Source organism: Hyphomicrobium sp. B1 (assembly GCF_049532635.1).
Taxonomy (GTDB): domain Bacteria; phylum Pseudomonadota; class Alphaproteobacteria; order Rhizobiales; family Hyphomicrobiaceae; genus Hyphomicrobium_B.
Genome location: NZ_CP134871.1, coordinates 3,124,148 through 3,583,227 on the forward strand (window position 1 = coordinate 3,124,148; position 459,080 = coordinate 3,583,227).

Sequence of the window (459,080 nt, forward strand, 5' to 3'; positions counted from 1 at the left end):
AAACTTACATCAAAAAATCAACAATCCACAGTAAGCCGCAAGGAGCTCTAGAGCAAAGCCGCGAATCGGCCAATTGAACGTATGTCAGAAGCGCCCGCGCGTCGATGCCCCCGGACGGTTGGATACGAAATCGGAATGAATACGCAGATGGTAGACTGGACCAATAGCGGCTTTTTCTCTCGGCTGCCGCGTCTTACGCGATCACTGTTGCGCCCCGCTGCCGTTGTGGCTCCATTCCTTGCGCTGGCGATGCCAGCAACCACTGCGTGTGCTCAGAACCTCATTCAGGATCCGAGCTTCGAAGCAAATGCACCGACGGCCTCCATTCAGCCGCCGTGGCACGTCGCCAGTGGAGCAGTCGACATTTGGACCGCCGGTATCACGTCTTTGACACCTCACAGCGGTAGCTATTTCGCCAACCCGTTCGACAATAGCAGTGTGCTTACGCAGGATGTTTCAATCGCCAAAAGCGGAAAATATCAGTTCCAGTTTTTCTATGCGGCGACCGCGGGACAAACCTGGGCGCTGACGGCCAAGGTCGCGGGTATCACTGTCTTTACAAAATCGGACATCACGAACACGGCGATGGAAAGTGCATCGTCCGTAGTGAAACTGAATGCTGGTTCTGCCCAGGTGCTGTTCGATTCGGAATTCGTCTCCGGCGCGACTTTTCCCGAATTCGGCATCGACGATGTAAGCCTGATTTACCTCGGACCGAATGCACTGTCTTTCGCATCTCTCAATCGTAATCAGACCGCTATGGCCTCGTCGATCAATGCGGCCATGGACGCCGGTGCTCTGACGACGGTCACCAATGCGCTGGCGGGCGCATCCGACCAAAAAGAACTGGCCGGCGCACTCAATCAATTGTCGCCTGAGATCTACAACTACGGCCTTGTTGAAACACTTTACGGGAGCCAGCAGTTCGCCAACGATCTGATGAGCTGCAAGGTCGCCGGGCAGCAGGGCGTGTCGATCGCGCGCGAAGGCCAGTGTCTGTGGGTTCGTGCCCGTGCGCGCTTCTCCGATTTCGACCGCACATCCGAAGACATTGGCGCGCACGCGACGACGGGCTCGTTCTCCGCAGGCGGCCAGATTGCCCTCGCGCCGGATTGGCGGCTCGGTTTCGCTGCCGGCTACGATAGCGTTTCCCTTTCGAGCGGTGTCGCAACGAGCGAAGGCGACCGCGCCAACGTCGGCGGCATCATCAAATACAATCCTGGCCAGTGGCTGTTTGCAGCGGGCGTCACTGGCGGCTGGAGCACTTACGACACCGACCGTACCATGCTGTTCGGTGACTTCAGCAGCGCGGCGCATTCCAAAAACGATATCAACTACGTGTCGGGCCAGTTGCACGCCGGCTATTCCTTCCAACACGACAACTATTATGTGAAGCCGCTGGTCGATGCAGCGATCACCAATGTCTCGCTCGATGGCTTCACGGAAAATGACGGCGGCGGAGCGGCGCTGGCGGTTGCTGGAAAAAGCGATACGGTCGTCAGCGTGTCGCCGGGCATCGAATTCGGCAGCGAGAAGAACGTCCACAATTTCGTAACGATCCGTCCGTTCGTAAGGGCCGGTTTGACGTGGCAGGACACGGATCAGTTTCTTCTCAACACCAATTTTGCCGACGCGCCAGACGTTGCTGGCTTCACGACGGCCACCAAGCTCGATACGCTCTTTGCGGATGTGAGCGCTGGCGTTGATCTCATCAATATGCACGGCGCAACGCTGAGCCTGCAGTACGACGGCCATTACGCCGAAGATACGAGCCTCAGCAGCATCAGCGTCAAAGGCAGTGCGCGGTTTTAAGCGCGCTGCCTTCAATGTCCTGACGCTCAATGCCTCCGCTCAAGCGGGCGTGAAGCCGTACTTTTCAAAAATCTTCAGTGCTGAAGGTGAGCGGATAAAGTCGAGCCACATCTTGGCCGCTTCTGGGTGGGCGACGCCCTTGACCATCGCTCCGGCGTAAGTCGCAGTTGTGTTCTGATCCGTTGGAATGACGACGTTCGTAATCGGGTTTCCGACTTGCTCCTGGAACATCGCTTCCGACAGCCACGTCACGCCGGCATCGACGTGACCCTGCATCAGGAACAGTGGCGTCTGCCGGTGATGGATGTGCGTTAAAATTGTGCCACCATTGGCGACCTTCGTTTCGTAGACTTCCTTTTCGAGCGCCGCGCCGCCAGCTTTTTTCAGCGACGCCTTGATCTGCCGCGCCACGCCCTCGAATTCCGGGTTCGGCATCGCAATGCGCAGGCCGGCCCGGCCGAGATCCGCAAGCCCAGAGACGTGTCCAGGATTGTCCTTGGGGACCATGATCGTCAGCGTGTTCTTGACGTAAGGAACCGGAGGTCCCGCCAGCGTGCCGTCATCGACGAGCCGCTTGACGGCAACAAGTCCGGCAAAATACGCGTCCGGTTTTGCAGTCCACGTCATGTTTCCCGAGGTGACGACGCCGTGCGCCTTGATTTGATGCACGAGAAGGCCCGGCGGCAGCGTCTCCCAATAGATCCGGCCTTTGAATTCCGGATGCGCTTGCTCGAACTGATGCACCAGTGGCGCCATGGCGAAGAAGTAGTTGCCGCCGACGTAGAGCACCAGCTTGGGATCGGTGACGCTGCCGTGGAAATCAGCAAGGTTATCGACCTGCGGTACGGTGAATTCGAAGCCGCGGTCGGTCGCGTCGTTGTTGAAGCCGTGCTGCCAAGGCGGGAAAATATTCGGTGCGTTTTGCTCGGCGCTCTGTGCTGACATTGCACCCAGAGCCACTGCTCCGGCGATGCCTGCGCCGAAAACCGCTTTAATGATGGAATTAGCGCGCATAGTGGAACCCCGCTTGCTGCAGTTCAGGAAGTGTCGCGACGGCGCCGGGAATCAGAACCACGCCGGGGATCAGATGGTTCGTTAGCTCGGCCGCGAGCGCATCGACTTCAAGCTTGTCGGGATTAACGCCTTTTTCGTGCAGCTTGGTCGCCTGCTCCCAGATGGCGTTGTGGCACGACATGAAAACGGCGCCGCGCCTTTGCAGGGCCGGGATCGAGTTGTTCAGCGGGGAGAACACGCCCGTCGGGCTTTCATAGTCGGCAGAATTGGCGGACGCTGCGGGCTTATCGAGGATCAGCGTGTTCTTCTCGAAGCCTTTGCCGACGATCTTCGCAAACTGATATTTGTCCCACATCTCCTGATCGTAGAGCGCGTAATGCGCCGAGCCGTGCGTTGCCGAAACGACCAGAAAATCCGGATGCTTGAATGACCAGACCTGCGCATTGATGGAATTGCGCATCACATTGAGCCAAGGGCCTGCGATGTCCGTCACGTCCCAGGCCTGCTTGGTGATGGGCTTGTAGGCGAGGACTTCCTTCAGAGCCTCGTCATCCCATTGATCGGAATGATCGAGGATCATCGGCACGGTTTTGAAGTCACGGCGGCGCGGAGCCTTGGCGAGCCTGTCGGTGAGGTCTGCGAGAGCCGACGCGCCCGCTGGATTGTCATTGGGTGCAGCGGCGTCGGCTTCGCGTGTGAGGCCTCCGACTGAGGCCGCAGCTAGCGCCAGGCCGAATGCCTGTAACGCCTGTCGTCTGCCGGTCATGGTCATTTTCAACTCCGGGTCTTCATGTGAGGCCACTCGGAGCGCGAACGCGCCGAAGGGCTGGGGGAAGCTAGTGCTTCGCGTCGTCCTTGAGCTTTTTGTCGGCGTCGATGATCGGCCCGAACGGCCCAAGCTTGTGCTCGCTCTCCGGCAGATCGTCCGCATAAGGCCCATAGGGCGTGTCGATGGGCTTTTGCAGCCGGTTCGGAAAATCGCGACTGAGATGCGCTTTTTGCGGCCGAGGTTGCGTGTCGATGTAGGCGGCGACGTCCCACGCATCCTCAGGCTTCAGCGTTGGATTTTTCCACGTCGTACCCGCTGGCATGTTGTTGTGAATGAAGTTGGCGGCGTCGATCAGCCTGTCCATGCCGGCGCCGTCGTTGTAGCTGTCAGGCCCCCAAAGCGGCGGGAAGATATAGCCCTTTGCATCGCCGACTTTGCCGACGCGCTGACCCAGGCCGTCGGCGCCGTGACAAGCGGCGCACATGTTCGCGTATATCGTCTTGCCGCGGACGGGATCGGCGGCGCGATTGAGTTCGGGCATAGCGCCGGTGCCGCGCCCGAACGTTTTTGCGCCAACCGGAATGCCATCTGACAAAAACCTCAGATAGGAGAGCATCGCGATCATTTCCGGGCCGTCCTCGGGAAGAGCTTTGCCGTTCATGCTGCGCTGCATGCAGCCTTGAATGCGATCTTCCATCGAGCCGACGCTGCCCGACCGCTTTCGATAATTCGGAAAATCGGCATAAACGCCGACCAGCGCCAATCCGAACTGCTTCGTGCCGGCATTGATATGGCAGCTTTGGCAATTGAGGTTGTTGCCGGCGAAACGGTGCGCCGGATCTTTGACTTCGGGGCCGATTAGCGAGGATGTTTTGGCGATGAGATCGCGACCGTGACGCACGGTGCGGCCCCAATCATTATCCGGCAGCTTGTCGATGTCCGGTACGACCCAAGGCGTTTGATGGTCCTTGGCTGGCGCAGGCGCCGCGCTGTCAGCGCGGCACACCTGCGATGTCGATAGAGCGATGAGCACCGCCGCGCCTACGAGGCCCAAAACTGCAATGCTGGAACGAGGCATGTCGAAAAGTCCAAAAATGGCCATTGGAGTGAGCACCAACCGTGGGAGATGAACCTGCGCTGTCAGAAAGATCGGCGATTATTTCGCCGTATGCCAATTCGAAGTGATGATTGTTTTAAATTAACGATCAGATTAATCGCCAGCCGTGCAGACCAATTGAAACCACGGCAGCTCAGACAGCAGTACAGCATTGCCGCCCGCGCTGTACTGAGCGTGACACCATTAGGTGTCGGTGCGGCGCAACTCTATTGTTCGATTTTCTTCGTGGCGGCCGGTTGGTTGCAAGCTAAGAAAGCGGTGACCGGGCGCATCGTTTGAGGCTGATCCAGTCCACCGATCGCAGGCTGAAACGGAACCATCAAGAGAGGAATGCATGAGCGATATTATTTTCAAGGCCGGTGAGGCGACTGTACTCGCAGCTCCGGGTCAGTACACTGATGCTATGCCCGAGGTGCTGATCGGTTCGGTCAACGGCCCAGTGGGGCATGCATTCGCCAGCATGATGGGTCAGAGCGTCGGCCACACCCGGTTTTTCGCAATACGCGATCTCAACCAGATGGCGCGTCCGGCCACCATGATGACGACGAAGGTGACGATCGCCTCCGGCGAGTATGTCGAACTGCTCGGCGGTGTCGTGCAGGCCGCGATCGCTGATGCCGTCGTCGATAGCGTCGCTGAGGGAATTATTCCGAAGGCGATCGTCGATGAGATCTGCATCGTCGTGACGATCTGGCTGGACCCGCGCTGCGCCGACCACGCCGAACTCGACAAGAAAGATCTCTACAATACGAACTACAAGGCTATGAAGCTGGCGATCGAACGCGCCCTGAAGAGCGAGCCGTCGATCGATGAGCTGATCAAGAACCGCAAGACCATCAAGCACTACGCTTTGGACGGCGTCGTCGACTACTGACGCACGACGTCAGCTCTCCACCAGTTAAACGACGGAGCCGTGCGATCATCCGCGCGCTCCGTCGATGGGGCGCTGACAGATGGATCAGGAGGGAAATTCAGCAGACGCGTAATAGGGGAGGTGAGAGGAGAAACCTCGAACCGGAATCATGGCGCACAGGGTTGGTATGGCGGCTGCGCAAAAAATGTGGTGGGCCCGCCAGGACTCGAACCTGGAACCAGACGGTTATGAGCCGTCAGCTCTAACCATTGAGCTACGGGCCCACGCGGTGCTTCTCATACCAGATGTTTGCCGGGCGGACAGCCACAACGACGATTTTGTGTCAGGCATTCTGTCGCCGCCCGGCAACCGCTAGCAAAGCTATTTCGTCCGGTTCCTGGCGCCCCGTTTGCCGTAGCGCTCATCGTACGTCTGCCCCGTCGCGATCCTGTAAGCCGCGTTCCGCCCCGCCCGGAAATAACGCTGCAACCCCCGCCGCAATGTCCAGGCCGGACGCGTCTGATCGTGAATGCTGTCGTGCACGACGACGGCGTCGGCCGGCGCGTCATGCAACTCAATTCCGGCATACTTGAGCGGGAGCGTGCCGATGGCATAGCGTTCGGGGCTGTCGCCCATCACCTCGATCAGGATTGCTTCCGCGGAGTCTCCCTTGCCTGCGTACTGGGTTCCGGCCTCCCAGGCGGCAATGAACGCATCTGCGCCGGCCGTGGGGCGAAGCAGCAGCACGCGCGTCGTCGGCTTCAAGGCGCGCCGCGTTGTGCCAAGCGCCGTGCCCTTTGTCCGCATGGCAAGATCGCCGGGCGATTGCAGGATGCCGCTAATGTCGCCGCGCACGGTGCAATCGACGTCCATGAAAATTAGCGGCCGGTCCGGATAGTCGCGGCGTGCATCTGCCATGACCGTCGGCTTCTGTCGCGTCTGCGAATACCAACTGTCGCCGAGAACAGGGCGCGCGTAGAGATGGTGCGAGATGCGATGCTGGATAAGATTTTTCGAGAATGCAGCCGCCGCCGGTTCGTAATTCGGCGTGAAAAAACCAATGACCACGAAATCCGCACCGAACGATTGGCGAATATCGTTTCCATGGTTTCTGCTGTCACTGTCTGCGCGCGGCTTCGTATCGACCATTCTGACCGTCTCGGTATCCTTGGGAAGCCATGACGCCGCCCGGTCCGGCCCCAATAGCTGCAAATGCTATAGCAGGAGATCCGGGCGTCGCAAGGCGGCGAGCCCCGCTTTGCAACGGCCCGCGACGTGTCATTCATCCGAACGACAGTATTTCGCCCTCATTTGTCCTCGAAGCGACTATAGCCAGCGGGGAAAAACTGGCGGAGACACCCATGCTTAGCGCTTTGCGTCCTCGAGATATTGTTTCGGCTCTCGCAATTGGCGGCGTAGCAGCGCTGCTGACGTTCTCGCCCGCCATGGCGCGCGCGGAGGATAGACCATTGGAACGGACAATTACCGTCTCGGCGACGGGCACGGCCGAGGCAGAGCCTGATCGTGCGCGCATCACGTCCGGCGTTTCGACGGAAGCCGAGACCGCGCGTGACGCGTTAACGAAGAACAGCGAGACGATGACGAAGATCATCGACGAGCTGAAAGGCAAAGGCATCGACCCGAAAGATATTCAGACGGCATCGTTCAACGTCGAGCCGGTGATGGACTATAAAGAGGGCCAGCCGCCGAAGGTGCGCGGCTATCGCGTCAGCAATCAGGTGATCGTTCTGGTTCGCAAGCTCGATCAGCTCGGCGAGATCCTCGACAATGTCGTGAGCGCAGGCGCCAACCAGATTCAGGGCCTCGCCTTCGAGGTGTCGAAAGAAGATGCTCTGAAGGACGACGCGCGCAAGGAAGCCGTCGCCAACGCGCTGCGCCGTGCCAAGCTGCTCGCCGCGGCTGCGGGTGCCGAAGTCGGCGACGTGATCCAGATTTCGGAAGAGACGTCGTCGAACGGCCCGGTGATGTATGCGCCGCGGCTCGCAAAAGCTACCGCGTCCTCGGTGCCCATCGAAGCCGGTACCAGCACGCTCGAAGCGCGCGTGACGATCACCTGGGCATTGAAGTAAGAAATCGGCTTCCGGCCCGCTCCTCGGAAAGGAGTCGGAAGCCGAAACTAAATCAACTTTACGACGTCGACGTCGACTTTCGGCGTCGGAGCGCCGGGCTGCACCGGCCAATCGCCGAAATTGTGCATCTCGGCCGAAACGCGCAAATGCGTAAGCCGCGCTATGTCGATCTCGGCGACGACCCACTCGGCCGCGTTGAGCGTGCCTTGCGCGAGTACGCCCGTGTCTGAGATGCCGTGCTCGGACGGCACGTAAATACCCGCCGCACCGGCATTGAAGTCGACAGCCGGAGACCACGGCGCATCGCCGACGGTTGGGCTCTGCACGGCCGCAATGGTGTTTTCGAGTGCACGCGCCATCGAGCCGGTGCGCACCCGGTGATAACCCGAGACGCGCTCCGTGCATGACGGCACAAGCAACACTTGCGCGCCAGCTTCCGCCATCGCGCGAGAGATCAGCGGGAATTCGCTATCGTAGCAGATCGCGATGCCGAACGTGCCAATCGATGTCTCGAACACGCGCACCGTCTTGCCCGCCGTCACGCCCCAGTTCTTTTCGAACGGCGTCATGACGAGCTTTTCCTGCACGCCGACCGAACCCTTTGGCGTGACGAGCTGCGCCGAGTTGACGAACAATCCGTCTGCGGTCTTCTCAGGTCCCGAGCCGACGAGGATATGCACCTTGTACTTCTTCGCGAGATCGACGTGAAACTGAACGCGCGCGTCCTTGATCTCGGCAACCTTGGCAAGCGTCGCCTGCAGGTCGCTATAGACCTCCGGACCGAAGCACGCCGCCTGCTCGATCGCCGCGTACTCCGGAAAGACCAGAAGCGCTGCGCCCGTCGCTGCGCCATTCTTCACCCAAAGCGCAATCTTCTCTTCCCATTCGGCAAGCGTCTTCGGCTGGCCGATCGGGTACTGAGAGCTTGCAACTTTGAGTGTCTTCTTGGTCATCAGAGTTTCTTCATCCAGAATTGCATGTCGTGGGTCGTTTCGGCGGTCTGGTCGATATCCTGCCAGTCGTAGGTGGCGACGATGCCGTCGACCGGTTCATAGCCGCGCTTTCTCCAGAACGGATCAAGTGGGGCGTAATCCGCCGGTTTCAACGGATGGTCATCAGGCCGAACGACGCGGCAGAACGACGAGTATTCAAAGCCGCCGAGCTTCTTCGCCTGCGCCTCGCGTCCGTCGAAGAATGCATGGCCGAGGCCGTGGCCGCGATGGCTTTTGAGCAGCACGCTCTCGCCGCAATAGAAGATCTTGGAGATGTCGTAGCCCGCTTTCTTGAACGGCTCGCCGAACTCGTCGGCATGCTCGATCATCGGCGCGCCGGTCGAAGCGCCCACCATCTGATCTCCGTCATAGGCGCAGACGACGACCGCGCCCTTCGCCTTGGCGAACTTTTCAAGATACTTCTGCTCGTATTCGAGCGTGCCTTCGTAGAGATAAGGCCAGTCCCGAAATACGATCATGCGCAGGCGGCTGAGATCGGGCAGGACCGGAAGGATATCCGCTCCTGTCACCGATTTGACCTCGAGCTTCTTCTTTTCGTCAGCGGCCATTCGCTCTCTAATCCTTAGCCTGCGACCTGTGCGATCCAGTCGGTCAGATTGTAATAGGTGGTGACGCGCGCAATCTTGCCGTCGCGGATGGCGAAGAACGTGCCGGCCGGGAGAACATACTTCTGGCCGACTGCGTCGGGCAGACCTTCTTCCGTATTCTTGTAAACGCCGTGCACGTTGAATTCGGCCGAAGCGCGCAAGCCGTCCTTCGAGACCATGACGACGATGTCTTTCAGCTCTTCCTTGTAGTTGTGCGTCATGCGCGCATTGAAGGCCCGGAACTTCTCGATGCCCTGACGGCGCTCGCCCTGGTTGACGTCGTGAATGACGTCGTCGGTCAGAAATTCGAGCATCGCGTCGGTGTCGCCGCGGTTGAAGGCCTCGTAATAGTCGCGGATGAGGGCGGCGGTTGCGACGCGGGCTGCAGATTCAGCGGACGTTTCGGACATCGGTCTTTCTCCGGTAGGCTTTTCGATTCGATCTGCCGGGGGTCTTAGCAGGTCGGGTCCCGGCCTTCCATGCGCAAGGATGCTGCGGTAAACGCGACATTTCACCTACCATCTCGAAGCCGGAAAGAGGCCATGGCGCGCATTCAAGAGCTTTTCGTTACCCACGTTTACCGTGAGGAGCTTCAGCGCGGCGCGACATCCGCGCTCATGGCCGAGCTTCTGGATGCCGCCCACGAAATCGCTGCCGCCGATCGGGCGGGGCAGGGATGGTCGAAAGCCAATGATTATCCTGGATATACATCCTATGCCTCGCTTAACGACCTCCCCGATCGGCATCCGGCCTTTGCCGATCTCGTCGCGGTGCTGGATCGCCAGGTCGCGGCCTTTGGCCGGACGCTGGAATTTGACCTCGACGGCCGCCGCCTCGTACTCGACAGCCTCTGGATCAACATCCTGAAGCCCGGCGGCTATCACACGGCGCACATTCACCCGCATTCGGTCATCAGCGGCACGCTCTATCTCGCGGTGCCGAAGGACGCGAGCGCCATCAAATACGAAGACCCACGGCTGGCGATGCTGATGGCCGCCCCGCCGAAGAAGCCCTCGGCGAAGGACAAGAACAGGACGTTCGTCTCAGTCGCGCCCGCGCCGGGTACGCTGCTGCTCTGGGAAAGCTGGCTTCGCCATGAAGTACCGGTCAACCACGCCAAAGCCGAGCGCGTGTCTGTGAGCTTCAATTACCGATTGGATTGAGTACGCTCAATCCGCGGTTCCGTCATCCGGCAACGGCACATCGAAGCCGTTGAGGATAACCGAGACTGCACAATAAAGCCCGACGAGATAAATGAATTCCGCCGCTCCATCCTCACCGAACGCGCCGACGGCGCGGTTATATGTCAACGCCGGAAGCGTGCTCCCCGTCACGAGGCTCGACGCCAGATCATAGGCGACAGCTTCCTCTTCCGTCAGATCGCTCGGCCGGTTCCCGGCAATGATGGTCGTGATTTTTTCGTCGGGAAGCCCGCGCAGTTCCGCGATAAGCACATGCGCGTAGAGTTCATACGCCGCGTGAAACTTCGTGCCGGTGACGAGAATGGCGATCTCGCGCACCTGCCGCGGTAGCTTCGGCGATGCTGACATCGCCTTGGTATACTCCCACACCGCGCTGCCGAACTGCGGAAAGCGCAGCCACGGGTTCCATGGGCCGATAAGCTGGCCGGTCTCGTTGATCGCGGTGAAACCTTTAAAGTTGTTCTGGATGCCGTTCTTCATGTCGGCATAGAGCGTTTTCTGCTCGGGCGTCAGCGTATCCAGCGGGATTAGAGGCAGGCGCATCGCGGCACTCCTTTGGAGGAAGCGGAGGGGGCAGTCTCGGCAACGCTAAGCTAGAGATGTTTTAGGCTGATGCCAAAGCGCAGACGTTAATCGCCGATCACATGCACGATGACATGTCGGTCGTGCGGATGCGCGCGATGCTCAAAAAGGTAAATGCCTTGCCACGTCCCGAGCATCAGCCGCCCGTTGGCGATCGGGATCGTCAGCGTCGTCTGCGTCAGCGCACTCTTGACATGCGCCGGCATGTCGTCGGCGCCTTCCGAACGGTGAACGAAGTGCGGATCGCCGTCCGGTACGAGGCGCTTGAAGAAGGCTACGAGATCGCGCTGCACGTCCGGATCGGCGTTCTCTTGGATCAGCAGCGACGCCGAAGTATGGCGGCAGAAAATATGCGCCAGTCCCACCTCGATCTCCGCATCGCTAACGATCTGCACCACGTCGAGCGTAAACTCGGACAGCCCCTGTCCGCTGGTGCTAAGGGTCAATGTTTGCTGGTATTGCCGCATTCTGGTACCGGCCTCGGAAAATGCTTATATTGGTTCGATGAGCAGAGCATTTGTCAGAGAATCCGACGCCGTCGAAGAGCTTCCCGAGAAGCTCGTCTCCGAGCATCGCAACCTCGTCACCCCGGAAGGCTTAGCGCTGATCCAGGCCGAGGTCGAACGCCTTCAGGAAGAGTTGGCCGAGGGGCAGCGCGCTGGAGATCGTGACGCCATCCAACGGACGTCACGCGATCTGCGCTATTGGAACCAGCGGCTGACGACGGCCGAAGTCCAGGCCGCGCCGGCGAGCGCCTCGGTCGTCTCGTTCGGCTCGACTGTCACGCTCGAGCGCGACGACGGCCGTGTGCAGAAATTCCGCATTGTCGGCGAGGACGAATCCGACCCCTCGAAGGGCAGGATCTCTTACGTCTCGCCGCTCGCCCAGGCGCTGATGGAAAAAGCCGTCGGCGACACCGTTGCGGCCGGCGCGGGAGAGGCCGAGATCACCAAGATCGAGTAGTGCGATCAGCTCAAGACGTGCAGTCGGAAGACGGCATGAACTTCTTCATCGCCTCTTCGATCTCGCGTTCGCTCATATCGCGTTTATGCGTGGCGACCGACCATTTGTGCCCGAACGGGTCTTCGATGATGCCGTAGCGGTCGCCCCAGAACATGTCTTCGACCGGCATGCGCAGGATCGCACCGGCCTTCACGGCGCGCTCGACGAATGCGTCGACATCGGCGACATAGAGGTGGATCGTGACCGGGCTGCCGCCGAGCGTGATCGGCGAAGATGAACCCCATTCCGGCAACTCGTCGACCAGCATGAAGCGGGCGTTGCCGACGCGAACGGCAGCATGCATCAGCTTCCCGTTGGCACCCGCCAGCCGCATTTCTTCTTCGGCGCCGAATGCCTTTTTGTAGAAGTCGATCGCGTCAGCCGCCCCCGCGCAGACGAGATGGGGGGTGATCGCTTGGCAATTTTCGCTTCGGATGCCGCCGGCATTCTCCTGAACTTGGGACACGGTTTCCTCCAATTCTTATGGGGCTGCCGTAACGCTCAAATCCGGGAAAAGCTGAGGTTTTTTGACCTCGCCGCAGCCGATTTTCCCGGCTGTTCAGTCTCAATAACAATGACGGCGACTTGAGGGAGGGGCAAGACCTCTGTTTTTGCTAATAGCGAACATGGTTCAGCATTGGCAGCAATGGGAAAAAAATTCGAACGCGGGACAGTGTTCCAGTTCGTCCGCGGAGACTATGCGCTGAAACAGAAAAGGGCCGCTTTCGCGGCCCTTTGAAGTTCTGGATCAGTTATCCAGGAAGCTCCTGAGCTTCCGCGACCGGCTCGGATGTTTCAGCTTCCGCAGCGCCTTGGCTTCGATCTGGCGAATACGTTCGCGCGTGACCGAGAACTGCTGGCCGACTTCTTCGAGCGTATGGTCCGTGTTCATGCCGATGCCGAAGCGCATGCGCAGCACGCGTTCTTCGCGCGGCGTGAGAGAGGCGAGCACGCGCGTTGTCGTATCGCGCAGGTTCGACTGGATCGCCGCCTCGATCGGCAGCACCGCGTTGCGGTCCTCGATGAAGTCGCCGAGATGTGAATCTTCCTCGTCGCCGATCGGCGTTTCGAGCGAGATCGGCTCCTTCGCGATCTTGAGAACCTTGCGCACTTTTTCGAGCGGCATGGCGAGCTTTTCGGCCAGCTCTTCCGGCGTCGGCTCGCGGCCGATTTCATGCAGCATCTGGCGCGAGGTGCGGACGATCTTGTTGATCGTCTCGATCATGTGCACCGGAATACGGATCGTGCGCGCCTGGTCGGCGATCGAACGCGTGATCGCCTGCCGGATCCACCACGTCGCGTAGGTCGAGAATTTGTAGCCGCGGCGGTATTCGAACTTATCGACCGCCTTCATCAGACCGATGTTGCCTTCCTGGATGAGATCGAGGAATTGCAGACCGCGGTTGGTGTATTTCTTTGCAATCGAAATGACGAGGCGAAGATTGGCTTCGACCATTTCCTTCTTGGCCTGACGGGCCTCGCGCTCGCCCTTCTGCACCGCTTTCACGATGCGGCGGTATTCCGGAATTTCCAGACCCGTTTCGGTTGCGAGCTGATGGATCTCGGCGCGGATCTGTTCGACCTGGGCGCGTTCCACTTTGACGAACTGGCCCCACTTCTTGCCATTGTTGGCGACGCGGTCGAGCCACGTCTGGTCGAGTTCATTGCCGTAATATTCGTCGATGAAGTGCTGGCGCGGCACGCCGTAGCTGTCGGCGAGACGCATCAAGCGGCCTTCGAGACCGATGAGGCGTTTGTTGATCGCGTAAAGCTGCTCGACGAGGCTTTCGATACGGTTGTTGTTGAGCGACAGTGACTTCACGTCGACGATGATCTCGTCGCGAAGCTTCTCGTAAGCTTTCTGCTGCTGGCGCGAACCCTGCTCGCCGACGAGCTGTTGTTCGAGCTTTTTGTCCTGCTGCTTGCGCAGCTTTTTATAGGTGCCTGCGATCTGATCGAAGGTTTCGAGAACCTTCGGCTTGAGTTCGGCTTCCATCGCCGCGAGCGACATGGCGTTCTCGAACTCGTCCTCGTCATCGCTTTCGCCCGACTGCGATTCCTGCTCGCCCTCGGATTCCTCGCCTTCGCCGGACATCGCCGGCACTTCTTTGGCTTCCGGCCCTTCGTAGGTTGCTTCGAGATCGATAATGTCGCGAAGCAAAATCTTGCCGTCGTTGAGTTCGTCGCGCCAGATGATGATGGCCTGGAACGTCAGCGGGCTTTCGCAAAGACCGGCGATCATCGCTTCGCGGCCTGCCTCGATGCGCTTCGCGATGGCGATTTCGCCTTCGCGCGACAACAGCTCGACCGAGCCCATCTCGCGCAGATACATACGAACCGGATCATCGGTACGCTCTGCCGGTTCGGCTTTGCCTTCGGACTTAGTCAGCGCGGAGGAGCTTTGGGTGACGAGCGAACGGCCTTCTTCCTCGTCAACGAGGTCCTCGCCGCCTTCTTCCTTCTCTTCGCCTTCCTCGTTCTCGACGACAGTGATGCCCATGTCGGAGAGGGTGGCGTAGAGATCCTCGATCTGGTCGGACGAAACTTCCTCCGACGGCAACACCGAGTTGAGCTGATCGAGCGTAACGTAGCCCTTAGCCTTCGCCGATTTTAGAAGACGCTTGACCGCCTGGTCGGAAAGATCGAGGAGGGGGCTGTCGCGTTCTGGTGCATCGGCGGCCTGATCTTTGTCTTCTGTCTTCTGGACTGCCTGCTGGGCGCGTGCCATTTTCGTTCCTTGTCGTCTGCGCCGCTTCCGCACGGAAACGGCTCAATTCTGATTTAGGCTCCGAACTGCTGCCTGCCGCAGCGCGCCGAAGCCGGAATGCGAAATACGCGCCTATCCAGCGCGCTTTACCTCAGAAGCGTCGTCGTCGGGTTGCTCGAACTCTTCGTCCATTTGATCCATCGCCGCCTCGCGGGCGATCTGGCGTTTGATGTCGAGAAGGCGCATCTCGGCCTCTTCTGTGCAATCCCGATACCAAGCCTCCTCAGCTGCTTTCAGCGCAACGCCGAGCGCAGCCTGTCGCTGATGCAACGCCAGAATATGGTGCCAGGCGGCTTCGACATCGGCGGCGGAGGCATCGGGCTCGGCAAAACGGTCGCTGGCGTGCGTAATCGTTTGCGCGACGAGGTCCACCACCTTTGCAACCCCCGATTTGCTCAATTGGGTGCGTAAAGTTGCGCTGTCAAGTGAATTTTGGCGTGCATGAACCCCTAAAATTTCGTCGCGAAGCACCGAAAGCGCTGGCGCGGCAAACTCGATCGCCGCAATCGCCTCGGAATACTCATCAATCAACCACGGATGGTTAAGAAGGGTTTTCATGATCAGAGCTTCGCGCGGAGATATGCTCTGAAAATGGCTAGTGAGTTCAGGGCTGGCAAGGGGCAGGGTGCTGACCACGTCACGGCGGCTAGCAAAGCGCCGCTCGCTGGATGCACCCCCGAGCCGCGTGCGGTCACGCTGGCGCCAGTCGGGCGCCACCACAGGCCGCGCATAGGACCCTTGGCCCTTGCCGCCGTCAAAGCGTCCCGCCGAAACCGCGGCGCTGCGCATTGGCGAGCGTTGACGCCCAAGCTGATACAACCTGTCGCGAAGCTCCCGCGCGTAATGGTTGCGGACTGCCGCATCCTGGATGGAGTTGGTCAGTGCACCAAGCCGCGCTTCCAGCGCCGCCCGTTGTTCGGGCGTGGTTGTCGGCTGGGCGTTAAGCTCCCGCTCCCACAGCACGTCGATCAGCGGTCGTGTTTTTTCCAAAACCTCCGACATGGCGGCCGCGCCCTGCTGGCGGATCAGATCGTCCGGATCGAGACCGTTCGGCAGAAAGGCAAAAGCCACACTGTGTCCGGGCTTGACCCAGGGCAGGGCCACCTCGACGGCACGGTTGGCCGCCTTCTGCCCGGCGCTGTCGCCATCGAAGCAAAGGATCGGTTCTGGTGCAATACGCCACAGAAGCTTCAACTGATCTTCCGTCAGCGCCGTTCCAAGCGGTGCAACGCTTTCGCCGAAACCGGCCTCGCTGAGCGTCACGACGTCCATATAGCCTTCAACGACGATGACACGGTTCTTGTCGTGCCCTGCCGACCGGGCGCGGGCGGCGTTGAACAGGATATGCCCTTTATGAAAAAGGGGCGTCTCGGGCGAATTAAGGTACTTGGCCGGTGCGTCCTTATCGAGCGCCCGGCCGCCGAACGCGATGACGCGCCCTTTGAGATCGAGGATCGGGAACATGACCCGGTTGCGGAACCGGTCATAAGGCTCAGGAATATCGGCCCCGGCGATCAACATTCCGGCCGTCGCCATGTCGGCGGCGGAAAAGCCTTTGCCTTTGAGAAATGCACTCAGCGCCGTCCGCGAATTTGGAGCGAAGCCGAGCCGGAAGCTTTGGATCGTCTCGGCAGCCAGTCCGCGCTTTTCGAGATAGCGTCGCGCTTCGCCGCCGGAACCCGCACGCAGAGAAGTTTCGAAGAATTCCGCTGACGCTTCGAGCAGCCGGTAAAGGCGTTCGCGTTGATCTTCCTGCTCGAGGTTGCGCTCGGGCTGCTTTGGCATCGGCACGCCCGCTTCCGCCGCGAGCCGCTCGACAGCTTCGGGAAATTCCAGCCCCTCCGTCTTCATCACGAAGGTGAAGATGTCGCCATGCTCGCCCGACGCGAAGCAGTGATAGAAACCCTTCTGGTCGTTGACGAAGAACGACGGGCTTTTCTCAGCCTTGAACGGCGACAGCCCGCGGAATTCCCGGCCCGCCTTCTTCAACGCAACTTTCCGGCCGACCACCTGGCTGACCGACAGCCGGGACCGGATCTCATCCAGAAAGTTTGGGCTGAAGCGCATGCGCGTAATAAGGCCTCAGGAGAGCGACGGACTGCGCCGCACCTTCTTGCGAAGGCCCGCAGTGAACCGATCAATAGGTGATTCGCTCGGAAGCCCGGCTATTCAACGCCTTGTTGCGTAAAGCCATACCCGCTTTCCACAGTGCCTACGCATTAGGCATTCCCGTCGCAGGTGTCATCCTCGAGCTTGGCCCGAGGATGACAGGATATCTAGCCGGCGATCAGCCTAGCGCCGCCTTGACTGCCGCGCTGGCCTTCTGAAAATCCATTTGCCCGGCGTACTTGGCTTTGAGCGCGCCCATCACCTTGCCCATATCCTTGGGCGACGCCGCACCTGTTTCCTTGATGGCCTCGGCAATGGCCGCCGTGACGGCAGCATCGTCCATCTGCTTCGGCAGGTACGCTTCAATAATGTCGATCTCGGCCTGCTCTGTCGCAGCCAGCTCCGGACGGCCACCGCTCGTATACTGAGCGATTGAATCCCGCCGCTGCTTCACCATCTTGGTCATGACCGCAAGGATCGCCGCGTCGTCGAGGTCTTTCTTCGCTTCGATTTCAGCGGATTGAATGGCCGCGTTGATGAGCCTGAGGGTGCCCACCTTCTGTTTTTCGCCGGCTTTCATTGCCGTTTTGATGTCTGCGTTGATCTTCGCGCGCATGGGTAGGTCTCCTTGAGGTCGAAGGGCTGGTTTACGGTCTGCGCGCAGGCTGGGGCAAGCCTTTAACAAAGCACGGACTTTCTTGCCGTGTCCGGAATTGACGTTGTAAAGCCGTTCCCCTAGGTTCCGCCGCGACGAGCGACCCGCGCTTGCAATTCCTTGAATGGACGACAGATGACCGCACCTGAACCCTGGACAGAAGTGCCTCTAACCGCACGCCTTGTGCTTGATGACGGAACCGTCATCGCCGGACGCGGCCTTGGTGCTACGGGGACGGCCGTCGGCGAGGTCTGCTTTAATACGGCCATCACCGGCTACCAGGAAATTCTGACCGATCCGAGCTACGCCGGTCAGATCATCACCTTCACCTTTCCCCACATCGGTAACGTCGGCGCCAATCCGGAAGATACCGAGACATCGAACCTGGCATCGCGCTCGGGCGTCCGCGGCTGCATCCTGCGTGCCGATATCACCGACCCGTCGAACTATCGCGCCGCTGAAAATCTCGATGCCTGGCTGAAGACCCGCGGCATCGTCGCCATCGCTGGTGTCGATACCCGCGCTTTGACCGCACGCATCCGTGAGCGCGGCATGCCGAACGGCGTCATCGCGCATCATCCCGACGGCAAGTTCGATATCGAAGCGCTGAAGGCTGAGGCCAAGTCCTGGCACGGTCTATTGGGGCTCGACCTCGTCCCGGAAGTGACGAGTGGCCAGAGCTATTCCTGGGATGAGCAGCGTTGGGTCTGGAACAAGGGTTACCCGCGCAACGAAAACCCCGAGTTCCACGTCGTCGCCGTCGACTATGGTTTGAAGCGGAACATTCTGCGCTGCCTCGCATCTGCCGGCTGCAAGGTCACCGTTGTTCCTGCGAAGGAAAAGGCCGAGGACATCCTGGCGCGCAATCCTGACGGCGTCTTTCTGTCGAATGGTCCTGGCGATCCTGCGGCGACGGGCGAATATGCCGTGCCGGAAATCAAGAAGCTCGTCGACAGCGGCAAGCCGGTGTTTGGCATCTGCCTGGGACACCAGATGCTGGGCCTCGCGCTGGGCGCGACGACGAAGAAGATGCATCAGGGCCATCACGGTGCCAACCACCCCGTTAAGGACTTCACGACCAACAAGGTCGAGATCGTGTCGATGAACCACGGCTTCGCCGTCGATCGCGACAGCCTGCCCGATGGTGTCATTGAAACGCACATTTCTCTGTTTGACGGTTCGAACTGCGGCTTGGCCCTCGAAGGCCGTCCCGTGTTCTCCGTCCAACACCATCCCGAGGCATCGCCCGGACCGCAGGACAGCCATTATCTCTTCACGCGCTTCGTCAACATGATGCGCGAGCAGAAGGGGCTACCGACGAGCCGCGAGCGCTGAGGGTCGCGTTTCCTGGGAAAGTAATGCACCTCGTCCATCGTATTATCGCTGCGACCCTGCTGTTGATCGGCTGGGCCGCCGATGCGAACGCCTGTTCGTCAGCCAAGCGCGGTCCCTTTTTGAAAGAGATCGCGCAGACATCGAAATCATGCGCCCATCCGCTCTGCGGGCAAATCTACGCCACCGCCCGGCCGGAGGCAGAAGATCCCAAAACGCCGTGTCCGGACGATCAATGGCAACGTCTCGAGGCGGCCGTGACGGCTGCGCTCTCGGCCGGTGGCATCCTGATCCTCGGTGAGATGCATGACAACGCCACCCATCATCTCTTGCAGGCGGCAGCCATTCGTGAGTTTGCGCTGTCGGAGCCTTCGAACGAAACCGCGATCGTATTCGAGCAGCTTCGTGACGATCAGCAACCCGGCATTGACAAATTTACCGCCAAGCAGCGCAGCGGCGAGAAAGTAACCGTCGCCGACTTCAAGCTCGCCGTCGCCTGGCAGAAGTCGAACTGGCCGGACCTCTACGATCCGCTGTTCGAAACCGTGATCGCCGCCAAGCGACCGTTCTATGCAGGCGACGTGTCGCGCGCCGAAATCATGAAGGCGGCGAAAGACGGGGCAGGGGTGCTCCCGGCCGACGCTAGCAAGCGCCTTGCGCTGGACATCCCGCTGGGTGCGAAGTTCGACGCCGCGTCCATTAAGGAAATCGAGGACGCCCATTGCGGCGCGTTGCCGAAGGAAGCGTTCGACGGCATGGCGTTCGCGCAGCGGTATCGCGACGCGCATCTGGCCGATGCTGTCTTGAAAGCTTCGCAGCAGCACGGCTCCGCCATTCTGATTGCCGGAACGGGTCACGCCCGGACTGATCGCGCCGTGCCGTGGTATATCCGCAAGCGGACACCGGAGAAGAAAGTCGTGTCGGTGATGTTCGTCGAGGTCGAGACGGACAACACCGATCCAGAGACGTATGTGCCGCGCGATCCCGATGGCCTGCCGGCAGCGGACTTCATCGTCTTCACACAACCGGCCGAGCGCGGCGATCCGTGCGAGAAAATGCGCAAGAAATAGCCGGAACGCGCCGCTGCTCATTTTTATGGCGCACACTCATCAACCTTGCTGAACTTTAAGGTCGCGTCTGCGGCAAATTTGCTTATAACCCAGGGAAAAAATCTGGGAGGAATTTGATGCGCCTTTTCTTTGTCGCCGTCGCGGCACTCGCGGTTGCGACCCCGGCAGCCGCCGCCGGAACGGATTGCTCGGCTGATGTTCTTACCGCCATCAGGAAGCAGCTATCGTTGAAAGCTTTCCGGGTCGAATTTTCGCAGGAAACCGCCGAGGGCGAGGCCCACATGCGGATCGACTACATGCCGCCGCTGCGGATGCTCCAGACCGTGACGTCGCCTGCCATGCCGGGTGAGCAACAGACGATGCTGGTCGACAACCGGGCATTCTCGGGTTCGGGTGGCAGCTTCGAGGAACTGCAGCCGCAGTTCACCCAGTCGATCGTCGCCGAAGTGGCGGAAGCTTTGGCGCGGCCGAGCAAGCTCGAAGGTTACGACTGCATCGGCACGGTGAAGTACGAGAACCAGGACCTTGTCGGCTACCGCTTCGAGGACAAGACGCATCCGCAAACGGATCGCGCGAAGATCATGACGCGCACGATCTACGTCGATCCAAAGACCGGGCTGCCGGCTTATAATGTCATCGCCACCCTGGCCGAAAACGCCAAGCCGCTGCGCGAGGTCAAATATTCATATCCGACCGACATCAACATCGTTGCGCCTCAAAACGCGCCGGTGCAAAAGCTCCGTTAACGCCGCTTATCCGGCTTCGTTTGGGATATTTCCATGCGCCGCAGTGCATTAGCTCTTATTTTAGTTGCCGTTTTCGCGGGTGACGCGGCGGCGCAAGTCCCGCCGACGGCGCCTGCAAAGCCGAACGCCAATCCATGTCGCGACGAAGTTTCGGCCGCGCTCCAGAAGCTGCGCAAATCATCGTGGTTCCGTATGGACACCCAGATGATCACGGAGAACGGTCCGACGTCGATGCAGGTCGATTACGTCCTGCCTGACCGGATGCGCCAGACAGTGACCGACAAGCTCACCAACAAGACCACGCAACTCATCCTGGTTGGTGACCATGCCTGGGCGGACCAAGGAAGCGGCTGGCGGCCGGTGCCGCAACAGATTGCAGCGCAGCTTCGCGAGCAGATGGACGACACCGTCGTCAGACAGCAGACCGACGTCGGCGATTACTCCTGCAAAGGCCGGGCGCAGATCGACGGCCGCGATGTGCTCTCCTACAAGCTCGAAAGCGAGCCGGAGAAAGGTTCAAGCTCGCCGCAGAACCAAGCCTTCCGTATGTTCTACGTCGACGCGCTGACGGGTCTGCCGGCAAGCAATGCGCTGCTTGCGCCGGGCCACGAAGACAAGCCGATCTTCAAGACGACCTATTCGTTCCCGATCGACATGAAAATCGAGCCGCCGAAGGATGCTTTGCCGGACAAGGCACCAGAGCCTGCGACACCGGCGCCTGCTGAAGGCAAGTAGCGGTATTTTCCGCGCTTTTCAGAACGATGTGCACGCCCATGCGTGGCCGGATGGCTGCCATGCCGGCGTGCGCGATGTGTTTCGCGTGCTCCGGCGTTAGAAGCCCGTCCGGAGATTCCCATGACCGTCATCGATTCATCCCGCGCCGCGCTTCGCGCGCCGGTCGCCAGCGCCTCTCTCGCTGTCCTGCTCGCCGTGAGCTTCAGTCATATGCTCAACGACGTGATGCAGTCGCTGCTCGTCGCCATTTATCCGATGCTGAAAGCCACCTACCGGCTTGATTTCTGGCAGATCGGCCTGCTCACGATGGCGTTCCAGATCACAGCCTCGCTGCTGCAGCCGTTCATTGGTCATTTCACGGACAAACGCCCGGTTCCCTATTCGACCAGCGTCGGCATGGGCTCGACGTTTGCGGGTCTCATATTGCTCGCTTTCACAACCAGCTACCTCGGTTTGCTGATCGGCGCTGCGCTGGTGGGTGTCGGCTCGGCGATTTTCCATCCCGAGTCCTCGCGCATCGCCCGGCTCGCATCGGGCGGACGCCACGGCTTCGCTCAGTCGCTGTTTCAGCTCGGCGGCAACTTCGGCACCGCGATCGGCCCCTTGGCGGCGGCATTCATCGTCGTCCCGCGCGGACAGCCGAGCATCGCCTGGTTCGCAGCCATCGCGCTGGTCGCCATGGTGATTTTGTGGAAGGTCGGCGAATGGGCATCAAGCGCCGCGCCGAAGCGCAAGGGCGCATCGCTCGGCCCTGGCCTCATTCATTCCCGCGGCCGCACGGCCGTCGCGCTGGCGGTGCTCGCTGCACTGATGTTCTCCAAGAATATCTACACCGCGAGCTTTGCGAGCTTCTACACCTTCTATGCCATCCATCAGTTCGGCGTCTCCGTGCAGACGTCACAGCTCATGCTATTCGCGTTTCTGGGAGCGTCCGCCGTCGGCACGATCCTCGGCGGCGTGTTTGGCGACCGCTTCGGCCCGAAGATGGTGATGTGGTTCTCTATCCTGGGATCGCTGCCGTTTTCTCTGGCGCTGCCCTACGCGGATCTCACCTGGACCGTGATTCTGTCGATCGTCATCGGCCTGATCATGTCGTCGGCTTTTCCGGCCATCGTGGTGTTCGCGCAGGAGCTTATCCCCGGGCGAGTCGGCATGATCTCCGGCATTTTCTTTGGCGCGGCGTTCGGTATCGCAGGCATCGCCGCAGCGGTGCTTGGCCTTGTCGCTGACGCCAAAGGGGTCGGCTACGTCTACGAGATTTGCTCGTACCTGCCATTGCTCGGACTTTTGACCGTGTTCCTGCCCGGCGAACGGACGGAATATGACAAAGTAAAAACAGCTTAAATTGCTTTTGAGGCGAAGAACGTCGCAGCGCGGTATTTTCGGGGGTTCCCCCGGCACGATGCTTTGCCTATAAGGCCCCCTTAGCCCGTCGTTCCATCCACCCCTGAGCCGACCGCGTCACCACGCGAGCCTCGGCCAAATTTTTGCGCCGCATGCCAAAACGCACTGACATCAAATCCATTCTTATCATCGGCGCAGGCCCGATCGTCATCGGCCAGGCGTGCGAGTTCGACTATTCCGGCACGCAGGCCTGCAAGGCGCTGCGCGACGAGGGCTATCGGATCATCTTGGTCAACTCCAATCCGGCGACCATCATGACCGATCCGGACCTCGCTGATGCAACCTACATCGAGCCGATCACGCCCGAAGTCGTGGCCAAGATCATCGCCAAGGAAAAGCCCGACGCCATCTTGCCGACGATGGGTGGCCAGACCGCGCTCAACACCGCGCTGGCGCTGCACAAGCAAGGCATTCTGCATCGTTATGGCGTCGAGTTGATCGGTGCCAAGGCCGAGGCCATCGACAAGGCCGAGGACCGCAAGCTATTCCGCGAGGCGATGGAAGAGATCGGGCTCGAAACGCCGCGCTCGCGCCTAGTGCATAACCGCGACGAGGCGGCGTCGGCCATTGAGCACGTCGGCCTGCCGGCGATCATCCGTCCGTCGTTCACGCTCGGCGGTACGGGCGGCGGCATCGCCTACAATCGCGAAGAATATTTCGAGATTATCGACCGCGGCCTTGATGCCTCGCCGACGTCCCAGGTCCTCGTCGAGGAAAGCGTCATCGGCTGGAAAGAGTACGAGATGGAAGTCGTCCGCGACAAGGCGGACAACTGCATCATCATCTGCTCGATCGAAAACATCGACCCGATGGGCGTGCACACCGGCGACAGCATCACCGTCGCACCGGCACTGACGCTGACGGATAAAGAATATCAGATCATGCGCGACGCCTCGATTGCCGTCCTGCGCGAGATCGGTGTTGAGACGGGCGGCTCGAACGTTCAGTTCGCGGTCAATCCGGCCGACGGCCGTCTGATCGTCATCGAGATGAACCCGCGCGTGTCGCGCTCGTCCGCGTTGGCTTCGAAGGCGACGGGCTTCCCGATCGCGAAGGTCGCGGCGAAGCTCGCCGTCGGCTACACGCTCGACGAAATTCAGAACGAGATCACCGGCGGCGCCACGCCCGCGTCGTTCGAGCCGACGATTGATTACGTCGTCACGAAAATTCCCCGCTTCGCGTTCGAGAAATTCCTCGGTGCCGACACGACGCTGACCACGTCGATGAAGTCGGTCGGCGAAGCGATGGCCATCGGCCGGACGTTCGCCGAGAGCATGCAGAAAGCGCTGCGTTCGATGGAAACGGGCCTGACCGGCTTCGACGACATCCAGCTCGAAGGCCTGGGGCAGGGCGACGACAAGAACGTTGTCCGCGCCGCCGTCTCGCGCCCCACCTCCGATCGCATTCTGAAAGTCGCGCAGGCCTTCCGCGAAGGCTTCTCGCTCGACGAGATCCATCAGTATTGCAAAATCGACCCGTGGTTCCTCAGCCAGATCAAGGCGATCACCGACACCGAAGCGCGCATCATCGCGCACGGCCTGCCGAAGACCGCGCCGCAGCTGCGTGCGCTGAAGGCGCAAGGCTTCTCCGATGCGCGCTTGGCGAAGCTCGGAAAGGTCAGCGAGACCGATGTCCGCAAGCTGCGCAAAGATCTGGGCGTCACGCCCGTATTCAAACGCATTGATACGTGTGCTGCCGAATTTGCGTCGCCCACGGCCTATATGTATTCGACCTACGAAACCGGCCTCAGCGGCGATCCCGTCTGCGAAGCCGATCCGAGCGCAAAGGATAAAGTCGTCATCCTTGGCGGAGGCCCGAACCGCATCGGCCAAGGTATCGAGTTCGACTACTGCTGCTGCCACGCCTGCTTCGCGCTGACGGCCGCTGGCTTCGAAACAATCATGGTCAACTGCAACCCCGAGACCGTTTCGACCGACTACGACACGTCCGACCGGCTGTTCTTCGAACCGCTGACCGCCGAAGACGTGCTCGAAATCATCCGCGTCGAAAGCCAAAAGGGCTCTCTAAAGGGCGTCATCGTGCAGTTCGGCGGCCAGACGCCGCTGAAGCTTGCCAGCGCGCTGGAAGAGGCAGGCGTTCCGATCCTCGGCACGTCGCCCGACGCCATCGATCTCGCCGAAGACCGCGACCGGTTCAAAGCGCTGATCGATAAGCTCAACCTCAAGCAGCCCAAGAGCGGCATCGCCAAGACGCCGGAAGCCGCCCGCGGCATTGCCGAAGAAATCGGCTATCCCGTCGTCATCCGTCCGTCCTACGTGCTCGGCGGCCGCGCGATGGAGATCGTGCACGACGGCGCCGAAGTCGACCGTTACGTCGCGCGCCTCTCCGCAACGCTCGACAGGCCGTCCGAACTCGTCGTTTCCGAAAAGCGCCCGTTGCTGATCGACAGCTATCTGACCGACGCTGTCGAAGTCGACGTCGACTGCTTGTCGGACGGCAAGGATACGTTCGTCGCCGGTATCATGGAGCATATCGAGGAAGCGGGCATTCACTCGGGCGACAGCGCCTGCTCGCTGCCGCCGCACTCGCTCTCGACGACCATCGTCGCCGAGCTTGAACGCCAAGCCCGCGAGCTCGCTCTGGCGCTCCGCGTTGTGGGTCTGATGAACGTGCAGTTCGCCATCAAGGACGAACAGGTCTTTATTCTCGAGGTGAATCCGCGCGCGTCTCGCACGGTGCCGTTCGTTGCGAAAGTCATCGGCCTGCCGATCGCCTCGATCGCGGCCGAAGTCATGGCTAGCAAACCGCTCGCAGATTTCAACCTCGCGAAACCGACCTACACGCACATTGCGGTCAAAGAGGCGGTCTTCCCGTTCGCGCGTTTCCTCGGTGTGGATCCTATTTTGGGACCCGAGATGCGCTCGACAGGCGAAGTCATGGGCATCGACCACGACTTCGCGATGGCCTTCGGCAAGAGCCAGCTCGGCGCCGGGCAGAAACTCCCGTCCAAGGGCACGGTGTTCGTCTCGGTCAAAGAAAGCGATAAATCCCGCGTCGTGGCCCCGGTCCGGGAGCTGGCCGCCATGGGCTTCAAGGTCGTCGCGACCCGCGGAACCAAGCGCTTCCTGGAAGCGAACGGCATCCAGTGTGATGCCATCAACAAGGTTCTGGAAGGCCGTCCCCACATCGTGGACGCCATCAAAAATGGCGATATCAACCTCGTTTTTAATACAACCGAGGGTTCGAAAGCTCTGAGCGATAGCAAGGACATCCGGCGCACGGCCTTGCTTCACCACATCCCCTACTATACAACATTGGCGGGGGCGGTAGCGGTTACACGGGCTATCAAAGCACTGGCATCGGACACCCTGGACGTGGCTCCGTTGCAGGCTTTCGCGCATCGCTAAGCCGTTTGCCGACCAGACGGGGCACCCGAGATCGGCTGCCCCTTCATTGCTTTCCTAATTGCCAAGCTTACTGTTAGCGTGTGTCGGGGCCATCCCCGCAATTGATTGAGACGTTGAAGACGTTGGAGAAGATGATGGAACGGGTGCCGATGACGCTTGAGGGCTACAAGAGCCTTGAGGAGGAATTGCAGCGGCTGAAAGCCGTCGAGCGCCCGCGTATCATTGCGGCCATTTCGGAAGCCCGCGCACATGGCGATCTTTCCGAAAACGCGGAATACCACGCCGCCAAGGAGCAGCAGGGACTGAACGAAGCTCGCGTCGCCGAGATCGAAGATAAGATCAACCGTGCAGAGATTATCGACGTCACCAAGCTGTCGGGTGATACCGTCAAGTTCGGTGCGACCGTGACACTGGAAGACGAGGATTCCGGCGAGAAGGTCAGCTACATGATCGTCGGCGACACTGAAGCCAATCTGCGCGACCGCAAGATTTCCATCTCCTCGCCCATCGCCCGCGCGCTGATCGGCAAGTCGAAGGGCGAAAGCGTCGACGTCACCACGCCGAAGGGCGTCCGCACGTTTGAGATCCTGCAGGTGAAGTGGGGCTCAAGCCCGCCTGCCTGAAGCTAAGCAGACGTTCGAGGGCGGCTAGTCGTTGCCGCCTTCGAAAAACGCCGCGGCGTCCTGGCATTCCTCTTTTGACGGCACAAGGTCGAACGTCTTGTCGATGCCGTCCTTGCCGGACAGCTCGACTTCGGAATCGCCATCATCAACCGAAATGCCGTCGTCGCCGGTCACGAGTTTCAGACCGGTTTTCTGAGGGCTGAGCCGGAAAATGCCGCCGTCGCTTTCGAGATAGCATTCGAAATCGTCGTCGTTGGTTTGACAGTTTGCTCGCTGGCCGAACCAGTCTGATCCCGACGCCAGCATGACGGCGAACCCGAGCGTGAAGCGATCCGGCGTATTCGGCGTGCCGTCGGAGTTCGTCTTGGCAAGATCTATCTCGATCTTGCGCACGCGCTGCTGCGGATCAGCGTTCAGCGTCCTATCGTCGAACGTTTGGGCGAAGCAGGGGAGTCCGCCGAGCACATTGCCGAAATAAGTATTGAACAGTTCGTCAGACGTCGCTGCGACGGCAACTGAGGTGCTTGGAATTATCGAAAGCAGGACAGCTTTTGCCGTCCAAGACGTCCATTCAGAAAAGGTCCGCATCAACCCTCCAAAATACGCCGCGCCCGGTTACGTCCCCTCAGGCCCCGCGACGCTGATCGGAACGCCGGGTTCGCGCTTGGCACGCCGGATCGTCAGGTATGTCTTGACGCTTGCGACATTCGGCGCAGCCGTCAATTCTTCCAGCACGAAGTTCTGGAACCGCTGCAGATCGCGCGCGATGCATTTCAGTATAAAGTCGCTCTCGCCGGACAGCATGTAGGCTTCACGGACGAGGGGCCAGCCGAGAATGCGGTTCTCAAAGGCATGAAGGTCCGCTTCAGCCTGATTGTGAAGTCGGACCATGGCGAAGGCCGTCAGCCCGTATCCGAGCCTCACTTCGTCCACCAACGCGGTATAACGTGTGATAAGCCCTGCTTCTTCGAGCGCCCGGACGCGGCGCAGGCAGGGCGGAGCTGAAAGACCGATGCGATTGGCAAGCGCAATGTTGGTGATGCGGCCGTCGGCTTGCAGCTCTCGCAAAATTCGCCAGTCTGTTTCGTCGAGTTCTAATGCCATGGACCGCGCCGTCGCAGGAAACGTTAGAGTAATATCAGGAATGGTCCCCAGCGCGCAAAGTTTCGCAAATTTCTTTAAATGCCGTTCCGGCATAAGCGCGATGTCGATGAGCGGGAATGGCAGTCGTGTCTGACCCGATCCAAGCCGATAGCGATCCCCCGGTGTTTACCGGCCGATCCGCGTGGATTTTTTCGGACGGCAAGGCTGGCCACGAAGCTCAGTGTCAGGGCGTCGTCGAAGCGCTCGGTCTGAACGCCATCGTCAAGCGCAGCAACCTTTCGGGCATATACAAGCTGGCGGCTCCGTGGGGACCGCTTCCGGCCGGGGAGCAAATGGGCGCGAGTGGCGGCCCGCTCGGTCCGCCGTGGCCAGCGTTCGCGTTTGCAACGGGCCGGACGACCATTCCCTACATCCGCGCGCTGCGGCGTCACGCCGGGCTGCAGACATACACCGTCATCCTGATGGACCCAAAGACCGGTCCGAGTAGCGCCGATCTCATCTGGGTGCCGCAGCATGACAGCCGCCGCGGTCCGAACGTCGTCACGACGCTGACCTCGCCGCACCGCTTTTCTCCGGCTCGGCTCGAAGCGCTGAGGGCCAATATCCCGGCCGCGATCGCCGCGCTGCCGACGCCGCGGATTGCCTGCCTCATCGGCGGTCCGAACGGCGATTACCATTATACGGACGCTGACGAAGAGCGCCTCGTGGCTTCCCTCGGTGCGCTTATCGACAACGGCGCCGGTTTGATGCTGACCACCTCGCGGCGGACGCCGGAACGCTTGGCCAAGCGCCTTCAAGAGACCATCGCCGGTAAGCCCGCCATCTTCTGGAACGGGGACGGTCCCAACCCTTATCCGGACTTCCTCGCGCAAGCGGATGTTTTCGTCATCACCGCCGACAGCGTCAGCATGATCTGCGAGGCCGCCGCCACCGGCCGCCCGATCTTCCTGTTCTCACCAACGGGCGGCAGTCCGAAGTTCGACCGTTTCCATGTAGCCCTTGCGGCTTACGGAGCGACCCGGCCGCTGCCAGCTTCCGGCGGGCCATTATCGCCGTGGAGCTACAAGCCGCTTCACTCCGCTGACACGATCGCCGACGAAATTCGCAGGCGCTGGCAGAAGCGCGCCGCGATGCTGCCGGGGCTCGTCAACGCCACCCGATCCTAAGCCGTTCAGCGCGGGAGTTTGGATGACAGCCTCTTTCTCAACAAAAGACGTCATCGGAGCCACCGGCGGGATAACAGAGGCCGGAACTATCGATGATGGCGCCGCCATTCCGCCGCTCTCCGACGCGCGTCGATTGCAGCTGTGGCTGGAATTCGGGCTCATCTACATCGGCCTACCGCTGCTGATGCGCATCGCCGTGTTCGATTACCGTGTGCCGCTGTTCTATGCGCTCCCGCCCGTGCTAGCCGGTTTCGTCGCGTTTCTCTATTTCGACAAAAGCTACAGCCTGAAACAGGAACTGGCACGCTGGCCCGATCGCGCCACGCTTCTTTCGATCTTCCTGATCTTCGCAATTGGAAGTCTCGTTGTGGCCGGGCTTGTCGCAGCGATCATGCCTGACAGGTTGTTCTCCCTTGCCGCCGAGCGCCCAGGCCTTTGGCTGAAGATCATGGTGCTTTATCCGTTCACGTCGGTCTTAGCGCAGGAGTTCGCCTATCGCGTCTTCTTCTTTCACCGCTACGGCGTGCTGTTCAACTCACGCTGGACGCTCATTCTCGCGAACGCATTGGCGTTCGGCTTCGGCCATATCCTGTTCCGCAACTGGATCGCCGTCGGCGGAACGTTCGTCGTCGGATTGCTGCTCGCGTGGCGCTACGAACGCACGCGCTCGTTCTGGGCCGTCTATATCGAGCACGTCCTGTGGGGCTGGCTTGTTTTTACGATCGGCCTCGGCGTCTACTTCTTCACCGGCGTGAAGAACCCGGCTTGGTGACAATGTGCTGGCGGTCGGCTCCCCGGAGGGGAGTCGCCAGCACAAAATCGAAAGTTTGCTGGCGGCCGGCTCCCCGTAGGGCAGTCGCCTGCACCCAAAAAAGCCATGCAGGAGGCGGGCCCGCGGACCGTCAGTCGCCAGGCCCAAACCAAAGAGCCCGCTACTTCCTGCGCTCCGCCAATTTGTCGAGCTGCAACGACTGAATCTCTGCCAGCCGCTGCCATTGCTTATTGATCAGATGATCCATTTTTTCATGCAGGTGGCGAATTTCCAGCTCGGCTTTGAGATTGACGCGGTAGTCGTTCAGCGAGCGTAGCCGGTCTTTCTCTTCTTGTCGCCGCTGGCTCATCATGATGATCGGGGCCTGAACGGCTGCGATCGTTGAAAGAATGAGATTCAGCAGAATATAGGGGTAAGGGTCGAACGCGGCTCCGGCGCGATAGGAATTGTAAAGCATCCATATGCCGAGGAACGCGGCAAACACGATGAGAAACGTCCAGCTGCCGCCGAACTGAGCCAAGCCGTCCGATAAGATCTCGCCCACAGAACGCTTGGCCGAAAATTCTTCTTCGACGTTCTCGGCAAGCGTTTCATGCGTTGCAAGACTTTCTGCAACTTGCTTCTCGATCTCGCTGACATCGCCAGATTCATCCCGAAGGAGTTCCGTCACATAGAGCGTGCGATAGCGATCAAGTTCCTTGCGCGAAACGAACGCATCGTCTTTCAGATCGGGGTAATCTTTACGTATGCGCTCGACCAGCGAGGGCATAACCGTCGCAATACTGACCACGGCGCCGCGCGAATATTCCTTGCCCGTCAAGGAGCAGACGATTTTTGGCTTCGATGCCTTGCCATTTTCGGGCACTTTACCGTTTTCGGGGATCTGATCCGCCATCCCTGTCCTCTTTTGGAAACGCGTTCCTATATATCCGGGGTACCCGGCCGCGGCACGTCGCGCACGGGCTCAATGATACAATTGAGCAAGCCGCCGCAATCGGCTAGAAGGCCGATTAAATCCCTCGAACTTAAGGTCATAGAGGCGCCGTTCATGGCTGCACATCAGTACGTTTATCACATGCATAAGCTTTCCAAGACCTATCCGGGCGGGAAGCAGGTGCTGAAGGACATTTCGCTGTCGTTCCTGCCGGGCGCCAAAATTGGCGTCGTCGGCCTCAACGGCGCTGGTAAATCGACGCTGCTGAAGATCATGGCGGGCCGGATCGACGATTTCACGGGCGAAGCCTGGGCCGCCGACGGCATCAAGGTCGGCTATCTGCCGCAGGAGCCGGAACTCGATCCCGAAAAGGATGTGCTCGGCAATGCCATGGAAGGCGTCGCGGAGAAAAAGGCAATCCTCGATCGCTACAACGAGATCGCGGCGAACTATTCCGAAGAGACTGCCGACGAGATGACGGCGCTTCAGGACCAGATCGACGCCCAGGATCTCTGGGACCTCGACGCCCAGGTCGAACAGGCACTCGATGCTTTGCGTTCGCCGCCGGGCGACGCCGACGTCACGAAGCTGTCGGGCGGCGAAAAACGTCGCGTTGCGCTGACGAAGCTCCTGCTGTCGAAGCCCGATATTCTGCTTCTCGACGAGCCGACCAACCATCTCGACGCCGAAAGCGTCGCCTGGCTCGAACGCTACCTGAAGGAATACGCGGGCTGCGTGATCCTCGTCACCCATGACCGCTACTTCCTCGACAACATCACCGAATGGACGCTCGAACTTGACCGCGGGCAGGGCGTGCCGTGGAAGGGCAACTACTCAGGCTGGCTCGAACAGAAAGCCAAGCGCGAAGCGACCGAGAAGGCTCAGGAAGAAAGCAAGCAGAAGGCGCTATCCCGCGAGTTGGAATGGATCCGCTCGTCGCCGAAGGCCCGCCAGGCCAAGTCGAAGGCCCGTATCACAGCTTATGAGAAGCTGGCTGACGAAGCCGGCCGCGAGGAGAACGGCCGCGCCTCGATCCAGATCGCGACCGGCCCGCGGCTTGGCGGCGTTGTGATCGAAGCCGACGGCCTGACGAAGGGCTTCGGCGATCGCCTGCTGATCGATGGTCTCTCGTTCAAGCTGCCGCCCGGCGGCATCGTCGGCGTGATCGGTCCGAACGGCGCTGGTAAGACGACTCTGTTCAAGATGCTGACGGGGGCAGAACAGCCCGACAGCGGCACGATCCGCCTCGGCGACACCGTCAAGATCGCTTACGTCGACCAGTCGCGCGCCCATCTCGACGACAAAAAGACCGTCTGGGAGGAGATATCAGGCGGCCTCGACCAGATGCTGCTCGGTGGCAAGAAAGAAGTTCCAAGCCGTGCCTACTGCGGCTGGTTCAACTTTAAGGGTGCCGACCAGCAGAAGAAGGTCGGCATGCTGTCAGGCGGCGAACGCAACCGCGTGCATCTCGCGAAGCTCCTGAAAGAGGGCGGCAACCTGCTGCTGCTCGACGAGCCGACAAACGACCTCGACACCGAGACGCTCGGCGCGCTCGAAGCGGCACTCGAAGATTTCCCCGGCTGCGCCGTGGTGATCTCGCATGACCGCTTCTTCCTCGACCGCCTCGCCACGCACATCCTCGCCTTCGAAGGCGATAGCCACGTCGAATGGTTCGAAGGCAACTTCGCCGACTACGAAGAAGACAAGAAGCGCCGCCTTGGCGACCAGGCCGTCGAACCGCACCGCATCAAGTTCAAGCGGTTCGAGCGATAGGGCAGAGGGGAAATGTGGCTTCCGGCCGGCTCGACGAAGGAGAGTCGGAAGCCACACTCAAAAGCTTCACCCGTTGCTGTTGTCGATGATCGGAAGCTGCTTGGCTTCCTCCGAGGTCAGCGACAGCTTCACGCCGTCCGCGACGCTCGTGATCTTATCGGCCGGAACTTCGAAGACTTTGGCGTTGATGCCCGCGGGCATGCCATCGGTAACGAGAATTTCCTGCACCTTGCCGCTGTCGTCGGACTTCACGCCGTTGACTTCGCCGATCTTGGCGCCATCTGAGCCGAACACTGCCGCGCCGATCTGAATTTGACTGGCGTTGATTGCAGCACCGCCTTCTGCAGGCGCGCCTTCGGTTGCCGTTGGTTGCTCTGGCTGAGCCGGCGCCTCTGTTGCGCCGCTGTCGGCAGGCGGCGCTTCCGTCCCGCTATCCGCAGGAGCTTGCTCCGACGGCGCGGCTGATGGTTCTGCGCCGTCGCCGCTGGGCTGCGCTGCGGCACCGTCGTCTGCCGGAGCGGTCTGCTCGGGCGCTGGCTGCTGCTCGCCCTCGGCGGGAGCCTGCTGTTCCTGTTCCTGGCTCCAGACCGGCTGCGTTTGAGACACGCAAAAACAAGACATCGAGACGACGAGAGCCATTCCCGGCGCCAAACGCAATTTCGAAAACGTCATAACCCTGGACCCCAATTCCATCCCCACCACCAAAACGTAACCCGCGTTTCATATAGAACGTATGCGGGCTTTTTGCTCCCCTATGCTCGGCGGCGATGCAAGGGTGCGGCGCTTTGTCGATGCAAAGCTGGACGTAAATGGGGCGAACAGCGCCGATGTCGATAAAGAACAGGCGTCGCCCGAAGAGCGACGCCTGAAAGGCACACTTCCGGGCAATTGGCGCAATGTCAGATGCCAAAGCTGCCCGAATGGAACGGTATCGTCTTAGCGGCTCAGCGCCAGGACGAGTGCCCGCGGATTATTGCCATTCTCGGTGATGTAATTCTGGAAGAGGTCATCCAGGAAGGTCGTCATCCAAAAGCCGACAACCTGCGCGTCACGAACCTTGTAGCCCTCTTTGGTCTTCATCACGAGCCAGCGAATATCGTAGCCCGAGCCGTCGGACAGTGTGATGTGGCTGTCGACGTTCGTGCCGCCCGCATCGCCCGGACCCTGTCCGGTGACGACGGCGCTGGTGACGATGTATTTCGGGCCCTGCGTGGCGGCGTACTTCGCGATGAAGTTGATCATGCCGTTGTAGTAGGCGGGCCGATCGGCCTTCGGCAGCGTCCGCGCGTGCGGGCCGAGCGCCGTCAGGCCGATGTTCGGAACATCCATGTGTCGGCGCAGCACGTTGGCGTAAGCGGAAATGCCGCCCTGACGCTGCGCGTACATGAGCTCATTCTGAACACGCTGCATATAAACGGCGGGCGACTCGGCGCGAGCACCGGTCGCGGAAACGCCTGCAAAACAGGCAAACAAAACAGCCAGCCAACTGGCGGAGCGAATTCGCTGTGAAATTGCCCACCCCATGTCAAACCCTCGCATTCGTCGTCCCCAAAACCATCGCGAAGTAGCAGGGGCTCTTGGCCGATTCTGCTACTGTCGCCCTATCGAAACAAGCCTCTCGTCACGCTACAGAGGCAACAATCACGTCAAAACAATGCTGGATGGCTATGCGGCCACAGCATTTTGTCGTTCGCGAGGCTTATCGCCGAGATCGTAGAGCCGCCCCGCCGACACGACGGGAAGGCTCAACGCCAGACAAAGCCTATCGAATTCCGTTCCACCGATTCGATCTGCCGCCATCAGAATGATGCTGCGATTTTTGTTCGGGTGCACCAATACAGCTTCCTGGTGAACGCCCGACAGCGACGTCCGCGTGTGCAGCGCGACACCCTCGAAACTCGCCAACGGCATATCCCAGAGCGTCGTCGAAAACGGCGTCCGGTCGATGACCTTCACGCTTCCTTCGCGGATATCGACCAGACGGCTGGAAATCAACGCGATCAATATGTTGCGCAGCGGCCAAATGATCAGGCCGACCCAGAAGACCAGCGCCAGCGCCAACTCGATGGCCACAACCGGGTTCGAAACCAGGGCGCGGCGCACATCCGCGGAGGTAAGTGCGTAAACCGCAAACCCGAGCTGGGGCAGCACGATCAAGCCCGCCAGCGCAGTCATCAGCAAGAGGCCGGGAAGTTTCGCCATTTTCGAATTGGTCTGCCGGATCGTGATCGGAAGGCAACCGGGATCGCCTGAGACTTCAATGACTTCAAAACCACGACGCTGCATGACGCAACTCAACCCCCGCGCGAGCACTGTCGGCGACCTTATGGTAAATTTCTCTAAAAGGCGGTTAAGCACCGTACTGTTTTCGCGACCGCCAAACGCCCCTTGACATATAAACATATCTTTATATCTTCCCGCGCATGTCCAGCTCAGAGGAAATGCGAACGGCTGACTTGGTGGCGGCGCTGAAGGCGGCCGCCGAGCCGACGCGCCTGCGCATTCTCCTGCTGCTTGCTGGCGGCGAACTGAACGTCAAGGATCTGACCCTGATCCTCGGGCAAAGCCAGCCGCGCATCAGCCGCCACTTGAAGCTGCTATGCGAGGCGGGCCTGATCGAGCGCTTCCGCGACGGCAGCTGGGTCTACTTTCATATTTCGGATCGTCAGCCCGGCGGCCGTTTGGCGCTGCGCCTCGTGGCCGATGTTGATCCCTCGGAAGCATCCGTCCGCCGTGACCGCGAGCGCGCCGAGACCTTGAAGCGCGAACGCGAGTCGGTCGCGCAGAGCTTCTTCGAAGAACATGCCGCCGACTGGGACCGCATCCGCACGCTTCACGTCGCGGAAAATGACGTCGAAGCCGCGATGCGCCGGGCGCTAGGCGACGGGACTTTCGATTTCTTCGTCGATCTCGGCACCGGCACCGGACGCACGCTCGAACTCTTCGCCGATCGTTTCGAGCGCGGCCTGGGTCTGGATGTCAATCAAACCATGTTGACCTACGCGCGCGCCAACCTCAACGCCAAGGGCTGCGGCAAGGCGCAGGTTCGCCACGGCGATATCTATTCGCTGGCACTGGCGGATGCACAGGCCGACGCCGTCGTCATGCATCAGGTGCTGCACTTTCTGTCCGATCCGGCGCTCGCCATTCGCGAGGCGGCGCGCGTGCTGACGCCGGGCGGCAAACTGCTGATCGTCGACTTCGCACCGCATGAGCTCGAATTCTTGCGCACGCGCGAGGCTCACGAACGCCTCGGCTTTACGCACGAGCAAGTAGCAGGCTGGCTGAAAGATGCCGGCCTCGCGCCGAAATCCGTCGAGGACCTGACACCCAAAGCCGATGGCCGCGACGACATGCTGACCGTCACGGTCTGGCTTGCCGAACGTCCGGTCACGCAAATGCCGATTACAAAGATAAGCGCACCCGTCGAAGACGTGCGCGAGGGAGCACGCTGATGGCACAAAATAGCGAACGCAAGAGCAAGCTGCTCGGCTCGGGCGACATCGTCGTCAGCTTCGAATTCTTTCCGCCGAAGACGGAGAAGATGGAAGAGACGCTGTGGTCTGCGATCTCGCGCCTTGCGCCGCTGCATCCCGAATTTGTTTCGGTGACGTACGGCGCCGGCGGTTCGACGCGTGAACGCACGCACTCCACCGTCACGCGCATCCTCAAGGAAACGGACCTGAAGCCTGCCGCGCATCTTACCTGTGTTGACGCGACGAAGGACGAGGTCGATGCCGTCGCGCGCCAGTATTGGAGCGAAGGTGTCCGCCACATCGTCGCCCTGCGTGGCGATCCGGTTCATGGCGCGGGCACGAAGTATGAGCCGCATCCAGACGGCTATCAGAATGCGGCCGATCTTGTTGCGGGGTTGAAGCGCATCGCGGATTTTGAAATCTCGGTCGCGGGCTATCCGGAGAAGCATCCGGAAAGTCAATCGATCGAAGCCGATCTCGATAATCTCAAGGCCAAGGTCGATGCCGGCGCCGATCGCATCATCACGCAGTTCGGCTTCGACAATGCGTATTTCCTGCGTTATCTCGAACGGGCGCGCGCGGCAGGCATCTGGGTACCGATCTCGCCTGGGATCGTTCCGATCCACAACTTCAAGCAGGTCGCAGGCTTTGCCAAACGCGCAGGGGCGACGGTCCCGTCATGGCTCGCGCGCCGCTTCGAAGGCCTCGAAGACGACAGCGCGACGTCGCATCTCGTCGCCGCCGCCGTCGCGACCGAGCAGGTGATGGACCTCGTCGACGAGGGCATCAAGAAATTCCACTTCTATACGTTGAACCGTGCCGACCTCGTCTACGCGATCTGCCATCTTCTTGGCCTTCGCGCGGCGAGAGCGGCCAACGCCAACGCGGCGTAATCACATTCGGAAAGTCGAGGCGTGACATGAGACGGAAACCAAGTTGGGCCGCGCTGGAAAAGGCTGCGAGCGAACGCATCCTCATCATCGACGGCGCCATGGGCACGATGATCCAGCAGTATAAGCTCGGCGAAAACCACTATCGCGGCGAGCGCTTCCAGGATCATTCGAAGGACATCAAGGGCAACAACGATCTGCTCGTGTTGACCCAGCCGGAGATCATCGAAGAGATCCACGGCAAGTATCTGCGCGCCAACGCCGATATCATCGAGACGAATACGTTCAACGCGCAGCGTATCTCGCTGGCCGACTATCACATGGAAGACCTGGCCTACGAGATCAACGTCGAGGCCGCGAAGATCGCGCGCCGCGCGGCGGACGAGTGGACAAAGAAGACGCCGGACAAGCCGCGCTTTGTTGCAGGCGCCGTCGGCCCGACCAACCGCACCGCGTCGATCTCGCCGGACGTCAACAATCCGGGCTTCCGCAATGTCAACTTCGATGAGTTGCGCGATGCTTATAAAGAGCAGGTGCGGGGGCTGATCGACGGCGGGGCGGACATCATCCTGATCGAGACGATCTTCGACACCTTGAACGCGAAAGCTGCCGGTTTCGCGACGCTCGAAGTTTTCGAGGAAAAAGATCTCGAACTTCCGGTCATGATTTCAGGAACGATCACCGACCGCTCGGGCCGTACGCTCTCCGGGCAGACGGCGGAAGCTTTCTGGTATTCGATGCGGCATCTGAGGCCATTTTCGATCGGACTCAACTGCGCGCTCGGCGCGGAGCTGATGCGTCCCTACATCGCTGAGCTTTCGCATGTCGCCGACGTTCGCATCTCGGCCTATCCGAATGCAGGTCTTCCCAACGCCATGGGCGAATATGACGAGAACCCGCACGACATGGCCTGCAAGATCGAGCCATGGCTGGCGGATGGCTTGATTAACGTCGTCGGCGGCTGCTGCGGCTCGACGCCCGATCACATCGCCCACATCGCGAGCCACGCGAAAGGCTACAAGCCGCGCACGATCACAAAGACCGAACCGCGCCTTCGGCTCTCCGGCCTCGAACCGTTCGTTCATGGATGATGCAATGACAGCATTGAAATTCGAAGATCAGAAGCTGCCCGATCTCGATGACTACGCGAAGCTGGCCGAGCAATTCATTCCCGGTCGGCAAGCCATCTTCGCGATTGTCGAATCCGCGCTTCTTGAGCTCATTCCGCAAGGGCCGGCCAAAATCTTGGTCGTCGGCGCGGGTGGGGGCGAAGAAATTTTGCGCCTTGGACTGAACAATCCGGATTGGTCGTTCGTCGGCGTCGATACCTATGAGCCGATGGTCGAATTGGCGCACAAGCGTCTTGGCCGAACGCCCGTCGGTCTGCGCAGTAAGGTGCATGCGACGACCATCGACAATCTCGCAGAAAAAAACTTCGACGCTGCGACGTGCATATTGACCGCCCATTTTGTTCCGGACGACGGCGCGAAAATGGCCTTCTTCGAGGCCATTTATAAGCGGCTGAAGCCGGGCGCGCCGTTTACCGTCGTTGACGGCGTGGGTGTTGCCGACGATGACCAAACCGAGCTGCTTCGCCGCATCTGGAAGCGCCATGCCATTCGCAACGGCATATCAGCCGAAGTTGCTGCGAGCAATGCCGAGAACTTCAAGAAAGTTTCGGTCGTGTCTGAGCAGCGCGAAGAGGAGCTGCTTGTGAGCGCCGGTTTCAAGCGCCTGACGCCGATCTTCCGCGGACTTGCCATCAAGGGTTGGCTGGCATTCGCATGAAAGCCGTTAGCACATTTATCTTCTGCCAATTCAAAATGGAATTCGACTGATGACCACAGCCAACGCCGCGCAATCGTTCATCAACGTCGGTGAGCGCACAAACGTCACGGGCTCCGCGAAGTTTCGCAAGCTGATCGAGCAGAACGACTATGCTGGCGCACTCGCCGTTGCGCGCCAACAGGTCGAGGCAGGCGCGCAGGTTATCGACGTCAACATGGACGAAGGCCTGCTCGATTCCGAAAAAGCGATGGAGACGTTCCTCAACCTTATCGCCTCCGAGCCCGACATCAGCCGCGTACCGATAATGATCGACAGCTCGAAATGGAGCGTCATCGAAGCAGGCCTGAAGTGTGTGCAGGGCAAGCCGATCGTCAATTCGATCTCGCTGAAGGAAGGTGAGGGGCCGTTCTTGGAGCATGCGCGCAAGGTCCTGCGCTACGGCGCGGCCGTCGTCGTCATGGCGTTTGATGAAGCCGGACAGGCCGACACCATCGAGCGCAAGGTTTCGATTTGCGAACGCGCCTACAAAATTTTGACCGAGAAAGTTGGGTTCCCGGCGGAAGACATCATCTTCGATCCGAACATCTTCGCCGTCGCAACCGGCATCGAAGAGCACAACGGTTACGGCATTGCCTTCATTGAAGCAGCGCGCCAGATCAAAGAGAAGATGCCACTGACCCACATTTCGGGCGGCGTCTCGAACTTGTCGTTCGCCTTCCGCGGCAACGAGCCGGTGCGCCAGGCGATGCACTCTGTGTTTCTCTACTATGCCATTCAAGCCGGGATGGACATGGGCATCGTCAACGCCGGTCAGCTGACGGTTTACGACGATATTCCCGCCGAGCTGCGCGAGCTTTGCGAGGACGTGATCCTCAACAAACGTCCGGACGCAACCGATCGCTTGCTCGAAGCCGCGCCGAAGTTCAAAGGCGATGGTTCGGGCGCGAAGGCGAAAGAGAAAGACTTGTCCTGGCGCGAGGCGCCGGTCGAAGCGCGCCTCACGCACGCGCTCGTGCATGGCATCACAGACTTTATCGAGATCGACACGGAAGAAGCTCGCGCGAAAGCCGACAAGCCGTTGCACGTTATCGAAGGCCCGTTGATGGCGGGCATGAACGTTGTCGGCGATCTCTTCGGCGCCGGCAAAATGTTCCTGCCGCAGGTGGTGAAGTCCGCGCGCGTGATGAAACAGGCCGTCGCCTATCTGCAGCCATTCCTGGAAGCCGAGAAGAAAGCTTCCGGCCTTGAAGCCAAGCCCGCCGCCGGGAAGATCCTGATGGCGACGGTGAAGGGCGACGTCCACGACATCGGCAAGAACATCGTCGGCGTTGTTCTTCAGTGTAACAACTATGAGGTCATCGACCTCGGCGTTATGGTGCCGGCCGCGAAAATTCTCGAGACGGCAAAGAAAGAGAAGGTCGACATGATCGGCCTTTCCGGTCTCATCACGCCGTCCCTCGACGAGATGTGCTTCGTCGCCGCCGAGATGGAACGCGAAGGCTTTTCCGTGCCGCTGCTGATCGGCGGCGCGACGACGAGCAAGGTGCACACGGCCGTCAAGATCAATCCGAACTATCACCGCGGGCAGGCCGTCTACGTGCTTGACGCCAGCCGCGCCGTCGGTGTCGTCTCGAACCTGTTGTCGGACACGGAGAAGACGCCGTTCGTCCAGAACATCAAGTCGGAATACGCCAAGGTTCGCGAAGCGCACCTTGCGAACGAAGCGAGGAAGCAACGCATCACGCTGAAAGCGGCGCGCGATAACAAGTTCAAGATCGACTGGAGCGCGTACAAGCCTGTACAGCCGAGCTTCCTTGGCGCACGCACGTTCGCCGATTATCCGCTCGCGTCGCTCGTGCCCTATATCGACTGGACGCCCTTCTTCCAGACGTGGGAGCTTGCAGGCCGCTATCCGCAGATCCTGACCGACAACAAAGTCGGCTCTGAAGCGAAGAAACTCTTCGATGATGCGCAGGCGTTACTGAAGCGCATCGTCGCCGAGAAATGGGTGAAGGCGTCCGCCGTCGTCGGCTTCTGGCCTGCGAACAGCATCGGCGACGACATCGCGCTCTACCAGGATGATACGCGCGCTGCGCAGATGGCGACGCTCTATACGCTCCGCCAGCAGATCGCGCGCGATCCTTCGCGCAATCGTGCGCACACCGCGCTGTCCGACTTCATCGCGCCGAGAGAGACGGGGCTCGCCGATTATATCGGTGGCTTTGCCGTCACCGCAGGACTTGGCGAGGAAGAAGCGATCGAGCGCCACGTTAAGAAGACCGACGATTACACGCGCATCATGGCGAAGGCCTTGTGCGATCGCCTTGCCGAAGCATTTGCCGAAGCGATGCACGCGAAGGTGCGCCGCGAGTTGTGGGGCTACGCCAAGAGCGAAACGCTCTCGAACGACGATCTGATCCTTGAAAAATACCAAGGTATCCGCCCGGCACCTGGCTATCCGGCGCAGCCTGATCACACCGAGAAGGCAACGCTTTGGACGCTGATGGACGTCGAAAAGCAAACCGGTATCACGCTGACGGAAAGCTACGCGATGTGGCCGGGCGCGTCCGTTTCCGGCCTCTACTTCGCAAATCCGGAAAGCCATTACTTCGGCGTCGGCAAGGTCGAGCGCGACCAGGTCGAAGACTATGCCGCGCGTAAAGGCTGGACGGTCGAAGAGGCGGAGCGCTGGCTGGCGCCGGTCCTGAACTACGAAAGAACAGGTTCTGTCAACGCCGCCGCCTGATTAGCATGGACGTTGCGTTCGTCAAAAAAATCGGCGCGGTGTGTACCCGCGCCGTATGGTCGTTTGGCTCGCGCCAGACATCCCAGAAATAGTCCCCCGTCTCGTTGGCTCCTTGGAGCATCGTGCGTGGGATTACTGTTTCAGGCATTTCCTCCAGACGGTCGCTCTCAAAAGGTCCCGAGCACGACCAAAATCACGAATCCAAACGACATTCCTACGGCAAGAACGTTAAGACCGCCTTGCAGACTCATGTCACACCTCCGAGGTCGAGATGCTTCTGAATTCGCCTCGCTTCCCTCTTCGAAGCGCAGGCCGGACGCTACCGAGCAGTCCACGTCGCTGACAAGAAAAAAGCATTTTGCGCCGCAGAGCGTTTGACCGTCGCGAAACTGTCACTGCTGTTGCATCGCTCCGAACGCAAACCGCCGGAAGCAAAAGCGGTTCCCGCCTGCGATTTGGGAGTTAACGAAAATGCAGCTAAAATCGCCGTTTTTAGCGAAGCGGCGCCGAACGCGGTAACCAATTGTGATCGAAGAATGACGCTTACACGTCGGCGCCTACGCCAATGCAACGCACAAAAATAATCCCAAAATATTTTGCTTGCATCCTGCCGGACGTCTGATGCGAAGCGCGCTGCGGGGCTTTCGGAATGCCGTTCGACTCGCAGTCTATGCAACGTAACAACGGCTTCGGATCAACCGATTATTAGCCGTTTTCTCAAAAGAACTTCGTTGGTACCTTCCGCGACGAGCCCTTCGAGCGTCGCGACGCGGACGAACCCGAACCGTTCGTAAAAGGCGATGGCTCGGACGTTGAAGTCGGAAGCGCTGACCCAGATGTTCCGAGCCTGCAGTCTATTTCCCTCCGCTTCGAACCATGACAGCACGGCATTGCCCACGCCGCTATTTTGAAACGGCGGAAGGATGCCGAGAAACTGAAGGTACGGCCCGCGCAACCACGTTCGGCGAATACTGAAGCCTCCGGCAAGGGTGCCGTCGACAAGAATTTCGAGGCGGGGCGCGTCGTGGTCGTCATCGCGCAAAAACGTCGTGAGGGCCTCGGGCGTATAGCGATAATGCGCCCAGGGATTAATAGCGGCGAGAGGTGCGCCAAGCAGCTCGGCGCTCTCCGATGTCATTGGCCGAAACGCGATAGTAGCTGTCATGTCAATTCACTGATTGCCCTGCCGCGCGAGCAACCGGCTTGGTATTCTTTTTGGCCACGGCTTTCTTCGCTGCGAGCGGCGTGTAGGCGACTTTCGCCCCGGTCTTCGGGCTGGCGTTCAGCGGCTTTTTCAGTGCCCACAGGAAGTCGTAGCGATTGACGTCGCCGGGCTTGCGATCATAGCACTCCGATTTGATGACCGGCTTGCCCATCGTCATCAGTTCGCTGACGGTTACGAACTTGTAGCCCTTGGCTTTGAGCTTCGGGATCGCGATGCGCAAAGCATCTGCCGTATGCCATCCACGCCCGTTCGCGTGGTTGACGACGATCGATCCGGGTTTCGCTTCGTTCACCATCGCCGCCGCGATACGCTCGGCCGATTCATGCGGATCGGGATCGCCTGTCGCGACGTCCCACTGAATGGCGAGCATCCCGGCGTCGTTCACAGCCTTGAGCGAGGCGGGATTGCACGTGCCGTAGGGGAAGCGGAAGAGCGTCGGCTGCGCGGGGATGCTGCGCATGTCCTCGGGAGACGCCGCCACGCATTGTTTCGAGGCGAGATCAGCGCGCGCATCCTCATAGGCTTTCTGCGGCGCGAGCACCTGCTGGCGGATGGCCGCTTCGTTTAGCAGCCGGAGGTTCGCGTGTGTTTCAGTATGATTGCCGACCTCGAACAACGGATCGGTCATCAGCTGTTCGGTGCGCGCGCGATGGGAGACCATCCATTTTCCGCCAGCAAAAAAGGTGGCTTTTACGCCCTGTTCGCGCAGATAATCGAAAATGCGGCCGTCGTAGCCTGCAATCTCGCCGCGCTGCTCACACAGGTCGAACGTCAGTGCGATGACTTTTTCGCCCTTCGGAACGTCGACGCGCCGGATCGATCCGCGCAGGGCTTCGGGGACCGGCGCAGCTTGAGTGAAACCGGCGATCTTGATCGGCGCATCGTAGGTGTGGACGCCGCGCGAGACTTTCTCCTCGCCCGGCACGCCTGCGAGCAGCGCCGGCGAATAGCACGCGTGTTGCAAGACATCGTCGCGCGCGAAGGCCGCCGTCGCATGTGCGGAAACGGTGAGCGACGCAACGATGAGAGCCGACAGTCTGATGCACATTGTCAAAGTCATTTGCCCTTGAACTGGGGTTTGCGCTTTTCAAGAAAAGCGCGGCGTCCCTCGGCGTAGTCTTCACTTGCAAAACATGCGGCGATAGCGGCGTCGAGAGTTGCCATGTCGGGATGCTCCGGATGGCGCGAGATCTCGTCGATCACTTTCTTCGCCGCGGCGACCGACAGCGGTGCGTTTGCGGCGATCTCCGCGGCCAATGCTTTCACCGTCGTCTCCAGCTCCGCCTTCGGCACGAGTTGCGAGATAAGCCCCATAGCCTCCGCATCGGCCGAACGGAAGCGCCGTCCGGTAAACAGCAGCTCCTTGGCGCGCGCTGCCGGTACGGCCGCCAGAATGGGCCGCACCCAGCGCGCATTATAGCCGATGCCGAGCTTGGCTGCCGGAATGGCGAACTGGCTTGCATCGTCGGCAATGCGCATGTCGCAGCAGAGCGCGAGACCGAGACCGCCGCCAAGACAAAAGCCATGGATCATTGCAATGGTCGGCTTCGGGCATCCGACCAGCGCGTTGAAGGCGTCGTCGTTCAATGTGTCGTAAATCCTGGCGGCATCCCCGGTGCGTGAGGTTTCGAACTCCGAAATATCCGCGCCGGCCGAGAAGGCCTTATCGCCCGCGCCGCGCACGATAATGACGCGCACCTCCGGATCGTCGACGGCCGCCCCCACCGCATCAGGAATGGATTTCCACATCGCAGCCGTCAGGGCGTTCATCCGTGCCGGATTGTCGGCCGTGATCCAGGCGATCGCGCCGTCCTTGGCGTATCGCAATGTCGGGTTGGCGACTTCGGCCGCATCTGCCATAAACGGGGTATCCTTTCGATCTTTGCGGCCATTTAATTGGCATTTGCAGGCGTCGCAAACGGCCTCCGCGGCGGCAGATGCACGCGGCGGCCGGAAAGTGTATAAGTTTTACGGCGAGGTCGATTGACCGCCGTCGGTGTGGACGCTAATCGCCTGCGGTAACATATTGCTAACGGACCTGATTTCGAGCCAGAGGCTGCCCGTGTCGAATACCAAAACAGCGATCTCAAAGGTCCAAGTCGTCGACCCAATTTGGGCGCAGATCCGCACCGAGGCCGAGGCCGCGATGAAAGCCGAGCCCGCGCTCGGCAGCTTCATCTTTGCGACCGTGCTCAGCCATCAGGCTCTGGAGGACGCGGTGTGCCATCGCCTGGCGCAGCGGCTGAACCACACGGACGTAGACGCCGGTCTCATTTCGCAGACGTTTCTGAGCGTGCTGGCCGAGCAACCCGAGCTTGGCACGATCTTCCGTGCCGATCTCCAGGCTGTCTATGACCGCGACCCGGCATGCACGCGCTATCTCGACCCGCTTCTCTATTTCAAAGGCTTCCACGCGCTGGTGACGCATCGCTTTGCGCACGCACTCTGGAAAAGCCGTCGTCGCGACTTTGCCCTTTACCTGCAAAGCCAGTCGTCGCGCATGTTCGGCGTGGACATTCACCCCGCGGCGCGCTTCGGCAAGGGCATCATGCTCGATCACGCCACTGGCTTCGTCGTCGGCGAGACGGCGGTGGTCGGCGACAACTGCTCGTTCCTGCATGCCGTCACGCTCGGCGGCAGCGGCAAGGAGACGGGAGACCGCCATCCTAAGATCGGCGACAACGTCTTGATCGGCGCCGGCGCCAAGGTGCTCGGCAACATCAAGGTCGGGCATTGCTCACGCGTCGCCGCCGGGTCGGTTGTCCTCTCTGAGGTTCCGCCGAACGTGACCGTTGCCGGCGTGCCCGCCAAAATTGTCGGCAGCGCAGGCTGTGCCGAACCGGCCCGCTCGATGGAGCAAGGCTGGGTTGATGATTTCGGCGGACTTTAATAAAAAGATCATTCAGGAGACAAGACATTGAAAAAGGAAGAGCTCGCTCGCCTGCAGGCTTACTTGCGTAAAACGCTTGGAGCCGCATCGCTTGAAGTGAAGGCGCAGCCAAAGAAAGACGACATGGCTGAGGTCTTCGTCAACGGCGAGTTCATCGCCACGCTGTACCGCGAGGTCGAGGAGGGCGAGACGTCCTACCAGTTCCAGATGGCGATCCTGGACATGGATCTGGAAGGCGTCTGAGGCCGAACCGTCCAATGCCGCTTTACACGCTCGATGGCCAAGGTGTCGTAACGCCTCCAATCGGCTCGTTCTGGGTCGCGCCAAACGCCGTCCTACTTGGCAAGGTCAAGCTCGAGGAAGAGTCGAGCGTCTGGTTCGGCGCGGTTCTGCGCGGCGATAACGAGCTGATCACCGTCGGCGCGCGCTCGAACGTGCAGGACGGCTCCGTGCTGCATACCGATCCGGGCTTTCCGCTGACGATCGGCGAGGACTGCACGGTCGGCCACATGGCGATGCTGCATGGCTGCACAATCGGCCGCGGCAGCCTCATCGGCATCGGCAGCATCATCATGAACGGCGCTAAGATCGGCGAGGAGTGTGTGATCGGCGCCAAGACGCTGATCGCCGAGGGCAAGGAAATTCCGCCACGCTCGCTCGTGATGGGATCGCCAGGCAAAATCGTCCGCGAGTTGACCGACGAGGAAGTCGCGCGTTTCGGCGGCGCCGCCCGCCGTTATGTCAAAAATTGGCGCCGCTACGCTGAAGGCCTGACGCTTCAGAACTGAGCCCGGACAATCGCACAAAAAAATGCGGACCGGCGTCTGGGGAAGCGCGCGGCCCGCTGAACAGGTCCGGTTTGGGTCGGGGGACGGCTGGGGCCGGGCCTGTAAGTGTTTCTGATGATTTTGAAGGGGATTACCTCAGGGGAAATCCGGCGTGCCGTCGAACATTGACGGATCGACGGACTGCACGCCCGACAGCGCCGGCGGCGTGACCGCATCGTTCGGATCGAGCGACACCCAGACCTTCGGGTTGAGGTACGATTGCCGCATCACGTAGTGATAGGGCGTCTGGTTCCAGAGCCGTACGACGTCGATCTTGTTGTCGAGAATGAAGTCGCCCTGCGTCGTCCGCGCGGTCAGCACGGCATGGCCTTCGTTCTTCTCGTCACGCACGACTGTCATGAGCAAGGTGCCGGACGGCCAGCCGCTGGCGATCAGGCGATGGCGCTTCAGGAGCGCATAATCCTCGCAGTCGCCGCGCGTCTTCGGGATCGTCCAGTATTCGGTGACGCCGTAGACTTCCTGATCCGTCGCCGGTTCGATCTCATGGTTGACCGAACGGTTGATCTCGTCGAGCTCGCTCAACGCCTGCGGCGTCGCCCGGAACCGGGCGTCGTCGGAAGAGGTGACAACGCATTCCTGAGGCATCCGCTCGCAGAAGGCCACAAACCCATAAGGGGGCTGCGAGCTGCCATAAATCCGCATGAACTCTGGTGCACGCACCGCGGGACTGATAACCGCGACCTGCTGCGCCGCCGCCGGCAACGCCGCACCACACAACCACACTGCCACCGAGATGGCTACGCTACCGTACTTCATGAAACGCCCTCGAACACGGTACGATACAGTACGCGACACAGCTGGTTTTAGCATGAATGCCCACCGCAGCATTCGAGCTAAATTCGTATAAAAATTTAACTTAACGATTTTGGCAACTCGGCGAGCAATTTGCGGCATCACACAACCAACGCAAAAACGTCAAGGAAACCTGTCGCGCATCGCCTCCGGCGACAGCAGCGACAGAAACTGCAAACCAATTCCATGCTCGTGGTGACGCCGGACGATCGCCCGGGTCTTTCCGGCAACCACGAAGCTGCCGATAGGCGGCCGCGCTGGCGTGGCAATCGAAGCCCCGGATGCTGAAAGATCGAGCAATTCCACGTCGATAACGACCCCGTCTTCGACCCTCAACGTCGTACGACGCCCGCGAGTTCCGACACGTTCATGGCTACGACCGGCAGCCCCGGGAAAATCATCCTTATTGATGAGCCACGTAATCTGCGCGGCGAGCTTTTCGCGCTTGTGCTCCGTGACTTTGAAAACGAATGCGAAACCATCCGACGTAATTCTTGCGACGACACCCTCAAATCCGCCCAGATGATCGAAGTAGACGACCACGCGCTCACCGACTTCAGGTAGATGCGCGGTCGTAACGGCTGCACCGCCGACGGAAACGTTTTTCAATTGGCAGGTGTATTCGCTGCGGTCTGCGCGCATGAAGCGGCCGCTAAGCGAAAGCGGAACACGGCGATGTTTGCGCATGTCGCCAGCCAAGATGGCATCGGTCGGATGCAGGACGTCACGGATGATGCTCGTATGCACGGCCATGGCCGACCTTTGAACCGCCGTCAGAAATTGCTGCCGGGCGCGCTCTCGAACATTGCGAAATGAGCGAAAACCACCCGCATGAACTATGCGGGTGGGGTCCTTAATGAAGTTCTAATCGGCGCACCAAATTCGACGGGTGCGGGCAAGGGAAGATTATGTATTGAAAGAAGATTACCGGTCGTCGCCGGAAAGGCTGAGCCCACCGTCGAAGACGCGGAACTGCCGCCGCGCCGAGCGCACGATGCGTGCTTCCCGCCGGGTGTGGAGGATGGGTGCCTGATATTGAAAGTCGCTCTCGTCCTCAGGGGCGGCGCGGCTCGGCCAGACGATCTCGTGATGAACGAGCTTCCGCCTTGTCAGCGGCACGGAGCCGAGCCATTCCGGCTTCTCTCGAGAGGCGACAGAGCCGAGAAAGCGTTCGACCGTATCACTCGTGTGCGTCAGCGGCAGGATCAGCACCTCGAATGTCGTCGACTTCCCGTCGGCGCTTTCGGCGGACATATGGAACAGACCGACCGCGCAGCGCGACGCGATCAGCTCCATCTGGTTCTGCAAAGTCCGCCGATCGCCGATATCGAACATCTCGAACAGGTTCCTGCCGCGCAGCTCCATGCCGAGCGCATCGGTGATCCGTGTGCCCGCGAGCCGGAAACGCGCATTGGTATAGTTGACGCGCTCCAGAATGAACGTATCGGGAAGATTATTCGCGATGCGCGATGGCTCGATCTCGAAACGCTTCGGCGCCGGGCGATTGCCCCGGAGAGCGTCCCAATATGAATAGAGCGACTGACTGACGGCTTCTTGCATGCTCACGCGTTACGACCCTGAATTTTCGTTGGGTGGCGGACATCCCAGACCTCCGCCGTTCCATTTCGGAGCGCGCAGGCTCCCTGGCAGTCGAATGAGCATCGTTCATGCCAGCGCACGTCGAAGCCGCGAAAAACGCGTTTCGCCTGTCCAGTTGCCCGCTTTTGCGTGAACCGGTAACAACGGCCGTTCAGTCGCTGCGGACTGGATCGCCTCAAAGTGGGACGAAGTCGTGAACCGAGAACCAATGTTTAACGTGCCGGGCGCCGTGCTCGGCATCCTAGCCGTGTTGATTGCGGTGCACGTCGCGCTGTCCATGCTGCCGCCCGAGCAATATTCGTGGTGGGTGCTGGCGCTCGCATTCATTCCGGCGCGGTACTCAGGCTTCGCCGATCAGATCCCCGGAGGCAGCGTCGCCGAGGTGACGTCATTCGTGACGCACATGCTCGTGCACGCCGACATCACGCACATCGCTTTCAACGGCCTTTGGCTGTTGGCCTTCGGCTCTGTGCTGTGCGCCCGTCTCGGCGGTTTGCGGTTCATTGTTTTTTCGGTCTGCGGCGGCATCTGTGGTGCATTGTTGTTTCTACTTTTCAATCCGGGATTGGCAGCGCCGGTCATTGGTGCGTCGGGTGCTGTGTCGGCGATGATGGGCGGCGTGATGCGGTTTCTCTTTAACGCTCTCGATCGCGGCGAGGGCTATCTGTTGCGTCACAACCCGTCGGCCATTCCAGCCGTGACGATCATGGGAGCGCTGCGAGACAGTCGCATCGTTCTGTCGTCGATCGTATTCGTCGCCATCAATCTTCTGGCGATCATCGGCTTCGGAAAAATGGGCGAGGCCGGTGCGATCGCGTGGGAGGCGCATATCGGCGGCTATCTGTTCGGACTTTTTGCATTTGGTTTATTTGACCGTTCAGATAATCCCGCGATGCAAAATGATTTACCGCCTGCTGCAGATCTCGAATGAAAGCTTGCAATCCTGTAAGAATTGCCTCAGCCTTCCTGCATTAATCCGCCGTCAGAGCGGATCTTATTGGGTGTGAAACGCAGCGGAATGCCGGCGGGAGACCGCGCTAGCTTGCGGGCCTCTAAGTGACGCGCAAGCGCGCGACCACGTTTCCAGTTCGGAACAGCGTTCCGCAAACGGAGGCTGATTTTATGATTATCGGACAGATATTGAAGTCCAAGGGCAGAAGCGTCATGACCGCGTCGCCCACCGACACCCTTCAGGAAATCGCGCTACGTCTGGCGAGCCGCAAGATCGGCGCGATCGTCATCCTCGAGAACAACAAACTCGCCGGCATCATCTCGGAACGCGACCTCATTCGCCTCATCGCCGAGCACGGGCCGAAGGCGCTCGCCATGACCGCGAACGACGGCATGACGCGCGACGTCATCTCATGCACGCGCGACTGCACGATCGACGGCGTCATGGAGACGATGACGAAAGGCCGTTTCCGCCATGTGCCTGTGATCGAAGACGGCGAGCTCGTCGGCATCATCTCGATCGGCGACGTCGTCAAACATCATATCGCTGAGGTCCAGCTCGAAGTCACCGCCATGCGCGATTACTTGGCGACGGGCTGAAGGTCCTGCTGGATGGCGACGCGCTTGTCCTCCGTACGCGTCCGCTTTGGTTCGCAGACCTCGATCTCGCGCATCAGGTCGTCGAGTTGACGTTCGACGGCCTGCATGCCGAGTTCAATGGCTTCTTCCGCGCGATGGAAATCGAATAGTCCGACCTCCTGCAATCGCGGCGACAGCATCGCGTCGGGCGGATCGCCTGCGAGACGCGAACGCGCGATCCGGTCCTGTACGATATTGAGCGCATCGACCATGACGGTCGAAATTCCCGGTGCGCCGTCGCCTTTGCCGAGGATCTGCCGTTGCAGGAGCCCGCGGACGCCTTTCTTGCCGGCCGTTTCGGCTGCCGCGGCGTTCCGCAATTCTTCGTCAGCCTCCGAGAACATCGCTTCGGGTGAGGAGATGACGCTGCCGCGGCCCAGGATGTCGAAATTCAGATTGACGGCGATGACGTAGCGCGCGCCCAGCGCCCGGCAGACGGAAACGGGGATCGGGTTGACGAGCGCGCCATCGAACAGCCAGCGTCCGTTGACCTTCACCGGCTTGAACACGCCCGGCAGCGCATAAGAGGCGCGCACCGCGTCGACCAGCCGTCCGCGGGATAGCCAGTGCTCATGCCCGGTGCCGATCTCGGTCGCGACCGCAGTGAAGCGCGTATCGAGATCTTCGATGTTGCGGTCGCCCAGCTGCTGCTCGAGCCGGCTGCACAGCCGCTGCCCACTGATGAGGCCCGTGCCGGCGAAATTGAAATCCAGATATCCGAAGATGCGCTTCGGCGTCAGCTCGCGCGCCCAGCGCTCCAGTTGATCGAGATGGCCCGCAGCATAACAGCCGCCGACGACGGCGCCGATCGACGTTCCGGCAATGACGTCGGGCCGGATGCCATGGCGTTCGAGAGCCTTCAAAACGCCGATGTGCGCCCATCCGCGCGCGGCGCCTCCACCCAGTGCTAATCCGATCCTCACGCTCGTCCTGCCAAGCATGATTGGCACTCCCGATACGCACCCTCTGCCGGCGATGGTTTTTGCCGGCACATCCGCTGCGACGTTATCGCCAGCCGATTAAGGTCCCGCTACCAAGAGGTAAGCAAGTTATGAACGCGAGCATGGCAAACGGGATGCCGGACAGCCGATACGTGATGAGAGCGTCAGGTTCAGGCGGTCGGAGTTTTTGGTGCGGGGAGGGGGGCGAACTCCAGAGCGGCGGCGTCTGTGCCATCCGGCTTTACGACGCGCCGGTAGAAACACGACCGCTCGCCCGTATGGCAGGCAACCCCATCGCCCTGCACCTCGGCGGAAACCCAGACGACGTCCTGATCGCAATCCGTCCGCAGCTCTATGACTTTGAGAAGGTTGCCGCTTTCCTCGCCCTTCTTCCACAGCTTGCCGCGCGAGCGACTCCAGAAATGTGCAATGCCGCTGGCAATGGTCTCATTGAGAGCCATCTGATTCATGTAGGCGAACATTAGCACGTCGCCCGACCGGTGATCGGTTACGACCGCCGGAATGAGCCCTTCGGCGCTGAACTTCGGCTTGAATGAATGGGTCGTCTCTATCGTCTCGGTCATGCCGCTTTAGTTCTCCGGCGCCATCTCGTCATCACAATGCACCTGAGCGAAAAGCGCATATGTGATGACCGCGACGCCACATAGGGAAAGTCCGTTTTTCGCTCGACGGCCCACTGACGCAGCTGGCGAACGGCCGCATCTCGCATTCGATACCGGCTCGGCTTATATACGGCGACCGGAACGTTTGGACGAGGGCCGGTCGCGGCCTAAAGATCCGAAAGACGGATCCTGAGAACCGGAAGACGCGAAGATCGCCATGGCCAATCTCGATGAGATCTACAACACGCGCATCCTGGAACTCGCGGGCGGGATCTCCCATACCGATCGCCTGACCGATCCTGACGGCAGCGCCACGGGACACTCCAAGCTCTGCGGCTCGACCGTGACGGTCGACGTCAAGCTCGAAGACGGGCATGTGAGCGAGTTCGGCCAGTCGGTGAAGGCTTGCCTGCTGGGTCAGGCCTCGGCTTCGGTCATGGGGCGGGAGATCGTCGGCTCGACGCCCGATGAGCTTCGCCGCATCGGCCGGGAAATGCGCGCAATGTTGAAGGAGGGTGGTCCGCCTCCCGCCGGGCGCTGGGCTGATCTCGCCGTTCTTGAGCCGGTCCGCAACTACAAGGCCCGACATGCATCAACACTTCTTGTGTTCGATGCGGTCGAAAAGGCGCTCGAGGACGCCGAGGTGCGAGCGAGCGCCGACGTCCAGGCAGAACGCTAACCTTGACCGCAATTTTTCCTCTAAATTTCTGACCGACGCCCGTACGCCCAATCGACGGACGCGAGCCGGCGTGCTGTATATTCTGCGACTGCACCCCGGATCGATGCGGCGAGCCATTTCGACAACTCGGCGGAATCTTTCTTCCCTCGGCTTGCTGGAAGGGCTTTCGGTTTGAGAAAAACTGGGAGTAGAAGACGCATCGAACGGTCGGTTCGTTAGTCACAAAAACGAAGAAAGAAACCGGCGCGTCTCCAAGCATGGGCTGGCGTGCAACGGCTGGAAAAAATAGACCTTAGAGCACAACGGGAGATCCAGATGTCAGCGCAGGATAACGATAGTGGCGCGCGCGCAGAGGGTGCTGCCTCATCGACCAGCGCACTGAAATGGATCGTTATCGCGATCCTGGCGTTGGTGGCGATCTATGGCTGGCAACAGAAGACGTCGGCTGAGGCTCAAGTGTCGGCACTGCAGGGTGAGGTCGCCTCGCTGCAAAAGGCTGTCGACGACGCCGCCGATGTCAGAAAGTCGTCGCAGGACGAGATCGACCGCCTGAAGGCCGCCGTCAGCGATGCCCAGCGCCAGGCCGACGAAAGCAAGGCTGACGTTTCAACGGCAATGGGCAAGGTTTCCGAACTCGACAACAAGGTCACGGCTGTGACCAAGGAAAATGACGACCTGAAGGCCAAGCTCCAGGGCGCCGCCGAGGAAATGAAAGCCAAGCTCGCCACGGCCGACGACGCGACGAACAAGGTCAAGGCCGAACTGGAAGCCGCAAATAAGGCGAAAGCCGACGCCGAATCCGCAGCCGCTGCGCTTCGCGGCGAGATCGACAGCCTTAAGGGTCAGATCGCAACGCTTCAGAAGGATCTTGAGACCGCCAAGGCTGCTGCCCAACCGGCGACGCCTACCGCACCGGCCCCCGCGGCTCCTGCAACCCCGACGCCGTAAGGCGAGGCGCGGGCCATCAGAGCGTCGCACTTGCATAGCGCTGTGGAAATGCGCTCTGCTTCGGGCATGAGTTCGAGGCTTGCCAAAACGCTGCTGAAAGCGCCGATCCACATCTACCGCTACACCTTCAAATGGCTGGTTGGCGGCCAGTGCCGCCATTGGCCGACATGCTCGGAATACGGGCTGCAGGCGATCGAGCTGAACGGCGCCTGGCGCGGCTTCTGGCTGACGCTGTCGCGGTTCGTCCGCTGCGGACCGGGTGGCACCCACGGTGTCGACCCCGTGCCGGACATCCGCGACGTCAAACACACCTTCCAGCCCTGGCGCTATGGTCGCTGGCGGTAGACTTCGCTTTCGATCATGCCGCAGCAGCTTGACTTGGACGCGCCCACACCCCATTAGCGCAATCGAAAATCGTCTTACGCCGCGTCCGTATGCGGCGAGTGAGCAAAGGAGGCCACGATGACAGACGTCACCATTACGTTCCCCGACGGCAAACAGCGCCAGGTAGCAGCGGGCACCACGGGCCTCGAAATCGCCAAGTCGATCTCTCCTTCCCTCGCGAAACGTACCGTCGCCATGCAGCTCAATGGCGCGCTGGCCGACCTTGCCGATCCGATCAATCAGGATGCGTCGATCAACTTCGTCTCGCGCACCGATCCGGCAGCCTTGGAGCTGATCCGGCACGACGCCGCGCACGTTCTCGCTGAAGCCGTGCAGTCGATCTGGCCCGGCACTCAGGTGACCATCGGCCCGGTGATCGACAACGGCTTCTATTACGACTTCGCCAAGCAGCAGCCGTTCGAGCCGGAAGACATTCCGAAGATCGAAAAGCGCATGGGCGAGATCATCGCCAAGAACGCGCCTTTTACGAAGGAAGTCTGGTCGCGCAACAAGGCGAAGGAGTTCTTCAAGGACAAGGGCGAGTACTTCAAGGTCGAGCTTGTCGACGCGATCCCGGAAGACCAGGACGTCAAGATCTACAAGCAGGGCGAGTGGCTCGATCTCTGCCGCGGCCCGCATATGACCTCGACGGGCCAAGTCGGCAAGGCATTCAAGCTGATGAAGTTCGCTGGTGCCTATTGGCGTGGCGATTCAACCAAGCCGGTCCTTCAGCGCATCTACGGCACCGCGTTCGCGACCGAGGATGAACTGAAGGCCTATCTGCATCAGCTCGAAGAAGCCGAGAAGCGCGATCACCGCAAGCTCGGCCGCGAGATGGATCTCTTCCACTTCCAGGAAGAAGCGCCGGGCTCCGTCTTCTGGCATCCGAAAGGCTGGACCTTGTTCCAGACCTTGATCGCCTACATGCGTCGTCAGCAGGCGCGCGCAGGCTATACCGAGGTCAACACTCCGGACATGATGGAGAAGCACTTCTGGGAGCTTTCGGGGCACTGGGAGAACTACGGCGAGAACATGTTTACGACCGTGCTTCCCGATGAGCGCGTGTTCTGCTGCAAGCCGATGAACTGTCCCGGCCACGTACAGATCTACAAGAACGGTCTGAAGAGCTATCGCGATCTGCCGTTGCGCATCGCCGAGTTCGGCAAGGTACATCGCTACGAGCCGTCTGGCGCGTTGCACGGCATGCTGCGCGTGCGCCACTTCACGCAGGACGACGCGCACATCTTCCTGACTGAGCATCAGATCATGGAGGAATGCCTCAAGATCAACGATCTGCTGCTCTCGATCTACAAGGACTTCGGCTTCGAGAACATCGTCATTAAGCTGTCGCTGCGCCCCGACAAACGCGTCGGCTCCGATGAGCTTTGGGATAAAGCCGAGAAGGCGCTGAGCGACGTGCTAGATGAAGTGAAGCGCCGCTCGAACGATCAGATCAAGACAGAGATCCAGCCCGGCGAGGGCGCGTTCTACGGACCGAAGCTCGAATACGTGCTGCGTGACGCCATCGGCCGCGACTGGCAGTGTGGCACCACGCAGGTCGACTTCAACCTCGCGGGCCGCCTCGGCGCGTTCTATATCGACGAGAAGTCGGAGAAGAAAACGCCGGTGATGATCCACCGCGCGATCTTCGGTTCACTCGAACGTTTCACCGGTATCCTGATCGAGAACTTCGCCGGACACTTCCCGCTGTGGCTCGCGCCGCTGCAGGTCGTCGTCGCGCCGATCGTCTCGGACGCGAACGATTACGCGGTCGAAGTCGCAGAGAAGGCGAAGGCGCTGGGCCTGCGCGTCGAAACGGACCTTCGCAATGAGAAGATCAACCTGAAAGTCCGCGAACACTCGCTGACCAAGGTTCCGGTCATCCTCGTCGTCGGCAAACGCGAGGCGGAAGAGAAGAAGGTTTCCGTACGCCGCCTCGGTTCGCAAGATCAGACCGTGCTTGGCCTCGATGAGGCGCTAGCGGCGTTGGCAAAGGAAGCCGTTCCGCCGGATATGCGGTAACGGAATAATTCGCATCGCCATTCTGACTTATGTCCGAATGGCGATGCGATGACGCGGTTGCTCAAACGTCATGGCCGCGGAACCCGCCATCCTGGCCACTCACTATTCGGGCAAAGCGCCAGCTTAGTTGGAATACAGCGTTCGGACATTGCTCACCGAATTGCCATGAAACCATCCGCTCTCCGTTCGCGTTGCACGGTCGATGTTGCAACAAACGGAGTACCCCCAAATGGCTACGTCATCCGCATCTCAGTACGGATCAGGCAGCGTTGAAGATCTAAAGAGCAAAGCGAAACAAGCTTACGATGACGCGTCCGATCGTGCTCAGGAAATGGCCGGTCAGGCCAAGCAGCAAGCCAGCGAAGTCGCCGGCAACGTGAAGGGTGCAATCGACAAGTCGGTCAAGGAACAGCCTGTGACGACGTTGTTGGCGGCTGCAGCAGTCGGTTTTGTCATCGGCGCGTTGTGGAAGTCGTAACGACGAACACCGTCGTCAAACAACCGACAGCTAAGCAATTCATCCGCCGAGAGACCGATTTAAAAGCGATCGCTCGGCGGATTTATTTGCGCGGGGCGATCGGCTGCGACCGCAGATCCGCTTTTCGTGCTTGAGCTTCTTTTCGCAACTCTCCGCTGTAAAGATCAATCGCCGCCGCGCCGACTTCGTGAATATAGGCGCGCACGAGCCGCCCGGAGATCGTGCCCTTCAGCCATTGAAACAGCGATTTCGATAAACGCTCGCGCATTTCATATGTTGCGGCTGTCGCCGGATTGACCATGCGCGCCACGCGCCACACCGACCAGGCGCGCCCGGCAACGTCATAAATTCCGCGCCAGCGATAGACCTGCGCGAACTGCGCCACTGTCAGTCGATTGCCGAGCGGGATTGTTCCCTCGAACACAGGCCGCAACCTTGCGCTCACCTGTTCGACGAGAGTCAACGCTTCCGGCACCGTAAAGTGCAGCATAGGGTCTTTGTCGGCTGGGTGATAAACCTTAGCAACGATCTCGACCGTCTCTAGGCCGGTATTCAGAAGGTCGTTCCAGGTCGAGATTGTTCGCGAGTTAGAGTCGTTCGCAAACACTTCTACCGCCGACATTGCGTCACTACGAAGATCCGAGGCGACATCCGCAGTCTCAGGCGGCAACACCTCTTGAAACTCAGAAACGTCCGCGGTGCGGGCCGGCGGCCGACCCAGCGTTCGCCGCTCGAATACGAAGGCTAGGGCCGTGCAGATGAGCGTGGCAACGGCCCAGTGAATAAGATAGCCGTGCTGCCAAAGCCAAAGACTGCCCAGCGGAATCAAGGCGAGCGTTGGCAGCAGAAGCCCCATGGCAACGACAAAGAGGCGTAATGGCGTCAGGGCGTCGTTCATTCCGCGCTCCGTTGAGGCACAACCTCAAAAAACGCTCTCGTCGCCCATGCAGTTCCGAAAAAGCCGTGGTGAGCCAGCGCGGTTAATTCCAGCGGCGGTTGGACCACATCCATTGCTCAGGCAGTTCGCGCACCCATTCCTCGAACTGGCGCGTCATCTCGGCGGTTGCCCATTTGACGTCTTCGCCATGATTGGACGTGCGCGGAATGCGCAGCTCTTTCAGCTCGATCTCGAAGCGGCTGTCGTTGCCGACGCGCATGCAGCGCGACATCCAGATGCGCGCGCCGACGCGCCGGGCGATCATCGCCGGAATGGTGACGGTCCGGGCGTCGTGTCCGAAGAAGGGAACCGGCAGACCGGTCCGGTCCCAAAGATCGCACACGACCCCGAGCCGCCCGCCGTTGCGGACGTAATCCATGATCACGCGCGCCGTCTTCTGGCTCTCGCCGTGATCGCCTTCGACTTTGCCGCGGCCGAATAGTCCGCCCGGATAGAGGTCGCGCCGCTGATAGCGGATGTAGCGGTCGATATAAGGATTGTTTACGGAGCGATAGACGCATGCCGGATTGGCGCCTGCGAGCGTCAGTGGCCAAATCGCCAGCTCCCAGTTGCCCATGTGCAGCGATGCGCCGACGATCGGCCCGAGCTTGCTCGCATAGCGATTGAAAACATCAGGGTTCTTGATCGTCAGGCGCGACGGTTCGGCGATGATCTGGTCGATCCGCATCGTCTCGGCCATGACGCGGCCGAGATTTTCCCAGTGACGCAGGGCGATCGTCAGTCGCTCTTCGTCCGACTTTTCGGGAAAGGCGATCTTCAGATTATCGAGGGCGCGCTTGTGCCGTTTTGGATTGATCTTCGGCGCCAGCCGCCGCCAACACCACGCCGAAATATGCGTCGCCGTGTCGAGCGGCACCGAGCGGACAATGCCGACGATGAAGCGAAGCAGGCCGTATTCCAGCCTGAACTGTAGATCGCGCAGTGGCGAAATTTCCGTCGAGGACAGTTCCCGGTTCCTTATCCTGATGGCGAATGCCGGAGCGAGATGCCCCTGCGCTCCGCTGGCCGTCAAGCCTCGGCGGTCATATTTCCCCGCCGCTCATCAGAGCGGGCCGCGAAGCGGACGGGAGGATGCCTTCGCGCATCACCTGGGTTCGTAGGGTTGAACTTGACGCCAGCGCAAAGAGGCCGAGCCCACGGGCAAGGTTCACGCCCGGAATGTGGCTGCTTAGCAGCGAGCGATTCAACAGGTCGATCGCGAAGATCCGGGTTCCGATGTCAGCTTTCCGCGCACTGTCGTACCGGCTGAGCGCGGCGTCGCTGCCGATATCCTCGCCCTGGGTTTTAGCCTCTCCCGCAATTTCGGCGAGAGTTGCCGCGTCTCGGCAGCTGAGGTTGAGGCCCTGGGCGCCGATCGGCGGAATGACATGGGCGGCTTCGCCCGCGACCACGACCCGGTTTTTCGCCAGTATCCGTGCGCTCTGGCCGGAAAGCGGAAAAGCTTGTCTTGGCGTCAAGCCGGAGATGGAGCCCAGCAGCCCTTTAAGCGCCTGTCCCAGTTCGTGCTCAAATGCCGAATCATCAAGCGCCAGCAAGCGCTTCGCTTCTTCCGGTTCCTCGATCCAGACGAGGTTCGAGGTTTTGCCCGGCCCTGGCACGACCGTGAGAGGGCCGACAGGTCGATGCAACTCGGTTGAGATGCCGTGATGGTCACGCTGGTGATGGAATATCGCTACAATTGCAGATTGCGGGTACGTCCATGACGCAACGCCAATGCCCGCCGCTGTGCGGGCTGCCGACCGGCGGCCGTCGGCGGCGACGACCAACCGCGCCGTGACAGTCGCGTCATCGCCATACGTCAGCGTGACGTTCTCAGCACCGATGTCGATCCGGCTGACGGCTACTGGAAGGCGCGTTGTCGACCCTTGGCAGACCGCCTCCAGCGCCTCCGTCAGCGGCACGTTGGGGATGTTGTAGCCAAAGGCTTCAAATCCGGCCTCGCGCGCCTCGAAAAGCACCTCCGGCGCCCGCAGGAGGTTCTTGCTTCCATCTACAATCCGGATGCCGGTGATAGGCTCGGAATGAGCCTGCAGCCGCGCCCAAATATCGAGCTTTTTCAGAAGCTCGACAGATCCGCCAAATAGGGCCGATGTCCGCCGGTCGAGCGGGTTGGATGGTGGCCCGATAACCACCGTACGGAGGCCGGATATCGCACATGCTGCGCCTGCGACAAGTCCAGCAGGGCCCGCTCCGATGACAGCAATGTCAAAAATGTCTTTTCCAGCCATGCTTTAGGTCCCAAAAGTGTGGTTATTGAAGCACAGAAACGGTGCAAAGGGCCAGATGTTGCAGCAAAGCAACGTTTGTGACGGCCAACTGTCACGCAACTGTTAAACTGACCGGTTAGCAGACACTTAAGTTGTCCACATGGCTTAGACGCACTGTAGGCAAAACTGGCGAAAACGCCCGGCGCGCTAGGGGATTGCGTGCCGTCAATTATCTGGGGTCTGTAAAAATAGAGGGGCACCGATGAATTCGGTATTCAAATTATCAAGCAGCCGTTGGGCTTTGCTGGCGGCCTTCGGGTTCGTCGCCGCAGGCATCACGCCGGCCGCTGCCGCCGACTTGGGTGGCGACTGCTGCGCCGATCTTGAAGAACGTGTGGCCGAACTCGAAGCCACGACCGCTCGCAAAGGTAACCGTAAAGTTTCGCTAACGGTTTCGGGCTGGGTCAACGAAGCCGTCATGTACTGGAACGACGGCACCGAGAGCAACTCCTACGTCGGCACGAACAAGCTTGAACAGTCGCGCGTCCGCTTTGTCGGCGAAGCTCAGATCATTCCGGGCTGGTCGGCTGGTTACACGCTGGAACTCGGCATCACGGGCGGCAGCTCGAATACATGGGACCAGAGCAATCCTGACGGCAGCGGCAACAACTCCGTCACGGTTCGTAAGAGCAGCTGGTTCATCAAGAGCAAAGACCTCGGCAAGGTCACGGTCGGCCAGGACGGCACGGCTCTCTACCACACGCTCGACGACGCCGATGGCGTGAATACGCGTAACTTCTCGGACGCGCAGGCCGCCGCTGTATACCAGGGCTCCTTTAAGCTCCGTAGCAACGGCGCTTTCGTCAACGGCCTCGGCTGGAACAACATTCTGCAGGGCGTCGACAACGGCACGGTTGGTCAGGATGGCCGCCGCAACGTCGTTCGTTACGACTCGCCGACGATCGCCGGCTTCACGCTGACGGCCTCATGGGGCGAAGACGATGATTGGGGCATGTCGCTGAACTACACGAACAAGTGGGGTGATTTCCAGGTCCTCGCCAAGGCCGGCTACGGCGAAAACTCCGACGAAAACATCGGCTGCGCCGACAAAGGTTCGAGTTCGCCGTTCGCTCAAGGCACCCACTGCGAAATCTTCGGCACCGCGGCCACCATCCAGCACGTCCCGACGGGTCTCTATGTCTACGGCGGCTACGCTCAGAACGTCGATGACAACATCCGCAACTTCGATCCAGCCGCTGAGAACAAGAGTACCATGTACTTCATTCAAGGCGGTATCGAGCAGAAGTGGATCCCGCTCGGCAAGACGACGATCTTCGGCGAATACCGTCACGATGACGGCGGCAGCAAGATGTCGGCTTCGTTCGACGGTTCTCACCTGCAGTCGACCAGCCTGAACTTTGTCGGTGCTGGTGTTGTTCAGAACATCGAACCTGCCGCGATGGACCTCTACGTCATGTACCGTCACGCCGACGGCGACATTACCAACGCAGCCAATACCAATGTTGACCTCGATGCTTTCGACTCGGTCATCATGGGTGGCTTGATCCGGTTCTGATCGCTCTCTCCCGTTTGCGAACAGATGCTTGGGGCTGCCTTCGGGCGGCCCCTTTTTGTTCTTCTAGGAAATGCTTAAATACATTACCGGAATTTCCCCTCGACCTGTGACAAACAGGCGATATGGCGACCTTACAACAGGATTGCCGAGAAACGATGGGAAGCCAGACAACCTGGGATATTGCCATTGAGTTTCTGCTATCTACCGCGCATCAGTAGCTCATGTGCATGCTTGCGAGGCATCGCGGGGTATTTGTGAAAAGGCTAGGACTGGTGCTCTTGGTGCTTGCGGCTCTTGCCGCCGTGCACAGCACTAATGTGATCGCCATGGAGGAACAGCGGGGCGCAATCCCCGGTGGCGTCCCTGTGCCTGATGCACCCAAGGCGCAGGAGCAGGAAGACTCTGCACCCGCCAAAGCCGACACGGGCACCGAAATCCGCATTCCCGGCCTCGGTAAGATCGGCACGCTTCCGAAAATGGACTTTGGCCTCGATCTCCTTTACGGCGCCGTCGAGGAAGAAAACAACCGCTCGACCCCCGACTTTCCCAACTCGCCCGATGACGACGAGAAGCGGGATCTGATGATCCATGGCACTGTGAAGCACCGCTTCTGACAATTCGCGACGAGCGCCTGCAGCGCCTCGATTCGGCGGGCTGTCCGGCCGGCGGAGTGCGACACTCGCCCAGCGGTTTACCCTGCCTTAATCGGCATCTCTCTATAAAAACGAGATCCGTTCTCACTCAGGGAAATGCGCGTGCATTACGCGAGTCCACCGCGCCGCCGCGGAGCCATCTGGCTCCTCAAACAGCTTTCGGTGACGCTCCCATGCGTCGGGCTCACGGCCTATTTTTCGTATCATATTCGCTACGGCCAGCACGGCCTTGAGGCGCGCGCCGAGCTGAAAGATCGCTCCGCACTGCTGGACTTCGAAATCAAGGGTCTCGAAACAGTCCGGACGCGGCTTCGCCACGACGTCGCGTTGTTGTCGCCGGAAATTCCGAACGCCGATATCGTCGAAGAGACCGCGCGTGACGTGCTCGGTTACGTCCGCCCCGACGACAAAATAGTTGTCGCCCGATAAAGACCGTAGTTCACTACTAACTTGCAATATCGTTGTGGCTCACAAGTGTGAGTAATAGCGATAGTCAGCCGTGACGTGTGTGGTGGCTAAATTTGCCGACGCGATCGTAATCAAGGAGTCCGTCGACGATGTCTGACTTTAACGATTCGGATCCGCTCCTTGAGCTGGATGTGCCCGACGGGGTTCCCGAAGCCGAACAGGCGGTCGAATTGATTCGGGCCTGGGTCGCCGACGGAGCCTTGGCGGTGGCTCTCAACGGCGAGGCCTTCGGTCCCCAGTTGGAAGAGTGGGGGCGCGTCCTTGCGCAGATCGGCCATCACATCGCTCATGCGGCGTCGCTGAGCGGAGAACTCGGTGAGGAACACTCCATCGAAGCCCTCCGCAAAGGCTTCAACGCCTCGTTCCCGCAGAGCGAGCTTGCGAGCTACGGCAAGATGCGCCGCCGCGTCACGCACTGACGCATTCCACCAAGCGATACCACTCCCTCTCGGTTCGACGTGGATCGAGTGTTGCTGAGTTGCGCCAGAGCGCCGATGTCCACACCTTCGGTCTGCCGGCAGAGTTTCGCTAGGGGATGACCGGCCTCACCCAGCTTGCGCACACTTCCGCCCAGCCGCTAAGCAAACGAGACGTGCGCGTTAAGTTGCCGGCGTGCAACTTCTGGGGGTGGGTCGATGACTGCGGTATCATTTGGCAAAGTCGGAATGATCGTCGTTGCAACAGCGTTGGTCGGCGGCTGCGCGAACGGGGGCTTTGATCTCTCGACGGGCTCGATCACACCCCAGCAGACCGCCGCGAAGACGGACCCTGTGTGCGTCTCGCTGGCAAGCCAGATCAACACGCTGAAAGCTGACGGCACCATCAATCGGCTCGAGCAGGCGGCAGACGGCAAGACGAGCAAGGTCTCGGTCAAGCGCACGGCGCTGCAGAAGCAGGCTGAACTCAACAAAGCCTACGAGCAATTTCAGACCCGGTGCGGCCCGTCAGTCCCGAACCAGGCTGCGGCGCAAGCACCCACGCAGCAGACGGCAGCGGCAAATAAATAAGTCTGCCTGAAAGCCGATGATCACGCAGCGCCCGCGGCGGGCTCCGGAAAACGGGGCCTGCGCTGGCGCAGAGTGTATCCCCGGAGGCTATTTTCAAATTGGTGAGTGCTGCTGCGCCGCCACAGGAACGCCACGGGGGATTGCGAAGGCTATCGAGCTGTGGTCTTTGCGACCATTGCGGGGGCAGGGGCTCCTTCTCACTTTCAAAGAACTTACGCGAGCGAGACGGATAAATGCGGGGTAGTCTAGCGGTTGTTCTTGTGACCGTCCTGACGGGGGCGCTCCAAGGTTGCGGAGGCGCGGCCGGAGGAAACGGCGATCCGGGTGCGCGACCGCTGCCACCGGGTCAGTCGTGCGGATCCATCCGTAACGAACTCAATCGCCTGGACTCTCAGGGCGTGCCTGCGCAGGTGGAACGCGCGAGCAACGGCGGCAAGCTCAGCGCCGGCCAGCGTGCCAACGTTGACAAGTACAATGACCTGCTCAATCAATATTTAGGCGCGCGCTGCCACGTCTAAAGCATCACGTCGCAAGCCGGTCAGTTGATGATCGCTTGCGCTGGCACTGGAAATGTCGTCGGAGAGCCGGATGGACAGCCAAACCCGCGATTTGATCGTCTTTGCCCTGATCGGCATCGTTGCCGGCTTCCTAGCCTCGCTCGTGGTCGGCGGTGATGGCCTGATCCGGTATTTGATCACCGGCATCATTGGCGCGTTCGTCGGCGGCTATCTGTTCAAGGCGCTCGGTATCAATCTCGGCATCGGGAACGCCCTCGTCACCGAGATCATTACTGCGGCCATCGGCGCTATCATCGTCGTCCTTCTGGCCCGGCTGATCGCTTAAGCGATCGCCGACTGCTGCGACGGGGCGGGAAGCGCCTCGCGCAGCTATGACGTCATGCGCATTTTCATCTTATCTGATCGTGTGCCATAAGCGCCGTCATGCCGTCTTTTTCATCCCAGCGCCACGTACGCTTCTCGGCCGCGCAAATGTATGCGCTCGTCGCCGACATCGAGAAATATCCCGAATTCCTGCCGCTCTGCACCGGCTTGACCGTCCTCTCACGCCGCCCGCAAGGGGAGGGGGAGGAACTGACGGCGCGCATGAGCGTCGGCTATAAATCAATCGCCGAGAACTTTACCACGCGCGTCGTAACCAACCCGGCAGAGCTGCGCATCGACGTCAGCTATCTCGACGGTCCCTTCAAACACCTTGACAATCGCTGGCGCTTTATCGACGACGCAACGGGCTCGGCGGTCGATTTCTTCATCGATTATGAGTTCCGCTCGAAGCTGCTCGGCGTGCTGATGGGCTCGATGTTCGATCAGGCTTTCCGCCGCTTCACGCAGGCATTCGAGGAACGGGCTGCCAAGATCTACGGCAACGCAGCCGCGAAGATCGCATCTAGCGAATGATCTTGTCCGAGTTTCTGGCGAGCGACAGCCCCTTGAGGCTTTCGAGCCCGATTGCGCCGTGAAGCCGTGTGCCGGACAGATCGGCGCCGGTGATGTTGGCATCGGTCAGGTCCGCGTCCGTCAGGTCCGCTCCGCTGAGGTCAGCGCCGCTGAGATCGGCGCCGGAAAGATCGGCCCCTCGCAACTGGGTAGCGTGCAGGATCGCGCCTTTGAGCACGGCGAAGCTCAACTGAGAGCGGTCCATGTTGGCTCGCGTCAGGATTGCGCCAGAGAGGTTCGCGCTGACGAAAACCGAGCGCCAGAGATGTTCGATGAAACCGGTCCTGTTGATCGGCGCGCAGACCGAATCCGTCAGATCGGCGCCGGAAAAATCGGACCCCGAAAAATCGCCAAAGAACTTCACGCGTTTGAGCGAAGCGCCCTTCAGGCTTGGCGCCTCCCGCGGGATAGGCACGAGCGTTGACGTCGTCGCCGGCCGCATGAGGGACGCATCATCGAGAGTGGCGCCGTCGAAGCGTGCACCGATGATAACCGCCCGGTCGAGCCGCGCGCCGCTCAGATCGACGCCGGAGAGATTGGCGCCGGTCAGGTCCGTGCCGAACAGATTGGCCTGCCGAAGGTCGGCTTTCTTGAAATCGAGAGATGCCAGATCGAGCCGCATCAGATTGCGGTTGTTGAGCGCTGGGTGGCTACCGGGTGCGGCGCGGAACAGCAGGATCGAAATATCCCGTGCCGAAAGATCGGCCGCCGAAACCGGTGAGAAGACAGACGTTGTTCCGAGCAAGGCACCGAACATAGCCACGGCGATCGCGCCGATGGATCGGTTGCGCAAACCCAGACATCCGATCATTTGGCCGCCTCTTCGAGCAGTCTCAATGCCGCCCTGAGGCTGGCTAAGCGTACTTCGTCGCGGCCGGCTTCGCCGAACATGTGCCGTTCCACGCGCGGAGCATCAAATACCGACGCGACGGCGATGTAAACCAGCCCGACCGGCTTGTGCGGGCTTCCTCCACCGGGACCGGCGATGCCCGTAATCGAAACCGCGAGATCGGCGCCGGTCGTGCTGACCGCGCACTCTGCCATCGCGTGTGCGACGGCCTCGCTGACCGCGCCGTGGTGCTTGATGAGTTCGGCATCGACGCCGATCATGTGTTCCTTGGCGTCGTTCGAATAGGTCACGAACCCGCCGTAGAAGACATCGGAGGAGCCGGGAACGGCGGTGATGGCCGCAGCCACGAGCCCGCCCGTGCAGCTCTCGGCCGTCGTCAGCGTTCGATTCTGATCGCGAAGGGTGTCGATGAGATGCTTGGCGCTGGTGAGGACGTCTGCCGGGAACACTGGAGGCCTCGTCACTTATTCCAAAAAAGAAAATAGGGAGCGCTTCCGATGAAGCGCCCCCCTAAAGGCTAACTAGAGAGAGGAGAATGTGCAAACGGCCCAGCTGATCAGGCCGCCGCGAGTACCTCGGCATGCGAAAGCAGACTGTCGAGTACAGACCTGCTGTCAGTCCCCATGGCACCGACAGTACGCTTCTGGGCATCCTGCCAGATCGGATAGGCATCCTTCAGAACAGCCTGACCTTTGGGCGTAAGGTGCAGACCGCGTCCCCGCCGTCCGGCGGGCGGATCCATGACGATGTGGCCAAGCGCGAGCAGGCGCTTCAAGTTGCGGGACAGTGTCGACTTCTCGATGTCGAGTTCGTGGCCGATCTCGACGGCGGTGATGCCGTCACGAGACGCGAGCTGGGCAAGCAGCGTGTATTGGCTTGCGGTGATGCCAAGTGGGCGCAAGGCATCATCGTAGACCCTCGTGACGATACGCGAGAGCTGACGAACACGGGTCGCTAAGCACATCTCGGCTTGAGCCTCGGCAATAGTGCTGATGGCTGCGTCGACGTGCTGGCGGTCGAGATTTTGGGGCATGATGTTCATATCGGCTCCCGTATGGGCACTCTCGTGTGGATCGTGGCAATACAACCACGTGTTCATTTGATGCCGCGATTCTGCCTTGAGGGTCAATGGCGAAAGCCGTTGCAAAGCAGCATCTGAGGCTGTGGTGTTGCCCATGTGCGCAGCTGCAACTCGACGCACCTGCGCTTGTGGATATCTACCGCTGTCAGGAGCGTGACTGCGCGTGCTCTTCACGAGCCGCTTCATAGACTTCGTGCGCTGCACCAGCATTGATCGCGGCAATGCCGAGGCCGACGATCAGATCGGGCCAGTGCGAGTGTGTGACGCTCGTCAGCAGGCCTGCCGCAATAATCGCAATGTTGGCCGCCACGTCGTTGCGCGCCGACAGGAACGCAGCGCGCGTCAGACTGCCGCCGGCGGCCCGGAACGGCGCCAGCATCCACGCGCATATTGAGTTGACAATGAGCGCGCCGATGCCCGTCACCGTGATCGGTATAGCCTCCGGCACCAAGCCGCTTGAAAAATTCTGCCACGCTGTCCAGAGCGTCGCGAGGCCCGGCACCAGGATAATGACAGCCAGAACCATTCCGAGCTTGGCCCGTTGCGCCATCGTGAACCCGAGCCCGGCGAGGATCAGCAGGTTGACCGCGCCGTCTTCGAGAAAATCGACGCTGTCGGCAAACAACGCGACCGAGCCAATCGCCAGCGCGACCGCAAACTCGATACCGAAATAGGTGAGGTTCAAGACAGCCACGTTTCGGACCGTCAACCGCAGCGCGGTGTTCGTCGCGATGTCTGATGAAGACTGCTGCGGCTTGTCGCTCATGTTATCTCCGCGGGTAAGAAGACCATCGCTGTCGCCATGGCGGCGATGCCTTCGCGTCGCCCGGTGAAGCCCATCTGCTCCGTCGTCGTTGCTTTGATGCCGATGCGATGTGCGGGAAGTCCGAGCACGCCACCGATCAGCTCTTGCATGGCCGGGCGATGCGGACCGACGCGCGGCGCTTCGGCGAGCACCGTAATATCGACATTGCCCACCCGGCCGCCAAGATCGCGCACGCGCCGAACAGCGTCTTCAAGAAAGAGCTTCGATGCCGCGCCTTTCCACTTCGGATCGGACGGCGGGAAGTGCTGACCGATATCGCCGTCGCCGATGGCGCCGAGCAAAGCGTCGGTCAATGCGTGCAATACGACGTCGGCGTCCGAATGGCCTTCGAGCTTGTGTGTATGCGGGATCTTGATACCGCCGAGCCAGACGTGATCGCCCTCGCAAAAGCGATGCACGTCAAAGCCGCTCCCGATCCGCGGTTCCAATGCGCTCGTCAATTGCCGGTCCGCCACGTCGAGATCCTCTGCTGTCGTGATTTTGATGTTGCTGCTTAGGTCTTCGACGATAGCTACGTCGAGCCCGGCCCATTCCGCAATTGCCGCGTCGTCGGTGAATGTGTCGATGCCTTGCTCGGCCGCTTTGCGGTGAGCGATCAGGATCGGTTCTAAGTGAAATCCCTGCGGCGTCTGTGCCCGCCAGAGACCATCGCGCGCGATTGTGTCGGTCACAATACCGTCGGCCGCGCGCTTCAAGGTATCGGTGACGGCAAGAGCTGCTAGCGCGCCTGGCCGTTCGCCGAGGGCGCCAATGACATTCGAAATCGTCTTGCCTGAAACGAACGGCCGCGCTGCGTCGTGAATCAGGACGAGGTCGGGCGGCGACGAGGAGGCGAGAGCTTCAAGACCCCGAAGGACCGAAGCCTGACGCGTCGGCCCGCCGATCGCGGGCGCGGAAAGCTTCGCCCAACCGCCAGCGGAGAGCGCAAGCTGATACAACTCGCGGTCGTCCGCGTGAATGACAGCTTTGACCTCGTCGATCTCGGCGTGGCCCGCGAAGATGGCTATCGCCCGCTCGAGCACGGATTTGCCGCCGATCTGAGCATATTGTTTCGGACCCGCGCCCTGGTTGGCCGCGCGCGTTCCCCGTCCGGCCGCGACGATTAAAGCGGCGATGCGCAACACAAACCTCCCCCAAGAACAGGATGCTGCCCGAAAGTCAGGCTGCAACTCCCTGCCTGTTGGCGAGCACTTTCGCAACACTCGCCTTGCAACCGCGACGTTGACGGCGGACGTGCTATGCCCAATTTCATAGCCGAACAGGGTGAGACCGCGTCAAATGGGCAAATTGTAAATGTATTGTTCGCCCTTGCGAAATCATTCCTCCTTGCCTAGTCTGCCCAAACTCACGGCAGACGATCGTTCTGCTCAATGAATAGGCAGTCGATGGGGCCGTCTCTCTAGGACCGTATGCTGGAAAACATCGTAAACGGCGCGCCACCTGCAGTGCTGGCGCCCATGTCCGGAGTAACTGATTTACCGTTTCGCCGCCTTGCTCACCGCCTTGGAGCGACGCTGGTCGTATCTGAAATGGTTGCGAGCGAGGAACTGGCGAAGGCGCGCCGCGACGTGCTGCGGCGGGTCGAAGGTCGTGATTTAACGCCGTTCGTCATTCAGCTCGCCGGACGCGACGAACATTGGATGGCCGAAGGCGCGAAGATCGCCGAAGCCAAAGGCGCCCACATGATCGACATCAATATGGGCTGCCCGGCGCGCGAAGTGACAGGCAAGCTGTCCGGCTCCGCGCTGATGCGCAATCTCGATCATGCCCAGTCGCTCATTCGCTCCGTCGTCAATGCCGTCAGGGTGCCGGTGACGTTGAAAATGCGCCTCGGCTGGGACGACAAGACCCGCAACGCTGGCGAGCTTGCGCGCCGCGCCGAGGCCGAAGGCATCAAGCTCATTACCGTGCACGGGCGCACACGCTGCCAGTTCTTCACCGGCGCTGCCGATTGGCGCGCGGTGCGCGCCGTCGTCGACGCCACCTCGCTTCCCGTCCTAGTCAACGGCGACATTCTCTCGCCCGACCACGCTCGCGCGGCGCTGGAAGCTTCCGGCGCAAAGGGTGTGATGGTCGGACGCGGCGCTTACGGCGCGCCGTGGATGCCGGGACGGATCGCCAAGTCTCTCGCATCGGGCCGCGACCCTGGCGATCCGGTGCTCAACGAACAGCGCGATATTGCGATCGAGCATTTCGAAATGATGCTCGGTCATTACGGCAGGGAACTGGGCCTGCGCAACGCGCGCAAGCACATCGGTTGGTATCTGGCGTCGAGTGGGGCCAGCGACGCAGTCGTCAAATCCTGGCGGGGAAAGCTTTGTGTGATGCTTGAACCGCAGCGCGTGATTGATGGCCTTAAAGCCTTTTACTCTGGTACGGAGTCTCTCGCGGCATGAGCAGCAAGTCGGCGTCGATACGCCAATCCGAACGCGCCTCCGCGGCGCCACCACCGGGACCGATCGTCGATTGCGAAGATCTCTTGAGTGCGCTTCCGCACCCGATCCTCGTCATCGCCAACGATCAGTCGATCGTGTTTGCGAACTCGGCAGCGGAATCCTTCTTCTCGATGAGCGCGACCACGCTCACGCGCAGCCGGATTTCGGAGATCGTCGCGTTCGGCTGTCCGCTGCTCGGTCTTATCGAGCAGGTGCAGGCGACCGGCGCAACCGTGAACGAATACGGTATCGAAGTCGCGACACCGCGCTTCTCGGGCGCTAAGCTCGTCGACATCTACGGCGGCCCGCTCCCTGAAGAGCCGCGCAACATGTTCCTCATGCTGCAGCAGCGCTCGATGGCGCAAATGATCGAGCGGCAGTTGACGCATCGCGCAGCGGCCCGCTCCGTTTCCGGCATGGCCGGCGTGCTGGCGCACGAAATCAAGAACCCGCTGTCCGGCATTCGCGGCGCGGCGCAGCTGCTGGAGCCGGGACTGTCCGATGAGGACCGCGCTTTGACGCAGCTCATCTGTTCCGAGACCGATCGCATTCGCAATCTCGTCGATCGCATGGAAGTGTTCGGCGACGAGCGTCCGATCAGCAAGGATGCCGTCAACATCCATGATGTTCTCAACCATGTGCGCCGCATCGCCGAGCATGGCTTCGGCCGCAACGTTCGTTATGTCGAAGACTACGATCCGTCGCTGCCCTTTGTCCTTGGCAATCGCGACAAGCTCGTTCAGGTCTTCCTTAATCTTCTGAAGAACGCCGCCGAAGCTATTGGCGAAAAGACAGATGGCGGTCGCATCATCCTGACGACGGCGTTTCGACCGGGCGTAAGACTGTCGCTTCCGGGCTCCGATACGCGCGTCAGCCTGCCGTTGATGATCCAGATCGAAGACAACGGCTGCGGCATCCCTGAGCACCTGAAGCCGCATCTCTTCGATCCGTTCGTCACGACGAAGGCATCCGGCAGCGGACTGGGCCTCGCCCTTGTCGCGAAGATCATCGCCGATCACGGCGGTATCATCGAATGTGAAAGCGAACCAAAACGCACGGTATTCCGCGTGCTGCTTCCGATGCAGCGTACACGTCCCGCGGCCGTGCCGACCACGAGAGAGACTTGATGGCCAGAGGCACCATACTGATCGCCGACGACGATACCGCCATTCGCACGGTGTTGAACCAGGCACTGGCGCGCGCCGGCTTCGCCCCCCGCGCAACGGGGAACGCGGCGACGCTCTGGCGTTGGGTGAGTCAGGGCGAGGGCGATGTTGTCATCACTGACGTCGTGATGCCCGATGAAAATGCGTTCGACCTGATCCCGCGCATGAAAAAATTGCGTCCGGATCTGCCCATCATCGTCATGAGCGCGCAAAACACGCTGATGACGGCGCTGACTGCGGCGGAGAAGGGGGCATTCGAATATCTGCCCAAGCCGTTCGATCTGAACGAGGTCGTTGCTGTCGTCTCGCGGGCGCTGTCGGAACCGGGCCGCAAACGCCAGACGACGGCGACCGAGCGCGAATCCGACGAGCTGCCTCTGATCGGTCGTTCGCTGCCGATGCAAGACATCTACCGCGTTCTCGCCCGCCTGACGCAGAGCGATCTGACGGTCATGATCAACGGCGAGAGCGGTACGGGCAAGGAACTCGTCGCCCGCGTACTGCACGACTACGGCAAGCGCCGGCATGGTCCGTTCGTTGCGATCAACATGGCGGCAATCCCGCGCGAGTTGATCGAGAGCGAACTGTTCGGTCACGAGAAGGGCGCCTTTACCGGCGCTCAGACGCGCACGCCCGGCCGCTTCGAGCAGGCGGAAGGCGGCACGCTCTTCCTCGACGAGATCGGTGACATGCCGCTTGAAGCTCAGACGCGTCTTCTGCGCGTTCTGCAGCAGGGCGAATATACGACGGTCGGCGGCCGCACGCCGATCAAGACCAACGTCCGCATCATCGCCGCGACCCACCGCGATCTCAAAACGCAGATCCAGCAGGGCCTCTTCCGCGAAGACCTGTTCTATCGCCTGAACGTGGTGCCGATCCGTCTGCCACCGCTGCGCGAGCGCCTGGAAGACGTCGGCGATCTTGTCCGCCACTTTCTGCGCCAGGCCGCCCGCGAAGGCCTCGGCCAGAAGTCGATCGAGAGCGCGGCCATCGAACGCCTGAAGGCCCATCCGTGGCCCGGCAACGTTCGCGAGCTTGAAAACGTCGTCCGTCGTCTCGTCGCGCTCTATACGCAGGACACGCTGACAGCACAGATCGTCGAGCAGGAGCTTGCAGGCTCTGCCGTTGCGCCGCCCATCGGTGGCCAGCCGGAGAGCGGCGACCTCGGCGAGGCGGTCGAGCGCTACCTGTCGCGCTACTTCTCGTCCTTCGGCAACGACCTGCCGCCGCCGGGCCTCTACGATCGCGTCATCCGCGACGTCGAGAAGCCGCTGCTAAGTGCCGCGCTGGCGGCGACGCGCGGCAATCAGATCCGGGCCGCCGAGCTTCTTGGGCTCAACCGGAACACGCTCCGCGCCCGCATTCGCGACCTCAACATCAGGGTATTCCGCACGGTCGAGGGCTGACGTCCTCGGCCGGAAACGGCGTCGAAGTTATCCACAGGCAGCCGGTAACGGAAAATTTGGCGCTTGAACTGCGCCACACCCGTCGCGAAAATGTCACAGTTACGTTGTTGTTTCTCCCGACGTGATGCGGGATCGCCGCTTCATGCGCGCCAGCAGGCGACGCACAGCGTTGGGCAACGTCGCGAACGAATTCTACCGAACGAAAATTAGAAAACGAATTCATAGCGATAGCAGACTTGGTCGTAATCTGATGAGCGCCGGCAACAGCAATGGCAAAGCTGACACGATCGCTCGCGGCGATCGCGATGCCGTGCGCGATCCCGACGCTATGGGCGACCGCGAGGCTATGGCTGCGCTCATGGATGAGGGGACGACCCCACTCAATCCGTCCGACCGTGCGTTTTGGTTTGGATTGGGCGTCGTCCTGCTGTCGCTGACGTCCGCGCTCGTCAGCTACATGATTTTGACCGGGCTGACGGCGATTGCTCCCCGCAACGAATACGTCTGGGGTGCGCTCGCCATCAACGCCGTTCTGATCCTGACGATGTTCGGCACCATCGCGTGGCAGGCTCTCGGGCTCAGGCGCGCGTGGAAGCAGAGGATACCCGGCGCCCGCTTGCACACCCGCATCGTGGCGCTCTTCAGTTTGATCGCCGCATTGCCCGCGGTGCTGCTTGCCGTCGCCGCCACGACAACGTTCTCTCGTTCGCTCGACGGCTGGTTCTCGGGCCGCACCAGCGCCATCGTCGAAAACTCTTATGACGTCGCCCGCGCCTACGTCGACGAGCACAGCCAGATCATCCGGACCGACATCGTCAACATGGTCCGTGACATCAACGGCGAGGCCGCAACCCTTAAGGACGACCCTGACGCCTTCCAGAAATTCCTCATCGGTCAGGCCGGCCTGCGCGATCTGACGTCGGCCTACGTCATCGATTCCGACGGCGTGCCGATCGTGCTCGCGCTCGACGACCCGAAGCTGCCGTATGTCGTGCCACCGCCATCGGCCATCCAGCAGGCGGAAGCCGGTCAGGTGGCACTCTCGCGACCGTCGAGCGATTATCGGATCTCGGCCATCGCCAAGATCGACTCGATGCCCGGGCGCTATCTCTACGTCGCCCGCGGTGTCAGCCCGAAGGTGATCCAACATCTCAAAAGTACCGAGCAGAACGTCTACGAATATTCCCGCCTGCGCCAAGCCAAGAGCGGTCTCAAAGTCGCGCACGGGCTGATCTATTTCATGATCTCGTTGACGTCGCTACTGGCGGCGATCTGGGTTGGCATGTGGTTCGCAGGCCGCTTCGTCGCTCCGATCCGCAGGCTGATCGCCGGCGCCCAGGAGGTCTCGCGCGGCAATCTCGAAATCGAGCTGCCTGAGAAGCGCGGGGAGGGGGACCTTCGCCGTCTCTCGCACACCTTCAACCTGATGACGCGCGAGTTGAAAACCCAGCAGGACGCGCTTGTCACGACCAACGCGCAGCTCACCGAGCGGCGGAATTTCATCCAGGCGGTGCTGTCGGGCGTTTCAGCCGGCGTCATCGGCCTCGACAGCAACGATCGCATCACGCTTCTGAGCCGCGCCGCCGAGCGCCTGCTCGGAACGCAAAGCGTCGAATCCGTCGGCAAACTTCTGACCGACGTCGTTCCTGAATTCGCACCCGTCCTCGCCCCTGTCGACGAGCAAGGGTTGAAAAATAAAGGTCAGCACGAAATCAAGAAGCAGATCGGCGATGAGGAGCGCACGTTCGCTGTCCGCATTACCCACGAGCGGGAAGAAGATGAGGGCGACGTCGGCTCTGTCGTGACGTTCGACGATATCTCCGAGCTTGTGCAGGCACAGCGGACGAGTGCGTGGGCCGATGTCGCGCGCCGCATTGCGCACGAGATCAAGAACCCGCTCACGCCGATACAACTTGCAGCCGAACGCCTGCGCCGCAAGTTCGGGACGCAGATCGACGACAACCGCGACCTGTTCGAAACGCTGACGCAGACGATCGAACGCCAGACCGGTCAGATCAAAAGCATGGTCGACGAGTTCGCGTCGTTCGCGCGCATGCCGCAACCCGTCATGGCCGACCAGGATTTGCGCCTCGCCGTACAGGAGCCCGCCGTGCTCTTCCGCGAAGGCAACAAGGATATCGACTTCAAGCTGGAGCTTCCCGAGGGCCCCGTCACCACGCGCTTCGATCTGCGGCTCATTTCGCAGGCCGTCACCAATCTCATCAAGAACGGTGCGGAAGCAATCGAGTCCTATGGCGAAGCCCAAGGCCGCCCCGCGAATTACAAGGGCAGTATCGAGGTTCGGCTTGTTCCGTCGGCGGATCGTGTAGCGATCGAGGTTATCGACAACGGCATCGGCCTACCAAAGCAAAACCGCGCCAAGCTTCTCGAACCGTATGTTACGACGCGTGCGAAGGGGACTGGCCTCGGTCTCGCAATCGTGCAAAAGGTCGTCGAACAGCACGGCGGCACGCTAGCACTTGAGGATGCACCCTTGACCGAGACGCGCACGCGCGGTGCCTTGGTCCGTCTAACATTGCCTCTGAAAACCAAACCTTCTGAAGTGACTTCAGCCGAGCCCATGCGCTCTCCAGCACATGCCGTTGGCGGAGCATGATATGAAACGCTTTAACCCCCCAGGAGCGCAGCAATGTCAGCTGATATTTTGATCGTCGATGACGAGGCCGATATCCGGGATCTGGTCGCGGGCATCCTGCAGGACGAGGGCCATCGCACACGCCTTGCGCGCGACAGCGACGAGGCCCTGCGCGCCATCGAAGACCGCAAGCCGCATCTGGTCATCCTCGATATCTGGCTGCAGGGCAGCCGCCTTGACGGCCTCGAGGTTCTGACGGTGATGAAGCGGACGTATCCCGACCTTCCCGTCGTCATCATCTCCGGACACGGCAACATCGAAACGGCCGTGACCGCGATCAAGCGCGGCGCGTACGACTACATCGAGAAGCCGTTCAAGTCCGACCGCCTCGTGCTTGTGGCTTTGCGCGCTCTCGAGGCCTCGCAGTTGAAGCGCGAAGTGAAAGAGCTGAAAGAGCGCTCGGTCGTCTCGGCCGAGATGATCGGCAAGTCGCCCGCGATCAATCAGCTCAAGAACAACATCGACAAGGCCGGGCCGACGAACAGTCGCATCATGCTGCGCGGCGCGTCGGGCTCCGGCAAGGAACTCGCGGCCCGCGTTCTGCACCAGAAGTCGCTCCGCGCCGACGGCCCGTTCGTCGTGCTGAACGCAGCCGCCATGGTGCCAGATCGCGTCGAGGAGGAGCTGTTTGGAACCGAGGACCGCACCGGTGGCCCACGCAAGGTCGGCGCGCTCGAAGAAGCCCACACCGGCACACTCTACATCGACGAAGTCGCGGACATGCCGATGGAAACGCAGGGCAAGATCTTGCGTGTGCTCGTCGAGCAGAAGTTTCTGCGCCTCGGTGGCTCTCAGAAGGTGTCGGTCGATGTCCGCATCATCTCGTCGACCTCGCGCGATTTGGAGCAGGACATTCGCGAAGGCCGCTTCCGCGAAGATCTCTATCATCGTCTCAACGTCGTGACGCTTCGCGTGCCGAGCCTCGCGGAGCGGCGGGAAGATATTCCCGAACTGATCCAGTACTTCATCGGGCAGGTGGCGCAGACATCGGGCCTCGCGCCGCGCCGTATCGGCGAAGACGCTATCGCGGTGCTGCAGGCGCACGACTGGCCGGGCAACGTCCGCGAGTTGCGCAATAACGTCGAGCGCCTGCTGATCCTTGCAGGCGGCGAAGCGGGCGCGGCGATCACGGCCGACATGCTGCCTGAAGAAATCGGTTCGAACGTGCCGCTGCCCGTCAACGGCGGGGCCGAGCATCTGATGTCGCTGCCGTTGCGCGAAGCCCGTGAAATCTTCGAGCGCGAATACCTGCTGGCGCAGATTAACCGTTTCGGCGGGAATATTTCCCGCACTGCGGAGTTCGTCGGCATGGAGCGTTCTGCACTTCACCGCAAGCTTCGGGCGCTGGGCGTCTCGTCCGAGCAGCGAAGCGGCGATCTGCGTTCCGCCTCCTAGGAGCCGCGCTTGACCCGCATCGTCTACGTCAATGGCGCCTACCAGCGCTATGCGGAAGCCGCAGTCCACACCGAGGACCGCGGCTTTCAATTTGCCGATTCCATCTATGAGGTCATCGAGGTGCTCGATGGCCATCTGGTTGATGCAACCCGCCATCTCGCCCGACTGGCCCGGTCTCTGCGGGAGCTTCGCATCGCACCGCCAATGTCGGACGCTGCTCTGATGCAAGTGATCGGACAGGTAATCCGCCGTAACCGCATCCGCGACGGCATCGTCTATATGCAGGTGACACGCGGCGCCGGCCCGAGGGATTTTGCCCTGCCGTCGGCCGGAACTGCTCCGACCCTCGTCATTCTGGCGCGCGCCCAACGCAAGGGCTGGTCGGCCGAGCTCGCCAAGACGGGGATCGCCGTTAAAACCATTCCAGACAATCGCTGGGGCCGCTGCGATATCAAGACCGTGATGTTGCTTCCCGCCGTTCTCGCCAAGGATGAGGCGCGCAGAAACGGGGCCAAGGAAGCCTGGTTCGTCGATGCCGAAGGAAATGTGACAGAGGGCGCGTCAAGTAACGCCTGGATCGTATCGTCTGATGGAGCGCTGATTACGCGCCCGCTCGGCCCCCATATTCTTCCCGGCGTCACCCGCGCTACCGTCATGGACGTCGCCAAGGCTGAGGGATTGAAAATCGAAGAACGCGCCTTCGGGAAAGAGGAAGCCTTGCGCGCCCGGGAAGCGTTTGTGACGTCCGCTACGAATATCGTCATGCCGGTGGTCAATATTGACGGCAGTCCAGTAGCCGACGGCCGTCCGGGCCCACTGGCGCGCCAGCTACGCTTGAGATTTCATCATGTTGCTGAAATTTCAGAGGGGTAGTGCGAACGTTGCCGCATTGTGCGAAGCATCAATGGATGTAGAGTGCCGTCGCTTCGATCGTCATCGCACCCCCGGTGAAATCGAAACCGTTGCGGCGCTTCGTTGCTTTCCAAACGTGACAGCGCCCCACGTTTCAGACAAGACGCCTATCAAGACGTCGAGATAAAAACGGACAACAACAATGGCGGCCGAAAAACCTCAGAACCTGCAGGACACATTTTTAAATTATGTCCGCAAGAATAAAACGCCCCTGACGATCTTCCTCATCAATGGCGTGAAACTCCAAGGCATCGTGAGCTGGTTCGACAATTTCTGCGTCCTGCTCCGCCGCGACGGCCATTCCCAGCTTGTCTACAAGCACGCGATCTCGACGATCATGCCGGGCGGTCCGGTCAATCTCAACGATCAGGATGAGAGCGGAGCCGGTTGATCGCGCGCCCTGAAAACGGCAAAGACGAACGGCGCGAGGGCGAGGGAAAGCGCAAACGTCGAAAAGCCTCAGAAGAAACGCGGGCACCGAGAACGCGAACGCTTGTCGTCGTGCCCGCGCTGAAGCGTCCGCTGAAAGTGCGCGGGGGTGCGAATGCCGACGCGCAAATCCACAGCCCTGAAAATCGATTGGCGGAAGCCGTCGGCCTCGCGAAGGCGATCGACCTCGACATCATCGATTCGGCCATCGTGCCGATCGCCGAGCCGCGTCCGTCTACGCTTCTGGGCTCAGGCAAAGTCGAAGAAATCAAAGGCCGCGTCGCCGAGCTTGAAATCGGCCTCGTCGTCGTCGACTACAACATCACCCCGGTGCAGCAGCGCAATCTCGAGAAGGCGTGGAACGCCAAAGTTCTCGACCGCACCGGTCTTATTCTCGAGATTTTCGGCGAGCGTGCGCGGACGCGTGAAGGCGTGCTTCAGGTTGAGCTTGCGCATCTGACGTATCAGAAGGGCCGTCTGGTCCGCGCCTGGACGCACTTGGAGCGTCAGCGCGGCGGCGGCGGCTTTCTCGGCGGCCCCGGTGAAGCTCAGATCGAACTCGACCGCCGCATGCTTCAGGATCGCATCGATGCGATCAAGAAGGACCTCGCCGATGTCGTCAAAACCCGCGACCTGCATCGCAAGGGACGGCGCAAGGTGCCGTATCCAATCGTCGCCATCGTCGGCTACACGAACGCGGGCAAGTCGACGCTCTTCAATAAGATCACCGGCGCCGGCGTCGTTGCGATGGATCAGGTATTCGCGACGCTCGATCCGACCATGCGCGAAGTGAAGCTGCCGAGCGCGCGCCGCATCATCCTATCGGATACCGTCGGCTTCATCTCCGATTTGCCGACCATGCTCGTCGCCGCGTTTCGCGCCACGCTAGAAGAGGTTGTCGAAGCCGATCTCATTCTCCACGTTCGCGACATTGCGCATGAGGAAACGGAAGCGCAGGCGCAGGATGTCGAAAAGGTGCTGTCCGAGCTTGGCATCGACACGCTGCCGATCGAAAGCAACATCCTCGAAGTCTGGAACAAAATCGATCTGCTTTCGAGCGATCGCCGCTCCGAGCTACAACACGAAGTCCAACGCAATGCCCGCCCGCCGGTCCTCGTCTCGGCCGAGACAGGGGAGGGGATGGCGCCGCTGCTCGAAACCATCGACACGCACCTTGGCGCTTCCGATGAGATCATCGACGTCATCGTTCCCGGAAGCGCCGGGGCGTTGCTCAATTGGCTGCATGAGACGACAGACGTGCTTGCTCGCGAAGCCCGCAAAGATGGCAGTCTTGAACTTCGTCTCCGAATTCCGAGCGAAAAGAAAAATCGCGTGATCGGGCAGCTTCGCAAGAACGGAATATCCGTATAAGCTCGATCCTCATGGATCAGCGCGTGACCTGTTGCGTGACGGGCGGCGGCCCGGCGGGCATGATGCTCGGGGTACTCCTGGCGCGTGCCGGAGTGAAGGTCTGCGTTCTCGAAAAGCACGCCGATTTCTTCCGCGATTTCCGCGGCGATACGATCCATCCCTCGACGTTGCGCATGATGGAAGAGCTGGGCTGGCTCGACGAATTCCTCAAGCTTCCGCACCAGGAAGTGCAGCGCCTTTCCATGCAGTTCGGCGATACGCGCGTCGAGATGGCGGACTTCAGCCACCTGCCGATCACGACGAAATTCATAGCGTTGATGCCGCAATGGGATTTTCTGAACTTCCTCGCCGAAAAGGGCCGGGCTTATCCGGGCTTCGATCTGAAGATGAGCACGGAGGCGACTGGCCTCATCTACGACGGCGACCGCGTTACGGGCGTCACGGCGAATTCGCCCTCCGGTCCGCTCACGATCAAAGCCGATCTCGTCATCGCCGCTGACGGCCGTAACAGCACGCTGCGTGCAGCCGCTGGGTTTGTGCCGGAAAACTTTGGCGCGCCGATGGATGTGATGTGGTTTCGCCTGCCGCGGCTTCCGACCGACGCGGCGGACGTGGCAGGGCGCTTCGAGGGAGGGCACATCTTCATTATGATCCCGCGCGGCGACTATTGGCAGTGCGCATATATCATTCCGAAAGGCGGCGACGCGGCGACACGAGCCGCCGGTCTTGAAGCGTTTCGTAAATCGGTTGGCGCACTTCTTCCATTCGACCCGGCGCGTGCGAACGACATTCCGGATTGGGATCACGTCAAGCTGCTGACGGTTGCCGTCGATCGCCTGAAGACGTGGTCAAAGCCTGGCTTCCTCTGCATCGGCGATGCCGCGCACGCCATGAGCCCGATTGGCGGCGTCGGCGTCAATCTCGCGGTTCAGGATGCAGTCGCCGCCGCCAACAGGCTGTGGCAGCCTTTGAAAGAAGGCGATCTGCAGATGAGCGACTTGCGGGTGATCCAATCGCGCCGGACATTTCCGACGGTCGCAACCCAACGCCTGCAGCTTGCCATTCAGAACAGCGTGATTTCGAAAGCCCTCAAAGCAACAGGACCGCTCAAACCGCCGGGGTTTGTCCGGCTCGTGGAGACGTTTCCGTTTCTGTCACGCTTTACTGCTCGTGTCTTGGGTCTGGGTTTCCGCCCCGAACACATCGCGCAACACATCCGCGCGTCAAACGGACGTTAGCTTTTCTCCAACGCCTTCGCTTCGTCCCAGAGCGTGTCCATCTCCTCGAGTGTCGATTGCGACGGCGTCTTGCCGCGTTCCGCCAGCACCTTTTCGATGTGGGCGAAACGGCGAATGAATTTCCGGTTCGCCCCGCGCAACGCATCCTCCGGATTGATATCGAGATGCCGCGCGATGTTCGCCATCACGAAAAGAATATCTCCAAACTCTTCTTTGATCGCGCCTTCCGACTCGCGTTCCGCGAGCCGGCCGGAAGGCGCTGCGCCCGGCGGCCGGCTCTCCGGAGGAGAGTCGCCGGGCGCCAATAAAGACTCCCCGCGAGGATCGTGGGGAAGGGCGACCTCTTCAAATTCCTGAATCTCTTCCTTCAGCTTGTCGAACACCGGCAGCAGGTTCGGCCAGTCGAAGCCGACCTTCGCGGCTTTGTGCTGCAACTTGGTTGCGCGCGTCAAAGCAGGGAGGGTAGGGGGGACGTCGGCCAGCGTAACGGGTCCGTCCGCAGAGGTTGTATTGCCGCCAGAGAGACGCGCTCGCTCGGCAGCTTTCTCGGCGCGTTCCTCCGCTTTGAGCTGATCCCACGTCGCTTTGACGGCAGACGGATCGCGCGCGCTGCCGTCGCCGAAGACGTGCGGGTGCCGCCGGATCATCTTCTTCGTCACGGCCTCGACGACATCGCCGAAAGCAAACGCGCCTTGCTCTTCCGCGAGCCGGGAATGATAGACAACCTGAAGCAGGAGATCGCCAAGCTCATCCTTGAGGTCGGCAAGGTCGCGTCGGTCGATGGCGTCTGCAACTTCGTAGGCTTCCTCGATCGTGTAGGGCGCAATCGTCTCGAACGTCTGTTCGAGATCCCAGGGGCAGCCTGTGACGGGCGTCCGCAGCGCCGCCATGATCTCGATAAGCCGCGCAATATCGCGCGAAGGTTTCATGGTGTTCGCCATGTCCGTCCTCTATGTGGTCGGGCCGGACACTAATCGACCACACGCCATCGGGCTACCGACGCCGTCTGCGACCAGAAGACGAGGGGCACAGACTTCGCCGCCGGAGCTTGCTGAGGCCACGGTGTCTGCTAGTCTTTGTACGGGGATGAGGGACGGCCATGCACATTCTCTTCAATGGCCTGACAATGGTGCTGGAGCTGGCGGCGATCTGCGCCGTCGCTTGGGCAGGCTTCACCGCGCCCTTGATCTTTGCGGCCGGAACGGCGCTGATTGCCTTGGCCGTCGGTGCCGCGCTCGAAATCGCGCGCCTCAAGTATGAGTTCCCGTTTTACTTCGACCGCACGCCGGGCCGCTCGATCATCTTCATCGTCGCGGTCGGCGTCATCGAGTCCGTCACCAAGGCGATCCTGGCGGGCGTCGTCGGCCTGCTGACGTTTCTTGGCACCGATCAGGAGCGCCTGAAACTCGTCGCGATCATCTTCGCCGTTTCACTCTTTCTCGGCGTCCAGGTCGTCCGCTTCTTGATGGACCGCCTGAAGGCCCGGCCGCTGCGTTGGGGCTACTTCCGTCTCGCCGCGCCGCTCGGGCTGGTCTTCTCCGCGGGGCTGACGTTCATTCCCGCGCCGGGCATCACCGAACTCGCAACGCGCGCCACGTTCGATCTGCCAGCGAAGCCGACCATGGAGCAGGCGAGCGAGTTCCTGTTCCTCTTGAAACAGAGCTTCGACGATATCGTCGTCAGAATGCTGTCCTGGGTGTTTGATCCGTCTCTGGCGCAAGCCATCGGCGCCGTCGTGTCAGTCAACATGCTCTCGGGCTTCGTGCTGGCGCTTTATGCGGTCTTGATCGCCGAAGGCATTCGAACGCTCGAACGAAGGGAACCTTAGCCGCGAGAGACAACGATGCCGCTTCGGATCGCGCATACCACGCTGATGCTGCCGGAGGCGATTGTCATCGAGAGCTTGCTCGATGCCCACGGCATTCGCTTCGTCCTTGCAGGGAAGGACATCGTTTGCCAAGCACCGCAGTTCGCGATCCTCTACGGCGGCGTATCTTTCCTCGTCAGCGAGGATGACCTTGCCGATGCCCAGCGCCTCATTGCGAGCGGCGAAACTGTGCCGGGTTACACCTCGATTGAGAGCACCGCTTTTGAAAGGCGTCCGCTGCGCAACGCAATCCTGGCGTTCGTCATGCTCATCATCGGAGCGCCATTTCCGTTCTGGTATCGGAAGTCGACAATTCTCAGCGCCGATTGAAATCGAGCCGCGGCCAGCAATCGACCATTCCAGCATTCCGCATCAATTTCGCATAATATGTATTATGGAAACAAAGCACAGGAGAGGTATGTGTTTCAAAATGATACAAAGTGCCGAGCCAACTCAGATGAACCGAATTGGCTCGGCCGCTGAAATTACTTCTCGCCCTTTTCGTGATGCTCCGCGACGAACGCGTTGAGCAGCCGCACGCCCCAGCCAGCGCCCCAACTCTGGTTGATGTCGTTACGGCTGCCGTCCATCGCCGTGCCGGCAAGGTCGATGTGGCTCCAGGGCGTATCCTTCTGGATGAAGCGCTGCAGGAAGGCCGCGGCCGTTGCAGCACCGGCCCAGCGGCCGCCCGCATTCTTCATATCGGCGTTTTTCGAATCCATCGCCTTGTCGAAGGCTTTATCGAGCGGCATCCGCCACAGCTTCTCGCCGGTCGCGCGCGACGCCGCCAGGAGCTCATCGGCGAGCTTGTCCTCATTGGAGAACAGACCCGCATACTCCTTGCCGAGCGCAACCATGATCGCGCCCGTCAGCGTCGCGAGGTCGATGACGAGCTTCGGCTTGAATTGCTCCTGCGCGTACCAGAGCACGTCGGCGAGCACGAGGCGGCCTTCGGCGTCCGTATTGATGACTTCGATCGTCTGGCCCGACATCGAGGTGACGATATCGCCCGGACGGGTCGCGTTGCCGGACGGCATGTTCTCCACGCAGCCGACGAGACCGACGGCATTGACGTTGGCCTTACGTTCGGCGAGCGCGTGCATCGTCCCGATCACGGCTGCTGCGCCACCCATGTCGCCCTTCATGTCTTCCATGCCGGCTGCGGGCTTGATCGAGATGCCTCCTGTGTCGAACACAACGCCCTTGCCCACGAAGCAGATCGGCTTCTGCTTCTTCGATCCCTTGGCGCCGTTCCACACCATGACGGCAAGCCGCGACGGCCGCACGCTACCTTGGCCGACCGACAGCAGCGAGCCCATGCCGAGCTTCTCCATGTCTTTCACATCGAGAATTTCGACGTCGACACCGAGCTTTTCGAGCGCTTTCGTTTTCTCTGCGAGTTCGACAGGACCAAGGATGTTGGCCGGCTCGTTGACGAGATCGCGCGCCAGGTTGACGCCGTTGGCGACGGCCTTGAGCGGTTGGAAGGCAGCTTTCGCCTTGTCCGGATGCGGCACCTGGATGACGAGCTTCTTCAGCCCATCCTTGTCCGCATTCTCATCGCCGGACTTCTTCGTCATGTACTTTTTGAAGTTGTAGTGGCGCAGCATGGCGCCCTGGGCAATGAGCGCCGCGATCTCATCCGCCGACAGCGTCTCGGTCCCTTCGACGTCGACGATCACACATGCCGTGTTGCCCTTGCGCGCCTGGATGGCTGCCAGCACCGCGCCGCCAAGATCGATGGCCTGCTGCTCGGTCAGCGCACCGGCCTTGCCGAGGCCGGTGAGAATAAGCCGGTCAATTCCGAGCTTTGCGGGCGCCAGAATTTCGATCGACGACTTGTATTTGCCTTTGAAGTCGGCAGCTGCCGCAGCCTTGCTGATCGCGCTTGCGGACTTCGTATCAAACTCGCGCGCCCGCGTGCCGAGCACCAGTCCATCGCCCGCGAATACGACGGTCACCGTCTCCGGTTCGGCACTGAGAGGCGCAAAGGCAATTTCGAAGCGATCGGACATTTTCAAGACGACTCCAAGTTAAGATGAGATCCCGATTCGGGATGAGAAAAGCAGGGGCTGGACGCGGACGCCGATCCACGGGACGACTCGCGGGCCTGGTCAAGGCGGGCGGGACGGGGCAGCATGGCCGCGCACAACTTAGTCGTTCGCAAAGGCGTGGCAAGCAAGCCGTTGTGCAGGCAATTCCGGCTAAGGCCCTCAAACGGCCTAACTATCTGCGATGCAAGTAGGTTTTTTGTAATATATCGCACGGCGGGACAACTCTGAACAGCCGAAATTCTGCCACTGTGGTATGGGAGCCGGAAGGGATCACTGCGGAAGCCGGCGGTGACAGCGGGGGGAGCTTCTGTCGGGTGACGGAAGCGGGGACGGCTAAGGCATGCGAATTTTCTCAAGATATGTGTTCAGGCAGGCGGCGAGTTCGTTCCTGCTCATTCTCATATCTTTGACCGGTATCGTTTGGATCGCGCTGGCTCTGCGCCAGTTCAACGTCGTGACCAGCCAGGGTCAGGACACCTGGATGCTCGTCCGCGTCACGTCTCTCGCGGTACCGAACCTCATGGCGATCATCGCGCCGTTCTCGCTGCTGATCGGCGCCCTTCAGACCCTCAACCGGCTGAACACCGACAGCGAGCTGATCGTCCTTTCTGCTGCCGGTTCGACGGTATGGACGGTGGCCCGCCCCCTCCTCCTCCTGGCATTCCTCGTCAGCATTTTCTTGGCCCTGGTCAGCCACTTCGCGCAGCCGTGGAGCATGCGCTTGCTGCGCGAGTACATGGTCCAGGTGCGCAGCGATCTACTGACACAAGTCATTCAGCCCGGCCGCTTTTCAAGCCCCGAGCAAGATTTGATGTTTCATATCCGCGACCGGTCCGCAGACGGCGAGCTTTTGGGTCTGGTCATGAACGACACGCGCAACAAGGCGCAATCGCAGACCTACCTCGCCGAGCACGGCACCATCGTGAAGCAGGACGGCACCGCCTACCTCGTCATGACGACCGGCCACATCATTCGCCGCTCCGATGCCGAAGGCCCGCCGCAGATCATCGCCTTTGACAAATACATCGTCGATCTCGATCAGTTCGAGCCCCAGAGTGATGGCTCGGGCGAGCTGAAGCCGCGTGAGCGCTATTGGAATGAGCTGGTGCATCCCGACCCGGACAGCAAGCTCTATAAAAACCAAGCCGGACAGTTCCGCGCCGAGATCAACGAGCGTCTCGTCAGTCCGCTTTACCCGATCGCATTCGCGTTCCTGATCATTGCTTTTGTCGGCCAGGCGCGCTCAACCCGTTCGAGCCGAATGCAAAGCCTCGTTCTCACCTTCTTGCTCGGCGCGGCATGCCGGATGGCAGGCTTGGCGTTGAACAGCGCCGTCGCGCGCAATCCGACGATGCTGTTTTTCCTCTACGGGACGCCGATTTCAGCAATCATCCTGTCTCTGCTCATCATCAAGCGCGCCGATCGGCAACGCCGTCCATCCCGCATCGTTGGACTGTTCCTTGATACCGGCGCGGCCATCTGGGCCAACATCATTCGCCTTGTCATGCCGCGCCGGAAATTCGCGTCATGAGGAACTCGTTCATACTCTGGCGTTACATTGCCAAGATGTTTTTGGTCGCGATCACCTCGACGCTCGCGGTCTGTGCAATGCTCATCTTCATGATCGACTTTGTCGAGTTGCTCCGCCAATCGAGCAAGTTCGGCAACGTCCCGGCACACACGCTCGTCCTGATCGCCATGCTGCGTCTCGGAGCCTATGTCGAGTTCCTGCTCGGGTTCGCCGTGCTCGTCGGCGCGCTGGCCGCCCTCCTCCACCTCAATCGCAAAAGCGAACTCGCCGTCATGCGCGCGGGCGGCATGTCCGTCTGGCAATTTCTGGTGCCCGGACTGATCGTCGGCCTCGTCGTCGGCGTGCTGGGCGTTACGGTCTACAACCCGCTGGCCGCCAAAGGCCGCGCCAAGTCCGAAAAGGTGTTTGCCAAAGCGTTCGGCAACGACAACAACCTATTACGTGCCCAAGGCGGTGGCTCGTGGATCCGACAGGATGGCGTCGATGGAGAATCGGTTCTCGGCGCCGCGGCGGCGTCGAACCGAGGCCTGACGCTGACGGGCGTGATGATCCTCGCTTATGATCGTCAGGGGCACTTCTCAGAGCGTGTCGACGCCAGCGAAGCCGAGCTCAAAGACGGCTACTGGGACCTCAAGGATGCATGGGTTTCACGCCTCGGCCAGCAGCCCGAAAAATTCAAATCGTACCTTGTATCCACTTACCTGACGCCGGACCGTGTACAAGAGGCCCTCGGCACCGTTTTTTCGGTCTCGTTCTGGGACCTGCCAGAACTCATAGAAGCTGCTGATAAAGCTGGACTTTCGACGGAGCGACTGCGCGTTCAGTATCAGTCGCTACTGGTTCGTCCGCTCCTGTGCATGGCGATGGTCCTTTTGGCGGCCACTGTGTCATTGCGGTCATTCCGCTCTGGTGGCATCCAGACTATGGTTACGACAGGGATGATCGGTGGGGTTAGTTTCTTCTTGTTCTCGGAAATTGCGAGACAAATTGGGATCGCGGGGCTTGCGCCGGCGTGGGTTGCTGCGTGGGTGCCTGTGATCCTTATTCTGATCATCTCGACTACGGTGCTGTTGCACCAGGAGGATGGCTGAGTGATGCGTGAAGCGCGGACACCGCATGAGGGTTGCGGGTCGTCACGCGAGGGTTCTCGCCACCGGAAGGTGGGCGGGATCGCTCGTGCGCTTCTGTGCGTCCTGACGCTCGTCAGCGCAACCACCGAATTCGCCCCACGTGCGGGCGCTCAAACCTACGACGCCCAGGTCACCGATCCCGGCGGCACGCTGGGTGGTAGCAAAAAGAAATCATCCGCCAATTCATCGTTCGGCGCGGCCAACTCGCCGAGTGCGATTTTTGGCAAGATCAACACCAATCTCGACCGCGCTCAGCCGATGCGTCTGCAGGGCGATCAGCTGATCTACGACAAGTCCGGCGACCGCGTCATTTCACGCGGCAACGTCGAGATTTTCTATAACAACTACATCCTGACCGCCGACGAAGTCGTTTACGATCAAAGCGCCGGCACGCTGACGGCCATCGGCAACGTTACGCTGAAAGAGCCTCAGGGCAACATCGTCCACGCTGACCGCTACACCCTGACCGACGACTTCCGTGACGGCTTCGTGTCTGCGCTTTCGATCACGTCGAAGGACAAATCGCACATCTCCGCTGACCGCGCGACCCGGCGCGAAGGCAACATCACGGAGTTCCACAACGGCCGCTTCACGCCGTGCCAAAGCGACGGTGGCACTCCGCCGCTCTGGTGTATCAGCGCGACGCGCATCATCCACGATCAGTCGGCCGCAACGCTCACCTACCAGGACGCCTACTTCGAGATCTACGGCCAGCCGATCTTTTACCTGCCCTACTTCCAGAGCCCGGATCCGACCGTGAAGCGGAAATCGGGTTTCCTGACACCTGACTACGGCCACTCCTCGACGCTCGGCTACATCACCGGCATCCCTTATTTCTTCAACCTGGCGCCGAACTACGACGCGACGCTCGAGCCAATCTATTTCAGCGATCAGGGCTTGATGATGAAGGCTGAGTGGCGGCAACGGCTGGCCAACGGCCAGTTCAATGTTCGTCTCGCGGGCATCGACCAAAATTATCGCGATCTCCCAGGCGCGCCGGCCGACAACAAAGATCTCGATGGCCTGCGCGGCAGCGTCGAGACGCATGGTCAGTTCTCGTTGTCGAGCTGGTGGAAGTTCGGCTGGGACGCGATCGTGGAAAGCGACGACCAGTTCCGCCGCTTCTATAAGCTTGACAGCATCCTCGTCACTGACCGCGTCAACCAGATCTATTTGACCGGCCAGTCCGACCGCAATTACTTCAGCGCCAAGCTTTATCAGTTCGGCGGCCTGCTCACGAATGACACGCAGCAGACCGAGAGCTACACGCACCCGATCATCGACTACAATTATGTCTTCAAGGACCCCGTGGTCGGCGGTGAGCTCAGGTGGAACACCAATATCCTGAGCTTCACGCGCGCGGATGGCGCCCTCGTCGATCCAATGACCGGCCGCCAGACAGATGAGAACGTCAACCGCATCGTCAGCGAACTCAAATGGCGACGCCGCCTGACGGACGCCATCGGCATCAGCTACACGCCATTCGCGGATATCCGCGGCGACGTCTATCAGTATGACAACGCGACGAACCCTCAAAGCGTTGTGCTGAACCAAGCCGGTACCGCAGTCGAGTCGTCCCAGGTCTTCTCCGACACCGTCACGCGCGGTATCGTCGACGGCGGCATGACCGTGTCTTATCCCTGGGCCGCGACGAACGCCGCCGGCACGCACATCATCGAGCCGATCGGCCAGATCGTGGCGCACCAGGAGAGCATTCCGCAGCGCCGTCTACCCGACGAAGACGCGCAGAGCCTCGTGTTTGACGACACCAACCTGTTCTCGACCTCGAAATTCTCGGGCTATGACCGCATCGAGACGGGCACGCGCGTCAATGCCGGTCTGCAGTACACGTTCCAGTCCAATGACGGCGGCTATGCCCGCTTCCTCGCCGGTCAGAGCTATCATCTGTCGGGCGACAACATTTATCTCAACCCCGGCCGCAACGCCGACGGCAACTACGTCTTCAATCCCTATAATGGCCTCGAGACCGATCGCTCGGACTACGTGATCGGCGCTTACATCGCGCCGCTGAGCAACTTCCGCATCATCTCACAGAGCCGGTTTGACCAATCGACGTTCGCTTTGAAGCGGATGGACTCGTCCATGATCACGAGCTGGGGTCCGTTATCGGTCCAGGCTGGCTACTCCTACGATGCCGACGCGCTGTTCACCGATCCCGAGAACCCCTACACCATCGCCACGCTCTCGCGTGAAGAAGAAGTCTTGGCGGCAGCCACCCTGCAGCTCACCAACCGCTGGAGCATCGGCGGATCGTCTCGCTACAACCTCCAGGAAGGCAACTTCCGCTATGACAGTGTCAACTTGAAGTATGTCGACGACTGCTTCGCCCTGACCGCGTCCTACATCCAGTCGAACTACTCGGATGAATCGATCGAGCCTGATCAGACGATCATGCTGCGCTTCGAGTTCAAGCACCTCGGTGACTTCGCGACCTCGACGGGAACCGACTTCAATCTGGGTGGCGACCAGCGCACCAACTGATCCCTGTTCGCGCTGGTCCTGAACCTTGAGTTCGAAAACAGCGCGAAAACCGGATTTTGGCCACTCTTGATGTGGATAAGGCCGGTTGAACAGGTGGGGCCGGGCTATGCTCCACGTGGCCGAATCGAACGCTACAGGGTGTCGTTAACGCATGCCGCTGAGACGGAGCATGACTGCAGGATTGTCCGGAACCCTCGGATCCGGAAACATCAGGCGCTGTGCGCTGGCCGCTGCCGCCTGCATCGCCTTTTCGATCTCGGCCGCGGCTCAGAACGGAACGGTCGCCGTCACCGGCGACGGCACCCCTGCGGCAGCGCAGAAGCCGTCGATCGGCGATACCTTGCCCGACACCGGCAAGGGCCAGAAACGGCACGGCAAGAAATCCATCGATCCCGGCAGCGCTGCTACGGCGAGCCGCGACATGTCCGGCCCGCCCACGGCTGAGCAGCGCTCGATCGTCGCCCTCGTCAACGACGAGCCGATCACCGGTTATGAAGTCGACCAGCGCGCCATGATGCTCAGCGGCACGAATATTCAGACCCAGGCGAAAGCCAACTTCCAAGCCATCATCAAGGACCCGAGAACGTCGGAGCATCTGAAGGAAATCCTGCAGCAGACGGCGCGCGACAACCAAGGCAAATCGCGTGAGCAGATCATCGCCATCTTCGAGCAACGCAAGAAGGAATACGGCATGAGCCTGCAGCGCCGGGCCTTCGAAAGCGCCCGCGCATCAGCCCTGCCGGCGATGAAAAAGCAAGCTCTGGAAGAATTGATCGACGACCGCCTCAAGACGCAGGAAGCAAAACGCCAAAGTGTGACGATCGAGGACTCTCAGATCGACATGATCGTCAAGAGCATCGCCGAACGCAACAAGATGACGATCGAGCAGTTTCAGAAGCAGATTGGCGGCAGCCTCGAACCCATCAAGACCCGCATCCGTGCGACGCTATCTTGGAACGAGGTCGTGAAGAAAAAATTCGCGCCTTTGATCAACGTGTCGAACCGGGACGTCGATAAGCTCGTCGCCTCGGCCACATCCGCCAACGACGATATCGAGTTGCAGCTTCAGCGCATCCGCATCGCCATGCCGGCTAAGATCGAAGAGCACGGCATCGCGGCGCGCATCCAGGACGCCGACAAGATCCGGCAGAAATTCACCGGCTGCCAGTCGACGGCGCAGGCGGCAATGGGCGTCACCGGCGCCCGCTTCGAAAACCTAGGCAAGCAGCGGCCCGCGACCATACCTGAACCGACCCGCACGCTGCTCCTTAACGCCGCCAACGGCGAAATGCTGCCGCCCGCCGTGAACAACGGCGCCATCGAGCTATGGGTCGTCTGCGGTCGCGATGCCGTCAAGGCGTCTGAGGTCCAGCGCAACCAGGCCGAAGGCGAGCTGAAGCAGAAAGAGTTCGAACTGATGGCCAAGCGCTATCTCAAGGATTTGCGTGAGGACGCCCACATCGAGTACCGTATCGACGTCGGCTCCAAATAGAGGGCCAGGCGCCCTCACTCGGATTTACACAAGCTGCCCCCTATCCCCATGCCTCCCCTTGCCCTGACGATGGGCGATCCTGCCGGTATCGGTCCCGAACTGGCACTGCGCGCTTGGCAGGACCGTTCCGCCGACGCGATTCCGCCTTTTGCGATCTATGCCGATATCGAGCTGATGCGCACACTGGCCCGCGCCTCCGCGCTCGATCCGGAAACCGCAATCATGCCGGTTGCGAATGCCGGTGCGGCTGCGCTGGTCTTCCCCGATGCCCTGCCCGTCGTTCCGGTTCCGCTGTCGGCGCCTGCCATCGCAGGCAGCCCCGACGTCGCCAACGGCGAAGCGACGATCCAGGCGATCCGCCGGGCGGTGGCTGACGTTGCAGCAGGTCGCGCCGCAGCCGTCGTCACCAACCCGATCGCCAAGTCGGTTCTCTACGAAGCAGGCTTCGAGCATCCCGGCCATACCGAATTTCTCGGCGCGCTCGCAAACGAGTTCTGGCCGTCCGAGCGCGCCGAACCCGTGATGATGATCGCCGCGCCCTTGCTTCGCGTCGTGCCTGTGACGATCCACGTGCCTTTGAAGGACGTTCCTTCTCTTCTCACGACCGATAAGATCGTCAGCACGGCGCGCATCGTCCACGCCGCCTTGCAGCGCGACTTCGGCATCGAGAAACCACACCTTGCCCTCGCCGGCCTCAATCCGCATGCGGGCGAAGACGGCACCCTGGGCACGGAAGATCGCGACATCGTCCGCCCTGCCGTCGAGCGACTGCGCGCCGAGGGCATCGACGCGACCGGTCCCACTGCCGCCGACACCATGTTTCACGAGGCCGCCCGCAAGACCTACGATGCGGCGCTCGCGATGTATCATGATCAGGGCCTCATCCCGATCAAGACGCTCGCCTTCGACGAGGGAGTCAACGTTACGCTCGGATTGCCTTTCGTGCGCACCTCGCCCGACCACGGCACGGCGTTTTCGATTGCGGGAAAAGGCGTCGCCTCCGCGTCGAGCCTCAAGGCTGCGCTGAAGCTCGCAGCCGACATGAGCGCCCGCCGCCGCGCTGCGGCAACACCATGAGCGCTGCCAATGGGCCAGATGACCTCCCGCCCCTACGCACTGTCATCGAGCGCTATGGTCTCAACGCCAAGAAGTCACTCGGCCAGAACTTCCTGCTCGATCTCAACCTCACCCGCAAGATCGCGCGCCTCGCCGGCGACCTGAGCGAACGAACAGTTGTAGAGATTGGTCCCGGCCCCGGCGGACTGACGCGCGCTCTTCTGATGGAAGGTGCAAAGCACGTTATCGCCATTGAGCGTGACGACCGCTGTCTGCCCGCGCTCGCCGAGGTCTCGGCGAGCTATCCAGGCCGCCTCGATGTCCATCCTGCCGACGCGCTGGACGTCGATTGGCGGCAGTTGCTCGGCGATGCCCCGTCTGCGTCGATCGTCGCCAACCTGCCTTACGGCGTCGCCTCGCTGCTGCTCGTGAACTGGCTGGAAACGGAACCTTGGCCGCCGTGGTACGACCGCATGGTGCTGATGTTCCAACGCGAAGTCGCCGAGCGCATCGTTGCGCAACCGAAGTCAAAAGCCTACGGCCGCCTTTCGGTGCTGGCGCAGTGGCGCACGGAAGCTCGGATTGTGATGAACCTCCCGCCCGAAGCCTTCACGCCCCCGCCGAAAGTTTCCTCCGCCATTGTCGAATTTCGCCCCATCGCATCGCCACAGCCCGCCTGCCGCGTGAAAACGCTGGCACGCGTCACCGCGGCCGCCTTCGGACAGCGCCGCAAGATGCTGCGTTCGAGCCTAAAACAGATCACCGCGTTTCCTGAATTGCTTCTGCAGCGCGCGCAATTGGCGCCCGAACGCCGCGCCGAAGAGCTGTCGGTTGCGGATTTCGCGCGATTGGCTCTGGTGCTCGACGAAAGCGAAGCTTCGACGGCTTAGAGCGCCACCTGCAAGGTCCGCACGAATTCCGAGAGCCCCAGCAGCCGCCCTCGTTTCAGCCGCTCGGCGGTTAGGATTGCGAGTGCCGACGCCACGCTCGTTTCAACGTGCGCATTCACAATCACGTAGTCGTATTCCGGCCAGTGACTGATCTCGGACGATGCTGCCGCCATGCGCTTCGCAACGATGTCCGGCGGATCCTGTGCCCGCGTCTTCAGCCGCTCTTCGAGCACATGGCCCGACGGGGGAAGAACGAAGACGCGCACAACATCGCCCGGCATCTTCTCGGAAAGCTGCTGCGCGCCCTGCCAGTCGATGTCGAACAGCACGTCCTTGCCGCTGCGAATGGCGGCTTCGACCGGCGCCCGCGGCGTGCCGTAATAGTTGTCGAACACCCGCGCCCATTCGAGCAGTTCGTCGCGCTCTTTCATCCGCTCGAAAGCAGCGTGGTCCACAAAGTGATAGTCGACGCCGTTTTGCTCGCCGGGCCGCGGCGCTCGCGTCGTCACTGAAACCGACATCTCGACGTTGGCGTCGGCCTCCAGCACCCGCCGCGCCAGCGTTGTCTTGCCCGCGCCTGACGGCGACGAGACGATGTAAAGCAGTCCCCGGCGCGCGATGTGCGGCTCGGCAGCGCCACTAGGTTTCTCTTCCGCGTTCTTGCTCATGTTATTCGACGTTTTGCACTTGTTCGCGGAACTGGTCGATAATCGTTTTGAGTTGTAGGCCCAGCCGGGTGACGTCGACCGCATTGGCTTTCGAGCACAGCGTATTGGCTTCGCGATTAAATTCCTGCGCCAGGAAATCGAGCTTGCGGCCAACCGCGCCGTTTTCCGCCAGAATTTCCCGCGCACCCGACACATGCGCCGAAAGCCGCTGCAGTTCCTCCTCCACATCGGCGCGCGTTGCGAGCAGCATGGCTTCCTGATGCAGTCGTTCCACATCGAGCGGCGCCGTCGTATCGAACAGGCGGGTAATCGCATCCTTGAGACGCGCGACGATAGCCTCCGGTGTGCGCGACGGTGAGGCGCGCACATCGGACCCCAGCCGTTCGATCTGAATAAGCTGCTCAATGACAATGTCGTGCAAGCGCGTGCCCTCGGCGCGCCGTGCTTCAGCCAGTTTGTCGAGCGCAGCCTCCAGGCTCTTCAGGAGCGCTCTCTCCCGCGCCGCACGTACGTCGCTGGCTTCAGCCATCTGGTCGGCCGCTTCCAGAACGCCTTTGATCATCATCAGCTGGGCCGCATCGGGCGCCGATGCCCCCGACAGCGCCGTCACGCGCTCGGCGGCCTTGATAACATCCTGAAGCACCGCTTCGTTCAAGCGGACCGAGCCGTTCGTCTGCTGCTTTTCGAGGCTCAGCGAAATCGAGACATTCCCGCGCGCCAGCCGCTTGGCGACAGCTTCGCGCGCCGGCAGCTCCAGAACTTCATAGCCCGGCGGCAAGCGCAAGCGGACATCAAGCCCGCGGCCGTTGACGCTGCGAGCCTCCCACGTCCAGGCGAGGCCATCGGTCATGCCGTCGACGCGGGCAAATCCCGTCATGCTGGATATGGTCATAGGGGAATGTCTCGCCGACGGGTGGGTTTACGCGGGCCGCAACTTAACGGCTCGGATCGCATCCGCCAACTATATCTGATGGCTCGTCCGGCTGAAGGTTACTGTCGCTTCGGTTTGCGGACAGGAAGCGGCATGCCCGAGGCGTCGTTAGCTGTATCTGACGGCGAAGAGTCGTCGCCATCGCCGTCGCTCGCCCCTGAGGCCGGCGTCGTTGCCTTCGCCGATTTCTGCCCTTTGGACGTGCTGGTTTTTGCGGTTTTGGCAGTTGGGATCGGCGCAGCATCGTCGTCCTGATCGGCTGCGTTCTGAGCTTTTTGCTTTTCGACCTGCCGCCATTTCTGGACGGCGTTGTTGTGTTCTTTGAGGGTCTCCGAGAACGTGTGACCGCCCGTGCCGTCGGCAACGAAATAAAGATCGCCCGTTTTCGCTGGATGCAGCGCAGCAAGAAGCGCCGATTTCCCGGGATTACAAATCGGCCCCGGCGGCAGTCCGTTGATCTGGTATGTGTTGTAGGGCGACTTGGTCTCGATATCCGCCTTGGTGATGCCGCGGCCGAGCGCGCCCTGGCCGCCGACAATGCCATAGATGATTGTCGGATCCGACTGCAACCGCATGCCCTTGCGCAGACGATTATAGAAAACGGCGGCGACCCGGTCGCGCTCATCGGCGCGCCCCGTTTCTTTTTCGACGATCGACGCGAACGTCACGAGTTCATCCGTCGATCGCACGGGAAGATCGGGATCGCGCTCATCCCAGAGCTGCCCCAACGCCTTCTCCATGCCGACCCGCATGCGGTCGAGAATCTCGTTCCGCGAGGCACCCTTCGAGAAATAATAGGTATCGGGAAGCAGCGTCCCTTCCGGCGGCACGCTCGAGATCTCACCGCTGAGGTTCGGCTCGGCTTTCAGGCGTTCGACGATCTGCTCGCTCGTCAGCCCTTCAGGCATCGTCGTCTTGTAGAGGATCGACTTGCCCTCCGCGAGCGTATCGATCACGTCCCGCATCGAGGCGTGTTCTTTGATTTGGTATTCGCCGGCTTTCAGCTCGCCGCCCTTGTGGCCGCCGAGAAACCCTTGAAGCAGATAGCCGCCGACGAACGTCCAGCGGTTCGTGATAACGCCTTCGCGCTCCAGCCGTTCGGCGATCGCAATGCGCCCCTCGCCCTTGGGAATGATAACCGTGCGCTCCTGCGGCAGCGGACCAGGGCTTTCGAATTGATGGAAAATGAGGAACGAAGTGCCGCCGATGAGCACCATGAGCACGAGGGCGACGGTCAGCACGCTGCTGATGGCCCGCACGATACCGCCGAGCGCCCGCGATGGCTCGCGCGCTTGAACGCCGCGCGGACGGCTCGGTGCACGACCTGGCTCCAGCCGTTCTGCAGGACTTCGCGCCCCGGCTGTTCGTGACGTTCTAATTCCGTCCGAACGCTTCCGATTTTGACTCATGTTACCGCGAGCACCGTCATTGAAGGAGCGCGGTGCACGAGGTCATTGCCTCAAATCCCAGCGCTCCATCCCCCACCCGCGCCGGACGCTCACCGTAAAATGTGGCGAAAACGCGTATTAGAACGCGGTTTTAAGCCACCCGGCGCAGAACCAGCGAAGCGTTCGTGCCGCCGAAGCCGAACGAATTCGACAGCGCGATATTGATATCACGCTTCTGTGCCTTGTGCGGCACAAGGTCGATCGCAGTTTCGACCGATGGGTTGTCGAGATTGAGCGTCGGCGGAACGATATTGTCGCGGATGGCGAGCGCCGAGAAAATCGCCTCGATCGCACCGGCTGCACCGAGCAAATGCCCCGTCGCCGACTTCGTCGAGGACATCGCAAGCTTGCCGCTGCTGTTGCCGAACAGACGTTCGACAGCTTTGAGCTCGATCTCGTCGCCCATTGGCGTCGAGGTGCCGTGCGCGTTGACGTAATCAATCTCGCTCGGATCGACGCCGGCGCGCTTCAAAGCGGCCTTCATGCAGCGGTAGGCGCCGTCGCCATCCTCGGCCGGTGCCGTGATGTGGTAAGCATCCGACGACATGCCATAGCCGATGATCTCGGCGTAAATCTTCGCGCCGCGTGCCTTCGCATGCTCGTAGCTTTCGAGCACGACGACGCCCGCGCCCTCGCCCATCACGAACCCGTCGCGATCCTTGTCATAAGGCCGCGAGGCTTTCGTCGGGTTGTCGTTGAATCCGGTCGACAGCGCCCGGCAGGCCGCGAAGCCCGCAAGCGCAATGCGGCAGATCGGGCTTTCCGTGCCGCCCGCAATCATTACGTCGGCATCGTCGAGCGCGATGATCCGCGCCGCATCGCCGATAGCGTGCGTGCCAGTCGCACACGCGGTGACGACGGCGTTGTTGGGACCTTTGAGATGATGCTTGATCGAGACGTAGCCGCCCGCGAGGTTGATAAGACGGCCTGGAATGAAGAACGGCGAAACGCGCCGTGGCCCCTTCTCCTTCAAAAGGATCGACGTATCGGCGATGCCCGAAAGGCCGCCAATGCCCGAGCCGATCAGCACGCCTGCGCGTTCCTGCGCTTCCGCCGTCTGGAACTTCAGGCCCGAATCCGTGATCGCCTGATCGGCAGCCGCAACGGCATAAACGATAAAGTCATCGACCTTGCGCTGTTCCTTCGGCTCCATCCAATCGTCAGGATTGAACTTGCCTTCGGTCTGCGCGCCGCGCGGCACGAAGTTCGCGATCTGGCAGGTAATATCGGAAACTTCGAATTCCTCGACTCGCCGAGCGCCGCTTTGCCCAGCAAGCAGATTGGTCCACGACGCTTCGACGCCTGAACCGACCGGAGTGACGAGACCCATTCCTGTAATAACGACACGGCGCATCGATGTTGTTCTTGTTCGCTGTTGCTGTTTGAGATCCACACTGGGCACGTAAAGGGGGCCGGTTGGTGACCCAGCCCCCATTAAATTCTGCCCAGAAGGCGCAATTACGCCGGGGACAAATTTGAAAAGTGCGAGGGCTGCTTAAGCCGCGCTCGCGTTCTTCTCGAGAAACTTGACGGCATCGCCGACCGTCAGAATGTGCTCGGCGGCATCGTCCGGAATTTCGCAGCCGAATTCCTCTTCGAACGCCATCACGAGTTCAACGGTATCCAAGCTATCTGCGCCAAGGTCGTCGATGAAGCTGGCATTGTCGGTGACCTTGTCGGCCTCGACCCCAAGATGCTCTACGACAATTTTCTTCACGCGCTCTGCGACATCGCTCATCGTTAATCCTCGTGTCTTTCTAATTTTTGGCGGCCTTTTCTGGCCCGCCTGTTCGCCCTGCAGAACCCGCTATAAACCGCATGACAGGATATCAACTTACGGGAAGTGTAGCCTGTTCGGATAGGGGTTCGCCCCGTTATAAAAGTCTTTTTCCTTAGTCGCCCTAGCGTGAGTCTTCCGCTTAGGCACCGTCCCCACGAAGCACTTCGCCGAGTTGTCCCCAGCTCTTCGTGCCGTCCCGATAACGTGTTTTTCACGTTTCAAAACCGTGGTGTCGTTAACACACTTCACCAGCATTGCAAAGCACGTGGTGACGCAGCCGACGACAGCCGAACCTTCAATCGTAAAGTCGCCGATAAATCAAGCATTCTCGGCGTTTACCATCATAGGCTGGAGTTGATTACACCATCGCCATGCCGCCGTTGATGTGCAGCGTCTGGCCGGTGATGTACCCGCCTTCGTTGGAAGCCAGATAGAGGCACCCGGCAGCCACGTCCACCGGATCGCCGAAGCGCTGCGCCGGGATCATCTGGGCGATCTCGCCCTTCTGCTTATCCGTCAGCACGTCCGTCATGTTGGTCTTGATGAAGCCCGGCGCGATGCAGTTCGCCGTAATTCCACGCGAAGCGACCTCGCGCGCGAGCGATTTGGTCATGCCGATCATACCGGCCTTCGAGGCCGCGTAGTTGCCCTGCCCCGGATTGCCGAAAACGCCGGAAACAGACGCAATATTGATGATCCGCCCGTATCCTGTCTTCGAGCGCATCATGTGGCGCGATGCGGCCCGGCACAGCATGAACGTCGACGTCAGGTTGACCGCGATGACGTCATCCCACTGATCGTCCTTCATCACCATGAACAGGTTGTCCTTGGTGAGACCGGCATTATTGACGAGAATGTCGAGACGACCGCCAAGAGCCTTCACGGCATCGTCGATCAACTTCGCGACGGCTGCGCGGTCCGCGAGATCGCACGGCAGCACATGCACGCGGTCGCCGAGCTCTTTCGCGAGCGCATCGAGTGCTTCGACTTTGCGGCCCGAGATTGCAACGGTCGCGCCAGCCTTGTGGAACACACGTGCGATCTCGGCACCAAGTCCGCCCGTCGCGCCCGTGACGAGGGCGGTCTTGCCGGTCAGGTCAAACATTCAAATCTCCTTATGAAGTGAGTGCGGCGAGCGCCGCATCGATATCGGAAGGGGTGCCGAGGCTCGAAGCGTTGACGCTGGGAGCCGTGCGCTTAACGAGGCCTGCGAGGACCTTGCCCGCGCCGATCTCATAGAAATCCGTGACGCCGTCAGCCGCCATGAACGCCACGCATTCGCGCCAGCGGACCGTGCCTGTCACCTGCTCGACGAGCCGCTTCTTGATCTCGTCCGGATCGGAAATCGGCTGCGCCAGCACGTTTGCGACGACTGGAACAACAGGTTTGTTGACAGTCACGGACGCGAGCGCTTCCGCCATCGCGTCGGCGGCGGGCTGCATCAGCGCGCAATGGAAGGGAGCGGACACGGGCAACGGTACCGCGCGCCGAACACCGAATTTCTTGCCAATTTCGGGCACGCGATCGAGCGCCGTCTTGTGCCCGGACAGCACGACCTGCGTCGGCTCGTTGTCGTTCGCGATCTGACAAACGTCGCCCTGGGCAGCTTCGGCAGCGACTTTCTCCGCCACGTCGATGCCGACGCCGAGCAGCGCTGCCATCGCGCCGACGCCGACCGGAACAGCCTTCTGCATGGCCTGTCCCCGCAGCCTCAAGAGGCGCGCTGCGTCCGACAAAGAAAATGCACCGGCCGCGGCGAGCGCCGAATACTCTCCGAGCGAATGCCCGGCGACGAATTTCGCGCTGCTTGCGAGCGATACGCCCTTCTCTTTTTCGAGCACGCGCATGACGGCCATCGATACCGCCATGAGCGCGGGCTGAGCATTCTGCGTCAGCGTCAGCGTTTCTTTCGGGCCTTCCCAGATCAGCGCCGATAGCTTTTCGCCCAGCGCATCATCGACTTCTTCGAATACGGCGCGAGCAACGGGAAAGGCATCGGCAAGCGCCTTGCCCATACCGACGTCCTGGCTACCTTGACCTGGAAAAACGAAAGCGCGTGCCATCGTGGAGAAAGTGCTCCCTGGGCTGGAATTGGGAATGACCTGCGTGCACGCAGATATTGGGCGGCCTTAGTCCACGCCCGCCCATCCGGTGTCAAGAGACGCTGCGCTCCGCCAACCGCCGCGCCAGCCCGTTGCCCGCGGCCAGCCGTTACGCGTTGGGCGCCGGTTCCCGCAAAAGAGCTCTCAGATCCAAGGCCTTCGTGAACATGGCGATATTGCCGTCGGCGTCGCGCGGCCATTCGGCCTCCGGCCGGTCCCAGTAGAGTTCCACGCCATTGCCGTCCGGGTCGTTGAGGTAGAGCGCGTCGCTGACTCCGTGGTCGGCTGCCCCAGTCAGTTCGACTCGGGCCGCCATCAGTCGCCGCAAGGCATCGGCCAGCGCTACCCGTGTCGGATAGAGCACAGCGAGATGGTAAAGCCCCGTCGTGCCCGGAGGCGGCGGCGTCCCTCCCCGGCTTTCCCAGGTGTTGAGGCCGATGTGATGGTGATAGCCGCCAGCCGAAATGAAGGCCGCCTGGCTGCCGAAACGCTGCATCAGCGTGAAGCCGAGAACGCCGCAGTAGAAGTCCAGCGCACGCTGGAGATCCGCTACCTTCAGATGGACGTGTCCGATCGTGACGCCTGGGTCGATCGGCCGGGCCTCGGTTGGCGTCGCGCCTCCTTGCGGCGTTTCGCGAATATCATCCATCAAATCTGCCTCGGCTGGTTGTCATTGAAGATGACATGGGCCGGCGGAAGCCGCCGGGCAAGCTCGACGAATGTGGCAGATTGCCAATGGCTTACTGCCAGGACGAGCCGCCGCAAAAAAGCGTCGCGAAGCCGCGACGCTCAAATGCGCAATCGAAAAAACGCCGAAAATAGATCCAGAAGGCGTCGTTCGCTCCGGCGACGGGAGACGTGGCCTGCCGCGAGACGCCTGCTAAACAGTTAGCCTTCGACCGTCTCAACTTCGCAAAGTTCGCCGTCGATCAGATCGAACAGCACATCGGCGCCGGATTCTTCGGCTTCCTCAAGCGCTTCGACGAGGTTGTCGTCGATCGGCGCGACCTTGAGTGCCGACGTATCGGTCACGCCGTTTTCGGCCATGTTCTCTTCGCCCTCTTCCCGGGCCGTCTCTTCATCGTCCGCGACAGCCCAGATCGTCTCTTCAGTGTAAGCTGCATACTTCATGTCGTTGGTCTCCCTCGACGCGCCGGATCGATCCCGGCAATCCCCTTTAGGGCATGATTCCCGTGTTTGCGCCGTGACCGTCAATGATTGTCGACTGTCAAATTTCAAAGTTGCATGGACGACACATTGTTGGGGGGCGCACGGCATGGAAGAACGGCGCTGGCCTCGTTTTCCTGTCCGGGCAGGGCGGCGTCTGTCCTGACTTGCCCCGGCCTGAAAATGCTGTATAAGGCCGCCTTTCCGTTCGGCAGGAGGCTGAACGGGGGCTCGGGCTGCGCTGGCGTCTTAACCATCGCATCTGAGAGGGGCTTTCGAGCGCCGTCCCCCAGTGTCTTCTCCTATTTGGTGCCAGATCGGCCTTTCTCGGGTCTTTTGGGGCTTTGCGCCGACGGAAAAATCAAGACGTCGCAAGACGTTATAACTCGAACCGAAAGGCCAATCGTATGCCGCTTTACGAGCATACCTTCCTGGCGCGCCAGGACGTGACCCAGGCCCAAGTCGAAGCTCTGATGAAAGAATTCCAGGGCGTCGTCGAAGAAGGCCAGGGCAAAATCACGAAGCAGGAATACTGGGGTCTCAAGAACCTCGCCTTCAAGATCAAGAAGAACCGCAAGGCGCACTACGCCTTCTTCAACATTGAAGCGCCGCCGGCAGCCGTGACCGAAATGGAGCGCCGCATGGGCCTCCACACCGACGTCATCCGCTTCATGACGGTGCGCGTCGAAGAGCTTGAGACCGAGCCGAGCGTCCAGATGCGCAAGCAGGACCGCGAGGAACGTGGTGATCGTGGCGACCGTGGCTTCGGCGGCGGCCGTGGCGGCCCGCCGCGCGGTGACCGTGGCGGCTTCGGCGGCGGTCGCGAAGGCGGCTCGACGTTCCGTTCGCGTCCCCCGCGTGACGGCGATGGCCCGCGCGGCCCGCGTCCCCCGCGTGAAGGCGAGGCCCCCCGTGGCCCGCGTCAGTCCAACACCGGCTCGGAGGGCTAATCCATGGCTGAGATCGCTTCCACTGGCGGTGGCGCACGCCGACCCTTCCAGCGTCGCCGCAAAACCTGCCCGTTCTCGGGCGCTGGCGCACCGAAGATCGACTACAAGGACGTCCGCACCCTCGGCCGTTACATCTCCGAGCGCGGCAAGATCGTGCCGAGCCGCATCACGGCCGTCTCGGCGAAGAAACAGCGTGAGTTGGCCCGCGCCATCAAGCGCGCCCGCTTCCTCGGCTTGCTGCCGTACGTGATCAAGTAAACTGCATCTGGGTGGGCCGGCGCGTTGCGCCGCTCACCTGGAGCAACATCAAACGCGTCTCCCGCCCAGCTTCGCGAAGCAGAGTAGGAAGACGCAAACCAAACCACCGCGCCTCCCGGCCGGCTCCGCGAAGCGGAGTCGGGAGGCGCAAAGAAAATCTCCGCGTCTTCCGGCCGGCTCGCAGAATGCGAGTCGGAAGACGCAAACCAAGAAGTTGGGTCAGGACGGGCGACCGGATCTGGCTCTAACCGCTCCGATGCGGGACAGCAAAAGAAGATGCCGACGAACGCTTTCATACTTGCCCTTGCAGCGGGCCTGATTTCCGCAGTCGTATTCGCATCGGCGACGACGGGCGCGTTCTTGCTCCGCATCGTCCTCTTTCTGCTGACGCCGCTCTCGCTTTATCTGACCGGGCTTGGTCTCGGCCCGATCGCCGCGTCGATTGCCGCCATCACCGCGACGACCTGCGTGCTGCTTATGGCCAACCCCCTCGCCGCCGAAGTCTATGCCATCAGCACCGCGCTGCCGGCCGTCATCTGCACGCGCCTCGCGCTGCTGAGCCGCGAGAACGACGGCGAGCGCGAATGGTATCCCGTCGGCCGCATCACCATCGCCGCCGCCATTTTCGCCGGTTGCTTCACGATCCTGGCGCTGATGCTGATGGGCGGGGACGTCGATACGTTGACGAAGTTGCTCCGCACCGTCGTCGAGAGCTTCGTCAAGACGGAGCTGTCGCAAATTCCCGGCGCTCCCGAAATCGGCGCGCCTGAAATCGACGAGATCACCCGCTCGACGCTTTACTCTCTGCCTTGGGCGCTGGGCATTCTCGCGATGGGAACGATCCTCATCAATCTTTGGCTCGCAGGCCGCATCACGCTGGCATCCGGACGGCTGCAGCGGCCCTGGCCCGATTTTGCGGCATTCGCCCTGCCGCCGGGAGCGACGTTCGCACTTTTGATCGCCATCGGACTGAGCTTCGTCGGCGGCATGCCAGGATTGTTCGCCGCCGGTTTTGCGGCGCCCTTCACGCTGGCGTTTGCGCTTGTTGGCTTGGCGCTCATCCATTCGCTGACGCGCGGCTCGCAGTGGCGAACGTTCATCCTGACGGCCCTCTATATCGGAGTCCTTTTCATCCCTCACCTCGGCTTGCTGCTCGCCATCACGGGACTCGCCGAAACCGTCTTCCGCTACCGGTCGGCACGAAAGCCGCCGGAAGCGCCGAACTGAAATCGCATTCCCCAATTCAAACCAGGAGCTATGAAACACATGCAAGTTATTCTTCTTCAACGTATTGGACGTCTCGGTCAGATGGGCGACATCGTCAACGTCAAGGATGGCTACGCCCGCAATTACCTGCTGCCGCAGAAGAAGGCGCTGCGCGCCACGGAAGACAACAAGAAGGTGTTCGAGGGTCGCCGCGCTCAGCTCGAAGCTGACAACCTCGCCCACAAGGCCGACGCCGAAGCCGTCGCCGCCAAGCTCAACGGCCAGTCCTTCGTTCTGATTCGCGCCGCCGGCGATACCGGCCAGCTTTATGGCTCCGTCTCGACGCGCGACATCGCAGCCGTCATCACCGAAGGCGGCTTCACCGTCGACCGCAACCAGATCATCCTCGACAAGCCGATCAAGACGCTGGGCGTCACGCCCGCGACCGTCCAGCTGCATCCGGAAGTCATCTGCTCGATCTCGCTTAACATCGCCCGCTCGCAGGACGAAGCCGACAAGCAGGCCCGCGGCGAAGACGTTGCCGTCGTCAAGGAAGAGGCCCTCGAACTCGAGACCTTCAATCCGGACGCAGCGTTCGAAGAAGGCGCCGCGCCGCAGGACGAAGCCGAAGAATCGGCCTGAGGATTTCACGCTCCTGTGGACTGCTTGGCCGTTGCGAGTTTAACACGGCCAAGCACTTCTACAGCGCCCTGTCGGGAGCGTGTTGATAGCGGGGATGCTTCACAGGTTGCATGAGCACAATCTCCCGGTCGCGACCTGGAATCGGTTAGCTTCCGGCGCATGGCAGATCCCGCAGTCCTCCCCACCGAGAAGCTCAAACAGGTTGTCTCGGCCAATGAGCCGCTGACCTTCCGTCAGCCGCCGCATAACATTGAAGCCGAGCAGGCGCTTCTCGGTGCGATCCTCGTCAACAACGAGGCGCTCGATCGCGTCTCCGGCTTCCTGTCGCCCGACCATTTCTTCGATCCGCTGCATGCCCGCATCTTCGAGACGCTCGGCACCCTTATCCATGCCGGCAAGACCGCGACGCCGATCACGGTGAAGACGTTCTTCGAAAACGTCGAACCGATCGACTCGAACCTGACCGTTCCGCAGTATCTCGGCCGTCTCGCAGCGAACGCCACCACCATCATCAACGCCGCCGAATACGGCCGCACGATCTACGATCTCGCGACCCGCCGCTCGCTGATTATCATCGGCGAAGACATGGTCAACACGGCTTACGACAGCGCCGTCGATCATGCGCCGCGCGCCCAGATCGAAGAAGCCGAAGGCCGTCTCTACTCGCTCGCCGAGCAGAACAAGTACGGCAAGGGCTTCGAGACCTTCAAATCTGCGCTGACCACCGCCATCGAAATGGCAAACAGCGCGTTCCAGCGTGCGGGGCATTTGTCGGGCGCATCGACCGGTCTCTCCGATCTCGACAACAAGCTCGGCGGTCTGCAGCGTTCCGACTTGATCATCCTGGCCGGTCGTCCGTCGATGGGTAAGACGGCGCTCGCAACAAACATCGCCTATAACGTCGCCAAGGCCTATCGTGGTGAACGTCAGTCCGACGGCACGATGCACACAGTCGATGGCGGCATCGTCGGCTTCTTCTCGCTCGAAATGTCGTCCGAGCAGTTGGCCACCCGTATTCTCGCCGAGCAGGCCGAGGTGTCGTCGGAAAAAATCCGCCGCGGCATGATCGACGAGGCCGAGTTCCGCAAGCTCTCGGAAGTTGCGACCGAGATGTCGCGCATTCCGCTCTTCATCGACCAGACCGGCGGCATCACTATCGCGCAGCTTTCATCTCGCGCGCGAAAGCTCAAGCGCCAGCACGGCCTCGATCTGCTCGTCGTCGACTACCTTCAGCTGCTCGCCGGCTCAAAAGCGAGCAGCAGCGCCAACCGCGTGCAGGAAATCACCGAGATCACCACCGGCCTCAAGGCACTCGCCAAGGAACTGGCGGTTCCGATCATCGCGCTGTCGCAGCTGTCCCGTCAGGTCGAACAGCGCGAAGACAAACGCCCGCAGCTCTCCGACCTTCGCGAATCGGGCTCCATCGAGCAGGACGCCGACGTCGTCATGTTCGTGTACCGCGAGGAATATTACATCGAGCGCACGAAGCCCGCCGAAGGAACGCCCGAATTTGCCGATTGGATGACGAAGATGAGCGCAGCCTCCGGCAAGGCCGAGGTCATCATCGGCAAGCAGCGTCACGGTCCTGTCGGCACGGTCGAGTTGTCCTTCGAAGGACAATTCACGCGCTTTGGCAATCTGGCCCGAGACTATATGCTGCCCCAGCACTAGAGGGGCCCGGATCGCAGCCGGGGTGGGAACGTGAGATGACGGTCAATGCGCGAATGCCCGAGAGCGTAGCAAGGGCGACGGGAACGATCACCGTTGACCTCGGATGCATCGCTGCGAACTGGCGGGCACTGGCCGATAAGGTCGCGCCCGCACGTTGCGCTGCCGTCGTCAAAGCCGACGCGTATGGGCTTGGCGCTGAACGCGTCATCGCCACGCTTGCGCGGGCAGGCTGCACCGCTTTTTTCATTGCGACTCCGGGCGAAGCCGAAACGGCACGCCGTATCGCGCCGGATGCCGACATCTACGCGCTCGACGGTCTGGTCGGAAACACCGCCGCCGCGTTCGCGCATTTCGCCGTGAAGCCGGTGCTATCGACGCTCGATGACGTCGTCGCCTGGTCGGCGCTGTGCCGGGCGCGCGGCGAACGGCTTCCCGCAGCGTTTCACATCGACACCGGCCTGCATCGCCTCGGGCTTCCCGTGCGCGACGTTCGCCGCCTCGTCGCCGAACCGTCGATGATGGCGGGCATCGAACTCGACCTGGTGATGAGCCACCTCGCCTCGGCCGACAATCCGCGCGATCCGAAAAACCGCGAGCAACTGCTGACGTTCGAGACGCTATCGGCGCTGTTTCCCGGCGTGGCGCGAAGCCTCGCTGCTTCCGATGGATTGATGCTCGGACCGTCCTATCATTTCGATCTGGTCCGGCCCGGCTACGCGCTCTACGGCGGACAGGCATCGCAAATCGCCCCAGCGCCGGTACACGCCGCCGTTACCGTTGCAGCGCGCATTCTCGCCGTCGCGGACGTCGCCCCTGGCGAAACGGTTGGCTACTCTGCGACGTGGCGCGCCAAACGCCCAAGCCGTATCGCCACGATTGCCGCCGGATATGCCGATGGCGTTCCGCGCAACGCCAGTGCGCCCGATGGCCGTCCCGGCGGACACGTCCTCATCAGCGGCCACTTGGCGCCGATCGTCGGCCGCATCTCGATGGACCTCATCACCGTCGACGTCACCGATCTGCCTGAAGGTGCCGCCATGCCCGGCGAATTCGCGAAACTCATTGCTGAAGGTCTGACGATCGAGGACGCCGGATTCGCAGCCGGGACCATCGGCTACGAAATCCTGACACGCCTCGGCAACCGCTTCACGCGCCTCTATCTTGATGAGAATCCGTAGGCGCCATGGCAAAGCCCTCGCGCTCCCTTTACGTCTGCCAGAATTGCGGAGCGACTGCGTCGCGCTGGGCGGGAAAGTGCACCGCCTGCGGTGAATGGAACACGCTCGTCGAAGAGACGGACGCAGGCCCCCCACCCGGCGCAGGCGTCACGCGCCAGAGCAAAGGTCGCGTCATCAAGCTCGAAACGCTGAAGGGCGAAGCTGAAGAAGCGCCGCGCTTTTCCAGCGGCATCGCCGAGCTTGATCGCGTGACGGGCGGCGGCATCGTTCCGGGCTCGGCCATTCTCATCGGCGGCGAACCCGGCATCGGCAAATCGACGCTTCTGCTTCAGGTCGCAGCGCACCTCGCCCGCAGCGGCGGACGCGCGTTCTATTTTTCCGGCGAAGAAGCCATCGCTCAGGTCCGCCTGCGTGCGAACCGCCTCGGACTGGCCGATGCACCGGTCGCGCTTGCCTCCGAGACGAACCTGTCGAACATCCTGGCGACGCTCGGTGACGGCAAGGCACCGGATCTCATCATCATCGATTCCATCCAGACGCTCTGGGCCGATACGCTCGATGCTGCGCCTGGCACCGTCAGCCAGGTCCGAGCCGCAGCGCTGTCGCTGATCCGCTACGGCAAGATGGCGGGAGCGGCCATGCTGCTCGTCGGCCACGTGACCAAGGACGGCCAGATCGCCGGACCGAAAGTCATCGAGCACATGGTCGACACCGTGTTGTATTTCGAAGGCGATCGCGGCATGCCCTATCGCATTCTGCGCGCCGTGAAGAATCGCTTTGGGCCGTCGGACGAGATCGGCGTGTTCGAAATGGTCACCGGCGGCTTACAGGAAGTTGCCAATCCGTCAGAGCTGTTCCTCGGCGATCGCGACAGCCGCAGCCCCGGCTCGGCGATCTTCGCAGGCGTCGAAGGCACGCGCCCGCTGCTCGTCGAGATCCAGGCGCTCGTTGCGCCGTCGGGCTTCGGCACCCCGCGCCGCGCCGTCGTAGGCTGGGACTCGAACCGTCTCGCCATGCTGCTCGCCGTACTCGATGCCCGCTGCGGTGTTTCGTTCGCCAACCATGACGTTTACCTAAACGTCGCTGGCGGGCTGAAGATTACCGAACCGGCCGCCGACCTCGCTGCCGCCGCGGCGCTTTTGTCATCCATCTCCGGCATTGCCTTGCCGCGCGACGCCGTCTATTTCGGCGAGGTCTCGCTGTCGGGGGCCGTCCGCGCCGCCGCCATGATGACACCGCGCCTGAAAGAGGCCTCAAAACTTGGATTTGGACAGGCGGTTCTGCCGGAAAACGGCGACGTCGATGTCCAGGGCATGAAGCTGTCGCTTTCCCGCATCGCACACCTCAAGTCGCTTGCAGACGCTACGGCGTCATGCGACTGATTCTTGGGGCGAGTCTCATGCTCGGGGAGCACGCGACCAAAGAGGGGATACGGCCATGGTCGGCCCGTTCACTTACCTAGACCTGGCGCTGATCGCCGTCTCGTTCATATCCGGTCTTCTTGCGATGTACCGGGGCTTCGCGCGCGAGCTGCTGTCGATCGTCTCCTGGATTTCCGCTGCTGGCGTCGGCTACTGGATCTTCGCCACCAAGAAGGAGATGACGGCCGATCTCGCAACCCAGACCGGCCTGCCACCGCAAATAGCGACGGTCGGCGTGGCAGTCGCTGTCGCCCTCATCGTCCTCATCATCGTGCACCTGATTACCGCGCGCATCTCCGATGCAATTCTGGATAGTCAGGTCGGCATGATTGACCGGGTTCTCGGCTTCATCTTCGGGGTCCTGCGCGGCTTTCTTCTCTTCGTCATACCCTACATGGCCTATGAGGCCTTCATTTCGCCTGAGAAAGAAAAGCAGCATCCTCTTGTTCGGGATGCATTTTTTAGGCCCTACGTGAAGGCGACGGGGGAGTCGATCCGCAATGTCCTGCTGCAGGTCATTCCGCAACCGTCCGCGACGCCGCCACCGGCTTCGCCAAACGAACAGCCTGGGCAGCAAGGCTTTCTTGAGCAAAAGGGTCGTTCAGTCGCGCTGGTCATCAATGGCCAACGGTACTATATGACGCTCGCGTGACGCGGGTAGCGTCAGCGGCGACGGCACGTTCGGAATTTAGTTACCCGGCGTATCGGGCAGAGCAGGGCGGCTCAATCGCGGGAGGTGCCTTATGGCACAGCAAGGCGGCGCGACGACGAAAATCGATGGCCTCACGTTCACGCGCTATGGCGATGATCGCCTACGCGAAGAATGTGGCGTCTTCGGTATCTTCGATCATCCCGATGCGGCGGCGATCACAGCACTGGGTCTACATGCCCTGCAGCATCGCGGCCAGGAAGCAGCCGGCATCGTCTCTTATGATGGCCGCAACTTCCACTCCGAGCGCCGCATGGGCCTCGTCGGCGACAACTTCTCGAAACCGGAAGTTCTCGCCCGCCTCAAAGGCCGTATGGCCATCGGCCACGATCGCTACTCGACAACCGGCGATCCCCTCATCCGCAATGTCCAGCCGCTTTTTGCCGACATCGATACCGGCGGCTTCGCAGTCGCCCACAACGGCAACCTCACCAATGCTCTGACGCTCCGGCGCGAACTGATCTCATCCGGCGCCATCTGTCAGTCGACCTCCGACACGGAAGTCATTCTTCACCTTCTCTCGCGCTCCAAGAAGCGCCGCATCGTCGAGCGCCTTGTCGATGCCGTTCGCCAGGTCGAAGGCTCTTACGCCCTCGTCTGCATGACCAACGACATGATGATCGGCGTCCGTGATCCGGTCGGCATCCGTCCGCTGGTCATCGGCCGCCTCGGCACCTCTTATGTGCTGGCTTCTGAAACCTGCGCGCTCGACATGGTCGGCGCAGAGTTCCTGCGCGAAGTGGATAACGGCGAAGTCGTCGTCATCACTGACGAAGGGCTCGAAAGCCACCGCCCCTTCCCGATGCGCCCGGCGCGTCCATGCATCTTCGAATACATCTACTTCGCGCGTCCGGATTCCATCGTCGGCGGCCAGACCGTTTATGATATCCGTAAGCGCATGGGCATCGAACTGGCGCGCGAATCCGCGCCCGCCGCCGACGTCATCGTGCCGATCCCGGATTCCGGCGTGCCGGCTGCTATCGGTTTCAGCCAGCAGAGCGGCATCCCGTTCGAACTCGGCATCATCCGCAATCACTACGTCGGCCGAACCTTCATCGAGCCCGAGCAGCGCATCCGTCAGCTCGGCGTCAAGCTCAAGCACTCGGCGAATTCCGGCGTCATTCGCGGCAACCGCGTCGTCCTGATCGACGACAGCGTCGTGCGCGGCACCACGTCGAAGAAAATCGTCCAGCTCATCCGCGACGCGGGCGCAGCCGAAGTCCACATGCGCATTTCTTCGCCACCGATTACGCATCCGGATTTCTACGGCATCGACACGCCGAGCAAGAAAGACCTGCTCGCCGCCAACATGTCGCTCGACGAAATGCGCGACTTCATGGAAGCCGACAGCCTTGCCTTCCTGTCGGTTGACGGCATCTATCGCGCCATCGGTCTTGAAGGCCGCGACAACCGTGCGCCGCAGTTCACCGATCACTGCTTCACCGGCGATTACCCGACCAATCTCACCGATTACGGTGGCGAAGCCATTCCGAGGCAGCTATCCCTTCTCGCCGAAGTCGGCTGATGAGGGCGGCCTGTCCGTCCGTTGCTTTTGAAGAGTGACACATGACGGACACTCCCCTCTCAGGGCGCATTGCGCTCGTCACTGGCGCGTCCCGCGGTATCGGCCGCGCCGTTGCTCTCGGCCTCGCGAAATCCGGAGCTCACGTCATCCTGGCAGCGCGATCGCTCGGCGGGCTCGAAGCGGTTGACGATGAGATCCGGGCACTTGGCGGCGCCGCGACCCTTCTTCAGCTCGACCTCAAAAAAGGCGACCGGGTCGATCAGCTCGGGCCGACAATCTATCAGCGCTGGGAGCGCCTCGATATTCTGATCGCCAACGCCGGTATCCTCGGCCCGCTCTCCCCGCTCGGCCACACGACCGACGAAGGCTTTCTCTCCACCATCGATATCAACCTCAACGCCAACTGGCGTCTGATCCGCACGCTCGATCCGCTGCTGAAGCGTTCCGACGCCGGCCGGGCTGTGTTCGTGACGTCGGGCGCCGCCAGCGGCAAATACGCTTACTGGGGCGCCTATTCCGCGTCGAAGGCCGGTCTGGAAGCGCTCGTCAAAACCTGGGCCGCCGAACTCCAGAGCACGTGCGTTAAAGCCAATCTGATCAATCCTGGTGCCACGCGCACACAGATGCGTGCCAAGGCATTTCCGGGCGAAGATCCTGAGACGCTTCCCGCTCCTGAAGATCTCGTTCCCCTCTTTCTCGAACTTGCATCGCCGCAGTGCGAAAGAAACGGCGGGATCATAAACTTCCGCGAATGGCGCGAGCCATTAGCCTAGCGAGCGCCATATTTACTTTTTCGACAGCTGCCGTCCCTAGACTCCCGAACCATCGATGGAATCTGCGTCGCGCATTGCAGGCGAGGTCTGTAGTGACGGATGTCGCCTCATTACGGTCACATCAACGCGCGTTTTGACGATCGCGGTCGGGGGGCCGCTTCCGGTCGTTCCGGACTGATGGGGAATTCAAAGGGGAAGTCAGGGGAATGCTCTCGAAGAGAAGTCTTGTATTGTTGCTTACGTTTGCGGGCAGCACGCAAACGGCATTGGCGGATGCTTCGATGGACCGCGTGCTCAAGGAGCTTCAGCCGGAAGAACGTGCGCATCAGGTCTGCAATCTTCGCGGCATCGACGCCGTCCGCAAAGGAAGCCATTTGAAAGGCATCGACCGCGTCACGACGACCATTCAGAAGCCGGCGATATTCAAGGACAACGTCGTCACCGCAAAAGGCGGCGCAGTGCGCGCCAACAACCGCTGGTATTTTCTCGATTTCACCTGCACGGTCACGCCTGACCAGATGCGAGCGAAAACATTCACGTATAAGCTGGGTGGTCTGATCCCCGAAGCGAAATGGGACGATTACGGCCTTTGGCGATGACGTCAGGCGGCGTTCGCGCCGCCCTTCCTCAGGTAAACGAAATCATCATGCCGTCGTAAGCCGGCTCCACGCCCGCAGGCAATTCGCGCGCCAGCGTCGCGTAATCGAGTTCGCTGGTCATATGCGTCAGTATTGTGCGCTTCGGCTTCAGACGCTCAGCCCACATCAGTGCCTGCTTCACGCTGAAATGGCTTTCGTGCACGCCGTGACGCAACGCATCGACGATCCAGACGTCGAGGCCTTCAAGCAGCGGAATGGACTCCGCCGGAATGTCATTGATGTCCGGCGAATACGCGAGATTGGAAACCCGGTACCCGAGCGACAGGATCGAACCGTGATGCTGCTGGATCGGCCGTGCCGTGATCGTGCCGCCGCCGCCCGCAATTGCGACCGGTGTTACGCCGTCGATCTCATGACCGTTGAGCATCGGCATGTACGCCGATCCGGGCGGCGTCTCGAAGCAATACGAAAAGCGCGACTTCAAGCTGTCGCCCGTCGCCTTGTTGAAATAGACCTCGACGCGCCGCTTCATCGAAAAGGCGACCATGCGCAGATCGTCGATGCCGTGCGTGTGGTCGGCGTGATCGTGCGTATAGAGCACGCCGTCGAGCGCGGTGAGACGCGTCGACAAAATCTGCTCGCGAAAATCCGGGGAGGTGTCGATGAGAACCGACGTCCGCCCGCCCGACCCGGTGCGTTCGATCAGCGCCGAGCAGCGCAGACGCCGGTTCTTCGGATTCTCAGGATCGCATGCCCCCCAGTTCATGCCAATGCGCGGCACGCCACCGGAAGAGCCGCAACCCAATATCGTGCATCTGTAGTTCATGCTGCGGCAGACCCGCCATCCGTGGACGAAAGAGATTTCGGCGGCTTTGCCTTGCTGTAGAGCCGGAAGAAATTCGCCGTCGTAGCGGCAGCAATCTCGTCAGGCGTGACGCCTTTCACATCGGCCAGCGCCGCCGCTGTGCGCACGACATAAGCCGGCTCGTTGCGCTTTCCCCGGAACGGAATGGGCGCGAGGAACGGCGCGTCCGTTTCGACAAGCAATCGGTCGAGCGGCACGTCGCGCACGATCTCGCGCAAGCCCTCCGAGTTTTTGAAGGTAATCACGCCCGTGAAAGATACGTAAAGCCCAAGCTCCAGCGCGCGCATCGCGAGCTTGCGCCCGCCGGTGTAGCAATGGAGGACGGCCGGAAATGCACCCTTTGCCGTCTCGTCTTCGAGAATGGCGAGCGTATCCTCGTCGGCATCGCGCGTGTGAATTTCGAGCGGCAAACCCGTCTCGCGCGCCGCCGCGATATGCCGGCGAAAACCTTCCGCCTGCGCGGCCGGTGTCGAGGTATCGTAATGATAGTCAAGACCGGCTTCCCCGATCGCAACGACCTTCGGGTGCTTTGAAAGCGCGATGATACGTTCGAGCGGAATGTCGAGCTCTTCGTGCGCATTGTTGGGATGCGTGCCGACCGAGCAGTACACATCCTCGAAGCGCTCGGTAATCGCCTTCAGCTTGTCGAACTCGCGGATCCGCGTCGAGATCGTGACGAGCGTGCCGACGCCTGCCGCGCGCGCCCGCGCGACGACATCATCAAGCTCCGGCGCGAAGTCGGGAAAATCGAGATGGCAATGATGATCGACAAGCATCAGGTCGTTTTACCCTCTACAGGCCGCGCCGCGCCGTGCGGCGCGTTGTCCGCTCACGCCTTGCTTTCCTCCGGCGCGACGTAGCGGGGGAAAACGCCTTGTGGTTCAGGGGTTTTCGTCCCCGGCTTCAGGCGTCCTGTGGCCCCGAGACTTGCGAACATGCGATCCTCCGGCGCAACTGCCAGCAGATCGAGCAGTTTCGCCGCACTTTCGGGCATTACCGGCTGAATGAGGATTGCAAACTGGCGCACGCATTCGGCCGTGACGTACAGGATCGTCGCCATCCGCGCGGGATCTGTTTTCTTCTTTGCCCACGGTTCTTCGGCGGCGAAGTAACGGTTGGCATCCGCGATGACCGCCCAGAGCGCATCGAGATATTTGGTGATGCCCTGCCGTTGCATCTCAGCGCGTACGGTGACGTAGAGCCCGTCTGTCGCAGCGAGGATCGCTTCATCGGCTTCGCTGAGTGCGCCCGGCTGCGGAATAGCTCCATCGCAATTCTTGAAGATCATCGACAGCGACCGCTGCGCCAGGTTGCCGAGGTTGTTCGCGAGATCGGCGTTGATCCGATTGACGATGACCTCGGATGAATAGCTGCCATCCTGACCGAACATCACTTCGCGCAGGAAGAAATAGCGCACGGCATCGCGGCCGAACGTTTCAACCAACTCGAACGGATCGACGACGTTGCCGACAGATTTCGACATCTTCTCGCCGCGGTTGAACAAAAAACCGTGCGCGAAAACCCGCCTGGGCAGCTCGATGCCCGCCGACATCAAAAACGCCGGCCAATAAACGGCATGGAAGCGAACGATGTCCTTACCGATCATGTGGACGTCGGCAGGCCAGTACTTCCACCTCTCGGCGCCGGTATCGGGATAGCCCGCGGCGGTAATGTAGTTCGTCAAAGCGTCGACCCACACGTACATCACGTGCTTCTCGTCGCCCGGCACCGGTACGCCCCAGTTGAACGTCGAGCGCGAAACGGACAGATCCTTGAGGCCGGATCTCACAAAGCTCGCAACTTCGTTCAGTCGCTCTGGCGGGCCGACGAATTCCGGATTGCTCTCGTAGAGTGCGAGCAGTTTGTCCTGATAGGCCGAGAGACGGAAGAAGTAGCTTTCCTCCTCGTTCCATTCGACGGGCGAGCCGAGCGGTTCGCGACGTACGCCGTCTTCGCCGACCGTCGTTTCCTTCTCGTCGAAATAGGCTTCCTGGCGAACCGAATACCAACCGCCGTATCGACCGAGGTAGATGTCACCGTTGGCTGCCATCTTTTCCCAGATCGCCTGGCAGGCTTTGTAGTGACGCGGCTCCGTCGTGCGGATGAAGTCATCGTTCGAAGCGCCGAGAGCTTCGTACATCGAGCGGAAGATCGCCGAGTTGCGATCGGCCAGCGCGAGAGGCGTAATACCTTCCTTCTCGGCGGTCTGCTGCATTTTGAGACCGTGCTCGTCGGTGCCGGACAGGAAGAACACGTCGCGGCCATCGAGACGCGCGAACCTGGCGAGCGTGTCGCTCGCGATCACGGTATAGGCGTGACCGATATGGGGTTTGCCGTTCGGATAGAAGATCGGCGTCGTGATGTAATATTTTTCCGCCACTTTAGGTTCTTTCTGCAGTGCCAGACGCGGCGCGCATGCGCACCCTGCTCAGCCGCGGCTCGCTGCCTCGAGGCGCGCGAAACTTCCGAGGATGAGCGATTTGCGGTCAAGGTTGAGCGTAACGGTGTCAGCCTTGTCGCGGGCCAGTGTTTCCCATAGCTCGGCAAAAGTCGCAAGGCGCTGAGGCCCTATCAGCCGGGCCGCCAGCTCCACGTCGCGCAGTGCCCCCTCGCCCGTCGCCGCCGCTGAGATCAGGCGTCCCAGGCTCGCCTGGAAAAGGTCCATGAAGAGCTGGAATTTCCGGTCCTGGGCTATGGGTTGTAGCTCATCCGCAAGGCCGTGAACGACCCTGAGGTCGAGCCTCGGTAGGCTCCCGAGAACCTGATCGATACGCGCCTGCAGGCCGAGCCCTCCGCCCCCAAGCAGGATGAGTGCCCGTCCAACGCTCCCCCCGGCCAGCGGCAGCAGCTTGTCCCAATCCTGCTCTTCGGGGAGAGCCATCTCGGCCGCGGTCAATGCCTGCGCGGCGGCCCGCTTAAGATCGCTGTCTAACAACGGCGGCATGGCAATGACGCGGCACCGCGACCGGATCGTTGCGAGCAACCGTCCCGGCGCCGATGTGATGAGCAGGAAGACCGTTCGCCCTGGCGGCTCTTCGAGCGACTTCAAAAGCGCGTTGGCCGCGTTCTGATTGAGCTCGTCGGCACTGTCGACGATGACGACCCGCCGGCCTTGGTCGCCCGAGCTGAGCGACAGGAAGCCTTTGAGCTTGCGCACCTCGTCGATCGGTATGGTCTGCGGGAAACGCTTCGTCTTCGTGTCGTAGGGGCGCCGGATGACAAACAGTGCCGGATGTGAAAGCGCGCGCACCAGCCGGTCCGTCCGCGAGTCCGGTTCGATCGTGAGACCTTGCCCAAACATATCGCGCTCGTCGGGTTCGGCGAGCGCCGCACGCGCGACGTGATAAGCCAGCGTCGCTTTGCCGATGCCGGCCGGCCCCGCCAGCAACCACGCATGGTGCATGCGGCCGCTGGCGAGCGCTTCTGCGAACACCTCTTGTGCGGCGTCCTGGCCATAGAGAGCCCGCGTCTCCCGCGGGTGCGGAAAATCATCGAGCCGATCCGCTTCCGGCAACGCCTCGATGTCAGCCCCCAATGGCGCACGCGCCATCAATCGGCCTCAGCGAGCAGATGCGCGGTGACCGCCTGCCACACGGCCGTCTCGACGCTCGCCACCGGTAGATGGCCGTCGATCAGCACGCAGCGCTGCGGTTCCTGCTCGGCGATTTCGAGGAAGCCCTCCCGCAACGTCTCATGCGTTTCGATGCGCTCGGCATCGTAACGCGAAAGCGTGCCGCGCAGCTCCGCCCGCTCGATCCCCGCGCTCGCAGGCAGGTCAAGGATCAACGTCAAGTCCGGGTAGTCCGGCGCCACGATGAACTTTTCCAGTTGTTCGATAAAGGCGCGCTCCAGACCATAGAGCTTGCCTTGGTAGACGCGCGTTGAATCGATGAAGCGATCCGAGATCACCCACGTGCCGTCATAGAGCGCTGGGCGGATCACCGACGTCATATGCTCGGCTCGCGCCGCGGCGAAAAGCAGAAGCTCTGTCACCGGATCGGTTGGACGATCCTTCATGATAAGGGCGCGCACGTCTTCGCCGACCGGCGTGCCACCCGGTTCGCGTGTTACGATGACGGGAATACCGGCGCGTTCCAGCCGTTCGGCCAGGCGCTTCGACTGGGTCGATTTTCCGGTGGCCTCGCCGCCTTCGAAGGTGATGAATTTTCCGCGCTTCATGGCTCGCCTCTGCTTTTCGGCGGGCGTAATCTAGAGTGCCAGCCGGCGCAAGGCCATTAGCACAAGGGAGTCGACGCCCTGGCGGACGATCCCGCCGTTCGAAACGTCCTCCGTAGCATAGAGCGGCACTTCGGCCGATGCGCTGCTTGAACTCGAAATACGCAGCGTCGCGACCTGATCGCCTTTCTTCACCGGCGGCTTCAAGGGCGCCTTATAGACGATTTCCGCCGAGATCCGCTGATTTGCCGGATATTTAGGCATCGTAAACATCACGTCGCCCTTGGCGGCGAGCGGCACATACCAAGTCTTCCCGCCCCAGACGCGCGCTTGCCCGACGATTTCGCCCGCGTTGAAAAGTTTGACCGCGCTGAACGACTGAAAGCCCCACGTCAGAAGCTTCGCAGCCTCGTCCTTTCGCTGATCCGCTTTCTCTAGGCCGCTGACGACGACGATAAGCCGCTTGCCGTCCTGAACGGCCGAACCGACCAGGCCATAGCCGGCAGCCGCTATATGCCCGGTCTTCATGCCATCGGCACCGATGTTCAAGAACAGCAGCGGATTGCGATTGATGAAGCGATGCTGGCGGTAGCGAAATTCCTTCTGGCTGAAAACCGGGTAGAAGTCCGGATATTCACGGATGACGTACCGCGCCAGAATGGCAAGCTCCCGCGCCGTCATCAGCTGGTGGGGATCAGGCAGCCCCGTCGAATTGCCGAACGTTGATTTTTTGAGGCCGATCCGCCGCGCCTCCTCGTTCATCATCCGCGCGAACGCGCCTTCGGTTCCCGCCATGTTCTCGGCGATGCACATGGCGGCATCGTTGCCCGACTGAACCGCGACCCCCTGAATAAGCTCATCTACCGTCACCGTCGTATTGACCGGTACCATCATCGCCGACGTACCCGACGGCGCGCCGCCGTTGCGCCAGGCGTTGACGCTCATCTTGTATTCGTCGGTCTTTTTAACGCGGCCTTCCTTGATGGCGCGGAAAAGCACCTCCAGCGTCATCAGCTTGCTCATGCTCGCTGGCGGGAAAAGCTCGTCGGCGTTGTGCTGATAGAGGATGGCGCCCGTTTCCGCGTCCATCAGCATGGCATGCGGTGCCTTGGTCGCAAACCCCGTCTCAGCGGCTTCCGCATTTTGCAACACGACCGCAAGCAGCCCTGCGATCGCAACAATGACGAGCCAAATGCTCCGCGTCTTCCACATCGCTCGAATCGTTTCCGTGTGATGCCGCCTGGCTAGACGACCCGACTGATGGAAACCGAAGTATCCGACTGCATTGAGACATGGTCAACGCCGGGTTAACGCAAATTGTGCAACGAGCCGCTTAATCCATCACGATCGCGGTATTCGCGACACCATATGTCGCAATGCGGCTCTGGGCGCGCGACGCCTCGCCCTGCGAGAAAGGCCCAACGCGGACGCGATAGACTTGCATCCCGTTGCTGGCTTGTAGAGGCGCTACTTCCACCGGACCCAAAGCGCCAAGTTCACGCCTAAGTCTCTCGGCATTGGAGCGATCTCGGAAAATGCCGACTTGCACATACGCGCGTTCGGAATAGCCGCTACTCGCAGGCTCGTCGTACGCCGATACGGGCAGATAGGCGTCGCCGTTTTCGGCCGACGTCTGCGCCGGCGCAAACGGCTGCGGGGCGTCGAATGGCTCGGGCTCAGGTTCCGGCTGACGCTGGGGCGCGGCCGTCAAAGACATGCGCTGCGTAAAATCAGGCTCGCCGATACTCGCCGTCTGCACCAACTGGCGCCGCGATCTCTGGGCCGGTGCAGGTGCTGGCGGCACGGGCTTGCCCGCGAGCGCCGCGCGATAGCTGTTTGGGTCCCACCGATCGGATGCATCTGCAGGCAAGTCGGAGGCATTCGTCTCGGCCGCCGCATATTCGCGCGCGGGCGAAGGCTGGCCCTGATACGGCTGGTTGTTCTGCTGCGCCAGGAATTGCCGTTCTCGGCTGTCGTCGCCATTGAGCGGCGCCAATCCGGCATACCGCACGCGGACGCGTGCACGCCCCTTGCCGACAAAACCAAGTTGCTTGGCTGCCGCATACGACATGTCGATCAGGCGATCGTTGACATACGGCCCGCGGTCGTTGACGCGCACCAGCACCGTCCGGCCGTTGTCGATATTAGTCACATAAGCATAGCACGGCAGCGGCAGCGTCGGATGGGCCGCAGTCAGCGCGTTGGCGTCGAACACCTCACCGTTCGCGGTCCGGCGACCGTGGAAATCAGCGCCATACCAAGAGGCTACGCCGTATTCGTCGTAATTCGGATTATCGCGGGGAACGTACCATTTGCCCGCCACCTTGTAGGGCGAACCAAGTTTGAACTTGCCACCGCCCTTCGCAACACGACCCGACGCAACCCGCGGACTGCTGCTGACGCCGTATTCGTCTTCCGTGAAGGTGGAGCGATTGACGCCGGTTAGGGATTGCGGCGACGGGCTGCTCGAACAGGCGCTCAAAAGCGCCGCGGCACTGACTGCCAGCATCAGCCGGCAGGCAAGCCTCCCGTAAAGGCCCCTGTCCATGTACGCAAACCCAACTCGATACGCTACGCCCGCCCAAGCGCACCCTGACCGCAACTACACACGGCGAGAATGGCCGAAGCTTGCTGGAATGATGACAAACGCTGCTTAGGATCAGGTTAAGCGCGGGGCTTGAGGCCGGCGCCGGAACCCGCTAGGAGGGGCGATCCGGACAATGCGCATCGAGGCCGCCTCTCAGGAAGCCTCCCCGCAGTGGGTCTTGGAGGGGTGGCCGAGTGGTTTAAGGCACCGGTCTTGAAAACCGGCGTGGGCGCAAGTCCACCGTGGGTTCGAATCCCACCCCCTCCGCCAGCTGCCTGCCCTATTCCGTAAATCGCCAAGCTGGCGGCGCGTTCCAGAGGACTGAGGGAACAACGGTTTAAACACTGGGTGGGGGCATGACACTTCGGACGAGCCAAGCGGCGTGGACAATTGTCGGCTTGCTGTGGGTCGTCTGTCTGCTGAATTATCTCGACCGGCAGCTTGTCGTCGCGATGCCTGGAATAATCAAAGCTGACCTCAAAATCGGCGATGAGAAATTCGGTCTGCTGTCTTCCATGTTTTTATGGATCTACGGTATCTGTTCGCCAATTGCCGGATATGTGGCTGACCGCGTTGGGAAGCGACCCATCGTGATGGCCAGCCTCCTCATCTGGTCGGCGGCGACGTTTCTAAGTGGCGTAGTCACCTCATTCGAGGGAATGCTGCTGACAAGAGCAACGCTCGGCATCAGCGAAGCCTTCTACATGCCGGCCGCCGTTTCGCTCATCGTCGAATTCCACCGGGGGCCTACACGCAGCCGCGCCACCGGATTGCATCTCAGCGGCGTCTATGTAGGCTCTATTCTCGGCGGCCTTGGTGGAGTCACGGCCGAAATTTTCGGCTGGCGCACCGTTTTTCTCGCCATGGGAGCGCTCGGCGTCGCTTATGCCCTCGTCCTTTTGATCCTGTTTCCGCAGAAGACGGAAGAGGCCTATCCCCACTCTCAAGAAGATGCATCTCCTTCGTTTCCCGAAGGAGCTTCACTTTGGTTCCTCCTGTCGGCTCAAGGGTTTCGCCTGCTGCTCTTGATGAACCTGCTCAACGGCGCCGCCTATTGGCCCGTTCGCAATTGGCTGACCGAGTTCTTTCGCGTTGAACTGGGCGTGAGTTCGGCATTGGCGCCTGTTTACGGGCCAATGACCTTCAACGGCGCGGCATTCGCCGGAATGCTAATTGCGAGCAGTCTCTCGGACTGGTGGGCGGTGCGGAATTTGCGGGCGCGGGCTCTTGTCCCTGCGTTCGGCTTCTTGATCGCGTCACCTTTTCTTTTCGTGCTCGGCGCTGCGCAGTCCATCCCCGTAATTCTAGCATGCGTGCTGATTACGGGTATGTCCCAAGGTTTTCTGGACGCCAATCTGATGCCCGCGACCTGCACGGTCGTGGACCCGCGTTGCCGGGCGATGGCCTATGGCCTACTCAATTTTGTTGGCACGACTGCCGGCGGCTTCATGACTTACGTGGGGGGCTGGCTGAAAGAGCAGGACATTCCGTTCAGCGCCACATTCCAATTCGCCAGCATTCTCATTCTGATTGCTGGCGTTCTCTTGATGCTGGTGACACCGGCCCATAGGCGGCAAGTGACTCAAGACGTATAGATGCAGACTGGGAAGGCGCGGTATGGCGACGGCGGCGCGCGTTATTCCGACAACATTTCGGAAAACATCCTCAGCGCTAAATTAAAGAAGCAAAACATCAAAAAATCTTCGCTGATTTTGCAACTTCCACGGCATTGATGTCGATCGGATGAGGTGAAGCGGACAGCCTTTCAGCGGCTTCCAATTTCGATTTACGCCACCAGACGATGTCGAATGCCTTGCCGAAGTTATCCAGGCCCCCACTCAATTCCAGAGCGATGAGCGTCCGGATGCATTTCGTGCATTTGCCGCAGTTTATAGGATCGCACGGACCTCTATTTGCTTGGTATTTTTGATTTGTACAAACGTCCAAGTGCTCGAACGCGAGCGGCATTTTCGATACTTCCGCCGTCCGCTTTATCCTATTTGCATCCCAACCTAGATAGATTGTATCCAAGCCGGTCGGAAGAAATGAGCGGATGATCGCGGGGTCGATAAAATCAAGTCCGTATCGCTTCGCCGCATCAAAGGATAGATCCGTAACCTCGTGCGCCGCTGAGTAGTATATTGTGCTCACTTCTGACGCGGCGATGGCGGCAGAAATGTTTCTAAAAGTGTGGCACCGAACATGGGCTTCTTTATATGCGCGATGGAAGTTGGTTTCGATGGTTAAAAGAGGAATGCCCAAGGCGGTCGCAACAGCATTGACGTTGTTCAGCCGAACATTCCAGGTTTCCAAATTATCGTCATGAGCACCTGCGTGGACGTTAAGGAATGCATCGGGCGTTATGCCAATATTCCTCAGCAGATGAAGACTGTAAAAGGAGTCGATGCCCGCACTGAACATCAGCGCCGACTTTCCAGGTCGTACGTCGATCTCAGAACTGATCTTGTCTGCTGTAATCGCTACGCGGTGGCCGCCAAAATACCGTTCAACAAAGGGCGATAGCTCGCAGGACAGCTTTGCCAAAAGCGTCGAACTGATTGCACCTTCGATATGAAGATCTCTATTCAGCCTTGAGGCGATTAGTACGGCCATAGGAATGAATGCAGAAATGGGCGGCGTTTTCCGCACGACCGAGCCGCGGATGGCGAGCTCGATATCCCCCATCTTGGCGACATGCCATCCCGAGTTGGAGGCTAAAACGGCCGCTAGATGCATGAACTGGTTCATGATTTTGTCCCGTCAAAATCATCTCAGCGCTGAATGCTTAACGAGCCCAACACCATCGCACGCCCCTTAAAAAGGCGCTATACTGATCGTTCTCCGCCCCGCGAAAACCATATCGGTCTTTGGTGTTAATTGACGCCTCGCATCAAGCAAATGCAGGCGCTGGGCTCGACGTCCGTCGGGAAATCGCTCGCTAAACTAGGCGTGGCGGCGATAGCCGCTAGATTTTCTGGCGGGGTAAAAATGATAGCAAGCGGCGCCCTGTTGGGGGCCTTTCCCGAAAGCATACAAAATCGTGACTTTCCTACCGCAATTGCGTCACGCTGCCCTCAGAGGTCCAAGGTTTGGGGCTCTCGTGGCTATGATGACAACAACGACGTCGATCTAATGCGCATACTTCTCGTCGAAGACGATCAGGAAACGGTGAGGATCGTTCGTGAGAGCCTGATTGGCCAAGGACACGACGTCGTAGTTGCCATCAACGGCGCCGAGGGCCTCAAGGCGGCGATGGTTGAAACCTTCGATGTTCTTGTCGTCGACAGGATGTTGCCGGGCCTCGACGGACTGCACCTCGTGCAAAGCCTTCGGCGCGCCGACGTGCTGTCCGGCATCATTCTGCTCACTGCAGTGGGAGGCATCGAGGATCGCATCGAAGGCTTGGAAAGCGGCGCTGACGACTACCTTGTGAAGCCTTTCGCGCTCGGCGAGCTGCTTGCGCGCATTACAGCCTTGGGCCGCCGTCCTCCCGGTCCCAAGCAGGACGCCACCTTCCGGATCGGCACCTTGGAAGTGAACCTCATTCGGCGGCAAATCCGGCGAGGAAACGATGAGATTCATTTGCAACCGCGCGAGTTCAAGCTGCTTGAAATTTTCCTTCGCAATCGCGGGCGCGTCGTCACGCGATCCATGCTGCTGGAAGAGATGTGGGGATTGGAACGCGACACGAAGACTTCTATCGTCCAGACCAACGTCAGTCGCCTTCGATTGAAGATCGAACGCCCCGGAGATCCGCCTTTGATCCGTACAGTGAGAGGATTGGGATACATCATTGATGCGGCATAGGCTAACCCGCGGCACCGCCTTTCGGTTGGCCGCCCTGGTCGTTGTGATCATTACGTTGGTCAACTCTGTAATTTTCTCCGCGCTCTATTATTCCCTCAGCACGCAATTGACGGCGCATCTGCGTGCGCACATCGACGAGGTTCGTAAAACGCTGATCGACGTCCAAGGGAAAGAAAGCGACGGCTTTCAAGAACTCGCGGCAATGATCGAAAGCCATGCCCGTGTCGCGAAGTCCGATGAAGATATTTATCTCCTGACGGACAGCTCGGGAAAACGCATCGCTGGTAACGTAGCGTCTCTCCAACGGTTCGAGGGCTGGCGGAGCATTCCTTGGAACAACTTGAATCTTCTCGGCGACTGGTCTCCGCACAGGGCAAGCGATGCGGTGATTGGGCGATGGACGACGATCAATGGCGGTTATCTGTTTGTCGGCGACGGCAATGGAGACATCCGCGATGCGCAGAGACTGCAGCTCAACGGCCTGATGTGGGGCATCGGTCTTTCGGTGATTTGCGCGATTATCGGAGGCTGGTTCCTCGGCAGCCGGGCGCAACGACGCATCGGGCAAATGGAGGAAGTTTTGAATGCCGTGGCAAGCGGTGCGCTTGACCGCAGAGTGCCGCGAGTATCCGCGTCGGACGACATCGATCACGTTGCGGCGCTCATCAATGCCGCCCTCGACCGCCTGCAACGTCTCTTCGAAAATTTGCGCCAACTCTCCGTCGATATCGCGCACGATCTCCGCACGCCGATCAGCCGCATGCGCCAAAGGCTGGAGCACGTGCGCTCAGGCGGCGATAGCATCGAGGCCTATCGGGAAGCGGCCGACGCTTCGATCGCAGAGATCGACAACATCGCTGAAACCTTCGATGCCCTAATGCGCATTTCGGAGATCGAAGCCGGTGCCCGCAAAAACAGATTTGCCGATGTCGATCTCAAACCCATGCTAACCAACATCGTCGATGCGTTGGAGGCGGTCGCGGAGGAGCGAGGTCACCGCCTGCATCCTCTCATCGCGGCTGAGGGCGCTTTTATTGTGCACGCCGACCACCGCCTTCTGAACCAGCTCTTCCTCAATCTCATTGAGAACGCGATCGTCCATTGCCAAGAGCCGGCCGACATCAGCGTCGAAGTCACGAACGTCGGCGGCTGTCCCGTCGTGCGCATTCGCGATACTGGACCAGGAATTCCCGCTGAAGAGCGCGAAAACGTCTTTCGCAGATTGTATCGGCTGGAAAAGAGCCGGACCACGGCAGGCAATGGATTGGGCCTTAGCCTCGTGGCGGCGATTGCCGACTTGCATGGAGCGCGCATTACGCTCGCCGACAATGAACCCGGCTTGTTGGTCGAGATATGGTTTTCTTCTTCAGTCTGAGTATCGACCACCGACGACCGCAAATAACATATGAATGGCCGATGCCGTTAGCGCCATAAATACGCCGGCAAACGCGACGTCGGACAGGAAATGTCCGCCCTCGGTCATGCGCACGAACCCCGCGAGCGTTCCCAGAACGATGCCGCTCAGCGTCCAAAATGCAGCATCGGCGGGGAACAGAAAAACGGCGGCAAAGCAAATGATGTAGATCGACGAGGCCTCCCCTGAAAAGAACGAGCAGTTCCGGCTACATTGATCCGATGGTTTCAATGGCGGCGCATAGATCTTCGATCCGCCGAATTCCATGACATGATTAGGTCGCGGCCGCCCCCAATGATCCTTGAAGCCGAGGTTCGCGATCGTAAGCGGCCCTATCAAAAGGCATACCGCAAGGTATAGCCATTGACTGGCGGAAAGACTGAGCCAGCGTTTGCGCATGCTGATCAGAGAGACGACGCAGCCGACACCGGCGAGCACGCAGACTGCACAGAACAACGTCGAAAATCCCTTACGAAGACTGCCAAAGAACAGGGATTCGCTGCCAATGAAGCGATGGGGCTGCACGTAGAGGGCTCGGCTCACCGAGAGATCGAAGCGAGGATACGCAAGATAGAAAATCATCAAGCAGATGCCGAACGCAACGGCGCCGAAAAGCATCGCTTTGGCCGGCGCACATGCCACATCCGCAGCGGACGCCTGATTTGACTTCCACACCTCTGCATTGTCCAACGGCAATCTGAATACTCCCCCCATATTCGCGGGTACACATTGGGCAAAACTCCATGCAGCCTTTACGGCAGGAACGTCTCAGAACTGTAAGTAAAAGGCGACCTTTCACCCGCGCTTTGAAACGTGCGGCCGGCGTCGGTCGAGAGACAGATAAAGAATGGCCAGCAGCAGCCCGAACGTCACCAGCGACGCCTGCCCACGCGGCAAGCTCAAGCCGCCGTCGCCGACGGGTTTCGTCAGGAAATCGCCAAATGTCGCGCCGAAGGGACGCGTAAAAACGAAGGCGATCCAGAACAGGATGACATCGTTGATACGAGAGAAATAATGAAGCAGGGCGACAGCTCCGATAATACCGGCCGTCACCAGCGCGCCCTGGATGAAACTCAGACCCGCATCATCGACGAGATAATCGCCGAACGCCGTGCCGAGACTGTTGGAGAACAGGACCGCGGCCCAGAACATGATTTCGACGTCGCGCCCGCGAATGGGGAAGACCCGAAGCGTCCCTTCGCGAAGGCGCCAAATTGCCAAAGTCAACGCCAAGGCTGTCGCCAGGATCACGGATCCGGCGAGATATCCAAGGTCGAGCGAGCGGTCCATGAAGTCGGAGATTTCAGTGCCGGCCGTCGTCGTGGCAATGATCGTGAACCAAAAGAGCAGAGGACGGTAGATCTCGCTCCTGACCTGCAGGAAGAGCAACGCGACGAGGATCGCAAAGGTAACCGCGAGGCCCACATAATAGCCAAGTCCAAGCGACATCGAGAGGAAGTCGCCAGCCGTTTCGCCCAGCGTCGTCGCCAGGATTTTCATGATCCAGAAGGCGAGCGTAACTTGCGAGACTTTGGACATTTGATCTTGAGCGTTACCCATTGCAGCAAAGCTCATAGGTCGTCGATTTCGTCAGAACGCCACCCGGCGTGACCTGCAGATGACGTCATTGCGAACCCGCCAGTTCCAGCCCACGTGCCAGAGGCGCGATCAGAGACCTCGCTTCGATGTAATTGAAAATCGCCCTAACCGCCGATTTGCGATCCCGGTACGTGCGATTATTGCCGACCAGTCGATTGGCGACGAGAGTCCAGGTCGCGATCCCTGCTGGCCTTGCAGCAATCAACGCATCGAGGCGAATCCGGAAGACTTCGGCATCATCGATGTAAGGCGCAAGCTCCGAGCAGATATCGTTTGCTAGCGCCGCATTTTGGCTTTTGAAGCGGCGCGCGCCCACGCCTTGCGGCGCAGGCGGAAGGCAGATCGACGTACAAAAATCGTCGACTGAAGCGCCGGGCCGACCTGTAAAGATTTTTAACAGCTCGCGAACGGACGAACTCGCCTTAACGGCGCCGCTGGCGTGAAGTCCGACGGCAATAGTGTCGAGCGTTTCCTTGAGACGCCCCGGATACTGCTCGGATGGAGACATGCGCTTGACGCGAGCGGCGATGGTCTCGTCACGACCGCGATCCAGTACGGCTGCCAGTCGATGCAGTTCGTACGAGCGATCAAAGTCGGCAATCGCGGCGAAAGCCCGAAGCGCGCTCGCAAAGTCTTTGGTATGCATGGGATGAGCCTCCACGGCATCTTTCGTGTGCCGAGGAAGCACAATGCTTCGCAGTGATTTTGCGGCATCAAAGCCACAGAATTGTAAGACTGGAGCCAGCCAGCGTGGCTTTGCTGATCAGTCCACCGGCCGAGGGCGAGTTTAGCCGTGCTGAAGCAATCTCCGCGCGAATTTCTTTGGCCGAGCTTTGCAGCGGCGGAGTCCGAACCCCTCAGGCGTCCGAATCGTTCGTGGCAGCAGGAAGACGCAGCGTAGCAATGAGGCCGACCGTGCCGTTCTCGATCGTTAGGCTTCCCCCCCATGCCTCGACGATGTCGGTGACGATCGCCAATCCGAGACCGGCACCCCCAACGTGCGTATCGAGTCTCTGTCCGCGAATCAGCATCGCCGCCTGATGTTCCTTTTCAATGCCCGGACCGTCGTCGATGATAGAAATCGAGATACTCTGCATTTCGGCGCGCGCCTTCACAGAAACCTTTTCCTTGGCATGGCGCGCGGCGTTGTCGAGCAAGTTCCCAAGCGACTCAGCCAGATCGACGGCATCGATGCGCGCCTCCAGATCGGGCGGCGCATCAATAGTCCAGCTCAAGGACTGCCCGCGTGGTGTCTTCTCGACGACACGTATGATTTGTTCTGCTGACGTCCTGACGTTCGTCGACGCATTGCTGTTGGCGTAGGAAATGCGCGCACGCGCAATCTCGCGATCGATGTGGCGGCGCATGAGATTGACGAGATAGGAAATATCCGACGCGATTCTCGTCTCGCCTTTCTCTTCGAGCCGCGTCACTTCTCCATTCAAAACCTGCAGCGGCGTCTTTAGTCCATGCGCCAGGTCCGCGGCGCGCCCTCGCGCTTTCTCGATCGCCTTCTCCCGCTCGTCGAGCAGCGCGTCGATTTCCTCGGCGAGCGGCCTTACCTCTTTCGGAAACGCACCGCCAAGCCGCTGTTGCTTGCCCGAGCGAATGCTCGAAAGCCTGCCACGTATCGTCGACAGCGGACGCAGACCGACGCTGACTTGCACCCAGGAAGCCGCGACCAGTAGCGCACCGATGATCAGCAGAAACGGCGCTAGCTCAGACGCAAAACTTCGCACCGATTGGCCGACTTCCCGAGAGTCCACAGCAACCGCGATCCGAACTTTCGAGCCTCCGATATTGTCAGGCAGCTCGATGTATCGTTGCAGCAGATAGAGCCGCGCGTTCTGCGGGCCAACAATCTCGTACCTGCGAGAAACATCGGCGACATTGGTTTCGGGCGGAAGCGACAGAACCGTATCCCACAACGATCGCGATCGCAGATCGTCCGTCGGCGATCCTCCTTCGATCTGCCAATAAAGCCCTGACAACGGCTCCTCGAACCGTGGGTCAGACGGGCGATGCGCCAGCGCCAATTCACCGGACGGCTTGCGCGTTAGCCCCGCTGCGAGCTGGTTCAAGTAAATGGTCAGCTCCGCATCGACGCGGCGCTCAACGTGGCGCTTGAACAATTCCGTCAGACCGAAAGCGGCGATGCCAAGCGCGAGCAAGATCGACAGGACACCCGCAGCAAGCAATCTGAGGCGAAGTGAACCCACGCTCATGCCGGCACTTCCACGACGGTGTAGCCGAAGCCGCGCCGGGTCTCGATCAAATCCTGGCCGAGCTTTTTGCGCAGTCGCGTCACCACGGCTTCGAGCGCGTTGGCATCTCGCGCGTCGTCGTCGCCGTAAAGATGTTCGATCAGTTCCGCCGGAGGAATGACGCGTCCCTTGTGATGGATAAGGTAGGAAATTAACCGGTATTCCAGCGGGGATACCGCCACCGACGCACCGTCGATAAGAACGCGCATCTGCCGGGTATCGACGGAAAGCTTGCCTGCCGTTAGTAGCGCCGACCCCTGCCCCACCGAACGGCGAATGAGCGCGCGAACGCGGGCGATCAATTCCTCGATCTGGAATGGTTTGACGAGATAGTCGTCCGCACCGGCATCAATGCCTTCGACCCGCTCCATCCATGCACCACGCGCCGTCAAAACCAGAACAGGCATCATTCGGCCCGCTGCGCGCCAGCGCTTGAGCACGGAAAGCCCGTCGATTTTTGGCAGACCGAGATCCAATATCACGAGGTCGTAATTCTCTGTGTCACCACGGAACCAGGCATCCTCGCCGTCGTGAACGGCATCGACGCTGTAGTTCGCAGCGGTCAAGGCCGTTGCGAGGCTTTTTGCAATTTTGGGTTCGTCCTCGACGATGAGAATGCGCATCAATCGTCATCCTCAATCGTCAGGATCTTTGCCGTCGCCGCGTCGACGTTGACCTCTTTCAGCTTGCCCTGAGGCGTCAGGATCTTGAACTCATAAACGAAAGCTCCTGTTTTTTTGACCTCCAGCTCGACACCGATGATTTGGCCCGGAAACTGTGCCTTCAATTCGTCCATGATGTCCGTCAACGGACGAATGCGGCCCTCGCTCAACGCTTTGCGGGCAATCTCATGATCGCGCTCGTCGTCATCGTCGGCAATCGCAGTGAGCGTACCGGCGGACAACAGCGTGAATGCGGTCAGAGATAGGACGATAAGGCGCTTCATGACGGGTTCCATGACGTGAGCATCGTGCAGGATCGGAGCTGACAAACTCCTGACAGATGCCATCAGACCGGCGTCAGCGCGCCTCGGGCAAGGTCACGCTCGACCGACAACGGTTTGGCAAAACACAGGAGTTTTTACAATGCAGAAGGCCCGCAACCTTGTTCTTCCCGTTGCAGTGATCATCTTCGGTCTTGCAGCATCCGCGCAGGCCGACGACCACAAGTATCGGCTCAACGTGCCGGCCGATAAGTGGCTCTCCGTCTCCGAAGTGATCCAGAAGCTGAAGTCTCAGGGCTATCAGGTGACGAAGATCGAAGCCGACGACGGCGTTTACGAGTTCGATGCGACGAATGCCGAAGGCGTGCGCATCGAAGGTCACGCCAACCCCGCGACCGGCGAAGTCCTGACTGGCTACGACGACTGATGCTCTAAATTCTCTGGCTCTGCAGCACGCACTCGCAGAGCCAGAGACTATCGGATCACACTTTCTCTGCTCGGCGATATCGGGATCGGGAGCTTGAACGGACATCTAGATCGACGGTGCGGAGACACAATCGCCGCGCCCATCAATTCTTGACGAAGATCCGCCGAAGAATTCCAGGCCGCGGCGACGCCGCCTCCGCATCGCTCTTGCGCTCGGTTTCCGCTCCCCTGTCTTTGACGAGGCGGTGGATGAATGCGAGTTTGCCTATGATGGCTGGCGAGAGCACAAATGGATAGAGATCCGGTTGGCCCATGCTGCGATTGAGGCTGTTGACGGCGAACGTAACGGGTATCCATTCGCTCATGAGTGTTTCCATATCGGCGATGGCATAAGGATCGCGATCCGCTGTTGCGCTCAAGCCTTCTGTAGCCGCCAGTCGCGGCGAAATCCGCAAATTGAACGTATGCGCCATTTCGAGCGTATCGATTATGTGCAGGTAGTGCGCCCAGGTTTCAGCGAAATCTTCCCACGGGTGCATGGTCGCGTAGGCGCTGACAAAATTTTCCCGCCAATTCGCAGGCGCACCGTTTTGATAGTGCGCCTGCAGAGCGGCGTCGTAATCGAGCGTTTCGTCGCCGAAAACTTCACGAAATGCCTCGATCTTTCCGGCATCCCTGACCAACCGATCCCAATAATAATGACCGACTTCGTGACGGAAATGCCCGAGCAGCGTCCGATAAGGCTCATGAAGATGTGTGCGCAGCTTCTCACGTTCGGCATCGTCCGCCTCCAGAAGCGAAATCGTGATGATGCCATTGTCGTGGCCCGTCAGAACTTTGGCTTGTGGAGCCGAAGCTAGGAAATCAAAAAGCAAGGGCTCGGGATCGCCACTCGCTGTCGTCGGCACCGGCAGGCGAAGCCTTAGCAGCGTGTACATCAAGCGACGCTTTGCTTCTTCGATACGATGCCAACGTGGAACATTGATCGGGTCGGACAGATCGGGAACCGTTCGGTTATGCTCGCAGGCCGAACAGTAAGGTGTTGCGGAAGAGGCGTTGACCAGCCAATTGCACGCATGAAGCTCCCAATTGGCACAGTATCGATATTGGTTCTGATTGTCGGCCAGTGCGATCCACGTGCTTCCGTTGGGCTTTACGGCGCTCATGGTCTCCTGGGGCGGAAGATATCCGACCTGAAGGTGGCAGCGCTCACAATGCGTGTTCTCAAAAAAAAGAACCTGCCCACAATTCTGGCATTCAAATAATTTCAAAGGAATTGTTCCTTCTAACCCGCAAACATTGCGTACACAATCGGCACTGCAACGCCGAAGGGAGATCAAAGTTGCTCACGGCAACCGAAATTTGCGGAAATATTCCAAACCGCCGGGCTGTCGGGAAGCCATGATCTTTTGTCCTCGTTACAGAGCGGAGTGAAGCTCATAACAAAGAGATTGGATTGCGATGGAGCTTCACATGTTCGCCGATCTTTGCAGAATGCTTTTTCTCTCGACGCTTTGGTTGGCCGGAGCGACATCGGAGGTCCTTGCCGATACCTGCGGGGATCGTCTCTCCAACGTACAGTCGCAAATAAAAGGCCTGACTTTGAAACAACGAACGCACGTCACGGATAATTTCGATGCGTTCTACCTAGAGAGTGCAGCTCCACCCGCACGGATAACGGTCTCCTGCGGAAATAAGGTGTTGTCATTCGATGCGGAGTGGCACGGTGGAGACCTTGCTGCCTATAGCGCGCTGCTAGCCGACATCGGGACTTCGCTCGATCTCGGCAGCGATGATTTCTCGTCGTCGCTACAAAAGTGCTGGGATAGAGCAAGCATAGAGGATGGCGAGGACGAGGAAGGGACCGTTGTCGTGCAAACGAAGCGCGCACAAATCAGCTGTGTGAACACAAACGGGACGGCTGAGATAAGCGTAATTCCCCTACCGCATTAGCAATTGGAAAACGTGGTCGCGCACAATTTGGATCGAGGGGGATTTGATAACGATCCCCCTGACCCTTTATCGCCTTACAGCTTGTCGGTTGCCTTATCGACGGCATCGCGTACCTTATTGACCTTGTCGGATACGGCGGTCTCGACTTTACCTTTCACGGCCTGAGCCGCGCCCTCAGCCTGAAGCTTATCGGAGCCGACGGCATAGCCGACCTTCTCCTTCGCCTTGCCGACAGCAGTATCAATTTTACCTTTCAGTGCGCCCATTTTGCGCCTCCTTATCAATTGATAGCGCACTGTAACGCCTGAAAATCCGCGACGGTTCCGTATGGCGAAAGCCAATCCGTCCGCATGCGGTTAATGTGAAACCGGAGCGACTTCCCGATTGATCTGCGGCTCGGTGTTCGAAGAGTTTGAGAGAGAATGTTCCAATGAATTCGTAAACCGCGCAAACGAGGTAAATATCTCGGGAGCGACGAAACGGTCGCGTGATGAAGGCAGAGAGAGCTGCCTTGACGAGACGTCGAGCAGAACGACCTCGACGCCTGGGAATAGAGAGCGGGCACGATCGACGAGTATCCGTATTCCGCCTTCGGCAAGCCCTGTGACCGTCACAAGCACGATCTTCTGCAAGTCGGCGTAACCGATATCCGCCAGAAAGGCCAAAGCCGTCAGACCCGAAGCTTCATTCATGGCACACGCTAGGCCCGTGTGATCCTGATTAATCGCCGAGACTGCAAAGCGGGTCGCAAGCTCGTCGAATTCTCCCCGCACTGGGACGAGCACCATAACGGGATCTTTATCGGGCTTTTCCGGCTTGGACTTTTCCGCGATGGCGCCAATCGTGCTCGAGAGTTCCGCCAACGCTTCCTTGTCCAGACGACCGCGCCGCCGATCCCGGGCGCTTAATGCCAGCGCCGGAAAGACGAGCTTGTCTAAAACTTCCGCGTAAGGGGCCTTTTCTTCAGCTTCGGCGATTTGTTCAGTGGCCGCAAATACGTCGCTCGACAGGAGCCGATGATAAAGGTTCTGCTGTTCGGATAACGCCGGCTCATCGCCGAGCAGAACCGTTATGAATTCAAGGTCGGGCACGTATTTGCCCAACACCACAAGAATGAGCGTGATTGGTGCGGCTAGAACGAGCCCGATGGGACCCCAGGTGAGCGTCCAAAAGCTCGTTGCCAAAATCATCGCAAAGGGAGATAGGCCAGCTCGCCGGCCGAGAACCAACGGTTCCAGAACCTGCCCCATGATAGGTTCGCCGATAGCAAATATCGCGAGCGTCAGAAGAGCTTTCGTCCAGCCTGGGTCGACGGCCGCGGCCAACAATATCGGCGGAATGGCCGCGATATATGAGCCGACAAACGGAACGAACCGCATCACGAACGCCACCACGCCCCACAGCGGCGCGTTCGGGACGCCGAGCGCCAATAAAGACAGGCCGACAAACGTTCCGAATGAGGCGTTGAGTATGACCTGGCCGGTGAAGAGCGCGATGAGCCTATCGCCGGCATCCGACATCGCTGCGGTCGTCTCAGTCATGTGCTCGACGCCGAAAATGCGCACAATCCTGTCTCGCAGGTCGCGGAACTGCATCAGCAGAAAAAGCGTGAACAGGAACGTCAAGGCCGCTTGCGTCAGCGGCTCTGCGAGAATGCGAAGTCCGTAGAGGGCCGTGCTTTCGTCGTCACCCTTAACGATCTGGACCTTGCCGCCTTCCTTAATCGAAGCATTCTCGGCGGGCGGTTGGTTCTCAGGGAACGACGTGACGCCGAACTGAAGTTCGTTATTGATCATTCGCTGATACGTCTCGACCGCGTCAATGGCACGGCCAACAAGACCGCTCGGCACGGATGAACCAACGATGCTTCTGACTTTCTCCAGCACATTCGTGCGGTACTGGGGCAGATCGGCCGCGAGCGAGAGAAGTTGCGAACTCAAGCCGATCGAGGCTGCCGTCATGCACACAACCACGACCAGCAGAACGGTGCCTTCGGCAAAGCCTTGAGGGACACCACGTTTCTTGAGAAAAACGACAATGGGCACCAGCACGAAGCAGGATATGCCTGCGAGCGCGAGAGGCACCAGGATATCCCGGCCCAAAACCAGCGCCGCAATAATAAGGGCCGCCGTTACGAGCGTGGCAGACAAACTTCGTATTGAATCTGCGAGTAACGGCATCGGATGACGTATCGGACGTTAGAGGAAGCGTCGCGCTTTAACGTTGCTGCCTTCCCTCCTGTTCCCCGCCCGCAGACAATGCTTATTCAGCGGTGAACTGAACTCTTTTGCCCGCCGCGCGTTGAATGAATGCACGCGCCCGGTGGCAACCGGCCGCAACAGGGAATGATGGACGCAGTTATTTTGCCGGTTTCTCGCTGCGACACCAACGCATTGGTACGCGCTGACATCTAACCCGTTCCGGGCGAGTGCGCATTCCTAGAGACCGCACCGCCGCGGCCACCTCCAAGACGTTGTCAATAAACGCTCTTCCCCTAAACGCTTCAAACTGCGCTTTTTCCGAAGCATGAGTGTCGCCCCGCAGCTCCGTCTTTTGGGGCGATCGACCACGTTCTCTGATCGTATGACGCGTGGCAATGTGGGCACGATCGAACTTGCGAACGGGGTTCATTCGGGCCTGGAGTGAAGTGGGGAAATAGTTTTGGCTGAACTCCGCGAGATCCTGGAAAGCCGGCAGGTCTCGATCTATTTCGCCGCCGTCGCGTTGGCCGCAGTGCTCGCTCTAACCGTCGGCGGGACGGATGTTCTGGAAGACAGCATCAATCCAGCACTCGCCGCGATGCTATTCCTCACCTTGCTACAGGTCCCGTTGGCCGATCTTGGCCTGGCCTTCGCGCACCGCCGGTTTCTTGCCGGGCTACTCCTCACGAATTTCGTCGCGATGCCGCTGCTCGTCGCGCTTCTCGTGCAGATCCTTCCCGATGATCCGATGATTAGGCTCGGAGCACTGCTGGTACTGCTCAGTCCCTGCATCGACTACGTCGTCACGTTCTCTCACCTCGGCCGCGCCGACGCCCGCCTGCTGCTTGCCGCCACGCCCATCCTGCTCATCGTGCAGATGCTGCTGCTGCCCATCTTCCTCCAGTTATTTCTCGGAGCGCGCGTGGCAGACCTCGTCCATGCCGGACCGTTCGTGCATGCCTTCATCTGGCTTATCGCCATTCCGCTGGCGTTTGCAGCTCTCCTCCAGTACTGGGCCGCGCGCAACGCTGCCGCCGCGCGCCTGTCCTCTATCTTCGGACTTCTGCCGGTTCCGGCCACCGCCATCGTTCTCTTTATTGTCGTGGCGGCGGTCGTGCCCCAGCTCGCACCTGCCATCGGCAAAGCTCTGAGTGTCGTCCCTATCTATATCGCCTTCGCGATCCTCGCCCCGCTCATCGGATGGCGCATCGCACGCCTGCTTCAGCTTCAGGCGCCGGCAGGACGCGCCGTCGCATTCAGCGCCGCGACGCGCAATTCGCTCGTCATCCTGCCGCTCGGACTTGCCATTCCCGGCGCGGTGCCGGTCCTTCCGGCGATCATCGTGACCCAGACGCTGATCGAACTTTTGAGCGAACTCGTCTACGTCCGCCTCATGCCGAAGTTGACTACCAATCGCGAGACGGAAACGGTCTGACCGGCCGCCGCAATATCAGCTTTGCAAGCTAAAAGGCTGCCAGCCGTTTCGTCGGACGCTGGCCGATGTCATCCGCCCGTCGCTTGAGCCACGTTCCGCCCTTCTGGTCGGCTTCGGCCACGCAGTCGTCGACCCACGCCACCAAATTCGACGATTGCTGACGCAGACTTTCGAGCTTCAGGATACGCCGCACCTCCATCAGTCGCCCCGGTTGATGCGGAAAAACCGGCCTATCGTCGCGATCGACGTTCCAGTGGCACAGGATCATAAGATCGCCGTCGCCCGCTGCCGCTTCCTTCACGACGTCCGCAAGAATATCGTCAACGGGCAGAACTTCCGCGAAGCCGCCGCCAACCCCAATGAAGAGCAGGATCTGCGCCAGGTTCTGCGGACGGCGCAGCGCGTTACGCAGAATGACGTGCCGGTGCATTTGCCGAAGCGCCGTCCTGAATTCGCCGTCGAAAATCTGTAGCAGCGCCGTGCCGCGATCAGGCTCCGTGCTTCGCCATAGCGTTTGGCCCGGATCGTATTCGAGGTCGACAAGTTGTGGGTCGGAAACGGAAACGGGTGAGCGGAAAGGCATGGCGGGGCTCCGGATGCGCTCGCAAACGCACGGCAATGATTGCCGGCGCAAGGTATTTCGAAATCCCGCGAAGCGATCTGTAATACCAAAACTGGGTCGAAAGAATGACCGAGCCGAGCATTTGCAGCTAATTGGCTTTGATGAAATCGACGAACGCCCGCAATGGCGCGGGCACCAGCCGCCTCCCTGGATAATACAGAAAGGGCCCGGAAAACGCTTGCCACCACGGTTCGAGGATGGGCTCCAGCGCGCCGCTGTCGAGATACGGCCGCAGCCAATCTTCGAACAGATAGATGACGCCCGAACCAGCTACGGCGACGTCCACTGCCAAGTCGACCATGCCGCCCGCCTGCACGATCATAGGTCCGGTTGTGTCAACGCTCACGATCTCGCCGTCGCGCTCGTATTCCCACGGCGGCATGGAGCCACTCGCGAACCGCCCTCGCAGACACGCATGATTGAGCAGGTCCCGCGGATGTGAAGGTCTGCCGTGGCGATCGAGATACGCAGGCGATGCAGCCGTCGCGAAACGCTGCACGCGAGGGCCGATCGGCACGGCGATCATGTCCTGCTCCAGCCGTTCGTCATAGCGAATACCGGCGTCGCATCCCGCTCGCACCACGTCGACGAAGGTGTCTTCGGCAATGATTTCGAATTTGATTTCGGGATAGGCCGACAGAAAAGGCGGAATGATCGTCGGCAGCACGAGCCGCGCCGCGCTGACCGGCACGTTGAGACGCAGCGTGCCCGCAGGCCGGTCGCGGAAAACATTGACGACATCGAGCGCGGCTTCGACCTCATTGAGAGCAGGCGTAAGCCGTTCCAACAAGCTGCGGCCGGCATCCGTCGGCACCACGCTCCGGGTTGTCCGGTTGAGAAGCCGGACACCAAGCTGCGCTTCCAGCCGACGCACCGCGTCGCTCAGGCCAGAAGGGCTCGCACCGCTCGCCCGGGCGCCATCCCGGAAGCCACCGGCCCGCGCCACAGCAACGAACGCGTTCAAATCACCAAGGTCAACGGCCATTGTTCGAAAATCCGCACAGCTTGTCCGGATTGTGGTCGATTATCGCATGCTAAACAACCGCTATATCTCCGCGCAGCACGAATAAGGAGACGCCCATGACCACCCTCGACGCTTCCGACACCTTCAAACTCGGCGACCGCACCGTCACGCGCCTCGGCTACGGTGCCATGCAGCTGGCCGGACCCGGCGTTTTCGGTCCGCCAAAAGACCGTGCCCAAGCCATCGCCGTTTTGCGCGAGGCCGTTGCGTCCGGCGTGAACCACATCGACACCAGCGATTTTTACGGCCCGCACGTCGTCAATGAACTGATCCGCGAAGCGCTGCACCCGTACCCGGACGACATGGTGATCGTGACGAAAGTTGCCGCCCGCCGCGGTGACGATGCCTCGTGGATTCCGGCGCTCTCACCAAAAGAGCTGACCCAAGCCGTGCACGACAATCTGCGCAATCTGGGCGTCGATGTGCTTGATGTCGTCAACTTCCGCAGCATGCTGGACGTGCATAATCCTGCGGAGGGCACGATCGAAGAACAAGTCTCTACGCTTGCCGACCTTCAGCGAAAGGGACTGATCCGCCACATTGGCCTCAGCAATGTCACGCGCAAGCAAGTCGAAGACAGTCGTAAGATTTGTGACATCGTCTGCGTCCAGAACCTTTACAATCTTGCGCACCGTGACGACGACGCCCTGATCGACCAACTCGGCGCTGAAGACGTGGCCTACGTGCCCTTTTTCCCGCTCGGCGGCTTCACACCGTTGCAGTCGTCGGAATTGTCGGCAGTTGCCGCCCGTCTAGGCGCAACGCCTATGCAGGTCGCACTCGCATGGCTGCTCCAGCGGGCATCGAATATCCTGCTGATCCCCGGTACGTCATCGCTGGCGCACCTTCGCGAAAATCTGGCGGCAGCAGAGTTGCAATTGCCGGACGATGCGATGGGCGAATTGGATCGTATTTCTGCAAACACTGCTCCGGCAAACGGGCATTAGGTCGAACGTTGAAGGGACGGGGGAACGAATTCTCAGCCGGACGCCTTTATCCGATATGGAAAACGGCAACGATCCCCCGACCATCCCTTTCCCGACGCAAGAGCCCGGTGAGTTACCGCCGCTGCCACCTGAGCCGAACAAGCCGCCTGAGCCGTCTCCAATTCCGATTGACGATCCGGCCGAGCCGATGCCTCATCCGCCGGGGAGGTGAGCGCTCGGGGCGATGCTACGCGTCGATCACACCGCCGCGATTCTGCAGCAGCGCCCGCAGGGTGTCCGCATCGCCGCCGTACGAGATGAAATGCGGATTGTCGTAAGAGCCGTCCGCCGCGCATGGCACGCCGTATTCGAGTTCCCTGCCGTCCGACGTCAGCGTGCAACCACCGGCGCCGCGCAAAACCGCGTCACCCGCTGCGGTGTCCCACTGCATCGTCCGACCGAAACGCGGATAGATATGAGCGTCCGCCATCGCCACGAGACAGAACTTCAAAGACGAGCCAACCGAGACCTTGCGATCGATCGGGAGCTTCTGCAGAAAATCTTCCGTTTCCAGATTTCCGTGCGAAGCACTCGCGACGGCGGTCAGGCGGCCATCTCCGCATGATGCGCGAATTTGCGAGCGCTCACCAATCGAAGCATCTTGCAAAATTGCGGACCGGTAAGATGCCAAGCCGTCACTGCTAAACAACTCGCCCCGCGCCGGCGCGAAGACGACGCCGAGTTTCGGCTTTCGGTTTTCGACGAGGCAGATGTTGACTGTATAGTCCGGCCTGCCGCAAATGAATTCTTTTGTCCCATCGAGCGGATCGACAAAAAACAGCGCGCGACTTGTTGAATGGTCTGCAACGCAAGAAGCGGCAGATTCTTCCGCGATGATCGGAATATCCGGCGCGATCCTCTGCAGCGCGCGCACGATCAGATCTTCAGCCGCCTGATCGGCATCCGTCACCGGACTGCCGTCGGACTTGGTCATAACGTTCGCGCCACCTTGCCGAATTTGGGCAATGAGTGTGCCGGCCTCGATGGCAATGCGTTCGAGCGTATCAAGCATTTCTTCTTCTCTTACCCGAACAAACGGGCAAGGCGCCGCTCGCATTGATAGCGGGGTCTCAGAAACTCCGAGCGCCTGAATTGACTTTGCAGATCGGGAGCAACTCTGACGTCTTCTTTCAGCACCCACCGTCGCCACAGATAACGATCAAGCTGTGTACGCGATTTCAGCTCGGCGCGTTCGGCGTCCGACAGATCGCCATGGCGCACCATCGTCCAACCGGCCTTTGCTTTTCCATCTTCGGTCGTGTTTTGCCGTTTAGCCACCGGCGAGATACCGAGTTCGGCCGAGATTTTGCGAATTAGGTCGTCTGCCTCGCTGATCGGAGCAATATGATCGACAGACGCCAGCGCTTCGTCGAGCAGACACATCTTCTGCTGATCCGACAGTCGCACCAGATCCAGCCACGGAAGTTCGAGCCAGCGGTCCAAGAGGAAATGCGAAATGAAGTTCTGGCGCGTTGCCCGCAAAAACAGCGAGAACCCATAGGGCCGCAGTCCCTGCTGGATGTACCGGATCATGCGATAATTGTAGTAGGACAGCATCAGGCTTTCCGGCTCGCGAAGAATGATCGAGCGAACGATTTTGCGGTCCTTGAACTGCTCCTCGATCGAGCGGCCGATGAAATGCCCGGATAAGGCTTTGATCTGGTCGAGCGGCGCCGGCGGCTTGTCGTTGTATTTTCGACCGAACCAACCGAGCGGAAATTGCCGCGTCCGCTTCGGCGCAAACCACACGCCCGAATGGCCCAGCTCGTATGCCAAATGCTTTTCAACCGTCGTGCCTGCGCATTTCGGCACGTGAATATGGATGAGCAACGGCTCCGGCATGCCAGACTTCCCCCCGTAACAGCTCGACGTCGGATAGACTGAGCAGCTTAGATCACCTTATCGGCAAGTCACACCGAGAGAGCTACCCTAAAAGTCATAATGGACAACTTTTTGGTCGCGGGGGGATCGCGGCTTCGCGCAGCACGAAGCCCGTATAACGTACTGTTTTTTCGTATTTATTCCTGAAAGGAGGATCGCATTAGCGCCGATTAGGCTTGGTCGGCTAGGCTCTCCTGGAAGACCGAGCGATTACGACCCGCCGCTTTCGCCTGATAGAGCGCCTTGTCGGCAACGAGAAGCAGCGACGCCAAATCGTCGTCCAGCGCCGATCGCGTCGTCGCTCCCACACTAACTGTCACGGCAACGCTGAGACCGTTCTCCATTGCGATCGGCCTCGCCTCGAGCGCTCGGCAAATTCTGTCTGCTACGGCCTTCGCCTCACGCGCCCCGCAACCGCTGAGCAGAATGGCAAATTCCTCGCCACCCAATCGGCCGACGAGATCCTGTTTCTTGACGCAGGCCTTGATCCGCTTCGCCGCGACGGCCAGCACCTGGTCGCCACACGGATGGCCATACTCGTCGTTAATCGACTTGAAGTGATCGAGATCCATCATCAGCAGGCTGACGGGTGCGGCGTGTGCTGAGGCCTGCGCTATCGCGGCAGAGGCGCTATTGATGAAAGCTCGCCGGGTCAACAGCTCGGTAAGCTGATCCTCCGTCGCCATGCGCTCCAGCTCTTTTGTGAGCCGGGCGCGTTCCTCCGCCGCGAGGTACGAGTCATGGATGTCGGTGCTCGTGCCGAACCATCGCGTAATGTTTCCCTCGTCGTCGCGTATCGGCAAGGCCATGACGCGAAGCCAGCGATACTCTCCGGAATGATGACGGAACCGATAGTCGACATCGTAAGGCGTACCGGTCGCAACCGCATCCCTCCATGCCTTGCGGACCATATCCCAATGCGGCGGATAGACCAGCATCTTCCAGGTATCTTCGCTGATTTCATGCGAGAGTATCCCTGTGAATTCGCTCCACCGCGCCGAAAAATAATCGTACTGGCCCTGCGCATCGCAGCTCCATACGATTTGCGGCAACGCTTCCGTTAATGTTTCAAATTGAAAGCGGCTCTGCGCTAACGCCGACGCCGTTTCCATCTGATCGGTCACATCGACGACGACGCCCGACATGCGCACGAGGTCGCCGCGCTCGTCGTAGACAGGCTTTGCCGACGTAATGACCCAGCGCAGCGCTCCGCCCTGCGGCAGGACGCGATATTTGCAGCGATAAGACGTTCGCGTCTCGATGGCAGTACGCAGCGTCTCTTCTACGCGCGCACGATCGGAGGCATGGATCGCGCGTATAAAATGCCCATCGTCAACACCGCGCACACAGCCTGCTGCCGACAATCCATACATCCGCGCCACGTTGGCGTCGGCCGTGCTGATGTTCGTTTTGACGTCGAAGTCCCAGACGCCGACCATTCCGGATGATTCGAGCGCAAGCTTCAGCCGCTGCTCCGACTCCCGAAGGTTGCGCGCGCACTGAACATGGCTTGTAACCTCCGACGCGATTGCAAGCACACCCAGCACCTGTCCCTGCGCATCGGCGACCGGCGTGAAATGCAGATTGAACCAGCGCGTCGCCCATTGGCCGTTGCGTACGAGACGCATCGGCTGATCATGGAAGCTGCAGCTTTCGCCGGTGAACACGCGCGATAGAACATCGGCGTAGAATTTCGCCCCTTCCCCGACAACCTCTTCGACCGACCGGCCGAGGAAATCACCACGTGTAAATTCACTGAATAGCACGGTCGCCGCCGCATTCGGCACGAGGTGACCTTCCCGTCCGACCATCAATGCCATGGGTACGGACGCGTGCGCCACAAGCCGCGCGGCCATGCTCAATGCCGCGGGCCAGTCCTGAAACGGCGGCAGCCCTGACGACGGCCAATCGAAATGCGAAATCTCGGCGAGGCCACCGTTGTCGGCGCGTCGTGACAGGAGAAAATCGATACTGCGCGTCGGAATATCGCTATCGCGCATCAAATCAGTGACCCACCGCGTCACGATTGAAAAATTGATACAGCATTCGCGAAAGTTACCCTAAGCCACCGGAATTGAGAAAACGTTAGAATATCGCCGATAGTTCTCGGCTAATCCGTAGTCGGAATATTGTGAAAATAACGCTTAAAAAGCCGACGGTATCAGAGGGAACGCGCATTCCAAGCCATTAAGGCGAAAATGAACAGCGTGCTCGCTGCAATCGAGGCAGCGGTGCGGACGTGATTCCATATCGTCCAATCGGACACGTACCGCTTCCAAACGCCCCCTGACGATGCCGTCATCGGATCTGCTGCAGCCAAAGCGTCGTTTAACGGCACATTGAAGACAATTGTAACAATGAACATGCCGACGACATAGATCACGCCGCCGGCGAACATCGGAGCGGCGCCCTCGTTTCCCCAATGCCATAACGCCAGAACTGCCAACGCCAAACTGGCGACCGAAGTGCCGAAGAACAGCGGCATGAACAGCGATTTTAAAATGTCTGTGTTGATGGCATTCATCGCAGCAATCGCCGCCGCATGGTCGATCCGGCCTAACGCCGCCATGATGAATGCTGAAAACGCGAAGTAAACGCCGCCCATCACGGCGCACCCGACGGCGGAAAACCAGAGCAGCGCTGTCACGATCGTATGCATCGTTGCAACTCCCGACGGCCGGACATGTCCGCGAGGGGAAGCTAAGCGGCCCGATGGCTTTCCCAAAGCAGTTATTGGCAGGCAAACGTAGTGCGCCGAATATGAACGGGAGTATTTTTCGGCCAACGTCTTGCGGGCGATACGCGAGCCCTTGCAGCCTAGCGCATCGCTTTTTCCCGGAAAGTCCCGCCGACGTCGATGACGAGCGCCAGTGACATCGCAATCATGCCGATAACAAACAGAATGTGATAATCGCCGCCGCTATGTGCGAAGATAAATGAAAATCCGTAAGCGGCTGCAGCCTGGCACAGTGCAAACGCCACGGTCGCAACACTCCAGGCCGCCTTCTGCTCGGCCGGATGATGCGGCAGAAGCTCGTGAATGCGCCCGAGAACCAGCGGCACGGTTCCGGTCACGAACGCACCAATGATGACGCTCGACAGAAACAGCCAGGGCGTGCTGGTCACGTCGAACACGAGCAAACCGATTGCGAAGATCTGCAAGCTGAACGCCAAGCGCAACGCCGATCTAAATCCGATACGGTCCGCGATGTGCCCGGCCAGAATAGGACCGGCCGTCGCGCTCAGGCCGAAGGCGACCCAGAACTCCGCACCGACTTTCACACCTTGCCCTAACCCGCGCGCCACGAAATCGACGAGAAAAATCATGTGCGGCACCCACCCGCCCGCATTGAGCCCATACTCGACATAAAGCGCGCGGAGTGCACCCAGGCGCGGCGGATGGACGTGGCCCGACGGGGCCGTCAGCACATGACCCGGTCCGTCCGGCCAGCCGCGCCAGGCAATAGCCGTCAGCACCAACGACAGTATTCCAAGGCCGATCCATGCGGCCTGCACGCCGAATTGCAACAGGAAAGGAATGACCGTTCCCGACGCCGCAATGCCAGCGCCGATCCCCATGAAGATCAGCCCGCCCGCCAATCCGCGCCGCGCAGGCGGAACGTGCGCAAGCACCATCGGAGCGGCGAGAACCATCATCGCTCCGCCCGCAAAGCCCGCAGCAAAACGCCATACGAAAAACCAGAGAAAGCCTTGCGGCGACGCGCACGCGAAAAAGGCAGCCGTTGCCAGGACCATCATGGCGCGCAACACCGCGACGCCCGAAAGGCGTGCGGAAATGGGCCTCCCGAGCACAGCGCCTGCGAGATATCCCGCGAGATTGGCCGCGCCGAGATAGGCGGCATCCGCCGGCGCAAACCAGTGCGCATCGACGAGGGCGGGCAGCAGCGGCGTATAGGCGAAGCGCGCGAGCCCGATGCCGATGAGGCCGGTGCAAAATGCACAGATGATGGCTCTGGCAATTCTGGGAGAAGAAGCCTGCAAGACATCAGTGCGCGCCATACCGGTATCCCTTTTTGTTCGCGCGCGACCATACGCAAGCACGGGACATCCACAATAGGCGCTCCGCGATGGCACCTTTGCTCTCGGGCCCCTTGACGAAGAGCCCCAAAATTCTAGCGAAATCTCACACCGATCCGCAGGCGACAGATTCATCGAGCGCCGCAGCCTTCACCTGAAACTTCCTTTGGAAAGAAGGCCGGGAAATATTTGTGCGAATACGGAGCACCACCTATAAGAGCGGGGCTTTAATGACTTTTCAGCATTCCATTTTCCGGAGCAGACGATGACCAATGAAAAGCCGATGATCTCGCAACTGCGAACAACAGGCTTCGCCTTCTAAGCGCAGTGCTGACGCCTATTTTCACGTTCGCTTTCAGCTTCTCTTTTGTCGATCTGACACTTCCGGACCGTCCGCTGCTGCCGCCTCAGGATTGTCGTAACGACGCTAAATCCTGTGCGCACGGCGTCGGCCGGCTTCTGCGGTGAGAACATGCAAGACCTTCACGATCCATTCGACCTCGAACGCTTCGTCAGTGCTCAGGCGCACACCTATGAGCGCGTCGTCAGCGAACTGACGGCCGGCAAGAAGCAATCCCATTGGATGTGGTACACGTTTCCGCAGATGCGCGGATTAGGCTCCAGCGCCATGTCGGAGAAGTATGGCATCGGCAGTTACGAAGAAGCACTCGCCTATGTCTGCCACCCGATGCTCGGTCCGCGCCTCGCACAAATGACGGCGCTGATCCTCGAACACCGATACGATTCGCTCCTCCAGATTCTCGGCAATCCGGACAATCTGAAATTCCATTCCTCGATGACACTCTTCGCTGCCGTCACTGGGCACGAAAGCATTTACGCGCGAGCACTATTCACGTTTTGCAGTGGGCCCGACCCAAAGACGATGGAGCTCCTTGCAAAATCGCGCAAGCTCGACTGACAGGCTGCGTAGGGACGCATAATCCGCGGAAGATTTCCGCACGCGGCCTGCACACACAAGCCGGAAAAAAGATTTTTCGCCGTCTTAACTGTTCGTTACACGCCGTCCCCGAAAATGCTCACGACTATCGCGATTCCAAGTTGTACGGCCGCGCGCTTCGTTGAAGCAGCGAACAGCGCTCGCGCCATTCCGACCAAAGATCGTAGTGAGCCACATTCGGACCGAGCGCTTGCAAGCCATGAAAATTCTGCCGACCCTCGCGGCCGCCTTCATCTTTTTTATGCCCGCACTGGCGTGCGCTGCAGACTTCGGCGGCGAGGAAGCCCCGCCGGAAGAAGCTTTCGTTACGCCAATTCCGCCGCCGGTCCTGCTCGCCCGCCCCTATAATTACGTTTACGAGGAAAGCGGCATCTACTACGCGCCGCCGTACCCGATGCCCTACTTCGGACTGTTCCCTCAGTGGGGACCGCAGGTCGCGTTCATGCCGCAGCCGTATTGGCAGCCTCCCCCGCGGCCGCCGCATCCGCCACGCCGCCGCTGGTAGAGCGAGGCGCGCCAAAGTCTGTCAGATGGTCGCCGTCGGTATCTCCGGGCGCGATTTTTGTTGCCTCCCCGCACCGCTTCGACGACCTTATTCCTGAGCAAGATATAGATGTGCAAAAAAGCCTATATCTTTCGGCATAGCGGACCAATGACGATTATCTTGGAGGCGTGCGGTCGCCCAGAAACCTGGGCCGTGACCTCCGGGGGGAGCCATGAGAAAAATCGGCATGGAAAGTTTGCGCGGAGATCGCGCTTTGAACCTGCTTTGGCAGGATACAGCCATCTGCAAAGACGATCGGGCCGACGCCAAGGGGCAGAAAGCCTGTTGCCTGTGGTTCACCGGGCTTTCGGGCGCAGGCAAAACGACGATTGCCAATCTTCTCGACCAGACCTTGCATGCCTCCGGCCAGCACACGTTCGTGCTTGACGGCGACCGCTGCCGTACCGGCCTCTGCAGCGACCTCGACTTCACCGAAGCGGGACGCGCCGAAAATGTCCGCCGTATCGCCGAAGTCGCCAAGTTGATGGTCGATGCCGGACTGATCGTCATTGTGTCGCTGATCTCGCCGCTCCTTTCTCACCGGGAAACGGCTCGAAAGATCTTCGATAACGGCGAATTCCTTGAGGTCTTCGTCAACACGCCCCTCACCGTCTGCGAGCAGCGGGACGCCAAGGGGCTCTATAAGAAGGCGCGACAGGGCCTCATTCCGCAGTTCACTGGCGTCTCAGCACCTTACGAGCCGCCGCTGAATGCCGAGATCGAGCTGAACGGCCGCGCGCATCCCGAGGAACTCGTGGTCGCGATCCGTTCCAAGCTCGAAGAATTGGGCGCCCTGGAAGGCCCTTACGGCTGACCGCCGCCCGGCAGCCAGCCCCTCCCGAAGCACCTTCTGCGTCGCCGAGTGCGATCGCGTTTAGCTGTGGTGCTTCGTCTTCCAGGCTTTGACCGCCGCCAGCGTATTCTTCACGTGCTCCGACGGATCGAGCGCGGTGTACTCGTAGGAAATCCGCCCGTCCGGCGTCACCACATAGGATGTGCGGCTGGCATAGGGCATGAAGCCCATCATCACCGAGTCGTAAGCGGTCATGATCCGCTGGCCACTGTCGGCCGCCACCGGAAATTTGCTGCGGCACTCCGACGTCGAAAACTTGTTGAGCGTCGCGATATCGTCGTTGCTGATCCCGATCACCGAAGCTCCCAGAGCATGGAACTGCCCCATCGCCTCAGCGAAATCGTGCGCCTCCTCGGTGCAGCCCGACGTGAAGGCCTTCGGATAGAAATAGACGACGACGGGCCCTTTCTTGAGCGCCTCGGGCAGGGAGAACGTGAATTGCTTGCCTCCGAGTGACGCCTGCGCCTTGAACATAGGCGCCTTGTCACCGGGTTTGAGCTGCGCCAGAGCCGGCGTCGTGACTGCCGCTAGCGAAATCAGCAGGTATCCCAGGAAACGGATCAGCATGATTGGTCCCCTCACTTATCAAAACCCAAAGCCGAAGGGCGATCCGACCTTGGCTCCAATAGCCGGACTTATAGCGCGCGCATCGGGCTCCGGCATCCCCAAATGGTCGCTGATCCACTCAGTATCCGACTATCAGCTATTTGCGCTCACGCGCTCGACAACCGCCTTCGTCAGCGCCACGACATCCGCCAATGCGTTGCCGTATTTCTGCCGCGCCGTCCGCAGGTTGCCCATCCCCGGATGCGCGGCAGCGTTCTGTAGAGCCGCCGTATAAGGCACCGGTCGGGAGATCGCGTTGAGATGTGCCAGCCCTTCTTTGATGTGCTGGAGCATCTCGCGTTGTAGAGAATTCGTCGCCTGATACTGCGTAATCAGCGGATGCACCATGACCTGCGCCGCAAGATCGAGATCGTCGGCGAGAATGAACTTCAGGAAATCCGTTAGCGTCGAATAAGCATTCGTCTCAAGGCTCGTCGGCGCCAGGATATGATGCGCCAGCCGGATGCCCGCCAGCGCGAGCGGTCCTGGCCCCGCGGGACAATCGACCAGAACGGCATCGTATTCGTCATCGAATTTATTCAGCTCTGCTCGCAGAGCCTTAGCAAGCTGCACATCGAGGCGGTCGCGCCGCCGTTTCCGGTGCGCCGAACGTTCGAAGTCGGCCATATCGCCCAGCAGCTCATGGTTCGACGGTACGATATCGATAAAACCTTTTTCCCGGTCCTGAAGCTCGATGAGATCGCTCGCCGCAACCCGATGCGAAGCAAGACGGATATCGCGTCCGCGCGCAAAGGCTTGAAGCATGGCGCCGAGGCCGATCCGCCTCTCGCGTAGTTCCTGCTCCGCGTCGATGCCGAGCAGCGCCTTTGTCGCCCCGGCCTGCGGATCCATGTCGAGCACGAGCACGCGAGCGCCGTAGGATAGCGCCAGCCCATCGGCCAGCATCATCGTCGTCAGCGTCTTGCCGACGCCGCCTTTCGGATTGGCGATCGCAATCGTAACGCTCATCGCCACACTCCCCGGCCCACCAGCCAGGACGTCAAAGTGTTGTATAGAAGCCCGACGAGACCACGCACGAGCATACCGGAACGCCCCCAGCTCCCCGGGACAGACACTACGTTCCACATCGAGCAAATGCCAGCGCGGCAATGCCACAACGTGCGGGCCGGAAAGGTAAACGGGCCTATTTGCCGCCGACCGGACGGCGTGACGGGCCGTCGTCGTACCGCCACGGGCTATTTTTGCGCGCCCGCTCTCTGGCGACTTCAGGATCGATCTTCGGCCGCTTGTTGACGGGCGTCTGCACCGGGGTTGGCGTTACCTCCGCATCCGGTTTGCGTCCGCGCCGATGGATCCATCCGAGCATGCTCATCAAAGACAGCCTTTACGATAACATTGCCAGTCGCCGTTCGGAGCGCGACGCCCCTTCGAGCGGCACCGCAGAATCAAATCGATCATAACAAACGGACACCGCGGGCGCGCATGTCATAAAACTGGAAGTTTGTTATCTGCGCGTCCCACTCATGGCATATTTCGCGCATCATTGCTGTCGTGCGAACGATCCCGCTGCGAGCTATTGAGATGAGATTAAGATCGGCTGCCAGGTTTGCGATTGCAGGTGTCATCGCTGCCGTGCTGTCAGGATGGCTCTCGCCGCCCACAGACGCCTGGGCCAAACACAAAAAGCCGAAAAGCCTTTCCACGGCCAACAGCGATCCCTGCGCCGAGCCGACAAAATTCGTCAACGACCAGCTCATAAAAATTCGCGCCCTACAGGCCTCTCAGGCAGCACGACCGACCAACACCGTTTTCAGCTTGTTCAGCTCGAACGCGCACGTCGATCCCGACAGTTACGCGCAAATCGCTAATTTGCGTCGCGACGCCGATACCGTGAACGAGATGCTGCGTACCGGCGGCTGCAAACCGATCGATATCGATCTGGTGCTCAAAAACATGCCGGCCCCGACGCCGACTCCGGCAACACCGAGCCATAAGAAACATCGGCAGTAAGCGCGATTGCGTTAAGCGCCATAACCGCCGATGACGGGAAGTATTTCGCCCGTGATGTAGCTTGAGCAGCAGGGCGCTGCCATGAATACGAACGCGGGCGCGATCTCTTCCGGTTGTGCCGCGCGTCCCATCGCCGCCGACGTTCCGAACTTGGCAACATCCTCGGCCGGACGATCGGCAGGGTTGAGCGGCGTCCACACCGGCCCCGGCGCGATGGCATTGACGCGAATGCCGCGCTCTATGAGTTGAGACGACAGCGAACGCGTAAACGCATGAATGCCGCCCTTGGTCATCGAATAATCCAGCAACTCTTTGCTGCCTTCGATGCCGGTCACCGATCCCGTCATGATGATCGCAGAACCAGAAGCCATATGTGGAACGGCAGCCCGCGCCATGTAGAAATAGCCGTAGAGATTTGTCTTGAGTGTCCGATCGAAATGCTCGTCGCTGAGGTCGAGAATATCCGACGTGTGCTCCTGGAAAGCCGCGTTGTTGACAAGCACGTCTAGCTTGCCGAGCGTCTTCACAGTTTGCGCGACGGCATCTTCGCAAAATTTGGAATCCGACACATCGCCTTCGATCAGCAGGCAGCGTCGTCCTTCCTTCTCGACGGCTTCCTTTGTGTCGAGCGCATCGTTGCGCGATTCCAGGTAACAGATCGCGACATCGGCGCCTTCGCGCGCAAATAGCACCGCGACAGCCCGGCCGATGCCGGAATCCCCGCCCGTGATTAATGCGACGCGATCCTTGAGCTTCGCCGAACCTTGATATCCCGGCGCATCATACATCGGCGCAAGTTGAAGCGCGGCTTCATCGCCGGACTTTTCCTGATGCTGCGCCGGAAAATGCGAAGGGTATTCGCGCGCCCCCGCCTGCATGACCGGCTTTGATTTTTTCTTTTTCTCCCGCCCGGCTTCCTTGGCATCCAGGAGATCGACCTCATCCTGAATGTCGCGGCCTTGTTGCGCCGTACGCTCAGGTTCTGACTTTGCTTGCGTTGCCATGATTATCCTTCGCAAATGGACTAGTGGCCGCCGCCCGACGAAGCTCCGCCGCCTGCGCTGCCGCCCGCACCACCGACGCTCCCACTTGCACCCGAGCCACTTGACGCGCCCGTTCCCGGCGATGATCCGATGCCGGACGTCCCGGTGCTCGTGCCGCTGGTGGAAGGTGCCCCGCGCATGATCGTGTTGTAAGACGATCCAGACGGCCCCGGATGCAACGCGTCCGCATCAGGATTGCGCACCGAGGCGCTGGTGCCATCTTCAATCTGCAGTCGTTGCGGACTGGGCGCCGCCGGATCGAGCCGATGCCGTTCAACCGGTCCAGCCGCGCTGCCCGGCGCTTCCGTCGTCGGCTGCGAGCTTCCGCGGTTGGCGGGCATGTTCTGATCGCTGGCGTTCTGCTGCGTCACGCTTTGTTGGATGCGCATGCTTTCCGGCAGCGTGCTGTCCTGTGCCAACGCTGATGCAGCAGGAGCGGCGATCAGAGTTAGGGCTATCGCTGTTAAATGTTTCATGTCGCAGCTCTCCTTTGCGAGGCAAACGACCTGACAGCGCGACAGTTCCAACAAAGAAAAAGCCCCGACGCGGGGCTTTAACAAATGGCTTGCATGAAGACGTAGGCGTCAGCCTTTTTGCGGCCTCGCATCCGTCAATCGCTTCGCGCCACGATAGAGAAACCAGATTGCGAAGAACGGCGACAGCACTGTTAATATCGCGACGTCCCAGGTCAGGCAGATGGTACGCTTCACCGCCACGAAGAGTGGCGATTGCGGCTCTTCGAACTCGCCCGGAATATAGTTGCTCGCAACAGTCGGTTCCGAAATCTCGACCGGCACCGACCTGCGAACTGTTCGTGGCGTCCACGATTTACGCCGGAAATTCTCGACCCGTCGCGGGCGAGCAATCACCTGCTGAGCCAATACTCTCGATTGTCGCATTACTAACCCACCCTCTTACTCGCGGCAGAAACGCTCGCGAGGGGCAAAACGTTCCGACATCAGATCAGCATAGAAGATCGCAAGCGAAAGTGACGGAAAGTCGGTGAAAAACGACCTCGGTTCCGTAATGTTCGAAAAAAACGGCCCTTAAAGTTTATGCTGAGGCACGTTTAATTACTGATCGTCCAGCATAAACGGCGACATCGCCAAGCTCTTCTTCGATGCGAATGAGCTGGTTGTACTTTGCCAAACGATCCGAGCGCGACAGCGATCCTGTCTTGATCTGACCGCAATTCGTCGCGACCGCGAGATCCGCAATCGTCGAATCTTCGGTCTCGCCGGAGCGGTGCGACATGACGGCAGTATATCCGGCGCGCTGCGCCATACTGACCGCATCGAGCGTTTCGGAGAGCGAGCCGATCTGATTGACCTTCACGAGGATCGAGTTGGCCGTCCCCTTCGCGATGCCGTCCGCAAGCCGTTTCGTGTTCGTCACGAAGAGATCGTCGCCCACGAGCTGCACGCGATTGCCAAGAAGATCGGTCAGGATCTTCCACCCGGCCCAATCGTCTTCTGCCATACCGTCTTCTATCGAGATAATCGGGAAACGGTTGACGAGATCTTCGAGGTATTTGGCGTTCGCCGCGCTGTCCAGCGATTTGCCCTCGCCGGCAAGCTCGTACTTGCCATTCTTGAAGTATTCGGTCGAGGCGCAATCGAGCGCCAGCATCACGTCGTCGCCCGGCTTGTATCCTGCCTTCTCGATCGCCTTCATGATGTAGCCGAGCGCCTCGTCGGCGCTTTTGAGGTTTGGCGCGAACCCGCCTTCATCGCCAACCGAAGTGCTGAGGCCGGCGTCATGCAGGTTCTTCTTCAGCGTCTGAAAAATTTCCGAACCCATCCGGATCGCATCGGCGCAGGTCTCCGCCACCACCGGCATGATCATGAATTCCTGAATGTCGATCGGGTTATCGGCATGCGCGCCGCCGTTGATGATGTTCATCATCGGCACCGGCAGGATGTGCGCATTGACGCCGCCGACATAGCGATAGAGCGCCAGGTTGTTCGCAATCGACGCTGCCTTGGCGACGGCCAGCGAAACGCCGAGGATCGCGTTGGCGCCGAGACGGCTTTTGTTATCCGTACCGTCGAGCTGGATCAGTGCCGCGTCGATACCGCGCTGGTCTTCCGCGTCCATACCCGACAGCGCATCGAAAATCTCGCCGTTGACCGCATCGACCGCCTTCTGCACACCCTTGCCCTGATAGCGCGCCTTGTCCCCGTCGCGCAGTTCGATGGCTTCGTGCGCGCCGGTCGAAGCGCCCGATGGCACCGCCGCGCGTCCCTCCGAGCCGTCTTCCAGCACCACATCCACTTCGACTGTCGGATTGCCACGGCTGTCGAGAATTTCGCGGGCAATGATGTCAACGATGGCGGTCATGAGCGTTTCCGATATTTTCTGGTTGGCTTGTCGAGAGACGACGGGTGTGACAGGTTCGGGCGGGTTTTAGCCGCAATCGCTAATAAGGCAAAGTCCCTGCGGGCAGTCGAACGCCTACCCGAAAGGACATTTACCCGAGAACCAAGGTATACCAATGTCGGAAACGAAGAAGTGGACCGGAGGTTGCCACTGCGGCCGCGTCCGTTTTGAGGCGGAGCTGGCCCTCGAAAGCCTGAAAATCTGCAATTGCTCCTTCTGCCAGAAGCGCGGCGCCATCATGGGCTTCGTGCCGGAGAGCGCTTTTTCCCTTTTATCGGACAAAGACGCGCAGGCCGAGTACCAGTTCAACAAGAAGGTGATCCACCACACCTTCTGCCCGGAATGCGGCATCGGCTCCTATTCCTACGGCACCACACCGAGCGGCGCGACGATGGTCGCTGTCAACGTCCGCTGCCTTGATGGTATCGACGCGGCGTCCCTGAAACCGACGCTGTATGACGGCAAGAGCCTCTGATCGTACCCCCATGATGACACCTGAAACATCCGCGCTCGTATTGTTCTCAGGCGGCCAGGATTCGACCGTCTGCCTCGCCTGGGCGCTCGCGCATTACGACCGCGTCGAAACGATTGGGTTCAAATACGGCCAGCGCCACAGCGTCGAGCTTGCCCAGCGCGACGTCGTTCGCGACAAGCTCGCGAAGTTGGGAAAGGTCGGCGCGCGGCTCGGGCCTGACGCGGTGCTCGATCTTCCTGCCTTACAGAGCATCAGTGACACGGCGTTGACACGCGAAACAGAGATCACGTTCGCGGCGACCGGCCTGCCGACGACGTTCGTGCCGGGGCGCAATCTCTTGTTCCTCACCTACGCTGCGGCACTGGCCTACCGGCGCGGCATCACCACCCTCGTCGGCGGCATGTGCGAAACCGATTTCTCCGGTTATCCCGACTGCCGCAACGAAACGATCCAGACGCTCGCGCAGGCGATCTCGCTCGGCCTTGCAACCCCAATGACCATCGAAACGCCGCTGATGTTCATCGACAAAGCCGGTACTTGGGCGATGGCGTCCGAACTCGGCGGCGACGATCTCATCAAGATCATCATCGAGGATACGCACACCTGCTACATGGGCGACCGCACCAACCGTCATGACTGGGGGTACGGCTGCGGCATCTGCCCGGCGTGCGAGCTGCGCGCGAAAGGCTGGATCGAATGGCAGTCTCAGCAGACCTGAAACGCGCGGTCGATCTCGCCATCGCAGGCGATTGGGACGGCGCCCACCAGATCGCCCAACGCGACGAGCGCGATCCGATGCATCGCTGGCTGCACGCCATTCTGCACAAGATCGAAGGCGACGATTTCAACAGCCGCTACTGGTATCGCGGCTCGGGGCATTCCTACGAAGATTTCCCCTCGCCTGAAGCCGAGCTTCAGGCGATCGCCGAAGCGCTAGAGTGATCCGGCCTTATATCGAGGCAGAACAACGTCATCCCGGCGCAGGCCGGGATCCAGTCAAACTGCAGCACCGCAAATGTCGATCGTTGTCTGGGTGCCAGCCTCCGCCGGCATGACGATATTGAAGAGACGGCGCAAATCTAGAACAGGTCATCTCCGATCTAAATCCGAGGATGACAAACATCAAAAATTAAAGACCAGGCACGTCGTCGTTGCATGCGCGATGAGCTTGCCGCGCTTGTCCGTCAACCGTCCCTCAGCCGTCGCGGCGCGGCGTCCACGGCTCATGATGAGGCCTTCCGCGCGCACGGGGCCCGTATCCTTCGTCATCGGCCGCAGCAGCGAAATCTTGAACTCCATTGTCGTGAAGCCGGTGCCTTTCGGCAGCGTCGAAAGCACGGCGCACGCCATGCAGGAATCGAGCAACGTCGCCGTATAACCCGCATGCACTGTCGCGATGGCGTTGTAATGCGCCACCTGCGGCTCGGACTCGAACACCGTCCGCCCCTCTTCCGCCTCGACCATCTGAAACCCGAGCGTCGTCTCGATCGGCATACGCGGAACATCGCCCCGCATCATCGCTTCGAGGTATTGCAGCCCGCTCATCGACGCCATCGTCTCGACGTCGATGACGGCGTGGGTGTCCGGCGCGGAAATGCCTTCATCAGTCAACGGTAAGCTCCCTTACGCGTCCAGTTTGAACGGATTGAAATCCGTGTTGCGGTCGAAATAGTCCTCGTTCTCCGCCCGCTTCAACGCGGCGACCACGCGCACCGTAATCGGCAGGAACACGATCTCGACCAGCGTCTTCACGACAAACTGCGAGATCATCAACGTCAGCACGAGATCGTTCGGCATGATCCCGGAGTTGTAGAACGCTAACGGATAGAACAGCGAGGAATCGACCGCCTCGCCCGCAATCGTCGACGCCACGAAGCGCCAGCTCATGTGCCGCCCTTCGCTGCGCACCTTCATCTTCGCGAGCACGTAGGAATTGACGAACTCGCCGCAGAAATACGCGATCATCGAAGCGCCCGCGATCCGCCACGTATTGCCGAAGGCGACTTCGTAGATGTGCTGGTTCGGCCACCCAGGTGCGGGTGGCAGCGCGACGATCACGGCCGCCATGATTGCCGCAAAAATGAGGGCCGCGAAACCCGCCCAGATCACACGCCTAGCCCGCGCGTAACCATAAACTTCCGTCAGCACGTCGCCGAAGATGTAGGAGATCGGAAAGAACAGCACGCCCGCCCCGAACGTTACCGGCCCGATCACCGGAAGCGTCAAGGTCGCGGCCTTGGCCGGCCCGATCAAGTTCGAGCATATAAGGACGACGACGAAGGCGACCATCACCAGGTCGAAATAGCGATAGGTGCGCTGCTCGGTCACCATTGCCCCCTCTGAGACTTGGATAAGTCGCACTTGACTGGCGCCCCCGGCGCCGTAGGTATCCGGCATGTATGCCGTCAAAGAGATCTTCTATACGCTACAAGGCGAGGGCGCGAACGCCGGGACGCCTGCGGTGTTTTGCCGGTTTGCCGGCTGCAATCTCTGGAGCGGCCGCGAGCAGGACCGCGCCAAAGCCACCTGCCAATTCTGCGATACCGATTTTGTCGGTACGGATGGCCCAGGCGGCGGACGCTTCGACACGGCCGAAGCCCTCGCCCGCGCCTGCCGCGACGCCGCGATGCCCGCAACGGATGCGCCGAAGTTCGTTGTTCTGACCGGCGGCGAGCCGATGCTGCAGGTCGATCAGGACCTCGTGGATGCACTCCACGCCGAAGGCTTCCGCATCGCCATGGAGACGAACGGCACGCTCCCCGCGCTCGATACCATCGACTGGATCTGCGTCTCGCCGAAAGCGGGATCTGAGCTTAAACAGCGTCACGGCCACGAGTTGAAGCTCGTCTTTCCGCAAACGGGCATTGATCCGGCCGGATACCTCGATCTCGCTTTCGAGCAGCGTTTCCTCCAGCCGATGGACGGACCCGATCAAGTTGCAAATACCCAAGCCGCTATCGCCTACTGCAAGGCCAATCCGGCCTGGCGGCTGTCGGTGCAGACCCACAAATTGCTCGGAATCCCTTAACGTTCGGGCTTTCCGCGCCCGTTTGGCGCGGATTTGGCCTGCTACCGGGGGTGGCGGACGCCGGGAAAATCCCCTATTTGAGCGCCATGCAGATCTATAAGGAATTCCGGTTCGAGGCGGCCCATTTTCTGCCGTCGGCACCGCCAGGCTCGCCGAATTCGCGCGTGCATGGCCATTCTTTCCGTGCGCGCATTGTCATCGACGGCGAACCCGGACCAAAAACGGGCTACATCTTTCATTTCGATGAGCTTGCCGCCGCGCTTGCCGACACCGAAGACGCGCTCGACCACCGTATGCTGAACGACATCGACGGCCTCGAAGCCCCGACGCTCGAACGCATCGCCATGTGGATCTGGAACCGCCTCGCCAACCGCATCCCCGGTTTGGCCCAGGTCGAAGTTCACCGCGATAGCTGCAACGAGGGTTGCATTTACCGTGGGCCCGCGCCCGAAACGCGTCTGGCTGCGGAGTAACGCGCCATGGCGGCATCGAAGCCGGACGTCACGCAGCTCGGTAAACAGGTCGGCATTCCCGAAAGCCCTGAGAAAGCCGAGCTTGAGCGCGTTGCCAATCCGCACACCGATACGGATTATGTCGCTCGCTTCACGGCGCCGGAATTTACCTCGCTTTGTCCGGTGACCGGCCAGCCCGACTTCGCCCATCTCGTCATCGACTACGTGCCGGGAAAGTGGCTGCTCGAAAGCAAGTCGCTGAAGCTTTACCTCGCAGCATTCCGCAATCACGGCGCGTTTCACGAGGACTGCACGGTTGCGATCGGCAAGCGCATCGCCGCGCTCATTAAGCCGAAATATCTGCGCATCGGCGGCTACTGGTATCCGCGCGGCGGCATTCCGATTGACGTCTTCTGGCAAACAGGCGCGGCGCCGGCGGACATCTGGCTGCCCGATCAAGGCGTCGCGCCCTACAGGGGACGAGGCTAAGCTCGTCCCGTCCCCCTGAGAGAGTTCGCTGTCTAGGTTCGATTACCAGCGATTGTAGTAACCGTGGCGCCAGTGACGGCGATACGGACGATATCCGTAGTAGTACGGCCGCCCGTAGTAACGGCGCCGCCAGTATGGACGGTGGCCGTAATAGCCACGACGCCAGTAGCGATGGCGGCCATAATATCCGCGCCGGTAGTACGTCTTCTCGACCGCACTATTGCCGCTCTTAGCGACCGCGTCGATTGCGGCGACGTTGCCGCCGACCGCTGCAGCCTGAGCGCCCGTCGCCGCGAAGCCGAGGCCCAACGCCAGGGCGACGGCTAGGAACAAGTTTCGCATTTTGGTCTCCCGAGATTGTTGCTTCACGAGTTCGCTTGTCCATTCACACCGCCCACCCAAATGCGGATCTGTGAACTGACCAGCGGAGTGATCCGCACCCACCACGGAGCACCAACTCAGGATGAAATATGAGCGTCACTGCCGCCGGATTTGCGACCCGCAAGTGAACCGCAGCTAACACGCTGCTTTAATCGAAAAAAATCGCCAAGCGCGGAACTTTAAGATGAGAATCGGGTTAGCGGTCGTCCGGCAGCGGAATAAATTCCTCCGCGTCGCCTGGGACAGTGTCGAAACGGCCTTGCCGCCACTCGTCTTTCGCCGCCTCGATGCGGTCCTGCGATGACGACACGAAATTCCACCATATGTGCCGTGGCCCATCCATCGGCTCGCCGCCGAGCAGCATGAGTCGTGCATTCGACTCCGCAAGAATGGAAATCCGGTCGCCCGGCTTGAAGACCAGAAGCTGTCCGGCATCGAACGACTGCCCGGCAATATCAATGCGGCCCGACGCGATATAAACGGCACGCTCGTCGTAATCGGGATCGAGCGGCAGAACTGCGCCCGGCGCCAGCATTGCTTCCGCATAGAACGTTGCGTGCGGAAACTCGGCAGGCGACGTCTCGCCGTAAAGACTGCCCATGATGAGGCGCACGCGCTTGCCATCGCCTTCCAGCCGGGGCAATGCGCCGACGTCGAGATGCACGAAGCTCGGCGCCGTCTCTTCGTGCGATTTGGGCAGCGCCATCCACGACTGGATTCCGAACAGGTCTTGCCCAACGGCGCGCGCCTCAGGCCCCGTACGTTCGGAATGAACGATGCCGCGCCCCGCCGTCATCAGATTGACCTCGCCGGGCCGAATGGACAACGCCGATCCAAGGCTGTCGCGATGCGTGATCTCACCGTCGAACAGATACGTCACGGTCGCCAACCCGATGTGCGGATGCGGCCTGACGTCGATCCCCTTCCCTGCAATGAACTGCGCCGGTCCCATCTGATCGAAGAAGATGAACGGCCCGACCATCTGCCGCTGCGCCGAAGGCAAAGCGCGACGCACCGAGAAGCCGCCGAGATCTCGTGCCCGCGGCACGATCACTTGCTCCACCGCGTCGCAAGATTGCCGGTCGCCCGGAATCGGATCGTTATGGGTCAGCCAGCTCATCGATGCCTCCACTGCTTAAACGTTTGAAAGACCTTCATGGTCCGACGAGAAAGCGAGACATCTCGCTCGGCGTCGGACGTCGGCATGCCTGCCGCTCCCCGAACCACTTCAGTCTGTTGCGCTGGACCCAATCATAGATCCGGTCGCCGATGGCATCAGGAACAACGCGCCCGGCAAAACCGAGGAACCGCCACGGTTGCGGCAGCGTCCGCGCCGCCGCGAGAACACCGGCCCATCGCGTATAGGGCAAACCGTCCCTGAGAACCATGAACGTATCGAATGCCGCCGCGTCGAGGCCGTAATGCCGATAAAGCGATTGCGGCAACGGATCCTGAATGACGGCGAAGCGGGTCTCGCCCTTAGGATCGCGCTCAAGCATCCAGTGCACGCCGCCCGAGCACAGCACGCAGAGCCCATCGAAAATCACGATCGGACGCGTGTCGTCGAACGGCGGCACAGCCGCATCGTCGCGATAGCTGTAAGCTTCGGCACGCATCGGATCTCTCATCCCCAGACAATGTGGGGGTTACGGTAAAAGACGGCAATTGCAGAGAAAACGTTTCATTCGCCATGCTGCCGAAATCTTCGCTCCGACAGCCTTCCGATAGGGCGCCGCTCCGTCTAACACATCGGCTTGAAACCGCAGCCGCCCGGAGTTCGCCCCATGCCGCATCTCGACGTCAGAACGCTTTGCATGATCGTCGGAGTTTCATCGCTCGCGTTCGCCGCACCCGCCACAGCCGACGAACCGATCGATTGCGCCAAAGCGGAATCGACCGTCGAAATCAATTTCTGCGCCGACAAAGAATATCAAGCCGCCGACAAGGCCCTGAACGCTGCTTACGCTTCGGCGTTGAAGGTCACCCGCGCCCGCAACCTTGAGAAGCCCTACGACGCCAAAAGTTTCGAAGAGGCGCTGCGGGGCGCACAGCGCGCCTGGGTCGCCTACCGCGATGCCGACTGCAAGGATGTCATGGCGCAGGTCTGGACGAACGGCACCGGTGCGACCTCCGCGATTCTCGGCTGCATGACCGACAAGACGCTGCGGCGCACCAAGGAATTGAAAGAGATGCTGGAACCGCAGTAGGCGCCCGACTCGCTCAAGATTGAACGGCGCATAAAAAGTCAATTATCCGAGACGTCATCCGTCTAATTGATAAGCATCAATTGGCGTCCGCTTCCATCCGAGGTACGTCTGCACCACATCAGTTGCAGCCACTGTAGGGTGCCTTTAGGAAGCTACCTCACAGTGTCAGTACGGGGCTCGAAATATCCGACCGTTTTGAGTTTTCTTATCTGCGTCGTCCGTGGCCAATAGTGGCTGCGAACGATCGAGCGATGTCAGGAGAGACGACAATGACCCTTTCGCCCATCCGTTTGCGCCTGTTGGCAGGCAGCGCCGCGCTCCTCGCAGCAGCGCTCGCAACGGTTTCGCCCGCATCAGCTGACCCGAAGGTGGCGCTCGGCACGTTGACCTGCCACGGCCATGGCGGCGTGGGCCTCATCTTCGGTTCGAAAGAGAGCATGAACTGCGAATTCACGACGGCGGTCAGCGGACGCGTGTTCCCCTATCACGCGACGATCACCCAGGTCGGCGTCGACATCGGCTTCACCGGCGCCAGCACGCTCGTCTGGACAGTTCTCGGCGGCACGAACGCCATGCCGGGCGACGCTCTTGAAGGAAGCTACGGCGGCGTCACGGCGGGCGCGGCCGTCGGGATCGGCGCGAGTGCCAACGCTCTCGTCGGCGGCTCGAATCAGTCCGTCGTACTCCAGCCGGTCAGCGTCGAAGGACAGACGGGTCTCAATCTCTCAGCGGGTGTTGCAGGCTTGACGCTGACGCGGTCGTAATCGATCGCCAGTCGCGACTCGCTCTTATCTTGTCGGTGATGACGTCACCGGCTGAAGCCAGATCCATCGTCCTTACGCGGCGGTGTTAACGCGCGATCCGCGACGGCTTGATCTTCCCGAAAAAAATAGCGCTCCGCATCTCGTGCGGGGCGCTTTTAATTTGCTCGCCGATACCCAAACGAACCACGACGAAAGTCTGCATGCCGACGACTCAAGCTGTGCATAGATCATTCGCTGAGTATATCTGCAACATTTTTTAGCCATGCGAATCAAGCGGTTTGGTCTACTAAGGCTCAACAACCCTGCGAGGAGAAACCGATGACGGACCTATCCAAAAACGTCGAAGAAATGTTGAGCCGCCTCGCCGAGAATGCCCGCACCGAGCAGGACTTCGTCCGCACGCTGTCCGATGCGCTACGCCGCGTCGACGAGCAGTTGCTGCGCGACGTCCGCAACGTCTCACTGCAGCATGAGCTTCGCCGCGAAGCGATCCTCGGCGAACTCCAGGAACTTGCTTCCCGTCTTTGCGCGCTGCCGGTGCGCGGAACCGCTCAGCCTGTTCAGGCCATCGATCAGCAGGACCATCATCATCAGGTCCAGGGAGAGATCGAACCGCCGCCGGGCATGGCAGCCGGAGCCGACTGGCGCCAAGCGGCTCAGAACATGCAGAACATGAACGACGAGTTCGAGTTCAGCTTCAACGCACCGCGCCACTGATCTGCAGCGCCGGCCGCTTCAGCGGCCGATGTAACCCGGCATTCTTGCCGCCTCTCGCGACCGGGCAAGCCACATGGCCCGGTCGTGTGCATAGTTAAAATCGCGCCGGACCGTCGAACGCGGGATGCGCGTGCGGAAGAAATCCGCCCATCGGAATTCGGCATAGGGCTTGCCCGTCTTGGCAAAGCCGCCCGCCCCTCTCACCGACCACGCCAGATCCCGGTACGGATCGCACCGCATGTCGTCGAGCCGCTCGGGCAGTTTCGTCGGAGCGACCGCGCGGCCATGCCCGTCGTAAGCGTGCAGCAATCCTAGCCCGGCCATCTTCTGCAAAAATCTCTTGCGCGGCAGATGCGAGAGATCGCCGACCACCGTCACGAACGCCTCTTCGACGTCGCTTTTGAGCAGCGCCAGACTCAAATGATGATGATCGATAATGAAGAGATCGTCGTTCGGCCCGCGGACGGCCGGGATCGGCCGGTCTTCCAGAAAGCGGCGGAGCTTGCGGTTGTTGCGCGCCCGCCGCTCCACTTTCTCGCGCTTGGCGGCGACCGCCCGCATGCCGACCGCCATTTGCGTCGGCCGCAATTCTTCGAGCGGCACGCTCAGCAGTTTTGATTTTCGAGGCTGCACCCTGATGGGCGGCAGCGAGACAAGGAAAGGAGGGACTACTGGCGACGCGAACGCCGGTTCACGCGAGACGGCAAGCAACGACATGACTTCCCAGAGTGCGAATTGAACAGTGGCTTAATCATTTCGTCGCCATGGTTAAAATTTCATTGCCACCCGTTCGCACACGCGCATCGTCCGCCGCCGAGCGCGCCCAAAACGCCTTTGAGATACCGGAAAATTTTACCGCGCCGCCGTCTCGGAGATGCCGCGCCGATGAGCGACCTCTTTGGCCGACACTTCGCCTGCGGCAACCAGCGCATCGACACATCGCTTCGAAAGCCCGGCACCGACGGCCCGCATGCACGACCGCACCTGCGGACTGTTCGGGCTATAGGCGCTGCAATGCGCATAATAGTCGGTTGCACACGCGATCTGCACACGAAGACTGACGGCATTGGCGTTGCTCGCAAGCAGTGTGGCCGTAGCCAGCGCTATGATCGAGACGCCTGCCGAACGGGTGCCGGTCCGCAGCACACAGGTCCAAGACGCCATGGGAAACCTCCTTCTCGTCGCTGAAAGAGAGCCACCACGGCTCTCGTGACGAGGAGACATAGCGGCAGGCAGCAGCCTCCCGCTGTTCCCGGCGAAACGGGTCATCCGTATGCAAACGATGCCAATGTCAGTCGGGAGCGTTTCCGACGCGCGGAACCGGATATGAGGCCGCGACGGCCCCGTTTTGCCGCGCGACCCGGCACGCCTGCTCATAGACGACCGTTGCGGCCGCCAACGCCGTGACACCGCCTTGATCGTACGACGGAGCCACCTCGACGACATCGCAGCCGACGATCTTCAAACCATCGAGTTGCCGTAACATGGCGAGCAGCTCCCGCGGCATCAGCCCGCCCGTCACCGGCGTGCCCGTTCCCGGCGCGAAAGCCGGATCGAGACAATCGATATCGACCGTGAGGTAGCAAGGACTGTCACCGGCAAGTGCCTTCACCATCGATGCGACGGCCGATGCGCCTTTATCGGCGACGACCATGTTGTCGAAAATGTTCATGCCTTTCGGATCGTCCACCCATGTCCGGATGCCGATCTGGCTCGACTTTACCGGATCGATCAGCCCGTCGTCGATCGCCTGAGCGAACATCGTGCCGTGATTAAGTTCGACGCTGCCGTCTTTGCCGACTCGCGGCGTCCACGTATCGGTGTGCGCATCGAAATGGATGAGCGTCAGCTGGCCGTGCACCTTCGCGTGCGCTTTCAGCAGCGGATAGCTGATGAAATGATCGCCACCCAGCGAGCACAAGAATGCGCCCGTTTCGACCACCTTGGTCGCCGCATCTTCGATGGCAGCCGGGATTGTTTGCGGAAAGCCGTAATCGAGCCAAGCGTCGCCGAGATCGACAACATTCACATAGCTCAGTGGATTGAAGCCACCTGGATAGGCCTTGAGCTCGGCAAGTTGCGCCGATGCGCACCGAACCGCATCCGGCCCCAACCGTGCGCCGGGCCGGTTCGACGTCGCGATATCGAGCGGCACACCGAGGACCGCGAAATCACCCGCCTTCGCCTGCTTCACGCGCGGCGACCTCAGGAACGTGTGCGTCCCTGAATAGGTTTGTTCGGAAGAAAGACAGTCGGGAGAAGGAGATGCGGTCCACGCGTTCGCGTGCACACCGCCGGGAATGGTACCGGAATGCATGACGACCTCGATTGTATACGATGTCGTCCGGCCGACACCTTCACAATCTACCGGGCCGAGCCCGGTGCCTCCGTTTCGCGGCCCAAGGAGAATGCCTGACCCAATATTCTAGTCAAGCCCTCAAACGCATGGCTGCTTTTCCGGCAAAAAGGGGCCTAAAAGAACCGCTTCCCCCGTCAGCGCGTTAGCACAGGAGAATAGGCTTGATGGATGCAAACCATGACCGATCTCGTCGATCTCGATGCTGAAAGACTGCTGCGCGCCGAGCGTGTTGCCGAGCTGGCACGCGCCGAACTTCTAGCGAAATGCGAAGCGGCCATCGAAGCCGTCGGCAACGACGTCGCTGGATTTGCGCTGATCGTATGGAACGGCAACGGCGAGATGCGAACGGTCTACGACGCCTCGAAGGGACCGATTGGCCCGGCCCTTCTCCCGACGCTTGCATCGGATGCTCTGAACCGGCACGTCGCGGTCATGCTGGCGAAAGACGAAGCTGTCGACGATTCAAGCACAAGCTGATGGGTCGTGAGCTGCAAACAACGCAAAACAAAACCCAGAGCGTGCGCTCTGGGTTTGTGCGTTCAGGCTCGCTCGGGGCTTAGTGTAGGAAGCCGAACAGATGCAGACCGATGATGACGACCAGCGGAACGCCGGCGAACCAAAGGATGAGATCGCGTGCCATTCTTTTCTCCTCAATGCTTGATCGATGGTGTGGGAAGCGGCTCGTCCGGAACGTCGCGGTGCGGTTCGTCGTTTCGCGCCGGTTCGTCTGCACGAGCATTTTGCGCGAGGCTGAGAACCGCATCGAGATTGCGCCGCGCGTCCGCCAAATGTCGTTTGGCTTCGTCCCGGCGCAGCACAACACTGTTTTGAGCAGCGCTGCGTAAGTCCTTCTCGAGTTCCCAAAGCGTTTTAAGGAGCTTCGGAACCGTTTCCTGAATGCTGCGAGACATCCATTCACCTCGTCACGTGCAACTGAGGCGTGAACGCGTGCGGATTATTTCCGGTTCCGTTTTTTGGTGATCCGTCGTAGGCGGTAAATTTCGAGGGAACAAAAAGCCTCGAACGTGAATTCTGCAACGCGCCCCATAACGGACAACCAATGATCCCTCAATCGCTTCTGCCCATCGTCCTGCTGACGATGTCGAACGTCTTCATGACCTTCGCTTGGTACGGTCACCTTAAATTCACGAACAAGCCGCTGTGGCTTGTCATCATTGTGAGCTGGGGCATCGCATTCTTCGAATACTGCTTGGCTGTTCCCGCCAACCGCTACGGCAGCGCGGTCTATAATCCCGCCGAACTGAAGACCATGCAGGAGGTTATCACGCTGACGGTTTTCTCGATCTTTTCCGTCACGTATCTTGGTGAAACCCTCACCATCAATCACGCCGTCGGCTTTGCGTTCATCGCACTCGGAGCCTTCTTCGTCTTCAAGGCGCCGCTGTAAGAGCGCGATTTCGCGTCCAAGCGAACTCGACCCACCACCATCCTCGACCTTATGCCGAGGATCTATGGTGAAGCAATGCGGATGTGGAAACGGCATCCAAGCACGACGCCAAGGGATTGAGCCAAATACGCTCCGCTATTTGTTGAGCGGCACGTTCAACTGCAACTTGCTCGATACGCTCTGCGCTTCATCAGCAACGCCGAAATTATCGACCCCGGCCGAAACGCTCAGCGAGTACGCGCTTGAATCCGTGTAGGTGACACCCGCGCCGACCGATTGCGTCGCATCGAACGAGGTGTCGATGCCGTCCTTGTGCGACGTCGAGAGATCGAACTCGCGCTGATAGCTGAGATAGGGCGAAAGCTTCGAGCCATCGTCGAGCTTGAAATCGTGATTGATCTTCGGCGCTAGGATGAAAGAGCTGCGTTCGTCAGCGCCCGTCGACTCTGCGAATTCGGCATTCCCGGTTTGCCATTGCGTGCGCGCGTCGAAACTCAACAGCGGCGTCGCTTGCAAAGTCACGTAGGCAGAAGCCTTCTGATCCGCGACGACGCCCGGCGTGCCGTAATTACGCGTATCGCCGCGCTCGATCGAGACGCCGACCTTCGCCGCCTTGTTGAAATTATAGTCGGCGCCCAGCCCCGTCCGCGTCGACTGATCGGGCGACCCGTTGTAGCCGTTGAGATCGACGTTGGTCCAAACGTCGAGCGGAGTCTTACGTTCGACGGGCGCCGACGGCATTGCGAAGTCGGGTTTGATGGTCTCGCCGAATGCGGGCTGCTCCAGCGTCACGGACGCGCTGCGCTTGTTGTAGTCGCGCAAGGTGCCAAGGCTGGTCCGCACCGAAACGCCGGTATCCGTCGTGCTGAACGTCGCGGGAATGTCGTTGGTGTCGGTCGCAATCCAAGGAATGCCATCCGACTTCGGCGCCGGCTTCTTCGGCTGCGGCAAGTCCGATGGCTGCGTGCTGAGGTCAAGCTCCACACTGTAGCCTTCGCACGGCTGAAACGTCGTGAGCGCCGTCGTCGTCGTCACGTCCGTACAGTCGTCGGCACGGGCGGCGGCGGTGGCGACAACGAGGGCGGCGAGGCTCACGCAGCCGAGACGCAGGCTGCGATATCTCAGGGGGGCGATTGAGGTTTTCACGATCATGAGTGCGAGGTAGCCACGAACTTTGATCATCATGTGGCGATATGGTGAATCGCCGGCCGCCGAAACCCTCCTATGCCATTCGTTAATAGGTCGTTTTTCCTAGACAGCATTTACGGCAATGTCGCACAATTTTGGTATACTGTGAGTTTGGTTTCCTGCACGAAACGCGTGCGCTCGCCCCCGCTAATGCACGTAGAATTTGCAGTCGCCATCGGCAAAAATTATCAACAGAAAGGGCAATGCATGACCTGGAGCGACGCGCTGAAGGGAGTTGTCGGCAATCTCGTTGGACAAGCCGAGCAAGCAGCCCTTCCCGATCTCATCAAGGGCGTTCTCGGCAACGAAGGCCTGCAGACGATCCTTTCGAAATTGCAAAGCGCCGGTTTCGGCGATCAGGTGCAGTCGTGGTTCGACAAGAACAAGGACAGCCTGCCGATCACGCCGGAGCAGATCAAGACCGCGCTCGGTGATGAGCACGTTCAGCAGATCGCGAAGTCGCTCGGCATTCCGGTCGATGCCATCCTGGCAGCCCTCGCCAAGGAACTGCCGCAGGTTGCAGAGACGGCAGGTCCTGCCGCAAATCCTTCGGCGTCGGCGGATGCATCAACCACGCCCGACCCGAAAGGCTGACCGGATGCCTTAATTCAACACCGGGGCCGCGCGTTCGATGATGGCCCTGGTGTCGGTTCCCGCCGGTAATAATCCGAACGCGCCGCCTGCCTCGCCGGCAAGACGCGTCGCGCAGAACGTCTCTGCGATTTCGCTCGGCGCGTGCCGGATCAGCAGCGCTGCCTGCAAGGCCAGCACCAGACTGCGAACGAACACCCGCGCCTGCGCTTCATCGAGGCGCCCTGCGCTCTCCTGAAGCTTTGTAACGAACGCCGCCAGCCTGCAATCGGTCTTCGCAGCTTCGCGCAGTTCACCCTCCAGCATGTCCATCGCCGTCTTCGACCGCGACAACGCCCGCAGCACATCCAGGCACATGATGTTGCCCGAACCTTCCCAGATCGAATTGAGCGGCATCTCGCGATAGATGCGCGCCAGATTGAACGCCTCGACGTAACCATTGCCGCCGAGCACTTCCATCGCCTCAGCCGCGAACGCCGGACCACGCTTGCAGATCCAGAATTTCGCGGCGGGCGTCACGATGCGCCGATAGGCAAGCGACGCTTCGTCGTCTTGGTCGTAGGCGCGCGCAAGCCGCATCGTCAGCACTGTCGCAGCCTCGGACTCGATCGCAAGATCGGCCAGCACGTTCGCCATCAACGGCTGATCGACGAGAAACTTCTGAAACGCCCGCCGATGCTGCGCGTGGTGGATCGCCTGCGCCAGTCCCTGCCGCATCAGACCCGACGTTCCGATAGCGCAGTCGAGCCGCGTATAATTGCCCATCTCGATGATGGTCGGAATGCCCCGCCCTTCCTCTCCCAAAAGCTCGCCGTGAGCACCGTCGAACTCCACTTCGCTCGACGCGTTCGAACGATTGCCGAGTTTATCTTTCAGCCGACGAATGTGGATCGCATTACGCACGCCATCGGGGGTCCAGCGCGGCACGAGAAAGCACGTCGGACCAGCAGCCGTTTGCGCCAGCACGAGGAACGCATCGCACATCGGCGCCGACATGAACCACTTATGTCCGCTTAGCTTGTAGAAGCGACGTTCCCCGATGCTGCGATAGAACTCCGCGCGCGTGACGTTGGCGCGCAAATCCGAGCCGCCCTGGTTCTCCGTCATCGCCATGCCGATCAGCGCCCCGGTCTTTTGCGCGACGGGCCGGAAATTCGGATCGTATGTTCGCGAGTAAATTCTCGGCAGCCATTCGTCTGCGATGGCGGGCGCGTGTTTCAGCGTCGCGACTGACGCATACGTCATCGACACCGGGCAGTAGACCCCGCTTTCGATCTGCGCCAGCATGAAACAACCCGCCGCCCGCGCGACATGCGCACCTTTCCGCGGCTCGGCCCACGGCGCTGTGTGCAGCCCGGCCTCCAGCGCCAGCCCCAAGAGCTTGTGCCAACTCTGATGAAAGTCGACCTCATCGAGACGATGACCATAGCGGTCGTAGATCTTGAGTTCGGGCACGTGGCGGTTGGCGTCCGCGCCTGCCGCGATCATCTCCGGCGTTCCGAGTTGCCGCCCGAGCATCGCGAGACGCGCGGCCGCCCAGCCTGCGTTCTCGCGCGCCAAAGCCTCGCCAAGCACCGTGTCGCTCGACAACAGATTGTAATTTTCGAGCGGCGGCGGCTGGTTTGTGACGTCGATCATCGGCGCACCTTCGGGCATGATGCGGCACTCTCTCGTTGCAGCTAAATCGACATTTCCAGCTGCACCTGATCGCGCCGGCCGTCAGCATAACCTTTTTCTGGACTGAAGAAGCTCCGGTTGACGTTGATTATCCGGAAACCGCGACGAACATAGAAATTGATGTTGTCGGTTTCCCACGCGCCCGTGCCGACAATCAGGCGGCCAATCTTATTCGCACAACAATGATAAACCACGGCTTCGATCAAGCGCGTGCCGAAACCCTGCCGTTGAAATTCGGCGCGAACCGCGAGGCTCACCAGTTCGGTATACCCCACATCATCGAAGACAAGCGCCAAACCGGCAACCGACGTGCCGTTATACGCCGCAAAGACTGTCCCCAATTGGTAGTAGCTTTCGATCTGGCTGTCGGACTCGTCGGCAAGCCGAAAAAGCGGCAGCAATTCAGCTCGGCTGCCCTCATAGATTTGAATAGTCACACGGTCGCTCCTGTTCCCTCGTGAAGTACGCGAGCGACGGGCGAACTGTTTCGGCGGGACAGGTCAGACCGGATATTGACGCCAACAGCTACTCCGCGACGATTTTCTCCGGTACGGCCTGGTATGGCTCGGCATGTGCGACCGACGCAGTTCGAGCTTTTGTGCCGGGCATGATTTCAAAGCGCGGATCGAAGTCAACCATAGTTGCAGCTAACTTGCCGAGAATTGCAATATCGCCTTCGAACGTCGCCTTGCCTTCCGCAATCTGCTCATCAAGCGACTTCACACCCATCATCGTGAGTTCAAGATCGGCTCTGTTGATCTTGAGCGTCAGATCGGCCTTCGCCGCTTGGTGACCCTCGATATTGGTCAGCGTGGCATTTGCCAATTCTACGACAAACCTTTCGCCGTTGTCAGGCGTGATCAAATTCATTGTGAAGCTTAGACCTTCGGCCTTGCGGCTATCCATACGGATCCCGAGGAAGTTCAAGAACAGCTCAGTCGACATCGCGCGAATGACGTCAGGAGAGCTGGTGTTGGCAGTCTCGCCTTGGGGGATTCCGGAGCGCAACTCATAAGCAGCCGCGAGGAAACTGTTCCGCAGCCCGGGATTTTCCTGCTGATATCCGAGTTGCTCGAAAATATCCGCCAGCAGGTCCTTGGCAGCGCCGTTACCCGGCTCGGCCTGCACCAGTTTGTTCACGATTTCCGACGCGAGAAGATATCGACCGGCATCGTAAAGCTCGCGGCCCTTGTCGATGATCCTCGACGAACCGCCCATCATCTCGACATAAAGCGGCGCAGACTCTTCCGGCGACAGCGGTATCAAACTCGCCGGGTTACAGTCCCAGTAACCCAGATACCTCTGAATCACGCCGCGCGCATTATTCTCCGCCGAGCCGTGATATCCGCGGCAATGCCACTTTTGCAGAATGCTTTTCGGCAACGCGTAGACGTTATGGATCTGGTTGATCGTTACGCCCTGGTTGGCGAAATGCAGCACTTGGTTGTTCATGTGCGCATAAAGATCGCGCTGATCGCGCAGCACTTCCTGCACGCGATGGTTGCCCCATCGCGGCCAGTGATGCGAGGCGAACATAACCTCTGCTTCCAGCCCAAACAGGTAGAGCGACTCGTTGATGTATTTCGACCAGCGCAACGGATCGCGCACCTGCGCGCCGCGAAGCGTATAGATGTTGTGTAGCGACGCGACGACATTTTCCGCCATCCAAAGCGCCTTCAACTCCGGGATGTAAGTGTTCATCTCGCGAGGGGCTTCGGTATTCGGCGTGCTTTGGAAAATCATCCGAACGCCGTCGACCTCGAACTCCTCGATTGGCTCCGAGACATAGCGGTTAGGCGCGATGAGCCCAGTCGCTCCGGCAGAGACACCCTGTCCGAGACCCTGCCCGACATAGCCGTAGGGACTAGCGGGAAGCAGCAGTCCGTATTGATAAAAAAGTCGCCGGTTCATCGCGTTCCCGGCATAGACGTTCTCCGAGATCGTGAAATCCATGAAGTCGATTGGCGCAATCAACGCGACCTTGCCCGAGCGCACATCCGCCTCATCCACGATCCCGCGGACACCGCCCCAATGGTCGCCGTGCGTGTGCGAATAGATGACGGCTGTTACCGGCAATCCATTCCCCACATGCTTCTGAAAGAGCCGCCATGCCGCGCGAACGGGTTCAGCCGAGACGAGCGGATCAAACACGATCCAACCGGTTTTGCCGCGTACGAATGTGATGTCGGACAGGTCGACACCCCGAACCTGATAGATGCCCGGCACAACCTCATAGAGGCCATAGTTGTTGTTCAATCGGGACTGGCGCAGCAACGACGGATGGACACTATCGAATGCGCGATCCTCGTTTAAAAACTGAAATCGCTCCATGTCCCACGCTGTGTGCCCGGCGTCGGCCATGATCTTGAGATCTGGCATCGGCGCGATAAAGCCCTTCGCCAGCTCGTCGAAATCACGTTTGTCGGCAAATGGCAGCGCGCTTTTCGATTGCTCCAGAATTGCCTTCGTAAATTTCGATGGCGCTTTGCCCTTGGGATGGAAATGTCCAGGCACCGGAGCAGCCTCTTCGGCCCACGACGACGTTGCCTCCAGCACGAAATTCGATCCGATCGCAAATGCCGCTCCAATAGCAGGAACGGCCTCGATGAACTCGCGTCTCGTCGTCATAGCCAACTCCCCGGTTACCTAAACTGAGGGCGGCATTGAACCAGTGGCGATACGTATGCGGATTGATTTAGGGCAATAGAACGGGAGACAAGAACAAGCAACGACTGGTAATCGACGGGCTTTGATCTAAAAACTTATCCCCGCTCGTGCCGCAGGCCGCATACTGACCCCACCTCGCCTCGAAGATACGACGGACAGTCTCGAGACCGTTTGGAGATTGGGGGTGAGTGGCTGGTCGAACGTTTGCGGCACAAGGGGGTAACGGCCCGAGGCCCGAACGGAGCGAACCGTCCGGTGATCCGCGCGAATACGGTACCAACCGTCGGAGGAGTAAGGAACCTCCCATGCCGGACCGGTCGATCAGAATCCCAGCTGCGGAGCGCGCCAAGGCGCTGTTTCATTCTTCCGAACGAGAACGGCACCAGGTGCCGGCGCGCTCCGTCTCCGATTTTCCCGCCGGTGCGACAAGCACGCGGCGGCGAGCGTGTGTGGCGCGCCTTGCTTCCGGCTCCCCGCAGAGGAGTCGCAAGGCGCCTTCAAAGAGTTGACAGCCGCCGCACGTCCCCTAAAGGATGCACGATCCTCCAAACGTTTGAACAGGATAGCTGCCGATGGCTTCGACGCGCACGCCCGCCAAGCACTTTTCGCCCCTCGCCATTGGCGCGCCGGAGCCCTATCGCACGCTGCCTGTGAAGCTCGAGCGCATGATCCATTTCGTGCCGCCGCATAACGAGAAAATCCGCTCCAAAATCAAGGACCTGGCGTCCCAGGTTGATGTCGTACTCGGCAACCTCGAAGACGCCGTACCGATGGACCAGAAAGAGAACGCCCGCAAAGGCTTCATCGAGATGGTCCGCGACAACGACTTCGGCGCAACCGGCGTCTGGACCCGCATCAACTGCCTGAATTCGCCTTGGGTTCTCGACGACGTCACCGAGATCGTCGCCGCCGTCGGCAACAAGCTCGACGTCATCATGCTTCCGAAGGTCGAAGGCCCGTGGGACATCCACTACCTCGACCAGCTTCTAGCCCAGCTCGAAGCCAAGCACGGCGTCAAAAAGCCGATCCTGATCCACGCCATTCTCGAAACCGCTGAAGGCGTCAACAACGTCGAAGCCATCGCCGCAGCCTCGCCGCGCATGCACGGCATGAGCCTCGGCCCGGCCGACCTCGCCGCCTCCCGCGGCATGAAGACGACCCGCGTCGGCGGCGGTCACCCCGATTACGGCGTGCTGGCCGATGCCCAGAAGGACAATCCGTCCGCGCCGCGCGCCTTCTACCAGCAGGATCTTTGGCACTACACGGTCGGCAAGATGGTCGACGCCTGCCTCGCCTACGGCCTGAAGCCGTTCTACGGCCCGTTCGGCGATTTCTCGGACCTCGCCGCCTGCGAAGCCCAGTTCCGGAATGCTTTTCTCCAGGGTTGCCTAGGCGCCTGGACGCTGCACCCCACCCAGATCGAAATCGCGAAACGCGTGTTCTCTCCCGATCCGGCCGAGGTAAAATTCGCCAAGCGCATCCTCGACGCCATGCCGGACGGCACCGGCGCCGTCATGCTCGACGGCAAAATGCAGGACGACGCCACCTGGAAACAGGCCAAGGTCATCGTCGATCTGGCCAAGATCGTGGCCTCGAAAGACGCCGAGCGCGCGGCACTTTATGGCGACCTCTAGGGCGTGGATATGGGCTTGCGCATGGGCCGCAACCGCCACACATTTACGCCATGAGTGACATTAAGCATGCAAAGTTCGCGATCGGTCAGGTCGTCCGCCATCGGCTTTATCCGTTCCGCGGACTGATCTTCGACATCGATCCGGAGTTTGCGAACACCGAAGAGTGGTGGCTGTCGATCCCTGAAGAGGTCCGCCCTCACAAGGACCAGCCCTACTATCACCTCTTTGCCGAGAACGCCGAGACGACCTACCTCGCCTACGTGTCCGAGCAGAACCTGCTGCTCGACGATACGCAGCAGCCGCTGCGCCATCCCGACATCGAAGATCATTTCATCATCGACGGCAACGGCGGCTATCGGCTTCGCCCCGAAGCGAATAACTGACCCCTCTCACCTGACGCCGTCTTCGTAACATCGTCATTCTCGATCGGACGAGCCTGCGAAGCCGATCGGGAATCCAGCATAAGAAGCTCCGAAGGCTCAAGCCCTCCCTCACCCTGCCCCTTCTCGCCAAGGAGAGAGCGCCCTCGGATCAGTCCGAGAGAGCCAACCTCTGCCTGCCCGGACAGCATCCCGTACCCACGCAACAAAAAACCGCCCCGAAAGGATCGGGGCGGTTTCGATTTAGAGTAACGCTGGTCCGACGATTACTTCTTCGTCGAGCTCGTCGTCGTCGGCGCCTTCTCGATCGGAGGCGCGCCCGGACCATCGAGCGGCAGATTCTTCATCTCGTTGGCCTTCCACTTCTCGGCCGCCTGCTGCTGACGCTGGCGGATTTGCGCCATCAGCTGGCTGCGAGCTTCGGCGTATTTCTTGTTGTCGACCGGAGGACCTGCAGCGGCTTCGTTGTAGCCGTCGAGCGGAACCGGGAAGCCGATCGGCTGCGCCGCAGCGTTCATGGCCAGAACCATGATGCCGCCGCCCGTCGACATTTCCTTCAAAATCTCAGGCGTCGCTTCCGTCTCGGCCGTGCAGCCCGCCGGATGGCAAAGCGCATAACGCAGTTCGATAGGCTTCAACTGCTTCTCGTCGATCTTCTCGCCCTTCGAGGCAGCGGCCCACTGGGCCTTCGTGTAAACGGCAGCGCGAATGCCCGGCGGGATGGCCATGCCGAGCGGCACCATGATCATCAGCGACTTCTTGGGCGAGCCCTCGACGGTGCGGATCGCCGCCGAAACCAGAACCATGCCGGTATTGCCGTCGAGACGCTCATGATGCGTGAGGCAGAGCGACTTCTCGGTCTTGACGTCCTTGCCGTCGGGCCCCTTCGTGACGACAGGCGCCTTCTCGCAAAGCTTGACCCATGCGCTTTGGGGTTTAGCAGCGGCGGTCTTCGCAGGCGCCGGCGCCTTTTTGGCGTCCGCGGCCTGAGCGCCGGCGGACGCAGCAGCGATTACCGCCAACATAGCAACGGCTGAAACGAGCGCCCTACCGCCCGTGCGCAATACTGCGTTTGCCATCAACGTAAAAATCCTCGCTTGTTTTGAACCAGCCCCGCCGGTTCGTCCCCTCAAAGTCGCCGCGCCGTTTGCTCGACATTGCAAGCTCGCGCAGACCCGGCATATACCTCTTGCCGTTCCTGAGCCGAGTAAGGCTCCGAATACGGCAATCCCGTGACCGGATCGAGCCCCTATTGGGGGCTTTTCCGCAGCCTTCTCAAACGTGGCCGCTCTGCAACTGCGACAAGCTGGACAGCAGGTCGAAACCGCCGCTAGAACATGCCCACGGCTTATTCGATGGGCATCTTGAATGCCGGGAATTATCCCGCTTTACCAAACACGTGGACGGCTTTCTGGTGCCTGGAATGTCATTTGGGAAATTCTCTCTCGCACTGCTGCTCACGGTCACGCTTGGCTGGAGCGCTGAGGCCGCTCCGGTTCGCGCCGTTGCACTGCACGGAAAACCGCTCTTTTCGGACAATTTCACGGCATTCCCCTACGTAAATCCGAACGCGCCGAAAGGCGGCAAGCTGACGCTCGGCGTCCTCGGCTCCTATGAAAACGTCAACCCGCTGATCGTCGGCGGCACGCCCGCATCCGGCATTCGGGAATTTGTCATCGAAGGTCTGATGGCGCGCAGCCTCGATGAGCCCTTCACCCTCTATGGCCTGCTCGCCGAGACGATCGACATCGCCGACGACCACAAATCCGTGACGTTCGCCATTAACCCAGCCGCGCGATTTTCCGACGGCCAGCCGGTCACCGCCGAAGATGTCCTCAACTCGTTTCAGCTCTTGAAGGACAAAGGCCGCCCCAATCACCGGACCTATTTCGCCAAGGTCACGAAAGCCGAAAAGATCGGCGACCGCAGCGTTCGCTTCACATTCGAAGACGCCAGCGACCGAGAATTGCCATTCATCCTCGGCCTGATGCCGGTCTTCGCCGCCCACGCGACCACGCCGGAGAAATTCGAAGCTGCCTCGATGACGCCGCTCGTCGGCTCCGGCCCCTACACGGTGTCGAAAATCGACGCCGGACGCTCGATCATCTACCAGCGCAACCCGGACTATTGGGGCAAGGATCTGGCCGTTAATCGCGGCCGGTTCAATTTCGACGAGATCCGCTTCGATTACTACCGCGACGCCTCATCCATGTTCGAAGCCTTCAAGGCGGGGAACATCGACCTGCGCCTGGAAGAAGACCCCGGCCGCTGGGCCACGGGCTATAATATCCCCGCCGTCCGCGACGGGCGTATCATCAAAGCCGAGTTCGACATCGGCTTACCGGCAGGCATGACAGCCCTCGTCTTCAACACCCGCCGCCCCATCTTTGCCGATCCTATGGTCCGGCACGCTTTGATGATGCTTTTTGATTTCGAATGGTGCAACCGCACGCTTTACAACGGTCTCTATAAGCGCACCGAAAGCTACTTCGAGCGCTCGTATCTGGCATCGACCGGCCATCCCGCCGACGCCTACGAGCAGAAGCTGCTTGCGCCATATCCCGACGCCGTGCGCCCCGAAATTATGGCCGGAACCTATCGCTTTCCCCAGACCGACGGCAGCGGGCAGGATCGCCCCACCCAACGCGCCGCGTTCGCGCTTTTGAAAAAGGCGGGCATGGTTCTGAAAGACGGTCGCATGATCAACGGCAAGACTGGCCAGCCTCTTTCTTTCGAAATTCTCGCCAACAGCAATGCCCAGGAAGCGTTGTTGCTGAGCTATGCGCGCAGCCTCGCGCCGCTCGGAATTCAGGCGCGCGTGCGTGTCGTCGACAGCGCTCAGTATCAGGCGCGGCTCACCGAGTTCGACTACGACATGATCCCGAACACTTGGGCGTCGTCGCTGTCACCCGGCAACGAGCAGCTGTTTCGCTGGTCGGCGAAAACGGTGAACGCGAAGGGCTCGTTCAACTACGCGGGCGTGAGCAACCCGGCGGCCGACGCGATGATCGACGCGATGCTGGCGGCGAAGACCGAGCCCGATTTCATCTCGTCTGTGCGCGCGCTCGATCGCGTGCTGCTGTCGGGCGATTACGTCGTGCCGCTGTTCTACACGCCGAAGCTGTGGGCGCCCTATTGGTCGCGCCTCAAGCATCCGGAAAAGACGCCGGTGTTTGGCTATTCGGTCGATACATATGGCAATTGGATCAGTACTTGGTGGTCTGCCACGAAATGACGACGGTGAGTGATCGTCTCTTCAACATGGCGGATTACGCCATCGGCCGCGCGGCGCGCGCGACGCCGGATAAAACAGCGCTCCTCGTCTACGACACGGCGTCGCCCGAACGCCCAATGGAAAGCTGGACGTTCGGCCAGATCGAGGAAGCAATCCTGCATCTCGCGGCCGGTTTGACCGCACGCGGTCTCAAGCGCGGCGACCGCATCGCCATTCGGCTCGGCAATTCGAGCCAATCCGCATTGCTGTTCTTTGCCGCGATGGCCGGGGGTTTCATCGCCCTTCCCTTGTCCGATCAGTTGACCGCAACGGAACTGAAATCGCTTCTCGAAGACAGCGGCGCCGCGGCGATCGCAACATCGTCGCCGCTCACCGATGACATCATGCTTGGCGCGATCGTCCTGACATCCGCTGACGTCGCTTTACTGATGCGCGGACCGACGCGCGCCGACTACACACCGACCGCCACCGACGATCCCGCATTCCTGATCTACACCTCCGGCACGACGTCGAAACCCAAGGGCGTGCTGCACGCACAGCGCTCCGCTCTCGGCCGCCGCCCGATGTATCAGGGCTGGTATGGCATCACGCCTGATGACCGCATGCTGCACGCAGGTGCCTTCAACTGGACGTTCACGCTTGGCGTCGGCCTGACCGACCCGTGGGCGAACGGCGCAACCGCCATTGTCTGTACCGGCGATAAGGCGCCTGAGCTTTGGCCAGCGCTCATCGCCTCAACCGGCGCGACGCTGTTCGCCGCGGTTCCAGGAGTCTATCGCCAAATTCTGAAATACGCGCGCCCCGACCGCGGCACGCTCGGCCGGCTCCGCCACGGATTGACGGCGGGCGAAACGCCGCCGCCCGGTTTGATCGAGGAATGGACCGCAACCACTGGCCTGCCGCTCTACGAAGCCCTCGGTATGAGCGAGATCTCGACGTACATCTCGACAGGTCCAGACGTGCCCTATCGCTCCGGTACCGTAGGCAAACCGCAGGCGGGCCGTCGCATCGCGATCCTTCCCGCAGAAGGCGGCAATCAACCGTTGCCGACTAGCGCCGAAGGCCTGATAGCCGTTCATCGCTCCGATCCCGGCCTGATGCTCGGCTATTGGAACCGCCCAGACGAGGAAACTGAAGTCATACGCGGCGAGTGGTTCGTTGGCGGCGATCTCGGTTCCATCGACGCCGATGGCTACGTCACGCATCTCGGCCGCGCCAACGAACTGATGAACGCAGGCGGTTATCGCGTCTCGCCGCTCGAAATCGAAGCGGCGCTCGCAGCGTGCCCTGGCGTGGCCGAAGTCGCGTGCTCAGAAATCCGCATACGGAGCGATGTGTCGATCATCGGCGCGTTCGTCGTCGGCAACGATGCAGCGAAGATCGACGCCGACACCGTCAAAGCCTTCGCCTCCGAACGCCTCGCTGCCTACAAGGTGCCGAAAGAAATCGTCTTCGTCGACAAGCTCCCCCGCACCGCCAACGGCAAGGTGCAGCGCAAGGCGCTCGCACCGCTGCTTCAGTCGAAATAACCGTCATCCCGGCAAAGACCGGCATGACGGTGTCGAAGACAAAAACCTAAGCCGCCTTTTTGGTTTTCGCGGCGAGGTCGGCGAACTGCTGCACCAGCGCACGCACGCCCTTGAGACGCAGCTCTGGCAAGTCCCAATCCGAGCGATAGACGAGCCGCTGATCAGGCTGCACCTTGAGAAGCCCGCGCGAATTCTGCACGAGCGAGATGAGTCCTTCGGGGTTCGCAAACCGCCCCTTGTAAAGCGTGATGACGGCGCCCTTGGGACCCGCATCGACCTTCGCAATGCCCGCCGTGCGGCACAGGCCTTTGATCTCCATGACGTCGAGCAGATGGCCAACTTCGTCCGGCAGCGGACCGAAGCGATCGACCAATTCCGCTGCGAACGCATCGATCTCGGAGCGCTTTTCGAAACTCGACAAACGCCGATAGAGACCGAGGCGAAGTTGTAGATCCGTGACGTAGCTTTCCGGAATCATGATCGACGTACCGAGCTGGATCTCCGGGCTCCACTTGTCGTCCGCTTCGAGATCGCCGCCCTTCATCGCCGCGACCGCCTCTTCGAGCATTGACTGATAAAGCTCGAAGCCGACCTCGCGAATATGACCCGACTGTTCTTCGCCGAGCAGGTTGCCTGCGCCGCGAATATCGAGATCGTGCGACGCCAGCGAGAAGCCCGCACCAAGCGTATCGAGCGATTGCAGAACCTTCAGCCGCTTCTCCGCGCCCTCGGTCAGCTTTTTATCGGGTGGCGTCGTGATGTACGCGTAAGCACGCGTCTTCGAACGGCCGACACGTCCGCGCAACTGATAAAGCTGCGCAAGACCAAACATGTCGGCGCGATGCACGATCAGCGTATTCGCATTCGGCACGTCGAGACCGGACTCGACGATCGCCGTCGAAAGAAGAATGTCGTACTTGCCCTCGTAGAACGCCGTCATCACGTCTTCGAGTTCGGTCGGTGACATCTGCCCCGTGGCGCGCGCGAACGCGAGATCGGGCACGGCTTCGCGCAGGAATTCCGCGATGTCGTCGAGATCAGAAATGCGCGGCGCGACGTAGTACGTTTGGCCGCCACGGAAGCGTTCGCGTCTGAGCGCTTCCTTCAAAATCACCGGATCGAATGGCGAAATAAACGTGCGCACCGCGAGGCGATCGACCGGCGGTGTGGTGATGAGCGAAAGTTCGCGCACGCCCGTCAGTGCAAGTTGCAGCGTGCGCGGGATCGGCGTCGCCGACAGCGTCAGCACGTGCACATCCTCGCGCATCTTCTTCAGGCGTTCCTTGTGATTGACGCCGAAGTGCTGCTCCTCGTCGATGATGAGTAGTCCGAGCCGTGCGAAGTCGATGCCCTTACCAAGCAGCGCGTGCGTGCCGACGACGATGTCGACGTTGCCCGACTTCAGTCCCGCCTTCACCTCGGCGAGATCCTTCGCACTGACCATGCGGGACGCCTGCGCGATCGTCACGGGCAAGCCCTGGAAGCGCTGCGCAAATGTGCGGAAGTGCTGTCGCGCTAGCAGGGTCGTCGGCACCACGACCGCAACCTGCAAACCGTTCATCGCAGCCGTAAACGCCGCGCGAATGGCGACTTCCGTCTTACCGAAACCGACGTCACCGCAGACAAGGCGGTCCATCGGCTTGCCCGACGCCATGTCGGCAAGAACGGCGTCGATGCTCGCCGCCTGGTCTTCCGTCTCCTCGTAAGGAAAGCGCGCAACGAATTCATCGTAAGCGCCGGTCGGCGGAATAAGCACGGGCGCTTCCCGCATCGCCCGCATTGCCGCGATCTTGATCAGCTCGTTGGCGATCTCGCGCAGGCGCTTTTTGAGCTTGGCCTTGCGCGTCTGCCAGCCGACCCCGCCGAGGCGATCGAGCTGTGCATCGCCCTCGTCCGAACCGTAGCGCGACAATAGCTCGATGTTTTCGACCGGCAGGAACAGCTTATCGCCGCCGGCATAATGCAGCTCGAGACAATCGTGCGGCGCGCCAAGCGCGGTGATCGTCTGCAGTCCGTGGAAGCGGCCGATACCGTGATCGCTGTGCACGACAAGATCGCCGACCGAAAGGCTCGTCGCCTCGGTGAGAACGTCGGCAGCCTTTTTCGCGCGGCGGCGCTGGCGCACGAGGCGGTCGCCCAGAATGTCCTGCTCCGCGATGACCGCGAAGTCCGGCGTCTCGAAACCTTCCTCGATGCCGAACACGGCGAACGCCGTCTCCTTCGGACGCATCGCCTGCACGCCCGCGAAGTCATCGACCTTCACGGCGTCCTTCAGCCCATGGTCTTCAAGCAGCGTGATGAGCCGCTCGCGCGCACCAGGCGTCCAGCACGCAAGAATAACGCGCCGATTGTCGCCCTGAATGCGCCGGATATGCCCGACGGCCGCATCGAACACATTCGCATCCGGATTGGCGCGCTCGGCGGCAAAGGTGCGCCCGCGCTTGCCGTGCATCTGGTACACGTTCGTCGTACCCGGATCGTCGAACGGCGTCAGGCGCGAAACGGTCCGCGCATCAAGCGCCGCTTTCCAGGCCTTGCCGTCGAGGAACATCTGATCCGGCGGCACCGGCTTATAAGGCGGTGCGCCAAAGCGCTGACCTTCAAGCGAGTCGACACGCGCCTCGTAATGTTCGCGGATCTGCTCGAAGCGGCGCTGGATGGCTTCATCCGACATATGATCGAAGCTGATACCCACACCCGGCAGATAGTCGAACAGCGTCTCCAGGTTGGGATGAAACAGCGGCAGCCAGTGCTCCTGGCCGACATAGCGCCGTCCGCTGCTGACCGCCTCGTAAAGCGGATCGTCGCCCGTGTTGCCGCCGAACAGCGCGACGTAGCGCGTGCGGAACAGCGCCTTCGCCGCCTCGCCGAATGCCACTTCGCTGACCGGCATCAGCGAGAACTTCGGCACCGGCTTCTGCGAGCGCTGCGTCTCCGGATCGAACGCCTTGACGGACTCCAACTGGTCGCCGAAGAAATCGAGGCGGATCGGCAAGCTGCGTCCCGGCGGATAAAGATCGACGATACCGCCGCGTTGCGCATATTCGCCGGGCTCCATCACTGTACTGGAGCGATCGTAGCCGTAGGACTCCAGTCGCCGGATCAGGTCAGCCGGATCGAGCCGCTGCCCTGGCGCAATAGTCTTCACCGCCCCGCGGATGAAACTGCGTGGCGGCACGCGCTGCAAAATCGAATTGACCGTCGTCAGCACCAGCGTCGGCTTTTTGCGTCCGCCGACCGCGAGCTTGCCAAGCGCCGTGATCCGCTTCGATACAATCTCCGGATTGGGGCTGGTGCGGTCGTACGGCACCGTATCCCACGACGGGAACGGCACGACCGAAACATCGGGCGCAAAGAACGCTACCGCCGCCTGCAATTCGTCGAGCCGCCGGTCGTCGCGAGCGACATGCAGATGAATGCCCGGCAGATCGCCTGAGCGCGCAGCCTTCGTCACGTCCGCAATGACGCGGCCGTCGAAGCCTTCCGGAACGCCTGAAAAGATTGCGCGTGAATTTTGAACGTCTGTCGTCATCAACTCGTCTTAGCTCGCCGTGGCGCTGAGGCCATGAAAGGCGCGAATGTCATTCACAAGATCTTCGAACTCGATGCCGGCAAAACCCTCGCCCGAAAAAATCCATTGCTGCAGCGCCGGATCGGGGATGGTCAGGAACCGCTCGAAGCGCGCGATCTCCTCGCCAGAATAGCCCGGCAGCCGGTCATCGGCATAACGTCCGACAAGAACGTCCATTTCCTTCGTGCCGCGGTGATGCGCGCGGTAAGACGCCCGCCGCCTGCGCGTTTCAAGTTCGTCGGTCATATGCAGCTCAGGTTGCATGGCAATGGTATAAAGCGCTGCCGGCAGCTTGACGGAGTGCCGGCTGGCCGTCACGGTGCGTCATTCGCGAAGGGCTCGTATAGCGCCCGCAGCTTGGCTCGCCTAGCGCGGCGGACGATGCTTATTGCCGCGACCTTAGGGCGCGGCCGCGAATTTGAACAACCGCAGGCCCCTTTCGACGATGCGACCAGCCCTCCTGAACCCGCTTTTCGCATCGGCACAAACGCTCGGCGGCATCGGCCCTCGCCTGATCCTACTGCTGAAAAAGTGCCTGGCGCTGCCTCCCGGCATCTCGGAGCCTCGCGTCATCGACGTGCTCTGGCATATGCCGACCGGCGTTATCGACCGCCGCAGCCAGCCGCGCCTGACCGAGGCCATCCCCGGCACCATCGTCACCCTGGAACTCCGCGTACTGAAGCATAAACCCTCGCCACGGGGAAACACCAAGGCGCCCTATAAAGTCACCTGCGAGGACGACACCGGCCGTATCGATCTGGTGTTTTTCCATGCCGAACACAAGTTCATCGAGCGTCAGCTCCCCGTCGGCGAAATCCGTTTCGTCTCCGGCCGCATCGAGCGCTACGGCGACAACCTCCAAATGTCCCACCCGGATTATATCGTCTCGCCGGAAGCGCGTGACGAGATGCCGATGCTGGAGCCTGTCTATCCGCTCACCGCTGGCCTCTCCGGAAAGATCGCGTTGAAAGCCGCACGTCAGGCCGTCGATCGCGTCCCCGAATTTCCCGAATGGCAAGAGGCTCACTGGCTGAAGGCCCGCGACTGGCCGAATTTCAAGGACGCGATTTCTTACGTTCATCGCCCCGACGACGCGCAGGACGTTTCGAGCGGTGCTGCGCCATGGCAGCGCCTCGCCTTCGACGAGCTTCTGGCCGGGCAGCTCGCCTTCGCGCTGGTCCGTCGCAACCTCAAGACCGAGCGCGGACGCCGGTTGTCGGGCAACGGCGAAATCCGCGCCAAGATCGCCGCCGCGCTTCCCTTCTCGCTGACCGGGTCACAGAAGAACGCGCTTGAAGAAATTTCGGCCGACCTCGCAGCTTCCCACCGCATGCTGCGTCTGCTGCAGGGTGACGTCGGCTCCGGCAAAACCGTTGTCGCGCTGATGACGATGGCGGTCGCGGTGGAAGCGGGCGCCCAGGCCGCGATGATGGCGCCGACCGAAGTTCTCGCCCGTCAGCACATCGATACCATCGCGCCGCTCGCTGACGCCGCCGGGCTGCGCCTTGCGCTTCTCACTGGCCGCGAGAAGGGAAAAGCCCGCGACGCCGTCATCTCGCGCTTGGCATCGGGCGAGATTGACATTCTCGTCGGCACGCACGCGCTGTTTCAATCCGATGTGATCTTTAAGGATCTCGCGGTTGCCGTCATCGACGAACAGCATCGCTTCGGCGTGCACCAGCGCATGGCTTTGCAGTCGAAAGGCACAAATGGCGACACCAACGTCCTCGTCATGACCGCCACGCCCATTCCGCGCACACTGTTGATGACCCATTACGGCGACCTCGACGTCTCGAAGCTCACCGAAAAGCCTGCCGGACGCAAACCCGTCGTCACCAAGGCCGCGCCGCTCGAACTGCTCGAACGCCTGATCGACCGCATCCGCGTACAGCTTGAGGAAGGCGCACAGGTCTATTGGGTCTGCCCGCTGATCGAAAGCTCCGAGCTGACCGATCTCGCCGCAGCGGAAGAACGCTATGCCTATCTCCGCCAACTCTTCGGCGACACGGTGGGTTTGCTCCACGGCGGCATGAGCGGGAAGGAGAAAGACGAGACGATGGCCGCGTTCGCCGCGAACCGGCTCAAAATTCTCGTCGCAACTACCGTTATCGAGGTCGGCGTTAACGTGCCGAATGCCAACATCATGGTGATCGAGCATGCCGAGCGCTTCGGCCTCGCCCAGCTGCACCAGTTGCGCGGACGCGTCGGCCGCGGTGCGCGGGAATCCTTCTGCATGCTGCTTTATAAATCGCCGCTCGGCGAGACCGCCGAAGCACGCCTCAAGATGATGGAAGAAACCGAAGACGGCTTCAAAATCGCGGAGAAGGATTTGGAGCTGCGCGGCGGCGGCGAAATTCTCGGTGCGCGCCAAAGCGGTGACCCGGGGTTCCGCATCGCAGATGTTCCGGGACGCGATGCCCTCCTCGAAGCGGCACGCGACGACGCGGTGCTAATACTCGAAAAAGATCCCAACCTCGTCTCACCGCGCGGGCAAGCGCTGCGTACGCTGCTCTATCTCTTCGAATGCGACGAAGCCGTCCGTCTGTTTCGCGCGGCTTAGATCGCCTGCGCGAACATCATCCGGTGTCCCTCGGGAGTTGCGACGCCCATTTCCCGCCAGCCCCACGGTTTGTCGGCAGGACCGGAAAGAATAAGCGCGCCGCGAGCTTTAAATTCCGCGTGCAGGGCGTCCACATCATCAGTCGCAAAGAAGCCGAAATAGCTATGGTCGCCAAGTTCCGATGGAGCGAGCGCATCCGGACAACGGCCGAGCATCACCCTCACGCCGCCCCGAACAAGCGCCTGCCAGTTGTCGCCGTCGTTCCAGTCCTTCTCGAAACCGAGCGCGTCAATGAAATAGGTAGTCGAACCGTTGAGGTCATGTACGGCGAGCACAAACGCATGCGGCGAAAGCGTGGGTTTGGTCATGTCGGCGACGGGCCATCAATATCGGACATCGATACTTATTATTGTTTGCCTCTAGATTACGCTGCCGGCTTGTCGCCGCTGCGCCGGAAGCGCGATTTTTTCTTCGCGGCAGCCTCAGCAAGAAGCTTGAGCTTTTCCTGCTCGGTATTCGGCATGACGATACCGCCCGACAGAATGATCTTGGCTGCTTCCTCGACTGTCATATTCAGGAACACCACATTCGAACGCGGCACGAAGCAGATGAATCCGGTCGGCGGCACGATGCCGGTCGGCATGAAGACGGTCAACAGATCGCCCTCACCGCCGGGTTGCACGTCCTTGATTTCGCCGGTCGTCTCTCCCGTCACGAACACGAGGCTCCAGATCTCTTTCGAGGGGAATTCGATCATCCCCACCTTCTGAAAGCTCTGGCTTGGGCCCGTTGTCGAGATCACGCTCTCAAAGATCTGCTTAAGCGCGCCGTAAACGTTACGGACGATCGGCGTGCGCGACATCATCAGTTCGCCGGAAGACACCAGCGCACGGCCGAGAAGGTTTGCAGCGAGCGCGCCTATCAGCGTTAAACCGAAAACCGCGATGACCAGCCCGAAGCCTGGAACCGGAAACGGCAAATAGGTGTCGGGATTGAACCAGGTCGGCAAGAGCGGCTTGATCCAGGCGTCGATCCAATGGATCACGCCCCACATCAGCCAAAGCGTAATGGTGACGGGGCCGACGATGACGAGGCCCGTCAAAAACGCGTTGCGAAAACGCGAGCCGAGCCGCCAGCCTGTTTTTCCGCTGTCGCTCGCAAGGCGCTTGAGGCCCGCTGTCAATTGCGCGTCGGACGGCGTAACGCCCATCACGCGACGGACATCGTGCTCAGGATCAACCGGGGGAGGAACCATTCTCTCCTACTCGAGCATCAGACCCGACGGAGGGACGGGCATCCCTCAGTTTGTCACGACCAGACAGTCAAGGCCACTGCTTCTGAGTTTGTTGCAGAGGCTTCGCGGCTCGGCTTGCGAAGCGTAGCCGCCGATACGGACCCGATAGAAGGTGCCCATGCTGCCAATCACTGCGGAATCGACGACCGGCCGATGATTGCCAAGCTCCGCACCGTGCTCCGCCATGAGCTTCTGAGCCAACGCATCGGCCTGAGCCTTCGAGCGCAGCGCTGCGATATGGATCTTGAACTTGCCCTTCGTCACGACAGGCGCAGCAGGTTGCGCTTCTCGCGAATAGGACGCCTTCTCGGCGCGGATCACATCATGTTGGCCATGGTTTGCAACAGTCGTCGCACTGCTCCAGCTTGATGTCTCGGGCGCAACCGCAACGGTCGATGCCGTCGTCACGCCAGCCGGTGGCGGTGCTGCGGGCGCCGGCGCAGACGAGCCGCCGCCGCTGAACATGTTTGAGAAGAAACCGGACACATTCCCCGGAATGGCGGTGACCGTCTGAGTGAATGACGATCCTGTGCTTGGCGCTGCTGCGACAGGCGCGGGCTCCGGTTGTGGCTGCGGCGTGGACGACTGTCCCCAGCCGAAGAAGCCCGCAATGCCCGATGACGCAGGCTTTGCCGGGGTCCCGGCGACACTGCCAGCAGCAGCAGACTGAAGTGTCGTTTCGCCATTGACGGGCGAAGGCGTGCTCTCAGCCGACGCCGCGTCCGTATTGGCGGCTGCCTTCTGGGCATTGGCGGCCTCGGCGACGGCCGCGGCCGACAGCCCTGCGGAACCGGCGTTCGGTCCTGGCGCTGCATTCGCAGTCACATTCGACGCCGGTGCTGAAGCGACGGCAGGTGTGCCGATAACGCGCTGGTCGGGTCGGCTGCCAGTATCCGAAAGGCCGGCCATGCTGTAGGCCTCTGACCGCTCGACCATCGCCGACTTCTGCTCATCGGGGCTCAATCCGTTTTTCAGCCAGATCGCGCTTGTGAGATCGGAAATCGCCAGACCTGCTTGATTGTCCTTTTTGTAGGCCCGGCCGCGTGTGAACATTGCCTTGGCCAATTCCGGCGACGACAGCTTGCCGGATTTAATCGCCACCGATAGCTGTTCGATCGACGGCTTGAATTTCCCGGCGGCATAAGCCTTGAGGCCGGCATCATAGGCTTTTTTGGCCGCTTCGGTCTCGGCAGCCTTCTGAGCGGCATCGCCACCCGCTCCAGCCTGCGGACCTTGCGCCGACGGACCTGCAGGCCCGCTCGCTGCTTTTGCCTTACGCGCCTCGCCGATAGACGGCCAAACCGCAAGGGTGCTTGCAAATACGCACGCCACAGTAGCAGCGAGCGCCGCACGGCGCGCGAGCACTTGGAATTGCGTCATCTCCCGTACCTTCCCCAATGGTCACGTTCTGAAGTGGCGTAACCCTCCCTTCGCGCTGATAATTGAACCAGCGGAACGAGGCGAATTAAGGGCCCCCACCCCCAATGCGCCGGCTTTGGGCTACTCCACCGTAACTGACTTCGCCAGATTCCTGGGTTGGTCAACGTCGGTCCCCATCAGCACCGCCGTCTGATAGGCGATGAGCTGAGTAGGAACAGCATAGATCATTGGCGCGACAAATGGGTCAACCTTTGGCATCGGGATATGCCCGGCAAGTTTACATCCGGCCTTGCCCGGATCGGCATCCGAAATCAGGATGACCTGCCCGCCCCGCGCCGCGACCTCCTGAAGGTTCGAAACCGTTTTCTCGAACAGTTCGTCCTCCGGTGCCACCACGACGACCGGCACGCTTTCGTCGATCAGCGCGATGGGGCCGTGCTTCAGCTCGCCAGCGGCGTAGCCCTCGGCGTGGATGTAAGAAATTTCCTTAAGTTTCAATGCGCCTTCGAGGGCGATGGGGAAGCTCGACCCACGCCCTAGGTACAGCACATCGTCCGCTTTTGCCAGTTCGTGAGCGACGGCCAGATAGGCCTCATCGCTCCTCAGAATGGACGCCACATGCCGGGGCACTTCCATCAAAGATTTGATGAGAGATGCCTCCTGCTCAGCCGTGATCGTGTTCCGCGCCCGGGCGATCGCAATTGCGAGACAGGCCAGAACCGAAAGCTGGCAAGTGAACGCTTTTGTCGACGCAACTCCGATTTCCGGCCCCGCCAGCGTCGGCAACGCGGCATGTGATTCGCGCGCGATCGTCGACGTCCGGACGTTCACGATGGACGCAATACGTTGGCCATTGGCCTTCGCGTACCGAAGCGTCGCGAGCGTATCGGCCGTCTCGCCGGATTGAGAAACGAAGACCGCCAGGCCGTTTTCCGGCAGCGGCGCCTCGCGATAACGCATTTCCGATGCGACATCGATATCGACCGGGACGCGTGCGAACCGCTCGATCCAGTATTTTGCGACGAGCCCGGCATAATAGGCCGTGCCGCACGCCGAGATCGTAACCCGGCTGATCGTCGACAGATCGACGCCGAGATCGGGAAAACGTACGCGCCCAGCCGTCATGTCGAGGTAATTCGCCAGCGTGTGCGAAATCACCTCCGGCTGCTCGTGAATTTCCTTCGCCATGAAATGGCGATAGTTGCCCTTGTCGATCAACAGAGAGCTCGCAACGGCTTTGACGAGCGGCCGCTCGACGCGGACACCGTCGATATTGAAGATCTCGGCGCCCGAACGGCGCAGAACAGCCCAGTCGCCTTCCTCGAGATAAGTGATTGCATCCGTGAACGGCGCAAGGGCGATGGCGTCCGAACCGAGATACATTTCGCCGGAACCGTGCCCGATTGCGAGCGGCGAACCCTTTCGCGCCGCGATCATCAGATCCTCTTCACCCGCAAAAATGATGCCGAGTGCAAAAGCCCCCTGCAAATGCTGCAAAGCATTGCGGACGGCCTCGATGGGCTTCGCACCTCGATCCATCTCTTCCGTGATGAGATGAACGACGGCTTCGGTGTCCGTGTCAGTCTCGAACTTGTGGCCCTTCGCCTCAAGCTGCGTCCGCAGCTCGCGGAAATTCTCGATGATGCCGTTATGGACGACGGACACCTTGCCGGTCATGTGCGGATGCGCATTGCGCTCCGTTGGGCGTCCGTGCGTCGCCCAGCGCGTATGGCCGATGCCTGTGCGCCCTCCCAGCGGCTCAGAGATCAGCCGCTTTTCGAGATTGCGAAGTTTGCCCTCGGCACGCCGGCGCTCAATACCTGTGCCTTCGACCGTCGCGATGCCGGCCGAATCATATCCACGGTATTCGAGCCGCCGCAGGGCATCGACCAGATTGGTCGAAACCGACGATTTCCCGAGAATTCCGACGATCCCACACATTGGACCGGTCCCCCGAATGCGCTTCCCCTTATCCGACGATGAAGCCGGTTAAGGATGTTCTCAAATCACAGTATATTTCAAAGCCCCGCACGTGCCGAGCGCACGCCAATTCCGCAACTGGTTAACAGTTACTTTTTTTGCGCCGCTTTGCGACGGGACATCATGATGCGGAACTTCTCCGCCCACCCAGGACGCTCCTCCTGCGCACTCCGCTCCAGCGCCAGCGCGCCGGGGCTGACATCCTTGGTGATGACGCTTCCTGAACCGATGTAGGCGCCCTTCCCGATCTTCACCGGCGCCACAAGCGACGAATTCGATCCAACGAAAGCTTCCTCTCCAACCTCTGTCAGCTGCTTGTTAAAGCCATCGTAGTTGCAGAAGATCGTGCCCGCGCCGATGTTCGCCCCCGCCCCGACGCTGCCATCGCCCAGGTAGGAGAGATGATTTGCTTTGGCTCCTGCCCCGAGCGTCACGTTCTTGACCTCGACGAAATTGCCGATGTGAACGTTCTCGCCGAGACGCGCTCCCGGCCTCAGCCGTGCGAATGGGCCAAGTCTGACACCCTTGCCGACGACTGCCCCCTCGACATGGCAAAACCCCAGTATTTCGGCACCTTCTTCGACAGTGACGCCTGGCCCAAATATGACATTTGGCTCAATCCTGACGTCGCCCGCGATCCTGGTGTCGAAACTCAGCCAGACCGTCTCCGGCGCAATCATCGTCACGCCATCGCGCATGAACTTCGAACGCATACGCCGCTGCCATATCGCTTCGGCCTGCGCGAGTTGCTCTCGGCTATTGACGCCAACGACATCGTCCTCGTTGCATACGACGACCGTCGCACGCACACCGGCCTCGCGACCGACCGCAACGGCGTCTGTGAGATAGAATTCGCCCTTCGCATTGTCGCAGCCGATGCGCGCCAGAAGAGCGGCGAGGTCCGGCACTCGAAAGGCCATGGCACCTGAGTTGCAGAGGTCGATATTCCGCTCCGCATCGCTCGCGTCCTTCTCCTCGCGGATCGCTGTCAACGTGCATGTATCGTCGAGCAGCAATCGGCCGTAGCCCGTGGGGTCCTTCGGCCGAAAGCCCAGCACCGCAATCCCAGCACCACCATCCAGAGAATCGCGCATCTCGGCGATCACTTCCGGCCGGACGAGCGGCGTATCGGCAAACAGCACGATAACGTCGAGACCTTTGCTATCCGGAAACGCAGGTTTGGCCGCCAGCACAGCATCCGCCGTCCCGCGTTGGTTCGCCTGCTCGAATATCTGAACATCCGGGACGAGCCGTTTCGCTTCTGCAGCAACGGCCTCAGCACCGGGAGCTACCACGACAGCAAATCTGCCGCCGGTCGAGGACGCCGTCCCAAGAACGTGCGCCAACATCGACTGCCCGGCAATCTTGTGAAGCACCTTTGGCAGCGACGACTTCATCCGTGCGCCCTTGCCAGCGGCAAGCACGACATAGAGACAGGGCCGGGGACTCATGGATGACCTTGCGTTTCAACTACAGCCTGGGTCGGAACGCGAACGCCAAGATGCCCGCGCGCACAGCCCACTCCTGCCATACCGCCTGCCCTCCATGCGCTGCAAGGCCTGCATCCGCAACCGCTTCAGTCTCCTTGGAAAGACGGCTTGACCAAATGCCGCCACAGCCGCTTTGCCGTGGTTTTACTGACGGATAGCCGATCTGCAGCATCTCGGCCTTCGTCCACAGCTTCGCGCATGTTTCCCCCGCCATGCCATTGCGGCAGCCGCAAGGCCGAACCAACCTCATCCACGTAGTGAAAATGATTCGGGGAAGCTCCGCTCGCCCGGAGCACCCGCAAGGCAGTAGGACGACACACGCCATGACGAAGCCCGCAACCGATAAGCCGATGCGCCCGAAAGCCAACGCTTCGCCCTATTCGGCCGCTTGGGCCGTACTTGGTGTTGCAGGCCTTGGCTATCTTGGCATCGCGTTTTTTGCGCCGCAGCTCCTTCCCGATCTGTCGCATGGCCGTCAGCACGCCGCCGAGACGACCGTCATGAAGGTGTCCGCGGACGTCGAGACCCTGAAAGCGTCGCTGAGCAAGATCGAAAGCGATATTTCGATAGTCAAAGCCGACGTCGCAACGCAAGCGACCCAGACCGAGCAACTGAGTTCGCAAGTGGCAGCGCTTGACGACAAGGTCCGCGTCGCCCAGGCGCAGACACCGGCTGTGACCACCACCGCATCGGCCGCTCAGCCCACGGGGACGGACGCCGCCCCGGTCGATGACGCAGATGGCGGCCCTGCTCCGCCGAAGATCATCAACTCGCCCCCGCGCGTCGGCGCGCCGATCGAAACCGGCAGCGTTGATAAGAAATCTGCAAACAAGCCGATTTCGTTCGGTCCGGCCGTCGTGAAACCGGCACCGCACCCCTACGGCATCCAGATCGCAACCGATCCTTCGATCGACGGTCTACGGATCACTTGGGGAGCCCTGTCGCAAATTCACCCCGAGCAGCTCAGCCAATTGAAAGCCCGCTATGCCGACGTTGGTACGGCAGGCAATCCCAATTACGGTTTGATTGCCGGACCGGTAAAGTCGAAGGCTGAAGCACGTAAGCTGTGCAAAGAGCTTCTGGCGCAATCGATCAGCTGCAAGGTCAGCGATTATCGCGGCAACGTGCTCTAAAACTCTAAGAAAGCGGCGGGCCTTCTCTATTTTGGTTGCCCGCACAAAGAAAGGGGCCGTCGGGAACGGCCCTTTTTCATGGACTCGGCGAGTTATGGGCTGGCCGTGTTGAACGTATCGCACGCATCCATGCGACCCGACTCCAGACCGGCTTTGAACCAGTGGACGCGCTGTGCTGCCGTGCCGTGCGTGAACGCATCGGGCACGACCCGGCCCGTCATGCGCCGCTGGATCATGTCGTCACCAATCTGAGACGCAGCGTTGAGCGCCTCTTCGACGTCGCCCGGCTGTAATCGCTTCTTCATCTGATCGTTGAGATTGGCCCACACACCGGCCAGGCAGTCCGCTTGCAGTTCGGTCCGAACCTGAATCTGGTTGGCCGTCGCTTCGTCGCCTGCACGCTCCTTCAGCTCCTGCACCTTCTGCAAAATGCCGAGCTGGTTCTGTACGTGGTGCCCAACCTCGTGCGCAATGACGTAAGCCTGCGCAAAATCTCCGGCCACGTTGAAGCGGCGCTTCAGCTCATCATAGAACGCAAGGTCGATGTAGACCTTCTGATCGAGCGGGCAATAGAACGGTCCCATCGCCGTCTGGCCGACGCCGCACTGCGTACGCGTCGCGCCGTTGTAGATGACGAGCTTAGGATCGGGATAATTGCGTCCGAAGCTCTTGAACACCGACGTCCAAACGTCCTCGGTGTCGGCAAGCACCTTGCCGATAAACTCCTTCTCGGCGTCGTCATTGTTCGCCGTTTTCGACTGGGATCCCGGCAAACCCGGAATGTTCGACGGCGAACGATCAGGCCGCTCCGTCGTCTGTGGCAGTTGCGGCATCTGAATCTGGCTGTTCGGTCCAAGCAGAACGTCGAGCGGATTGATGCCGAAGAACAGCATCACCGCACCGATGATCAGCAGCGTTGTAATGCTGAACCCGCCGCGGCCGATCGGGATTTGAATGCCATTGCCGCCCGGAAACTGAAAACCTCCGCCGCCGCCGTCTTGACCGCGACGGTCCTCGACATTGCTGCTTTCCCGGTCGTTTTGATCGTAGCGCATCGCGGACCTTCATTATGACGATTGCATTACGATCCGGCAGCCGAACATCAGCGCAGAGCGCAACGCTTTGCGCCCATACTGCACGGGGAAATAGCCTTTACAAGGGCCTCCTTGGTGGCCCCGGGCAGCGCCGTGCGACTAGGATTGCGGTTCCTCGCCGCGAACACGCTTCGTCTTCGAAACACCGGGCAGCGCCAGTAGTTCTGGCATTGCAGCAAGGCCTTTTGTCTTCGCCAGCGGCCGCAGAAGCCCGCGGACGGCGCGTGAGGCAGCGACCGTTCCCTGATCTGCATATGCCTCGTGATTGCGCTCGATCTCTGCAAGATCGTAACGATAGTTGACCATCAGGCCGTGCGCTTCACGCAGCCCCTTTTCGGATGTATCGCCCAGCCAATTCAGCCGCTCGAGCCGAGCGCCGTTTCCGAGATGAAAGCGCGCAACCTGATCGACGGGGCGTTCATCGCTCGAGCGCGCAGAGAGATAATAATAGGCGGCAAGCCCCATCAGTGCCGACTTCAGTTCGTCCGTGCCGGGTGCATCCTTGACGGCATCCTCGACCCAGCGCGGATCGCGCAGGCGCGTGAGCGCCTTGCGGTCCTCGGCGCTGACCGGCACATCGCTGCCGCTTGCCAGCGCCCGATCGACCCAACGCGCGAAACTCGGCGCCGGCGATAGCGTCACGAACGTCTTCAATGTCGAAACATCGCGCGCCAGGTCTTCGACCACCTGCTTCAGAAGGAAGTTGCCGAACGAGACGCCTTTGAGGCCCTCCTGGCAATTTGAGATCGAATAGAACACGGCCGTCGTCGGTGGCGCATCATCGTCCGTTGAACGGCCGTCGAGCACGGTCGAGATCGCATCGGGCGTATCGCGCATCAGCGCGACCTCGACGAAGATCAGCGGCTCATCGACCAGCGCCGGATGAAAGAACGCGAAGCAACGCCGGTCCTTCGGATCGAGACGACGGCGCAAGTCATCCCAGCCGCGAATTTCGTGCACCGCTTCGTATTGAATGATCTTTTCCAGGATCGCCGCCGGCGTTTGCCAGTCGATACGGCGAAGCACGAGAAAGCCGCGGTTGAACCATGACCCGAGCAGTCGTTCGAGATCACGATCAACGGCAGCCAGCCCCTCGTCCGACTTGATATGACGAACAAGGTCAGCCCGCAGCGCCACAATTTCGGCGGTCGCTCCGGGCGCCAGGTTGAGCCGCCGGAAAAATTCCAGTCTCGGGCTGTAGGAGGCTCTCTGCAGCCGCCCGAGCGTTTTCTCTGATGGGTTGTCGAGGTAATTCCGCGCCGCCTCGGCAACGTCGGCGGCGTCAGGTTGCAGGTCCTCGGCGAGAAAATGATAGAACGCCAGCCGCTCTTCGCTGCTCGCCTTTTTGAGCTGATTGAGGAGCTGCCGCGCAATCGCGACGCCCGAGGCTTCGCCCCGTCCCGACATCAGCGCCCGCGACAGAACCTCGATCGATTCACCGGCGCTGTCGCGGAACAGCGCCTTCGGCAGCAGCGCCCGCCCCTGCTCGGCAACGGTGGCCATCAATTCCTGAAAGAACGAGACGTTGACGCGGTCTGCCATGGGTGTGGATCGGGCTCCTGTCGTTAACGTTTGCTTAACCGTATCGGTCGAGCATCCCGTCGTTGCTTGTATAGGGCATTTTCCCCATGACCGATCGCTTTTCAACCGGCTCACCGTCGTCGAGTCTCGGCGCGGCAAATAACGACACCGGCCGCGTGGCCTTTTGCGGCCCGTATGTGCTCTCCGCGATCACCGGCTACGGCATTTCGAAGATCGAAGATGTCATTCGCGAAGGGCGCGAGTTGCCTCCGCACCGCAAGCCGGTCGTGCGCGGTACCTATTCCGACGAGGTCGAAGCCGCGCTCGCCTATTTCGGTTACCGCATGGAGCTGAAAGAAAGCCACATGCACCGCGCCAGGAAAGAACGGCCGACGTTCTGGACGTGGATGCAAAAACCCAGAAGCGCCTGGGCCTATTACATTTTGGCCATCCACAAGGGTAAGGAGGGCCACTGGATTCTCGTGAAGGGCGTCAAGATGTGCGACACCTTCACCGAAGGGAAATGGACATTCGTGGTCGACGGCCCCCATCGCGGCTGCCGGATCATGGAAATATTCGAAGTGCGCAAGGCCCACGACGCCTGATTTCGCTCCTGAACCGACAGTTTCCTTCCATGAACGCCGCCTGAACCTGCGCGTCAGGGCTTATTCAAACCTTTGAGCCTATGGTCCTTCCAACACTGGTTGTGGGGACTTGGCAAAGGAGAAAGGCCGTGTCCGAATTTCTGCGTTCAGGCGCCATCATGTTGATGGCTGTCGCGGTAATGGCTGCAGGCGTTATCGTCTTTTTCTACGGTTGAGCCGCAGCACTTGATATGGCGCAAGACAGGCGCCCGAAACGTCTTGTCGCGACCTGCAAGTTACGCCACTTAAAGGGGGGCCTTTCCGGGCCCCTTTTCATTGGCGACACGCGGCACCTCTTGGCTGATATCTCATACTCTCTCATCAAAGATGCGCAGGCGCGCCTGACCGATTACCTGACGCCGTCGATCCGGCTCGGCGTGACGGGACTGTCCCGCGCCGGCAAGACGGTCTTCATTACGGCGCTCGTCCGTAATCTTGTCAGCGGCGGCCGCCTGCCCTTTTTCGCTGCCGACGCTGAGCACCGCATCGTCCGCGCCTACCTCGAACCCCAGCCCGACGACAGCATTCCGCGCTTCGACTATGAGGCGCATTTGGCGGACCTGCTCGCAACACCGCCGCGCTGGCCCGAAAGCACCCGGCGCATCTCGGAGTTGCGCGTCACCATCGAATACCGCTCGGCTTACGCTCTTAAGCGCCTCGCCGGATATTCGAAGCTGCACGTTGATATCGTCGATTACCCCGGCGAATGGCTGATCGACCTGCCGATGCTGGAGCAGGACTTCCGCGCTTTCTCGGCTGGCGCCCTGGCGCTCGCACGTTCGCCGTCGCGCGCCGAGTATGCCAAGCCGTTTCTCGATTTTCTCGCCGGCACCGATCCGGCCGCCGCCGAAGACGAGCAGATCGCCATTACCGGCGCAAAACTCTTCACGGCTTACCTGCGCGCCATGCGCGATAGCGGCGCCCAATCGACGCTCGCCCCTGGCCGCTTCCTGCTGCCGGGCGAACTCGACGGCTCGCCCTTGCTGACATTCTTTCCGATGCCGCTGACGTCTGAAGAACGCCCGCCGCGCGGTTCGCTCGCCGCGATGATGATGCGCCGCTTCGAGAGCTACAAGTCATCCGTCGTCAAACCGTTCTTCAACGATCACTTCGCCAGGCTCGACCGCCAGATCGTGCTGGTCGACGTGCTGACAGCGCTGCATCGCGGAGCCGACGCCGTTGGCGATCTCGAACGCGCCATGACCGATATTTTGCGTGCCTTCCGCCCCGGCGCCAACTCATGGCTTTCGATGTTCCTCGGACGGCGCATCGACCGTGTCTTGTTCGCAGCGACAAAGGCCGACCACCTTCCCGCCTCCAGCCACGATCGCCTCGAAGCCATCCTGAAAGAAATCGTCGACGAAGCAGTGAAGCGCGCCCAGACCGAAGGTGCCGGCGTTCATGCGCTTGCGTTGTCAGCCCTGCGCGCCACCCGCGAGGCGACCGCCAAGCAAGGCAGCGAAAGCCTCCCCTGTCTCCGCGGTACACCGATCAAAGGCGAGCGCATCGGCACCGTGACGTTCGACGGAACGGCCGAAGCCGCAATCTTTCCGGGCGACCTTCCCGCCGACCCGGCCGCTGCGCTGAACGCTGCGCGCCACGCAAAATCGGCCTCTCTTGAACTCGTCCGCTTCGCACCGCCGAAGCTCATCGATACACTGCCCGACGGCAAACCAGCCGCCTTCCCCCATATCCGGTTGGACCGCGCACTCGATTTCCTGATCTCGGACTATCTCTCATGAGCTTCGAGGACAACGCCCCGCCGCCGCGAAAACCCCGTGTCTTCAAGGCAGACGACATCACCGAAGATACGGACTTCACCGCCGACGACATTCGCGACGGCGGCGCCGTGACGTCACGGCGTTCGGACGTTCCCGCACGGCGTTTGTCGGTCAACGATATCAATCGTGGCTTCCGTTTCGGCAGCGTCATGCTTTCAGCGATGGCGGCGCTAGCATCGATTGCGGCAGGACTCTGGTTCACGCGCTTCGTTTCAATCGCGCTCGAACGTAAGGACTGGGTCGGCTGGGTCGCCTTCGGACTGATGGTCATCATCGGACTGGCCCTGCTCGGGATCGTCCTGCGCGAACTCCTCGGGTTCCGCCGCCTTGCACGCCTCGCAAAACTGCGTTCCCTCGTCCGCGCGACGCTCGCCAAGCCCGATGTCGCGGCCGAACGCAAAGCTGTCTCTGCCTTGCTCGCCCATTACCGCGGCCGTCCCGATCTTTCCTGGGGTTTGGCGCGGGTCAAAGACCATTCCGGCGATGTTCTAGAGCCCGGCGAGTTGCTTCGCCTATCGGATCGCGAGCTGCTGCGTCCGCTCGACGGCGAAGCCCGCAAGGTCATCCTGGCGTCCGCGAAACGCGTCGCAACGGTGACTGCGCTTTCTCCCATCATGTGGGTTGCGATGGGCTACGTGCTTGTCGAGAACGTTCGCATGTTCCGCGCGATCGCGAGCCTCTACGGCGGACGCCCGGGTCTTCTTAGCGCCCTCCGCCTCGGACGCAACGTCATCGGCCACATCATCGCGACCGGCGGCATCGCCATGACGGATGACTTGCTCGGCCAGTTCGTCGGCCAAGATGTACTACGGCGGCTCTCGCGACGCCTCGGCGAAGGCGCGTTCAATGGTGCACTCACCTCGCGTCTCGGTGTCGTTGCCGTCGAGGTGATCCGACCGCTCCCCTATCTCGACTCCGAACCGTTACGCGTGCGCGAGATCTTCAACGAATTGGTCCGTTCGCTACGCGGCGCTGACAAGCAGGCCGAAGGTTAGACAAGAGCATCTGCGAGAGGGCGGCTCGCTAGGCCGCTGCAGCGTCCGGCAGCGGGCTAAGTGCACCGGGCGTCGTCATCTTCCGTTCCCAATCGCGCGACCTGTGCCCGGCATCGACCAAAACCGGCGGCGGCCTGCGGTCTTCATTCGTCGCCAACGCCCACCGCTCGATGGGACCGGCACGGCGTGACGTCAGCCAGCTTACCGGTCCTGCCAGAATGAGCCCGCCGATCACCGGCGACATCCAGGCGAGAAGCGCCGGGGAAACCGTATATGTGATGGCCCCGACGATGCCGCCGATGGCGGTCTGCCAGCGCGCAAACCACATCGCATCATCAAACGTGATCGCACCGTCGTTGCGCTTCTGCGGCTTCCATCCGGAATCCCGCCCGGCGAGGATTTCGGCGGCACCGACTGTCTGCGTCACCATGAAGATCGGCGCGATGAGCATCGAATAGACCGTCTCGATCAGCACCCCGATTGTCACCCGAATGGCGCCAAAGAAATTCCGCTCCTTGCGCATCTGCTTCCAAGCGAGCAGCAGGCCGAGTGCCTTAGGCAATAGAACAACGACCATCGTGCCCATGAACAGACGCAACGCAGCGCCAGGATCGATCGTCGGCCAGATTGGAAACAAGGTCTTGTCATCGCGGAAGTAGCTCGGAATCATCTGCTGGCCTTGCAGCGCCAGCACGACACCGACGATGAGCGACATCGCCCAGACGCCCGAAATCAGATAGGAAGCCGCTCCCATACCGAGGTGCAGGCGACCCATCGGCGTCAGCCCCGGTTGCGAGACGATGGCCAGATGCTGGAGGTTGCCCTGCGCCCAGCGCCGGTCCCGCGCCACCACATCGATGATGTTCGGCGGCATGCCTTCGTAAGACCCTTCGAGCGATGGCATCATGTGCACGCCATAGCCTGCGCGCTGCAGCAAAACCGCCTCGACGAAATCATGGCTCATAATGTGGCCACCGAACGGCTTGCGACCGGGAAGGTCAGGCAGCCCAGCCGCCGACGCAAACGCCGCCGTGCGAATGATCGCGTTATGGCCCCAGTAGTTGCCCTGGTCGCGATGCCAGAACGCAATGCCAGCGGCTACCGCCGGACCGTAGGTGTTGCATGCAAATTGCTGCAGGCGCTGCAGAAGCGTCTCGCCGCCAACCAGACGCGGCACGGTCTGAATGAGGCCTGCCTTGGGATCGCCCTCCATCGCAGCGGCCAGCGAAACGAGCGTGCCGCCCGACATCACGCTGTCGCCATCGAGAATAATGAAAGACTCATAAGAGGCCCCGAAACGCTCGACCCAGTCGGAGATGTTTCCAGCCTTGCGCGCCGTGTTCTTCATTCGGCGGCGATAGTAGACCGACGCGATATCGTCGAGTTCGAGCGCAAGCGCTCGATAGACGGCCGCCTCCTTCGCGCCATCCTCGTCGCCGCGCGTATCGGACAGCACAAACACGTCGAAATTATCATTGCGGCCGAGGTCTGCGAGTTCACGCACCATCGCCTCGATCGCACCCGCAATCCGCGCGGGGTCTTCGTGATAAACCGGAAACAGCAACGCCGTGCGCCCGGCCAGTGACGACGACGGGGGCGGCGGCTCGATGGTATCGGGCTGCTCACCAATGAACAGTGGCAGAAATCCCAACGCCGCGCTCAGGCTGCCAATGGCGATCCATCCGAACGCGATCGTTGACAGAATGAGAAAGAGAAACTGGACCGGCGTAATGACGACGAACGACAGGATGCTGAACAGCTCGTGCCCAAAGGCGGCGGTCAGCACTGCAGCGCCAGCAAAGATCGCCGTACGCGGCACCCAATACCCGCGCCGCCGAACTTCAGTGCTCGCGTGCGCCGGCGTGGAAAAATCCTGCGTCGGCATATCGAGCGGCGCCGACGGCGGCAAATGCCGCCACGGTCCCGCGTCGGGCGATGTTTTGGAATACGATGTGACTTCCGGCATCTCGCCTATGAAGTTCTCGTTTACGGCTTTGTCCATCGATAGAGCCAGGTCTCCGAGACGGGTTGATCGCCTGCCTTCAGAACGCAACGAAGTTCGATGAGTTCATTGTCGCCCGTGGCCAGATTAAACGAGACACGAACGCCGGAGATTTCAGGATTTCGCTGGACATTGATGTTGGAAATTTGACCAGCGCTCGCAGACAAATCCACGGCTGGCAGATCCTTCGCGTCCTTGACCGACGGTCCTGCCAGATCGATGACGAAAACAATGATGCCTGGCTTTTTGCCATTTCCCACACGCGTCTTGACGACGCGGGCGCCGGCCCAGGCTTCCGGGACATCTCTGCCCCAGTAGATCTTGTAGTTAAAGAGATGCGGACCGCCAGCTGCCAATTGCTTTGATGGTTTCCAATAGGCGGCGATATTATCGTGAATCTCATCTTCGATGGGAATCTCGACAAGCTCGACGAACCCTTCCCCCCACGGACCTTCCGGCTCGACCCAGACCGAAGGCCGACGCTCGAAATGACTTTCGAGGTCTTCGTAGTTGTGGAAGTCGCGGTCGCGCTGCCAAAGCCCGAAGCCCTTCGGGTCCTTGTCCATGAAGGCGCTGAGCTGCAGGGTCTTCGGATTGTTTAACGGCCGCCACAGCCGCTCGCCGCCGCCATTGATCATGGCGAGCCCTTCACTGTCGTGAACAGCGGGGCGGATGTCTTCGACCCGCCGCTGGCTCGACTGTCCATGGAAGAACATGCTCGTGAGCGGACCAATCCCGACATGGCTCAGGGCAACACGCGGATACAAAGTTGCCTCGACATCCATAACCGTCGTCTCTCCCGGCGAGATCGCAAACCGGTAGGCGCCGGTCGTCGACTGACTGTCGAGTAACGCATGGATGACCAGTTCGGTTGCGATCGACTTCGGCCGTTCGATCCAAAAGCTACGGAAAAATGGGAACTCTTCGCCGCCGGGCTGCGCGGTATTGAGCGCCAGGCCGCGAGCCGATGCACCGTAGACCTGTCCACGGCCGACGGCTCGGAAGTAGCTCGCACCTTGGAAGACGGTGTACTCGTCGAAAGCGTCGGACCGGTTGATCGGCCCGTGGATACGAAACCCGGAAAATCCGAACGGCGCCGCATCGGGGCCCGGACCGATCAGCGGCCCAAACGAAAACAGCTTGTTGTCTGCAACCAGTCGAACCGCCTTACCGGCATCGACGATCCACAGATCGACCGGAACGTCATAGAGCCAGCCCATGGCAAACGGCTGAATCTGGAAATCGAGATGATCCCCTTTCCAGATCGCCTTCTCCGGCCGGAAGCGGATATCGCGGTACTGGCTGTAGCTCAGCTTATTGAACGGCGGCGGCAGATCCATCGTCGGCTTGACGAACGGCTGGTCCGAAAGCCGCTTGGCCTCCGTTTTTACCGTCGTCGTTCCGAAGGTCGTCCCCTGCTGGCTCTGTTGTGGCGCCGGCGACGCCCCATCCGCATAGGCATCTGTTACAGCCAACGCCATCTTGACGAGGCCCATGGCAAAAGTTCCTGCGACCGCCTTCTCAAGCAGTACCCGGCGATCGACGATTTTTCCTGTCATTTCCGATATCAGCCAAACCTCGAGGCGCGCACGTTCCAGCCCAACGCTATCGCGAGACAGCACTGACGAACAGCCCACGACTGCTATCCAACGATTGTGGCAGATTTTCCACTCGCGAGACGTTGGCGTGTGACTTTCTCGTCAACGAATTATGAAGTTAGCAACCCGCCATTCGTTGCATCCTACCGGGCAAGACTGCCCATAAAATCCCCTCGAAGAATTTTCATCGTCAACCGTCGGCAGCCATAGGTTGCCCACACCCAAGCCTTTGGCTCCGGCAGTCCCAGCGGTCGGACGCCGATGCAACATCAGGAAAGCCCTCTGGTCGATGCCGCTGCTGGTCCGCAAGCAGGTCGATTTCCTCAGACAGTTTTTTTATCACTGTCCACATCCCGTTATTCGCGCTCGTGCTGATTTGCGACCCTGCCGTGGTGGGCTTAAAGACCCTCATAGCCGGATTAGTCGAAGCCGAACTCGCCTTTTTTGGGTGGATAAACGGCAAGCGCTCATCGACGCCAGCCTGCTTGCTCGACGCCATGCAGAACTGATTTCGCCAGGCGTTCGGGCACACTGATCGCTTCCAAGCCCAGTGCAGTGAACACTTCGTGCTCGCGAGTTAGGCAGACCAGCCGGAAATGGTTGTCGTGACACACCAGTCGGCGTTTTTAGTAATAATCCCGGCCTTTGCATCTCGACGATGTCTTCAAAATCGGTCAAAGACTGACATGCGGACGCCGTTTATCCACATGACGACCACATGAATCATCAGTGATTTTTCCTTCCCCGTCGCCATGACAAGGAAGTCACTTCGTCCGAATTTAGGTCGGCCCGTGACCGCCGTGTGGCAGCATCAACGCTCGTGACTTTTCCGTCACAAATCCCCGCAATTCCACAGCGGAACGCCCGTCCACTATTCCCCGACCGAATCAGATCTGCTTAAAACATAACCCTGAGCGGTGATTCGGGGGGAAACCCGTTGGCCGCAAAGACGGGTTTGAGGACGGGTAAAATAACACCACGGAAAGAAGAAGAGTGTTGGGCCGGGCGCTGGCGCTCCTGCCTGTCATTCCTCAAGTCGAAGCAGACGGGAGTAGTTCTATGAACAAGTACAGTCTGAGTGCCCTGGCGGCGGCAGGCCTGATTGCGGGCAGCCTGTCAACCGGCAGTGCATCGGCAGCTGATCTCGGGGGGAACTGCTGCGCAGACCTCGAGGAGCGCATCGCAGAATTGGAAGCTACGACGGCACGCAAAGGCAACCGCAAGGTCTCGCTCACCGTGTCGGGCTGGGTTGGACAGCAGGTTATGTGGTGGGACGACGGCGCTGAGTCGAACGCCTACGTCACGGACCTCGGCTCGACGCTCGGCAGCCACGTGAAGTTCACTGGCCAGGCGACGATCATGCCGGGCTGGACGGCAGGTTACGTTCTGCACATCGAAGCCATCGGCTCCGACAGCTTGACGACCAGCCAAAGCCAGCCTGACGGACCGAACGCTCTGACCGGCACGTCTAACGGCGTCTCGACGCTGCAGTCGTTCTGGTTCATCAAGAGCGACCAGCTGGGTAAGGTCTCGGTCGGTAAGCAGTCCGACGCGGCTGACAACGCAGCGATCTTGGTTGACGGTTCGGGCTCGCTCGTCCCCGCCAACTGGGTGGCGTTCGACGTCAACAGCTTCGGTATTCGCACCAACAGCGGCGCTCTGTTCGGCCACTGGGGCGGCGACTACTGCCAGAGCGCTGGCGGCGCCTGGGGTGACTGCTTCGGCGTTCCGCGCAACGTCGTTCGTTACGACTCGCCGAGCTTCGGCGGCTTCTCGGTGTCCGCATCGTGGGGTGAAGATGACATCTGGGCCATCACCACGCGTTACGCCGGTGAATGGGCAGATTTCAAGGTTGCAGGCGTTGCGTCTTACGCTGAAAGCACCGACGAGGCCCTCAACGGCTTCTCAGGCGGTTTCGTGAATAACGCGACCCAGCGCTACTTCCAGGCTGGCGCATATGTCGAACACATCCCGACGGGCCTGTTCGCATACGGTGCTTACGGCCACGACGACTATGACTTCGCTGGCTCGGGTCAGTCGGAGACGTGGTACGGCAAGGGCGGTATCCGCCAGCGCTGGACGCCGCTTGGCCACACGATCCTGTACGGCGAATACGAGAACATCAAAGGCTCGGGCGTCTTCTCCCAGTCGGAGAACCTGCTTGGTGGCCTCGATGCAACCCACGATCGCACGCAAGTCATCGGTGGTGGCGTTGTTCAGGAAATCGACTCGGCTGCGATGTCGATCTGGGTGAAGTACCGTCACCTCGATTACAGCGACAACAACGATCTCGGCATTGGCTACAAAGACTTCCAGTACGTTGGCATGGGCGCTTTGATCAACTTCTGATCCCCGGCCAAAGCCACCAAATCGAAATTGAAGGCCGCCCCTTGCCGGGCGGCCTTTTTATTTGTGTGCATATGAATTCGCTGATGCGTGGAAAACCCACAGTGCGACTTCCGTGGCTCGCACAAAAATAATGCCTTCAAAAACAGTTATTTAGACTAGTTTTCGAGCATCTGCCCAACAATCCGGCTAGTTGCCCCTGCGCCACATTGTCGGATTCGTCGCGGTCGTTTCGCAAACCGCAATTGTTGCCAACCCACGAATCACGGACTTTCCCGGCAAGCGGCGAAGTCACTTGGTAGGGGTTCCGCCGTGGATCGCTTTTGATGCGGCCGACAATACGGCGAACGCCAAGTACCGCGTCTACTACTAGAAGTGATTGAAGACGGGAGAAGGTAGAATGAGGAAGATGAGGGTAGGCGCACTGGTCGCTGCAGGCGTTCTCGCTGGCGGGTTCGCCGCGACGAATGCTTCTGCAGCAGACTTGGGCGGCAACTGCTGCGCAGATCTAGAAGAGCGCATTGCAGAATTGGAAGCGACGACGGCGCGTAAGGGCAACCGCAAGGTCTCGCTCACCGTGTCGGGCTGGGTTGGCCAGCAGGTTATGTGGTGGGACGACGGCGCTGAGTCGAACGCCTACGTCACGGACCTCGGCTCGACGCTCGGCAGCCACGTGAAGTTCACTGGCCAGGCGACGATCCTTCCGGGTTGGACGGCAGGTTATGTTCTGCACATCGAAGCCATCGGCTCCGACAGCTTGACGACCAGCCAAAGCCAGCCTGACGGACCGAACGCTCTGACCGGCACGGCCAACGGCGTTTCGACGCTGCAGTCGTTCTGGTTCATCAAGAGCGACCAGCTGGGTAAGGTCTCGGTTGGTAAGCAGTCCGACGCAGCTGACAACGCAGCGATCTTGGTTGACGGTTCGGGCTCGCTCGTCCCCGCCAACTGGGTGGCGTTCGACGTCAACAGCTTCGGCATCCGCACCAACACCGGTGGCCTTTTTGGACACTGGGGCGGCGACTACTGCCAGAGCGCTGGCGGCGCCTGGGGTGACTGCTTCGGCGTTCCGCGCAACGTCGTTCGTTACGACTCGCCGACCTTTGGCGGCTTCTCGGTGTCCGCATCGTGGGGTGAAGATGACATCTGGGCCATCACCACGCGTTACGCTGGTGAATGGCATGACTTCAAGGTTGCTGCCGTTGCGTCTTACGCTGAAAGCACCGACGAGGCCCTCAATGGCTTCTCAGGTGGTTTCGTGAACAACGCGACCCAGCAGTACTTCCAGGCTGGCGCATATGTCGAACACATCCCGACGGGCCTGTTCGCATACGGTGCTTACGGCCACGACACCTACGACTTCAGCGGCTCTGGCCAGTCTGAGACCTACTACCTGAAGGGCGGTATCCGTCAACGTTGGGTTCCGCTCGGCCACACGGTTCTCTATGGCGAATACGAGCACATCAAGGGCTCGGGCGTATTCTCCCAGTCTGAGAACTTGGGCCTCCTCGGTGCCACCGAAGATACCACGAAGGTTTGGGGTCTCGGCGTGGTCCAGGAAATTGACGCGGCTGCCATGTCGATCTGGGTTAAGTATCGTCACCTCGACTATGACGATAACAACACCCAGGGTCTTGCCTACGACAACTTCGACTACGTCGGTATGGGCGCTCTGATCAACTTCTGATCTGAAGCCAGACGATCGAAATACGAGAAGCCGCCCCTTTGGGCGGCTTCTTTGCGTTAGAACGTGCTTGCGGCGCTCCGCTCATTGTCTCGACGCTCCAAAACACCTAGTTTTGCCCCATGTTCCAGGCCTTCTTCACAGAGCTGCGCTCAGCCAAACTACCGGTCACGCTCAAAGAATATCTGACCTTGCTTGAAGCCGTACGCTCGGGCATCGCAAGCGGCCGCGTCGAAGATTTCTATTATCTGGCGCGCGCCACGCTCATTAAGGACGAGAGCAATCTCGATCGCTTCGATCAGATCTTCGCCCATGTCTTCAAAGGCCTCGAAAGCCTGCCCGACGCCGCGGAAGCCGAAATTCCCGAGGAATGGCTGCGCCGTGTGAGCACGCTTCACCTTTCAGAAGAAGACAAGAAGCGCATCGAAGCGCTCGGCGGTTGGGACAAAATCATGGAGGAGCTGAAGAAGCGCCTCGCCGAGCAGAAAGAACGCCATCAGGGCGGCAACAAATGGATCGGCACCGGCGGCACGTCACCCTTTGGCGCGTATGGCTACAATCCGGCTGGCGTCCGTATCGGCCAGAAGGAAAGCCGCCATCGCCGCGCGATCAAAGTCTGGGACAAGCGCGAGTTCAAGGACTTGGCCGGCACGGCGGAAATCGGCACACGCACGATCAAGGTTGCCCTACGCCGCTTACGCCAGTTCGCCAGGACGGGCGCCGCCTCAGAGCTGGACCTCGACGGCACCATCCGCGGCACCGCAGAAAAGGGCTACCTCGATATTCGCATGCGGGCCGAGCGGCACAACACCGTCAAGCTCCTCATGTTCTTCGACATCGGCGGCTCGATGGACGATCACATCAAGGAAGTCGAAGAGCTGTTCTCGGCGGCCCGCTCGGAGTTCAAGCATCTTGAGTACTATTACTTCCACAACTGCCTCTATGAAGGCGTCTGGAAGGATAACGCCCGTCGCTACACCAACAAGATCGACACCTGGCAGGTTCTGCACACTTACCCGGCCGACTACAAAGTGATCTTCATCGGCGATGCCTCGATGAACCCCTACGAGATCACCGTTGCCGGCGGCTCTGTCGAGCACATGAACGAAGAACCGGGTGCGGTCTGGCTGAAACGTGTTGCTGACATCTACAAGCACACGATCTGGCTCAATCCTGTGGATCCAAGACACTGGGATTGGACACCCTCGATCGGCATTGTGAGCAAACTGCTTGGCGGACGCATGTATCCGTTGACTCTCGACGGTCTTGACGCCGGTATGCGCGCCCTGATGCGCTGATGCCCCGTTTCGGCCCCACTCGTGGCCGATGACGCCTAAAGTTGTATTGCGACTCGTTTGTCTCAAACCGTGGGAAATGGCGCCTGAGCCATTGACCGGCCGCGGCGACTAGGCCATCTCAAATGCGATATCGGGGGTGGGGGGAACATTCCCAATGAGAAACGCCAAACTGATCCTGACCGTGGCCGCGACCGTTGCTCTCGGCGGCTGCGGCGCCTCGCTGCCGAAACTGCCGACCACAGGTTCGCTTCTGGGCGGCTCCAGCACGGCAAAAGAAAACCGCGACCCGAACGACCCCGTCGCCCGCGCCATGGGCGTCGCCGCGACCTCGGCCCGTGCCCTGAAATGCGGTTACAATTTCGATCCGGGCAAACTGAAGAGCCAATACCTCGCCTACGAAACGGCATCCGCACCCACCCTGGGCGAGAAATTATCCAACGTCTACGACACCGCATTCAACGGCGTGACGAAGGCGATCTCCGCGAAGGAGCAGGAAGAAGACTACTGCACGCCTGATCGCACGGCCCGGATTAAGGAAGCACTCAATCGCAATCTTGCCGGCGATTACACGCCTCCTCCCTCCGAAGCGCCAGAAGACAGCGGCGGCTTGTTCAGCGGCTTCGGAAACAGCGGCACCGGCGATGAAACCAGCGAGAAGATGAAGGAAGTCTTCCAGTAATACCGCAGTCACGCTTCTCGGAGCGCATGCGTGCAACAGATTCTATGGGCTGAAATCGCGATCAAGGGGACAACCGGCGTCGTACTGATCGTGGTCCCTCTCATCACGTTGACGCTGGCCGGCATCGAGAAGCCAAACTCCGGACTCTGGCCGCGACTCACTGGCGCGCTGATCCTCTCAATCGCGGTCAGCGTCTGGATCGGCCTCACTTATCCTGAAGCCCGCGGCTCCATCGGACCTGCCGCGCTAGTGCCGATCAATCTGATATCTGCAGCAATTCTGATTGCGGCGCTGGTCATGGGCGCCGCTGCCCCGACGCGCCGCGGCAAATTGATCGTCGCTGCGGGTGCCGTCGTCCTGCTTGCCCTTGGATTTCTGGAAATCGCCCACGCCTGAGCGTGGGGAGACCGCGAACGTTATTTCACGCCGAGCTTCTTCTGCAGGCTCGAAGACGACGTCGTGTATTGGAACATCACTTTCTTGTCCGGATAGACGATCCGTTGTGCGGCCTGCGCCATCAGCGCCCCCTCGTGGAAGCCCGACAGAATGAGCTTCAGCTTGCCCGGATAGGTGTTGATATCACCGATGGCGAAGATGCCATGCTCGCTCGTCTCGAAACGCTCGGTATCTACGGGGATGAGATTCTCGTGAAGATTGAGGCCCCAATCCGCGACAGGGCCGAGCTTCATCGTCAGACCGAAGAACGGCAGCATGGCAGTGCAGGGAATTTTTTCGCTGCCTGAGGCCGTTTTTACTTCGAGCGCCGACAGCTGCCCGTCTGCCCCGTCGAGCGCAGTCACCTGCCCGATCATCAACCGGACGGACGCCTCCTCCACCATCTTGCGCATTTTTTCGACGGAATGGGGGGCTGCCCGGAATTCATCGCGGCGATGGATCAGTGTCAGGCTCTTTGCGACCGGAGCAAGGTTGAGCGTCCAGTCGAGCGCGCTGTCTCCGCCACCGACGATGACGATATCCTTGCCGCGCATGGATTCGATCTTGCGCACCGAATAGAAGACCGACTTGCCTTCGAAGTCTTCGATGCCGTTGAGTGGTGGGCGCTTCGGCGTGAACGATCCGCCGCCGGCTGCAATCACGACGACCTTGGCAATGAATTCCGTGCCGGCATCCGTAATAAGGTGATAGCGACCGTCGGCGTACTTCTTCAAGCCATCGATACGCTCGCTAAAATGGAAGACCGGGTTGAACGGCTTAATTTGCTCCATCAGTCGTTCGGTCAACTCCTGCCCCGTCACTATAGGCAGCGCCGGGACATCATAGATCGGCTTTTCCGGATAGAGCTCGGCGCACTGACCGCCAGGCCGATCCAGAATATCGACAACATGCGCCTTGATATCGAGAAGGCCTAATTCGAACACGGCAAAGAGCCCGCACGGACCTGCGCCGATGATAACGGCATCGGTCTCGATTGGTGCGCTCACTTCGGAAGAAGCGGATGCAATAGAAATCGTTTCGGCCATCACGATCGTCCGTTGAATGTCTTTGATCAGAACTGCTTTGCGGGCACGCGGACGACCAGACCGTCGATCGCATCGGAGATCTTGATCTGGCAAGACAAGCGGCTGCCCTCGCGCACGTCGAACGCGAAATCCAGCATGTCCTCTTCCATGTCGCTCGCCTTACCGACCTTGTCGCGCCAGGCGTCGTCAACGTAGACATGACAGGTCGCACAGGCGCACGCGCCCCCGCATTCTGCCTCGATCCCAGCAATGTCGTTGAGCTTCGCTGCTTCCATGACGGTCAGACCGTTTTCCGCTTCCACCGTCTGACTCTCGCCGTCAGGCTGGATGAACGTAATTTTCGTCATGGTTGCGCGTGTGTCCTTGAGGCTTGAATGGGCCGTTGAGAACGGCCTCAGACGGATGGGGATCGTTGGTTAGCGGGCACACTTAATTGGACGCCGCCAGTATTTCAAGCCGAACGCGGGGGATGCGGCGGGAGGGCCACAGAAGATCGGTCAGCCGCTAGGCTTTACACGCCGTTTCCTTGACGAAAGTACTGGCTTCTGCGGCGGCGGCCTCAAGTTTTGCGATCGCCTCGGAACAAGCACCGGTCGTCACGTTCGCAGGAAGCGTCTCCGCTTCCTGCGCCAGCGCAGCGATCCGCCACGCTCCAACAGCCCTGCTCGATCCCTTGAGCGCATGCGCCGCGATTTTCCAGTCCCGCTCAGTCTCGGCCGACTTCAGAGAGGCAATGGTTTCAGGCAGCTGCGCGAGGAAAAGCCCGAGAATTTCGGCCTCGAGAGCCTTGTCTCCAAGGGTATATCTCCTCAGATGAGCGAGATCGACCGGCACGTCTATCGGCCTGTCGCTTCTATCCGGGGTGTGCAGATCATACGATCGAGCCCGCGGAGCATCCATACGTCACACCTAAACCGATGGCGGTCAGAAAGGCGTATTCCCGCCATCCTGGCCGCAACTTTTGGGGATAGAATAGTCCCAGAACCGCAATAACTCTGGGTAAACCGGACCGGGGTGTTTCGGCCAACGTCATAAACGGCTACTTAACCTACGACGTGAGGCCGCAGCCGCATCGGAGGAGCGCCTGCCGCCGCAATCCGGCCGTATTATCGGTCCCAATTCGCTAACCCCCTAAGATGCATAGACATTTCTTATGGTTACGCATGTCTTTCCATTTTGCGGGCAATTAAAACTCTTATAGGGTGCGAATGGGAGTTCCGGTGGCCTGAAGCGCACGGGCTTGTGCCGCGTACCGGATCGAGTGGGGGACATTGCGCAATGTCGCAAGATCAGATTGCGAAACTCATGGCTATTGCGGGCAGAACACCGCCCGTCGAACCGTCCCTGGACGGCATCCCTAACGATGCCCAACCCGCGACGGACGCCAAGGAGCCTGCCTCTAGACCGGCGCCCTCCCTTCCCCCGCCGCTGCTTTCAATCGATGCCGCCCAGGCGCCAGCCGCGACGGCCGCGGCCTTAGCTCTTCCCGCGCCAGCGCCGATGCCGCCGCCCGACAAAGAACAGCCCGCAGACGAACCCACCACCGAGCCGCCAGCCCGCCGCGTCGCGCGTCGCCGCCCGGCAGGACCGGTCCGTGGTAAAATCGCCGCCAACGACGACATCCCGAGCATCGGCGGCCTGATCTACGCGCTCGAACAGAAGCCGTCGAACAAGGTTTTTCGTTACGCCGCCATCGGCAGCGCCGTCTGGGCCGTCGTCGGACTGATCGTTGGCGCCTTGACGCTTGCACCCGGATGGCAGGCAGGCGAGCCCCTGTCGTCGCTCCTGCTGCATCCGACGACGTTCTACACCGCGACCGCCATCATCGCGCCGATCGCCATCATCTGGCTGTTAGCCCTTCTGTCGTGGCACATCGCATCGCTGGCACTTAAATCCGCAACGATGAGCGAAGTCGCCATTCGCCTCGCCGAGCCCGACCGCACGGCGGAACAATCAATCGCTAGCCTGGGTCAGGCTGTCCGCCGCCAAGTCTCGTTCATGAACGACGCCGTGTCCCGCGCCCTTGGTCGCGCCGGCGAACTTGAAGCACTCGTGCACAATCACGTCGCCGAACTCGAACGCTCCTACGAGCACAACGAGCGCCGCATCCGCGAGCTGATCAACGAACTCGGAGGCGAACGTCACGCCCTTCTCGACACGTCCACCAACGTCACCGAAACGCTGAAGACGCTCGGCACCGAAATTCCGACGCTGATCGAAAAGCTCTCGACGCAACAGCTGACGCTTCGCGGCATCATCGCTAATGCAGGCGAAAATCTCGCCAACCTCGAAGGCTCGCTTGCTACCGCCACGGGCCGCTTCGAAAATGCCGTCGGTTCGCGCACGCTTCAGCTTCAATCGGTTCTCGAAGACTACACCACTGCCTTCTCGACCGCGCTTGGCGCTCGCACGGAACAGATGCGCGCCACGTTCGACGGTTACATGCAGACGCTCGATACGACGCTCGGCAACCGCACTGAAAACCTCCAGACTGTTTTCGAAGAATATGCGCGCGCGCTCGACACCACTCTGTCTAACCGCGCCCAGGCTCTCGACATCCAGCTCGTCGAACGAACGCGTTCGCTCGATGAAGCCTTCCAGAAGCGGCTTGAGCTATTCGACGATCAGATCATGCGCTCGACGACCGCCATCGACCATGCGGTCAGCGAAAAGGCGTCTCTGCTGACGAATGCCCTGCAGCTCCATTCGCAGACCTTCCGTGAAACGATTGCGCAGCAGGCGACGGAACTCGACGATTCCGTCGTGAACGGCATCAACGCCGTCCGCCGGACGAGCGAAAACATCACACGTCAGACGATGAAGGCCATCGACGGGCTTTCGAAACAGTCGGGCATCCTGCAGGACGTCGCCGATAATCTGTTCCAGCAGATCCACGGCGTCACCAACCGCTTCGAGAACCAGGGCGAGCAGATCCTCAAAGCCGCCAACGTCCTCGACACCGCCAACCTTCGCATCGAGTCGACGCTGCAGACGCGGCACGCCGAGCTTTCGCACACCATCGATCGCCTCTCGGGCAAAGCCGACGAATTTGGCCGCACCATCGCCGGTTATTCATCGAACCTCGAAGGTTCGCTCGAAAATATCGAACTCAAGGCCCGTGCCATTGCCGAGGAGCTGCGCGACACCGCCGAGAGCCGCTCGCGCGCCTTGATGGCCGAACTCGATCGCGTCAAGCATGAGACCGAGGCCCAGAGCGATCGCGCGCTATCCGATCTCCGTCATCGCTTCCAGAACGTATCGGGCGAACTGTCTCGCGAATTCGAAACGCTATCGACCCGCCTCTCATCGGCATCCGAAGAAACCCGCCTCCGGGCAGCCGAGGCCGCCGCCACCCTGGCGAGCGAGCAGGCCCGCATTCGCGAAGAAGCCTCTCGCCTCCCGACTTCGACGCGCGAGACGGCGGAATCGATGCGCCGCGCCCTGCAGGATCAGTTGCGCGCCATCGAACAGTTGACGCAAATTTCCCAACGCGCCAACGCTCCCCGCGAAATCATGCGCCCTGAGCCAGCTCCCGCGCCCGCGCGTCTCGCGCCGACACCGTCGCTGACCTCCGCGCTTATCCAACAGGAAAATGCGCCCAGCCGCAGCCGCGCCAGCGTCCAACAGGATCAACGCGAGGGCTGGTCGCTCGGCGATCTCCTTGCCCGCGCCTCGCACGACGAAGACCACGCGCCGGTCCGCAATGTTCCGCCCGAACCAGCACCTGCACCGCCGCCGCATTCGCCTGCCCCTCACTCGGCCGCGCCAGTGCGCCTCGACGTCGGCATGATCTCCCGCGCGCTCGATCCGCAGACGGCCGGCGCCATCTGGAACCGCATTCGCGCGGGTCAGAGGAACGTCCTGGTCCGCAGCATTTACGCTCCGGAAGCGCGTATGCTGTTCGACGAAATCGCCGCCCGCGCCCAGACCGACGCGGACCTGTCGCAGTCGATCTTCCGGTACCTTACCGACTTCGAACGGATCATCAAGGAAGCCGACACGCGTGACCCGTCTGGTCGCACGGCGCAAAGCCATCTCGTGTCCGATACCGGCCGCGTCTATCTCTTCCTCGCGCACGCAGTCGGCCGGATTCGCTAACCGGCAAAGGCCGCCATGTCGCCTGTCCGCATGCCGCCTATCCGCGTCGAAGCACGACACGAGGCATGGCCGCTCAGAGAAGCTTTCATCATCTCACGCGGCGCGAAAACCGCGGCCGATGTCGTCGTCGTAGAAATAACGGACGGCACGCACAAAGGCCGCGGTGAAGCCGTCCCCTATGGCCGCTATGGCGAAACAGTCGATGGCGTCCTCGATGCCATCCGAACGGCTGCCGATCGAATTTCAACGCACGCCGACTTGCTGCGTGAGCTGAAACCCGGCGCGGCCCTCAATGCCCTCGACTGCGCCTTCTGGGACCTCGAAAGCAAGCAGACCGGCATTCCGGTTTCAAAGCGCGCTGCGCTTCCCGAACCCGCGCCGCAAGTCACCGCCTTCACCTTGAGTCTCGCCGCCCCCGACGAGATGGCGGCAAAAGCCGCTAGCGTTGCCTCTCTCTCGCTCTTGAAGCTGAAGCTCGGCGGTGACGGCGATGACGCACGTATGCGCGCTGTCCGGCAGGCCCGCCCAGACGCTCATCTTGTTGTCGACGCCAACGAAGCCTGGACTGCAGAAACGTTGACGCCTTTGCTCGCGGTCGCCGCTGAATGCGGCATCGAATTGATCGAACAGCCGCTTCCCGCCGGTCAGGACGGGATCCTCCGTGCCACTCCCCACCTCGTCCCTATTTGTGCCGACGAAAGCGTTCATACCGCCGACGATATCCCGCATCTCATCGGTCTCTACGACGCCGTGAACGTCAAGCTCGACAAGGCGGGCGGCTTGACAGGTGCAATCAGCCTCGTCGCAGAAGCACGCCGCAACGGTCTCAAGATCATGATTGGCTCGATGGTCGGAACATCACTCGCCGTTGCGCCCGCGATGCTGCTGGCACCGTATGCCGACTGGATCGACCTCGACGGCCCGCTTCTGCTGGCGCGAGATCGCGAGCACGGCTTGAGCATCGACAACGGCGTCATTCGGCCGCCAAGCCCTGAGCTGTGGGGCTGACTCGCCTTACACTGGATCCGCCGCCGCCATCGTCGAGCTGCTGCGGTTGCGGAGCAGCCAAAGCGCTGCGCCAAACGCCACCATCGAGATCGCGACCATCCCGAGATACGACAGCGACCCGGCGCGCACGTAGATCCATCCAGCGACCAGCGTCGCCGCACCGAGCGCGACACCCGCAGCCATTGTCGCGTAGAGCGATTGCGCCGTTCCCTGCTTATCGCGCGCCACGTTTTCGTGGATGAAGTGGATCGCGCCGATGTGGCAAGCGCCATAGGTCGCGCCATGCAGCAATTGCAGCGGAATAAGCATCGCCAGCGGCGGCTCGAACGCCATCCCCGACCAACGCACGATCGACGCCAACGCGGCAAGCGCGATGAGGCGTAACGATCCAATCCGCGCGACCGCCCGTCCGGAAACGGAAAACAGCATGACCTCGGCAAAGACGCCGACGGCCCACAGCGTTCCGCACCACGCCGCCGAAAGGCCCTGCTTTTCCCAAAGCAGAATCCCGAACGTGAAGAACGTAGCGTGCGCTGCCATAACGAGACCAGCCGCTACGAGAAACAGACAAAATTGCTTCTGGCTCAGGAGATCGTGCAATACGGATGACCGCCACAACGGCAGCGCTGGCTTGATCGCATCTTCAAACCGCTCGTCCGGAGGCAGGAAATGTCCGGCAGCAACAGTCAGAACGCACCCGAACGCGATCAGCCAAATACCGGCTCCGCCGCCGAAAGCGTAGATCACCAACCCGCCGATAAAATTTGCCGCCACGAACGATAGGGATCCCCACAGCCGCATTTGCCCATAGTCGAGGCCGCGGTAGCGAACACCCGTCACCGCGATCGTCTCGATCAGCGGCATGATCGTCGAGTTGCAGAGCATCAGCGCGATTGCGAACAACAGCACCGGCCAGAACGATGATGATTCAGCCAGCGCCAACACCAGCGCGATCGTCAGCCACGCGAGCAGCACGAGATACCGGCGGTGCGCTCCGCTCCGATCTGCCGCCATCGCAACTACGGGTGACACGAACACGCGCAGAAACAGAGGCGCCGCGATTACCGTGCTGATCTCGCCGGCCGACAGTCCGCGCCAGTTCAGCCAGACTGGGAGAAACGGCGTGTGCATGCCGTAAAAGACGAACAACGCACCGTAAAATAGCGCGACGCGCATCGCGAAACTGCGCTTTGCGTCATCCCCGCTGGCCATGCCCGTCCTCACATCTCTATGCTCATGCCACACTATAACGCGGAAGGCGTAGCGCTGACCGATAAGTCCTGTTTAGTTCAGCCTAAGGTTGTGTCTTCGCCGCTTGCGAATCGCGTACCCGTTGAGGCGATTTTTTGCGGAGCACAACTGGCATGCAGGCTCTCACTTCGCCCGTTACTGACGATATTGAAACCGAATACCGCGCCATTGAGGCGACACTGCTCGAAACCGCACGCGGGCGCTGGTTCCTGGCCGAGCACGGCCGCCGCGCGCGCCGCCTGGACAGCGCCCTGCTTGAAGACGCCATTCGCCGTCTACAAGGCTCCCTGCGCGAGCCGCCGGCGCTGCTCGGCCAGCTCAAGGCCGAAATCGAAGCCGTCCGATCCCAGATGGCCGAGACCCGAGCCGCCCTCCTGGCACGTCCTACGATGGATGAAAGCGTGCTACCGACACATGCTATGCTCAAGGCTGCCGAAGATATTCACGACATCGCCTGGTCGCTCCAGGCCAATCCGTTTGATCCGCAAGGCTGCGAGCAAATCGCCCGCAATGCCGGCAAGCTCTATGCCATGAGCCAATCGCAGGCCGCCCAATCGAACCGCGTCGTGGCCGCCGCGAGCGCACTTGAAACATCGGCTAACAAACTCGAAGGCGTTCTCGAAAGCATCCTGCACGAGTTACAGGTCGATGAGGCCGAGTAGCTGCCGGGCATAGTGACACAAAAAAGCCGGGCGACATGCCCGGCTTTTTTTGTGGGGTAGCTGATCTTACCACCTCGTCCGCATGCCGAACGAGACAAGATCGACAGCAGCTTGTGATTCCCCTTTGAATTCCAAGGTTGGGAGCGGCGCGAGAGTGCCTGTTCCTTCCGGCGTACTAATGTCTACACCGCCGTCCTGAATGAAGATGTGCGAGTAGCCGATGTCGAACGTTGTTGCGTCGGTCCATTTGTAGCTCGCGCCGACACTCAGCCAAACGCGATTATTGTCTGGAATTTGAACGATCCGCCCCGTCGCAGAATCGATGGGCGACATTTCGTAGGCGACACCGGTCCGCAACGTCAAATTGGGCGTATAGTCGTATTCACCGCCCACAGAAAAGAACCAGCCGTCAGCCCAGTTTGTCGGCAGGTTGAGGCCACCCCCTATCGATGGCAACGACAGCGGCAGGTTCTTGAATCGGCTCCAATTCGTCCACTCTACGGTACCGAGCAGCCGGGTTGTCGGCGTTATGACCTGCCGCGCACTGAGAGTGACGATATCTGGAAGGTTGACCGTGGCGGTCCCCGGCAGGCCGCCAAGGCCACTGAAAGATCCATCAATGTCATGGGTCAATTGAGACCGATAGCCGAGACCAATGGTTGTTCCGGTAAATGGCTCAAGGGTGATACCCGCGGTGCCTCCGAATGCCCAATCCGCTCCGCCGAACCTATCGAGTTTTTGCGTCAGCAGATCGCGAAATTGAAGCTTCGCTTGCGCCCATTCTATCTGAAGTCCCGCGCCGATCGTAATTCCCGGCGCGATGCGATAGGCGATCGTCGGGTTAGCATTGATCGTCAGAAGTTTGGTCGTCACTCCGAGATAGGAGCCCGGATAGTTCACGTTATCGGGCTTCGTCGCAAGGCCGAACGGCGAATTCATCGCAAGACCAACCCAGAGGTCTTTGTTGATCTGGAGGGCGGCATAACTTGCACCGCTCACCGCATCGATGCCTATGTTGCCACTGCTTCCAGAACCAACCAGCGGATTGCTAACGTCCACATTCGCGTAGGGAAGAATCAATGTGTAGGACGATTCAGTGTTCAAACCCGGAAACTGGGCCGTTGCAGCTGGGTTCCAAAACATCGAGCCGAGGCTTCCGCCTGCCGCCGACCCTGCCGAAGCCGAACCCAGAAACACGGTCGATTGCTCGTGGATATCGAAACCGCCGGCGGAAGCCGCGCCCATGTGCGCCAGCATGGCTGCAGAGCTAATCCCCAAAAGGCGGAACGCATTTTTTATTATATTGATTTTGCTCAAAGACAGCATTCGTGACCCCCAGGACGACTCAGCGCCTTCCCCACAAATGCCACAATAGCTCCATCGCCCCCGCGCCACATCAGGGTTTCAAACATGAAACTCAGTGTTCGGATTTGATGACTAAGCGCTGTGCTTCTTGGGCAACAAAAAACCGGCCCGCCGAAGCGGACCGGTTCTTGCCAAGCCGAGTCTCAATCCCTCGAAACGTCGCTTGGCGCTCCCCCCGGAGTCCTTAAGCGGCGGACGTGCCACCGAAATCGCGCGCAAGCTGCCAAAGTCCTACTGATGGTGCAAGACTTGACTCTTCACGCAGGGGGCGAGTCGGTGCAGGACGATGCGCCCTCGCAACAGATCGCACGTTGGAAACCCAAAAACGTTGAACCCCGAAAATCAGCCTACAGTTTTCTGAGTGCAAAATTGTGGTCAATCGGGCCATTGCGACCTTTTCCAACATGCAAGTGCGAACCCGACGATAACGCGCCCCAAACGAAGCCCTTGGCATCGGCGACAGCCACATCGAGAGGCTTGCCGAGAGCCATACCGGCAGCAATCGCCGCCGATAATGTACAGCCCGTGCCGTGTGTATTGCTTGTGACGATACGTGGTCGACGAAACGACGCATGCGTTTTGCCGTCGAACAACATATCGATCACATCCTCCCCACTCCCATGGCCGCCTTTGAGCAGAACAGCGCCGCAGCCGAACTGCATTAGCGCCTCGGCTTGTGCGCGCATATCAGCCTCGGTCGTCGCTTCCGGACGATCGAGCAAACGGCTGGCCTCGGGAAGGTTGGGCGTGATGAGGCTCGCGCGCGGAAGGAGTGCGTGGCGCACCGCATCAATAGCGTCTGGCTTCAGCAGCACATCGCCGCTGGTCGCCACCATGACCGGATCGACGACGACAGGCGCGGCGCCCATCTCACCCAGAAGCGACGCCACGATCTCGACGGTGGCGACATCTCCGAGCATGCCGGTCTTCATCGCGCCAAGCGAAAGATCCGAGACGACAGACCGGTATTGGGCTGCGATGAAATCCGGAGGGATCGCAAACACACCAGATACGCCGGTCGTGTTCTGCGCCGTCAACGCCGTTATTACGCTGGCGCCGTAAACGCCGAGCGCAGCAAACGTCTTGAGATCGGCCTGAATGCCGGCGCCGCCCGACGGGTCCGATCCTGCAATCGTCAGTGCAATCGGAGGCGTTTTAGCGCTCATGGCGTCGACAGCTTTCAGTGCGCCCCTTGCTTCAAAATCTCGGCACCGAGATCGGCCGGCGTAACGTAGGATTCAATCCTGCCGAGTGCCGGAAAGTTTTCGATCATCCACTGACTGAACCAGTTCTGCGCGCCGAACACGAACAGCAAGCCGGTCACGACGAGCAGCAAGCCCATCACCCGCTCGAGCGTCACGAAGTGCCGCTTGAACTTCTGCATGAAGCCGAGAAACGGCCTGACAGCGACGGCCGCCAAAATGAACGGAACCCCGAGCCCCAGAGAATAGATCAAAAGCAGTTTGACGCCAGTCGCGAGGCTGTTCTCGCTCGCGGCAAGCGTTAGGACAGTGGCAAGCACCGGTCCGATGCACGGCGTCCAGCCGAACGCAAACGCAAGCCCCATGATGTACGCGCCGAAGAAGCTTGCCTCCATCTCGGCCGCCGAATAGCGAGCTTCCTTATAGAACGCGTGAATTTTCAAGATGCCAAGGAAGTGCAAGCCGAACAGGATGATGACGACGCCGGCCGCAGTTCCGAGCGCCGCTCGATAGGACAGCAAAACCTGACCGATAGTGCTTGCACCCGCGCCGAGACTGACGAACACCGTCGTGAAGCCAAGCACGAAGAAAACGGCGGACGCAACGACGCGCAGCCATACGCGCCGGTCGATCTTGTCTTCCCCTGTCAACTGATCGAGGGTCGTGCCGCCGATGTAACCCAGATAAGGGGGCACCAGAGGCAGCACACATGGCGAGAGAAAACTTACCAGTCCCGCGAGCGCGACACCGAGGTAGATATGGACATCTGCCAGCATGCTGCCTTCTTTCAAATTGCCCGCGGGCTAATGCACTTTCTCGCGCGTGAGCGCCGCGATGCCGGGCAACTCACGCCCTTCGAGCCATTCGAGGAACGCGCCGCCCGCGGTCGAGACATACGTGAAATCGTCAGTCACACCGGCAGCATTCAAGGCGGCGACGGTATCGCCGCCGCCGGCAACTGACACAAGCTTACCGGCTTTCGTCAATTCCGCGGCAGCGCGCGCCAGCGCGAATGTGCCCTCTCCGAACGGCGAAATTTCGAAAGCACCGAGCGGGCCGTTCCACAGCAGCGTTTTCGACGCTGCAAGCACATCGGTGGTGCGCACAACGGACTTCGGACCAACGTCCAATATCATGGCGTCGAACGGCACTTCGTCGACCGACACCACTTCATTCGCCGCGCCTTCCTTGAACTCGCGCGCGATGACAGCATCGACCGGCAGAATGATCTCACAACCCTTCTGTTTGGCTTCCGTCATAATATCGCGCGCCGTCGCATGAAATTCGGGTTCGGCTAGCGACTTGCCGACCATCACGCCGGACGCCTGCAAAAACGTATTCGCCATGCCGCCGCCGATGATCAGCTTGTCGACCTTTGCGACGAGGTTGGTCAAAACCGGAATTTTAGTCGACACCTTCGCCCCGCCGACCACGGCCGCCGTCGGGCGTTGCGGTATTTCCAGCGCCGTTCTGAGTGCGTTGATTTCTTCCATCAGCAGCGGACCTGCGAAAGACGGCAGGAAGTTGGTCAGTCCTTCCGTAGATGCATGAGCGCGATGTGCGCACGAAAAAGCATCGCCCACGAAAATGTCGCCGAGCTTCGCGAGCTCCTCGGCGAATTTCGGATCGTTCTTTTCTTCGCCTTTGTGGAAGCGCAGATTTTCGAGCAGCGCGACGTCACCGTTCTTAAGCGCGCTGACCGTCGCTTGTGCCTGTTCCCCGATACAGTCCGGCCCGAATGCAATCTGCCGCCCCAGAAGCTGCTGCATCGCGTCTGCGATCGGCCGCAGCGACAAGTCCGCTTCCGGTCCGTTCTTCGGCCGTCCGAAATGCGAGATGACGATAACCTTCGCCCCGCGATCAGCCAGCGCCTTCACGCCCGGCAGCACGCGCTCCAGACGCGTCGCATCCGTCACCTTCCCGTCCTTGACCGGAACGTTTAGATCCGCCCGCACGATCACGCGCTTTCCCGCGACGTCGATGCCGTCCGTCGTCTTCAACTTATCGAGGTTCATCAAGACACCACTACGGTTTGCGCTGCGTCTGCGTTTCAGTGCGTCACGAAGTTTTTCCGATCGCCTTGCGCGCAGCCGCTACCACATGCGCCGCGGTAATGCCGAAGTGCTCGTAAAGCTTCGACGCCGGCGCCGAAGCACCAAACCCATGCATGCCGATGAACACATCCGATTTGCGCAGCCATTCGTACCAGCTCTGCGGTACGCCCGCTTCGATCGCAATACGCGGTGCGTCTCCCAAAACTTCGTTCTGGTAGCTTTCGGGCTGGGCGCGGAACAATTCGAACGACGGCATCGAAACCACCGCGGCCTTGATCCCATCCTTCGCCAAAGTTGCAGCAGCTTCGGCAGCGAGACCAACTTCCGAACCGGTTGCAAGAAGCGTCACGTCGCGCGCACCTTCCGTCGGTGTCAGCACGTAGGCGCCTTTGGCACTGAGGTTCTGATCGCCTTTGGTGCGAAGGTTCGGCACGGCTTGGCGTGAAAGCGCTAGCACCGACGGCGTGTCGGCCCTGACGAGCGCCAACTCCCAGCACTCAGCCGTCTCGATGCCATCGGCCGGACGGAAAACATGCAAATTCGGAATGACGCGCAGCGCGCTCAAATGCTCGACCGGCTGATGCGTTGGCCCGTCCTCGCCGAGGCCGATGGAATCGTGCGTCAGAACGTAGATCACACGCTGCTGCATCAATGCCGAGAGACGGATCGAAGCCCGGCAGTAATCGGAAAAGACGAGGAACGTGCCGCCATAAGGTACGAACGAGCCCGACAGCGCGATGCCGTTCATCGCTGCTGCCATGCCGTGCTCGCGCACGCCATAGTGCATATAGTTGCCCGCGAAGTTATCGGGCGTAACGGATACATGATGTTTCGTGCGGGTGCCATTCGATCCCGAAAGATCCGCAGAGCCGCCGATGATCTCAGGCAGCACCGGAATGAGGCGCTCGATCGTCATCTGCGACCAGACACGCGTCGCGCGCTTGGCGCTGTCGGCCGCGAAATCGTTCTTCGCGGCGATGATCGCATTCGTAACGGTGGCCTTGAGATCGCGGCCCGAGACCAGTGCCTTCGTCGCGTCATCCGCTTTGGCTTCGCGCTTCGTCCAGTCGTCACGCACCCTCGCATGGCGGCTTCCGACAGCACGCCACGCCGACAAGATGTGTTCAGGGATTTCGAAGGCTTCGTATGGCCAGCCGAGCTGCGCGCGCGTGGCCTTGATCTCATCCGCGCCCAGCGCTTCGCCATGCGCCGACGATTTTCCAGCTTTGTTCGGCGAGCCATAGCCGATCTGCGTCTTGCACGCGATCAGCCACGGCTTCGAAGGATCGGCCTTCGCCGTCTTGATCGCTGCTGAAATCGCCGCCACGTCATGACCGTCAACGCGGATCGTATTCCAGCCGGACGCCTCGAAGCGCTTCACCTCGCTGTCCGACACCGCAAGGCTCGTCGCGCCGTCAATGGTGATCGAGTTGTCGTCCCAGAACACGATCAGCTTGCCGAGCTTCAAATGCCCGGCCAGCGAGATTGCTTCCTGGCTGATGCCTTCCATCAGGCAGCCGTCACCGGCAATGACATAAGTGTGGTAATCGACAAGATCTGAGCCGACACGCGCCGCGAGCAGCTTCTCCGAAATCGCCATTCCAACCGCATTGGCGATGCCTTGGCCCAGCGGCCCCGTCGTCGTCTCAATGCCTGGTGCATGACCATATTCAGGATGTCCCGCCGTCTTTGATCCGAACTGCCGGAAATTCTTGATCTCCTCGATCGTCATTTCCGGATAGCCGGTAAGATAAAGAAGCGAATAAAGCAGCATCGAGCCGTGACCAGCCGAGAGAACGAAACGATCCCGGTTGGGCCACTGCGGCGCGCTGGCGTCGAACTTCAGCGCTTCGGTGAAGAGGACCGTGGCAACGTCCGCCATCCCCATCGGCATGCCCGGATGCCCGGAATTGGCAGCCTGAACCGCATCCATCGAGAGCGCTCGAATGGCGTTAGCCATGTCCTTGAGGCTCGGCGTTGAGGATGTCTCCGCCACGACTTGAGCTTTGCTCATTATCTTACTTAAGTCCGTTCCGCTAAGCGCCGCTGGCGCGCTGTAAAGTGGTGGGACATTTACCGGGGGATTGCAGCGGCGTCTACCGCGCGCGCAAGGGTAGCGCACGGCAAAAAACAGGGCGTTTCAGGCCTCGCCGCCCCGCGACGGACCAAGTGTCACGCTCAGGACGCGATACCGCCCGCCTTGACCTTGCTCTCCCGCTGGCCCTTGGCGTCGCGTTGGGCCTTCTCCGCCTGCGCCAGCTTGGCCTCCTCGACCTCGTCTTCGCGGAAGAGCTTTTCGAGCATAGCCTGAGACGTCCGAGCCCGTTCCAAGAGCTTCTCGACATCGGTCGCAAGCTTGTAATCCTCGTTCAGACGCCGCTCGTCATGGTCGCGAAACGTCTGCACGGTGCGGTTCGCCACACGCTCTGAATACCCGAGACCAAGCATCAGCGTCCTCGTGAGATCGAGAGATGCCAGAAACGTCTCGCGCCGCATCGCAGCAACGCCGAGATCGAGCAGCCTGTAGGCATGCATGCGATCGCGCGCCCGCGCATAGATCGGCACATGCGGATAATGCGTCTTGACGATTTCCGCCGCACGCATCGACGCTTCCACGTCGTCGATAGCCAACACAAAGGCTTTCGCCTTGTCAGTTTGCGCAGCCTCCAGAACCTCCGGTCGACTTGCATCGCCATAGAAGGCCTTGTTGCCGAACCGTTTGACGAAATCCACCTGCTCGACGCTGATGTCGAGCGCCGTAAACGGCACGCCTTTGGCGCGCAACACGCGGGCCACTATCTGGCCGAACCGGCCGAAGCCAGCAATCACCACATGCCCATCGTTGTCAGGCAGCGGATCGAATGCCCGCATCTCGACCTTCGACTTCTTCGAAAATAGCCGGTCGACGCCCAGCAACAGCGGTGTCATCGCCATCGACAGCGTTACGATGACCGCCATGATCTGCGACGACCCACTGCCTAGCACACCCGCCGCTTGTCCCACCGACAGCAAAACGAATGCGAATTCACCGCCTTGCGAAAGCGCGAACGCAAGCCGTCGCGCCGGCCCCGAGTCAAGCCCCTGCCAGCGTCCGAGCAGATACAAAATGACCGACTTGACCACGATCAGGGTGAGAGTTGCCGATATGATCAGTGCCGGCGCCGAAATCAGCAGCCCGAGATTGAGCGACATGCCGATCGCGGTGAAGAAGATGCCAAGCAGCAAGCCCTCGAACGGCGCAATGTCGGCTTCAAGCTCATGTCGATAGCTGCTCTCTGCGAGCAGCGCGCCAGCGATGAAAGCGCCAAGAGAGGCTGAAAGCCCCACAGCTTCCATGATCAGCGTAATGCCGACGACCGTCAGCAGCGCTGCAGCGGTCATCGCTTCCTTGACGCGCGACAGGGCCACGAGGCGCAGCAACGCATCGAGAACATAACGACCTACGACCACGACCAGAACGATCGTCCCCAAGCCCTTCGCGAGCGCAAAATAATCGATCCCAGTATGGGTCTTGACTGCCGACACGGCGAAGTACGGCGCCAAAGCGATCAGCGGAATGGCCGCGATATCCTGAAACAACAGGATGGAGAACCCTAAACGGCCGTGCCGGGTCGAGAGCTCGCCGTTCTCTTCCATCACCTGAAGCGCGAATGCCGTCGAAGACAGCGCCAGCGCCGTCCCAGCAAACAGCGACGGCTGCCATTCGCTGCCGAGGAAGAAAATGCCGACGCAAGCCAGCGCAAGGCCTGTAATGGCGACCTGCAGCGTTCCGAGCCCGAAAATGGCCTGACGCATGGCCCATAGTCGCCGCGGACGAAGCTCCAGACCGATTAGGAAAAGCAATAGAACGACGCCGAATTCGGCGAAGTGCAGAACCTGCTCGGCGTCCTGCACGGAAAACATGCGCCCAATTCCGTAAGGACCGAGAATGACGCCGGCAACCAAATAGCCAAGCACAGCAGCTATACCGAGCCACCGTGCAAGCGGAGCAGCAAGCGCCAACGCGGCCAACAAGACTGCCAGTTCATTCAGTGTCACATCGTCCCCCGTTGTCGCGGCGCCCTCGCACGCTCAAGGCAATTTAAGCAGAGATCTCCAATACGCCACCCCGCACCGTTGTATGACAACCCAAATCTGGACCACCAATGAACGTGGACTGACTGACGCGCGCAGAATTTCACGTCTTGTCTCGCAGCAGGTGCGACACAGTGAAGTCAATGGATTATTGGCTATCGCCGAAGGAAATCCGCCGGTGATGAATTCAGAGATTTCAATCCGAAATTCTAAGGCAGCGGGTGCGCATCGACGACGAGGCCACCGATCTCTTGCCAACCGTCAGTACCATCGCGAAACCATGAGACATTGGTATAACCAAAGCCCAGCGCCCGTTTCGCGGCATTCCAGCTCATCCAGCAGTTTCGGAGACAGAAAAAGACCAGCGGTTTTGCCTTGTCCCCGGCTGTGAGCTTTTCCAGATTGTGCTTGAAATAATTCTCATACCCGGACGACAGCGCCCCATAGCCGACGTTCGGCAGCCAGACCGCATTTTCGATGGTCATGTGCGTAGTCTCCCGCCAGATCGTACCGGGCGGCAGCCCTGCGGGCTTCGGCGGATGCGGATAAACGTCGATAAACACCGCGTGGCCCTCGGACCAGACTTTCATGGCCTGGCTGCTTGATAGGACCGTAGCGCCCTTCAGCGTCAACGGCACCGGCGACCGATATTTGTCGGTGCGATAGCTATTCGGTTCGGGCGACGGCGGGCCGACGGGCGACGGCCCGGAAACGTCTTCGGCCAATGCGCGATCAACGGAGACGAGGGCAAGGCAGCCTAACGTACTTGATGCCGCGATCACCGCCGCCAGAAACTTTGGCAAGGCCGATTTCAGCGGCATCCGCGGATCTCCAATGGCAGCCCAAAGAATAGGCCCCGCACCGTCGCCAAACGATGAGCGGGGCCGATATCACTAATGCGTTTTTGCTTAGGGCGTAGCAGCCGCTGGTGCAGGTGTCGTCGCGGCCGCATTCGACGGCGCCGGCAGATCGGTTTCCGACTGTCGCGGCTTGGTGACCATCTCGGTCGATGTATCATCATCGACAAGCAATGGCACGCCGTAGTCGAGCAGCACCTTGTCGATGTCGGCGCGACGCTTGCGGATTACCTCATTGAGTCGCCGCTTCCAGTTGTCGTCTCCGTTACGCACACCCATCGTGATGCGGAACGCGATACGTGCAGCTCCGTTGTCTTTGACGAGGGGAACGACAACCAGCGGCTCACCGTCGCGCTTCGCCCAATAGGCTGCCATCGGTCCCCACAGAATACCGGCTGCAATGTCACCCTTACGGATATCATTCATCATGTCTTCAGCCGGGTTTTCATAGCGGCGATCGACGATCATCGGATAGCCGTGGACGTTGGCCATCAGTCCGTATTTCGCTGCAAGCGTAGCGCCAGCCGAGCCCTGCTGCATGCCGATGCGCTTTCCCTGAAGGCGCGGATCGCTGAGCGATTCAACGCCGTCGAGGCCGGTCCCCTTCTTGTAAATGAGCGCCGAGGTCGAACGATAAATGGCGTTGGTGTTGAGCACCATGTCGTCGCCTTGCCCCCACCCGATCACCAGATCGCAGCGCTTGGCGTTGAGCGTCATGCGAACGAAGCCCGTTGCCTTAGGGAACCACGTATAAACGACAGGAAGTTTCAGTTCGTCGCCGATAATGTTTGCGATCTTGTTTTCGAAGCCCTCGCCTTTCTGGTTCGAAAAGGGAAGATCGGCTGGGTCGGCGCAAACGCGAAGCTCTTTGCGATTGACGAGATCGGCCTTGGGAGTTTCAGCGGCCTGCGCCGCGCCTGCGAATGCAAAGATCATCGACACTGTCGTCGCGATCACTCCGAGCGCCAAAGTCGGCGCTGATAAGTTCGAAATCTTGAGCGCTTGTTTCCTCACGTGAGTAACCTTTTTGTTATGGCGGCGTGAACGTCGCGGCCCTTGATATGGACTGGGGGCACGTCGCGCTTGCGACCCGCCCCCGATCCATTGAATGCCGATAGTCCTGGGCTGCATCACGCGACACCGACGCGCGAGGCAGGCTTCTCATATGAGAAGGTCGGGAAAAACTTCCAGACCTCAGCCGGTGCAGTCGTCGGCAGCTTTCTTGGCTTCCGGCGAGATGTCTTCACGGCCATTCGGGCGACCCGGAGGGAGACCAGTCTTCGGATCGGTTGCGTAGTAGGAACGGGCTTTGATGTAGGTATAGATATCGTCGATGTAGCACATGATGTTCTTATCTTCGCCGAACGACGGCATGACGAACTCTGTGCCACCGCGGTTCACCTTTCGGCCACTCGAAACGGTCGCAATGAAGGTGTTATAATCCATCGTCTTCAGCGAATCGGCGAGAGCCGGAGCGAACGTGCTGCCTAGCGCGTTCGGACCGTGGCAAACGTGGCAGGCGTCGTGATAGCGACGGAAGCCGTTCCAGGTACCCCAGTCCACCATGTAGTCTTTCGTCACGACCGGCATAGGATCGCCGTCTTTGTTGCGATAACGGCCGTCTTCGAATTTGATGCCATCCTTCTTCGCCAGTTCACTGACAGGGTTCGGATAGACGGCATCGCCATCGGGCTTGCGCGAGCCCGGAGGCGGGGCGTTCGGATCGTCCGGATTGGGAGCGGCATCTTCCGCAACTTGCATCAGCTTCGCAGCGGGAGCCGCCGCGTGTGCTTCGTCAGTCTTCGTCTGCTCCTTCGCAGCGGCAGCGCCTGCAGCCCCGAACGTCATCAATGCGACTGCAAGTGTCTTAATCAACTTGTTCACGAGGATCCTCTTCTCCTGGATTGAATTGCGTGGGTCGCCACCGCCCATTGGTCTTTTTTATGGAGCCCTTTTTCCGAACGGACCCCTTGTTGCTGTCCGATAGAACAGTGCGCAGGATAAATACCTGCGCAAACTTGCCTGTTAGACTATTACAAATTGTCGCCCTCGTAGCAGATTGTGCCATTTTCTTGAAAGATGTTTTTTCGGCCACTGCATTAATTCGGCGCAATTTTCACGGCAAAGAGCCGGCACGGGTTGCCCCGCACCGGCTCCTGTATGTCTAGGATCGAGCCTATGGGAGAGCGAACACGGTGAGCGAGCCACCGAGGTTCGTGTACTCCGAGAGGCCAGCGTAGCCACCAACGGCACCGAGACCGTCGGTCGGGTTCGTCAAGCCAGCGGCAAGACCGATACCGGCCCAGCCACCAACGCCCGAGAACACGGCTACGTACTGCTTGCCACCCTGCTCATAGGTCATGGCGTTGCCGATGATGCCCGACGGCGTCTTGAACTTGAACAGTTCCTTGCCGGTCTTCTGGTCGACGGCTTTGAAGTAGCCTTCGAGCGTGCCGTAGAAGGCAACGCCGCCGGCCGTCGTCAGAGCACCTGACCACACCGAGAACTGCTCAGGCTTCGACCAGACGATCTTACCCTTCGTTGCGTCCCAAGCGATGAAGTTACCCATACGCTCCGGCTTATCCGGGCCAGGGAACATCGAAAGCGTGGCGCCGACGTAAGGCTGACCAGCCGTGTACGAGACCTTGAACGGTTCGTAGTCCATGCAGACGTGATTCGTCGGCACATAGAACAGCTTGGTCAGAGGCGAGAACGCCGCTGGCTGCTGGTCCTTAGAACCGAGAGCCGCAGGGCAGATGCCCTTCGTGTTGAAGTCCGCGCCGTTCGCAAACGTCGAGTACTTCTTCACGCGGATCGGACGGCCATAGTTCGGGCTCGACTTGTCGAGATCGATGCCAGTCGCCCAGTTGACGATCGGATCATACTTCTCGGCAACGAGCGGTTCGCCCGTCTCGCGATCCCAGGTGTAGCCGAAGCCGTTACGGTCGAAGTGAACCGCAACCTTGCGCTCCTGACCCTTGATGTCGAGGGTGGCCAGGATCGGCTCGTTGATGCCGTCATAGTCCCACTCGTCGAACGGCGTCATCTGGTAGGCCCACTTGGCGATACCGGTGTCGACGTCGCGAGCGAACATCGTCATCGACCACTTCTGGTCGATCGGCTTGCCATCCGGTCCCGCACGCTGAGCGGGGTTCCAGGTCGAGGGGTTACCCGTTCCGTAGTAGATCAGGTTGAGGTCCGGATCGAAGGCCATGTAGCCCCAGGTCGAACCGCCGCCGATCTTCCACTGATCGCCGTTCCAGGTCTTCAGAGAAGAATCCTTGCCGACCGGCTTGCCGAGCGACATGGTCTTCTCCGGATCGACGAGGATGTCGGAGTCAGGACCCATCGAGTAGGCGCGCCACACCTTTTTACCGGTGTTGATGTCGTAGGCGGTGACGTGGCAGCGAACGCCGAATTCAGCGCCCGAGATACCGATGATCACCTTGTCCTTCGTGACGAGCGGAGCACCCGTGCCCGTTTCGCCCTTCTTCGGATCGCCGTCAACGACCTTCCACAGTTCCTTACCCGTCTTCGCGTCGAGAGCGACGAGAGCGGTATCGGCCTGATGGAGGAAGATCTTGCCTTCGGCATACTGCACGCCACGGTTGACCGTGTCGCAGCACATGACGGGGATAACGGACGGATCCTGCTTCGGCGTGTACTTCCAGATGATCTTCTGCTCGTCAGCGAGGTTCAGAGCATAGACGATGTTCGGGAACGCCGAGTGAAGGTACATCACGTCGCCGATCACGAGCGGGCCGCCTTCATGGCCGCGAAGAACGCCCGTCGAGAACGTCCAAGCCACTTTCAGCTGACCGACGTTTTCGGTCGTGATCTGGTCCAGCTTTGAGTAGCGGGTACCAGCATAGTCACCGGACTGAATTGCCCAGTTGTTCGGATCGCTGGACAACTTGATCACATTCTCGTTCGCCCATGCGGACGCCGAGAATGCGGCAGTTGCCAACAAACCGCATGCGAATGCACTTTTGCGCATCGCGCTTCCTCCGTTTAAGACAAATGTCTTGCCACGCTTGCAAGTCGATCCCGCGAACTGCCGATATCTCCCAAATCCGATCTCAGGTTTTGCGGGATTTTTTCCCGTCTTTGCCCGGCCGGAGCAGGAGTTCTTCACGAAACCGTGTAGAAACCGGTAGTCCGCGTGAACGGGGGGCATGTAGACACTTTTTTTTTCAAGCCGCAACACGAAGTGCGACGATCATTCTCGTGCGGCAAATTAGGACAACCCTTCTGACCCAAAAAACCCCTGTGTTTATGGGGGAAAATTGCGTCGCAACAAAAATGGTGCGCTGCACGTCTAATTGTTCCCGAATGTGAAAATCGCGGCGTCCGATCACAAAAACTCGCGCTTTCGTGAAGGGCGTAAATTCAAATGCCGCGGAAAGAGGCGCATACTAGGAGCTGCAATCAATTGGCTCGCATGCATGACCGATTATCCCTTCATCGTTGGAAAACCTTCCCGAAAAGACTTTCTCCGAGGCGCTGCGCTGACAGCACTGCTGCCACTCCTGCCCCAGATCTCGCGCGCCGAGGCTGAACGGATCGGAGTTCTTGAAATCGCTCCAGGAATTTTCGTTCACGTCGGCAAATACCAGCTCGTGAACAAGGCCAACCGGGGCGACATTTCCAATCCGTGTTGTATCGTCGGCTCGGAGGCGGCTGCCGTCATCGACACCAGTGGATCATTCGCTATGGGAAGCGATCTCCACGCCGCCATCAAGCAGATCACGGACAAGCCCATTCGCTACGTGATCAACACGCACATGCATCCCGATCACGTCATGGGCAATGCCGCCTTCAAGGCGCCGAACCTGGAATTCGTGGGCCATTACAAGCTTCCCGCCGCACTTTACGCGCGTAAGGAAAGCTATCTGGCGAATGCCCGCGAGCGCCTCGGCGAAGCCGCCTTTAAAGGCACCGAAATCATCCCGCCGACGGTGCTCGTCAAAGACACTCTCGAACTCGACCTTGGCAGGCGTGTCCTGACGCTCAAGGCCCGGCCGACAGCTCACACCGACAATGACTTGACGATCCACGACCAACCGACCGGGACGTTCTTTTTAGGCGATCTCTTGTTCTCGGGGCACATTCCGACGCTCGATGGCTCGATCGTCGGCTGGCTCAAGCTCATTCCCGAACTGATGCAGGAAAAGGCCGAGCGCGCCGTCCCAGGCCATGGGCCAAAGTCCATGACGTGGCCTGACGCCATCCTGCCCGTGCAGCGCTACCTGACAGTCTTGGCAACCGACGTCCGCAAGATGATCAAGGACGGAAAAACGCTCGAACAGGCCGTCGCGACTGCGGCTCAGTCCGAGCGCGATAAATGGGCCCTTTTCGACGAGCACAATCCGCGCAACGTCACGGCGGCCTACACCGAGCTTGAGTGGGAATAAAAGACGATGCCGTGCCCGGCGGCCGGTTCCCCTTTGGGGCGTCGCCGGGCACAAACATCAAAAGCAGCGCAGTTCGCCTTCAACCTGCGCGCGGCGCAGGTTTTTGACCTTTTCCTGGAATTCCGGCGCGTGGGTCCACGCGACGTTCTCCCCACCCTTCAGGCCGACGGAGATGAGCGTCTCGGCTTCTTCATACTGCGCATAAGGCAGAATGTTTGCGATCTCGTCGATCGAGCACGAGCACTTCTCGAGCATCGGCCGCGTCTGGCCATTTACGGCCATGCACGCGTAAACATAGTCGGCGCGCGCAACAGTCGGATAGTCGTTGGCCGGCAATTCCTGCGCCCACAAATGCGTCGTGAAACCTGGAACGAGAATCGCCGCAATCGCGAGAAAACCGCTCGCGCCGGCATTCACAAGACGGCTTTTCATTTGACGTCTCCTACACCATCAAGGGTCAACGTCTCTTTGAGCGACGGACCTTTTTTGTCGTTGTTCGTATAGTCCGAAACCATCTTCGCAAAATAGCCCGGGATCTTGTCCGATAGCGCAATCGTGAATACTGAGCCCTCGAAGCCGTTCATCCGTGCCTTCGCCGGATCGTTGATATAGGGCGTGAGGCTCACGCGATAACCATCGATGGATTGCCCTTTGTAGTCGATCTTTACCGGCGCAATCTTCGCGTCCTGCGCCAAGCTCTTCTTGAACATGTTCTTGAGATAGGCGCCGTCGCCACCGGCAAGAAGCCTGAAATGCGCCACCGCATCGTCGAGATAGACGACGAGCATCGGATTGCCGTCCATGTCGGTGATTTCTTGCGGATCTCTCGCGCGGTCACCCGAATAGATCTGCAGCCGAACGTTCTTTTTGCCCGGAGCGCCATCGCTCTCGACCGTCAGCGTAATGTTATCGGAAAAGCCGGGCCCCAAGGCCTTTGGATCCGATGGCGTGCGCTCGAACTTGTAGACGAGGTTCGTACCCGGCGCGACGGACGCAATGTGAGGCCGTTCGAACAGAATGTCGGCCGGCTTTGGAGTTTCCTCCGCCGATAGGCTGGCCGACGCCATGCACATTACCGCAAGAGCTGCCAGACCGGCATAACGGAATGAAAACTTTGACATAAAGGGCGATCCTCCTAGATCGTCTAGGTAATTTTTCCCGGCTATTTAGCGGGACATGGATCGCTTGAACAGAGATTGAGAGAAATCTGCCAAACACCGCAGGGCCGCTTGCCGGGTTGCAAAACATCCTGAAAGTTGCCGGAAGAACGGCAACTCACAACTTACAAGCCGGTAACCCTGCAAAATTTAACGAAGAAACTTACCGAAGGCGCGCGGCCCGTCAGCGACGGCTGCCCTCCCCGTAACGGCGAGCTTCACGGGATCGATACGAAGCAAAACGTCTTCGCCCCAGCATGAGACGTAAACATTTTTTTCGCCGGGATCGGCTTCAATCCCTTCCGCATGATCGCACGTGTCGATCCGCTTGACCGGAGCGAGCGTTGCCAGATCGAAAACCGTAACCGTCCCTCCGTATTGGTCCGTAACGAACCCTTTCCCCTGCGCGAGCGCCACAGCATAAGGACGGCGTCCTGTCTTGACGCTGCCAACGACTTTCCGCGCTGCAATATCAATGACGGTTGCGTCGTCGCTCTTCACGTTCGCGGTATAGGCACGCTCGCCACGCGCGTCGATCGTAATGCCGAAAGGACGCTTGCCGACCGGAATTGATGCCAGCACCTTACGGCTCGCAACATCAACAATCGAAATTGCATCGCTGTCGCGATCCGCAGACAGGAGCAATTTTCCGTCGGGCGTCACGGCGAGGCCGGAGGGCGAGTCACCGACCCTGATCTCCCCAACCACGGTCAGGCTCTGCGTATCGATGATGCGAACTTTGTGCGTATACCAGTCGGCGACGTACACCTCCGGCCGCATCGGATTGGCTGCGATCCCGAGGGGGCCGCCGTCAAGGAAAAGCCGCCGCTGCACCTTGCGCGCAACGGCATCGACCTCGATCAGCTCCTTGCTGTCGGGCGCAGTGATGTAAGCCGTCGCCTTATCGGGAGAAAGCGCGATGCCGGCAGGCTTGCCGGTCACAGTCAGCCGCGCCGTTTCCTTCATCGTATCGAGATCGACAAAGGACAGCGTATCGGACGTCTGATCCGTCAACAGTGCTTCGTGCGCCGACGCAGGCAAGGCCATCGCGCATACCGCGATCAGGCCTTGCCCAAGCTTCAAAAGGCGCAATTTACGTGCGTTTTTACGCACTCAGCCGCCGCTCTCGACCTTCTTCTTCAGGTCCTGGAGACCTTGCTTGTAGAGGTCCGTCACGGCCTTGAGCGCCACTTCGTCCGTCAGGTTCGGCGGCGGATCGTTCAGCATGTAGCCGCGATAGAAACCACCCCACCACGTCACTGTCGACTTATCGGCGCCGTCAGCTTCAACCGTAATGTGCGAGGAGTAATCGTTGACGGGTAGAACCTTCACATCGACCTTCGTGATCTCGTAGGCGTACATGTGATCTTCCGGGTTGTACTTGTCGAGCATCTCTTCGACCGTACCACCGTTCTTGAGTGTGAGTGTACGCGTGGCGTTAACTTCGTTGCCGCCCTTGCCTTCGGTCTTGGCGACGATACCAAGCCAGCTCATGTCCTGGAAGTTACCGACAACTTTCCAGACTTTGTCGACGGGCGCGTTGATCTCAATTGTTTCCGTAACCTTCTGGCGGCTCGGACCATGTGCCCAAGCTGCCCCAGCGAGCGAGAGCGGCGCGAGTCCGACGATCGTTGCGGCGATCACCAAGCGTTTCAGCATACATTTCCTCCGGAGATTTCTGGTGTGGGACCCAGCCCTGAGCCCGACAACGAGCGGGCGGACATTATGCGTGTTCAGCATCGACGGAAAGACGGCAAAATGTGTCGCATTCGATCTGCCCCGTCGCTGTGCTTGACCGTTAGCGTCGCGTTGTTTTACCTGCGCCGGCGTACTTTGGTCGAATCCCGCGGCCGAGAGGCTCTGGGTCCATGAGGAGCTCGATTTGGAATCCGAAAAGTCGAGGAACGGCGCGAACCATTTTGAGAACGTCCCCTGCCCGTTTTGTGGCATCCTTTGCGATGATCTCGATATCGGCCCTTCCGGTGATGGACTGAAAGTCCTCAAGAACGGCTGCGTAAAATCTGTTGCTGGTTTCGAGCGGCCGCTCAGCGAGCCGAAACCGCAGGTCGATGGCAAGGACGTTACGCTCGACGAAGCCGTCGCTGCCGCTGCCCGCCTCATCAATGAGAGCCGTCTGCCGATCTTCGGCGGCCTTGGCACCGACGTCGACGGCATTCGCGCGGCCATTGCCCTAGCTGAAAAAGGCGGCGGCATCGTCGATCATGCGCTGAGCGATGGACAATATCGCAATTTCCGTGTGCTCCAGTCGACGGGCTGGGTTTTGACGACGCTGACGGAAGCCCGCAACCGCGCCGATCTCTTCATCGTTGCGGGCAGCGATATCCATCAGCATCACCCGCGCTTCTTCGAGCGCATCGTGTGCAACGAAGCCTCGATGTTTGCTGACGATCCGCCGAAGCGGACAGTCGTGTTCCTTGGCGATCAGCTCGACCAGTCCGCAGTAAAAGGCAAACGCATCGGCGAAGTTCTGTCGCTGCCCGTTCAGCCCGATCGTATCGCCGAAATTCTCGACGCTATGCGCGCCATGAACAAGGGCGGCACCGTCTCGGGCGATAGCATCGGTGGTCTGCCGCGCGCCGCCGTCGAAGATCTCCTCGCGCGTTGTAAAGCAGCGAGCTACGGTGTTATCATCTGGGCGCCGCCGAGCTTGACCTTCCCCAATGCTGATCTCACCGTCCAGGCGATCTCCGAGTTTGTCAAAGAGATCAACCTGACCTCGCGGTTCGCCGGCCTCTCCCTTGGCGGCCATGACGGCGCAACGTCCGCCGGCGCGGTATGCAGCTGGCAGTCAGGCTTCCCGCTGCGCGTATCATATGCGTCCGGAAAACCCGACTATGACCCCGAGCGCTATTCGGCAAACCGTTTGCTCGCGGCGAAAGAAGGCGATCTCCTGTTGTGGCTCTCGTCGTTCTCGTCGAACATTACGCAGCCAGAGACGGACGTCCCGACGATCTTCCTCGGCGCACCTGGCATCAAGCCGTCGCGCACACCGAAGGTCTATATTCCGGTGGGCACGCCGGGCGTCGATCACGCCGGCACAATGGTGCGCGTCGACAATGTCGTCTCTCTGCCGTTGAGACAACTTCGCCAGTCGACGCTTCCGCGCGCGGCTGACGTCCTCGAAAAAATTGAAGCTGCCCTCTAGGCACAATTCCGAGATCGCGAATGCTCATCAAGCTCACCGGCGGCAAAGTCTACGACCCCGCGAATGGGGTCGACGGCGAGGTCCGCGATATCTTCATCGAGGATGGCCGCATCGTCTCCCCGGATCCGAATGCCAAGGTCGCGCATGAATACGCGCTCCACGGCAGAGTGATCATGGCCGGCGGCATCGACCCACACTCGCACATCGGCGGCGGCAAGATGACGATCGCCCGAATGATGCTGCCCGAAGATCATATGCACGACACCGTTGCACGCACGGATCTGACGCGCGCGGGCGTCGGCCATGCCGTCCCGTCGACGATGCTGACCGGCTATCGCTACGCCGAAATGGGCTACACCGCCGCGTTCGAACCGGCGATGCTGCCCGCCAACGCCCGCCAAGCGCACATGGAGATGGCCGACACGTCGATCATCGACAAGGGCGCCTTCGTCATGCTTGGCTCGGATGACTTCTTCCTGCGCCAGGTCGCAGGCAAGAAAGACTTCTCCGCAATCAAGGATTATATTGCCTGGACGATGCACGCGGCACAAGCGATCGCCGTCAAGGTCGTCAATCCGGGCGGCATCAGCGCCTTCAAGTTCAATCAGCGCAAGCTCGACCTGAACGAGAAGCACGTCTACTACGGCGTCACCCCGCGGGATATCATCGTCACGTTGGCGCGCGGCCTGAAGGAACTCGGCGTTGTCCATCCGCTGCACGTTCACGGCTGCAACCTGGGTGTACCAGGCGGCTATGAAACGACGCTTGAGACGATCAAGGGCGCGGAAGGCCTGCCGATCCATCTCACGCACATTCAGTTTCACAGTTACGGAACCGAAGGCGATCTGAAGTTCTCATCGGCGGCGGCCCCCATCGCGGAAGCGATCAACGACAATCCGAACGTCTCGTGCGACGTCGGTCAGGTCATGTTCGGCCAGACGTGCACGGCTTCCGGCGACTCGATGCGCCAGTTCGTGACCTCGCGTTCTGCAAGCCCGAAGAAGTGGGTCGTGATGGATATCGAGTGCGACGCCGGTTGCGGTGTCGTACCGTTCAAGTATCGCGACAAGAGCTTCGTCAACGCGCTGCAGTGGGCGATCGGTCTGGAACTGTTCCTGCTGGTCAACGATCCGTGGCGCCTGTTCCTCACGACCGACCATCCGAACGGCGGCCCATTCACCTGGTATCCGCACCTCATCCGCTTGCTGATGGACAAAGCCTTCCGCAACGACATGATGCAGAAGATCAACCCGGACGCGCTGAAGTATTCGACGCTGGCCTCGCTCGATCGCGAATATTCGCTCTATGAGATCGCGATCATGACGCGCGCCGGCCCGGCACGCAGCCTCGGCCTGAAGGATCGCGGTCACCTCGGCATCGGCGCCTGGGCCGACATCACGGTCTATGATGACAATCCGGATCGCGAAGCAATGTTCACGACGCCCGAATTGCTGTTCAAGAACGGCGAACTCATCGTGCGCAACGGCAAGATCATCAAGGTCGTCAACGGTGCAACGCACGTCGCGCGGCCGTCGTACGATCCCTCGATCGAAAAATCTCTCAAACCTTACTTCGAAGATTATCACACGATCCGCATGGATAATTTCCGCCTCTCCGATGACGAGATTATCAACGGTGGCCGCGGCTCGCTGATCATCCAACCGACCGGGGCGCGCGTAGCATGAGCAAGACCGTTAACGGTATCTCGATCGACGATACGTTCGCCGAAGCCTTCGGCATGAGCGGCACCGGGATCATCATCACCGCCGACTCGATGAAGTGGGCGAAAATAGCGGCGACGGTTGCGACAGGCTTCGGCACCTCCGTTATCGGCGCCGGCGCTGAATGCGGTATCGACAAGGAACTGTCGGAGGACGAAACGCCTGATGGTCGTCCCGGCGTTCGCATTCTGATCTTCGGATTTTCGCCTGATGCCCTGCTCCCGCAGGTCCGCAATCGTATCGGCCAGTGCGTGCTGACGAGCCCCGGCTCGGCTTGCTATGCGGGCCTCAAGGCCGAAAAGACGATGCCTCTCGGAAAAGGCACGCGTTTATTCGGCGACGGCTATCAGACGGCTAAAAAACTCGGCGATAGCCGCTACTGGCGCGTACCCGTCATGGACGGTGAGTTTATCATCGAGGAAGACACTGGCGTCACGACGGATGCTGTGGGCGGCGGCAACATGTTGATCGTCGGCCGCGACCGCAAAGGCCTTCTCGAAACGGCAGAACACGCCGTCGAAGAGATCGCCAAGATCGACGACGTCATCACGCCGTTCCCCGGCGGCATAGTTCGTTCCGGCTCGAAGGTCGGTGCGAAATACGCCGGCATGCACGCCTCGACTAACGACGCGTTCTGCCCGACGCTGCGCGGCACGGTCAAACACAGTGAGCTATCACCTGATACCCTCGCCGTGCTCGAAATCGTCATCGACGGTCTGACGTCCAAAGCCGTCGCCGACGCCATGCATGCAGGTCTCAAAGCCGTGACGGATGTCGGCGCCAGCCGCGGCGTTACGCGGATCACCGCCGGCAATTACGGCGGTAAGCTCGGACAGCATCATTATCATCTGAAGGATCTGATCTGATGAGCGGCCTCACGCTGCGCTTCAAGGCGCCCGCGACGGAGCGGATCACTCTCGACGGCATCACGCCATCTAAGCTCGCTGCGCTATCGGCACACGAGATCGGCAAGCTAAATGTCGGCATCGAAAAGGGCGGCGTCGCCCTAGGTGACGCATTCGATATTTCCGGCAGCGCCGGCGACACCTTGACCATCGAAGGCGCAACGTCGGAGATTGATTTCGTCGGCGGTGGCCTCGATAGCGGCACGATCCGCGTCATCGGCAATATCGGGTCGTTCGCTGCGCGCCTGATGACCGGCGGCAAGATCGAAGTTCGCGGCAATGTCGGTGACTATCTGGCGTCGGGTTCCACCGGCGGCATGATCCTCGTTTCCGGCAACGCCGGAGACAATCTTGGCGGCGTCGCGACCGGCGATCGTTTCGGCATGCTCGGCGGTACCGTTGTCATCGAAGGCAACATTGGCGCCCGCGCCGGAGACAAGATGCGTCGTGGCATTATCGTCGTCAAAGGCAAGACCGGCCCTGGCGCCGGTTCGCGTATGATCGGCGGCACCATGTGGGCGGAAGGCGGCTTCGGTGCCGAACCCGGTCTTATGATGCGCCGCGGCACACTGATCGGCCCGAGCGTCGAAAGCCTGCTGCCGACGTTCGTCGATTGCGGCAAACACGATCTCGTGATCTTGCGCGTCATCGCCCGCTATCTGAAGGAAACGCTTGGCCATCTCGCGCCTAAGCCCATGCCCTTGTTTGTCCAGAAGATTGGCGGTGACACCGCCACGATTGGACGGGGCGAAATCCTATTGCCTGCGGCTTAGCTGCCGGCCTTTGCGGTTGCCGACATAAGAAACGGATTCCCGGTGCGTAGCGTCTCAGTATGATGACGCTTCAACGACGCATCGCCCGGGAAACCTCGCCATGATCGCCCTCATTTTGTCGGCTTGCTTGACGAACGATCCAAACGTCTGCCGCGACTATAAAATCCCGATTGATGCGGACGTCGACGCAAGAACGTGCATGGCGCATGCCCAGCCACAGTTCGCCCGATGGTCTGCAGATCATCCCGGCTGGACTGTTAAACGTTGGCATTGCGGTCCGACCAGCGAAGATAAAATCTGAGCTATCAAGCGGCCTGATTGTCAGCCTTCTCGATTATCGGCCTGACGTGGCGATCGAATACTTTTGCGAAGCCACGCTGCTGACTTCGATGACGAACTTCTGCCGGATCGCCCGCTCGAAATCACCGTAACCCAGCGCCGGCAGAACGAAACTGCTCGGACCGCCCATAACATGCTCGCGATACCATTGTTCGAGCGGCGGCTTCCCCCCGGGAACGGCCTTCGGCAGCAGTGCTGAATCCTCGGGCGTGTCGAGCAAGATCGGCAATCCGTTGATCGTCACGCCATTGCTGACGAGTTCGTTGCGGACTTTATCGATCGGCTCCTCGGCATTGCAATTGTCGGGGCCGTCGCCCGAAACGTCGATGATGATGCGCGAGGCCTTCGCGGGAATCTGCGGCACGATCTTGTCGTTCGCAGATCGCAGCATCCGCGTCATGCAGGTGAATTCCCCGCCCTGCTGCGGCAGGGATCGCACGCGCTTCGCCGCAGCCAATGCGTCAGCCTTGTTCGCAATCCTGATCCACGGAATGACGAACGACGGCGTGTCGGCCCACGTCACCATGGAAAACAGAATGCCGCCCGCCGAACCGCCGGTAATGGCATCGATGACGCCGGGATCTTCCAGCGCCTTCGCAATACCTTCCATCTGCAGCTTATAGCGGCCTTCGTCGACGGAGTTCGATACGTCGACAGACACAACCAGCGCCGTATCAACCGGCGGCCCTTCTTGCGCGTTGGCAGACGTCACAGCGAAGCCAACACCGGCGACAATAGCCAAGATCGCTGCGATGGTCGCTCGTCCCTGTCCGACAAAATTAAAAATGCGAGGCTCCTGCAGGCGCGAGCGCGGCGCGAACGCCGAATTCCTACCAAGCTAGCAAACAGGCATGATTGCGCAAGCCATCTGCGCCAGTCGTAATACTCGCGCTTGCTACGCGCCATTTCTTCACTGAAGAGGCATCCTTGTGCATCGCCACATATTTTCTCCGTCGCGCGAGAGAGCTCGGACTAGGCCAAAAGGTCGATAAGGCTCACGACGAAACGCTAGTAAGCGTTCCTGCCCGTCAGCAATGAAATCGGCGTCATCGCGATGATGTAAAGATCGAGGAGCACCGACCAATGGTCGATGTAATAGAGGTCGTGCTCGACGCGCCGGACAAGCTTCTCGTGGGTATCGGTTTCCCCACGCCAGCCGTTGATCTGCGCCCAGCCGGTGACACCCGGCTTCATGCGGTGGCGCGCGAAATAGCCCCGCACGACATTTTCGTAGAGATCTCGCTCCGCGCGGGCGCCCGTTGCATGCGGCCGCGGTCCAACGAGAGACATCTGCCCTTGCACTACGTTGATGAGCTGCGGAAGCTCATCGAGACTCGTGCGCCGAATGATCCGGCCGACACGAGTGACACGCGGATCATCGCGCGTAACGAGCTTGCTCGCCGTGGCGTCCTGCTGATCGACATACATCGAGCGGAACTTCAGGACTTCGATCAGCTCATTGTTGAAGCCATATCGCTTCTGCCGGAAGAAAATCGGTCCGCGGCTTTCGAGACGGATCGCAATCGCGACGATCGCCATGATTGGCGACGCCAGAATCAATAGCAGAGAACCGATCAGCCGATCTTCGACCGCCTTGAGCATATGATCCCAGTCGCCGAGCGGCTTGTCCATCGCCGCCAGCATCGGCACCTGACCGATGAAGCTATAGGCTCGCGAGTTGATCCGGAGCTTTGAATTCAGCGCCGAGATCCGTACATCGACTTGCAATGCAAAAAGCTTGTCGAGAATCTGCATCAAACGCTCTTCGGCGCGCGCCGGCACCGTAACGATCAAGAGATCGACACTCGACTTGCGGCAGAAGTCTGCCAGGTCTTCGAATGTCCCGAGCCGCGCGACACCTCCGAAGTCGCCGGCTGAGCGATCATCTTGCCGGTCGTCGAAGATGCCCAGAATGCACAAGTGATTGTTCGGGTCGTTGTTCAACTCGCGGATAAGATGCTCCGCATCCTTACCGCCGCCAACTATGACCGTCCGACGGACCAGGACGCCCGCGCGTGTCAACCGACGAGCCACCAACGCCGCAACGAAACGCACGAAACACAAAAGGATGGCTGACAACTCCATCCATCCACCGACGTCCTCCGGCGACACCGACGTCTCGCCCGCAAGAAAAATCACGCCCGATACCGCGAGAGAGACGACGGCAACGGAAATCAGAACCTTCCAGACTTGCTGCACAAACTTGCGGAGAGATGGAATTGTATATGACCACTGCACGCGCAGCGCGGCAATGAACAACCCGGCCACAAAGACCGTCGCCCAGAAGCTGCGCCACGTGGGCGTGAAAGATTCATGAAGTAGTAAGTTGACCAGCGGCCAAGCGGCCATCACCGACAGGGCGTCGGCGCATGCGACGGCGAATAGCAATTTTGGCCGTGAGGCGTTGCCACGGCGGTCGAAAAACAGCGACCTCAGCCGAGGCGCCCACTCCGACACGTGAGCCGAAGCATCCTTCTCGAAAATGGATCGGGCTCGACCCGTTTCCTCAATCATTGCGCAAACCGCGTACCCGCCAACTGCCAAAATGGGCATACGCGCATGCCAGTGAGGCTCTGGTAAATGAAAGCGCCGGAGGCATCCGTAGAATAGAAAAGGGTCACAAAACAAAATCGGCACGGCAAAGATAACGTAATTGTGTGCCGCAAAATGATACGCTCGGCCGCGGTCCTTTGATCTCGACATCAATCCTGATGCGCGGGCTGTTCCCTTGGGAACAGGTAACCCCGCCACCGCTTCCTACCTTATGGCTAACGGAGAGACGTTCCGTTCGTCGGCCTTCCCGACCCGACGCAACTGCGCCCCCACGCACGTCCCTGAAGCCTCAGACCTGCGCGCGAAGGCCCCGTCACTCGACGGCACGAAGGCCGAATGCACTCGCATCTGATCAAGGAGACAGCAATGTCGAAACGATTCTTATTTCCGCTGGTCGCCGGAGCTTTCGCTCTAGCTGCCGGCGCCTGCGCCGCGGTGGCGGGGCCAATAACGCCACTAACAACCCTGACGTCAGGCGACGTTCAAGGATTCCTCGTCCCAGTGCACGCCGGTGGCGGTGGCGGGTTTGGAGGCGGTGGTGGCGGCGGCCACGGCGGGGGCTTCGGAGGTGGCTTCGGTGGCGGCGGAGGCCACAGCGGAGGCTTCGGGGGCGGAGGCTTTCATGGCGGTTTTGGCGGTGGAGGGTTTCACGGTGGTGGGTTCCATGGTGGCAGCTTCGGGGGCTTCCACGGCGGTCACCTTCACGGTGGACACATGGCGGGACGATCGCACGTCCGCACCCAGTCTCTGGCCCGCGCGAACCTAAATCGCGGTCGCCATTTCCATCACGGACATGGACACGGTCATCACCACCGTCACCGCTTCTTCATCGGCGGCTATCCCTACTTCTATTATGACGACGGCTACTATGATGACGACTATGGCGACGATTGCTGGTGGAGCAGCCGCTATGATCGCTGGGCCTGCCCGGATTATTGAGCGCAACTGATACCCAATTTGGCCAGCGCCCCCGAACCTTTTCGTTCTGGGGCGCTTTCCCTATCGGCCGTCAAGCGATGGTCTTGATTGGTCGTTAACCTGTATTCTGAGGTTTTCGAGCCACACGCCCTGGCAGAGACAACGATTACGGAGCATGCGCTAATCAATAGGCAACCTGATTGAGATTATGTTGGAGGCCTCTGTTTTCTCGCATCAGCTGCATATTTAAGGTCTGACAAATGTTCAGTTTGCGTCTTCAGTGGAAGCGTTCGATCGTCCGGTTGGCAACCATCGCGTTATCAACCCTGGCCATCAGTGCCGCCCTTACCCCCGCAGACGCCGGAAAACGCAATCAGCGCCCTATCGAAGAGGCGGCCCGGGAAACCCTATCCGGCCCTCCCGTCATCGCGATCGTCTCCATCAAAGATCAACGCGTTACGGTCTACGACGCAAACGGTGGCTCTATGAGCGGCCGGGTATCGAGCGGCCGCGACGGCTACGAGACTCCGGTTGGTGTCTACAGTGTCCTTCAAAAAGAAGAAGAACACTATTCGAACCTCTACGATGACGCCTCGATGCCCTTCATGCAGCGGATTACATGGTCGGGCATTGCCCTGCACGCCGGTCAGTTGCCCGGCTATCCCGCGTCCCATGGCTGCGTTCGCATGCCCGACAGCTTTGCCCAGCGCCTTTTCCCGCTGACGAAACTCGGCATGCGTGTCGTTGTTGCTTACGATGACGTCGCGCCGGTCGAGATTTCTCACCCGCTGCTAATGAAGCCGACGCCGCTGCAATCCGTCCAGACCGCGACGGCCATCCCGATGTCGTACCAGGATCCGATCGTGAACGATCCCGATTCCAGCCCGACGTTCTCTCCTGACCTACGCGCATGGCCGGAACGCCAAGTGGAACTCAATGCCCTGAAATCAATCGCCGAGGGCAAGCAGATCCTTGCCGACGCCGCCCTCGATCAGGCCAAGGAGATGGAGCAGATCATCGCCGACAAGAAGGCGCCCCGAGACAGGGCCGCGAAAGCGCTGCGCAAAGCCGAAGCGGTCAAAAAGTCCGCCGACAGCCGTTTGGCCGCGATCGACAAGCGCCTGGCGAACGCCAAGTCCGATAAGCTCAAGAAGAAATGGACAACAGAGAAGGAACGCGCCGCCAAGAAATCCGATGAAGCTGCTGCAAAAGTTGCTACGGCCACAGAAGCTTTGCAGGCCGCCGAGGCCGAGTTGCAGAAGGCAACAGATCAGGCCGCCCCGGCATTGGCGGCGCGAGATCAGGCGGTTGCCGTTCTCAATGAAGCCAAACGCAAGGCGTTGCCGATCTCCCTCTTCATAAGCCTGAAGACGCAACGGCTCTATGTCCGTCAAGGCAACGAGCCCGTTTTCGACGCGCCCGTCACCATCGCCGATCCGCAACAGCCTATCGGCACGCACGTCTTCACGGCCGTTGGATACAAAAATGGCGGCAAGGACGTCAGCTGGACGGCTGTTTCGCTCGAACACAGCGACAACGCCGATTATGCGTATAACGAAGACCGCCGGTATAGGCTCAACGATGCTAGCACGCCTCCCCCGACGAACGTGGCCGAAGCGAGCGCAGCACTCGATCGCATCACTATCTCGCCGGAGGTGTCCGCCAGGTTGAGCAGCGCCGTATGGCCGGGATCATCGCTGATCGTCTCGGACGAACCGATGAGCAAGGAAACCGGAAAAGCCACGGATTTTATCGTCCTCATCAGCACTGAACCTCAGGGCGGCATCAAGAAGCGGCCGAAGCAGTTCTTCCGCAACGATAATTTCATGAGCGACAGCGCCGATGACTACTACTACGGCTATGATCGCTACGGGCGCCGGGCCTATCCTCGCCAACGATCAATGTTTGGGTGGTGGTAAACGATCTTGAATCTTGGCGTGCCTGCGATGCGCCGCGGATCGATTCAAAGTGGCGTCCGCCTTTGCGGCCGGACAGGTTGCGATCAAGCCCGTTAGCGGCGGTGCCATGACGTTCCCCGTGCCAATTGCCCTGAGGGTCGCTCCGACATATGCAGGCGGCGTATTCCTTGAAATTGCCGCGAGAAAGATATTGCCTCCCGGAATAAGGGCCGGGAGGAACCACAATGAACGCGCACGAACGTCTTCCGAACGACATCTCCGCATTGGGTGTTATCGAGCAGCTTCGGGACGCCCTGAAGTTTGCCGACAACGAGCTTCAGAAACGCTGCGTCATCTCAACTAAGGTGCGGGAGGCACTCGACTTAGCGGAACGCATACTTGCGAGCGCCCAGCACCGGTACGACTGACCGGAATAGGCATTGGCATAATCGAACGACGGCCGGCGACGGAACCGCTGCCCCGCGCAGCGATGCGCTGTGAACTGCACCGACCACCATGCTCGGATCGTCAGCGGCGAAAGCAGCCAAGGCGCCAAGACCGCCGCATGCGAGCCATCAACACCGAGCTATGCGACAGAAGTCGATCCCAGACGCCCAGATTCACCGTCTCGTCGAACAACTCTTCGAATTCAGCGCGACGGCTAAGGCCTAGTCGGCTCCGATGCGGATAATAAAAGACCAGGGCGGGCGAACGCCGCCACCAAACCTTGAATTCTGCGTCCGACATATTTTTCGGTGAGACCGGCCAAAGCAGCCCGCCGATCTTGGCCATATCGGCCGTGATAAGATCGTACACCGCGGTCGCGATGCCCTTGCGCTGACAAGACCGCGAAACCTCGGCGCTGCTGATGACGCAGATGCCGTTCTTCGGCTTTACGATATCGCAAAACCCGATCGGCTCCTCGCCGATGATAGCCGACAGCTCCGTTCGGAAGACACGATAGACTACACCGACGTCGGACTTTCCACGGCTCACGAAGAAAAGCCGCTGGCTTTTCGTCATCAACTCAACGATCGGCTCCTGGCGAATAAGGGTGACCAGCCGCCTATCGACGTCGTCCGATTCCTGAAGTGTCTTCGTGCGCTGCGCTAAGAGACGCGAATATGTCGCCTCAGCCTCATCCAATCGCCCCGAAACGATCACGACGGGAGTATCCTTTTGCAATACTGATGGTTTTTAAAGTCAGCTTGGAAATGAGTGCCGATTATTGCGCCCCCAATCGCTCCCGATCCGTTAACGCCGGGGCTAGCTCCTTCGACCAGTTAAAACTTCGGTTTCTGACGATGCACGCATCCTGGAACGACCGTTAAGGCTGCCCCCACCCGGCCCCATCCCGCCTCCGCCAGCGGAAACAGCCGGAACGATCCGCAAAGCCGGCCGTTTTTCAGGTCGAAAGCGCCAGCCGAAGGTGAACGGCGGGCCTCGCCCGAAAGCCCTACCGCGACATTTCGGCGACCCCGCACGCGTAATCGTCGCGTTGGTGACAAATCCCCTAAGAGCCTATAGAGGGGGCATCGATTGTCTCTTTTTGTGCGCCGCGTCGGGATAAACCTCCGCGCCGGTGGCAATCAAAAAGCTCAATATTTCGGCCGGGCCAGTCGTATACCGTGATTGGGCGTCGGACGGCGTGCGTGCCCATTTTGCCTGTTGCGGCAGACATTCCCGTTCCTGGCAACTGCAAAAGGACTACGAAAGTTGCAGCCTTCGAATAAACGGAAGAAGCCGATGCAAGAGCGATTGCCAGAAAAAAAACCACCGGCCAACGGTGGCCAGGTCACGCCTTCCGATAAAAAGCCGCTGCTTTCGAAGCGGGGCATAGGCCTTCTTGGCATTGTCTGCCTACTCGCCCTCATCGCTGCCGGCTACGCGTATTGGCAGCACGAAACGCTCTATCCATCGACGGACAACGCCCAGGTCGAAGCCAACATCATCCAGATCACGCCGTTGGTGACAGGCCTCATCATGGACGTGAAAGTCAAGGAATTCTCGACCGTCCAACAAGGCGACGTTCTGGTCGAACTCAATCAAGCGCCCTTCCGCGCCACCCTTAAACGCGCTGAAATTCGCCGCGACATCGCCAAGCAGCAAGCCGCCCAGGCGACAGGCTCCCAGGCCGCGGCCGCCAAAGGCAATGCTGAAGAGGCCGATATCGCCGTTGCCGAAGCCAATGCTGAACTTTCGCACGCGACGATCAAGGCGCCGGTCGACGGCACGGTCGGCAAAGTCCGCATCCAACCCGGCGAGGTCGCGAAAGCCGGCGTACCGCTCTTCCCGCTCGTCGATACTTCGACGTGGTGGGTCGATGCGAATTTCAAGGAAACCGACCTTGCCCGCATCAAGCCCGGCCAAACGGCGTCTGTCTGGCTTGACAGCGATTCGTCGAAGAAGTTGACCGGGAAGGTCGAAGCCGTGAGCCGCGCTAGCGCCTCGGCATTCTCGCTGATGCCTTCGGAAAATGCGACGGGGAGCTGGGTCAAGGTCGTCCAGCGCTTTCCCGTCAGGATCGCGCTTACGGTCGAACCTGGCGACCTGCCGCTCGGCGTCGGCGCGTCTGCGTCTGTAACCATCGACACCACGTCCGATGGAGCGGGTAGTGCCACCAAATAATCAGGCCGTGGCCCCAGCCGACGCCCCCGCGGGACCGAGCAGGCTGCTGAGTTCGCTCGCGGTGCTGCTGGCGGTGCTGATGGTCATTCTCGACATGACCATCGTCAATGTCGCCCTGCCCGACATGATGGGCACTCTTGGAGCGACGCCCGATCAGATCACCTGGGTTTTAACGTCCTACATCGTCGCCGAAGCCATCGTCATTCCGATGAGCGGCTTTCTCGCTGAGCGCTTCGGCCGAAAACGCGTGCTGACAGTCAGCGTCGCAGGCTTCGTCGTGTCCTCGATGCTCTGCGGCCAATCGCATTCACTGATTCAGATGGTCATCTTCCGCTTGCTTCAGGGTGCATTCGGGGCAAGCGTCGTCCCTCTCTCACAAGCGACGATGGTCGACAGTTTCGAGCCGGAGAAGCGCGGCAAGGCCATGGCGATCTGGGGTATCGGCGTCCTGCTCGGCCCGATCATGGGGCCAACGGTCGGCGGCTTCATCACCGACCACCTCGGTTGGCAATGGGTGTTTTACGTCAACCTTCCCATCGGCATCATCAACCTGCTTCTAATCGCAGCCTACATCAAAGCGACGCCCCATTCGGGATCGCCGATCGATTGGCTCGGCGCTGCGCTCCTGGCAATCGGTGTCGGCAGCCTGCAGATGCTGCTCGACCGCGGCAACAGCGAAGGCTGGTTTGCATCGCAGATGATCGTCAGCCTCGCGCTCCTATCCTTCGCATGCCTAACCTGGTTCACGGTTCGCAGCTTCAATCGGCCGGACGCTATCCTGAAGCTCAATCTCCTGCGAGATCGCAATCTCGCGACGTCGACGTTCCTGATCATGGCGTTCGGTGTCGGCATGCTGAGCACCATCGCGCTGCAGCCCCTGTTCCTGGAACATTTGCTCGGCTATCCGGCAAGCACCGCCGGTCTGGTGATGGCGCCGCGCGGTATCGCCGTCGCCATTGGCATGGTCGTGGTCGCAACGCTGATCCAGCACATCGATTCCCGCTGGCTGGTATTCGTCGGACTGACACTGTCCGCCGCCGGAACCTACGTGACGACGACATATAACCTCGACGTCGATCGCTTCTGGATTATCGCGCCGAGCATCGTCCAAGGCATCGGCATGGGCATGATCTTCGTGCCACTCTCGACACTCGCCTATCAAACGCTACCGAAAAACGCTTCGGATCAGGCCGCGAGCATCTTCAACATCGCACGTACGATTGGCGGCTCGCTGGGCATCGCGATAGGCGCAACGATTCTGACGCGCGCGACGCACGAGAACCTTCAGACCCTCTCGGCCGGGATCAATCCCTACAATCCCGCCCTGCACATGTGGCTTAACTCGACGGGACTGTCGCCAACCGATCCGCGTGCGATGCAGATTCTGGGCTATGAGTTGACACGCCAATCGACAATGATCGGCTTCATCGAAGCCTTTGGCTTCGTAACGCTGAGCTTCCTGTTGCTTATTCCATTCGTGCTGTTGCTGCGGCAAACCGGGGCCGCTTCACCCTTCGGGGACGTCGGCAAGCACTAGGGCGCTTGCCGAGCTTTCAGCACCCTGGCTTATCGCTGCTGTGTCTGATAGTTCGGATTGAACCACACCGGCACCTCTTCCGCCGGCAGCGGCGGCCGTCCACGGATTGCATCCGCCAGCTTCTCGGCCATCATGATGGTCGGTACGTTGAGGTTACCACTGACGACATCCGGCATGATCGACGCATCGACCACCCGCAAGGCTTCGACCCCATAAACCTTGCCCGTGCCATCAACGACAGCCATCTCGTCTGTTCCCATCCGGCACGAGCATGACGGATGATAGGCGCTTTCGGCCTTCGCGCGAATGAAGGCGTCGATGGCGGCGTCACTCGTTTCGGATGGCCCCGGCGCCAATTCGGCGCCACGGTACTGGTCGAATGCTTGCTGCGAAAAGATCTCGCGCGTCAAACGGATGCCGGCCCGCATCTCCTTTCGGTCCTGCTCCGTCTGCATGTAATTGAAGAGTACTCTCGGATACTCGCGCGGATCGGCTGATTTAAGCCTCACATAGCCCCGGCTCGTCGGCCGCATCGGCCCGATATGCGCCTGGAAGCCATGCCCCTTCGCCGCCGATGTTCCGTCGTAGCTGATGGCCATAGGAAAGAAGTGATATTGCAGATCGGGATGCAAAACGCCGGCGTCACTGCGGATAAAGCCGCCGGACTCGAAATGGTTCGTCGCCCCTAGGCCCTTCCCCGTCAGCAGCCACTCGATGCCGATCTTCAATTTTGCCAGCGGATTATTGGCGCTGTAAATCGAAACCGGCTTGGTGCATTCGTACTGGACGTAGGCCTCGATGTGATCCTGCAGGTTTTCGCCAACGCCGGGCAGATCCTGCACGACCGGAATGCCGTGTTTCTTCAATTCATCCGCATTGCCAATACCCGACAGCATCAAGATTTGCGGTGAATTGATCGCGCCGCCGCTGACGATCACCTCGCGCGTTGCGCGAGCCGACTGCAGATTGCCGCCATGGCTGAACTCGACGCCGACGGCACGAGGTCCCTCAAAGAGGATGCGCGTGACGAGCGTTTTCGCCTTGAGTTCAACGCCGCCACGCTTCTGCGCTGGACGCAGAAACGCCTGAGCGGCACTCCAGCGACGGCCTTTGTAGACCGTCATATCCATGCGGCCGAGGCCTTCCTGCTGGTAACCGTTCATATCCTCGGTCACCGGATAGCCCGCCTGTCGGCCGGCCTCAATGAAGGTATCGTAAAGCGGGTTCGTGCATGGCGCCGTCGTCACATAAAGCGGCCCGGAATTGCCGCGATACTTATCGCCGCCCTTGAGCCGCGTCTCGGCCTTCTTGAAGTACGGCAGACAGTTGAAATACGACCAGTCCTGCAAGCCCTGATGACGCGCCCAAGCATCGTAATCGAAGGCATGACCTCGAATATAGATCATGCCGTTGATAGACGACGAGCCACCGACGACGCGTCCACGCGGACAGTACATCCGCCGATTATCGAGATAAGGCTCCGGCTCCGACTCGTACCACCAGTTGTATTTCGTGCCGGCCAGCGGATAGGCGAACGCCGACGGCATATGAATGAAAATGCTGTTGTCTTGCGGCCCGGCTTCGAGAACGAGAACGCGAACCCCTTCGTCTTCCGTCAGGCGGTTGGCGAGGACGCATCCCGCCGACCCGGCACCGACGATGATGTAGTCGAAGTCTTGGGTTTTGCTCATCGTTACTTGGACCTCAGTCTTTCTGTCTTAATATCTGAAGATGCGTCATTCGTATGGGCACTGCACATCGCCCAGTTCCACATAGATGCTCTTCAACTGCGTATAGTGCTCGATGGCTGCCTGGCCGTTCTCGTGGCCGAAGCCCGACTCCTTGATGCCGCCGAACGGCATCTCGACCGGCGTGATATTGTAGTTGTTGATCCAGCAGATGCCCGCTTCTAGGCGCGCTGCGACGCGATGCGCGCGTGCAAGATCGCGCGTAAAAAGCCCAGCGGCCAATCCAAAGCGCGTCGCATTCGCACGCGCTATGACATCGTCCTCCTCGCGGAACCGCAAAACCGACATGACCGGACCGAAGATTTCTTCTCGCACAATGCTCATCTCGTCCGTGCACTCGGTGAAAACGGCCGGACGCACATAGTTGCCGCGATCGAGTGGAGCCTCATCAACTCGTTCGCCACCGTAGCAGAGCCGTGCCCCTTCCGCCTTTCCGGCCTCGATGAAACTCAAGACCCGTTCCATATGAGGCCGCGAAATCAACGCCCCCACTTGTGTTTCGGGATCGAGCGGCAAACCGATGCGCAGCTTTTTCGTCCGCTCCACCATCATATCGACGAAGGCATCGTAGATGTCGTCGTGGACGAACACGCGCGTGCAGTTCGTGCAGATTTCGCCCTGCGTGTAAAAATTGCCGAGCATTGCCGCGGAAACGGCCTGCCGAAGATCAGCGTCCTGGAACACAAGAAGTGCCGACTTGCCGCTGAGCTCCATCGTTGTACGCTTCAAAGTAGCGGCCGCCGCAGCGACGATCTTCTTGCCAGTGCCCACCGAACCGGTCAGCGAGATTTTCGCAACGCGCGGATCTGTCGTCAGCATTGAACCGGTGCGGGCGTCTCCGTGCAAAACGTTGAAGACGCCGTCTGGCAACCCTGCTTCCGTGTAGATCTCGGCAAGCTTGGCCGAGGTCGTCGGCGTCATCTCCGACGTCTTGAAGATCATCGCATTGCCGCATGCCAGCGCCGGCGCCGACTTCCAGCACGCAATCTGGATCGGATAGTTCCATGACCCGATACCGACACAAATTCCTATCGGTTCGCGGCGGGTATAAACGAACGCATTATTCAGTGCGATCTGCTCGCCGTGCAACGTGGCCGCCACCCCGGCGAAATATTCGATGCAATCGGCACCGCTGACGATATCGACGACTTCCGCTTCTTGAATTGGCTTGCCGGTGTCACGAACCTCGATCTCGGCCAACTCGCGATTGCGGTCGCGAAGAATCCGCGCCGCCTTGTTCAGAACGCGCCCACGCTCCGCACCAGACATGCCGGACCAGCGAGCGAGCCCTTCTTTTGCCGATTGCAGCGCAGCATCGATTTCAGGCGCAAGCGCGATCTCGACCTGTGAAATCAACTCGCTCGTCGCCGGATCGACATTCGCGAACGTCTCCCCGTCCGATGCCGCAATAAAACGGCCCCCGATATAGTTTTGGAGAACTTTCGCCATCGACCACACTCATTGAATTTGCCCATGCTGCAAACCGAGCGCGGCACCCTTCGTTCGCAGCAACTTTCGGCGCCAAAGCCTGCGCCGATCACCCATCACGCTATGCCGGTCCAGAGGCCTGAAAGCATTGTCAGATACGACACAAATGTTATCCCCCGCGACAGTCCAAACCGCGCTGGAAGACCGACGAAAGTCGAACGATCTCGCGCTGCAACCGCCTTCTTTTGCAGCACCGAAAGCCTGTTTCTGCGGCAGGAATTGAACTTTCTGGAACTTGTCAAAACACGGCGCGATGCTAAGATTTTCTCATGATCTGCTCGATGTCATAGTCAGGCGTAACGATTACCCCCGCCTCGGTCTTTGACTAGAAGCGGAGGCCATAGATTTGCGGAGCATCCGGGAGCTTTGCTGCGTGAATGAGGTTCCGTCGAAACTCAGAACGATCCGTCGGATCGGGTTTCTGACACTGAACGAATACACCATGATCGCACTTTCCAGTGCGATCGAGGTTTTGCGAATGGCCAACCGTTTGAGCGGGCAGGACCACTATTCGTGGACCATCCTTTCCGTCGACGGCAAGCCGACATCGTGCAGTAATGGCCTGTCTTTCGCCGACGCTAAAACCTACGATGATGCCGGCGATCTCGATATGGTACTCGTCTGTGGCGGCACGCACGTCGAGCGATACGTCAACGACAAACTCATCAATCTTCTCCGCCGTCTATCGCACGATGGCATCGTGCTTGGTGGCCTGTGCACCGGCACCTACGCGCTCGTGAAATCCGGCCTTCTCGACGGCTACAAATGCACCGTCCATTGGGAAAACATGGCGGGTCTTCGCGAATTCCATCCGCGCGTGCAGTTCCAGGAAGAGCTTTTCGTTATTGACCGCGATCGCGTCACCTGCACAGGCGGAATAGCGCCCGCCGACTTGATGCTCTCCGTTGTGAAAAGCGCATTCGGTAAAACGCTGGTTGCCGATATTTCCAACCAATTCATTCTCGAACGCGTGCGCGACGGGTTCGACCGGCAGCACATCCCGATGGCGGCGCGCCTGGGATACAACAACAGTGCGCTGGTGGACATCGCCGCACTCATGGAAGCCAATTTCGAAGAACCGCTGACAGCCGTCGAATTGGCAAAATTGGCGGGCCTTTCGTTGCGCCAAGTCCAGCGCATGTTCCAGGTTTCGCTCGAAACAACACCGACGAAATACTATTTGCAATTGCGTCTCCGTCGCGCCCGCGAGCTGCTTGTGCAATCGCAAATGTCGATCACGCAGATCGCTATTTCCTGCGGTTTTCAATCGACCTGCCATTTCAGCAAATCATATCGGGCCCTTTACGGACGTACGCCACGCAGCGAACGCCAGCCCCAGACGGTCCCAGCTGAATTCAGCGCGCCGCCGCTGCCACGACAGCGTAAGTCTGTGGTGCGCGCACGCGTCCCCTCGATTTAGATCGACGCTCGCGAACACCGGAAGACCGTCGATTTACGCAGGATCAAATGGACACCCTTCGCGAAAGGAGTGTAGCCTGAGGCGCGTAAGCGCTAGATCGCGTCGCAATTGCAAAAATAGGTAGGCCGCCGCTGCTATTAGCTGGTGGGGTCGCCCTCGCCGGGTGGCGCCTTCAACAGGCAACCGACAGAAGGGCGATCCGATTTCAGATCCCCCAGCAAGCGGACTGTTGTCCATCACGCCTGCCATTGCCAACAACAGGAGTTGTCATGACACGCATAGCGATTGGGGCCACTTTCGCCCTCGTCCTGGCCGCAACCGCGGCGCACGCTGCCGACAGTGCCACTTGCAAAAAAGTCCGATTCGCCGACGTCGGCTGGACCGACATTCAAGTGACGACCGGACTGACCAGCAACATTCTAGAAGCGCTCGGCTATGAGCCCGAGGTCAAGACGCTCTCCGTTCCCGTCACCTACGCCTCGTTGAAAAACAAGGACATCGACGTTTTCCTGGGCAACTGGATGCCCAGCATGACCGCCGACATCAAGCCCTACATCGACGACAAGTCCGTTGAGGTGCTTGGCGTCAACCTCGATAACGCCGGTTACGGTCTCGTCGTCCCCGACTACGTCGCCGATGCAGGCGTCAAAAGCCTTAAAGACCTCGGCACCCATAAAGATCAGTTCGACGGCAAGATCTACGGCATCGAAGCCGGCAATGACGGTAACCGTATCATCAGCACAATGATCGCCAAGCCGGAGAACAACCTCCAGGGCTTCGAATTGGTCGAAAGCTCCGAGGCAGGCATGCTCACCGAAGCCGAAAAGGACATGAAGAAGAAGAAGTGGATTGTCTTCCTCGGCTGGACACCCCACCCGGTCATGGGTGCCATGAAAATCCACTACCTCGACGGCATGGGCGATTCCGGTTTCGGCGCTGCAACCGTCAGCACCAACGTTCGCGCCGGCTACGAAAAAGAATGCCCGAACGTCGCCAAGTTCCTGAAGAACGAAAAATTCAATCTCGCCATGGAAGGCGCTATGATGGAGCCAGTGCTGAAAAGCGGTGCCGATCCGAAGGCGACCGCGCTTGAATGGCTCAAGAAAAATCCTGAAGCCGTAACACCGTGGCTGGCAGACGTAACCACGTTCGATGGTGGCGACCCACAGGCTGCGCTGAAGGCGTACCTCGCAAAGTAGGGGTCCTGTCACTATCCGCCCGGCAAAGGACAGGACGGCTGCTTCACAAGCGGCCGTCCGTCGCCGAATGAAGCTTGAGCACTGGGAATGGCGCAGATGGACCCCGTATCGAAGCTTGTAACTGCCTGGAAAATTCCGGTCGGACAATTCGGCAAAGCGATCTTCGACTTCGTCACCGACTATTTTCAGTGGTTCTTCGATGCCATATCGACGGTTCTCGAGACGTTCGTCGACGGAACGTCCGATTTCCTGCTGCAAATCCCGCCTCTCGTTCTGGCGGTTATTTTCGCCGGTCTCGCCTATTGGCTTCGGCGTTCCGCCGTTCTCGCGGTCGGCGTTTTGATCGGCCTGCTGTTCATTCTGAACCAGGGCTTGTGGAAAGAGACCGTCCAGACGCTTGTACTGGTTTTGTCGGCCACCGCGCTCTCAATGATCATCGGCGTGCCCATCGGAATTTGGGCGGCGCATAAACCTCACGTCTGGCGCATCACGCAGCCTATCCTCGACCTGATGCAGACGATGCCGACCTTCGTCTACCTCATCCCCATTCTGATTCTGTTCGGCCTCGGCGCTGCGCCCGCACTGATCGTCACGATCATTTTCGCCATGCCCGCCCCCGTGCGCATGACGTATCTCGGCCTGACCTCGATCCCAAAGCCAATGCTGGAAGCCGGAGAAAGTTTCGGCGCCACGAAACGCCAACTCTTATGGAAGGTTGAGTTGCCCGCAGCGCTTCCGTCCATCATGGCCGGTCTCACCCAATGCATCATGCTATCGTTGTCGATGGTCGTCTTCGCCACGCTGATCGGCGCACCGAGCCTCGGCAATCCGGTCAACCGCGCGTTGGCCAACCGCAACATTCCGCTGGGCATCGAAGCCGGCCTTGCGATCGTTATCCTCGCCATCATCCTTGATCGCGTCCTTGCCATTAAACCGGAGGTCCGCAAATGAGCGTCGCGGTCGATTTCAAAAACGTCGATATCATCTTCGGCAAGGACGTTGCCCGCACGCTCGCTATGGTCGATGCCGGTGCGACGCGGGCTGAGATCCTTGCCAAAACGGGAGCCGTGCTAGGCGCCGCCGGTGCGAACCTGACTGTCAACGAGGGTGAGATTTCAGTTCTGATGGGCCTGTCCGGCTCCGGGAAATCGACCCTCCTGCGCGCTGTCAACGGCCTTAACAAGGTCTCGCGTGGTTCGCTCCTGGTGAAGGACGGCGACCGCATGGTCGATATCGCAACCTGCGATGCAGCAACCCTTCGCCACATGCGGCAGAACCAGGTCGCGATGGTGTTTCAGCAGTTCGCGCTGCTGCCGTGGCGCACCGTGCGCGAGAATGCTGGCCTTGGCTTGGAGCTGGCAGGCGTCCCGGCCGCCGAACTCAAGGAGCGCGTCGATCGCCAGCTCCATCTCGTCGGGCTCGATAGCTGGGCCGACAAATACGTACACGAACTTTCCGGCGGTATGCAGCAGCGCGTGGGCCTCGCTCGCGCCTTTGCGACAGACGCTCCAATCCTGTTGATGGACGAGCCTTTCTCCGCGCTTGATCCGCTGATCCGCACCAAGCTGCAGGATGAGTTGCTGCAGCTTCAACAGACCATCAAGAAAACGATCATCTTCGTCAGTCACGATCTTGAAGAAGCGCTCAAGATCGGCAACCGCATTACCATCATGGAAAGCGGACGCATCGTACAGTCGGGGACGCCGGAAGACATCGTCCTTAACCCGGCCGACGATTACGTCCGCGACTTCATCGCTAACGTCAATCCGTTGTCCGTGCTGACGGCCTGGAACGTCATGCGCGACAAGCGCGACCTTGAAACAGCCGGCGACAACTGGCTCTGGCTCGACCGGCGGCAAACGACCAAATTTAGGATCGACGGCACGGGCAAAGTTGAAGCCGCCGAATGCCGCGGAAAACAAGCAAGCTGGGTGACGTGCGGCGAAATCGAAGAAACGCCGTCCGACGAGTTCTCACCAGTCTACTGGGCAAGACCCGGTACCAGCCTTAAGACCGTGATCCTCGCGATGCATAAATCGGGCACAGCTCCGGTTGCACTGTTCGATGATGACGACCGCTTCGTCGGTTCGATCGGCGTCCGAGACGTACTGCAGGCCATTCTGCGCCGTTCAGATTGATTTTCCGGCGGAGGCGCTGCCCGCGACCTCAGTTATTTTTCGATCGTTACATCACTGAGCGGCTTGCTGCAGCAGATCAGGATCATGCCGGCATCGATTTCGCGTTGGCGAATGCCGCCCCCGTGCGTCATGACCACCTGACCGTCGGTCTTCTTGCTTTTGCAGGTGCCGCAAACACCTTTGCTGCACGAAAACGGCAGACGCAGGCCAGCGGCCTTCGCCGCTTCGAGAATGAATTGATCGGGACGGCAATCAATTGTGCGACCCGACTTGGTGAACTCAATTTTGAACCCGACACTTGGCACCGATGCTGCCGCAACGGCCCCCTGCACTTCCTCTTTCTCAACCGAACTTAATCGTTCGAACGAGAAGCTTTCTTCATGATAGCGCGTCATGTCGAAACCGGCGGAGGCCAGCATAGCGCGAATATTCGCCATGTACGCTTCAGGGCCACAGCAAAAGATTTCGCGCTCCGACAGATCCGGTACAATCGACTTCAAGAGCGGCAGCGTCAGAAAGCCTGTCGGCGCGCTCCAGTCGCGTTGCTCGCCGATATTTTCGCAGACGAATGCCGTTCGAAATCGGTTCATCCCATGTGCCATCGTGGCAAGTTCATTGCGGAAAATAATGTCCCGCGGCGTCCGCGCGCTGTGAACGAAAACAACGTCACGATCTTCGCCAAGATCGTAAAACGCACGTGACATCGACATCAACGGCGTGACGCCGGACCCGCCGGATAAGAACAGGTACTTCGGTGCTGCGTGCAACGTGCAACTGAATTCGCCGGAGGGTCCGAAAGCTTTGATGGCAACGCCAGCTTTCAGATTGTCATGGAGCCAGTTCGAAACCTTGCCGCCCGGCACGCGCTTCACGGTAATCGACAGCGTGTCAGGCCGCGTCGGCGATGACGACATCGTATAGCAGCGATTGATCGTCTCACCATCGATCTCGAGTTCGAGGGTGATGAACTGCCCTGGACGAAAACGAAACAGCTTTGCCGTCGGCGTGCGAAACAAGAAGCTTTTGACGTCATGCGTTTCCGCCCGAACATGCGTGCAGACAAGCACATCGTCTTCGTCAGAATTCCACTTGCCCGGCACGGAATCCCACTGCGCCGGACCGAGCCTGTCCTGCATCTCGCTCATGTCGTTCAGGCGCTCGCGGCAAACGGGCTGACGGTCGCCGATTCATGTCCGGTTGCCGTCCGAAGCCGCTGGAAATACCAGGACATGAACTTCTCGACCAGTTCTTCCGTATAAGGCGAATAAGGCCCAGGAACATACGCTGCACTATGCGAACCGATCTGCGTCCTCTCGACGAGCGCTCCATCCTGCATATTGGTCGCGTGCCAAACAGCGCTGAGCGCCTTGGGATCGTAGTCCTGCCCTTCCACGGCATCCTTATGAACAAGCCACTTCGTCCGCAGCAACGTACGTTCCGCATCGATCGGCAGCACGCTGAACGTCACGATGTGATCGCTCATAAAATGGTGCCACGAATTCGGCTGTGTCCAAAACGACAGGCCGCCAAGATTGCGCAGAGAAAGATCGCCGAGCAATTTCTTGCACGCAACCTTGCTGTCGAGCGTCTGGGATTCTCCCGCCTTATCGAGTGGAAGCCGTTCCGTTCGGAACGCCGTCACGCGACTGTCGAGAAACTCCAGTTCGACGGACGGTAATCCGCATGATTCCCACCTTGCATGCTCGCGCGTCGTCAGATCCTTGAACGCGCGCACGTCGTCTGCATTCTCTGGGGACGGCTGATACCCGAATCCGAACTCATAGAGCGAAATCGTAAGTTCCGGATGATTGCCCTTGCAATGGTAGCATTCGCGATTGTTCTCCATCGTGAACTTCCAATTGCCGTTCTCGATGAGATCTTCCTCATACGCGACTTTGCAATCACTAATGCGGTGCGGAAGAATATAGGGTTCCATCTCGCGCCGCATCTGCTCGAAGTCGACAGGCGGATTGTCCGCAAGGCAGACGAAGATCAGCCCAGCAACATTCCCGACGTGGACCATCTTCAGACCGAATTTACTCCGGTCGAAGTCATCGCCCATGTGCTCCGTGTGAATCAGATTGCCACGCAGGTCGTAAGTCCACTGATGGTAAGGACAAACGACATTGCCAACGCTACCCTTGTCTCCATCGCAGAGGCGCGCGCCGCGATGGCGGCACACGTTGTGAAACGCCGTGATCGACATGTCGTCGTCACGAGCCACGACGACTGACGTCTTTCCGATCGGAACTGTGAAATAATCGCCTGGCTCGGGAATGTCAGGCTCGCAGCCGACGTAAATCCACGTCCCGCCGAAAATGACCTCCATATCGAGATCGAAAATTTCCTTGCTCTGATAGAATGACGCTTCCAGGCTATAGCCCGGTCGCCGTCTGGCTATCAGGGACCGCAGTTCATTTGATAATTGCATGTGGTCCTCCCATTGCAGGGGCTCAGCTCAAAAATCAACGAGGCGATGTTCTCTCAGATAATTCAGCACCACTTGTGCTTTATCGACGGATGTCCCCTCAAAAGCGACAACACCGCCTTTCACCTCAGACACGATCGCCGAGAGCAATCGAGCGTGTGCCGCCTTTTTTTCCTGGGCCTTAAGACGCTGGGGATGACGCGGCTCGGCTTCCACTGCCCAGCTTGGCTGGAGCATCACGCTCTCATCCAGACCAGCGCTCGGCAATGGCTCGATTTTTCCGGAAATACGGCGCGCATAGGCATATTTCAAACGCACAGGCGCCAAGGGATGCACGGCGACAATGACCGGCAACGGGCAGGCCACCCGCCGCCTCTGCCCCCTGGGAAGAAACTGGCGGATCGTCGCCTCGCGTCCCGACGCGCCGACTTCAATTTTGATTTCGAGCGCATTTGAGATAATCGGCCGCCCGAGCGTCTCGGCCAGAACATACGGCAACAGACCACTGCCTGCGCCCTGCTCGGCCCGGCTCCCCGTCAGGATGATATCGGAGTTTCTCAACGCCTCACACAGCACCGAAATCGAAACACCGCCGGATGTCCCCTCCAGCACGTCGATCCTGCTGGCTCCGAGGGCCATATAATCCTTGAGTGCGGGTTCTTCTTTTTCTCCGGCGTGAACGATGCGTAAGGCATCGCCGGATAAAGCCTTGCCGACGGCCATGGCAACCGTATCGCCGCGACAGGCGCGCGCCGCACCGCTCACCGGATGGCGACCGGCGGAAACCAGTACCGCGACGGAAACGGGCGCGCTCATACCTGCCCCTCCGGCGTTTCCGACTGAGCTCGTGCTTGCCCGACGCGCGCGATCAAAGCTTGCATCACCTCTTCCGCGTCACCAACCACCGTTAAATCCGCGCGCTTGATTATCGGCGCACCTGGATCGCTGTTGATTGCGATCACGTGACGGCACGCCTTAATGCCCTGCAAATGCTGAACAGCGCCGGAGATGCCAACCGCGATGTAAGTCGTCGCGCTGACGGACTTGCCCGACGCACCGATCTGTTTGCTGCGCGGAAACTTCCCATCATCCACCGCAACGCGACTGGCACCCACCGCCGCATCGAAGCAACCCGCCAGCTTTTCGAGCGTCGCCACGTTGGTCACGCCATTGCCCGCAGAAACGATGAAGTCGGCTTCCTCCAACGCGATGGAACCCGTTTCCGTTGCTTCGAGACCGAGATCGCGGCACACGTCCTTGACGTCGGCAGCCAACGGCACGGACAGAACCTCTCCGGCGCCAATAAAAGGCAGGTTACTATCGACCGCGCCTGCCTGCAGCAGCACGAAACGCGGCAGCGGCGCATCCGCCAGACACCCACCGCCGGACCATCCGACGGCGACGTGCTTGCCGCTGATTTCTGAAACGTGTGTCGCTGCAGAAGCACGAAGCTTCGCAATCAGCCGTCGCCCGAGATCGCCATCACCCAGCGCGTTGTCAGGCATGAAAATGTGCTCTGGCTGATAATCATTGATGAGCGCTTCGACCACACCCTCTTCACGCCGAGGTTCGAAGCGGGCGGCATCGAGATCATCCACGATCACGACCTTATCAGCGCCCAGCGCCGCCGCATTCTCATGAAAGGCACCGAGAATCACGGCAATCACGCCCGTCTCCGACGCCGCGAGAATGGCAGCTGCTGCAATCGCCTCGCGGGCATGGTCGTCGAGCCGTCCTTGATAGGCATGCGCGATGGCCATATGCCAACTTGTGGCGGCGACTTGGGTCCGCAAAGGTTTCGCCCGAGGCGCTTCCGAATTTCGTGAAGCGCCAACGGCGAGGTCCCCCGCACCGGTCTCGCCAAGAACGATCCTACGCAGGCCGTTCGGTCCGATGCGATACGGACGGCGCGGATCAACCCGTTTCGCCCCGCTCATGGCCGTTCCTCCAGCGAAGCTGCGACGAGTTCCGCGATATCGAGCACTTCCGCACGATCGCCAGCCACGCCCTCCAGCATTGCCGTACATTGCGGACAGGCCACAGCCACAACTTCGGCGCCGATAGCGCGAATATCATCCATGCGCATATCCGGAATGCGCAGTTTACCGGGGATGTCGGTCAGCGGCGCACCGCCGCCACCGCCGCAACACCGCGCGCGAAACCCGGAGCGCTCCATCTCTCGAACGGTCGCACCGAGCTTTCGCAGAACCGAGCGCGGCGCTTCGAACTCGCCGTTATAGCGACCGAGATAACAGGGGTCATGATAGGTGAGTGCGCCCGCATCTTGCCGCTCGACCAATTGCAATGCGCCACGCTCCATCAACTCGTCGATCAGAGCGGTGTGGTGTACGACAACGTAACGCCCGCCAAGCGCCGGATATTCGTTGCGAAGACTGTGCAGCACGTGCGGATCTGCCGTCACGATGCGCTTGAAATCGAGCTTGGCCAACGTGGCGATGTTCTTTTGGGCGAGGGATTGAAAGGTTGCTTCATCCCCCAACCGACGCGCCGTATCACCGGTATTCCGCTCATCTTCGCCGAGCACAGCGAAATCCGCGTTAGCAGCTTTCAGAATTTTAACCAGCGAACGAAGCGTTCGCTGATAGCGCATGTCAAATGCGCCCTCCCCGGCGAACAGCAATAGCTCGACCGGCTTCCCAGGTTCAGCCGTCGGCGCGTCGAGGTCAATTGCCCAGTTGTATCTCGTCGTTTTTGCATAGCCGCCTTGCGTATCGGTCTCGCGTAAATTGGCGAGAATCTCCGGCGCCGTCCCAGGGACATCGCCCTGCGTCAGGTTTAAGCTCCGGCGCATGCCGACGATCGCGTCGACATGCTCGATCAACATCGGACATTCCTCGACGCAGGCCCGGCAGGTCGTGCACGACCAAAGCGTTTGCGCCTCGATAAGCTGCGGCACGATCGCGTCGTTCGGCGCACCGCGATGTGCACCGATCGCGATGCCGGGATAGGGACTGCCCGCATAACTCACGTCGCTTCTGCCCGAGAACCCGCAGACGAGATCTTGAATAAGTTTTTTCGGATTGAGCGGTTGTCCCGCAGCAAAGGCCGGACATGCCTGTTCGCATTTTCCACACTGAACACAGGCGTCAAAGCTCAAGAGCTGATTCCAGCGAAAATCACTCGGTGCGTTGACCCCATATTCGCGTTCGTCGAGATGCAACGGCTTGAGAGCAGTTGATCGGACGCCCGAGAACCGCTCAGGCCGCGGATGAAACGCGAGATGCAGAAGACCTGCCACGGCGTGCTTCATCGGCGCCGCAAAGCCGATCCCAAGAACCAGTTCAGCCGAGCCAATAAGCAGAAAAAATATCGCCAGCGTTGCAATCGCAGCCGAAAGCATTCCCGGCGGTACCGCCACGGCAATGAGCAGCCCCAGCGCGAACGCTGCAAGCGTGAACGGCAGGCGATCCCACGCCCCGCGTGACAGACGTGACGGCGGATTCCGCCGCCGTTGCCAAACGCAATAGACGCCGACAAGCATCACGGCGGCGCCCAGAACGATGCCCCAATCGAGAAGCCGCGAATAAATCCCCAGCCCATAATTGACAGCAACTAACCCGATTGCGAGCGCCGCGCCGCCTGCTGTCGCAACATGCGTGTGTGCAATGTGGGGCTCGCGCGCAACGACGTGGTGCAAGTCAACGAAGTAGCGCTTCGGAACGGCAAACAATCCCGACCATGCAACCGCGGCCGGCTGTCCTGCACGCCACAGCACCGCGCGGCGCGTTATACCGAGTGCCAATGTCACCACCGACACCCAAAACAGCACGGTGATAATAGGCGCGACAGACACGATCAGAAATCCTTGCAGAGCCGGAGCGAGTCATAGATCGCCGCGTGGATGTTGTGCATCGACACGCAATCGCCGACGCGGAACAGCACGAAGCGGTCTCCTTCCGTCGAGTCGCTCAGCACAGGTTGCGGCGTGTTGGAATAGAGTGCGTTGAGATCGACCTGACCACGATTGATCGACTTCTCTTTCAGCGACCAGTAAAGCTCCGCGTTCGGCGTTATGCCGTTCTCGATGACGACCTGGTCGACCGCGCGTTCTTCAAGCTCGTCGGTATATTCGTTGCGCAGAACCGCAATCTTCTTGTTGCCCTCCGCATACACACGGTCGAGCCAGAAGTTCGGCGTGGGAATGATACCCTGCGCATACATGCGGCGATAGAAGATCGGAAACGTCGTGCCGCCGACATCGTCGCCGACCTTGACGTCCGGCGTCACGATCTCGACCGTACAGCCGCGGCTCGCGAGAAAATCTGCCGTCCCGAAACCCGCGTGCGTGCTGATCCCGTCATAGACCAGCACGTTCTCGGCAGGCGGCACTTTCTCGGAAAGAATGTCCCAGGCGCTGACGGAGAGCCCTTCAGCGGCACCCCACCCTTCTACCTGCTCGACATGGCTTCGCCCGCCCGTCGCCAGAACAACGATATCCGGCCGCTCGCCGACGATCATTTCGGGCGTTGCCTCGACGCCAAGCCGGCGATCGACGCCAAGCCGCTTGGTTTCGAGATCGAACCAGCGAACAATGCCAGCCATCTGCTCGCGCTGCGGTGCTTTCGATGCAAGATTGATCTGCCCACCGACAGTTTCGTTCCGTTCGAACAAGATGACGTCATGTCCGCGCGACCGCGACACGCGCGCCGCTTCAAGTCCAGCGGGACCCGCGCCAACCACGACAACGCGCCGCTTTGCGCCAGTTGTCGGCGTGATGATGTGAGGCATAGTGGCTTCGCGCGATGTTGCCGCGTTCTGCACGCACAGCGTATCCGATCCCGAATACATGCGATCAATGCAATAGTTGGCGCCCACGCATTGGCGGATCTGATCTTCCCGGCCTTCGCGCACTTTTTTCATGATGTGCGGATCGGCAATATGCGCGCGCGTCATGCCGACGATATCGACCATGCCGTTTGCCAGAATACGCTCGGCCTGTGTGATATCGCGAATGCCCTGCGCATGCAGGATCGGAACCTTCACGACCGACTTGATGCCCGCCGCCAGATGCACAAACGGTTCAGGCGGTAACGCCATCGGCGGCATGCAGTTGGCAAGCGTGTTGTGCGTATCTGCGCCCGAGCCGATGACACTGATGAAATCGATAAGCCCCGTCTCGGACATGGCCTGCGCAATTTCCTTCAGCGTCTCGTGATCAAGGCCGTCGTCATGAAACTCGTCGGCGCACATGCGCATGCCGACACAATAGTCGCGGCCGACAGCTTCACGCACTGTCTGCAGCACCTCGATCCCGAACCGCATACGATTGGTGAGACACCCGCCCCATTCGTCCGTTCGCATGTTGGTGCGTGGTGACCAGAACTGATCAATGAGTTGCTGATGCGCAGCTGAAATCTCAATCCCGTCGAAACCCGACTTCTGCACGCGCTTCGCGGCCGCTGCGAAATCGCCGATGATCCGCCGAATGTCTTCGATCTCGATTGTCTTGGCATTGCCGCGATGCACCGGCTCGCGCACGCCCGACGGGGACACCAGATGCGGCCAGGGGTCGCCTGCGTAAGCGGAACGCCGCCCCATGTGCGTCGCCTGGATCATGATCTTCATGCCATGGCGATGAACCGTGTCTGCCAAACGCGCCATCGGCTCGATCACGCGATCCGTCGTCAGATTGACGGGCCTCCACGCCCCTTGCGGCACGTCGATCGAAACAGGGCTCGACCCGCCGCAGATCGCCATGCCGAGACCGCCCTTGGCCTTCTCTTCGTAATAGCGGATGTAACGGTCGCCGGGCATGCCGCCTGCATCCGCATAGACCTCGGCGTGCGCCGTCGAATAGATGCGGTTCGGCAATGTCAGCTGATTGAGCTTGATCGGGGTGAAGATATGCGGATAAGCCGCCATCGCCTGATCCTTGCACCGCTTCGCGTCAACAATAAACGACCGTCGCGGCGAGGCCGCCAAGCGACGTTTCTTTGTATTTCGATTGCAAATCGTGGCCGGTCTGCCGCATCGTCTCGATCACAGCATCAAGCGAAACGAGGTGGCCGCCGTCATCCATCATTGCGAGGCGCGCGGCATTGATCGCTTTCATCGCGCCCATGCTGTTGCGCTCGATGCATGGTACCTGCACCAGGCCGCCGATCGGATCGCAGGTCATGCCGAGATTGTGTTCCATGCCAATCTCGGCCGCGTTCTCAATCTGCTCTGCCGTGGCACCCATAACGGCGGCAAGTCCGGCGGCCGCCATCGAGCAAGACACACCGATCTCACCCTGGCAGCCCATCTCCGCGGCAGAAATCGAAGCGTTCTTCTTGTAGAGCATGCCGATGCCCGCTGCCGTCAGCAGGAAGGTGACGATATGATCGTCGCGGGCGTCGGCATCAGGCGCCGCATCGCAAAAGCGCGTGTAATAGGCAAGCACCGCCGGAATGACGCCTGCCGAACCATTGGTCGGCGCCGTCACCACGCGCCCGCCCGCCGCGTTCTCTTCGTTGACGGCTATGGCGAAAGCGCTGACCATATCCATCGCGCGAAAATCAGCAGTGAGCTTGCCATCGACATCGCTCGCCTGCCGATAAAGCGCGGGGGCACGACGCTTCACTCTGAGACCGCCAGGCAGAATGCCCTCCGTCGCAAGCCCGCGCTGCAGACAATCGTTCATCACCTGCCAGACTTTCAAAACCTTGCCGCGGGTTGCAGCTTCGTCCTGGTAGGCAAGCTCATTGCGCCAGACGATCTCGGCGATCGTCAGGTTGTGGCGCTGACAGAGCGCGAGAAGCTCCCTCGCACTGCTGAAGGCATAGCGCACCGGCCGATGCGGAACCTCATCCGTGCTGCGACTTGCAATCAGCGCCGCCTTATCGAGAACGGCACCGCCACCGATTGAGAAATAGGTGTTTCGGTAGAGCGAAACGCCAAGCGCGTCGAACGCCTCGATGATCATTCCATTCGGATGCTCGCTGAGCATCTTATCGCGATGGAACAGAAGGTCCGTTTCGGCCGTAAAGGCAATATCGCCTTCACCCCCGAACGCCAAACGTTTCGTTCGCCGGACATCATCGACGCGTTGCGCCAGCGTTGTGGGGTCCGCGTCTTCCGGCGTTTCGCCGAGCAAACCGCCGATGACGGCAAAATCGGTCGCGTGGCCGACGCCCGTCAACGCCAGAGATCCATAAAGATCGACGACAACGCGTTCAACCAAGTGCATCAGGTTCGCCGTCCGAAGCTCCGCGATAAAACTGTTGACTGCGCTCATCGGCCCGACCGTATGCGAGCTTGATGGGCCAATCCCAATGCGAAAAACTTCGAAGACGCTGTAGTTCATCCTGCCACTCCATCCCCGGCGTGGCCCGTTGCCTCGATAGCGGCAATCCCCAGTCCATACGGCGCCGCGGCGCGGGCAAGATAGCGCCAAATATAGTCGGCGAAACTGCGGCGCATTAAAAGGCAGAAGCCATTGCCCGAACGATAGGCATAGACGGATGATTTACCGAACGTCGTCCCGACAACCCGTCCAGGCTGCAAGGCCGCAAAATTGTAAACGCTGGCGTGCTGAAGTACGTCGAGCGCGTTCCGGCCTTGAAGCAGAACCTGCGTGTACCCGCCAGAATTGTCTACGACCTGGCTTCTGATCCCCTGAATACCGGCCTTGAGGGCGGCAATCAACTCACCCAGCCGGGACCGTGCGCAAACGACCATCCACTCATCCGGCGAGATCCACAGCACTTTCACCCCATTAGCCACGGTGAACGTACACGGATCGACCGGAAGCGGAACGCCGATCGCCGTCGACACCTTCTCGACGAAGGCCGGATCTGTGGAGTTGCCCCGCAGGCTGACATAGCCCAGCAGCGGAATTTCATTCGCCCACACACCGCGAACGTCGTCTGCGGGCTGCGCCTGAGCCGCAAGATCGAAAGCATGAAGCGGCGATTGCATGGTCGGCTCAGCCATTCTGCCGTTCTCCCTTTGGATCGACGAAAACGGGTGACACCAGTTTCACTTTGTGCGTCTTGCCGCCTGCATACGCAAACAACGTATCGCGCCCGGCGCTCCGACCGTCGTCCCCTCGCCGGTTGATGCCATCGCGCACGACGGCCATTGCTATCGACCGGCCAAGCTCGGCACTGAAATAGCTCGACGTCACATGACCTAACATCGCAACAGGCGGCGTCACATCAGGTTGCTCGATGATTTGCGCCCCTTCCGCCAGAACTACAGCCGGATCGTCTGTCAGCAAACCGACGAGCTGTTTGCGATTCGGCGCGGCAGTATCGCTGCGCGTAAACGACCGTTTGCCAATAAAGCTGAACGGCTTCTTCATCGACACGGCCCACGCCATGTCGAGATCGAACGGCGTCTGCGAACCGTCCGTATCCTGGCCAACGATGATGAAACCTTTCTCTGCGCGCAGCACGTGCATGGCATCGGTGCCATAGGGCGTGATGCCGAATTCGTCTCCCGCGGCCATCAGCGCTTCCCAGACATGACGGCCATAGCTTGCATCGACATTCACTTCGAATGCCAGTTCGCCCGAAAAGCTGATCCGGAACACGCGGGCCGGAACACCGGCGACCGTCCCTTCGCGCCAGTCCATGAATTTGAACACCGACGGCGAAAGATCGATATCAGTGCAGACCTTCGCCAGAACCTCGCGGCTCTTCGGCCCAACAACGGCGGCTGTCGCCCAATGATCGGTGACCGACGTCATATAGACATCAAGCTCCGGCCACTCGGTCTGGTGCCAGTTCTCCAGCCACGTGAGCACGCGCGCAGCGCCTCCCGTCGTCGTCGTCATCAGGAAGTGATCGTCCGCGACACACGCCGTGACGCCGTCGTCCATCACCATGCCGTTCTCATCGAGCATCAAGCCGTAACGGCACTTGCCCGGCGCGAGCTGCGTCCACGCATTCGCATAGACGCGATTGAGGAATTCGCGGACGTCCTTACCCTGAAGGTCGATCTTGCCGAGTGTCGAGGCATCCATGATGCCGACGCCGCGGCGAGCCGCCAGACATTCCCGACGCACGGCAGCGTCCTGATCTTCGCCGCGATGAAGAAAGTATTGCGGCCGGAGCCACTGCCCAACGTCTTCGAACACCGCGCCGCGCGCCACGTGCGAAGCATGCATCGCCGTCGTGCGCCGCGGTTCGAACGTCTCACCCTCGTTCGCGCCAGCCAGCGTCCCGAACGTTACCGGCGTGTAGGCCGGACGATACGTCGTCGTGCCAACCTCAGGAATGCTTTTGCCGAGCGCGTCCGCTGCGATCGCAAAACCGTTGACGTTCGATAGCTTGCCTTGATCCGTCCCGAACCCCAGGGCCGTATAGCGCTTGATGTGCTCGATCGAGCGATAGTTCTCGCGCACGGCAAGATGAATATCGGCCGCTGACACATCATTTTGGAAATCGACGAACGCCTTCTTGCCATGTCCTTCCGGCTTGCCATCCGGAACACGGAAAATCCGTCGCGCCGGTGTGGCCTCTGGCTCATCGGTTTCCAGGCTCCGCGTTTCGGCGGCCGGCTCCTTGCCAAAGGAGGCAATCAATGCAGCCGTCACTTTTTCGGCTTCCGTCAGGGCCGCCTGCAGTCCGAACGTTCCCGTGATCGCGCCGGCACAATAGATACCAGCAGCGGCACGCCCCGTCGCAGGCGCGACGAACGCCAGCTTGCTCTCGTCCCAATATGGACGGCCGCCGTCATGGCAATAGAGATGCACTGTTGGTGACAAACCGCTGGAGCTTCCCAGCGCATCACACTCGAATGACGCGCCCTGCCCTGCAACGGCGTTGCGGTTGCCATCGAGCTTGACGAGCTGCGCACCCTTGACCGCCTTGGCGCCATGCGCCACCGCAATCCCGCATCCCGGTCGGACATCGACACCTACTGCATGGGCGCGTTGCTCCCAAGTGGTGTTCGGCCGCATTCGCGTATCAGCAAGCACGACCGAGCACCCGGCGCGCGCCAGATCGCAAGCCCCTTGATAGGCGTAATCGTTGCTCGTCTGCAAAAGCACGCGCTTGCCGACCGCGACGCCATAGCGATTGAGATAGGTCGTCAAAGCCGAGGCCGTCAGAATACCCGGCAGATCGTTGTTGCCGAACACCAGCGGCCGCTCGATGGCGCCCGTCGCCAGCAGAATGCGTTCTGCCCGGATGCGATGCAGCCTCTGCCGCGGCGTCGCCTCATCGCGGTCTTTCAACGGCAGATGATCCTGAAGCTGCTCGACAGCCATGATCAGGTTCATGTCATGAAGAGCAAACGCGCTTGTCCGCGTCATGACCTTCACATTGGCGAGGCTCTGCAGCTCGCCGATGACCGCCTTCAGCCACGCGGTCCCCGATTCACCGCCGATGACCGTATTCGGCGATGACAATAGCCATCCGCCCAACTCGTTTTGTTCATCGAGAAGCACGACGTCCAGTCCCGCGCGCCCGGCATCGAGCGCCGCCAGCAATCCACAGGCTCCGCCGCCGACGATGACGACCTGAGCATGGCTGTTACGATGATTGTAGCTTTCGCTATCGGCCTCTTCTGGCGCCGAGCCGTATCCCGCAGCCTGCCGGATGATGTGTTCGAAGCGGGGCCAGAGCTTCTGATTTTGAAACGTCTTGTAGTAGAAGCCTGCGGGCATGAAGCGCGCGAAAGGCCCGCAGAAACTCTTGAGATCGAACTCCAAGGTCGGATAGCCGGTCGTGCGCCGGGCGATCAATTGATCGTACAGCTCAACCTGCGTGGCCTTGAGATTTGGAATCGTCAGCGCGCCAGTCTCGACCTGCGTCAGCGCGTTCGGCTCTTCCGGTCCAGCGCCGACAATGCCGCGTGGCCGCCCGTACTTGAAGCTGCGGCCAATCATGCGCACGCCGTTGGCCAGCAACGCCGAGGCCAGTGTATCGCCAGCATATCCGGTGTAGGACTTGCCATCGAACGAGAACGACAGCGGGCGCTCGAAATCGACACGCGCATTGGCGTGCTTGACGCGATAATCCGTCATTGCGCGCCACCTTCCGCATCATAGGCCTTGCGGCCTTCGGCAAGCGTCCAAGAGCCTGCTATGGTGTTCGTCGCAGTATTGCGCTTCACAACTAAAAACTTCCGGCACCCGGTTGCGTGCGACCACAGCTCCCAATGCCAGCCTTTCGGATTGGTCCGCATGAAGAGGTAGTCGCCCCAGGCTTCATCGCTGACGGTTTCAGGCGTTGACGGGCGAACGCGAAATGCTTCGCCCGCATACCCGAACTCCTCTTCCTCGCGTTTTTCCTGGCAGTGCGGGCAGAACAGAACGAACATCGAATTATCCCGAATTAGTGTGCGACAGCAGCGGCGCCGTGCTCGTCGATGAGATGTCCCGTCGCGAAGCGATCGAGACTGAAAGCCTTGTTGAGCGGATGCGGATCGTCTTTCGCAATCGTGTGTGCGAAGACGTTGCCGGAGCCTGGCGTAGCCTTGAAGCCGCCCGTGCCCCAACCGCAATTGAAGTATAGGCCCTTTACCTTCGTCTTGCTGATGATGGGACAGGCGTCCGGCGTCGTATCGACGATACCACCCCACTGCCTGTTCATCCGAACGCGCGAGAAAATCGGGAACATCTCGATGATCGCCGCCGCGGTGTGCTCGATGATGTGCGGACTGCCGCGCTGCGTATAACTTGTATAGGAATCGATGCCGGCGCCGATGACAAGCTCGCCCTTGTCGGACTGGCTTGCATATCCATGAACCGCATTCGACATGACGACCGTGTCGAGCACGGGCTTCATCGATTCCGATACGAACGCCTGCAGCGGGTGACTTTCGATCGGAAGTCGGATACCGGCCATTTTCGCCAGTACCGATGAATGGCCGGAAGCTACGCAGCCAACCCGTTCGGCTCGGATCGGACCGCGCGTCGTCTCAAGCCCCTGAATGCGGCCGTTGACAATATCCATGCCGACGACTTCGCAATTCTCGACGATGTCGACGCCATACTTGCTGGCCGCTCGCGCAAAGCCCCACGCCACCGCATCGTGGCGCGCGACGCCCGCGCGCGGTTGATAGCTCGCGCCAAGCACGGGGTAACGCGCGATCTTCGACGTATTCAGGATCGGGATCATCCGCTTGACTTCAGCGGTGTCAAGCATTTGCGCGTCAATGCCATTCAGGATGTTCGCATTCACGCGCCGCTCGATGTCGCGCATGTCTTGCAGTGTATGCCCGAGATTGAAGACGCCGCGCTGGCTGAACATCACGTTGAAGTTCAGATCCTCGGTAAGACCTTCCCACAGCTTCAACGCATGCTCGTAGAGCATCGTCGCTTCGTCCCACAAATAGTTGGAACGAACGATCGTCGTGTTGCGCGCCGTGTTACCGCCACCGAGATATCCCTTCTCGATGACGGCGATGTCGCGAATGCCGTGCTCTTTCGCCAGATAGTATGCCGTCGCAAGCCCGTGCCCACCGGCACCAACGATTATGACGTTATAAGAGGGCTTTGGGTCCGCGCTGCGCCACGCCGGATCCCAGCCTTCGTTGTGGCCGAGACCTTTCGCGAAAAGCGACCAGATCGAGTAGTCCTTCTTCATCGCAATTCCCCGACGATATGGCCCGGCGCGAACGTGGCGCGGCTTCTTCGGGCACGAACAGAGAGTTAGACGACCGCGCCGAATATCGGCCTTCCAGGGAAGACGCGAATTTTGCTAATTACGACATGTCACAACGGCTGCCTCGTTCAAAGGTCCAAAGGCTGCCTAACGCATTGAATCGGCTATATATCGCCTATGCGTATTATGCTGCCCGCATCGCCGCGATAAGGGCCACAGTTGGCGCGATCGAAATGTCCGGCCGCCCTGCGAGTTCGAGGTCACAAAAGGCTTTCGTAACGACCTCATGCTCGGTCAGAAATCGTAAGGTCTTGGCATCTTCGGGAGCGCACAGCTGCTCAAGCTCACCATAGCGGGCAATGACCGGCACCAGTTCCTTGCTATAAAGCGCCATGAAGTCGGCCCAGTGCAGGCTGACGTACTTCTGCACATTATTGACGCCCCTCTGCCGGAAGACCTCGCTCTCGGCCGTATCCCCACCGAGCTTCGCCACCAGATCGTGCATCCGGGCCTTGGTCACGACCTCAAGCTCGGCCAGCACCCGCCATTTTTCCGCCCGCTCCGGATCATCGAGAGCCTCGGCAATGCCGCGATAGAGCGCCTCGCCGTAGACTTCGCCCTGGTAGGCGCGCTCGACACGGCTCAGATAATCACCCGATGTGTCGACAGACATGACGACCTGCCCCTCGCCAAACAAATCAAGATCGAAGCCAAGGCTAGAGCTTGAGCGTGCCGGCCTCAAGACGCTTGGCTCGACACGGCTAAGCTCTAAGAGGAAAAAGAAGCCGGTATCATCCAGCGGGTGCCCTGCCGTATCGCCCCGCGCCGATAGCGTCGACGACGAAGGCGAGCACGCTGGCGCTGCAAGAACCGAGCTGTCCGGTCCTTGGTATGTCTCCAAGGGCTAATTTCATAGCCAAATTCATGACCAATTGTCCCTATTGGACATCCAAAGAGACATTTTTATTTGGCTATGAAAATTGAGCTAAATGCTTTCCGGCACACAACAATTTCAACCAAGTATCTTTTCGAACTGGACATCCAAAATACCCCTACGGCCTCCATCTTTATTCATCCCCTCTATTCATCGCGCTTGCCCGACTGGCTCTGTGAATCGAGGGCATCTCCCCACTGGCTCACAAACGTTCGCGGGTTTAGCGAAGCGATCTCCACGTTAAGGTTAATAGCCATCATTGCCGTGTTCGCCCGGCGCAGACGGGTGCTTGATACGGCTTTCCATTTTAACCACATAAGGGCCTGCCGCGACGGTGAGCATCTTGCGAATATGTGAAGCTAGACAGCAGATTCGCAAAGGAAGTAGCTGATGGCATCCCCTCAAAAACGCAAATCCTACAAAGCAAGCCGGCAAGGGCAACACGCTAGGTCGCGCCGAACGAAGCGGACAGATAAGGAAACAGCGATCGCAATTCTGAAGACGGATTTCCGTCAAAACAATTCAACGGCACCGCGGCGCAGCCTCAAACATTACGACCAATTCCACGATGAGATGATAGAGAGGCACGAGCCATATCTCCCTCTGCATTTCGACATGGTGAGACGTGCGACGCAATTAAGATACGGCTTGGAAAGAATGCACCGATTTAAGGATCAATTCTTTGCCTCGCTCGAAGAAGTAGCCGACGTGAACACTTCGGTTGATCCGGAGAGAAGACAGTGGTTCACAGACCTTCTCGAAATGATATTGCGAACCGATGGATTGAAAAAACTTTCGCAATACGAGGCTGACTTGTCGGAAGAAGTCAGGAAGAACAACAAGGAGCTTGAAGAACTCGCAGACTGGCAGCACCGCGAAGGATTTAAGCGCGGACAAATCGGCTATCAGTTCTCACAGCCATTAGGTTCGGACACACGCATTTGCTATGACGAACCTGCACCACGCGCCCCGCAAGACGCGCCACCGCCACAACTGAGTGCGAGGGAACAAGATGAAGCATCGCGGACCGATCTCGACCCTTCGAAGGGTACAATCCTAACACCGATAACCGCATATAAGACACGAGAGTAGGCGCCTCGCTTTAGGAAACTGATAGTGGAGTGGGCTCCCGCGGCCTGCTCTATATCCCCGTCCCTGCTTCCTTACGCAAAGGAAGAACCTCGTCGACATCGCCGGCAGCGCCGCGTTCGTTGTTTCCGATCGCCCTGTTGTCGTTGTCGTTGTCGTTGTCGTTGTCGTTGTCGTTGTCGTTGTCGTTGTCGTTGTCGTTGTCGTTGTCGTTGTCGTTGTCGTTGTCGTTGTCGTTGTCGTTGTCGTTGTCGACGCATGCTCAAAAGCTGGCTGAAGCGCAACCTCGACAAACATCAAAGATGAGCTAAATCAACACATCAACAAACCGCACCGCATGCAAGGCGCATGTAACCTGAATGAAAAGCACGTTGCCACCCCTGAGCGCCTGACAGGACCTCATGGGCAAACCTTACAACTCGGCGACGAAACATTTAGAGCGAGTATCGCAACCCGATAGCGGCGAGCGGGGTCATGCCCACCGCAAAAAGCCCGGCGGAGAGACTGAAACCATCAGCGCGCTTCAACGCGTTTGAAGCATCGCAAGTCGTGGCAATTGCCGCCGCCGGAGCATGAACCCCAACCGTTGACGCAAGCAGAACCCTTTCAGGTTAGAAAGCTCGGTCGAGAAGAAATTACGAGTATGCAGTCTTGCGGGACAACAGACCCGGCACCCCATAGCGAGACACCATAATTTCTACAGTAAATATTCGCTTTTTCAATGACTTAGGCCGCCAAAGCTCTACGATGATTTGCACCTATAACCTTTAAAGAGTGCACAATCGTGAGCAATAAAACTGAAATTGAAACCGACCTGATGGCCGCTCTCGCCGGTTCCGGTCTGATTGAGGTCTCCCAGCATCTTCGCCGGATCGAGGATGAACATCCTCAGCAATTTCCTCTCGTCGCAAAGCTCCTTGGGATAGAGCGTCGCGATGCAGCCTATATGGCGCGGATCGCCCGCACCTTCAGAGAATTGGAGCTGGAAGAAGAGAGGATGCTCGCACTGGGGTGGCCGAAGCTTATCGTCCTCAGCGATTACATCGCCTTTTCAAACAAAGACGAACTGCTCGAGATGGCGGAACAAATGACGGCAAAAGACCTCGCAAGAAATCTTGCCCTGCAACCCGCTGGCACAAGACCTCTGGTCTTATATTTGTCCGATGAACAGTACAGGCGCCTGGAAAAAGTCGTTTTGGCCCACGGCGCGGTGCGCAGTAGGCGATCTCAATACAGCCTCTCAGGCAAGGAAGAAGCCCTTCTGAGGGCCCTGTCCCCAGAAGCCGACTAGCGGCGCGCGAAGATCCGAGGCGAGTTCGGCACTGCCAATGCAGCGTCGTGTAAAAGGCGAGAGTACAGGCAGCACTATGTTGGTCAGCCGAACAACTGACGATCACACATATCAATGGAAGGTAGGACTAAATAATCTGCGTAGAGAGTAATTCGACATGGCATTTAGCGACAAACAAACACGGCTTCTCAAAGCAAAATTGAAACGGCGTCACGTCAAAACGCGAACCGTGGACGGCGAACGCCTTTCCTATCTCGAAGGATGGCATGTCATTGCCGAAGCCAATCGCATCTTTGGCTTCGCACACTGGGATCGCCAGACGCTTGCTCCGCACTGTCACTGGACGCTCCAGCGATCCGGACAAACCGTTTGTCTCTATTCGACTCGCGTCCGCGTCACAGTCAGGAGCGGCGATACCGTGACGATCCGCGATGGCTTTGGAACCGGGCTCGGACGATCAGCGCAGCCGGAAATCGCCCACGATGTGGCGATCAAGTCGGCCGAAACAGATGCGACGAAGCGGGCTCTGGCGACCTTCGGCAATTCCTTTGGGCTAGCACTCTACGATCCTGAGCAAACGCACGTCACGAGAAGCAAGACGCGTTGGCGAAAAGGCACCAAGCCCGAACTCGTCGTCGTCAGTCTGAGCGGCAAAGAGTGCAGCTTTACTGATCCCTTAGCGTTCAGCCAGGAAGTCCTTCGCCAAGCGGAGGAAGTGGCCACCATAGACGATCTGTATACCTTGTGGGCCCTTAATGCCGCCACGATGAAAGTGCTCGCTGCCGATCCTCATGGAGGCGAGCTTAATCAGAGAATTATCAGCACCCTGAAAGATCGTGCCCGCCGCCTAACGACAGACAAGCTTCAATCGAGTCCGGTCGCCGATGAGAGACATCCAATCTCAGATGGGCGTCCTTCCGACACCTTTCTTCTGCCAAAAGAAAAGCGGATCCGCGATCGCCAGCACCTGGCATTTGTGGCAACCCAGCCTTGTCTGATCTGCGGTCGACGCCCAGCGCAGGCGCATCACTTGCGCTTTGCTCAATCGCGAGCGATGTCACTGAAAGTCTCTGATGAGTTTACGGTGCCGCTTTGCGTTACCCACCACGATCAATTGCACAGAAGCGGCGATGAACCGGCCTATTGGCATAGCCAAGAAATTTCAAATCCGCTGGAACATGCGGCCAAATACTGGGCACTATCGCATCAACAGAACAAGCCGTCGCCCAGTCAAGTTTTCAATCCTGACACGGAAGAAGATTTCAATGAACCACCGCTTCGAAAACCAGCCACCAAAATCAGGGAATGAGCAGCAGCTTGCATTGGTTCACCCGACCTTGACACCGGCTCGGAGAGCCGCAGTGCGGCGCACGCTCACAACTGCCGCAGTCAGCAGAACGGTGATTCTGTCGAACCGCGATCCGTTGCCGGATGAAGCCGGTCGCAGCGAATTGTCTTTGCCTCTCCGTAAAAGAGCGATGCATGGGACGTAGATAATACCCTCAGGATATGAGCATTCAACCGACTATGGCAGTGGACCGCCGGTGAGCCCACGCCGCGCCCTCCTAATACCCGCCTCCATGGGATTGGGACGCCTGGTCGCTTGGCTCGTGCGCGCTCCTAGCAATTGAGCTAGCTCTCGCCAAAGAAGGCCACGCGCAACAGGATTTCTGCGCTGGCGCCCGTGTGGCTCGTCTGCAGGGTCAAGTCTGGTTAGTTGAGTTTCTGTTCGACAGCAAAGGACAAGCGCAGAAGCAGCTTATCGACTTCATGCCTGTGATCTAGCAACGTCTTCCGAATAGCGAACAGCAGGTCTCGGTCCATCGCTTTCAGCGCGTCCGGCGACGATTGCTCAAGTTCATAGATGATTGCGAGGACGCGCGTTGGATCAGATGGCATCAGGCAGGTCCTTTGGCAATCACAACCGCAAAATCAGAAAGGCATCAGAAACGACCAGGAAACAACTGACCGCCTCCACGTTGTATTGGCCGTGTCACATAACCAGCGTAGCTTATTCCTACCCAAGGTCCATCCAGCAAGTAACGGGTAACAGCCCGTGGGATTTCGTGCTGCCGAATATGTTCGGATGTCTACCGAACATCAAAAATATTCGACGGAAAACCAATCCGAAGCCATCCGGCAGTATGCAACGCGCCGTGGCTACGAGATTGTTAAAACCTATTCCGATCGAGGCAAGAGCGGCCTGCGCATCGATGGCAGGAACGGCCTGAAGCGGCTCATCGATGATGTGCAATCCAATAATGCTGATTTCGAAGCTATTCTTGTCTACGATATTAGCCGCTGGGGTCGGTTCCAAGACGCTGACGAGAGCGCCTACTATGAGTATATCTGCAAGCGCTCCGGCATTCGCGTTGAGTATTGCGCCGAACAATTCGAAAATGATGGCAGTCCCGTCTCGACAATTGTCAAAGGCGTTAAGCGAGCTATGGCCGGCGAATACAGTCGCGAATTGTCGGCTAAAGTGTTCGCCGGACAATGCAGGCTGATCGAGCTAGGCTTTCGACAAGGCGGTCCACCCGGCTACGGTCTCCGTCGAAAACTCATCGACCAAGCGGGAAATGCTAAGGGCGAACTAGCGCCGGGCGAACACAAAAGCATCCAGACAGATCGCGTCATTTTAGTCCACGGGCCGCCCGAAGAAGTCGATACCGTGCGCTGGATTTACAAGAGCTTCATTAGCGATCATCGCTCCGAGTCGGAAATCGCAAAGCTTCTAAATGCCCGGGGGTTCCTCACCGACTACGGAAGGCCTTGGACGCGCGGAACGGTCCACCAACTCCTCACGAACGAGAAATATGTCGGCAACAACGTTTGGAACCGACGCTCTTTCAAGCTCAAAAGAAAGTACGTCACCAACTCTCCGGACATGTGGATACGTGCAACGGGCGCCTTTGCGCCCGTCATAGCTGCCGAAGATTTCATCGCTGCAAGAGAGATAATTGATAGGCGCGCCACCAAACTTTCGGACGACCAGATGCTCGAGATTTTGCAGCAAATCCTCGACGCAAACGGCCAACTATCGGGAATAATCATTGACGAGTGCGAAAACGCCCCCTCCAGTCAAAGCTACGCACGTCGTTTCGGAGGTCTAAGACGTGCTTACAAGCTGATCGGATATGCTCCGGACCGCGATGAGCGGTATGTCGCGATTAATCAGGCCTTTCGCCGCCTTCATCCAGAAATCATTTCAAACATAGTTGAGGGCATCGTTAGCCGAGGCGGCCGGGCGCGCGTTCTTCAAGATACCGGTACGCTTCTCATAAACGAAGAAGTTTTTGCTTCGATCTCTATTAGCCGGTGCCGGGCGACCCAAGCGGGAACGCCGCGTTGGATCATAAGATTGGAACGCGATCCGCGTCCCGACCTAACGATCGCCGTGCGTATGGACAGCACCAACGAGCGCCCCCGCGATTACTATCTTCTGCCGCGCATGGACATCCTCGAACAAAAGCTCCGGCTGGGTGAAAGCAACGGCATTTGGATCGAGGCTTATCGTATAGAAGATTTATCTGTTCTCTTCGAACTCGCAGCCAGGAACAAGGTAGCGGAGTTGGCAGCATGACAGAAGAAGCGGCTCAGGAAATTGAATTAATCTCCGTCGATCTAATCGACGTTCTAAATCCTCGCGTGCGCTCGTCGCGTTCGTTCGATCAGATAAAGAGCAACATTTCGGTTGTAGGTCTCAAGCGGCCCATCACCGTAGCTAAACGTATCCAATCCGTTGGTGTGAGATACGATCTCGTGTGCGGCCAAGGAAGGTACGAGGCGTATTTGGCCCTCGGCGAGAAGCAAATTCCCGCGGTCGTGATTGAAGCCGACGAGCATGATTGTTTGGTTAGAAGCTTGGTAGAAAATTGCGCTCGCCGTCGCCGTGGCGCCCTGGATCTTTTTAAAGACATTCAACGCATGAAGATCCGCGGCTACTCGGTGGGAGAGATTGCCACCAAAACTGGCTTGCACTCGAACTATGTCAGCGACATCAATAGGCTTTTCGATCGCGGGGAAGAACGGCTTTTACAAGCCGTCGAAGCCGGACAGATCCCGATTAGCGTCGCGATCGAGATAGCGGAATCCGACGACGTCGGCGTGCAGAAAGCGCTCACACATGCTTACGAAAAGAAAATTCTTCGCGGCCGAAAGCTGATGGCGGTAAAGCGCCTCATCGATCGCCGCCGCCAGTACGGCAAGGGCTTCCCATCAAAATACCCGAAGCGTCAAACGGCCCTGACATCTCATGCTCTCGTCAAGACGTTTCAACAGGACGTCGACCGAAAGAGAGTGCTCATACGAAAAGCAACAGCGACCAAAGACAAGCTGATTTTTGCTGCGCACGCGCTGCGCACGCTTTTTCGCGATCAGCAGTTTCAAGCTTTGCTGCAATCCGAAGGCCTAGACAGTCTTCCTAAAAACTTGGCGTCTCGCATCGAAACAGGAGCAGTGTCGGCACAATGAACCAGAAAGCACGCGCTCCCGTTAAGCTCAGCTTCGAACGCACCACACTTCACATATCAATTCACGATATCGCGCCGCTTCATCAGATAACGCCAGCGATCAAGAAGGGCATAAAATACCGGCAAATCTGCTCATCAATCAAAGAGATTGGAATTATAGAGCCACCTGTCGTCATCCGGTCGGGCCAAAAGGGCAAGTACATCATGCTTGACGGCCATCTCCGTTTGGAGGCCTGCAGGGATCTAGGTCATGAACATCTGGTTTGCTTGATCGCCACTGACGACGAAGCCTTCACGTACAACAGGCACATCAGCCGCCTCGCCAGCGTCCAAGAACACAAGATGATCATGCGAGCAATCGAGCGAGGCGTCCCGGAAAAGACCATCGCAAAGGCGTTAGACATTCGGATGCCAACGTTGCACGCCAAAACTCACATGCTTCAGGGAATATGCCCCGAAGTGGTGGAACTGCTAAAAGATAAGCACGTGCCGATTCACACGTTTGGCGTGCTCAAGAAGATGACCCCCCTTCGGCAAATCGAAGCGGCGGAGTTGATGATTTCCATGAACATCTTCTCCCAAGGATATGCTGCTTCTTTGCTTGCGAGCACGTCTAAAGAGCACCTTGTAGAGCCCGACAAACCAAAAAAGGTAAAAGGCCTGACTGAGCGACAGATGGACCTGATGGCCCGCGAATCCGCCAGCCTCGACAAAGAATTCAAAATCGTCGAGCAAACATACGGCGGCGACCACTTGGATTTGGTTTTAACGATCGGGTATCTCAGAAAGCTTGCCGATAACCCGCGAATTTCTCGCTACCTAGAACGCAACTACCAAGAAATACACGCTGAGTTCCGTCGACTGATTGATTCCGGTCAGGGAGCCGCCTGAGGCATCAATTTTCAGATTTCAATTTTCAGATTTGAAGTCCGTCTGATTGATGAGCATCGCCGCGCGCGTACGATTTGGGAGCTTGAGCTTCTGAAGCACGGCTGTAACGTGACGCTTAACAGTGTTGAGGGAACAAGACAGATCTTGCGCGATCTCGACATTGCTTTTTCCCATTCCGATAAGCTTCAGGACGTCACGCTGGCGTGCGGTCAGACTTTCGATGCCGTCATAATGAATCTTCGATCTGCGCGACTTCGGTTCCTCCGCATCAAGCCGCACAAACGTTGTTGCCATCGCTTTTTGCACAAGATCCATGCTCAGCTTTTCTGGTTGGGCTTTCTGCGCTCCAGAGTTCGTCACCCAAGCCGAGATATCCGTGTGGACGAACAACGCGCCGCTTTCCTTAGAATCGGAAAGAGGCACGCCCACAACCGCAAACCAAACATCAAGGCCCAGAGTCGGCGGCGGCATTACGGCCGACAGAAGCGGACGCTCTCGGTTGAGCAACTCCTTGATCGCCAGACGATAACGTGACGCGCATTCCTGCGTGTACGCCCGGCCGATTATCCTAGGGTCGAGGGGCCTCGGCCCACAATGCTGAGCTCGTATGTCCATGATTTCCCCTACTGCGCTGACCAGTACGGCATAGGTCGGAAGATCGACAGACTTAGGATCTCGTGTTTTCATGGAATCGAGCGTAGCCAGAATCGGATGGGACTAAGCAGTTAGTACCACAAACTTCTATGCACTCCAGCATGCGATGGCATCAGCTATTGAAAAACCTCCACAGAGGAACGCCGGAGGAACGCCCGTGCAAGGCGCCATCTATCTATCGACGGCATCCGCGACATGGTCCGTTATCTGCCTCTGAGAGAAAGAGGAAATAGTTCTCGGTAAAGAGCACCCCTGCAAGAAGCCGCGAAGCTGATGGTAGGCCATACGGAGCAACCGCCCGCTCGGGGTAACAGCACACAAAAATGACCTTCGTGGTGTTGATGACTTTGCGACTGATCGGGATCTCTCCGTCCGGCTTGCTCCGACACGGGTCGCGGCGGATCGCGCGGATCCTTCTTGAAGCAGACGGCATATTTGCCGCGCTTGTTATGGCAGTGGCGGTAGGTTCGTGTGTCAACCAAGACTAAAAAGCGTTCCGGGTGCGGCCTCGTGATCCAACCGACTCCCGTCTGAGGCGCGGTTGCAAGCAGCGTGCTCGATACGACGACGCCTGTGAAGAGAGACAACATGGGTGCCTCCATAAAGCTCAATTTTGATTTTGTCTGAATTGTGGATGGCCAGCGGGGGTCATGCCAGCCATCCGCGCGGTCACTTGGCCTTCTCGACCATCATGACCGTGATCTGTCCGTTGATCTTGTCAGCGCTGAACTTGATCTTGTCGCCCGCCTTCACCGTTTTCAGCATCGCTGGATCATTCGCCTTAAAAACCATCGTCATGGCGCCCATATCGAGATTGGTGATCGCCTGATGCTTGATCGTCATCTTGCCGGCAGCTGCGTCGATCTTTTTCACCACGCCGTTGATGATCGGCAGGGACTTGGCATCTTCCGCGCTCGCCGCAACGGATATCAAAGAGGCGACCACACTAGAGATAAGAAGCGCTTTCGATCTTTTCATCATACAAACTCCAGTTCACAGTTGATGTTGAGTTGTTCGCCCCATCCGGTCGGTGTCATTTGACGACGGCCTTCCCGTGCATCCCAGCTTCGTAATGGCCGGGAATTAGACAGGCGAACTCGAATTCACCCGGCTTCGAAAATCGCCAGAGCATAATAGCGTCCTTTCCGGGCTGGACGGTCTGTACATTCGGATCGTCGTGCTCCATCTCGGGATTTTTCTGCATTTCAATGCGGTGGTTCGCGTTCTGCTCCACCGATGCCAGATGGAACTCGTGCTTCAGCGAACCGCCATTGTGAATGACGAACTTCACTTGCTCTCCGAGCTTCACGTCGACTTCGGCGGGCTCATAAAGCATCGCCCCGTCCTTCTCGGAGATGGTGATCTCCTGCACGCGGAAGGGCTTGCTGGGGTCGCCGGCTTCTCCAGCGGCGAAATCATCGTCGTCTGCTGCTTCATGCGCATCTGCATAAGATATGAGTTGCGGCATCGTGCCGATTTGCGTCACGCAGCTGAAAGCGATCACCGCCGCGAACAATTGTGCCTTAAGAAGCATGAATGGTACGTCTCCTCGATTTTTCTGATCAGTGATTCATCGATCCCTTGGGCTTGATGACGCGAAGTTCCGTGTCGTTGGGCTTGACGCGGGCAGGCGCAGCCTCCTCAGCATCGGCGAGATTGCCGTTCCAGGGTCTGGCGACTGTGCCCTCAGGATGCTTGAACCAGCCCGGGTCCTTGTAATCGTTCCGGTCCAGGCCTTCCCTGATCTTCACGATTGTGAACATGCCGCCCATTTCTATTGGGCCGTATTGGCCGAAGCCCGTCATCATAGGCAGGGTGTTGTCAGGCAGCGGCATCTCCATCTCGGCCATATCGGCACCGCCGGCTTGGCCCATTGGCATGAAGCCATCCGGCACCACCTTGGAGATCTTCGGACTCATGCTTTTGAGATCGACGCCAATGTAGGTGTTAACGTCGTGCCCCATCGCGTTCATCGCGTGGTGCGTCTTGTGGCAGTGGAAGGCCCAATCGCCGGGGTTGTCCGCAACCACGTCAAAGGCGCGCACCGCGCCAACAGGCACGTCAACCGTGGTCTCGGGCCATTGCGCGCTCTCCGGCACCCATCCACCATCGGTGCAGGTGACCGCGAAGTGATGGCCGTGCAGATGGATGGGATGGTTGGTCATGGTGAGATTGCCCATGCGCACGCGAACGCGGTCGCCAAGGCGCACGGGAAGCACGTCGATACCGGGAAAGACGCGGCTGTTCCACGTCCACATGTTGAAGTCGAGCATCTCGTTGACTTTTGGGAGGTAGGCCCCGGCGTCGACGCGGTACGCGCTCATGATGAAGACAAAATCACGATCAACCGGCCGGTACGCTCGGTCTTTGGGATGGACGACGAACATGCCCATCATTCCCATCGCCATTTGCACCATCTCGTCGGAGTGCGGATGGTACATGAAGGTGCCGCTGGCATTGAGCTGGAACTCGTAGACGAAAGTTTTTCCGGGCGGGATGTGCGGCTGAGTGAGCCCCCCGACTCCGTCCATGCCGTTGGGAATGATCATGCCGTGCCAGTGGACAGTCGTGTGCTCGGGAAGTTTGTTGGTGACGAAGATGCGGACCTTGTCGCCCTCAACCACCTCGATCGTGGGGCCTGGCGCTTGGCCGTTATATCCCCAGAGGTGGACCTTCATGCCGGGTGCAAACTCTCGCACCACCGGCTCAGCGACGAGATGGAACTCCTTCCAATCTCCGTTCTGCCGCCAGGGCAACGTCCAGCCATTGAGGGTAACCACCGGCTGATAATCAGGACCGCTCGACGGATGGAGCGGCGGTTGCATCAGTGGCGAAGCCTGAATAGGCGCTTCCGGAATTGACGCGGCGGCAACGCGGCCGGTCACTTGTGTTACGCTCGCTAGCGCGAGCCCGGAGGTGGCGAGAAAATTACGACGCGTGACGCTCATGACGGCATGTCCTCGTTAATCGGATTGAGATGAAACTTGCTGCGCCTCGACGGGACTGGCACCGAGCCCCCCTCCGCCGATCATCGCTACATGGAGGTCAACGTCGGCGAGCCAGAAATCGCGTTTGGCATCGATCGCCTGCATATTCGCGGAAATCCGTGCGCGGGCGTCGGTAAGAAGCCCGAACAAGTCCGAGAGCATGCCGTTGTAGTTGAGCAGCGTCTGCTCCGAGATTGTCTCGCGGAGGGGCAGGATCGTTTTCTCGTAGTAGCGTGCGATATCATAAGATCCGCGATATGCCTGATAGGCCTGCCTGGCATCCGCGCGCACGTTGACTGCCTTGGCAACCAGCATGTTCACTGCATGGAGATAGGTCTCTTCCGCGCGTTTGACCTTTACCTCGCCAAAATCGTAAATCGGGATCTGGAAGCTGAGTTCGTAACCGCTTCGCGGCGTCCGCTCGTCCGGTTTGATTTCATTGCGGTCGACACCGCTGGCCTCGAGAACATCGACGAAACGCGTTGCGCGCGTGAGACCGTAATCCTTTGCGAGCGCCACCAGATTCATACGCGCAATTTGCAGATCAATACGCGACGCCACCGCCTCAGTCTCAATCTCCGGAGCTGTGCGCGGTCTGGCAGGCAACGCCGGGAGCTTCTGAGGAAGCCGATACGCAAGTGTGCTGCCCCAAAGACCAAGTACTCTATTGAGTTTCTCACGCTCGCTACGCTGTCTCAGCCGCGCGACGGCTAGCTGGCCACTAACCTCAGCGTAAAAGGCATGTTCGCGAGCCTGTTCGAGTTTCGGCATCGCGCCGGTCTCGCCGAGTTTCTTTGCGAGTTCAGAGCTGGCATCGGCAGATGCGCGTGATTGCTCTAGGAACCTTACTGTCTGCGCGGCTGCCACCGCGCGGTAATAAGTGCGGCGTGCCTCGGCAGCAGTTTGAAGCGTCGCCTCAACCGCCTTCAACTGTGCAACTTTGAACCTATCTTCGGCGATCTGTCGTCTACGCGGTAACGTCAACAGCGCGAGGATATTTTGTGTGACCTGCCGCTCGATCTCCAGCTCTGCGCCGGTCAAGTGTACGAATGAAAACGACGGTGCCGGAGGAAGACTAGCTTCAATCATCTCCGCCTCTGAGACGCCGAGGTCGTTGTAAGCCGCCTGCAGCGTGCGGTTATTGAGCAAAGCCACCTCTACGGCCGCTTTGGCCGATAACGGCGCCGACAAAAGCGATTTGACCCGCGCCTGCGCAGCGGCGGCTTCCGCTTCATTTCTGATTTTTACCGCCGGCGTGCCGAGCACGCTGCCAGTTTGGTCTGCGACGAGTGTCATCCCGCCATCCTTCGAAAAATGCGCGCATCCCGCGAGCAGCAGCCCTGAGATCCCGGCCAAGACACGAGTGCAGGTGCGTCTACACGTGCGCGTGTGCCAATCATTCCCCCAAATCATTCCATCCCCTCATCGCGCATTCCGGCGCGGCTAGTTTCCCTTTTGACTAGGCTTCGATTGCTGAGGGGCGACGCGCTTGTTCGCGTCTCCCCATGGCATCGGTTCGACCGGCACATAGACCTTGGTTCCCGCCCCCACATTGCTGTAATGGGCGGACGGAACGCGTGCGGGGCGGTCCGGCATTGGCCCGCTTACTGGCCATGGCGGCGGTGGTTCACCCCAAGCGGACATTGTTAAGACAACAGACGTGGCGACGAAGACGCGCACGAGCATCGGTACCTCGCGGAAGAGAGGTCTGACGACGAACCAATAGGTTCGACGATGACGCGTCAGACCGATTGTGTTTTTCGCTGAAAAATTCGCGTAGCGCTAAATCATGCCGCCACGACCGGCCTTTGCTAGGCCGCGCGCAAAAAGGCGCAATTAGACTCTGGGGGGCCTTTCGAGACCGAATTTACGGTCAAGACTCGCGATCCCGCCGAGAAATGCTCGGACCTTCGCTCCAGCGTCAGTTAAATCATGCGCAGCGACTGACGCGCTGTTGAGGGCGGATGGCGTGCCACACGAGGAGCTGCAGTGCGACATCCCCTGGCAGCAGCACGGACCATTGCAATCGGAAATCGGAGCCCCGACATTCGAAGCTTCGATCACTGTTTCAGCAGCTAACTTTGTTTGCGTCGCTTGGTGCAAGGACCTAGCGGCGGAACTTGGCGACGAACGCTGCCCGACATGAGACACACCGCCATGCGCGCTAGCAACGGACGACCAACCGACAACGGTTAGTGCGATCACCGCCAGCATTTTAAGTAAAGCGCGCATGCTTCCAACTTATTACCAGTTCGATTCTGAACCTAAGAAATATTCCCTGGCGGTGCAAGTTAATCGCAATTCATGTGGCCGTGGGCTCCCGGAATGTGGCCGCAGCACCACGAGCTTTGAATGCAACTGCGCTCGCGACGGCCGCATTCGCGGTCGGCGATGATTTAGAAACCCTCGCGACGGTTCGAACGCTCAAATCCGCGGCATACTGATGATCCCTTACCCATGGCGTCACCGCGCCGACTTGCACTTCGATGTCGTCATGAGCGGTCATAGGGCCCCAAGAGCAATCATGGGCATCACCCGTTTTGCACAAACCTTCGACGCGAATTCTGCTCGACGCAGGCAGAACTCAAATGTCTTCCCGGTCAAAACTGCTTTTGGCCCGTTGCAGACATCAGGGTTCGCCGTGGCACCTGACCGGTGGAGTCAGCAGTGCCGAGAAAGCGGACGAAGACGTGCAATGGCATACCGCGCCGCACTATCCCATAAGCAACGCCACCGTTTGTTTCACGAAGCACGTGTACACGTTTCAGTATCTAAGCGTGTAGGATGCCGTTACTGACGTCAGCGCCGCTCACCCCTTACCGAGATGTCTAAACACTTTTCTGCAACGTCTTCACCGGATGGCCGATCGTCAGCTCGCCTCGGCGTCGCCACTGACCCGGCGTTATACCCGTGACGCTTTTGAAGCTGACAATAAAATGCGCCTGTGAACGAAAGCCTACATGATAGCCAATCTCAGTGAGCGATCGCTCAGAATTTAGGAGAAGGTGTTGTGCCCGCTCGATACGTCGACATCTGACAAAGGAGTTGGGGGTGCAGCCCGTAGCGGCTCTAAACTGGCTTGCAAAATACATAGGGCTCATCCGGGCAATAGCAGCCAAATCGCCAAGTTTCAGTTTCTGGTCGAGATGCGTATCGACATGAGCAACGACGAGCTTGAGCCGCCATTTTTGCATCGGTGCGCCTTACGCGTGTTTATCTGCCTCGGCGCGCGCTTCTGAGATCTCGATAACGATCTTGCCGTTTGCGTTCCCGCTTCTGAGAAGCGCATAGGCGTCTTCGACTGTCGCCAAATTGAAGTGGTGGCTGTCGACATGAGGCCGGAGCTTAGCTGCCTCTGCCAAGCGGGTTGCTTCCCTCATGATCTCGCCATGATGTTCGAGCCCTTCACCTGTAAGAATCGGAAGCAATGTGAAGACGCCTGAATACGTTCCGGCCTTAAGAGAGAGTGTAGCGAGTGAGTGTTGCTCCCTGCCGAGACAACTGACGACGTGGCCAAATCGAGCGACGGCGTCAAACGAGGCATCTAATACCTTGCCGCCGCCGGTATCGTAGATTAGGTCGAAGCCTTTACCACCGGTATAGCGCGCAACATAGTCATCAGGCCCTTCCGTCGTGAAGTCGATCGGAGTTGCACCAAGTGCTCGGATCAAATCGGCTTTCTCCGGCCTGTCAGTCGCGTAAACCTCGGCTTCAAACGCATTTGCAATTTGAATCGCAACATGGCCGACGCCGCCGCCTCCACCTTGAACAAGGACCCTTTGCCCCTTCCGAACATGCGCGCGGTCAATAAGCCCTTCCCAAGCCGTAATGAAGACGAGCGGCAACGCGGCCGCGTCGCGCATGGTTAGATTTTTTGGTTTAGGCGCGATAAGGCGCGCATCAACGGCCACATACTCGGCAAGCGCGCCCTGGTGTCCACCAAAGCCGCCGATCATTCCGTAAACCTCATCACCGATTGCGAAACCGCTAACTCCATCGCCAAGGGCGACGACCGAGCCGGCGACATCCATGCCGAGGATCGCTGGTAATGGCTGTTCGGCATGTGCCGCGGCTTGCGCACGGATTTTTAGATCGAGAGGGTTGAGCCCGGCAGCATAGACTTTGACCAATGCCTGACCGGCCGACGGCGCGGGTGTTGGTATATCGGCAAGTTCAAACGGTCCGTCTTTCTTGGAGACGATAACGGCTTTCATCGTGGGCAAGCTCCTCTCTATCTGCGGACCGGAGAGGCACCGATCGCGAGCGAATATATCGTCACGGGCCAACGAACCGCATCGACGCCGTGGTTCAGCCCTGCGAGCCGATTAATCTGTGCCGCTGGCATCCAGAGATTTCCCAAATCATCGATCCACATCGCGTCCACCCACGCGAGACGAGGATCTGCGATCAAAGGCGAGATGACGCCATCGGGGCCAATTTTTAGGATCCGCGATTGATCGGTATCGCTGAGATAGATGATGCCGTTCTTATCGATCGCGGTGCCACCAGTCGAAGGCGTATCGGCAAAACTCTCCACGTGGCTTGCGAGCGTATCGGCAGGGATCGTAGAGTCGTCGAGGTAGCGGGTTTCGATCCGTGACATCAATCCGGAGCACGGCTGATAGAGAAACCAATGACCGTCGGCCGATACCTCCAATTGGTCAGCGTGCACCACGATAGGTTGGCCGTCTGGATCAACGAGCCGCTTTCCTTCGGCCATCAACGGTCGATTGGCGATCGTCGACGGATGGTTCTCCAGAACGCGGCGAGCGCGGCCGGTATTCAGATCGAGGACGATAATTGCTGGACGCCCAGCGTCGGTGAGATAGGCGTGCGTCCCGTTAAACCGGACGTCGTCAACAAAGCTTTTGCCTTGAGCGACTGAAGCGAGGTTGTAAACCTTCGCAATCTTGTTACTGGCAAGGTCGATTTTGACGAGCTTCGGACCGCCAGCGACAAGAGCCTTACCGATACCGGGAGCACCTCGATCTACAATCCACAATGCGCCATCAGGCCCGATGCGCAGGGAGTTCACGCCCACAAACCTATCGAAGCCGTCGCGAGCGTCGCTCCAACTATTCCAATCATCATTGGGATAGGGCACCGCTGTGCCGCTTGTAATTTCAGCGACCTCGGGCTGACCCGGTTTGAGTGGTTGAACGACCACGAAGCGCCTTCCATCAGGAGTGGTCGTCACCCCATTCATAATCAGCGACGGCGATGAGTATTGCACCTTAAGATGGGGCATCGTTTGAGCCATTACTGACGAGTTGGAAACCGACAGGGTAGACCATAGGCACAGCGGGACTGATGCTCGCCAAAGCCAAAGAGCCCATGCTGGAGTTCGCATCTCATCCTCCTCTGAAACATCATCGTTCGGATCGTGCTATTTGAGGAGCACCGGGCCGGCGTCTATCTTTACGCGGAAAAGCGTATACGGCTTCTCCCGTTGATCTTTTCCCTCGTGAAACTGTGCTTGCCGGTGAAGTTGGTTGGCCGTGAAATAGAGATACCCGTCCATTGCCACCGACATCGTGTCAGGCCAAAGAATGCGTGGGTCATGGGCGATGGTCTTCCACTCGCCGTCGGGCTGCCGCTGGCGGATGCTATTGCGCTCGTAATCGCCCGCGTAGACTCGGCCCTTGTCGTCGGCCTCGAGTCCGTCCGAAGCTCCTTTCTCACCAAGATCTTTGACGGATTGCTCCACGGTCGCGTCGGATACCGAGTGATCAAGCAGGAGACCCGTCGGCACCGAGAAAAGGTGGCGGCTTGAGAGAGGACAGAAATATAAGGTCGCGCCATCCGCAGAGAGTGCAATACCATCAGAGGCCACGGTGAACGGAGCCGGCGGCTTTCCCTTTTCGCGGACCGCTAATCGTTCGCCCTCGACCACGGGAATAAAATCAGGATCGGGAGAGGTCGACTTGGTGCCCGTCAACTTTCTCCAGCTTTCGCCGCTTGCAAGGTCGACGACGATGATCCCGCCGGGGCCGCTGACAGAAGAATCGGTGATATAGGCGACGCCCTCTTTGCCTTTGCGCAAATCGAAACGCACATCATTGATGTAGGTCGTGGGCAAAACTGTCGATGGCGGTAAAACGATTGTCTTGACGACCTTGTCGGTTGCAAGATCGACCGCTAGGAGCTTAGCTGCGCCAGCGATTGGCTTTGAAAACTTTGGCGCGGCTGTGTCCAAAATCCAAAGCCTGCCGGCTGGGTCGACCACGACACTTTGAACGCTACCCAGCGTCTCCCCCGGGCGTTTAGGATCGAATTTGTTGAAGCTGGCATCGGGGTAGGCAACGACTTTGCCGTCACGAATTTCGCCGACGGTGAAAGGTACCTCATCACCCCATCTCGGGAAATTTATGAAGATTCTGCCTTCAGCCGAAACGCTGACCCCTGTCGGCATATCATCGTAAAATTCAAACACGGGCTCGATGTGCCCGATCACTCGATCGCTGGGGAGCGATGCTTTTCTTGCTGTCATCGGTTCCTCCGGGTTCTCTTGGCCTGAAGCACTCGCTCCAAACAACGCCGCCAGAGCACAAATCGCAACAAGTCTGAATTTGCGGGGGTTCATCGCCGTTCTCCCGAGGGCAAAAATACGAAGTAGCGGTTCAAACGGGAGCAGCCAACGCGCTCAGCAGCGCATCGCGCCCCGCTTCGGCAACGGCAACGTCCTGTTCCGTGGTGCCGGAGCCAACTCCAATTGCACCCAAGACCTCGTTGCGGAAAACGATCGGAAATCCGCCTCCAAGATTTGCAATGCCGCCATGGCTTGCGAACGCCAAGTTTGCCCCAAACTCGAAGGGGATCTGACCCGTCGGAATTCCAAGGGCGGCGCTTGTTGCTGCTTTCGCGATCGCGGGCTCGCGCGCAAGCACCGCAGCGCCTTCGACCCGGGCGAAGGCTAGAAGATTTCCTGCCGCATCGACAACGGCGATGCATTCTGGCGCGGATAACTCGCGGCATTTTGCGACCGCTGCTTTTATCGCTGTCGCCGCTCCTTCATAGGTCAACTGATGCTTATTTTGCGAAAGTGGTTCGATCTTCATCGATGTTTCCTTGGTGTGCAGATGTTGCTCAAATCGCTGGGCTATCATTTCGGCATTGCGGCGACAGAAGCTGCACCGTCGATCCAGTCCTGTCGCTGGGGCGAGAAGAAATCGATATCGATCGTATCCTCAGTGCAATGAAATTCGTGGGGCACATTTGGCGGAATAACGAGCACGGACCCGGTGGACACGACGAACTTCTTTCCCTGCGAAAGAACTTCGCATTGGCCTTCGGTGATCCACGTAATTTGCTCATTTGCGTGATGGTGAAGAGGAAAGACACCTCCCTTTTTTACCGTCCACTTTACGAAAGTGGACTGCGTCCCGTGCAGCATCTGTCTCTGCACAAGAGGCGAAATCTGTTCCACCGGCTGCGCATCAAGTTTGTAGAGCTGCGGCATCAAAGCGGTGTGATTACTGATTGTTGGCTGCGTACCCCTGTCTGGAATGTCCGTTACTTCCGGTGCTCCGGAAAGTGTGGGCGCAATCGGATCGGCGATGGCAAGTGATGGATGAACAATGTGCCATGCGCAAAGCGAGGCGAGCGCTAGACCAGCAACTAAAGTGTTGCTCCGACCGGCGTTGCACATTAGCGCGCGGGCGTTTTTCCATCTATCGCCGTTTGACATTTAGGTATCCTCGGTAAGAGTGGTGCATTCGGCTCTTTGCTCAAAAGCCAGCAAGAACGGTCTTGCCGAAGCCGCGTCCACTTTCCACGTGCTGGTGGGCAAGTATGAGATTGGCCGCGTTTATACGCCCGGCATCTTCCGTGAGCGTGGTCTTCAGAACGCCGGCATCCGCCAAATCAGCGACCTCGTTGAGAATGCGATGTTGAGCGATCATGTCACTCGCCCGGTACAGACTGCGCGTAAACATCAGCTCCCAATGAACGGAGATGCTTTTTCGCTTCAGCTTGACGATGTCTAAAATTTTAGGGTCGTCGATCAGGGCAAGCTTTCCCTGAGGAGCCAACACCGCCTCGATATCGCCGAGATGCTTGTCGGTCGCCGTCAAGCCGGCTACGTACTCGACTGCAGGCAAGCCAATTGCGCGAATTTGTTCCAGGAACGGTCGATTATGGTCGATTACGTGATGGGCACCCATCGCCTGGCACCATGCGATCGTTTCCGGTCGCGAGGCAGTTGCAATAACGGTCACTCCGGTAAGTCTGCGAGCAATCTGGGTTAGTATCGAGCCAACGCCGCCCGCGCCGTTGATAATGAGCAACGACCCACTTTTGCTTTTATCTCCATAAGGAAGCGCGAGACGGTCGAATAGCAGTTCCCACGCGGTGAGCGACGTCAGAGGCAAGGCTGCTGCTTGAGAAAATCGCAGTGTCTTTGGCTTTTTCCCGACGATGCGTTCGTCGACGAGGTGTAGCTCGCTGTTGGTACCAGGCCGATCGATTGCGCCGGCGTAGAAGACCTCGTCGCCTGTTTTGAAAAGCGACACTTCTGAACCGACCGCGTCAACGACTCCGGCGGCATCAAATCCGAGTACCTTGATTTGGCCCTCGGCAGGCGAAACTCTCGCTCTCAGTTGGACATCTGCCGGGTTGACTGAAATCGCCTTGACTGCCACGCGGAGATCGCGAGGACCTGGAATCGGATCCGGACTATCGAAGTCGATAAGTGAATCCCTGGCAGTAATCGGTCCTGCAAGCCTGTAGCCAATGGCCTTCATTCGAATTACCAAGATCTGTGCTCAAGTTTCGTCGGGGGCTGTATGTCGTACCGCCGGGCGGAATGGAAACTCGAAATCTTAATAGGCCCAGTAGGGCTTCTAATGGCTGTTACGCTATGTTGGACCTTGATCCCGACCTGCTCCGCGCATTTGTTGCTGTCGCTGATGCGGGCAGCTTCACGATCGCCGCAGACAAAGTTGGCCGAACACAATCCGCCGTAAGTCAAAAAATTCGCAGGCTCGAAGAAACGATCGGCCTGCAGATTTTTGATCGAAGCAGTCGTTCGCTTACGCTTACAGCGGCTGGCGGTCAGTTGTTAATTGGTGCTCGGCGCCTTTTGGAGCTCCACGATGACATGGTTCGCTCGCTGCAATCCTCTCACGCACGCGGCAAACTCAGAGTCGGAATATGCGAAGACTTCGTCCCGCATCAGCTGTCGCGACTTTTGGTTCGCTTCCTGCGTCTCCATCCAGATATTCACTTGGACCTGAACACGAGCCTTACGCACGAATTGGTTGCCGCTTACGATCACGGCGAACTCGACCTCATCATCGGGACGCGACAGTTTCCCGATCGCGGTCGCATAATTTGGCGGGAGCCCATGGTATGGTTTGGAGCCACCGATTTTGAATTGGACGTCTCTCAGCCGGTGCCGTTGGTCCTGCTCAGAGCGCCGTGCACATACAGAGATCTTATGTTTGCAACGCTCGACACCGCGCGTCAGGAGTGGATCGCTTCTTGCACGGTGAGCAGCCTGATGGGGGTCCAGGCTGCGGTTGAAGGCGGACTTGGCGTGACGATTCTTGGACGTTCGTTCATTAAGGACGGCTTGAAGATTTTGAGCGTGCCGGACAATTGGCCCCCGCTGCCCATGACGGACATTGTTGTCCTTGGCGACGATGGTGCTCAGAGAATACTGGCCCAGCCGCTAGTACAGTTTCTCGTTGAGGGTATGCGGAGCCGGATAGAGATTGCAGAATAATCTTTTGTTGTCCGCGTCACGCGAAAACGGCAGGCGCGTGAGCGCACTATGACGCCTCCAAATCGTTGTGACGGCTGGCAACCTCTTCAATAGGACGAGGGGCAGGTCACTGTTCGCCTTCACATTCTGATCCTCTCAATCGGATGGCTCGCGCTGAACGGCACCGCGAGGAGATCATGAAACAAAAATTCGGGTTGGTACGCTTCTGACTCGATGCTGATGAAGTCGCATCGTCTGCTCACCGAGCGACACCGAATATCGTCGTATTATTGGCGGCTAACTGATCGGGAACACCGTCGATTTCTGCTTTCTCCGCACACCCGGCCCAGATCAATAGGTCATGCTGCGTTCGCTCACGTCGGCTTCTGGGACCGAGCGGAGGTGGCACAAGACCAATCCGCAACGGTCGCGATCATCCGAAAAGCCGCCATTACCTCGGCGACATTACAGGCCAAAAAGCAGAGGAGTGGCCCCGGATAGGAAGTGCCGAACCACCGTTTCAAACCAGATGTATAGGTTATTGAACCTGAAGCTTCCGTTGTCGTCCGTCACAGCGGCGAAGTCCGAAGATCGAAACTTCGCCCCCGCGACGGCATTTTTGTTGCAGAGTTTGATAGCGCCAAGCCCAAACGGAATGAGTGCTATCGATAGCCGCCCTTGCCTGCTGGCTTCACAACAAAGAGCGTGATGATGGTATACACCAGGCCGCCCATGAGCGCGGTAGGTAGCGAGGCGGTCAAATACTCGTATGGGGTCCTGCTCGCGTATGTAACAGGATTGAGCAAGTAGACATAGGTTGCGAAGCCTGCGGCCATTCCGAGGATGGCTGCTGGATTGAAACCGGCCCAGTAGGCGTATGCTGATCCCTCGCCCTGCTGGTAGATGGCCCGAATGTCGATCCGTTGCCCCCGCAGGAGAAAATAATCGACGATCTGGATTGCGCAGAGCGGCGCAAAGAAGACCCCGATAAAGGCAAGAAACGTTCCGAAATTGTCGAAGAACAGGTCAGGAATAAAAAGTCCGATGCCCAACACGGGTAGGAGCCCGAATAGGATAATGACGCTCCAGGGGAGCTTAGACAGGCCAGGCACCTGGCGCAGGCCGATGCCGGTCGCGTAGACCCCCGCCATGGTCGTACCGAGGTTCGCTGCAATGACGAACAAGAGGGCAACCGCGCCGTATGTCGTACCGCCGAGCTGAACCATCCAAGCCGACGGATCTGAAACTTTAAGAGCGAGAACTGCCGCGAGGCCGACCAGCGACAACAGCGGCACGGGCAATCCCATGCCCAGCATCGCCGGCAGCGTAGCCGTATGGGCGTTCGGAGACTCGCGGACCATGGCGCCGATGTAAGGCCACCAGCTCAAGAGGCTCACGATCCCAATTTCCAGACCCGTCACATAGTCCCACCGCAAATTGCCGGAGGCATAAGCAGGTTTGGCTGCGGCAATGGCTCCAGACTGTTGAGTCAACAGAAGCCACGTCATCCAGAAGCCGATCCCGACGATGAAAAAGAAGAGAACTTTGGCAACGCGCTCGAGACCAGTGGCTCCTCCAAGCAGCACGACAAATACGGAGATACAGGCGAGCGCCGTAGAAACCCTTACTACTGTTCCGACGTTCTCGGCCGTCGTCACACCAAGTGTCGATAGGAGCTGAGCGACCGATTTCCCAAAGAAGATGAGGAGCAGAGAATTCCAACCTATAATCGACGCGTACTGAAGAAACACCGTTAGGAGCCAGCCACGGTTCCCGAACTGCGGCGTAGCACCTGCAATGGAATCGACACCATAGCGCGTTGCCACGGGGACGACGGCAAGCGTCACGAGTAGCATGCCGATCATGGAGCCCGCAGTCATAGCCGCAAAGCCCATCTTAAGATTAAGATAGTAGCCGACATATTCGCCGATGATGTAGCACCACGTCGCTGCCGCCGCGACGAGTAGGACGACGAACAGCTGCCACTGAGTCCAATGTCGGTCACGCGTCGTGAGTGGCCATCCCGATTGCTCGACGCTTGTCGTTTCACTGCTCATGACGGCCACCCCCAATATAGAAGGAGCATTGGGCCGATCACGCCCAACGAAACAAGCCAGAACCAATCAACGGGCGTAAATCCCGCTTCCTTATTCTCTTCGTTCTCGAGCTCGGCAATTCGCCGCTCAAGCTCCGGATCCAGTCTATTCGCGGTCATTGCATTCTCCTCCCTAGCCGATGCTGGTCATGTTTTGGCGTCCTTCGAAGCTCTCCGCGTCGGCGTACGGAAACCACCAGAAGTCCTGGTTCGACGCTTTCGGATCGATCATGACGAACTTAGTGTTCTGGAACTGAGCGAGGCCTTCGGGTCCAAGCTGGCGACCGCTGCCGGACAGCTTTCGGCCGCCGAATGGCAGCGCGTCATTATCGAGGAGCGGCGCATTTACCCAGAGAATGCCGGACTCGATCTCGCGCACCGCGCGGAAGGCTTCGTCGATGTCGAGGGAGTAGAGATTGGAGCCAAGGCCAAAGCGCGAACGATTAGCAAGCGTGATCGCCTCGTCGAAGTCCTTGACCTTGCAAATTGGCGCAACGGGGCCGAACGGCTCCTCGTTGATGATCTGCATATCGGGCGTAACATCGGTCAACACGGTCGGCTCAACGAACCAGCCGCGGTTGAGCTCGGCCGGACGGCCACCTCCGGTCGCGACCTTCGCGCCCTGCTGACGTGCGCGTGCGATCAACCCTTCGTAGCGGTCGCGCTGTTTACTCGTTGCGAGTGGGCCGAGGTCGACCGCGTCAAGGCCATTACCTATGCGAAGTCTTTTTGCCTCGGCAACGAGGCCTTCAACGAATTGGTCGTGAATCTTTTCATGCACATAGAACCGCTCGGCCGATGTGCACACCTGACCGCAATTCAGATAGGCCGCGAACGCGGCACCGCGCACGGCCATATCCATCGGAGCAGATGGCATGACGATGAAAGGATCGTTGCCGGAAGCTTCGATCAGACAGGGCTTGAAGGTTTCGGCACAGGTGCGTGCCACGGCCTGTCCGACAGAGACGGAACCCGTATAGGCGACGCCGTGCGTCCCCGGACTTGCGATCAGACGCTGGCCAACGCGCGCGCCTCCAGTCACGACTTGCATCAATCCGGGTGGAAGAGTGGCAAACGCCTCCATAAACCTGAGAGTCGTGAGGCTCGTCTGCTCGTGAGGCTTGATGATAACGGCGTTGCCAGCGGCAAGAGCTGCGGCCGCCTCCCAACACAACAGGACGAGCGGATAGTTGAAAGGCAGCACGATCACAATGGTGCCGAGCGGCTCCTTTATGCTGAAGTGAAATTGCCCAGGCACTGTCGCGCCGGCAATACGCCCCGACTCGTGGCGTGCGAGTTCGGCGTAGTAGTCGATGGCCGTTGCACACCACGACACCTCGTCTACCGATTCTTTGTAAGGCTTTCCTTCTTCGCGCGTGAGGCACTCCGCGTAGGGAGCCTTGTCTTGTCTCAAGAGCGACGCGATGTCGTGCAGGATGACGGCACGGCTACGCGCGTCCATGCCCATCCACACGCGCCGCGCGGAGTTGGCGCGCTCGATCGCGTAATCCACCTCGTCATTGGTAGCGTCAGCAATACCTCCTGCGCGCTCCTCGGTGGCGGGATCGATCACGTCTAGGTGCTCTGTCGCCCGACTGGCCACGAAGCGACCGTCGACGTAGATCTTTCCCGAGAGTCGATCGAAATCCTGCGGAGCCGCCATGACCTTCCTCCTTACGAGTGTGCTCGTGAAGGTCGTCGATGGCGTGCGCCATAACTCCCTCCATAGTTTCCACCGTCAGGCTTTGACGCGTTCTGATTTGGGGTCGTACCAGGGTCCGAGTTGGACCTGTGCTGGGTACCGCTCCCACGCGATCTCCACCTCGAAATTCTGCTTGGCCAAGAGTTCCGGAGTAACGCCACCTTCATGGTCGATGTAGCCGAGGCCGAGCGCCGCGCCGACGCGATGGCCATACGCGCCCGACGTAACGGAGCCTACAATCCGGTTCCCGCACCAAATGGGTTCGTCGTGATGCAAGAGTTTGTCGCCAGCGTCCCGAACGGCGATTTGAACGAGCCGTCGTGCCTGTGGGCCGTTCTGGCGCTGACGCAGCAGCGCCTCGCGGCCGATGAACCCGCCCTTTTTGTCAAAGGCAACGGCGAATCCAAGCCCGGCCTCGAGCGGAGTGTCTTCCTCACCGACGTCGTGGCCCCAATGCCGATAGCCCTTTTCCATGCGCATGGAGTTGATTGCGAAGAACCCTCCATGGCGTAGGCCGAGATCTGCGCCGGCGGTCCATATTGTATCCAGCACATGCGATGCAAATTCCGTAGGGATCGCGAGTTCCCAGCCGAGTTCCCCGACGAACGTCACGCGGCTCGCTCTTGCACGCGCGTACCCCACCTCAACGTCGCGGCTCGATCCGAACTGGAATGCGGCCGTGGAAAAATCATCCGGTGACACTCGCGATAGAAGCTCCCGCGACTTCGGACCCATGACTGCCAAGGTCGCCAAGCCCGATGTAATATCGCGTGCGAAGACATGAGCTTCACTCGGCAGATGGCGCTGGAGCCAAGCAAAGTCGCGCGTTTGGGAGGCCGCGATACTGACAATCAGGAATGACGTCTCGGACAACCGAGTTACGGTGACGTCCGCCTCGATGCCGCCGCGCTCGTTGAGCCATTGCGTGTAGACCAGCCGACCAACGGGAACATCGATGTTGTTCGCGCAGATTCGGTTGAGCGCGCGGCACGCGTCCCGCCCCTCGACGATGAACTTTGTAAAACAGCTCTGGTCGAACAACGTGACGTGGTCTCGCGTATTTCGACACTCTTCGCCGCAGGCGTCGAACCAGTTTTGCGGGCCGTAGGAGTAGACCAATTCCGGCTTCACTCCCGCCCCCGCAAAGAAGCCTGGCCGCTCGTAGCCGGCGACCTCTGTCATGCACGCTCCGAGTGCCAGAAGCTTGTCGTGGAACGGACTGCGCCGAACATCTCGCGCCGTGACATACTGGCGATTTGGCCAGTGCATATCGAAGAGAAGCCCGAGGGTTTCTTTCGTGCGATTGAAGAGGTAGCGCCTGTTCGACTGAAAATGAGCCATGCGACGGACGTCCACGTCCGACAGTTCCATCGGCGGATGTCCGTCTCGGATCCAGAGCGAGAGCGCTTTGCCTACTCCTCCCGACGATAGAATTCCAACGGAGTTAAACCCGCAGGCGCAGAAGAGGTTTTCGACCTCTGGCGTCTCACCGAGTAGATAGCGGTCGTCGGGCGTAAAGCTCTCGGGCCCGTTGAAGAAGAGTTGGATGCCGGTGTGCGCCAAAATCGGCACGCGACTGATGGCCTGTTCGAGTATCGGCTCGAAGTGATCATAGTCCTCGGGCAGGGTGTCGAAGCAGAAGTCTTCTGGAATTCCCGCCTCGCCCCAGGGCTTTGCGTGTTTTTCGAAGCAGCCGACGAGCAATTTGCCCGCATCTTCCTTGTAATAGGTCTGCTCGTCAGCGACGAAGAGGACAGGCAAATCTCTGGGCAGTCCAGGTATAGCCTCGGTCACGGCATAGAAGTGCTCCGCCGCATGAAGTGGAAGGGAAACTCCAACTTGCGCAGCGAGCTCGCGCGACCACATTCCCCCACAGATTACGACTTTTTCGGCGCGGATCTCGCCCTTGTCGGTCGAGGCACCCACAGCGCGACCATGCTCAACGAGAATGCGACGAACCGTTGTATTCTCTAAAATACGCGCCCCTCTGGTTCGCGCACCCTTCGCGAGGGCCATCGTTACGTCCGTGGGGTTCACCTGACCATCGTTGGGCGACCAAAGACCGCCGAGGATTTCGTCCGTCTCAAGCGGGTTCCAGCGCTCTTTGATCTCCCCAGGCGTGACCACATCGATCACGAGCCCGAAATTGCGCGCCATGGAGGCACCACGTTTGAGCTCCTCAAATCGACCCTGGGTCTTGGCGAGCCGCAGCGCTCCGTTCTGCTTGAATCCCGTCGATTGTCCGGTTTCGCCTTCGAGTTCGCGGAAAAGTTCTCCGGTATACTTCGCGAGTTCCGTCATGTTGCGCGTCGCGCGCAATTGTGTAACGAGGCCGGCCGCGTGCCACGTTGTCCCGCAGGTCAGCTGCCGACGCTCGCAGAGAAGCACATCGCTGATGCCAAGCTTCGTCAGATGGTAGGCGACCGAGCACCCGGCAATCCCACCGCCGATGATCAGAACCTCTACCTTTTTCGGCACATCCAGCGTCATCGTGAAGCCCTAGTAGCTGGGTGGTGTAATCGCCCAAATCACGACTGTCTTTGTTCGTCCGGGATTGCGATAGCGATGGGGAAGATGGCTTTCGAAGGCAAAGCTGTCTCCCTCCTCAAGCACGAAATGTTTGTCACCAACCCACACCTCGAGACGGCCTGAGATGACGATACCGGTCTCCTCGCCACGATGGGAGTAAGCCGCTTCACCACTTGTCGCGCCAGGCGCGAATGTGCAGCGCAGCAGCTCGAGCTGGCGATCAAGATTAGGAGAGAGAAGTTCGTCGGTTATACCCGAATTAAACTTGAGCCGACGCCTTTGGCCTGCGCGGACGACGATATCTCGTTCGATGGCCGATTGCTCGTCGCTCGGCTTGAAGAACCAGCTGATGGTAACGCCGAGTGCTCGGCTGATAGCGTAAAGAGCGTCAACGGCAGGGCTCGATAGACCACGCTCTACCTGACTCAAATAGCCGATCGACAGTCCTGTTGCGGCTCCTAGGTCCTGCAGTGTGATGTCGCGCGCGTTGCGCAGAGAGCGTATCTCGCTCCCAACGAACACCGCGTCTTGATCCAATTTTCCCGATTCGACAGGTACTTCGTCGAGATTTGTGGGCCGCAACATTCGTGGAAGAGACATGATAGGCGCACCTCTCTGGAGCCAGAGTAGGACGTTTAGTGAAAATCACAACAAGAATTTTCATGAAATGCGATTGCATATATTTCATGAGACGAAATAAACGCTACAGCCCGAGCGCAGCGGATAAGCAGCGGCGGCCGCTAGCTTCTTGGCGCCAGAAAGGCGCAGTGCGACGCGCCTGATGTGCTTCCGGGCGGAGCCGGCTAGGGGTCTGGGTCGTGAAAAAAAGACTCCGATGATAACGTGGCCGTAAAACTGCCAAATGGCGATTCCCGACGACTTAGCGCCGGCCCCTGCTCCGAATTGACGAAGCAGGTCATTGAAATCTTTGCGCCGCGCTTCCCAAAAATGCCGACCGTCATCTTCATGCCCTGATGAGGTCTTTGCAGATCTCCAAGCATTGGGAACTTGAGTAAAATTAATCAGGGACCGGCAGAACGGCATCACTTAGGTAATGGTCTTCGCCCGATGCTTAACAAGATTAGAAGGGCCGGTGTTTTTCACATAGCCAGGGTCAGAAGCGGTCACTGACGTGGCTGGAAAGGCTTCCGCTCTGTGCTCGAAAACGGACTTCCGCGTCGCGTGTATGCAGACCTCGTCAAACGCCAAGCCGATGTCGGCTAATGGGACCGAGCAGTCATCGTGGATCGGGAAGCCCACAGCGATGGCAGTTCCACTTCTGGCCCGAAGCCGTCATGGCAGGCGCAGATCATTTCGGCTCGTTCCGAAGGAAGTACGGAAACTTCGCGATCGACAATTCGAGAGTCAGCAGTAAGTGCAAAACCGTCAAAAAACAATTCCCCGGAATTTCTTGCGTTTAGTGGGTGATGAAGGAATCGAACCTTCGACCCACTGATTAAGAGTTATTATTCACGCTAATAACTTCAAGAAGTTGCATAAATTTTTATAGCCATGCTTTATAGTCGTTGGCTCCAGCCTCAGCTTGCTCTCTTCCAATGCTCAAACGCTCTCCTCACCGTTTGAAAGGCTCGATCATCAAGCTTCGTAGGAGAATAGCGCTCTACCAAACTCACGCCAGCCCGTACTATTTCGCTCGTATCCTGGATCCAAGGACGGGAGCCTACAAGGTCCGTTCGACTAAGGAAACTAGCCGTGTCGAGGCCCGCCGATTAATCGAAGAACTGGCTCAGAAAATCAGTCGAAAGGATGCCGCCTGCTCTCCGGGAGTTCAGCTTCAAGACCTACGCTCAAGGGCTGGTTCAAAAGGACCAGGCGAATAGAAACTCAAATCAGATGACTTCTGATTTTTTTTGACGTGCCCGCCGCCATCGACACGGAAAAGCGCGATAGTCATAGGGCCTCAGAATTAGTGACAGCGGTTGTCTGCATGCCCGTCTGCCACTGGGAACCAGTAAGAACGCTTCGCCAAATGGCGACAAATAGGGAATTAGTTGTTCACAATGCTGGCGTCTATAAGCCATTCTCGCGCGAAGCAGGTGGCGGTTATCGTAACGGCGGTCGTGTTGGTCTGTTCGCTGCAGCAGGCGTTCGTGCTGTTCCGCGCTTTCAATTTCGGCCGGCTCACGGGATTATTGTTGTGGGATGACTGCGCGATCGTTCAAAAGGCGCTGGTTTCACTCACTGCGGTTTCAGAAAAGGAAACGCTGTATGGCCTCGTCCGGAGTGCGCGGATTTTGGCTCCGCATAGCCCGCTGGCAGATGCGCAAGCATTCTTCGGGCTATTGCTTTCGAATGGGAATGTCCGGGCGCCATATTTCTTGAGCATTTGGGCTCCGATCGTTGCGCTATCAGCTATTCTTCTGGCTCTGCGAAAGTTCGAACCTCTTCTTCTCCTGGCGCTGACCATAATCTTTCTCCAACAACCTCTTGTAGTTCATTCCCTCATCGTTCTGAAAAGCGATTTACGAGGCGGCGTCTTGATGGCGGCGGCAATCTTTGTCCTGTGCCAATCAACCATTTATCAGAACAACCGGCTTTGGCTCTTGGGTGCCTCGCTCTTAGGGCTGGCGATTATATCCAAACTCACGACGTTCTATTTTCCGGTTCTCGCAATTTGCGTCCTGCTCTGCTTTGAGCTCTCGCGTTTCTTTATGGATTCCCAGATTTCAAATTTCGGGTCGATGTCGGCTAGATCACGGGTGGCGGCGATTGCTGATTATTTGTCTCGTAATCAGAGGCGTCTGTGTATCGGATCAGTCATCGCGACGCTACCGTTCGTTGTTTTCTTTGCCTGGGCCTCGATCGGCTATGACAGCATTATCGGGTATATCCGCTATGGCCTGAGCAGTACCTGGTATGACGGATTGTCGGCGCCGGAACGCCTTCGCGTTTATCTTCCCGGAGGTGAGCTGGCATGGGGCACGTTGCAGTATTTGCTCGTGCTGCTTTTGACGGCTCTAATTGTGCATGTTTGGGTGACTGGGAAATCGGATTCTCTCAAAGTATGGTTCGCCAGTTTTTTCGCTGCTCTGATATTTTTGCTGCCTCTTGTGCTGGCGAGAACGTCGGGCGGTTCTTACGGATCGACATTTCTGGGCGTCGTCATGGGCGGCGTTTTGTTTCTAGCGTCATACGTCGGGTCGTTAAACCGAACGTGTCGTTTTCTTGTTTTCGGCGTAGCAAGTGTGATGGCGTTTGGCACATACTACCCGCTCGAAGACAAATTGGACGACGCGCGGAAACAATCGAGGGCGACCTACGTCCAGCTCGTGAATGATATCATCGCCCGTGAAACGTCGGCACATCCTTCGGTGCTGGTGACGTTCGAGGACGAGATCGCGGGATATCCGAATATCGCTCTATTGCATTTCGAGAAGAACCGCATGCTTCCAGATGTCAGCCGGATGGACAATCTCATTCCAGCAGCAGACGCGCTAGGCCAAATCCGTCGCGCCAATTTTGTGTTGACGCTCGATCCGGCAGGCGCGAACGATGTTGCGGGCTATATGCTTGGTAAGCAATTTCCTGCTTCGCAGAACCTCAAAGCGGTTGATCACTTGGTGGCCTCTCAGTCGGGCAAAATCCTTTTAAAGACATACCCTTGGAAAAATTCGACGCTCAAGCTTTATGGCGAGGCAGTGCAAAACTCGCAGTGACGGGATGACGATCAGTAACAGCCAGGCTAACTCGCCAGTTTAAAAACTCGCATTCAGCTGGATCAACAGACTCCAGCTTTCCGGTTCGCGGCGCTCGCCCGAGGATAAGTTACGCCCCGTAACTTGACGCTCTCCACCTTGCTAAACCGCAAGAGGCATTCGGAAACTTCCGAGGGCCGATGGAAAGCCCTGCTCAGCTCATCTTCAATCCCGCTTCCGGGCTCATTTCGTTTTACTTGACCCGAGTTGGTCGATAAACGCCAATCGCAACAATCGCTTTCACTGTGTCTCATACCATGGGGACTATCGATTATTGAGACAACAGACGAAAACTGCCGACTTGGGACAGTGGCCGTTTTTCAAGCTTGTCCGCAGCAGGGCTAGAGCAAAGCATTTGATCGGGTATCTTCTAAATTCCGTATCTAGCGCTCCCTGAAAGACCGATAAATCTGATCGGACATCGGCTTCATAATGAAGCTCAATGCTGTACGTTCGCTTCCCGTCAGCATGACTTCCGCTTCCATACCAGGCCCGATTGCTGCACCCTTGAGGCGCGCAATCTCACCAGCATCGAAGCCGATCCGGACTCGGAAGGCCGGCCGTTTGTACTCACCGACGAGTTCCTGATCCGGTGAAATCCACATCACCTTGCCGGTAAGTTCGGGAGTTGTCGTGCGGTCAAACGATGTGAAACGAATACGCGCCAATGACTTGTTATGAACACGGTCAATGTCCTTGGGGGGCACGAGCGCATCGACGATCAACTTGTCATTGTCGGGAACGATATAAGCCAGCGTATCGCCCGCAGAAATGACACCACCGACCGTATGAACTGTAAGCTCATGAATGCGTCCGGAGGCAGGCGCACGGACGTCGAGACGCTGCAGCTTGGTCTCAATCGCAACACGCTTCTCCGAGAGTTGACTGAGTTCACCCTCGACAGCCTGCAAATCCACAAGCGCCTCTTTTCGATAGTCCTGTTCAAGTTCGATTAATTTGAGCTCAAGCTCAGAAATTCGTCCCTTCGCCCTTGCCTTTTCCGCGTGTGCCTGACCGACTTCGCCCACCAGCCCTGCCTCTTCGCGCTGGATTGGCCCCCATCGGGTCAATGGCACCAAACCGTTTTTTGCAAGCTCGGAGAGCTTGCCGATTTCCTCGCGGGCAATATCAAGCTGCTTGTTGCGTGCATCTTCCGCAAACGTCAAGCCAACGACTTGTTGCTGCAGCTGATTGATCTGCTCTCTGAGTTGCAGCCGCTGCTGCTTCAAAACTTCGAGCTTGGTTGCGAACAGTTGCCTCTGCCCATCGACGATGGCTTTCAAATCCGCATCTTCATCGTTTCCCCCGCCGGCTTCCTGCGGAGGGACCCAATCAGGCAGCTTCTCAAGACGGTCGCGTTCGGCCTGCAGGCGCCATCGCTTCGCCGCAAGTTCGCAGATGCGTCGGCGCACCGTACCCATATCGGCCGAGAGCTGCTTGCCATCGAGCCGGAACAAGATGTTTCCCGCATCGACGTGCGAGCCGTCGTCGACGTAAATCTCAGAGACGATGCCACCGTCGGGATGCTGCACTTTCTTTTTCTGAGAATTGACGGAAACTGTCCCAGGCGCGATTACCGCGTCCTGAATTTTTGCGAAGGATGCCCAACTTCCCGTCGCGCCGACGATCACCATTGTCCCGGCGATTCCGAGCGCCGCATGGCGATTAAGACTTCTGACGGCACCTTCCAGATTATGCGCCAACGACATGAAGACCCCGCTCAGCCTGCTTTCGTACATTTGCCGCGAGTTGGGCAAGGACATCCTCCTTGCTTCCAAAGACGCCAGGCTGGCCATTCTCAAGCAAAAGCATCTTATTGACCTCAGATAGAATGGCGGATCTGTGCGCGGCGACGATGACGATAGATCCCGCGGCACGTAAATTGTGCAGAACGACAGCAAGAGCGTCCTCCCCGTGCCGGTCGAGGTGCGCGTTTGGTTCGTCGAGCACGATCAGGAAAGGCATTCCGTAGACGGCTCTTGCCAATCCGAGACGCTGCTTCTGCCCCGCCGATAAAGCAAAGCCGTTCGCCCCAACGAGGGTGTCGTATCCATCTTGAAGCGATAAGATGAGATCGTGGACGCCCGCCATTTCCGCCGCGGCGATGACCGCCTCCGAAGATACGTCTTTCTGAAATCGGGAGATATTCTGTCGGATGGTCCCATCCAGCAGCTGAACATCTTGCGCCAGATAGCCGATATGCTTCGCGCGGGCCGCCTCGCTCCATTGATCGAGCGTCGCGCCGTCTATGCGAATCTCACCGGAAAGCGTCTGAGACGATCCGACCAGCGCGCGCAAAAGCGAAGATTTTCCGGCACCGCTCGCCCCAATGACACCAAGACAATCGCCAGCCTCTACGCGAAATGAGACGTTGGGTAAGAGCAGCTTTCTGCTGCCTTGGGTACCGACAGCTATATTCGATACGGCAAGCGAGCGGCTCGGCGGCCGGAGTTCCGTTCGATCACTTAAATCCGGACCGCGCAACGTCAGTGCACTGAGCCTCTTCCAGCAACGACGAGCGGTAAGAATGGTGCGCCAATGAGCCACCGCCTGATCGACGGGAGCCAATGCTCGCGCGAAAATAATTGACGAGGCAATCAGGGCACCGCTTGAAAGCTCCATCTGCATGGTCAAATAGGCGCCGAGTCCAAGAATCGTAGACTGCATGATGAGACGCAGATTACGCGACACCACAGCATAAGATGCATTGCGGTCGCTACCGCCCTGAGTGCTTTCGATCGTGCGTGCATGGGCCAAGTTCCAATGGCGCCGAAGATTCGGAGCCATTCCCATACCATCCACGGTATCCATGTTTGAGCGAACGTCCGAGACGAACTGTTCTTCACTCCGCGACTGGAGTTCCGCAAATTGCGCCGGCTTGCGGCTTGTCCATTCGTTAAGACCCGCGATGACCAGGAAGATCACTGCGCTTCCCGTTGCCACCCAGCCGATAAGAGGATGCAAAAGGAAAATCAGCGCCATGTAGAACGGCAGCCACGGAATATCCAAAAGACCTACGGCTGCCGGGCCGCTGAGAAACTGCCGCACGACGGCAAGATCTCTAAGCGCGTAGCCCGCACCATCACCCGGCTGGCTGCGCATCGTGCTTCGATCAAAGGCCGCGTCCGCAAACTTCATATCGATAACGGAGCCGAGGCGCGCCATAAGACGCGTCCTGATCAGATCAAGAAAGCCATAGGCGATGAACAGCATAAGCGCCAAGGCGCTGAACGCGACTAGCGTCGGAAGACTATGTGCAGGAAGCACGCGATCATAGATTTGCAGCATGTAGAACGGTCCCGTGAGAACGAGGACGTTCATCGCTACGCTTATGAGAACCGCCCCAGCGATCCCCAGACGACACGTGGACCAAGCCGCTTTCATTAGGGTTGTTCCTGCTCCTAAATTCGATGAATTCGCTATTTTTAGGTTCATTGGAAAGAACGCTCCCGCGTGACAGACAGCAAAGAGCAAGCGGCGTGCCGCGAAAAAGCATCAATCTGGAACAAAATGCGGAAAAAGGCCGGCTCTGTCGCCAGCCAGAAAGAGCGATCGCAGTTATTAATCAGACGTCGCCCCAATTTGAACCGACGGATTTCTGTCGCAAGCATCTCATCCGGCGAGCCGCTTACAGCCTGCTCCCTTATTGCTGACGGGCGATGGAAAGGCCGTGACGCTCCCAGATCGCGGCCAGCTCCTTATTCGAGGGCGAACAGTAATTGAAGACGACATAGTCTTCTGGATTCTCGTACCCTGTGAGCTGCGCCATAACCAACAGCGAATCTCGCTGCTCACCAGCCTGTGCGTCCATCCACTGCCGAACATTCTCGCGAACCTTCTGTCGGTCGGAATGCGAAAGTTCTGCGTACCACTGAGAAAGCTCTTCACGATGGTTATGAACTTGCGCGGAATAGAGTCCGGCAGAAATGGCAACGCCTAGCGCAAGACCGAATAGCGCCACCTTGAAACTTGGCAATCGGCTACGACCAACGAAAACCCATCGTGCGCCGATCGTTGCCAGATACACCAATATGCCAAGGATAAGCGTGGAGCGGAGGTCATGGCCAATGGCGAACACGGCACCACCTAGGACCACGTTCGACAAGGCCGTAAAGAAACACGCTGCATGTGCGGCCAACTGGCTTCCCGCGCCGATCGCGCATTCAGCGAGCGAGGTTCTCCAACCAACAATTGGTACAATGCTATCGCATTCCGAGTACGACACGGCAGCGGGCTCCTATCCGCGATGCCTCTGGGCAGGTTCTGCCCAAGCTGACTTTAGTGGTTGACCGGATTGCTGCTACTCGCCTTTCCTTGGCGGCAACGCCCCGTGCATCCCGTCTTAACGCAAGATGCACAAAGCACCCCGTTCGGTGGACATGATCCAGAATGGTCGCAGTGATCTGGTTCGGATGTGGCGACGACAGATACGGCCGAGGCGTTCACTTCCAGCAAAATCCGCTTTCCTGCACTATCGAGAGAACGCACCTTGACTGTTCGCCCCGCGAGGATGCTGTCCAGAACACTTTTGACAAGCGCGTGACCCGTTCGCATATCGCCGATCATATCGGTGATCCAAAGGATATCACCCGATCTCCACTCGTCCGGACGCAAACGAATGGGCGCTTCAAGGTTGGAAGACAGGCGTTGGTCGATTTCGGGAGAGACAGAAGCCCAAAAGAGCACAGCAAGAGGCTCGCGCAGGCCGCTCTGATCCGGCTTCGTTTCAGCCATGGCTAGCTGGCCCGTGCTCAAAGCGGGCAGCACCATCCATTCAAGATCCGACAAGCTGAAATGCCGATGATTAGGCGACTGAAGCATCAGCCTGACGATCTGAGCCAATGCCATCGATGAGTTCATGATCGTGCGCCGACCTTGCGCGGGCTCATCAGATGTCAACCGAGCGACATTCGCATCCTGAGAGCGAATATTCGTGCTCGCATCATTCATCAGCATTCTGCGATACTCCGAGACGCGCCGCTGGCCGAAAGGTAATGATGCCGATGCGCGAACGCCGCCGACCAGCACACCAAAACGCTTCGTCCGAAAATATCCTCACACTGATTTTCATCAATTACCGATTCAATTTGAAGTTAATTTGCCCGAGGCCCATGGCGTTTGAAAACAGAGTGCGTCGCATCGCAGAAGATCGACTTAACTTAAAATGCAATCATTTTCTGTCACCCATCTTCAAGTTAGTCCAAACCGCCGCTAGTAGTTATCGCCGCTCAGGTTTTTCACTGCCCCAAAATGAAACGAAATTCATGGGGGCGCACAAGTTCATATCTTCGGCAGCGAGGAACGGGCGCCGAGATTTTCTGTGACTTGAAACCAGGAGCGGGACAGCGATGAGTTCTGGCAGTTGGAGTGACGTTGCACCCTGGCCTATCGTGGCCATCCATACCGTCATGACACCTGACGGAAAAATCCTGACGTTCGGCACGGATCAAAAGGGCGTACAAGGCAGTCACATGCTGTACGATCTTTGGGATCCAGCAACCGGCGTCCATACGACACTCAGCTACACACAGAATACGAACATCTTCTGTTCATGCTGCGTGATCGATCCCATCACCGATCACATCATCATAACGGGCGGTGATGCAAGCACCCTCGGGAATGTGAATGGTGGCGTCCCATACGTCCATACGTTCGATTATCAGACGGACCAGTTGACACTCAACAACGCCCAACCGCTTCAGAATTCGCGCTGGTACGCCACGACCATAACACTTGCTGACGGACGAATATTTGTCCTCGGCGGCTCAGACGCCAAACACACAGGCGTAGGCACTCCGGAGATCTATACGAGCGGCTCTGGCTGGAAAACGATGCCGGCATTGGCGAGCGCCGATATCGCGCACAATTGGTGGTATCCGCGAGCATGGTTATCGAGCGATGGATCCGTCGTCGGCTACTCGACATTTGGTGAGGGAGGAGGCGCGGGCGCAATTTTCAAGATCACCACCGACGGAACTGGCACGATCAGCCAAGTGGCACACACACCATTCGAGTCGGAAGATTACAACCCGGCGACCATGTTCGCACAGGACAAGATCCTGACGATCGATAAGTTCGGCAAAGCTTGGATCATGGATATCAGTGGGGGGACGCCAACTTTCACGCAGACTGATAGCGTAGGATCCAATCGCGCATGGTCAAATCTCACCAATTTAGCTGATGGGACCGTCCTTCTCACTGGAGGCAGCAATGGACTCGGCCCAAGTGGCTCCGGCTACGTCGCGACGGAGACCAACCAAGCTATCATCTGGAATCCGGAAACAGGCCATTGGACGTTAGACTCAAGCGCCGCTGTCGGGCGCTTCTATCATTCAACGGCAATCCTGTTGGCTGACGGCACCGTCCTCACGGCCGGCGGCGGCGCGCCGGGACCGCTGACGAACCTTAACTCCGAGATTTATACGCCCGGCTACCTGCTGAATGCCGACGGCACGTTGCGCACGGATCGGCCAGTTATTACCGAAGCGCCCAAGACTCTCCAGCAAGGACAGACATTCACGCTCACGCTCGACAATGCCGACGCCATCCAAAAATTGGAACTCGTGAAGTTCGGCTCTACCACACACGCGTTCGACGCCGAGCAGCGGTCGTTCAGCCTCTCGTTTACCCGTGTAGATGGACATACGTTACAAGTTACCCTTCCGTCGAACATTAACGTTCTTACAAACGGCTACTGGATGCTGTTCGCGAATAATGAGAACGGCACGCCATCTGTCGCCGCGACCATAAAGATCAGTCAGTTCGGTGTGGATACGATCGCTCCAAGCATATCAGACACCAACCTTATGTTGAACGGGACGGCCTCCCACACATTTGGCAGCGATATCTATACGCTCAATACAGATAACGCCGGACAAGCCGGTTCAGTGATGAGCGACAAGCGTATCGATCTCACGCATGACTTTGACGTGTCGTTCAGCATCAATCTAGGCTCGAAGGCAAACAGCGCTGACGGCATGGCATTCGTCCTGCATAACGACGCATTCGGCAACGATGCGATTGGTGGTGGTGGCGGCGGCCTCGGCGCCTCAGGACTGCGCAACGGTATCGCTATTCAGTTCGACACTTATCAGAACTCATCCCTCGGCGATATTGCCAGCGCTCATACAGGAATCGTCACCACCGACCCCGCCGCTGGCGTCTACCGATTGAGCGATCAAACGCCTCTCGGCAACCTCACTGACGGGCATTGGCACTCGGTCACAGTTTCGTGGGATTCGCAGAACCGGACACTAACTTATACCTACGACGGCGCGCAAATTGGGCATCTTCAACTCACGTCGGATCAATTCGCGCGCTACTTTGGCGGTTCGAGTTATGCATATTTCGGCGTGACGGGGGCGTCGGGCGGCATAGGCGGCATCCACCAGGTGCAATTCAATTCGTTCTCAGGAACACTCGAGGTCGGGCCACCTCCCGGCACCCCACATCCCCACGACGGCAGCATATTTGATGTCACGTCGCTTGGTCAGCATATCACTGTCAACGGCTCCTCGAGCTTCGAGAGAACCCACCAGACTCTGACGCTCACACCCGACGTCGGCGGCCAGGCTGGAACCGCGACTTTCAATGACAAGATCGATTTGACCCACGATTTCAACATTGCCTTCAGCGTCTACTTCGGTCCAGGTCAACCTGCTGACGGCATGGCGTTTGTGCTTCACAATGATCCCGACGGAGCAGCCGCTATCGGCGGCGGCGGCGGCCAGCTCGGAGCCATGGGCATACAAAATGGTCTCGCTATCGAGTTCGACACCTTCCAAAACACTACATTTAATGATCCAGCTTATTTCCACACCGACATCATTGATACGGATGCCACCCCAGGACAAAGTCTGACAGCGCCGACAAAGCTCGGCAACATCGTCGACGGTGGCTGGCACCAAGTCGGTGTCAGCTGGGATTCCCAGGCCCACGTGCTGCAGTATTGGGTGGATGGAAAACTCGGCGGCACGCTGACCGGCGATATCGCCAACCAGTACTTGGGCGGTCAAACGACCGCATATGCTGCGTTCACTGGCGCAACAGGCGGGGTCCATGACCTTCAGCAAGTTCGCGTTGCCGCAGTCGACGCCTACTTCGACAAGGTCAGCTCTAACTACGCCAATATTCAAGATCCGATCAAATTAGCCAATACCGCCAATCTCAATGGATCAGCGACCTACGACAGCGGCCATCACACGTTCACGCTAACGCCTGACGCGTCAGGTCAGGCCGGCTCCGTAATGCTCGACCAGCGCGTCGACCTCTCCTACGATTTCCAGATCTCATTCGATCTCTATTTAGGCAACAATGCCAAAGGTGCCGATGGCGTCGCATTCGTGCTCCAGAGCGACTCTCAAGGTGCGAATGCCCTTGGAGCTGGCGGAGGAAACTACGGCGCGGTGGGAATGAGCAATGGCCTTGGCATCGCCTTCGACACTTGGCAGAACGTCGCCCTTGGAGACGTTCCTGGAGATCACACCAACTTCTTTGACACCAGCGCACCCATTGCCTCAAGCCGGCTCAGCGATCAGCAAGCACTCGGGAACGGCAACGTGACGGATGGCCAATGGCATAATGTGCTTGTCAGTTGGGACGCCACCGACCAAACCATGACGTATTGGTTCGACGGAGTTCAGAAAGGAACCTTGACCCAGGACATCGTCGCCCAATACGAAGGTGGCTCGCAATACGCTTATCTCGGATTTACAGGCGGCACCGGCGGCGCCCACAATCTTCAGGAAGTTCATCTGAATTCGCTTACCGCGACGTTCGAGCCCAAATTACCTCAGGGCCGGCCCCACGACGGCAGCATATTTGATGTCACGTCGCTTGGTCAGCATATCACTGTCAACGGCTCCTCGAGCTTCGAGAGAACCCACCAGACTCTGACGCTCACACCCGACGTCGGCGGCCAGGCTGGAACCGCGACTTTCAATGACAAGATCGATTTGACCCACGATTTCAACATTGCCTTCAGCGTCTACTTCGGTCCAGGTCAACCTGCTGACGGCATGGCGTTTGTGCTTCACAATGATCCCGACGGAGCAGCCGCTATCGGCGGCGGCGGCGGCCAGCTCGGAGCCATGGGCATACAAAATGGTCTCGCTATCGAGTTCGACACCTTCCAAAACACTACATTTAATGATCCAGCTTATTTCCACACCGACATCATTGATACGGATGCCATCCCAGGACAAAGTCTGACAGCGCCGACAAAGCTCGGCAACATCGTCGACGGTGGCTGGCACCAAGTCGGTGTCAGCTGGGATTCCCAGGCCCACGTGCTGCAGTATTGGGTGGATGGAAAACTCGGCGGCACGCTGACCGGCGATATCGCCAACCAGTACTTGGGCGGTCAAACGACCGCATATGCTGCGTTCACTGGCGCAACAGGCGGGGTCCATGACCTTCAGCAAGTTCGCGTTGCCGCAGTCGACGCCTACTTCGACAAGGTCAGCTCTAACTACGCCAATATTCAAGATCCGATCAAATTAGCCAATACCGCCAATCTCAATGGATCAGCGACCTACGACAGCGGCCATCACACGTTCACGCTAACGCCTGACGCGTCAGGTCAGGCCGGCTCCGTAATGCTCGACCAGCGCGTCGACCTCTCCTACGATTTCCAGATCTCATTCGATCTCTATTTAGGCAACAATGCCAAAGGTGCCGATGGCGTCGCATTCGTGCTCCAGAGCGACTCTCAAGGTGCGAATGCCCTTGGAGCTGGCGGAGGAAACTACGGCGCGGTGGGAATGAGCAATGGCCTTGGCATCGCCTTCGACACTTGGCAGAACGTCGCCCTTGGAGACGTTCCTGGAGATCACACCAACTTCTTTGACACCAGCGCACCCATTGCCTCAAGCCGGCTCAGCGATCAGCAAGCACTCGGGAACGGCAACGTGACGGATGGCCAATGGCATAATGTGCTTGTCAGTTGGGACGCCACCGACCAAACCATGACGTATTGGTTCGACGGAGTTCAGAAAGGAACCTTGACCCAGGACATCGTCGCCCAATACGAAGGTGGCTCGCAATACGCTTATCTCGGATTTACAGGCGGCACCGGCGGCGCCCACAATCTTCAGGAAGTTCATCTGAATTCGCTTACCGCGACATGGGAATCTCAGACACATATCCTAGTTTAACTTTGTCGCGTCTCCGAAGCGCAAAAAGTGTGCATGCGTGAAGCGTTAGCGACTGTTGGTGAGGTGATCTAAGAGACTTCTCAACTCATCCGGTTGAAGGTCACTGCTTCGAAGTCTGCGTATTTGGTAGACGGCGCGTGGCCAACCGGAACGCATCCGCGGCGGCCACTGGCTGTGGGGAGCATGATCCGCCTACTGCCCGTCAGGGCGAAGCCCAGTTCTAAATTAGAACCCCGGACGTTATTGGCCTGCATTGGTGCTGACCGGAGAGCAGCCTAGGGCAGACTAGATGCTGGCAGGTTGTGAAGCCGGCGGCGAATAATTTCGGGACGAGCACGGCTGACGGCATTGTAGTGTCGCCACCATTTCTCAATTGGGCCTCGAGCTTCATGCAGTGTCGTCAAGATCTCGCCATTTAGAAGTTCGGCCCGATGCTTCGATTCGGGTCTCGCAATAGCCGTTTTCCATTCACCCGCCGGCCTTCGACGAGGAGCATCTCGCTCATGCGCTGATAGCCATACCGCCCCATGGGCATGACAGCCGCGGGATGTCAGCTGCGAGTTCCGCCAATCGGGAGCAGATATACATAACGCACTCCCGCCCGCTCCCATGAAGGGCGTGGTATTTTCCCTCAACAGCTCCAGTCGCTGACGTTTCAAACAAAGATTTTTACCGTCACACCCAAATAGAGTTTTGCAATAAAAGTCGCGACCGATTCATCGACGAAGATACTGTTTTAATGTTCTTGGCCATGCAGGATGAATGCGTTTAAGCAACCTCCACGTCATCGTTTTGGTCGCTGGTTCCAAAATATCCTGTAAATCGCGCAGCGTTTGCCGGGCGGACTCACTCTGATACAATTGTGCCGCTGTCGCCTCCCGTTTTCTTTCCATTTCAGCTACGAGCGAATTCAATCGAAACAATTCGGTCTCCATCGCTTGTTTTTTTGAGTCGACTTCCATTAGTTGTTTCGATATTCCGCGAGTGTGGATGCGGTGTTCGCGCTCTGACGACAAAAGGTCAGAAGCCAACTTATACCCAAAATCCATCGCCGGATATCCCATTTGATATCCAAGACTAGCGGCGGCGTCTTCAAGCAATTGCAGAACCGAATCTTGTAGTCGATCAGGAACATAAGGTTCATTCCCCAGCCTTTCGACACTCCTTTTGGCATCCGAAAAATCGACATTAAGCCCCGTTTGGCGAATTAAAGTTAACCGTGCTGCTCCCGCATAACTTTGATCATCCGCAAGTCGATCGGCCTCAATGACCTGGTCGGCCTCAGCATAGGCCTTCATCGAAAGATAAAGATGGAATCCAACGAATGCCTCGAATGCACTACCAATATCGTGAAACCCGCCAAACGGTCCTGGCTTCCCGGAAACATATCGCGTACGAAGCGTAGAAAAAAATGGATCATGCAAATTCGCCTCAAGTATGCGAAAGACGGTATGCAGGAAATACGAATTCCCATGATAATGTTGCGCAAGATACGACATCCATTGACAAAACAAATTGCGATACAAAAAAATGTTCCATCCACCGAATTCGCGTTTGATGGCTTTCAATCTGCCAAGAGTTCTACAGCACGTTAGAACTGGCTTTTGCCCCTTGTTCAGCGCGTGATTTATTAATCCAGCAATGTATGCTTTCTCATTATCACTCAGACTTCCATCGATCCCATCCGCCGGGATGAATGAATCATAAGCCATTTCTGGCATAAAATCGCGGATCCCTCCGTCCGCCGTAAAAAGCTCCGAAAACTCTCTAAAGTATGGCGCGGAAACCGGATGCATCGAATTCCAGGTGTCATAGCTTCGATTTGGCACGTCCTCCAGTCGAAGCGATGCCAAACTTTCGTGAAACACTTCGTAATAACAGCATGTATCTTCCAAACGTCGAAACGCATTCCAAAGCCACGTGCTGCTCGTCCGGAAACTCGAATGAATAAATACTATTCGACCCTGCGTTTTCGAGGATGAAGGCAACGCCTCATCTGAATCCACATAGACAATTTCATTCCGCACCGCGCCAATCTTCGCTCTACCAACCATAGCGTCGTTTCCAAAGACAATGCCGCGGTCCGTCCGATGCTTAGCATCCGGGCTATTTCGATCAGAACTTGAATGTGTCGGCAGCTTCACTGTTCTCATATCCTAGCGCGACAGAGTGCGACTCATCGACTGTAACCGTAAAAACTCCTTACTTAGGCTGGTTTCAACCGTTGCAAAGGAGCTTGTTACCGACATTCACAGGAGCTAGAGTTATGAACTGAAAAAGGAAGCTGATGCGAGGCTGTTCGAATCGAAAATTTGACAGTTTCGTTGCGCAGCCTTAGCGCGAAGCGCTGGCATAACGGCCGAGCTTCGCGAGTTCAACTTGACTTGCTCCCCAAAAGCTGGACCAGAGACCAAAGTGAAGTCCTTTAGCGGCCTCGAGAGCGGGACGAGGAAAGACGATGGAGTGCTCGAAGTTTAGGTCGCAGCGCTTCCGAGACGACAATTGGCGGGCACCTCATAAACTTAGCGCGCGGCGAACCGCGACCGCTACGAGATTCTGAAGGCGCGGATCTGTTCTCCGTTGCCAACTATTGTCCCGTCCCGAACGGTTCGATATTACCAACTACATCAGGCCAATTTGTTGAAAACCGATGGATTGTTATCATGGGGGCGCGGTACGAGCGGGCAAGCGAGGTTTGTCAAACGATAGGCCATGAGCGGCGCGACCGGCGCACGCCTCAAGAGTTGTACGTCGTCGCGACATCGACAGATTGCGAGCAATCTCAATCGCTGGGGTTTTGGCCTATGACTTCGGGCTCTGCGGGATTACCGTCGGGTCTAAAACGTTTGCCGCTGCTTATGAAGCAAAACATCTCCGGTCTTTTTGAGTTTCGATCCGTCGCACCGCGTCGAACTACCCGACTCATGTCAGTCATTTTGACTTGTTTTAGCAATGCAGATGGCCGTACCGACACATGTGCAGACTCGAGAAGTCCACCATGATCATATCTCATTCAAAAAAATTTATAATGTTGGCTCCATGGAAAACGGCTAGCCAGACGTGCCACGCGAGTCTCAAACGTTACAATGAGAGCCCTTACGATCGATACTTTCATTTTAATCCCAGCTTGGGTCGCGTTGTTCACCAGCATCTCACCCTTAGCGATCTCATGGCACTCCCTGAGGGTCGCCTCGGATATAAAAAAGCGGCATTTGTCCGTAATCCGTATGACAGAGCCTATTCTGGCTTTATTCAGATTCAGCGTGACTTTCAGATTCAGCCAAAAATTCCGATCGAGCCGAACTGGATCCGTGATTTGATCAAAGCTCAAATCAGTGAGAATATTTCCAAAGTCATCGCAGCGGGATTTGATTTTGATACATGGATAACTTTATTGTCTGAATATGAAATTTATCAACCAGGGCGCAACACCAACTTGCCGTTTCATCCCGCCCACTACTGGACGCACCATAATAATTATGTTGTTGACTTCATTGGAAAGGTTGAGAAATTCGACGAAGAATTTTTCCGCTTTTGTGAGCTTATGGAGCTCGATGTACCTAAAATTCAAAAGGCAAATATCAGCGAGGAAATATCACCTCCGCAATCACAATACTCACGATATGCACATAGGATGTCTCGAAGATCGTTGGACCGAATTAATGAATTGTTTGCGCGAGATTTCGAACTTTTTGAGTATCAAACTCTGTGATTAATCCTGTAGCTCCGGTCGCAGCCAATGAAGAGCGAGCGGAAGTTGAAGCTCGCCGGGCGATATGCCAACCTTCGACTATAGACACCGGCCAGCCCACCCGGGTTCGGTGATGAGCAGCGGACCTGGAAAAAGAACTATATCACAATACCTAGCATAAAAGCCGACCAAGCGTTCATCAGCTCCGGGCCGCTTTTCCAACAGCACGCCACGGGCATTACGCGGCTTCCACCTTGTTTGGAATGATGTGCGACAAGGCCATCTCAGCGACTTCGCTCGGGGGACCTGTCCCTTCGCTCACCCATCGCAGAACGCGCTTCTGAATTCGTGTGCCGTTGCCTCGACCTCAATCAGCGCAGAACCATCGTAATTGAAATATTTGAAAGCATTTCATTCCGACCGGGAAACACCAGTTCGCCAACAGGGCTCAGCGCCACGCGCTCGGAGAGCGGAGCCGCTCTCTCTCGGCCTTCATCCGCTCTTTCGCAATTGTTCCACAATTTAGCTTTCACGTCGAACTCATCGAGCGTGGCGCCACTCACTTCGTCGGAATGCGCGGCCATCAGGATGAGAAACTCAAGTGCCAGCTTGACGATGTTTGAGCGGTGTGCCTCACGCAGCATCGCAACGACCGCCGGCAGATCCGCATAGCGCAATGCCGTGAAGTGCTCGACCACGGCCGCCTGCTTCGGCAATCTGCCGACAACAATCCGGCAAGGATTTTCTCCTCTTCTATGCCCTGTGGCCGTCGGCTGATCGAAGACCGTGCGCAGGCGCTGCAGAACGCACCGCGCTGTATCAGGCTTCTCCGTCCGGATCGGCAACGGGATTTTCACGATATCGCCTGAGTGTTCGTGTTGACGGGTCACTTGCTGATTGTCGATAAGCAGGTCTCAAGCGTCGTCAGCCACTGCTTTGCGTGGTTGCCGTTGCGCCAGGTTTTGACATGCGCCTCATGCGCCGTTGTGGCTCACCCTTCGAACGTGGGGACGCCATTGCGTTCCGCACGCCGTCCGGCGACCGGATCTTGTACCAATTTCGCTTTCCGCCGCTTCATGCGCGAGATCACGCATCTGGGACAACGACACGTTCCTCGTGCAACCGAGACCAACGCGTCGCGCTGGCGACCGGAGACCTGAACACGAAGCACCCAGCGCGACGGATCGACGATGAGGTAGAGGCCGTTCCGGTCGCAGTAGCGCTCGGCACGCGCACGTTATCGACGAACGCCGCCGTTACGCGTCGCCGACTCCGATTGCCGTTCCTGATGTGTCCGTCATGATACCCTCCCAGCTTCACGCCACATACCACATTTTCGCGCGGATCAAGACGGATCAGAGGAAACTGTCGCGGACTATTGCGGATAGCAAAAATAATTGATTTTGCTTGGGGTACACTAGATACTGGCCAGCTAGCAGCGGATGGGTTCTACTTAGCCCCGTGATAAGGGGCAGGCCAGTGGACACAGCGCCAAAAATTTTCGTCCGGCCTCTTGAGCTTTTATCCCCCAGCGATCGATAATCGCAGTGCTATCACCTTCGCAAATTTTGATGGGAACCTTCTGTGTCTCGCCATTTGCCGTATCACCTCATTTTGGGCGGCGCAGGATTCATCGGAAAGCATGTTGCATACGAGCTCGCGCGTTCAGGAGCCTCCGTACGAATTGCGGATCGCACCCCTATAGCGGGGCGGTTGCCTGATGACATTGCTTCTCGTATCAGCTTCCAAAGATGCGACCTCAGTTGCGCAGATTGGGACGATCTAATCGCTAGTGCCTGCGTGATTTATCATTTTGCTTGGTCATCGATACCCGCTTCTGCGAATGAGGACATCATTAAAGACGTAGGAGCGAACGTGATTCCGACCTTAAAACTTCTCGAAGCGATCAAGCGTCGGCAGCCGCACGCACCTCGACTAATTTTCGCCTCCTCGGGCGGCACCGTCTACGGAATTCCAGACGAAGTGCCAATCCCAGAGACACACAAACTTTGTCCCATCACCGGATATGGAGCCGGTAAGGCAGCCGTTGAGCTATATATTAGCACCTATAGGGCCTTGTATGATTTAGACATACGCACTGTGCGTTTAGCCAATCCTTTTGGTGCGGGGCAGAATGTTTCAACGGGCCAAGGTGCCGCAACTACTTTCCTTCAGCTCGCAATTAGCGAGAAGCCGATCACAATATGGGGTGATGGACGTGTGATCCGCGACTATATTTACATCTCAGATGCGGTCGCAGGCATCTTGGCCGTAGCGGGAACAGAAAAAAGCGCAAAATTCTGGACCTATAACATCGGCAGCGGAGTAGGCATCTCGTTGAACGAGATAATTCACGAGTTAGAAGCCGAATTGGGGCGGAAACTCCAAGTCACTCACCGATGTGGTCGTGCCTTCGACGTTCCCACCAATATTTTAGACATTTCTGCAACGACAGCGACATGTGGCTGGCGACCCCGACTGTCATTCGGAGAAGGGCTGCGTCGGACTTTGCAGGATCTTCAGCATCAGAAAGAAGGCTATATGGACCGTGGGTGAGATCTTCGAGCGTAAACGACCAGAGACGCCGCTTGCTTGGACCGGCGAACGTCTCACGACGGATACCTCTGGACAGGTGGAGATAGAGCATCTTCACCGCTATTTCTACGCGCGGAGCCTATGTATCGGGCTTGACGTCCTAGACGTTGCATCGGGCGAGGGTTATGGCTCTGCGCTTTTGGCACAGTTGGCGCGCTCTGTTGTTGGTGTTGAAGTCTCCGAGGACGCAGTTGAACATGCAAATAGGTATTATGCTGGCCCCAATTTAGAGTTTCGAGTGGGAGACGCGAGAACCCTCCCAATTCCAGACTCCTGCGTCGATATGGTGGTGAGCTTCGAAACCATCGAACACTTCACCGAACACGATGCATTCCTCAGCGAAGTTGCGCGCGTCCTACGCCCACACGGTCGCCTCATAATTTCCTCGCCCGACAGAGATATCTATTCTCCGTCGGGGAGTTCCGCGAACGCTTTTCATAAACGCGAATTGTCACGTGCCGAGTTTGTGGACGTGTTGGGGCGCACTTTCCGACATGTCCGTTGCTTATCGCAGCGAACTTTAATCGGGTCTGCGTTGATAGCAGACTCCCCCCCCTCCTCTATCTCAAATATCATATATGAAAAGCGGGGGACATATCATTTCGAGGCATGTGAGAGCTTGCCACGAGCGCCATATATAATCGCGGCTTGCTCCAATACTGACTTAGACCTACTTCCCAACTCGATTTATATTGATAGCAGTGAAGTTGGCATGACACTTTCCAAAGCAGCGCAGTATGAGGAGGTCGCCGGCTGTCGGAAAGAAATTGAACTTCTCCGGGATGCGCGCGATTGCGCGCGAGAGGAACTTGGCAAAAGCATTGAACAAGCCAATCTGCAAGCCGATAATTTTCGACAACAATTGGCCAGAGCAAGTAACACCATAGAGCGACTTCAATTGGAACTAAATCAGGCCGAGAGCCAAAGATCACAATACAAGCAGCAGCTCGATGTCTTAACTCGCGAGTTCGCGGATAAGCAGTTCAAAGTTGACGAACTGACCACGGACTTGAATGAGCAGGCAGAAGCTCGGACAGAGCTGCATCGCGAATTAGCGAAACTACAAACCTCTCATATGCTTATCACTCAACATCGCGACGCTTTACGCTCGCGAATCAGAAGATCGACCATTTCCAAAAGAACACCGCATATCGCCATGCAGGTTCAGGATGCTTCAACTCGAGCTTCCGAATGGGAGGCAAAATACAACGTTTTACGGGAACGTCTCGAGTTAATTCTCACTCGGTTTCGGAGCAAACAGATAGCGAGACTCTTTTCAAAAAAGATGCGCGTGGCTGTTCGACAAGCTCTTCGGGACAGTGATGGGACGAGCATTTAAAAATGTCGATTGATGAGCATTATCATCTTCTGGCTGCTTCTGAGCTATTCGACAGATCGTTCTACGTTGCCCAAGCTCGGTTAGCGCCTAGAATAGATCCAATCGCGCACTATCTGGAAGTGGGCTGGAAGCTGGGATTGGAACCCGGCCCCCATTTTGACGGCGTCTTCTTAAAACCATTTTATGAAGTCAGTGCACTGCATGGTCCTCCGGCGATTGTATGGCTGGAACTATCAGCTTTGGGAGGCCCTCTGCCTCGCAATCAGGTCGAAGCGGAGAACGAAGCTTCCAAGCTGCGAGCGTGTAAGACGTTTTGTCCAGAGTACTACGGTCAATTTCTCCCTACTTCCATGGATCCGGCCCATCACTATGTAGTCGTCGGGAAACGGCTCGGCTTCAAACCATCGCCTTTGCTCGATCCAACATTTTATCTTGAGAGATACCCAGACGTCGCGGATGCCGATATCTCGGCAATCGATCACTTCGAATACTCAGGGAAACAGGAGGGCAGAAGACCGCTGCCGGCTGTCGAAAGGCTTCAATTCCCGCCGATCGATTTCCGTTCACAGCGCACCATTGTCGTGGTGTGCCACGAAGCTTCACGAACGGGAGCACCTCTGTTGGGATTAAACCTAGTTCGCGAGCTTTCGTCGTCCTACAATGTGATTTCGCTACTTCTACGTGGCGGTGAGTTAAACGACAACTTTCGCGAGCTATCGGCAGCCACAATAGGCCCTTTGGTCTGGGAGGAATGGCATCCTGCCGAAGCTGTGCGCCTCGCAGATCGAATAGTAGACCAGTATAAGCCCGCATATGTCATTGCAAACAGCATCGAAACGCACCTGATGATTCCGGCGTTCGCGAGGGCGGGGGTGCCAACAGTTTCGTTGATTCACGAGTTTGCAGCCTACACACGTCCGTTGGAAAAGATGCGCGATGCCTTCGATTGGGCGCATCACGTCGTTTTCCCTGCGGAAATCGTCGCTCAATCTTCATTTCGCGCGTTTCCAGGCCTCGGAAAGCGCCCAAATATTCATGTTTTGCCTCAAGGCGTAGTGGATTTTGCCGAAGAACAATCGCAATCCGCACGTCCTTCGCGGACAGGATCACCGAGAAACTTGAAGTCAGGCGGTGAATTTCTGGTCCTTGGTGTGGGCTCCGTACACATCCGCAAGGGCGTAGATCTTTTCATTGCTGCCGCGGCTGCCGTCCGGAAAAAGTATCCTGATATAGAGTTCAGGTTCATATGGGTCGGCCATGGCTATGACCCCATAAACGAACACGGCTACTCCCCCTACTTATCGGATCAGATCGAAAGGTCGGGGCTCGCAGATATCGTTAGCATCATTCCACCCGCCGATGATTTAGAGACGCTCTACGAGATTAGCGATGCACTGTTTATGTGCTCCAGGCTAGATCCGCAGCCGAACGTGGGGATTGACGCGATAGTCCGCGGCCTGCCCATCGTTTGCTTTGGCGACGCGTCAGGCACAGCTGAAGTGTTGGCCCAAAACCCAGCGACAGCTCATTTGGTCGTGCCATATCTCGACGTTGCATCAGCCGCAGAAGTTATTGGCAGCCTGGCGAGGAATAGAACAAGCTTGGGCCCACTTCGCGCGGAACTCTCGGCCCTGGGACGTCATAAATTCAATTTCTCCAGCTATGCATCGAAATTGGACACCATGGGTTCAGCGGCAGCCGCGGCGTTGCATGCCGCAGACTTTGACCTACTATCGGCCATGGATCCGGCCGAGCTGGAAACAGCTTTGCCCCCGACAACGATTGTGTCATCAGAACATGATGCCGCTTGGCAAATAATGCAACAATGGGCGGTGAATGGTCTCGCGTATGACACGGCTCTCAACTCGCAGTTTCGTAGGCCATATCCCGGGTTTCATCCGCAGATTTATGCGGAGCGTCATCCTGAATGTACTGAGCTCGGCGCCAATCCATTGGCCCACTGGCTACGTTCCGAAAAGCCCGATGGTCCATGGATTCGAAAAGTTTATTATCCGACGGAGACGTCCTCAAGCAGTTCGATTAAGTTGGCCCTTCACGCGCACTTTTTCTATGAAGATCTTGCGGCCGAATTGCTGCTAAGGCTGCAGCTGAATCGAACGCCCTGCGATTTGTTTTTGACGACCGACACTTGGGAAAAAGCGCAGAGCTTAAAAGTTATATTTCGCCGATATGCGTATCGCGTAGAGGTGGACGTCGTTCCGAATAGGGGGCGAGACATCGGACCATTTTTAACGCACCTTCGAGAAAAACTCGGGACTTGTGACTACGATGTCATCGGGCATGTCCATGGAAAGAAGAGTGCAACGATCAATAGTGAGATGGGCAATACTTGGCGGACATTTTTGTGGGAGCATCTCGTGGGAGGCGAGCACGCAATGGTCGATCTCGTGAGATCGATATTTGCAGCAACGCCAAAGCTGGGATTGCTGATGGCCGAAGATCCCCATCTGGTTGGCTGGACCTCGAACCGGCAGATTGCAGAAGAACTGCAGGTGCGCATGGGGTTATTGACGCCGCTGCCAGAGTTTTTTGATTTCCCGCTGGGCACAATGTTTTGGTGTCGACCTGAGGCTTTAACCGATATTTTTGATTTGCGGTTTGCGTGGTCAGATTACCCAGAAGAGCCCTTAAATGAGGATGGGACGTTATTGCACACACTAGAGCGCCTAATACCGCATGCGGTACGAAACAAGGGGTATGACATCGCGAGCGTATGTATCCCGGAGATAACTTGGTGATCACTCCCATCAAGGTTGCCTTCAACTTGCTTGCGCATTGTCCCGCCAAAACCATTACTTCTAATCAGTTATGTTCTTCATCGAAAGCACTATTCGCCACGATCTCGACAATGAGATTCAACTGTTTCAGGTGGAGACACCATTTGTTGGCCAGCAAAGCGCCGGCCATTTATTGGAGGTTTCCGGTTGGATTGTCAGTTCAACGTCTGATCCGGTTGTAGAAATCATAGTAGGATGCGGTACTGCTCCGATCGCCGCCTTCCCCATCAATGTGGCGCGTCCTGACGTCGATGCAGCATTTCCTGGACTTGGCGCGGAGAAGGTATGTGGCTTTCGTGGCCTCATCCTTGCCGCTCGATTGCCCCGTCACTTCAAACTCTCGGTCGGTTATCGCACTATGTCTGGTGCCATCGGGAAGATTTACGAGTGTTCGGGGAAATACGAAGGCCTCTGTAGGCCGGCGCGCGCCTCCGCCTTTAATCCAGTGATGGTGACGAGCTTGGGGCGAACAGGCAGTAGCTGGCTAATGCACCTGCTCTTGCAGCATCCGTTATGTATGACACTAGATGATTGGCCTTACGAAGCCGCCGTCGTTCAGGCTGCGGTCGCTCGACTGCGGTCAGATGCGGAGCATCCGCATGGTAGAGAGCAGCCTCAATCATGGACACCTTTGGAATCGGGAAGCCGGTGGGGTTCCATAAACCCATTTGCCCATGAACACATTTTGCGATGGTTTGAAAGCGATCAAATTCAGATTTGGGCCGAGGCAGCCAGCTTGGATATCATCGCATTCTACCGGCGGCACTCAATTGAATTAGGAAAGCCGGGCGCAAGTTTGTTCCTAGAGAAGTTCAAGCCGGATGATAACGCGGCTGTCGCGCGTCAGCTATTTCCTGAGGCCCGCGAGATCCTGCTCGTCCGCGATTTCCGTGACATGGTTGCGTCGATCATCGCTTTCAACGAGCGGCGCCACGCGCTGGATTTTGGCGCAACTGCCGCGACCAACAATTCAGATTATGTTTCCTTGCTACGACCATCAGTGGAGGCGCTCCTTGAAGTGAGGACGTGCCGACCGGACGTTCTGGTATTGCGGTATGAAGATCTTATTGTGAACGAGCGCAACGAATTGGCGAAAGTGTTATTCCACATCGGGGCGGATCCAAGTGAAGAAGCCGTTGCGGAGGTACTGCACAATGCATACCTATCGTCGTCATCCTCAACGCATTTTGGGCACCGAACCTCAGCCGATGCCGTGCGGTCCATCGGCAGGTGGCGTTACGACCTGTCTACTGAGGTGGCCGAAGCCTGCCAGCGAGAGTTCAAAGATGTTTTGGGAGCATTTGGTTATTCTTGAAGCGATGCCTCGATACTCGACCTACCCAAAGAAATCAGCCACGGCGTGAGTTCACGAGCGAGCGGACTCTTCATCGGCAGGATTCGCCGCCGTCCCTGATCTGCAGGGAGGGTGCAAATTCTTCTCGCTGGCATCGGGTGGACGGCCGTTCCTCAAGGCGCTTGGCGCCAATGTCTCGCCGCCATTCGATGGTTGAAAAATCGACCCGCATGCTGTCGGACCGAATTGCCGCCGCGGTCACCGGTAGAGCGACTATCAATCCGTCAGGATGCTCATAGCCTTCCGAGATCACGACACCCGTGACCTCATCCCCGGTCATCAGGCGCCAGAGCTGGCGCTTTTCATGATGGCATGAAGCGAAATAAGAGGCCGCTTCTTCTGTGGATTTTCCCGGCGCAAGCGCCTTCTCGACCCAATGCGAAACGACGGTCCAATCTTTCATGTTGATTGGAGAAGGCTTTGCGACAAGCACGGTCGCCGCTTCGGGTTTCCCAGTTGCGTTGATCATTTTATGCTCTCGTGGTATGTGCAGTCTTTTTTTGTGGGGGATTTTTGAAATGGTTGATGTCGTTCGCGACTGCCAGATTAACGTCTATAATTTTCGCAGATTACTGACTGAGGAGCCCGCAGCACAGTACGGAGTGCTGCGTTTTGATCCCAACAACACTTGCAATCTTCACTGCGTCTATTGCCACAATCATCGATCTGACCAAGTCATCGACACCGATGAATTTTCGACGTTTCTTCAAACGAAAATTCTTGGAACCTCTGGGTTCCAGGTCGGATGCATCATGGAGCCTACGCTGGATAAGCGCATGGCCGATTTCATGCTTTTGGTCGCCAATTCCCCCGCAAAGCCGACCAACGAATTCATTCTGCAAACCAACGGAATTCTTTTGCACCGTCATGACCCCAAGAAGATGAACGATGCAGGTCTCACACGTCTCTCTGTTTCCATGGATGCCGCAGATCCAGAAATTCAAAAGAGCCTTCGGGGCGGCATGAGTCTCGAAAAAGTTCTGCGCAACGTTGAGGGCTTCATAAAAAACTGCCCAGAAGTTGCGATCGATTTCATCACGACAGTAACGTCTGCGAACATCGATAAACTCGACACTCTCGTTACACTCGGTTGCGGTCTCGGTATTCGTAGGTTCATATTCCGAGAATTATTTTATTACCCCGACAACAACGTCGTCGATCACTCCCGGATGCCAGGACTGATGCTCAAGCGAGGTCAGTTTATGCAAATGGCCGAGTTGATGAAGGTACGCTTCGGAGACAAGGCTCAGTTGATTTTTGCTGCGAATGAAGAGCTGGACGCATCTGCGAAGACTATGTCAGAAAACTCTAAGTTCACCGGCCGCCAGGCGCTCGCTGCACAGTCGCATCAGGCGGATTAGCCCAATATATAGAGCGTCTCGCCACTTGACGCGGGATATGTGCCGTCATAATTACGGACGGCAACAACTGTCCCGCTCGCTATGATAAAACCTTGTAGCTGCTTGTTGGTTACCGCGGCTGTACCACTCCAATTCCACGGACCCACAGTTGTAGCCCCTGTATATGGCAAAGAGATATAGATAAGTCCTGAGCCTGTCCCATTCGTCGTTATCGTCACTTCGATTGTCACGAAAACGATCTTTCCTAGACTTCCCGAGTATCCTGTGTTTGTACCAGCCGTAGTTATCGAGCCTGAGCCTGACGCCACTGATGCAGGCGGATAAGTCCCATCTTTTGATCAGTGAACAGCGGATTATAGTGAAGAATGAAGCGGGAAGCATAAGAAGTCGAGCTCGTGATTATTTTCCCTCAAGCTCTTCCTTTAGGATCGCTTGTGGAGGGTGAGTTCCGACACGACTTTCTTCATTTGCTTGCTTCGCCGCTTGCTGGACGCATCTGATTGAAGGTGCTCTCTGGTCGTTACTTCTGAACCGAGATCTGGCCTAATCGCTCCGTAATTTGTTCTCCGGAGGTGCGAGTTGGTTTAATCTTTCCGCGTATCTCATCCCCACGGACAGATAACTGAAGTTACGTAGAAGATTGATTCGCGCTTTTTGGCCGATCGCTTTTCCCAATCGCGGATTGTCAACCAACCGCATCATAATGGCAGCAGCATAATCGACACTTGGGTCTGCCCAATTCTGGTCTTGCCAGTGAGGATATTCGTTTGGTTTGACGGGGATGAGATCGTAGGGCACGAGATAAGCTGTATCATCATTGCAGAATTCCATATTGCCCGAGTAGTTTGTTGCTATGACCGGTTTTGACAGCGCCATGGCTTCCGCGAGGCCGAAGCCAAAGCCTTCGGAGCGGTGAAGTGAAACGAAACAGTCGCAAAGCCAAACGAGAGCTTTCATTTCAAGCTCCGGCAGCGTCCCGTCGATAATCAGAACACGGTCTCCCATGCCCGCGATCGCTTGATCAAATTCCTTCTTCATTTCTGGTCGGCGAACTGCGTTATTCGTTTTGAGAACAAGAATGACGTCCGCGTAAGGGCTTTTCGTAATAAGTTGCCGAAAGGCCTCAATGACCGCGAAGGGGTTTTTTCTCCCGATGTACGAGAGAAAATCAAAGGAGAAAAAAAACGCATACGCGCTCTCGCGTATTCCAAAGTGTCGGCGCGACATAAGAGCGAGTCGAGCGACCTCACACGCGAGAGGCAACGTCACGACGGGAATTGCCACAGCCTTTGCGATAGCGTCTCGAGTGAACTTAGACGACGCCCAAACTTCGTCGAAGCGATTGAGCTCCTCTGCCCATTCCTGCGGATAGCGCTCCAGCTCCCACGCCGGGTAAATGATATTTCGACTGCCCTCAGAGAAAGGATTCCGATTTCGGAGATGAGTAACGGATTGGGCCACTTCATCGCCGTTGATGCAGAAAATATTGACACCGTTGCCAAGAGAAGCCGAAGACGCGGAGGAGAATTCCACTGGCAATTCTTTGTCAGCTCTTCCCTGCGGACCGTAGATGTCGACAAGGACCGGGTCGGCTCCTACTTCCTGCAACGCACGCCAAACGGAGCGGACGTGTTCACCCATACCAATTGGAGCCGTCGGATGACCGACGACGCGAGGTCGGAGCTTCTCCATTTGAGATGGTTTAGTTGCGGTGCCCGACAAAGCTGTGCCTCCCATTCGCAATATTATGCTGCGCGTTCCTCAGCGCTTGCAGATAATCGTGCCCGAAGCGTCGGTCTGGCTCGAGATAGCTTCCTTCGCACCATTCGTTCCAGGCATTGATGAACACGAGCCGCTCGTCACCGACGTTTTGCTCGAGGGTTCGCTGGTACGTCCATTCGAGCCAAGCCTGAAAAGCGCCAGGCGTAGAGTGTTCCAAGACGAGGCTCTGGGTTTGGTGGCGGGGCGAATTATCCCAACCAACTAGAACGGAGCGAAGACGTTTAAAGCCCGGCTCTGCGCGCTTGGTGTAATTATGGATAAGCTCGCGATAATCACGGACAGTTCCAGTCCAGTTGGGATTTATGCGCTGCACCGAAAGAGGGCGGCTATCGGCCATCCCGTGAGGTGGAAATTCTACCGTGATGTCGCAGCCATAAAGTCGCGGATCTTCGGGTGCCGCAGACAATTCGAAGCTTTCGACCATCGCGACGCAGATTTCGCCTATGCCGGCCTCTCGGCACGCATCACGCCAAATATTCATTGCGCGATGTGGATCGGGAAGCGATTTTATTCGGTAGACAAGGATAAGCGGTCTATCGTGTATCCTGATGTAGTGTGGTGAGCGAAAATAGCGGATCAAATCTCCTATAAGCTGACGCGTGTCGTCGTCCGTATAAGACTGCGCAATTAGGACGTCATTCTCTTGTCCGTCCCAACGGCGCGTCCAGTTCTCGTTGGCCCAGCAAAGACAGAATGGAAAGTCCGGGCGACCAGTCGACAACATCTGCTCCAGCGGATGTTCCAACAGCCGTTTACCGTCGAACCAATAATAATAATAGCAAAACCCCGAAAGACCGTATCTTCGCGCGAGGTCAGCTTGCTGCACCATGACCTCGTTGAGCCGCAAGTCATAGTACCCTAGATCGGCAGGATAGCGTGGTTGATTGTGGCCAACAAAGTTCTGCACGGCCTTTGTGACATTTGTCCATTCGGTGAAGCCCTTGCCCCACCAAAGATCGTTTTGCGCTATCGGATGGTATTGCGGGAGATAGAAAGCGAGCGTTCGAATATTTTTGTCGAGAAGGCGATCAATCCACCGCGAGACGAATATATCGCGATTGCGCGCGATGCGGCGGTGCTTCGTCTTTTGCTTATCCGACGTCATATCATCAGTAGTTGCGCTCAGATGATGGGCAACTACGGCCTCGTGAACATAAACGATCGATAATCCGCACTCGCGCACCTTCATGCTTAGATCTGCGTCTTCGCAATAAGCGGGAGCGTATACGGGATCGAAGCCCCCCATTTTATGGAAGAGACTGCGAGATATCAGCATCGCTGCGGCAGATACATGCTCCACTTCACGATCATAGTTGAAGCGCGGAGCTCCGGGATGCGTGCCAAATCCGATAAGGGAGCCGGTGCCATCCTTATTAAGCAGGCACCCCGCTTCTTGAAGCCAGCCATCAAAACTAAGCAACTTTGCGCCAACGATACCAACTTTTCCATTTGAGCGTTCGATAGATGAAACAAGATGTTCGATACAACGCTCGGATATCTGAGCGTCGTTGTTCAGAAAGAAGAGGTATTTACCTTTGGCGGCTTCAGCCGCCTTGTTGCACGCAGGCCCAAAGCCGAGATTTTCTGCGAATCGCAGGACGATCAGTTCCGGATGGGTCGTTAGGCTTTCGTAGAGACGATCCTTTGATGCGTTATCCGCAATGATCACTTCAATGTCGAATGTCGAAGGTAGAGTTCGGCTTATAGAAGAAAGACATTCTGCCGTCAGGACTTCCTGATTAAGGCAAGGAATGATTATGGAGACGAGAGGTTGTCGATTGGCGCTACCGTGACTTTCCGCTCGATGAAACCGCATAGCAGAAACGACTTCGACAACATTTTTGTCCTTCAGAGACTGACAAAACACTGGCTTCTGAATATTCGGCGAGCGGCAGTCCTGGCTTTCGTAGCTTACTGTTCGGACGCGCTCATAGTCGGTCCAGTCCTCGGGCACGAACTTTATCGTGCGAATTGCCCCTGCAGTCTTAATTTGGATGGATCGTGTCGGAAGGGCTTTGGGCGCAAGCGCAATCGGGCGATTTGGCCACCAAGCCACGAACAACTCGCGTGGTCGTCCCGATTTGTGCTGCACTAAAAATTTTGTCAGGTGACGTGGGCGCCCGTCGGAATGGAATAGCGTCTTCCGTAGGAACTTGCGGGGTCGCCCGTCGGGTCGAAATGCTAGGCCGCGAAATATATTCGCCAGCGCCGATTCACGTGGTTCAAAAGTAGTCATCTTGGCCCTTAAATGTTGGCTTGGCGTATAATCAAAGTTCCCCGCACTGCTCGGTTGCCATTACCCTGCAAGTGACAACCGAGCCAACCTGTACTACTGCATAGGAAATTTATGCCATGCCATAATCTATTTGAACTCTGCTGGCTTAGTTTGGCGCGACTGCAGGATGGCGACCTCAGCAATACAAACGGCTCGTCGAAGCCGCAATCAGCCAATGCCAAATGGCCACGCTTCAATCTTGCGGACGCGCTTTCGCCAACAGATCGTTGGTAACATTATCTAATATTTCTTGGTCGACGGCATACTCGTCAACAAGCAATTTTGTCTCCATCGGGACCTAGCGGACAGAATGAGCTGATTGCCTACGAGAGAGTTTGAGCTCATAGCAACAGCCGGTAGGACGGGCCTCGCCGGAGATACCGCCTGTGAGGCAACATTCGATGAGGTAAAGACGGTTTATAGCGCTTCCCTGGCTTTGGCCTAGGTCGCACCTGGGATTCGGCTTCTAAAAAAATGCGGTTACGAATGGGGAAAACCGGGAATGAGGTATTGCGCTTTCGAGAAGCTCGGGATCATAGAGACCTAATAATTCGCACCGGCGGTCACGAGGGCCGCGACAAAATCGGCGATTGCTAAGACGACCTGCTACGCCTGGCCCGATATTCGAGTAACTACATCGATCATCAATAATTCCAGGTTCTGGGCGGTACATTGATTGCGGCAGAGTTCCGCGACGCTGTCGCCGTCTCTCTGCACTCCGAGAACGATTCGGATCTTGCAGCCGAACAGTGCCCCTTTGGTGGCTCGACGAATATGTCTCATCGTCCCCCCGTCGGGAGGAGTTTGCAAAAGCTGGAGCTCTCGCATCGCGACTTGGCTGTCGCCTTTACAGATGCCGAGAGAACCATCGATCGGACGGCGTCATAATGTCGTCAAACCGCACTCGTCGTGGAATTATCGGCCGCCGACTCCAGAAGCGATCTTGTCGCCAGCGTCCGGTCTGCCATACGCTGTCATATAGTTGCTCGAGAAAAAGGGGGGGTGCATCCAATGCTTTCACACGTCACGGAGATGATCGGAGAGGTTGAGCGCGACCCTTCGATATCCGACTTCTCATCTGCCGTTTCGGCTCTTCGTGCCATTGGCCTTGATGATTTTGGGCGGTTCTTTATTGAGCTTCCGAACCCAGCCTTTCCCAAGCTATCGAGCATTCTTCCAAGAATGGCGAGCAATGACGTTCAACGGAACTGGACCGGCCAGTGCGGCGTACCGCTACTGAAACAATCCCTAGCTGTTACGAGATCCATGTCCTCGGTCTTTGCGGAAATCACAGGCAGCTCGTTGTCGGGCAAGCGCGTCCTCGATTTCGGATGCGGATACGGACGTCTCGCCCGCCTGATGTTCTATTTCACCGATCACGTTGAAGGCGTAGACCCATGGTCGAAATCCATAGAGATCTGTCAAGACTGCGGGCTCGATGGCTTTAAGCAATCCGACTATCTTCCTTCCGACCTTCCATTTCCAGGGGGCGAGACGTTCGACTTGATCTACGCGTTCTCCGTCTTCACCCATCTGTCAAAGCGAGCAACGTTGACTGCACTCAAAACGCTTCGGAACTACGTTTCCAACAATGGCGTCCTGATGATCACCATCCGACCGGTCGAATACTGGGACGCTGCAGAACGAGATAAATCGCTTAGGAATACTAGCGTAAACGATTGTATCAAAAAACACGATATCGAAGGCTTCTGTTTTGTGCCTCACGACAGACCGCCCGTCGATGGCGACGTCACCTACGGCGACACATCCATGACGCTGGAATGGTTACGCAGGAACAATAACAATTGGGAAGTCGCCAAGATCGATAGGTCAATCGAAGATACGTATCAAATCTATGTCTATCTCACACCGGCGAGCTTGTAATTGACCGCGAACGATCCGAAGGCATTACTATTGATGGTTGGAAGTTCCGCATGCTCATACGAGATCAGTTGGCGCTGCCTTGCAATCGCCGTTGCTCGGCGGCTCAGATCCGACGCGAAGCTTCATTCTGGCCTATCTCTTGGGCAACCATAAGCCTTCAGAGCACATCCACTCCGAAAATCGTTCCGAGTTCGCAGCGATCACCGCGCGCGAATGGTCGGGTCAAGACCCTCTACGTCGGACCGGGAAGCTCATAGGAGAACGGATGCTGCTAGAGCCTGAACTCGAAGCTTTGAGACGAGCTTCTCAATGGTGAGATGTTCGCAACACTGCGAGAGGACTGCCGGCGATATTACAGCGCGGCCACATCCCACTCTGTATTATCAGCCGCGGTCCAGAAGCGATCTTGCCGCCAGCAACTGGTCTGCCCTACGCTACGCTTCGGTCAGCCGAAATGCTCGCCACGACGGTCGGCTCAATCAAGATAGGCAGGTTAAGTGGTGCTGCGAGTACAATTTAAATTACAGAAATTAGACGTGCTTTCACTCGTCGCCATTGTGCCATCGTCCAATTATGTGCAAACAAATCCGCTGTACAATTTTAAAAATGATAGCGGCTCGGATGAACACACGTCATGGAATTAATCCAACTTGATATCCCCGATGTCATCATAATCCCACAAAAGCGCTTCCCCGATGCAAGAGGTTATTTTACCGAACTATACAGCGCCAAGTCTCTCGAGCAGTTAGGCATCGAAGACTTTTTCGTCCAAGATAATTTCTCGCTGTCTACTACTACTGGAACCATCCGGGGTTTGCATTTCCAGATTCCGCCGCATTCGCAGGCAAAGCTCGTCCGCGTCAGTCGCGGACGCATCTTGGACGTAGCTGTCGACATCCGGCGCGACTCTTCGACATACGGCCAACACGTTGCTGTCGAACTCTCTGCCCAGAATGGCCTTCAGATTTACATTCCTCACGGCTTCGCCCACGGCTTTTGCACTCTGGAACCAGAGACCGAGGTTGTCTATAAAGTTTCAAATTATTATGCCCCTCAAGCGGAAGGGGGGATTTTATGGTCTGACCCGGCCTTGAATATTGATTGGCCGATAGGCCAAGATGCGGCCATCGTCTCGGAAAAGGACGCCGTGCTTCCGTTATTGAAGGACCTCACTCCAGTTTTCTAATTTTAACTTTGTTTTCGGGGGAAAGCATGAGGGTCATCGTTACAGGCGGAGCCGGCTTCATAGGCTCGGCGCTCGTTCGCTATCTTGTTCGCGATCGGGGCTGGGAAGTCCTGAACGTTGATAAGCTGACCTATGCGGCCAATCTGCAGTCGCTTTCCTCCTTATCTGGCCGGTCGAACTATCGCTTCATGCAAGCTGACATCGGCGACCATGTCGCGATGCGTCACGCATTTTCTGATTTTCAGCCTGACGGCGTGATGCATCTTGCCGCCGAGAGCCACGTAGACCGCTCGATCTCCTCTTCGGCGGAATTCATCAAGACGAACGTTCTGGGTACCCATGTTCTGCTGGAGGCGGCGCGCCGCTACTGGAGCGAACTACCCGTGACACGGGGCGACACATTCCGGTTCCTGCATGTTTCGACGGACGAAGTCTTCGGCACCCTCGACGAGGGCGACTTTTTCACCGAAACTACCGCCTATGATCCGAGATCGCCCTACTCCGCCAGCAAGGCGTCATCCGATCATCTCGTCAGCGCCTGGCGCGAGACCTATGGGCTGCCCACTCTGATCACGAACTGCTCGAACAACTACGGACCCTACCACTTCCCGGAGAAGCTGATCCCGCTCATCCTCCTTAATGCGTTGGAGAAAAAACCTCTGCCGGTTTACGGCGATGGCAGGCAGGTGCGCGATTGGCTTTATGTCGAAGACCACGTCAAAGCGCTGACGACGGTCTTGGAGCGCGGGCGGATTGGCGAAACCTATAATGTCGGTGGCCGAGCTCCGACTGAGAATATCACCGTCGTCGAACGCATCTGCGATCTTCTCGACGCGCGCGTCCCGAATGAAGTGCCGCGCCGAAATCTTATCAGATTTGTGACGGACCGGCCTGGCCACGACCGTCGCTATGCCATCGACCCGACCAAGATCGAGACGGAACTCGGCTGGCGCGCGGAAAAAACATTCGACACTGGCATCACCGCCACTGTTGATTGGTATTTGAATAATGACTGGTGGTGGCGTCCGCTGCGCGAGAACGTCTACTCAGGAACTCGACTTGGCTTGCTCGCTGACCCTGCTCCAGCAAAGACAGAGCTCGCGGAGAATTCGGTGTGATGGGCGATGTCAACACCGTTCTGATCATCGGGCGTAACGGTCAAGTCGCCCGATCTCTCGACGAAACGCTGACGTCGTACGGGCATAGCGTCATTAAAATCGGCCGCCCCGAAGTCAATCTTGCCGATCCCCGAACCATATCAAACGCGATCATCGCCGCTCGGCCCAGATGGGTTATAAATTCTGCGGCCTACACTGCGGTCGATCGCGCCGAAGATGAGCCCGAAGCCGCCCGCGCCGCAAACGCCGAGGGAGCCCAAGCAGCCGCAGAGGCCGCTGCTCGGGTTGGAGCGCCGATTGTCCATTTCTCGACGGACTACGTCTTCGATGGCGAGAAGCGCACGCCCTATGTCGAGACAGATCCGGTATCGCCAATTGGAGTCTACGGCCAAAGTAAGCTTGCCGGCGAAATGCTCGTCGCCAATGCCAATCCCAAGCATATAATTTTGCGAACGGCATGGGTCTTCAGCCCATTCGGTAACAATTTCGCAAAGACGATGCTGCGCCTCAACCAGGAGCGGCCCGCGATCAATGTCGTCGATGATCAACACGGCAATCCGACCTACGCTCCGGATCTTGCGGATGTCGTCCGCCAGATCGTCAATCGACTAGAAGAGTCGTCGCTCCCGTCGGATCGGTTCGGTGTGTTCCACGCTGTGAATGCCGGTCCTACGACGTGGTACGGTTTTGCTAAAGCCATCATCGCCGGCGCCGCGGACCGCGGCGCACCTCGAGCAGACGTACATCCGATCGAGACGAAAGATTACCCCACCAAGGCCCAGCGCCCCGCTTACTCCATGCTATCAACCGACAAGCTCGCGCGCATCTATGGCGTTCGACTGCGGCCATGGACCGCGGCTTTGTCTGATGCACTTGATCGCCTCGTCGGCGCAGACAACAACGAAGCACCGCACCGATTGGGACAGGATTTCGGTTAACATCATGAGCGCAAAGAAGGGCATTATTCTCGCCGGAGGGAGCGGCACGCGTCTTTATCCGCTGACGCTCGCACTTTCGAAACAGCTTCTCCCCGTTTACGACAAGCCGATGGTTTACTATCCGCTGTCGACGCTAATGCTAGCGGGAATCCGCGACATCCTGATCATCACCACACCGCATGACCAGCCCCTTTTCAAAACTCTTCTGGGATCAGGCGAGCAGTTCGGAATTTGTTTGAGCTACGCCGTCCAGCCGACACCCGAAGGACTTGCACAGGCATTCCTGATCGGACGGGAATTCGTCGGCAACAATCGCTGCGCCCTCATTTTAGGCGATAACATTTTTTACGGCCACGGTCTTGCGGATTTGCTGCGCGCAGCCGCCGAACGAGAAGACGGCGCGACAATCTTTGCATATGAGGTTGCCGACCCCGAGCGATACGGCGTCGTAACATTCGATTCCGCCGGAAAGGCCCAGACCATCGTCGAGAAACCCAAAACTCCAAAATCGCGGTGGGCTGTTACGGGCATCTATTTCTATGATGAACGCGTTGTCGAACTCGCTTCCCGCGTTACGCCATCGGCACGTGGCGAACTCGAGATCACGACGTTGAATGAAATGTATCTAGGGCTTGATGCGCTCCACGTCGAAAAAATGGGTCGCGGCTTCGCGTGGCTTGACACAGGAACGTTCGAGAGCCTGATGGATGCAGGAGAATACATTGCAACGATCGAACGCCGGCAGGGGTTGAAAATTTCGTGCCCCGAAGAAATAGCATTTCGTATGGGTTATCTGTCGGCCGATGAAGTAATGACATCGCTTGATCGCCTGGGGAAGAGCGCCTATGCGGAGTACATAAGACGCATGCTGGCGGCTGAATAAGCACTTCCCACCACGAAGACGTGAACACTGATCTCATCTTCTTGATTGTTTTTCTGGGGATGGCCTTCAAATTTTTAGCGATGCGGGAGCCGAAGCGGCGGCCAAGATTTTCGCCAAAGATGGCTTCTGCGGTGAGGCAAGACAGGACAAGATCGTAGACCGCCGCCGCGCGAACCTGCTTTCCCGCTGGCGTACGCTTCGCATCGATGAAACAGGCATGCGTTCGGCCGTAGCATCAGGAACAAAGCCTGCTGATCGCAGCTGCACCGCTCACCAAAATCGCTGATAGTGCTGCGATCAATTCTGTGATGTGCGTGCCTCCGCCGCGGCGGCGCCGATTTGCGATGGAATCCTATTCCGCATCTCGTGTTAGCGACCGCGCGCGATTCAGAGTGCCCCTGCCGAAGGCTTCTGTTGATGGGACCGAGGCCCTCCTGTGAGGCGCTAACACCCGTCGTTTCATCGCGCCGAGAGGATACTTCAGTCTCTGCTTCAAGCTCCGAAGCCGTTTTTTTAACCGTGAGCTAATGCGGCGAGATCTCTGGACCCCGATCAAGGTCTCGTATTGATTCATTTTTTCCGCAATACGCGTGATGGTATCGACTAACACTCTGATGACTTCAGCGTCTTGTAGAGTTGCAGGACTATTTGCGATGGGTTCTTCAGGAAAATCTTCGGAAAACCACTTGCGCGAAAGTCGACCGCCGAAATATCGGCCGTTGAGTTCTCGCGTGACTTCACTGAAGCGCGCTTTAATCGCGTTGGTATCGTGTCGGCTTAGGAGTTCGACCAGGGGCTTGCCCTCAGGGATGAATTCGATGATCTCCCGTCGAATGGACTGTGCACGCCGCCAACCGTCCGCACACTGATCGAACTGCGGGAGGCCTTCGTTGATGTGTCTGAGGACTTCCAGGCGTTGTAAATCCAGAGAGATATTCCTGTCATCATCGAGCAATGGATTTGTAACCTCAACGCCCAACTGTTTGCAGAAATCTTGCCGAATATCGCCTCCTACCAATTGCGTTCGGCCGTACTCCCGCACGATCAAATTACTTTCGCCGAAAACCTCCGCCCACAAATCGAGCGTTTGCACGTGATTGAAGTAACGGATCTGAGGCACAATCCGGTTGGCATCGAACCTGAGGTTATTCCCGCACCGGATGCCCGTGGACCATGATGCCAAAGCGAGTTCTGACGGCTCGCGAGCATAAAAAACAATTTTGATGTCGTCCGTCGGCAACGCGTCGCGGAGCTTCCGAATCTGCCACAAGTGATCGAGACGAGATGATAAGTGCTCACACGAGAGGATAAGGGTGCCTTCCGCTATACGGCACATTTGCGTTAGATGAGGCAACACGGACGATAGCGTTCTATATCGCTCCACAGAGACGAACTCGACCGCGCTCGTGAGCACGGAAGCGGCTACAGGAAAATGAGCGTTATTTTCGAAGCATATTTCATCTGCCCCGCATGGGTAATAGAACCCTGCTTTTTCTAAAAGAGCGGCATTCCGCGTTAGAAAGTTTTGAAGAGTCGTCGTTCCTGTCTTCTCGCCACCGATATGCAGGAATGCGCGCTTGATCATGAGTCCCCCATCCCTCTGATGGTTGGGGGAGCAATGGGACTATGTCAAATAGCCTATAGCGAAATACACATATCTTCCCCTTGTTGAGCAATCAGAATATATTCACTTCGAGACTATTCCTGTTATTAGGCGTTGGTTCACCCGCCAGGAGAACGATTAATGAACGCACCTGCTCCACTTCTTCGGATATCTGTCCACACAACGGCATCACTGCGGCGACAGATCACTTGCGAAGCCTACCAGCCGAATGATCAAAACCTTCCGCACTCGAACTGAGTAACGGGATACGCAAAGATCTGCACACCCCGCCTATGCCTCCGATTTCATTATCAGCGACCCCGACCGCAGTAATTCCGAACTCGGTTAGAAAGGGATAAAGCCCCATCCTTTCGGCAAAGATTGACGGAAGAATTGAAACGGACGGCGACAGCAATCCGCGCACGCGATCAAAGAGGGTTGCATCTCCGCTTAACAGAACGGTGACGTCGTCACCGCGGCCCGATACTAAGTTAGCCAAACGGCACACGGCGGCAACAGCCTGATCGTCACACGCCCCCAAAATCAGCAGTACATGATTTATATTTCGCGGAGTTTTCATGACTTCGCCAATGAGACGTCCCTGAGCAAATTCACGCCCCGCGGCATATCCCAAATTGGCAACGCATATCGCCCACGCATTTTGCAACAATAATCTGATCGCGGATTTATTTACCTCGTAGTGCCTTCTTAAAGCTTGGGCGATGCGAACATGCTCATTATAAAAGCTCTCAGTCTTCAAGCTTGCTTTTGAACTGTTTGATGTGTGGACTCTGAAATAAGCCTTTGCATTCGGATCATAGGCAATTCGGCCGCCACGCGCGACACGACTGTAGAGATACCAGTCGCCGCAAATTCTATAAGATGTCAATTCAGAGAAGATGTCCAGACTGAACTCCTGTCTTCGGAAGAGGCAACCACCGACATTTGCAACAATGTTTTTGTTGCCAAACGGACCATTGAACCAGGAATAGGCACTCGCGATTATCGGCGCCCCCCAGAACTTCGATGCAGACAGCGGGAGACCTGATTGCGGAGCGACGATCCCCTCTCTGTCGATCGACTCTATCCGGCCGAACGCCATCATCACACTCGGATCGCTGAAATATGGAACAAGCGTGCCAAGAAATCTGGGATCACACGTATCGTCACTTTCGCACAGCCAGATTAAATCCCCTTTCGCCAATTCAAATCCCTTCTGCCACTGGCGAAAAATGCTTCCGGAATTCATTTCGTTGAACACAAGCTTCACGGGCACGGAAATGTCCCGCGTCATTTCAAGAATGACATTTCGGCTATCGTCCGTAGATGCATCATCCAAAATTATCAATTCGCTTACTTCTATTTCCTGGTCGAGAATAGACCGTATTCGCTCCTGAAGGAACGCGGCATGATTATAATTCGGAATAATCACCGATATCCTCGGCGTCCGCTTGTCTCGAAAGACCGGAAGCTCGCCATCAACCGATATGCCGTATTTCGCATTCTGGGGGGGCCCCGAATGCGGAACCGACTTGGTCCCAGCGAATTGCCTGCGCTGAAAACCATTAAATTCGATCGCTTCAACAAGACGTCCGCGAAACAATTTACGTTTGGAAGATTTGAGCGGATGCCGGATATAGGCCAACAGCTTCGCGAGCTTATGCCTCGGCCGGATTGTCCAGATCGCAGTCATTGTTCGCAGCGCACGGCGAGGTCGACATCAGCCCGCGCGCCCATTTGTGATTGGAAATTGCGCTGTCTCATTTATGAAGAAAATGACAATCTAACAAATCTTCCGGGATGCAAGCGGACGGCGTTGGCAAACATACGCAGCTTGAAGAAGTCCAGGCGACGGTGGTGGCTCGCAGCGAACAATAGAGCTTCCTGATAAAGCTTCTTATTTTGTTTCTTCATTCGAGGCGAAGTACTCTCGATCTTCTTTACAGCCGAGAATTTGGCGTCAAACAAAGCCGTGGGATCGAGAAGAATGAGTGTGGCTCGAAAAAATTCAATATGTTCAGATATGAGGTCATCCAGCAGCCGGTCATTCCAAAGATCCGGAGGACCACGATAGAATCTCGCCGGATCGGAATGGCCCGCCATTCTCAAATGATAACAAGCCTGCGCCAATGCTGCCGACACCCGCTGCTGAATTTTATGCTTTTCCGAGACACTCGCTCCGTGAATCCGATGAAGGATTCCAACAAATGGCAAATTATCCACCTTCGCGTGCTGCACTACTCTAAGCCACAAATCATAATCTTCGGCATGCCGGAAAGCTTCCCGATAGCCTCCAAGCTTTAAGATAGGCACGCGACGCATCATTACCGTCGGGTGACATAGTTCACAGCTGCGAAGCAACGCTTCCGAAACCGCTCCTTCTCCCTGCACAACAGTTGGAGCGTGCAGCACGCGACCGCGACCGTCGATCAATTTCCTCGCCGTGCCGACAACCCAAACGTCTGGGCGCCGGGCCAAATATTCAAGCTGCTGCGCAAGACGACCAGGCAAACAAACATCGTCCGCATCCATGCGGGCGACGATAGGAGCAGTCGCACTCTCAAGCCCGATATTTAGGGCAGAAACTAGACCTACTTTGCCACGACTGATGACGCGAACTCGCGAATCGCGATCTTCGAAGTTCTTCAAAATAGCACTGGAAGCATCACTCGATCCGTCGTCGATGCAAATGAGTTCAAAATCGCGAAGTTCCTGTCGAAGGACACTTTCAATCGCCTGAGATAGATATTTCTCCGCATTATAGACGGGCATAATGACAGACAGAATTTTGCTCATCTCACCCTCATCCCGCCTTTGGTGCTTTGTATCCGCTCCCACAGCACCGCTGCTAGCCAACGGAGATCGACAATTGAGAAAGAACCGAGCTTGAATGGCATTCCAGCCTCGCAGCTGAACTTCGACCACAGGCGCACTGATCTCACTCCACTTGAACCCGGCCCAGTCCGGCCGCCAATTTAAGCGGCGTTCACTTTCAATCGCCCAACGATCCGCTCATAAAAATTGTCGGCGCTGGCTGAAACGGCACCCAAGGCGAACTTCTGCGCACAATAGCTGCGGCCCTCTTGAGCGAGCCGGCTCATCATCCCCGGGGCGCCAATTAAGGTGGACACCTGATCGGAGATATCTCCAACAGAAAAACGATCAGGCAAAAACAATGCATATTTGCCGCTGACTTCCTTCAGTCCCCCAGTCCCAGAACTGACAACTGCACAACCGGCAGCGTGAGCTTCCAGTGCGGTACGGCCAAATGGCTCCTCCCATCGGGATGGCACAAGTGCAATCGCAGCTTCTTCTAATCGCTCCCGAACGACGGCAAGTGTTTGATTGACCTCCACCACCACCCGATCCGCGACGGGACGTAACGTCGCCATGACATCCTGAAGATAATCGGGAAACCGCTGTGTCTCGCTCAGTATGAATCGGGCAGACCAAGATGGCTCTCTACCCAGAATATCGACAACGGCCTCGGCGGCTTCTTTAATGCCTTTTTCCGGTGCCGCACGGCCAACGCAGATAATCTCGCGACGGCGCGTATTAGCAGGCTGCCAATCGCTGAAATCCAAGCCATTGTAAACAACCGACATAGGGGTTGTAACTTCGGGCCAATCTGCGCGAAATTGATCTCTGCACGTCTCGCTGACGAAAATAATTCCTGCCAGAGCTTTGTATTGATTAACGTGCCATCTACGTTTCAGCACGTTCAATACGCCTTTTGCCGGCACCGATTTGATCATGTTGTGCTTGTGCAAGATCACAGGCGTAGAAACTCTGCGTGCCACTCCGGCTGCAGTCGGAAGATGCTGTTGAACGACAATAAGATCGGCCGAGCTCTCCTGCGCTTGGTCCAACGCAAACTTCGTCTTTTTTGTCTTGTGGCGATCTATTGACGGCGGGTACGTTGAGATGTTCAACCCCGAAAACAGCGTCTCATTCTCACAACAAAGTATTTTTGTCGTATCTCGATAACGACTGGCTTTGATGAGATCATATACGCAAAGATCAATCGACGTCGCATTGGAGGGACCAAAGCGCATATTTCGGGGCATGAAACAGGTTATGCGCATCCAGTCCGATTACCCCCTCCAAGCCTCAACCTGAGTGCATGCCTTTGACTGCACAGTCAAGCCAAACAAAGATCCGACAGCCCCGCAACATCGCGCAAATGTCTAAATAGCTTCCGCGAGCGGCTGCTTGGTTTCGAGGAACTTCGCAAACTGCAGCTTGAACAGACGGCTATAAGCGCCGCCTGCGGCCATCAACTGCTCATGAGTGCCACTCTCGATGACACGACCGGCTTCTATCACATGGATCAAATCGGCATGCAGGATCGTCGACAGCCTATGAGCGATGACGAGCGTCGTCTTCCCTTCCGTCAAGCGTCGCAATTCGCGCTGGATGACGTCTTCCGTCTCACTGTCGAGCGCCGACGTCGGTTCGTCCAACAGAATGATCGGCGCATTCTTCAGAAAGGCACGCGCCAGGGCAATGCGCTGGCGCTGACCGCCTGAGACTTGCGCGCCAAGTTCGCCGACCTGCGTATCATAGCCACGCGGCAGTGATTTGATGAACTCGTGTGCGCTCGCTGCTTTGGCTGCTTCGATGCACTGCTCTTCAGAAGCAGTTTCGTGGCCGGCCCGAATGTTATCGATGATCGACCCTTCAAACAGGAAAGCATCCTGGCCGACGACTGAGATGTTCTGCCTCAAGGACTTCAGCGAGACGTCAGCAATCGACTGGCCATCGATCTCGATGGTGCCGGCGTCCGGGACACGCAGACGCTGGAGGAGCGAGAAAATCGTGGTCTTACCGCCGCCGGAATGACCAACGAGCGCCGTCACCTTTCCCGCAGGCACGGAGAGTGTCATGTGCTCAATGACCGGCTTGTTCGCCACATATCTGAACGCGACGTCGTGAAGGGCAATCTCGCCGCCTTTGACATGAAGTTCAGGCCTGCCCGGTGGCTCATCTTCTCGCGCCGGCGTATCCAAGATCTCATACATCATCCGCACACCAATCGAGGCGGAGGCGAGTTGCAGTTGGACACGCGAAAGACGGCGCCCCGGATCGGAGCACATGAGCAAGGCGGTGATAAACGCAAAGAACTGGCCAGGGCTTGCGCCATGATAGAGATTTTGCCAGCCGGCGTAGAAAATGACGGCGGCAACAGCACAGCCGCCGATAGCCTCCATCAAAGGGTTAACGCCGGCCTGAATGCGCAGCATCTTGTTGGACAGTCGTTGGACGGCTTCGATGGCGTTAAACATGCGACCGCGCATCGTATTCTCGAGCTGGAAGGATTTGACGACCTGCGCTCCCTGACTGAGCTCGCGCGTCGCCTGGATGATGCCGGCCATCGAATGAATTTCACCCTTCGTCGCTTTCTTGATGCGCGCCACCATCTTGCGCGATGAGATCGCAGCGACAGGGCCGCCGATCAGCGCGATCGCCGACAGAACGGGATCGAGCACGATCATCGTGCAAACGAGACCCACGATCGTGAACAAGTCGCGCCCCACATTCAACGAAACAAGCGTGAGCATGTCCCGCACGGCGCTGGCATTATAAGATATGAGGGTGACGAGATTGCTCGAACTGTATTGTTGAAAGAAGCCGACATCGACTTTCAACATGTGGTTGAACATGCGTTTTTGCGTATCCGCAACGAGGCGGTTGCCAATGTTGCCGACGATGACCTCAGAGAAATAGGCCGCAACACCCTTGGCGATGAAAATCCCGACGATAAGGAACGTAATGCCGATCAACGCTTCGCGATTCTGATTCACGAAGATCGTGTCGATAACGGTCTTCAGCACATAAGCACTTAGAGACGTCGTGCCCGCGACAAGCAACATGCAAATGATGGCGATCGCGTATCGCGGGGCGTACTCCCGGCCATTCTCGCGCGCTAGGCGTTTCAATAAATCGAGGGTTGTAGGCGTCGTCGACGGCGTCGGCATCCGCTTCTCTCTGCTTTCACGACTGACCGCCGCGCCGGCTCGCGCAACGCCCAAACGCGTTGATTTGTACAAGGGCCAAAATCAACGTACGCATCCGCATGCGCAACAACGCTGACAGCACTAAGCCCGTTCTACGTAAATCTCACCGGCGGGCGGCCTCTTGGGATATAATCAAAATCTGCCAGCGAGGGTACCACGCTCCCTTCTTGGTCCACATGTGTTTCCGTCTAGGTGTGGCCCAATCGCGACGACTCTCCGGCCGCAATACCGGACTTGGCGTTTCGAGGCCCCAGCGCGTTGATGGTGCTCGCCTAAGATAGGATAGGAAAACTGCTAGAAGGAAAGTCGGCCCAAAAAGTGGCCGACTAGCATATCTCTGCTAGAGAGCATCGATCATTGTTCCCTGTTACGCCACCCCGAGCAAAGCATAATAATCAGGCCCCCCCGCAGTGCACGCCGAAAAGCTTGAGATTCCGGATGTTCTTCTGATCCATTTCAAGCGCTTTTACGACAACAGGGGCTTCTTCACCGAGCTTTATAACGACGAGGAGTTCGCGCGAGCGGATATTCAAGAAACGTTCGTACGAAGCTCGTGCGCGTTAGCCGCGGACGCATCTTCGACGTGGCGGTCGATTTACGACGGCAATCTTTGACATAGGGGCAGCACGTTACGGCTGAACTTTCGGCTGAGAACGGCCTACAGTTGTACATTACCCGGGCTTCGCACACGGTTTTTGCACACTCGAGGCCAACACCGGGGTCGTCTATAAAGTATCGAGCTACTATGCTCCGCACGCCGAAAAAGGAATTCTATGGACGGATCCGCAGTTGGCCGGTCGATCCGAAAGACGCAACCATTTCCGGCAAAGACGAGGTGCTGCCTTCGCCGGCGGCTTCTGGCTGATATGGTGGCTGGGCTTCAATCTTTCGGTAGCAGTGGCCGTTGGCTTCATCGCGCTTGCCGGCGTCGCGGCCGAGACCGGCGTCGTGATGCTGATTTATCTCGATAACGCCAAGCGCGAGATCCAGGCGGAATGTCTGCTTCAGGGACAGCAATTCACGCGTGAAGACCTCTACCATGCCATCATGGTCGGCGCAGTTGAACGCGTCCGACCGAAGATGATGACGGTTGTTGCTATCATGGCTGGATTGCTGCCCATCATGTGGAGCACCGGCACAGGTTCTGACGTCATGCAGCGTATCGCCGTGCCAATGATCGGCGGCATGGTCTCGTCCACGCTGCTGACGCTGATTGTTATCCCGGCGATCTATGGGTTGGTGAAGGACTGGAGGCTTCCCATGGCCGCATCGGTGCAATCCCGTCTGCATCATAGCTCGCAGGTAAGCACGGCAAGAAAATCAGACCTCCGAGGGAAGTCGGAAGTTAGCTTTATGGCCCTTCGTGTCAGGACTGCAGTGTCCGCTGTTTAAGGCGATGTCGTCATGAAGTCTCTCGATGCCCCCTGTCCTTATCTATTATCTCCCATTTAGAAGAAGCGATGAAGAGCTGGCGCGGAGACCTTCACGGATACAGGCGACAATGGCTTCGTCCGCTCTGGGAGAATGCACTACATATGCGGAGTAAGAAAATTCCGGGGCGTTCTCGACGAGCGACAGCCGACCATCTTCCAGATATGGGCAAATGAAGCCGCGCCGAAAATATCCGCGGCCGCCGATGGCCAATATGTATTCGAGGGCAAGTGGGCCATAGCTGACCGCAACTGTGGATGCAGGCTCATCCGGAAAAGCCGAATAATATGCGTCGGCGAATTCTTGCCCCCAATCGATTTGAACGGTTTGCGATGTACAGTGTAACGAGGACGGACGATTTGACTCCGCCAGCACCAATTTTTCTTCGAAAATGAGCTCGGCGACCAGACCAGGCCGCCGCGGCGCGCCATAAAGAACGGCGGCGTCAAGCGAACCCTCCTGCACCTGATCTATCAGACGATCAGCGGTGTCGACCCGTACCGAAAGAGCAAGTTCAGGATGCGACTGACGCATCCACACCAACCAAAGCGGAACGATCGGATGCGAGATGCTGAGTTCCGCCCCCAACATTACGACTGTATCCTGCGCCTGAGATAACCGGATGGATTGCGTGGCCTGATCTGCAAGCCTGACGAGACTTACAGCGTATCTTTGAAATTTTTGCCCTGCCGGCGTTAATTGCGTCCCGACTTTGTTGCGGACAAAAAGAGGACAACCCAACTCTTGCTCAAGAACACGGATGCGTGCGCCGATCGCAGTCTGCGTTACGTGCAAATTCGTGGCAGCCGCTGCGAAGCTTCCCGTTTTGAGGACCTCAAGGAATGTGCGAGCCGCAGTGATGTCCATGTTGTATCAGGTCTAACCAAGCAGGCAAAGAACGAGGTTACAGAACCACCACGCCGACGTTTTCAGTTGCCAAGCCCAAGAATATCGTAATGCGATGGGAAGTCCTTGTTCCATATTTTCGCTGAAACGGCAAACTTCACATTATACGATATTCAATACGGAAAAATCTGTCGGTCAACCTGAAGGGCCTTGAGAAAAAGATCTTCCAGAGATGCGCGTTTCCCGTAATTCCGAAGCCTGCCAGCCGCCTCCCAGCGCCAAAAAAATTGCGATCTGATCCTGACTGACTTCCGTCTGCCCAGCAGTATAAGCTTGCTCCGTTGCGGCGAGGCTGCGGTCGGCATCCAAAGACGTCAACGCGTCCGCGCTTCCGCCCCGCCATAGCCTTCGTGCATCCTCAGCGACTTTCGCGGCTCGATCCCGCGCCTTCTTGAGATTTTTCAGCCGGTCGAGGTTGTAGGCATAGTTCGTGAGTGCACTTTCGATTTCACGAAGCGCGGCGAGAACGGTTTTATCGAATACGGCAAGGTTTGCCCTGGTTCGCGCCTCAGCTGCAGCAATTCGCGTACGCGCCACATTCTGATTGATATTCCAACTGATCACCGGGCCGACGCCAAAACGATTGGTGAGCGGTCCAAACACGTCAGTCGCGGCGCCTTGCGTTCCGACGGATGCGCCGATCTTGACGTCCGGATAAAGCTCGGATGTTGCAACCCCGATCATTGCGGTCGATGCTGCAAGCCGGCGTTCGGCAGCACGCACATCAGGACGGCGACCGAGAAGGCTTCGCGCGTCGCCGACCATTATTCTCGACGCCAGCCGCAGCGGCCGGTGGCAAGCCAGCAGCGAACGGTCGTAGTTCTCCGGCAGTTGGCCGATCAGTGTCGCCAAGCGATAGGCCGCGTTGATCTGGCGCGCTTCAAGCCGGGGGATACGCGCCTTGAACTGCTGATAAAGGCTCTCCTCCCGATCAATATCGAACGAGGCGACTCGGCCATTCGTCGCCATCGTTCGGGTAAACGAGATGGTTTGCAACTGGACGTCCGCCGTCCGGCGTGCGGACCCCAATTCGTTTCCACTGTTGCAAATATCGGCATAAGCGCGGGTGGTGTCGGCGACGACATTCACGCGAACCAAATCGCGCGCAGCCACAGCCGCCTCGTCGTTCGCAGACGCAGCCTCGATACCCCGTCTTATACCGCCAAACAGATCGAGGTCGTAGTTGATCGCAATACCCGTGTTGGCGATTTGATGCTGGGGCGGTTTGATGTGGCTGAGATCTGCCTCTGCCGATTGCTGGACGTAAGTCGTCTCGAAGGCTGCGGAACCATTGATTTGCCGGCCCGTCTCGGCCTCGGCAAGTAAAGCGTGGGCCTGTTCGAGGTTGGCCTCGGCGATCCGCAGATCGGTATTAGCACGCAAAGCCATCTGAATATGATGAGAGAGCGTTGCATCGTCATATAGGCGCCACCAGTCGGCAGGCGGATCGGCGGTATTTGTTGCATCGGCGCGCGACGCGAATGCTCCATTTGCCGAAGGAGCATTTACGAGTGCTTGTTCCGGCAGACGATAGTCTGGCCCCACGGTGCATCCACAGAGAAATGGCAGACACATCCATATTCCTGTCCGGGATACTCTCACCACGGGAAGCTCCGCTTGACCGTTGGCGCTCCGGGTCGGGATTTTACTTCTACCGTCGCCGTCTGGCCGACGATCAACTTGAGACCCAGTGGGATTTCATCGATCGCGATGCGAACAGGAATGCGTTGTGCGAGTCGAACCCACGAAAAGGAGGGATTGACGTTTGCCAACGCGGACTCGCTGTCGCTACGTTCACGGTCCGCGATCCCTGACGCTATGCTCTCCACGTGACCACGCACCGGCTCCCCAACGCCCATAAGAAAAGCGACCGCCGGATCTCCAACATGGATCGCCGGAACTTTTGTCTCTTCAAAATACCCTTCGATCCGCATCGACTTGGCGTAAACGAGTGCAGCGACGGCCTCGCCAGCCTTCATGTAAACGCCGGGCTGGAGGGTCATGTTTGAGACATACCCATCGACTGGCGCGCGAACGTACGTGCGGTCAAGATTGAGTTTTGCGAGATCGCGAGCCGAAGCCGCTTCCGCCACGCGCCCGCGCAGTTCGTCGACACGCGCGCTACCCTGCTCGATCTTTTCAGCTGCGATAAGGGTAGACATAGATCGGTTGCGTCGATCCTCACGCTGCGCCTGCGCAAGCATTGCCTCAGCACTCGCAAGCGTGGCGGTCGCGCGCTGAAGTGCCAGCTCGTATCGTGGCCGATCCATCACCAGCAGGACCTGGCCTCTACGAACGAATTCGTTGTCCTGAACGCAAACCTGTGTGACGAGTCCCGAAACGTCCGTCGCGACCTGAACGACATCGGCCCTGACTTTCCCGTCGCGCGTGATCGGGTCAATTTGATATCGCTGCCAAAGTGCCTGGAGCCCTGCGAGCGTCAGCGCCACAAGAACTAAGGTCCCAAGCGTGCGGCTCCAAAGCAAACCGTTCATCATACGGGAAACCTTGTCGGCAGGAGGTGTCCGTCCGCTAGCCTCGCCAGGCCCCACCAAAGGAGCATAAAAACGGCAATGTCGAAGAGCGCTGGACGCCAACTGATGCGGCTCAAAGGCAAACGATGAAGCAGCGGGCGCAGCCAATAGGTCAGCAGGATTGCGAGACTCGCCCAGCACAAAGCCGCAGGCACATACACGCCGAAGATCTGCACCTCATCGATCACGAGGGTGATGCCCCGTTCGCGAGCGGAACCGACGGCATAAGGTTGCAACGGATGCCCACGGCGGCGAGAAGTGCTTGGTGCCGAATGGCATTGTTTTCCATGGTTTGTATGGATGTGATTGCATTCTCGAGCTTTGACCAGAGAGACTTCTGCGGTGGGGTCACGACCCCATCGATGCGGCGCTTACGGAACAATTCGGCGATTTCCGCCAGCAATACTTCGATCGATCGTTCTATTTCCCCATGCGCAAACGCCGCCACGCGCAGATGCAGAATATTCCGGCCAATTCGAATGTCGTTAAGCCCATCCGCGGCATGAAATTCATCTCCCTCACTGGAAACGGCAATGCGTGCAGCAATTTGGCCGGTACGATCGATCGCTCGGGTAGTCCAACTTCCAAAGTCCGGCGTGCTGCGCATGGTCGCGAGCTCCTCAAGTTCCTGCCACTGTGCCCTGACCATGCGGTATGCGATCCAGTCCACTCCGGCAGACCGGAAGAGGCGTGTCACGGCAATCGTCACGACGATCCCCATGACTTGCGCGATACCCGTGTTGACGAATGATGCAAAATCCGGCTGAAATGAATCGACGAAGCCCAATCCGACGATGAGACACGAGAACATCGGCAGCGCGACTGCAGACCGAGCCGGATCAGCTTGGATATAGCCGATCCCGATCAGTGCCGGAGCTAGCGCTAACGACAGCATTGGGTAGCCATCTACGCGGGGTAACACCGCGAACATATAGATCGCAGCAATCGGAAACGTCGCCAGTGTTGCAAAGAGATAGCGGCGTATGGCGGGAGCTGGATCTTCCTGGGCAGCAAATGAGCATGTGACGAGGGCCGCGAAAGCTGCTGTCGCCGATCCGGCAGGCCATGCGAGCAATATCCAGATCGTACAGTAGAGAACAACCGCTGCTGACATGGCCAAACCTGCAAGGATCGCCAAAATGCGATCCTGCCTCAGCGGCGAAATCTTATCGGCAACGTCCTCCGAGGAAATATGAACCGGCGTCCCATCGAGCGCGGCGACAAGAGTTTCCGCCTCGCGTATTGCCTCGATGAATTCCGCCAACCGCTCCGCGAGGCTCGCTGCAATCCAAGAAGACCAATCCGATCTTGCGCTATTCTTCTTAGCCAGCGACCGTGCACGCACCACCAGCCTACCACCGCATTCGTCCGGGGGTGGCCTATCTGTTTCCTGGAGCCAAGCGCGGCTTTCGCCGATCAATTCCATTAAATCTTTGTCCGCCTCCTTGCCGGCAAGCAAGTCAAGCCGATGCGCAACGGCGGATGCCAAAGGAATCAACGATGCGAGGCGGCGTTGCAAAACGTAAACGAGCGCACGCGTTCTTCGATGTCCGCTCATGTCGTAAGGAAGATGCATCGCAATTAGTCCGAGTTCAGCGACGTCAGCTGCAATCTGCTGCCGACGCGAACTGCCCAAGCCCTTGTGTTGAGCGTCGAGCGCACCTTCTGCCCATTCAGCCGCGTCGCGGAGAAAACGACGCCCGCGCTCCTGGACAATTTTTCGAGCATCCAAAGGCCGCGTCAGCGAATGAGCAAGCGTGACAGCAAGGATCGCGACCGTCATTTCCTCGACACGCGAGATGGTGGTCATGAAGATATTTGATGGATCGTCAAGATAGGGGAAGCTGATGACTGCCGCGCTGAAACCGGCCATTTGGAAAAGGAAAGCGCGCGGGGTTCGGTCGGAAACGGCGAGATATATACAAAGTCCCGTCCAAGCCGCGAGACTGAGAACCAAAAGTCCCGGTGAATTTTGCAGATTGGGAACCAGCACGATTGCGGCGGCCGCACCGAGGAATATCCCGATCAGGCGATAGGAGACCTTAGGCCGAAGCGCTCCCGACATGGGTTGCGCGGTCACATAGACAGTCAGGATGGCCCACCAGGGGCGCGGGAGGTCGGCGGCAAATGCGATACCGAGCGTCAGGACACACGCCAAATAGCTGCTCAAAGAAAAAAGCAGCTTGTGAGGATCACATAAGAAGAAGCGGTGATAACAAGCGTGCGCGCGAGCCGATTCGGACATGAGTTGACGGATGCATTTTCCCTAAACGCGCAATCGAGCCGAGATGATCGATTCCCGCTCATCACGTTCAGACCACTCCCACATCTGTCGGTTTCACTCAAAATCATATAATTGCGGTGTGACCACAAAAAATTTTGAGCGATCGACCGTGCGCACGCGGAGCAGCGATCTACTCCCTCTCTCCTAGCCCGCCGGCTTTCCCCTGTGCATCGACGCACTGCGATGTCGGACTTGGGGTTTCTCTGTGGTTATGGATGATTTAGCCTATCGGTTGTGCAGCACGCCTCGCGGAGATCCGATAATTTCGTGCCGGATTTTAATTTGATGCGCCCCTCACCTCAGACGCTAGAGCAGTAGGATGTTGAAGACCCGGCTCACCGATATGTTTTCACTGCGCCATCCGATCATAGGAGCCCCTATGGCCTTCGCTGCAGGCGGTCGCCTAGCTGGTGCGATATCAGACGCTGGCGGCCTCGGATTGATCGGCGGTGGCTACGGAGATTCGAAGTGGCTGGCAGAACAGTTCGCGATCGCGGGAAATCCGCCCGTCGGATGCGGGTTCATCACTTGGTCGCTGGGTAAACAGCTTCACGTGTTGGACCAGGCATTGTCCCAACATCCCAAAGCGATTTTGCTGTCCTTCGACGATCCCTTGCCGATTGCGCCTCGGATAAAGAGCTCAGGACCCCCCTCATCTGTCAGATACAATCCCTTCGCGATGCCGAGCGGGCGCTCGAATGCGGGGCGGACGTTGTAGTTGCACAGGGTTCGGAGGCAGGTGGCCATGGCGAGAAGAGAGGTACGATCTCGCTCGTTCCGGAAGTTGCCGACCTTATCGCAAAACGCGGCTCCGACGCGGTTCTCTGCGCGGCGGGAGGGATTGTCGACGGCCGAGGCGTTGCGGCCGCGCTCATGCTTGGCGCGGAGGGCGTGCTGGTTGGATCACGCTTGTGGGCTTCGCAAGAGGCAAACGTTGGCCCACGCATGCACCACGCCGCGCTTGCCGCGACGGGTGACGATACCGTTCGTTCTCGTGTTATGGACCTCGCACGCAAGTTGGACTGGCCGCCTCGCTATACCGAGCGGGTACTAAGAAATGCTTTTACCGATCGTTGGCATGGTCGCGAAAGTGAGTTGATGGCTGTTGCCGACGTTGAAGCCGAAAAGTATCGCGAAGCATGGATCGACGGAGATCCAGCCAGGAGCAATACGTCCATAGGTGAAGGCGCGGGGCTCATTCATGATATCGAACCCGTTGCGAACATCATCGCGAAGATGACCGCGGATGCATCAGATTATCTCTTAAAAGGCAAAAAATTTGCAATCGTCGGCGAGGGTGAACAACCCGGATCCGATAGCGTTGGGACGGGCAATCTGCATAGGTAATTTCTACCCGCCGCGAGCGTAGACAACGAGTTCATAGAGCGTACGCCCCGGACGGATGCGCTGGCGGCTTTTGGAATCGCAATCTACAGGGCACACGCGCTTACATCGCTATGCACTCCAGAGATCGGGTTCAGATAACGTCACCAGATCACTTCAGAATCAAGGACGCGGCGGACGTCTGCTCGCAGAGCTGGAAGTAGATTGGTTTCAAACCAAGTATTGCGCGCAAGCCACTTGTTGTTGTGCCATGAGGGATGTGGCAGCGGAAACCTGCGAACAAATGGATCCGCGTCATAAACTTCGCGCCATTGCTGAACCGTCGGATTGACACCCTGCCGTGCTGCCACCTGTCCCAGGTGCCATCTTTGGGCGTAACCGCCGATGATCAAGTATAGCTTCACATTCGGCAAATGAGCGAACAACTTTGCTCTCCAAGTTTCTGCACATTCACGGCGGGGAGGATAGTCGCTGCCATCCGACCTCAATCCTGGAAAGCAAAAACCCATCGGGATGATCGCGAACTTGGAAGAGTCATAGAACACTGATTCATCGATCCCGAGCCAGTTTCGCAGCCTGACGCCCGATGGATCATCAAATGGCCGGCCGGTTTTATGAACACGTGTTCCGGGAGCTTGGCTAGCGATGCAGATGCGCGCGGTTTTTGAAACCTGGAGGACGGGTCGCGTCTCATGAGAGAGTGGCTTCCCATAGACGGGATGCTCGCGGCAGATGCGGCATGCACGAATAGACGCCAGCAACCCGTCAAGATCGTTGGAACTCGAAAACAAGGTCATAGCCCTTCACATGGCGGCGGCGGGTTTCGATTAGCTTCCAATTCTCGCCGATAGTGATCGTCAGTTTTCAACTGTTCAGGCAACTCCTCGGCCGAGTAGGACGTCCCTAAGCACCACCGCGTCGTTGTACGCCTCGTCGCGTGCGCTGTAGACGAGGGTAACAGTGTGTGTATTGGCGAGTTTGCGAATGCTATTCAGCAAATCCCCATGTTGGCGAAGCTCGGCTCGGTAGCGACGCTGAAATTCTGTCCAGCGCGCCGGATCATGACTGAACCATTTTCGAAGCCCCGTGCTCGGCGCAATATCTTTCTCCCACTTGTCAAGCGAAGCCTTCTCTTTACTGAGACCGCGAGGCCAAAGCCGATCAACAAGAATGCGAATGCCGTCTTCAGGAATTGCCGGCTCGTAGGCTCGTTTCAACTGCAGATGAGAGGCCTGAATATTTACTCTTGGCATAGGACGCTTCCTCAGACCGCCTCAATCTCGCCCGCCATTAGACGCGCCGTGATCGAAGTACATTTCGGGCGCCACTGAGCGATTTTAATCAATCGTGATTGACGAGCATGTTTGCGACACGTGTGAAATGGCGCATCAACTCGCTTTTCGCATCACTCGATATGCCCACTTTATCGATAGCCATGTTCATACATTCAAGCCAAGTATCGCGCGCTTCTGGGCTGATTTCGACATGTTCGTGCATCTTGCGAACGTCAGAGTGTCCGTATCTCTCAACATACAGCCTCGGACCACCGAGAAAGCCGGACAGAAATCGAAACTGTTCGATCCGCGAATGGGCAACGCCATGTCCCCTTAGATGCAAGATATTGAGTATCTCTGCTCGCGGTTCCGTTTCCACGATATCATAAAACGCTTCAACCAATGCCCGCGTCGCTCCCTCACCGCCGATCCGGTCATAGAGCGATGACAAAGTTCTTTTCGACGTCGCGTCAGCTCGCATATCTGAGATCATGTCCGTCTTCGCTCCAAGACTGGATGGAGGTATCCAGGATATAGCGTTGCGTAAAAATCGCCTATGTCCGGTTCGCATCTAACAGCGAACGTAAGCTTTCTAGATCCATGTGGAACTGTCCCAAAAAAGAATGGCCCCTTTGCAGGTGAGGTGGAGGTGTCGTCGACCATATCCGCCAACGGAGCGAACCGCCTCGGATGTCGATCCTCTGCATGGTCTCGCCGGCATCATTGACTTGCCCTCAAGATAACGAGCGGCGCGCTTGACAGCACCAAACGCGCGGTCTGTTGGCGAACTCGGCGATCACCTCGAACTCTTGCCTTCGCTCGCTGCCTGCCGTCGGTACTGTGCCGGCGTCAAACCGACGTGCTGCTTGAACGCCCGCTGGAACGCGGCTTCGGATTGATAGCCCACATCCTCGCCAATCGCCGAGACCGATGTGGATGTTGCTCTCAGCGCGTTCGCTGCCGCCGTCATGCGCACATCGGTGAGAAGCTCGATAGCGGAACGGCCGAGGCTCTGTTGGAACTGACGTATGAACGTGGCTCTCGACATTCCGCATAAGTCGGCGAGCGCCGGCAGCGTCCAGGGATGACCTGGGTCAGCGAACATAGCCGACAAGGCGCCCGCTAAACGCGGATGTCCCGCCAACGTGAGCAACCCGTTAGGAGCAGCCTGGTCCTCACTAGCCAATCGCAGTGCGAGGGTGAAGAGCACAGCCGACAAAGCACCAAGCATAGCTTGGCCCCCAAGGTTCTCTTCGGCCGATTCCGATCGCATCAATGCCACGAGGTTGGCAAGACGGGCTCGCGCCCCCGGCTTGGCAGCCTTCACTAAGTGTTCGGACGTGCTGACCACCAGTCGCGGCGGTAGATAATTATGGATTAGGAGTGCGTGCTCTGCGGAGAAGAGGAAGCGGCCACAGAGCATGTCGAGTTGCTCCCCCTGACCGTCATTTTCGTCGATCGTGATAGTCGCGCCTTTTCGCTGTCGAATTGGCGAGGCGGCTTGGCCTCCGCCATCGTGCAAGACATGAGCTGGTCCGCGCGTCAACAAGAGGATATCGCCAGCATTCAGCGTACGAGACGGCTCGCCATCCAATCCTTCAAGATGAGCCGATCCAGCAAGGACGACGTGATAGGGGATTTCGCCTGGTTCCGATGGCTCGTACTCGAGCCGCCAGGGTGCCGCGAAGAAGCAGCGGTGCTCGGCTCGGCCGCTAACCGGCACGATGTGCAGCAAACTGCTTAGCCAATCGATATGCGTCATCTCGAACCTCAAATGAGACGATCTAGCATATAATTGCACCATCCTGGCATTATAAATCTCATTTGCACGACTATGATGACTTTCATCGACATCAAGCCAGATGCGATCTCGGAAGCCTTCACCTTCGCAACTGGCTCTACCATTGAGGAGAAATCCAATGAACGTCATCGCTCAGCTTCTCGGCCGCACCGGTCTACTGAAACTCGATTACAACCTGCTCCGTGCCGCAATGGTGATCATCTTCGCGTGGTTCGGTTACGACAAATGGTTCGAAGCAGAAATCAGAGGGTTGCTGCCCATCATCACCCATGGGCCGTTTATCTCCTGGACCATTCCGGTTTTGGGCATCCGCGGCACTGCTATCTTTCTCGGCGCCTCAGAATGGACCTTTGGGACGTTGCTGTTTCTGGGTTTCTGGAACAAGAAACTGGGCATGCTCGGCGCCCTCGGTTCGACCTTCACCTTCATCGCTACCTTCACGGTCCTGCCGTTCGTGCCTGACGCGTGGGATGCCGGCGCCGGAGGCTTTCCAGCCATGACAATTAATTCGGCCTTTCTTCTGAAGGATCTCGTGCTGCTCGCGGTCTCTGTCTACCTTCTGAAGGAAGACGTTCAACGGGTCCTCAACGAGCAGCCGCGCTAAACGTCTGACGCAGGGTCCCTCGCTGATTAAAGCGCCATAGGGCGGTCCGGAAATACCGGGCCGCCCTTTAGCGAACCTCATCCATGCTTGAGCACCTAAATGATCGTCATCATCGACGAGATCTGCTTACCAGTAAGAGCGGGTGCCCCTCAGGGACGATCGCCTTAGGCGCGCGGCGAGGAAAAGAGCATTCGTGAAATCCCTTTTTAGCGCACCAAAGCTCTATTCTTTGGCGCGCATGACGCGCAATCGAACATGGCGCACATAATAAGATGCGTCGAGCATGCCAGCCTGCCAAAAATTTCGACTGAAAAGTACGGTGCCTACGCTCCGAAACAGCATCCCCGTCCGCATGCTAAGGCGCCCACCGCGATAAAGCATCCGCCGGCCACCGACGATGATCGCGACCACGAGCAAGAACGAACTTTCCCAAGACAGAAGCGCGATACGTCCCAAAGGCAACGCCCCGCGCGTGACGCTCAGATGCGCCGCTTTTTCACCGAGCTCACTTAGACGTAGGCGCAGCGCCTTCTCCTCTCCCAGGCTACCGATAAAACGATAGCTTCCAGACGTAAGCACATGGACATATCCGGCCCCTGACGCACCGACGGCCGCGTTGCCGTACTCAACTCTCTTCAGGCGCGCCAGCCGTTTCTTGAACCAGATGACAATGCCGGTAAGCGACAAGACGGCAACGACGAGCCCCATGAGCGACAGCAATATGCGACCGGGAAGGCCTGCGATGCGGCCGGAGTGCAGAGGAAATTGGAGTTGCATGAAAATGTCGGCAGCTGTCCCGGCCCACGGGATGCTATCGCCAAGCATGCCGCCGGTCTTACCATCAAAATAGAGCGTTTTCGGCTCCATTCCACCGCTGCCGTGCTCTTCGCCGGCTTCGAAAAACGAGACGCTGTAGATGCCGGTCTGCTGATTATAGAACGTGCTTCCCAGCGGCTCCTGCCATGAGCGCTTCGCCGCTTCGGCTGCGGCGATACTCAAAACGGATGCGAACGACAGCTGCGGTGAGATGGGCTTGTCGATCGGAGCCGGGGTCCGCGTTTCCCCGACGTCCGGCGTCAAGGAAAACACTTTGGAGAGAGCGGGACGCACGATCTCGTCGCCAAGGTTCATCGAGATCGAGGTAAACGCGAGGATTAAAAGAAAAAGCCAGGTCCACAGCCCAAAGGCCCGGTGGACATCAAAATTCAGACGATAGGCACTGGCATTTCTCTTGATGCGCCACGCCGGCGCCCAGCGGCTAAGCCAGCTTTTTTCCCGATGCGGAGATGAGATGGCAATCGCGCTGGTAGCACCGCGCTTCGACTGCGGAAACGTCAACCAAAGGCCGACGAAGCAATCGAACATCCAGACGATGCCGACAATGCCCATCAACCAGATTCCCCAACCGTCGAACCCGAAGAAGTCCGGAACGTGCATCGAATAGTGGAGCTTATAGAGGAAGGGGAGAATGTCCCGGCGATCCAGGGAGATTTGGCCCCAATAGCGTTTGCCCCTCACCTCGCCTGTCGCCGGTTCGAGATAAGCTTGGTTGTAGTTGAGTTCGAAGAGGCGCCCCGTCACCGGATTGACTCGCGGCTGGATGAATAGTCCTGCCGTTTTTCCTGGCTCGTAGGACAGCGGAAAATAGGTGACGCGCGCCTGCGGATTCGCCGCTTCAAAACGCGCCACAAGTTCGAGCGGCGGCAACGGCGGCCCGGCCAGCTTCGCTTCGAAAAGATCTGGATTGAGCCATTCGTCGAGTTCGTGATCCCAAGAGATCACGGCTCCGGTGAGACCGGCCACAAACAGAAAAGCTGCAATGAAGAGACCGGCCCACCTATGGACAATAACGAGTAAGCCGCGCACTTCGCCTCCCTGCCGCACCATTGCAAACGAAGACGATTGTACCCCGACAAATATTGACTTGAAAAGTAAAGAATGTGTCGCTAGCGTGTTCTGATTGGACGTGATTGCGGGGTGGCAATCGCGTTCCAGTTGTGTGGGGGAAGACAATGTTTGCGAAATGGCCAAGCGCCCGCGTGCGGGCGCTAAGTGTTGCTGCGTCCTCGATTCTAGCGGCGCCTGCCGCCCGCGCACAAGAAACCGTGCCCGTTCCGATGCCGGAAATCGTGGTTCAGGGCCAAAGCCAAAAGCAGCCTACTGCGAAGAAATCCGTTTCCAAACCGGCGAAGACTGCGGCGGCAAAGTCGCAGATCACGAAAACGAATGCCCCTAAGACTCCGCCTCCACTGAGCGACGGATCGAGCGTGTCCCTTTCAGCAATCGACGGCTATGTCGCCAAGGAAAGCTTTGCTGCGACGAAAACGAATACGCCTTTGATCGAAGTACCGCAGTCGATCTCGACCGTGACGCGCAAGCAGATCGAGGATCGCGCTCCGCAGAATCTCAGCGACGCAATTCAATATGTGCCCGGCATCCGGACCAATCTTTCCGGCTACGATCCGCGTTTCGACACCTTCAATATTCGCGGCTTCGACGCGACATACACCGGCATCTATCGCGACGGCTTGCGCCAGATGAGCAGCGGCTTCGGACAGTTCCGCACGGAACCTTATGGCCTCGATAGCATCACCATTCTTCGCGGCCCGACGGCATCGTTATACGGCTCAAGCAACGCCGGCGGCATTGTCGATATGTACTCGAAGCGCCCGACCGAAACGCCCTTTCGCGAGCTCGAGGTGCAGATCGGCAATTACGATCGCTACCAAGGCAACTTCGATTTCTCCGGCCCGACCACACTTGGCGATAATGTGCTTTATCGCTTTACCGGCCTTGTGCGCGACAGCGATACCGAACTCATGGGAACGCCTGACGATCGCCTCTATCTGGCACCGGCCGTCACGTTCAAGTTCGACCCGAATACGAAGCTGACGATCCTCGGCGAATACATGGACGCCACGACGGGCGCCAACACGGCCTGGTACAACGACTATAGTTCCGGACACGCGCATCGGACGAACATCTGGTCGGGCGATCCGAATTTCCAGCTTTTTGACCAGACGCAAGAACGCATCGGCTACGAGTTCGAGCACCGCTTCAACGATATTTTCACCTTCCGCCAAAAGGCGCGCTACTCGCATCTTTCGTCGACCGGCAGATACATTGATATCGTGGATGAAATCGAGCCGGACATTTGGAGCCGCGCCAACGGCATCGTCATCAGCGACGTGAATAATTTCGTGGCGGACAATCAGTTGGAAGCTCGTTTCTCGACGGGACCACTGAAACACGTGGCGCTGGCTGGCGTCGACGTTGCTTATGTCTGGTACAAAGAGGGCATGGGCTTCGGCGAACCCATCGAGGATGGCGGTATCGTCCCTCCCCTCGTCAATTACAACTATGGCCAAACACACATCCCGGCGCCCGCGATCCAAACGGTGACGCATCAGGATCAGATATTGACCGGCACATATCTGCAGGACCAGATCAAGCTCGACCGATGGGTGTTGACCCTGGGCGGCCGCCACGATTGGGTTACGACCGACACCGACACGGACGGCGACGATCTCAAGCAAAGCGATGCGGACTGGACCGGCCGCGCCGGCCTCACCTATCTCTTCGACTCCGGCTTCGCGCCCTACATCGCATACGGTACAGGCTTCGTCGCAAACTCCGGGACAGATTTCATTACCGGCAAACCGTTCAATGCCTCGAAGTCGGAATCGAAGGAAGTCGGCTTCAAGTATTTCGTGCCAGGCTACAACGCATCCATCTCGTCTGCCGTCTTCGACATTCAGCAGACGAATGGCGTCCAAGACCAGTGCGCGGACATCAACGGTGTCACCCAATGCGGCTCCGTTCAGACCGGCGTACTGCGCTCGCGTGGTTTCGAGATCGAGGGCACAACCACGCTCGACAACGGGTTGAGCCTCTTGGCCTCTTACTCCTATGTCGACATGCGCATCGAAGACAATGCAAATGGCAATGAAGGCAATGTGCTTTCGAGCATTCCCTTCAACACCGCATCATTCTGGGGCGATTATACGCTCCGGTCGGGACCGGCGGCTGGGCTCGGATTTGGCCTCGGCGTCCGCTATATCGGATCGAGCTTCGGCAATGATGAGAACACATTCAAGAACGCAGGACATACGCTCTTCGATATGGAGTCGCATTACGATCTCGCCCGTCTCGACCCAACGCTGCGTGGCGCTCGTTTGCAGTTGAACATCAATAATATTGCCGACAAGCGTGTCGACGTATGCTCGTCCGATTATTGCTACCTCGACCAGGGCCGCACCGTGATCGGCAGCTTGCGTTATCGATGGTAGCACAGAACGAGATGGGGAGCCGGCTCAGCGGTTGCTTCACCCGCGGGCGGCGAGATCGCCGTAAATATCCAGATGGCGGGTTGCGATAGCGGGCCACTCGCGCTCTGCCAAGCCGTTCGCAAGTGCTACGGCGTCAATGACGGGAGGCTCGGGTGCCATGACGTGCGCCACAGCATCGAGCGGCCCAGAACAATGAGTTGTAACCAGACGCAGCCAATCGGGCGTCTGTACGGAGTGCGTCGTTAGTACGGTCACGCCGTGCTTCAGGCAAGCCAATGCAGACCCCCGCTTGTCGGTGATGCCGTCAGGGAAAGGGAGATAGGCATGACTAGCTTGCGCCAGCTCCTGTGATACCTCTCTACTGTCCAAGTTGAGGCGAAGATCGACTGCGTTTTTTTGGGCACTCGCACGGACAAGTGCCACAGTTGGCGAAGCCGGATCAACGACAGCTCCAATGAATGCAATGGGAATGTCTGAGCCTTGCGCACGCAGCGCGGCTACGGCTTCGATGACACGCTCGAGGCCCTTATTTTCCCCTATCTGCCCGAAATAGATCAAACGTCGCGGCCGGTTCTCTCGGCGAACGGCATGAACCGGTATGTTATTGCCCACCGGAACGACCGTGCACACACGCGCCGCAAAAGGATACAACGAGAGGAAGGCGCGCCGTTCTTCGGAATTCGAAAAGATGATCTGCTTTGCCCCCACAGCAATTGGCAGGCAATAAAGTTTGCGCGCTGCACTGAATATCCGAAACTCGTGCAGCGTCACCACTGAGTTTCTGCACAAAAAGGTCAAAAGCCCCCACCATGGTGCTCTGCCCATTTGCATACTCGGGTACTGTATATGGATAACATCTTGTCGATATGCGCTGGCGACCCGCAGCGTCTCTTTAAGCGACCATCGATCGACGAGCGCACATTCCGTTGCACCATTCATTTGTGAAAGTGCATCGACCAATCTCGTCGTGTAATCGAGGACACCGCACCGGTTGTCGGACCTGCCCGCCAATACATGGACGACCCGCACGTCAATTCCCCTTTGCGATCAGAGTTGCAAGGGAGCGGACTCCATCTTCGCACGTAGCGATGTGATGATCACGTAGGCCTCCATCTAAACCACGTTGTGCGGCCTGCAGAACGCGCACTGAAATATCAGCAGGCTGTGCATCTCGGTCGTCGAAGAAGTAATCCACGCGCTGCGTCAATCGATAAAAGCCGCGAACTTTAGGATCCCATCCAATTCCCACCGAAGGGACTCCGACAGCGTAGGAAATGATCGACGCGTGAAGGCGCTGCGCCACAATAGCGTCGAAACCAGCGACACGACTGACCAAATCGGCGTCGTCCCCGGGAGCGATGGCGGAACCATCGTACGCTATGCCACGCTCGCTGAGTTTCGACCCCAAGCGATGTGCCGCGCGGATGTCGCCAACCTCACCGGTCGTGAATAGATAGACGTCCACACCGGCAGCAACCAAATGCTCCGCAGCGGCGATCCAAAAAGCATCGTCAATCCCAGTCGGCGCATCGCGAACGGCCCTCACGACCGCGGGCGACATGATGCCAAGCCCAACGCGAAGACGCTGACGGGGCGAGCGCTTCCCAATCTCGAAAGTCCTTGCCGCAAGCAAGCCCGGGTCAAGCGCGATCCGGATATTTTCCTTTCGCCAGCCGGTAGCGACGAGATGATCGGCCGATTGTTCGTCACGCACGCTTATACTTGCTATGGAAGCATCCTGCAGAAAGCGGTGCAATTGTTTGCCGGCCGCCTGCTGCCACGTATTGGGATGGGATACGCCCACGGAGTGTATGTGGATACCGACACCCAGTTCGCGCGCAAATTCAGCGACAGCGTTGAGACGCACGGGGAAGTATTCAGTCGTCGCAGTAATTAAATGACCTCCTCCGATGACAATCGCGGACACTGGTCGCTGGTGCACAGACGTTTTCCACTGAGACAACAGCCGGCTGCGCGCACGACGCACATTAAGCTGCGTCTTGAGACGACGCGGAACAAGCGTGCGAACCACATCTTTTGCGGACCAAGCCGATATAGCTGGCTCACCCTCGGGTCCGCTCTTTCCGTCGATATCCCAACCATCAACACCGCAATCCAGTTCGGATCGCAAGGCTGCATGAAGACATCGACCAAGCAGCCGATCACCAAGATTGGCGCTGAAAAAATCGTTGAAGCAAAGAACGCTCAGTTCTGCACCTTTCACGCTTCCGCACGGTCGATAGTTCCGTCCGATTGTTCGGGTTTCTTGATCGGCCGGACGAAACCATTGCTCCGGGTCTCTGGAGATTTATTAATCACTATGCCAAGCAAGCGGCTTGAGATCACATCCGCATTCTCAAGACAGCGCTCCAAATCGGCAATCGGACTGCCCCAGCGACACACCATAAGAACGCGATCTAAAAGCGGTGCAATGGCGCGCGCATCGACATGATCGAGCATCGCCGGAAGATCAATGATAACGTAGTCAAAGTTTCCTTGCGCTCGCTGCAGCGCTTGATGCATGGCGTCGCAACTCAGGATATCGGCGGGGTGCGCGGGTATTGCAAAATTACTCTGCCCCACAAAGCTCAGATTGTCCGCCAGGCGTACGACCGAGAGTGTTTCGTCTACGCCTGTAATAAACTTCGTAAATAATTCTCCGTCCCGCTCGCAGAAACATTTCCCCAATGTCGGATTGCGCAAATTGGCGTCAATCAGTAGCGTTCGACTTCCAGATTGAGCAGACAGCAAAGCGAGATTGTACGCAACCGTCGTCTTGCCATCATGAGATGTCGGTGAGGTCACACCAATCGCGCGAGTTGGCTTCTGCAAATCAAACTGACTGAGCGCGATCTTGATTTTCCGAAGCTCATTTTCGGCAGCATTCGCGCCGATCCCGGAATTCCCGACGAGCACAACAGGCAGTCCTTTGTCACGACCGAATAGGCCGGTACGCACCTTACATAACGGAAGCGGCTCGAAGACTCGTACTCCAAGCGCTGTCGACAACTGTGGTCGCGACCGCACTGGAGCTTGCACAAACTCTGCGCCGAAGGCGCCGAGCGTCCCCAGCGTGCAGCCGGCGATCAACGAAAGCGCCAATACGAGTGTGGTGCGCGGCGAACCGGGAATATTCGGTGGAATGGCTCTGGTTAGCACGCGGGCGGAAGTCGACGGAATTGCAACTTTCTGAAGCTGCAGCGCTTGGGTGTAACGGTTCAAGTAGGCTTCGTATCCTGCCCGCGCTATTCGTGCTTTGGCAGCCAGATCTAACGCTTTTCCGTTGTCGGCGGAAACTACGCCCGACGCTGCCGTCTGGCCCGGACTAGAACCGGTTACAGTCGCATCTCGCGCCGCCTTCTCAGCGCGCGTTGCTTGATCTCTTAAAACCACGAGACGGTCTTGCATCCATTTATTAGCGCGCAGTTGCGATTCCTGACGCGCGCCGAGCTGTTCTTCGATGTAGCCGTCAGCAATTGCGTTTGCTATTTTTGCAGCCTTCTCCGCATCGATGGACGTTGCGTCAATCTCCGCGACGTAACTCCGCCCGATGCGATCGATCTTCAATTTCGCTTGAAGATTATCCAGTGCGATCTCGCGTGGATTCGCTTTGTGCGCCGGACCTTTGCCAATCGGAGACAAAGCAAGCAATCGCGAAAGAAAGCCTGGTCTTGGCTTGCCGAACTCAGGATCGTCAGCGAGACCGAGTTCGTCTATTACCCGCAAAGCAAGGCTTCCCGAGCGGACTGCCTCCATTTGCGATTCAATGACCGTGCTGTCGACAACAGCGTCGCTCGATGCCGCATCGTCATCGGGAGCCTGTCGGGTTTCGGTAAGAAGAACCGCTGTCGCGATATACTTTTTGGGCGTAACCGCGAGAAATAACAGCGCCGCGGAAAGGCAGCCAATCACGCTAATGATGATTATGCGATGCTGGTATTTAAGCACGCTCGCGATTTCACCGATCGACCACCGAGGCGATCTCAGCTCACGCACGTTTTGATTAAACTGCAGCACTATTCTGATCTTTTCTCATCGGTTTGCGGAGCAGGCGCACTGCTCTCGGGAAAGCGCAGCGCAACGTCAACGACATCTCCGGGTCTCAGTTCCTCATCTTGTGACGCTTTGAGGCTACTGACGCCGGCATCCGTTTTCCGATGAATTAGAATGCTGGGCTCTCCGCCATTTCCGCGCACAAGTTGGGATCGAACAAGCCCTGTGTAGATCAGCTTATCGCCAAGAGCCTGCAACCGCGCGCGCGTTTGGCTCAATTCAAGCTGCGTATCGTGCAATTCCGTCAGAAGCCCTTGGCGTCGTTCATCAGGGAGCTTTTGAAGTTGTGCGGCCAAGTCCGCTCGATCCCTTTCGGAGACACCTCGCTGCGCTACGGTTTGCAGATACCGCGTCGATGACAGGAGAATTGTGCGACGAGCTTCAATGACCCGCGTGATGGGCAGCGTTTGCCTTCCGAACAGCTCCTTCACGCGCTCCAATTCCTCAGTATCCGCCTGGACACCAAGCTTCTCTTTGTCTTCTTGTTGAGAGAGTGCCGAAATACGATCGTTTTCGGTCGCGATCGCTGACTGCAGGTAGTCGCTTTGCTTCTTGTTGAGGCTATTACGCGCAGAGAGCTGAGCCTCCTCCAGATCAACGATATTCTTCACACTGCTCGCAGAGATCGGCGTTGCCTGGAGCGCCTTGGAATCGAAGTTGGCTTTCCCTGCAAGTTCCGCTTTCAACCTCAGAATCTTCGCCTGCTGCGTGGCAAACAGCGTCCACTGGGCGTCGTAGTCTGCTCGGAAATCGGCTTCCTCCAAAAGTGGATTCTGCGCTCGAAAACGCATCACATCTACGCCGCCCGCAAGAGCAATAGCTTGGCGAACGGTTATTCCGGGCCTGAATGACTGTTGTCCGGGCTGCGAGACGTCGCCATTAACGTAGATCGGACGATATTCGGCAATAACGACCGATATCTCATCCGCTGCCAACATCACTGAGAGTTGGCGGCCATCACTCGAACGGCGTTGGAGCACTTGTGAGGATACCTCACTGCGAACCTTCGCTTGGAGCTCAGACACAGTCATGCCCTGGGCTTTCAATTCACCCACCAAGGGAAAACTGATCTGCCCATCGATGTCGACTGTCGCGCGCGTCTTGAGGTCTGGTGCCGAGGCCGCGCTGAACTCGATGCTATCGCCAGGTTGAATACGATAACTATCGTCAGCCAGGCTTGCGCTCGTCGTGGCCAGAAGGATCGGCAGATATAGAAAAACAAACCGCAATTTTTTCATCAACTGCTGCCTCAGCTCCCAGTGCCGCGAAACACCTCAGATTTGAAAGTTTGCCAAAGGATCCGAAAATCCAGAAAAAGAGACCAGCTCTCAGCATAGGCGAGATCGTATTCTATACGCGCCTTGGCGAATTTTGCGTCCGTCGTGCTGCCCCTTAATCGATTGATTTGAGCCAAGCCGGTAATTCCGGGGCGCATGCGATGACGCTTGAAGTAATGAGGAACAAGCTCCTCATAGAGTAGACCGCCCGCACGCATTCCAGGAACATGCGGACGAGGACCAACAAGAGACATGTCGCCGAACAGAACGTTGAAGAGTTGCGGCAACTCATCGATGTTGGTGCGGCGAAGAATTTTTCCGACACTTGTGACGCGCGGATCGTCAGCTTTGGTTTGCCTGACGCCTGTGGCATCCCCCAAATCAATTCGCATGCTACGGAATTTGTAGATACCGAAAAGCTCGTTGTTCAAACCGTAGCGAGATTGCTTGAACAAGATCGGTCCGCGCGATGTCAGTTTGATTGCCACCGCCGCTCCAAGAAGGATCGGCGACGCCACAACGATGAGTGTTGACGCGGCGAAAACATCGACCGCGCGCTTAATTGCAAGTTGAATTGCAAGAGTGTTGGCGCTCGGCGATGACGCAAGTTCAGCACCGGAAAAAGACAAAGACTGAGGACGATTGAGAAAGGTCATCGATACCGTCTCCGCACACTGACTGGTTCGATTGGACTGCGCACTAACGGCAATCCAGATGAGTGAAAGGCAAGTGAGTTGCCGATCGAGAGGCAACCTCTCCACTGATCATGAGGCACAATTATGGTGCAACGCACGCAATGTTACTCTCATGAAAATACTATGTAATGCGACGTTTTGTTCGCTTCCGCGAACGCGCTCGATGCGTTGTCTACTTATCTCCATCCGCTAACGTCATTGCTCGAGACGTGTAAAAGTCGGACGCGAACTGATGCATCGCATTAACGTTCCATCTCACGGCCAGATACCTTTATCCGCATGGCGCGCTGCCATCAGGTGGCGCCGTGGAACAATCATTACGTGGACACTCTTAGGCTTCGCTGCAGGAGCTTTGGCGCTAGGCACCGAGCAACGCCGCCACGTCGTGACAGGCGAGGTCTTGCTGCCGTCGTTGAACGCAAGCGTCACAGCATCGGATGCCGAGGCGCGGGAAAGTTTCGTCGCGGCTCAGATCGAGACAATCAAGAGCGATCACATTATTTCCGAAACTCTCGACAAGCTCGCGTTTTGGGGTGAAGCGAACGGTCCGGCGTTTTCCGAGCCGGCTCTTTTGACAACATCCCTCGCGAGCAGTGAGCCGCAACAAATGTCATCTGTTGCGGAGACGGATGCCGAAAGACTCAAGACGATCGGAAAGATCAAGGACCTTCTAACCGTATCTCCTGTGGCATTGGGATCCGCGATCAGAATCACGCTTGCGTCGCGCGATCCATATAACGCCGCGAAGCTCGTAAATGCCGTGCTTGATGCTTACATTGAGGATTACAAAAAAACGATCGGAAATGGGCCCAAACAAGCGGTGCAGGAGTTACAGCAACGCCTCGATACGTTGCAAGAACGTGCGGCTACCGCAGAGGAACAGGCACAGGCAGGACCCAGCAGACCCGTCGAACGCAAAAAGCTCGAAGCTTTAGCAAGCACCTATCGCTCGCTACATCAGCAGACACTTAGTGAGTACGCCAACGCGCTTAACGCCGAGCCACAGGCTGCGACGGGACCAAGAATTCTGACGCGGGCGAGCGCTTCACGCGCTTCTCCCACTTTCAGTACGGCGATACTTGCCGCAGCACTTTTGGGTGGCGGCCTCATTGGCCTCGCATTTGCTGCCCGTCGCGAGTTCGTTCTTCGTCCTATTCGCACTCCAGAAAATTTGGAGCTCAGCCTGGGATTACCTGTACTTGGCGTTGTCTCGCTTGTGCCTGGCCGCAAACTGTATCCAAAGAACGGCGCTGAACCGCCACTTCTTTTGCATGACGACAAGGACGGATTGCGCGGCATTCTTCTACGCCTGCGAGAAAACCTCAATAACGGCACATGTGTTGTCGGCGTCGCCTCAACGCGCAACGGCGAGGGAAAATCAACGCTCGCGTTCAACCTCGCGGTGCTCGGTGTTGAAGGCGGCGCACGCGTTCTCTTAATGGACGGCAACCTTCATCGACCGGCACTTGCGCGCGGACTGACTGGTACGCCGGCAACAGAATTGCTGAGCGCATTGAAGAACCCTACAGATCTCGTCGACAATGTCACGACGACGGAATTCGGCTTTGATTTTCTGGGCGAACGCAGCATTTCCGATGACGTGCGGCCCGCTGTGCTGATGGCATCACCTGAGCTGGACAGGCTGATCACCAGCGCGCGCGGCAGCTATGATCTCATAATCTGTGATCTGCCCGAGCTTACAAACCACGCGGATGCCGAAGCCGTCGCGACTTCACTCGATGTCTGCGTAATCGTCGCGGAGTGGGGATCCACATCGACCTTCACACTCATGCGGGCACTTAAAACGTCGCCTGCGGTTGGCGTCCGTGCAGCAGGTGTCATCATCAACAAGGCTCCGTTGGAGGTTTTGCGGTCAGCTTGAGATCGTCTCGTTGGCTCTAGGAGGTTGTTCATGCGTGTATTGCATGTTGTTCGCCAGTTTCATCCGGCCGTGGGCGGCCTCGAAAATATGGTGCTGTCGTTAGCACGCGCCCAACTGAGAGCTGGGCTGCAAGCAGAGGTGCTCACTCTCAACCGCCGCTTTCAAGATCTCGACACAGTGCTTCCTTCACGCGATTGCGTTGAAGATATTCCTGTTAGGCGCATTCCCTTTCGCGGTTCACGGCGCTACCCAGTTGCTCCGCAGGTTTTGTCACACGTTGAAGATTTCGACTTGATTCACGTCCACGGTGTCGACTTCTTTGCGGATTTTCTATCAGCCACCGCGCCATGGCACAGAAAACCAATGGTATTGACGACCCACGGCGGCTTCTTCCATACGACGTTTGCGCGACGCCTGAAGCGCTTCTATTTCAGGACCATCACAAAGTCCTCGGTCCGCAATTACCGTCGCGTCATCGCCTGCAGCGAGAACGACGCTCAGACCTTCAGCACAATCGCGGGCGAACGTGTTGTGGCGATCGAAAATGGCGTCGACATCCAAAAATTCAGAGATGCCTCAAGTCGAGAATACCAACCGAAGATCGCATATTTCGGTAGATTCGCGGCCCACAAAGGTATTCTGAACCTCATCAACGCATTCGACCTCGTTCGCCATGCGATCCCGGACGCCCGTCTCGTATTGATCGGAAACGATAGCGACGGAATGCTACGCATTATAGAGGCGGCCTGCGCCGACGGCTTGCGCGACGGCAGCATCAAAATTCTGACCGATCGAAATGACGGAGAGATTGCCGATGAACTTTCTACCTGCAGCTTCTTCGCGTCGGCGTCCCAGTATGAAGGATTTGGGCTGACGCTCGTCGAAGCCATGTCTGCCGGGCTCATACCGATTGCAAATGAAATTCCAAGCTTCGAAGCGATCCTGCGACGCGCCGGCGTCGGGCTTCTCACGAATTTCGACGAGCCAGAAGTAGCAGCCGACCACCTTCTCAGATTCATGCGGGCATCTTCCGAGCGCTACACCGAATTGCGATCTGCAGCTATAGCGGCAGCAGCGCCTTACGATTGGGCACAGGTCGAGCAATTATATCGTAACGAATATGAGCGGGTCCTCGGCCACAAGACACGCACGCTGCTAGGCGTTGAAATCAGCGTGATGTCGCGCAATGATGCCGTCGATGCGTTGGATCAGGCCATCGCCCAGAATTTGCAACAGCGCATAGCATTTGCCAATGCTCACACGCTTCGCCTGGCGGCACGAAATCCCGATTTACGTAAGGCGCTACGGCGCTTTCTTGTTCTCAACGATGGCTTCGGTGTTGATATCGCCAGCCGCATGAAGTTTGGCAGACGATTTCCCGCCAATCTGAACGGAACTGACTTTGTCCCGCACTATCTGAGCAATACCCGGCATAGATTGCGCATTTTCCTGCTGGGCGCGCGACCGGAAATTGTCCGCTCCACCGCCGCCCGGTTTGCCGCTTTATATCCGCGCCACTCGATCGTCGGAGCCCGCGATGGATATCTGTCGCAAGAGACAGACATCCAACTTGTACGCCACGAGATAAAGACCTCCAAAGCCGACATACTTCTCGTCGCCATGGGAAATCCACTTCAAGAAATCTGGATAGACAAGCACTGTCATGATCTGCCGGTGCCACTTCAGCTCGGCGTCGGCGCCCTTTTTGACTTCGCGTCTGGACGCATCAGAAGGGCACCAGGTTGGATTCGCCGCGCCCGATGCGAGTGGCTGTATCGCTTAGCGCTCGAGCCTCGCCGGCTGTTCTCTCGCTATGTAGTGGGAAATATCGTTTTCTTGCATCTTGCCACTCGCGACCGTCGCACCGGCTTCGCGCCATGAGCGACGTAACCAGCCTATCGAACAGCAATGCGAATTTTCGTTCATCCGGCCTAGCAAACAGCTGGCTGCTGGACGTTGCCCCATCCGCCATCGTAATCGCCGCCATCATGTTCAACGCTGGGCTGGCCGTCGTGAATGCCAACGTGATGGCGCTCACGCCATCCCTCGTCATGCTCGTCGAGGGGATGCTGACTGCGACTGCGCTCGCGGTTGCACTGCTTCGATGGCGACCTGAGATGGCGCCTATCGTCGTCGTAATGTGTCTCATTTTCCTGTTCGGTGTTGTTCGCGCTATCGCCACCGGAGAGCTGCAACCCAAATACATCCGCGACGTGATGATCATCCCCGTGTTTCTGCTCCTGGGAATGGCATCGTCAGAACGCTATCTGGTGCGCACTGTCCTGTTCGTCCAAACAGTAGTGCTTGCTGTCTTTTTGCTTGAGTCATTCTTGCCAGACATACACTCGGCAATTTTCAAAATTCAGGAATACTACATAAACACCCGCGGAACCCGCGCCGATCAGTTCTACAATTCGAACTCCGATCTCTTCGTCAGCGCCACGCGTCCGAATGCGCGCTATTTTCCATGGGTCAACGAACTGCGGATGTCATCGATATTTCTCGAGCCGGTATCGTTGGGAAATTATTGCAGTATCATCGTTGCGTTTACGACCTCATGCTTTCGCCGCATTGGCTTGCCTGCCACAATCTATCTCGCAGTCACGACCGTCCTATTGCTTATGGGCTGCGACGGCCGGCTCGCTGTACTCGCCTCAGTTATTATTTTGGCAGCAGCGTTTGTGACGCCGTACCTGCCTCCGTACTCCGCGATCATCTACCTTCCGCTGGCGGGGCTTACGTTATTTTCTGCCGCGGGTCTCTTCGGACTAAAATCTGGAGAGGACGATTTCGCAGGGCGACTGGCCGGAACGGTCGAAATCATTCATCGGTTCGAACTTCCGGACCTGCTTGGAATCTCCGAACAATTCGTCAACTCCACGGTTGATAGCGGCCTTGCCTATCTTATTGTGACGCAATCTCTCCCCGGCCTCATCCTGCTTTGGACTTTCATCGCGTGGCATGTCTCCGAAAAGACGACGGAGCAGGTTCGCTTTACGCACGCGCTCTGTATCTACCTCACCCTGTCCATGTTGGTCAGCTATTCGCTTCTGACAATTAAAACCGCCGCGCTCCTGTGGTTCATCCAAGGTGCGCTCCAGGCGGGGGGCGACGCGGAAAGAAATCAAGTTCCCGCGTTAAAAGGAGCATAAGATGGTTCTCAAACCAACGCGCCGGACTGTGATTGCCACGGGCGCCGCTGCGATCGCCGCGCAGGCTTTGAACGCACCGGCGCTGTCGGAAAATTCTCCTGCCTACTGCGCGGGCGTCAATATCGCCGGCGGTGAATTCGGAAAGCTACCGGGAAAATATGGTACCGACTATTCGTATCCTTCGAAGGAGAGCTTCACCTATTTCGCCGCGCGGAATTTCAATCTCGTGCGCCTGCCTTTTCGGTGGGAACGCCTGCAGCCGGCACTCAACTCGGATTTAGATCGGCAAGAGTTGGAACGCCTGAAGGCGTCCGTCGACGCCGCGAGAGCTACCGGCCTCAAAGTTGTTCTCGACACTCATAATTATGCGCAGCGCCGCCTTAAGACCGACGACTGGAAGGAAGCACACGTCATCGGATCGGAAGCTGTGAGCGCCGCAGCTTTCGCCGACTTTTGCGGGCGGCTCGCTGCCGCGTTCAGAGATGACAACTCGATCATCTTTGGATTGATGAACGAGCCAACTGGAATTGTCGCGTATAATTGGCTGCCGATTGCCAATGTTGCGCTCGCTGCCATACGAGCGAGCCAAGCAAAGCAACTCGTCTTTGTTCCGGGCGTGAACTACACCGGAGCCCATTCTTGGTTTTCTTCTGGAAATGACCTGATGGCGGAGGTCGTCGATCCGGAAAGAAACTTCGTGCTTGAGGTCCATCAGTACCTTGATCAGGACTCCTCGGGAAAGACCGGGGATGTCGTGGGACCCGATGTGGGATCGGACCGATTGCACAAGTTCCAGACTTGGGCCCGCGCAAACGAAATTAGAGCATTTCTTGGAGAGTTTGGTGCCGGTCGTGACCCGAAATCGTTGGCCGCTTTGAAAAACATCTGTGTCACCATGCGCGACAACCGTGATGTTTGGATGGGTTGGGCCGCGTGGGCCGGCGGCGACTGGTGGCCCGACGACTATCCTTTGAATCTTTCACCAGCAAAGGACGGGTCTCCACGACCTCAGTTGGAAATTTTGTCAGCACAGGCAGCCCAATTCATTCACGGCGATCCGACGGAGCAGCGTCAGAACTGATGTCACTCACAATGTCATCGCCAGTGTTGCGTCTTAGCGTGTTTGCGATGCGCATATCCGGCATTGCGAGCAAGTTCCTTCTCGGCCTGTTCATCGCGAAACTCATGTCGCTGACCGATCTCGGTATATATGGTCTGCTTCAGGGGCAAGTCGCAATTTTGCCGATCGTTCTTCGCCTCGGTTTAAATCGCCAAGTGGCGCGCGAGTTGACCGACGTCAGCCACACCGAACAGTCGCTGCTCATTGCGGGATACTTTTCGCCGTACGTCATCTTGTACGCTCTTGCGCTCATGATGGCCGCGGCACTTGCGATGGCGGACGTGATCCCCTGGCTCGCTGTTATTGTTGTTGGCCTCGTGGCAGGCGAACACTTGGTTATGGACGGCTATGACTTTTTGATTCAGCTCCGGCGCCCATTTGCGGCAAATGTGGTGCTGAGCGTCCTTTCGACATCGTGGCCAATCGCATTCATAGTTGCTGCATACTTCGAGCCCGCCTGGCGCACGATATATGCGCTGTCGGCATTCTGGCTGGGCGGCAGCGTAGCCGCGACGATTCTGATCACAGTGTTTCTTCGATCCCATCTCTCGGCATTTCACCTTCCCTCTATTGAGCGGGTTCGCCGATCCATTCGCGCATCCGCACTTCTTTATGGAAATAGTCTGGCATCGACAGCCACAATCTATCTCGACCGCTATCTCGTTGGCGCGTTCCTGTCACTCGAACTTGCTGGCGTGTACTTCTTTTTCTGGCAAGTCGGAACGGCCATATATAATCTCGTGAATTCTGGGCTTATGTCATTTGCACGGCCTCACCTCGTGTCTGCTTTTCAGGCTGGAGACGATGATGCATTTCGAGATCTCGACATTCAGACCACGCGGAGCGCCCTTATGGAGGCGACGCTCCTCGGATTGGCTGCTGCATGCGTGGTCTGGTTCATCGTGCCTTATCTAGACCGCCCCCTTCTTATCAAATACCAAGCCTTGCTTTGGCTCTTGCTCGCCGCGACGCTCGCACGGATCATCGCCGAGATGGGGGCATTGCGTCTCTACTGCAGGAGCCGCGATCCGTTGCTCATGAAAAGCACTTTGCTTTCCGCCTTGCTCACTGCCGTGTTCCTGCCCACAGGCATCTGGACCGGCGGCGTTTACGGATGCGCCCTCGCGTTGGCACTGATGTACGTTTTGGTTGCTGTCTACCGCGCACACGATCCTTACCAAGTACGCACGCCATCCCCCCAGTCATAGGAGTTTAATATGCAGAATGGCCTGAGAACGACGCTTTCGCACCTAGCGTGGAAGCTCGCGCCGGTACACATGCACGATCGATATTTGGCTCATGATAAATTTGCTGAGAGAGAAGAGGACATCATCGGCGACATCGTCGATCCTAATCGTGGGAGCATAGATGTTGGCGCAAACCTTGGCCGCTATACGATCCTGCTTTCGAAACATACTGAGTTTGTCATCGCGTTCGAGCCGCATCCCGAAGTAGCGCGGCTATTGAAGGATCTTGTTCGCCGCAAGGGCATCGACAACGTCACAATTGTCGAGAAGGCCGCATCTTCGGCCGCCGATCAAACGCGCCCTTTCTTCCTTCCCACCGAAGGGACAGGGCACTCAACCCTCGAGCAAACTGCTCAAAACGGTTCAACAGACGTCACCGAAGTTACGACCGCCACGCTCGACCAACTGGCAGGCCATGATGTCGGCTTCGTAAAGATAGACGTCGAAGGCCATGAATACGACGTTCTTTGCGGTGCAAAGCAATTCATCGAGGCGAACTCACCCACGTTCCTAATCGAGATCGAGACGCTCGTCGCTCCTGGCCAAATTGCCCTCATCCGCGAGTTCTTCGAAGAGCGCAATTACGCTGGCTACTATATTTACAAAAATGCGCTTCATCCGATTGACACGTTCGAGGACCGGCTGCAGGACCGCAAAGCTCTCGACTGGTCACGTTCCCGGCGGGACATGGACTTCGTCAATAATTTCCTTTTCGCCCCAAGAGGACCAGCTTCTGAGCAATTGGCTGAACGCATCGCGACTGGGCTAACCAGGTGAATTAGTTGAAAGCTATCCTGCACTCTAATGTGGACACGGCTCGCCGGAGAGAAGGAATTATTTGATGAGCACCATTTATCCAGTGATCTTGTCGGGTGGTTCGGGGACGCGGCTTTGGCCGCTGTCGCGCTCGATGTATCCGAAGCAATTCATTCGCTTCTTTAATGGTCAGAACACGTCGTTTCTGGGTTCGGCATTGGCGCGCTTGCCGCAGAAGGCCGGCTTCGAGGCACCGATCCTGCTGTGCAATAACGATCATCGTTTTCTCGTGCGCGAGGAAGTCGACCGCGCCGGCATCGAGCCCAAGGCCATCATTCTTGAACCGATCGCGCGCAATACGGCGCCGGCGATTGCAGTTGCGGCGCTGATCGCGCTGCGTGACGATCCAAATGCGATCCTCGCCGTCATGCCGTCCGATCACGTCATCGGCGACGAAGCGCTCTTTGCAGAGAACATCCGGCGGGCCGCCGCCGTGGCCGAGACGGGTAAGCTCGTTCTCTTCGGCATCACGCCGACGGAGCCCCACACCGGCTACGGCTATATTAAGCGCGGCGCGGCGCTGTCAGGATTTGACGGCGACGCCTTCGAGGTTGCGAGCTTTGCCGAAAAGCCCGACCGCGCCACCGCCGAAGATTATCTGGCGGACGGCTCCTACTTCTGGAACAGCGGCATCTTCGCGCTCAATGCCAAGACGTTCCTCGCCGAGATCGAACGCTACGAACCGGGCATTCTGGACGCCGCGCGCGCAGCGCTCGCGGGCGCCGGCGAAGACCTCGGGTTCCTCCGGCTGGATAAAACGAGCTTTGCGGCGTCGCCGAACATCTCGATCGACTACGCGGTGATGGAGAAGACGAACAAGGCCGCGATCCTGCCGATGGATGTCGGCTGGAACGACGTCGGCTCATGGTCGTCGCTGTGGGATATCGCGCCGCGCGATGACAAGGGCAACTTCATCAAGGGCGAAGCCGTGCTGGAAGATACGTCCGGCTGCTATGTCCACTCCGAGAAGTCGATCGTGTCGACGATCGGGCTCAACGATCTCATCATCGTCAACACACCGGATGCGCTGCTCGTTGCCGACAAGACCCGCACGCAAGACGTTTCGAAAGTCGTGCAGCGCCTGAAGCTGTCGAACCGCAAGGAGCAGGAACAGCACCTGCGGAACTATCGGCCGTGGGGCTACTTCGAGACGCTGAACATCGGACCGCGCTTCCAGGTCAAGCTGTTGCACGTCAAGCCCGGCGGCAAGCTGTCGATGCAAATGCATCACCATCGCTCGGAGCATTGGATCGTGGTGCAAGGTACGGCGCAGGTTTCGATCGGCGACAAGGAACAGCTCGTTCGCGAAAACGAGAGCGTCTACATATTTGCGACGCAGTGGCACCGGCTGCAGAACCCCGGCAAGGTTCCCGTCGAGATCATCGAGGTGCAGATCGGGTCGTACCTCGGCGAGGACGACATTCAGCGCACCGACGACATCTACAATCGCCAGCCCGAAGAGACGAGATAAAGAGGGCGGCCACGGCGGCACGCGCAGCCTGAAAGAAGCAGACTGGCGGCTGCTTCCCAGGTCGGCCGGCTGCAACGGAGGGAACCGCAGCCGATCAGCCAGTTCATCTAATGAACACGGTCTCGTTCGGCTCTAGCCTGACAAGCCATCAGTAATCCCAGAAGAGCGGTACCCGTCGAAAGGCATCACCATCTACCGCCACCCGGCCAACGGACGGAAAGGGAAGATGAGTGGCCACCAGCATTGAGCCGGTCTCTGCCAGCTCTCGCAGAAGACGGATGCGGACGCGGGCTGCTTCCTCTGGGTCGTGCTCGAACCCGTTGTGCCAGTCTGGGTGCTCGAACCCAACCGCGAACATGGCGTCGCCAGCAAACATCAGCCGATCGCCGCCAGATGCCAAGCGAACCACGCTGTGTCCGGGAGTGTGGCCGCCAGTGCGATAAACAATTACTCCCGGCGCCACCTCTTGCTCCTCATCGAACCGCTGTAGCTGACCGCTATACTCTTGCACGAACCGTTGGGCAGCCACCCGAAGTGCGTCCGGAAAACCCGGGGGCATCGCGGTACGAGAGAAATCAGGTGACTCCCAGAACGCAATCTCGGCGGCAGCAACATGGATCCGCAGGTCTGGACGCAGTCGGTCCTTCACTCCGTCAACAAGCAGTCCCCCAACGTGGTCCATGTGCATGTGTGTCAGCACCACATCGGTCACGGTCGAAAGATCGATGCCGGCGGCTTCCAGTCGCTTGATCAGTTGCCCCGCGCGCGGCAGGTGCAAGTCCGGATCGGATCCTAGACCCGCGTCGATGAGGATCGTCCTTCCGCCACTGCGGACCACAACCGCGTTCAGCGCCCAGTCGAAAGCATCTGGCGGCAGAAACATTTCTTTCAGCCAGTCAGCCCTGTCTGCTGCCTCGACGTTGGGTCCCAACATTGCCGTCGGTAGCGGGAGCACCCCGTCGCTGATGACAAGTACATCAATGTCACCGACACGCACAGCATAACGCGAGGGAACAAGCTCTTCGGCAATCCGATTGTCGGATTGCAGTGGATTGTGCAGATTCATTTTAGTCTCCTGAAAGAAATGTGACGTCTTTCGTGAAATGTCGGGCGATGATGAAAGACAAAAGTTCTCCGTTCACGAGATGCGCGTGCGCCGTGTACATGCCGCGCGGTAATTTCTCGTAGATTTGATGCGCACTTCACTGGAGCAGTTTCGGCGAAGCGGAGCAGGATGACGGCACGTGCAGTCTTTCAATCGCGAGACCTTCAGCGCCGCGCGCTAGAGTTTGCTGATCGCCTGAGAGCCTTTGGCTCCTAAGACGCGTGTCGAACACTTCTCAGTCATGGCCCAGGCGGTGATTGAAAGGCCAAGGATTGCCGGCAGGGTCACCGCAGGAAAGTCCCTAGGAATGACAGAAGCTGAGCAGATGCCAACCGCAACCTCCCAGAAGTGAAAGAGTGCATGCCCGGCGAGCCAGAGTGACGGCGCGGCCCAAAAGACGATCCGGAGATCGGCTCGCGCAACGCCGAGAAGAAACGCGGCGCCGATGAAAACGAAGATCAGTCCGATGTCCCGCACGAAGTGCTGGTTGAAGGGCCCGGTTGTCGTAACGCCTGGCACGGCGAAATACCAATTCTCCGGCGCAACAAGCATGAAGATGCCGTTCGCTATCGCGACAACGCCGAGGGCGACGGCAATGGCAAGAGAAATGATTTTCGGCATATCGATTTGATTTCCATTCGTTGAACGAGACGGAGACGACAATGGAGCGACAACGTTCATGCTGCCCGCTGCGCCAACCAATCCGCAAAGCGGACCTGTCCGAGGATCGCGTTGTCGTCGGCCGTCAAGGATTTGTCGTTGAGCTCGGTTCCAAAATAACGGGCATGGACGTCGGCAATCACCCGCCGGCGATCGCCCGTCGCGGAGAGATAGAGACGGCCGATTTCATCGAGTGGGACCTTTTCTGGCCCTGCCACCTCGACGATACCGTTCGCCGGCTTTCCGACAGTAAGATCAGCCAGTGCCCGCGCCACGTCGTCCGAGGCGATGGGTTGCAGAAACGCCGGCGACAAATGAACGTCGTTACCCTTAGTCGCCGATTGGGCGATGGCAGCGACAAATTCGAAGAATTGCGTGGACCGCAATATCGTGAAGGGAATTTTGGAGGCCCTGATTAGCGCCTCCTGAGCAACTTTGGCGCGAAGATAACCGCTTTCAGGAAGGCGGTCAGCACCGACTACCGACAACGCCACGTGATGCTCAACCCCGGCCGCAGCCTCGGCGGCCAGAAGATTGCGTCCCGACGTTTCAAAGAATTCAAGAACAGCCCTGTCTTCGAACGACGGCGAATTGGCGACGTCGACGACAACTTGTGCGCCAGACAATGCCCCGGCAAGTCCCTCTCGCGTGATGGTATTAACGCCTGTGTTGGGCGATGCCGCGATGGTTTCGTGACCTTTTTCCTGAAGATGACGAATAAGTTTCGTCCCGATGAGCCCACCTCCGCCGATGACCACGATTTTCATAAAGGCTCTCCAATCAAGCGCAACGCATCCGTCGCTGTCTTTGCGGAGAATGCCGGAACGCGGTCACGACGACTTTGCCGGCACCTTGAAAAAGGCTTGAGTTTCTCTTGAAAATCCGTCCAAGCTCGACTTTGAAGGCAATGCGCCCATTTTCGCAGACCGTGCGTATCAGAGCGTGCGGGAGTTCGCGTTGTGCGGCTTGGATGGAACGCTTACGTGCATTTTCTTTTCAGAGATTGCGTGCTCGATCCGGAGCGGCGGGAATTGAAGCGGGCATCGCAAGCCATTGCCCTCGGCCCGCAAGTCTTCGATCTCCTGCTTTTTCTTCTCCGCAACCGTGATCGCGTCGTGAGCAAGGACGACTTGCTCGATACCGTCTGGGCCGGGCGAATTGTTTCGGAATCGACGCTCACCAGCCATATTAATGCCGTCCGCAGAGCAATCGGCGATACCGGAAGCGCTCAGCAGCTCGTGAAGACGATCCCGCGCAAGGGATTTCGCTTTATCGGCGATGTAAGGGAAGCCAATCCGCCGAACGGCTCTACAGCTCCTTCAGCGGATTTTCCGATCGGCTTTCCGCCCTCCGAACTTTCCAATCTCGGCAAACCTTCGATTGCCGTTTTGCCCTTTCAAAGTCTGTGCGGTGACCCCGAACAAGCGTATTTCGCAGACGGCGTCGTCGAAGAGATCATTACAGCCCTGTCGCGCGTGCGTTGGTTGTTCGTGATCGCTCGCAATTCAAGTTTCATTTATCGAGATTGCGCTTTCGATGTTAAGCAAATCGGGAGAGAACTCGGCGTTGGCTATGTACTTGAAGGCAGCATGCGTAAGGCGGCCGACCGCATTCGCATCACCGGCCAGCTCATAGATGCAACGACCGGATCACAACTCTGGGCAGAGCGTTTTGAAGGAACGCTCGACGATATATTCCAGCTTCAGGATCGTATCGCGGCCGGCGTCGCCGGAGCAATCGGCCCGCACGTCGAACTTGCTGAAATCGAACGCGCGAAACGCAAGCCGACGGCCAGCCTCAATGCCTACGATTTATATTTGCGCGGCCTTGCTCATGTGCATCGCGGAACGCGAGAATCAATTGAACTGGCCCTTCCGCTCTTCGGAAAAAGCATTGAACTCGACCCCGATTATGCGGTCGCGCACGCAATGGCAGGTTGGTGCTATTTTTGGCGCAAGATCAATGGTTGGTGTGCAGATCGCGATACGGAAATTGCAGAGGGAACACGATTAGCACATAGGGCTGTCGAATTGGGACGCGACGATGCTATCGCTATAACACGCGGCGCCCATGCCTTGGCCCATCTTGCAGGCGATCTGGACGCTGGGATTGCCCTCCTCGACCGCGCGGTATTTCTCAATCCCAATCTTGCCTCGGCTTGGTTTCTCGGCGGCTTCCTGAGAACCTGGCACGGTGAAAGCGAAAGCGCCATCGCGCACTTCGAGCGCGCAATGCGGCTCAGTCCATTGGATCCCGAACTCTATCGTATGCAGGCGGGAATCGGCATGGCGCATCTCTTTGCGGGACGTATAGAGGAAGCGTCTCGCTGGGCGGAGTTATCCTACAGAAACTTGCCGAGTTTTCTCATGGTGATCGGGCTCATCGCAGCAACACGAGCGCTTTCCGGACGGATCGGCGAAGCCCAACAGGCAATGGCTCAGCTTCGGGAGCTGGATCCATCGCTCCGCATTTCAAATTTGAAGGATTGGTTATCCATTCGCCGCCAGCAAGACGTCGATGTCTTCTCAGAGGGCCTACGCATTGCGGGGCTGCCAGAGGTCTAAATCTCATGGGCGCCTAGCATCCAATATTGGACAGTAAGATCGGCTCCTACAGTCGCGAAAGACCCAAGCGACTTTGCAACTCTGGTGCAGAAGCGATTGCGCCTATTACGGCTGGCGATGCTCGCAGCTCAGAAACCTGAACTGGAATTGAAAGGACGTCGGTCGTTGACTTTTTTCGCCATTCGGCAAATTCGGCGGACTAGACGGCTTAGACGGCAATCTCGTGATAGACATCGCGATCGCCAAACACGTTACGGTGCCTAGCTGTTTTCGCCGACGACCGCTCTAAGGCTCCCCCAGAACGAACTACGTGAGGCGCGCGACATCGACTTGCACCGCAGCTGGAAGCGTCAGAACAACGCCAAGGCCGCCCATACCTGATTTTTGCAACTTGATATTGCCGCCATAGAGTTCGGCCAAATCGCGGACGATAGAAAGTCCAAGTCCGGAACCTGCCTGACGGGAATCCCATCGTTCACCGATTTCGAAAACAACCTCAAATGCCTCGGGCGGAAGCCCTTTTCCATCATCTTCCACACACAAGCTATAGCTTTTGTCAGAAGGCCGCCCATGGCAAGAGATGCGAACATGCGAGTTGGCATGTTTGCACGCGTTATCGACGATATTCGCCAACATCTCGTTCAGGTCTTGTGAATCGCAGGCCACCAATAGCCCCTTCGAAACATCGTCTGATATCTCTATGCCGCTCTCCCGGTACAATCGGTCAAGGGCTCGAGAGACTTCTTCTGCAGCCTTGTGAACTTCAGCTACGGTCCCTGGCACCGAACGCAAAGCGACGGCGCGCGTGCGGGCGATCTGATAGTCAATCTGTGTTTGCATCTTGCGGCACTGAGCCAGAATTGTCGCCGACGATTGCGGCAGTCCTTGTTCATCAATGTGATAAGCCTCATCCACCATAACAGCGAGAGGCGTTTTTAATCCGTGCGCCAAGTTACCCGCTTGCGTCCGGGCTCTCTTAATCAACTCTGCCGTTGACACGAGTAACGCATTGAGGTCGTCCACCAGCGGACGAACTTCCGTGGGGTACGTTCCCTCAAGCCTTTTGGCAGCACCGGTTCGCACATTCGCAAGAGCCGTTCGCAATGCATCCAACGGCTTCAGTGCGTACAAGATCAGAAGCGCGGCGCCAAAGATCATCGAAAGTCCAAACACCGCAAGCGACCACGACAGGATGCCGCGAAATCGAGATACGACGTCATCGACGTGTCGCTGATCCGTCCCGACAATAAAGCGTATCGGACGAGCGCCGGGCGATATTGAGACAGCCCTTTCCGCGATGAGGACAGTCCCAGACGGCCCCGCGACTGCACTGGTCCGCATTCCAAGGTCTGTCACATCGTTAGGTGGAATTGAAAGCTGTTTGCCATTGAGAGAGGCAGACCTTGCGAGAACATCACCTGCCTTCGTGATTTCCCAATAGTAACCGGACATCGGGATATCGTAGCGAAGATCGCTTAGGCCACGCATGAGCTGTGGCGACCCGGTGAGTTTAAAGTCCGTCAAATGAACAAGTTCGTCGAGGTGCTCATAGATTTCCAAATAAACCTGATTGGTCACATGGCGTTTGAAGATCCCCGAGAGCACGAAGCCCGCCGCAATCATGGCGATGGCAATCCAAAGCGTCGCAGCAACGATCAGCCGGCGTTTCAAACTGGTCATACCGCTTCAATCCATCCGGTAGCCAAGTCCGCGCACTGTCGTAATGACGTTCGGACCAAGCTTCCGCCTCAAGCGGCTAACGTACACCTCAATGGTGTTCGACTCTCGAGTATCCTCCAGAGCATAGAGATGGTCGATGAGCTCGGCCTGCGATACGACGCGGCCGATGCGGTGCATGAAATAAGAGAGCATCTTGAGTTCGCTCGCCGTCAATTCGACAGCTTTACCATCGAGCAGAACGCGACTTGAAACCGTATCGAGCGAGAGGGCGCCATGGACTATGACCGGGCTTGCAATTCCCGAGGCCCGGCGGATCAACGCCTTGAGCCGTGCCGCGACCTCTGGGATGTGGAAGGGCTTCGTGATGTAATCATCCGCCCCTGCGTTAAGACCGTCGACTTTCTCTGCCCATGTCCCACGTGCCGTGAGAATCAAGATAGGCATCTTGCAATCGCTCGCACGCCAGCGCTTGAGAACGTCGAGACCCTGCATCTGCGGAAGGCCGAGATCGAGTATTGCCGCAGCATACTCATCTTCGATCCCCATAGCGTAGCCATCGCTGCCGTTGTCGGCGCGCTCGACGGTAAATCCCGATCGCCCAAGTCCTGTCACGAGGCGGTCGGCGATCTCGTCATCATCTTCGACTAGCAAAATGCGAATGGGCTTCTCCTGCACATTGCAGAAAAATTAGCACAGTCAGCCTGAAACGAACCTGAAAAAGTGTCGTCAGGTTTGCTGCAGGTTCAATTCAGCTTCTTTTCAGCTCGGCACCGCATGTCTCCGCGCACGGCATCGCCGTGAAAGGATTCATCGATGGACCGAAGAACAGTCCTCTCCCAAATATTTGCATTTATTGCACTTATATCGCCGGTAAGCGTCTACGCAAAGGACGTCCGAATTACCGAAGAGCAGATCCGAAATCTCAATATCCATGTCGAGCCTGCCCAGCCGGCGAGCAGGGAGACGATAGCGATTCTGCCAGGCACCGTCGTTCCTCCTCTGAATTCCCGTCTCGTTGCGGCAGCGCCATTCGCGGGTACGACTACACAGGTGCACGTGCTGCCGGGTCAGCGCGTGAAGAAGGGAGAGCCGATGATCACGGTTTCCAGTCGTGAGCTACTTGATGCCCAAAGTCAGCTCGCGCAATCTGAGGCCGAATTGCAAACAGCCGAAGCTATCGCACGTCGAAGGCGCGCGCTCGCCGACAAGAATTTCCAGAATCCGACGCTGGCGGATGAAGCCGAAGCACAAGTGGCGAAAGTACGCGCCGTCCTTGACCAGCATAGGCGCGCGACAGCGCTGAACGGAATAATCACTCGCGAGAACGGACAGTACACCATTCCTGCGCCAGCTGACGGTACAGTCGCCGAGACGCTCGTCATGCCCGGTGAAAAAGTCGAGGCGATGGCCGGTGTCGCGACCATCGATACAAGCGACGAGTTGTGGGTGCAGATCCAAGTGCCCGTGGACATCATCGCGCTCGTGAAGCCTGGCGATGTCGTACAGATAATCAACGGGCCAGAGGGCCGGGTCGTTTCCGTCGGAGGCTCTCTCGATCGCGCCACGCGTTCGGCTGTGATGTTCGCGGCGATTCCGGCCAACTCTCACCTCTTCGCCGGCCAGATTGTTTCGGTAGCCATTCAACGCTCAACCGTCTCGGGAGCCGTGAACGTTCCGGCTTCGGCTGTTGTCCGGATCGGTGAACAGGCAGCGGTTTTTGTCCGCAGCCAAGGCGGGTTCGCAGTCGTTCCTGTGCGATTGCGCGGCAAATCCTCGAGCATCGCCACGATCTCAGGTTCGATCACAAGCGACGCCCAGGTCGCGGCAAGCGGGCTGCCTCAGCTCGAACGTCTTTCGGCTGGGAACTAAAAGAATGCTTCGCCGTCTTATTGAGTTCTCTCTCACGCAAAGAGCCTTCACTTTGTTGGTGTTCGGCCTCGTCGCCGCGGCGGGAGGCTACGCGTTTCGAACGATCCCAATCGACGCTTTCCCGAACATCTCGCCGGTTCAGGTGAAGATGATTCTCAAAGCACCCGGCATGACGCCGGAAGAAGTCGAGACACGTGTCATCACGCCGATCGAGATGGAACTGCTGGGAATTCCAGGACAGGTCGTTTTGCGATCTGCCGCGAAATACGCCATCGCAGATATCACCCTCGACTTCGCGGACGGGACCGACATCTACTGGGCACGCCAGCAGGTCGCGGAACGCTTGGCGGGAATTCGCGGCGACTTGCCAACGGACGTCACAGGCGGCCTCGCACCGGTCTCAACCCCGCTCTCGGACGTCTTCATGTTCACCATCGAAGGTGGTGACCTATCGCTCGAAGAGCGGCGAAGCCTGCTCGATTGGACGATACGTCCGGCGCTTCGAACAATTCCCGGCGTTGCTGACGTCAATGCACTCGGCGGCCTAGTCCGAACGTTCGAAGTCATACCCAATCACGCAGCTTTGGCAGCTTCCGGTCTCGGCGTCTCGGATATCGCTCAGGCCATAGAAGCGAACAATCGCAACGATGGTGCGGGGAGATTGAGCGAAGGCGAGAAGGCGCTTGTCGTACGCGTCCAGGGAGCCATCCAAACCCCTAAAGATCTTGAGGCGATCATACTCAAACGCGTCGACAACCGTGTGTTGCGCCTCCGCGATGTCGCGAAAGTTGAGGTAGGCAGCCTGACACGTTACGGGGCCGTGACCGAAGATGGAAAAGGCGAAGCCGTTGAAGGCTTGGTTTTATCGCTGCGCGGCGCTGACGCCAGCGCCATTGTCAAGTCCGTCCGACAACGGCTCGCTGATCTCGGCTCCAGCCTTCCCAAAGGGGCGCGGATCAACGTCTTCTATGACCGCTCCGATCTGATTTCCAGCGCGGTTGGCACCGTCAGGAAAGCTCTAATCGAAGCTACAGTGCTTGTGGTTGTTCTGCTTGTTGCCTTCCTGGGCAGCTTCCGCGCGGCATTCGTCGTCGCAATCACCCTGCCGTTCGCGGCTCTTATGACTTTCGTCATGATGCAGCTGTTTGGCATGTCCGCAAATCTGATGAGCCTCGGCGGCTTGGCGATCGCCATCGGTTTAATCGTAGATGCGGCTGTCGTCGTTGTCGAAAACACAGTCGAGCATTTGCAGCACAACAGAGAACTAGCTAACGTTCCGAAGCTGCATACCGTCTACCGGGCGGCGAGCGAAGTTGCAGTGCCGGTTGCAGCTGGAATTCTGATTATCTGCCTCGTCTTCTTGCCGCTGCTGTCACTACAGGGACTCGAGGGCAAACTCTTCGGGCCAGTGGCGCTGACAATCATTTTCGCGCTGAGCAGCTCCCTCATCCTGTCATTGACCCTGATCCCGGTTCTTTGCTCGTTGGCACTGAAAGCTGGATCCCACCCCGAGCCGCCGCTCATGCGGCTTTTAAATCGAGGCTATCGCGCGTTGCTGGCTGCCTGCCTCGCCTTCCCGCTGCCGGTCTATCTGATCGCGGCGGCGGGCGTAGGTCTCATCGGAATTGCTTACAGCGCGATCGGAAAATCATTCATGCCGACCATGGATGAGGGAGCGGTGATCATGCAGATCACGAAGCATCCCTCCATCAATCTGAAGGCCAGTATTGAAGGCGACCTTCAGATCCAGCGCGTCCTCAAGGAGAAAGTCCCCGAGATCGAACGCATCGTCGCGCGTGTGGGATCGGACGAGCTGGGCCTCGACCCCATGGGGCTCAATGAGACCGATACCTTCATGGTCTTCAAGCCGAAGAGCGAGTGGCGGGTTCCCGACAAGTCTTGGCTGCTCGAACAGCTTCGCGAGGCGATGGCAAACGTACCGGGCTACGAGTTCGCGTTTACACAGCCGATCGAAATGCGGACCAATGAGATGCTGACGGGTGCACGCGGCGATCTCGCCATCAAGATTTTTGGTCCAGACCTGAAAACACTATCCGATCTTGCTGGTAAAATTCAGGAGACGTTGAGCAAGGTCCCCGGAGCCGCGGAAGTCTCTACGGTCGCTAACGATGCTGTTGACTATCTGAAAATCAATGTCGACCGGCTCCTAACGGGGAGTGCTGGGCTTTCGGCAACGAAGCTGCAAGACGAACTCCGCTCGACACTCGAGGGGACTTCCGCAGGGATCGTCGCGGAGCCCGGGCGTAGAACAAACATTATCATACGCGGCGAACGCGAGGTTCGCGATGCTCCCGAGATCTTCGCTGCAACGCAGCTCGCGACTGGCGACGGCGGCCTCATTCGTGTCGGCGATGTTGCAAAGCTTGAGCGCGTTGCTGGGCCGGTCAAAATCGATCGCGAAAACGCATCTCGGTTTGCCGTTGTTCAGGCTTATGTCACTGGCCGCGATCTCGTTGGGTTCGTTGATGATGCACAACGGGCGGTCGCTGCCCAGGTACAGTTGCCCCAAGGATATTATCTCGTCTGGGGCGGTCAGTTCGAAAATCAGCGGCGCGCCGCCGCCCGTCTGACGATCGTCGTTCCGATAGCCCTAGGGCTCATCTTCGGTGTTCTCTTCGCAACCCTGCGCTCGCTTCGCCAATCGCTCCTTATCCTTGCCAACGTGCCGTTTGCTCTCGTCGGCGGTGTCCTTGCACTCTGGGTTTCTGGTCAATACCTGTCCGTGCCCGCTTCGGTCGGCTTCATCGCCCTTCTCGGCATAGCCGTTCTGAATGGTTTGGTCCTCGTCACCCATTTCAATGAGTTGCTGGCAGCCGGCGCGAGCGTTGGCGAGGCCGTATATGAAGGCGCTCTTCGGCGGCTTAGGCCCGTGATGATGACAGCCAGTATTGCCGCATTTGGGCTCGTCCCACTGCTGTTTGCGAATGGTCCGGGCTCTGAGATCCAGAAGCCGCTCGCGATCGTCGTCATCGGCGGCCTCGCAACATCGACAGCGCTGACTCTCATTTTACTGCCGATCCTCTTTCGGCGTTTCGGAGCAGCCGGAACACGCTCCACCAATCTCACCGGACAGCTCACATGGACAAATCCCTTTGCAAACTCACGCTCGTCTGCCCGCCCGATGCCATCGACAACATCATCGAACTGATGCTTTCGCGCGATCCGCCCATGCCCGGCTTCACGACATGGGAAGCTGAGGGACATAGCTTTGGTTTCTCCGGCACGACAGTGAACGAGCGCGTGCGCGGCCGTGTCAAAAGACATCTCATAAGCGCTGTTCTCGAGCGTGCCGAGGCCGACGATATTCTGGAAGCCATCGCACAACGAATGCCCATTTTTCATATGCTCTTTTGGATTGAACCCGTTGAGCGCTTTGCCCGGCTCCAGCCGCTTGCATCAGCCAACGAGGCTATCCCTACGAAAGGGAGCAAGCGATGAGCGTCAGCTTTTTTACCGAAACCATCCTGACCCTTGTCGGGCCAGCCCTTTTCGTCGGCGGCGTCTGGGCTCTGGCGGTGTGGGCACTCAATCTACCGGACGCGCAAACACGCCGATTTCATCATCTCCTTTCTCCGCACCGCAGGATTTCGACACCCCCCTGTGATCGATCTTCCACGCCTGAATCCAAATGCAATGTTGCTAAACTAAAGGGACATTAAATATGCGCAGTATCCCTGCTCTACAGTTATTTGCGATAACCGCCTGTCTTTGCTTCGCCAATGGCAGCTTGGACATGGCAAAAGCTTCAATTGTCGAAACGCTGACGGAAAGGACAACTTCCGAAAAGTTCACTCGCCTTGCAGATGCTCGAAGCTATCGCCACTGCCACAACATCCACACGCGTGTTTACTGCCACAAGGGCGACAGGCTACCCGTGAATTGGCCCCCGCTTTCCGATACGCCGCGCCAAGACCGAATAGGTTCCTCAAATTCGGTCGAATTTCCCGCGGCCGTAAAGCAAAAGCCAGTGCTGAAATGAGTGAACCAGGCAGAACCACGTAGATCGATTGCGTGAATGAAAAACCGCGGCAGCATTGACAGTTGTCAAGCACCGCTTGCAGAAATGCTTTCATACTTTCGGCACCATGCGCACAATCAAATACACATTTTGGATCTTCCTCACGGCGCTGACGGCGTTGTGGATACTCGCCGAGCCCGCGGCATTCACAACGAAAGACTTCTTCGGCCTCCGCTCCCTGATGATGCAATACACGGGCGTTCTCGCCATCGGATGCATGAGCGTAGCCATGATGCTCTCGCTCCGTCCGCGATGGGTTGAGCCATGGCTCGGCGGTCTCGATAAAATGTACCGTCTCCACAAATGGCTCGGTATTGGCGCATTGGTTCTCGCCATATCACATTGGTTGTGGGCAAAGGGCCCCAAATGGGCCGTAGGCTTCGGACTTCTTGAACGGCCTCTCCGCGGGCCACGACCTCCGGCGGCCAACCAAATCGAACAGATTCTTTTAACACTTCGCCATAACGCCGAGGAACTCGGGGAATGGGCTTTCTATGCGGCAGTGATTCTCATCGCCATCGCCCTAATCCGCAGCATCCCTTACCGTTTCTTCTATCAGACTCATAAACTCCTTGCTCTCACATTTCTCGTGCTCGCGTTCCATTCCGCCGTACTTATCAAATTCTCTTACTGGTCTTCTCCAATCAGTATTGTCACGGCATTATTGATTGTTGGCGGTGTATGGTCAGCTGTCATCGTTCTTCTAAGGCGCATCGGGGTCGGGCGACAGGCGAAGGGCCGCATCACGTCTCTTGAGTATTATCCCGGAGTTCGGGTTCTTGAGACCGAGATCGATGTCCCTTCTGGGTGGGCAGGCCATAAACCAGGCCAATTCGCTTTCGTTGTATCGGATCCCTCTGAGGGCGCGCACCCATACACAATCGCGTCCCCATGGAATGATGCGAACCATCATATCAATTTTATCGTCAAAGAGCTTGGCGATCACACGCGACGGATCAAAGACAAGCTTGTCGTGGGGCAGGAGGTGAGAATTGAAGGTCCATATGGATGCTTTACTTTCGACGACACCTGCCCACACCAGATCTGGATCGGCGCAGGTATCGGCATCACACCTTTTATCGCGCGAATGAAATACCTCGCCAAATTGCGCGCCGATGGCCACGCGCCTTCACCTCAAAATATCGATCTCTTTCATCCCACTGCCGATTACGATGAGGTAGCGGAGCGCAAGCTGAGAGCGGATGCTGAGGCTGCCGGCGCGCGCCTGCATTTTCTCGTCGACGCGCGCCACGGACGTCTTAACGCCGACCGCATCCGTGCGGAAGTTCCCGGATGGGCGGCTGCGAGCATCTGGTTTTGTGGACCTGTCGGATTTGGAGAAGTCTTGCGCCGGGATTTTGCAGATCATCAATTCCCGATCGAGAAGCGGTTCCACCAAGAACTCTTTACGATGCGTTAGGCATCAAATTCCGGAAGAACAAACTAAACAGTTTCTTTCTCTCGATCAAAAGCACCAACGCTCTCATTGCATTTCGCTCAGGATTTAAAGCGTAACAAATGCTGTCACAAGAAATTTCAAAAGCTGCGAGGGAAATCGCGCAGGCGCTAAAGCGCATCGCCTTCACCAACCCAGCCTACGTCGTTCTTTCATCCGAAGATGGAGAGCATTTAGAGCAGCTTATAGGTAAAGCAGCCGGCTTCACTAATTTATATGGCGACCGGTATATCTATCGAGTTACCACGATCTCTGGCGTAGAATTTCGCTGGATTTCCAGACACGCAAAAATAATTAAGTCCTGACGAGTTGCAAGGAAAGAGCGCACGTTTGCAATTTCGACTGGGGATTTCGCCTTAGGAACGATCGTTATTATTACTTCCATGGTGCACACTGGCGATCGCGTACAAAATGGCCTGGGACGTCGGTGTCTGTGTATCAACGAACAACACCAATCCCGCTGTGGCGTGACCAAAGTGCAAAAGAAGCAACGACGGCGGTGATATTCTCACCGCCGTCGACCTAGCGGTCTTTGGTGTTTTCAGAGCACGCGGACCAGAGTGTCCCACCTGCAGTCATCGCCCGATGAAAAAGATTAGCATCCGTCATCGTGCTAAACTTAAATGTCCCTCTCCCGCTCAACGGAAGACCGTCAAGATGGTTATGGCTTCTGTGCGGATTCCACAACGGAACTCCTACTTCGCTTGACGCGCTCGCGGATTGTTTGAAAGAGCACATAAAGCATCGGAATGAGAAAAATGCCGACGATGCTTGCCCCGAGCATTCCTGCGAACACGGGAGTTCCGACATCGCGACGACTGATCATCGCGGCGCCCGTCGCGATAACGAGCGGATAAAGGCCGAGGATGAACGCGATCGACGTCATCATAACGGCACGAAATCTCATCTGGGCTCCCAGCACCGCCGCGTCCTCGATGGTATCGCCGTGCTCTCGACGTTCTTTGGCAAACTCGACAATGAGAATGCCATTTTTCGCGGCAAGTGCGATTAGGACGACGAGGCCGATTTGCGCATAAACGTCGAGGGACAAGCCCGCGATCTTGATACCGAGGAATGCACCGAGTACGCCAACCGTGACCGACAACAATACCGGCACAGGAATCATCCAACTCTCATAAAGCGCGACCAGGAACAGAAAAGCGAACAGCACCGCAAGCGCCAAGACAATCGCTGTCTGCCCCTGCGCTTGGTGCTCCTGATACGCTGTCCCGGTCCACTCGAAACTATAGCCTGGCGGTAACGTCTTGGCAGAAACCTCCGTCATCGCCTCGAGCGCAGTACCGGAAGCTACGCCCGGTGCCGGCGAGCCATTGATGGTGGTCGACCTGTAGTTGTTGTAACGACCTATGGTCTGCGGACCGAGAACTGTCGAAACGTTTGCAACTGAGCGCAGCGGTACCATCTGCCCTGTTTTATTGCGAACAAAGATCTTCCAGATAGCTCCGATATTGCTGCGATCGGCAATTTCGCCCTGCAGATTGACCTGCCAGACACGGCCGAAGAGATTGAAATCGTTGATATAGGTGCCGCCCAATGTCGACTGCAGTGCGGAAAAGATGTCGCTGATCCCCAGGCCAAGGGCCTGCGCCTTATCGCGATCGATATTCAAATAGATCGATGGATTGGATGCCGTGAAGGTCGAGAACACGCGCTGCAATCGCGGATCCTGGTTTGCCGCAGCGATCAGACCTTGCATCACGTTGCCCATGGTCGCGGGATCAGCGCCTTCGAGATTTTCGAGCTGATATTCGAAGCCACCGCTCGTCGACAACCCGATGATGGGCGGGACGTTGAATGCAAAGATTTGAGCGCTGCTTATTTGCTGCGCGGCCATCGTCACTTCGCCAATCAATGTCTGCGCTGAATCCTTTGCTGTCTTGCGGTCGGCGAAGGGTTTGAGACGGGCGACCATAAATGCTGAGTTTGGCTGTGCCCCGCTGTCCAGCAAGGAGAAACCAACAATTGCGAGGCTATCTTGAATCTGGGGATAACGCTTGAGAATCGCTTCAGTCTGCTCGACGACTTCCGTGGTACGATTGACCGAGGCTCCATCCGGTAGCTGGATCATAATGAAGAAGGCCCCCTGGTCTTCCTCTGGCACAAATCCTGTCGGCGTTTCTTTAGCCACGAAGAAGACGGCGGCTGCAGCCGCGGCCACTGCTGCAACGCTCAATATCGAAACGCGCACAAGGCGACGAACGACGGCCGTATAGCCATCGCGGACGTGATCGATGCTGCGCAGTACATAAGCCATTGGGCCGCGCTTCTCCGAGCGTCGGAGCACGATGGCACAGAGCGCTGGAGATAGCGTCAAAGCATTGAGCGCCGATATAACCATGGCGGCGGAGATCGTGACGGCAAACTGTCGGAAGAGTTCTCCGGTCAGTCCCGGAATGAAGGCGATGGGCACAAATACCGACAGCAAAACAAGCGTGATGGCAATCACCGGCGCTGTGATCTGCTCCATCGCTTTCTTCGTCGCTTCGGCTGGCGAAAGCTCAGGCTCTTCCTCCATCACGCGTTCCGCATTCTCAACCACCACAATTGCGTCGTCGACGACGATGCCGATAGCAAGCACCATTGCGAGAAGCGAAACAGTGTTGGCCGAATAGCCGAGCGCCAGCATAACGGCAAACGCACCAATCAGACTGACGGGAACAGCAATCGCCGGAATGATTGTCGCGCGGGCACTTCCAAGAAACAGGTAGACGACGAGAATGACCAGCACGAATGCTTCGCCGATTGTGCGGATGACTTCATCTATCGTGTCGCTTACAAACTCGGACGTGTCATAGACCACGCGTGTCTTAAGGCCCTCAGGAAAGCTCTTCGACATATCTTCTAGCGCTGCCGTGACGCGGGCCGCCGTTTGAACGGAATTGGCGCCAGGAGACAGATAGATTGCGATTGCCACCGCGGGCTTGCCGTTCAATCGCGAACCGACATCGAGATTCTGCGCTCCAAGCTCGGTCCGAGCAACGTCGCGAACGCGCAAGACCGACCCATCCGGATTGGCGCGGACGACGATATTGCCAAACTGCTCCGGCGTTTCGAGACGTCCTTGGGTCTGCACATTCATCTGGAACTGCTGATCATCCAAAGCCGGCTGAGCACCGATCCGCCCGACAGGTGCCTGAACGTTCTGTGCTTCGATGGCCGATACGATATCGGATGGTTGCAAACCGAGGTTCGTTAGACGCTGCGTGTCGAACCAAATGCGCATTGAGTAATTTTGCGTGCTGAAAAGGCTCGCCTGCCCGACGCCTTCGATCCGCTTCAAGCGATCGAGAACATTGATCGTGGCGTAGTTGGTGATAAAGAGCGGATCCTGTTTACCGCTTTCGGAATAGAGAAATATGAATTGAAGAATAGCCGATGACTGCTTCTGCGCGGTGATGCCTTGCTTCTGAACCTCCTGCGGCAGACGCGACAGCGCAGCTTGCACGCGATTGTTGACGTTCACCGTATCTATGTCCGGGTCTGTCCCGAGCGCGAATGACACCGTCAGATTATAGCTGCCGTCGTTGCCGCTGTTCGACTTCATGTAAAGCATCTTGTCGACGCCGACGATCTGGGATTCGAGCGGCTGGGCGACGGCGGCTTCGACAACGCTGGCGGAGGCACCCGGATAGGTCGTCGAAACTTGCACCTGAGGCGGCACAAGGTCAGGGAACTGCGCGACGGGAATACGCGATATTGCAAGCGCGCCCGCTATCGTGATGACAATGGCGATGACGATCGCCAGCCGAGGCCGGTCGACAAAGATTGCTGAGAACATGGCTTATTGACCATTCGCTTTGATTGGATCGGGCCCGGCAGGCTGCGGGGCGACTTTGAGATTGGGGCGAACGCGCTGGATGCCTTCGGTTACGACCTTTTCCCCTTCACTCAGTCCGGCAGAAATCATCGCGACGGCGGCCGTCGACTGGCCAAGTTGAATTCGCCGCTGGGTTACGACATTGTCAGCGCTGATAACGTAAACGTAATCGCCCTGCTGATCGGACAAAACCGCTGACCTTGGAATTGCCAGAGCGACGACCGGCTCGACGCCCTCGACGAGAGCAGTGACGAATTCTCCATCAATCAACGGGCGAAGCGATTCATTTCCAGACTTGCGAAGCGGATTGGGAATGGTTCCCCGTACCGTGACGGTGTCCGTATTGGTTGCGACCGAAGGATCGACGTAATCAAGCTTCCCTTTTTCAGCGTAGAGAGTGCCGTCCGGCAGGCGGATACGAAGAACAACCGCGTCGAAGCCTCCCTTTGACGCGTACATTCGCCCGAGTTCAAGCAACGTCGGCGATGGGACCGGAAATGTCACATACATTGGGTCTTGGCTGACGATGGTGGTCAGCGTGCCCGAAGTCGGTCCCACGATATTTCCGACCGTGACGGCGATGCGTCCAACCTTACCGTCGATTGGCGATCGGATGGTGGTATAGCCGAGGTTGATCTCGGCCGTCTTTTGCTGCGCTTGGGCGCCGAGCATCTGGGCTTCATAAGATTGCTGCTGTGCGAGCGCGCTATCGACGCTCGATTGCTGGCCCGCGGGGCTGGACAAAAGTTTTTTATAGCGCTCCGTGGTCAAAACGGCGTTGCGAAGGAGCGCACGGAATTGATCGACAGATGCCTTCGCGCTTTCAACGGCCGCTTCATAGGGCGGCTTTTCTAGCTGATAAAGAATGTCTCCCTTCTTGACTTCTGTGCCCTCCTTGAACGGCGCTTCCTCAAGTTCCGCAGAGACACGCGCGACGACATTCACCTTATTGACGGCTTCGATGCGCCCGATGAACTCCTGTATTTGCGTGACCGGCTTCTTTTCAGCAACGACATAGCCGACGACCGGCGGACCACCCGGGACCTGCGCAAATACAGGGGAAGCGAGAAAAAAGACGAAGCTTGCCGCCGCAAATTGCTTGGCAAACCTCAATGCTATTGCTGACGTCATTCGTGGTCCTCAATTGTTCGTAGACACAGCTAAATCTCGAGCTTTTGTCTGGGAGATGGGTTGTTCTTCAAGACCCGGCGGCGCCTTCATCCATTTAAAACCGAGGCGTCCCGAGCGATAACCGACATCATAGAGTGCTCGCATGTATTTTTGATCGAACGGCGCCGGACTTTTCATTTCGAAGTTTGCGGGGATAGCTGCGAGATTGAAGTCCATGTGATCGCGCTTGGCGGTCGCATAGATGCGGTAGAGATCGCCGAGGCCTTCGTTCTTGATGAGCGTTGAGATCGAGCGCCCCGTAATGGATAGCGTGTTCGCCTCCACGGGTTGCCACTCGGGACTTATCTTGCCATTTCGGATGATGAAAACCCGTCTGGCCAATGGCTTTGATCCTAGTCCGGCACTTTTGAGCGACAAAGAAGGCGGTGCCACAAACACCTGCTGGGTCACGCCACCATCGACATGCATCTCGTCATACGTCCTGCCGTCCGCACGGACTTGAATGTGCACAGGGGGAAAGACGCCGGGAATAGAGGCGGAGGCCAATAAGACATTCCGAAACAAACCAAGAGCTTCAGGATTATCACTCATCGCAATGCGTCCCATGTCCCAAAGCACTGGACGCTGCGCATCGAGGTTCGTTGTTCCGACCAAGAGGATGCGCCCCTTAGCCCGCTCACGGGCAACTTCACGCAGGAACTTCTTGTCGACATATCTGGCGATAAGACGCGCAAGAGGAGAACTGTCAGCTAAAGCCGGGCCCCCAACCAACCCGGATATGACGTTTTTCGTGAAGATGTCCTGTTGCGTATACTTGGTGAAAATATCTTGGAGCTCAGCATCCTTCCGCCGTCCAAGAAATACGAACGGAGCGATCAGCGCCCCTGCGCTCACACCTGTGACGAGATCGAAATCGGGCCTCGTGCCAGCATCACTCCAGCCAACCAAAAGTCCTGCTCCGAATGCACCATCGTCGGCACCGCCTGATATAGCAGCGATATTGATGACAGGACGTTCGCCCTGACGCGTGCGCGATTGCATGAGGGCTTGCATTTTGGGAGCCTCCGCCCGCACCAGCTGCCGCAGAGATTCCTCAGACGCATCTCCCCAAATGCGAACACCTTCCATTCCACTTAGATGAGCTTCGTCGACTAGCGTCTCTGGAACGGTGATGCGAGGAAGCGTCGCTGCGCAACCAGCATTGAGAAAAGCAAGAAGCATCGCGGCCAAAAGCAACGTAGCGTGCACTACGAACCTGCTCCGGTCACCTTTGCTCTCCCCCCTCGAAAACATCGCCTACCTCAATCGCAATGGTCTTCGAACTCTGGATGGCAGGACCACGTCCCTTGTCCCATACGCCTTCAAGAACACATCGACACCGGCCTTGGCCCGCCGCCGGATCTCTTGGGAAGAGAGGTGAGATTCGACCCCGAAAAGAGCTTTGAGTTCCGTATCCCGACCTACCAGTGCCATAAACTGACCAGCTGCGAGGAAGGGATCGGCCAATTCAAGATTGCCGCTTTGCGCCTGCTCGCGAAGGTATAGCGCCACCGTCTCCTGCGCTCGGAGCGCACCAGCCTCGTAAACGGAAGGACCGAAGTCCGGAAACCGCGTGGTCTCGGTGAGCGTCAAGCGATAGAGGCCAACGAATTTGGGGCGGACCAAGAGATCAAGAGTGTGCTCGGCAAACGCAATTAGTGTCTCGCGAACACTCGTGCGTCGGCTCGACTTTGCCAAGGGCGCCAAGAACTCATCTACGAGATTGTCAATGATGGCGCGAAATAGCGCCTCCTTGCTCTCGAACTGATTGTAGATCGTCTGGCGCGAGACATCAGCCGCCTCAGCGATGATCTCCATGCTAGCGCCGTCGTACCCATACGAGACAAAGAGATCTGCCGCTGCGTCCATGATCGCATCGCGTTTGCTTGCGTGAATTTTTTGTTTTCTGCGCATCTCGGATCAAACCATCAAACAGACGCATGCTTATTTTTTAGATTGGACTGTAAAGTCCAAAATTGTGGCAAAATAGCGAACCCCTTTACGCCGACGGCCGGCACGTTCAAGCGCACCGCCATCGGCCGCCAGACAATGTGAGCCTCGTTGGAGTGAAGCCGCTAGCGTAGTCCGGAAGCTCCAGCCACAGCGCTTCAACATGTCCTGGACATCGCGGGAAGTGTCCTGCATAGCATCAGGGCGGTACCGCGCGTACAGCAGGCGGGACCTCGACGACCGGTGGATCGGAGCGCCTTATGTAAGGACCGGCGCATAGCGGAATGAGTAGCGCCCTCGCCATTCGCGGATGCCGAGGTTTGCGGAAATTCACAATCGGGAGCACTTAGTGCAGCGACATCTTTCCGCCAGATGCATCTCGAAATATTCCTCGCCGTAATCGTAGGAAAGCTCTTCGCCGGGCGCGATGTCGCGGAGGGCAAAGACATATACGCGACGCTTGTGGATATCGACTTCACAATTCGGCGCACAGGAGTGGTTGATAAAGCGAGCTGTATTCGCCGGTATGTTCCCGTCGATCATGCTCGTCTCGCTCGTCCAGAAAAGGTACTTCCCGCGATTCTCTTTCATCTGTTTGGCAGTGGCAGGGCGTCCGAGATATTCGACGACGCATGATCCTTTAGGTATGCGTTCCTCAGCGAAAAGACCTCTGCCACTCAACGAGCGGCGGATAGCAAGACGAAAGTACGCAGGTATGAAGCGTCGCGTCATGGCGGAGGATGCCCTGCTCTGTTTTCTGGCAAGCAGCGCCATATTCCGAGCGTGGGAGTAGCATCAAGCGGAAAGTTGATGTGCCGCATCAATCCCTTGCTGAATCGGCATTTCTGGATTCGTCGATTTCGATGGCAACGTAGGCGCCAAGACCCATGTTCCGCCGCGCCATCCACGGAGGACACGTCTGGGGGATGTCTTGCACACGATGATGAGTTGCAAACCACTGCCGTCCTCGAGGACGCCGAGGATGGTTGCCTTGGTAATGGCATTTGCGGCGAGGCCAAGTAGTTTGGCGGTTCGCGCCTTGACCCACGTGCCGGGTCTGTTGGTGGAGAGGGATTCCTCCTATAGTTATTGATTTTATTTACTTTTTTCGAGCTCCCCGGATTAGTCCACAAATCAGTCCACAAACGAGCGCATGATGCGCACTTATCGCTCCAAATCGAAGGTTGGCCTGTCGCACCGGCATCTCGACATTGCCGCTTTATCCCAAAAGCGGTCATTTTGGTTTCCAAGCAAGTCATCATCACCGGTTACAGCAATGAGGGTACGGGTCTCACCTGGTTCACTATTGGTGTTATGAGATGCGTCGATGAGACTATTCTGCGTGCTCATCACGCCCATGTTTAGTTCTACGCGGCGGACTCGGTGTAGTTTGATGAGCTGAGGAGCGTGCTCGAAAAACAAGGGTATCAGGCACGCTTCGAGAGCCAGTTTTTTTTGGAAAACGTCATATGCTTCGAAGCGACGCTGAAAGCGCCGGCGCCTCCTCGCCATCCTGAACGAAACAAAGGCGATCTCGTAGGAGACGGCGAACATTGATGCGGCGGGAGGAACAAACGCTGGAGTCGACTTCAGCAGGATCTGCTACGAAATCCCGTGCTTCGTGCCAGTCTGATCGGCGCAGCCGTTCCACGCATGCAAACGCTACTGAGGTGTGATCGTTATCGTCAGCGTGTCAGCATAGGGTCCCGCCACCAGTGTTTTGCTGTTGAGCTGGGGGACAACGGACACAGATAGCGTTCCTGACGGAAGGCTCCCGGATGTGGACGCCGGACTGCCTGATTCTTGCGCGCCAGTCGCGGGATTGGTTGCAGTATCGATCGAGGCAGAGGCGCCCGAGAAGCTCGCTGACGCACTGTAATTTATGAAATTCTGGAGACCTGCTGCCGTGCTCGCTGTCGTCACGCCGCCATTCTGTGAGGTGAGCTGCAGTGACGACGGTGTATTGCAGACAGCATTGGCGTAGGACTTGTTGATCACGGCTGTCACCACTTGTCCGCCTGCCGTTACCGGAATCGTGGCGGTGTCTGCGGCGGGGTGAAACAGGCCGCCGATGGTGCAGGACTTGGCGACTTGCCCTGTGACGGTGAATGTTTGGCTCGACACTTGTCCTTGCAGAATTCCAGCAAGGGTGCTTGAGAAGACTCGGACCGTCAGATTGTCAAGATAACTGCCAGCCTGCTGAGGATCGATCGGTTGTGCGAGCGCCCACACTGTTCCTGAGACGGAAAAAGAGGCGATGCTCAAGGTTGACGCGGGAAAATTCAAAAGCAGTGAGTTTGACTGGGCCGGAAGCCCACTGCCGGTGTAAAGCAGGCTATTGCCGCCGGAGGACGCCGACTGCAGCGTATACGGCATCGAAGCCGAACCGCCGGACGTGAGCGCCATTGATGCGGGCAAAGAAGAGCGGTTAAAGGCGACGGCGATCGCGCAGCCGCCGGCGAGGTCTCCCAGTGCTGCGAGATATGTGCCGCTCACAGTGATTGTGAGAGATTGCGGACTTGGCGCATTCGGCGGGGAATACGTTCCCGTGCTGATACTCAGAGGGCTGACAGAAGAGGAAAGAATTGCGCAGACCGCCTGAGCTTGTTGCGATCCACATGCGCAGGCAACCGCTATAGCGAAGCCTAGAAGTGCCGGACGGGATGTCGCTTTGATTTTCATTTTGGATGGAGCGTTCCTGCTTTGAACAGGCCCTTCGTTCCCGCTGGGACGTCAAGGACAAACGTTGTCGGAGTTCCGTCAGTTTGCATTTCGATAAGCCAGCCTCCGGGCGCCAAACCGTCGGCACCGAAACGTCCGGCCGCATTCGTAAAAATCGTTACGGTTTTCTCGGGGTGGTTGACCGATCGCGCGACACCGCTCACCAGCGAAACCGGCTCTCCGTTCGCCAAAGCGAGCGTTCCATAAGCCGACACGGAGTAGTCGGAGCCAACTTCAAGGGCGTAACCGGCTTTGAACGGAGCAAATGTATCGAAAGCCGCAGCGCCGAGGCTGTATCCAGCCGGTAAATTATCCGCGTCCACGGGAATGGTGAAAGGCGCATAAGCCGGTAGCGACGTTACCAAGGCCGGTCCCCATTGATCCGCGATCGCCTTGATATTGTCGTTATCGCCGACGGTGATGTCATTGTTCTCTATTGACGGATGAGGATAGACAATCGCGAACGCGTCTCCCGTTATAGGAGCTCCGATAGCGATCTTACCGTCTGCAAAAGCAATCGCCGTACCTACTTGTAAAGATGTTCTCTCTGGTCCCGGCTCAACGTCGAAGTTCGAGTACGAGATGCCTTCAAAGCCGGAATTCTGAATGATCCTTACTTGCCCACGGTTGCCATAATAACCCGCGCTCGCGCTCACGGACGCCTGGGCGTTGTAGTCGCTATGCTGAACATAGACGCTCGTGTCCCAGCGACCGAGGCCGTTGCCCTGGCTGCGATAAGCGGAAACATCAGTCTGTGTATCAATCGAGTCGTAGCCGGCAGTAACACTTGTAAAATCGTCGGGCCTATCAAATAGACGGACGCCGATGCGGAACTCGGGGCTGGGATCGCGCACGCGCTCGAGAGTAGCCAAGAAAGTTTCGTTGGAAACACCGATGGTCAAGCTGCCCGAAAGTGATCGGGTCAGCGGACGGGAGAACGTCACGTCGGCGCCATACCGATCAGTGTTCCAGTCATAGATCGATTGGCCGAATTCTGCGTTGTTGACGAATTGGTAACGCGCGGAGAGCGCCATGGTCGTCTCGTTGCTGACGGGAGCTGACCACGTCGCGCTGAGGTTCAGCCAATAATTCCATTCGGGAAAGAGAATGCCGGTGTCCGCTGTGTTGATGTCGCCGGGAGAGTGAAAATGAGGACTGCGATACTCGCTCGAGAAGCGAAAGCTTTCACCGCTGGCGGCAAGTAGGCCCGCAAAGTTTACAACGCTCCAGTCCAACCCGAATGCTGCGCCTATTCCGGGCTGTCCTGCCGACATCGCGGTGCGCAGATTTACAAGGCCGATGCTGGTATCGACCAAAGCGCCTGTTCCAGCCATCGCGACGTATTTGTTTGCCTGAATGTCGCCCTCAGCAGTCACTCCGTCGTAGATGCCATAACGAAAATAGCCACTCGCCATGTAAAGGTCTGGAAGGTAATCCCGGCTTTCGTCGCGCAAGTATGATGGTAGCCCTCCTGTGAGGCCCCATTCGCTTTTTCCGCGAGCCAGCAGGCTGGCGTCGAAGAATGCGGTAAATCGTACGGTTCGTTGCAAGCCTGCGTCGTTGGTGATGACGACATCGATATTGTTCGCACCCGTTGCCAATTGAAGATCGCGGAGATTGTACCTTCCTGGGTCCAGGCGGAGCTGTTGTTGAACGATTCCGTTGACGATTATCTCGACTTTGGAGGGCTGATTGATTGTGAAAGAGCCACCTCCTGCTGGTTCCAACGTATCCCCTGGCGTCAGCTTGCGACTGGATTTCTCAAACGAGAAGCCAAGAAGCTCGGGAGACTGCTGAAACCCGATGCCGAGCGGTTCGACATCGCCAAGCTCGGAGCGAATTCGCTCGGCAGGCATATCATAAACCAAGCGGGACATTTGGCGCTTGAATCCGGGGGTATGCTGATAGGTGCAGATAGCCTGCGTCGGGCAGACGTTGACATCGACGGTTCCCGTCAGCACGCCGCTATTCTCGAACACGAACTGACCAATTCGTACGGCAGAGTTCATTTCTAGCCTGCCGCTTGTATCGCCCCCCTCATGCGCCGGATAGCTCGTCTCCCACTGATGGTCGAGGCTCGCATAGAGGTTCACATAGCCCGACGTGCGAGCCGGCTCGGCAAGCGTTGAGCTCAATGGCGCGCGACGCTGTTTCCCCAAAGAGATATCGGTCGTGGCCAACTGCGCAACGCGCGATTTGAACTGCAGTTCTTGCAAGGAGCGATCAAAACGAATGTCAAACCCAGCCGCTTCCACATCGGTCAGCGCGATAAAGTACCCCTTAGATGGAATGGCAGCCAAATCTTCGCGGGATTTCCCGTCGAGCAGAGTTGCCAGCATCGACATTATCGCGGAGCGGTTGATCAGCAGCGTGTCATCCGGATTAATTCGTATCGCGATGTCGCCCAGTTCTTTTCCATTGGTCGTGAGCGGCACCTCCATATCGATGGCTTTTCCTGTCGAGTTCAGGAGAGAAGAGATGGGCTTCGCGTATTCTACGGCGCCTGCGGTCGTGGCACTCACGGCGAGCGTACTACTCAGCATCACTACCAGGGTAATCTGCAGGGGCAGCAGCGATACGTACTGAAATATCCTTTGTCTCTTGCCGGTACTCCGCGAGAATGGGGCTGCCGCAGACATGACGCATGCCTAGCGTCGAGGATCGAATTGAAGTCTGCACTGCACTGAGGTCGCGCCTGGTGGCAGGGGAACGGGCAATACGAAGCGTCGCCGATGGCCAGGCTGTACCAAACCGATACCTATGAACTGCGCGAGTTCACCGCTCGATATTGTGTCAGACCAACTCCCACTCGATACTTGGACAACGGATTTCGGAAATAACGCATGGACGTTCGTCGGGTTTTCCACGGTGATGGCGGGATAACGTCGGCCGCCTTTGTCGGTTACGATGCTGTTGCCGACGACATTCAGCGCGGGCTGGCCTCGCGGAGGAGCGACGTTCACCATGACTCCAACGCTGAAAACCAGTTGGACGTCGTGACGGCTCCCCGAGAGTTTGACTGGAATTTGATTGACGTAGAAAAAGTAACTCTCGCTTTTTTCGAGCAGTGGCTCTCCTAACCATTGAAGACGAAAATTTTGCGTGGCGCCGGGAGGGATCAGCGCTTGCGGGGGCATTACAAGAAACTCGTCACCCGCGTTGGAAAGGTGCGGCACGCCACGTGGATCGAGGTTTGCTCTTTTGACGACGATCTCGACGGGAAGCGGAACTTCGCTGTCATTGACAACGGTGATCACGCCGCGGCTTAGCCGTCCGGTCGACGACATTTCGATCTGCATCGGTGTAACCGTCATCGCTAAGGACGGCGGGATCCCGCAGAATAGAAAGAAAAGATAGGCAGCAAAGCGCCGGACGGGAAATCGCATTGAGTGCGCCCTATCATCGTCGTTCGAGTTTTTTACTGAAATGACGCGACTGGAACGCGCTTATTGAGGTGTCAAAAGTACCGTCAGAAGGTCTGAGTATGTCCCGCCAACGAGCGAGGATGAATTGGCTGCTGGATTAATGGTGACTTGGAGGGAGCCAGATCCCGCCGACACGGGTTGTGCTATCCCGGACTCCGTTCCGGTTGCCGTGGGAATTGTAGCTGTGTCGATGGTCGCCGTCGCGCTGTTCCAGGTCGCTGACGCTTGATAGTCGATAATGTTGGTGTAGCCGGAAGGCGGGGTCGCAGTATTTTTTACGCCACCATTTTGAGACGTCAGTTGGATCGTCGAGGGAGCATTGCAGATAACATTCGCATAGGGCGCGTTAGCCGGAGTGATGGCTCCGGTCACGACATTGCCAGACGCATCAATCGGTATCGTGGCGGTATCGAGAGTGCCGGTCGACGCCCCGTTGATGGTGCAAGCCTTATTGACCGTCGCCGTAATTTGGATTTGCTGTTGCGCGGCCTGGGAAAAGGCCGGGCTAACAGCTGCCATCACCCCACCGGCGAAGACCCAAAATCGGATGGTGAGCATAATTGTCACCTTGAAATGTATAAAAATGCGATTCGATTACCATTAGAGGTTGCGATTGAACGCTTAACGGCGGGTTAATGCCTTTTTTAGGCGGCCCGAAAAGCTATGCCCGACCTTCATATCAACCGCGGTCTTGATGGGATCACAAGTCGTCAAGGGCAGGAGCGGTCTCACGCGATCTGCACTTCATGTCCGCTTTCTCTGCATCACAACGATATCGATATGACCGCCTTAGGTCAGAAGCGATAGTCGCCGGAACTCACTGCCACTTCTCCTAATTTTCAGAAGCAGAGATAAAGCGCACGCTCAGGAATTCGTACAATTTCCTAGAAGCGGTTTAGGCCCGTGGGGAGACATGTATGCCAGAGCCGCTTTGCCGAGAAAGCGTTCATCGGCGGAGCACATCAGCAGGTATTTTCGCAGTTTTTGCGGATGTCTGCTTTGGCTAAAGACCGGCCTTCTGCTTCGGTCTCAATGCAAGCAGATTCCCTTGATAGCTGGCCAGGGCACATAGATGGTAGCAAATCCGGCTAGGGCTAAGGCCATGCCAGCTGCGAACCGCACAGGCCATTTGGCGTTTATCGTGCGCAGGAAGGTCAAACCACTCGCGGCAGCAAAGACAGCCGGTAATGTGCCAAGCCCAAATCCGGTCATGAATAGAAATCCGTGAAAGGCAGAGCCTGTCAGCGAAGAAAAGAATACCGCCCCGTAGAGCATCGGACAGGCATTGAGCCCCCATGCGACGCCTAACACGTATGGTCCGGCCGTTCGCCTCGTTCTGAGTGGCGCAGCGATCGTATCAAACCCTTGGGCGAGGTAAGACACTCCGCGTTCCAGGAAAGAAAGACGTGGCATAGCACCGGCAAGAACAAGCCCCATCCAGATTAGAGAGACGGCGGCGGCCCATTGCATGATCTCGAAGCTTATTCCGCCTCGGCGTGCTGCAAGTCCGGCGCCTATCGCGCCTCCGACTGCGCCTAAGGTTGCGTATGTCGTGATGCGGCCAGCCTGCATGATGGCCAATTGCCGATATCGCTCTTTGGGTGTCGGTGCGTCGAGCAGCAGCAACGCGCCGCACGCTATGCCACCGCACATCGCCGCACAATGAAGAGCGCTTGCAAGACCGAATGCGAACCCCGATATGAGCAGCGACTCAGGCATGGCGGTCCGTAGGTTCTTCCTGCACGGCTGTGTTCGCAGGCTCTCCATCATCCAGGGCGCGCCAACCGGCACCCTCCAGATCTTCGAACTGGCCGTTGCGCAGCGCCCATAAAAAACCGGCAAGTCCCATGAGACCGAGCGTTAATGCTGCAGGTATAAGCCACGCGAGAGATGTCATACGCTCCTCCTGACTGGCCGCAGACGAAGTTTCTTTGTCCTGAGACGGAGCGCGTTTGTGGTTACGACGATCGACGATGTCGACATAGCGAGCGCAGCGACCAAGGGCGTCACATGTCCGAGCATCGCAATTGGAACGAAGACTGCGTTGTACCCAATCGCGATCGCAAAATTTTGAAAAGCCATTCGGCGTGCCGCCTGCGCAACCTTCAGTGCTTCGATAATCGGGCCCAAGCGATCGCCTTGAAATACGGCATCTGCCGCCGCCTGACTGATATCCATGGCCGAGGCGAGCGACATTGAGGCATATCCCGCCGCCAGTGCGGGGGCATCGTTCAGCCCATCGCCAACCATCAGCGTCTTGTGACCATTCGCGCGTAAATCGCCAATGCGCTGAAGCTTCTCGGATGGGCGCAGCGCTCCCTGCCAATCGGATATCGCGCACGCGGCTGCGGCGCGCGCGACGGCTTGCGGCCGGTCGCCTGACAGCAATTCGACGGCATAGCCGGCATCTCGCAGTGTTTTGACCGTCTCACGCGCGTCGGGCCGAATGCGATCGATGAAACGGAAGCCGATCACCGCTTCATCGGCAGACCTATACCAGAGAGAGGCCTCGACATTCTGATTGATAGCGGCGCCGGCCCAATGCGCCGAGCCGAGCCGCTCTTCGCGTCCGTCCCCGACATATGAAAGCCCGGAGCCCGGAACCTCGCGGACGCCCTCGATCGCGTTGATGGCGATCCCGCGGTCACGCGCGGCGCGAACGATGGCTTGCGCATAGGGATGCCGGCTCGCAGCTGCGAGTGAAGCAACACGGGCCAGAAGACCAGACTCGATATTCTGGTCGTCGGCCAGCGCGATCTGCTCGAGTGTCAACGTACCCGTCTTGTCGAAGACCACGCCGTCGATTTCGCCCATCCGCTCGAGACCATCGGCCGCCTTCACGATGACGCCTCGACTGAAGAGCCTGCTGATCGCCGCGACCTGAACCGCAGGCACCGCGAGCGCCAACGCGCACGGGCACGTTATGATCAACACCGCGATGGCGTGAGTAAGCGAAACTTCCCATCCGCTTCCAAGCATCATCCATATCGTGAACGTCAATAGCCCGAGAACGTGAACGGCTGGTGCGTAGAGCTGAGCCGCCCTGTCGGCGAGCCGCACATAGCGACCGCGGCTTTGCTCGGCCGAGAGCATCAGGCGGCCGATTTCGGCAAGCAACGTGTTCTCATCGGTGACGCTGACACGAATGTGCAAAGTTCCGCCGCCGTTGACGGTGCCGGCGTGAACGTGAGCGCCCAATGTAACGCTCCGGGGTACGGTTTCGCCGGTGATCAAACTCTCGTCGACTTCGCTGACACCTGAGGCAACGATGCCGTCGGCAGGGATACGCTCTCCAGCGGCGACGGCGACGCGCATACCAGGCAAAAGGGTGCGTGCGGGAAGCAAGCGCACCGAGCCGTCTTCGGAAACCACGGTCGCGCTCATGGCGCGAAGGCTCAGCAGATTTTCTGCGGCCCCTCTGGCGCGCATGCGCATGCTTTCGTCAAGCGCCCGGCCGATTAAAAGGAAGAAGACGAGTGTCATCGCGGCATCGAAATAGACCTGGTCGGAGCCGCGTATCGTCTGAAATAGGCTCATCGCCGTCGCGAGGATGATACCGAGAGTGATCGGCACATCCATGTTGAGGCGGCTGGCGCTCAGGGCCGAGAAAGCCGAGCGAAAAAATGGCTGCCCGGCATAAGCGATGGCCGGCAGGGCTATAAGCGCTGATACCCAATGAAAGAGATCGCGGACCGAGCTGTCCATGTCGGACACTTCGCCCGACCAGACAGATACCGACAGCAACATGATATTGGCCGCCGCGAAGCCTGCAACGCCGAGACGGGGAATGAGCTCGCTCGTTCGCCCTCGCGATGCGGATGTTTCGGCGCCTTCGACAAGCTCCGCGGCTGTGTAGCCTACGGCCTTTAACGCCGCGACGAGATCAGGCACATCGGGACTCGAGCCGTCCGTCTGACGGCGGAGAGTGACAGTGACGCGGCGCAGAGCGAGGTTGGCTCGGGACGCTGAAACGCCTCGAACGCTTCTCAGCGCCGTCTCTACGGTGTGGATGCATGTTCCGCAGACGATATCCGGGACAGACAACGTTATCGTCTCGACGTTCGCCGTTGTGTTATCAGCCGGCGCGCGTCGTTGCGGCGATAATGAATTGATCAGGGCTGCTTCCATAGCCGCACCTTGGATCGATAAACGACGCTACGATGAGCGGCGTCACCCTGGCTGGCGAACAAGGAAATATCCCAGTTACCTTCGGCCAAATTCGGCAATGTGACCGTGTAGCCTCCCTCCCCCGCCGCGGCGAGAACGAGATTGCGATCCGCCACGTCCGTGGCGGGACGGCCGATGCTTCCGCTGATTTGCAGATCGTCGATGCTGCGTCCCTCGCGATCTTTCAGCGTGACACTGAAGACACCGGTGGCGCTGTCGAATTTTGTTGCTTCCGTCCAACCGAGCTCATCCTGCCGGCGCTCGTCGGCGATGCGCTGGTTGTAACGCAGGCCCGTCCGGTAAGCGTCAGGCGTGTCGCCTCCGAAGGTCGAAATGGCATCGTAGATCATCACGCTGTCGACCACAGTGACGGTGACAAAGAAGGCGATCATGCCGAAAAGCACGTGCCAGCCATTGATCCCACTTCGTACTGGAAGGGCTTGTTTCATGGCAGCTTGTTTCATGACGGTGGCCCGCTGAACGTCGTTGAACGTGAAGTTGTGTGACCTGTTGCGGTGTCCGTCACAGTAATCGTGATGGGTGTCGAATCTCCTTTGAGTTCTCTCCGTTCCGAAGGCTCGATCAAGACGAAGAACTTCACCGCCCGAACCTCCGCGGGTTTGACGTCGATCACTGGGTCCTGTTCGTCGAATTCCACGAACTGGAGCTGGGCTCTCTCAAGACCTAAAACGGAAATTTTGAAATGCCGTGTCGCTTGGAGCTTGTTGGTGATCTTCACCGTATAACCATCGCGCAGACCGCCGTCGCTCAGCGTAACGAACAGCGGATTGCGATCGGGCGCGACGCTTAGCTGTGTATCGGCGCGATTGAGCAGCGACCAGACCATCAGGCCTCCGACTGCAACAATCAGGACCGAATAGAGGATCGTTCGCGGCCGTACGATCCGCCATCCGTCACGAGGACCTTTGGTAGCGTTCGCAAGGTTGGCAGCCGTCGTATAGGCGATCAATCCGCGCGGACGACCCACGCGATCCATGATCTCGTCGCATGCATCTATGCATAGCGCGCATTGAATACACTCGAGCTGCGCACCGTCGCGGATGTCAATGCCCGTCGGACAGACGGCGACGCAAGCCTTGCAGTCGACGCAGTCGCCCCTCCCTTCCCAGCTTTCATCGCGCTTATGTGATCCGCGCGGCTCGCCGCGAACCTCGCGATACGAAATGAAGAGGGAATCGTGATCTAGCATTGCTCCTTGGATGCGTGGCCACGGGCACATGTAGATACAGACCTGCTCCCGCGCAATGCCACCAAGTATATAAGTCGTGAAGGCGAACACGCCGACAAAAGCATATGCTATTGGCGAAGCAGTCCCATGCACGAGCTCGACCGCGAGCGTCGGCGCGTCGCGAAAGTAAAAGACGAAAGCCCCTCCTGTTGCGATAGCAACGAACCCCCAGGTCAGATGCGTCGCCGCTTTCTTCCAGAGCTTTTCGAATGACCAGCCGCTCTGATCGAGACGCAGGCGCGCATTGCGGTCGCCCTGCCAGAACCGCTCGACAGCTATCATCAGATCCGTCCAGACTGTCTGCGGGCAGGCATATCCGCACCACATGCGCCCAGCGATTGCGGTTACAAGAAAAAGCGAGAGGGCCGAGATAACGAGCAGCCCCGTCACATAATAGAATTCCTGCGCCCAGATCTCGATCGGTCCGAACAGCAGGCGCTGATTGGCAAAGTCGAGCAGAAAAGCTTGATTAGGAAGGCCCGGTCCACGATCCCATCTGAACCACGGCAACATGTAATAAACGCCGAGCGTGAGCCCTAAGGCGACCCATTTGATGGCGCGGAATGTGCCGTGCGCTTCCTTCGGATATATCTTTCGATGTGATGCGTAAGCGCTTGTCTTGGACGCGGCAGCTTTCGCGCCGGACGATCCGTTGTCCGTATCAGCTATGGACTTGTTATGCCCACCCATCATCGTCATTTGGGCGCCTCATGGCCCTCTTTCTTATGTTCGGCCTCGCCCTCGTCGTCTTTTTTCGGCTCGGGTTTTCCGCCACCGAGCGAATGGACGTAGAGCGCGACCATCTTGATATCCACGGGATCCAGGCGACCGTTCCACGCCGGCATCATGCCGCCACGGCCGGTCTCGATGCTACGCACGACCGCTTGCTGGCTGCTGCCATAAAGCCAGATAGCATCGGTTAGATTCGGCGCACCGACGTCGGTGTTGCCTTTGCTGTCGGTACCGTGACACGCCGCACAGTTGTCTGCGAATAGCGCACCACCTCGCGAGGCGGCCGCGGCATCGACATCAAGATGCGAGAGCGAACGAACATAATTGGCGAGGTCGCTGATCTGAGCTGGCTCGAGGATCTTGTCGAGACCGAACCGTGGCATAGCCGTATCGTGGGTTTCGGGATCGCCGGACCTTGCGCCGTGCGCAATCGTCTTTTGGATGCTTTCAAGATCGCCACCCCACAGCCAATCGTCATCGTTGAGATTGGGATACCCAATGGCGCCTTGCGCACCACGACCGTGGCATGGGGCGCAGTTGTCGCCGAAAATCGCGGCGCCGCCATCCCGGGCAAATTCGAATAGCTCGGGATTCTTTTTTATGTCGGCAATCGGCATCGCGGCGATCGCGGCGCGATATTTATCTTGCGTTGCCTTTGCTGACGCGACGTCTTTTGCGACCTCACCGCGCTGGCTGTAACCGAACAACCCCTTCGTATAGCCATTCAGCATCGGCCAAGCCGGATAGACGAGCCAATAACCGAACGCCCAGACGATACACGCGTAGAACGTGTAGAGCCACCACCGCGGTAGCGGCTTGTTGAGCTCCATCAGGTCGCCGTCCCACACGTGTCCCGTGGTTTCGGCGCCGGTTACTTCGTCGATGCGCTTCTCGCTCGCCATGGGCTGTCACTGCTTCTCTAGCTTGTCGTCCTGATCGATTGCTGCTTTCGCCACGTGCTCAAACTTTGCTTTGTTGGACGAGCGGAACGCGTAGACGAAGGCCGCGACGAGAAGAGTCATGAAAATCGCCATCGACACGAGTTGCGAGACGACCTGTGCTTCATCGTAAGTCATGGTCTCACCGCAAGTTGGACCCGCTGGCGTCGAATTTCGTGAAATCGACAAGCGTTCCGAGCATCTGCAGATAGGCGACGACAGCATCGAGCTCACTCGGCGGAACGTCATCGCCGGGCTGACCGTCGAACCTTCTGACCTGCGCCTTCGGATAACGTTGAACCAGCGTCTTCGCTCCGCTTGTATCGGGAGCGATCTGAGCGAGGACGTCGGCCTTTGCATTGGCGATCATGTCGTCGCTATAAGGCACCCCGACCTCTTGCAACGTCTTCATGCGCGCGGCGATGTTGTCATAGTTGAGGGGCGTTTTTTCCAGGAACGGATAGCCCGGCATAATGGAAGCGGGAACAACCGAGCGCGGATCTCGTATGTGCTCGACGTGCCAAGCGTCGGAATACTTCCCGCCAACGCGGGCGAGGTCCGGACCGTTACGCTTCGATCCCCATTGGAACGGGTGATCGTACATGCTTTCGGCGGCGAGCGAGTAATGGCCGTAACGCTCGATCTCGTCGCGCAAGGAGCGGATCATCTGGCTGTGGCAGTTATAGCAGCCTTCGCGCACGTAGATATCGCGGCCAGCGAGTTCCAACGGCGAATACGGGCGCATGCCTTCAACCTTTTCGATGGTCGACCGCAACATGAAAAGCGGTGCGATTTCGACGATGCCTCCGATAGAGACAACGACCAGCGCACCAATCAAAAGTATGAGGGAGTTCTTCTCGAAAATAGCGTGGTTCATCGTTTGCTCCCGTCACTCAGCCGGCACGGCGACGACGCCGGGACGAAGTTCGGGAGCGGCCGCCACGCCAGGCTGATCCTTGATATCGACGGGTTTGTCGCCTCTGATCGTGCGCCACATATTGTAAGCCATGATCAGGCCCCCGAGCAGGAAGAGCATTCCCCCCGTTGCACGGATCACGTAAGGCCAATGAAGGGCCTCGACCGTTTCGATGAACGAATATTTGAGGAAGCCGAGGTGATCGTAGGCGCGCCACATCAATCCCTGCGTGATGCCGGCAACCCACATCGACGAGATGTAGAGAACGATGCCGATCATCGCGAACCAGAAGTGCCATTCGACCAAACGCATCGAATAAAGACCATCGCGCTTCCATAGCCAGGGAACCATGCAATAGACAGCACCGAATGAGATCATGCCGACCCATCCGAGCGCGCCTGAATGCACGTGTCCAATGGTCCAATCCGTGTAATGAGAAAGCGAGTTCACGGCCTTGATCGACATCAGCGGCCCTTCAAATGTTGACATACCGTAGAACGCGACGGAGACGACGAGCAGCCGGATCACGGCGTCGGTCCTAAGACGATCCCAAGCGCCTGAAAGCGTCATCAGGCCGTTGATCATGCCGCCCCATGACGGCATCCACAGCATGATCGAGAACGTCATGCCCAGCGTCTGCGCCCACTCGGGCAGCGCCGTATAGTGAAGATGATGCGGACCGGCCCAGATATAGAGAAAGATCAGCGACCAGAAGTGTACGATCGATAGCCGATAGGAATAGACAGGCCGCTCGGCGCGCTTCGGAATAAAATAATACATGATGCCGAGGAAGCCCGCCGTCAGCAGGAAGCCGACCGCGTTATGCCCGTACCACCACTGTGTCATTGCGCCTTGAACGCCGGGGAACAGCGGATAGCTTTCCGAGCCCAACAGCGAAACCGGCAGCGACAGATTGTTGACGATATGCAGCATCGCGATCGTCACGATGAAGGCGAGATAGAACCAATTGGCGACGTAGATGTGAGGTTCTTGGCGCTTTCTGAGTGTGCCGAGAAACACGAGCAAGTACGTGACCCATACGATCGTCAGCCAGATATCGGCATACCATTCGGGTTCCGCGTATTCCTTTCCCTGCGTGATGCCGAGCACATATCCCGAGGCGGCTATCACGATGAAGAGCTGATATCCCCAAACGACGAACCAGGGCGCCCATCTGCCGGGAAGCCGCGCGCGGCACGTTCTCTGTACGACATAAAGCGATGTTGCGATCAGCGCGTTGCCGCCGAATGCGAAGATGACGGCGGACGTGTGCACAGGTCTCAGCCGACCGAAATTCGTCCAAGGCAGATCGAGATTGAACGATGGAAAAGCCAGCTGCCATGCAAGGATATCGCCAACGAGAAAGCCTATGACTCCCCAGAACACGCAAGCAATCGTCGCGACACGAATGGGTCTGTCGAAGTAGCCCGATACTTTTTCTTGTCGAGTGGTCGGGTGAGAAAGGATGTAAAGGGCTGCTGCTGCGCTCGCACCTAGGAGAAAAAGCCCATGCAGACGCATACCGCCATCGACACCGGCAATGGCCAAAATCAATCCAACAATCGCAAAGAGCAGAGCCGCTCCAAGAGCCGGCATGTCGTTGACGCTGGATCTTCCTCCGCCCGCCGTGTTCTCCACGGTTATCCTCCCCGCTTCCGGTCCATTGGACGCGGACGTTATTTTTGACTAGCCCATTTGCTTGATCATTCCTGCGGGATTGAGCTTTGACTTGCGTCAAAGGGGGCGGAGCCCGCTGGCAAGCTGCGTCTAAAAACTTCCCTCAGCGCAGCATCAAGAGTCGATCCTTGCCGGGCGGCACTGGCGGCTCGGTCATCGACAAAACGCGGGCCTATGCTTTGCATCACTAGAGATGCTTATCCTGTGAACCTCTGCGCTTGCCACGCTGACGAAGGTAAGTGTCTGCTGGTGAGCCCTAGTCGGACATGTCAGATCGTGACTTCCATAGCGCAAGCACGGTATGCTCCAATGCTTGGAACCGTTGCGAACCAGCGTCGCACCACTCACGACCTCGAAAACACTCGATGTCCGCAGTGAAGCAAAAAATCGATTGTCGGCGCGCCGGAAAGGCTTCCGCTTTGCCCCCGAAAGCGGAGATCCGTGTTCGTGTGAATGCCCGCTTGGTCGAGCATCAAGTCGATGTCGGCTAATGGGATGTTTTACTCAAGTGCGGTGCAGTATGCACTTGGAGCGCTTCCGTCCGCTTTCCCGGCAAAGAAAACTTGAACGCGGGAGGCTGCTTTATCCCATAAGCAGACTCTGTGGTTCGGTACTCGATGGCAGGAGTTGGCTGGCGGCTACGTCCGGTTTCTGCGCAAAATGTACACACCGGCGATTTGAGAGTTGTTTGGCTCGCACAGCTTCGTCAGAACAGATCATCGCGACCCAGAAGCGAGGCCCGTGATTTGTTCAGCGGCGTCGTTTCGTGCCTTATTGAGTCCCTGCCCCGGAGCCAGCATTGGAGGCGGCCGCGTTGAGGAGGCGAAGCCATCGGGCATTCGCGATGGCGAGCACTGCCGCTAGAACAAACGACGTGATGATCACGCCGATGATGGCGAGGGCGCGAGATCCGCTCTCGATAAGCAATCCGCATCCCACCGAGCAGAGCACCGGGATGTGTGCCAGATAAAGCGGAAACGACATCTCCCCCAACAGCCGGGCAAAACGCGTTGAGAAGTAGCTATTGACTTGCGGGCAAAGTTCGATCGCACTGATCGCAAGGATTGCAGCCGCGCAGTGGGCGTAGATCTGATTAAATTTGCCGAGCCAAGCATAGTCGTGGGAAGCGATACCAGAATATCCGGCAAGATAAATTGCCGCGATCATTGCAATCGCTGCTATCGGCACTTTCCATTCCCAGGCGTGGTTTTGGGCGCGCACGAGCGCCATCGCAACACCAACGGGAAAGCCAATCAATGCAATGTTGCTGTAATTGCACAGCATCACCGTTACAAAGATCGCCACTGCGGCGGCGACGGGCCGGAGGCCAATAAGGATCGGCGCCATGCCGAATGCGATGAAGCTGCCGATAAGCTCGAGACGCATCGTCCAGATGTTCGTATCGAAGTAACTATCACCGCGGAAGAACGTCAGGAACATGCCCTGGCCGAGGGCGTCTGCTAGCGAGCGGTCTGAAAACGCCGGAGCGGCTGCACCGTTGGCGAACGCAATGAGCCACTGCGACTTGGTGATCGCTCCGCCCTCGACATAGCGATACAGCCCCAGAAACCCGATTGCCCACGATAACAGCACGGCCAGCAATACCGGGCCTGCAAGGCGCGGCCACCTTTTGATTGCGGACCGCTGAATGATCCTGAGATCTCCGCCGGATTCAAAATACCGAAGTGTAAGAACATAGCCTGAGAGCACGAAGAACAATGTAACCGCGGAGCTGCCGTAGACGAGGCCGAACCAGAAATGGCCCCGTATCCCGGAGCCAGAAATAACCTGGCCGTAATCGCCCAAGAGTTCGGGATAGAAACCGAGGATCAAATGCCAGACGAGTACCGTGACTGATGCCAGACCGCGCAGACCTTCCAGCGCAAAATCCTTGCGCGTCGATGTCGTCACGACATGGACGTTCACGTGCGTTCCCCCGCGTCGTTCGGTCAAAATCAAACTCTCTGCTAAGACGGACGACCAGAGAAGAGCTTAGTGCAGATCTATCAACCGCGCGCTGCGGCAAGCGCAAAACCAGGGACAAGTCGTATCCTTGCCTTGACGTTCAGTGCACATCTGATGTGCTTTTTGATGGCGCAATATTGCGGAGTCGCCGCGTCGTTTCGTTGACGCACAGGCGTTAATTCGGTCGTTGCTTGGTCTTATTGCTGACAGACGTTTCGCTGGTCATAGGTGTTTGAGTCGCTCATATTTTTTGGAGGCGGCATGGAAATATCGCCGACGTTGAGAAAACAGAGCGCCGCCGGGCGTCCGCTGGTGAGCGTCCTCGTTCCTGTCTACAATGCAGAAACTTATATCGCTTGCAGCATCGAGAGCGTGCGCCGACAGACTTATGACGATCTTGAGATCATCATCGTCGACGACGGGTCAACGGACGGAACGGCAGCGATCGTACAAGAGTTGGCGGCCGCCGATCGGCGCATCGTCTATCTCGCGAAACAGAACAGCGGGATTGTGGATGCGCTCAACTATGGCCTCACCGTCGCATCTGGCCAATTTATAGCCCGGCAGGATGCCGACGATATTTCGACTCCGGCACGTATCGCCATGCAAGTCGACTATCTGGCTGAGCGTCCATCTTGCATCGCCGTCAGCGGCGCGCATTTCCATATCGACGCAAGCGGACAGTTCACCGGCGGTCGTCATTATCCCGCGAACCGCTGCTCTGGCGACTATACGGCATATCCCGCTTGTGAGCCCTACCTTCCGCACCCATTTTTGATGATGCGTGCATCCGTGCTAAAGGAGTTGAAATATCGACATTCCTTCCATTGCGAGGATAGCGACCTGTATTGGCGGGCTATCCGCTATGGTCGCCTCGAGAATATGGGCGATATTCTCGGCCTCTACCGCATTCACACCGGAAGTATTTCAGGATCGTCAGTTATCGAGGGTCGCATCCAGGCCGTATATAGTCAGCTGGCGGCCATTTCCGCAGCGCGCTACGATCTCATGATGCCCGACATCGAATTCGATTCCGCACTTCTAACGAAATGCAGGGCGGCAAAGTCGCTTTCTGGCATTATTGAAATTTTCGAGCCCATGCTGACGCCGCAGGAACAGCGCTATCTTCGATCAGCGTCGGCACTGAAGCTCATCGAGCTTTCACGTTTTCGTCCGTATAGTCTCGACAAAGACGATGTCCGATATGTGAAAGAGCACGCAAACGTAAAAGCGGTCTCCGGGCGCGAGAACCGGCGAGCCGTTCGGCGTGCGCTTCGGGGATACTATCGCAAACAAGGCCTACTGCAGCTTATCGCGTTTTACGCCGGCTTCTGATCATTCGCCGTCGACGTGGAGATAAGGCGCCGGTAGATATCCCACGATGGCCGCCAGGCGGCCCATAGCTCTCGCCAGTTTGTCGCCTCCGACGAGCGCTGTCCTTTTGAATGCTTCGACGCCGAGTGCGAGAGCTAAAGGACTGCCGGCAATGAGGGCGGGCCCGATGATAAGATTCAGCGGGATTGTATGGAACTTGGCAGAGAGAGCTTTGGCTAACCCCTTTCGGAGGATAGCCTCTCGCATGTTGGCCGCGGCGGTCCAAAATGACTTTGCGCATTGACGCGTGTAGGTCAACCGCTCAGAGTGGATTGTCTCGTAAGTCACGGCGCGTGCGGTTTGCCGGATTTCAAATCCGCATTTGTGTGCGCGCGTGAAGAAATCGACGTCTTCGCCTCCGCTGAAGGCGAAAGCCTCATCGAACCGCAGCCCGTGATCCGCTAAGGCGCGGCTGAACCGAACGTTGTGCGTATAGGCCGTATGGCACTCGGCACCTTCCACGGGCGGCTTTTCTTTAACCTGCGTCGCCCAAAACGGGGAGGGGACCGGTAAGCACAGGATACGATGCCCGCGCAGTATCGGCACGGAACTATATTCCGGCGCCATCAGGCCGCGAAGCCACTGGTCGTCTGCAATCTCATCGTCGTCGATGAATGCGATCCAGTCGGCTTCCAATCTCGCGGCGAGAGAAAGGCCTCTGTTTCGGGCGTAGGCGATGCCGCGCCGCGGCTCCGCGATATAGAACGCACCTGACCGGGACGCGCTTACGATCGGCATGGCCGAACACGCGGCGTCGTTGTCGATCACAATTACGAAGTATCTGACATTATCGACGGGTTGCTGACGCGACAGCGACGCAAGGCAATCGTGCAAGGATTTGGGACGTCCGTATGTGCATACGCATACCGCAAGCAACGTGTCCCTTTGCGGCGCCGCGATTCGAAATGCATTTCTGGAACGCGTGATCATTTCCATGTCGTCGTCCTAGCTCTCGCTGACGCTACGCAACAGAACAATCTGCGTCTGATAATCCGACCGAGACCTACTGAGCGCGACGGACCCAGCCGCGCCAACGGTCGTCTATGAGTTGTCTTTCCGCACTCCACGGGTGGCGATCCCATCCTTGGTGGGTAAAGCCGTACAAGGTTATTGCGCTCGGCTGCATACGTCGTCGGAGTTGCTGAGCGATATGGAAGATAGCCAAAATACCCGTGCTCGGCTGATCCGTTGTTCTTGCGCCGTATAACATCAAGACTGCGCGCGCTTTGCGATATATATGTGCGCGCATGTAGGTCCAACGTTTATGGCGAATGCGGCCGATGAGATCTGGATCGAACGTCTCCCAATATTCTCGATCGTCGGGAAAACGCCGAAGCTCGGAAGCGACAAGATTAGGTGGCCGCGCAAGGAGTATCCGACCTGCCGCCTCGACTGCGCGCGCATTGAGAGCCAGCGGATCGAATGCGAATTGGCGAGCGGGCTCACCTGTGTTGGTCAAAACGAGATAATCGGTTCGATGCCCTGACATCCCATAATTTCGACAGCCGTTAAACCTGAAGACGAGATCATGCGCATCGATCTCGTCGGCATGGAGCGGATCGATCGGGCCGTTTCCAACGATAGCCACCGTCATAGGCCTGCGAAGCTGAGGAATAAATCTCAAGAAACCCACCTCATTGAAGAGGCGAACAGTCTGCATATTCAAAATCGACTCCCGCATGCGATCGCGATTAGAAATCGTGATCTGTGCCACAGCAAGAAAAACGGCCTAACAAGTTGTGGGGAACTTCGCTTTCGCCGCTTCGAGTGACTTCGACAGACGCCGAGGGCACAAATTTCGTCACGCGGAATGCGCGTCTGCGAGACGCTCGTTTATCTGAAGTAAACCATTCAACGAACTTCGGCAGACACGCCGCTCTGGGCGACGAAACTGCACCTCACCAAGCCAATTACCCTTAGGTGCAATCGCAAGGAGAGCGGTAATGAGCATTCTTCAAAGCAATTTGGGACTTTCCAATACAATTGGTGGCCTGCTCGAGGGCATCCTCCCCGACTCGGCCGGCAATTCGACATCTCTTATCGGCAACGTCGCCGGCACGTCCGGTGTGACGGACGATCTTCTGCACGGCCTCACCGACGGCCCACTCGGCACCGGCGTTGACAACACATACAGTGACGTTGCGGTTAAGGGCGGGGCCGTGCCTGATATCTTCAACGGCGGCGGCGTCGGAATTGAAAATACGCTAGCTGAGCATTTGCCAGCTATTGATCACATTCCCCTTGTGAGCCAACTCACGACCGCGCTCGATCCCGTTGCCGACCTCGTCAGCAGCGTAAACGGCTCACTCGTCGATATAGGCGAAAACCTCTCACCCGGTATCAGCAATGTCTACACTCTGACCGGTGACGTCATAGGTCAGAGCGGCATTCTCGATGACGTGGCGACCAACATTCACAACGGATCGCTGTCTGGCGCGGTGCTCGACTCGTATGCTGACGTCCTCGCCCATGGAGGCATCCTCGACAACATCGGTGACGGATATGGCAGCGGACTAGAATCCCTTGTGCACCAGCTCAATGGCATTGAGGGCACACTACCCCTCGTCTCCGAAGTGCCTGCTCTCTTGGGCGATATTCCGGACACCGTCGCCAACACCGTCAACGATCTTTCCCCAGGCGCAACTTCGAACCTGACCACCACCGGTGATCTCATCGGACCCAGCGGCGTCGTCGATGATGTCCTCACAAATCTGTCCCATGGTTCGCTCACCGGAGGGGTCGTCGCGTCCTATGACGACCTTTTCGCCAAAGGCGGCTTGATCAATAATGTCGCCGACGGGCACGGCCTTGGCACGGAATCGCTCGTGGGCAATATCTCCAATATTGTAAACGGGCTGGGCTCTACCGACGGGCTTGCGCACAGCACCCCGCTGTCTGACGTCCTCGGTCAGGCCGGCGCCTTGCTCGGCGACCATTCGGCGGCCGGCACGGATCTCCTTGGTCATGTCGACGGACTGACAGGCCTCTTGGGTGACCATGACATCGGAGGCGCGTTGGATTCACTGCACCTGCTGGATCATCACGCGGCCTAACGTACGTCATGCGGCCGGCTCAACAGGGCCGGCCGCGTATCCTTGCCGTTGATCGCGCAGCGGCTTCGGATTCACGCCTTGCCGATGGCTGCGCAAAGAACCTCTCGGATGCGGCTTTTAACGGCTGAAACGTCAATAGGTTCTGGCTTCCAGTCGATCGCCGCAAAAGTCTCCGGCGTGTATATCGGCGTAAAATCCTTTAGAAAACTGAACCGCTCGTCGCTGTCAGATCGACAGACTATGACGGGTATTCCCATGGCCATGCACGGCGCCGCAACATGATGCAAAGGCGTCAACACGAGCTTCGCCGTCGTCCGGTACCTGTCGAGTAGCACGCGTTCGTAAGATTCCGCCGTCTGGCACGTATGTGCCGATACAGGAAATTCGGCGACCGGCAAGCGATGATAAATGAACTCGCATCGCTCGCTCAGATCTTTCGGAATGTACTGCAAAACCGAGGAGGGGAAATCGGAACCGTATACGATGAGCAAGCACCCATCGGCAGGCTCTTCCTCTCGGCGCGGAAGAGACATCGTTATGCAGCCCGTCGTAAATGCATCCACCCCGTACCTTCTCATCCTCTCGGTCGTGGCAGTGTCTCGACATCCGATGGGCTGGTGCAATTTGAACAGCGCAATATTGTCTTTGATGACCTGTTCGCTAGCTTGGAACCCCAAAAAGACCGGGCGTATCGAAGCTGGCAGGGGAAATGATTGCTGAAAGAACACTGCATTCATTATCAGCGTACAGGGCGGCCCCGAGTAATGAGGAAGCGTGTCTCGGTTCACGGCAACGATCTGCTCGTCTCCTATGCCGAACTCCCGCAAAAGACTTCGCGCCGCAATCGACTGCGCATTGTCTCCGAGATTTATGTCGTAGGAACCAGAGCGTTGGAGCTGCTGCTCGAAGGCGAAAAAGTTCTGATAGCCAAAACTTAGCACCCCGTATTTTGGGCCCTTCGAGCGACTCAGCGTTTTGCTCCGCTTGAGCCCAAGAACCGTTCGTAGCCCCATCGCTGTCCCCCGCGCGAGATGCTCGGAAATCAATCGGCAACGACCACAGGAGTTCCCTTCCGACCGTACTTTTCCCCAGAAGACGTTTCATATGACCTTCGCGCCGTTCCCTCCGACGCAGTCGCGACGCGCGCGGCAAAACGAACAATCGTTCGGAATTTGTTGAAGCTCCGTTTGCCCTGAACACCAATTTTGTCGCTGCCGGCCCGTCTGAGATGAGACGCTGCTGGTTCTTCTAACGCATGTCGTAACTCGACGGCGCGATATTGGCACGTCGAAAACGAGGATAATCTCGGAGGCGATATTAATGTCAATTTGGTCTTTGCCATCTCCTTTCACCATCACCGGGCAACCTGCGTCGAGAACTTTGCCGAGCTTGGATGTCGCCTCGGCGGCACGGCCGGAACGTCAGCGCGGTCTATGGAATTTTCTCACGTGGTCGTTTTTCCTCGCCAACTTTCTCACCGCGACAGAGGTTGCTGGGGGCGCCGCCCACGCAGCAGCAGCGACCGGCGGGAACGCGCCTGATGCCCCGCACACCGGTGACACGACTGCGCAGGCGTCTACGCCTCAGCATCCAGGGATGGATTCTCCCCCGTTAGAACATGCTCCATCAGGTTTCCCCGTCCCAGAATCGGAGGGGCGGCTGGCGACGAACCTCATCTCTCCCTCCGCGATCTCTGCGGCACAGAGTGCAGACATTTCCCCGTCGGACACGAGCGCTGCCCATCCCACGACGTTTACTTCCGGCATCTCAGCTAATTACCAAGCAGAGGTCGCCATACACACCGAGCCGGACCACTCCGATACCGGCGGGCACACTACTGGCGGCGACGGAACCGGAACAACTACGATCATAGACCATGTCGGTACCGTCGTCGAAACGGTTGGCGATGTCGTGGGCTCGGCCACGCACCTCATCGGCGATGTTGTGGGCGAGGTTGGACATGTTGCAACCTCGTTGGTTTCCGCTTTGGGAGACACAGTCGATACGTCCCTGCACGCAGTAACGTCGACACTGGCCTCGCCGAGCAATCTAATCGCGAACCTGCCCTCTTCGATCGAAACGATCGCCAGCTCTCTCGACCATGTTCTGACAACTGCGGTGTCCGACGCGGTTCAAGCGCCTCTAGACATTCTTCATGCTGCCGCGAACGACTTGGGAATCGCCGCTCCGGGCTCGCTAAACTTTTCATCCGCAACAACCGAGCACGCGTTCGTCGATGCCCAGAACGGCTATTCGCAATATAATATTTCCGTCCAAGATGTCGCTTCCGCCGAGAGCCATGTGATGTCTTCGGACACGGGCAGCATCACAAGCATCATCACCAGTGCGCTCGGCATCGGTCACCTGCCGTCAAGCGATCAAACGTCCAGCGACCACTCAAGCGATCACCAGTCGTCGCTGCATATCCTGAGTGACGAACTGAACGGAAGCACTCATCACAATCTGCTCGGCTGAGTGTGAGGGGCGCCGCTACCTCGGCGTAGAGGGAATTATGTGATGGCAAGCTCAGTCGGCGGTGTCCAGACGCAGGAAAGCAGTCTCGCGACCGATAGCGAAGGCGCACAATCCGTTGTGTCTTTGCCCGGGCAGGCCCAAATGGGCGGCGGTGAACTCTCAGGCATACATCCTGCGCTTCAGCACCTGCTAAAAATCAAAAGTGAAATCGAGCGAACATTTCGCGGCACGACAATCGTGGGTTCCAGCGTGCCGCCGCCGGAAACAGCAGACCCGTTGGCGCGTTGGCGCGCGACCGCGCGGCGTACATTCGTAACGGTCGCCGTCTTCTCGGTATTCGTCAACGTCCTGATGCTGACAATGCCGATCTATCTCTTCCAGATATCTGATCGCGTGCTGACGAGCCGCAGCCTCGACACGCTGCTTATGCTGTCAGGGCTCGCCCTCGGGCTTCTGGCAACGATGTCGATGCTGGACATTCTCCGCCGCCAAATTCTTGGACGCCTGGCGGCATCCATGGAAACCATTCTGGGCGGTCCTATCCTCGCCAGCATTTTGATGAGCGCGCCCACCGGTGAAGGCGGCAACGTCCAGGCTCTCCGCTCGCTGCATCAGGTGCGTGGCTTCCTCGCAAGTCCGACGATGCTCCTGCTTTTTGATGCGCCTCTTTCGCCATTTTATTTCGGCGTCATCTTCCTCATTCATCCGAGCCTCGGCGCGATCGTGCTTGTTTCCGGGTTCATACTTTCCGGCATCGCCGTTCTGAACCAGACCGCAACAGCCGGGCCAATGGGCAAAGCTGGTGCACTGGCGTCGAAAGCGGACACGCACGCTGAATCCCTCGCGCGCAATGCACAGGTCATCAACGCGATGGGCATGCTCAACGAAGGCATCTTGCATTGGGGACGTGAGCAGGCGCAGGCGCTTTCATTGCAGCTCAGCGCGCACGACCGAAATTTTTGGATCAGCGGCACGTCGAAATTTGCCCGCCTCGTCACCCAGGTCGCAATTCTCGGCTGGGGCGCGCACCTCGCCCTTTCCGGAGCGCTGACGGGTGGCATGATGATCGCGGCATCGATCATCGCAGGCCGCGCATTGCAGCCGCTCGAAGGAATGATAGAGGGCTGGCGTTCGCTCGTGCAGGCACGCGGCGCGTATGCTCGTGTGCGCGCGACCCTTGAAGGGCTTCGAGCCGAAAAACCCAAACTTCGTCTCCCCCGCCCCGCAGGGAAGTTGACTGTCGAGCGATTGCTATACATTCCGCCTGGGACCAGAGAGCCCATCCTCAACGGCATCAGCTTTGAAGTCATGCCGGGAGAGTCCCTGGCGATTGTCGGACCCTCCGGTTCAGGAAAGTCGACGCTCGCGCGTATCCTCGTCGGCTGTCAATTTCCGACGGCGGGACGAGTCCGGCTCGACGGCACCGAGCTTCGGAATTGGGATCGACGCCAGTTCGGCGAATACACCGGCTATCTCCCCCAGGAAGTCGAACTCTTTCCGGGATCGATAAAAGAAAACATCTGCCGCCTTCGTACCGATCTGCCGGACAACGACATCTACGAAGCAGCAGCCGCCGCCGGCGTGCACGACATGGTGTGCCAATTGACGGCCGGATACGAGACTGTGCTCGACCGCAACGGAGCGCCGCTCTCAGGCGGACAAAAACAACGCATCGCGCTCGCTCGGGCATTCTTCGGCAACCCGTCCCTGATCGTGCTCGACGAACCGAACTCCAATCTCGATTCCGTCGGTGAGCAAGCCCTTGCCGAAAGCATGAAGAAAGCCAAGACGCGAGGCGTCACGATGGTGTTGATCACGCAGCGTCCCGCGCTCCTGAATTCAGTCGATAAAGTTCTCGTGCTGCGCGCAGGCCGGCTGGAAGGGTTCGGATCGCCTCGAGAAGTCCTGCATCGCCTCGTGAAGCAAACGGCAGCCTCGGGGGCAACACCATGAGCAATCAGGATTTGACCCAAGGCCACGTATTTCTCGGCTGTCCCAGTATAGATCAATGGCATGCCAGCGTGCCGCGAAGCACGCGCATTCCAATCATTGCGGGACTAGGCATTGTTGCGGTTTGTGCCCTCGGGTTCGGCGCGTGGGCGACGACTGCGCCTCTCGACGGAGCTGTTGTCACGACTGGCACGTTCGTGGCTGCCGGACAAAACAAGCAAGTGCAGCACCTCGAAGGCGGAATTGTCAGCGAAGTAAAAGTCAAGGAAGGCGAATTGGTCGAGGCTGGCCAGACGTTGGTGCGGCTTGATCCGACGCCAGCAATGGCGAAACTTCGTATGCTGACGCTTAGAAAATATCGCCTGGTAACGACACAGGCTCGCCTCGAAGCAGAACTCGCCGGCAAGGCGACATTCCAACTGCCCTCGACCGTCACGATCAATCGCAACGACCCAGAAGTTCAAATCATTCTCACACACCAACAGCTTGAACTCGATGCGCGTCGCGACCGGATGAACTCCGAGGAAGCGGTGCTGCGCAAGGAAATCGCAGGATTGCAGGAAAGCATCTCCGGCTACGAGGCTCAGATCTCCTCGACCAAAAAGCGACTGAGCATATTCGGGGAAGAGCTGAAGGATAAAAATGCCCTCCTCGACCGCGACCTTATCCGCCGGACGGAAGTCTTCTCGGTTCAGCGCGACGAGGCGGCGTTGAATGGCGAATTGGGCGGACTAATCGGCCGCGTTGCCGATAGCCGCCAGCAGATCGCACGCGCCGAGCAACAGATCGCGTCGATCCGCTCCACGGCAACGCAGAAATCCGTCGAAGAACTGCGCCAGGCCGAATCCGACCTGGACGATATTACGGAGCAGATCAGGTCCGCGACCGACGTTGTACAGAGGACGGACGTTAAAGCCCCTGTCCGCGGGATCGTCGTGAAGCTGAACCAGCATACGCCAGGCGGCGTTGTGCCAGCCGGCGGAACGATCTTAGAACTCTTGCCGGTGAACGATGACCTCATCATCGAAAGCCGGGTCAGTCCCGATCAGGTCGTGCACGTCAAAGAGGGACAGCCGGCAACAGTACGGCTCTCGGCGCTGAACCAGCGCGTCACTCCGATGATCGACGGCCGCGTTGTCTATCTCTCCGCAGATACCATCTCGGACAGGCCTGATCTCGTCACACAAACACCCTCCGTGACCGATCACGGTTCGTTTGTCGTTCGCGTGAAGCTTGATGAAGGAGATGCGGCAAGGAAGCTACCGAACTTCAAGCCAACTCCAGGCATGCCGGTCGACCTCTACATTCGAACCGGCGAACGCACGTTCTTTGACTACATCATGGAGCCGGTGATGGACAGCTTCTCGCGCGCGTTCCGCGAGAAGTGATCGGATTGGGCCCGTTCACTTGCATTCCGAATCCCAGCTGCCCGTGGCCAAAATATCGAATCATGGTGCGGGCTTCAATCAAATCTCAACCGCCATTCTTAATGACGAAGCCGCTCGGCAGAGTACATAGTTTAACCACCAGAGATTCGTGACCTTGTCCGACGTCGGGCAGAGAAGTCCCGTTGGACGTTTTGATCTATGCTGGTGCTCTTTTCAGCCCAGGGTTTTATGTCTGAGTTTCGGCGAATGACCGACTTCTCGGGATTCCAAAAACTCTCGGGCGGAACATGACTCCATGACCGCTTTCTCGGCATCGCAGACGTCGGCGGCTCATGCTGCTCCGTCCTGCCCTCTCCAGGTGGAGACGGGGTCTTGGTGGAGAGGGCTGGATTCGAACATGCCCGCCACACACCATTGATCTAATTAGAATTTTCCAACTGCCCGATACGCTCCGTGTAGCAGTGGTGTGTGACAGTTTTCAAGTGACCCCACACAAGAGCCAGATCAACAGTCAGACTTAGGTGGGGATAGCGTCGCGTCCCGAGCGTTCGAGTCTGGCAGCCCAATGCACGACCGTTTACTCAACAGTGAGGCTAAGGGCGGGAGATTTTTTATGCGATTGGAAAGTTTCCACGTGACGAATTTCCGTAGTGTCGAAGATAGCGGTCCTGTCAAAGTTGGAGATGAAATTTGTTTGGTCGGCAAAAATGAAGCCGGAAAGACCGCGATCCTCAACGCTCTTTGCGGACTGAACCCTCACCCATCAACGCCCTTCAAATTTGATAAAGAGCAGCACTACCCGCGGCGTCACCTTAACGACTATGAAACGCGCCATCCGAATGCGCAGGCGGCCGTAATTACTACTACCTGGGCACTTGAACCTGCAGAGCAGGAAGAACTCACCGCGATCCTCGGCCCAGACTGCCTCGCAGTGACGGAAGAAAACGGACTCCAAGCAATGCGGATTGATGCGTTTCGCCGATATGGGGACAGCTCCCCCCAATGGGGCGATGGGCTTCAATACAAAAAAATATCGAAATTCCTCATTGCAAAACACGAGCTAGATGAAGAAGAACGCTCCCCGCTCGCAAAACTCTCCACAACCGACGAACTTCGAAAAGCGCTGGAAGCGCTTGAAACCCCGACTGAGAAGCAAAGTGCACTTCTCGAATACATCCAAAAGCTGCCTGGAAAAAACGCTATTGGGGCACTCTCGGAATTTCTATCCAAGCGGCTTCCATATTTTATGTATTTTTCACACTACGATCGAATGGCTGGGCAAATCAGACTGGACAACATTCAAAGCAACGAAAGATATTTTCGACAACGAAACGTCCCTGCACATCAGCATGCCGACGGATACCAAGTCCCCGCACAAAATTATCAAGAGCCGCTAAACTCCGGCGAGCTAGTGTTCATGGATTTTCTTGAGTTTGCCGGCACATCGTTAGAGGAAATCCGAAGCACCAACACATACGAATCCCTCAACGCTAAGTGCGAAGGTGCATCTAATTCCATCACCGATCAACTTCGAGAGTATTGGACGCAAAATCCATTTCTAGAAATCGATATTCGAGTAACCAAAGCTGAACCTAAGGATGACCCTCCGTTCAACGAGGGAACAATTGCGCGAGCACGTGTGCGCAACACGCTTCACCGAGTTTCCGTACCTTTCTCCGAACGGAGTGCAGGATTTATATGGTTCTTCTCGTTTCTGGTGAAGTTCGCTCAAGTCAGGAAAACGCAAGGCGATATGGTCCTGCTACTGGACGAACCCGGCCTTACGCTGCACGGCAAGGCCCAAGCCGATCTTCTGCGATATTTCAAAGAGCGTTTGCTGCCCGATCACCAGCTTATTTTCACCACACATTCTCCATTCATGGTTCCGCCTGAGGATCTCACGCTATCCCGAGTTGTCGAGGACCAAATTGAGCAAAAAAAGCCGGGTCTTTGGACAACCAAAGGGACGCGGGTAAGCGACGAGGTTTTGTCGGTCGATCCCGACTCTCTCTTTCCTCTTCAAGGCGCATTAGGTTACGACATCACGCAGACGCTGTTTCTGGGAAAGCACACCCTACTAGTTGAGGGTCCAAGCGACATCATCTACTTCAACGTCCTTTCAAACGAACTTCGGAAGCGAAAACGCCCTCATCTCGATGCCCGCTGGGCGATTTGCCCCGCTGGAGGACTGGATAAAATTAAATCGTTTGTCTCTCTTTTCGCAGGAAACAAGCTGGAAATCGCTGTGATGTCTGATTTTTGCGCCGCAGATAGAACCAAGCTGGATCAACTAAAGAGAAGCGCTATTCTCAGTGACGGAAGGATTATGAACTTTGCGGAAGTCTTGGGGCTTCCCGAGGCTGACGTCGAGGATATCTTTGCGACAGAATTTTATCTTCGTCTCGTGAACGAAGCACTCGGATTAAAGGGCGCCAAGCGATTGACGCCGGCAAAGCTCGACTTGCAGGAAGCAAAAACTCAACGGCTGGTGAAGCTGGTTGAAGTGGCATGCCGAACATTGCCGCCGGAAGTTCCTGATTTCGATCACTTCATAGCCGCTGACTGGCTCCTTAGAAATCCAAGCGATTTGGATGGAAGCGCCCCTGAAGTAGCCGAGACCCTCGATAAAGCCGAGAGAGTATTCGCAGCAATAAACAAACATATTCTTTAGGGTATGAATTCTGTCGTCGCGGCACCTACAGGCGGGGAAAATGGGCCAGCAAATCGAGCGCCCCGATAGCGCACATCAGAAGTCGTTTGAGCTGATTATCGGATTAGTCGGAATTGTGGTTGGACTTGTCGGCATCTACATAACCGTTCTAACTTTTCCTGGCGCATTGGATGCCGTTGGGTCCGCCATCACTGGTTCTGGCTTGCCGCCAAGCTTCAAGGGGTTGGCAGGCGGCCTAACACTGTTTTCAGTAATTCTTTGCTGCCTCTTAGCACTTGTAGCGCTTTTTGCCGGACTTACCTGTGTCTTTGCGCTGATGTTCTCGTTCTTCGGAGTTGAGTCAGCGACAATAGTTGGGGCTGGCCTGAGCGGGTTTCTTTATTGGGCTGCTACGGGTGTAACTCTTGGCTTATTTAATAGCGATTACCTTAGTCCATTTGCTTTTGTAAGCGCGGCGACGGCGGTGGCTGTTTGGCTATTTAGCCCTAGCTAGTACCACTCCCACGTCAGACGGCGCTCGCTCCCGCTGCCTTCGCATCACATCATGCTCGGTAAAGTACACCTCCTGCATTATGTGAATGACGCGGGCCTCACGAATGGCGCAGCGAACACAGCTCTGTGTAAGCAACACGGCGCGTCTAATGGGACGCCTAAAATCGGCGGTGCGAACCATCTCATGAAAGCCGCGCGCTACGCGCTCACCTGTCTGATTTCCAAGAAGTCGTGTATGGACAGAAGAAGCAGTCCCAAGAGCGAGCGCATGCAAAGACGACGCGCTCTAAGCTCTATAGAGTGGCACTTACGTTGGAAACTTATCGCGTAACTTATCTGCGATAAATGGCCTGCCAATCACCACACCCGGCGCCGCGTTGGCGACAGCTTCAGCTTTCACCGCATTAGCCGCTTCGATCTGTAATTTCGTGGAAACTCGCGGAGCAATCTTTCCAATTTGCTCGTCAGTTACGTTCTTCTTGCCGGCCAACGTCTGAAGCTTGACTGCAGCATCTCCGTGTTTTTTGCGCGGCCCTGAAAATCAAAGAAAACCTGTAGCGCGGCCAAGATTGCGACGACAAGCGAGATGATACCGCTAAGAACACTCAACCACGTGTCGCCAGAGTCGTGGTCCCCACAAGCGCACTAAAAACGACGATTGGAACACCGAGCCACCAATGGCGCGCCATCAGCTTGTCGGCCGTCATTCCATGCGCCCGCCCTAGAACGATGGCCTTATATTGCTTGTCTTCGGCTCTATCAGCTTCCGCCATCTATGGTTTCCCCCGGTAGCTTAGCTTCTCCGTGGCTTTCCGATTCGGCCCTTGTAGGCGTCCAAGTCTCTGAAAATCATATCATAGCCCCGCAACGCTTTCGTCCACTGGTTGCTCAAATGCTCAGATGTAAATGTCATCATGTCGAGATCGAATGGCGATAGATTTGCTTTTAACCAACCGCTCGTGTCCGACTCTAAGATATCGTCCAGCCTCGGCATTTCCGCTATAGCTCCGAGCCGAAGCGCCGCATTAGCCACGTAGAAACCGGCCATCCAATCCAATGTGGCTAGATCGGTCGAGAATGAAACAGAATTTGTTTCGATAAGTGAATTGAGCAAGTCACGGCCATGTTCAATCTCGCCTTTCGTCTCGCGATTGGTCTGAATCAAGAAGACAGCGCGCCAAAGCGAGAAGACTACGCCAATCAAGACGCCGTATACCGGCCATAGCTCTGTAGAGACTTCGTCTTCGGTATCGCTGAAATCATGTAGCTCATATAGCTTCAGCATCCGCTCTTGAATCTCAGATCGGTTCTTCACGAGCCAATGCTTATCGATAGATCGCTTCATTGTTGCCATGAGTTATGCACATCTCTGTTCCGGGCGATCGGTAATATCAGCACACACCGTTATGAATACTATCTACGAATTCGTAAAGCAGCGCGGCGACTTCCGCAGCTTTCAATGATGTGGGTTTTTGTGCTCCTGCAGCATGCGAGTGGACCGCGCCTCGTCACCAACGTGGGAGACGACGGGCTGCTGACATCAAAGGTTCTGACGGCCCTCGTTCGACCACGACGCTGCCTCTTACCGGCATCCTCATACTGCGAGCCCAATGCGGAGAAGCCTGCCAAGTGGTTCTGGTTCGCGGCGAAGGGAGAGGACGTCACGCCCGGCCATATTGAGGACAGACGTCTCTTCGCGTTCGCTAGCATCTGGCGGCGATGGAAAGGCCCCCATGAAGAAGGACGGCCCTAACGGTGAGATAGACGTCTACAGCTTCATGACGACAACGCCGAATGCCCTCACCGACAGCATCAATTATGAGCGCAGGCCAGTGCTACCCAGCGACGAGCGCACTTTGAAAAGCGGTTGGGTGGCTCGATCGAGGTAGCGTTCGTTTGGTGCGGAGCTTCGAGCCCAGCGCAATGCGGATTGGGCAGAGCGGCAAGGACAAGGAAGACTTGCAGAGGCGATGGCCGAGCGCTTCCCAGCCAAGCCTCTTCCAAAAAACAGCTTCTTTTCTCCTTAGGTCCCGGCCACCTCGGTGGGCGCCGCGATGAACCAGGGACACAGTCGATGCAGGAACCATTGAACGTTATGTGGTGGCGACTGCGAAGCCGATTCCGCGGAATTCGATATCTGCTGTTCTGTATGGGACGATAATCGCGGCGTCATTTTCGCTGCCGCAGACTTTGGTACTTTCGCTGCATCCTTCAGCGCTTGTTCGCCAAGGTACCGCGTGCTTGTTACCGGACCCGTGTCGCCCCCATAGGCCGTCCCTGGAACATCGAACGGTATACGATCTTCAGGCGGCGAAGGCTTGGCGTCGGCGAACTTTTGTACGGTCGGAGGTGGTTTTTCCTCAAATAGGTTCGGAACTTGCAGCCCCGCAGCCTTCAGGCCCAAGGCAATTACGAAGCATACAAATCCCAATCCCTTAGCAACTTTTTCAATGGGTTCTTTGAGATCGCCCAGGCCCCTCGCAATATCGGCTAGTACGCCTATCAATGTCGTAAACCACCCCGGCGGATCGGGATTCGATTTTATCGGATCTTCGTCAGGCGGCGCCATGCCGACCTCCCAAGCTGGACAAAACGCACCAACGCTTATTCAGCTCAAGAGACGCGATTCGCCAGCTACGCGACAATCGCGAGCCGGTTAAAAAAGGCCTAAATTATAACGGTTGTATTTCCCCCAGTGACTTCATTTACGCACTACTACCCCCGCGCACAAATCGTTGATCGGATTCGCAGCGACTGTCGTGCATTTGCGTATGCTTTTGCACATTCAGCACTTCGGGGTTGCAACTCAATCACAGTTATCCACAATCCCCCGAAGCATTTCATAACGTCCCATAGGTTCGCGTAACGCATGCGCGCCCCCTCTCTCCGAACCGGCGCCTTCGAGAACCCCGTGCCCGGCGCGGTGCTTGCGAGCTGCCGACCTCACCTGCTGCTAGGCCCTTCACGAGCCCCGGCTTCACATCCAGCAGGATCGAACACTAGCCCTCGTGGCCGGACATCACTCCAGCAAGCGGTACACGCTAGCTCTGCCGATTTTAAGCTTCTTAGCGATCTGCGTGGGCCCGTGTCCTTGTGCCTTCGGCTTGGCGACCACGGCAGGATCGACTGATGCCCTGAACCTTTTTCAGACGCCCCTGCCCGAACGACCAATGCACCCCGGGCTACTGCATGTTAGTGGAGAAGTGGATTCGAATATGCCCGCCACACACCATTGAGCTAATTACGTTTTTCTAACCGCTCGATGCCCCGTGTGTGGCAGTTTTCAAGGCCCGGCGGTCCCGCATTGAGCGAATGCCACGAGCCCTTTGATATAGCTGTTGATGATAGCGGTACCAGCATTGAGTAACGCCTCAGCCTGCTCACTGATATGGTTTCGGCTAGGGCAGAGCAGATGTCGATAGAAGATCACTACAGATTCTTGCGCCGCCGTATTGAGAAGTGCGGCTTTGCAGACTGTCTTTTTGTAATCTGGGCGTACAGCCAATTCCTCCAGGTACGCGGGTTTCAGTTTCCACCAAATATCGAGAAGCCCAACAAGTTCCTGGCCGGCGACCGCTCAGGTTACTTCATACACGAATGGGAGCTGCAGACGCTCGCCGAAGAGGTCATTCTACACGCCCAAAGAGATGGCGCCGACACCACCAAAACGCTTCGTGAATGGCGGATACTAGAGGGCGTCCTGCAGCGCCTGCGCGGTCTAGAGAATGAACTTTATGGCGAAAACGAGGGCGCAGACGTTCTACTTGAAATATCCCGCATCATGCATCGTCAGTTTCCGTGGCAGCAAGCGCAACCAAATACCAAACTTGTTTATCGATACTTCCGCATTTTCAGTGATTCAAAGGTTGCCGCAGTATGCCAAAGGGTTTTGGGCCTTTCCATCGAGGACCTTTACTCACTCGCCCTGACGGCATTTTCCCACTTCCAAACCGCGGTCGCGCTCAACATTACAACCGCCCCTCCCACCCTGGACCCTCTACTCAAATTCGCCGCTCGCTCGGTTGCCGAAATAGCAAACGCAATTAATAGCGTGCACACACTTGACGATACCTATGCATATCGATTGAGCCCTCTATCACTGTTTCCGTTGATGCGCGTCGAAGACGGCGGCAGAGTCTGGGTGATTTGTCCTATCCCTACACTGCTTTTTTGGAGGGTTACCGCGGGACTGTACTATGATCTTATTGGTGATCCTGATTTTGGCAATGCATTGGGATTTTCATTCGAGCGATATATCGGCGACGTTCTCGCCGAAGCGATAACCGCACCTAACCTCCGCATCTCGGCAGAAGCAAAATACGGAACGCGAAGACAACCACGGGCGACGCCGGACTGGCTTATTATCGAAGGTGATACCGCTGTAACTTTCGTAGAGTGTAAAGCAAAGCGTATGACCGTTGCGGCTAAGCAGGCATTAGGGAACCTCGCGCCGCTTGAAGCAGACATCGCTAAATTAGCCGATGCTATTCGACAGCTCTATGAGCGGATAAGCGAATATGCGCAGGGCCAATTTCCCAATCTAAACTTCGTAGCCACGCGAAAATGCTTTCCCGTCGTCGTGACGCTCGAACACTGGTATATTTCTGGCCGCACGTCGGAGATTCTCCATGCTGCAGCAGTTGAGTCGATGACAAACGCCGGCCTCGATTTGACTTGGCTCGACAAGGCGCCATACAGCATAATGTCCGCCGACGAGTTTGAAAACGCGGCACAAATTATCAATGCTGTGGGGATTGCCACTTGTTTTGAGGGTAAATTTTCAGACCCGCAAAGGCGAACATGGATGTTCCGAGAATATTTGCGCGATGGATTTCCGGAAGAGTGGCGACGCAAGCGCTTCTTATTTCGAGATCAAGCAGACGCGATGTTCGACCGCTTGATCGATGTCGCTCGGCTACACATGCCTGAGTAGCCTGCGGAGATCGTCCATATGTGCCTACCGTCCAGTCCACTATGACTAGGGTCTCACTTGCAATCCGGGTATGTCAAACTTGAGCTTCGAATACCTTCATCAAGAGCCGTTTGAACGCTTCAAAGTCCCGGACCAAACCGCGCCTCTAGCGGCCTGTGCCGCTCTCCTGGCTTTCGCGGCATATCCCCATGTTTCGCAACTCGCTCAACGACGGCGGGCATCTGACGCTTTTCAGGCGTGGATATGCAGGGCTGCCATAGAAAGCGGCATCAAGTTAAAGCCGCCGCCCCGTCTGACGCGAAAAGAGCTGCCCCCTGCTCCCATGCGAAGGCGTGTTTGTACCGCCGCTCGGAGGATAGAATTTGAGGCAATCGACTTGGTCGGAATGGCCATGAACATCACTTTTATGAGAAGCGGAGGCCCTTTGGAACTCGCCCGAATACTGGGCGGATACTTTCGCGCAGAGCGCGTCTCTGTGGGAGTATCACGCCATATTGGAGATGACGCACCCTTTCTAAGGAGTTTCCTGCGCTCACGAAGATCGAAAGAGGCCTTTGAGAGGGACGACACTCTGAAAGATTTCCGCCGCCGAGTTTGGAAAATCTATTTGCCCGCTCTCCCCCTGCTGACGGCGATACACGTGGACTGCCTTAAATTCGATTTCCACAAACGTGCATATCGCGTGCCCGTGCCGCGGCATCCTCGCCGCCTTCTGGCAATCGGCCTCTTGAGCAACCCTCAGCTTTGGATTGACACCGTGGTGCTCAATACCTGCATCCGCCGAGAAATGATGCTGGACTGCTTTCCTCCGAACACCTTCGCGGAAATCTTGGGAGAGCGAGAGCTTCCACCTTGGATCAGCGCTGTGAAAGCAACGGGGTATCGATCTTTGCCCCCTGACAAAGTTCGCCGTGCGTAGGTAGAAGTTTTACTCACCGCTTGCGGCTTGGGTTGTGGACCCGGTGACGGAGCGTGAGGCTGAAAGGCCGATGGGATCGCAGTCTCGCCATGGAGGGTCTGCGATCTTGTGAAGTCAATTGCTGAACTTGCGAACGTAGACGGGCTAGAACTTTTTAATAATCCAGGACCGAAATGGATTCAGAGATATTTCATAAACTCTGCGAGAGTGCGTTCGATTTTTTGCGGCGATCGGCGAAAGAAATCGAGTCCGAACCCAAACATGCACTGGTTTCATTTGCCGCGGGCGTGGAGCTTATCCTAAAGGCGCGCCTACTTCACGAACATTGGTCTTTGATTGTTGTAGGCAAACCAGACCAGAAGAAATTTAAAAAAGGAGATTTCAATTCCGTGGGCGCCGGGGACGCCTTGGATAGGCTTGAATTGATCGTAGGTGATCCAGCCCCAAAGGAAGCGATCGCAGCTTTCAATCAAATCATTAAGCATCGCAATAGTGTCGTCCATTTCTTTCACGAGCTTGAAGGTGACAAATTCCGACAAGCCGCTGCTAGAGATATGTGTCTAGGCTGGATGTATTTGCGCGCGCTGCTTACTGCGTGGGCGCCAAAATTTGATGCATTCAAAGATCGGGTTCGGTTGACAGACACGGCGATGAAGAAAGTGAAAGGCTTTCTCGCGGCAGTGTTCGAAAGCGTAAAACCAGAACTCGATTCCCTTCGCAAAAAGTCAGTAGAGATTGCGATTTGCCCGAGTTGCTCATTTGAAGCAGCGCCGGTTGCCTCGGTATCGGGCCCCATTTCCGTCCAAACATGCAAGGTCTGCGGCCTTTCGATCAATCGCTTAAGCTTTGAATGCCCCGAGTGCGGGTCAGAACACACGTTTAACGGATGGGATCAGTTTCAACCAATCCAATGTGAGTGCGGCGAAGCAATCTCTCAGGAAGACGTAAAGAAGGCTCTCGATGAGAGCGATCCCTCTGAAGGTCAGCACCCCAATTGCGGGAACTGTACGAGCGCCGGTACCGTGGTCTGGCATGAGGGAATGTACATTTGCATCGAGTGCGCCAGTTACTCCGAGACAGTGGCGCAGTGCGAATGGTGCTCCGAATATCAACTCAACGGGGGCGATCTTGAATTCAGCTATTTTTCTGGCTGCGAGTTTTGCGACGGCCGCGGCGTAGATGACGATTGACCGGTGTAGTGTTACGACCTCGGCCTCCCAAGCGGGTCACGCTTAATGGAGTACGGCTACGGCAGGACGTGAATAATGCGGGCGTTTCAGGTGGTGCAGCGAATACACGCGACGCTTAGAATAAGTCTGCTTGCGGATCGGCTTTCGGTGGCCTCGCATTCCGCCCCGCTTCCGTCATGGTCCAACCGCCCCCATCTTCAAACGTGCGCAGCACGGCCTTCACGTCAGCCGCTCCTCCTTCTCTTTCTCCCAGCCACGTCGCCCAATCTTCCGCCTGAAGGATCGCTGGCATTCTGTCCGTGATTTTAGAAATGAGCGTGTTGGCTGGCGTCGTCACTTGGATGAAGGTATCAAGCGTCTCGTCCCCGTTCGTCCATTTCTCGCAGATCACAGCAATGGCAATCGGCTTGCAGTCCTTTGGTGCGATAACCCATTGCTTCGTTTTTCCGTTTGGTAGCTCTTCACCTTCGTTGAACGTGTGCACCACAAGGATGCCGCGACCGTGCATGAAGGCATTGGCAAACGTCGGCAGCCTGTCGATGGTTTCTGAGCGAGCGTGCATATGCTTCGGACGCGACGGGTTCTTGTGCCCTTTCGCAGCGAAGCCCCAACGCATCGACACGACTTCACGTTCTCCGGCTTCGTTCAGTCGAATGATGTTGGCTAAGCGCATTGGAGTTGAGACTTCTAATTCGTCGGGTGCGCCCGTCAGCGTCAGGGGCTGAGAGAAAGCGTGCACCTCTCGCCACGAAGAATGCTGAGTAAATTTTCCGCACATGCCATGCCTCGATTAGCTTGGCTAAAAAAGTGGGGTCTTCCTTATTGGATGACAAGTTCCCGTTCGCTGAACCTTCTCTGTCCCACCAGGAAGGCCAGAAGATTTCCGCCCTATGAACGTCCAGTCCGTATTAAGCGATTTCAGAGCGCCTGTATCCCGAGTGAGCATCAAAACTCGCTGCTGCCTTTGCGTAACGTTGTGCAGTTCGTTGAAGACTGTTTCGTCCATCTGGCAAGCGACTGTACCGCTCTCGAGAAAACAGTTTTTGCCCATGATTTGATCATTCGTGACGTCGGTCATCACCTTGTCTTTAAGCTCGACGGTAATTTTGAAGTCACCTTCACCCCATTGCGGACCCCTGTTTATTCCCTGAATAATCCGCATCGACGTGTACTTGCCCGAGCATTCGAGCATTAGTGATTTTGGAAGCGTTTCCTCGGCCCGACATTCAGAAGCAAGCAATACGATCGCTACTGCGGCGAAAAATGAAGAACAATTCATCGAACACCATAACGTTCATCGCCAACCGGACGCCCTCACGTATACAAACTGATTAGCCCTCTGGCGTGCGTACCTCGTCAAGTGCTCCCTGCTTCGTTCACCGTAATGCGATAGATCGACAAGCGCTTGCGCCACTTCCTCATCAAGTCCGTCGAAATCGAAAGCCGGGTTCATCGACACAGTTTCCTCTACGATGTGCTTTCGAATTTCTAGCAACATAGCAGTCGTCGCTTCGTCGTGATGTGCGCTTTCGATTTGCTTGCGTGCTGGTGACATCGGTTCTCCTCCGTTGACCATGTTCTCTTTTTGTTCTACGCATGAGAGATGGTCCGACGCAAGGGAGAAATGCGCAGGCGCGACGTTGATATCGGGTGGCCGTATCAGGTGGCGTTGCGTGCTGACGTGACTACGGGAAAAGCTCACGATGTGGTGCGTGCGTTTTGCAAAGACCTATCGCTTTGCCCGCGTGGGCATACGTTTTACCAGAACGGTGGGTGGGTCAACGTGTGGTGCTTCGCTGATGAGACACACGCTGAGAAGTTCAAAGCGCGCTTCGGGGGAGAGATGCTAGACCCGCAGGACAGGCCGCGGTGGCCGGGTCAGGTGAGGCAGCAGAAGAGTTAGGAGCGCGTAGGATGCCAAGCGAGCAACAAGCTGGATCAGGGCGTCGGGTCGACTGGCACAGCATCGAATCTCTCTCCTCTCTTGATGCAGCAATTGAAGACGTGAACAGACGGTTTGATGGCGCCCGTCCGTGGTGGCGGGGTCACGCCAATCAGTCGTGGGAGTTGATACCGCGCGTGTTCCGAGTGGAGCTACCGGCTGCAGCTCCGATCTCATACAACGAACGCGCGCTTCTAAGTCATTTTCGCGATCGGGCGCCGACTCGCTTCAACGGCTGCCCTCAGGCAGACGATGTTATGGGGTGGTTGTTTTTGGGGCAACACTACGGCCTACCCACCCGCCTGCTTGACTGGACAATAAGCCCCCTAACGGCTCTTTACTTCGCGGTGAGTCAGGGTCATGACCACGAAGATGGTCATCTGTACGCATTGTCGCCGTTGAGGCTCAACGTCGCAACATCGGGTGTCGAGACCGAAAGGTTTTCCCTTGGAGAACCAGTCGTGGCTCAATTCGCCCTGGATGCGATAGGCGACACAAGAAAAGTCTTTCACCATCCGTTACCGGCGGCCGTCGCCATCTCAACACGAGAAATAGATGTGCGTATGCTGGTTCAGCAGTCGGTCTTTACGCTCCACTCAAAAGCGACGCCCCTCATAGACTTTAACCGTGGCGATCCGGGACCGATCCTGAAGAGATACCTAATTCCGAGTGCAGCTAAAGCGAATTTGAGAAACAGGCTTGCGCATCTAGGACTAAGAGAGGCCTCGCTGTTCCCGGACCTTGGACATCTGGCTGATGAACTGCGGAAGGCGGAGTTCCACACAACTGGCGTTTGATCGATTTTAGGCTGCACATCCGAAAGCCCACCCCGAAAGCGAGCTTTAGCAGTGTCCCCCCGCATGCTCGCCGCGGTATTCCCGCACGGCCAAACCACTCGCTGCTAGCCATTAGCCAGGCCGGGTGCCAGCTCTCGAGGGATCGAACACTAGCGCCCACGGCTGCAGAAACCTGCTGCGCCCGCTAGTTCTCGTTCGACGTCACCGACTTCACTTTCATATCGCTATAGATGCCTTCTGTATAAGCACTCATACAATCCGCAAACTCATCCAACAGGGCGAGCCCCTTCGCGTCGAAGTCGTTTTCCGCGATGAGAGTAAACATGCCGTCAGAGAATGAGCAGTGCACGTTATGGTGATGAAGACGATGCGCCGCAAACTCCTGAGTGATCATGCGAGCAGCCAAGCCACCGTCCTGGACTGGACTGTAGCATGTCGCCACCACACGATATTTCGCCATAGCGTCGAGCCCCTCTCCACTTTTACGCATCGCGATGGCTGCCCAGCTTGATGGACGCCATGCTGCATTATGTGCGCCCACAGCTCTCGCCTTCGCAATCCCTTCGAGTTGCAGCGACTCCCATCTGCACAGCGAGAAGCGTTGCGAAATTCCCGCAAATCAGGCCATACATAATCACGTAACGTTCGTTAGTCTATTTTGTATTGGCGAGTTTGGAGGCCATTCGAGAAGGGAGATGGGTGCCATGAATGCGGGAAAAGCACCAAAGTTTGTTTCGTATCTTCGCGTATCTACGACCAAACAAGGTCGCTCGGGACTAGGTCTCGATGCGCAGCGAGAGGCCGTCGCTAACTATCTCGCTGGGCTATCCAGCGCGAAGCTCATCGCCGAATACGTTGAGGTTGAGAGTGGCAAAACCAACGAGCGGCCAAAGCTCGCGGCGGCCCTGCACATGGCCAAGGTGACCGGCGCCAAGCTCATCATCGCCAAGTTGGACCGCCTGTCGCGGAACGTCGCCTTCATCGCGGCACTGCAGGACAGCCACGTCTCGTTCGTATGTGCTGATATGCCGGAAGCAACAGAACTCACAATCCACATCCTAGCGGCCGTTGCTCAGCACGAGCGGAAGATGATCTCCACTCGGACAAAGGCAGCACTACAAGTCGCGAAACGTCGGGGAAAGAAACTAGGCAATCCGAACGGAGCACGGGCGCTGCGCAAGGCGGGCAGGGGCAATGCTGCTGCGGTCAAGCGCATCAAGGCCGACGCGGAAGGTCGCGCCGCAGCGTTGGCAACGATCATTGGCGATATTCGAGCCGAAGGCACAACGACGCTTCAAGGGATTGCGCGAGAGCTAAACGCCCGCGGAATGCAGACCGCACGGGGCGGACAATGGCACGCGTCGACGGTCCGGCTTCTACTGGCGCGGGGCGTTCTGATGTGACCGGGGGCCACAAGGCCAACACGACCGCAGGCTCCCTCGTGAGATCGCAGAAATCCTTTAGCAATTATTCGCTAGTCTTTCCGTTTGCGCCCCCAGGAACCCCTCCATGAACACCACCCGTCGTGAGTTACTGCGCGAGATGTGTGCCAGCATTGACGCGTATCTCGAAAAGATCGCGGTGATCGAAGCAAGAGAACGTAACGCGCTGGATAATATGCCGGGGTCGATCCGTCTCGGCCCTCATGGACAGCGTGCTCAAGCCTCTCTCTCTCTCTGCGTTGCAAGTTGGATTGCAATCCATCACCAGCGGCTTGGCGAGCTTCGAGACCGTGTGGCGCTCCGGCGCCGACTCCAAAACCGACACCTAATTGACGCGTCTATGTGGGTGTGGTGCCCCCAATTTCTGGCGGCGATGATTGGGCCGGTAGGGTGATAGCGGCGGACTCTGGTGGGCTTCCTGCCCCTTCTCCACCCACTTCACGGTGCGTAGCCCCCTGCAGTCCTCTTCGGAGACCGTGAGCGCCGCGGCCTGATGAATGCTTCGCACTGATGCGTCGTAGATGTTGCGCGATCCCGAGTGGCGAAAGCGTGCGGGACCGTCCGCGAAGCCAAGCGCAACGAGGGTGCGGCAGGCTGCGAAGATCGGGCTCGTGATAGGGCGGGTGACGAGCGGCGTTCCATCGGGCAATGAGGCAGTGAAGCGGCCGTGCTTAGCCGTATGCAAAACGACCGTGGGGGTCGGCATGTAATTACTCTCGGGTTGTTTAAGATTATCGAAGCGGGCGAAGGTCGTGTTCTAAAGGAGGGCGAAACCTGCCTGCTATTTAGCCCTCGTATACAGCGGAGAGCTGGAGCCCATCGCCAGAAGCCGAGCGAATCCCGTCCTCAACCCTTTTGCTTTAGCGTCCAGAAACCCCGAAGGAGCAGCTCGGGTATTTATGGACACTATACACGAGAGGTCGTCAGCATCCTGAGTTAGCCCCTCACGCTCTCATCTCTCGCTCTACTGTGCTTAAGTAGGCGGAAATGTGTGGGAGGAACCTCGGCGTATTTACGCCTACTATACACGCGAGGACAGCAGCCTATGGCTCCAGCACCTGGCTCATCAGCTCACTCGTTCTGCTGTGCTTAAGTGGGGGCAAATAGCCCTGAGGAGCTGCCTTCGTATTTTCCCTCAGTATACACGCGAGGATACCAGCCCCATCGTGAGTTAGAGCCCCGTCTCCCCTCACAACTGCTATACTCACACATACTGCGGTGCTTAAGGGGGACCCAAATGGGGTGAAGGCGGCCGAGGTATTTGGGCCTCGTATCCAGTGGAGAGATGTAGCCCAAGGCTATAAGCCTCCTGCCTCTCTCCACCACTTCTGCTGTGCTTAAGGGGCCATAAATGACCCTCAGGAGGTCGCTGCGTATTTTCGGCCCCTATACACGAGAGGACAGTAGCCCAGTGAGTTCACACTCCGCGCCGATCCTACTCTCTCACGCCGCCTCTATCCCTATAAGGCACCACGCTCAGCGCTACGACCACATGCCGGGGTCATCACCACGGATAGAGGATTGATGGAGGGGGAGAAGGAGCGCCGTCGTCCCTTCACGCTCACCCGAAACGCTTCCACGAAAGGCTGTGGCGCGACCGGGACAGAATGAGGCGTGCGTGCTCGTGTCTGCTACCATCAGTCTTGGGCAAGTCAGTCACTTCGCCCCGCAGTCTCGCATCCCACCGCTCCTGAGTGACCGGCCTCACGCTTCCTCCAAAGCTCCGCCCAAGTTGCATCAGCTCCGCATCCAGCTCTTTGTGTACCGCACAGAACGTGTTCACCAACGCTAAATGTGTACCGCCATAAATATATACCGTGTGTACCGCGTCCTTATGTATACCAAACAATGTGCGTACCATTGCTGATGAATACCAAATCAGGTTTACTTGCGGACTCCACCTTCAAATCCAAAGGGCCTCGCATGCACGTCATTGGCTTCCTCAACAGCAAAGGCGGTGTGGGTAAGTCCACCCTATGCTCCGCCATCGCGGTTCGCGCGGCGCAGGACAGTAAGCGCGTCTGCATCGTGGACCTGGACCCTCAAGAGAGTGTCGCACAATGGTGGGAGAGGCGCGGCGAGCCCGACAACCCCACACTATTCCGAGGAGCCGACAGGGCGTCTGATGCCGTGGAGTCGCTGCAACTCACAGGTTGGGATTGGGTTTTTCTCGACGGGCCGCCCGGCTCTCTCATCGTCACGGATGACGCTATCCGCTCCAGTCAATTCGTGGTGATCCCTATGCGTGCGAGCGCCCTTGATCTCCTCGCCTCGCAGGACGCCGTGCGCCTCTGCGTAGATGCTAGCAAGCCGTACTTTGTCGTGTTCAACGCCTGCAAGGGCGGCACCAAGGACAAGCTACTCAATGATGCACGCGCCACGCTGAAACACGAACGGATACCTGTTGGGGAAACGGCAATAACGCAGCGCAACTCCTTTGTGACCGCGATGACCGGCGGCAAGACAGGTCCTGAGCGAGACGGTGTCGCCTCAGATGAGATTGACGCCCTATGGCGTGAGATCAAGGCGGCAACGCTTAAGGCCGCGAAGGCGCGCGGTACGAAAGGGGGCGCGTGATGTCTGTCGAGGAAGAAGCCGAGTTCGCCAGTCTCTTCGGGGTGACGCGCTACGCGAAGGCGCCCGCGACTGAGGCGCGTATCAAAGCCGAACGCCGCGCCGCGATGACAGACAAGCAACGGTCCCGTGGTAGCAGAAAGGGCGCCGCTCGCTCTGAGCAGATGCACTTCCGCTGCACGCCTGCCTTCAAGGCCTTCTCCGACGCTTTCGCTCGACACCTCTCAGGGAAAGCCGACAAGCGGATATCGACTGCGGACATGATCGAAGAGGCTGTGTACGCACTGGCGAAGCAGAAGGGCTACAGGGGCGCATCCGATGCCGGTTAAGACGCTAGGCGCGCTTCTCCTTGCGCTCGCAGCCTGTGCTTGGACCTTGGCCGTCCTTGGCCAGTGTCCCGCGCGGCTTGGCTTTGTGTTCTCCCTGATCTGCGGCGGCCTCGCGTGGGCGCTTGTCCCGTGGTGGTCTCGGGAAGCTTCGCCCGCCGTTGGGACGCCTGACGCGAAAGCTCCCCCGCCCGTCGCTGCGCCTGAGCCGCCAAGGACTTCGTCCCCGCCCAGAGAAAAAACCCCAAGAGGTAACGCGAAGGGCACGCTCCTAGAGCGAGCGCCTCACGCGATGACGGCACGGGAGCACGCCTTGTGTTTCAGCAAGGAGGTCCTCGCCCCTGCCCGCACTGACACCCCCGTCGCAAAACTCCACTCCGCCTATCACGATTGGTGTACCGCGCGAGGAGAAGGGCCCTTCCCGACACGAGAGATAGGCACGGAGTTGTCGGCGCTCTTCGAGCGAACGGGCGTGGAGATTGTTGAGATCGACGGCACAAGGTTTATCGCGGGAGTTCGCCTCAAGCCGCGCAAGGCCGTTCTCGGACGCATGGCGACACCGCGTGCGGCGGGAGCGTAGAGAGGCAGGCCGCGTCGACACACAGCCCGCCCCTCGTCTTTATTTCTTCTTGGAGCGACCCCGAGGGGTGTTTTCTCTCATCTCCAAGTTCTCGATGCGCAAGTCCAGCGGGTTTCCATTGATCACGGTAACGTGGAATCCGCGCGGGACAACGACGTTGTGTTCCAGCTCATAGATGACCCGGGCGGTATGGGGCGTCGGGCTGTTCTTGCCGCCATCCGGATATGGGGCTTTGATCCGAACGTAATCATCGTCGCTGTTGCGGTCCCTTTTTCGCTGCCAAACGGGCGCATCCCATCCGGCCGCTTCAAGTTTCCGCGCAGAGCTAGGACTAAGGATCACGTACTCGTGCTCGCCATTTTCATCGAGCCGAGTTGTGAACTTAATGGCGATACGTGCACCGTTGAGAAGCTGCCCGAAGTAGAATGGGAGCTTCTTAATCCTCGCAGCGATCGCTCTGACGCCTTTACCTTCGCTCCATTTTTTGAGCTGGAGCTGAATGGCCTTGATCTCTTCGTAGGTCGCGGGATCAAGTGGCGTGTCTAGGGGACGCTTTTTCATTGCCGGGGCGTCCTAGAAAACCGGCTTCTGCGGATAATGCCGTTGTCAGATGACATGACGGCTAGTCGAGATTCCTCAAAGAGAGGCTCCTATGTTATGAGCACACGGCGTGCTCATGGCGAGATTCGTCTTCGCGCGGACGATCGTCAAGTTACAGAGGCGATATGCTTAAGCCACGAAGTTAATCGACGTTGTAACGCGGCAGCTTGTCGACCGCTTCAACCATCGCGTCGAAGAGATCGCCTGAGCCGTAGTCCTCGCCCTCCGTCCGCGGAGCGTGGTTCTGAATTGCATCGAGCACCACAGGATGAATCCCGAGGCTTGGCTTGCGGCCCTTCGCCTTGAACGTGTGCCGCCACCCGTGGTTGGGGTCGACGGTCTTTCGCGTGACTACCTCTCGCGCAAACTCCGCCAGTCGGTTCTGGAGCGCACGCAGCGGTCCGAGAATGCCGCGCGGGTCCCGCGTCCGCGTGAATGGTGCGTCAGGGTGGTAGCCCTTCGGGTTCGGATCGAGGAAGAGATGCCCGGCCTTCGCGTCATTCACAAACTCAACGAAGCCCTGCTCAATGAGATGGTGGTGCAGCGGAATCCACCACTCGTCTTTCGTCTTGACCGTGCCTGCATCCGGCGTCACGCGGATCGCCCAGCGCTCTCCCTTCCTGCGCACGTCCTGCTTCCGAAGCTGAGCCATCTCACCCACGCGCGTCCCCGTGTACGCCATGAGCCAAGGGACCCAGCGCTTCGCTGCGGCCGTCTTACGTCCCTCGTTTGCCGAAGCTCTCTTGTAGCGCGTGGCGTGAGACAAGAGCGCCTTCGCCTCTTCATCCGTAAAAACCTTCTCTGCCCGCCGACCTTTCTTCTCACCCTTTAGCCTCACCCCTTCTGCGGGGTTCGCAGTCAGCAACTCACGCTCGGCGGCCCATCCGAATATCGACTTCAAGGCGGCCAAGTATCTGTCATTGACAGTCGTGACCCCGTTTCCCTTTTCGAGGCGCTCGTCCGCAAACGCCCGGACCTCAGCCTTGGTAATTGTGCTGCACTCAATCTCTGATGTTTTGCAGTGCCGCTTCTCGGCAAGAAACTGCGCGAATGCAGTCACCACCCCGTGGTAGGCGCGGACGGTCGATTGCGCGATGCGCACCTTCTGTTCCGGATTGCTCTGCCACGCCACGAAGAGGGCATCAGGAGTGAGGCTGCTTGCAAGTTGAGACGCCTTCGTGTTCACGGCCCGCGGGGCGGGAAAGCGTGCAGCGTCCGTATCGGGCGAATAGTCCCCCGCAGAGTTCCGCGCTTGCTTGCCGAACGCAAGGCCCAATGCCACCTTGTTCGCGTGCGCTAGTATCTCCTGCGATGGGCGGTCGATTTTGACACCCTGGGGGCCTGTGAGCTTGTCGGCGAGTGGCACAACTTCTAACTGGCCTGCGAGAGCGCTGTCTTCGAGAGAGCGCCACATATTCGGAAGGCCTTCCTGGACATTTGCAGCGAGGTCCACGCCGTGCTCGGCAATCAAACGGCCCCGAACATCTTCTGCCGCCCGCCCGCCGCTCCATGCCCGGTAAACGTGGCCTGCGAGCATCGTGGCTTCCTCGTGCGAAAGCGTGATCGGCGATCCCGTGGAGCGGAGCTTGTCGTAGAGTTTTGCGAGGTACGCCGAGACCGCCGCGTTGCGCATACCAGCCTCAGCTTTGTCCCGGCTTGGCACCGCTAGCGACAGCTCAATGTGCGTTGCCTTCGGGCTGATGTGCTTGGAGACCGTCGCGCCCCCTACGGGAAGCTGAAGCTCAAGGCCGCGGACGGTGTCGCGAACATCAGCGGGAATGCGCTGGCGGAATTGCGCGTTCTCCGTCCCCCGGCGTTTCCTTGGCCGCGTCATTCTCATTGAGCCCATGTGTGGCACCCCTGTGTGACAGTGGGGGCGGCTCAGAAAATACGCTAAATCAATTGCCTAAGCGTTATCAGAGTTATCGCTTGGGTGGTGGTGGAGAGGGCTGGATTCGAACCAGCGTAGGCGAAGCCAACGGATTTACAGTCCGTCCCCTTTAGCCACTCGGGCACCTCTCCCCGAAGCCGCGTGCCGCGGCCCAGAAATGAAAGCGCCCTGCCAAACGGGGCAGGGCCTTTCGTCGGGTTATCTTCACGACGGCCGCTCCTGTCAATCGGAAAAGCGCCAATGTGCTCTTGCGCCCCCATCCACGGCCGGGCAAAGAACAGTATTTCCCCAGGCGGAAAGAAACGACCGCCTATAGAGTTGAGGCCAAGCCCTGCAGAAACCACGTTTTAACAAGCCGTGGCGCGACAAGAAGCGCCCCAGTGGGTTTGCCTCGCGCGGACCAAATGCGCCATTTCGCGGCAAACCCCAACGCGCCGATGACCGTACCGGCGACGAAGACTTGCCCATACGCCTCTTTGGCCTCCACGCCGTCGAGGCGGCCCTGAAGAATCCCAATCGTCGCATCCTCCGCCTACTGCTAACGGAAAACGCCGAGCGCCGGATCCGGGAAGCCATTGGCGAAATTAAACCGCCGGTCGAACACGTCAGCCCGCGCGACCTGGACAAGCTCCTTGGCGCCGACACCGTCCATCAGGGCGCCGCGCTGGAAACGGAGCCCCTGCCCGAACCCGATTGGCATGATTTGGCGGCATCGGCCAACGGACGCCCGCTCATTGTCCTGGACCAGGTCACCGATCCGCACAATGTCGGAGCGATCCTGAGGTCGTCGGCCGTCTTCGGCGCCAGCGGTCTCGTTATGACGCGCCGTCATAGCCCGCCGCTAAATGGCGTGCTCGCGAAGTCGGCTTCCGGTGCGCTGGAACTCATTCCCGTGGCGCTCGTTGCCAACCTCGCCCGGGCGCTCGATGAGCTGAAAGAGGCCGGCTTTACCATCGTCGGGCTCGACGGCCAGGGTGAGCAGACCATTGAAGCTCTTGATTGGTCGAACCCCACCGCGCTCGTCATGGGATCTGAAGGCAAAGGCCTACGCGAGTTGACACGCAAGACCTGCGATTGCGTAGCGCGCATCACGACAGATGACGCGCTCGCCAGCCTCAACGTCTCCAATGCGGCCGCCATCGCGCTTCACACGGCGCTCCTCGCCCGAAAGCCGGCCTGACAAAAGCAAAGCCCGGAACATATGTTCCGGGCGCCGCAAACTGTCCTCGTGACGAAACAGCAGACGTTGCTCACCAGTCTCCGCGACGATGGCCGCCATAATGCCGGCGATGCCATTCGACGTGATAGTACCGACGGTTCGGCGCGCCCCACGCAGCGTAATATGGCGGCAGCTGCAGTCGTGAACGGCGGATGATGGGGCGGCCCCACTCACCTGAGTTGTAGTAGGGATAGTAGCCACGCGGCGAATAGAAGTACGAATAGTACTCCTCCAGCGCATCGTTCCGATAATATGGGCGGTCGCGGAGGTCCGGGCTATTGAAAAGATCGAACGCCGACGCCGGCTGCGCAGCCGCAACCCCGGCCGTCGCGATTACGGCGAGCGCCATGAAAGACCTAAAGCGCATTGGCAGAACTCCTGCGTGGTTCCAGTCAGAGCGGAACGATGCCCTGCAAAGGTTCGAGAATCATTGCCAGACATTATCTTAAGATCCCGTACGGGGCATCTTGCGATCGTCACCCGGCATCAAAATCTTCCGAGCCGTTACATCTCTGCCAAGGTGCATGAGTACGGACGCCCGCAGAAATGGCGGCGGCGTGCTCGCCGATTCAAATCTGACTGCTCAATACACCACCAAGCCATAACAAATACCCGCCTCCCGGGGAACTTAAATACCCTTAACGCGTTTAGCTATGTCTTTGGAAAACAGAATACAAACGGAGATTGTCTTGCGCCTTAAAACCATCGCGCTGGTCGCAGCGTTTACCGCAGGCTTGGCCTCGGCTGCATCAGCGATGACTATCACGAAGCCTGCCGGCTTCGCGCCGCTCCCGAACTTGCAACAGGTCGATTACAAGAAAAATAAGCATCACTACGACCGTAGGAAATACCGAGCCGGCCACCGCTATGACAGGGCGCCCTCCAACTGGCATCGTTACAAAAAACGTCCGGGTGATTGGCAGCGTCGTGGCTGCATCATCGTTGGCCCGATCTGGTGGTGCCCCTGAGGCTCCACGGAGCGCGGACTAAACCGCCAAGAGATGCGATTGGGAGGGGAGATAATCTCCGCTCCCTTTTTTCATGCTTTCAGGCCACGACCCTCAGTCTCGCGTGGGTAGCCTTCTGTTCATTGCTGCGCTAAACCCGCTGTTTGTTCTTGCGCATGACTGCGCCAGTCGCGGCTGCGCGCATTCCGAAATCATTCACGCGGTCAGGTGATCAAAAATCAATTGATCTGCAGAACTGCCAGCGGAGGATGTCGAGCATCGCCTCGCCGGTTCTGAGGACGCACGTACATGATCCGGGCAGCCGGTCGCTCCGCCTTCAGTTTGAGGGCCGCTACAAGGGCATCGTCCCCCTCGACGACGACATGCCCAACCTGCCCGTCGTACTTAAAGCCGACTGTGAACTGCATGTGCTCGCCTCCTCTACTTTTGAAAGCCTAGCACGTAAGCGGAGAAGTCGCATCGTCGACTTGCACCCGGCACCCAACCTCCTGTATCAAGCGCCTTCGCTCGGCCTCGTCCGACCTGACAAATACGTGACAAAATCGAGCGTTGAAGTTTCGCTCCGACCTAAATTATTGATTTTCAAACGGCCGCCGGCTTAGCACAGTGGTAGTGCACCTGATTTGTAATCAGGGGGTCGTAGGTTCAAATCCTACAGCCGGCACCAATAGTTAGCCACATAACCTCAGACATTAGATCATGCCTGGGTAACGCCTGGGGTAACAAACGTCGAATTTCGCGTCTCGGCATCGAAGCTGAGAGACGTTGATTGCATCCGTGTTTTGCGAGGGGTGCCTGCTACTTCTGCTATTCTTGCTACACTAGCCGATAGGCGACTGTGCGCCGGTCCTTCCCAGCGCTACGATCGCGGTGGACCGTCTTCGCGTATCCATTGCGCTCGATCAGTTTCAACAGCCGTTTGTCGGAAACGTCGGGCCATTCGAACTTCGCAACGATCGCATCGCGGAGCCTACGCAGCTCGGCGAAGGCCACGACTTCCGGTAGATACCCGCGACTGACAGCATCTTGCATCAGATCCAAGAATTGCTCCGCCGCTTTCTCGGAATTGATCGGCGCGGCCCGTGAAACATCCGCGATGAACCGAAGCCGCTTGCTATCGCCTGCTGCGAGTTTCACGCCCACGGTGCCTGTCGAAGCCGGGCAGCCATGGGCAGCCATGGAAGCCTCCACGGGCAGCTGTGGGCAGCCATGGGCAGTCGTCCGGGCAACCGTTGTCAACGCGTTATCTCGCTCGTTCTCGCCAACAGTTTCAGCGGAATAGTCGGCAATCGAGCGATAGGGCGGGAAGGCATCATGGGCAGTGGTGGGCAGCCGTAACGGGATGGCATCCCATGACTGCCCGGACGCGTGCCCATGCCTTCCAACGAAGGCCGGGAGCGCCGCCGAAAGCCATGCCGTGATTGAGATCACCCTGCCGCCTGTTCGAAAGATTCCGCCAACTTGATCGCCACAGTCTTCATCGGCTCGTCGCTTATTGTAGCTGCATATTTCGCAGCGTTCGCGCATCGGTGCAACCGGTGGGTGCAAGGGTCTCGGTGGAGATCGACAAGCTCAGCGAGGATTGCCGGGGTGACGTGTTCTAGCTGCCGCGCTGTCGCCGCCCAGCGCTGTAGATCGTCGCCGTCGATGCGGACGTGCTGCAGGTCGTCGAGCGCTCTGCAAAGGTCGTCCATTATTTGCGCCTCTTCTCCGCTGCCCGTTCGATTAGTCGGCGGATCATCTCCGATCGCGTCGGGATGTCTTTCTCGACGCGCCGAAGCTCGTCGATCATCTCCAAATGCCGATCGTCCAGCCGGACCGGAACGGGTTTCTTGATCTCTGACATGCGTGCTTTATAGCACACTTGTATAAATCGTCAACTGTGTGCTTGACGTATTACGCGTAATACGTTAGCTTAGTAATCAGACGCTGTGAAGGCCCCGAAGGGTACGACCCGGTAAAAAGCTGAAAACAAAGCAGCCGGGAAGCAGAACGCGGGACGACCTCCAGGCCGATGCAAATCCTGAAAAATGGAATGTGCGAAGCGTTGGCTTAGCGGTGCGGTCTCGATCATCGAGGCCAATCCCCTGCGCCAAACGCAGGAAACAAAGCGGCCCACGTACCGGCTGGAACCGGGGCGCGGGCCTGATCTGAAACCTTCTCGTGAAAGGAACCAGACTATGAACTTTCTAGCACTCACCACTCTAATCGTCACGATGGCGCCCGTTCTTATTCTGGGCGTCGTTTGTGTTCTCAGTTCGGTCGAGGCCTCTATTCGTGAGGGGATCGGCCGATGAGCAACTTCCTGAAAGACGGTCGCGCCCTTGCCCTCGTCGCAGGCGTGATGTTTGCCCTCGGCGGGCTGACGATCCTACTCGATAAAGACCTGACCTCGCCGCTGCTGTGGCAGTCAGGGCAATGGCTGACAATCCTTACGGTTGCCGGCACAATTTCTGCTGGCCACCTAATGGCCGATGCGGTCCGCGCTCGTCACTGGTTCGCAGCGATCGGCTTTCTCGTGCTGTTCCTCTCCGGTACGGCGCTCGTGGTTTATTCCTCCGTAGGCCGCCAGGCTGAGACGCAGGGCACCACGACGCTCTCTGTCGAAGACACCAACAAGAAAATTGTCGAGAAGAACGCGGACCTGGACGCAGCGAAGCAAAGAAAGGCTTACGCTGATGCCCAGGTTCAAAAGGAAGTCGGCCGCGGAGGCTGCGGTCGCAACTGCAAGGACTGGCAGCGAAACAGCCAGGACGTTGAAATCGTGATCGAGCAGCTCGAACGCGAAATCGCCGCCCTTGGACCTCAGAAGCCTGTCAACGCGAAAGCAGTCGCCATGGCAGAGATCGCCATGCTGCTGCATGTTCCGGGAACGAAAGATCAGATCGTTGCGGCGCTTGTGTTGCTCATGCCGTTCGCGACGACCCTGTTCTTCGAGGTCGGTTCGATTGTCGCATTCGGGTTTGCCTTCCGGACTTCACGGAAGGTCGAAGCGGTCCGTCCGATAATCCCGGAAAGCCCGGTCCCGGTTCCGGCCAACGATCCGGTTTCCGAGAAATCGACTGGTATTCCGGGAAATCCCCCAGCGCCTCCGAAAGGACCAAGGCGCCGGGGCCGGAAGGCGGATCCCAAGGTTCTGAATTTCTCGGAAGCTTTCCGGAAAAAGAACGGCCGGGCACCGAGCGGCGGCGAGATCAAGTCGGCGCTTCCAGGAATGGCAACGAGCACTGCTTATGACTATGCCGGACGTGCTCGCGCTTCGGCGTAATTGACGGAACGATTGAAGCCCCGGCGCCGCAAGGTTCCGGGGCCTTTTTTTTGTTCAAACTCTCTCGCTGCCATCCGTGCTTTGGGCGATCCGCCCAATCCCAAGATTCTTTGGCGTCGTTCCTGACACGCGCTCAAATCCACCGAGCATCGTGGAGATCATCGCTTGCAGGTCCGCGACGTTGGATCGGATGTCATGCCTGACTTCCTGATAGTCTTCGATCGTCAACTCTCGGGCGCCATCGCCGTACCGCTCGTGATCAATCAGAGGTCCAACGCTATCCCGAAGAATAGCGAGCTTGCTTCTCATCATGACGGCAAAGATGAAAAGATCGTTCAGGTTTGTAGGCTCGCTCGTCGATAGCATCTCCTCGATTGCGGGCAGACGGCGATCAACGACGTTGATGAAATTCGCACCGGGCTTTTCGCCACCCTTGTGTATCGCTTCTGTCGCGGCACACAGCAAATCGTATTCCAAAGCCAGCGCCTCCATCCTCGATTTGGCAGGCTCTTTTGGTAGTTCTTTAACAGCCGAAACGCGCTTGTCCGGTTTCACACTGAGTGCAAGAGAGCCAGATTTCGCCTTTGCCATCACGCCGAACCTCCATGAATAACGACACCCGGCAACAGGTTCTTTGCGAGAGCCAGCTTTAGAACGCCTTCCCGCAGGTGCGCATCTCCTTCTGTGCTGCCGAACGAGAGAACTGCAACATTCGGAACGCCGTCGCGTTTCTCGGCGTAACGGAGATCGATCACCGCAAGCATTCCCAACTGCTGCAGGCTCTGAGGCGTGCGGCTCACCATAGAGAATTCCAGTGGTCCGCGCTCTTCGTCGAGCGCATCAAGCAGCCGATCGTGGCTGCTCTCGTCTTCCTCGGCGTAAATCCGCTGCTCTTCCATCGTCAGTTCGTACCAGCGGCGGAATTCGGGCCATTCGAAGTCAGGCATCACGCCACCTCCCGAACGTCGACAACCAAAATGCCATCAATGAGGCGTCGTCCAAGAGCACTGCAAAAACCAGCCAGAATTCCGTGACCGCCGATCCCCGCAGAAAGCCCGCGCTTATTCATCTCGCCGACGACCCAGCCGATAAGCCAGGGCGCGTTCTCGCGTCTCACCAGGGAAATCACCTCTGCGGCGCATTTTAAGCCGGCGTCGCAATCCTTGGAATAATCACCCGTCGGAGCCGGAATGCACTTTTTCCAGTCGTTCAGCTTGCGCATCTGTTTTGCCATGTCGTCTCTCCGTTGGTTGAGGATCAGTCAGGGTTCTTGCGCTTCATCCTCTTGAGTGCCGCCGCGGCGTACTCCATGCAGAAGCTTTCAATGGCATCCTGCATCGTTACGCCATTTTCCGCCGCAGTGACCTTCATGGCCGAGCGAAGTTCCGGGTCGATCCAAATTGTAAGTTGCACTTTATCCTGGCGCGACGGCGGCAGATCCTTGGCCATATCCTGTTTCTCAAATTGCATTGGAGATGACCTTGTTTAGCACGTCAGTCGTGACCAGCAATTACTACATGACATCATGTCTATGTCGAATGTTTGGCGTTTTCCAAAAGTCAGGGCGGTGACTGCGTGCTTGCGCGAATGGATAAGAATGTTCGAACGGCGACGGTCGCAAGCTCTTCGGCGTCAAGATCGGATACGTTTCCGGCGGAGACGACAACCATTGCAAGGTGCTCGCGGGAGGCATCTCGTTCCCTATCGGGTATGGAGGCTTCCACCTGCAGCCACGCAGCCTCTAACGCCACCTGCAGACGGTCTACGTCTTCAGGGTCAAAAGCCCCGGACTGCACAATTCGCCGTGCGCGCATGGCTCAGTTCCGCTTTCGGCGACACTAAAATAGCCTCGCAAGGCGGTGTCAACGTCCTCGTGACGGCGATCGATGGAACGCTTAGAGCCCGAGCACAAGAATTTCGCAGACAACGCGCTCGATCACACGTTCGATGTTTTGGGTGTAACGACCAACACGCGGTTATGGATATTGCGAAGCGCGACGGATATGCATGGACCTGGAAGCCTGAGCCATTGGAGTGTCGCCCAAGGAGCAGGCTCGGCGCATGTGTAATTTATATTCGCAGACCCCAGAACGTCGAGGCCATTCGGCTGTTCTTCACCGTGCCACGAGCCGATCACAAGCCGCCAAGATTTCACGAGTATCGTAGGGCTTTCCGAAAAATTCTGAGTTCGGGACTTTCCTGGATTCAACCGCGACCTTGCCGGACGTGTATATGATGGCAAGGTCCGGATGCGTTGAGCGGAAAATCTCCGCCACCTCCCAGCCACTCAGGGTTCCCGCAAGTTCAATATCCGTGAAAACAACATCGATGCGGTTGGCTCGAAATAGACCCATAGCTTCCTCGCCGGTCGCGGTTTCGTGCACGGTCCAGCCGCCGGCGCGCAAGTCTTCGGCGATCGACATTCTTATCAGCCCCTCATCCTCAATCACGAGGGCGACGGGCGGCGCGCGGCTGGCACCCATGCTGGCTTCCAGTTCTGTTTGTCGCAGGGGCCGATCTGGGCTCTTTTTTTGTGCTTATTGCGTGCATGCAGACAGGCAATACTTGGTCAACATCTTGGTTGTGAGGGTTGTTCCAGTGAAATGTTCAAAACATAACGATGAAGATTGGCGTTCAGTGCGCTCTCGGTCGCTCGTTCTTTAAAATTAAAGGAACAAGATCATTTGAAATCTGTTATAGTTATATTGGCGGCAGTATCCGCATCTGAGCGCGCAGGCCAATGAGTCAGACGCGCGATTGCTCTAGACAAAGAGGCTAGCATGAACATCGGTGAGTTCACCGATCGCGCTCGCGCGATCAGGTTATCGAAAAAGACAAGGCACGATGACAAGTTCGAAAGGCTCCGCCGTGAGCTCAAATCCGAAGAAGCGACCGCAGCTATCACCAAGCCGGCTAACGTCCAGCACAGAACGAAGCTCGGCCGCGCCGTCTTGCGATTGCCGTGATGGCACGAACAGATCCAAAATCGAACGACACAACAGAATCTTCTCGCGATGCCCTGGGACATCGTTCAATCTACTCAACTAAAAGCCTGTCGATCTCCACGGTAGTCGCCGTGATTGCCGGTATCGTGATGGTTATGTTGTACGAATGGCTACCATCCTAGCAAAGACCAGGAGTGCCCATTGATGACGGGCTGCTCAGCACTCTCAATGCATCGTCTAAGGCCCGCACATGGCACTTCAAAGCCGTCATTGTAACGGCGTTACGCTTCTGGGCTTCGCTTTGTTTTGACGGCCTTCCCCATCGAGACCCTTATCGATCTCGCTCTTACAGACGGCTATGGCGTCTTCGCTGGTCCCCATAACCTCGCCCAAAGCCATTGGGCCTTGAGGCTGCCGTCGATAGACGATCCACCGCCAATGCCATTCCGTAGGTCCTATGGGTTTCACTGAGAAATCGACGCCGCGATGCTGCATACTCTGAACTTTCTATCGCCCATCCGATTCCATCGCGGAGATCCGTGAAATGGGGGCTGAGAAGTAAAATCGGCTGAAGGGGTTTGGGAAAACACACAATGCAGTTTAGAACCGAGTGTCAGCCTTTTTGTGCTCCGCCCAAGCGAGCAACGTTCAGGGTCGTAATGTTATCGCTAGGCTCATTCACGATCGAAAAGTCAGTTACTTTGTTCGCGTCAGAGACATAGATCCATTTCAGGTCGAAGAGTTCTCCATCCCTTATATAACCGAGCGTCGCCCCCTTATTCGGGCGCCAAAAGAGAGACGGCGGCAAGACCGTACCGAGCTTTACCCAATTGGGCTCTACGTATTCTGCAATCGGCTTCCAGTGAATCATCTATTTTCCAATCCAACACGATCCAGCGGCCGAACCCACATGACAAATCCAGGAAACGCTCTTGTTGTTCGGTCCGAATTCCCTTAATCGCAGCGACATAGTAGTAATCCGAATGGAAATGCATTCACCGGTACATAGTCTAGCATTCGTGTGCGAGCTATCCAACTTCGGTTATCGAGAAGCCAAAGCTCTCTAACGCCAACCATCCTACGCTGATGTGCCCGATCTAGATATGGATATCTGGGGTTAGCGCCGCGAGAGGGTAGGGCAGCGACATTAATCGCTCCTCGACGAGACAAGATCTGCCGCTCAACCGAAGACGTCCACGCAGCATATCAAAGAATCGTCGGACGTGCCGGCGAAAGTAGAGGGCTTCGAGCCCTCAACGCGGCCAGCTTGCCAGTAAAATCACCGCTGCGCTCGCGGCGCAAAGAAATCTCAAGACCTTATTTTCAAGCGCGCGACGAAGCGTTGGCGGCATCACCATCGCCATCCCCGCTTAGCTCGCGCCAGATCACGGTCCGCGTTTTCGTTCCTCTCGCGCTTGCGTTCTATCCGGCGCCGAGCGTTCGCGTTGTTCTGCGCGCGGATCGCCTCAACTTCGCGGACTTCGATGGGCTGTTGATGGTTCATACGGTGATGCCCCGCGCTTTCATGGCCATCCGCGCGTTGGCAATCGCGCGATCGCGCCAGGTCTTTCGCTCAGCAATCCGACGCTGCGCATTCCGATTGTTGTGTTCTTTTGTGCTGCGGTCGGAAACACTGGCGCTGGTGCTCGGATATGCCGGCAGAGCAACAAGCGAAATTTCGATGAGGCCCGCTTCCTCGATGACGCGCAACGGAAGCTCATTGTCGCCGCCGTCGAACCAAGTTTCCCGCGTGACGAAAAAACCGAACGAACATTGAGAAACGTCCCCGCGCTCCACAGCAGACCATGCCGTTGCGCCGTCGGGCGATTTTTCGTCGGGCTCCAGTGCGAAGTATAAACCGGCACGATCTGGCCTGAGTTCGAGCGTCTTCGATGTCGTTCGCCCTAATACGCGCGCGCTATCGTGAGACCATAAACCGAGTACGTCAGGACGATCGCGGAGCGATTTGTCGAAGGCTCCAGGCGAAATTTTCTCCCGCCACAGCCCTGCAATGGTCGTCTCGTCATTGAAGACGACCGCATAACCGCTGATGAATCTCTCGCTCGCCACGGATGCCCCTCGATGCAATTAGCGACGTGCGCGCCGTTCCGCCTTTTCGAGCTGCAGGCGCCGCGCAATCGTGTGTGCGCTCTCGCTCGTCGTCTCGTGCTGACGCTTCCCGGGCAGTTTCACCGAGCGCGTCGCTGTCCTGCGATGACCGTCCGCCGTCGCGTATTCTGCGCGTTGCTCGTTGCTCGCCTTCAGATCAGACATAGCCGTTTTCCTTCGCTGTACGGATGAACCGCTGCACGTGACCATCTTGGATGTCGCCCATCCATCCCGGACGATCGACGCCCAGGCGCGATTGCCAGGTGACGTCTTCATTTTCGAGATCGACGACGAGGCTTTCGAAATGCCGCCGCGCTGCGTGGGCCGCTTCGAGGGCGGCAGCGAGTGCTTTCACACGGCTCCCGAATTCGGCGCGAACGGCCTCACAAACTTTGACGCTCGCTGCTGATTTGCGGTCGTGCATACGTTTGAAGAGGATGGCGATACCGTCTTCCAAATCGTGCGCACGTTTGCGCAATTCGGCGAGTTTTGCAGGCCGGCCATCAACTTCGATCGTGTCGCCGAGAACGTCCGCAAGGCCCGCTCTGACTGCTCGGACTGGCGGGGTTTTCTTCATGTCCGCTTCGAGTTCGTTCTGAGCGCGGCGGTTTTCGCCAAGCTCTGCATGCACTTTCTGATGGCGCTCCATCAGCGCGCGGAACTCGTCATCACACTCGGCCATTGTTGGAACGCGAAACTGCTCTTCTACCACTTTCACCTTCGCTGCCATCGTGGCCCCCTTAGTTGAAATATTTGTCGCCCGGATCGTCTTCGTGGTCGCTCGGTACAGAAATCTTGCTCGCATCGGCGGGCGTCGCTCCGAGCTGTCCGAGGATCTGCCGCAAAACATTGAGGCGGTTTACGCCGACATCCGTTCCTGAAATCAGGTCGCCGCGGATAACGGCAGCTATTTCGATGATGCAGCGGTGACTGCGATTGAGCCACGGGCACTCTGCCGACGTGACGCGCCAGGCCGACTGTTGAGCCGGCGTCATCCACTTCGGAGGATCGCCCAGCGGATCGGTAGAGCCAATTTCGCGCCGAGACGCGAATTTCGTTTTGCGCCTTTGCGCCTGACCGGTGACGCGCGCCTTTTCGATCGGGGTCCTGCTACGCGGCATCGGCAGCCTCATCGGCAAAAAGAGCTTGCACGGCGTAGAAGAGTGCCTTGCCGTCGATCATCGTCGAACGGCGATGGCCGGCAGCCCAATGGCCCGGAAGGCTTCCAGGCTCGCGCCAGCGCCGAACCTCTCCGCTCGCCTGCCAAATCACAGCGTACTCGGGCCAACTGCTGACCACCTCAATCCGCACCTGTCGAAGACAATCGTCGCCTTCGGCCGCCATTCGCAGCATCGCGTCGAGATCGACCCCAGCAGGGACCATGCGCTTGCGAACACCTTCGGGAAAATCGCTCGCATCAATCCCACCAGGGAGGAGGCGATCGAGCGTCGCAACGCGCTCAGGGCACTCAGCGATCGTGCCACCAGCGGCACAAGCGAGCGCAAGGGTGCCAAAGTCGTGGACATCTAGCCGAGCGGAAACGCCGTGCGAGCCGGCCGGCAGCATCCCAGTCTCCTGAAGTCGCCTCGCAAGCTGGCGCGTGCGCTCCGACCGAAAGCCAAGATGCTTTTCCAGCGCGGCGACGGCGGCCGGAAGATCGATAGTCCGGATTTCTGCATCAGCCACAGCACCCTCCGAGATTTGCACGAATATCGTATCTATCGACTGATTCGGCAATAAACGCAAAGTCAATATGCTATTTTGAGTAATTTAATTACGTTGTAGGGTCATATTCTCAATTGGAAAAGTGCGCGAAGTTGTCCCCCACCGGTCCTTTGCAACCACCGCGGGTACGATGACAACGCCCCCTCTGGCATCTGCAACGGCAGGGGTACGCAGTACGCACTCGCTGCGTACCAAACTTAACAAATCAAAATAATCAAAGAGCAATAAAATGCTTTAGTTACATCGCATTACATCGCTTTCATCATGCCCGTTTGATTTAACAAAATCAGAGGGAGGAAAAAAATCTGTACGTGCGAGGATCGCCGGTTCCGAGAGAAACGGGTTGGCAAGCCCTACATCGCCCCCGTGGTGCATAGACATTCTTCACCCAAGCGCATCGCTCATCAGGCGGACGACACGATGCTTCCCCGTGCATTGAGTTGAGCAGCACGCCCGGCCGTCCATCTCGGCACGGGCGCTCAGGGCACCATCGACTGTCGGGAACAGCTCGACGGTTTCGCCGCCAGCGCAGAACGTGACGCATCCCCAATTACCCTTTCCAACAATCCATCGGGCTTGAGGAAAGCGACGCAGCGCGCGAGCAAGGTCTTCGTTCATATTGATTGTCCTCATCAGAAGGGGATCGCAGCATCAATGTCGGCGTGTTTATGCGTGGACACATTCTCCTGCGGCGGCGCTTGATGATCAGCCTGCTTCGGCTTCGCGGGCTTGTTCCTGCCGATTGCGCTTGCTCCGATCTTCTCAACCTTCGTCGCTGCACAGCTCAACCCGCTGCGTTCCTCGTTGCTGGACGTGCGCCAGCGATCCAAACGCAACCAGCCTTCGACGTAGAGCTTCGCACCTTTCTCGATGGACGATGCCAGTCGCTCTGCCATTTCACCAAAGACCGCGACACGGACGTATTGAGCGGTCTCACCATCACCGACAGCCAGCCTGATCGAGCACCACGGTTTGCCGGCGGCAGACGTCTTCAGCTCCGGGCGTTCGATGACACGGCCGATGAATGCGACCTCGATGCTACCGTTCATGCTGTTTCTTCCTTTTCATCTAGCGCGGAAAGCGCGAAAAGCGCGGAAAGGCACTAACGCATTGACACACAAAGATAACTTATGGCGCATGATCGTGCGCGATAAGCGCGCGGAAAGGCTTCGCCTTCAAGATGCAGGGACTTACCGCGCACCTTTTCGCGCCATTACCGCGCGAGCTAACCCGTTGAAATTGCAGTTTTGGCGCTTTTCGCGCTTTTCGCGCCAGGAGAAGCCACATCAAGCAAGGCTCCACATGCGGCGGGGACGGCCGCCAGTCTTCTCTTCTTTGAAGGTGACCTGGCCCCGGTCCTGAAGATCCTTCAGCGAGTCCGCCAAGCGCGCGGCAGGCACATGACGGCCGAACAAATCTCGAATGTCATTTTGCGCCATGGCGCCCGCACTCAGGGCTTGCTTGATCGCGCTTCCGATCGGGTCTGATTCAGAGCCGCCGAACAAGTACCGGGCGCTGTCGTCGGCGTACCGCCACATGGAAAGTCCCGCCTCGATGTGACGTTCTTCTATCCAATCGGATCCATCGATGAGGGCGAATGTGAGCGCCAATCGTAGCGTCTGTGCTTCGCCCCGCGACGTGCAAGCGCCGAGCACGCCGGAATGCTCGACCGATTGGAGCTCAAGATAGACATTGGCCCAGAGATCAGAGGCAGAATTGGTGAGGCGCATCTCCCTCGGATGCTCGGCCTGATAGCGAACCACCCTCGCGAGTTCAGAGGAAATGCGATCAACATCATCTTGGGCAAGAGACTTGGGGAACGGTACGATTGCGCGACGGCGGACGCATGTCCAAAGAAAGCGATTGGCAAATCCGCCCCAGATGTCACCCACGCCCAATAGTGCCG

418 protein-coding genes, 4 tRNA genes and 2 pseudogenes (1 of these 424 cut by a window edge) are annotated in these 459,080 nt (G+C 58.5%); 182 read left to right on the plus strand and 242 right to left on the minus strand.

Annotated elements, in window-relative coordinates:
- The first annotated feature begins 135 nt into the window (after positions 1–135).
- Positions 136–1,812 (plus strand): autotransporter outer membrane beta-barrel domain-containing protein, encoded by a 1,677-nt coding sequence (locus tag RLW55_RS14920; RefSeq protein ID WP_423414595.1) that lies wholly within the window; start codon positions 136–138, stop codon positions 1,810–1,812.
- A 39-nt stretch (positions 1,813–1,851) separates the two neighbouring features.
- Here RLW55_RS14920 and RLW55_RS14925 read toward each other — a convergent pair whose 3' ends face one another.
- The 3 genes from RLW55_RS14925 to RLW55_RS14935 all read right to left on the minus strand — a co-directional run bounded on the left by RLW55_RS14925 (position 1,852) and on the right by RLW55_RS14935 (position 4,673).
- Positions 1,852–2,826, minus strand: coding sequence for a substrate-binding domain-containing protein (locus RLW55_RS14925; protein WP_423414596.1), 975 nt, complete (start codon positions 2,824–2,826; stop codon positions 1,852–1,854).
- Entirely contained in the window at positions 2,816–3,592 is a 777-nt protein-coding gene (locus RLW55_RS14930; protein WP_423414597.1) for a transcriptional initiation protein Tat, read from the minus strand. The genes RLW55_RS14925 and RLW55_RS14930 overlap by 11 nt, the downstream gene beginning before the upstream one ends.
- A gap of 70 nt (positions 3,593–3,662) precedes the next feature.
- Positions 3,663–4,673: a c-type cytochrome gene (locus RLW55_RS14935; protein ID WP_423414598.1), complete on the minus strand. Its 1,011-nt coding sequence runs from the start codon at positions 4,671–4,673 to the stop codon at positions 3,663–3,665.
- Positions 4,674–4,721: 48 nt separating this feature from the next.
- On the opposite strand from RLW55_RS14935, the gene RLW55_RS14940 reads away from it, so the two are divergent.
- Both RLW55_RS14940 and fae read left to right on the plus strand, forming a co-directional pair.
- Complete coding sequence (locus RLW55_RS14940) at positions 4,722–4,991, plus strand: hypothetical protein (RefSeq protein WP_423414599.1); 270 nt, start codon at positions 4,722–4,724, stop codon at positions 4,989–4,991.
- Positions 4,992–5,046: 55 nt separating this feature from the next.
- A complete protein-coding gene (fae, locus tag RLW55_RS14945; RefSeq protein WP_409559983.1) occupies positions 5,047–5,586 on the plus strand; it encodes a formaldehyde-activating enzyme in 540 nt (179 codons plus the stop codon).
- Between the two features lie 187 nt (positions 5,587–5,773).
- On the opposite strand, the gene RLW55_RS14950 is transcribed toward fae, so the two are convergent.
- A tRNA-Ile gene (locus RLW55_RS14950) sits at positions 5,774–5,849 on the minus strand.
- 97 nt (positions 5,850–5,946) lie between these two features.
- Entirely contained in the window at positions 5,947–6,714 is a 768-nt protein-coding gene (locus RLW55_RS14955; protein ID WP_423414600.1) for a hypothetical protein, read from the minus strand.
- A 212-nt stretch (positions 6,715–6,926) separates the two neighbouring features.
- Here RLW55_RS14955 and RLW55_RS14960 point away from each other — a divergent pair, with 212 nt between their 5' ends.
- Positions 6,927–7,655: an SIMPL domain-containing protein gene (locus tag RLW55_RS14960; RefSeq protein ID WP_423414601.1), complete on the plus strand. Its 729-nt coding sequence runs from the start codon at positions 6,927–6,929 to the stop codon at positions 7,653–7,655.
- A 47-nt stretch (positions 7,656–7,702) separates the two neighbouring features.
- On the opposite strand, the gene RLW55_RS14965 is transcribed toward RLW55_RS14960, so the two are convergent.
- Genes RLW55_RS14965 through RLW55_RS14975 form a run of 3 tightly spaced genes read right to left on the minus strand, consistent with a single transcriptional unit; the run spans position 7,703 to position 9,665 of the window.
- Complete coding sequence (locus tag RLW55_RS14965; RefSeq protein ID WP_423414602.1) at positions 7,703–8,608, minus strand: carbon-nitrogen hydrolase family protein; 906 nt, start codon at positions 8,606–8,608, stop codon at positions 7,703–7,705.
- Entirely contained in the window at positions 8,608–9,216 is a 609-nt protein-coding gene (locus RLW55_RS14970) for a GNAT family N-acetyltransferase (protein WP_409559979.1), read from the minus strand. Before RLW55_RS14970 ends, RLW55_RS14965 begins: the two co-directional genes overlap by 1 nt.
- Before the next feature lie 14 nt (positions 9,217–9,230).
- Positions 9,231–9,665, minus strand: a complete 435-nt coding sequence (locus RLW55_RS14975; protein ID WP_409559978.1) for a ketosteroid isomerase-related protein — start codon at positions 9,663–9,665, stop codon at positions 9,231–9,233.
- Positions 9,666–9,797: 132 nt separating this feature from the next.
- On the opposite strand from RLW55_RS14975, the gene RLW55_RS14980 reads away from it, so the two are divergent.
- Positions 9,798–10,418: a TIGR02466 family protein gene (locus RLW55_RS14980; protein WP_423414603.1), complete on the plus strand. Its 621-nt coding sequence runs from the start codon at positions 9,798–9,800 to the stop codon at positions 10,416–10,418.
- 6 nt (positions 10,419–10,424) lie between these two features.
- Here RLW55_RS14980 and RLW55_RS14985 read toward each other — a convergent pair whose 3' ends face one another.
- Positions 10,425–11,000, minus strand: a complete 576-nt coding sequence (locus RLW55_RS14985; protein ID WP_423414604.1) for a carboxymuconolactone decarboxylase family protein — start codon at positions 10,998–11,000, stop codon at positions 10,425–10,427.
- Positions 11,001–11,086: 86 nt separating this feature from the next.
- Positions 11,087–11,506, minus strand: coding sequence for a secondary thiamine-phosphate synthase enzyme YjbQ (locus RLW55_RS14990; RefSeq protein WP_423414605.1), 420 nt, complete (start codon positions 11,504–11,506; stop codon positions 11,087–11,089).
- A gap of 37 nt (positions 11,507–11,543) precedes the next feature.
- Here RLW55_RS14990 and greA (RLW55_RS14995) point away from each other — a divergent pair, with 37 nt between their 5' ends.
- A complete protein-coding gene (gene greA, locus RLW55_RS14995) occupies positions 11,544–12,002 on the plus strand; it encodes a transcription elongation factor GreA (protein WP_423414606.1) in 459 nt (152 codons plus the stop codon).
- A gap of 10 nt (positions 12,003–12,012) precedes the next feature.
- On the opposite strand, the gene RLW55_RS15000 is transcribed toward greA (RLW55_RS14995), so the two are convergent.
- The 4 genes from RLW55_RS15000 to RLW55_RS15015 all read right to left on the minus strand — a co-directional run bounded on the left by RLW55_RS15000 (position 12,013) and on the right by RLW55_RS15015 (position 17,533).
- Positions 12,013–12,507 (minus strand): VOC family protein, encoded by a 495-nt coding sequence (locus tag RLW55_RS15000; RefSeq protein ID WP_423414607.1) that lies wholly within the window; start codon positions 12,505–12,507, stop codon positions 12,013–12,015.
- Positions 12,508–12,789: 282 nt separating this feature from the next.
- Positions 12,790–14,769, minus strand: coding sequence for an RNA polymerase sigma factor RpoD (rpoD, locus tag RLW55_RS15005; RefSeq protein WP_013947763.1), 1,980 nt, complete (start codon positions 14,767–14,769; stop codon positions 12,790–12,792).
- Positions 14,770–14,880: 111 nt separating this feature from the next.
- The gene (gene dnaG / locus RLW55_RS15010) at positions 14,881–16,875 is read right to left on the minus strand and encodes a DNA primase (protein ID WP_423414608.1); all 1,995 of its coding nucleotides are present in this window, start codon (positions 16,873–16,875) and stop codon (positions 14,881–14,883) included.
- A gap of 220 nt (positions 16,876–17,095) precedes the next feature.
- Positions 17,096–17,533 (minus strand): GatB/YqeY domain-containing protein, encoded by a 438-nt coding sequence (locus RLW55_RS15015; protein WP_013947761.1) that lies wholly within the window; start codon positions 17,531–17,533, stop codon positions 17,096–17,098.
- 174 nt (positions 17,534–17,707) lie between these two features.
- Between RLW55_RS15015 and carA the strand changes: the two genes are divergently transcribed.
- The 7 genes from carA (at position 17,708) to greA (RLW55_RS15050) (ending at position 26,850) form a co-directional block, all read left to right on the plus strand.
- Positions 17,708–18,907: a glutamine-hydrolyzing carbamoyl-phosphate synthase small subunit gene (gene carA / locus RLW55_RS15020; RefSeq protein ID WP_013947760.1), complete on the plus strand. Its 1,200-nt coding sequence runs from the start codon at positions 17,708–17,710 to the stop codon at positions 18,905–18,907.
- A gap of 23 nt (positions 18,908–18,930) precedes the next feature.
- Entirely contained in the window at positions 18,931–19,974 is a 1,044-nt protein-coding gene (locus RLW55_RS15025) for a ChaN family lipoprotein (RefSeq protein ID WP_423414609.1), read from the plus strand.
- A gap of 116 nt (positions 19,975–20,090) precedes the next feature.
- Entirely contained in the window at positions 20,091–20,720 is a 630-nt protein-coding gene (locus RLW55_RS15030) for a hypothetical protein (protein WP_414462754.1), read from the plus strand.
- Between the two features lie 33 nt (positions 20,721–20,753).
- Positions 20,754–21,455 carry a hypothetical protein gene (locus tag RLW55_RS15035; RefSeq protein WP_423414610.1) on the plus strand — a complete coding sequence of 234 codons (702 nt, stop codon included), beginning with the start codon at positions 20,754–20,756 and terminating at the stop codon, positions 21,453–21,455.
- Between the two features lie 120 nt (positions 21,456–21,575).
- A complete protein-coding gene (locus tag RLW55_RS15040; RefSeq protein ID WP_423414611.1) occupies positions 21,576–22,799 on the plus strand; it encodes an MFS transporter in 1,224 nt (407 codons plus the stop codon).
- 152 nt (positions 22,800–22,951) lie between these two features.
- Complete coding sequence (gene carB, locus RLW55_RS15045; protein ID WP_423414612.1) at positions 22,952–26,227, plus strand: carbamoyl-phosphate synthase large subunit; 3,276 nt, start codon at positions 22,952–22,954, stop codon at positions 26,225–26,227.
- Positions 26,228–26,361: 134 nt separating this feature from the next.
- Positions 26,362–26,850 carry a transcription elongation factor GreA gene (gene greA / locus RLW55_RS15050; RefSeq protein ID WP_409559966.1) on the plus strand — a complete coding sequence of 163 codons (489 nt, stop codon included), beginning with the start codon at positions 26,362–26,364 and terminating at the stop codon, positions 26,848–26,850.
- 24 nt (positions 26,851–26,874) lie between these two features.
- On the opposite strand, the gene RLW55_RS15055 is transcribed toward greA (RLW55_RS15050), so the two are convergent.
- A complete protein-coding gene (locus RLW55_RS15055; protein WP_423414613.1) occupies positions 26,875–27,438 on the minus strand; it encodes a hypothetical protein in 564 nt (187 codons plus the stop codon).
- A 27-nt stretch (positions 27,439–27,465) separates the two neighbouring features.
- Positions 27,466–27,954 carry an Lrp/AsnC family transcriptional regulator gene (locus RLW55_RS15060; protein WP_423414614.1) on the minus strand — a complete coding sequence of 163 codons (489 nt, stop codon included), beginning with the start codon at positions 27,952–27,954 and terminating at the stop codon, positions 27,466–27,468.
- 116 nt (positions 27,955–28,070) lie between these two features.
- On the opposite strand from RLW55_RS15060, the gene RLW55_RS15065 reads away from it, so the two are divergent.
- The gene (locus RLW55_RS15065; protein WP_423414615.1) at positions 28,071–29,120 is read left to right on the plus strand and encodes a mitochondrial fission ELM1 family protein; all 1,050 of its coding nucleotides are present in this window, start codon (positions 28,071–28,073) and stop codon (positions 29,118–29,120) included.
- 22 nt (positions 29,121–29,142) lie between these two features.
- On the plus strand, positions 29,143–29,892 hold the full coding sequence (locus RLW55_RS15070; RefSeq protein WP_423414616.1) for a CPBP family intramembrane glutamic endopeptidase: 750 nt from the start codon (positions 29,143–29,145) through the stop codon (positions 29,890–29,892).
- Between the two features lie 160 nt (positions 29,893–30,052).
- On the opposite strand, the gene RLW55_RS15075 is transcribed toward RLW55_RS15070, so the two are convergent.
- On the minus strand, positions 30,053–30,787 hold the full coding sequence (locus RLW55_RS15075) for a DUF1003 domain-containing protein (RefSeq protein ID WP_409559962.1): 735 nt from the start codon (positions 30,785–30,787) through the stop codon (positions 30,053–30,055).
- 153 nt (positions 30,788–30,940) lie between these two features.
- Here RLW55_RS15075 and ettA point away from each other — a divergent pair, with 153 nt between their 5' ends.
- Positions 30,941–32,599 carry an energy-dependent translational throttle protein EttA gene (gene ettA, locus RLW55_RS15080; RefSeq protein WP_013947747.1) on the plus strand — a complete coding sequence of 553 codons (1,659 nt, stop codon included), beginning with the start codon at positions 30,941–30,943 and terminating at the stop codon, positions 32,597–32,599.
- 66 nt (positions 32,600–32,665) lie between these two features.
- On the opposite strand, the gene RLW55_RS15085 is transcribed toward ettA, so the two are convergent.
- From RLW55_RS15085 to RLW55_RS15095, 3 genes are all read right to left on the minus strand, one after another.
- Entirely contained in the window at positions 32,666–33,271 is a 606-nt protein-coding gene (locus RLW55_RS15085) for a PRC-barrel domain-containing protein (RefSeq protein WP_423414617.1), read from the minus strand.
- A 264-nt stretch (positions 33,272–33,535) separates the two neighbouring features.
- Entirely contained in the window at positions 33,536–34,123 is a 588-nt protein-coding gene (locus tag RLW55_RS15090) for an ABC transporter substrate-binding protein (RefSeq protein ID WP_409559960.1), read from the minus strand.
- A gap of 141 nt (positions 34,124–34,264) precedes the next feature.
- Entirely contained in the window at positions 34,265–34,885 is a 621-nt protein-coding gene (locus tag RLW55_RS15095; RefSeq protein WP_423414618.1) for a hypothetical protein, read from the minus strand.
- Between the two features lie 155 nt (positions 34,886–35,040).
- Between RLW55_RS15095 and RLW55_RS15100 the strand changes: the two genes are divergently transcribed.
- Genes RLW55_RS15100 through metH form a run of 5 tightly spaced genes read left to right on the plus strand, consistent with a single transcriptional unit; the run spans position 35,041 to position 41,499 of the window.
- Positions 35,041–36,054, plus strand: a complete 1,014-nt coding sequence (locus RLW55_RS15100) for an ArsR/SmtB family transcription factor (RefSeq protein WP_423414619.1) — start codon at positions 35,041–35,043, stop codon at positions 36,052–36,054.
- A complete protein-coding gene (gene metF, locus RLW55_RS15105; protein ID WP_013947741.1) occupies positions 36,054–36,968 on the plus strand; it encodes a methylenetetrahydrofolate reductase [NAD(P)H] in 915 nt (304 codons plus the stop codon). Before RLW55_RS15100 ends, metF begins: the two co-directional genes overlap by 1 nt.
- Positions 36,969–36,994: 26 nt before the next feature.
- Positions 36,995–38,056 (plus strand): homocysteine S-methyltransferase family protein, encoded by a 1,062-nt coding sequence (locus tag RLW55_RS15110; RefSeq protein ID WP_423414620.1) that lies wholly within the window; start codon positions 36,995–36,997, stop codon positions 38,054–38,056.
- A 4-nt stretch (positions 38,057–38,060) separates the two neighbouring features.
- Positions 38,061–38,753, plus strand: coding sequence for a class I SAM-dependent methyltransferase (locus RLW55_RS15115; RefSeq protein ID WP_423414621.1), 693 nt, complete (start codon positions 38,061–38,063; stop codon positions 38,751–38,753).
- A 49-nt stretch (positions 38,754–38,802) separates the two neighbouring features.
- A complete protein-coding gene (gene metH / locus RLW55_RS15120) occupies positions 38,803–41,499 on the plus strand; it encodes a methionine synthase (RefSeq protein ID WP_423414622.1) in 2,697 nt (898 codons plus the stop codon).
- Positions 41,500–42,193: 694 nt separating this feature from the next.
- Here the strand turns inward: metH and RLW55_RS15125 are convergent.
- From RLW55_RS15125 to RLW55_RS15135, 3 genes are read right to left on the minus strand one after another with little or no spacing between them, the layout of a single operon-like run.
- The gene (locus RLW55_RS15125; protein ID WP_423414623.1) at positions 42,194–42,664 is read right to left on the minus strand and encodes a GNAT family N-acetyltransferase; all 471 of its coding nucleotides are present in this window, start codon (positions 42,662–42,664) and stop codon (positions 42,194–42,196) included.
- Position 42,665: 1 nt separating this feature from the next.
- On the minus strand, positions 42,666–43,784 hold the full coding sequence (locus tag RLW55_RS15130; protein WP_414462747.1) for a polysaccharide deacetylase family protein: 1,119 nt from the start codon (positions 43,782–43,784) through the stop codon (positions 42,666–42,668).
- A complete protein-coding gene (locus tag RLW55_RS15135) occupies positions 43,781–44,584 on the minus strand; it encodes an enoyl-CoA hydratase (RefSeq protein ID WP_414462746.1) in 804 nt (267 codons plus the stop codon). The genes RLW55_RS15130 and RLW55_RS15135 overlap by 4 nt, the downstream gene beginning before the upstream one ends.
- 202 nt (positions 44,585–44,786) lie before the next feature.
- Between RLW55_RS15135 and cysE the strand changes: the two genes are divergently transcribed.
- Genes cysE through RLW55_RS15150 form a run of 3 tightly spaced genes read left to right on the plus strand, consistent with a single transcriptional unit; the run spans position 44,787 to position 46,402 of the window.
- Complete coding sequence (cysE, locus tag RLW55_RS15140) at positions 44,787–45,614, plus strand: serine O-acetyltransferase (protein ID WP_414462745.1); 828 nt, start codon at positions 44,787–44,789, stop codon at positions 45,612–45,614.
- A 27-nt stretch (positions 45,615–45,641) separates the two neighbouring features.
- Entirely contained in the window at positions 45,642–45,857 is a 216-nt protein-coding gene (locus tag RLW55_RS15145; protein ID WP_013947733.1) for a DUF3126 family protein, read from the plus strand.
- 14 nt (positions 45,858–45,871) lie between these two features.
- Positions 45,872–46,402 carry a gamma carbonic anhydrase family protein gene (locus RLW55_RS15150; RefSeq protein WP_409559949.1) on the plus strand — a complete coding sequence of 177 codons (531 nt, stop codon included), beginning with the start codon at positions 45,872–45,874 and terminating at the stop codon, positions 46,400–46,402.
- A gap of 135 nt (positions 46,403–46,537) precedes the next feature.
- Here RLW55_RS15150 and RLW55_RS15155 read toward each other — a convergent pair whose 3' ends face one another.
- From RLW55_RS15155 to RLW55_RS15165, 3 genes are all read right to left on the minus strand, one after another.
- On the minus strand, positions 46,538–47,218 hold the full coding sequence (locus tag RLW55_RS15155) for a transglutaminase-like cysteine peptidase (protein ID WP_013947731.1): 681 nt from the start codon (positions 47,216–47,218) through the stop codon (positions 46,538–46,540).
- Between the two features lie 159 nt (positions 47,219–47,377).
- Positions 47,378–48,007, minus strand: a complete 630-nt coding sequence (locus RLW55_RS15160) for a PilZ domain-containing protein (protein ID WP_414462744.1) — start codon at positions 48,005–48,007, stop codon at positions 47,378–47,380.
- Positions 48,008–48,178: 171 nt separating this feature from the next.
- Positions 48,179–48,814 (minus strand): PAS domain-containing protein, encoded by a 636-nt coding sequence (locus RLW55_RS15165; RefSeq protein ID WP_423416419.1) that lies wholly within the window; start codon positions 48,812–48,814, stop codon positions 48,179–48,181.
- A gap of 232 nt (positions 48,815–49,046) precedes the next feature.
- On the opposite strand from RLW55_RS15165, the gene RLW55_RS15170 reads away from it, so the two are divergent.
- On the plus strand, positions 49,047–49,784 hold the full coding sequence (locus tag RLW55_RS15170; RefSeq protein ID WP_423414624.1) for a rhomboid family intramembrane serine protease: 738 nt from the start codon (positions 49,047–49,049) through the stop codon (positions 49,782–49,784).
- Between the two features lie 191 nt (positions 49,785–49,975).
- Positions 49,976–50,404 (plus strand): CBS domain-containing protein, encoded by a 429-nt coding sequence (locus tag RLW55_RS15175; RefSeq protein WP_409559946.1) that lies wholly within the window; start codon positions 49,976–49,978, stop codon positions 50,402–50,404.
- On the opposite strand, the gene rssA is transcribed toward RLW55_RS15175, so the two are convergent.
- Positions 50,386–51,384 carry a patatin-like phospholipase RssA gene (gene rssA, locus RLW55_RS15180; protein ID WP_423414625.1) on the minus strand — a complete coding sequence of 333 codons (999 nt, stop codon included), beginning with the start codon at positions 51,382–51,384 and terminating at the stop codon, positions 50,386–50,388. The genes RLW55_RS15175 and rssA overlap by 19 nt on opposite strands.
- 170 nt (positions 51,385–51,554) lie before the next feature.
- On the minus strand, positions 51,555–51,968 hold the full coding sequence (gene hisI / locus RLW55_RS15185; RefSeq protein WP_013947724.1) for a phosphoribosyl-AMP cyclohydrolase: 414 nt from the start codon (positions 51,966–51,968) through the stop codon (positions 51,555–51,557).
- Between the two features lie 256 nt (positions 51,969–52,224).
- Here hisI and RLW55_RS15190 point away from each other — a divergent pair, with 256 nt between their 5' ends.
- From RLW55_RS15190 to RLW55_RS15210, 5 genes are all read left to right on the plus strand, one after another.
- Positions 52,225–52,686, plus strand: a complete 462-nt coding sequence (locus RLW55_RS15190; protein ID WP_423414626.1) for an iron-sulfur cluster assembly scaffold protein — start codon at positions 52,225–52,227, stop codon at positions 52,684–52,686.
- Between the two features lie 315 nt (positions 52,687–53,001).
- The gene (locus tag RLW55_RS15195) at positions 53,002–53,634 is read left to right on the plus strand and encodes a hypothetical protein (protein WP_409559942.1); all 633 of its coding nucleotides are present in this window, start codon (positions 53,002–53,004) and stop codon (positions 53,632–53,634) included.
- 48 nt (positions 53,635–53,682) lie between these two features.
- Positions 53,683–53,979 carry a membrane protein insertion efficiency factor YidD gene (gene yidD, locus RLW55_RS15200; protein ID WP_423414627.1) on the plus strand — a complete coding sequence of 99 codons (297 nt, stop codon included), beginning with the start codon at positions 53,683–53,685 and terminating at the stop codon, positions 53,977–53,979.
- A 117-nt stretch (positions 53,980–54,096) separates the two neighbouring features.
- On the plus strand, positions 54,097–56,040 hold the full coding sequence (gene thrS, locus RLW55_RS15205; RefSeq protein ID WP_423414628.1) for a threonine--tRNA ligase: 1,944 nt from the start codon (positions 54,097–54,099) through the stop codon (positions 56,038–56,040).
- 229 nt (positions 56,041–56,269) lie between these two features.
- Positions 56,270–56,518 carry a DUF883 family protein gene (locus tag RLW55_RS15210; protein WP_013947717.1) on the plus strand — a complete coding sequence of 83 codons (249 nt, stop codon included), beginning with the start codon at positions 56,270–56,272 and terminating at the stop codon, positions 56,516–56,518.
- A gap of 82 nt (positions 56,519–56,600) precedes the next feature.
- Here RLW55_RS15210 and RLW55_RS15215 read toward each other — a convergent pair whose 3' ends face one another.
- The 3 genes from RLW55_RS15215 to RLW55_RS15225 form a co-directional block, all read right to left on the minus strand.
- Positions 56,601–57,416, minus strand: a complete 816-nt coding sequence (locus tag RLW55_RS15215; RefSeq protein ID WP_423414629.1) for a GTP-binding protein HSR1 — start codon at positions 57,414–57,416, stop codon at positions 56,601–56,603.
- 82 nt (positions 57,417–57,498) lie between these two features.
- Entirely contained in the window at positions 57,499–58,488 is a 990-nt protein-coding gene (locus RLW55_RS15220; RefSeq protein WP_423414630.1) for a lysophospholipid acyltransferase family protein, read from the minus strand.
- A 10-nt stretch (positions 58,489–58,498) separates the two neighbouring features.
- The gene (locus RLW55_RS15225; RefSeq protein WP_423414631.1) at positions 58,499–59,704 is read right to left on the minus strand and encodes an FAD-dependent monooxygenase; all 1,206 of its coding nucleotides are present in this window, start codon (positions 59,702–59,704) and stop codon (positions 58,499–58,501) included.
- Positions 59,705–59,945: 241 nt separating this feature from the next.
- Here RLW55_RS15225 and RLW55_RS15230 point away from each other — a divergent pair, with 241 nt between their 5' ends.
- From RLW55_RS15230 to RLW55_RS15265, 8 genes are all read left to right on the plus strand, one after another.
- Entirely contained in the window at positions 59,946–61,259 is a 1,314-nt protein-coding gene (locus RLW55_RS15230) for a porin (RefSeq protein ID WP_409559936.1), read from the plus strand.
- Positions 61,260–61,513: 254 nt separating this feature from the next.
- Positions 61,514–61,873 (plus strand): hypothetical protein, encoded by a 360-nt coding sequence (locus RLW55_RS15235; RefSeq protein ID WP_244421011.1) that lies wholly within the window; start codon positions 61,514–61,516, stop codon positions 61,871–61,873.
- Positions 61,874–62,008: 135 nt separating this feature from the next.
- Complete coding sequence (locus RLW55_RS15240) at positions 62,009–62,341, plus strand: FtsB family cell division protein (protein WP_423414632.1); 333 nt, start codon at positions 62,009–62,011, stop codon at positions 62,339–62,341.
- 128 nt (positions 62,342–62,469) lie between these two features.
- The gene (locus RLW55_RS15245; RefSeq protein WP_013947710.1) at positions 62,470–62,799 is read left to right on the plus strand and encodes a DUF5076 domain-containing protein; all 330 of its coding nucleotides are present in this window, start codon (positions 62,470–62,472) and stop codon (positions 62,797–62,799) included.
- Between the two features lie 216 nt (positions 62,800–63,015).
- The gene (locus RLW55_RS15250) at positions 63,016–63,387 is read left to right on the plus strand and encodes a hypothetical protein (RefSeq protein WP_013947709.1); all 372 of its coding nucleotides are present in this window, start codon (positions 63,016–63,018) and stop codon (positions 63,385–63,387) included.
- Positions 63,388–63,620: 233 nt separating this feature from the next.
- Positions 63,621–63,905: a hypothetical protein gene (locus tag RLW55_RS15255; protein WP_013947708.1), complete on the plus strand. Its 285-nt coding sequence runs from the start codon at positions 63,621–63,623 to the stop codon at positions 63,903–63,905.
- A 70-nt stretch (positions 63,906–63,975) separates the two neighbouring features.
- Positions 63,976–64,230 carry a GlsB/YeaQ/YmgE family stress response membrane protein gene (locus RLW55_RS15260; protein ID WP_013947707.1) on the plus strand — a complete coding sequence of 85 codons (255 nt, stop codon included), beginning with the start codon at positions 63,976–63,978 and terminating at the stop codon, positions 64,228–64,230.
- Between the two features lie 98 nt (positions 64,231–64,328).
- Positions 64,329–64,802, plus strand: coding sequence for a type II toxin-antitoxin system RatA family toxin (locus tag RLW55_RS15265; protein WP_409559933.1), 474 nt, complete (start codon positions 64,329–64,331; stop codon positions 64,800–64,802).
- On the opposite strand, the gene RLW55_RS15270 is transcribed toward RLW55_RS15265, so the two are convergent.
- The 5 genes from RLW55_RS15270 to RLW55_RS15290 form a co-directional block, all read right to left on the minus strand.
- Complete coding sequence (locus RLW55_RS15270; protein WP_409559932.1) at positions 64,792–65,634, minus strand: pentapeptide repeat-containing protein; 843 nt, start codon at positions 65,632–65,634, stop codon at positions 64,792–64,794. The genes RLW55_RS15265 and RLW55_RS15270 overlap by 11 nt on opposite strands.
- Before the next feature lie 14 nt (positions 65,635–65,648).
- Positions 65,649–66,140 (minus strand): CinA family protein, encoded by a 492-nt coding sequence (locus RLW55_RS15275; protein WP_423414633.1) that lies wholly within the window; start codon positions 66,138–66,140, stop codon positions 65,649–65,651.
- Positions 66,141–66,247: 107 nt separating this feature from the next.
- Positions 66,248–66,733: a MarR family winged helix-turn-helix transcriptional regulator gene (locus RLW55_RS15280; protein WP_024275875.1), complete on the minus strand. Its 486-nt coding sequence runs from the start codon at positions 66,731–66,733 to the stop codon at positions 66,248–66,250.
- Between the two features lie 184 nt (positions 66,734–66,917).
- Entirely contained in the window at positions 66,918–67,538 is a 621-nt protein-coding gene (locus RLW55_RS15285; protein ID WP_409559930.1) for a cation transporter, read from the minus strand.
- Entirely contained in the window at positions 67,535–68,719 is a 1,185-nt protein-coding gene (locus RLW55_RS15290; RefSeq protein ID WP_423416420.1) for a bifunctional 2-C-methyl-D-erythritol 4-phosphate cytidylyltransferase/2-C-methyl-D-erythritol 2,4-cyclodiphosphate synthase, read from the minus strand. Before RLW55_RS15290 ends, RLW55_RS15285 begins: the two co-directional genes overlap by 4 nt.
- 288 nt (positions 68,720–69,007) lie before the next feature.
- On the opposite strand from RLW55_RS15290, the gene dusB reads away from it, so the two are divergent.
- The 9 genes from dusB (at position 69,008) to RLW55_RS15335 (ending at position 80,606) form a co-directional block, all read left to right on the plus strand.
- On the plus strand, positions 69,008–69,994 hold the full coding sequence (gene dusB / locus RLW55_RS15295) for a tRNA dihydrouridine synthase DusB (protein WP_423414634.1): 987 nt from the start codon (positions 69,008–69,010) through the stop codon (positions 69,992–69,994).
- Positions 69,991–71,160 (plus strand): two-component system sensor histidine kinase NtrB, encoded by a 1,170-nt coding sequence (locus tag RLW55_RS15300; protein WP_409559928.1) that lies wholly within the window; start codon positions 69,991–69,993, stop codon positions 71,158–71,160. The genes dusB and RLW55_RS15300 overlap by 4 nt, the downstream gene beginning before the upstream one ends.
- Positions 71,160–72,605: a nitrogen regulation protein NR(I) gene (gene ntrC / locus RLW55_RS15305; RefSeq protein WP_409559927.1), complete on the plus strand. Its 1,446-nt coding sequence runs from the start codon at positions 71,160–71,162 to the stop codon at positions 72,603–72,605. Before RLW55_RS15300 ends, ntrC begins: the two co-directional genes overlap by 1 nt.
- Positions 72,606–72,855: 250 nt before the next feature.
- Complete coding sequence (locus RLW55_RS15310) at positions 72,856–75,222, plus strand: ATP-binding protein (RefSeq protein WP_423414635.1); 2,367 nt, start codon at positions 72,856–72,858, stop codon at positions 75,220–75,222.
- Between the two features lie 33 nt (positions 75,223–75,255).
- Positions 75,256–76,656, plus strand: a complete 1,401-nt coding sequence (locus RLW55_RS15315) for a sigma-54-dependent transcriptional regulator (RefSeq protein WP_013947696.1) — start codon at positions 75,256–75,258, stop codon at positions 76,654–76,656.
- A 9-nt stretch (positions 76,657–76,665) separates the two neighbouring features.
- A complete protein-coding gene (locus RLW55_RS15320; protein ID WP_423414636.1) occupies positions 76,666–77,529 on the plus strand; it encodes a D-amino-acid transaminase in 864 nt (287 codons plus the stop codon).
- A gap of 181 nt (positions 77,530–77,710) precedes the next feature.
- Entirely contained in the window at positions 77,711–77,959 is a 249-nt protein-coding gene (gene hfq / locus RLW55_RS15325) for an RNA chaperone Hfq (RefSeq protein ID WP_013947693.1), read from the plus strand.
- 110 nt (positions 77,960–78,069) lie between these two features.
- Positions 78,070–79,368 carry a GTPase HflX gene (gene hflX / locus RLW55_RS15330; RefSeq protein ID WP_423416421.1) on the plus strand — a complete coding sequence of 433 codons (1,299 nt, stop codon included), beginning with the start codon at positions 78,070–78,072 and terminating at the stop codon, positions 79,366–79,368.
- Positions 79,369–79,379: 11 nt separating this feature from the next.
- Positions 79,380–80,606, plus strand: coding sequence for an FAD-dependent oxidoreductase (locus RLW55_RS15335; RefSeq protein WP_423414637.1), 1,227 nt, complete (start codon positions 79,380–79,382; stop codon positions 80,604–80,606).
- Here the strand turns inward: RLW55_RS15335 and mazG are convergent.
- Positions 80,603–81,547, minus strand: coding sequence for a nucleoside triphosphate pyrophosphohydrolase (gene mazG / locus RLW55_RS15340; protein ID WP_423414638.1), 945 nt, complete (start codon positions 81,545–81,547; stop codon positions 80,603–80,605). The two genes, RLW55_RS15335 and mazG, sit on opposite strands and share 4 nt — an antisense overlap.
- A 158-nt stretch (positions 81,548–81,705) precedes the next feature.
- On the opposite strand from mazG, the gene RLW55_RS15345 reads away from it, so the two are divergent.
- Positions 81,706–82,434, plus strand: a complete 729-nt coding sequence (locus RLW55_RS15345; RefSeq protein WP_013947689.1) for a hypothetical protein — start codon at positions 81,706–81,708, stop codon at positions 82,432–82,434.
- Between the two features lie 15 nt (positions 82,435–82,449).
- Positions 82,450–82,803 (plus strand): hypothetical protein, encoded by a 354-nt coding sequence (locus RLW55_RS15350; RefSeq protein ID WP_423414639.1) that lies wholly within the window; start codon positions 82,450–82,452, stop codon positions 82,801–82,803.
- A gap of 155 nt (positions 82,804–82,958) precedes the next feature.
- Here RLW55_RS15350 and RLW55_RS15355 read toward each other — a convergent pair whose 3' ends face one another.
- Positions 82,959–84,488, minus strand: coding sequence for a leucyl aminopeptidase (locus RLW55_RS15355; RefSeq protein WP_013947687.1), 1,530 nt, complete (start codon positions 84,486–84,488; stop codon positions 82,959–82,961).
- A 379-nt stretch (positions 84,489–84,867) separates the two neighbouring features.
- On the opposite strand from RLW55_RS15355, the gene lptF reads away from it, so the two are divergent.
- From lptF to rsmA, 6 genes are all read left to right on the plus strand, one after another.
- Complete coding sequence (lptF, locus tag RLW55_RS15360) at positions 84,868–86,058, plus strand: LPS export ABC transporter permease LptF (protein WP_409559920.1); 1,191 nt, start codon at positions 84,868–84,870, stop codon at positions 86,056–86,058.
- Positions 86,055–87,149, plus strand: coding sequence for an LPS export ABC transporter permease LptG (gene lptG / locus RLW55_RS15365; RefSeq protein ID WP_013947684.1), 1,095 nt, complete (start codon positions 86,055–86,057; stop codon positions 87,147–87,149). The genes lptF and lptG overlap by 4 nt, the downstream gene beginning before the upstream one ends.
- Before the next feature lie 3 nt (positions 87,150–87,152).
- A complete protein-coding gene (locus tag RLW55_RS15370; protein WP_423414640.1) occupies positions 87,153–89,690 on the plus strand; it encodes an LPS-assembly protein LptD in 2,538 nt (845 codons plus the stop codon).
- A 169-nt stretch (positions 89,691–89,859) separates the two neighbouring features.
- Complete coding sequence (locus RLW55_RS15375) at positions 89,860–91,182, plus strand: peptidylprolyl isomerase (protein WP_414462729.1); 1,323 nt, start codon at positions 89,860–89,862, stop codon at positions 91,180–91,182.
- 48 nt (positions 91,183–91,230) lie between these two features.
- Positions 91,231–92,259, plus strand: a complete 1,029-nt coding sequence (gene pdxA / locus RLW55_RS15380; RefSeq protein ID WP_423414641.1) for a 4-hydroxythreonine-4-phosphate dehydrogenase PdxA — start codon at positions 91,231–91,233, stop codon at positions 92,257–92,259.
- Positions 92,256–93,128, plus strand: a complete 873-nt coding sequence (rsmA, locus tag RLW55_RS15385) for a 16S rRNA (adenine(1518)-N(6)/adenine(1519)-N(6))-dimethyltransferase RsmA (protein WP_423414642.1) — start codon at positions 92,256–92,258, stop codon at positions 93,126–93,128. Before pdxA ends, rsmA begins: the two co-directional genes overlap by 4 nt.
- On the opposite strand, the gene gmk is transcribed toward rsmA, so the two are convergent.
- The 9 genes from gmk to RLW55_RS15430 form a co-directional block, all read right to left on the minus strand.
- Entirely contained in the window at positions 93,125–93,796 is a 672-nt protein-coding gene (gmk, locus tag RLW55_RS15390; protein WP_423414643.1) for a guanylate kinase, read from the minus strand. The two genes, rsmA and gmk, sit on opposite strands and share 4 nt — an antisense overlap.
- Position 93,797: 1 nt before the next feature.
- Positions 93,798–94,688, minus strand: coding sequence for a YicC/YloC family endoribonuclease (locus tag RLW55_RS15395; protein ID WP_423414644.1), 891 nt, complete (start codon positions 94,686–94,688; stop codon positions 93,798–93,800).
- 98 nt (positions 94,689–94,786) lie between these two features.
- Entirely contained in the window at positions 94,787–96,136 is a 1,350-nt protein-coding gene (gene mltG, locus RLW55_RS15400) for an endolytic transglycosylase MltG (protein ID WP_423414645.1), read from the minus strand.
- Positions 96,137–96,266: 130 nt separating this feature from the next.
- The gene (gene fabF / locus RLW55_RS15405) at positions 96,267–97,529 is read right to left on the minus strand and encodes a beta-ketoacyl-ACP synthase II (RefSeq protein ID WP_423414646.1); all 1,263 of its coding nucleotides are present in this window, start codon (positions 97,527–97,529) and stop codon (positions 96,267–96,269) included.
- A 141-nt stretch (positions 97,530–97,670) separates the two neighbouring features.
- Entirely contained in the window at positions 97,671–97,913 is a 243-nt protein-coding gene (locus RLW55_RS15410) for an acyl carrier protein (protein ID WP_013215676.1), read from the minus strand.
- Between the two features lie 400 nt (positions 97,914–98,313).
- A complete protein-coding gene (gene fabG / locus RLW55_RS15415) occupies positions 98,314–99,060 on the minus strand; it encodes a 3-oxoacyl-[acyl-carrier-protein] reductase (protein WP_414462724.1) in 747 nt (248 codons plus the stop codon).
- Between the two features lie 10 nt (positions 99,061–99,070).
- Positions 99,071–100,018 carry an ACP S-malonyltransferase gene (gene fabD, locus RLW55_RS15420; protein WP_414462723.1) on the minus strand — a complete coding sequence of 316 codons (948 nt, stop codon included), beginning with the start codon at positions 100,016–100,018 and terminating at the stop codon, positions 99,071–99,073.
- 148 nt (positions 100,019–100,166) lie between these two features.
- Entirely contained in the window at positions 100,167–100,706 is a 540-nt protein-coding gene (locus RLW55_RS15425) for a VOC family protein (protein ID WP_423414647.1), read from the minus strand.
- 239 nt (positions 100,707–100,945) lie between these two features.
- On the minus strand, positions 100,946–101,188 hold the full coding sequence (locus RLW55_RS15430) for a hypothetical protein (RefSeq protein WP_013947671.1): 243 nt from the start codon (positions 101,186–101,188) through the stop codon (positions 100,946–100,948).
- Between the two features lie 443 nt (positions 101,189–101,631).
- Here RLW55_RS15430 and rpsF point away from each other — a divergent pair, with 443 nt between their 5' ends.
- The 11 genes from rpsF (at position 101,632) to RLW55_RS15485 (ending at position 112,156) form a co-directional block, all read left to right on the plus strand.
- Positions 101,632–102,174: a 30S ribosomal protein S6 gene (gene rpsF, locus RLW55_RS15435; protein WP_409559909.1), complete on the plus strand. Its 543-nt coding sequence runs from the start codon at positions 101,632–101,634 to the stop codon at positions 102,172–102,174.
- Between the two features lie 3 nt (positions 102,175–102,177).
- A complete protein-coding gene (rpsR, locus tag RLW55_RS15440; protein ID WP_013947669.1) occupies positions 102,178–102,432 on the plus strand; it encodes a 30S ribosomal protein S18 in 255 nt (84 codons plus the stop codon).
- A 276-nt stretch (positions 102,433–102,708) separates the two neighbouring features.
- Positions 102,709–103,659, plus strand: coding sequence for a DUF2232 domain-containing protein (locus tag RLW55_RS15445; RefSeq protein ID WP_409559908.1), 951 nt, complete (start codon positions 102,709–102,711; stop codon positions 103,657–103,659).
- A 39-nt stretch (positions 103,660–103,698) separates the two neighbouring features.
- A complete protein-coding gene (gene rplI / locus RLW55_RS15450; protein ID WP_013947666.1) occupies positions 103,699–104,280 on the plus strand; it encodes a 50S ribosomal protein L9 in 582 nt (193 codons plus the stop codon).
- A 159-nt stretch (positions 104,281–104,439) separates the two neighbouring features.
- A complete protein-coding gene (locus RLW55_RS15455) occupies positions 104,440–105,951 on the plus strand; it encodes a replicative DNA helicase (protein ID WP_409559907.1) in 1,512 nt (503 codons plus the stop codon).
- Positions 105,952–105,986: 35 nt separating this feature from the next.
- Positions 105,987–107,129: an alanine racemase gene (gene alr, locus RLW55_RS15460; RefSeq protein ID WP_423414648.1), complete on the plus strand. Its 1,143-nt coding sequence runs from the start codon at positions 105,987–105,989 to the stop codon at positions 107,127–107,129.
- A 5-nt stretch (positions 107,130–107,134) separates the two neighbouring features.
- Positions 107,135–108,511: a DNA repair protein RadA gene (gene radA / locus RLW55_RS15465; protein WP_414462719.1), complete on the plus strand. Its 1,377-nt coding sequence runs from the start codon at positions 107,135–107,137 to the stop codon at positions 108,509–108,511.
- Positions 108,512–108,566: 55 nt separating this feature from the next.
- Positions 108,567–109,202: a CvpA family protein gene (locus RLW55_RS15470; protein WP_409559904.1), complete on the plus strand. Its 636-nt coding sequence runs from the start codon at positions 108,567–108,569 to the stop codon at positions 109,200–109,202.
- Positions 109,203–109,293: 91 nt separating this feature from the next.
- Positions 109,294–110,784 carry an amidophosphoribosyltransferase gene (purF, locus tag RLW55_RS15475; RefSeq protein ID WP_409559903.1) on the plus strand — a complete coding sequence of 497 codons (1,491 nt, stop codon included), beginning with the start codon at positions 109,294–109,296 and terminating at the stop codon, positions 110,782–110,784.
- 41 nt (positions 110,785–110,825) lie between these two features.
- On the plus strand, positions 110,826–111,557 hold the full coding sequence (locus RLW55_RS15480; RefSeq protein WP_409559902.1) for an SDR family NAD(P)-dependent oxidoreductase: 732 nt from the start codon (positions 110,826–110,828) through the stop codon (positions 111,555–111,557).
- Positions 111,558–111,763: 206 nt separating this feature from the next.
- On the plus strand, positions 111,764–112,156 hold the full coding sequence (locus RLW55_RS15485; protein WP_013947659.1) for a DUF930 domain-containing protein: 393 nt from the start codon (positions 111,764–111,766) through the stop codon (positions 112,154–112,156).
- A gap of 28 nt (positions 112,157–112,184) precedes the next feature.
- Here RLW55_RS15485 and RLW55_RS15490 read toward each other — a convergent pair whose 3' ends face one another.
- From RLW55_RS15490 to RLW55_RS15520, 7 genes are all read right to left on the minus strand, one after another.
- On the minus strand, positions 112,185–112,982 hold the full coding sequence (locus RLW55_RS15490) for an MBL fold metallo-hydrolase (protein ID WP_409559900.1): 798 nt from the start codon (positions 112,980–112,982) through the stop codon (positions 112,185–112,187).
- Complete coding sequence (locus tag RLW55_RS15495; RefSeq protein ID WP_423414649.1) at positions 112,979–113,797, minus strand: TatD family hydrolase; 819 nt, start codon at positions 113,795–113,797, stop codon at positions 112,979–112,981. The genes RLW55_RS15490 and RLW55_RS15495 overlap by 4 nt, the downstream gene beginning before the upstream one ends.
- A gap of 53 nt (positions 113,798–113,850) precedes the next feature.
- A complete protein-coding gene (gene metG, locus RLW55_RS15500; protein ID WP_423414650.1) occupies positions 113,851–115,401 on the minus strand; it encodes a methionine--tRNA ligase in 1,551 nt (516 codons plus the stop codon).
- A gap of 48 nt (positions 115,402–115,449) precedes the next feature.
- Positions 115,450–116,571 carry a DNA polymerase III subunit delta' gene (locus RLW55_RS15505; RefSeq protein WP_423414651.1) on the minus strand — a complete coding sequence of 374 codons (1,122 nt, stop codon included), beginning with the start codon at positions 116,569–116,571 and terminating at the stop codon, positions 115,450–115,452.
- Complete coding sequence (tmk, locus tag RLW55_RS15510) at positions 116,571–117,200, minus strand: dTMP kinase (protein ID WP_013947654.1); 630 nt, start codon at positions 117,198–117,200, stop codon at positions 116,571–116,573. Before tmk ends, RLW55_RS15505 begins: the two co-directional genes overlap by 1 nt.
- A gap of 30 nt (positions 117,201–117,230) precedes the next feature.
- Positions 117,231–118,409, minus strand: coding sequence for a D-alanyl-D-alanine carboxypeptidase family protein (locus RLW55_RS15515; protein WP_414462715.1), 1,179 nt, complete (start codon positions 118,407–118,409; stop codon positions 117,231–117,233).
- A 121-nt stretch (positions 118,410–118,530) separates the two neighbouring features.
- A complete protein-coding gene (locus RLW55_RS15520; RefSeq protein WP_423414652.1) occupies positions 118,531–119,706 on the minus strand; it encodes a septal ring lytic transglycosylase RlpA family protein in 1,176 nt (391 codons plus the stop codon).
- Positions 119,707–119,964: 258 nt separating this feature from the next.
- On the opposite strand from RLW55_RS15520, the gene RLW55_RS15525 reads away from it, so the two are divergent.
- A tRNA-Ser gene (locus tag RLW55_RS15525) sits at positions 119,965–120,054 on the plus strand.
- A gap of 86 nt (positions 120,055–120,140) precedes the next feature.
- On the plus strand, positions 120,141–121,379 hold the full coding sequence (locus tag RLW55_RS15530; protein WP_423414653.1) for an MFS transporter: 1,239 nt from the start codon (positions 120,141–120,143) through the stop codon (positions 121,377–121,379).
- A gap of 97 nt (positions 121,380–121,476) precedes the next feature.
- Here RLW55_RS15530 and RLW55_RS15535 read toward each other — a convergent pair whose 3' ends face one another.
- A complete protein-coding gene (locus RLW55_RS15535; protein WP_423414654.1) occupies positions 121,477–122,532 on the minus strand; it encodes a hypothetical protein in 1,056 nt (351 codons plus the stop codon).
- A 384-nt stretch (positions 122,533–122,916) separates the two neighbouring features.
- Between RLW55_RS15535 and RLW55_RS15540 the strand changes: the two genes are divergently transcribed.
- A complete protein-coding gene (locus tag RLW55_RS15540; RefSeq protein ID WP_409559891.1) occupies positions 122,917–123,591 on the plus strand; it encodes a response regulator transcription factor in 675 nt (224 codons plus the stop codon).
- A complete protein-coding gene (locus tag RLW55_RS15545; protein WP_423414655.1) occupies positions 123,581–124,966 on the plus strand; it encodes an ATP-binding protein in 1,386 nt (461 codons plus the stop codon). The genes RLW55_RS15540 and RLW55_RS15545 overlap by 11 nt, the downstream gene beginning before the upstream one ends.
- Here the strand turns inward: RLW55_RS15545 and RLW55_RS15550 are convergent.
- The 6 genes from RLW55_RS15550 to RLW55_RS15575 all read right to left on the minus strand — a co-directional run bounded on the left by RLW55_RS15550 (position 124,958) and on the right by RLW55_RS15575 (position 129,877).
- The gene (locus tag RLW55_RS15550; protein ID WP_423414656.1) at positions 124,958–125,701 is read right to left on the minus strand and encodes a phosphatase PAP2 family protein; all 744 of its coding nucleotides are present in this window, start codon (positions 125,699–125,701) and stop codon (positions 124,958–124,960) included. The two genes, RLW55_RS15545 and RLW55_RS15550, sit on opposite strands and share 9 nt — an antisense overlap.
- Before the next feature lie 99 nt (positions 125,702–125,800).
- Positions 125,801–126,544 (minus strand): hypothetical protein, encoded by a 744-nt coding sequence (locus RLW55_RS15555; RefSeq protein ID WP_423414657.1) that lies wholly within the window; start codon positions 126,542–126,544, stop codon positions 125,801–125,803.
- Positions 126,545–126,629: 85 nt separating this feature from the next.
- Positions 126,630–127,250, minus strand: a complete 621-nt coding sequence (locus RLW55_RS15560) for a hypothetical protein (protein WP_423414658.1) — start codon at positions 127,248–127,250, stop codon at positions 126,630–126,632.
- A 211-nt stretch (positions 127,251–127,461) separates the two neighbouring features.
- Entirely contained in the window at positions 127,462–128,829 is a 1,368-nt protein-coding gene (locus RLW55_RS15565; protein ID WP_423414659.1) for a sensor histidine kinase, read from the minus strand.
- Positions 128,826–129,491 (minus strand): response regulator transcription factor, encoded by a 666-nt coding sequence (locus RLW55_RS15570; RefSeq protein WP_409559885.1) that lies wholly within the window; start codon positions 129,489–129,491, stop codon positions 128,826–128,828. Before RLW55_RS15570 ends, RLW55_RS15565 begins: the two co-directional genes overlap by 4 nt.
- Positions 129,491–129,877, minus strand: a complete 387-nt coding sequence (locus RLW55_RS15575) for a PepSY domain-containing protein (protein ID WP_409559884.1) — start codon at positions 129,875–129,877, stop codon at positions 129,491–129,493. The genes RLW55_RS15570 and RLW55_RS15575 overlap by 1 nt, the downstream gene beginning before the upstream one ends.
- 76 nt (positions 129,878–129,953) lie before the next feature.
- Between RLW55_RS15575 and RLW55_RS15580 the strand changes: the two genes are divergently transcribed.
- Complete coding sequence (locus tag RLW55_RS15580; RefSeq protein ID WP_409559883.1) at positions 129,954–130,238, plus strand: PepSY domain-containing protein; 285 nt, start codon at positions 129,954–129,956, stop codon at positions 130,236–130,238.
- Positions 130,239–130,380: 142 nt separating this feature from the next.
- Here RLW55_RS15580 and RLW55_RS15585 read toward each other — a convergent pair whose 3' ends face one another.
- A complete protein-coding gene (locus RLW55_RS15585) occupies positions 130,381–131,508 on the minus strand; it encodes a zinc-binding metallopeptidase family protein (RefSeq protein ID WP_409559882.1) in 1,128 nt (375 codons plus the stop codon).
- Between the two features lie 202 nt (positions 131,509–131,710).
- Here RLW55_RS15585 and RLW55_RS15590 point away from each other — a divergent pair, with 202 nt between their 5' ends.
- On the plus strand, positions 131,711–132,190 hold the full coding sequence (locus RLW55_RS15590) for a hypothetical protein (protein ID WP_423414660.1): 480 nt from the start codon (positions 131,711–131,713) through the stop codon (positions 132,188–132,190).
- Between the two features lie 74 nt (positions 132,191–132,264).
- Here the strand turns inward: RLW55_RS15590 and RLW55_RS15595 are convergent, their stop codons facing one another.
- Positions 132,265–132,456 (minus strand): CsbD family protein, encoded by a 192-nt coding sequence (locus RLW55_RS15595; protein WP_013947614.1) that lies wholly within the window; start codon positions 132,454–132,456, stop codon positions 132,265–132,267.
- A gap of 90 nt (positions 132,457–132,546) precedes the next feature.
- On the minus strand, positions 132,547–134,340 hold the full coding sequence (locus RLW55_RS15600) for an AI-2E family transporter (protein WP_423414661.1): 1,794 nt from the start codon (positions 134,338–134,340) through the stop codon (positions 132,547–132,549).
- 511 nt (positions 134,341–134,851) lie between these two features.
- Between RLW55_RS15600 and RLW55_RS15605 the strand changes: the two genes are divergently transcribed.
- Complete coding sequence (locus tag RLW55_RS15605; protein ID WP_423414662.1) at positions 134,852–135,826, plus strand: arsenic resistance protein; 975 nt, start codon at positions 134,852–134,854, stop codon at positions 135,824–135,826.
- Positions 135,827–135,854: 28 nt separating this feature from the next.
- Here RLW55_RS15605 and RLW55_RS15610 read toward each other — a convergent pair whose 3' ends face one another.
- Positions 135,855–136,409, minus strand: a complete 555-nt coding sequence (locus tag RLW55_RS15610; protein ID WP_423414663.1) for a hypothetical protein — start codon at positions 136,407–136,409, stop codon at positions 135,855–135,857.
- Between the two features lie 127 nt (positions 136,410–136,536).
- Complete coding sequence (locus tag RLW55_RS15615; RefSeq protein ID WP_409559877.1) at positions 136,537–137,433, minus strand: LysR family transcriptional regulator; 897 nt, start codon at positions 137,431–137,433, stop codon at positions 136,537–136,539.
- A 95-nt stretch (positions 137,434–137,528) separates the two neighbouring features.
- Here RLW55_RS15615 and RLW55_RS15620 point away from each other — a divergent pair, with 95 nt between their 5' ends.
- Positions 137,529–138,419, plus strand: a complete 891-nt coding sequence (locus RLW55_RS15620) for an aldo/keto reductase family oxidoreductase (protein ID WP_423414664.1) — start codon at positions 137,529–137,531, stop codon at positions 138,417–138,419.
- 226 nt (positions 138,420–138,645) lie between these two features.
- On the opposite strand, the gene cysQ is transcribed toward RLW55_RS15620, so the two are convergent.
- The 5 genes from cysQ to RLW55_RS15645 all read right to left on the minus strand — a co-directional run bounded on the left by cysQ (position 138,646) and on the right by RLW55_RS15645 (position 144,359).
- Positions 138,646–139,470, minus strand: a complete 825-nt coding sequence (gene cysQ / locus RLW55_RS15625) for a 3'(2'),5'-bisphosphate nucleotidase CysQ (RefSeq protein WP_423414665.1) — start codon at positions 139,468–139,470, stop codon at positions 138,646–138,648.
- Positions 139,471–139,481: 11 nt separating this feature from the next.
- The gene (locus tag RLW55_RS15630) at positions 139,482–140,300 is read right to left on the minus strand and encodes a hypothetical protein (protein ID WP_423414666.1); all 819 of its coding nucleotides are present in this window, start codon (positions 140,298–140,300) and stop codon (positions 139,482–139,484) included.
- Positions 140,301–140,509: 209 nt separating this feature from the next.
- Positions 140,510–142,339 carry a diguanylate cyclase gene (locus RLW55_RS15635; protein WP_423414667.1) on the minus strand — a complete coding sequence of 610 codons (1,830 nt, stop codon included), beginning with the start codon at positions 142,337–142,339 and terminating at the stop codon, positions 140,510–140,512.
- 161 nt (positions 142,340–142,500) lie between these two features.
- Positions 142,501–142,998: a DUF1772 domain-containing protein gene (locus tag RLW55_RS15640; protein WP_423414668.1), complete on the minus strand. Its 498-nt coding sequence runs from the start codon at positions 142,996–142,998 to the stop codon at positions 142,501–142,503.
- A 158-nt stretch (positions 142,999–143,156) separates the two neighbouring features.
- Entirely contained in the window at positions 143,157–144,359 is a 1,203-nt protein-coding gene (locus RLW55_RS15645; protein WP_409559871.1) for a YbfB/YjiJ family MFS transporter, read from the minus strand.
- 490 nt (positions 144,360–144,849) lie between these two features.
- On the opposite strand from RLW55_RS15645, the gene RLW55_RS15650 reads away from it, so the two are divergent.
- The 3 genes from RLW55_RS15650 to cysC all read left to right on the plus strand — a co-directional run bounded on the left by RLW55_RS15650 (position 144,850) and on the right by cysC (position 146,693).
- Positions 144,850–145,296, plus strand: a complete 447-nt coding sequence (locus RLW55_RS15650; RefSeq protein ID WP_423414669.1) for a DUF1810 domain-containing protein — start codon at positions 144,850–144,852, stop codon at positions 145,294–145,296.
- Positions 145,297–145,501: 205 nt separating this feature from the next.
- Entirely contained in the window at positions 145,502–145,840 is a 339-nt protein-coding gene (locus RLW55_RS15655) for a hypothetical protein (protein ID WP_409559869.1), read from the plus strand.
- Between the two features lie 211 nt (positions 145,841–146,051).
- Positions 146,052–146,693 carry an adenylyl-sulfate kinase gene (gene cysC / locus RLW55_RS15660; RefSeq protein ID WP_409559868.1) on the plus strand — a complete coding sequence of 214 codons (642 nt, stop codon included), beginning with the start codon at positions 146,052–146,054 and terminating at the stop codon, positions 146,691–146,693.
- A 60-nt stretch (positions 146,694–146,753) separates the two neighbouring features.
- Here the strand turns inward: cysC and RLW55_RS15665 are convergent, their stop codons facing one another.
- The 3 genes from RLW55_RS15665 to RLW55_RS15675 all read right to left on the minus strand — a co-directional run bounded on the left by RLW55_RS15665 (position 146,754) and on the right by RLW55_RS15675 (position 148,671).
- Positions 146,754–147,299: a peroxiredoxin gene (locus tag RLW55_RS15665; RefSeq protein ID WP_029670964.1), complete on the minus strand. Its 546-nt coding sequence runs from the start codon at positions 147,297–147,299 to the stop codon at positions 146,754–146,756.
- 132 nt (positions 147,300–147,431) lie between these two features.
- Positions 147,432–148,307 carry a ParA family protein gene (locus RLW55_RS15670; protein ID WP_423414670.1) on the minus strand — a complete coding sequence of 292 codons (876 nt, stop codon included), beginning with the start codon at positions 148,305–148,307 and terminating at the stop codon, positions 147,432–147,434.
- A 175-nt stretch (positions 148,308–148,482) separates the two neighbouring features.
- Positions 148,483–148,671, minus strand: coding sequence for a hypothetical protein (locus tag RLW55_RS15675; protein WP_423414671.1), 189 nt, complete (start codon positions 148,669–148,671; stop codon positions 148,483–148,485).
- A 209-nt stretch (positions 148,672–148,880) separates the two neighbouring features.
- On the opposite strand from RLW55_RS15675, the gene RLW55_RS15680 reads away from it, so the two are divergent.
- Complete coding sequence (locus tag RLW55_RS15680; RefSeq protein WP_423414672.1) at positions 148,881–149,309, plus strand: hypothetical protein; 429 nt, start codon at positions 148,881–148,883, stop codon at positions 149,307–149,309.
- Positions 149,310–149,320: 11 nt separating this feature from the next.
- Here RLW55_RS15680 and RLW55_RS15685 read toward each other — a convergent pair whose 3' ends face one another.
- The 4 genes from RLW55_RS15685 to eno all read right to left on the minus strand — a co-directional run bounded on the left by RLW55_RS15685 (position 149,321) and on the right by eno (position 152,692).
- Positions 149,321–150,313: an SDR family oxidoreductase gene (locus tag RLW55_RS15685; RefSeq protein ID WP_423414673.1), complete on the minus strand. Its 993-nt coding sequence runs from the start codon at positions 150,311–150,313 to the stop codon at positions 149,321–149,323.
- Positions 150,314–150,333: 20 nt separating this feature from the next.
- Positions 150,334–150,828 (minus strand): hypothetical protein, encoded by a 495-nt coding sequence (locus RLW55_RS15690; protein ID WP_423414674.1) that lies wholly within the window; start codon positions 150,826–150,828, stop codon positions 150,334–150,336.
- 108 nt (positions 150,829–150,936) lie between these two features.
- Positions 150,937–151,251 (minus strand): hypothetical protein, encoded by a 315-nt coding sequence (locus tag RLW55_RS15695; RefSeq protein ID WP_423414675.1) that lies wholly within the window; start codon positions 151,249–151,251, stop codon positions 150,937–150,939.
- 154 nt (positions 151,252–151,405) lie between these two features.
- Positions 151,406–152,692 carry a phosphopyruvate hydratase gene (eno, locus tag RLW55_RS15700; protein WP_423414676.1) on the minus strand — a complete coding sequence of 429 codons (1,287 nt, stop codon included), beginning with the start codon at positions 152,690–152,692 and terminating at the stop codon, positions 151,406–151,408.
- A gap of 154 nt (positions 152,693–152,846) precedes the next feature.
- Between eno and RLW55_RS15705 the strand changes: the two genes are divergently transcribed.
- The 3 genes from RLW55_RS15705 to RLW55_RS15715 are packed head-to-tail and all read left to right on the plus strand — an operon-like array spanning position 152,847 to position 154,148.
- Positions 152,847–153,206, plus strand: a complete 360-nt coding sequence (locus RLW55_RS15705; protein WP_423414677.1) for a GFA family protein — start codon at positions 152,847–152,849, stop codon at positions 153,204–153,206.
- Positions 153,187–153,924 carry a 7-cyano-7-deazaguanine synthase QueC gene (queC, locus tag RLW55_RS15710; RefSeq protein WP_423414678.1) on the plus strand — a complete coding sequence of 246 codons (738 nt, stop codon included), beginning with the start codon at positions 153,187–153,189 and terminating at the stop codon, positions 153,922–153,924. The genes RLW55_RS15705 and queC overlap by 20 nt, the downstream gene beginning before the upstream one ends.
- Positions 153,903–154,148: a hypothetical protein gene (locus tag RLW55_RS15715; protein WP_423414679.1), complete on the plus strand. Its 246-nt coding sequence runs from the start codon at positions 153,903–153,905 to the stop codon at positions 154,146–154,148. The genes queC and RLW55_RS15715 overlap by 22 nt, the downstream gene beginning before the upstream one ends.
- Before the next feature lie 180 nt (positions 154,149–154,328).
- Here the strand turns inward: RLW55_RS15715 and RLW55_RS15720 are convergent, their stop codons facing one another.
- Together RLW55_RS15720 and RLW55_RS15725 are read right to left on the minus strand one after the other, a co-directional pair.
- The gene (locus RLW55_RS15720) at positions 154,329–154,817 is read right to left on the minus strand and encodes a PaaI family thioesterase (RefSeq protein ID WP_423414680.1); all 489 of its coding nucleotides are present in this window, start codon (positions 154,815–154,817) and stop codon (positions 154,329–154,331) included.
- Between the two features lie 12 nt (positions 154,818–154,829).
- Positions 154,830–155,537 (minus strand): queuosine precursor transporter, encoded by a 708-nt coding sequence (locus tag RLW55_RS15725; RefSeq protein ID WP_423414681.1) that lies wholly within the window; start codon positions 155,535–155,537, stop codon positions 154,830–154,832.
- A gap of 64 nt (positions 155,538–155,601) precedes the next feature.
- On the opposite strand from RLW55_RS15725, the gene queE reads away from it, so the two are divergent.
- From queE to queF, 3 genes are all read left to right on the plus strand, one after another.
- Entirely contained in the window at positions 155,602–156,234 is a 633-nt protein-coding gene (gene queE, locus RLW55_RS15730) for a 7-carboxy-7-deazaguanine synthase (protein WP_423414682.1), read from the plus strand.
- Between the two features lie 86 nt (positions 156,235–156,320).
- A complete protein-coding gene (locus RLW55_RS15735; protein ID WP_423416422.1) occupies positions 156,321–156,707 on the plus strand; it encodes a 6-pyruvoyl trahydropterin synthase family protein in 387 nt (128 codons plus the stop codon).
- 6 nt (positions 156,708–156,713) lie between these two features.
- A complete protein-coding gene (gene queF, locus RLW55_RS15740; protein ID WP_414462658.1) occupies positions 156,714–157,175 on the plus strand; it encodes a preQ(1) synthase in 462 nt (153 codons plus the stop codon).
- A gap of 42 nt (positions 157,176–157,217) precedes the next feature.
- Here the strand turns inward: queF and RLW55_RS15745 are convergent, their stop codons facing one another.
- From RLW55_RS15745 to RLW55_RS15755, 3 genes are all read right to left on the minus strand, one after another.
- A complete protein-coding gene (locus RLW55_RS15745) occupies positions 157,218–157,517 on the minus strand; it encodes a hypothetical protein (RefSeq protein WP_414462657.1) in 300 nt (99 codons plus the stop codon).
- Positions 157,518–157,752: 235 nt separating this feature from the next.
- The gene (locus RLW55_RS15750; RefSeq protein ID WP_423414683.1) at positions 157,753–158,676 is read right to left on the minus strand and encodes a pirin family protein; all 924 of its coding nucleotides are present in this window, start codon (positions 158,674–158,676) and stop codon (positions 157,753–157,755) included.
- A 34-nt stretch (positions 158,677–158,710) separates the two neighbouring features.
- Positions 158,711–159,172 (minus strand): thiol-disulfide oxidoreductase DCC family protein, encoded by a 462-nt coding sequence (locus RLW55_RS15755; protein WP_423414684.1) that lies wholly within the window; start codon positions 159,170–159,172, stop codon positions 158,711–158,713.
- Positions 159,173–159,340: 168 nt separating this feature from the next.
- Between RLW55_RS15755 and RLW55_RS15760 the strand changes: the two genes are divergently transcribed.
- The 3 genes from RLW55_RS15760 (at position 159,341) to RLW55_RS15770 (ending at position 161,244) form a co-directional block, all read left to right on the plus strand.
- Positions 159,341–159,763: a lysozyme inhibitor LprI family protein gene (locus tag RLW55_RS15760; protein WP_423414685.1), complete on the plus strand. Its 423-nt coding sequence runs from the start codon at positions 159,341–159,343 to the stop codon at positions 159,761–159,763.
- A gap of 269 nt (positions 159,764–160,032) precedes the next feature.
- Positions 160,033–160,527 (plus strand): DUF992 domain-containing protein, encoded by a 495-nt coding sequence (locus tag RLW55_RS15765; RefSeq protein WP_013947579.1) that lies wholly within the window; start codon positions 160,033–160,035, stop codon positions 160,525–160,527.
- Positions 160,528–160,845: 318 nt separating this feature from the next.
- Positions 160,846–161,244, plus strand: a complete 399-nt coding sequence (locus RLW55_RS15770; protein WP_409559848.1) for a hypothetical protein — start codon at positions 160,846–160,848, stop codon at positions 161,242–161,244.
- An 18-nt stretch (positions 161,245–161,262) separates the two neighbouring features.
- On the opposite strand, the gene RLW55_RS15775 is transcribed toward RLW55_RS15770, so the two are convergent.
- The 3 genes from RLW55_RS15775 to speB all read right to left on the minus strand — a co-directional run bounded on the left by RLW55_RS15775 (position 161,263) and on the right by speB (position 163,561).
- On the minus strand, positions 161,263–161,961 hold the full coding sequence (locus RLW55_RS15775) for a ParB-like protein (protein WP_423414686.1): 699 nt from the start codon (positions 161,959–161,961) through the stop codon (positions 161,263–161,265).
- 135 nt (positions 161,962–162,096) lie between these two features.
- Positions 162,097–162,408, minus strand: coding sequence for a hypothetical protein (locus tag RLW55_RS15780; RefSeq protein ID WP_013947576.1), 312 nt, complete (start codon positions 162,406–162,408; stop codon positions 162,097–162,099).
- Positions 162,409–162,535: 127 nt separating this feature from the next.
- Positions 162,536–163,561, minus strand: a complete 1,026-nt coding sequence (gene speB, locus RLW55_RS15785) for an agmatinase (protein WP_423414687.1) — start codon at positions 163,559–163,561, stop codon at positions 162,536–162,538.
- 219 nt (positions 163,562–163,780) lie between these two features.
- Between speB and RLW55_RS15790 the strand changes: the two genes are divergently transcribed.
- Positions 163,781–164,080, plus strand: a complete 300-nt coding sequence (locus RLW55_RS15790; protein WP_423414688.1) for a hypothetical protein — start codon at positions 163,781–163,783, stop codon at positions 164,078–164,080.
- A gap of 173 nt (positions 164,081–164,253) precedes the next feature.
- On the opposite strand, the gene RLW55_RS15795 is transcribed toward RLW55_RS15790, so the two are convergent.
- A complete protein-coding gene (locus RLW55_RS15795; RefSeq protein ID WP_423414689.1) occupies positions 164,254–164,514 on the minus strand; it encodes a hypothetical protein in 261 nt (86 codons plus the stop codon).
- A gap of 149 nt (positions 164,515–164,663) precedes the next feature.
- Here RLW55_RS15795 and RLW55_RS15800 point away from each other — a divergent pair, with 149 nt between their 5' ends.
- A complete protein-coding gene (locus RLW55_RS15800) occupies positions 164,664–165,011 on the plus strand; it encodes a DMT family protein (protein ID WP_013947571.1) in 348 nt (115 codons plus the stop codon).
- Between the two features lie 135 nt (positions 165,012–165,146).
- Here RLW55_RS15800 and RLW55_RS15805 read toward each other — a convergent pair whose 3' ends face one another.
- A complete protein-coding gene (locus RLW55_RS15805; protein ID WP_423414690.1) occupies positions 165,147–166,196 on the minus strand; it encodes a hypothetical protein in 1,050 nt (349 codons plus the stop codon).
- A gap of 210 nt (positions 166,197–166,406) precedes the next feature.
- Between RLW55_RS15805 and RLW55_RS15810 the strand changes: the two genes are divergently transcribed.
- The gene (locus tag RLW55_RS15810; protein WP_423414691.1) at positions 166,407–166,793 is read left to right on the plus strand and encodes a YidB family protein; all 387 of its coding nucleotides are present in this window, start codon (positions 166,407–166,409) and stop codon (positions 166,791–166,793) included.
- A gap of 9 nt (positions 166,794–166,802) precedes the next feature.
- Here RLW55_RS15810 and RLW55_RS15815 read toward each other — a convergent pair whose 3' ends face one another.
- The 3 genes from RLW55_RS15815 to RLW55_RS15825 all read right to left on the minus strand — a co-directional run bounded on the left by RLW55_RS15815 (position 166,803) and on the right by RLW55_RS15825 (position 171,095).
- Positions 166,803–168,446: an isovaleryl-CoA dehydrogenase gene (locus tag RLW55_RS15815; RefSeq protein WP_423414692.1), complete on the minus strand. Its 1,644-nt coding sequence runs from the start codon at positions 168,444–168,446 to the stop codon at positions 166,803–166,805.
- Between the two features lie 23 nt (positions 168,447–168,469).
- Positions 168,470–168,904 (minus strand): GNAT family N-acetyltransferase, encoded by a 435-nt coding sequence (locus tag RLW55_RS15820; RefSeq protein ID WP_423414693.1) that lies wholly within the window; start codon positions 168,902–168,904, stop codon positions 168,470–168,472.
- Positions 168,905–168,992: 88 nt separating this feature from the next.
- Positions 168,993–171,095 (minus strand): alkyl/aryl-sulfatase, encoded by a 2,103-nt coding sequence (locus RLW55_RS15825; protein ID WP_423414694.1) that lies wholly within the window; start codon positions 171,093–171,095, stop codon positions 168,993–168,995.
- A 611-nt stretch (positions 171,096–171,706) separates the two neighbouring features.
- On the opposite strand from RLW55_RS15825, the gene RLW55_RS15830 reads away from it, so the two are divergent.
- Positions 171,707–172,768, plus strand: a complete 1,062-nt coding sequence (locus tag RLW55_RS15830) for an HpcH/HpaI aldolase/citrate lyase family protein (protein ID WP_013947566.1) — start codon at positions 171,707–171,709, stop codon at positions 172,766–172,768.
- A gap of 50 nt (positions 172,769–172,818) precedes the next feature.
- Complete coding sequence (hspQ, locus tag RLW55_RS15835) at positions 172,819–173,151, plus strand: heat shock protein HspQ (protein WP_414462644.1); 333 nt, start codon at positions 172,819–172,821, stop codon at positions 173,149–173,151.
- A 263-nt stretch (positions 173,152–173,414) separates the two neighbouring features.
- Here the strand turns inward: hspQ and RLW55_RS15840 are convergent, their stop codons facing one another.
- Positions 173,415–174,227 carry an invasion associated locus B family protein gene (locus RLW55_RS15840; protein WP_409559837.1) on the minus strand — a complete coding sequence of 271 codons (813 nt, stop codon included), beginning with the start codon at positions 174,225–174,227 and terminating at the stop codon, positions 173,415–173,417.
- Positions 174,228–174,571: 344 nt separating this feature from the next.
- Between RLW55_RS15840 and RLW55_RS15845 the strand changes: the two genes are divergently transcribed.
- Entirely contained in the window at positions 174,572–176,383 is a 1,812-nt protein-coding gene (locus RLW55_RS15845; RefSeq protein ID WP_423414695.1) for an extracellular solute-binding protein, read from the plus strand.
- On the plus strand, positions 176,380–177,912 hold the full coding sequence (locus RLW55_RS15850; protein WP_423414696.1) for a class I adenylate-forming enzyme family protein: 1,533 nt from the start codon (positions 176,380–176,382) through the stop codon (positions 177,910–177,912). The genes RLW55_RS15845 and RLW55_RS15850 overlap by 4 nt, the downstream gene beginning before the upstream one ends.
- A gap of 46 nt (positions 177,913–177,958) precedes the next feature.
- Here RLW55_RS15850 and mfd read toward each other — a convergent pair whose 3' ends face one another.
- A complete protein-coding gene (gene mfd, locus RLW55_RS15855) occupies positions 177,959–181,444 on the minus strand; it encodes a transcription-repair coupling factor (protein ID WP_423414697.1) in 3,486 nt (1,161 codons plus the stop codon).
- Between the two features lie 9 nt (positions 181,445–181,453).
- Positions 181,454–181,801 (minus strand): succinate dehydrogenase assembly factor 2, encoded by a 348-nt coding sequence (locus RLW55_RS15860; RefSeq protein WP_423414698.1) that lies wholly within the window; start codon positions 181,799–181,801, stop codon positions 181,454–181,456.
- Positions 181,802–181,928: 127 nt separating this feature from the next.
- Between RLW55_RS15860 and recG the strand changes: the two genes are divergently transcribed.
- Positions 181,929–184,043 carry an ATP-dependent DNA helicase RecG gene (gene recG, locus RLW55_RS15865; protein ID WP_423414699.1) on the plus strand — a complete coding sequence of 705 codons (2,115 nt, stop codon included), beginning with the start codon at positions 181,929–181,931 and terminating at the stop codon, positions 184,041–184,043.
- Here the strand turns inward: recG and RLW55_RS15870 are convergent.
- The 5 genes from RLW55_RS15870 to glmU all read right to left on the minus strand — a co-directional run bounded on the left by RLW55_RS15870 (position 184,040) and on the right by glmU (position 190,148).
- Positions 184,040–184,411, minus strand: a complete 372-nt coding sequence (locus tag RLW55_RS15870; RefSeq protein WP_409559831.1) for a VOC family protein — start codon at positions 184,409–184,411, stop codon at positions 184,040–184,042. The genes recG and RLW55_RS15870 overlap by 4 nt on opposite strands.
- Positions 184,412–184,467: 56 nt before the next feature.
- Positions 184,468–185,298 (minus strand): DUF502 domain-containing protein, encoded by an 831-nt coding sequence (locus RLW55_RS15875; RefSeq protein ID WP_409559830.1) that lies wholly within the window; start codon positions 185,296–185,298, stop codon positions 184,468–184,470.
- Positions 185,299–185,343: 45 nt separating this feature from the next.
- Complete coding sequence (locus tag RLW55_RS15880) at positions 185,344–186,717, minus strand: SPOR domain-containing protein (RefSeq protein WP_423414700.1); 1,374 nt, start codon at positions 186,715–186,717, stop codon at positions 185,344–185,346.
- A gap of 120 nt (positions 186,718–186,837) precedes the next feature.
- Positions 186,838–188,658, minus strand: a complete 1,821-nt coding sequence (glmS, locus tag RLW55_RS15885; RefSeq protein WP_423414701.1) for a glutamine--fructose-6-phosphate transaminase (isomerizing) — start codon at positions 188,656–188,658, stop codon at positions 186,838–186,840.
- A gap of 128 nt (positions 188,659–188,786) precedes the next feature.
- Positions 188,787–190,148 (minus strand): bifunctional UDP-N-acetylglucosamine diphosphorylase/glucosamine-1-phosphate N-acetyltransferase GlmU, encoded by a 1,362-nt coding sequence (gene glmU, locus RLW55_RS15890; RefSeq protein WP_423414702.1) that lies wholly within the window; start codon positions 190,146–190,148, stop codon positions 188,787–188,789.
- A 362-nt stretch (positions 190,149–190,510) separates the two neighbouring features.
- Here glmU and RLW55_RS15895 point away from each other — a divergent pair, with 362 nt between their 5' ends.
- Positions 190,511–191,320, plus strand: a complete 810-nt coding sequence (locus RLW55_RS15895; RefSeq protein WP_414462635.1) for an SPOR domain-containing protein — start codon at positions 190,511–190,513, stop codon at positions 191,318–191,320.
- A gap of 92 nt (positions 191,321–191,412) precedes the next feature.
- Here the strand turns inward: RLW55_RS15895 and ypfJ are convergent, their stop codons facing one another.
- Together ypfJ and RLW55_RS15905 are read right to left on the minus strand one after the other, a co-directional pair.
- On the minus strand, positions 191,413–192,375 hold the full coding sequence (gene ypfJ, locus RLW55_RS15900; RefSeq protein ID WP_414462634.1) for a KPN_02809 family neutral zinc metallopeptidase: 963 nt from the start codon (positions 192,373–192,375) through the stop codon (positions 191,413–191,415).
- Positions 192,376–192,513: 138 nt separating this feature from the next.
- The gene (locus RLW55_RS15905) at positions 192,514–193,956 is read right to left on the minus strand and encodes a malonyl-CoA decarboxylase (protein ID WP_013947551.1); all 1,443 of its coding nucleotides are present in this window, start codon (positions 193,954–193,956) and stop codon (positions 192,514–192,516) included.
- An 86-nt stretch (positions 193,957–194,042) separates the two neighbouring features.
- Between RLW55_RS15905 and RLW55_RS15910 the strand changes: the two genes are divergently transcribed.
- The 3 genes from RLW55_RS15910 (at position 194,043) to RLW55_RS15920 (ending at position 197,355) form a co-directional block, all read left to right on the plus strand.
- The gene (locus tag RLW55_RS15910) at positions 194,043–194,540 is read left to right on the plus strand and encodes a hypothetical protein (RefSeq protein WP_013947550.1); all 498 of its coding nucleotides are present in this window, start codon (positions 194,043–194,045) and stop codon (positions 194,538–194,540) included.
- 335 nt (positions 194,541–194,875) lie between these two features.
- Positions 194,876–196,321, plus strand: a complete 1,446-nt coding sequence (locus tag RLW55_RS15915) for a YcjX family protein (RefSeq protein ID WP_409559824.1) — start codon at positions 194,876–194,878, stop codon at positions 196,319–196,321.
- Positions 196,318–197,355, plus strand: a complete 1,038-nt coding sequence (locus RLW55_RS15920) for a YcjF family protein (protein WP_423414703.1) — start codon at positions 196,318–196,320, stop codon at positions 197,353–197,355. Before RLW55_RS15915 ends, RLW55_RS15920 begins: the two co-directional genes overlap by 4 nt.
- Before the next feature lie 28 nt (positions 197,356–197,383).
- Here the strand turns inward: RLW55_RS15920 and mdoH are convergent, their stop codons facing one another.
- Positions 197,384–199,357 (minus strand): glucans biosynthesis glucosyltransferase MdoH, encoded by a 1,974-nt coding sequence (gene mdoH / locus RLW55_RS15925; RefSeq protein WP_423414704.1) that lies wholly within the window; start codon positions 199,355–199,357, stop codon positions 197,384–197,386.
- Positions 199,342–200,916 (minus strand): glucan biosynthesis protein, encoded by a 1,575-nt coding sequence (locus RLW55_RS15930; RefSeq protein ID WP_423414705.1) that lies wholly within the window; start codon positions 200,914–200,916, stop codon positions 199,342–199,344. The genes mdoH and RLW55_RS15930 overlap by 16 nt, the downstream gene beginning before the upstream one ends.
- A gap of 1,098 nt (positions 200,917–202,014) precedes the next feature.
- On the opposite strand from RLW55_RS15930, the gene RLW55_RS15935 reads away from it, so the two are divergent.
- From RLW55_RS15935 to RLW55_RS15955, 5 genes are all read left to right on the plus strand, one after another.
- Complete coding sequence (locus tag RLW55_RS15935) at positions 202,015–203,304, plus strand: porin (protein ID WP_423414706.1); 1,290 nt, start codon at positions 202,015–202,017, stop codon at positions 203,302–203,304.
- A gap of 397 nt (positions 203,305–203,701) precedes the next feature.
- A complete protein-coding gene (locus tag RLW55_RS15940) occupies positions 203,702–204,988 on the plus strand; it encodes a porin (protein WP_409559819.1) in 1,287 nt (428 codons plus the stop codon).
- A 119-nt stretch (positions 204,989–205,107) separates the two neighbouring features.
- The gene (locus tag RLW55_RS15945) at positions 205,108–206,283 is read left to right on the plus strand and encodes a vWA domain-containing protein (RefSeq protein WP_423414707.1); all 1,176 of its coding nucleotides are present in this window, start codon (positions 205,108–205,110) and stop codon (positions 206,281–206,283) included.
- Positions 206,284–206,437: 154 nt separating this feature from the next.
- Positions 206,438–206,962, plus strand: coding sequence for a hypothetical protein (locus RLW55_RS15950; protein ID WP_409559817.1), 525 nt, complete (start codon positions 206,438–206,440; stop codon positions 206,960–206,962).
- A 30-nt stretch (positions 206,963–206,992) separates the two neighbouring features.
- The gene (locus RLW55_RS15955) at positions 206,993–207,358 is read left to right on the plus strand and encodes an ABC transporter permease (RefSeq protein ID WP_423414708.1); all 366 of its coding nucleotides are present in this window, start codon (positions 206,993–206,995) and stop codon (positions 207,356–207,358) included.
- A 20-nt stretch (positions 207,359–207,378) separates the two neighbouring features.
- Here RLW55_RS15955 and RLW55_RS15960 read toward each other — a convergent pair whose 3' ends face one another.
- The 3 genes from RLW55_RS15960 to RLW55_RS15970 all read right to left on the minus strand — a co-directional run bounded on the left by RLW55_RS15960 (position 207,379) and on the right by RLW55_RS15970 (position 209,277).
- On the minus strand, positions 207,379–208,443 hold the full coding sequence (locus RLW55_RS15960) for an NAD(P)/FAD-dependent oxidoreductase (protein ID WP_423414709.1): 1,065 nt from the start codon (positions 208,441–208,443) through the stop codon (positions 207,379–207,381).
- Between the two features lie 26 nt (positions 208,444–208,469).
- Complete coding sequence (locus RLW55_RS15965) at positions 208,470–208,790, minus strand: 2Fe-2S iron-sulfur cluster-binding protein (protein WP_013947537.1); 321 nt, start codon at positions 208,788–208,790, stop codon at positions 208,470–208,472.
- Positions 208,791–208,947: 157 nt separating this feature from the next.
- Positions 208,948–209,277, minus strand: a complete 330-nt coding sequence (locus tag RLW55_RS15970) for an Hpt domain-containing protein (RefSeq protein WP_409559814.1) — start codon at positions 209,275–209,277, stop codon at positions 208,948–208,950.
- 444 nt (positions 209,278–209,721) lie between these two features.
- Between RLW55_RS15970 and RLW55_RS15975 the strand changes: the two genes are divergently transcribed.
- A complete protein-coding gene (locus RLW55_RS15975) occupies positions 209,722–212,541 on the plus strand; it encodes a hypothetical protein (protein WP_409559813.1) in 2,820 nt (939 codons plus the stop codon).
- A 15-nt stretch (positions 212,542–212,556) separates the two neighbouring features.
- Positions 212,557–213,549 (plus strand): N-acetyl-D-Glu racemase DgcA, encoded by a 993-nt coding sequence (gene dgcA / locus RLW55_RS15980; RefSeq protein WP_423414710.1) that lies wholly within the window; start codon positions 212,557–212,559, stop codon positions 213,547–213,549.
- A gap of 6 nt (positions 213,550–213,555) precedes the next feature.
- On the opposite strand, the gene RLW55_RS15985 is transcribed toward dgcA, so the two are convergent.
- The gene (locus tag RLW55_RS15985) at positions 213,556–214,761 is read right to left on the minus strand and encodes an MFS transporter (protein WP_423414711.1); all 1,206 of its coding nucleotides are present in this window, start codon (positions 214,759–214,761) and stop codon (positions 213,556–213,558) included.
- Positions 214,762–214,913: 152 nt separating this feature from the next.
- Between RLW55_RS15985 and RLW55_RS15990 the strand changes: the two genes are divergently transcribed.
- A complete protein-coding gene (locus RLW55_RS15990; RefSeq protein WP_423414712.1) occupies positions 214,914–215,462 on the plus strand; it encodes a hypothetical protein in 549 nt (182 codons plus the stop codon).
- A gap of 66 nt (positions 215,463–215,528) precedes the next feature.
- Here the strand turns inward: RLW55_RS15990 and RLW55_RS15995 are convergent, their stop codons facing one another.
- The 10 genes from RLW55_RS15995 to RLW55_RS16040 form a co-directional block, all read right to left on the minus strand.
- Positions 215,529–216,719, minus strand: a complete 1,191-nt coding sequence (locus RLW55_RS15995; RefSeq protein ID WP_409559809.1) for an OmpP1/FadL family transporter — start codon at positions 216,717–216,719, stop codon at positions 215,529–215,531.
- Positions 216,720–217,174: 455 nt separating this feature from the next.
- The gene (gene thiD / locus RLW55_RS16000) at positions 217,175–217,993 is read right to left on the minus strand and encodes a bifunctional hydroxymethylpyrimidine kinase/phosphomethylpyrimidine kinase (protein WP_409559808.1); all 819 of its coding nucleotides are present in this window, start codon (positions 217,991–217,993) and stop codon (positions 217,175–217,177) included.
- Positions 217,994–218,007: 14 nt separating this feature from the next.
- A complete protein-coding gene (locus tag RLW55_RS16005) occupies positions 218,008–218,805 on the minus strand; it encodes a cytochrome c biogenesis CcdA family protein (RefSeq protein WP_013947529.1) in 798 nt (265 codons plus the stop codon).
- A 27-nt stretch (positions 218,806–218,832) separates the two neighbouring features.
- A complete protein-coding gene (locus tag RLW55_RS16010) occupies positions 218,833–220,044 on the minus strand; it encodes a phosphoglycerate kinase (RefSeq protein WP_423414713.1) in 1,212 nt (403 codons plus the stop codon).
- A 43-nt stretch (positions 220,045–220,087) separates the two neighbouring features.
- Positions 220,088–222,097, minus strand: a complete 2,010-nt coding sequence (tkt, locus tag RLW55_RS16015) for a transketolase (protein ID WP_423414714.1) — start codon at positions 222,095–222,097, stop codon at positions 220,088–220,090.
- 164 nt (positions 222,098–222,261) lie between these two features.
- A complete protein-coding gene (locus RLW55_RS16020) occupies positions 222,262–224,121 on the minus strand; it encodes a monovalent cation:proton antiporter-2 (CPA2) family protein (protein WP_409559805.1) in 1,860 nt (619 codons plus the stop codon).
- A 245-nt stretch (positions 224,122–224,366) separates the two neighbouring features.
- Positions 224,367–224,978: a PQQ-dependent catabolism-associated CXXCW motif protein gene (locus tag RLW55_RS16025; RefSeq protein WP_423414715.1), complete on the minus strand. Its 612-nt coding sequence runs from the start codon at positions 224,976–224,978 to the stop codon at positions 224,367–224,369.
- 87 nt (positions 224,979–225,065) lie between these two features.
- A complete protein-coding gene (locus tag RLW55_RS16030; protein ID WP_409559803.1) occupies positions 225,066–226,028 on the minus strand; it encodes a substrate-binding domain-containing protein in 963 nt (320 codons plus the stop codon).
- 180 nt (positions 226,029–226,208) lie between these two features.
- Complete coding sequence (locus RLW55_RS16035) at positions 226,209–226,898, minus strand: c-type cytochrome, methanol metabolism-related (protein ID WP_409559802.1); 690 nt, start codon at positions 226,896–226,898, stop codon at positions 226,209–226,211.
- A gap of 292 nt (positions 226,899–227,190) precedes the next feature.
- The gene (locus tag RLW55_RS16040; protein ID WP_423414716.1) at positions 227,191–229,011 is read right to left on the minus strand and encodes a methanol/ethanol family PQQ-dependent dehydrogenase; all 1,821 of its coding nucleotides are present in this window, start codon (positions 229,009–229,011) and stop codon (positions 227,191–227,193) included.
- A gap of 448 nt (positions 229,012–229,459) precedes the next feature.
- On the opposite strand from RLW55_RS16040, the gene RLW55_RS16045 reads away from it, so the two are divergent.
- Positions 229,460–230,428: a quinoprotein relay system zinc metallohydrolase 2 gene (locus RLW55_RS16045; protein WP_409559800.1), complete on the plus strand. Its 969-nt coding sequence runs from the start codon at positions 229,460–229,462 to the stop codon at positions 230,426–230,428.
- Positions 230,429–230,485: 57 nt separating this feature from the next.
- Here RLW55_RS16045 and RLW55_RS16050 read toward each other — a convergent pair whose 3' ends face one another.
- The 4 genes from RLW55_RS16050 to RLW55_RS16065 form a co-directional block, all read right to left on the minus strand.
- Positions 230,486–230,860: a hypothetical protein gene (locus RLW55_RS16050; RefSeq protein WP_409559799.1), complete on the minus strand. Its 375-nt coding sequence runs from the start codon at positions 230,858–230,860 to the stop codon at positions 230,486–230,488.
- A complete protein-coding gene (locus RLW55_RS16055) occupies positions 230,857–231,549 on the minus strand; it encodes a hypothetical protein (protein ID WP_409559798.1) in 693 nt (230 codons plus the stop codon). Before RLW55_RS16055 ends, RLW55_RS16050 begins: the two co-directional genes overlap by 4 nt.
- 186 nt (positions 231,550–231,735) lie before the next feature.
- Entirely contained in the window at positions 231,736–232,698 is a 963-nt protein-coding gene (locus tag RLW55_RS16060; RefSeq protein ID WP_423414717.1) for a beta-propeller fold lactonase family protein, read from the minus strand.
- The gene (locus RLW55_RS16065) at positions 232,699–233,244 is read right to left on the minus strand and encodes an SRPBCC family protein (protein WP_013947515.1); all 546 of its coding nucleotides are present in this window, start codon (positions 233,242–233,244) and stop codon (positions 232,699–232,701) included.
- Between the two features lie 223 nt (positions 233,245–233,467).
- Between RLW55_RS16065 and RLW55_RS16070 the strand changes: the two genes are divergently transcribed.
- The 5 genes from RLW55_RS16070 (at position 233,468) to RLW55_RS16090 (ending at position 238,451) form a co-directional block, all read left to right on the plus strand.
- Positions 233,468–234,751 carry a formylmethanofuran dehydrogenase gene (locus tag RLW55_RS16070; protein ID WP_423414718.1) on the plus strand — a complete coding sequence of 428 codons (1,284 nt, stop codon included), beginning with the start codon at positions 233,468–233,470 and terminating at the stop codon, positions 234,749–234,751.
- 20 nt (positions 234,752–234,771) lie between these two features.
- Positions 234,772–236,436 carry a formylmethanofuran dehydrogenase subunit A gene (locus RLW55_RS16075; RefSeq protein ID WP_423414719.1) on the plus strand — a complete coding sequence of 555 codons (1,665 nt, stop codon included), beginning with the start codon at positions 234,772–234,774 and terminating at the stop codon, positions 236,434–236,436.
- Positions 236,433–237,338 (plus strand): formylmethanofuran--tetrahydromethanopterin N-formyltransferase, encoded by a 906-nt coding sequence (fhcD, locus tag RLW55_RS16080; protein ID WP_409559794.1) that lies wholly within the window; start codon positions 236,433–236,435, stop codon positions 237,336–237,338. Before RLW55_RS16075 ends, fhcD begins: the two co-directional genes overlap by 4 nt.
- On the plus strand, positions 237,338–238,150 hold the full coding sequence (locus RLW55_RS16085; protein ID WP_414462616.1) for a formylmethanofuran dehydrogenase subunit C: 813 nt from the start codon (positions 237,338–237,340) through the stop codon (positions 238,148–238,150). Before fhcD ends, RLW55_RS16085 begins: the two co-directional genes overlap by 1 nt.
- A 100-nt stretch (positions 238,151–238,250) precedes the next feature.
- The gene (locus RLW55_RS16090; protein WP_423414720.1) at positions 238,251–238,451 is read left to right on the plus strand and encodes a hypothetical protein; all 201 of its coding nucleotides are present in this window, start codon (positions 238,251–238,253) and stop codon (positions 238,449–238,451) included.
- 33 nt (positions 238,452–238,484) lie between these two features.
- Here RLW55_RS16090 and RLW55_RS16095 read toward each other — a convergent pair whose 3' ends face one another.
- Both RLW55_RS16095 and RLW55_RS16100 read right to left on the minus strand, forming a co-directional pair.
- A complete protein-coding gene (locus RLW55_RS16095; RefSeq protein ID WP_414462615.1) occupies positions 238,485–239,231 on the minus strand; it encodes a DUF1194 domain-containing protein in 747 nt (248 codons plus the stop codon).
- A gap of 266 nt (positions 239,232–239,497) precedes the next feature.
- Entirely contained in the window at positions 239,498–241,003 is a 1,506-nt protein-coding gene (locus RLW55_RS16100; RefSeq protein WP_409559791.1) for an undecaprenyl-phosphate glucose phosphotransferase, read from the minus strand.
- Between the two features lie 405 nt (positions 241,004–241,408).
- Here RLW55_RS16100 and RLW55_RS16105 point away from each other — a divergent pair, with 405 nt between their 5' ends.
- From RLW55_RS16105 to RLW55_RS16115, 3 genes are all read left to right on the plus strand, one after another.
- Positions 241,409–241,981, plus strand: coding sequence for a hypothetical protein (locus RLW55_RS16105; protein WP_423414721.1), 573 nt, complete (start codon positions 241,409–241,411; stop codon positions 241,979–241,981).
- Between the two features lie 239 nt (positions 241,982–242,220).
- Positions 242,221–243,879, plus strand: a complete 1,659-nt coding sequence (locus RLW55_RS16110) for a L,D-transpeptidase family protein (protein ID WP_423414722.1) — start codon at positions 242,221–242,223, stop codon at positions 243,877–243,879.
- Between the two features lie 224 nt (positions 243,880–244,103).
- Positions 244,104–244,286 carry a hypothetical protein gene (locus RLW55_RS16115; RefSeq protein ID WP_423414723.1) on the plus strand — a complete coding sequence of 61 codons (183 nt, stop codon included), beginning with the start codon at positions 244,104–244,106 and terminating at the stop codon, positions 244,284–244,286.
- Between the two features lie 100 nt (positions 244,287–244,386).
- On the opposite strand, the gene RLW55_RS16120 is transcribed toward RLW55_RS16115, so the two are convergent.
- Entirely contained in the window at positions 244,387–245,043 is a 657-nt protein-coding gene (locus RLW55_RS16120) for a GNAT family N-acetyltransferase (RefSeq protein WP_423414724.1), read from the minus strand.
- Between the two features lie 561 nt (positions 245,044–245,604).
- On the opposite strand from RLW55_RS16120, the gene RLW55_RS16125 reads away from it, so the two are divergent.
- Both RLW55_RS16125 and RLW55_RS16130 read left to right on the plus strand, forming a co-directional pair.
- Complete coding sequence (locus RLW55_RS16125) at positions 245,605–246,486, plus strand: HlyD family efflux transporter periplasmic adaptor subunit (protein WP_409559786.1); 882 nt, start codon at positions 245,605–245,607, stop codon at positions 246,484–246,486.
- Complete coding sequence (locus tag RLW55_RS16130; RefSeq protein WP_423414725.1) at positions 246,473–248,023, plus strand: DHA2 family efflux MFS transporter permease subunit; 1,551 nt, start codon at positions 246,473–246,475, stop codon at positions 248,021–248,023. Before RLW55_RS16125 ends, RLW55_RS16130 begins: the two co-directional genes overlap by 14 nt.
- A gap of 29 nt (positions 248,024–248,052) precedes the next feature.
- Here the strand turns inward: RLW55_RS16130 and betA are convergent, their stop codons facing one another.
- On the minus strand, positions 248,053–249,714 hold the full coding sequence (gene betA / locus RLW55_RS16135) for a choline dehydrogenase (protein WP_423414726.1): 1,662 nt from the start codon (positions 249,712–249,714) through the stop codon (positions 248,053–248,055).
- 45 nt (positions 249,715–249,759) lie between these two features.
- Positions 249,760–251,220 carry a betaine-aldehyde dehydrogenase gene (gene betB / locus RLW55_RS16140; RefSeq protein WP_423414727.1) on the minus strand — a complete coding sequence of 487 codons (1,461 nt, stop codon included), beginning with the start codon at positions 251,218–251,220 and terminating at the stop codon, positions 249,760–249,762.
- A 412-nt stretch (positions 251,221–251,632) separates the two neighbouring features.
- Here betB and RLW55_RS16145 point away from each other — a divergent pair, with 412 nt between their 5' ends.
- The 4 genes from RLW55_RS16145 to choV all read left to right on the plus strand — a co-directional run bounded on the left by RLW55_RS16145 (position 251,633) and on the right by choV (position 256,016).
- On the plus strand, positions 251,633–252,679 hold the full coding sequence (locus RLW55_RS16145) for a GlxA family transcriptional regulator (RefSeq protein WP_423414728.1): 1,047 nt from the start codon (positions 251,633–251,635) through the stop codon (positions 252,677–252,679).
- 269 nt (positions 252,680–252,948) lie between these two features.
- A complete protein-coding gene (gene choX / locus RLW55_RS16150) occupies positions 252,949–253,878 on the plus strand; it encodes a choline ABC transporter substrate-binding protein (protein ID WP_409559782.1) in 930 nt (309 codons plus the stop codon).
- Between the two features lie 96 nt (positions 253,879–253,974).
- Complete coding sequence (gene choW / locus RLW55_RS16155; RefSeq protein ID WP_423416423.1) at positions 253,975–254,829, plus strand: choline ABC transporter permease subunit; 855 nt, start codon at positions 253,975–253,977, stop codon at positions 254,827–254,829.
- Positions 254,826–256,016 carry a choline ABC transporter ATP-binding protein gene (gene choV, locus RLW55_RS16160; protein WP_423414729.1) on the plus strand — a complete coding sequence of 397 codons (1,191 nt, stop codon included), beginning with the start codon at positions 254,826–254,828 and terminating at the stop codon, positions 256,014–256,016. The genes choW and choV overlap by 4 nt, the downstream gene beginning before the upstream one ends.
- A 32-nt stretch (positions 256,017–256,048) precedes the next feature.
- On the opposite strand, the gene RLW55_RS16165 is transcribed toward choV, so the two are convergent.
- The 12 genes from RLW55_RS16165 to RLW55_RS16220 form a co-directional block, all read right to left on the minus strand.
- Positions 256,049–257,161, minus strand: a complete 1,113-nt coding sequence (locus RLW55_RS16165) for an FAD-binding oxidoreductase (protein ID WP_423414730.1) — start codon at positions 257,159–257,161, stop codon at positions 256,049–256,051.
- A 5-nt stretch (positions 257,162–257,166) separates the two neighbouring features.
- The gene (locus RLW55_RS16170; RefSeq protein WP_423414731.1) at positions 257,167–258,447 is read right to left on the minus strand and encodes an aromatic ring-hydroxylating oxygenase subunit alpha; all 1,281 of its coding nucleotides are present in this window, start codon (positions 258,445–258,447) and stop codon (positions 257,167–257,169) included.
- A 27-nt stretch (positions 258,448–258,474) separates the two neighbouring features.
- Positions 258,475–259,167 (minus strand): hypothetical protein, encoded by a 693-nt coding sequence (locus tag RLW55_RS16175; RefSeq protein ID WP_423414732.1) that lies wholly within the window; start codon positions 259,165–259,167, stop codon positions 258,475–258,477.
- A gap of 89 nt (positions 259,168–259,256) precedes the next feature.
- Positions 259,257–260,381, minus strand: a complete 1,125-nt coding sequence (locus tag RLW55_RS16180) for an electron transfer flavoprotein subunit alpha/FixB family protein (RefSeq protein WP_423414733.1) — start codon at positions 260,379–260,381, stop codon at positions 259,257–259,259.
- On the minus strand, positions 260,378–262,261 hold the full coding sequence (locus RLW55_RS16185) for a (Fe-S)-binding protein (RefSeq protein ID WP_423416424.1): 1,884 nt from the start codon (positions 262,259–262,261) through the stop codon (positions 260,378–260,380). Before RLW55_RS16185 ends, RLW55_RS16180 begins: the two co-directional genes overlap by 4 nt.
- A complete protein-coding gene (locus tag RLW55_RS16190) occupies positions 262,261–264,327 on the minus strand; it encodes an FAD-dependent oxidoreductase (protein ID WP_423414734.1) in 2,067 nt (688 codons plus the stop codon). The genes RLW55_RS16185 and RLW55_RS16190 overlap by 1 nt, the downstream gene beginning before the upstream one ends.
- 25 nt (positions 264,328–264,352) lie before the next feature.
- Positions 264,353–265,750 (minus strand): L-serine ammonia-lyase, encoded by a 1,398-nt coding sequence (locus tag RLW55_RS16195; RefSeq protein ID WP_423414735.1) that lies wholly within the window; start codon positions 265,748–265,750, stop codon positions 264,353–264,355.
- Positions 265,747–266,379, minus strand: coding sequence for a sarcosine oxidase subunit gamma (locus RLW55_RS16200; RefSeq protein ID WP_423414736.1), 633 nt, complete (start codon positions 266,377–266,379; stop codon positions 265,747–265,749). The genes RLW55_RS16195 and RLW55_RS16200 overlap by 4 nt, the downstream gene beginning before the upstream one ends.
- Positions 266,372–269,419 carry a sarcosine oxidase subunit alpha family protein gene (locus tag RLW55_RS16205; RefSeq protein WP_423414737.1) on the minus strand — a complete coding sequence of 1,016 codons (3,048 nt, stop codon included), beginning with the start codon at positions 269,417–269,419 and terminating at the stop codon, positions 266,372–266,374. The genes RLW55_RS16200 and RLW55_RS16205 overlap by 8 nt, the downstream gene beginning before the upstream one ends.
- Complete coding sequence (locus tag RLW55_RS16210; protein WP_409563212.1) at positions 269,416–269,715, minus strand: sarcosine oxidase subunit delta; 300 nt, start codon at positions 269,713–269,715, stop codon at positions 269,416–269,418. Before RLW55_RS16210 ends, RLW55_RS16205 begins: the two co-directional genes overlap by 4 nt.
- 14 nt (positions 269,716–269,729) lie before the next feature.
- Positions 269,730–270,983 (minus strand): sarcosine oxidase subunit beta family protein, encoded by a 1,254-nt coding sequence (locus tag RLW55_RS16215; RefSeq protein WP_423414738.1) that lies wholly within the window; start codon positions 270,981–270,983, stop codon positions 269,730–269,732.
- Between the two features lie 202 nt (positions 270,984–271,185).
- A complete protein-coding gene (locus tag RLW55_RS16220) occupies positions 271,186–271,674 on the minus strand; it encodes a hypothetical protein (protein WP_414462600.1) in 489 nt (162 codons plus the stop codon).
- 651 nt (positions 271,675–272,325) lie between these two features.
- On the opposite strand from RLW55_RS16220, the gene RLW55_RS16225 reads away from it, so the two are divergent.
- From RLW55_RS16225 to RLW55_RS16235, 3 genes are all read left to right on the plus strand, one after another.
- A complete protein-coding gene (locus RLW55_RS16225; protein ID WP_423414739.1) occupies positions 272,326–273,027 on the plus strand; it encodes a hypothetical protein in 702 nt (233 codons plus the stop codon).
- 781 nt (positions 273,028–273,808) lie between these two features.
- Entirely contained in the window at positions 273,809–274,315 is a 507-nt protein-coding gene (locus tag RLW55_RS16230) for a hypothetical protein (protein ID WP_423414740.1), read from the plus strand.
- A gap of 157 nt (positions 274,316–274,472) precedes the next feature.
- Positions 274,473–275,624, plus strand: coding sequence for an RAD52 family DNA repair protein (locus RLW55_RS16235; RefSeq protein ID WP_423414741.1), 1,152 nt, complete (start codon positions 274,473–274,475; stop codon positions 275,622–275,624).
- Between the two features lie 404 nt (positions 275,625–276,028).
- Here RLW55_RS16235 and RLW55_RS16240 read toward each other — a convergent pair whose 3' ends face one another.
- Positions 276,029–276,214 carry a hypothetical protein gene (locus RLW55_RS16240; RefSeq protein ID WP_024275807.1) on the minus strand — a complete coding sequence of 62 codons (186 nt, stop codon included), beginning with the start codon at positions 276,212–276,214 and terminating at the stop codon, positions 276,029–276,031.
- 157 nt (positions 276,215–276,371) lie between these two features.
- Here RLW55_RS16240 and RLW55_RS16245 point away from each other — a divergent pair, with 157 nt between their 5' ends.
- From RLW55_RS16245 to RLW55_RS16255, 3 genes are read left to right on the plus strand one after another with little or no spacing between them, the layout of a single operon-like run.
- Positions 276,372–277,898, plus strand: coding sequence for a recombinase family protein (locus RLW55_RS16245; protein ID WP_423414742.1), 1,527 nt, complete (start codon positions 276,372–276,374; stop codon positions 277,896–277,898).
- Positions 277,895–278,788, plus strand: coding sequence for a ParB/RepB/Spo0J family partition protein (locus RLW55_RS16250; RefSeq protein ID WP_024275805.1), 894 nt, complete (start codon positions 277,895–277,897; stop codon positions 278,786–278,788). The genes RLW55_RS16245 and RLW55_RS16250 overlap by 4 nt, the downstream gene beginning before the upstream one ends.
- The gene (locus RLW55_RS16255) at positions 278,785–279,678 is read left to right on the plus strand and encodes a plasmid partitioning protein RepB C-terminal domain-containing protein (RefSeq protein ID WP_024275804.1); all 894 of its coding nucleotides are present in this window, start codon (positions 278,785–278,787) and stop codon (positions 279,676–279,678) included. Before RLW55_RS16250 ends, RLW55_RS16255 begins: the two co-directional genes overlap by 4 nt.
- A gap of 18 nt (positions 279,679–279,696) precedes the next feature.
- Here RLW55_RS16255 and RLW55_RS16260 read toward each other — a convergent pair whose 3' ends face one another.
- From RLW55_RS16260 to RLW55_RS16315, 12 genes are all read right to left on the minus strand, one after another.
- Complete coding sequence (locus RLW55_RS16260; RefSeq protein WP_423414743.1) at positions 279,697–280,365, minus strand: response regulator transcription factor; 669 nt, start codon at positions 280,363–280,365, stop codon at positions 279,697–279,699.
- 636 nt (positions 280,366–281,001) lie between these two features.
- Positions 281,002–281,313: a copper-binding protein gene (locus RLW55_RS16265; RefSeq protein ID WP_423414744.1), complete on the minus strand. Its 312-nt coding sequence runs from the start codon at positions 281,311–281,313 to the stop codon at positions 281,002–281,004.
- Between the two features lie 52 nt (positions 281,314–281,365).
- The gene (locus RLW55_RS16270; RefSeq protein ID WP_024275801.1) at positions 281,366–281,866 is read right to left on the minus strand and encodes a cupredoxin domain-containing protein; all 501 of its coding nucleotides are present in this window, start codon (positions 281,864–281,866) and stop codon (positions 281,366–281,368) included.
- A 28-nt stretch (positions 281,867–281,894) separates the two neighbouring features.
- The gene (locus RLW55_RS16275; RefSeq protein WP_423414745.1) at positions 281,895–283,280 is read right to left on the minus strand and encodes a multicopper oxidase family protein; all 1,386 of its coding nucleotides are present in this window, start codon (positions 283,278–283,280) and stop codon (positions 281,895–281,897) included.
- Between the two features lie 15 nt (positions 283,281–283,295).
- A complete protein-coding gene (locus RLW55_RS16280) occupies positions 283,296–284,732 on the minus strand; it encodes a TolC family protein (RefSeq protein ID WP_423414746.1) in 1,437 nt (478 codons plus the stop codon).
- A 1,415-nt stretch (positions 284,733–286,147) separates the two neighbouring features.
- Complete coding sequence (locus RLW55_RS16285; RefSeq protein WP_423414747.1) at positions 286,148–286,513, minus strand: helix-turn-helix domain-containing protein; 366 nt, start codon at positions 286,511–286,513, stop codon at positions 286,148–286,150.
- Between the two features lie 9 nt (positions 286,514–286,522).
- A complete protein-coding gene (locus RLW55_RS16290; RefSeq protein ID WP_423414748.1) occupies positions 286,523–287,542 on the minus strand; it encodes a zinc-dependent alcohol dehydrogenase family protein in 1,020 nt (339 codons plus the stop codon).
- 8 nt (positions 287,543–287,550) lie between these two features.
- Complete coding sequence (locus tag RLW55_RS16295; RefSeq protein ID WP_423414749.1) at positions 287,551–288,486, minus strand: L-dopachrome tautomerase-related protein; 936 nt, start codon at positions 288,484–288,486, stop codon at positions 287,551–287,553.
- A gap of 219 nt (positions 288,487–288,705) precedes the next feature.
- Positions 288,706–289,902, minus strand: a complete 1,197-nt coding sequence (locus RLW55_RS16300) for an L-dopachrome tautomerase-related protein (RefSeq protein ID WP_423414750.1) — start codon at positions 289,900–289,902, stop codon at positions 288,706–288,708.
- Between the two features lie 37 nt (positions 289,903–289,939).
- Positions 289,940–290,377: a GlcG/HbpS family heme-binding protein gene (locus tag RLW55_RS16305; protein WP_423414751.1), complete on the minus strand. Its 438-nt coding sequence runs from the start codon at positions 290,375–290,377 to the stop codon at positions 289,940–289,942.
- A gap of 44 nt (positions 290,378–290,421) precedes the next feature.
- Positions 290,422–291,006, minus strand: coding sequence for a cupin domain-containing protein (locus RLW55_RS16310; RefSeq protein ID WP_423414752.1), 585 nt, complete (start codon positions 291,004–291,006; stop codon positions 290,422–290,424).
- Between the two features lie 40 nt (positions 291,007–291,046).
- Positions 291,047–292,060 carry a zinc-binding alcohol dehydrogenase family protein gene (locus RLW55_RS16315; protein WP_423414753.1) on the minus strand — a complete coding sequence of 338 codons (1,014 nt, stop codon included), beginning with the start codon at positions 292,058–292,060 and terminating at the stop codon, positions 291,047–291,049.
- A 116-nt stretch (positions 292,061–292,176) separates the two neighbouring features.
- On the opposite strand from RLW55_RS16315, the gene RLW55_RS16320 reads away from it, so the two are divergent.
- Positions 292,177–293,043 carry a LysR substrate-binding domain-containing protein gene (locus RLW55_RS16320; RefSeq protein WP_423414754.1) on the plus strand — a complete coding sequence of 289 codons (867 nt, stop codon included), beginning with the start codon at positions 292,177–292,179 and terminating at the stop codon, positions 293,041–293,043.
- A 641-nt stretch (positions 293,044–293,684) separates the two neighbouring features.
- Here RLW55_RS16320 and RLW55_RS16325 read toward each other — a convergent pair.
- From RLW55_RS16325 to RLW55_RS16345, 5 genes are all read right to left on the minus strand, one after another.
- Positions 293,685–295,079, minus strand: coding sequence for a cytosine permease (locus RLW55_RS16325; RefSeq protein WP_423414755.1), 1,395 nt, complete (start codon positions 295,077–295,079; stop codon positions 293,685–293,687).
- Positions 295,076–295,237: a hypothetical protein gene (locus RLW55_RS16330; RefSeq protein ID WP_414462590.1), complete on the minus strand. Its 162-nt coding sequence runs from the start codon at positions 295,235–295,237 to the stop codon at positions 295,076–295,078. The genes RLW55_RS16325 and RLW55_RS16330 overlap by 4 nt, the downstream gene beginning before the upstream one ends.
- 13 nt (positions 295,238–295,250) lie before the next feature.
- Positions 295,251–296,780, minus strand: coding sequence for an aldehyde dehydrogenase family protein (locus tag RLW55_RS16335; protein ID WP_423414756.1), 1,530 nt, complete (start codon positions 296,778–296,780; stop codon positions 295,251–295,253).
- Positions 296,781–296,855: 75 nt separating this feature from the next.
- Entirely contained in the window at positions 296,856–299,309 is a 2,454-nt protein-coding gene (locus tag RLW55_RS16340; RefSeq protein WP_423414757.1) for a GcvT family protein, read from the minus strand.
- A gap of 9 nt (positions 299,310–299,318) precedes the next feature.
- Complete coding sequence (locus tag RLW55_RS16345) at positions 299,319–299,948, minus strand: helix-turn-helix domain-containing protein (RefSeq protein WP_414462587.1); 630 nt, start codon at positions 299,946–299,948, stop codon at positions 299,319–299,321.
- 243 nt (positions 299,949–300,191) lie between these two features.
- On the opposite strand from RLW55_RS16345, the gene RLW55_RS16350 reads away from it, so the two are divergent.
- Positions 300,192–300,323, plus strand: coding sequence for a BsuBI/PstI family type II restriction endonuclease (locus tag RLW55_RS16350; RefSeq protein WP_423414758.1), 132 nt, complete (start codon positions 300,192–300,194; stop codon positions 300,321–300,323).
- Positions 300,324–301,459: 1,136 nt separating this feature from the next.
- Entirely contained in the window at positions 301,460–303,025 is a 1,566-nt protein-coding gene (locus RLW55_RS16355; protein ID WP_423414759.1) for a hypothetical protein, read from the plus strand.
- A 422-nt stretch (positions 303,026–303,447) separates the two neighbouring features.
- Here the strand turns inward: RLW55_RS16355 and RLW55_RS16360 are convergent, their stop codons facing one another.
- The 4 genes from RLW55_RS16360 to RLW55_RS16375 form a co-directional block, all read right to left on the minus strand.
- Positions 303,448–304,773 (minus strand): HlyD family type I secretion periplasmic adaptor subunit, encoded by a 1,326-nt coding sequence (locus tag RLW55_RS16360; protein WP_423414760.1) that lies wholly within the window; start codon positions 304,771–304,773, stop codon positions 303,448–303,450.
- A complete protein-coding gene (locus RLW55_RS16365) occupies positions 304,757–306,499 on the minus strand; it encodes a type I secretion system permease/ATPase (RefSeq protein ID WP_423414761.1) in 1,743 nt (580 codons plus the stop codon). The genes RLW55_RS16360 and RLW55_RS16365 overlap by 17 nt, the downstream gene beginning before the upstream one ends.
- A gap of 208 nt (positions 306,500–306,707) precedes the next feature.
- Positions 306,708–307,289, minus strand: coding sequence for a hypothetical protein (locus tag RLW55_RS16370; protein WP_423414762.1), 582 nt, complete (start codon positions 307,287–307,289; stop codon positions 306,708–306,710).
- 53 nt (positions 307,290–307,342) lie between these two features.
- On the minus strand, positions 307,343–308,020 hold the full coding sequence (locus RLW55_RS16375; protein WP_423414763.1) for a toxin-activating lysine-acyltransferase: 678 nt from the start codon (positions 308,018–308,020) through the stop codon (positions 307,343–307,345).
- 602 nt (positions 308,021–308,622) lie between these two features.
- Between RLW55_RS16375 and RLW55_RS16380 the strand changes: the two genes are divergently transcribed.
- Positions 308,623–313,218 (plus strand): lectin-like domain-containing protein, encoded by a 4,596-nt coding sequence (locus RLW55_RS16380; RefSeq protein ID WP_423414764.1) that lies wholly within the window; start codon positions 308,623–308,625, stop codon positions 313,216–313,218.
- Between the two features lie 716 nt (positions 313,219–313,934).
- Here the strand turns inward: RLW55_RS16380 and RLW55_RS16385 are convergent.
- A complete protein-coding gene (locus RLW55_RS16385; protein WP_423414765.1) occupies positions 313,935–315,362 on the minus strand; it encodes a hypothetical protein in 1,428 nt (475 codons plus the stop codon).
- Between the two features lie 854 nt (positions 315,363–316,216).
- Here RLW55_RS16385 and RLW55_RS16390 point away from each other — a divergent pair.
- The gene (locus tag RLW55_RS16390; RefSeq protein ID WP_423414766.1) at positions 316,217–316,930 is read left to right on the plus strand and encodes a sulfotransferase family 2 domain-containing protein; all 714 of its coding nucleotides are present in this window, start codon (positions 316,217–316,219) and stop codon (positions 316,928–316,930) included.
- A gap of 350 nt (positions 316,931–317,280) precedes the next feature.
- Here the strand turns inward: RLW55_RS16390 and RLW55_RS16395 are convergent, their stop codons facing one another.
- Positions 317,281–317,799, minus strand: a complete 519-nt coding sequence (locus RLW55_RS16395) for a tyrosine-type recombinase/integrase (protein WP_423414767.1) — start codon at positions 317,797–317,799, stop codon at positions 317,281–317,283.
- A 694-nt stretch (positions 317,800–318,493) separates the two neighbouring features.
- Here RLW55_RS16395 and RLW55_RS16400 point away from each other — a divergent pair.
- From RLW55_RS16400 to RLW55_RS16415, 4 genes are all read left to right on the plus strand, one after another.
- Positions 318,494–319,465 (plus strand): NAD-dependent epimerase/dehydratase family protein, encoded by a 972-nt coding sequence (locus RLW55_RS16400; RefSeq protein WP_423414768.1) that lies wholly within the window; start codon positions 318,494–318,496, stop codon positions 319,463–319,465.
- Positions 319,458–320,843: a methyltransferase domain-containing protein gene (locus RLW55_RS16405; RefSeq protein WP_423414769.1), complete on the plus strand. Its 1,386-nt coding sequence runs from the start codon at positions 319,458–319,460 to the stop codon at positions 320,841–320,843. The genes RLW55_RS16400 and RLW55_RS16405 overlap by 8 nt, the downstream gene beginning before the upstream one ends.
- A 2-nt stretch (positions 320,844–320,845) precedes the next feature.
- Positions 320,846–323,602, plus strand: a complete 2,757-nt coding sequence (locus RLW55_RS16410; protein ID WP_423414770.1) for a rhamnan synthesis F family protein — start codon at positions 320,846–320,848, stop codon at positions 323,600–323,602.
- Between the two features lie 70 nt (positions 323,603–323,672).
- Positions 323,673–324,956 carry a sulfotransferase gene (locus RLW55_RS16415; protein ID WP_423414771.1) on the plus strand — a complete coding sequence of 428 codons (1,284 nt, stop codon included), beginning with the start codon at positions 323,673–323,675 and terminating at the stop codon, positions 324,954–324,956.
- A gap of 70 nt (positions 324,957–325,026) precedes the next feature.
- Here the strand turns inward: RLW55_RS16415 and RLW55_RS16420 are convergent, their stop codons facing one another.
- Entirely contained in the window at positions 325,027–325,464 is a 438-nt protein-coding gene (locus RLW55_RS16420) for a hypothetical protein (protein WP_423414772.1), read from the minus strand.
- 49 nt (positions 325,465–325,513) lie between these two features.
- Here RLW55_RS16420 and RLW55_RS16425 point away from each other — a divergent pair, with 49 nt between their 5' ends.
- Positions 325,514–326,356 (plus strand): radical SAM protein, encoded by an 843-nt coding sequence (locus RLW55_RS16425; RefSeq protein WP_423414773.1) that lies wholly within the window; start codon positions 325,514–325,516, stop codon positions 326,354–326,356.
- Positions 326,357–326,899: 543 nt separating this feature from the next.
- Here the strand turns inward: RLW55_RS16425 and RLW55_RS16430 are convergent.
- Positions 326,900–328,078 carry a glycosyltransferase family 4 protein gene (locus tag RLW55_RS16430; RefSeq protein ID WP_423414774.1) on the minus strand — a complete coding sequence of 393 codons (1,179 nt, stop codon included), beginning with the start codon at positions 328,076–328,078 and terminating at the stop codon, positions 326,900–326,902.
- Entirely contained in the window at positions 328,059–330,194 is a 2,136-nt protein-coding gene (locus RLW55_RS16435) for a glycoside hydrolase family 99-like domain-containing protein (protein ID WP_423414775.1), read from the minus strand. The genes RLW55_RS16430 and RLW55_RS16435 overlap by 20 nt, the downstream gene beginning before the upstream one ends.
- A gap of 1,230 nt (positions 330,195–331,424) precedes the next feature.
- On the opposite strand from RLW55_RS16435, the gene RLW55_RS16440 reads away from it, so the two are divergent.
- The 5 genes from RLW55_RS16440 to rfbA all read left to right on the plus strand — a co-directional run bounded on the left by RLW55_RS16440 (position 331,425) and on the right by rfbA (position 336,422).
- The gene (locus RLW55_RS16440; protein WP_423414776.1) at positions 331,425–332,297 is read left to right on the plus strand and encodes a class I SAM-dependent methyltransferase; all 873 of its coding nucleotides are present in this window, start codon (positions 331,425–331,427) and stop codon (positions 332,295–332,297) included.
- Positions 332,298–332,931: 634 nt separating this feature from the next.
- On the plus strand, positions 332,932–333,483 hold the full coding sequence (gene rfbC, locus RLW55_RS16445) for a dTDP-4-dehydrorhamnose 3,5-epimerase (protein WP_423414777.1): 552 nt from the start codon (positions 332,932–332,934) through the stop codon (positions 333,481–333,483).
- A 26-nt stretch (positions 333,484–333,509) separates the two neighbouring features.
- Entirely contained in the window at positions 333,510–334,601 is a 1,092-nt protein-coding gene (gene rfbB / locus RLW55_RS16450) for a dTDP-glucose 4,6-dehydratase (RefSeq protein ID WP_423414778.1), read from the plus strand.
- Complete coding sequence (rfbD, locus tag RLW55_RS16455) at positions 334,601–335,539, plus strand: dTDP-4-dehydrorhamnose reductase (RefSeq protein WP_423414779.1); 939 nt, start codon at positions 334,601–334,603, stop codon at positions 335,537–335,539. The genes rfbB and rfbD overlap by 1 nt, the downstream gene beginning before the upstream one ends.
- Before the next feature lie 4 nt (positions 335,540–335,543).
- Positions 335,544–336,422 (plus strand): glucose-1-phosphate thymidylyltransferase RfbA, encoded by an 879-nt coding sequence (gene rfbA / locus RLW55_RS16460; protein WP_423414780.1) that lies wholly within the window; start codon positions 335,544–335,546, stop codon positions 336,420–336,422.
- A 352-nt stretch (positions 336,423–336,774) separates the two neighbouring features.
- On the opposite strand, the gene RLW55_RS16465 is transcribed toward rfbA, so the two are convergent.
- The 5 genes from RLW55_RS16465 to RLW55_RS16485 form a co-directional block, all read right to left on the minus strand.
- Positions 336,775–338,007, minus strand: coding sequence for a hypothetical protein (locus RLW55_RS16465; RefSeq protein WP_423414781.1), 1,233 nt, complete (start codon positions 338,005–338,007; stop codon positions 336,775–336,777).
- 223 nt (positions 338,008–338,230) lie between these two features.
- Positions 338,231–339,670, minus strand: a complete 1,440-nt coding sequence (locus RLW55_RS16470) for a glycosyltransferase family 2 protein (RefSeq protein ID WP_423414782.1) — start codon at positions 339,668–339,670, stop codon at positions 338,231–338,233.
- 119 nt (positions 339,671–339,789) lie between these two features.
- Positions 339,790–340,821: a glycosyltransferase family 2 protein gene (locus RLW55_RS16475; protein WP_423414783.1), complete on the minus strand. Its 1,032-nt coding sequence runs from the start codon at positions 340,819–340,821 to the stop codon at positions 339,790–339,792.
- 179 nt (positions 340,822–341,000) lie between these two features.
- Entirely contained in the window at positions 341,001–342,110 is a 1,110-nt protein-coding gene (locus RLW55_RS16480; RefSeq protein ID WP_423414784.1) for a glycosyltransferase family 4 protein, read from the minus strand.
- Between the two features lie 102 nt (positions 342,111–342,212).
- Complete coding sequence (locus RLW55_RS16485; protein WP_423414785.1) at positions 342,213–344,003, minus strand: ABC transporter ATP-binding protein; 1,791 nt, start codon at positions 344,001–344,003, stop codon at positions 342,213–342,215.
- 449 nt (positions 344,004–344,452) lie between these two features.
- Here RLW55_RS16485 and RLW55_RS16490 point away from each other — a divergent pair.
- Positions 344,453–344,661: pseudogene (locus tag RLW55_RS16490) on the plus strand (dTDP-4-dehydrorhamnose 3,5-epimerase family protein).
- A gap of 221 nt (positions 344,662–344,882) precedes the next feature.
- Positions 344,883–345,434 (plus strand): annotated as a pseudogene (locus RLW55_RS16495) (efflux RND transporter permease subunit); the annotation flags it as partial.
- 45 nt (positions 345,435–345,479) lie between these two features.
- Here RLW55_RS16495 and RLW55_RS16500 read toward each other — a convergent pair.
- From RLW55_RS16500 to RLW55_RS16520, 5 genes are all read right to left on the minus strand, one after another.
- A complete protein-coding gene (locus RLW55_RS16500) occupies positions 345,480–346,340 on the minus strand; it encodes a LysR family transcriptional regulator (protein ID WP_414462563.1) in 861 nt (286 codons plus the stop codon).
- A 174-nt stretch (positions 346,341–346,514) separates the two neighbouring features.
- Positions 346,515–347,954, minus strand: a complete 1,440-nt coding sequence (locus tag RLW55_RS16505) for an efflux transporter outer membrane subunit (RefSeq protein ID WP_423416425.1) — start codon at positions 347,952–347,954, stop codon at positions 346,515–346,517.
- Positions 347,955–347,977: 23 nt separating this feature from the next.
- Entirely contained in the window at positions 347,978–348,877 is a 900-nt protein-coding gene (locus RLW55_RS16510) for an efflux RND transporter periplasmic adaptor subunit (RefSeq protein ID WP_423414786.1), read from the minus strand.
- Positions 348,874–349,101, minus strand: coding sequence for a DUF1656 domain-containing protein (locus RLW55_RS16515; RefSeq protein ID WP_423414787.1), 228 nt, complete (start codon positions 349,099–349,101; stop codon positions 348,874–348,876). The genes RLW55_RS16510 and RLW55_RS16515 overlap by 4 nt, the downstream gene beginning before the upstream one ends.
- Positions 349,098–351,083 carry an FUSC family protein gene (locus RLW55_RS16520; protein WP_423414788.1) on the minus strand — a complete coding sequence of 662 codons (1,986 nt, stop codon included), beginning with the start codon at positions 351,081–351,083 and terminating at the stop codon, positions 349,098–349,100. Before RLW55_RS16520 ends, RLW55_RS16515 begins: the two co-directional genes overlap by 4 nt.
- Before the next feature lie 493 nt (positions 351,084–351,576).
- Here RLW55_RS16520 and RLW55_RS16525 point away from each other — a divergent pair, with 493 nt between their 5' ends.
- A complete protein-coding gene (locus RLW55_RS16525) occupies positions 351,577–351,915 on the plus strand; it encodes a hypothetical protein (RefSeq protein ID WP_423414789.1) in 339 nt (112 codons plus the stop codon).
- Entirely contained in the window at positions 351,861–352,544 is a 684-nt protein-coding gene (locus RLW55_RS16530) for an NAD(P)H-dependent flavin oxidoreductase (RefSeq protein ID WP_423416426.1), read from the plus strand. The genes RLW55_RS16525 and RLW55_RS16530 overlap by 55 nt, the downstream gene beginning before the upstream one ends.
- Positions 352,545–352,684: 140 nt before the next feature.
- Here the strand turns inward: RLW55_RS16530 and RLW55_RS16535 are convergent, their stop codons facing one another.
- From RLW55_RS16535 to RLW55_RS16550, 4 genes are all read right to left on the minus strand, one after another.
- A complete protein-coding gene (locus tag RLW55_RS16535) occupies positions 352,685–353,338 on the minus strand; it encodes a uracil-DNA glycosylase family protein (RefSeq protein ID WP_423414790.1) in 654 nt (217 codons plus the stop codon).
- Between the two features lie 75 nt (positions 353,339–353,413).
- A complete protein-coding gene (locus RLW55_RS16540) occupies positions 353,414–353,794 on the minus strand; it encodes a DUF488 domain-containing protein (RefSeq protein WP_423414791.1) in 381 nt (126 codons plus the stop codon).
- 88 nt (positions 353,795–353,882) lie between these two features.
- Positions 353,883–354,308, minus strand: a complete 426-nt coding sequence (locus RLW55_RS16545; RefSeq protein ID WP_423414792.1) for a group II truncated hemoglobin — start codon at positions 354,306–354,308, stop codon at positions 353,883–353,885.
- Positions 354,309–354,611: 303 nt separating this feature from the next.
- Positions 354,612–355,577, minus strand: a complete 966-nt coding sequence (locus tag RLW55_RS16550) for a cupin domain-containing protein (RefSeq protein ID WP_423414793.1) — start codon at positions 355,575–355,577, stop codon at positions 354,612–354,614.
- A gap of 157 nt (positions 355,578–355,734) precedes the next feature.
- Here RLW55_RS16550 and RLW55_RS16555 point away from each other — a divergent pair, with 157 nt between their 5' ends.
- A complete protein-coding gene (locus RLW55_RS16555; RefSeq protein ID WP_423414794.1) occupies positions 355,735–356,220 on the plus strand; it encodes a YkgB family protein in 486 nt (161 codons plus the stop codon).
- A gap of 222 nt (positions 356,221–356,442) precedes the next feature.
- Here the strand turns inward: RLW55_RS16555 and RLW55_RS16560 are convergent, their stop codons facing one another.
- On the minus strand, positions 356,443–358,086 hold the full coding sequence (locus RLW55_RS16560; RefSeq protein ID WP_423414795.1) for a PepSY-associated TM helix domain-containing protein: 1,644 nt from the start codon (positions 358,084–358,086) through the stop codon (positions 356,443–356,445).
- Between the two features lie 146 nt (positions 358,087–358,232).
- Here RLW55_RS16560 and RLW55_RS16565 point away from each other — a divergent pair, with 146 nt between their 5' ends.
- Entirely contained in the window at positions 358,233–360,509 is a 2,277-nt protein-coding gene (locus RLW55_RS16565; protein WP_423414796.1) for a TonB-dependent siderophore receptor, read from the plus strand.
- Between the two features lie 36 nt (positions 360,510–360,545).
- Here RLW55_RS16565 and RLW55_RS16570 read toward each other — a convergent pair whose 3' ends face one another.
- The 5 genes from RLW55_RS16570 to RLW55_RS16590 all read right to left on the minus strand — a co-directional run bounded on the left by RLW55_RS16570 (position 360,546) and on the right by RLW55_RS16590 (position 366,495).
- A complete protein-coding gene (locus RLW55_RS16570; protein WP_423414797.1) occupies positions 360,546–361,469 on the minus strand; it encodes a hypothetical protein in 924 nt (307 codons plus the stop codon).
- Positions 361,470–361,539: 70 nt separating this feature from the next.
- Complete coding sequence (locus tag RLW55_RS16575) at positions 361,540–362,733, minus strand: polysaccharide pyruvyl transferase family protein (RefSeq protein ID WP_423414798.1); 1,194 nt, start codon at positions 362,731–362,733, stop codon at positions 361,540–361,542.
- Positions 362,730–364,526 (minus strand): AAA family ATPase, encoded by a 1,797-nt coding sequence (locus RLW55_RS16580; protein WP_423414799.1) that lies wholly within the window; start codon positions 364,524–364,526, stop codon positions 362,730–362,732. The genes RLW55_RS16575 and RLW55_RS16580 overlap by 4 nt, the downstream gene beginning before the upstream one ends.
- Positions 364,526–365,800, minus strand: a complete 1,275-nt coding sequence (locus tag RLW55_RS16585) for a polysaccharide biosynthesis/export family protein (protein WP_414464617.1) — start codon at positions 365,798–365,800, stop codon at positions 364,526–364,528. The genes RLW55_RS16580 and RLW55_RS16585 overlap by 1 nt, the downstream gene beginning before the upstream one ends.
- 11 nt (positions 365,801–365,811) lie before the next feature.
- Positions 365,812–366,495, minus strand: a complete 684-nt coding sequence (locus RLW55_RS16590) for a sugar transferase (RefSeq protein ID WP_409563158.1) — start codon at positions 366,493–366,495, stop codon at positions 365,812–365,814.
- 271 nt (positions 366,496–366,766) lie between these two features.
- On the opposite strand from RLW55_RS16590, the gene RLW55_RS16595 reads away from it, so the two are divergent.
- The 7 genes from RLW55_RS16595 (at position 366,767) to RLW55_RS16625 (ending at position 376,222) form a co-directional block, all read left to right on the plus strand.
- Positions 366,767–368,416 carry a hypothetical protein gene (locus RLW55_RS16595; protein ID WP_423414800.1) on the plus strand — a complete coding sequence of 550 codons (1,650 nt, stop codon included), beginning with the start codon at positions 366,767–366,769 and terminating at the stop codon, positions 368,414–368,416.
- 30 nt (positions 368,417–368,446) lie between these two features.
- Entirely contained in the window at positions 368,447–370,297 is a 1,851-nt protein-coding gene (locus RLW55_RS16600; protein ID WP_423414801.1) for a WecB/TagA/CpsF family glycosyltransferase, read from the plus strand.
- A 236-nt stretch (positions 370,298–370,533) separates the two neighbouring features.
- Positions 370,534–371,568 (plus strand): polysaccharide biosynthesis protein GumE, encoded by a 1,035-nt coding sequence (locus RLW55_RS16605; RefSeq protein WP_423414802.1) that lies wholly within the window; start codon positions 370,534–370,536, stop codon positions 371,566–371,568.
- Between the two features lies 1 nt (position 371,569).
- On the plus strand, positions 371,570–372,649 hold the full coding sequence (locus RLW55_RS16610) for a glycoside hydrolase family 5 protein (RefSeq protein ID WP_423414803.1): 1,080 nt from the start codon (positions 371,570–371,572) through the stop codon (positions 372,647–372,649).
- On the plus strand, positions 372,649–373,896 hold the full coding sequence (locus RLW55_RS16615) for a lipopolysaccharide biosynthesis protein (RefSeq protein WP_423414804.1): 1,248 nt from the start codon (positions 372,649–372,651) through the stop codon (positions 373,894–373,896). Before RLW55_RS16610 ends, RLW55_RS16615 begins: the two co-directional genes overlap by 1 nt.
- Before the next feature lie 9 nt (positions 373,897–373,905).
- On the plus strand, positions 373,906–374,712 hold the full coding sequence (locus tag RLW55_RS16620; RefSeq protein ID WP_423414805.1) for an FkbM family methyltransferase: 807 nt from the start codon (positions 373,906–373,908) through the stop codon (positions 374,710–374,712).
- A gap of 64 nt (positions 374,713–374,776) precedes the next feature.
- A complete protein-coding gene (locus RLW55_RS16625; RefSeq protein WP_423414806.1) occupies positions 374,777–376,222 on the plus strand; it encodes a mannose-1-phosphate guanylyltransferase/mannose-6-phosphate isomerase in 1,446 nt (481 codons plus the stop codon).
- Positions 376,223–376,370: 148 nt separating this feature from the next.
- Here the strand turns inward: RLW55_RS16625 and RLW55_RS16630 are convergent, their stop codons facing one another.
- From RLW55_RS16630 to RLW55_RS16640, 3 genes are all read right to left on the minus strand, one after another.
- The gene (locus tag RLW55_RS16630; protein ID WP_423414807.1) at positions 376,371–377,288 is read right to left on the minus strand and encodes an MBL fold metallo-hydrolase; all 918 of its coding nucleotides are present in this window, start codon (positions 377,286–377,288) and stop codon (positions 376,371–376,373) included.
- 216 nt (positions 377,289–377,504) lie between these two features.
- Positions 377,505–377,948: a hypothetical protein gene (locus tag RLW55_RS16635; protein ID WP_423414808.1), complete on the minus strand. Its 444-nt coding sequence runs from the start codon at positions 377,946–377,948 to the stop codon at positions 377,505–377,507.
- A 56-nt stretch (positions 377,949–378,004) separates the two neighbouring features.
- Entirely contained in the window at positions 378,005–378,754 is a 750-nt protein-coding gene (locus RLW55_RS16640; RefSeq protein WP_423414809.1) for an SDR family oxidoreductase, read from the minus strand.
- Between the two features lie 216 nt (positions 378,755–378,970).
- Here RLW55_RS16640 and RLW55_RS16645 point away from each other — a divergent pair, with 216 nt between their 5' ends.
- Entirely contained in the window at positions 378,971–380,551 is a 1,581-nt protein-coding gene (locus RLW55_RS16645) for a winged helix-turn-helix domain-containing tetratricopeptide repeat protein (protein ID WP_423414810.1), read from the plus strand.
- Between the two features lie 306 nt (positions 380,552–380,857).
- On the opposite strand, the gene RLW55_RS16650 is transcribed toward RLW55_RS16645, so the two are convergent.
- Positions 380,858–382,231 carry an ATP-binding protein gene (locus tag RLW55_RS16650; protein ID WP_423414811.1) on the minus strand — a complete coding sequence of 458 codons (1,374 nt, stop codon included), beginning with the start codon at positions 382,229–382,231 and terminating at the stop codon, positions 380,858–380,860.
- 6 nt (positions 382,232–382,237) lie between these two features.
- Entirely contained in the window at positions 382,238–382,891 is a 654-nt protein-coding gene (locus RLW55_RS16655) for a response regulator transcription factor (RefSeq protein WP_423416427.1), read from the minus strand.
- Positions 382,892–383,044: 153 nt separating this feature from the next.
- Between RLW55_RS16655 and RLW55_RS16660 the strand changes: the two genes are divergently transcribed.
- The 5 genes from RLW55_RS16660 (at position 383,045) to RLW55_RS16680 (ending at position 389,900) form a co-directional block, all read left to right on the plus strand.
- Positions 383,045–384,100, plus strand: a complete 1,056-nt coding sequence (locus tag RLW55_RS16660) for an efflux RND transporter periplasmic adaptor subunit (protein WP_423414812.1) — start codon at positions 383,045–383,047, stop codon at positions 384,098–384,100.
- A gap of 4 nt (positions 384,101–384,104) precedes the next feature.
- Entirely contained in the window at positions 384,105–387,269 is a 3,165-nt protein-coding gene (locus tag RLW55_RS16665) for an efflux RND transporter permease subunit (RefSeq protein WP_423414813.1), read from the plus strand.
- Positions 387,269–387,559: a DUF3240 family protein gene (locus tag RLW55_RS16670; protein ID WP_423414814.1), complete on the plus strand. Its 291-nt coding sequence runs from the start codon at positions 387,269–387,271 to the stop codon at positions 387,557–387,559. Before RLW55_RS16665 ends, RLW55_RS16670 begins: the two co-directional genes overlap by 1 nt.
- Positions 387,560–388,206: 647 nt before the next feature.
- On the plus strand, positions 388,207–389,559 hold the full coding sequence (locus RLW55_RS16675) for a ferredoxin reductase family protein (protein WP_423416428.1): 1,353 nt from the start codon (positions 388,207–388,209) through the stop codon (positions 389,557–389,559).
- 98 nt (positions 389,560–389,657) lie between these two features.
- Positions 389,658–389,900 carry a hypothetical protein gene (locus RLW55_RS16680; RefSeq protein WP_423414815.1) on the plus strand — a complete coding sequence of 81 codons (243 nt, stop codon included), beginning with the start codon at positions 389,658–389,660 and terminating at the stop codon, positions 389,898–389,900.
- Positions 389,901–390,256: 356 nt separating this feature from the next.
- Here RLW55_RS16680 and RLW55_RS16685 read toward each other — a convergent pair whose 3' ends face one another.
- The 19 genes from RLW55_RS16685 to RLW55_RS16775 all read right to left on the minus strand — a co-directional run bounded on the left by RLW55_RS16685 (position 390,257) and on the right by RLW55_RS16775 (position 414,304).
- The gene (locus tag RLW55_RS16685; RefSeq protein ID WP_423414816.1) at positions 390,257–393,394 is read right to left on the minus strand and encodes an efflux RND transporter permease subunit; all 3,138 of its coding nucleotides are present in this window, start codon (positions 393,392–393,394) and stop codon (positions 390,257–390,259) included.
- Between the two features lie 3 nt (positions 393,395–393,397).
- Positions 393,398–394,564 carry an efflux RND transporter periplasmic adaptor subunit gene (locus RLW55_RS16690; protein WP_409563140.1) on the minus strand — a complete coding sequence of 389 codons (1,167 nt, stop codon included), beginning with the start codon at positions 394,562–394,564 and terminating at the stop codon, positions 393,398–393,400.
- Between the two features lie 9 nt (positions 394,565–394,573).
- Positions 394,574–395,812: a patatin-like phospholipase family protein gene (locus tag RLW55_RS16695; RefSeq protein ID WP_423414817.1), complete on the minus strand. Its 1,239-nt coding sequence runs from the start codon at positions 395,810–395,812 to the stop codon at positions 394,574–394,576.
- Between the two features lie 48 nt (positions 395,813–395,860).
- The gene (locus RLW55_RS16700) at positions 395,861–396,472 is read right to left on the minus strand and encodes a TetR/AcrR family transcriptional regulator (protein WP_409563138.1); all 612 of its coding nucleotides are present in this window, start codon (positions 396,470–396,472) and stop codon (positions 395,861–395,863) included.
- Between the two features lie 411 nt (positions 396,473–396,883).
- The gene (locus tag RLW55_RS16705) at positions 396,884–397,327 is read right to left on the minus strand and encodes an SET domain-containing protein (RefSeq protein WP_409563137.1); all 444 of its coding nucleotides are present in this window, start codon (positions 397,325–397,327) and stop codon (positions 396,884–396,886) included.
- A gap of 888 nt (positions 397,328–398,215) precedes the next feature.
- The gene (locus RLW55_RS16710) at positions 398,216–399,049 is read right to left on the minus strand and encodes a hypothetical protein (RefSeq protein ID WP_423414818.1); all 834 of its coding nucleotides are present in this window, start codon (positions 399,047–399,049) and stop codon (positions 398,216–398,218) included.
- 182 nt (positions 399,050–399,231) lie between these two features.
- Positions 399,232–401,913: a fimbrial biogenesis outer membrane usher protein gene (locus RLW55_RS16715; protein ID WP_423414819.1), complete on the minus strand. Its 2,682-nt coding sequence runs from the start codon at positions 401,911–401,913 to the stop codon at positions 399,232–399,234.
- A 9-nt stretch (positions 401,914–401,922) separates the two neighbouring features.
- Positions 401,923–402,660 (minus strand): fimbrial biogenesis chaperone, encoded by a 738-nt coding sequence (locus RLW55_RS16720; RefSeq protein ID WP_423414820.1) that lies wholly within the window; start codon positions 402,658–402,660, stop codon positions 401,923–401,925.
- 60 nt (positions 402,661–402,720) lie between these two features.
- On the minus strand, positions 402,721–403,257 hold the full coding sequence (locus tag RLW55_RS16725; protein ID WP_423414821.1) for a hypothetical protein: 537 nt from the start codon (positions 403,255–403,257) through the stop codon (positions 402,721–402,723).
- A gap of 471 nt (positions 403,258–403,728) precedes the next feature.
- On the minus strand, positions 403,729–404,469 hold the full coding sequence (locus RLW55_RS16730; protein ID WP_423414822.1) for a sulfite exporter TauE/SafE family protein: 741 nt from the start codon (positions 404,467–404,469) through the stop codon (positions 403,729–403,731).
- Positions 404,411–404,596 (minus strand): cbb3-type cytochrome oxidase assembly protein CcoS, encoded by a 186-nt coding sequence (ccoS, locus tag RLW55_RS16735; RefSeq protein ID WP_423414823.1) that lies wholly within the window; start codon positions 404,594–404,596, stop codon positions 404,411–404,413. Before ccoS ends, RLW55_RS16730 begins: the two co-directional genes overlap by 59 nt.
- Entirely contained in the window at positions 404,593–406,827 is a 2,235-nt protein-coding gene (locus tag RLW55_RS16740) for a heavy metal translocating P-type ATPase (protein WP_423414824.1), read from the minus strand. The genes ccoS and RLW55_RS16740 overlap by 4 nt, the downstream gene beginning before the upstream one ends.
- Positions 406,812–407,315: a FixH family protein gene (locus tag RLW55_RS16745; protein ID WP_423414825.1), complete on the minus strand. Its 504-nt coding sequence runs from the start codon at positions 407,313–407,315 to the stop codon at positions 406,812–406,814. The genes RLW55_RS16740 and RLW55_RS16745 overlap by 16 nt, the downstream gene beginning before the upstream one ends.
- Before the next feature lie 11 nt (positions 407,316–407,326).
- Complete coding sequence (ccoG, locus tag RLW55_RS16750; protein WP_414462522.1) at positions 407,327–408,814, minus strand: cytochrome c oxidase accessory protein CcoG; 1,488 nt, start codon at positions 408,812–408,814, stop codon at positions 407,327–407,329.
- Positions 408,811–409,749, minus strand: coding sequence for a cytochrome-c oxidase, cbb3-type subunit III (gene ccoP, locus RLW55_RS16755; RefSeq protein ID WP_423414826.1), 939 nt, complete (start codon positions 409,747–409,749; stop codon positions 408,811–408,813). Before ccoP ends, ccoG begins: the two co-directional genes overlap by 4 nt.
- A 6-nt stretch (positions 409,750–409,755) precedes the next feature.
- The gene (locus tag RLW55_RS16760; protein ID WP_423414827.1) at positions 409,756–409,923 is read right to left on the minus strand and encodes a cbb3-type cytochrome c oxidase subunit 3; all 168 of its coding nucleotides are present in this window, start codon (positions 409,921–409,923) and stop codon (positions 409,756–409,758) included.
- 4 nt (positions 409,924–409,927) lie between these two features.
- Positions 409,928–410,662: a cytochrome-c oxidase, cbb3-type subunit II gene (gene ccoO / locus RLW55_RS16765; RefSeq protein ID WP_423414828.1), complete on the minus strand. Its 735-nt coding sequence runs from the start codon at positions 410,660–410,662 to the stop codon at positions 409,928–409,930.
- Between the two features lie 12 nt (positions 410,663–410,674).
- Positions 410,675–412,297 (minus strand): cytochrome-c oxidase, cbb3-type subunit I, encoded by a 1,623-nt coding sequence (gene ccoN, locus RLW55_RS16770; protein WP_423416429.1) that lies wholly within the window; start codon positions 412,295–412,297, stop codon positions 410,675–410,677.
- 852 nt (positions 412,298–413,149) lie between these two features.
- Positions 413,150–414,304: an acyltransferase family protein gene (locus tag RLW55_RS16775; RefSeq protein WP_423414829.1), complete on the minus strand. Its 1,155-nt coding sequence runs from the start codon at positions 414,302–414,304 to the stop codon at positions 413,150–413,152.
- Positions 414,305–414,604: 300 nt separating this feature from the next.
- Between RLW55_RS16775 and RLW55_RS16780 the strand changes: the two genes are divergently transcribed.
- Positions 414,605–415,678 carry a glycosyltransferase family 2 protein gene (locus RLW55_RS16780; RefSeq protein ID WP_423414830.1) on the plus strand — a complete coding sequence of 358 codons (1,074 nt, stop codon included), beginning with the start codon at positions 414,605–414,607 and terminating at the stop codon, positions 415,676–415,678.
- On the opposite strand, the gene RLW55_RS16785 is transcribed toward RLW55_RS16780, so the two are convergent.
- On the minus strand, positions 415,679–416,653 hold the full coding sequence (locus RLW55_RS16785) for a glycosyltransferase family 2 protein (protein WP_423414831.1): 975 nt from the start codon (positions 416,651–416,653) through the stop codon (positions 415,679–415,681).
- Between the two features lie 67 nt (positions 416,654–416,720).
- A complete protein-coding gene (locus tag RLW55_RS16790) occupies positions 416,721–417,431 on the minus strand; it encodes a hypothetical protein (RefSeq protein WP_423414832.1) in 711 nt (236 codons plus the stop codon).
- Positions 417,432–417,660: 229 nt separating this feature from the next.
- Here RLW55_RS16790 and RLW55_RS16795 point away from each other — a divergent pair, with 229 nt between their 5' ends.
- Complete coding sequence (locus tag RLW55_RS16795) at positions 417,661–418,770, plus strand: hypothetical protein (protein ID WP_423414833.1); 1,110 nt, start codon at positions 417,661–417,663, stop codon at positions 418,768–418,770.
- Positions 418,771–418,841: 71 nt separating this feature from the next.
- Here RLW55_RS16795 and RLW55_RS16800 read toward each other — a convergent pair whose 3' ends face one another.
- Complete coding sequence (locus tag RLW55_RS16800; RefSeq protein WP_423414834.1) at positions 418,842–419,783, minus strand: hypothetical protein; 942 nt, start codon at positions 419,781–419,783, stop codon at positions 418,842–418,844.
- Positions 419,784–420,090: 307 nt separating this feature from the next.
- Here RLW55_RS16800 and RLW55_RS16805 point away from each other — a divergent pair, with 307 nt between their 5' ends.
- The 5 genes from RLW55_RS16805 (at position 420,091) to RLW55_RS16825 (ending at position 427,747) form a co-directional block, all read left to right on the plus strand.
- Positions 420,091–421,245 carry a hypothetical protein gene (locus tag RLW55_RS16805; protein ID WP_423414835.1) on the plus strand — a complete coding sequence of 385 codons (1,155 nt, stop codon included), beginning with the start codon at positions 420,091–420,093 and terminating at the stop codon, positions 421,243–421,245.
- A 42-nt stretch (positions 421,246–421,287) separates the two neighbouring features.
- A complete protein-coding gene (locus tag RLW55_RS16810) occupies positions 421,288–423,198 on the plus strand; it encodes a type I secretion system permease/ATPase (protein WP_423414836.1) in 1,911 nt (636 codons plus the stop codon).
- Positions 423,195–424,583, plus strand: coding sequence for an HlyD family type I secretion periplasmic adaptor subunit (locus tag RLW55_RS16815; protein WP_423414837.1), 1,389 nt, complete (start codon positions 423,195–423,197; stop codon positions 424,581–424,583). Before RLW55_RS16810 ends, RLW55_RS16815 begins: the two co-directional genes overlap by 4 nt.
- Before the next feature lie 613 nt (positions 424,584–425,196).
- Positions 425,197–427,254 carry an AAA family ATPase gene (locus RLW55_RS16820; RefSeq protein ID WP_423414838.1) on the plus strand — a complete coding sequence of 686 codons (2,058 nt, stop codon included), beginning with the start codon at positions 425,197–425,199 and terminating at the stop codon, positions 427,252–427,254.
- Between the two features lie 40 nt (positions 427,255–427,294).
- Entirely contained in the window at positions 427,295–427,747 is a 453-nt protein-coding gene (locus RLW55_RS16825) for a hypothetical protein (protein ID WP_423414839.1), read from the plus strand.
- 306 nt (positions 427,748–428,053) lie between these two features.
- Here the strand turns inward: RLW55_RS16825 and RLW55_RS16830 are convergent, their stop codons facing one another.
- The 3 genes from RLW55_RS16830 to RLW55_RS16840 all read right to left on the minus strand — a co-directional run bounded on the left by RLW55_RS16830 (position 428,054) and on the right by RLW55_RS16840 (position 429,100).
- Positions 428,054–428,236 (minus strand): hypothetical protein, encoded by a 183-nt coding sequence (locus tag RLW55_RS16830; protein ID WP_423414840.1) that lies wholly within the window; start codon positions 428,234–428,236, stop codon positions 428,054–428,056.
- A 115-nt stretch (positions 428,237–428,351) separates the two neighbouring features.
- Positions 428,352–428,519: a hypothetical protein gene (locus RLW55_RS16835; protein ID WP_423414841.1), complete on the minus strand. Its 168-nt coding sequence runs from the start codon at positions 428,517–428,519 to the stop codon at positions 428,352–428,354.
- Positions 428,520–428,539: 20 nt separating this feature from the next.
- The gene (locus tag RLW55_RS16840; RefSeq protein ID WP_423414842.1) at positions 428,540–429,100 is read right to left on the minus strand and encodes a hypothetical protein; all 561 of its coding nucleotides are present in this window, start codon (positions 429,098–429,100) and stop codon (positions 428,540–428,542) included.
- Positions 429,101–429,208: 108 nt separating this feature from the next.
- Between RLW55_RS16840 and RLW55_RS16845 the strand changes: the two genes are divergently transcribed.
- Positions 429,209–429,499, plus strand: coding sequence for an SOS response-associated peptidase family protein (locus RLW55_RS16845; protein WP_423416430.1), 291 nt, complete (start codon positions 429,209–429,211; stop codon positions 429,497–429,499).
- 270 nt (positions 429,500–429,769) lie between these two features.
- Here the strand turns inward: RLW55_RS16845 and RLW55_RS16850 are convergent, their stop codons facing one another.
- The gene (locus RLW55_RS16850) at positions 429,770–430,315 is read right to left on the minus strand and encodes a hypothetical protein (RefSeq protein WP_423414843.1); all 546 of its coding nucleotides are present in this window, start codon (positions 430,313–430,315) and stop codon (positions 429,770–429,772) included.
- An 843-nt stretch (positions 430,316–431,158) separates the two neighbouring features.
- Between RLW55_RS16850 and RLW55_RS16855 the strand changes: the two genes are divergently transcribed.
- Complete coding sequence (locus RLW55_RS16855) at positions 431,159–432,679, plus strand: hypothetical protein (RefSeq protein ID WP_423414844.1); 1,521 nt, start codon at positions 431,159–431,161, stop codon at positions 432,677–432,679.
- Between the two features lie 1,092 nt (positions 432,680–433,771).
- The gene (locus RLW55_RS16860; RefSeq protein WP_423414845.1) at positions 433,772–434,788 is read left to right on the plus strand and encodes a hypothetical protein; all 1,017 of its coding nucleotides are present in this window, start codon (positions 433,772–433,774) and stop codon (positions 434,786–434,788) included.
- Between the two features lie 115 nt (positions 434,789–434,903).
- On the opposite strand, the gene RLW55_RS16865 is transcribed toward RLW55_RS16860, so the two are convergent.
- On the minus strand, positions 434,904–435,566 hold the full coding sequence (locus tag RLW55_RS16865; protein ID WP_423414846.1) for an SOS response-associated peptidase: 663 nt from the start codon (positions 435,564–435,566) through the stop codon (positions 434,904–434,906).
- Positions 435,567–435,587: 21 nt separating this feature from the next.
- Positions 435,588–436,067, minus strand: a complete 480-nt coding sequence (locus RLW55_RS16870) for a hypothetical protein (RefSeq protein WP_423414847.1) — start codon at positions 436,065–436,067, stop codon at positions 435,588–435,590.
- 635 nt (positions 436,068–436,702) lie between these two features.
- Between RLW55_RS16870 and RLW55_RS16875 the strand changes: the two genes are divergently transcribed.
- Positions 436,703–437,527: an FRG domain-containing protein gene (locus RLW55_RS16875; protein WP_423414848.1), complete on the plus strand. Its 825-nt coding sequence runs from the start codon at positions 436,703–436,705 to the stop codon at positions 437,525–437,527.
- A gap of 184 nt (positions 437,528–437,711) precedes the next feature.
- On the opposite strand, the gene RLW55_RS16880 is transcribed toward RLW55_RS16875, so the two are convergent.
- Positions 437,712–438,017 (minus strand): hypothetical protein, encoded by a 306-nt coding sequence (locus RLW55_RS16880; protein WP_423414849.1) that lies wholly within the window; start codon positions 438,015–438,017, stop codon positions 437,712–437,714.
- Positions 438,018–438,231: 214 nt separating this feature from the next.
- On the opposite strand from RLW55_RS16880, the gene RLW55_RS16885 reads away from it, so the two are divergent.
- The gene (locus RLW55_RS16885) at positions 438,232–438,930 is read left to right on the plus strand and encodes a recombinase family protein (protein WP_423414850.1); all 699 of its coding nucleotides are present in this window, start codon (positions 438,232–438,234) and stop codon (positions 438,928–438,930) included.
- A gap of 364 nt (positions 438,931–439,294) precedes the next feature.
- Here RLW55_RS16885 and RLW55_RS16890 read toward each other — a convergent pair whose 3' ends face one another.
- Positions 439,295–439,675 (minus strand): hypothetical protein, encoded by a 381-nt coding sequence (locus RLW55_RS16890; protein ID WP_423414851.1) that lies wholly within the window; start codon positions 439,673–439,675, stop codon positions 439,295–439,297.
- Positions 439,676–440,835: 1,160 nt separating this feature from the next.
- Between RLW55_RS16890 and RLW55_RS16895 the strand changes: the two genes are divergently transcribed.
- Positions 440,836–441,546 carry an AAA family ATPase gene (locus tag RLW55_RS16895; protein ID WP_423414852.1) on the plus strand — a complete coding sequence of 237 codons (711 nt, stop codon included), beginning with the start codon at positions 440,836–440,838 and terminating at the stop codon, positions 441,544–441,546.
- Entirely contained in the window at positions 441,546–441,872 is a 327-nt protein-coding gene (locus tag RLW55_RS16900; protein ID WP_423414853.1) for a hypothetical protein, read from the plus strand. Before RLW55_RS16895 ends, RLW55_RS16900 begins: the two co-directional genes overlap by 1 nt.
- A gap of 616 nt (positions 441,873–442,488) precedes the next feature.
- Here RLW55_RS16900 and RLW55_RS16905 read toward each other — a convergent pair.
- The 3 genes from RLW55_RS16905 to RLW55_RS16915 all read right to left on the minus strand — a co-directional run bounded on the left by RLW55_RS16905 (position 442,489) and on the right by RLW55_RS16915 (position 445,071).
- The gene (locus RLW55_RS16905; protein ID WP_423414854.1) at positions 442,489–443,010 is read right to left on the minus strand and encodes an HNH endonuclease; all 522 of its coding nucleotides are present in this window, start codon (positions 443,008–443,010) and stop codon (positions 442,489–442,491) included.
- A gap of 181 nt (positions 443,011–443,191) precedes the next feature.
- Complete coding sequence (locus tag RLW55_RS16910) at positions 443,192–444,883, minus strand: tyrosine-type recombinase/integrase (RefSeq protein ID WP_423414855.1); 1,692 nt, start codon at positions 444,881–444,883, stop codon at positions 443,192–443,194.
- Positions 444,884–444,986: 103 nt separating this feature from the next.
- Positions 444,987–445,071, minus strand: a tRNA-Tyr gene (locus RLW55_RS16915).
- A gap of 329 nt (positions 445,072–445,400) precedes the next feature.
- On the opposite strand from RLW55_RS16915, the gene rlmB reads away from it, so the two are divergent.
- Positions 445,401–446,120: a 23S rRNA (guanosine(2251)-2'-O)-methyltransferase RlmB gene (rlmB, locus tag RLW55_RS16920; RefSeq protein WP_423414856.1), complete on the plus strand. Its 720-nt coding sequence runs from the start codon at positions 445,401–445,403 to the stop codon at positions 446,118–446,120.
- A gap of 70 nt (positions 446,121–446,190) precedes the next feature.
- On the opposite strand, the gene RLW55_RS16925 is transcribed toward rlmB, so the two are convergent.
- Positions 446,191–446,526: a hypothetical protein gene (locus RLW55_RS16925; RefSeq protein WP_013947334.1), complete on the minus strand. Its 336-nt coding sequence runs from the start codon at positions 446,524–446,526 to the stop codon at positions 446,191–446,193.
- A 322-nt stretch (positions 446,527–446,848) separates the two neighbouring features.
- Here RLW55_RS16925 and RLW55_RS16930 point away from each other — a divergent pair, with 322 nt between their 5' ends.
- Complete coding sequence (locus tag RLW55_RS16930; protein ID WP_409563113.1) at positions 446,849–447,127, plus strand: hypothetical protein; 279 nt, start codon at positions 446,849–446,851, stop codon at positions 447,125–447,127.
- Positions 447,128–447,345: 218 nt separating this feature from the next.
- On the opposite strand, the gene RLW55_RS16935 is transcribed toward RLW55_RS16930, so the two are convergent.
- Positions 447,346–447,534 carry a hypothetical protein gene (locus RLW55_RS16935; protein WP_024275726.1) on the minus strand — a complete coding sequence of 63 codons (189 nt, stop codon included), beginning with the start codon at positions 447,532–447,534 and terminating at the stop codon, positions 447,346–447,348.
- Between the two features lie 185 nt (positions 447,535–447,719).
- Between RLW55_RS16935 and RLW55_RS16940 the strand changes: the two genes are divergently transcribed.
- A tRNA-Thr gene (locus RLW55_RS16940) sits at positions 447,720–447,794 on the plus strand.
- A 149-nt stretch (positions 447,795–447,943) separates the two neighbouring features.
- Here RLW55_RS16940 and RLW55_RS16945 read toward each other — a convergent pair.
- From RLW55_RS16945 to RLW55_RS16955, 3 genes are all read right to left on the minus strand, one after another.
- On the minus strand, positions 447,944–448,306 hold the full coding sequence (locus RLW55_RS16945) for a hypothetical protein (protein ID WP_423414857.1): 363 nt from the start codon (positions 448,304–448,306) through the stop codon (positions 447,944–447,946).
- Positions 448,307–448,554: 248 nt separating this feature from the next.
- Positions 448,555–448,821 (minus strand): hypothetical protein, encoded by a 267-nt coding sequence (locus RLW55_RS16950; protein ID WP_423414858.1) that lies wholly within the window; start codon positions 448,819–448,821, stop codon positions 448,555–448,557.
- A complete protein-coding gene (locus tag RLW55_RS16955) occupies positions 448,821–448,973 on the minus strand; it encodes a ribbon-helix-helix protein, CopG family (protein WP_423414859.1) in 153 nt (50 codons plus the stop codon). Before RLW55_RS16955 ends, RLW55_RS16950 begins: the two co-directional genes overlap by 1 nt.
- A 447-nt stretch (positions 448,974–449,420) precedes the next feature.
- On the opposite strand from RLW55_RS16955, the gene RLW55_RS16960 reads away from it, so the two are divergent.
- A complete protein-coding gene (locus tag RLW55_RS16960) occupies positions 449,421–450,395 on the plus strand; it encodes a hypothetical protein (RefSeq protein WP_423414860.1) in 975 nt (324 codons plus the stop codon).
- A 54-nt stretch (positions 450,396–450,449) separates the two neighbouring features.
- Here the strand turns inward: RLW55_RS16960 and RLW55_RS16965 are convergent, their stop codons facing one another.
- From RLW55_RS16965 to RLW55_RS16985, 5 genes are all read right to left on the minus strand, one after another.
- The gene (locus RLW55_RS16965) at positions 450,450–450,986 is read right to left on the minus strand and encodes a hypothetical protein (RefSeq protein ID WP_423414861.1); all 537 of its coding nucleotides are present in this window, start codon (positions 450,984–450,986) and stop codon (positions 450,450–450,452) included.
- Positions 450,986–451,342, minus strand: coding sequence for a hypothetical protein (locus tag RLW55_RS16970; protein WP_423414862.1), 357 nt, complete (start codon positions 451,340–451,342; stop codon positions 450,986–450,988). Before RLW55_RS16970 ends, RLW55_RS16965 begins: the two co-directional genes overlap by 1 nt.
- The gene (locus RLW55_RS16975) at positions 451,342–451,629 is read right to left on the minus strand and encodes a hypothetical protein (RefSeq protein ID WP_423414863.1); all 288 of its coding nucleotides are present in this window, start codon (positions 451,627–451,629) and stop codon (positions 451,342–451,344) included. Before RLW55_RS16975 ends, RLW55_RS16970 begins: the two co-directional genes overlap by 1 nt.
- A 23-nt stretch (positions 451,630–451,652) precedes the next feature.
- Positions 451,653–451,844, minus strand: a complete 192-nt coding sequence (locus tag RLW55_RS16980) for a hypothetical protein (protein WP_423414864.1) — start codon at positions 451,842–451,844, stop codon at positions 451,653–451,655.
- A 665-nt stretch (positions 451,845–452,509) separates the two neighbouring features.
- Positions 452,510–452,878: a response regulator gene (locus RLW55_RS16985; protein ID WP_423414865.1), complete on the minus strand. Its 369-nt coding sequence runs from the start codon at positions 452,876–452,878 to the stop codon at positions 452,510–452,512.
- A 297-nt stretch (positions 452,879–453,175) separates the two neighbouring features.
- On the opposite strand from RLW55_RS16985, the gene RLW55_RS16990 reads away from it, so the two are divergent.
- The gene (locus tag RLW55_RS16990) at positions 453,176–453,361 is read left to right on the plus strand and encodes a hypothetical protein (RefSeq protein ID WP_423414866.1); all 186 of its coding nucleotides are present in this window, start codon (positions 453,176–453,178) and stop codon (positions 453,359–453,361) included.
- A 592-nt stretch (positions 453,362–453,953) separates the two neighbouring features.
- Here the strand turns inward: RLW55_RS16990 and RLW55_RS16995 are convergent.
- The 9 genes from RLW55_RS16995 to RLW55_RS17035 form a co-directional block, all read right to left on the minus strand.
- Positions 453,954–454,211 carry a hypothetical protein gene (locus tag RLW55_RS16995; RefSeq protein WP_414462700.1) on the minus strand — a complete coding sequence of 86 codons (258 nt, stop codon included), beginning with the start codon at positions 454,209–454,211 and terminating at the stop codon, positions 453,954–453,956.
- A 629-nt stretch (positions 454,212–454,840) separates the two neighbouring features.
- Positions 454,841–455,410 carry an HK97 family phage prohead protease gene (locus RLW55_RS17000; RefSeq protein ID WP_423414867.1) on the minus strand — a complete coding sequence of 190 codons (570 nt, stop codon included), beginning with the start codon at positions 455,408–455,410 and terminating at the stop codon, positions 454,841–454,843.
- An 18-nt stretch (positions 455,411–455,428) separates the two neighbouring features.
- Entirely contained in the window at positions 455,429–455,614 is a 186-nt protein-coding gene (locus tag RLW55_RS17005; protein WP_423414868.1) for a hypothetical protein, read from the minus strand.
- Complete coding sequence (locus tag RLW55_RS17010) at positions 455,607–456,179, minus strand: hypothetical protein (RefSeq protein WP_423414869.1); 573 nt, start codon at positions 456,177–456,179, stop codon at positions 455,607–455,609. The genes RLW55_RS17005 and RLW55_RS17010 overlap by 8 nt, the downstream gene beginning before the upstream one ends.
- 10 nt (positions 456,180–456,189) lie before the next feature.
- Positions 456,190–456,570: a hypothetical protein gene (locus RLW55_RS17015; protein WP_423414870.1), complete on the minus strand. Its 381-nt coding sequence runs from the start codon at positions 456,568–456,570 to the stop codon at positions 456,190–456,192.
- Positions 456,560–457,135 carry a hypothetical protein gene (locus RLW55_RS17020; RefSeq protein WP_423414871.1) on the minus strand — a complete coding sequence of 192 codons (576 nt, stop codon included), beginning with the start codon at positions 457,133–457,135 and terminating at the stop codon, positions 456,560–456,562. The genes RLW55_RS17015 and RLW55_RS17020 overlap by 11 nt, the downstream gene beginning before the upstream one ends.
- 423 nt (positions 457,136–457,558) lie before the next feature.
- The gene (locus RLW55_RS17025; protein ID WP_423414872.1) at positions 457,559–457,792 is read right to left on the minus strand and encodes a hypothetical protein; all 234 of its coding nucleotides are present in this window, start codon (positions 457,790–457,792) and stop codon (positions 457,559–457,561) included.
- 14 nt (positions 457,793–457,806) lie between these two features.
- A complete protein-coding gene (locus RLW55_RS17030) occupies positions 457,807–458,223 on the minus strand; it encodes a single-stranded DNA-binding protein (protein ID WP_423414873.1) in 417 nt (138 codons plus the stop codon).
- Between the two features lie 237 nt (positions 458,224–458,460).
- On the minus strand, positions 458,461–459,080 hold the 3' end of the coding sequence (locus RLW55_RS17035; protein WP_423414874.1) for a DUF3987 domain-containing protein. 778 nt of this gene lie beyond the right edge of the window; only the last 620 of its 1,398 coding nucleotides appear in the window; its start codon lies beyond the right edge, outside the window; it ends in the stop codon at positions 458,461–458,463.

Excerpts from the sequence above, each read along its gene's own strand:
- RLW55_RS14920 (WP_423414595.1), top strand. The coding sequence starts at position 136 with ATGAATACGCAGATGGTAGACTGGACCAATAGCGGCTTTTTCTCTCGG.
- RLW55_RS14925 (WP_423414596.1), bottom strand. The coding sequence starts at position 2,826 with ATGCGCGCTAATTCCATCATTAAAGCGGTTTTCGGCGCAGGCATCGCC.
- RLW55_RS14930 (WP_423414597.1), bottom strand. The coding sequence starts at position 3,592 with ATGACCGGCAGACGACAGGCGTTACAGGCATTCGGCCTGGCGCTAGCT.
- RLW55_RS14935 (WP_423414598.1), bottom strand. The coding sequence starts at position 4,673 with ATGCCTCGTTCCAGCATTGCAGTTTTGGGCCTCGTAGGCGCGGCGGTG.
- RLW55_RS14940 (WP_423414599.1), top strand. The coding sequence starts at position 4,722 with ATGAACCTGCGCTGTCAGAAAGATCGGCGATTATTTCGCCGTATGCCA.
- fae (WP_409559983.1), top strand. The coding sequence starts at position 5,047 with ATGAGCGATATTATTTTCAAGGCCGGTGAGGCGACTGTACTCGCAGCT.
- RLW55_RS14955 (WP_423414600.1), bottom strand. The coding sequence starts at position 6,714 with ATGGTCGATACGAAGCCGCGCGCAGACAGTGACAGCAGAAACCATGGA.
- RLW55_RS14960 (WP_423414601.1), top strand. The coding sequence starts at position 6,927 with ATGCTTAGCGCTTTGCGTCCTCGAGATATTGTTTCGGCTCTCGCAATT.
- RLW55_RS14965 (WP_423414602.1), bottom strand. The coding sequence starts at position 8,608 with ATGACCAAGAAGACACTCAAAGTTGCAAGCTCTCAGTACCCGATCGGC.
- RLW55_RS14970 (WP_409559979.1), bottom strand. The coding sequence starts at position 9,216 with ATGGCCGCTGACGAAAAGAAGAAGCTCGAGGTCAAATCGGTGACAGGA.
- RLW55_RS14975 (WP_409559978.1), bottom strand. The coding sequence starts at position 9,665 with ATGTCCGAAACGTCCGCTGAATCTGCAGCCCGCGTCGCAACCGCCGCC.
- RLW55_RS14980 (WP_423414603.1), top strand. The coding sequence starts at position 9,798 with ATGGCGCGCATTCAAGAGCTTTTCGTTACCCACGTTTACCGTGAGGAG.
- RLW55_RS14985 (WP_423414604.1), bottom strand. The coding sequence starts at position 11,000 with ATGCGCCTGCCTCTAATCCCGCTGGATACGCTGACGCCCGAGCAGAAA.
- RLW55_RS14990 (WP_423414605.1), bottom strand. The coding sequence starts at position 11,506 with ATGCGGCAATACCAGCAAACATTGACCCTTAGCACCAGCGGACAGGGG.
- greA (WP_423414606.1), top strand. The coding sequence starts at position 11,544 with ATGAGCAGAGCATTTGTCAGAGAATCCGACGCCGTCGAAGAGCTTCCC.
- rpoD (WP_013947763.1), bottom strand. The coding sequence starts at position 14,769 with ATGGCACGCGCCCAGCAGGCAGTCCAGAAGACAGAAGACAAAGATCAG.
- dnaG (WP_423414608.1), bottom strand. The coding sequence starts at position 16,875 with ATGCGCTTCAGCCCAAACTTTCTGGATGAGATCCGGTCCCGGCTGTCG.
- RLW55_RS15015 (WP_013947761.1), bottom strand. The coding sequence starts at position 17,533 with ATGCGCGCGAAGATCAACGCAGACATCAAAACGGCAATGAAAGCCGGC.
- carA (WP_013947760.1), top strand. The coding sequence starts at position 17,708 with ATGACCGCACCTGAACCCTGGACAGAAGTGCCTCTAACCGCACGCCTT.
- RLW55_RS15025 (WP_423414609.1), top strand. The coding sequence starts at position 18,931 with ATGCACCTCGTCCATCGTATTATCGCTGCGACCCTGCTGTTGATCGGC.
- RLW55_RS15030 (WP_414462754.1), top strand. The coding sequence starts at position 20,091 with ATGCGCCTTTTCTTTGTCGCCGTCGCGGCACTCGCGGTTGCGACCCCG.
- RLW55_RS15035 (WP_423414610.1), top strand. The coding sequence starts at position 20,754 with ATGCGCCGCAGTGCATTAGCTCTTATTTTAGTTGCCGTTTTCGCGGGT.
- RLW55_RS15040 (WP_423414611.1), top strand. The coding sequence starts at position 21,576 with ATGACCGTCATCGATTCATCCCGCGCCGCGCTTCGCGCGCCGGTCGCC.
- carB (WP_423414612.1), top strand. The coding sequence starts at position 22,952 with ATGCCAAAACGCACTGACATCAAATCCATTCTTATCATCGGCGCAGGC.
- greA (WP_409559966.1), top strand. The coding sequence starts at position 26,362 with ATGGAACGGGTGCCGATGACGCTTGAGGGCTACAAGAGCCTTGAGGAG.
- RLW55_RS15055 (WP_423414613.1), bottom strand. The coding sequence starts at position 27,438 with ATGCGGACCTTTTCTGAATGGACGTCTTGGACGGCAAAAGCTGTCCTG.
- RLW55_RS15060 (WP_423414614.1), bottom strand. The coding sequence starts at position 27,954 with ATGGCATTAGAACTCGACGAAACAGACTGGCGAATTTTGCGAGAGCTG.
- RLW55_RS15065 (WP_423414615.1), top strand. The coding sequence starts at position 28,071 with ATGGCAGTCGTGTCTGACCCGATCCAAGCCGATAGCGATCCCCCGGTG.
- RLW55_RS15070 (WP_423414616.1), top strand. The coding sequence starts at position 29,143 with ATGACAGCCTCTTTCTCAACAAAAGACGTCATCGGAGCCACCGGCGGG.
- RLW55_RS15075 (WP_409559962.1), bottom strand. The coding sequence starts at position 30,787 with ATGGCGGATCAGATCCCCGAAAACGGTAAAGTGCCCGAAAATGGCAAG.
- ettA (WP_013947747.1), top strand. The coding sequence starts at position 30,941 with ATGGCTGCACATCAGTACGTTTATCACATGCATAAGCTTTCCAAGACC.
- RLW55_RS15085 (WP_423414617.1), bottom strand. The coding sequence starts at position 33,271 with ATGACGTTTTCGAAATTGCGTTTGGCGCCGGGAATGGCTCTCGTCGTC.
- RLW55_RS15090 (WP_409559960.1), bottom strand. The coding sequence starts at position 34,123 with ATGGGGTGGGCAATTTCACAGCGAATTCGCTCCGCCAGTTGGCTGGCT.
- RLW55_RS15095 (WP_423414618.1), bottom strand. The coding sequence starts at position 34,885 with ATGCAGCGTCGTGGTTTTGAAGTCATTGAAGTCTCAGGCGATCCCGGT.
- RLW55_RS15100 (WP_423414619.1), top strand. The coding sequence starts at position 35,041 with ATGCGAACGGCTGACTTGGTGGCGGCGCTGAAGGCGGCCGCCGAGCCG.
- metF (WP_013947741.1), top strand. The coding sequence starts at position 36,054 with ATGGCACAAAATAGCGAACGCAAGAGCAAGCTGCTCGGCTCGGGCGAC.
- RLW55_RS15110 (WP_423414620.1), top strand. The coding sequence starts at position 36,995 with ATGAGACGGAAACCAAGTTGGGCCGCGCTGGAAAAGGCTGCGAGCGAA.
- RLW55_RS15115 (WP_423414621.1), top strand. The coding sequence starts at position 38,061 with ATGACAGCATTGAAATTCGAAGATCAGAAGCTGCCCGATCTCGATGAC.
- metH (WP_423414622.1), top strand. The coding sequence starts at position 38,803 with ATGACCACAGCCAACGCCGCGCAATCGTTCATCAACGTCGGTGAGCGC.
- RLW55_RS15125 (WP_423414623.1), bottom strand. The coding sequence starts at position 42,664 with ATGACAGCTACTATCGCGTTTCGGCCAATGACATCGGAGAGCGCCGAG.
- RLW55_RS15130 (WP_414462747.1), bottom strand. The coding sequence starts at position 43,784 with ATGACTTTGACAATGTGCATCAGACTGTCGGCTCTCATCGTTGCGTCG.
- RLW55_RS15135 (WP_414462746.1), bottom strand. The coding sequence starts at position 44,584 with ATGGCAGATGCGGCCGAAGTCGCCAACCCGACATTGCGATACGCCAAG.
- RLW55_RS15150 (WP_409559949.1), top strand. The coding sequence starts at position 45,872 with ATGCCGCTTTACACGCTCGATGGCCAAGGTGTCGTAACGCCTCCAATC.
- RLW55_RS15155 (WP_013947731.1), bottom strand. The coding sequence starts at position 47,218 with ATGAAGTACGGTAGCGTAGCCATCTCGGTGGCAGTGTGGTTGTGTGGT.
- RLW55_RS15160 (WP_414462744.1), bottom strand. The coding sequence starts at position 48,007 with ATGGCCGTGCATACGAGCATCATCCGTGACGTCCTGCATCCGACCGAT.
- RLW55_RS15165 (WP_423416419.1), bottom strand. The coding sequence starts at position 48,814 with ATGCAAGAAGCCGTCAGTCAGTCGCTCTATTCATATTGGGACGCTCTC.
- RLW55_RS15175 (WP_409559946.1), top strand. The coding sequence starts at position 49,976 with ATGATTATCGGACAGATATTGAAGTCCAAGGGCAGAAGCGTCATGACC.
- rssA (WP_423414625.1), bottom strand. The coding sequence starts at position 51,384 with ATGCTTGGCAGGACGAGCGTGAGGATCGGATTAGCACTGGGTGGAGGC.
- hisI (WP_013947724.1), bottom strand. The coding sequence starts at position 51,968 with ATGACCGAGACGATAGAGACGACCCATTCATTCAAGCCGAAGTTCAGC.
- RLW55_RS15190 (WP_423414626.1), top strand. The coding sequence starts at position 52,225 with ATGGCCAATCTCGATGAGATCTACAACACGCGCATCCTGGAACTCGCG.
- RLW55_RS15195 (WP_409559942.1), top strand. The coding sequence starts at position 53,002 with ATGTCAGCGCAGGATAACGATAGTGGCGCGCGCGCAGAGGGTGCTGCC.
- yidD (WP_423414627.1), top strand. The coding sequence starts at position 53,683 with ATGCGCTCTGCTTCGGGCATGAGTTCGAGGCTTGCCAAAACGCTGCTG.
- thrS (WP_423414628.1), top strand. The coding sequence starts at position 54,097 with ATGACAGACGTCACCATTACGTTCCCCGACGGCAAACAGCGCCAGGTA.
- RLW55_RS15210 (WP_013947717.1), top strand. The coding sequence starts at position 56,270 with ATGGCTACGTCATCCGCATCTCAGTACGGATCAGGCAGCGTTGAAGAT.
- RLW55_RS15215 (WP_423414629.1), bottom strand. The coding sequence starts at position 57,416 with ATGAACGACGCCCTGACGCCATTACGCCTCTTTGTCGTTGCCATGGGG.
- RLW55_RS15225 (WP_423414631.1), bottom strand. The coding sequence starts at position 59,704 with ATGGCTGGAAAAGACATTTTTGACATTGCTGTCATCGGAGCGGGCCCT.
- RLW55_RS15230 (WP_409559936.1), top strand. The coding sequence starts at position 59,946 with ATGAATTCGGTATTCAAATTATCAAGCAGCCGTTGGGCTTTGCTGGCG.
- RLW55_RS15240 (WP_423414632.1), top strand. The coding sequence starts at position 62,009 with ATGCGCGTGCATTACGCGAGTCCACCGCGCCGCCGCGGAGCCATCTGG.
- RLW55_RS15245 (WP_013947710.1), top strand. The coding sequence starts at position 62,470 with ATGTCTGACTTTAACGATTCGGATCCGCTCCTTGAGCTGGATGTGCCC.
- RLW55_RS15250 (WP_013947709.1), top strand. The coding sequence starts at position 63,016 with ATGACTGCGGTATCATTTGGCAAAGTCGGAATGATCGTCGTTGCAACA.
- RLW55_RS15255 (WP_013947708.1), top strand. The coding sequence starts at position 63,621 with ATGCGGGGTAGTCTAGCGGTTGTTCTTGTGACCGTCCTGACGGGGGCG.
- RLW55_RS15260 (WP_013947707.1), top strand. The coding sequence starts at position 63,976 with ATGGACAGCCAAACCCGCGATTTGATCGTCTTTGCCCTGATCGGCATC.
- RLW55_RS15265 (WP_409559933.1), top strand. The coding sequence starts at position 64,329 with ATGCCGTCTTTTTCATCCCAGCGCCACGTACGCTTCTCGGCCGCGCAA.
- RLW55_RS15280 (WP_024275875.1), bottom strand. The coding sequence starts at position 66,733 with ATGAACATCATGCCCCAAAATCTCGACCGCCAGCACGTCGACGCAGCC.
- RLW55_RS15285 (WP_409559930.1), bottom strand. The coding sequence starts at position 67,538 with ATGAGCGACAAGCCGCAGCAGTCTTCATCAGACATCGCGACGAACACC.
- dusB (WP_423414634.1), top strand. The coding sequence starts at position 69,008 with ATGCTGGAAAACATCGTAAACGGCGCGCCACCTGCAGTGCTGGCGCCC.
- RLW55_RS15300 (WP_409559928.1), top strand. The coding sequence starts at position 69,991 with ATGAGCAGCAAGTCGGCGTCGATACGCCAATCCGAACGCGCCTCCGCG.
- ntrC (WP_409559927.1), top strand. The coding sequence starts at position 71,160 with ATGGCCAGAGGCACCATACTGATCGCCGACGACGATACCGCCATTCGC.
- RLW55_RS15310 (WP_423414635.1), top strand. The coding sequence starts at position 72,856 with ATGAGCGCCGGCAACAGCAATGGCAAAGCTGACACGATCGCTCGCGGC.
- RLW55_RS15315 (WP_013947696.1), top strand. The coding sequence starts at position 75,256 with ATGTCAGCTGATATTTTGATCGTCGATGACGAGGCCGATATCCGGGAT.
- hfq (WP_013947693.1), top strand. The coding sequence starts at position 77,711 with ATGGCGGCCGAAAAACCTCAGAACCTGCAGGACACATTTTTAAATTAT.
- RLW55_RS15335 (WP_423414637.1), top strand. The coding sequence starts at position 79,380 with ATGGATCAGCGCGTGACCTGTTGCGTGACGGGCGGCGGCCCGGCGGGC.
- mazG (WP_423414638.1), bottom strand. The coding sequence starts at position 81,547 with ATGGCGAACACCATGAAACCTTCGCGCGATATTGCGCGGCTTATCGAG.
- RLW55_RS15345 (WP_013947689.1), top strand. The coding sequence starts at position 81,706 with ATGCACATTCTCTTCAATGGCCTGACAATGGTGCTGGAGCTGGCGGCG.
- RLW55_RS15350 (WP_423414639.1), top strand. The coding sequence starts at position 82,450 with ATGCCGCTTCGGATCGCGCATACCACGCTGATGCTGCCGGAGGCGATT.
- RLW55_RS15355 (WP_013947687.1), bottom strand. The coding sequence starts at position 84,488 with ATGTCCGATCGCTTCGAAATTGCCTTTGCGCCTCTCAGTGCCGAACCG.
- lptF (WP_409559920.1), top strand. The coding sequence starts at position 84,868 with ATGCGAATTTTCTCAAGATATGTGTTCAGGCAGGCGGCGAGTTCGTTC.
- lptG (WP_013947684.1), top strand. The coding sequence starts at position 86,055 with ATGAGGAACTCGTTCATACTCTGGCGTTACATTGCCAAGATGTTTTTG.
- RLW55_RS15370 (WP_423414640.1), top strand. The coding sequence starts at position 87,153 with ATGCGTGAAGCGCGGACACCGCATGAGGGTTGCGGGTCGTCACGCGAG.
- RLW55_RS15375 (WP_414462729.1), top strand. The coding sequence starts at position 89,860 with ATGACTGCAGGATTGTCCGGAACCCTCGGATCCGGAAACATCAGGCGC.
- pdxA (WP_423414641.1), top strand. The coding sequence starts at position 91,231 with ATGCCTCCCCTTGCCCTGACGATGGGCGATCCTGCCGGTATCGGTCCC.
- rsmA (WP_423414642.1), top strand. The coding sequence starts at position 92,256 with ATGAGCGCTGCCAATGGGCCAGATGACCTCCCGCCCCTACGCACTGTC.
- gmk (WP_423414643.1), bottom strand. The coding sequence starts at position 93,796 with ATGAGCAAGAACGCGGAAGAGAAACCTAGTGGCGCTGCCGAGCCGCAC.
- RLW55_RS15395 (WP_423414644.1), bottom strand. The coding sequence starts at position 94,688 with ATGACCATATCCAGCATGACGGGATTTGCCCGCGTCGACGGCATGACC.
- mltG (WP_423414645.1), bottom strand. The coding sequence starts at position 96,136 with ATGAGTCAAAATCGGAAGCGTTCGGACGGAATTAGAACGTCACGAACA.
- fabF (WP_423414646.1), bottom strand. The coding sequence starts at position 97,529 with ATGCGCCGTGTCGTTATTACAGGAATGGGTCTCGTCACTCCGGTCGGT.
- RLW55_RS15410 (WP_013215676.1), bottom strand. The coding sequence starts at position 97,913 with ATGAGCGATGTCGCAGAGCGCGTGAAGAAAATTGTCGTAGAGCATCTT.
- fabG (WP_414462724.1), bottom strand. The coding sequence starts at position 99,060 with ATGTTTGACCTGACCGGCAAGACCGCCCTCGTCACGGGCGCGACGGGC.
- fabD (WP_414462723.1), bottom strand. The coding sequence starts at position 100,018 with ATGGCACGCGCTTTCGTTTTTCCAGGTCAAGGTAGCCAGGACGTCGGT.
- RLW55_RS15425 (WP_423414647.1), bottom strand. The coding sequence starts at position 100,706 with ATGGATGATATTCGCGAAACGCCGCAAGGAGGCGCGACGCCAACCGAG.
- RLW55_RS15430 (WP_013947671.1), bottom strand. The coding sequence starts at position 101,188 with ATGAAGTATGCAGCTTACACTGAAGAGACGATCTGGGCTGTCGCGGAC.
- rpsF (WP_409559909.1), top strand. The coding sequence starts at position 101,632 with ATGCCGCTTTACGAGCATACCTTCCTGGCGCGCCAGGACGTGACCCAG.
- rpsR (WP_013947669.1), top strand. The coding sequence starts at position 102,178 with ATGGCTGAGATCGCTTCCACTGGCGGTGGCGCACGCCGACCCTTCCAG.
- RLW55_RS15445 (WP_409559908.1), top strand. The coding sequence starts at position 102,709 with ATGCCGACGAACGCTTTCATACTTGCCCTTGCAGCGGGCCTGATTTCC.
- rplI (WP_013947666.1), top strand. The coding sequence starts at position 103,699 with ATGCAAGTTATTCTTCTTCAACGTATTGGACGTCTCGGTCAGATGGGC.
- RLW55_RS15455 (WP_409559907.1), top strand. The coding sequence starts at position 104,440 with ATGGCAGATCCCGCAGTCCTCCCCACCGAGAAGCTCAAACAGGTTGTC.
- alr (WP_423414648.1), top strand. The coding sequence starts at position 105,987 with ATGACGGTCAATGCGCGAATGCCCGAGAGCGTAGCAAGGGCGACGGGA.
- radA (WP_414462719.1), top strand. The coding sequence starts at position 107,135 with ATGGCAAAGCCCTCGCGCTCCCTTTACGTCTGCCAGAATTGCGGAGCG.
- RLW55_RS15470 (WP_409559904.1), top strand. The coding sequence starts at position 108,567 with ATGGTCGGCCCGTTCACTTACCTAGACCTGGCGCTGATCGCCGTCTCG.
- purF (WP_409559903.1), top strand. The coding sequence starts at position 109,294 with ATGGCACAGCAAGGCGGCGCGACGACGAAAATCGATGGCCTCACGTTC.
- RLW55_RS15480 (WP_409559902.1), top strand. The coding sequence starts at position 110,826 with ATGACGGACACTCCCCTCTCAGGGCGCATTGCGCTCGTCACTGGCGCG.
- RLW55_RS15485 (WP_013947659.1), top strand. The coding sequence starts at position 111,764 with ATGCTCTCGAAGAGAAGTCTTGTATTGTTGCTTACGTTTGCGGGCAGC.
- RLW55_RS15490 (WP_409559900.1), bottom strand. The coding sequence starts at position 112,982 with ATGAACTACAGATGCACGATATTGGGTTGCGGCTCTTCCGGTGGCGTG.
- RLW55_RS15495 (WP_423414649.1), bottom strand. The coding sequence starts at position 113,797 with ATGCTTGTCGATCATCATTGCCATCTCGATTTTCCCGACTTCGCGCCG.
- RLW55_RS15505 (WP_423414651.1), bottom strand. The coding sequence starts at position 116,571 with ATGGCGCGTGCGCCATTGGGGGCTGACATCGAGGCGTTGCCGGAAGCG.
- tmk (WP_013947654.1), bottom strand. The coding sequence starts at position 117,200 with ATGAAGCGCGGAAAATTCATCACCTTCGAAGGCGGCGAGGCCACCGGA.
- RLW55_RS15515 (WP_414462715.1), bottom strand. The coding sequence starts at position 118,409 with ATGTGGAAGACGCGGAGCATTTGGCTCGTCATTGTTGCGATCGCAGGG.
- RLW55_RS15520 (WP_423414652.1), bottom strand. The coding sequence starts at position 119,706 with ATGCTGGCAGTCAGTGCCGCGGCGCTTTTGAGCGCCTGTTCGAGCAGC.
- RLW55_RS15530 (WP_423414653.1), top strand. The coding sequence starts at position 120,141 with ATGACACTTCGGACGAGCCAAGCGGCGTGGACAATTGTCGGCTTGCTG.
- RLW55_RS15535 (WP_423414654.1), bottom strand. The coding sequence starts at position 122,532 with ATGAACCAGTTCATGCATCTAGCGGCCGTTTTAGCCTCCAACTCGGGA.
- RLW55_RS15540 (WP_409559891.1), top strand. The coding sequence starts at position 122,917 with ATGCGCATACTTCTCGTCGAAGACGATCAGGAAACGGTGAGGATCGTT.
- RLW55_RS15545 (WP_423414655.1), top strand. The coding sequence starts at position 123,581 with ATGCGGCATAGGCTAACCCGCGGCACCGCCTTTCGGTTGGCCGCCCTG.
- RLW55_RS15555 (WP_423414657.1), bottom strand. The coding sequence starts at position 126,544 with ATGTCCAAAGTCTCGCAAGTTACGCTCGCCTTCTGGATCATGAAAATC.
- RLW55_RS15560 (WP_423414658.1), bottom strand. The coding sequence starts at position 127,250 with ATGCATACCAAAGACTTTGCGAGCGCGCTTCGGGCTTTCGCCGCGATT.
- RLW55_RS15565 (WP_423414659.1), bottom strand. The coding sequence starts at position 128,829 with ATGAGCGTGGGTTCACTTCGCCTCAGATTGCTTGCTGCGGGTGTCCTG.
- RLW55_RS15570 (WP_409559885.1), bottom strand. The coding sequence starts at position 129,491 with ATGCGCATTCTCATCGTCGAGGACGAACCCAAAATTGCAAAAAGCCTC.
- RLW55_RS15575 (WP_409559884.1), bottom strand. The coding sequence starts at position 129,877 with ATGGCATCTGTCAGGAGTTTGTCAGCTCCGATCCTGCACGATGCTCAC.
- RLW55_RS15580 (WP_409559883.1), top strand. The coding sequence starts at position 129,954 with ATGCAGAAGGCCCGCAACCTTGTTCTTCCCGTTGCAGTGATCATCTTC.
- RLW55_RS15590 (WP_423414660.1), top strand. The coding sequence starts at position 131,711 with ATGTTCGCCGATCTTTGCAGAATGCTTTTTCTCTCGACGCTTTGGTTG.
- RLW55_RS15595 (WP_013947614.1), bottom strand. The coding sequence starts at position 132,456 with ATGGGCGCACTGAAAGGTAAAATTGATACTGCTGTCGGCAAGGCGAAG.
- RLW55_RS15610 (WP_423414663.1), bottom strand. The coding sequence starts at position 136,409 with ATGCCTTTCCGCTCACCCGTTTCCGTTTCCGACCCACAACTTGTCGAC.
- RLW55_RS15615 (WP_409559877.1), bottom strand. The coding sequence starts at position 137,433 with ATGGCCGTTGACCTTGGTGATTTGAACGCGTTCGTTGCTGTGGCGCGG.
- RLW55_RS15620 (WP_423414664.1), top strand. The coding sequence starts at position 137,529 with ATGACCACCCTCGACGCTTCCGACACCTTCAAACTCGGCGACCGCACC.
- cysQ (WP_423414665.1), bottom strand. The coding sequence starts at position 139,470 with ATGCTTGATACGCTCGAACGCATTGCCATCGAGGCCGGCACACTCATT.
- RLW55_RS15630 (WP_423414666.1), bottom strand. The coding sequence starts at position 140,300 with ATGCCGGAGCCGTTGCTCATCCATATTCACGTGCCGAAATGCGCAGGC.
- RLW55_RS15635 (WP_423414667.1), bottom strand. The coding sequence starts at position 142,339 with ATGCGCGATAGCGATATTCCGACGCGCAGTATCGATTTTCTCCTGTCA.
- RLW55_RS15640 (WP_423414668.1), bottom strand. The coding sequence starts at position 142,998 with ATGCATACGATCGTGACAGCGCTGCTCTGGTTTTCCGCCGTCGGGTGC.
- RLW55_RS15645 (WP_409559871.1), bottom strand. The coding sequence starts at position 144,359 with ATGGCGCGCACTGATGTCTTGCAGGCTTCTTCTCCCAGAATTGCCAGA.
- RLW55_RS15650 (WP_423414669.1), top strand. The coding sequence starts at position 144,850 with ATGCAAGACCTTCACGATCCATTCGACCTCGAACGCTTCGTCAGTGCT.
- cysC (WP_409559868.1), top strand. The coding sequence starts at position 146,052 with ATGAGAAAAATCGGCATGGAAAGTTTGCGCGGAGATCGCGCTTTGAAC.
- RLW55_RS15665 (WP_029670964.1), bottom strand. The coding sequence starts at position 147,299 with ATGCTGATCCGTTTCCTGGGATACCTGCTGATTTCGCTAGCGGCAGTC.
- RLW55_RS15670 (WP_423414670.1), bottom strand. The coding sequence starts at position 148,307 with ATGAGCGTTACGATTGCGATCGCCAATCCGAAAGGCGGCGTCGGCAAG.
- RLW55_RS15675 (WP_423414671.1), bottom strand. The coding sequence starts at position 148,671 with ATGAGCATGCTCGGATGGATCCATCGGCGCGGACGCAAACCGGATGCG.
- RLW55_RS15680 (WP_423414672.1), top strand. The coding sequence starts at position 148,881 with ATGAGATTAAGATCGGCTGCCAGGTTTGCGATTGCAGGTGTCATCGCT.
- RLW55_RS15685 (WP_423414673.1), bottom strand. The coding sequence starts at position 150,313 with ATGGCAACGCAAGCAAAGTCAGAACCTGAGCGTACGGCGCAACAAGGC.
- RLW55_RS15690 (WP_423414674.1), bottom strand. The coding sequence starts at position 150,828 with ATGAAACATTTAACAGCGATAGCCCTAACTCTGATCGCCGCTCCTGCT.
- RLW55_RS15695 (WP_423414675.1), bottom strand. The coding sequence starts at position 151,251 with ATGCGACAATCGAGAGTATTGGCTCAGCAGGTGATTGCTCGCCCGCGA.
- eno (WP_423414676.1), bottom strand. The coding sequence starts at position 152,692 with ATGACCGCCATCGTTGACATCATTGCCCGCGAAATTCTCGACAGCCGT.
- RLW55_RS15705 (WP_423414677.1), top strand. The coding sequence starts at position 152,847 with ATGTCGGAAACGAAGAAGTGGACCGGAGGTTGCCACTGCGGCCGCGTC.
- queC (WP_423414678.1), top strand. The coding sequence starts at position 153,187 with ATGACGGCAAGAGCCTCTGATCGTACCCCCATGATGACACCTGAAACA.
- RLW55_RS15715 (WP_423414679.1), top strand. The coding sequence starts at position 153,903 with ATGGCAGTCTCAGCAGACCTGAAACGCGCGGTCGATCTCGCCATCGCA.
- RLW55_RS15725 (WP_423414681.1), bottom strand. The coding sequence starts at position 155,537 with ATGGTGACCGAGCAGCGCACCTATCGCTATTTCGACCTGGTGATGGTC.
- queE (WP_423414682.1), top strand. The coding sequence starts at position 155,602 with ATGTATGCCGTCAAAGAGATCTTCTATACGCTACAAGGCGAGGGCGCG.
- RLW55_RS15735 (WP_423416422.1), top strand. The coding sequence starts at position 156,321 with ATGCAGATCTATAAGGAATTCCGGTTCGAGGCGGCCCATTTTCTGCCG.
- queF (WP_414462658.1), top strand. The coding sequence starts at position 156,714 with ATGGCGGCATCGAAGCCGGACGTCACGCAGCTCGGTAAACAGGTCGGC.
- RLW55_RS15745 (WP_414462657.1), bottom strand. The coding sequence starts at position 157,517 with ATGCGAAACTTGTTCCTAGCCGTCGCCCTGGCGTTGGGCCTCGGCTTC.
- RLW55_RS15750 (WP_423414683.1), bottom strand. The coding sequence starts at position 158,676 with ATGAGCTGGCTGACCCATAACGATCCGATTCCGGGCGACCGGCAATCT.
- RLW55_RS15755 (WP_423414684.1), bottom strand. The coding sequence starts at position 159,172 with ATGCGTGCCGAAGCTTACAGCTATCGCGACGATGCGGCTGTGCCGCCG.
- RLW55_RS15760 (WP_423414685.1), top strand. The coding sequence starts at position 159,341 with ATGCCGCATCTCGACGTCAGAACGCTTTGCATGATCGTCGGAGTTTCA.
- RLW55_RS15765 (WP_013947579.1), top strand. The coding sequence starts at position 160,033 with ATGACCCTTTCGCCCATCCGTTTGCGCCTGTTGGCAGGCAGCGCCGCG.
- RLW55_RS15770 (WP_409559848.1), top strand. The coding sequence starts at position 160,846 with ATGACGGACCTATCCAAAAACGTCGAAGAAATGTTGAGCCGCCTCGCC.
- RLW55_RS15775 (WP_423414686.1), bottom strand. The coding sequence starts at position 161,961 with ATGTCGTTGCTTGCCGTCTCGCGTGAACCGGCGTTCGCGTCGCCAGTA.
- RLW55_RS15780 (WP_013947576.1), bottom strand. The coding sequence starts at position 162,408 with ATGGCGTCTTGGACCTGTGTGCTGCGGACCGGCACCCGTTCGGCAGGC.
- speB (WP_423414687.1), bottom strand. The coding sequence starts at position 163,561 with ATGCATTCCGGTACCATTCCCGGCGGTGTGCACGCGAACGCGTGGACC.
- RLW55_RS15790 (WP_423414688.1), top strand. The coding sequence starts at position 163,781 with ATGACCGATCTCGTCGATCTCGATGCTGAAAGACTGCTGCGCGCCGAG.
- RLW55_RS15795 (WP_423414689.1), bottom strand. The coding sequence starts at position 164,514 with ATGTCTCGCAGCATTCAGGAAACGGTTCCGAAGCTCCTTAAAACGCTT.
- RLW55_RS15800 (WP_013947571.1), top strand. The coding sequence starts at position 164,664 with ATGATCCCTCAATCGCTTCTGCCCATCGTCCTGCTGACGATGTCGAAC.
- RLW55_RS15805 (WP_423414690.1), bottom strand. The coding sequence starts at position 166,196 with ATGATGATCAAAGTTCGTGGCTACCTCGCACTCATGATCGTGAAAACC.
- RLW55_RS15810 (WP_423414691.1), top strand. The coding sequence starts at position 166,407 with ATGACCTGGAGCGACGCGCTGAAGGGAGTTGTCGGCAATCTCGTTGGA.
- RLW55_RS15815 (WP_423414692.1), bottom strand. The coding sequence starts at position 168,446 with ATGCCCGAAGGTGCGCCGATGATCGACGTCACAAACCAGCCGCCGCCG.
- RLW55_RS15825 (WP_423414694.1), bottom strand. The coding sequence starts at position 171,095 with ATGACGACGAGACGCGAGTTCATCGAGGCCGTTCCTGCTATTGGAGCG.
- RLW55_RS15830 (WP_013947566.1), top strand. The coding sequence starts at position 171,707 with ATGGCTTCGACGCGCACGCCCGCCAAGCACTTTTCGCCCCTCGCCATT.
- hspQ (WP_414462644.1), top strand. The coding sequence starts at position 172,819 with ATGAGTGACATTAAGCATGCAAAGTTCGCGATCGGTCAGGTCGTCCGC.
- RLW55_RS15840 (WP_409559837.1), bottom strand. The coding sequence starts at position 174,227 with ATGGCAAACGCAGTATTGCGCACGGGCGGTAGGGCGCTCGTTTCAGCC.
- RLW55_RS15845 (WP_423414695.1), top strand. The coding sequence starts at position 174,572 with ATGTCATTTGGGAAATTCTCTCTCGCACTGCTGCTCACGGTCACGCTT.
- RLW55_RS15850 (WP_423414696.1), top strand. The coding sequence starts at position 176,380 with ATGACGACGGTGAGTGATCGTCTCTTCAACATGGCGGATTACGCCATC.
- mfd (WP_423414697.1), bottom strand. The coding sequence starts at position 181,444 with ATGACGACAGACGTTCAAAATTCACGCGCAATCTTTTCAGGCGTTCCG.
- recG (WP_423414699.1), top strand. The coding sequence starts at position 181,929 with ATGCGACCAGCCCTCCTGAACCCGCTTTTCGCATCGGCACAAACGCTC.
- RLW55_RS15870 (WP_409559831.1), bottom strand. The coding sequence starts at position 184,411 with ATGACCAAACCCACGCTTTCGCCGCATGCGTTTGTGCTCGCCGTACAT.
- RLW55_RS15875 (WP_409559830.1), bottom strand. The coding sequence starts at position 185,298 with ATGGTTCCTCCCCCGGTTGATCCTGAGCACGATGTCCGTCGCGTGATG.
- RLW55_RS15880 (WP_423414700.1), bottom strand. The coding sequence starts at position 186,717 with ATGACGCAATTCCAAGTGCTCGCGCGCCGTGCGGCGCTCGCTGCTACT.
- glmS (WP_423414701.1), bottom strand. The coding sequence starts at position 188,658 with ATGTGTGGGATCGTCGGAATTCTCGGGAAATCGTCGGTTTCGACCAAT.
- glmU (WP_423414702.1), bottom strand. The coding sequence starts at position 190,148 with ATGAGTCCCCGGCCCTGTCTCTATGTCGTGCTTGCCGCTGGCAAGGGC.
- RLW55_RS15895 (WP_414462635.1), top strand. The coding sequence starts at position 190,511 with ATGACGAAGCCCGCAACCGATAAGCCGATGCGCCCGAAAGCCAACGCT.
- ypfJ (WP_414462634.1), bottom strand. The coding sequence starts at position 192,375 with ATGCGCTACGATCAAAACGACCGGGAAAGCAGCAATGTCGAGGACCGT.
- RLW55_RS15905 (WP_013947551.1), bottom strand. The coding sequence starts at position 193,956 with ATGGCAGACCGCGTCAACGTCTCGTTCTTTCAGGAATTGATGGCCACC.
- RLW55_RS15910 (WP_013947550.1), top strand. The coding sequence starts at position 194,043 with ATGACCGATCGCTTTTCAACCGGCTCACCGTCGTCGAGTCTCGGCGCG.
- RLW55_RS15920 (WP_423414703.1), top strand. The coding sequence starts at position 196,318 with ATGAGCTTCGAGGACAACGCCCCGCCGCCGCGAAAACCCCGTGTCTTC.
- mdoH (WP_423414704.1), bottom strand. The coding sequence starts at position 199,357 with ATGGACAAAGCCGTAAACGAGAACTTCATAGGCGAGATGCCGGAAGTC.
- RLW55_RS15930 (WP_423414705.1), bottom strand. The coding sequence starts at position 200,916 with ATGACAGGAAAAATCGTCGATCGCCGGGTACTGCTTGAGAAGGCGGTC.
- RLW55_RS15935 (WP_423414706.1), top strand. The coding sequence starts at position 202,015 with ATGAACAAGTACAGTCTGAGTGCCCTGGCGGCGGCAGGCCTGATTGCG.
- RLW55_RS15940 (WP_409559819.1), top strand. The coding sequence starts at position 203,702 with ATGAGGAAGATGAGGGTAGGCGCACTGGTCGCTGCAGGCGTTCTCGCT.
- RLW55_RS15945 (WP_423414707.1), top strand. The coding sequence starts at position 205,108 with ATGTTCCAGGCCTTCTTCACAGAGCTGCGCTCAGCCAAACTACCGGTC.
- RLW55_RS15950 (WP_409559817.1), top strand. The coding sequence starts at position 206,438 with ATGAGAAACGCCAAACTGATCCTGACCGTGGCCGCGACCGTTGCTCTC.
- RLW55_RS15960 (WP_423414709.1), bottom strand. The coding sequence starts at position 208,443 with ATGGCCGAAACGATTTCTATTGCATCCGCTTCTTCCGAAGTGAGCGCA.
- RLW55_RS15965 (WP_013947537.1), bottom strand. The coding sequence starts at position 208,790 with ATGACGAAAATTACGTTCATCCAGCCTGACGGCGAGAGTCAGACGGTG.
- RLW55_RS15975 (WP_409559813.1), top strand. The coding sequence starts at position 209,722 with ATGTCGCAAGATCAGATTGCGAAACTCATGGCTATTGCGGGCAGAACA.
- dgcA (WP_423414710.1), top strand. The coding sequence starts at position 212,557 with ATGTCGCCTGTCCGCATGCCGCCTATCCGCGTCGAAGCACGACACGAG.
- RLW55_RS15985 (WP_423414711.1), bottom strand. The coding sequence starts at position 214,761 with ATGGCCAGCGGGGATGACGCAAAGCGCAGTTTCGCGATGCGCGTCGCG.
- RLW55_RS15990 (WP_423414712.1), top strand. The coding sequence starts at position 214,914 with ATGCAGGCTCTCACTTCGCCCGTTACTGACGATATTGAAACCGAATAC.
- RLW55_RS15995 (WP_409559809.1), bottom strand. The coding sequence starts at position 216,719 with ATGCTGGCGCACATGGGCGCGGCTTCCGCCGGCGGTTTCGATATCCAC.
- thiD (WP_409559808.1), bottom strand. The coding sequence starts at position 217,993 with ATGAGCGCTAAAACGCCTCCGATTGCACTGACGATTGCAGGATCGGAC.
- RLW55_RS16005 (WP_013947529.1), bottom strand. The coding sequence starts at position 218,805 with ATGCTGGCAGATGTCCATATCTACCTCGGTGTCGCGCTCGCGGGACTG.
- RLW55_RS16010 (WP_423414713.1), bottom strand. The coding sequence starts at position 220,044 with ATGAACCTCGATAAGTTGAAGACGACGGACGGCATCGACGTCGCGGGA.
- tkt (WP_423414714.1), bottom strand. The coding sequence starts at position 222,097 with ATGAGCAAAGCTCAAGTCGTGGCGGAGACATCCTCAACGCCGAGCCTC.
- RLW55_RS16025 (WP_423414715.1), bottom strand. The coding sequence starts at position 224,978 with ATGCCGCTGAAATCGGCCTTGCCAAAGTTTCTGGCGGCGGTGATCGCG.
- RLW55_RS16040 (WP_423414716.1), bottom strand. The coding sequence starts at position 229,011 with ATGCGCAAAAGTGCATTCGCATGCGGTTTGTTGGCAACTGCCGCATTC.
- RLW55_RS16045 (WP_409559800.1), top strand. The coding sequence starts at position 229,460 with ATGACCGATTATCCCTTCATCGTTGGAAAACCTTCCCGAAAAGACTTT.
- RLW55_RS16050 (WP_409559799.1), bottom strand. The coding sequence starts at position 230,860 with ATGAAAAGCCGTCTTGTGAATGCCGGCGCGAGCGGTTTTCTCGCGATT.
- RLW55_RS16055 (WP_409559798.1), bottom strand. The coding sequence starts at position 231,549 with ATGTCAAAGTTTTCATTCCGTTATGCCGGTCTGGCAGCTCTTGCGGTA.
- RLW55_RS16065 (WP_013947515.1), bottom strand. The coding sequence starts at position 233,244 with ATGCTGAAACGCTTGGTGATCGCCGCAACGATCGTCGGACTCGCGCCG.
- RLW55_RS16075 (WP_423414719.1), top strand. The coding sequence starts at position 234,772 with ATGCTCATCAAGCTCACCGGCGGCAAAGTCTACGACCCCGCGAATGGG.
- fhcD (WP_409559794.1), top strand. The coding sequence starts at position 236,433 with ATGAGCAAGACCGTTAACGGTATCTCGATCGACGATACGTTCGCCGAA.
- RLW55_RS16085 (WP_414462616.1), top strand. The coding sequence starts at position 237,338 with ATGAGCGGCCTCACGCTGCGCTTCAAGGCGCCCGCGACGGAGCGGATC.
- RLW55_RS16090 (WP_423414720.1), top strand. The coding sequence starts at position 238,251 with ATGATCGCCCTCATTTTGTCGGCTTGCTTGACGAACGATCCAAACGTC.
- RLW55_RS16100 (WP_409559791.1), bottom strand. The coding sequence starts at position 241,003 with ATGATTGAGGAAACGGGTCGAGCCCGATCCATTTTCGAGAAGGATGCT.
- RLW55_RS16105 (WP_423414721.1), top strand. The coding sequence starts at position 241,409 with ATGTCGAAACGATTCTTATTTCCGCTGGTCGCCGGAGCTTTCGCTCTA.
- RLW55_RS16110 (WP_423414722.1), top strand. The coding sequence starts at position 242,221 with ATGTTCAGTTTGCGTCTTCAGTGGAAGCGTTCGATCGTCCGGTTGGCA.
- RLW55_RS16115 (WP_423414723.1), top strand. The coding sequence starts at position 244,104 with ATGAACGCGCACGAACGTCTTCCGAACGACATCTCCGCATTGGGTGTT.
- RLW55_RS16125 (WP_409559786.1), top strand. The coding sequence starts at position 245,605 with ATGCAAGAGCGATTGCCAGAAAAAAAACCACCGGCCAACGGTGGCCAG.
- betA (WP_423414726.1), bottom strand. The coding sequence starts at position 249,714 with ATGAGCAAAACCCAAGACTTCGACTACATCATCGTCGGTGCCGGGTCG.
- betB (WP_423414727.1), bottom strand. The coding sequence starts at position 251,220 with ATGGCGAAAGTTCTCCAAAACTATATCGGGGGCCGTTTTATTGCGGCA.
- choX (WP_409559782.1), top strand. The coding sequence starts at position 252,949 with ATGACACGCATAGCGATTGGGGCCACTTTCGCCCTCGTCCTGGCCGCA.
- choW (WP_423416423.1), top strand. The coding sequence starts at position 253,975 with ATGGACCCCGTATCGAAGCTTGTAACTGCCTGGAAAATTCCGGTCGGA.
- choV (WP_423414729.1), top strand. The coding sequence starts at position 254,826 with ATGAGCGTCGCGGTCGATTTCAAAAACGTCGATATCATCTTCGGCAAG.
- RLW55_RS16165 (WP_423414730.1), bottom strand. The coding sequence starts at position 257,161 with ATGAGCGAGATGCAGGACAGGCTCGGTCCGGCGCAGTGGGATTCCGTG.
- RLW55_RS16170 (WP_423414731.1), bottom strand. The coding sequence starts at position 258,447 with ATGCAATTATCAAATGAACTGCGGTCCCTGATAGCCAGACGGCGACCG.
- RLW55_RS16175 (WP_423414732.1), bottom strand. The coding sequence starts at position 259,167 with ATGGCCGTCGGCAAGGCTTTATCCGGCGATGCCTTACGCATCGTTCAC.
- RLW55_RS16180 (WP_423414733.1), bottom strand. The coding sequence starts at position 260,381 with ATGAGCGGGGCGAAACGGGTTGATCCGCGCCGTCCGTATCGCATCGGA.
- RLW55_RS16190 (WP_423414734.1), bottom strand. The coding sequence starts at position 264,327 with ATGGCGGCTTATCCGCATATCTTCACCCCGATCAAGCTCAATCAGCTG.
- RLW55_RS16195 (WP_423414735.1), bottom strand. The coding sequence starts at position 265,750 with ATGAACTACAGCGTCTTCGAAGTTTTTCGCATTGGGATTGGCCCATCA.
- RLW55_RS16200 (WP_423414736.1), bottom strand. The coding sequence starts at position 266,379 with ATGGCTGAGCCGACCATGCAATCGCCGCTTCATGCTTTCGATCTTGCG.
- RLW55_RS16205 (WP_423414737.1), bottom strand. The coding sequence starts at position 269,419 with ATGACGGATTATCGCGTCAAGCACGCCAATGCGCGTGTCGATTTCGAG.
- RLW55_RS16210 (WP_409563212.1), bottom strand. The coding sequence starts at position 269,715 with ATGTTCGTTCTGTTCTGCCCGCACTGCCAGGAAAAACGCGAGGAAGAG.
- RLW55_RS16215 (WP_423414738.1), bottom strand. The coding sequence starts at position 270,983 with ATGAAGAAGGACTACTCGATCTGGTCGCTTTTCGCGAAAGGTCTCGGC.
- RLW55_RS16220 (WP_414462600.1), bottom strand. The coding sequence starts at position 271,674 with ATGTCTGTCGACACATCGGGTGATTATCTGAGCCGTGTCGAGCGCGCC.
- RLW55_RS16225 (WP_423414739.1), top strand. The coding sequence starts at position 272,326 with ATGGCATCCCCTCAAAAACGCAAATCCTACAAAGCAAGCCGGCAAGGG.
- RLW55_RS16235 (WP_423414741.1), top strand. The coding sequence starts at position 274,473 with ATGGCATTTAGCGACAAACAAACACGGCTTCTCAAAGCAAAATTGAAA.
- RLW55_RS16240 (WP_024275807.1), bottom strand. The coding sequence starts at position 276,214 with ATGCCATCTGATCCAACGCGCGTCCTCGCAATCATCTATGAACTTGAG.
- RLW55_RS16250 (WP_024275805.1), top strand. The coding sequence starts at position 277,895 with ATGACAGAAGAAGCGGCTCAGGAAATTGAATTAATCTCCGTCGATCTA.
- RLW55_RS16255 (WP_024275804.1), top strand. The coding sequence starts at position 278,785 with ATGAACCAGAAAGCACGCGCTCCCGTTAAGCTCAGCTTCGAACGCACC.
- RLW55_RS16260 (WP_423414743.1), bottom strand. The coding sequence starts at position 280,365 with ATGAAAACACGAGATCCTAAGTCTGTCGATCTTCCGACCTATGCCGTA.
- RLW55_RS16265 (WP_423414744.1), bottom strand. The coding sequence starts at position 281,313 with ATGATGAAAAGATCGAAAGCGCTTCTTATCTCTAGTGTGGTCGCCTCT.
- RLW55_RS16270 (WP_024275801.1), bottom strand. The coding sequence starts at position 281,866 with ATGCTTCTTAAGGCACAATTGTTCGCGGCGGTGATCGCTTTCAGCTGC.
- RLW55_RS16275 (WP_423414745.1), bottom strand. The coding sequence starts at position 283,280 with ATGAGCGTCACGCGTCGTAATTTTCTCGCCACCTCCGGGCTCGCGCTA.
- RLW55_RS16280 (WP_423414746.1), bottom strand. The coding sequence starts at position 284,732 with ATGATTTGGGGGAATGATTGGCACACGCGCACGTGTAGACGCACCTGC.
- RLW55_RS16285 (WP_423414747.1), bottom strand. The coding sequence starts at position 286,513 with ATGCAAAAATGGCGGCTCAAGCTCGTCGTTGCTCATGTCGATACGCAT.
- RLW55_RS16300 (WP_423414750.1), bottom strand. The coding sequence starts at position 289,902 with ATGAACCCCCGCAAATTCAGACTTGTTGCGATTTGTGCTCTGGCGGCG.
- RLW55_RS16305 (WP_423414751.1), bottom strand. The coding sequence starts at position 290,377 with ATGAAGATCGAACCACTTTCGCAAAATAAGCATCAGTTGACCTATGAA.
- RLW55_RS16310 (WP_423414752.1), bottom strand. The coding sequence starts at position 291,006 with ATGTCAAACGGCGATAGATGGAAAAACGCCCGCGCGCTAATGTGCAAC.
- RLW55_RS16315 (WP_423414753.1), bottom strand. The coding sequence starts at position 292,060 with ATGAAGGCCATTGGCTACAGGCTTGCAGGACCGATTACTGCCAGGGAT.
- RLW55_RS16320 (WP_423414754.1), top strand. The coding sequence starts at position 292,177 with ATGTTGGACCTTGATCCCGACCTGCTCCGCGCATTTGTTGCTGTCGCT.
- RLW55_RS16325 (WP_423414755.1), bottom strand. The coding sequence starts at position 295,079 with ATGAGCAGTGAAACGACAAGCGTCGAGCAATCGGGATGGCCACTCACG.
- RLW55_RS16330 (WP_414462590.1), bottom strand. The coding sequence starts at position 295,237 with ATGACCGCGAATAGACTGGATCCGGAGCTTGAGCGGCGAATTGCCGAG.
- RLW55_RS16335 (WP_423414756.1), bottom strand. The coding sequence starts at position 296,780 with ATGGCGGCTCCGCAGGATTTCGATCGACTCTCGGGAAAGATCTACGTC.
- RLW55_RS16340 (WP_423414757.1), bottom strand. The coding sequence starts at position 299,309 with ATGACGCTGGATGTGCCGAAAAAGGTAGAGGTTCTGATCATCGGCGGT.
- RLW55_RS16345 (WP_414462587.1), bottom strand. The coding sequence starts at position 299,948 with ATGTCTCTTCCACGAATGTTGCGGCCCACAAATCTCGACGAAGTACCT.
- RLW55_RS16360 (WP_423414760.1), bottom strand. The coding sequence starts at position 304,773 with ATGTCGTTGGCGCATAATCTGGAAGGTGCCGTCAGAAGTCTTAATCGC.
- RLW55_RS16365 (WP_423414761.1), bottom strand. The coding sequence starts at position 306,499 with ATGAACCTAAAAATAGCGAATTCATCGAATTTAGGAGCAGGAACAACC.
- RLW55_RS16375 (WP_423414763.1), bottom strand. The coding sequence starts at position 308,020 with ATGCTGATGAATGATGCGAGCACGAATATTCGCTCTCAGGATGCGAAT.
- RLW55_RS16390 (WP_423414766.1), top strand. The coding sequence starts at position 316,217 with ATGATCATATCTCATTCAAAAAAATTTATAATGTTGGCTCCATGGAAA.
- RLW55_RS16410 (WP_423414770.1), top strand. The coding sequence starts at position 320,846 with ATGTCGATTGATGAGCATTATCATCTTCTGGCTGCTTCTGAGCTATTC.
- RLW55_RS16415 (WP_423414771.1), top strand. The coding sequence starts at position 323,673 with ATGTTCTTCATCGAAAGCACTATTCGCCACGATCTCGACAATGAGATT.
- RLW55_RS16420 (WP_423414772.1), bottom strand. The coding sequence starts at position 325,464 with ATGATCAACGCAACTGGGAAACCCGAAGCGGCGACCGTGCTTGTCGCA.
- RLW55_RS16425 (WP_423414773.1), top strand. The coding sequence starts at position 325,514 with ATGGTTGATGTCGTTCGCGACTGCCAGATTAACGTCTATAATTTTCGC.
- RLW55_RS16440 (WP_423414776.1), top strand. The coding sequence starts at position 331,425 with ATGCTTTCACACGTCACGGAGATGATCGGAGAGGTTGAGCGCGACCCT.
- rfbC (WP_423414777.1), top strand. The coding sequence starts at position 332,932 with ATGGAATTAATCCAACTTGATATCCCCGATGTCATCATAATCCCACAA.
- rfbB (WP_423414778.1), top strand. The coding sequence starts at position 333,510 with ATGAGGGTCATCGTTACAGGCGGAGCCGGCTTCATAGGCTCGGCGCTC.
- rfbD (WP_423414779.1), top strand. The coding sequence starts at position 334,601 with ATGGGCGATGTCAACACCGTTCTGATCATCGGGCGTAACGGTCAAGTC.
- rfbA (WP_423414780.1), top strand. The coding sequence starts at position 335,544 with ATGAGCGCAAAGAAGGGCATTATTCTCGCCGGAGGGAGCGGCACGCGT.
- RLW55_RS16465 (WP_423414781.1), bottom strand. The coding sequence starts at position 338,007 with ATGATCAAGCGCGCATTCCTGCATATCGGTGGCGAGAAGACAGGAACG.
- RLW55_RS16475 (WP_423414783.1), bottom strand. The coding sequence starts at position 340,821 with ATGAGCAAAATTCTGTCTGTCATTATGCCCGTCTATAATGCGGAGAAA.
- RLW55_RS16480 (WP_423414784.1), bottom strand. The coding sequence starts at position 342,110 with ATGCGCATAACCTGTTTCATGCCCCGAAATATGCGCTTTGGTCCCTCC.
- RLW55_RS16485 (WP_423414785.1), bottom strand. The coding sequence starts at position 344,003 with ATGCCGACGCCGTCGACGACGCCTACAACCCTCGATTTATTGAAACGC.
- RLW55_RS16500 (WP_414462563.1), bottom strand. The coding sequence starts at position 346,340 with ATGGACATCACTGCGGCTCGCACATTCCTTGAGGTCCTCAAAACGGGA.
- RLW55_RS16505 (WP_423416425.1), bottom strand. The coding sequence starts at position 347,954 with ATGTGTCTGCCATTTCTCTGTGGATGCACCGTGGGGCCAGACTATCGT.
- RLW55_RS16510 (WP_423414786.1), bottom strand. The coding sequence starts at position 348,877 with ATGATGAACGGTTTGCTTTGGAGCCGCACGCTTGGGACCTTAGTTCTT.
- RLW55_RS16525 (WP_423414789.1), top strand. The coding sequence starts at position 351,577 with ATGGCCTTCGCTGCAGGCGGTCGCCTAGCTGGTGCGATATCAGACGCT.
- RLW55_RS16535 (WP_423414790.1), bottom strand. The coding sequence starts at position 353,338 with ATGACCTTGTTTTCGAGTTCCAACGATCTTGACGGGTTGCTGGCGTCT.
- RLW55_RS16540 (WP_423414791.1), bottom strand. The coding sequence starts at position 353,794 with ATGCCAAGAGTAAATATTCAGGCCTCTCATCTGCAGTTGAAACGAGCC.
- RLW55_RS16545 (WP_423414792.1), bottom strand. The coding sequence starts at position 354,308 with ATGATCTCAGATATGCGAGCTGACGCGACGTCGAAAAGAACTTTGTCA.
- RLW55_RS16550 (WP_423414793.1), bottom strand. The coding sequence starts at position 355,577 with ATGACGCATATCGATTGGCTAAGCAGTTTGCTGCACATCGTGCCGGTT.
- RLW55_RS16555 (WP_423414794.1), top strand. The coding sequence starts at position 355,735 with ATGAACGTCATCGCTCAGCTTCTCGGCCGCACCGGTCTACTGAAACTC.
- RLW55_RS16565 (WP_423414796.1), top strand. The coding sequence starts at position 358,233 with ATGTTTGCGAAATGGCCAAGCGCCCGCGTGCGGGCGCTAAGTGTTGCT.
- RLW55_RS16585 (WP_414464617.1), bottom strand. The coding sequence starts at position 365,800 with ATGAAAAAATTGCGGTTTGTTTTTCTATATCTGCCGATCCTTCTGGCC.
- RLW55_RS16590 (WP_409563158.1), bottom strand. The coding sequence starts at position 366,495 with ATGACCTTTCTCAATCGTCCTCAGTCTTTGTCTTTTTCCGGTGCTGAA.
- RLW55_RS16595 (WP_423414800.1), top strand. The coding sequence starts at position 366,767 with ATGCATCGCATTAACGTTCCATCTCACGGCCAGATACCTTTATCCGCA.
- RLW55_RS16600 (WP_423414801.1), top strand. The coding sequence starts at position 368,447 with ATGCGTGTATTGCATGTTGTTCGCCAGTTTCATCCGGCCGTGGGCGGC.
- RLW55_RS16605 (WP_423414802.1), top strand. The coding sequence starts at position 370,534 with ATGGCGCCTATCGTCGTCGTAATGTGTCTCATTTTCCTGTTCGGTGTT.
- RLW55_RS16610 (WP_423414803.1), top strand. The coding sequence starts at position 371,570 with ATGGTTCTCAAACCAACGCGCCGGACTGTGATTGCCACGGGCGCCGCT.
- RLW55_RS16615 (WP_423414804.1), top strand. The coding sequence starts at position 372,649 with ATGTCACTCACAATGTCATCGCCAGTGTTGCGTCTTAGCGTGTTTGCG.
- RLW55_RS16620 (WP_423414805.1), top strand. The coding sequence starts at position 373,906 with ATGCAGAATGGCCTGAGAACGACGCTTTCGCACCTAGCGTGGAAGCTC.
- RLW55_RS16625 (WP_423414806.1), top strand. The coding sequence starts at position 374,777 with ATGAGCACCATTTATCCAGTGATCTTGTCGGGTGGTTCGGGGACGCGG.
- RLW55_RS16630 (WP_423414807.1), bottom strand. The coding sequence starts at position 377,288 with ATGAATCTGCACAATCCACTGCAATCCGACAATCGGATTGCCGAAGAG.
- RLW55_RS16635 (WP_423414808.1), bottom strand. The coding sequence starts at position 377,948 with ATGCCGAAAATCATTTCTCTTGCCATTGCCGTCGCCCTCGGCGTTGTC.
- RLW55_RS16640 (WP_423414809.1), bottom strand. The coding sequence starts at position 378,754 with ATGAAAATCGTGGTCATCGGCGGAGGTGGGCTCATCGGGACGAAACTT.
- RLW55_RS16650 (WP_423414811.1), bottom strand. The coding sequence starts at position 382,231 with ATGACCAGTTTGAAACGCCGGCTGATCGTTGCTGCGACGCTTTGGATT.
- RLW55_RS16660 (WP_423414812.1), top strand. The coding sequence starts at position 383,045 with ATGGACCGAAGAACAGTCCTCTCCCAAATATTTGCATTTATTGCACTT.
- RLW55_RS16665 (WP_423414813.1), top strand. The coding sequence starts at position 384,105 with ATGCTTCGCCGTCTTATTGAGTTCTCTCTCACGCAAAGAGCCTTCACT.
- RLW55_RS16670 (WP_423414814.1), top strand. The coding sequence starts at position 387,269 with ATGCTTTCGCGCGATCCGCCCATGCCCGGCTTCACGACATGGGAAGCT.
- RLW55_RS16675 (WP_423416428.1), top strand. The coding sequence starts at position 388,207 with ATGCGCACAATCAAATACACATTTTGGATCTTCCTCACGGCGCTGACG.
- RLW55_RS16680 (WP_423414815.1), top strand. The coding sequence starts at position 389,658 with ATGCTGTCACAAGAAATTTCAAAAGCTGCGAGGGAAATCGCGCAGGCG.
- RLW55_RS16685 (WP_423414816.1), bottom strand. The coding sequence starts at position 393,394 with ATGTTCTCAGCAATCTTTGTCGACCGGCCTCGGCTGGCGATCGTCATC.
- RLW55_RS16690 (WP_409563140.1), bottom strand. The coding sequence starts at position 394,564 with ATGACGTCAGCAATAGCATTGAGGTTTGCCAAGCAATTTGCGGCGGCA.
- RLW55_RS16700 (WP_409563138.1), bottom strand. The coding sequence starts at position 396,472 with ATGGACGCAGCGGCAGATCTCTTTGTCTCGTATGGGTACGACGGCGCT.
- RLW55_RS16705 (WP_409563137.1), bottom strand. The coding sequence starts at position 397,327 with ATGGCGCTGCTTGCCAGAAAACAGAGCAGGGCATCCTCCGCCATGACG.
- RLW55_RS16715 (WP_423414819.1), bottom strand. The coding sequence starts at position 401,913 with ATGTCTGCGGCAGCCCCATTCTCGCGGAGTACCGGCAAGAGACAAAGG.
- RLW55_RS16720 (WP_423414820.1), bottom strand. The coding sequence starts at position 402,660 with ATGCGATTTCCCGTCCGGCGCTTTGCTGCCTATCTTTTCTTTCTATTC.
- RLW55_RS16725 (WP_423414821.1), bottom strand. The coding sequence starts at position 403,257 with ATGCTCACCATCCGATTTTGGGTCTTCGCCGGTGGGGTGATGGCAGCT.
- RLW55_RS16730 (WP_423414822.1), bottom strand. The coding sequence starts at position 404,469 with ATGATGGAGAGCCTGCGAACACAGCCGTGCAGGAAGAACCTACGGACC.
- ccoS (WP_423414823.1), bottom strand. The coding sequence starts at position 404,596 with ATGACATCTCTCGCGTGGCTTATACCTGCAGCATTAACGCTCGGTCTC.
- RLW55_RS16740 (WP_423414824.1), bottom strand. The coding sequence starts at position 406,827 with ATGGAAGCAGCCCTGATCAATTCATTATCGCCGCAACGACGCGCGCCG.
- RLW55_RS16745 (WP_423414825.1), bottom strand. The coding sequence starts at position 407,315 with ATGAAACAAGCCCTTCCAGTACGAAGTGGGATCAATGGCTGGCACGTG.
- ccoG (WP_414462522.1), bottom strand. The coding sequence starts at position 408,814 with ATGACGATGATGGGTGGGCATAACAAGTCCATAGCTGATACGGACAAC.
- ccoP (WP_423414826.1), bottom strand. The coding sequence starts at position 409,749 with ATGGCGAGCGAGAAGCGCATCGACGAAGTAACCGGCGCCGAAACCACG.
- RLW55_RS16760 (WP_423414827.1), bottom strand. The coding sequence starts at position 409,923 with ATGACTTACGATGAAGCACAGGTCGTCTCGCAACTCGTGTCGATGGCG.
- ccoO (WP_423414828.1), bottom strand. The coding sequence starts at position 410,662 with ATGAACCACGCTATTTTCGAGAAGAACTCCCTCATACTTTTGATTGGT.
- ccoN (WP_423416429.1), bottom strand. The coding sequence starts at position 412,297 with ATGCCGGCTCTTGGAGCGGCTCTGCTCTTTGCGATTGTTGGATTGATT.
- RLW55_RS16780 (WP_423414830.1), top strand. The coding sequence starts at position 414,605 with ATGGAAATATCGCCGACGTTGAGAAAACAGAGCGCCGCCGGGCGTCCG.
- RLW55_RS16785 (WP_423414831.1), bottom strand. The coding sequence starts at position 416,653 with ATGGAAATGATCACGCGTTCCAGAAATGCATTTCGAATCGCGGCGCCG.
- RLW55_RS16795 (WP_423414833.1), top strand. The coding sequence starts at position 417,661 with ATGAGCATTCTTCAAAGCAATTTGGGACTTTCCAATACAATTGGTGGC.
- RLW55_RS16800 (WP_423414834.1), bottom strand. The coding sequence starts at position 419,783 with ATGGGGCTACGAACGGTTCTTGGGCTCAAGCGGAGCAAAACGCTGAGT.
- RLW55_RS16805 (WP_423414835.1), top strand. The coding sequence starts at position 420,091 with ATGTCAATTTGGTCTTTGCCATCTCCTTTCACCATCACCGGGCAACCT.
- RLW55_RS16810 (WP_423414836.1), top strand. The coding sequence starts at position 421,288 with ATGGCAAGCTCAGTCGGCGGTGTCCAGACGCAGGAAAGCAGTCTCGCG.
- RLW55_RS16815 (WP_423414837.1), top strand. The coding sequence starts at position 423,195 with ATGAGCAATCAGGATTTGACCCAAGGCCACGTATTTCTCGGCTGTCCC.
- RLW55_RS16820 (WP_423414838.1), top strand. The coding sequence starts at position 425,197 with ATGCGATTGGAAAGTTTCCACGTGACGAATTTCCGTAGTGTCGAAGAT.
- RLW55_RS16825 (WP_423414839.1), top strand. The coding sequence starts at position 427,295 with ATGGGCCAGCAAATCGAGCGCCCCGATAGCGCACATCAGAAGTCGTTT.
- RLW55_RS16835 (WP_423414841.1), bottom strand. The coding sequence starts at position 428,519 with ATGGCGGAAGCTGATAGAGCCGAAGACAAGCAATATAAGGCCATCGTT.
- RLW55_RS16840 (WP_423414842.1), bottom strand. The coding sequence starts at position 429,100 with ATGGCAACAATGAAGCGATCTATCGATAAGCATTGGCTCGTGAAGAAC.
- RLW55_RS16845 (WP_423416430.1), top strand. The coding sequence starts at position 429,209 with ATGTGGGTTTTTGTGCTCCTGCAGCATGCGAGTGGACCGCGCCTCGTC.
- RLW55_RS16850 (WP_423414843.1), bottom strand. The coding sequence starts at position 430,315 with ATGGCGCCGCCTGACGAAGATCCGATAAAATCGAATCCCGATCCGCCG.
- RLW55_RS16855 (WP_423414844.1), top strand. The coding sequence starts at position 431,159 with ATGTCGATAGAAGATCACTACAGATTCTTGCGCCGCCGTATTGAGAAG.
- RLW55_RS16860 (WP_423414845.1), top strand. The coding sequence starts at position 433,772 with ATGGATTCAGAGATATTTCATAAACTCTGCGAGAGTGCGTTCGATTTT.
- RLW55_RS16865 (WP_423414846.1), bottom strand. The coding sequence starts at position 435,566 with ATGTGCGGAAAATTTACTCAGCATTCTTCGTGGCGAGAGGTGCACGCT.
- RLW55_RS16870 (WP_423414847.1), bottom strand. The coding sequence starts at position 436,067 with ATGAATTGTTCTTCATTTTTCGCCGCAGTAGCGATCGTATTGCTTGCT.
- RLW55_RS16875 (WP_423414848.1), top strand. The coding sequence starts at position 436,703 with ATGCCAAGCGAGCAACAAGCTGGATCAGGGCGTCGGGTCGACTGGCAC.
- RLW55_RS16880 (WP_423414849.1), bottom strand. The coding sequence starts at position 438,017 with ATGCGTAAAAGTGGAGAGGGGCTCGACGCTATGGCGAAATATCGTGTG.
- RLW55_RS16885 (WP_423414850.1), top strand. The coding sequence starts at position 438,232 with ATGAATGCGGGAAAAGCACCAAAGTTTGTTTCGTATCTTCGCGTATCT.
- RLW55_RS16890 (WP_423414851.1), bottom strand. The coding sequence starts at position 439,675 with ATGCCGACCCCCACGGTCGTTTTGCATACGGCTAAGCACGGCCGCTTC.
- RLW55_RS16895 (WP_423414852.1), top strand. The coding sequence starts at position 440,836 with ATGAATACCAAATCAGGTTTACTTGCGGACTCCACCTTCAAATCCAAA.
- RLW55_RS16900 (WP_423414853.1), top strand. The coding sequence starts at position 441,546 with ATGTCTGTCGAGGAAGAAGCCGAGTTCGCCAGTCTCTTCGGGGTGACG.
- RLW55_RS16905 (WP_423414854.1), bottom strand. The coding sequence starts at position 443,010 with ATGAAAAAGCGTCCCCTAGACACGCCACTTGATCCCGCGACCTACGAA.
- RLW55_RS16910 (WP_423414855.1), bottom strand. The coding sequence starts at position 444,883 with ATGACGCGGCCAAGGAAACGCCGGGGGACGGAGAACGCGCAATTCCGC.
- RLW55_RS16925 (WP_013947334.1), bottom strand. The coding sequence starts at position 446,526 with ATGCGCTTTAGGTCTTTCATGGCGCTCGCCGTAATCGCGACGGCCGGG.
- RLW55_RS16935 (WP_024275726.1), bottom strand. The coding sequence starts at position 447,534 with ATGCAGTTCACAGTCGGCTTTAAGTACGACGGGCAGGTTGGGCATGTC.
- RLW55_RS16945 (WP_423414857.1), bottom strand. The coding sequence starts at position 448,306 with ATGGCTGCCCATGGCTGCCCGGCTTCGACAGGCACCGTGGGCGTGAAA.
- RLW55_RS16950 (WP_423414858.1), bottom strand. The coding sequence starts at position 448,821 with ATGGACGACCTTTGCAGAGCGCTCGACGACCTGCAGCACGTCCGCATC.
- RLW55_RS16955 (WP_423414859.1), bottom strand. The coding sequence starts at position 448,973 with ATGTCAGAGATCAAGAAACCCGTTCCGGTCCGGCTGGACGATCGGCAT.
- RLW55_RS16960 (WP_423414860.1), top strand. The coding sequence starts at position 449,421 with ATGAGCAACTTCCTGAAAGACGGTCGCGCCCTTGCCCTCGTCGCAGGC.
- RLW55_RS16965 (WP_423414861.1), bottom strand. The coding sequence starts at position 450,986 with ATGGCAAAGGCGAAATCTGGCTCTCTTGCACTCAGTGTGAAACCGGAC.
- RLW55_RS16970 (WP_423414862.1), bottom strand. The coding sequence starts at position 451,342 with ATGCCTGACTTCGAATGGCCCGAATTCCGCCGCTGGTACGAACTGACG.
- RLW55_RS16975 (WP_423414863.1), bottom strand. The coding sequence starts at position 451,629 with ATGGCAAAACAGATGCGCAAGCTGAACGACTGGAAAAAGTGCATTCCG.
- RLW55_RS16980 (WP_423414864.1), bottom strand. The coding sequence starts at position 451,844 with ATGGCCAAGGATCTGCCGCCGTCGCGCCAGGATAAAGTGCAACTTACA.
- RLW55_RS16985 (WP_423414865.1), bottom strand. The coding sequence starts at position 452,878 with ATGGGTGCCAGCCGCGCGCCGCCCGTCGCCCTCGTGATTGAGGATGAG.
- RLW55_RS16990 (WP_423414866.1), top strand. The coding sequence starts at position 453,176 with ATGAACATCGGTGAGTTCACCGATCGCGCTCGCGCGATCAGGTTATCG.
- RLW55_RS16995 (WP_414462700.1), bottom strand. The coding sequence starts at position 454,211 with ATGATTCACTGGAAGCCGATTGCAGAATACGTAGAGCCCAATTGGGTA.
- RLW55_RS17005 (WP_423414868.1), bottom strand. The coding sequence starts at position 455,614 with ATGTCTGATCTGAAGGCGAGCAACGAGCAACGCGCAGAATACGCGACG.
- RLW55_RS17010 (WP_423414869.1), bottom strand. The coding sequence starts at position 456,179 with ATGGCAGCGAAGGTGAAAGTGGTAGAAGAGCAGTTTCGCGTTCCAACA.
- RLW55_RS17015 (WP_423414870.1), bottom strand. The coding sequence starts at position 456,570 with ATGCCGCGTAGCAGGACCCCGATCGAAAAGGCGCGCGTCACCGGTCAG.
- RLW55_RS17025 (WP_423414872.1), bottom strand. The coding sequence starts at position 457,792 with ATGAACGAAGACCTTGCTCGCGCGCTGCGTCGCTTTCCTCAAGCCCGA.
- RLW55_RS17030 (WP_423414873.1), bottom strand. The coding sequence starts at position 458,223 with ATGAACGGTAGCATCGAGGTCGCATTCATCGGCCGTGTCATCGAACGC.